366 protein-coding genes, 8 tRNA genes and 1 riboswitch (2 of these 375 running past the window's edge) are annotated in these 461,373 nt (G+C 39.9%); of the genes, 247 read left to right on the top strand and 127 right to left on the bottom strand.

The window, feature by feature from the left end; all coding sequences use genetic code 11:
- From ACYVM0_RS14320 to ACYVM0_RS14280, 9 genes are all read left to right on the top strand, one after another.
- Positions 1–468, top strand: the final stretch of a protein-coding gene (locus ACYVM0_RS14320; RefSeq protein WP_460558017.1) for an ADP-ribosylglycohydrolase family protein. The gene continues 927 nt to the left of window position 1, outside the view; only the last 468 of its 1,395 coding nucleotides appear in the window; its start codon lies beyond the left edge, outside the window; the stop codon is at positions 466–468.
- A gap of 214 nt (positions 469–682) precedes the next feature.
- The gene (locus ACYVM0_RS14315) at positions 683–1,285 is read left to right on the top strand and encodes a hypothetical protein (protein WP_460558016.1); all 603 of its coding nucleotides are present in this window, start codon (positions 683–685) and stop codon (positions 1,283–1,285) included.
- A 723-nt stretch (positions 1,286–2,008) separates the two neighbouring features.
- A complete protein-coding gene (locus tag ACYVM0_RS14310) occupies positions 2,009–2,557 on the top strand; it encodes a Crp/Fnr family transcriptional regulator (RefSeq protein ID WP_460558015.1) in 549 nt (182 codons plus the stop codon).
- Positions 2,558–2,618: 61 nt separating this feature from the next.
- Entirely contained in the window at positions 2,619–2,975 is a 357-nt protein-coding gene (locus ACYVM0_RS14305; protein WP_460558014.1) for a bleomycin resistance protein, read from the top strand.
- A gap of 292 nt (positions 2,976–3,267) precedes the next feature.
- Entirely contained in the window at positions 3,268–3,867 is a 600-nt protein-coding gene (locus ACYVM0_RS14300) for a GNAT family protein (RefSeq protein ID WP_460558013.1), read from the top strand.
- A 408-nt stretch (positions 3,868–4,275) separates the two neighbouring features.
- Complete coding sequence (locus ACYVM0_RS14295) at positions 4,276–4,890, top strand: flavin reductase family protein (RefSeq protein ID WP_460558012.1); 615 nt, start codon at positions 4,276–4,278, stop codon at positions 4,888–4,890.
- On the top strand, positions 4,877–5,989 hold the full coding sequence (locus ACYVM0_RS14290; protein WP_460558011.1) for a cryptochrome/DNA photolyase family protein: 1,113 nt from the start codon (positions 4,877–4,879) through the stop codon (positions 5,987–5,989). Before ACYVM0_RS14295 ends, ACYVM0_RS14290 begins: the two co-directional genes overlap by 14 nt.
- A gap of 961 nt (positions 5,990–6,950) precedes the next feature.
- The gene (locus ACYVM0_RS14285; RefSeq protein WP_460558010.1) at positions 6,951–7,856 is read left to right on the top strand and encodes a sensor histidine kinase; all 906 of its coding nucleotides are present in this window, start codon (positions 6,951–6,953) and stop codon (positions 7,854–7,856) included.
- Positions 7,837–8,559 carry a LytR/AlgR family response regulator transcription factor gene (locus ACYVM0_RS14280; RefSeq protein ID WP_460558009.1) on the top strand — a complete coding sequence of 241 codons (723 nt, stop codon included), beginning with the start codon at positions 7,837–7,839 and terminating at the stop codon, positions 8,557–8,559. The genes ACYVM0_RS14285 and ACYVM0_RS14280 overlap by 20 nt, the downstream gene beginning before the upstream one ends.
- A 175-nt stretch (positions 8,560–8,734) precedes the next feature.
- Here ACYVM0_RS14280 and ACYVM0_RS14275 read toward each other — a convergent pair whose 3' ends face one another.
- The 4 genes from ACYVM0_RS14275 to ACYVM0_RS14260 form a co-directional block, all read right to left on the bottom strand.
- Complete coding sequence (locus ACYVM0_RS14275; RefSeq protein ID WP_460558008.1) at positions 8,735–9,745, bottom strand: hypothetical protein; 1,011 nt, start codon at positions 9,743–9,745, stop codon at positions 8,735–8,737.
- 446 nt (positions 9,746–10,191) lie between these two features.
- Complete coding sequence (locus ACYVM0_RS14270) at positions 10,192–10,611, bottom strand: DUF6326 family protein (protein WP_460558007.1); 420 nt, start codon at positions 10,609–10,611, stop codon at positions 10,192–10,194.
- A 10-nt stretch (positions 10,612–10,621) separates the two neighbouring features.
- Positions 10,622–11,239, bottom strand: coding sequence for a hypothetical protein (locus ACYVM0_RS14265; protein WP_460558006.1), 618 nt, complete (start codon positions 11,237–11,239; stop codon positions 10,622–10,624).
- A gap of 84 nt (positions 11,240–11,323) precedes the next feature.
- On the bottom strand, positions 11,324–11,899 hold the full coding sequence (locus tag ACYVM0_RS14260; protein WP_460558005.1) for a Crp/Fnr family transcriptional regulator: 576 nt from the start codon (positions 11,897–11,899) through the stop codon (positions 11,324–11,326).
- A 575-nt stretch (positions 11,900–12,474) separates the two neighbouring features.
- Here ACYVM0_RS14260 and ACYVM0_RS14255 point away from each other — a divergent pair.
- The 15 genes from ACYVM0_RS14255 to ACYVM0_RS14185 all read left to right on the top strand — a co-directional run bounded on the left by ACYVM0_RS14255 (position 12,475) and on the right by ACYVM0_RS14185 (position 33,452).
- A complete protein-coding gene (locus tag ACYVM0_RS14255) occupies positions 12,475–15,696 on the top strand; it encodes a SusC/RagA family TonB-linked outer membrane protein (RefSeq protein ID WP_460558004.1) in 3,222 nt (1,073 codons plus the stop codon).
- A 19-nt stretch (positions 15,697–15,715) separates the two neighbouring features.
- On the top strand, positions 15,716–17,284 hold the full coding sequence (locus ACYVM0_RS14250; RefSeq protein WP_460558003.1) for a RagB/SusD family nutrient uptake outer membrane protein: 1,569 nt from the start codon (positions 15,716–15,718) through the stop codon (positions 17,282–17,284).
- An 18-nt stretch (positions 17,285–17,302) separates the two neighbouring features.
- Complete coding sequence (locus ACYVM0_RS14245; protein ID WP_460558002.1) at positions 17,303–18,292, top strand: BT_3987 domain-containing protein; 990 nt, start codon at positions 17,303–17,305, stop codon at positions 18,290–18,292.
- A gap of 133 nt (positions 18,293–18,425) precedes the next feature.
- Entirely contained in the window at positions 18,426–18,824 is a 399-nt protein-coding gene (locus tag ACYVM0_RS14240) for a DoxX family protein (protein WP_460558001.1), read from the top strand.
- Positions 18,825–18,934: 110 nt separating this feature from the next.
- Positions 18,935–19,672 carry an MBL fold metallo-hydrolase gene (gene bla, locus ACYVM0_RS14235; RefSeq protein ID WP_460558000.1) on the top strand — a complete coding sequence of 246 codons (738 nt, stop codon included), beginning with the start codon at positions 18,935–18,937 and terminating at the stop codon, positions 19,670–19,672.
- Between the two features lie 287 nt (positions 19,673–19,959).
- A complete protein-coding gene (locus tag ACYVM0_RS14230) occupies positions 19,960–20,826 on the top strand; it encodes a glycoside hydrolase family 16 protein (RefSeq protein ID WP_460557999.1) in 867 nt (288 codons plus the stop codon).
- Between the two features lie 92 nt (positions 20,827–20,918).
- Positions 20,919–21,320, top strand: a complete 402-nt coding sequence (locus ACYVM0_RS14225; protein WP_460557998.1) for a hypothetical protein — start codon at positions 20,919–20,921, stop codon at positions 21,318–21,320.
- Between the two features lie 31 nt (positions 21,321–21,351).
- Complete coding sequence (locus ACYVM0_RS14220; RefSeq protein WP_460557997.1) at positions 21,352–21,744, top strand: DoxX family protein; 393 nt, start codon at positions 21,352–21,354, stop codon at positions 21,742–21,744.
- 989 nt (positions 21,745–22,733) lie between these two features.
- Positions 22,734–25,064, top strand: coding sequence for a TonB-dependent receptor (locus ACYVM0_RS14215; protein WP_460557996.1), 2,331 nt, complete (start codon positions 22,734–22,736; stop codon positions 25,062–25,064).
- 18 nt (positions 25,065–25,082) lie between these two features.
- On the top strand, positions 25,083–25,880 hold the full coding sequence (locus ACYVM0_RS14210; RefSeq protein WP_460557995.1) for a DUF4249 domain-containing protein: 798 nt from the start codon (positions 25,083–25,085) through the stop codon (positions 25,878–25,880).
- Between the two features lie 1,239 nt (positions 25,881–27,119).
- Positions 27,120–27,656, top strand: a complete 537-nt coding sequence (locus tag ACYVM0_RS14205; RefSeq protein ID WP_460557994.1) for a hypothetical protein — start codon at positions 27,120–27,122, stop codon at positions 27,654–27,656.
- Positions 27,657–27,786: 130 nt separating this feature from the next.
- Positions 27,787–28,569 carry a DUF3108 domain-containing protein gene (locus tag ACYVM0_RS14200; protein ID WP_460557993.1) on the top strand — a complete coding sequence of 261 codons (783 nt, stop codon included), beginning with the start codon at positions 27,787–27,789 and terminating at the stop codon, positions 28,567–28,569.
- Between the two features lie 88 nt (positions 28,570–28,657).
- A complete protein-coding gene (locus ACYVM0_RS14195; RefSeq protein WP_460557992.1) occupies positions 28,658–31,096 on the top strand; it encodes a T9SS type A sorting domain-containing protein in 2,439 nt (812 codons plus the stop codon).
- Between the two features lie 555 nt (positions 31,097–31,651).
- Positions 31,652–32,395 carry a hypothetical protein gene (locus ACYVM0_RS14190; RefSeq protein ID WP_460557991.1) on the top strand — a complete coding sequence of 248 codons (744 nt, stop codon included), beginning with the start codon at positions 31,652–31,654 and terminating at the stop codon, positions 32,393–32,395.
- 355 nt (positions 32,396–32,750) lie between these two features.
- Positions 32,751–33,452, top strand: a complete 702-nt coding sequence (locus tag ACYVM0_RS14185) for an alpha/beta hydrolase (RefSeq protein ID WP_460557990.1) — start codon at positions 32,751–32,753, stop codon at positions 33,450–33,452.
- Between the two features lie 226 nt (positions 33,453–33,678).
- Here the strand turns inward: ACYVM0_RS14185 and ACYVM0_RS14180 are convergent, their stop codons facing one another.
- From ACYVM0_RS14180 to ACYVM0_RS14170, 3 genes are all read right to left on the bottom strand, one after another.
- Positions 33,679–34,212, bottom strand: coding sequence for a DUF4468 domain-containing protein (locus ACYVM0_RS14180; RefSeq protein WP_460557989.1), 534 nt, complete (start codon positions 34,210–34,212; stop codon positions 33,679–33,681).
- A gap of 89 nt (positions 34,213–34,301) precedes the next feature.
- Positions 34,302–34,372, bottom strand: a tRNA-Gln gene (locus ACYVM0_RS14175).
- Between the two features lie 72 nt (positions 34,373–34,444).
- The gene (locus ACYVM0_RS14170; RefSeq protein WP_460557988.1) at positions 34,445–35,869 is read right to left on the bottom strand and encodes a DUF92 domain-containing protein; all 1,425 of its coding nucleotides are present in this window, start codon (positions 35,867–35,869) and stop codon (positions 34,445–34,447) included.
- Positions 35,870–35,888: 19 nt separating this feature from the next.
- Between ACYVM0_RS14170 and ACYVM0_RS14165 the strand changes: the two genes are divergently transcribed.
- Together ACYVM0_RS14165 and ACYVM0_RS14160 are read left to right on the top strand one after the other, a co-directional pair.
- On the top strand, positions 35,889–36,629 hold the full coding sequence (locus ACYVM0_RS14165; RefSeq protein ID WP_460557987.1) for a hypothetical protein: 741 nt from the start codon (positions 35,889–35,891) through the stop codon (positions 36,627–36,629).
- A complete protein-coding gene (locus tag ACYVM0_RS14160; RefSeq protein WP_460557986.1) occupies positions 36,626–37,513 on the top strand; it encodes a UbiA prenyltransferase family protein in 888 nt (295 codons plus the stop codon). The genes ACYVM0_RS14165 and ACYVM0_RS14160 overlap by 4 nt, the downstream gene beginning before the upstream one ends.
- Position 37,514: 1 nt before the next feature.
- On the opposite strand, the gene cphA is transcribed toward ACYVM0_RS14160, so the two are convergent.
- The gene (gene cphA / locus ACYVM0_RS14155) at positions 37,515–40,136 is read right to left on the bottom strand and encodes a cyanophycin synthetase (RefSeq protein ID WP_460557985.1); all 2,622 of its coding nucleotides are present in this window, start codon (positions 40,134–40,136) and stop codon (positions 37,515–37,517) included.
- A gap of 204 nt (positions 40,137–40,340) precedes the next feature.
- Here cphA and ACYVM0_RS14150 point away from each other — a divergent pair, with 204 nt between their 5' ends.
- From ACYVM0_RS14150 to ACYVM0_RS14135, 4 genes are all read left to right on the top strand, one after another.
- Positions 40,341–41,630 carry an aminotransferase class V-fold PLP-dependent enzyme gene (locus ACYVM0_RS14150; RefSeq protein ID WP_460557984.1) on the top strand — a complete coding sequence of 430 codons (1,290 nt, stop codon included), beginning with the start codon at positions 40,341–40,343 and terminating at the stop codon, positions 41,628–41,630.
- 90 nt (positions 41,631–41,720) lie between these two features.
- Positions 41,721–42,614 (top strand): cyanophycinase, encoded by an 894-nt coding sequence (locus ACYVM0_RS14145; RefSeq protein ID WP_460557983.1) that lies wholly within the window; start codon positions 41,721–41,723, stop codon positions 42,612–42,614.
- Between the two features lie 73 nt (positions 42,615–42,687).
- Positions 42,688–44,109: a glycoside hydrolase family 125 protein gene (locus ACYVM0_RS14140; RefSeq protein WP_460557982.1), complete on the top strand. Its 1,422-nt coding sequence runs from the start codon at positions 42,688–42,690 to the stop codon at positions 44,107–44,109.
- A gap of 15 nt (positions 44,110–44,124) precedes the next feature.
- On the top strand, positions 44,125–44,793 hold the full coding sequence (locus tag ACYVM0_RS14135; protein WP_460557981.1) for an SGNH/GDSL hydrolase family protein: 669 nt from the start codon (positions 44,125–44,127) through the stop codon (positions 44,791–44,793).
- Here ACYVM0_RS14135 and tyrS read toward each other — a convergent pair.
- The gene (gene tyrS, locus ACYVM0_RS14130) at positions 44,790–46,070 is read right to left on the bottom strand and encodes a tyrosine--tRNA ligase (protein ID WP_460557980.1); all 1,281 of its coding nucleotides are present in this window, start codon (positions 46,068–46,070) and stop codon (positions 44,790–44,792) included. The genes ACYVM0_RS14135 and tyrS overlap by 4 nt on opposite strands.
- A gap of 365 nt (positions 46,071–46,435) precedes the next feature.
- Between tyrS and porU2 (ACYVM0_RS14125) the strand changes: the two genes are divergently transcribed.
- From porU2 (ACYVM0_RS14125) to hscA, 4 genes are all read left to right on the top strand, one after another.
- On the top strand, positions 46,436–51,514 hold the full coding sequence (porU2, locus tag ACYVM0_RS14125) for a putative type IX secretion system sortase PorU2 (RefSeq protein ID WP_460557979.1): 5,079 nt from the start codon (positions 46,436–46,438) through the stop codon (positions 51,512–51,514).
- Between the two features lie 201 nt (positions 51,515–51,715).
- Complete coding sequence (locus tag ACYVM0_RS14120; protein WP_460557978.1) at positions 51,716–52,822, top strand: PorV/PorQ family protein; 1,107 nt, start codon at positions 51,716–51,718, stop codon at positions 52,820–52,822.
- Between the two features lie 12 nt (positions 52,823–52,834).
- Positions 52,835–57,895, top strand: coding sequence for a putative type IX secretion system sortase PorU2 (porU2, locus tag ACYVM0_RS14115; protein ID WP_460557977.1), 5,061 nt, complete (start codon positions 52,835–52,837; stop codon positions 57,893–57,895).
- Between the two features lie 75 nt (positions 57,896–57,970).
- Entirely contained in the window at positions 57,971–59,812 is a 1,842-nt protein-coding gene (hscA, locus tag ACYVM0_RS14110; RefSeq protein ID WP_460557976.1) for a Fe-S protein assembly chaperone HscA, read from the top strand.
- Here the strand turns inward: hscA and ACYVM0_RS14105 are convergent.
- Positions 59,766–61,730 (bottom strand): hypothetical protein, encoded by a 1,965-nt coding sequence (locus ACYVM0_RS14105; protein ID WP_460557975.1) that lies wholly within the window; start codon positions 61,728–61,730, stop codon positions 59,766–59,768. The genes hscA and ACYVM0_RS14105 overlap by 47 nt on opposite strands.
- 177 nt (positions 61,731–61,907) lie before the next feature.
- Here ACYVM0_RS14105 and ACYVM0_RS14100 point away from each other — a divergent pair, with 177 nt between their 5' ends.
- Positions 61,908–62,606, top strand: coding sequence for a class I SAM-dependent methyltransferase (locus ACYVM0_RS14100; RefSeq protein WP_460557974.1), 699 nt, complete (start codon positions 61,908–61,910; stop codon positions 62,604–62,606).
- A gap of 4 nt (positions 62,607–62,610) precedes the next feature.
- Here ACYVM0_RS14100 and ACYVM0_RS14095 read toward each other — a convergent pair whose 3' ends face one another.
- The gene (locus tag ACYVM0_RS14095) at positions 62,611–63,537 is read right to left on the bottom strand and encodes a glycosyltransferase family 2 protein (RefSeq protein ID WP_460557973.1); all 927 of its coding nucleotides are present in this window, start codon (positions 63,535–63,537) and stop codon (positions 62,611–62,613) included.
- Positions 63,538–63,632: 95 nt separating this feature from the next.
- Here ACYVM0_RS14095 and ACYVM0_RS14090 point away from each other — a divergent pair, with 95 nt between their 5' ends.
- Complete coding sequence (locus ACYVM0_RS14090; RefSeq protein ID WP_460557972.1) at positions 63,633–64,460, top strand: class I SAM-dependent methyltransferase; 828 nt, start codon at positions 63,633–63,635, stop codon at positions 64,458–64,460.
- On the opposite strand, the gene ACYVM0_RS14085 is transcribed toward ACYVM0_RS14090, so the two are convergent.
- On the bottom strand, positions 64,444–65,031 hold the full coding sequence (locus ACYVM0_RS14085) for a riboflavin synthase (protein ID WP_460557971.1): 588 nt from the start codon (positions 65,029–65,031) through the stop codon (positions 64,444–64,446). The genes ACYVM0_RS14090 and ACYVM0_RS14085 overlap by 17 nt on opposite strands.
- A 196-nt stretch (positions 65,032–65,227) precedes the next feature.
- On the opposite strand from ACYVM0_RS14085, the gene rpsU reads away from it, so the two are divergent.
- From rpsU to ACYVM0_RS13960, 25 genes are all read left to right on the top strand, one after another.
- Positions 65,228–65,422 carry a 30S ribosomal protein S21 gene (gene rpsU / locus ACYVM0_RS14080; protein WP_430986878.1) on the top strand — a complete coding sequence of 65 codons (195 nt, stop codon included), beginning with the start codon at positions 65,228–65,230 and terminating at the stop codon, positions 65,420–65,422.
- 66 nt (positions 65,423–65,488) lie between these two features.
- On the top strand, positions 65,489–66,391 hold the full coding sequence (locus ACYVM0_RS14075; protein ID WP_460557970.1) for a site-specific integrase: 903 nt from the start codon (positions 65,489–65,491) through the stop codon (positions 66,389–66,391).
- 247 nt (positions 66,392–66,638) lie between these two features.
- Positions 66,639–66,938: an HPF/RaiA family ribosome-associated protein gene (locus tag ACYVM0_RS14070; RefSeq protein WP_460557969.1), complete on the top strand. Its 300-nt coding sequence runs from the start codon at positions 66,639–66,641 to the stop codon at positions 66,936–66,938.
- Positions 66,939–67,219: 281 nt separating this feature from the next.
- Positions 67,220–67,292: transfer RNA gene (locus ACYVM0_RS14065), tRNA-Thr, on the top strand.
- A 92-nt stretch (positions 67,293–67,384) separates the two neighbouring features.
- Positions 67,385–67,467, top strand: a tRNA-Tyr gene (locus ACYVM0_RS14060).
- A 70-nt stretch (positions 67,468–67,537) separates the two neighbouring features.
- Positions 67,538–67,610 (top strand) — tRNA-Gly (locus ACYVM0_RS14055).
- Positions 67,611–67,692: 82 nt separating this feature from the next.
- Positions 67,693–67,764, top strand: a tRNA-Thr gene (locus ACYVM0_RS14050).
- Between the two features lie 112 nt (positions 67,765–67,876).
- Positions 67,877–69,064 (top strand): elongation factor Tu, encoded by a 1,188-nt coding sequence (gene tuf, locus ACYVM0_RS14045; RefSeq protein WP_430986881.1) that lies wholly within the window; start codon positions 67,877–67,879, stop codon positions 69,062–69,064.
- Between the two features lie 102 nt (positions 69,065–69,166).
- A tRNA-Trp gene (locus ACYVM0_RS14040) sits at positions 69,167–69,237 on the top strand.
- Between the two features lie 82 nt (positions 69,238–69,319).
- Positions 69,320–69,517, top strand: coding sequence for a preprotein translocase subunit SecE (gene secE / locus ACYVM0_RS14035; protein WP_460557968.1), 198 nt, complete (start codon positions 69,320–69,322; stop codon positions 69,515–69,517).
- A 2-nt stretch (positions 69,518–69,519) separates the two neighbouring features.
- Positions 69,520–70,131 carry a transcription termination/antitermination protein NusG gene (gene nusG / locus ACYVM0_RS14030; protein ID WP_460557967.1) on the top strand — a complete coding sequence of 204 codons (612 nt, stop codon included), beginning with the start codon at positions 69,520–69,522 and terminating at the stop codon, positions 70,129–70,131.
- A gap of 61 nt (positions 70,132–70,192) precedes the next feature.
- Complete coding sequence (locus ACYVM0_RS14025) at positions 70,193–70,660, top strand: DUF4920 domain-containing protein (RefSeq protein ID WP_460557966.1); 468 nt, start codon at positions 70,193–70,195, stop codon at positions 70,658–70,660.
- A gap of 120 nt (positions 70,661–70,780) precedes the next feature.
- Positions 70,781–72,331 (top strand): serine hydrolase, encoded by a 1,551-nt coding sequence (locus ACYVM0_RS14020; protein ID WP_460557965.1) that lies wholly within the window; start codon positions 70,781–70,783, stop codon positions 72,329–72,331.
- A gap of 138 nt (positions 72,332–72,469) precedes the next feature.
- Complete coding sequence (locus ACYVM0_RS14015; RefSeq protein ID WP_460557964.1) at positions 72,470–73,003, top strand: hypothetical protein; 534 nt, start codon at positions 72,470–72,472, stop codon at positions 73,001–73,003.
- A gap of 221 nt (positions 73,004–73,224) precedes the next feature.
- Positions 73,225–73,668, top strand: a complete 444-nt coding sequence (rplK, locus tag ACYVM0_RS14010) for a 50S ribosomal protein L11 (RefSeq protein WP_430986889.1) — start codon at positions 73,225–73,227, stop codon at positions 73,666–73,668.
- 45 nt (positions 73,669–73,713) lie between these two features.
- Positions 73,714–74,403, top strand: a complete 690-nt coding sequence (gene rplA / locus ACYVM0_RS14005; RefSeq protein ID WP_460557963.1) for a 50S ribosomal protein L1 — start codon at positions 73,714–73,716, stop codon at positions 74,401–74,403.
- Positions 74,404–74,441: 38 nt separating this feature from the next.
- Positions 74,442–74,966 (top strand): 50S ribosomal protein L10, encoded by a 525-nt coding sequence (gene rplJ, locus ACYVM0_RS14000; RefSeq protein ID WP_460557962.1) that lies wholly within the window; start codon positions 74,442–74,444, stop codon positions 74,964–74,966.
- Positions 74,967–75,109: 143 nt separating this feature from the next.
- Positions 75,110–75,481, top strand: a complete 372-nt coding sequence (rplL, locus tag ACYVM0_RS13995) for a ribosomal protein bL12 (protein ID WP_460557961.1) — start codon at positions 75,110–75,112, stop codon at positions 75,479–75,481.
- Positions 75,482–75,745: 264 nt separating this feature from the next.
- The gene (gene rpoB, locus ACYVM0_RS13990) at positions 75,746–79,555 is read left to right on the top strand and encodes a DNA-directed RNA polymerase subunit beta (protein WP_460557960.1); all 3,810 of its coding nucleotides are present in this window, start codon (positions 75,746–75,748) and stop codon (positions 79,553–79,555) included.
- A gap of 118 nt (positions 79,556–79,673) precedes the next feature.
- The gene (gene rpoC, locus ACYVM0_RS13985) at positions 79,674–83,966 is read left to right on the top strand and encodes a DNA-directed RNA polymerase subunit beta' (protein ID WP_460557959.1); all 4,293 of its coding nucleotides are present in this window, start codon (positions 79,674–79,676) and stop codon (positions 83,964–83,966) included.
- 250 nt (positions 83,967–84,216) lie between these two features.
- Entirely contained in the window at positions 84,217–84,714 is a 498-nt protein-coding gene (locus tag ACYVM0_RS13980) for a hypothetical protein (RefSeq protein WP_460557958.1), read from the top strand.
- A 128-nt stretch (positions 84,715–84,842) separates the two neighbouring features.
- On the top strand, positions 84,843–85,451 hold the full coding sequence (locus ACYVM0_RS13975) for an OmpH/Skp family outer membrane protein (RefSeq protein WP_460557957.1): 609 nt from the start codon (positions 84,843–84,845) through the stop codon (positions 85,449–85,451).
- A 55-nt stretch (positions 85,452–85,506) separates the two neighbouring features.
- A complete protein-coding gene (locus ACYVM0_RS13970) occupies positions 85,507–86,955 on the top strand; it encodes an APC family permease (protein WP_460557956.1) in 1,449 nt (482 codons plus the stop codon).
- A gap of 6 nt (positions 86,956–86,961) precedes the next feature.
- Complete coding sequence (locus ACYVM0_RS13965; RefSeq protein WP_460557955.1) at positions 86,962–87,957, top strand: bifunctional heptose 7-phosphate kinase/heptose 1-phosphate adenyltransferase; 996 nt, start codon at positions 86,962–86,964, stop codon at positions 87,955–87,957.
- Positions 87,958–87,967: 10 nt separating this feature from the next.
- Entirely contained in the window at positions 87,968–88,684 is a 717-nt protein-coding gene (locus ACYVM0_RS13960) for a cell division FtsX domain-containing protein (protein WP_460557954.1), read from the top strand.
- Here ACYVM0_RS13960 and ACYVM0_RS13955 read toward each other — a convergent pair.
- Complete coding sequence (locus ACYVM0_RS13955) at positions 88,674–89,351, bottom strand: DUF6498-containing protein (RefSeq protein ID WP_460557953.1); 678 nt, start codon at positions 89,349–89,351, stop codon at positions 88,674–88,676. The genes ACYVM0_RS13960 and ACYVM0_RS13955 overlap by 11 nt on opposite strands.
- A gap of 75 nt (positions 89,352–89,426) precedes the next feature.
- Here ACYVM0_RS13955 and ACYVM0_RS13950 point away from each other — a divergent pair, with 75 nt between their 5' ends.
- Together ACYVM0_RS13950 and ACYVM0_RS13945 are read left to right on the top strand one after the other, a co-directional pair.
- Positions 89,427–90,377, top strand: a complete 951-nt coding sequence (locus ACYVM0_RS13950; RefSeq protein ID WP_460557952.1) for an isoaspartyl peptidase/L-asparaginase family protein — start codon at positions 89,427–89,429, stop codon at positions 90,375–90,377.
- A 79-nt stretch (positions 90,378–90,456) separates the two neighbouring features.
- Positions 90,457–91,146 (top strand): IspD/TarI family cytidylyltransferase, encoded by a 690-nt coding sequence (locus tag ACYVM0_RS13945; RefSeq protein ID WP_460557951.1) that lies wholly within the window; start codon positions 90,457–90,459, stop codon positions 91,144–91,146.
- Between the two features lie 6 nt (positions 91,147–91,152).
- Here the strand turns inward: ACYVM0_RS13945 and ACYVM0_RS13940 are convergent, their stop codons facing one another.
- The 5 genes from ACYVM0_RS13940 to ACYVM0_RS13920 form a co-directional block, all read right to left on the bottom strand.
- Positions 91,153–92,064 carry a GNAT family N-acetyltransferase gene (locus ACYVM0_RS13940; protein ID WP_460557950.1) on the bottom strand — a complete coding sequence of 304 codons (912 nt, stop codon included), beginning with the start codon at positions 92,062–92,064 and terminating at the stop codon, positions 91,153–91,155.
- Entirely contained in the window at positions 92,064–94,901 is a 2,838-nt protein-coding gene (locus ACYVM0_RS13935) for a M1 family metallopeptidase (RefSeq protein ID WP_460557949.1), read from the bottom strand. The genes ACYVM0_RS13940 and ACYVM0_RS13935 overlap by 1 nt, the downstream gene beginning before the upstream one ends.
- A gap of 81 nt (positions 94,902–94,982) precedes the next feature.
- A complete protein-coding gene (locus ACYVM0_RS13930; RefSeq protein ID WP_460557948.1) occupies positions 94,983–96,380 on the bottom strand; it encodes a sugar transferase in 1,398 nt (465 codons plus the stop codon).
- Between the two features lie 39 nt (positions 96,381–96,419).
- Complete coding sequence (locus ACYVM0_RS13925) at positions 96,420–97,391, bottom strand: Gfo/Idh/MocA family protein (RefSeq protein WP_460557947.1); 972 nt, start codon at positions 97,389–97,391, stop codon at positions 96,420–96,422.
- A gap of 123 nt (positions 97,392–97,514) precedes the next feature.
- Entirely contained in the window at positions 97,515–98,483 is a 969-nt protein-coding gene (locus ACYVM0_RS13920; RefSeq protein ID WP_460557946.1) for an acetyl-CoA carboxylase carboxyltransferase subunit alpha, read from the bottom strand.
- Positions 98,484–98,960: 477 nt separating this feature from the next.
- Here ACYVM0_RS13920 and ACYVM0_RS13915 point away from each other — a divergent pair.
- The 7 genes from ACYVM0_RS13915 (at position 98,961) to ACYVM0_RS13885 (ending at position 108,691) form a co-directional block, all read left to right on the top strand.
- Positions 98,961–99,034 (top strand) — tRNA-Asp (locus tag ACYVM0_RS13915).
- Between the two features lie 40 nt (positions 99,035–99,074).
- The gene (locus ACYVM0_RS13910) at positions 99,075–99,365 is read left to right on the top strand and encodes a GIY-YIG nuclease family protein (RefSeq protein ID WP_460557945.1); all 291 of its coding nucleotides are present in this window, start codon (positions 99,075–99,077) and stop codon (positions 99,363–99,365) included.
- A gap of 104 nt (positions 99,366–99,469) precedes the next feature.
- Complete coding sequence (locus ACYVM0_RS13905; protein ID WP_460557944.1) at positions 99,470–99,760, top strand: GIY-YIG nuclease family protein; 291 nt, start codon at positions 99,470–99,472, stop codon at positions 99,758–99,760.
- Positions 99,761–100,229: 469 nt separating this feature from the next.
- On the top strand, positions 100,230–102,647 hold the full coding sequence (locus ACYVM0_RS13900; RefSeq protein WP_460557943.1) for a glycoside hydrolase family 127 protein: 2,418 nt from the start codon (positions 100,230–100,232) through the stop codon (positions 102,645–102,647).
- 27 nt (positions 102,648–102,674) lie between these two features.
- Positions 102,675–105,044 (top strand): beta-L-arabinofuranosidase domain-containing protein, encoded by a 2,370-nt coding sequence (locus tag ACYVM0_RS13895; RefSeq protein WP_460557942.1) that lies wholly within the window; start codon positions 102,675–102,677, stop codon positions 105,042–105,044.
- Between the two features lie 46 nt (positions 105,045–105,090).
- Positions 105,091–106,860, top strand: coding sequence for a DUF885 domain-containing protein (locus ACYVM0_RS13890; protein ID WP_460557941.1), 1,770 nt, complete (start codon positions 105,091–105,093; stop codon positions 106,858–106,860).
- A 10-nt stretch (positions 106,861–106,870) separates the two neighbouring features.
- The gene (locus ACYVM0_RS13885; RefSeq protein WP_460557940.1) at positions 106,871–108,691 is read left to right on the top strand and encodes a M61 family metallopeptidase; all 1,821 of its coding nucleotides are present in this window, start codon (positions 106,871–106,873) and stop codon (positions 108,689–108,691) included.
- Positions 108,692–108,702: 11 nt separating this feature from the next.
- Here the strand turns inward: ACYVM0_RS13885 and ACYVM0_RS13880 are convergent, their stop codons facing one another.
- Genes ACYVM0_RS13880 through ACYVM0_RS13865 form a run of 4 tightly spaced genes read right to left on the bottom strand, consistent with a single transcriptional unit; the run spans position 108,703 to position 113,445 of the window.
- Positions 108,703–109,947, bottom strand: coding sequence for an NAD(P)/FAD-dependent oxidoreductase (locus ACYVM0_RS13880; protein WP_460557939.1), 1,245 nt, complete (start codon positions 109,945–109,947; stop codon positions 108,703–108,705).
- A 27-nt stretch (positions 109,948–109,974) separates the two neighbouring features.
- Positions 109,975–110,976: a 4-hydroxyproline epimerase gene (locus ACYVM0_RS13875; RefSeq protein ID WP_460557938.1), complete on the bottom strand. Its 1,002-nt coding sequence runs from the start codon at positions 110,974–110,976 to the stop codon at positions 109,975–109,977.
- Positions 110,977–110,999: 23 nt separating this feature from the next.
- Positions 111,000–112,529, bottom strand: coding sequence for an aldehyde dehydrogenase (NADP(+)) (locus ACYVM0_RS13870; protein WP_460557937.1), 1,530 nt, complete (start codon positions 112,527–112,529; stop codon positions 111,000–111,002).
- 1 nt (position 112,530) lies between these two features.
- Positions 112,531–113,445 (bottom strand): dihydrodipicolinate synthase family protein, encoded by a 915-nt coding sequence (locus ACYVM0_RS13865; protein ID WP_460557936.1) that lies wholly within the window; start codon positions 113,443–113,445, stop codon positions 112,531–112,533.
- Positions 113,446–113,570: 125 nt separating this feature from the next.
- Between ACYVM0_RS13865 and ACYVM0_RS13860 the strand changes: the two genes are divergently transcribed.
- Complete coding sequence (locus tag ACYVM0_RS13860) at positions 113,571–114,449, top strand: AraC family transcriptional regulator (protein ID WP_460557935.1); 879 nt, start codon at positions 113,571–113,573, stop codon at positions 114,447–114,449.
- A 4-nt stretch (positions 114,450–114,453) separates the two neighbouring features.
- On the opposite strand, the gene ACYVM0_RS13855 is transcribed toward ACYVM0_RS13860, so the two are convergent.
- Positions 114,454–115,560, bottom strand: a complete 1,107-nt coding sequence (locus ACYVM0_RS13855; RefSeq protein ID WP_460557934.1) for a DUF6544 family protein — start codon at positions 115,558–115,560, stop codon at positions 114,454–114,456.
- A 33-nt stretch (positions 115,561–115,593) separates the two neighbouring features.
- The gene (locus ACYVM0_RS13850; RefSeq protein WP_460557933.1) at positions 115,594–115,980 is read right to left on the bottom strand and encodes a hypothetical protein; all 387 of its coding nucleotides are present in this window, start codon (positions 115,978–115,980) and stop codon (positions 115,594–115,596) included.
- Positions 115,981–116,230: 250 nt separating this feature from the next.
- Here ACYVM0_RS13850 and ACYVM0_RS13845 point away from each other — a divergent pair, with 250 nt between their 5' ends.
- Entirely contained in the window at positions 116,231–116,629 is a 399-nt protein-coding gene (locus tag ACYVM0_RS13845) for a hypothetical protein (RefSeq protein ID WP_460557932.1), read from the top strand.
- Between the two features lie 9 nt (positions 116,630–116,638).
- Here ACYVM0_RS13845 and ACYVM0_RS13840 read toward each other — a convergent pair whose 3' ends face one another.
- The 11 genes from ACYVM0_RS13840 to ACYVM0_RS13790 all read right to left on the bottom strand — a co-directional run bounded on the left by ACYVM0_RS13840 (position 116,639) and on the right by ACYVM0_RS13790 (position 124,273).
- On the bottom strand, positions 116,639–117,703 hold the full coding sequence (locus ACYVM0_RS13840) for a response regulator (RefSeq protein ID WP_460557931.1): 1,065 nt from the start codon (positions 117,701–117,703) through the stop codon (positions 116,639–116,641).
- A gap of 237 nt (positions 117,704–117,940) precedes the next feature.
- On the bottom strand, positions 117,941–118,246 hold the full coding sequence (locus ACYVM0_RS13835; RefSeq protein WP_460557930.1) for a hypothetical protein: 306 nt from the start codon (positions 118,244–118,246) through the stop codon (positions 117,941–117,943).
- Positions 118,233–118,595 (bottom strand): phage holin family protein, encoded by a 363-nt coding sequence (locus tag ACYVM0_RS13830; protein WP_460557929.1) that lies wholly within the window; start codon positions 118,593–118,595, stop codon positions 118,233–118,235. Before ACYVM0_RS13830 ends, ACYVM0_RS13835 begins: the two co-directional genes overlap by 14 nt.
- Before the next feature lie 23 nt (positions 118,596–118,618).
- A complete protein-coding gene (locus ACYVM0_RS13825) occupies positions 118,619–118,855 on the bottom strand; it encodes a YtxH domain-containing protein (protein ID WP_460557928.1) in 237 nt (78 codons plus the stop codon).
- Positions 118,856–119,083: 228 nt separating this feature from the next.
- Positions 119,084–119,908, bottom strand: coding sequence for a CHAD domain-containing protein (locus tag ACYVM0_RS13820; protein WP_460557927.1), 825 nt, complete (start codon positions 119,906–119,908; stop codon positions 119,084–119,086).
- Positions 119,909–120,263: 355 nt separating this feature from the next.
- Positions 120,264–120,719 carry a pyridoxamine 5'-phosphate oxidase family protein gene (locus ACYVM0_RS13815; RefSeq protein WP_460557926.1) on the bottom strand — a complete coding sequence of 152 codons (456 nt, stop codon included), beginning with the start codon at positions 120,717–120,719 and terminating at the stop codon, positions 120,264–120,266.
- Between the two features lie 44 nt (positions 120,720–120,763).
- On the bottom strand, positions 120,764–121,516 hold the full coding sequence (locus ACYVM0_RS13810; protein ID WP_460557925.1) for an SDR family NAD(P)-dependent oxidoreductase: 753 nt from the start codon (positions 121,514–121,516) through the stop codon (positions 120,764–120,766).
- A gap of 25 nt (positions 121,517–121,541) precedes the next feature.
- Complete coding sequence (locus tag ACYVM0_RS13805) at positions 121,542–122,633, bottom strand: baeRF3 domain-containing protein (protein WP_460557924.1); 1,092 nt, start codon at positions 122,631–122,633, stop codon at positions 121,542–121,544.
- 125 nt (positions 122,634–122,758) lie between these two features.
- Positions 122,759–123,247, bottom strand: coding sequence for a hypothetical protein (locus tag ACYVM0_RS13800; protein ID WP_460557923.1), 489 nt, complete (start codon positions 123,245–123,247; stop codon positions 122,759–122,761).
- Complete coding sequence (locus tag ACYVM0_RS13795; RefSeq protein WP_460557922.1) at positions 123,244–123,411, bottom strand: hypothetical protein; 168 nt, start codon at positions 123,409–123,411, stop codon at positions 123,244–123,246. Before ACYVM0_RS13795 ends, ACYVM0_RS13800 begins: the two co-directional genes overlap by 4 nt.
- Before the next feature lie 19 nt (positions 123,412–123,430).
- Positions 123,431–124,273, bottom strand: coding sequence for a universal stress protein (locus ACYVM0_RS13790; protein WP_460557921.1), 843 nt, complete (start codon positions 124,271–124,273; stop codon positions 123,431–123,433).
- 461 nt (positions 124,274–124,734) lie between these two features.
- Between ACYVM0_RS13790 and ACYVM0_RS13785 the strand changes: the two genes are divergently transcribed.
- The 45 genes from ACYVM0_RS13785 to ACYVM0_RS13565 all read left to right on the top strand — a co-directional run bounded on the left by ACYVM0_RS13785 (position 124,735) and on the right by ACYVM0_RS13565 (position 195,779).
- Complete coding sequence (locus ACYVM0_RS13785) at positions 124,735–125,178, top strand: MaoC family dehydratase (protein ID WP_460557920.1); 444 nt, start codon at positions 124,735–124,737, stop codon at positions 125,176–125,178.
- Position 125,179: 1 nt separating this feature from the next.
- Positions 125,180–126,346 (top strand): type 2 periplasmic-binding domain-containing protein, encoded by a 1,167-nt coding sequence (locus ACYVM0_RS13780; protein ID WP_460557919.1) that lies wholly within the window; start codon positions 125,180–125,182, stop codon positions 126,344–126,346.
- Positions 126,343–127,488 (top strand): CaiB/BaiF CoA transferase family protein, encoded by a 1,146-nt coding sequence (locus ACYVM0_RS13775; RefSeq protein ID WP_460557918.1) that lies wholly within the window; start codon positions 126,343–126,345, stop codon positions 127,486–127,488. The genes ACYVM0_RS13780 and ACYVM0_RS13775 overlap by 4 nt, the downstream gene beginning before the upstream one ends.
- A 225-nt stretch (positions 127,489–127,713) precedes the next feature.
- Entirely contained in the window at positions 127,714–128,916 is a 1,203-nt protein-coding gene (locus tag ACYVM0_RS13770; RefSeq protein WP_460557917.1) for a CaiB/BaiF CoA transferase family protein, read from the top strand.
- Between the two features lie 26 nt (positions 128,917–128,942).
- Positions 128,943–129,794 carry an amidohydrolase family protein gene (locus ACYVM0_RS13765; RefSeq protein ID WP_460557916.1) on the top strand — a complete coding sequence of 284 codons (852 nt, stop codon included), beginning with the start codon at positions 128,943–128,945 and terminating at the stop codon, positions 129,792–129,794.
- 17 nt (positions 129,795–129,811) lie between these two features.
- Positions 129,812–130,846, top strand: a complete 1,035-nt coding sequence (locus ACYVM0_RS13760) for an L-rhamnose-proton symporter family protein (RefSeq protein WP_460557915.1) — start codon at positions 129,812–129,814, stop codon at positions 130,844–130,846.
- Positions 130,847–130,965: 119 nt separating this feature from the next.
- Positions 130,966–131,991, top strand: a complete 1,026-nt coding sequence (locus ACYVM0_RS13755; protein WP_460557914.1) for a Gfo/Idh/MocA family protein — start codon at positions 130,966–130,968, stop codon at positions 131,989–131,991.
- Between the two features lie 214 nt (positions 131,992–132,205).
- Positions 132,206–133,618 (top strand): pectate lyase, encoded by a 1,413-nt coding sequence (locus tag ACYVM0_RS13750; RefSeq protein ID WP_460557913.1) that lies wholly within the window; start codon positions 132,206–132,208, stop codon positions 133,616–133,618.
- A gap of 89 nt (positions 133,619–133,707) precedes the next feature.
- Positions 133,708–136,365: an alpha-d-galacturonidase gene (locus tag ACYVM0_RS13745; protein ID WP_460557912.1), complete on the top strand. Its 2,658-nt coding sequence runs from the start codon at positions 133,708–133,710 to the stop codon at positions 136,363–136,365.
- A 208-nt stretch (positions 136,366–136,573) separates the two neighbouring features.
- A complete protein-coding gene (locus ACYVM0_RS13740) occupies positions 136,574–138,103 on the top strand; it encodes a glycoside hydrolase family 28 protein (RefSeq protein WP_460557911.1) in 1,530 nt (509 codons plus the stop codon).
- Between the two features lie 94 nt (positions 138,104–138,197).
- On the top strand, positions 138,198–141,008 hold the full coding sequence (locus tag ACYVM0_RS13735) for a glycoside hydrolase family 95 protein (protein ID WP_460557910.1): 2,811 nt from the start codon (positions 138,198–138,200) through the stop codon (positions 141,006–141,008).
- Positions 141,005–144,514 (top strand): malectin domain-containing carbohydrate-binding protein, encoded by a 3,510-nt coding sequence (locus ACYVM0_RS13730; protein ID WP_460557909.1) that lies wholly within the window; start codon positions 141,005–141,007, stop codon positions 144,512–144,514. Before ACYVM0_RS13735 ends, ACYVM0_RS13730 begins: the two co-directional genes overlap by 4 nt.
- A 135-nt stretch (positions 144,515–144,649) precedes the next feature.
- Positions 144,650–145,636, top strand: coding sequence for an aldo/keto reductase (locus tag ACYVM0_RS13725; protein WP_460557908.1), 987 nt, complete (start codon positions 144,650–144,652; stop codon positions 145,634–145,636).
- 2 nt (positions 145,637–145,638) lie between these two features.
- Positions 145,639–148,065 (top strand): glycoside hydrolase family 2 TIM barrel-domain containing protein, encoded by a 2,427-nt coding sequence (locus ACYVM0_RS13720; protein ID WP_460557907.1) that lies wholly within the window; start codon positions 145,639–145,641, stop codon positions 148,063–148,065.
- A gap of 167 nt (positions 148,066–148,232) precedes the next feature.
- Complete coding sequence (locus ACYVM0_RS13715) at positions 148,233–148,991, top strand: DUF3826 domain-containing protein (protein WP_460557906.1); 759 nt, start codon at positions 148,233–148,235, stop codon at positions 148,989–148,991.
- Positions 148,992–149,030: 39 nt separating this feature from the next.
- Positions 149,031–152,372 (top strand): SusC/RagA family TonB-linked outer membrane protein, encoded by a 3,342-nt coding sequence (locus ACYVM0_RS13710; RefSeq protein ID WP_460557905.1) that lies wholly within the window; start codon positions 149,031–149,033, stop codon positions 152,370–152,372.
- A 28-nt stretch (positions 152,373–152,400) separates the two neighbouring features.
- Positions 152,401–154,395: a RagB/SusD family nutrient uptake outer membrane protein gene (locus tag ACYVM0_RS13705; protein WP_460557904.1), complete on the top strand. Its 1,995-nt coding sequence runs from the start codon at positions 152,401–152,403 to the stop codon at positions 154,393–154,395.
- 163 nt (positions 154,396–154,558) lie between these two features.
- Positions 154,559–156,223, top strand: coding sequence for a polysaccharide lyase (locus ACYVM0_RS13700; RefSeq protein ID WP_460557903.1), 1,665 nt, complete (start codon positions 154,559–154,561; stop codon positions 156,221–156,223).
- A 2-nt stretch (positions 156,224–156,225) separates the two neighbouring features.
- Entirely contained in the window at positions 156,226–157,857 is a 1,632-nt protein-coding gene (locus ACYVM0_RS13695; protein ID WP_460557902.1) for a pectate lyase family protein, read from the top strand.
- A 36-nt stretch (positions 157,858–157,893) separates the two neighbouring features.
- On the top strand, positions 157,894–160,890 hold the full coding sequence (locus ACYVM0_RS13690) for a DUF6298 domain-containing protein (RefSeq protein ID WP_460557901.1): 2,997 nt from the start codon (positions 157,894–157,896) through the stop codon (positions 160,888–160,890).
- 83 nt (positions 160,891–160,973) lie between these two features.
- Entirely contained in the window at positions 160,974–162,320 is a 1,347-nt protein-coding gene (locus tag ACYVM0_RS13685; RefSeq protein ID WP_460557900.1) for a glycoside hydrolase family 140 protein, read from the top strand.
- Complete coding sequence (locus tag ACYVM0_RS13680; RefSeq protein ID WP_460557899.1) at positions 162,320–163,216, top strand: glycoside hydrolase family 43 protein; 897 nt, start codon at positions 162,320–162,322, stop codon at positions 163,214–163,216. The genes ACYVM0_RS13685 and ACYVM0_RS13680 overlap by 1 nt, the downstream gene beginning before the upstream one ends.
- A 61-nt stretch (positions 163,217–163,277) precedes the next feature.
- A complete protein-coding gene (locus ACYVM0_RS13675) occupies positions 163,278–165,113 on the top strand; it encodes a six-hairpin glycosidase (RefSeq protein ID WP_460557898.1) in 1,836 nt (611 codons plus the stop codon).
- 1 nt (position 165,114) lies between these two features.
- Positions 165,115–166,530 (top strand): L-fucose/L-arabinose isomerase family protein, encoded by a 1,416-nt coding sequence (locus tag ACYVM0_RS13670; RefSeq protein WP_460557897.1) that lies wholly within the window; start codon positions 165,115–165,117, stop codon positions 166,528–166,530.
- Positions 166,531–166,655: 125 nt separating this feature from the next.
- On the top strand, positions 166,656–167,480 hold the full coding sequence (locus tag ACYVM0_RS13665) for a transketolase (RefSeq protein ID WP_460557896.1): 825 nt from the start codon (positions 166,656–166,658) through the stop codon (positions 167,478–167,480).
- Positions 167,480–168,436 (top strand): transketolase family protein, encoded by a 957-nt coding sequence (locus ACYVM0_RS13660; protein ID WP_460557895.1) that lies wholly within the window; start codon positions 167,480–167,482, stop codon positions 168,434–168,436. The genes ACYVM0_RS13665 and ACYVM0_RS13660 overlap by 1 nt, the downstream gene beginning before the upstream one ends.
- Positions 168,437–168,448: 12 nt before the next feature.
- The gene (locus tag ACYVM0_RS13655) at positions 168,449–169,393 is read left to right on the top strand and encodes a D-ribose ABC transporter substrate-binding protein (protein ID WP_460557894.1); all 945 of its coding nucleotides are present in this window, start codon (positions 168,449–168,451) and stop codon (positions 169,391–169,393) included.
- A gap of 3 nt (positions 169,394–169,396) precedes the next feature.
- Complete coding sequence (locus ACYVM0_RS13650; RefSeq protein WP_460557893.1) at positions 169,397–170,023, top strand: DUF2291 family protein; 627 nt, start codon at positions 169,397–169,399, stop codon at positions 170,021–170,023.
- A 2-nt stretch (positions 170,024–170,025) separates the two neighbouring features.
- The gene (locus tag ACYVM0_RS13645; RefSeq protein WP_460557892.1) at positions 170,026–171,522 is read left to right on the top strand and encodes a sugar ABC transporter ATP-binding protein; all 1,497 of its coding nucleotides are present in this window, start codon (positions 170,026–170,028) and stop codon (positions 171,520–171,522) included.
- A 3-nt stretch (positions 171,523–171,525) separates the two neighbouring features.
- Positions 171,526–172,500, top strand: coding sequence for an ABC transporter permease (locus ACYVM0_RS13640; RefSeq protein WP_460557891.1), 975 nt, complete (start codon positions 171,526–171,528; stop codon positions 172,498–172,500).
- 203 nt (positions 172,501–172,703) lie between these two features.
- Positions 172,704–174,197 (top strand): FGGY family carbohydrate kinase, encoded by a 1,494-nt coding sequence (locus ACYVM0_RS13635; RefSeq protein WP_460557890.1) that lies wholly within the window; start codon positions 172,704–172,706, stop codon positions 174,195–174,197.
- Positions 174,194–175,732 (top strand): MGH1-like glycoside hydrolase domain-containing protein, encoded by a 1,539-nt coding sequence (locus ACYVM0_RS13630; protein ID WP_460557889.1) that lies wholly within the window; start codon positions 174,194–174,196, stop codon positions 175,730–175,732. Before ACYVM0_RS13635 ends, ACYVM0_RS13630 begins: the two co-directional genes overlap by 4 nt.
- 2 nt (positions 175,733–175,734) lie before the next feature.
- Positions 175,735–177,192 carry a sialate O-acetylesterase family protein gene (locus tag ACYVM0_RS13625; RefSeq protein WP_460557888.1) on the top strand — a complete coding sequence of 486 codons (1,458 nt, stop codon included), beginning with the start codon at positions 175,735–175,737 and terminating at the stop codon, positions 177,190–177,192.
- A gap of 32 nt (positions 177,193–177,224) precedes the next feature.
- The gene (locus ACYVM0_RS13620) at positions 177,225–179,975 is read left to right on the top strand and encodes a glycoside hydrolase family 2 protein (protein ID WP_460557887.1); all 2,751 of its coding nucleotides are present in this window, start codon (positions 177,225–177,227) and stop codon (positions 179,973–179,975) included.
- Positions 179,976–180,079: 104 nt separating this feature from the next.
- Positions 180,080–182,869: an alpha-L-rhamnosidase gene (locus tag ACYVM0_RS13615; RefSeq protein WP_460557886.1), complete on the top strand. Its 2,790-nt coding sequence runs from the start codon at positions 180,080–180,082 to the stop codon at positions 182,867–182,869.
- On the top strand, positions 182,866–183,525 hold the full coding sequence (locus ACYVM0_RS13610; protein ID WP_460557885.1) for a DUF3826 domain-containing protein: 660 nt from the start codon (positions 182,866–182,868) through the stop codon (positions 183,523–183,525). The genes ACYVM0_RS13615 and ACYVM0_RS13610 overlap by 4 nt, the downstream gene beginning before the upstream one ends.
- A gap of 8 nt (positions 183,526–183,533) precedes the next feature.
- Positions 183,534–184,649, top strand: coding sequence for a sialidase family protein (locus ACYVM0_RS13605; RefSeq protein WP_460557884.1), 1,116 nt, complete (start codon positions 183,534–183,536; stop codon positions 184,647–184,649).
- A 95-nt stretch (positions 184,650–184,744) separates the two neighbouring features.
- Complete coding sequence (locus tag ACYVM0_RS13600) at positions 184,745–186,313, top strand: sodium:solute symporter family protein (RefSeq protein WP_460557883.1); 1,569 nt, start codon at positions 184,745–184,747, stop codon at positions 186,311–186,313.
- Between the two features lie 135 nt (positions 186,314–186,448).
- Positions 186,449–187,426, top strand: coding sequence for a dihydrodipicolinate synthase family protein (locus ACYVM0_RS13595; RefSeq protein WP_460557882.1), 978 nt, complete (start codon positions 186,449–186,451; stop codon positions 187,424–187,426).
- A gap of 89 nt (positions 187,427–187,515) precedes the next feature.
- Positions 187,516–188,661: an iron-containing alcohol dehydrogenase gene (locus ACYVM0_RS13590; protein ID WP_460557881.1), complete on the top strand. Its 1,146-nt coding sequence runs from the start codon at positions 187,516–187,518 to the stop codon at positions 188,659–188,661.
- 66 nt (positions 188,662–188,727) lie between these two features.
- The gene (locus ACYVM0_RS13585) at positions 188,728–189,669 is read left to right on the top strand and encodes a dihydrodipicolinate synthase family protein (protein ID WP_460557880.1); all 942 of its coding nucleotides are present in this window, start codon (positions 188,728–188,730) and stop codon (positions 189,667–189,669) included.
- 20 nt (positions 189,670–189,689) lie between these two features.
- Positions 189,690–190,796, top strand: a complete 1,107-nt coding sequence (pdxA, locus tag ACYVM0_RS13580) for a PdxA family dehydrogenase (protein WP_460557879.1) — start codon at positions 189,690–189,692, stop codon at positions 190,794–190,796.
- 38 nt (positions 190,797–190,834) lie between these two features.
- The gene (locus ACYVM0_RS13575) at positions 190,835–191,914 is read left to right on the top strand and encodes a four-carbon acid sugar kinase family protein (RefSeq protein WP_460557878.1); all 1,080 of its coding nucleotides are present in this window, start codon (positions 190,835–190,837) and stop codon (positions 191,912–191,914) included.
- A gap of 52 nt (positions 191,915–191,966) precedes the next feature.
- Positions 191,967–193,508, top strand: coding sequence for a sodium:solute symporter family protein (locus ACYVM0_RS13570; protein ID WP_460557877.1), 1,542 nt, complete (start codon positions 191,967–191,969; stop codon positions 193,506–193,508).
- Between the two features lie 18 nt (positions 193,509–193,526).
- Positions 193,527–195,779: a TIM barrel protein gene (locus ACYVM0_RS13565; RefSeq protein WP_460557876.1), complete on the top strand. Its 2,253-nt coding sequence runs from the start codon at positions 193,527–193,529 to the stop codon at positions 195,777–195,779.
- 131 nt (positions 195,780–195,910) lie between these two features.
- Here the strand turns inward: ACYVM0_RS13565 and ACYVM0_RS13560 are convergent, their stop codons facing one another.
- Positions 195,911–196,600, bottom strand: coding sequence for a hypothetical protein (locus ACYVM0_RS13560; RefSeq protein WP_460557875.1), 690 nt, complete (start codon positions 196,598–196,600; stop codon positions 195,911–195,913).
- A gap of 334 nt (positions 196,601–196,934) precedes the next feature.
- A complete protein-coding gene (locus ACYVM0_RS13555) occupies positions 196,935–198,968 on the bottom strand; it encodes a hypothetical protein (protein ID WP_460557874.1) in 2,034 nt (677 codons plus the stop codon).
- A gap of 455 nt (positions 198,969–199,423) precedes the next feature.
- On the opposite strand from ACYVM0_RS13555, the gene ACYVM0_RS13550 reads away from it, so the two are divergent.
- Positions 199,424–200,809, top strand: coding sequence for a hypothetical protein (locus ACYVM0_RS13550; protein ID WP_460557873.1), 1,386 nt, complete (start codon positions 199,424–199,426; stop codon positions 200,807–200,809).
- 175 nt (positions 200,810–200,984) lie between these two features.
- Here the strand turns inward: ACYVM0_RS13550 and ACYVM0_RS13545 are convergent, their stop codons facing one another.
- The 5 genes from ACYVM0_RS13545 to ACYVM0_RS13525 all read right to left on the bottom strand — a co-directional run bounded on the left by ACYVM0_RS13545 (position 200,985) and on the right by ACYVM0_RS13525 (position 204,453).
- Positions 200,985–201,680, bottom strand: coding sequence for a DUF4253 domain-containing protein (locus ACYVM0_RS13545; RefSeq protein ID WP_460557872.1), 696 nt, complete (start codon positions 201,678–201,680; stop codon positions 200,985–200,987).
- Positions 201,681–201,860: 180 nt separating this feature from the next.
- Positions 201,861–202,736, bottom strand: a complete 876-nt coding sequence (locus ACYVM0_RS13540; protein ID WP_460557871.1) for an alpha/beta fold hydrolase — start codon at positions 202,734–202,736, stop codon at positions 201,861–201,863.
- Positions 202,737–202,934: 198 nt separating this feature from the next.
- Positions 202,935–203,471, bottom strand: a complete 537-nt coding sequence (locus tag ACYVM0_RS13535) for a hypothetical protein (protein ID WP_460557870.1) — start codon at positions 203,469–203,471, stop codon at positions 202,935–202,937.
- Positions 203,472–203,580: 109 nt separating this feature from the next.
- Positions 203,581–203,997, bottom strand: a complete 417-nt coding sequence (locus ACYVM0_RS13530) for a hypothetical protein (RefSeq protein ID WP_460557869.1) — start codon at positions 203,995–203,997, stop codon at positions 203,581–203,583.
- 228 nt (positions 203,998–204,225) lie between these two features.
- A complete protein-coding gene (locus ACYVM0_RS13525; RefSeq protein WP_460557868.1) occupies positions 204,226–204,453 on the bottom strand; it encodes a hypothetical protein in 228 nt (75 codons plus the stop codon).
- 91 nt (positions 204,454–204,544) lie between these two features.
- On the opposite strand from ACYVM0_RS13525, the gene ACYVM0_RS13520 reads away from it, so the two are divergent.
- Positions 204,545–204,763 carry a helix-turn-helix domain-containing protein gene (locus ACYVM0_RS13520; protein WP_460557867.1) on the top strand — a complete coding sequence of 73 codons (219 nt, stop codon included), beginning with the start codon at positions 204,545–204,547 and terminating at the stop codon, positions 204,761–204,763.
- A gap of 277 nt (positions 204,764–205,040) precedes the next feature.
- Here the strand turns inward: ACYVM0_RS13520 and ACYVM0_RS13515 are convergent, their stop codons facing one another.
- Genes ACYVM0_RS13515 through ACYVM0_RS13505 form a run of 3 tightly spaced genes read right to left on the bottom strand, consistent with a single transcriptional unit; the run spans position 205,041 to position 207,949 of the window.
- Complete coding sequence (locus ACYVM0_RS13515; protein WP_460557866.1) at positions 205,041–205,409, bottom strand: ASCH domain-containing protein; 369 nt, start codon at positions 205,407–205,409, stop codon at positions 205,041–205,043.
- A complete protein-coding gene (locus ACYVM0_RS13510; protein ID WP_460557865.1) occupies positions 205,387–206,892 on the bottom strand; it encodes a hypothetical protein in 1,506 nt (501 codons plus the stop codon). Before ACYVM0_RS13510 ends, ACYVM0_RS13515 begins: the two co-directional genes overlap by 23 nt.
- Positions 206,876–207,949 carry a hypothetical protein gene (locus ACYVM0_RS13505; RefSeq protein ID WP_460557864.1) on the bottom strand — a complete coding sequence of 358 codons (1,074 nt, stop codon included), beginning with the start codon at positions 207,947–207,949 and terminating at the stop codon, positions 206,876–206,878. Before ACYVM0_RS13505 ends, ACYVM0_RS13510 begins: the two co-directional genes overlap by 17 nt.
- 308 nt (positions 207,950–208,257) lie before the next feature.
- On the opposite strand from ACYVM0_RS13505, the gene ACYVM0_RS13500 reads away from it, so the two are divergent.
- The 12 genes from ACYVM0_RS13500 to ACYVM0_RS13445 all read left to right on the top strand — a co-directional run bounded on the left by ACYVM0_RS13500 (position 208,258) and on the right by ACYVM0_RS13445 (position 231,187).
- On the top strand, positions 208,258–210,777 hold the full coding sequence (locus ACYVM0_RS13500; protein WP_460557863.1) for an L-rhamnose mutarotase: 2,520 nt from the start codon (positions 208,258–208,260) through the stop codon (positions 210,775–210,777).
- A 91-nt stretch (positions 210,778–210,868) separates the two neighbouring features.
- The gene (locus ACYVM0_RS13495; protein WP_460557862.1) at positions 210,869–211,933 is read left to right on the top strand and encodes a Gfo/Idh/MocA family protein; all 1,065 of its coding nucleotides are present in this window, start codon (positions 210,869–210,871) and stop codon (positions 211,931–211,933) included.
- 107 nt (positions 211,934–212,040) lie between these two features.
- Positions 212,041–213,630 carry an SLC5/6 family protein gene (locus ACYVM0_RS13490; protein WP_460557861.1) on the top strand — a complete coding sequence of 530 codons (1,590 nt, stop codon included), beginning with the start codon at positions 212,041–212,043 and terminating at the stop codon, positions 213,628–213,630.
- A gap of 1 nt (position 213,631) precedes the next feature.
- Positions 213,632–215,836 (top strand): alpha-L-rhamnosidase-related protein, encoded by a 2,205-nt coding sequence (locus ACYVM0_RS13485; RefSeq protein ID WP_460557860.1) that lies wholly within the window; start codon positions 213,632–213,634, stop codon positions 215,834–215,836.
- A gap of 171 nt (positions 215,837–216,007) precedes the next feature.
- Complete coding sequence (locus ACYVM0_RS13480) at positions 216,008–218,026, top strand: aceric acid hydrolase (protein WP_460557859.1); 2,019 nt, start codon at positions 216,008–216,010, stop codon at positions 218,024–218,026.
- A gap of 150 nt (positions 218,027–218,176) precedes the next feature.
- Entirely contained in the window at positions 218,177–219,415 is a 1,239-nt protein-coding gene (locus ACYVM0_RS13475) for a ribulose-bisphosphate carboxylase large subunit family protein (RefSeq protein ID WP_460557858.1), read from the top strand.
- 97 nt (positions 219,416–219,512) lie between these two features.
- Positions 219,513–220,808, top strand: a complete 1,296-nt coding sequence (locus ACYVM0_RS13470) for a four-carbon acid sugar kinase family protein (protein ID WP_460557857.1) — start codon at positions 219,513–219,515, stop codon at positions 220,806–220,808.
- A 436-nt stretch (positions 220,809–221,244) separates the two neighbouring features.
- Positions 221,245–221,907, top strand: coding sequence for an aspartate/glutamate racemase family protein (locus ACYVM0_RS13465; RefSeq protein ID WP_460557856.1), 663 nt, complete (start codon positions 221,245–221,247; stop codon positions 221,905–221,907).
- Between the two features lie 78 nt (positions 221,908–221,985).
- Positions 221,986–223,275, top strand: a complete 1,290-nt coding sequence (locus ACYVM0_RS13460) for a bile acid:sodium symporter family protein (RefSeq protein WP_460557855.1) — start codon at positions 221,986–221,988, stop codon at positions 223,273–223,275.
- A gap of 18 nt (positions 223,276–223,293) precedes the next feature.
- Positions 223,294–226,638: a glycoside hydrolase family 2 TIM barrel-domain containing protein gene (locus ACYVM0_RS13455; protein WP_460557854.1), complete on the top strand. Its 3,345-nt coding sequence runs from the start codon at positions 223,294–223,296 to the stop codon at positions 226,636–226,638.
- Positions 226,639–226,744: 106 nt separating this feature from the next.
- Entirely contained in the window at positions 226,745–227,773 is a 1,029-nt protein-coding gene (locus tag ACYVM0_RS13450; protein ID WP_460557853.1) for a glycoside hydrolase family protein, read from the top strand.
- 39 nt (positions 227,774–227,812) lie between these two features.
- Complete coding sequence (locus tag ACYVM0_RS13445) at positions 227,813–231,187, top strand: glycosyl hydrolase (protein WP_460557852.1); 3,375 nt, start codon at positions 227,813–227,815, stop codon at positions 231,185–231,187.
- Positions 231,188–231,387: 200 nt separating this feature from the next.
- Here ACYVM0_RS13445 and ACYVM0_RS13440 read toward each other — a convergent pair whose 3' ends face one another.
- Complete coding sequence (locus tag ACYVM0_RS13440; protein ID WP_460557851.1) at positions 231,388–232,827, bottom strand: sialate O-acetylesterase family protein; 1,440 nt, start codon at positions 232,825–232,827, stop codon at positions 231,388–231,390.
- A 142-nt stretch (positions 232,828–232,969) separates the two neighbouring features.
- On the opposite strand from ACYVM0_RS13440, the gene ACYVM0_RS13435 reads away from it, so the two are divergent.
- Both ACYVM0_RS13435 and ACYVM0_RS13430 read left to right on the top strand, forming a co-directional pair.
- A complete protein-coding gene (locus ACYVM0_RS13435) occupies positions 232,970–233,887 on the top strand; it encodes an AraC family transcriptional regulator (RefSeq protein WP_460557850.1) in 918 nt (305 codons plus the stop codon).
- A gap of 65 nt (positions 233,888–233,952) precedes the next feature.
- Positions 233,953–236,286: a DUF5703 domain-containing protein gene (locus tag ACYVM0_RS13430; RefSeq protein WP_460557849.1), complete on the top strand. Its 2,334-nt coding sequence runs from the start codon at positions 233,953–233,955 to the stop codon at positions 236,284–236,286.
- A 103-nt stretch (positions 236,287–236,389) separates the two neighbouring features.
- On the opposite strand, the gene ACYVM0_RS13425 is transcribed toward ACYVM0_RS13430, so the two are convergent.
- From ACYVM0_RS13425 to ACYVM0_RS13415, 3 genes are all read right to left on the bottom strand, one after another.
- Complete coding sequence (locus ACYVM0_RS13425) at positions 236,390–236,899, bottom strand: hypothetical protein (RefSeq protein ID WP_460557848.1); 510 nt, start codon at positions 236,897–236,899, stop codon at positions 236,390–236,392.
- A gap of 235 nt (positions 236,900–237,134) precedes the next feature.
- Positions 237,135–238,232, bottom strand: coding sequence for an SGNH/GDSL hydrolase family protein (locus tag ACYVM0_RS13420; RefSeq protein ID WP_460557847.1), 1,098 nt, complete (start codon positions 238,230–238,232; stop codon positions 237,135–237,137).
- 89 nt (positions 238,233–238,321) lie between these two features.
- Positions 238,322–239,206, bottom strand: coding sequence for an AraC family transcriptional regulator (locus ACYVM0_RS13415; RefSeq protein ID WP_460557846.1), 885 nt, complete (start codon positions 239,204–239,206; stop codon positions 238,322–238,324).
- A 258-nt stretch (positions 239,207–239,464) separates the two neighbouring features.
- On the opposite strand from ACYVM0_RS13415, the gene ACYVM0_RS13410 reads away from it, so the two are divergent.
- The 19 genes from ACYVM0_RS13410 (at position 239,465) to ACYVM0_RS13320 (ending at position 270,127) form a co-directional block, all read left to right on the top strand.
- Positions 239,465–242,569, top strand: coding sequence for a SusC/RagA family TonB-linked outer membrane protein (locus ACYVM0_RS13410; protein ID WP_460557845.1), 3,105 nt, complete (start codon positions 239,465–239,467; stop codon positions 242,567–242,569).
- A gap of 23 nt (positions 242,570–242,592) precedes the next feature.
- Positions 242,593–244,170: a RagB/SusD family nutrient uptake outer membrane protein gene (locus ACYVM0_RS13405; RefSeq protein ID WP_460557844.1), complete on the top strand. Its 1,578-nt coding sequence runs from the start codon at positions 242,593–242,595 to the stop codon at positions 244,168–244,170.
- 20 nt (positions 244,171–244,190) lie between these two features.
- The gene (locus ACYVM0_RS13400) at positions 244,191–245,219 is read left to right on the top strand and encodes an IPT/TIG domain-containing protein (protein WP_460557843.1); all 1,029 of its coding nucleotides are present in this window, start codon (positions 244,191–244,193) and stop codon (positions 245,217–245,219) included.
- Positions 245,220–245,416: 197 nt separating this feature from the next.
- Positions 245,417–246,718: a glycoside hydrolase 5 family protein gene (locus ACYVM0_RS13395; protein WP_460557842.1), complete on the top strand. Its 1,302-nt coding sequence runs from the start codon at positions 245,417–245,419 to the stop codon at positions 246,716–246,718.
- Between the two features lie 9 nt (positions 246,719–246,727).
- Entirely contained in the window at positions 246,728–247,879 is a 1,152-nt protein-coding gene (locus tag ACYVM0_RS13390; protein ID WP_460557841.1) for a glycoside hydrolase family 26 protein, read from the top strand.
- 24 nt (positions 247,880–247,903) lie between these two features.
- Positions 247,904–249,733, top strand: a complete 1,830-nt coding sequence (locus ACYVM0_RS13385; RefSeq protein WP_460557840.1) for a sodium:solute symporter family protein — start codon at positions 247,904–247,906, stop codon at positions 249,731–249,733.
- Positions 249,734–249,794: 61 nt separating this feature from the next.
- Positions 249,795–251,009: a glycoside hydrolase family 130 protein gene (locus ACYVM0_RS13380; RefSeq protein WP_460557839.1), complete on the top strand. Its 1,215-nt coding sequence runs from the start codon at positions 249,795–249,797 to the stop codon at positions 251,007–251,009.
- A complete protein-coding gene (locus tag ACYVM0_RS13375; RefSeq protein ID WP_460557838.1) occupies positions 251,006–252,226 on the top strand; it encodes an AGE family epimerase/isomerase in 1,221 nt (406 codons plus the stop codon). Before ACYVM0_RS13380 ends, ACYVM0_RS13375 begins: the two co-directional genes overlap by 4 nt.
- A 2-nt stretch (positions 252,227–252,228) precedes the next feature.
- Positions 252,229–254,490 carry a glycoside hydrolase family 3 protein gene (locus ACYVM0_RS13370; protein WP_460557837.1) on the top strand — a complete coding sequence of 754 codons (2,262 nt, stop codon included), beginning with the start codon at positions 252,229–252,231 and terminating at the stop codon, positions 254,488–254,490.
- Between the two features lie 20 nt (positions 254,491–254,510).
- The gene (locus ACYVM0_RS13365; protein WP_460557836.1) at positions 254,511–257,300 is read left to right on the top strand and encodes a TIM-barrel domain-containing protein; all 2,790 of its coding nucleotides are present in this window, start codon (positions 254,511–254,513) and stop codon (positions 257,298–257,300) included.
- Positions 257,301–257,318: 18 nt separating this feature from the next.
- Positions 257,319–259,049, top strand: a complete 1,731-nt coding sequence (locus tag ACYVM0_RS13360; RefSeq protein ID WP_460557835.1) for a polysaccharide deacetylase family protein — start codon at positions 257,319–257,321, stop codon at positions 259,047–259,049.
- Between the two features lie 123 nt (positions 259,050–259,172).
- Positions 259,173–262,064 carry a beta-galactosidase GalA gene (gene galA, locus ACYVM0_RS13355; RefSeq protein ID WP_460557834.1) on the top strand — a complete coding sequence of 964 codons (2,892 nt, stop codon included), beginning with the start codon at positions 259,173–259,175 and terminating at the stop codon, positions 262,062–262,064.
- Positions 262,065–262,373: 309 nt separating this feature from the next.
- Positions 262,374–263,510, top strand: a complete 1,137-nt coding sequence (locus ACYVM0_RS13350; RefSeq protein ID WP_460557833.1) for a glycoside hydrolase family 26 protein — start codon at positions 262,374–262,376, stop codon at positions 263,508–263,510.
- A gap of 26 nt (positions 263,511–263,536) precedes the next feature.
- Positions 263,537–264,466, top strand: coding sequence for a glycoside hydrolase family 5 protein (locus ACYVM0_RS13345; RefSeq protein ID WP_460557832.1), 930 nt, complete (start codon positions 263,537–263,539; stop codon positions 264,464–264,466).
- An 87-nt stretch (positions 264,467–264,553) separates the two neighbouring features.
- Entirely contained in the window at positions 264,554–265,762 is a 1,209-nt protein-coding gene (locus ACYVM0_RS13340; RefSeq protein WP_460557831.1) for a glycoside hydrolase family 27 protein, read from the top strand.
- Positions 265,763–265,816: 54 nt separating this feature from the next.
- A complete protein-coding gene (locus tag ACYVM0_RS13335; protein WP_460557830.1) occupies positions 265,817–266,656 on the top strand; it encodes a sugar phosphate isomerase/epimerase family protein in 840 nt (279 codons plus the stop codon).
- 297 nt (positions 266,657–266,953) lie between these two features.
- The gene (locus ACYVM0_RS13330; protein ID WP_460557829.1) at positions 266,954–267,763 is read left to right on the top strand and encodes a murein L,D-transpeptidase catalytic domain family protein; all 810 of its coding nucleotides are present in this window, start codon (positions 266,954–266,956) and stop codon (positions 267,761–267,763) included.
- A 106-nt stretch (positions 267,764–267,869) separates the two neighbouring features.
- Positions 267,870–268,745, top strand: coding sequence for a 4-hydroxy-tetrahydrodipicolinate synthase (gene dapA, locus ACYVM0_RS13325; RefSeq protein ID WP_460557828.1), 876 nt, complete (start codon positions 267,870–267,872; stop codon positions 268,743–268,745).
- A gap of 194 nt (positions 268,746–268,939) precedes the next feature.
- Positions 268,940–270,127 carry an alpha/beta hydrolase-fold protein gene (locus ACYVM0_RS13320; protein ID WP_460557827.1) on the top strand — a complete coding sequence of 396 codons (1,188 nt, stop codon included), beginning with the start codon at positions 268,940–268,942 and terminating at the stop codon, positions 270,125–270,127.
- 74 nt (positions 270,128–270,201) lie between these two features.
- Here the strand turns inward: ACYVM0_RS13320 and ACYVM0_RS13315 are convergent, their stop codons facing one another.
- Both ACYVM0_RS13315 and ACYVM0_RS13310 read right to left on the bottom strand, forming a co-directional pair.
- Entirely contained in the window at positions 270,202–271,104 is a 903-nt protein-coding gene (locus tag ACYVM0_RS13315; protein ID WP_460557826.1) for a ribonuclease Z, read from the bottom strand.
- Positions 271,105–271,236: 132 nt separating this feature from the next.
- Positions 271,237–271,620, bottom strand: a complete 384-nt coding sequence (locus tag ACYVM0_RS13310) for an STAS domain-containing protein (RefSeq protein WP_460557825.1) — start codon at positions 271,618–271,620, stop codon at positions 271,237–271,239.
- Between the two features lie 200 nt (positions 271,621–271,820).
- On the opposite strand from ACYVM0_RS13310, the gene ACYVM0_RS13305 reads away from it, so the two are divergent.
- The 3 genes from ACYVM0_RS13305 to cmk all read left to right on the top strand — a co-directional run bounded on the left by ACYVM0_RS13305 (position 271,821) and on the right by cmk (position 275,658).
- Positions 271,821–274,367 carry an ATP-dependent Clp protease ATP-binding subunit gene (locus tag ACYVM0_RS13305; protein ID WP_460557824.1) on the top strand — a complete coding sequence of 849 codons (2,547 nt, stop codon included), beginning with the start codon at positions 271,821–271,823 and terminating at the stop codon, positions 274,365–274,367.
- A 92-nt stretch (positions 274,368–274,459) separates the two neighbouring features.
- A complete protein-coding gene (locus ACYVM0_RS13300) occupies positions 274,460–274,873 on the top strand; it encodes a c-type cytochrome (protein ID WP_460557823.1) in 414 nt (137 codons plus the stop codon).
- 101 nt (positions 274,874–274,974) lie between these two features.
- On the top strand, positions 274,975–275,658 hold the full coding sequence (cmk, locus tag ACYVM0_RS13295; protein WP_460557822.1) for a (d)CMP kinase: 684 nt from the start codon (positions 274,975–274,977) through the stop codon (positions 275,656–275,658).
- Positions 275,659–275,706: 48 nt separating this feature from the next.
- On the opposite strand, the gene ACYVM0_RS13290 is transcribed toward cmk, so the two are convergent.
- A complete protein-coding gene (locus ACYVM0_RS13290; RefSeq protein ID WP_460557821.1) occupies positions 275,707–276,930 on the bottom strand; it encodes a 4-hydroxy-3-methylbut-2-enyl diphosphate reductase in 1,224 nt (407 codons plus the stop codon).
- A 104-nt stretch (positions 276,931–277,034) separates the two neighbouring features.
- On the opposite strand from ACYVM0_RS13290, the gene ACYVM0_RS13285 reads away from it, so the two are divergent.
- Complete coding sequence (locus ACYVM0_RS13285) at positions 277,035–278,426, top strand: alpha-amylase family glycosyl hydrolase (RefSeq protein WP_460557820.1); 1,392 nt, start codon at positions 277,035–277,037, stop codon at positions 278,424–278,426.
- An 80-nt stretch (positions 278,427–278,506) separates the two neighbouring features.
- On the opposite strand, the gene ACYVM0_RS13280 is transcribed toward ACYVM0_RS13285, so the two are convergent.
- Together ACYVM0_RS13280 and ACYVM0_RS13275 are read right to left on the bottom strand one after the other, a co-directional pair.
- Entirely contained in the window at positions 278,507–280,033 is a 1,527-nt protein-coding gene (locus ACYVM0_RS13280; protein ID WP_460557819.1) for a trypsin-like peptidase domain-containing protein, read from the bottom strand.
- Positions 280,034–280,278: 245 nt separating this feature from the next.
- Positions 280,279–281,274: an acyl-CoA reductase gene (locus tag ACYVM0_RS13275; protein WP_460557818.1), complete on the bottom strand. Its 996-nt coding sequence runs from the start codon at positions 281,272–281,274 to the stop codon at positions 280,279–280,281.
- Positions 281,275–281,342: 68 nt separating this feature from the next.
- On the opposite strand from ACYVM0_RS13275, the gene ACYVM0_RS13270 reads away from it, so the two are divergent.
- The 5 genes from ACYVM0_RS13270 (at position 281,343) to ACYVM0_RS13250 (ending at position 284,736) form a co-directional block, all read left to right on the top strand.
- Positions 281,343–281,693 carry a 4Fe-4S dicluster domain-containing protein gene (locus ACYVM0_RS13270; RefSeq protein ID WP_460557817.1) on the top strand — a complete coding sequence of 117 codons (351 nt, stop codon included), beginning with the start codon at positions 281,343–281,345 and terminating at the stop codon, positions 281,691–281,693.
- A gap of 212 nt (positions 281,694–281,905) precedes the next feature.
- Positions 281,906–282,388, top strand: coding sequence for a YybH family protein (locus tag ACYVM0_RS13265; RefSeq protein ID WP_460557816.1), 483 nt, complete (start codon positions 281,906–281,908; stop codon positions 282,386–282,388).
- 130 nt (positions 282,389–282,518) lie between these two features.
- A complete protein-coding gene (locus ACYVM0_RS13260) occupies positions 282,519–283,496 on the top strand; it encodes a D-alanine--D-alanine ligase family protein (protein ID WP_460557814.1) in 978 nt (325 codons plus the stop codon).
- A 110-nt stretch (positions 283,497–283,606) separates the two neighbouring features.
- Complete coding sequence (locus tag ACYVM0_RS13255; RefSeq protein ID WP_460557812.1) at positions 283,607–284,425, top strand: PASTA domain-containing protein; 819 nt, start codon at positions 283,607–283,609, stop codon at positions 284,423–284,425.
- Positions 284,426–284,427: 2 nt separating this feature from the next.
- Positions 284,428–284,736 (top strand): rhodanese-like domain-containing protein, encoded by a 309-nt coding sequence (locus ACYVM0_RS13250; RefSeq protein WP_430987036.1) that lies wholly within the window; start codon positions 284,428–284,430, stop codon positions 284,734–284,736.
- Between the two features lie 85 nt (positions 284,737–284,821).
- Here the strand turns inward: ACYVM0_RS13250 and ACYVM0_RS13245 are convergent, their stop codons facing one another.
- Positions 284,822–286,981 (bottom strand): TonB-dependent receptor, encoded by a 2,160-nt coding sequence (locus ACYVM0_RS13245; RefSeq protein WP_460557810.1) that lies wholly within the window; start codon positions 286,979–286,981, stop codon positions 284,822–284,824.
- 54 nt (positions 286,982–287,035) lie between these two features.
- Positions 287,036–287,130, bottom strand: a riboswitch (TPP riboswitch).
- A gap of 106 nt (positions 287,131–287,236) precedes the next feature.
- Here ACYVM0_RS13245 and ACYVM0_RS13240 point away from each other — a divergent pair.
- Both ACYVM0_RS13240 and ACYVM0_RS13235 read left to right on the top strand, forming a co-directional pair.
- On the top strand, positions 287,237–287,956 hold the full coding sequence (locus ACYVM0_RS13240; RefSeq protein WP_460557809.1) for a head GIN domain-containing protein: 720 nt from the start codon (positions 287,237–287,239) through the stop codon (positions 287,954–287,956).
- Positions 287,957–288,044: 88 nt separating this feature from the next.
- A complete protein-coding gene (locus ACYVM0_RS13235) occupies positions 288,045–288,764 on the top strand; it encodes a head GIN domain-containing protein (protein WP_460557808.1) in 720 nt (239 codons plus the stop codon).
- 68 nt (positions 288,765–288,832) lie between these two features.
- Here ACYVM0_RS13235 and ACYVM0_RS13230 read toward each other — a convergent pair whose 3' ends face one another.
- Positions 288,833–289,693 (bottom strand): alpha/beta hydrolase, encoded by an 861-nt coding sequence (locus tag ACYVM0_RS13230; protein WP_460557806.1) that lies wholly within the window; start codon positions 289,691–289,693, stop codon positions 288,833–288,835.
- Between the two features lie 60 nt (positions 289,694–289,753).
- Between ACYVM0_RS13230 and ACYVM0_RS13225 the strand changes: the two genes are divergently transcribed.
- The 6 genes from ACYVM0_RS13225 to ACYVM0_RS13200 all read left to right on the top strand — a co-directional run bounded on the left by ACYVM0_RS13225 (position 289,754) and on the right by ACYVM0_RS13200 (position 297,888).
- Positions 289,754–289,825 (top strand) — tRNA-Met (locus tag ACYVM0_RS13225).
- A gap of 133 nt (positions 289,826–289,958) precedes the next feature.
- A complete protein-coding gene (gene era, locus ACYVM0_RS13220) occupies positions 289,959–290,825 on the top strand; it encodes a GTPase Era (protein WP_460557804.1) in 867 nt (288 codons plus the stop codon).
- A gap of 104 nt (positions 290,826–290,929) precedes the next feature.
- Positions 290,930–292,243, top strand: coding sequence for a ribosome biogenesis GTPase Der (der, locus tag ACYVM0_RS13215; RefSeq protein ID WP_460557802.1), 1,314 nt, complete (start codon positions 290,930–290,932; stop codon positions 292,241–292,243).
- Between the two features lie 125 nt (positions 292,244–292,368).
- Positions 292,369–292,710 carry a hypothetical protein gene (locus tag ACYVM0_RS13210; protein WP_460557800.1) on the top strand — a complete coding sequence of 114 codons (342 nt, stop codon included), beginning with the start codon at positions 292,369–292,371 and terminating at the stop codon, positions 292,708–292,710.
- Between the two features lie 347 nt (positions 292,711–293,057).
- Positions 293,058–295,232, top strand: coding sequence for an autotransporter outer membrane beta-barrel domain-containing protein (locus ACYVM0_RS13205; RefSeq protein ID WP_460557798.1), 2,175 nt, complete (start codon positions 293,058–293,060; stop codon positions 295,230–295,232).
- A 241-nt stretch (positions 295,233–295,473) separates the two neighbouring features.
- The gene (locus ACYVM0_RS13200) at positions 295,474–297,888 is read left to right on the top strand and encodes a hypothetical protein (protein WP_460557796.1); all 2,415 of its coding nucleotides are present in this window, start codon (positions 295,474–295,476) and stop codon (positions 297,886–297,888) included.
- 47 nt (positions 297,889–297,935) lie between these two features.
- Here the strand turns inward: ACYVM0_RS13200 and ACYVM0_RS13195 are convergent, their stop codons facing one another.
- Entirely contained in the window at positions 297,936–298,853 is a 918-nt protein-coding gene (locus tag ACYVM0_RS13195) for an SAM-dependent methyltransferase (protein WP_460557794.1), read from the bottom strand.
- A 171-nt stretch (positions 298,854–299,024) separates the two neighbouring features.
- Here ACYVM0_RS13195 and ACYVM0_RS13190 point away from each other — a divergent pair, with 171 nt between their 5' ends.
- Complete coding sequence (locus ACYVM0_RS13190; RefSeq protein ID WP_460557792.1) at positions 299,025–300,827, top strand: tetratricopeptide repeat-containing sensor histidine kinase; 1,803 nt, start codon at positions 299,025–299,027, stop codon at positions 300,825–300,827.
- A 17-nt stretch (positions 300,828–300,844) separates the two neighbouring features.
- On the opposite strand, the gene ACYVM0_RS13185 is transcribed toward ACYVM0_RS13190, so the two are convergent.
- Both ACYVM0_RS13185 and ACYVM0_RS13180 read right to left on the bottom strand, forming a co-directional pair.
- The gene (locus tag ACYVM0_RS13185; protein WP_460557790.1) at positions 300,845–301,258 is read right to left on the bottom strand and encodes a hypothetical protein; all 414 of its coding nucleotides are present in this window, start codon (positions 301,256–301,258) and stop codon (positions 300,845–300,847) included.
- 72 nt (positions 301,259–301,330) lie between these two features.
- On the bottom strand, positions 301,331–301,897 hold the full coding sequence (locus tag ACYVM0_RS13180) for an RNA polymerase sigma factor (protein ID WP_460557788.1): 567 nt from the start codon (positions 301,895–301,897) through the stop codon (positions 301,331–301,333).
- Positions 301,898–301,979: 82 nt separating this feature from the next.
- On the opposite strand from ACYVM0_RS13180, the gene ACYVM0_RS13175 reads away from it, so the two are divergent.
- A complete protein-coding gene (locus ACYVM0_RS13175; RefSeq protein WP_460557786.1) occupies positions 301,980–302,726 on the top strand; it encodes a C40 family peptidase in 747 nt (248 codons plus the stop codon).
- A 12-nt stretch (positions 302,727–302,738) separates the two neighbouring features.
- On the opposite strand, the gene ACYVM0_RS13170 is transcribed toward ACYVM0_RS13175, so the two are convergent.
- The 10 genes from ACYVM0_RS13170 to ACYVM0_RS13125 form a co-directional block, all read right to left on the bottom strand.
- A complete protein-coding gene (locus tag ACYVM0_RS13170; RefSeq protein ID WP_460557784.1) occupies positions 302,739–303,200 on the bottom strand; it encodes a sulfite exporter TauE/SafE family protein in 462 nt (153 codons plus the stop codon).
- Positions 303,197–303,736 carry an inorganic diphosphatase gene (locus ACYVM0_RS13165; RefSeq protein WP_460557782.1) on the bottom strand — a complete coding sequence of 180 codons (540 nt, stop codon included), beginning with the start codon at positions 303,734–303,736 and terminating at the stop codon, positions 303,197–303,199. Before ACYVM0_RS13165 ends, ACYVM0_RS13170 begins: the two co-directional genes overlap by 4 nt.
- A gap of 20 nt (positions 303,737–303,756) precedes the next feature.
- Positions 303,757–304,131: a fluoride efflux transporter FluC gene (gene crcB / locus ACYVM0_RS13160; RefSeq protein WP_460557780.1), complete on the bottom strand. Its 375-nt coding sequence runs from the start codon at positions 304,129–304,131 to the stop codon at positions 303,757–303,759.
- 6 nt (positions 304,132–304,137) lie between these two features.
- Positions 304,138–304,545: a hypothetical protein gene (locus ACYVM0_RS13155; protein WP_460557778.1), complete on the bottom strand. Its 408-nt coding sequence runs from the start codon at positions 304,543–304,545 to the stop codon at positions 304,138–304,140.
- Positions 304,546–304,631: 86 nt separating this feature from the next.
- Positions 304,632–305,240 (bottom strand): nuclear transport factor 2 family protein, encoded by a 609-nt coding sequence (locus ACYVM0_RS13150; protein ID WP_460557776.1) that lies wholly within the window; start codon positions 305,238–305,240, stop codon positions 304,632–304,634.
- Between the two features lie 61 nt (positions 305,241–305,301).
- Complete coding sequence (locus ACYVM0_RS13145) at positions 305,302–305,946, bottom strand: YiiX/YebB-like N1pC/P60 family cysteine hydrolase (protein ID WP_460557774.1); 645 nt, start codon at positions 305,944–305,946, stop codon at positions 305,302–305,304.
- A gap of 58 nt (positions 305,947–306,004) precedes the next feature.
- The gene (locus ACYVM0_RS13140) at positions 306,005–306,985 is read right to left on the bottom strand and encodes a PhoH family protein (RefSeq protein ID WP_460557772.1); all 981 of its coding nucleotides are present in this window, start codon (positions 306,983–306,985) and stop codon (positions 306,005–306,007) included.
- A 312-nt stretch (positions 306,986–307,297) separates the two neighbouring features.
- Positions 307,298–307,825, bottom strand: coding sequence for a hypothetical protein (locus ACYVM0_RS13135; RefSeq protein WP_460557770.1), 528 nt, complete (start codon positions 307,823–307,825; stop codon positions 307,298–307,300).
- Between the two features lie 62 nt (positions 307,826–307,887).
- A complete protein-coding gene (locus tag ACYVM0_RS13130; RefSeq protein ID WP_460557768.1) occupies positions 307,888–308,352 on the bottom strand; it encodes a hypothetical protein in 465 nt (154 codons plus the stop codon).
- Between the two features lie 12 nt (positions 308,353–308,364).
- Complete coding sequence (locus ACYVM0_RS13125) at positions 308,365–310,866, bottom strand: TonB-dependent receptor (protein WP_460557766.1); 2,502 nt, start codon at positions 310,864–310,866, stop codon at positions 308,365–308,367.
- Between the two features lie 174 nt (positions 310,867–311,040).
- On the opposite strand from ACYVM0_RS13125, the gene ACYVM0_RS13120 reads away from it, so the two are divergent.
- Positions 311,041–311,937 (top strand): hypothetical protein, encoded by an 897-nt coding sequence (locus ACYVM0_RS13120; RefSeq protein ID WP_460557764.1) that lies wholly within the window; start codon positions 311,041–311,043, stop codon positions 311,935–311,937.
- On the opposite strand, the gene rpe is transcribed toward ACYVM0_RS13120, so the two are convergent.
- Positions 311,930–312,577, bottom strand: coding sequence for a ribulose-phosphate 3-epimerase (gene rpe / locus ACYVM0_RS13115; protein ID WP_460557762.1), 648 nt, complete (start codon positions 312,575–312,577; stop codon positions 311,930–311,932). The two genes, ACYVM0_RS13120 and rpe, sit on opposite strands and share 8 nt — an antisense overlap.
- 114 nt (positions 312,578–312,691) lie before the next feature.
- The gene (locus ACYVM0_RS13110; RefSeq protein WP_460557760.1) at positions 312,692–313,489 is read right to left on the bottom strand and encodes a tetratricopeptide repeat protein; all 798 of its coding nucleotides are present in this window, start codon (positions 313,487–313,489) and stop codon (positions 312,692–312,694) included.
- 106 nt (positions 313,490–313,595) lie between these two features.
- On the opposite strand from ACYVM0_RS13110, the gene ACYVM0_RS13105 reads away from it, so the two are divergent.
- The gene (locus ACYVM0_RS13105) at positions 313,596–314,732 is read left to right on the top strand and encodes a TolB family protein (RefSeq protein ID WP_460557758.1); all 1,137 of its coding nucleotides are present in this window, start codon (positions 313,596–313,598) and stop codon (positions 314,730–314,732) included.
- Positions 314,733–314,786: 54 nt separating this feature from the next.
- The gene (locus ACYVM0_RS13100) at positions 314,787–315,548 is read left to right on the top strand and encodes a zinc metalloprotease (protein WP_460557756.1); all 762 of its coding nucleotides are present in this window, start codon (positions 314,787–314,789) and stop codon (positions 315,546–315,548) included.
- Positions 315,549–315,561: 13 nt separating this feature from the next.
- Here ACYVM0_RS13100 and ACYVM0_RS13095 read toward each other — a convergent pair whose 3' ends face one another.
- The 3 genes from ACYVM0_RS13095 to ACYVM0_RS13085 are packed head-to-tail and all read right to left on the bottom strand — an operon-like array spanning position 315,562 to position 316,875.
- The gene (locus ACYVM0_RS13095) at positions 315,562–315,927 is read right to left on the bottom strand and encodes a glyoxalase superfamily protein (protein WP_460557754.1); all 366 of its coding nucleotides are present in this window, start codon (positions 315,925–315,927) and stop codon (positions 315,562–315,564) included.
- A gap of 18 nt (positions 315,928–315,945) precedes the next feature.
- Entirely contained in the window at positions 315,946–316,440 is a 495-nt protein-coding gene (locus tag ACYVM0_RS13090) for a metallophosphoesterase family protein (protein ID WP_460557752.1), read from the bottom strand.
- A 3-nt stretch (positions 316,441–316,443) separates the two neighbouring features.
- A complete protein-coding gene (locus tag ACYVM0_RS13085; protein WP_460557750.1) occupies positions 316,444–316,875 on the bottom strand; it encodes an NUDIX hydrolase in 432 nt (143 codons plus the stop codon).
- Between the two features lie 173 nt (positions 316,876–317,048).
- Between ACYVM0_RS13085 and ACYVM0_RS13080 the strand changes: the two genes are divergently transcribed.
- The 10 genes from ACYVM0_RS13080 to ACYVM0_RS13035 all read left to right on the top strand — a co-directional run bounded on the left by ACYVM0_RS13080 (position 317,049) and on the right by ACYVM0_RS13035 (position 329,539).
- Entirely contained in the window at positions 317,049–318,206 is a 1,158-nt protein-coding gene (locus tag ACYVM0_RS13080; RefSeq protein ID WP_460557748.1) for a homogentisate 1,2-dioxygenase, read from the top strand.
- 225 nt (positions 318,207–318,431) lie between these two features.
- Positions 318,432–319,100 carry a TetR/AcrR family transcriptional regulator gene (locus ACYVM0_RS13075; protein ID WP_460557746.1) on the top strand — a complete coding sequence of 223 codons (669 nt, stop codon included), beginning with the start codon at positions 318,432–318,434 and terminating at the stop codon, positions 319,098–319,100.
- A gap of 31 nt (positions 319,101–319,131) precedes the next feature.
- A complete protein-coding gene (locus ACYVM0_RS13070) occupies positions 319,132–320,394 on the top strand; it encodes a TolC family protein (protein ID WP_460557744.1) in 1,263 nt (420 codons plus the stop codon).
- 10 nt (positions 320,395–320,404) lie between these two features.
- Positions 320,405–321,355: an HlyD family secretion protein gene (locus ACYVM0_RS13065; RefSeq protein ID WP_460557742.1), complete on the top strand. Its 951-nt coding sequence runs from the start codon at positions 320,405–320,407 to the stop codon at positions 321,353–321,355.
- Between the two features lie 40 nt (positions 321,356–321,395).
- On the top strand, positions 321,396–322,310 hold the full coding sequence (locus tag ACYVM0_RS13060; RefSeq protein WP_460557740.1) for an ABC transporter ATP-binding protein: 915 nt from the start codon (positions 321,396–321,398) through the stop codon (positions 322,308–322,310).
- On the top strand, positions 322,311–323,057 hold the full coding sequence (locus tag ACYVM0_RS13055; RefSeq protein WP_460557738.1) for an ABC transporter ATP-binding protein: 747 nt from the start codon (positions 322,311–322,313) through the stop codon (positions 323,055–323,057).
- Between the two features lie 107 nt (positions 323,058–323,164).
- Positions 323,165–324,271, top strand: coding sequence for an ABC transporter permease (locus ACYVM0_RS13050; RefSeq protein ID WP_460557736.1), 1,107 nt, complete (start codon positions 323,165–323,167; stop codon positions 324,269–324,271).
- Complete coding sequence (locus tag ACYVM0_RS13045) at positions 324,268–325,386, top strand: ABC transporter permease (protein WP_460557734.1); 1,119 nt, start codon at positions 324,268–324,270, stop codon at positions 325,384–325,386. The genes ACYVM0_RS13050 and ACYVM0_RS13045 overlap by 4 nt, the downstream gene beginning before the upstream one ends.
- A 47-nt stretch (positions 325,387–325,433) precedes the next feature.
- A complete protein-coding gene (locus ACYVM0_RS13040; RefSeq protein ID WP_460557732.1) occupies positions 325,434–325,841 on the top strand; it encodes a hypothetical protein in 408 nt (135 codons plus the stop codon).
- Positions 325,842–326,104: 263 nt separating this feature from the next.
- Positions 326,105–329,539 (top strand): hypothetical protein, encoded by a 3,435-nt coding sequence (locus ACYVM0_RS13035; RefSeq protein ID WP_460557730.1) that lies wholly within the window; start codon positions 326,105–326,107, stop codon positions 329,537–329,539.
- A 5-nt stretch (positions 329,540–329,544) separates the two neighbouring features.
- On the opposite strand, the gene ACYVM0_RS13030 is transcribed toward ACYVM0_RS13035, so the two are convergent.
- Positions 329,545–330,195 carry a hypothetical protein gene (locus ACYVM0_RS13030; RefSeq protein WP_460557728.1) on the bottom strand — a complete coding sequence of 217 codons (651 nt, stop codon included), beginning with the start codon at positions 330,193–330,195 and terminating at the stop codon, positions 329,545–329,547.
- 87 nt (positions 330,196–330,282) lie between these two features.
- On the opposite strand from ACYVM0_RS13030, the gene infA reads away from it, so the two are divergent.
- From infA to ACYVM0_RS12980, 10 genes are all read left to right on the top strand, one after another.
- The gene (gene infA / locus ACYVM0_RS13025; RefSeq protein ID WP_255154770.1) at positions 330,283–330,501 is read left to right on the top strand and encodes a translation initiation factor IF-1; all 219 of its coding nucleotides are present in this window, start codon (positions 330,283–330,285) and stop codon (positions 330,499–330,501) included.
- A 90-nt stretch (positions 330,502–330,591) separates the two neighbouring features.
- On the top strand, positions 330,592–330,708 hold the full coding sequence (ykgO, locus tag ACYVM0_RS13020) for a type B 50S ribosomal protein L36 (RefSeq protein WP_255154769.1): 117 nt from the start codon (positions 330,592–330,594) through the stop codon (positions 330,706–330,708).
- A 121-nt stretch (positions 330,709–330,829) separates the two neighbouring features.
- Positions 330,830–331,210, top strand: a complete 381-nt coding sequence (gene rpsM / locus ACYVM0_RS13015) for a 30S ribosomal protein S13 (RefSeq protein ID WP_430987084.1) — start codon at positions 330,830–330,832, stop codon at positions 331,208–331,210.
- 171 nt (positions 331,211–331,381) lie between these two features.
- Positions 331,382–331,795, top strand: coding sequence for a 30S ribosomal protein S11 (gene rpsK, locus ACYVM0_RS13010; protein WP_430987085.1), 414 nt, complete (start codon positions 331,382–331,384; stop codon positions 331,793–331,795).
- A 197-nt stretch (positions 331,796–331,992) separates the two neighbouring features.
- A complete protein-coding gene (rpsD, locus tag ACYVM0_RS13005) occupies positions 331,993–332,598 on the top strand; it encodes a 30S ribosomal protein S4 (protein ID WP_430987086.1) in 606 nt (201 codons plus the stop codon).
- 77 nt (positions 332,599–332,675) lie between these two features.
- The gene (locus ACYVM0_RS13000) at positions 332,676–333,671 is read left to right on the top strand and encodes a DNA-directed RNA polymerase subunit alpha (protein WP_430987087.1); all 996 of its coding nucleotides are present in this window, start codon (positions 332,676–332,678) and stop codon (positions 333,669–333,671) included.
- A 99-nt stretch (positions 333,672–333,770) separates the two neighbouring features.
- Complete coding sequence (rplQ, locus tag ACYVM0_RS12995; protein WP_460557723.1) at positions 333,771–334,301, top strand: bL17 family ribosomal protein; 531 nt, start codon at positions 333,771–333,773, stop codon at positions 334,299–334,301.
- Between the two features lie 164 nt (positions 334,302–334,465).
- A complete protein-coding gene (carA, locus tag ACYVM0_RS12990; protein WP_460557721.1) occupies positions 334,466–335,569 on the top strand; it encodes a carbamoyl-phosphate synthase small subunit in 1,104 nt (367 codons plus the stop codon).
- A gap of 65 nt (positions 335,570–335,634) precedes the next feature.
- Positions 335,635–336,057 carry a type II 3-dehydroquinate dehydratase gene (gene aroQ, locus ACYVM0_RS12985; RefSeq protein ID WP_460557719.1) on the top strand — a complete coding sequence of 141 codons (423 nt, stop codon included), beginning with the start codon at positions 335,635–335,637 and terminating at the stop codon, positions 336,055–336,057.
- Positions 336,058–336,065: 8 nt separating this feature from the next.
- Positions 336,066–336,416, top strand: coding sequence for a hypothetical protein (locus ACYVM0_RS12980; RefSeq protein ID WP_460557717.1), 351 nt, complete (start codon positions 336,066–336,068; stop codon positions 336,414–336,416).
- A 2-nt stretch (positions 336,417–336,418) separates the two neighbouring features.
- On the opposite strand, the gene ACYVM0_RS12975 is transcribed toward ACYVM0_RS12980, so the two are convergent.
- From ACYVM0_RS12975 to glmS, 5 genes are all read right to left on the bottom strand, one after another.
- Positions 336,419–336,679 carry a hypothetical protein gene (locus ACYVM0_RS12975; RefSeq protein ID WP_460557715.1) on the bottom strand — a complete coding sequence of 87 codons (261 nt, stop codon included), beginning with the start codon at positions 336,677–336,679 and terminating at the stop codon, positions 336,419–336,421.
- Between the two features lie 154 nt (positions 336,680–336,833).
- Positions 336,834–337,463 carry a peptidylprolyl isomerase gene (locus tag ACYVM0_RS12970; RefSeq protein WP_460557713.1) on the bottom strand — a complete coding sequence of 210 codons (630 nt, stop codon included), beginning with the start codon at positions 337,461–337,463 and terminating at the stop codon, positions 336,834–336,836.
- An 87-nt stretch (positions 337,464–337,550) separates the two neighbouring features.
- Positions 337,551–338,297: an SIMPL domain-containing protein gene (locus ACYVM0_RS12965; protein ID WP_460557711.1), complete on the bottom strand. Its 747-nt coding sequence runs from the start codon at positions 338,295–338,297 to the stop codon at positions 337,551–337,553.
- A gap of 46 nt (positions 338,298–338,343) precedes the next feature.
- A complete protein-coding gene (locus ACYVM0_RS12960) occupies positions 338,344–340,461 on the bottom strand; it encodes a DUF4954 family protein (protein ID WP_460557709.1) in 2,118 nt (705 codons plus the stop codon).
- Between the two features lie 186 nt (positions 340,462–340,647).
- A complete protein-coding gene (glmS, locus tag ACYVM0_RS12955) occupies positions 340,648–342,483 on the bottom strand; it encodes a glutamine--fructose-6-phosphate aminotransferase (protein ID WP_460557707.1) in 1,836 nt (611 codons plus the stop codon).
- Between the two features lie 239 nt (positions 342,484–342,722).
- On the opposite strand from glmS, the gene ACYVM0_RS12950 reads away from it, so the two are divergent.
- Positions 342,723–343,271 (top strand): histidine phosphatase family protein, encoded by a 549-nt coding sequence (locus ACYVM0_RS12950; protein WP_460557705.1) that lies wholly within the window; start codon positions 342,723–342,725, stop codon positions 343,269–343,271.
- Here the strand turns inward: ACYVM0_RS12950 and mgtE are convergent, their stop codons facing one another.
- A complete protein-coding gene (gene mgtE / locus ACYVM0_RS12945; protein ID WP_460557703.1) occupies positions 343,272–344,678 on the bottom strand; it encodes a magnesium transporter in 1,407 nt (468 codons plus the stop codon).
- A 69-nt stretch (positions 344,679–344,747) separates the two neighbouring features.
- Here mgtE and ACYVM0_RS12940 point away from each other — a divergent pair, with 69 nt between their 5' ends.
- Positions 344,748–345,128, top strand: a complete 381-nt coding sequence (locus ACYVM0_RS12940; RefSeq protein WP_460557701.1) for an SET domain-containing protein — start codon at positions 344,748–344,750, stop codon at positions 345,126–345,128.
- A gap of 70 nt (positions 345,129–345,198) precedes the next feature.
- Here ACYVM0_RS12940 and ACYVM0_RS12935 read toward each other — a convergent pair whose 3' ends face one another.
- From ACYVM0_RS12935 to ACYVM0_RS12925, 3 genes are all read right to left on the bottom strand, one after another.
- Positions 345,199–346,245, bottom strand: a complete 1,047-nt coding sequence (locus ACYVM0_RS12935; protein ID WP_460557699.1) for an agmatine deiminase family protein — start codon at positions 346,243–346,245, stop codon at positions 345,199–345,201.
- An 82-nt stretch (positions 346,246–346,327) separates the two neighbouring features.
- Complete coding sequence (locus ACYVM0_RS12930; RefSeq protein WP_460557697.1) at positions 346,328–347,203, bottom strand: carbon-nitrogen hydrolase; 876 nt, start codon at positions 347,201–347,203, stop codon at positions 346,328–346,330.
- A gap of 32 nt (positions 347,204–347,235) precedes the next feature.
- Positions 347,236–348,114 carry a bestrophin family protein gene (locus ACYVM0_RS12925; protein WP_460557695.1) on the bottom strand — a complete coding sequence of 293 codons (879 nt, stop codon included), beginning with the start codon at positions 348,112–348,114 and terminating at the stop codon, positions 347,236–347,238.
- 103 nt (positions 348,115–348,217) lie between these two features.
- On the opposite strand from ACYVM0_RS12925, the gene ACYVM0_RS12920 reads away from it, so the two are divergent.
- On the top strand, positions 348,218–348,997 hold the full coding sequence (locus tag ACYVM0_RS12920) for a M90 family metallopeptidase (protein WP_460557693.1): 780 nt from the start codon (positions 348,218–348,220) through the stop codon (positions 348,995–348,997).
- Positions 348,998–349,092: 95 nt separating this feature from the next.
- Here the strand turns inward: ACYVM0_RS12920 and ACYVM0_RS12915 are convergent, their stop codons facing one another.
- Positions 349,093–349,629 carry a YceI family protein gene (locus ACYVM0_RS12915; protein ID WP_460557691.1) on the bottom strand — a complete coding sequence of 179 codons (537 nt, stop codon included), beginning with the start codon at positions 349,627–349,629 and terminating at the stop codon, positions 349,093–349,095.
- 247 nt (positions 349,630–349,876) lie between these two features.
- Positions 349,877–352,150, bottom strand: a complete 2,274-nt coding sequence (locus tag ACYVM0_RS12910; RefSeq protein ID WP_460557689.1) for an aconitate hydratase — start codon at positions 352,148–352,150, stop codon at positions 349,877–349,879.
- A gap of 176 nt (positions 352,151–352,326) precedes the next feature.
- Here ACYVM0_RS12910 and ACYVM0_RS12905 point away from each other — a divergent pair, with 176 nt between their 5' ends.
- The 3 genes from ACYVM0_RS12905 to ACYVM0_RS12895 are packed head-to-tail and all read left to right on the top strand — an operon-like array spanning position 352,327 to position 354,604.
- A complete protein-coding gene (locus ACYVM0_RS12905; RefSeq protein WP_430987105.1) occupies positions 352,327–352,548 on the top strand; it encodes a PspC domain-containing protein in 222 nt (73 codons plus the stop codon).
- A 43-nt stretch (positions 352,549–352,591) separates the two neighbouring features.
- Positions 352,592–353,590, top strand: a complete 999-nt coding sequence (locus ACYVM0_RS12900; protein ID WP_460557686.1) for a helix-turn-helix transcriptional regulator — start codon at positions 352,592–352,594, stop codon at positions 353,588–353,590.
- A gap of 30 nt (positions 353,591–353,620) precedes the next feature.
- On the top strand, positions 353,621–354,604 hold the full coding sequence (locus tag ACYVM0_RS12895) for a helix-turn-helix transcriptional regulator (protein ID WP_460557684.1): 984 nt from the start codon (positions 353,621–353,623) through the stop codon (positions 354,602–354,604).
- 201 nt (positions 354,605–354,805) lie between these two features.
- Here the strand turns inward: ACYVM0_RS12895 and kdsA are convergent, their stop codons facing one another.
- From kdsA to ACYVM0_RS12850, 9 genes are all read right to left on the bottom strand, one after another.
- Positions 354,806–355,627: a 3-deoxy-8-phosphooctulonate synthase gene (gene kdsA / locus ACYVM0_RS12890; RefSeq protein ID WP_460557682.1), complete on the bottom strand. Its 822-nt coding sequence runs from the start codon at positions 355,625–355,627 to the stop codon at positions 354,806–354,808.
- A gap of 150 nt (positions 355,628–355,777) precedes the next feature.
- The gene (locus ACYVM0_RS12885; RefSeq protein WP_460557680.1) at positions 355,778–356,521 is read right to left on the bottom strand and encodes a LytR/AlgR family response regulator transcription factor; all 744 of its coding nucleotides are present in this window, start codon (positions 356,519–356,521) and stop codon (positions 355,778–355,780) included.
- A 1-nt stretch (position 356,522) separates the two neighbouring features.
- A complete protein-coding gene (locus ACYVM0_RS12880) occupies positions 356,523–359,591 on the bottom strand; it encodes a ligand-binding sensor domain-containing protein (RefSeq protein WP_460557677.1) in 3,069 nt (1,022 codons plus the stop codon).
- 118 nt (positions 359,592–359,709) lie between these two features.
- The gene (locus ACYVM0_RS12875) at positions 359,710–361,659 is read right to left on the bottom strand and encodes an MCP four helix bundle domain-containing protein (protein ID WP_460557675.1); all 1,950 of its coding nucleotides are present in this window, start codon (positions 361,657–361,659) and stop codon (positions 359,710–359,712) included.
- Positions 361,660–361,679: 20 nt separating this feature from the next.
- Positions 361,680–362,186, bottom strand: a complete 507-nt coding sequence (locus ACYVM0_RS12870; RefSeq protein ID WP_460557673.1) for a hypothetical protein — start codon at positions 362,184–362,186, stop codon at positions 361,680–361,682.
- Positions 362,187–362,336: 150 nt separating this feature from the next.
- Positions 362,337–362,846, bottom strand: coding sequence for a hypothetical protein (locus ACYVM0_RS12865; RefSeq protein WP_460557671.1), 510 nt, complete (start codon positions 362,844–362,846; stop codon positions 362,337–362,339).
- Between the two features lie 45 nt (positions 362,847–362,891).
- Entirely contained in the window at positions 362,892–366,083 is a 3,192-nt protein-coding gene (locus ACYVM0_RS12860) for a DUF7151 family protein (RefSeq protein ID WP_460557669.1), read from the bottom strand.
- Positions 366,080–366,598, bottom strand: a complete 519-nt coding sequence (locus ACYVM0_RS12855; RefSeq protein ID WP_460557667.1) for a T9SS type A sorting domain-containing protein — start codon at positions 366,596–366,598, stop codon at positions 366,080–366,082. Before ACYVM0_RS12855 ends, ACYVM0_RS12860 begins: the two co-directional genes overlap by 4 nt.
- Before the next feature lie 149 nt (positions 366,599–366,747).
- On the bottom strand, positions 366,748–369,675 hold the full coding sequence (locus tag ACYVM0_RS12850) for a beta strand repeat-containing protein (RefSeq protein WP_460557665.1): 2,928 nt from the start codon (positions 369,673–369,675) through the stop codon (positions 366,748–366,750).
- 140 nt (positions 369,676–369,815) lie between these two features.
- Between ACYVM0_RS12850 and ACYVM0_RS12845 the strand changes: the two genes are divergently transcribed.
- Together ACYVM0_RS12845 and ACYVM0_RS12840 are read left to right on the top strand one after the other, a co-directional pair.
- Positions 369,816–370,754 (top strand): Rossmann-fold NAD(P)-binding domain-containing protein, encoded by a 939-nt coding sequence (locus tag ACYVM0_RS12845; protein ID WP_460557662.1) that lies wholly within the window; start codon positions 369,816–369,818, stop codon positions 370,752–370,754.
- Between the two features lie 92 nt (positions 370,755–370,846).
- Complete coding sequence (locus ACYVM0_RS12840) at positions 370,847–371,368, top strand: hypothetical protein (RefSeq protein WP_460557660.1); 522 nt, start codon at positions 370,847–370,849, stop codon at positions 371,366–371,368.
- Between the two features lie 78 nt (positions 371,369–371,446).
- Here ACYVM0_RS12840 and ACYVM0_RS12835 read toward each other — a convergent pair whose 3' ends face one another.
- The 6 genes from ACYVM0_RS12835 to ACYVM0_RS12810 all read right to left on the bottom strand — a co-directional run bounded on the left by ACYVM0_RS12835 (position 371,447) and on the right by ACYVM0_RS12810 (position 377,513).
- The gene (locus tag ACYVM0_RS12835; protein ID WP_460557658.1) at positions 371,447–372,088 is read right to left on the bottom strand and encodes a response regulator transcription factor; all 642 of its coding nucleotides are present in this window, start codon (positions 372,086–372,088) and stop codon (positions 371,447–371,449) included.
- 50 nt (positions 372,089–372,138) lie between these two features.
- Positions 372,139–374,088 (bottom strand): tetratricopeptide repeat-containing sensor histidine kinase, encoded by a 1,950-nt coding sequence (locus ACYVM0_RS12830; protein WP_460557656.1) that lies wholly within the window; start codon positions 374,086–374,088, stop codon positions 372,139–372,141.
- Between the two features lie 159 nt (positions 374,089–374,247).
- Positions 374,248–374,964 carry a 4-hydroxy-tetrahydrodipicolinate reductase gene (gene dapB, locus ACYVM0_RS12825; RefSeq protein ID WP_460557653.1) on the bottom strand — a complete coding sequence of 239 codons (717 nt, stop codon included), beginning with the start codon at positions 374,962–374,964 and terminating at the stop codon, positions 374,248–374,250.
- A 41-nt stretch (positions 374,965–375,005) separates the two neighbouring features.
- Positions 375,006–375,635, bottom strand: coding sequence for a DUF5683 domain-containing protein (locus ACYVM0_RS12820; RefSeq protein WP_460557651.1), 630 nt, complete (start codon positions 375,633–375,635; stop codon positions 375,006–375,008).
- 46 nt (positions 375,636–375,681) lie between these two features.
- Complete coding sequence (locus tag ACYVM0_RS12815; protein WP_460557649.1) at positions 375,682–376,593, bottom strand: ParB/RepB/Spo0J family partition protein; 912 nt, start codon at positions 376,591–376,593, stop codon at positions 375,682–375,684.
- Between the two features lie 119 nt (positions 376,594–376,712).
- Positions 376,713–377,513 (bottom strand): ParA family protein, encoded by an 801-nt coding sequence (locus ACYVM0_RS12810; RefSeq protein ID WP_460557646.1) that lies wholly within the window; start codon positions 377,511–377,513, stop codon positions 376,713–376,715.
- A gap of 175 nt (positions 377,514–377,688) precedes the next feature.
- Here ACYVM0_RS12810 and ACYVM0_RS12805 point away from each other — a divergent pair, with 175 nt between their 5' ends.
- On the top strand, positions 377,689–378,198 hold the full coding sequence (locus ACYVM0_RS12805) for an NADPH-dependent FMN reductase (RefSeq protein ID WP_460557644.1): 510 nt from the start codon (positions 377,689–377,691) through the stop codon (positions 378,196–378,198).
- Positions 378,199–378,283: 85 nt separating this feature from the next.
- Positions 378,284–379,540 (top strand): metallophosphoesterase, encoded by a 1,257-nt coding sequence (locus tag ACYVM0_RS12800; RefSeq protein ID WP_460557642.1) that lies wholly within the window; start codon positions 378,284–378,286, stop codon positions 379,538–379,540.
- 6 nt (positions 379,541–379,546) lie between these two features.
- Here ACYVM0_RS12800 and ACYVM0_RS12795 read toward each other — a convergent pair whose 3' ends face one another.
- Positions 379,547–380,326 (bottom strand): TlpA family protein disulfide reductase, encoded by a 780-nt coding sequence (locus ACYVM0_RS12795; RefSeq protein WP_460557639.1) that lies wholly within the window; start codon positions 380,324–380,326, stop codon positions 379,547–379,549.
- Positions 380,327–380,388: 62 nt separating this feature from the next.
- Entirely contained in the window at positions 380,389–381,219 is an 831-nt protein-coding gene (locus ACYVM0_RS12790) for a CvfB family protein (protein WP_460557637.1), read from the bottom strand.
- 175 nt (positions 381,220–381,394) lie between these two features.
- On the opposite strand from ACYVM0_RS12790, the gene ACYVM0_RS12785 reads away from it, so the two are divergent.
- The 4 genes from ACYVM0_RS12785 to ACYVM0_RS12770 all read left to right on the top strand — a co-directional run bounded on the left by ACYVM0_RS12785 (position 381,395) and on the right by ACYVM0_RS12770 (position 389,805).
- Positions 381,395–382,639 carry a DEAD/DEAH box helicase gene (locus ACYVM0_RS12785; protein WP_460557635.1) on the top strand — a complete coding sequence of 415 codons (1,245 nt, stop codon included), beginning with the start codon at positions 381,395–381,397 and terminating at the stop codon, positions 382,637–382,639.
- A 198-nt stretch (positions 382,640–382,837) separates the two neighbouring features.
- Positions 382,838–384,970 carry an ATP-dependent DNA helicase RecG gene (gene recG / locus ACYVM0_RS12780; RefSeq protein ID WP_460557633.1) on the top strand — a complete coding sequence of 711 codons (2,133 nt, stop codon included), beginning with the start codon at positions 382,838–382,840 and terminating at the stop codon, positions 384,968–384,970.
- Between the two features lie 109 nt (positions 384,971–385,079).
- Positions 385,080–388,721: a DUF7948 domain-containing protein gene (locus ACYVM0_RS12775; RefSeq protein ID WP_460557631.1), complete on the top strand. Its 3,642-nt coding sequence runs from the start codon at positions 385,080–385,082 to the stop codon at positions 388,719–388,721.
- 31 nt (positions 388,722–388,752) lie between these two features.
- A complete protein-coding gene (locus ACYVM0_RS12770; RefSeq protein WP_460557628.1) occupies positions 388,753–389,805 on the top strand; it encodes a PorP/SprF family type IX secretion system membrane protein in 1,053 nt (350 codons plus the stop codon).
- Positions 389,806–389,875: 70 nt separating this feature from the next.
- On the opposite strand, the gene ACYVM0_RS12765 is transcribed toward ACYVM0_RS12770, so the two are convergent.
- Complete coding sequence (locus ACYVM0_RS12765) at positions 389,876–390,526, bottom strand: hypothetical protein (protein WP_460557626.1); 651 nt, start codon at positions 390,524–390,526, stop codon at positions 389,876–389,878.
- 283 nt (positions 390,527–390,809) lie between these two features.
- Here ACYVM0_RS12765 and ACYVM0_RS12760 point away from each other — a divergent pair, with 283 nt between their 5' ends.
- Positions 390,810–392,231 (top strand): FAD-binding oxidoreductase, encoded by a 1,422-nt coding sequence (locus ACYVM0_RS12760; RefSeq protein ID WP_460557624.1) that lies wholly within the window; start codon positions 390,810–390,812, stop codon positions 392,229–392,231.
- Between the two features lie 74 nt (positions 392,232–392,305).
- Positions 392,306–392,953 (top strand): hypothetical protein, encoded by a 648-nt coding sequence (locus tag ACYVM0_RS12755; RefSeq protein WP_460557622.1) that lies wholly within the window; start codon positions 392,306–392,308, stop codon positions 392,951–392,953.
- On the opposite strand, the gene ACYVM0_RS12750 is transcribed toward ACYVM0_RS12755, so the two are convergent.
- A complete protein-coding gene (locus ACYVM0_RS12750) occupies positions 392,950–393,486 on the bottom strand; it encodes an LOG family protein (protein WP_460557620.1) in 537 nt (178 codons plus the stop codon). The genes ACYVM0_RS12755 and ACYVM0_RS12750 overlap by 4 nt on opposite strands.
- A 68-nt stretch (positions 393,487–393,554) precedes the next feature.
- Between ACYVM0_RS12750 and ACYVM0_RS12745 the strand changes: the two genes are divergently transcribed.
- From ACYVM0_RS12745 to ACYVM0_RS12720, 6 genes are all read left to right on the top strand, one after another.
- Entirely contained in the window at positions 393,555–395,102 is a 1,548-nt protein-coding gene (locus ACYVM0_RS12745; protein ID WP_460557619.1) for a sodium:solute symporter, read from the top strand.
- A gap of 48 nt (positions 395,103–395,150) precedes the next feature.
- The gene (locus tag ACYVM0_RS12740) at positions 395,151–395,882 is read left to right on the top strand and encodes an LOG family protein (RefSeq protein ID WP_460557617.1); all 732 of its coding nucleotides are present in this window, start codon (positions 395,151–395,153) and stop codon (positions 395,880–395,882) included.
- The gene (locus ACYVM0_RS12735; RefSeq protein WP_460557616.1) at positions 395,882–396,520 is read left to right on the top strand and encodes an O-methyltransferase; all 639 of its coding nucleotides are present in this window, start codon (positions 395,882–395,884) and stop codon (positions 396,518–396,520) included. Before ACYVM0_RS12740 ends, ACYVM0_RS12735 begins: the two co-directional genes overlap by 1 nt.
- Before the next feature lie 2 nt (positions 396,521–396,522).
- Positions 396,523–397,689: a glucosaminidase domain-containing protein gene (locus ACYVM0_RS12730; protein ID WP_460557614.1), complete on the top strand. Its 1,167-nt coding sequence runs from the start codon at positions 396,523–396,525 to the stop codon at positions 397,687–397,689.
- 11 nt (positions 397,690–397,700) lie between these two features.
- Positions 397,701–398,243 carry a phosphoribosyltransferase gene (gene hpt, locus ACYVM0_RS12725; RefSeq protein WP_460557611.1) on the top strand — a complete coding sequence of 181 codons (543 nt, stop codon included), beginning with the start codon at positions 397,701–397,703 and terminating at the stop codon, positions 398,241–398,243.
- 88 nt (positions 398,244–398,331) lie between these two features.
- Positions 398,332–400,077: a vWA domain-containing protein gene (locus tag ACYVM0_RS12720; RefSeq protein ID WP_460557609.1), complete on the top strand. Its 1,746-nt coding sequence runs from the start codon at positions 398,332–398,334 to the stop codon at positions 400,075–400,077.
- A gap of 61 nt (positions 400,078–400,138) precedes the next feature.
- Here the strand turns inward: ACYVM0_RS12720 and dnaJ are convergent, their stop codons facing one another.
- Entirely contained in the window at positions 400,139–401,311 is a 1,173-nt protein-coding gene (gene dnaJ / locus ACYVM0_RS12715) for a molecular chaperone DnaJ (protein ID WP_460557607.1), read from the bottom strand.
- A 78-nt stretch (positions 401,312–401,389) separates the two neighbouring features.
- Entirely contained in the window at positions 401,390–401,941 is a 552-nt protein-coding gene (locus tag ACYVM0_RS12710; protein ID WP_460557605.1) for a nucleotide exchange factor GrpE, read from the bottom strand.
- Positions 401,942–402,079: 138 nt separating this feature from the next.
- Here ACYVM0_RS12710 and ACYVM0_RS12705 point away from each other — a divergent pair, with 138 nt between their 5' ends.
- The 3 genes from ACYVM0_RS12705 to ACYVM0_RS12695 all read left to right on the top strand — a co-directional run bounded on the left by ACYVM0_RS12705 (position 402,080) and on the right by ACYVM0_RS12695 (position 404,487).
- On the top strand, positions 402,080–403,261 hold the full coding sequence (locus ACYVM0_RS12705; RefSeq protein WP_460557603.1) for a class I SAM-dependent rRNA methyltransferase: 1,182 nt from the start codon (positions 402,080–402,082) through the stop codon (positions 403,259–403,261).
- Between the two features lie 121 nt (positions 403,262–403,382).
- Positions 403,383–403,595 (top strand): hypothetical protein, encoded by a 213-nt coding sequence (locus ACYVM0_RS12700; RefSeq protein ID WP_460557601.1) that lies wholly within the window; start codon positions 403,383–403,385, stop codon positions 403,593–403,595.
- A 103-nt stretch (positions 403,596–403,698) separates the two neighbouring features.
- Positions 403,699–404,487 (top strand): DUF2452 domain-containing protein, encoded by a 789-nt coding sequence (locus tag ACYVM0_RS12695; protein WP_460557599.1) that lies wholly within the window; start codon positions 403,699–403,701, stop codon positions 404,485–404,487.
- A 3-nt stretch (positions 404,488–404,490) separates the two neighbouring features.
- Here the strand turns inward: ACYVM0_RS12695 and ACYVM0_RS12690 are convergent, their stop codons facing one another.
- The 4 genes from ACYVM0_RS12690 to ACYVM0_RS12675 all read right to left on the bottom strand — a co-directional run bounded on the left by ACYVM0_RS12690 (position 404,491) and on the right by ACYVM0_RS12675 (position 410,181).
- Positions 404,491–405,234 carry a DUF2490 domain-containing protein gene (locus ACYVM0_RS12690; protein ID WP_460557597.1) on the bottom strand — a complete coding sequence of 248 codons (744 nt, stop codon included), beginning with the start codon at positions 405,232–405,234 and terminating at the stop codon, positions 404,491–404,493.
- A 19-nt stretch (positions 405,235–405,253) separates the two neighbouring features.
- A complete protein-coding gene (locus ACYVM0_RS12685; RefSeq protein WP_460557595.1) occupies positions 405,254–406,921 on the bottom strand; it encodes a putative transporter in 1,668 nt (555 codons plus the stop codon).
- Between the two features lie 62 nt (positions 406,922–406,983).
- Positions 406,984–408,867 carry a phosphoenolpyruvate carboxykinase (GTP) gene (locus tag ACYVM0_RS12680; RefSeq protein WP_460557593.1) on the bottom strand — a complete coding sequence of 628 codons (1,884 nt, stop codon included), beginning with the start codon at positions 408,865–408,867 and terminating at the stop codon, positions 406,984–406,986.
- A 390-nt stretch (positions 408,868–409,257) separates the two neighbouring features.
- Entirely contained in the window at positions 409,258–410,181 is a 924-nt protein-coding gene (locus ACYVM0_RS12675; RefSeq protein ID WP_460557591.1) for an AraC family transcriptional regulator, read from the bottom strand.
- Positions 410,182–410,333: 152 nt separating this feature from the next.
- Here ACYVM0_RS12675 and ACYVM0_RS12670 point away from each other — a divergent pair, with 152 nt between their 5' ends.
- Both ACYVM0_RS12670 and ACYVM0_RS12665 read left to right on the top strand, forming a co-directional pair.
- Positions 410,334–411,866, top strand: a complete 1,533-nt coding sequence (locus tag ACYVM0_RS12670; protein ID WP_460557589.1) for an aldehyde dehydrogenase family protein — start codon at positions 410,334–410,336, stop codon at positions 411,864–411,866.
- A gap of 58 nt (positions 411,867–411,924) precedes the next feature.
- Positions 411,925–412,302, top strand: coding sequence for a DUF779 domain-containing protein (locus ACYVM0_RS12665; protein WP_460557587.1), 378 nt, complete (start codon positions 411,925–411,927; stop codon positions 412,300–412,302).
- Positions 412,303–412,367: 65 nt separating this feature from the next.
- Here the strand turns inward: ACYVM0_RS12665 and ACYVM0_RS12660 are convergent, their stop codons facing one another.
- On the bottom strand, positions 412,368–412,709 hold the full coding sequence (locus ACYVM0_RS12660; protein ID WP_460557585.1) for a T9SS type A sorting domain-containing protein: 342 nt from the start codon (positions 412,707–412,709) through the stop codon (positions 412,368–412,370).
- A gap of 116 nt (positions 412,710–412,825) precedes the next feature.
- On the bottom strand, positions 412,826–413,356 hold the full coding sequence (locus ACYVM0_RS12655; RefSeq protein WP_460557583.1) for a peroxiredoxin: 531 nt from the start codon (positions 413,354–413,356) through the stop codon (positions 412,826–412,828).
- 57 nt (positions 413,357–413,413) lie between these two features.
- Here ACYVM0_RS12655 and aqpZ point away from each other — a divergent pair, with 57 nt between their 5' ends.
- Positions 413,414–414,112, top strand: a complete 699-nt coding sequence (aqpZ, locus tag ACYVM0_RS12650; protein WP_460557581.1) for an MIP/aquaporin family protein — start codon at positions 413,414–413,416, stop codon at positions 414,110–414,112.
- A 51-nt stretch (positions 414,113–414,163) separates the two neighbouring features.
- Here the strand turns inward: aqpZ and ACYVM0_RS12645 are convergent, their stop codons facing one another.
- The 5 genes from ACYVM0_RS12645 to ACYVM0_RS12625 form a co-directional block, all read right to left on the bottom strand.
- Positions 414,164–415,099 carry a hydrogen peroxide-inducible genes activator gene (locus ACYVM0_RS12645; protein ID WP_460557579.1) on the bottom strand — a complete coding sequence of 312 codons (936 nt, stop codon included), beginning with the start codon at positions 415,097–415,099 and terminating at the stop codon, positions 414,164–414,166.
- 162 nt (positions 415,100–415,261) lie between these two features.
- Positions 415,262–416,299, bottom strand: a complete 1,038-nt coding sequence (locus ACYVM0_RS12640) for a PorP/SprF family type IX secretion system membrane protein (RefSeq protein ID WP_460557577.1) — start codon at positions 416,297–416,299, stop codon at positions 415,262–415,264.
- A gap of 62 nt (positions 416,300–416,361) precedes the next feature.
- Entirely contained in the window at positions 416,362–420,633 is a 4,272-nt protein-coding gene (locus ACYVM0_RS12635; RefSeq protein ID WP_460557575.1) for a PKD domain-containing protein, read from the bottom strand.
- 269 nt (positions 420,634–420,902) lie between these two features.
- Entirely contained in the window at positions 420,903–421,475 is a 573-nt protein-coding gene (locus ACYVM0_RS12630) for a DUF1573 domain-containing protein (RefSeq protein ID WP_460557573.1), read from the bottom strand.
- 34 nt (positions 421,476–421,509) lie between these two features.
- Positions 421,510–422,004: a DUF1573 domain-containing protein gene (locus ACYVM0_RS12625; protein WP_460557571.1), complete on the bottom strand. Its 495-nt coding sequence runs from the start codon at positions 422,002–422,004 to the stop codon at positions 421,510–421,512.
- 134 nt (positions 422,005–422,138) lie between these two features.
- Between ACYVM0_RS12625 and ACYVM0_RS12620 the strand changes: the two genes are divergently transcribed.
- From ACYVM0_RS12620 to ACYVM0_RS12610, 3 genes are read left to right on the top strand one after another with little or no spacing between them, the layout of a single operon-like run.
- Positions 422,139–424,517, top strand: coding sequence for an alpha-ketoacid dehydrogenase subunit alpha/beta (locus tag ACYVM0_RS12620; RefSeq protein ID WP_460557569.1), 2,379 nt, complete (start codon positions 422,139–422,141; stop codon positions 424,515–424,517).
- A 6-nt stretch (positions 424,518–424,523) separates the two neighbouring features.
- Positions 424,524–425,450 (top strand): hypothetical protein, encoded by a 927-nt coding sequence (locus ACYVM0_RS12615; RefSeq protein ID WP_460557567.1) that lies wholly within the window; start codon positions 424,524–424,526, stop codon positions 425,448–425,450.
- Entirely contained in the window at positions 425,447–426,265 is an 819-nt protein-coding gene (locus ACYVM0_RS12610; RefSeq protein WP_460557565.1) for a PhzF family phenazine biosynthesis protein, read from the top strand. The genes ACYVM0_RS12615 and ACYVM0_RS12610 overlap by 4 nt, the downstream gene beginning before the upstream one ends.
- A gap of 170 nt (positions 426,266–426,435) precedes the next feature.
- Here the strand turns inward: ACYVM0_RS12610 and ACYVM0_RS12605 are convergent, their stop codons facing one another.
- Complete coding sequence (locus tag ACYVM0_RS12605) at positions 426,436–427,299, bottom strand: hypothetical protein (protein ID WP_460557563.1); 864 nt, start codon at positions 427,297–427,299, stop codon at positions 426,436–426,438.
- An 84-nt stretch (positions 427,300–427,383) separates the two neighbouring features.
- Between ACYVM0_RS12605 and ACYVM0_RS12600 the strand changes: the two genes are divergently transcribed.
- From ACYVM0_RS12600 to ACYVM0_RS12585, 4 genes are all read left to right on the top strand, one after another.
- Entirely contained in the window at positions 427,384–428,448 is a 1,065-nt protein-coding gene (locus ACYVM0_RS12600; protein ID WP_460557561.1) for a DUF3667 domain-containing protein, read from the top strand.
- 5 nt (positions 428,449–428,453) lie between these two features.
- The gene (gene mazG / locus ACYVM0_RS12595; protein WP_460557560.1) at positions 428,454–429,230 is read left to right on the top strand and encodes a nucleoside triphosphate pyrophosphohydrolase; all 777 of its coding nucleotides are present in this window, start codon (positions 428,454–428,456) and stop codon (positions 429,228–429,230) included.
- Between the two features lie 487 nt (positions 429,231–429,717).
- Positions 429,718–433,056 (top strand): ATP-binding protein, encoded by a 3,339-nt coding sequence (locus ACYVM0_RS12590; RefSeq protein ID WP_460557558.1) that lies wholly within the window; start codon positions 429,718–429,720, stop codon positions 433,054–433,056.
- A 110-nt stretch (positions 433,057–433,166) separates the two neighbouring features.
- Complete coding sequence (locus ACYVM0_RS12585; RefSeq protein ID WP_460557556.1) at positions 433,167–433,613, top strand: hypothetical protein; 447 nt, start codon at positions 433,167–433,169, stop codon at positions 433,611–433,613.
- A gap of 13 nt (positions 433,614–433,626) precedes the next feature.
- Here the strand turns inward: ACYVM0_RS12585 and ACYVM0_RS12580 are convergent, their stop codons facing one another.
- The 4 genes from ACYVM0_RS12580 to ACYVM0_RS12565 all read right to left on the bottom strand — a co-directional run bounded on the left by ACYVM0_RS12580 (position 433,627) and on the right by ACYVM0_RS12565 (position 435,862).
- Positions 433,627–434,175 (bottom strand): GNAT family N-acetyltransferase, encoded by a 549-nt coding sequence (locus ACYVM0_RS12580; protein ID WP_460557554.1) that lies wholly within the window; start codon positions 434,173–434,175, stop codon positions 433,627–433,629.
- Positions 434,176–434,223: 48 nt separating this feature from the next.
- The gene (locus tag ACYVM0_RS12575) at positions 434,224–434,529 is read right to left on the bottom strand and encodes a hypothetical protein (RefSeq protein WP_460557553.1); all 306 of its coding nucleotides are present in this window, start codon (positions 434,527–434,529) and stop codon (positions 434,224–434,226) included.
- Complete coding sequence (gene surE, locus ACYVM0_RS12570) at positions 434,526–435,308, bottom strand: 5'/3'-nucleotidase SurE (protein WP_460557551.1); 783 nt, start codon at positions 435,306–435,308, stop codon at positions 434,526–434,528. Before surE ends, ACYVM0_RS12575 begins: the two co-directional genes overlap by 4 nt.
- 89 nt (positions 435,309–435,397) lie before the next feature.
- Positions 435,398–435,862 carry a hypothetical protein gene (locus ACYVM0_RS12565; RefSeq protein ID WP_460557549.1) on the bottom strand — a complete coding sequence of 155 codons (465 nt, stop codon included), beginning with the start codon at positions 435,860–435,862 and terminating at the stop codon, positions 435,398–435,400.
- 244 nt (positions 435,863–436,106) lie between these two features.
- Here ACYVM0_RS12565 and ACYVM0_RS12560 point away from each other — a divergent pair, with 244 nt between their 5' ends.
- The 5 genes from ACYVM0_RS12560 (at position 436,107) to ACYVM0_RS12540 (ending at position 441,532) form a co-directional block, all read left to right on the top strand.
- Positions 436,107–436,859 carry an XRE family transcriptional regulator gene (locus ACYVM0_RS12560; RefSeq protein WP_460557547.1) on the top strand — a complete coding sequence of 251 codons (753 nt, stop codon included), beginning with the start codon at positions 436,107–436,109 and terminating at the stop codon, positions 436,857–436,859.
- Positions 436,860–437,050: 191 nt separating this feature from the next.
- Positions 437,051–437,404 (top strand): SnoaL-like domain-containing protein, encoded by a 354-nt coding sequence (locus ACYVM0_RS12555; protein WP_460557545.1) that lies wholly within the window; start codon positions 437,051–437,053, stop codon positions 437,402–437,404.
- 42 nt (positions 437,405–437,446) lie between these two features.
- Positions 437,447–437,929, top strand: a complete 483-nt coding sequence (locus ACYVM0_RS12550; RefSeq protein ID WP_460557543.1) for a DinB family protein — start codon at positions 437,447–437,449, stop codon at positions 437,927–437,929.
- Positions 437,930–438,099: 170 nt separating this feature from the next.
- A complete protein-coding gene (locus tag ACYVM0_RS12545; protein ID WP_460557541.1) occupies positions 438,100–438,537 on the top strand; it encodes a single-stranded DNA-binding protein in 438 nt (145 codons plus the stop codon).
- Between the two features lie 76 nt (positions 438,538–438,613).
- Positions 438,614–441,532, top strand: a complete 2,919-nt coding sequence (locus ACYVM0_RS12540; protein ID WP_460557539.1) for a GH92 family glycosyl hydrolase — start codon at positions 438,614–438,616, stop codon at positions 441,530–441,532.
- Between the two features lie 61 nt (positions 441,533–441,593).
- Here ACYVM0_RS12540 and ACYVM0_RS12535 read toward each other — a convergent pair whose 3' ends face one another.
- Positions 441,594–443,249, bottom strand: a complete 1,656-nt coding sequence (locus ACYVM0_RS12535; RefSeq protein ID WP_460557537.1) for an amino acid permease — start codon at positions 443,247–443,249, stop codon at positions 441,594–441,596.
- A gap of 138 nt (positions 443,250–443,387) precedes the next feature.
- Between ACYVM0_RS12535 and ACYVM0_RS12530 the strand changes: the two genes are divergently transcribed.
- From ACYVM0_RS12530 to ACYVM0_RS12510, 5 genes are read left to right on the top strand one after another with little or no spacing between them, the layout of a single operon-like run.
- On the top strand, positions 443,388–444,653 hold the full coding sequence (locus tag ACYVM0_RS12530; protein WP_460557535.1) for a dicarboxylate/amino acid:cation symporter: 1,266 nt from the start codon (positions 443,388–443,390) through the stop codon (positions 444,651–444,653).
- Positions 444,654–444,676: 23 nt separating this feature from the next.
- Positions 444,677–445,423 (top strand): DedA family protein, encoded by a 747-nt coding sequence (locus ACYVM0_RS12525; RefSeq protein WP_460557533.1) that lies wholly within the window; start codon positions 444,677–444,679, stop codon positions 445,421–445,423.
- The gene (locus tag ACYVM0_RS12520; RefSeq protein WP_460557531.1) at positions 445,380–446,636 is read left to right on the top strand and encodes an MFS transporter; all 1,257 of its coding nucleotides are present in this window, start codon (positions 445,380–445,382) and stop codon (positions 446,634–446,636) included. Before ACYVM0_RS12525 ends, ACYVM0_RS12520 begins: the two co-directional genes overlap by 44 nt.
- 18 nt (positions 446,637–446,654) lie before the next feature.
- On the top strand, positions 446,655–447,653 hold the full coding sequence (locus tag ACYVM0_RS12515; protein WP_460557529.1) for a glycosyltransferase family 9 protein: 999 nt from the start codon (positions 446,655–446,657) through the stop codon (positions 447,651–447,653).
- Between the two features lie 39 nt (positions 447,654–447,692).
- A complete protein-coding gene (locus ACYVM0_RS12510) occupies positions 447,693–448,262 on the top strand; it encodes a hypothetical protein (RefSeq protein WP_460557527.1) in 570 nt (189 codons plus the stop codon).
- A 69-nt stretch (positions 448,263–448,331) separates the two neighbouring features.
- Here ACYVM0_RS12510 and ACYVM0_RS12505 read toward each other — a convergent pair whose 3' ends face one another.
- Positions 448,332–450,209 (bottom strand): Nramp family divalent metal transporter, encoded by a 1,878-nt coding sequence (locus ACYVM0_RS12505; RefSeq protein ID WP_460557525.1) that lies wholly within the window; start codon positions 450,207–450,209, stop codon positions 448,332–448,334.
- Positions 450,202–450,861, bottom strand: coding sequence for a metal-dependent transcriptional regulator (locus ACYVM0_RS12500; RefSeq protein WP_460557523.1), 660 nt, complete (start codon positions 450,859–450,861; stop codon positions 450,202–450,204). Before ACYVM0_RS12500 ends, ACYVM0_RS12505 begins: the two co-directional genes overlap by 8 nt.
- Before the next feature lie 105 nt (positions 450,862–450,966).
- On the opposite strand from ACYVM0_RS12500, the gene ACYVM0_RS12495 reads away from it, so the two are divergent.
- From ACYVM0_RS12495 to ACYVM0_RS12465, 7 genes are all read left to right on the top strand, one after another.
- On the top strand, positions 450,967–451,347 hold the full coding sequence (locus ACYVM0_RS12495; RefSeq protein WP_460557521.1) for a RidA family protein: 381 nt from the start codon (positions 450,967–450,969) through the stop codon (positions 451,345–451,347).
- A gap of 20 nt (positions 451,348–451,367) precedes the next feature.
- Complete coding sequence (locus tag ACYVM0_RS12490) at positions 451,368–451,898, top strand: class IV adenylate cyclase (RefSeq protein ID WP_460557519.1); 531 nt, start codon at positions 451,368–451,370, stop codon at positions 451,896–451,898.
- 384 nt (positions 451,899–452,282) lie between these two features.
- Positions 452,283–453,935, top strand: coding sequence for an alpha-glucan family phosphorylase (glgP, locus tag ACYVM0_RS12485; RefSeq protein WP_460557517.1), 1,653 nt, complete (start codon positions 452,283–452,285; stop codon positions 453,933–453,935).
- Positions 453,936–454,006: 71 nt separating this feature from the next.
- Complete coding sequence (locus ACYVM0_RS12480; RefSeq protein ID WP_460557515.1) at positions 454,007–454,714, top strand: SGNH/GDSL hydrolase family protein; 708 nt, start codon at positions 454,007–454,009, stop codon at positions 454,712–454,714.
- 393 nt (positions 454,715–455,107) lie between these two features.
- Positions 455,108–457,039: an SPFH domain-containing protein gene (locus ACYVM0_RS12475; RefSeq protein WP_460557513.1), complete on the top strand. Its 1,932-nt coding sequence runs from the start codon at positions 455,108–455,110 to the stop codon at positions 457,037–457,039.
- 51 nt (positions 457,040–457,090) lie between these two features.
- A complete protein-coding gene (locus tag ACYVM0_RS12470) occupies positions 457,091–458,530 on the top strand; it encodes a serine hydrolase (protein ID WP_460557511.1) in 1,440 nt (479 codons plus the stop codon).
- Between the two features lie 14 nt (positions 458,531–458,544).
- A complete protein-coding gene (locus tag ACYVM0_RS12465; RefSeq protein ID WP_460557509.1) occupies positions 458,545–458,976 on the top strand; it encodes an acyl-CoA thioesterase in 432 nt (143 codons plus the stop codon).
- Between the two features lie 50 nt (positions 458,977–459,026).
- Here the strand turns inward: ACYVM0_RS12465 and ACYVM0_RS12460 are convergent, their stop codons facing one another.
- Positions 459,027–459,905: a tetratricopeptide repeat protein gene (locus ACYVM0_RS12460; protein ID WP_460557507.1), complete on the bottom strand. Its 879-nt coding sequence runs from the start codon at positions 459,903–459,905 to the stop codon at positions 459,027–459,029.
- Between the two features lie 595 nt (positions 459,906–460,500).
- Between ACYVM0_RS12460 and ACYVM0_RS12455 the strand changes: the two genes are divergently transcribed.
- Positions 460,501–461,373: the 5' portion of an MFS transporter gene (locus ACYVM0_RS12455; protein ID WP_460557505.1), read on the top strand. It continues 303 nt past the right edge of the window; 873 of the gene's 1,176 nt are visible here — the first part of the coding sequence; it begins with the start codon at positions 460,501–460,503; the stop codon falls past the right edge of the window.

Raw genomic sequence — 461,373 nt, 5'->3', positions numbered from 1 at the left:
CACGGGCACATTCGTTCTGTAATTGCTTGCTTCTACTATCTTGAATTTGCCCAACAACTATTTGCACAGAAAGATAAATTTGAAATTTATAAAGCCCTGCAAACAGAAATCACAAATCACCTAACATCTCTTTCAATCGATTCAACAGAGATTGCGTTGTTTGACCGTTTGCTAAAACAAAATATTCACGACCTGACAGAAGAGAATATTTTTAGTAGCGGTTACGTGTTACATACACTTGAAGCAAGCATTTGGTGTTTACTGACAACTGACAATTATAAAGACGCAGTGTTGAAAGCGGTAAATTTAGGTGAGGACACCGACACAACAGGAGCAGTAACGGGCGGGCTTGCAGGTCTACTTTATGGATTTAATAACATTCCAACGAATTGGATAAAACAAATAGCAAAACATAACGACATCGAAGAACTTGGTGACAGGCTGAGCAACAAGTTTGCCAGACGCTAACGGGCGGTTTTGCAATATGGCGGGGCGACGAATATATGCTCAGCTTTTTGTTTGCTGTTCGGCTTCAGTTTCAGCCGACGAATAACGCCAAGCAGTAGAATAAACAGTGAACTTTTATTTATAAATTCAGCATTGGTTAAGGGCTGACGATTTTCGAATTCAACCACAGTGCCAAGCCGTAAACCGTAGTGTGCTATTTTAAAGACGACACGAAATGAAAACTATATTGACCACAATGGTTCTTGTTTGGATTACAAATTTTTCATTTGGACAAACAATAAAATCTGGTGAATACGAATTTGGATTAAAATTGGCTTTCGACAGCAAGACACAAAGTTTGACTGGCTATTTTGAAAACTATACAGGTTGGGACGAAGAAACAAAGAACCCTAAATTTTCGTGTATTTTTTACATCGAGGGTGTTGTTACTGACAATAAATTTCAAGTGTTGACCTATCATCCGGGATACAAATCAGACGATACAATAAGTGGACTAATAGAAATTGTCAATGACAGCACATTAAAAATTAATCTGCCAAGTGAGCACGGAGGTTGTTGGAATGTTCAGCATTTTGCTGACCAGCCAGTTGAGTTTGACCTTGAGAAGAAAAAGGAATGGACGGCGATAAAATATGTTGCCGTTGGTAAGGCATATTTCTATTCGGAAAAATCTGGGGATAAAAAACAGAAGGCTTATATAGTTAAGAACGACTTTGTATGTATCGACCGGACAGAAGGTGACTGGGCGTATTGTACATATTTCGGGAAACGAAAAACAAAAGGGTGGATAAAGATTGCAGACTTAAATAAAATATAGAAAGAAAAACAGCACATAGCATTGGGGTAGGATCAAGTTTGGCGGTACGTTTTATCAATGGGCATTTTATCTACATCAGCTATCAGCCGGGCAGAACAAACAATGAATTCCATATTTATTCAAATAACAAAAAGACATGAAAGGAATTGTGGGAATGGATTTGTTAGGTGAAATTGTACTTCAATAAAAAATTGCCAGGCGAGCTGCCGAACTACTTGAAGCTTCTCAGAATAATTTTGATAACGTTGCAGTCTGGTGTTCCATCCAATCTATTCTGGTAGCTGCAGGAAATGTTTCAAAAAATCTCTGGGCGTCTGAAAAAAAATATAAAATTCGTGGAGAGAGATTGAGGCAAATGGTCAAAGTACAAAATGAAAATATTTTATCAGATCGCAAATTTCGAAAACATATTGAGCATTACGATAGCAGAATTGAACAGTATAATGCTGCTTCAACATGCCCCGTGCCATCAATAGATCCTTCTCTTGACATGGCTGTATTTCCGGAACCAGCCTTGCTTTCCAATTTGCTGAATAACTTTGATTCCGGTTATTATCCAAATCGATAGATATATATTGCGTTTTTTTGCACCAAAAACTGTCCGGGGTTTTGTACTCAGCCACATTAGGCGTATTTTTATTTTACGGTTGGTTTTTTACAAACTCCCGTTGGCGGTAACCGTATAGAGACATCCTGAACATCAGGTTTTTTAGACTGAATACAATGACAACTCAAGAGATTTTAAACAGTATAGGACAATTCACTGATTTTGAGATAGCACTTTTTAAAAAATATGCTGTAAAGAAAATACTTAATAAAAATGAAGTCCTGCTAAACGAAGGAGAGGTCTGTAAATGTTTTTATTTCATTTTATCAGGCTCATTTTCTCAATTTCGAACCTGCGAAATTGACGAAGTAATTATTGATTTGCATTTGCAAAATGAATGGATGTTTAACCAACAAAGCCTAACGGAACAAACTCCATCTGAAACAACTATCAGGGCATTTTCAAAAGCGGAAATTTTGGAATTGAGTTTAGACAGCTTTCATTGGCTTTGTTCAAAATCACAATCCTTTTTGCAATTTGGCAAAATCCTTAATCAATCCAAAAACAGGGCATTCATTTTTGACAATTCACTAAAGCCAAACGAAAAGTATAGCTATATAAATATGGCTAAACCACGACTGGCAGAAGTGTTTCCAATTAAAATGATTGCTTCATATTTAAAAATTGCACCAGAAACTTTAAGTAGAGTCCGGGCGAACTATTGAATTTAATGATTTCGATCAAGTTATTATTCCGGGTTTAACGACCATCTTTGTAAAAAATACTATGCTGACTAACATTGTTCCCAAACTACCAATGCGTGACAAAACAATCACAAAAGAATTCTATTTGACCCAATTAGGTTTTACTGACATCGGGAGTGCAGATTTTGACGGTTACCTGTTGGTTAAAAAAGATAATGTTGAAATTCACTTTTTTGAATTCAAAGGACTTGACCCCAAAGAAAATTATGGCCAGGTTTATATTCGTACTACAGATATTGAAACGCTTTATCAGTCAATGGTAGACAACAATAATCAGATACACCCGGCGGGACATTTAAAGAACAAACCCTGGGGGCAGAAAGAATTTGCGATGCTTGACCCGGATAACAACCTGCTGACTTTTGGACAAGGAATTTAGTGTGAACGGGTAAGGCATTACCCAGCATGAACAGCGTAATGTTGCTCTATTGCCAACTTTTACTCAAACAAAATCAGGCATATCAAAACATCTTTTATTTAAAACGGTACCTGTTGACAGAACATTTGCGGGCCATCTTTCCACAATGAAAAAAAAGTGGATTTCTTCAATTAGGGAATAAAAAATGTGCTCTTATTAATAACTAAAATTAAAAATTACCCTGCTTTCGCTCAAAAACCTCCTGTAGTATCTGCAGAAAGAAGGACCGGCACACTGTTCAGTTTTTTTAAGTTTGAATAATGAAAGCATTGAGACTCTTTTTGAAACTGTAGTGCCTGGTTACATAAACAGGCCTTTCACTAAGCGGACGAGCAATGGAAACACCAGCGTTTTTTATAGACAACTTATGCCGGAAGACAAATCAAAGGTGGTCCGTTTCATTAACGGGCAAATAAACACAATACCGCAGGATTTTTTCTTTCCACCAGACCTGGCCATCATTGAAAAATCATTAAGTAGCGAAAGCGGAATTTCTCACGGCACTTTTGACCAGGAACAACTCGTAGGAATCAGGCTGACTTATAAGCCTGGACTTGACAAAGAAAATCACGGCTATGATTTAGGCTATGCTGAAACTGAACTAAATCAAATTGCACAGTTTCACGGAACACTTGTTGTCAACGATAGAAGGTATAAAGGGATTGGCACCAATCTGGTGAAAATTAATTGCGAAGAGATTTTTAAAAATCATTTTTTGAGAATTTTAGCCACGGTTCATCCGGATAACTTTACAAGTATCAGAATGCTCTTAAATAATAATTTTACCCAAAGACTTTTAACGAAAAAGTATAACAACTTACCGAGACTGATATTTGAAAAAATAAAACAATAAGGCCCCTATATAGATCTGAGCTAGTAACAAATAGAATATTATTTTCTTTTCAAAGCCGGTAGTTTTTCCGTTCTACAAAAATCACATCATGCCCGCCATTTCCCCGGCAGTTTAATTACTCCTTCGCCCGCAAACACAGGTACAAAAGGAAAAAACAGGGTAACAGCATCCAATACCCCGAAGCGAAACTTGTATAAGCCTTCAAAAATCTACAAGCAATACATAAAAAAACAGCACTCAACTGCTGCCTGTTTTAAACCTATTGCCGCACTTATTGTTTAGCATCATGGGGCAAATACATTGGCGATAATTATTTCAGCTAACGGCCTTATAAAATGCCATGTATTATATCAGGATGCAAAAGCACCTGTTATAGTAAACATTCATATAAACTGGTTAAAACTAAAAATGCAGACACAAATAAACTATCCCGGATTAATGGCAATGGAGCAACGTAAACGGGCGCACCTGGTCAACAGCGTGGGCGGCTTTAAAAGCGTCTGCCTTATCGGTACTACCGATAAGCAGGGCAATACCAACCTGGCTATATTCAGTTCCGTTGTGCATATTGGTGCTAACCCGCCGTTGATCTGTTTTATTATGCGGCCCGATTCGGTGGAAAGGCATACACTGTCTAATATAGAAGCAACGGGCGTGTATACGATCAACCATATCAATGAAGATATATACAGGCAGGCGCACCAGACATCCGCACGCTATCCTGCAGATATCTCTGAATTTGATGCCACAGGTTTAACCACAGCATACAAAAATGGTTGCATTGCGCCGTTTGTAAAGGAAAGTAAAGTGCAGCTTGCGGTGGAATTCAGGGAACGGATTGACCTGGCCATCAACAATACAATAATGATTATTGGTGAGATCCGGGATTTATATTTCCCGGGAGATTGTTGGGCCGGGGATGGTTACCTTGATATTGAAAAAGCAGGTACCATTTCCTGTTCAGGCCTGGATAGCTATCATACCACGCAGCGCTTACAAAGACTGGCCTATGCAAAACCTTAGTACAGACTACGATATAATACTGGAAAGGCTGCAGCAGATCGATCCCGTTAGTTATGCCAGGACAAGAAATTTTATTAATGGGGCAGTCACTTATTTGTCACCCTATATTTCAAGGGGTATCATCAGTACCATGCAGGTGAAGGAGGCGGTCTTAAAAAAAGGATACAAACGATTTGAAATTGAAAAATTCCTTCAGGAATTGGCATGGCGTGAATATTACCAGCGGATTTGGCAGGCAAAAAAAGAGCTGATCTGGCAGGAACTGAAACAACCACAGCAGGATGTGTCGCATCATCAAATGATAACTGCTATACAAAATGCGGCAACTGGTATTACAGCAATTGACGAACAGGTTAATAATCTTTATACAACCGGTTACATGCACAACCATATACGTATGTATGTGGCAGCCATAGCCTGCAATATGGCAAAAGCGCATTGGCTGCAGCCTTCAAAATGGTTATACTATCATTTACTCGATGGCGATATAGCCAGCAATAACTGCAGCTGGCAGTGGGTGGCCGGTGCTTTTGCGGCAAAAAAATATTACTGCAACCAGGAAAATATTAACAGGTATACGCTCAGCACCCAGCAACATACATTTTTAGACCAGTCCTATGAAGCAATCGCGGCAATGACGGTGCCGGGTATACTACAACAGTCTGGTGTTTTGCAATTGCAAACTGCCCTGCCTTCGACAACGCTGCCGGCTATTGACTGCAACAAACCCACCTTACTCTATAACGCCTATAATCTCGACCCATTATGGAGGAGAAAGGACGATGTCAACAGGGTATTATTACTGGAGCCATCCCATTACAGCAGGTACCCGGTTAGCGAAAAAGTAATTACATTCATTATCAGCCTTTCCAAAAACATACCCGGTATTCAGGTATATTGCGGCGAGCTGTCAACCCTGCAGGACTTGTATACTGAAACTAACCTTTCTCCCGATCGTGCATTTATTGCGAAAGAGCACCCTGCCTTTGATCATTACCCCGGTATTAAAGACAGCCGCGACTGGATGTACCCTTCGGTCACCGGCTTTTATCCTTCTTTTTTCAGTTACTGGAAACAGTGTGAAAGGTGGTTGGAATAATTTGCAGCTCACAACTCCACCAACCCGCTAGGTACCGCTTCCATCGCCATGCATGTCCGGCTTTGCACCTGCAGCTTCCGGAACACATTCATGCGGCAGGTTTCAACGGACTTGGCGGCAGTTGCATCAGCATGACGATCTGCCGGTAGGTATAACCACTGCAGGCATACTGCAGGAATTTCCGTGCTTCAACGATCAGCAGCAATCCACCAGGGTGATGTATTATTGTACTAAGCTACACAAGGTTCGGGCTAAAGCGCCAGCCCCGGAGTTATCCGTTACCCGGCCCTCCGGTTATAGTACTTGTAGTCCGTCCACGCTTCCCGGTGACTCATACCGGCTTCCGGAACACTTGTAGATTAGAACGCTTGCCAGGCCACATTTTAAATAATTAATTGGTCCTTAGTATAAACTATATTCAGATGAAATAATTATTGAAATTTTCCTTTGCATTGACCACGTCCGCTTTCCTCTCAGGTTGTTTTAAAGATCCGCCTGCCGGAGCTCTTCTATGCCAGCGCTTCAAAGCGGTAATAACCGGGGCAGGCCAACAATTTCCGCCTATTGCGAAAGCTGGTGACCATAAAGTGCTGATGCCTGGCAATGGACTTTGTCAACAACGTTCGTGCTATTGAATTTTTAAGGCCCCTTGCCCTTGTGCCACAAAAAGATCAAAAAGACTGGTCGCCCGTGCAATAGTGGTATGATATTGCTTTGGCATTTGGTAGAAAATTGCGGTTGTTCCGTCACTTCAAAATGGTTATCCATAGGTAAATTTGGAGCAGGTACAAATATTTGCCAATTTTGATTATTGGCAAAGGAGAAAAGAAAACATATCATTTACTGGCTGGCATATTTTGCGTTTGAAGTATACATTGAATATGCCTGGGTGAGGCAGGATATTCATTTACCTCATTGGTACCAGATTGCCTGGATAACAATACAGACTGAATTCCTCAGGTTGTTCCTGAAAATTCCTTTGTCCTATATTGTGGTGCGGCAGGTAACTTCCCTCATGGAGGGAAGGAAAAAGCTGTTTCTCCGGCTCTCAGGGATCATCATCAGTTACATCGCCGCAGTTGCGGGCTATGTATTTTTGATCTTTTTCGTATTTTATCCAGGATTATATAAGGTTCCGGTTCCGTCCAATGAATCCTATTCCAGCTGGGCCTTGTCAGGATTTCTGGACCTTACTTTTGCAGTGGGAATATTTTTTTCCATATTTCAGTATTTTCAATACCAGAAATGGAAATTACGTGAAACACAACTGATTAATGAACGGGTATCTGCCGAATTAAAACTCATTAAATCCCAGACCAATCCCCACTTCCTTTTCAATACACTCAATTCTTTGTATGCATTGTCGCGGAAGAATTCAGAAGCGGTTCCTGCGGGAATTTTGAAATTGTCCAACCTGCTGCGCTTCCTTCTGTATGAATCCTCTGAAAATGGTGTATTGCTAAGCCGGGAGATAGGCATCGTGCAGGACTATATTGAATTGGAACAAATGCGCTGGGGAGAAAAGGTGAGGGTAATATTTACGAAAAGAAACGGTTCCCGGGATGCTGAGATCATCCCTTCTGTTCTATTGCAGCTGGTGGAGAATGCTTTTAAGCATGGAGTGGGTGAATCCAGGTTTGATTCTTATATTCATATCGACCTGGAACTTGCTGATTCCTGTCTCTTTTTCACAGTGAAAAACAGTGCGGAAGAGGCTAAAGAACCGGATGAAAAAAGTCTGGGATTGAAAAACCTGAAACGTTTGATAGAACTTTCTTATTCAAACTATCATTTTTCAAGCAGGCTACAAAAAAACGAATTTACGGTGGAGTTAAAAATTGCGTTAAATGAAAGAAAATTATCTTAACTGTATTATTGTCGAGGATGAACCTCTGGCTGCCGAAATCCTGAAAGATTATATTGCGGAATTGCCGGTACTTAAACTGCTGGCACATTGCACCGACGCTATTGCTGCACTTGAGGTGCTGAAAAATAATACGGTGGACCTGGTTTTCCTGGATATTAATCTGCCTAAGCTAAAAGGCTTTGATTTTTTAAATACCCTCCAGTCGAGGCCCGGTATAATCATCACCAGCGCCTTCCACGAATATGCGTTAAAGGGGTTCGAGTATAACGTGGTGGATTACCTGCTGAAGCCAATTGAATTCACCCGCTTTTTAAATGCCGTCAATAAGTTGCTCGACAAACGCAAACAGTCGCAGGTGGCAGAACCGGCAGCAGAGGTTCTTCCTGCAAGGAAATTCCTGTTTTTTAATGTGGGCAAAAAGAATGTTAAACTCTTCCTAGACGACATCAATTACGTGGAAAGTGTACGGGAGTATGTAAAAATATTTTACGGTGGTAAATTCCTCCTTACAAAAGTAAAAATAAGCGATATTGAACAAGCCCTGCTCTCACATAATTTTATTCGGGTGCACCGGTCCTACATTGTGAATATTTCAAGGATAGATTCTTTCACACAGTACGACATTGAGGTGTGTAATAAACTCCTGCCGGTGAGCAGGAGTTATAAAGACAAGGTCCAGGAAAAGTTGGGAAGTTTTAATTAACCGGCGGCAGCATATCAAATAATGCAGGCGTTTTCGGGAGGTCGCTGTAAATCCCATATCCGCCCCCGATCAGTTTCTTCCAGGTTTCATAGTTCTGCTGCATCGTTTATCTGAGTAATAAGACTGCCGGGCTTTTACAAAGGCACTAAAGCACTGGCAGGATTCTATGTTCTTCTCACTCCATGCCGCGACGGATTTTTTTTGAATAATGTTCAATATAGAATTTGTCAAGCAGGTATTTTTTACGCCAGGATTTGTTGAGCTTGCTTAAAACAATGCCTTCTGCAAAACCGGTTGAATAAAAGCAAACCCGCTTTGTTTCCTGCAGTGTATTGTTAAGCAGGTTCTCTGTTTCATTACGGTACATTTTTGATGCCAGTGCCGCAAAGGATATGAAGTCAGGTAATGCAAGGATTTCATTGGAAACGGTATGATTCGTAAGTAGTGTTAAAATGTTATGCTCCATATGTCTTGCCAAACCTTCCTGCCAGATTTGAAAAGAAAAATAGCGATACGCCGCGGGAGGCAATACTGCTTTAAATTTTTTGCGTTCGGCCGGGTAAGCTGCGAGGTTTAATTTAAACGCCTTTTTACCAGGGGTGGTGATTGTTTTGTACAGTGCTTTCGTGTATAGTTCGTACTGTTTTTTTACAGTTAAACTGTCATATGGAAATGGATAGTTCAGCATCCACATGCCGGATTGGTCGCCGCCGGAAAGCTCAAGTCGGTTAACACTTTTATAATAATCCGGGTAAGCATTTTGATACTGGTGGAAATGTTCATGCAGCAGCGTGATGATCCATTCTGTTGAATTTTTATGTGTGTTCTCAGGTGTGCCAACCACAATGCAGCTCAGTCCGTTAACGGCCGGGAATGTAGCAAGGAAATGAGTATTGAACCGGGTCTTACGGTAATAAATATTGGTTTGCAGAACGGAGTCATAACCTGATAAAATAAAATCAGGCGATGGGTTAGGGTGGTTCATCAGGAACTCGGTACTGTCTGTTACCAGGATTATGGCAAAAGGAACCTTGCTATACCCTTTGAATAACTGGTCTCCATACCGGTCAGAAATAGCCATAGCTTCCCTGATACGGATTTTGTCAGCAGTCCTGGGTTCGGGGCGTTGCTGTGCGAATAAATGGAGGCAGATCAGCAGGGTTGCAAAGAGAGAGCCGGCTTTCATAATATTTTTTTACAAAAACACGAAATAATTCGTACATTGTTTAATGCCGGTTATTTTTTAATATTTTATTTCGGGTGTGTACGGCAGGTTTTATAAATACCTCTGCTGCCGGCAGTGAATGGTGGTTATTACACCGGTATTTATAAGTCAACGGAGCGTTATGGCCAATTACTGCATCGTGACCACCTTTTGGGCAATGAGTTCTGTGATCAGCATACGACCGGTTAATTTTTGCAGCCGGCTCACAAACTGTTATACAATAATAGCAACCGGCGTCCCTATCCTGTAAAATACCGGCTTTGTTTCAGCTTATCCGTTTAAAAGAATTAAATAAAAAGGCTAGGGTATATGCTGTCTATCCGGGAAATATTTGCAGGTTTGAACGAAAAGCAGTGAACACAATATAAGCAGTAGGCTTTTCTTATCTGAATATAATGTCCGGATTTTCATAACTCCACCCGGGGCCATTTCCAGGCATAGCGGATGATCAGGCAAAGAAGAATGACTTCTGTTACCGCACCAAACACCATGTGTATCCAGGCCTCTCCGGCAAGGTTAAATAACATATAGGGAATATAAATTGTTGCCACAATTATGTTCGTCATACGGTTTATTTTGGCCGGCAGGGCAACAGAAAGGAAGATCATCATTATCGGAATGGTCGCTGAGGCAAGTGCAGCCAAAAGAAATCCACCCGTAATAGAAAAATTAAACACTTTACCATTCAGAATATCCCCGATTTTACCCGGCATATATAAATGGAAATAATCAACATAGATAAAAAGAAACATAAAACTTGCCCAAAGGGCGGCAAGTTTCTGTTGCAAACTGGCTTTGTTCTCTTCCAGTGTTTTTTTTGAATTCATAAAAAGTCAATTAAAAATTAAACCCAAAATCAAATCCGGGTTGAATAAAGTAGTTAGGCCATTTTTTTTCAACTGATTTAAACGATTCCGGTACATTCGCTCTTAAAGGCCAGTAACTACATCCGATACCAGGTTCAAAAAAGAACCGGTTTTTAAAAAACCTGAACTGGTAACCCACATAAAAATCCAGGTATAACGTGTATCCGTTTCCAATCTTTTTACCATTTACATCCATATATTTTTCAAAAGCATTCAGCGCCTGAATGGATGTATAAGCTCCTTTCCACCAAAACCGCTGGTATCCTAATGTAGGAGCAAGTATGCGTGCATGCCCGGGATATTTTCCTCCCGGTTTGCGAAAAGATGGTCCAAATGGGATGCCTATCGGCCACGAATAGACGGACCTTTTAAACCTAAGGGAAATAACATCTTTAGGAGTTATCCTGTATCCGGCATTTATTTGTATATACTCAGGGTTATCTTTTTTATCAAAATTTCCTAAAAGCCAGAGTGTACTCCCAACGTACCACTTTTTATAGGTACTGTCTTGATGGGCATTTTGTCCATTCACTCGTAAACTGTTTACCATCACCAGGGCAAATCCAAGCCATAAAATTTTCTTTTGCATGTCTTTTTTTTATTTTTTATTAGACTGCAAAGATGTACCGGCGTATACTTAAAATCGTTCACTTAAGTTAAGAAATACAACTTGTTACTTTTTTTCAAGAATTCTTCCCCTAAGTCTGCTTAATGATTGAGGCTTAATGCCCAGGTAGCTTGCTAACTGGTGTTGTGGCACACGCTGAAGAAGGTCCGGTCTTTTTTGTAGTAAATTAAGGTATCGTTGTTCCGGAGAAGAGGTCTTAAACTCGTCAAAATTAATTTGTTCTTTAGCTAACAATTCTTCTGACAATTTTCTGCACATAAATTCAAATTTCGGAAATTTACTGTTTATTGCTGCTTCCATATCAGCATTTGAAACTGAAAGAATACTGTCTTCAACGCAACAAATGAAATAGTCAGAAGGAGTATTATTGATAACACAATGAGGTGTTAAGGCATCCATTTCTGTATAGAAAGCCGTTGTCTTTTCTTCTCCATCTATGATGTAATAAGTCCGGATACAACCTTTTAGAACAAAGTAACTTTCTATCGATTGTTGTCCCTGTCTAAGTAAAATAGTGCCTTTCTTTACCGGACGAAATAGGTCCAACGAAAGTATTGCGTTCTTTTCCTCATCAGAAAGCGTTATGTATTTAGATATAAAGTCAAATAGTATGTCTTGCATTTTTTATAATATTACTTTTACTATTAGCGTTGCAACCAGCCCGGATGGCTTTGTGGGAGTATGAAATTTTCCGGTTGTCCACCTTTGGCACTGTTGAATATTTTGATCAGGTAAAGGTAACAATAAAAGCCGGAAATTGAAGGCTTGCCCGGTGCTGAATATGGTTGATGCAGTCAGCCGATTGTAGTATTTACAATTGCGCTTCACCTAAAGCGCTTGTTGGCTGAAGTTACCTGCCTGGGAATATTTCTTCATCGATAATGCTATCGTTCCTGTATAATAAATAGCTTTAAAATTGATTCCTTCTCTCAGCCTGAATTTAAAATGAGTAGTACCATATTACAGGTAAGCCGGAGCTATAAAAAAAGACTGCAGTCATTACCCAATGCCATGACATAATTTCTGCCTGCCAACTACAGCTTTTTAATGATGGATGAATATTTCCTACATACCAATTGATTCGTAGAATCTTTTTTGTTATTCATAGATAATATTGAACTGGTCATAGAGTTAGAAAATTAATTATAGTCGTTACAAATAGTTTTATAAAAATTTTTGAACCAAAAACTAACTGTATGAGAAAACTGCTATTATTATTTCTTCTCCTGGCAGGAACAGCTGCTTATTCGCAAAAAAATATAACCGGGAAGGTTACCGATAAGGCTGGCATACCTATAGCTTTTACCTCGGTGACGGTAAAGGGGAAAAAAATAGGAACACAATCTGATCAAAACGGAGATTTTTCATTGCGTGTATCCCTGAATGATATACTTAACTTCAGTAATACGGCCTTTGTGTCTGCTGAAATAGTAGTTGGTGCTGCAAACTATTATACGGTTATACTGCAACCAAAAGAAAACACTATTCCGGAAGTGGTGGTAACCAGTGCGTTTAATATTACCCGTTCTGCCAGGAGTGTGTCTTCAAATATTCAATCTGTATCAGCAGAAAAATTAAATTCTGTACGGGCGCCCAATATCAATAATGCGCTGGCGGGAAAAGTAGCGGGAGTGCAGGTGCGCAGCCAGTCTGGCGCAGCCCTGGGCCGTGAGACTTTAGTTAGGCTGAGAGGTGAAAATTCTTTGGGAGCGGGTACGGGTGCCATTTATGTGGTGGATGGTACGATCATCACCAGTGCAAATGACATTAACCTGGATGATGTGGAAGAACTTAATGTGTTGCAGGGGCCATCTGCAGCTGCCTTGTTTGGACCGGAAGGTTCGAATGGAGCCATTGTGGTTACCACGAAAAAAGGACGCAAGAGTAATACCTTAGGCATCGAAGTTAATTCTGCTGTTTTTTTTGATAATATTTTTGTTACTCCGCAATATCAGAATGCCTATGCAGGCGGAAGTACATACGATTTGTATCGCTATAACTGGCAGCCTGGACAGCCGCAGGGTTGGAAAGCTCTGGATGGCAAGTTTTATCATGACTACACCGATGATGCATCATGGGGGCCCCGGATTGCAGGGCAGGAATATATACCCTGGTATGCCTGGTATGGCGGACATGAAAATTCATTTAAAACCGCCAAGCTTACCGCTCAACCAAATAATGTAAGAGATTTCTATGATCATGGCATTACCAAACAGAATAATGTAAATTTCGTAAAAGCCGGCGATAATTTTAAGGTACGTTTTTCTTACACTAATCTTGATGTAGAGGGCATAATCCCCAATTCTTACCTGCAAAAAAACACCTTTAATACAAGCGCTTCAATTGATTTGTCTCCACGTGTAACAGTCAATGCCAATATCAACTATATGAATCAAAAAAGAAATGCAGAAAATAATGATGCATATTCCAATCAGTCTGCAGGTAGTTTCAATCAATGGTTTCACCGGGATTTGGATATGAACATAATGAAGAGTTTGAGAAACCTGCGTACTCCCGAAGGTATTTATGCCAGCTGGAATCATAAAAATCCCGGCGCTTATGATGCGGGTAATGTTTTGAATTTTTATGGTGCTAATTATTGGATGAACCCCTACACTTATTTTGATTTGGTGCAGACGCCTGATACAAGGGACCGGTTTTACGGCGATGCAGGTATAACAGTAAAAGTTACAAAAGATTTAAAACTAAAGGGGACCTATAGACGAAATCAATTGAATACCAAAGCAAGCCTTATTTATCCGATGGAAATGGAAAATAGTGCAACCCAGTCTTCCTTTAATCCTTTTGAAGGCAATGGCCTGGCTGCCTATGGCATTGATAATGCTGAGAATGTCAGGCAGAATTTTGAATTGCTGGCCAGCTACTCCAGGAAAATTAAATCTTTTCAGCTTAATTCAAATGCAGGTGTTGATATACTAAAAAGTCTGGTGGAAAGATACCAGATCAATACCATTGGCGGTTTAAAAGTGCCTGGCTTATATTCAATTGCCAATTCGGTAAGTGCTGCTAAAAACTCTTTTTCTGCTACGGGCAATCCCCAATCTATATCTCCACTAAATCAAAGGGCATGGTTTGTGAGAGGAGATGTAGGGTACAGGAATTTTATTTTTGCAGAAGGATCTTTAAGAAGAAATTTTATTTCGAGTGAACCCGCAGGTAAATCAATCGATGCCTATTCTGTTGGGACCAGTTTTATTTTCAGCGAATTTATTAAAGAGAAAAAAATATTATCCTACGGAAAATTGCGGGCTTCTCTTGGGCAGGTAAATAACAGGCTGGAGCCTTTTCAACTCGACAATACCTATGCACCCAATGCATCGGAGGTATTTACAATGTCGGAGCCTAATACATACATCGATCCTAATCTCCACGGCAGTGCAAATACTGAAAGGGAAATAGGAATTGAAACAAGATGGTTTAAAAACAGATTTGGTGTAAATTTTACTTACTGGGACAGGTCCAATACAGATTTTCCTGTAAATATCAATATCAGCAGTACTACAGCCTACAATCAATTTAGAACCAATGCAGGAAAAATTGAAAAAAAGGGCATAGAAATTCAGGCCTTTGTTAACCCTGTTCGGACAGATAAATTTGATTGGCGTATAGATGCCAGTTTTGCCAGGATGATAAAGAATCAGATTGTTTCACTTGCTCCGGGGGTAACAAGGTTAACTGTAGCATCCGGTGCGTTCTCAGGCTCTTCTTCAGCATATACCGTAAACGCCGTTAACCAGCCCTGGGGACAAATTTTTGGCGGAGGGATAAAAAGACTTAATGGAAAGCCAATATTAACCGTGGATGGTCTATTTACCAAACAGAACGAGGTGAATTTTGGAAGTGTACTGCCTGATTATACCGGCGGTTTTCAAAGCACCATGAAACTGTTTACCAATTTCAGCTTAAATGTGAATGTAGATTATCAGTTCGGCGGAAAATTCTTTTCTCTTTCTGATTTTTGGGGAACATACAGCGGGCTGACCGCAAGAACTGCTGCCTTAAATGACAAAGGAAATCCTTTGAGAGACCTGGTTGCCGATGGCGGTGGTGTAAGGGTGGATGGCGTAGATGCTGCCGGAAAAGACGTTACCTTTTACATAGATGCTCAAACTTATTTCCATCAGTTCAGAAGCAATAATATTGCCGAAAATAGTGTGTATGATCTGACATTTGTTAAGCTCCGTGAATTGAGTCTTTCTTATGATTTACCCGTTTCTAAAATCTTCAGGAAAACGCAGATCAGTGGAATTAATTTTTCACTGGTGGGCAGGAATCTGTTCCTGCTGTATACCAAAGTGAAAGACTTTGACCCTTCAGAAATTTCGCAGGTGCAGGGAGAGGATGGACAAATGCCTGGGATTCGTTCTTTGGGTTTCAATCTTAAATTAAATTTTTAACACTTAACTAAATCGCATTATGAAAAATAATTTTTTAAAATGGAAAGTTGCTTCACTGGCATTAGGCCTGATTTGCCTGGCTGGCTGCGACAAATTCAAAGATTTCGGGGACACCAATAGTAATCCTTACGGTTCAGTTTCTCCTATTAATTCAGGGTTACTTACAGATGCAGAATTACTTATTGGCAATGTACTGGTGGGAGGTACACAGACAGGTGTTACCAGCAGCTTGTATGCACAGCAAATTTCAGAAACCCAATACACTGAAGCATCATTGTATAGTGAACCAAGGTTTGAATACAGTATAACCTACAGGGATATACTATCAAATCTTCAGGTGATCATTAACAGGAATACAAATCCCGGTACTAAGGAAGCCAGCACTGCTTACGGGTCTAACGCCAATCAGATAGCGGTAGCAAAAATTTTACAGTCGTATATTTTTTGGCAACTTACCGATTGCTGGGGAGATATTCCTTATAGTCAGGCTTTACAAGGATCTGCCTATGTTACTCCTGCCTATGATAAACAGGAGGATATTTATCCAAAATTAATTACTACATTAAAAGATGCCGTTGCAAAATTTGATATTGGTCCTTTGGTAAAAGGTGATGTTTTTTATAATGGTGATATTGTTAAATGGAAAAAACTGGCCAATACACTGCAGCTTCTCATTAGCCTGCGTATGATAAAAGCGGCACCTGCTGCAGCACAGGCTGCCTTTACACAGGCATACAATCATGCTGATGGATACATCACTTCAAACAGCGACAACCTGGTGATTACTTATCCCGGTGATGGCACTTACAATAATCCATGGTTTAGTATTTATGATGGGAGAACAGATTATGCGCTATCCAAAACATTTGGTGATATACTCACTAATATGAACGACAGTAGAAAAACAGTTTTTGGATCTTCAGCCACAACATTTCCCTATGGGTTAAAGAAAACGGATGCAGATAATTTCAGTGCTGCAAATTCAAACTACGCAAGAGTGTTAATCCCTGCTTTAAGACAAAAGAACGCTCCTTTTGTATTTGTTAATGCTGCATCATCATTGTTAGCAGTGAGTGAAGGTGCTGTAAGAGGCTGGGTAGGCGGGCCTGCTACTGCAAAAGATGCTTATGATAATGCAGTAAGAGCATCATTTGAACAATGGGGGCTTAGTGCAGCAGATGCAAATACAGTCTTAAATAATGCAGGTAATTTCAACAGCGGTATTGGAGGTGGCAATAATATTGGTGCCAACAGCGTGAACTCCGTAACGGGACAGCATGCAAATACCACCAGTTTTTTACAACGCATTTTTTTGCAACGTTATATAGCTCATTTTCCTGATGGTATTCAGGTTTGGAGTGAGTGGAGACGCTCTTGTGATGTTGCCCAGCCAAATCCGCTTACCGGGCTTGCAGGTATTCCCGCTCTCGGACCCACTGCTTTTGCAACTAATTCATCAAAGGGTATTCCACGCCGTTTTGTATATGGTACAAATGAGTACAGTACCAATAGTGCAAGTGTAGGGGTTGCTGCAGCAAGGCTAACCGGCGGTGATGTTGCATTTGCAAGAACATGGTGGGATAAATAATCATTCAAAGAGAAAAACATGAAACATAACAGGTATAAAATTTTAGTGCTGTCATTTGTAACAACACTCTTTTTTACGGCATGCAAAAAGGATAAAGAGATTCCAGCCATTACCGACGAAGGCAAAACAACAGTTAAGATAATATCGGGAGGTGCTCCGGATCACAATGCAGGGCAAACGCTTACGGGTATCGATTTCGTTAATAAACCACAAACCATTACTCTTGCGGAGATCAGGCGTGATCCCAACAGTAGTGCAGCATTAAATACCTCGATGAAAGTAAGTTTGCAGCTGGATACGGTTTTATTAAAAAGAATAAACGATACAATAATAAATCACGGCGGAAGCCCTTTGCAAAAAATGCCTGCATCATGGTATGCACTCAGTACAGGGGGAGAATTGGGTAATACAATGGTGCTTGATTTTGCTGCCGGGGAAATAAGTAAAACAATAAGTGTTTCAATTCCAAATGCTCAGATGTTTGACCCCGGCAGTACTTATGCGTTTCCGTTCAGGTTGGTTTCCGTCTCAACTGCCGGTAGTAAAATCAGTATCAATAGTGCATTGATCGCAAAAGTTGCCGCAAAGAATCAGTATGATGGAGTATATGAATTGACTTTTTCAAATTATCATCCCACTGCTAATCCTGGCTACACAGGTGATAAGGTAACTGTTCAATTAATAACAACAGCGCTTGATAAAGTCAAAATTTACTGGCCTGATGAGGGTGATTATGTAAATCCCGCAGTTTTATCCGGGAGCCTGAGCTACTTTACCGGTCAGGAGCCTGAGTATACTATCGACGCTGCTACCAATAAAGTTACTGTACAAAATGCCTATACGGGGGCTACCACTTTTTACAGCATGAATCCGGGATTCAATTCTTTCTACGACCCGGTGGCTAAAAAAATATATGCGAAGTGGGGATATAATTATGTAGGGGGAACATTTGCACTTGGTACCTCAAGAGAATGGATGCAGGAATTCAAATATACCGGGCCAAGATAGGTCTGATGGTAATACAGGGGGTTAAAAAAATAATTTACTTCATCTGGAATACTGGTCTTTTCATGACTAAAATAAGTAAGGCAGTGAGCCTCAGGCCGGATGTATTTATACCCGCTATCTTTAAAATATTACTATGAAAGATAAGCCATTTATTGCTTTTGTAATTTTTCGAAGTGTCGTTTGTTTAATGCTCTTTATTCATGGAGCAGAAAGGTTTTGTTTATGGGAAAAAGGAATACCCGCTTTTGGTCAATATCTGAATGAAAAAGGATTTTTATTTGGGAATTTTATAGCGGGGGCTATCACCCTGCTTGAAACAGGTGGTGCAGTATTAATTGCTCTCGGGAAATACCTGAAGTGGCTCATTCCGTTATTTATTATTTATCTGCTAATGGGGATTATTATGGTGCATATAAAAAATGGCTGGTTTGTGGTAGGAAGTTCTGTAAATGGAATTGAGTACAATGTTTTATTGATTAGCTGCCTTCTTTTTATTTGGTATCAAAGTGTTTTCTTAATGCGTAAAATATAGATAGTTCAAGTTTTTTGTATAAATATTTGTATAAAATAGTCAGACTATAAAAATGTGTTTTCGTTAGTACTAAATTTAAAAAACATCACTAAACAATTCAAATAAGCAGTATGCGAACAATGATTTTGACCATGGCATTTATTTTTTCGCTGACACATATTTTTGGACAGGAAGAAAAAGCAAAACTCGAAATCTACCATTTGGCAGGGGACTTTTATATTTACACAACTTACAACACTTACGAAGATTATCAAGTGCCGGCAAACGGGATGTATCTTGTAACTGATCAAGGTGTGGTGATGTTTGATACTCCCTGGGATACTACACAATTTCAACCTTTACTTGACAGTATAAAATTAAAACATAACAAAACTGTAGTAGCATGTTTTGCAACTCATTGGCATAGCGATAAAACTAACGGACTTGAATATTATCGGCAGCAGGGAATTAAAACCTATACTACTATTCTTACTGACGAATTGAGTAAAAAGAATAATAAAAAAAGAGCTGAATTTTTAATGGCAAAAGATACGGTCTTTAATATCGGTAAATATTCTTTTGAAATTTATTATCCCGGACAGGGTCATACCGAAGATAATATTGTAATCTGGTTTAAAAAGGAAAAAATCCTCTATGGGGGATGCTTAATAAAAGGTGCTGATGCCGAAGATTTGGGTTATTTAGGTGACGGGAATATATCAGAATATGAAACAACATTAAAAAAAGTTCAAAGCAAATTCCGGAAACCAAAGTTTATTATCATAGCACATAGTGATTGGAAAAATTTAAACTCATTGAAGCATTCTATAATGATGGCAAAGGAACTTAAAAAGAAAGACGATCGCTAACATTAATCTGGTAATACTTGAGCTGAGACTCATATTAAACCAATATTGGAATTCCTATTGAACATCTATGCAACGACAGGATTTATGCTTTTGAAATGTATTAAAAGTAACAAGTGGAAAGCCAGTATAGATTACTGAAACCTATCCCGATAAATTAAAAGATGAAATGAGTAACTACATTTTTAGAAACAACTTTTATAAGTGTCATTATTTGTTTGTCTTACTTCCAACGTGGCAAATAAGATCGCTAAGGTGGAATATAAAATCTGTTAACAGCCCAAAACTTTATGTATCTAAGCAAACGGAATGAGGATTTTCCTGAAAATGTTAAAGAGAAAAAAAATTACCATTTGGAGTTTAGTGATGAGTTCAAGGGAGAAGAGCTCGATAAAACAAATTGGTTACCTTTTTATATGCCGTTCTTTTGTGCAAAAGGGTTGGCTATACCCTGTTATGAAATCCGGAAAGGTAATTTGGCATTAAAAATTACAGACGAGCAGGAATCATTGTTGCCGGAATTTGATGGTGAGTTAAAAGGGTCTTCTATTCAGACTGGCATCTATTCGGGAATAAAGGAAGAGGCTAATGGTTTACATGCAAACGAACTTCTTAATAAACCCTTAGCAGCAAATCAATTTAAAAATACCTATACCCCTCAATATGGTTTTTTTGAAATAAGGGCAAGGGTGTTGATTTCAAAATCTAATTTGGTTTCTTTTCGCTTGAGGGGGTACGACCAAAACCAAAAAAAGACCGGTGAAATATGCATATTTGAGATTAAAGGAAATGCACTGAAAGGCAATCAGGTGATAATAAATTACGGTGTTCAGAAATTTCATGATCAAAAAATCAAAGAAGATTTTTTTCAGCGCTCATTCGATATTGATGTATCCTGGTTTCATTGTTACGCTGTGGAATGGGATAGAGAAAAAGTCATTTTTTTTATTGATAATAAGAAGATAGGGCAAATTAATCAATCACCGGATTATCCAATGCAACTGATGTTGGGCATTTTTGAATTTCCCGTTGCCGAAAAGGATATCATCGACAGGATATACCCTAAAGAATTAATAGTTGACTATGTAAGAGGATATAGACGGGTAAATGATTTTAAGGAATACGGGAGCAGTAAAGCTGAAATAAAGGATTGGTAAAGCAACAAAATCACTTACTGCACTTCAATTTTTCCATGGTGTATAACAGAAACTAAAAGAATGCTTTTTCTAACTACAAAATAGTAAACCTAATGAAAAAAAATATCAACTGGCTTTTCCTGCTGTTGACTACTGTATCACTATTCTTGCAGGCTTGCAATAAAAACGATGGAGATCGGTTGCCTGCAAACAATACGAGGGTAGTAAAATATGAAATTACCGGAAATTATACAGGTAAACTAACGGTAGTGTATAACGACAATGTTAATGGTAATACATTGGTGAACGATGTAGCTGTACCCTGGTCGAAGGAAGTAACCTATTTGCAAAATATAACAGGTATTGGTATAGGAGCCCAGGCTTCTATGCCTGGCACATTGGGGCAAACTGCTACTTTAAAAATTTATGTGAATGGTACCGAAGTAAAAAGAAGTAGTGGTTCGGCTGGCACATCAGGAGAATTGATATTGCCTGCGATTGCATATGTTTTCTGACCATAAATAAAGCAAGCCGAATATTTAAAACATGAAACGATTTCCTTTTTTTACCCTGCGTCAGACCTTAGTCCTGCTGCGATATGCTGTGGCTTTTGTTTTTCTGGCTCATGCGGTAGTCAGGATTATAAACAAAACAATTCCCCAGTTCACGCTCTTTCTGGAAAACAAAGGATTTTTATATGGAACAATAATAGTATGGGCGATAACAGTTTTTGAAATCGCAGGCAGCATCCTGCTTGCTGCAGGTTATTTTACCAAATGGCTTTCGGCAGGGTTTATCCTAATGCTGCTGATCGGAATCATTTTGATTCATGCTTCATTAGGTTGGTTTGTAGGTGAGCATGGAACGGGGGGGTGTGAATACAGTTTTATTTTAATTATCTGCCTTCTGGTGTTGGCTTCGGAAAATGAAAAGCTTTAGTCTGGTCATGATAGAATATAAACAATCTTGGAATAAACAATTTTTGTGTAGACGATTAGTAACTAAATGGAAGACAATAATTGTTGTTGTAAAATGAAAATTATCTGCAGCTCAATACATTTCAATCTTTAAGAATTCAAAGTAATCCAACCTGGAGTTGAGGATTGAAATCATTGAATTGCTACTGAATATAACCTCTTTCAAAAAATAATAGAACTTACTAATTGTCAATATTCAAACGCCTGAAAATATTAAAATTTACAACCACCAGGAAATAATTTCCTTTACCGAAGCAATTAGTCTGTATGGCTTGTTGATTCAATCAAAAGTTTTGCTTAAAGAATTAAAAGAATAAGAGCATGGGCTTATGCCGGTTTTATATTTGACTTGATTTTAGCATTTATAGCCGGATGCTCAATCAATAGTACAGCTGACTGGGCGAAAGCGTTAATTGCAGTTTGTGATTTAATATTCACTTATGCATTGTTTCTCAAAATAAAAGATAGTGTTGCCGGATAGTATCATTTTTATTTTTTTTTTGATGCCGGAATGGGAAGGAGAGAAGGAATTATCATTAAGCAATACACTTATCAAAAGAAGCTGCCGGATGTATAAATGTAACTTCGGTGTATGATAAAGATGGGAACTTTGAATTCACGATCTTCATGCCTGGCGATTATTATTTGTTTACTGAATTTATTCTTTTATCATAAAACTGACTCGCACAACGTTCCTGCATGATGCGCTTGTTAAAAAGTTGGTAATGATTCAAAATATTATCGGGTTCCTGTCTTTCTTAACTTAAGTTAATTTCTTTTCCATGTAGTAATGCCAATTTTGCATAATAATTTTACACCATAACTTTTTTGACATAAATGAAATCAATGAATAATTGAAGTGCAATAAAGGTAGCCGGACGTTCAGACGTCTGCTGATTTTCTTTTATTTTAATTAATAATCATCCTGAAAATTTTTAAACAAGAAGTATTATGACAATTGGCAAAACAATGAAAGCCCTGTTATTGCTTTCATTATTCAGTTCAGCCCAAAAAGCGATAGGGCAAAAACATTATACAGTTAGCGGCATTATTAAAAGTAAAAACAATGGAGAGTTCATTATTGGCGCAAGTATTAAAGTGGTAAACAGTAATTATGGAACAACCTCAAATGAGTATGGTTTTTATAGTATATCATTAGTGCCTGATACCTATCAAATTGTTTATAGTGCATTGGGCAGAAAGCCAGATACTTTAAGAATTAATTTAGTAAGTAACATTGAAAAAAATATCATTCTTTCAGATGCGGATTACGACTTGACAGGTGTTACGGTTACTGGCAATAAGTCTCCCGGCCGTTCTGTTACCGGGTCACAAATGGGTATCGAAAAATTATCGGTGCAGGAAGCCCAAAATATTCCGGTCATTTTTGGCGAAAAAGATTTATTAAAAACCATTCAATTACTACCTGGCATTAAAACTGCAGGCGATGGTAATAGCGGCATATTTGTAAGAGGCGGAAGTACGGACCAAAACCAGATAATTTTAGATGAAGCCAATATTTACAATGCTGCTCATTTGTTTGGTTTCTTTTCCACTTTTAACAGTGATGCAATAAAAGATATCGCAGTGTATAAAGGAGGGATGCCGGCACAATACGGAGGAAGATTAAGCAGTGTGCTGGACGTAAGAATGAATGAAGGAAACAATCAGAATACCAGTATTAGTGGCAGTTTAGGGCTTATAAGTGCTAAACTGAATGTGGAAGGACCCATACAAAAAAGTAAATCTTCTTTTTTAATCACAGGCCGGAGAACATACGCAGATATGTTTTTAAAAATGGACGATAAGTACAAGGATAATCAACTGTACTTTTATGATTTAAACGCTAAGCTAAACTATGAACTCGGCAAAAAAGATAAGCTTTATTTGAGTGGGTATTTTGGTAAAGATGTTTTAGGATACAATAATCAATTTAATATCAACTGGGGCAACGGGACCGGTACTTTACGCTGGAACCATATTTTTAACAGTCGCTTATTTCTGAATACATCACTGATTTTTAGTAATTACAACTATGAGTTTAAAGTTAAAAATGGCACGAACGATATAAAAATATTTTCCCAGATCAGGGACTGGAATTTGAAGCAGGATTACCAGTACAGCATCAGCAATAAAAACAATTTGCGTTTTGGATGGTCTGGTATTTACCATATTATCCGTCCCGGAGAAATTACTGGCAATGCCACATCCAGCATCAATGATAAAATTCAGGATAAAAGGTATTCTTTCGAATCTGCGATCTATGCAAGCAATGTATTTAAGCTGAATAAAAATCTAAACATAACGCTTGGTGCAAGGCTTAGTGGCTTTAACGTAATGGGTGGTGGCAGGTTTTTTAATATAGATGACAAGGGGAATATTAAAGACACCATGAGATTTGCGAAAGAAGAGATCGTAAAAACGTATTGTAACTTTGAGCCAAGAGTAGCTATTGGTTATATGTTAAATGCCAGTACATCCATCAAAGCAGCCTATACACGGAATGCCCAGTATATGCATCAGATAACCAATTCAAATGGATCTAATCCTTTGGACAAATGGGCAAGCACAAGCAATATAATTAAGCCGCAAATCAGTGACCAGCTAAGTATAGGCTATTACTCAAACATATTACTGAACAGCTATGAATTTACTGCCGAAGTGTACTATAAGGAAATGCAAAATGTTTTAGATTACAGAAATGGTGCCGACTTGTTTTTAAATGAGACTGTGGAAGCACAGTTACTTTTTGGTATGGGCAGGGCTTATGGTACCGAGTTTATGTTAAAGAAAAAAACAGGGAAATTTACAGGATGGATTAGTTATACTTTAAGCAGGTCTGAGAGAAAGATCAATGGTATAAATAACAATAAATGGTACAATGCAACGCAGGACAGGACACATGATGTGTCAATTGTTGGCATATACCAGTTAAGCAAGAAATGGATACTAAGCGGAAATTTTGTTTACTATACCGGCAATGCAGTTACATTTCCTTCAGGCAAGTATCAGGTTAATGGACAAACTGTTTACTACTATAACAACCGGAATGCTGACAGGATGCCGGCTTATCACCGTATGGATTTTGGTGCAACATGGCAATTGAAAAAAGGCAGGAAATGGACTAAAGAACTGGTATTTAGCCTGTACAATGTGTATGGCAGAGAAAACGCCTATTCGATTAATTTTAAAGATAATAAGGACAACCCAAATGTTACAGAAATCAGGCAAACCAGCTTATTCCGATGGGTTCCGTCTATATCATACAATTTCAGGTTTTAACCAATTAATAATAAAAAAATGAAAGTAAAATACACAAATTTATTTGCTGCACTACTTGTATTTTCATTAACAGGTTGCGAAAAAATAATAGATCTCGATTTAAATACCACTGCCCCGGTAATAGTGGTTGATGGCCAGGTGACCAATAGTTTAACAGTAGGCAGTATTGTCAGGTTATCCTACACGAATAAAGTAAAATCCGATAACAGCGTTGTGCCATTAATGGGGGCCACAGTCACGATCCGTGAGGATAGTGGAACTGTTTATTCTTTGCCCGAAGTATCGAATGGCGTTTACCAAAATGTAGGTTTGGCAGGAATTACAGGCAAAACATACCATCTTAAAGTAGTAACAAGTGGTATAACGCTTACCGCAAGTTCTAAAATGCCTGCAATGGTGAAATTTGATTCTCTGGTGGTGGAAGACTTTCCGGTTTTTGGTGAAACGGCTAAAGTGGTAACCCCGTTTTATAATGATCCGGCAGGGCTTGGAAACAACTACAATTTATTTATGTTTAAAAATGGCAGGTTAATTAAAGATATCTTTGCTTATGATGATGCATTTATTGACGGGAAAAAAGTGACCTTTCCATTAATTTACTCAAGGAAAGAAGATGAATTTAAAAAAGGTGATACTATTGAAGTTGTGCTGAATTGTGTAGATGCTGACAATTACAAATTCTGGTTTAGTTTTTCGCAGTCTTCCACAGGTAGCCCCCAGGCGGTTCCGGATAATCCCGTAAGTAATATTAAGGGCAATGCAATAGGTGTATTTGGTGCAAATACATATCAAAAGAGAAGTGTAGTAATTCCATAAAAAAAATGCGACCACTTAATCACTTCAGCTATAAAAAATGCACTACAGGCATAGGTAATATGTATCTGCCGCTTTATTAAAATCTGAATTATAAAAACACAGTAATTATTAGTAACCATCCTGATAATTTCCTTTTCCCACCCTCATTCATTTGCTTTGGGAAAAGTTATCCTGTTATAAAAGGTTATGCCCCGAAATATTACTGAGGTAGCCGCCACCTCAGTAATATTTCAGGTAAATCAGCCTGTTGGTAAATATTAATTTCAGGGTACTGGCAAAAATAAGGGAGCAAAATGTGCTGATGTTGGGGCACGGCTCTTGCAGACGACGGTGGTGCGTTTAAACGATTAACGGAGTTGATTCCTGCAACAGAGAAAAGGTATGCGGATAGGGGATACAGTTAGGGAGGAGGAACTCCCGCCCGGAAGTTTCCAGGTAAGGTGCAGGAATTCGGGTATTACGGGCCTGGATAAACTAATATACAGCTTAGGTTATAGGGCTTTATCAGGAATCCATCATTTCAGGTGGAAATATGGCAAGGCCCTTTGGTTAATACTAACGGCGGGTATTTCTATACCGGCCTCTTTTGAAAAAATAAAGAGCAATAAAAATATAGGTGGAATCACTGTTCATTAGGGTTTTAATTGCAGTTACTCGTAACCGTTATCATTCTGCAGATTGCATACTCCTGCCGGTGATTGCAGCCGCCAGTAAGGAAACTGTGCAGGGGTGGGGCGGCAATTGAAACCAGGCAGGTTCATCATTCCATGTCTTCATGAAAAACGTTTCTCTTTCCCATAATATAGGTTGGTTATAGTATCAATGCAACTCATCCTGCAGCACGGAGGGGGTATTTTTAAAAAGACCTGCAAACCGGGAACACCCTTGCCGGGGATATCAACACAGCAGCACCCTGTTGGGCGATATGGTAAATCTCCTGTTGGTCTGCTCCGTGCTGTCAGGCGATCCGCAATCCTTTGATGCCCCATAAATAACCTGGCCATACCCGTACAAAAAAAGTAAAAGAACGGGGAACGCTGCCGGAAGCGACCTGCTGACCAGGGTAACAGCAGTCATTGCAGGCGACGGCAAACCGGAACCGGAGACCTCTGTTTTCTATTGGTAGGTTAAATCAGGTTATCTGTATATCCTTCATGAGAACTGGTGGTTTTTCTTTAAAAGAAAAGGCGGTATTACAGAAATTCACAGGAAATAAATTAAGCCATAAAAAAAATTAAAATGAAAAGATTTTTTGTTGCGGCAGCCCTGTTGGGCTGCACTGTTTTTAATGCCAGCGCACAAGCAGGAAAGGCATTTTCCAAAGGGGATAAACTGGTGAATGCCGGTTTGGGTTTGAACTCCTATTACAGTAATGGATTTCCCGCAGGGGTCTCCCTGGAAGTGGGAGTCTCTGACCTGGTCAGTGTGGGAGGGAACGTGGATTACCTGGCAGCTAATTACAACTACAGCCCGGGTTATAAATACAAATACACGGCCCTGTATTTCGGGGCGAGAGCATCTTATCATTTCAATGAGATATTACAGTTGAACAATGAAAAAGTGGACCTCTATGGTGGTGTCACACTGGGTTTCCGGAATTTTTCTTTCAGGGATGATTTCAGTAATAACGGGCTGGGTAATGAATATTCCAGCGGATTGTTCCTGGGGGGCTATCTCGGGGGCCGGTATTATTTCGGGAAAAGCATCGGTGCTTTTGCGGAGCTGGGTGCCATAGGTGCAACAAATGCCCGGGTGGGGATCACCTGTAAATTCTAATCTTTTTTGCATACAGTTTCAATGGTGATGCTCAACGGAGCATGAGGTCAGCAGTGGAACTGGTGGTTTGGATGAATTTTTTCACTTTTTAAAAATCGTAAGCAAAAATCATAAACAAAAAGTTAGCCATATGCGTAAATTGATTGCACTCCTTAGTGGGTTTGTCTTAAGCCTCACTGCTACTGCACAAAAATCTGACACGGTATTCATTAACGGGAAGAACCTGCATCCCGAAGTACTGAAAGAAGGGACCCACCGGTACCTGGTCTATTTTAAAAAAGGGGAGGATGCCCCACGCTCAGAGGTCCAGTTCTGGAACATCGATGTCCGTAGAACTGCAGAAGCAGGCAAACCGGTCATATCCGTTACCCAGGAATGGGAATACAAGGATACCATCTTGCATAAAGCATGGTCGGTCTGTGATGCAGGAACCATGCAACCGCTGACCCATAAGATATGGTGGAATATTCCCAGGATGGGCCTGGCCGCTGTGGATTTTGAAAATAAGACCGTTGAACTCAATGGTAACCGGCTGAGTGATGCCGATACCTCCAGGATGGCAAAAAGAGTCTGGACGGCATATAAGTCTGCAGAAGGCAAATTCCTGCTGAACTGGCACCTGGACCTGGAAGTGTTTTCCATGCTGCCCTATAAGGCGGGGGCCGTTTTTTCAATTCCCTTTTACGACCCTGGAACAGGAGCGCCATTTGAAAATGCTGTGTATACGGTAAAAGGGGCAGGTAAGCTTCTGGGGTACGACAACCAATCAATCGACTGCTGGTTACTGGTACACGAAAGTGATAACAACAAGGAAGTGTTCTGGGTCAGTAAAAAAACAAAAGAAGTGCTGAAGCTCGAACAGAAGTTTGGCAAGTCCTACCGCTTTAAGATAAAACTGGGATTTAGTAATTGATGGAGACGGGCAGCTCCGGTTGCCGGTACCTGCATTATTCGTGTATTGATAAACGCTATAAAAACAAACCGCCATTAAAAATACAGTCATGAACAGAATTCAGCTTTTGTTTTCCTTTTTCATTATGACCGCCCTGTACACCCGCGGCCAGACTACCTGGTACGTAGATGTCACCCGCAGTAACAATACCGGTGCCGGCACCAGCTGGGGCACCGCTAAAAAGGACCTGCAGGCAGCCATCAACGCGGCCGCTGCAGGTGATCAGGTTTGGGTGAAGGCCGGCACCTACCTGCCCACCATGGATCCCTTTGCCAATGCCACGCCGGCGAATAACCGTAACAAGACCTTTACCCTGAAATCGGGGGTCAGTGTGTACGGGGGCTTTGCCGGAACAGAAACTCAGCTAAGCCAGCGCAACTGGCTGAGCAATGTCACTACGCTTAGCGGTGACCTCGGTGTGCTAAATACACTATCCGATAACGCATATCACGTGGTGCTGGCTGTAAATAATGCGGCCAATACTCTGGATGGTTTTATCATCACAAAGGGCTACGCCACAGCTCCAGGTTCAGCCTCACAAACGGTGAGCACCCGGCTGGTGGAAAGTTTTAAGGGCGGAGGTATATTTAATTCCTATTCGGCTACAGCTTTTAAAAACTGCATCATCCGTTCAAACAGTGCTGATTGCACGGACACCAATGATGATGCCTGGGGAGCTGGGATATTGAACGACAATTGTTCATCTGTTTTCACTAATTGTACCATTGACGGAAATTCTTTTCTAACGGGAGGTAGCAGTTTTGGTGTGTACGGAGCAGGAATGTTTGTAAGTGGCGGTAACTGCACTGTCAGCCAGTGTGCCTTTGTAAATAATTCCAGTGGCTCTGGCTTTTTTGCCGGCTCTCTCGGCGGGGCTGTATACCTGCTTTATACTGCTACTAACATTGTGAATTGCGTCTTCTATAATAACAGTGCGCAGAACGGTGCCTGTATCGCAGCAGGCGGTGCAGCTTCCAATACTTCCACCGTTACAAACTGCACTTTCGCGGGTAATACGGGTTCCTATGCCGGTGTTTCCTTCACGGGTTTTGCAAAAATGGTATTTAAGAATTCAGTGTTTTGGAACAATGCACCCTCTGTGTCTTCTGTTGCAGGCCGGGATGAGATCTACAGCCAGGAAACTACTGTGGCAAACCAGCCTTCATTTATTAATTGTATAATAAAGGATGCCTTGGGCAGTCCGCTAACGGTGACCAATTCCCAGCTTTCCGGTTGCCTGGCAAACTATCCGCTTTTCAATAACCTGTCGGATGGTGACGGCGCTGATAATACAATCATGACAGCTGATGACGGACTGAGGTTACAATGCACATCCCCTGCAATAGCAGCGGGCACCGGAGCCAGCCCGGTAGTGGATATCTTGAATATCCCACGTACTGCGGTCATTGATATCGGTGCTTATGAAGGGGGGCACCTTGACGCATCTTCCAACACAATACCAACAAGCAATACCACAGTGCATCTGGCACAAAATGCGTCAGGTATTACTAACTATTCGGATTGTGTGAACCAACTGGTCCAGGTACAATCAGGAGGAACCTATACAGTTAGTGGGCCAGTAACTGCAAAAGTATGGATCGAAGGGACACAACCATCCAATTTTGTAAAACGTCATTACGAGATCACGCCGCAACTGAATGCAGCTTCGGTAACTGGAAGGGTTACACTATATTTCAGGCAGCAGGATTTTACAGATTTTAATGCCGTGAATTCAGTTAAACTGCCCACCGGTCCTGCAGATGCAGCGGGCATAGCAAATATCCAGGTAGAAAAGCGGGGAGGGGTAAGTAGTGACGGGACCGGAATGCCAGCTACTTATACAGGTTTCATTCAAACGATCGCAAACGCAGCCTTGTCAAAGGTATGGAATGCTACTGCCTCCAGGTGGGAGATCAGTTTTGATGTAACTGGTTTCAGCGGGTTCTTCCTGAAAACACAATTCGCCACCTTGCCTGTCCGGCAACTGGATCTGACTGTAGTACAAGGGGATGCCTGTAATTTCCTGCGCTGGGAAACAGAGGGAGAATCGGATACCAAAGAATTTACAGTAGAAAAAAGTACCGACGGTCATTCTTATCAGTCTGCAGGAACCGTAGCTGGCGTGGGGGCGGGCAATAATTCATACCGGTTTTCTGACTGCCACCTGGAGCCGGGTAAAGTATTTTACCGGCTCAGGGTGACTGACAGGAACGGGGCCTTCTATTACAGTGCGGTGATGAGTGTACGGAATAAGCCCGTCAGCAACATCACTGTTTACCCCAATCCGGTTGCTGACTACATTATCATTAGCTGCAATGACCGGTCCCTGCTCAATACCTCTGTCAGTATTACCGATGCTGCCGGGCGTTTGGTAAAGAGAGAACTGCTTACAGCAACTACCTATAGGTTTCGTTGCAGCGGGCTACCGGCAGGCACCTGGTATATACATTTTACAAACGGTATAACGATGGCATTCATTAAAAAATAAGGGACGAAGGCAATTGGGGTAGCAGGTGCGCTGTGCGATCCGGAGCCAGGCAAATTTCCGGGCTACGGGTTAGTTCCTTTGTGCTGTTGCCTGTGCCTGGCAAAGAGAAGTGCAGCAGAAGAAAACTGGAATAAATTTTTATCCCATCTTACCGAAATGAAATAATGTGATTGCTATCGCGGAAATGGTTAGACGCTTTTTTGTTTTTTTTACCTTTTTTATAAAATGCGGCATTGGATATTTATCGTTCCGGTCATTTTGCAAAATGACAATAAAGTTTCGGGGCAGGTATTTTTTAAGCTCCGGTTGCGGTTACCGGATTTCATATGTGCTTTTCTGTATTTCGTAGAGTTTTTATTGTAATTCGTAGTTTTTAAAAGGGCATACATAAAATTCGGCCTACCTTCCTTGGGAGACCACCTTTCAAAGCGGTTTTTTTTCTGCAGGCAGGCAATAATTTTACTGTTGCCCGTGAGGCAGCGCAGCCAGCACCTGCAAAAAATGCACTGAACTGTGGTAAAGGCAAAATAAGCAGCTAAAATTTAAACAAAGGATATGCGGAAAAGAATTCTTTTACTGGCAATACTGGCAGCCGGTTTTTTCACTGCGGTTGCCCAGGATTTGAAGGTTTTTGACCTGAAACTGAATGACACCTTTAATATCAGGGAATGCGCCTGTACAACCGGTGAAAATGCATACCGTGATGGTGTGGCGGTGAAGAAAAATAAATGGCGAGGTATACTCGGTAAAAAGCCGGATATTTTAAAAATGTATGTGTATACAGAAAATGTACCAGTAACGGGTAAGTGCTTTCAGCGGGTAGGCTTGTATTACACCCAGGCGCCTGTTCCCGGCACTCCGGGTGCCGATGTTTTGCCTGTGCCATTGCCGCCGGATAATCAGAAGGTGAAACTTGTATATGCAAAAGAGTTAAGACCTCGTATTGCTGATGCCGCTGATATCTGGCTGGGCATACAGAATCATAGGTTAACAGGTATTCGTTTCTATTTTAACTACCACAATGCAGACAGTGTATACCAGACTTTGGTGAGGAAATATGGAAAACCGGCATCGCAGAAGAATTATACTGTTACTGCACCGATGGGCAACAGCAAGGATTATTATGAATCAAAATGGGTCTTTGCTACGCTGACCGTAACTTTTTTAAGTCTCGATACCAATCAGATCGGGTATGATCCCAACGATGCGCCACTCGGCTATCTCAGTGAAGTGGGCAGTGTCACGGTCCAGTATAAGAGCACCGGCAAGGGCACACCCAGGGATAATAATCCATTCTAAAAAAGCTCCGGTCTGCTATTCATACAATGAATGACGTTATTCGTAAATGGAAAATTGAACACCGCTTAGTTCTTGTCACTTGCTGCAATAAAATGCAGGGCAGCCACGCATTACCCAGCTACAGAAAAAGTAATCCGGTGTGTGATGGATAAACTTAAGCTGAAATAAAGGCAGGCCGCTTACCCTGCCCTGAATTTTCTACGCAAACAAAACAGTACCCTTAAGCTTCCCTCCGGGTGTTGCGATGGAGCTGCAATCCGGTATACCCGTTATCGTGAGTACAACACCTGGGTAGATTGCCAAAGCCCGCAGACGCATAAAAAAAATAATTCTTACTGTATTAATATTTTTTTTGTTGATCAACCTTATCCTAGTCAGCCAGGCTTATCACCCCACACATTTTTACGAGTACGGAACCGTTAAGTCGGTGAAAGCGCAAACAAATAATTTTGGGGACCAGGCAAGCGTGGTTTTGTTTGGGCTGAAACAGGAAAAGCTTATGCCCGAAGCACGTCCGGATTCTGCATTTAGTGAAATTAAATTAAAAACAAAAGATAGTTTGACCTTAGATGTATGGTTCATTCGTGTACCGCATTCGAAAGGAGCTATTGCATTATTTCATGGCAACGGGAGCGAGAAATCAGCCAATGTGTCCCAAAGTAATTCATTTAATGAAATGGGTTATTCAACGTTATTGATTGATTTCAAAGCGCATGGTTTAAGCGAAGGTAATACCTGCACCATTGGGTACCGGGAAGCGGAGGATGTAAAACTGGCTTATGATTTTTTGAAGAAGAACGGCGAGAACAATATTATTTTATATGGCATCTCAATGGGCGCAGCTACTGTTACCAAAGCTATAGCTGATTATGATTTAACTCCTCAAAAAATAATCCTGGAAATGCCTTTCGCCTCTTTAAACGAAACAGCAGAAGGTAAAATGAGAATGGCGGGATTACCCGGCGAACCACTTGGTGGTTTATTAACCTTTTGGGGAGGCGTGATCAATGGTTTTTGGGCATTTGACCTGAGACCTAAAGAGTTTGTAAAAAAATAAATGCCCTGTATTATTACAATGGGGAAGAAAGGATAAGGGCGTGACCGGGGCAGAGATCAATGAACTGTTTAAAAATATACCTTCCTCCAAAAAATTAATTGTGTATGAAAACAGCGGTCATGAAAATCTCTGTGAAAATGAACCGGACAAATGGGAAGAAAATATAGAGGCTTTTTTGGACCAATAAAGACCAATGCATCCTGGTCGGAGACGGGGACGAAGCTTTCTAAAAATCATCATCACGTTTGGAAAGAATGGTTTTTAAATCAAGAAAGTATTTTGTTATTTGTTCATTAATATTGTTTTTTAGATCCTGCCATACACCATCAACTTTTTTTTGGCTGGTCATTGCTGGTTTTATAGGAGAGCCTGTTGCAGAAGTGATAGGGTCAAAATCAATACCGCTGTTAAGGTCATCATGAAATGAAAGACCATACATCTCTGCCTTATATTTTCCGTCTTTAAAAATTATGTTCAACGAAAACTTAACGATGCCCGTTTGTTTAGTATTGCTGCCAAATACCCGCACATTAAAGAAAGATTTAAAAGATCCATTGCAAACCAGTTGGTCTTCCATATCTGATTTTATAACAGCACTGGTATCTTTGAAAGTGTTTACGAACCAAAATTTTGCCTTTCTATGCAGGTCAGCTTTTTTAGCATTTTCAACTGTAACAATATCCCTATAAATGATCGCAGAATCCTGGCAAAAAGCAACGGCGGGGAATACCAATAAAGTCAAAAAGAATATTTTTTTCATGATAGGTGTTTAATAAAAAGGTTGAGACCTATTTTATTTTTTAGTGGATAAAAAAAACCAACCTGTTTAAAGTTTACAGGTTGGTTTTGTTGGGTTACTAGGATTCGAACCTAGAAAGACAGAATCAAAATCTGTTGTGTTACCATTACACCATAACCCAATCGTATCTTTGCCTAAGCTCAGAATTTGGAGTGCAAAAATAGGGTTTCGGGCCATTTCAGCCAAATGGTTTTTAAGTTATTTGTTGTAAAATATAAAAAAACAACCATGTAGTCAGCATATTACTGAGTATATTGACTGCATCATTGGTACACCAGGCAAGTCCTTTTAGTTGTTTTGCGCCGTCAACGGCATCATCTGAAACAACACCATTGGCAGTGCTGTACTTCACCTGTAACCAGCTGCCTAAAACACTGTCTGCCAGCATACCCGTAAATCCGCCCACAGCAATCCAGGCAAATACCGTAAAAGAAAAATGATAGCCATATGTGGCTACAGCAGCAATCAGTACCGCTCCTGCAAGGCCAGCCAGCGTACCTGTTAAAGAAATACCTCCGGAAACACCAACGGGCAATTTTTTAAAAGATAAAATATCAATAGTGGTCCCTTTAAAAAAAATCCCGGTTTCTGAACTACAGCTATCGGCCATACTGATAGAAAAGGAAAGGATAGCGGTAATTAAATAAATATGTTGTTGTGTGCTGCCAAACAGCACCATTAACGCAACGCCAATAATACCATTGGCAAAAACCTGCACTGCATTTCGGCCTTCTTTTTCTTTTTGTGGTTTATTCAGTTTAGATAAGAGGCTGCCACTGATTAAAAAAATGCCAGGAGCAACAAATGCTTTGTATCCGCCTGTAACATATAATAATAATGCCACCCAACATGCTGCAACAGCACCACTTACCGTAAGCCATTTTTTATACACGGCAAATATAGATAGCGCAGCAAATACAGCAACAGATATAAATAATAGCAGTAATTGCCGGTCCTGAAAATGCAAAATGAGTAAAACCCATACGGCAGTAAAAACGGGTACAGTAAAATTATCACTGCCACGGTAACTGAATAATTCTGTTATGGCTGGTAATAATGATAATGCTATACAAAGTAAAACGCCGCTAAATGAGAAGTCATTAAAATAAATGATGGAAATGATAAAGGCAGAAATATAAAATGCAAAAAAGCCGATCCATGATTTCTGCTCAAAAAGAAAAGCGATTTTTTGCTTGCCCAAATACTCGCCACAAATGCCTGCCAAAGCATCGCTGATACCCAATATTAAAACCGCATATACAATAATAGAATTGGTGAATGCAGGAATGAACAGCAGCGCAGCAAAAGCTAAAGGGAAAAATGCAATGCCATAGGTTTTGTACTCATTCACCTGCATCCAACCCTTGCGGATGACGGCCAGCAGTATAAAAAAGAACAATAAAAAAATATAGCCCAAAATTATCCTGTTGTCAAAACGATGAATGGCCCAGGCGCAGGTGCCTATGGCGCTGCAATGCAATAGCTTTCTGCCCAATAATTTATTTGTCCATTTGTTTTTTACTGACAGCTCAATCCCGGACAATACCACCGCAATTACTGCGATGGCTATTAAGCCGGTAAAAAGGTCCTGCTGCGATAAATGCATTATATTGTACATTAATGCTGTAATTTAAGCAATGATAAAAGAACTGGAAGATTATAATTGGTTTCCGAAAATACTCCGCCGCTGGCAAATGGAATTTGTGGGTAGCGTGAGTGTATGGACAAAATTATATCAACCCTTGTCGCCTGTTCTGGACGAAATGGTCATACAGCATAAGGTTGCCGCTTTACAGGATCTTTGCAGTGGCAGCGGAATTCCTGCGGTGTATATTCATCAGCATCTGAAACAAAAAATTCCATTGCAGCTAACGGATCAATACCCGGATACAAACTTTAAAATCAAACCCGGTATTGTATATTCTTTAAACTCCGTTGATGTGCTGGAATTACAGCCAAAAGAAAATACAGGCTACATTATGTGCAATGCTTTTCATCATTTTTCTGCCATACAACAAAAAGAAATGCTGCAAAAGATGGCTACGAATAAAGCACCGGTTATAATAGCAGAAATACTTGAACCGGGTTTATTGAATATGTTTAAAATAATTTTTACCACCATCATTATTCAATTGCTTACAGCGCCGTTTGTAAAACCATTCTCTTTATTAAGATTGTTGTTTACTTATATTATCCCGGTAAACCTGTTTACGGTAACTTACGATGGCATCATTTCGGTGTTTAAATCAAAGACCGCAAAGGAATATAACGGGGTATTAAAAAGTATTTCAACCCAATCATATCACATCTCCGTACATACCGTAAACAATTGGAAGGGAAACCTTGTTTACATTAAAGGGGCACCTGCAAATACATGAAAGCATTAAAGATACTCTGGCAATTCAGCAGACCACACACTATCATTGGTTCTGTATGCAGCATCACTGCCTTGTACATTATTGCCAATAACGGAAGCAACCTGTTACAGCATGGCTGGCTGTACGCCACCACTTTAATTGCAGCATTGGCCTGCAATGTGTTTATTGTAGGTATCAACCAGCTTGCTGATGTGGAGATGGATAAGATCAATAAACCTTATTTGCCATTGGCTGCAGGAACACTAAGCCGCAAAAATGCATTGGCGATTGTTTACACGGCATTGGCAATTGCATTGGTCTTCGCATTCCTGGCTTCAGTATTTTATTTTGTACTCATCATCATCATACTTTTAATTGGTATTGCCTATTCATTACCGCCTTTGTATTTAAAGCAACATCATTTGCCTGCGGCATTGGCTATTACGTTGGTAAGAGGATTGCTGGTGAATGTGGGCATCTTCCTCCATTTTCAAAAAACGATCAATGGTAATTATGAGCTGCCCGGACATATCTGGTGCCTGGCTTTTTTCATCATGGCTTTCAGTATTGCCATTGCATGGTTTAAAGACCTGCCCGATACAGAAGGCGATGAAAAATTTCATGTACGCACATTAGCAGTTTTATACTCTAAAAAAAATGCCTTGCTGGGAGGAACGCTTTTAGTTGGCGCTGCCTATGTATTTGTTTTGGCCTGGAGTTTTTTTTATGCCATAAAAAATCCGTGGTATCTTATTGTTACCCACGGATTGTTATTTGTGTTTTTCTTACTCAATTATTTTTCAGTGAAACTCGAGGATAAAAATTCGGTGAAGAAATTTTATCTGAGGTTTTGGGTGTTCTTTTTTGCAGAGTATATTTTGTTTGCGGTGTGGGTGATGATTTAACTTACTCCGCATCCTCTTTCTCCTTCAAATTCTTTATCAGGTCCAACGCTTCTGCAACCACATCACACATGATGGTAATTAAACTACCCGGTTTGGCATTATCGTACGCAAACATGATGGCTTCTTTCTCGTTGTAAATGATATTTACAGGGATATCTTTGGTCTTGGTTTCATTAATACCTTCTACCAAAAGATTTACAATTTCTTCTGCTGTGCGGCCACGCAAATGTTTGTCCTGGCGAATGATGATCTCATCAAAATGCCGCCCGGAAATTCTTCCCAGTTCCCTGATGTCGTCATCTCGCCTGTCGCCGGTTCCGCTGATGATACCCACTTTAGGTTCGCCATCCATTTTGCTGATAAAATCACACAACAATTCCAGGCCTGCAGGGTTATGAGCAAAATCCACCAGGAATTTAAAATGTTTAAACTGGAACATGTTCAACCTGCCTGGTGTTTGCGCAGGAGAGGGTACAAATGTTTGTAAAGCCAGTTTAATGTCATCAATAGAAATATTGCGCCAGAAATAAGTAGATAGAACGGCAGGCAAACAATTCATGATATTGTGTACCGCTTTACCACCGTAGGTAACGGGTACTTCTGTAACTTTTACCACACGTATCTTCCAGGTACCTTTCATAATGGTGATATAACCATTTTCAAACACTGCCGCATAGCCGCCTTTTTTGCAATGGTCAATAATGCGTTTGTTATTCTCATCCATGCTGAACAAAGCAACATTGCATTGCAGGCCATCCTTCATGGCATAAACCAGATCATCTTCGGCATTTAAAATAGCATAGCCATGTTTAAACACGGTTTCGGGCACCACAGCTTTTACTTTGGCCATTTGTTCCATCGAATCAATACCTCCTAAGCCAATATGATCGGCGCTGATATTGGTAACCACAGCCACATCACAATTCTGAAATGCCAGACCACTTTTTAAAATACCACCTCTTGCACATTCCAATACGGCAAAATCAACTGTAGGGTCTTTCAATACAAACTGCGAAGAAATTGGCCCGGTGCAATCACCCTTCATCATCATCTGGTTCTGTATGTACACACCATCACTGGTAGTATAACCCACTTTATAACCAGCCGTTTTTGCAATATGCGCTGTGAGTCTTGTTGTGGTTGTTTTACCATTAGTTCCGGTAATAGCAATAATAGGAATATTACCTGCGCTGCCTTTCGGGAAAAGCATATCCACCACAGGTTCTGCCACATTGCGTGCCAGGCCAACAGAAGGTTCAATATGCATGCGGAAGCCCGGTGCTGCATTCACTTCCAGGATAGCGCCGCCATTTTCTGTTACGGGTGTACGAAGATCGGTAGCCATGATATCGATACCACAAATATCCAGGCCAATGATTTTTGCAATGCGTTCGCACATAAAAATATTGGCAGGATGCACTTCATCAGTAACATCGGTTGAAGTACCACCGGTACTTAAGTTGGCCGTAGGTTTTAATAATACCAGTTCATCTTTAGCAGGTACTGTATCTAAAGTATAATTCTTTTCGTCCAGCATTTTTTGTGTAAACTGGTCGATAGTGATTTGTGTCAGCACTTTTTCATGCCCGTATCCACGTCTCGGGTCTTTATTGGTCTCATCAATTAAATACTGAATGGAGTTTTTACCATCACCCACTACACTTGCAGGTGTGCGCAAGGCGGCACAAATAAATTTATAATTGATCACCAGTATCCTGAAATCAAAACCGGTAATATATTTTTCAATGATCACACTGCGGCCATAAACCTTTGCTGCTTCAAAGGCACGCAATGCCATTTCCCAATCGGTAATATTGGTGGTATTGCCTTTGCCGTGGTTACCATCAATAGGTTTTATCACACAGGGATAACCGATTCTCTCAATGGCATCTCTCAATCCTTCTTCTGTTCTTACCACATCGCCTTTTGGTACCGGGATTTCGGCAGCACCCAATAAATTTTTTGTTTCTTCTTTATCGCAGGCAATATCAACGGCAATATTTCCTGTTGTACTGGCAATGGTTGCCCGTATTCTTTTTTGATGCACACCATAACCCAATTGCACCAGGCTATGTTTGTTTAAACGGATATAAGGAATGCCTCTTTTAGCTGCTTCATCCACAATACAACCGGTGCTGGGGCCAAGTCTTGTGTCTTCACGTATCTCTCTTAATTTCTGGATGTCGTCATCAAGGTCATAGGTTTCGTTAAAAATTAAAGCATGTGCAATGCGTACCGCTGCTCTTGCGGCATACACACCGGCATCTTCTTCCATATAACTGAAACAAACGTAATATTCCCCCTCTTTGCCGGTGCCCCTGGTGCGGCCAAAGCCGGTATCCATACCTGCCAATGTTTGTATTTCTAAAGCAATATGCTCAATCACATGGCCCATCCAGGTGCCTTCTTCCACACGTTCAAAAAAACCGCCACGGGTACCCACGCTGCAACGGTGCTCAATTAATGAAGGTAGCAGTGCTTCTAATCTTTCCCTGAAACCGGGAATAGCATTGGTAGGCATCTGTTCCTTTTCTTCCAGGTCTAATTTCATCTGGATCAGTTTGGTGCGGCGTACGCTCCAGTAATTCGGGCCTTTCAATACTTTAATTTCAAGAATCTTCATAAATAGTTTTTGATGCCCCTCCGCCCCTAAAGGGCAACTTTATTATGGAGAGGATTATGTTTTAGTATGATGCGGAAAATAAATTTCTCTGTTTCCGTGCCTCTCCCGAAATGATCGGGACAGGAGTGGCAAATTGAAAATTACCGAAATCATCTTGCTTTACAAAAAACAAAATCAGTAAATTGTAATCCTAAAACTAAAAGCATGGCCAACCGGCGTTCTTTCCTCAATAAGATATCGCTGCTATCAGCATCTGCATTAACAGCGGGGATGTTTCAACCTGCGTGGAGCAGAAATTTAAAAAGTGCTTTAAAGAATGCAGAAAATGTTGCACCGGGTGATTTAGCTACCGATGATGAATTCTGGTACTATGTGCAACAATCGTATACGATATCATCTGGTTTTATCAACTTAAATAATGGAGGAGTATCGCCTGCACCAAAAGTGGTGGCTGATGCTATGAAAAGATACTACGACATCAGCAATGAAGCACCCAGTTATTTTATGTGGCGGGTGATTGACCAGGGCAGGGAACCTTTAAGAAAAAATTTGGCACAACTTGCAGGATGCGATAAGGAAGAAATTGCCATGCTGCGCAACGCATCAGAAGCATTGGAAGCGGTGATATTTGGTATTGAATTAAAAGCAGGCGACGAAGTAGTGTTAGCCAAGCAGGATTATCCCAATATGATCGGTGCATGGAAGCAACGGGAAAAAAGAGAAGGCATTAAATTAGTCTGGATAAATTTAGAATTACCCAGTGAAGATGAAAAATACTTAGTAAAACAATATACCGATGCTTTTACGGATAAAACTAAAGTGGTACAAATAACCCACATGATCAACTGGATAGGACAAAAAATGCCAGTGAAAAAAATAGCCGATGCTGCTAAGAAAAAAAATATTGATGTACTGGTGGATGGCGCACATACATTTGCGCAATTTGAATTTTTAATTCCTGATTTGAATTGTGATTATTTTGGCACCAGCCTGCACAAGTGGTTGGGCGCACCTATTGGCACGGGTATGCTGTACATACGTAAAGAAAAAATAAAAAATATCTGGCCCATGTTTGGTGCAGGAGAAAAAGAAGAAGATAATATCCGCAAATTTGAACATTTAGGCACAAGGCCTTTCTTTATTGAAGAAGCCGTTGATAAGGCCATTGATTTTTTTGATATGATAGGCGCTAAACGAAAAGAAGAACGTTTATTGTATTTGAAAAATTACTGGATGGAAAAAGTGCAGCACATTCCTAAAGTACAAATACACACTTCTTTAAAAAAAGAATTTGGTTGCGCTATTGGTTTGGTAAGTGTGGAAGGGAAAAAACCGGCTGAGCTGGACAGTTATCTCTGGACCAATTATAAAATTCATGCTGTGGGCATTGAATGGGAGAATATACATGGAGTTAGGGTTACACCCAATGTATATACTTCTATTAAAAATTTAGATCGTTTGGTGGAAGGGATTGAAAGTTTTGCGAAGAGTTGACAGGTTGTAATCAACAACAGTTAATAACTAAACAACCGGCTTAAAACACGATTTCCCTTATTTTTGCGTTATCATAACAAAAAGGATTAAATGCAATTTGCCAAAGGAAAATTGATTGCGATAGGTGGAGCCGAGGATAAAGGGACAGAAACTGATAAAGACGATTATAACCGCAACAACCTCAACTTTTTTGAACTCGGTATTCTCCGCAGGATTGTGGAGGAAGCAGGTGGCCCCCTCAGCCGTATAGAAGTGATCACTACTGCCAGCACTATTCCCTACGAAGTGGGCGACAATTACCTCAATGCTTTTGGAAAGATCGGTTGTACCAATATTGGTTTAATGCATATCCGCAACCGTGCCGATACCAATAATCCGGATTATTTACAACGTATAAAAGAATGCGATGCGGTTATGTTCAGCGGTGGTAACCAGTTGCGCCTGAGTGTAACAGATGGGGGCACCGAATTCCTGTCTATCATAAAAAAACGCTACGCCGAAGAAAATTTTGTAATAGCAGGTACTTCTGCGGGCGCTATGGCCATGAGCAATACCATGATCTATGAAGGTAATGCAGCAAAAGCGCACTTAAAAGGCGAAGTGAAAATGACAACGGGTTTAGGTTTTTTAGATTCTGTGATCATTGACTCCCATTTTGAAAAACGTGGCCGCTTTGGGCGATTGGCGCAGGCTGTTGCCTGTAATCCCAGCTGCATTGGCATCGGGTTAGGGGAGGATACCGGCATGCTGATCACCGAAGGCAATAAAATGGAAGCAATAGGCAGTGGTTGTGTGATCATTATTGATGGGCACGATGTCAGCTACAGCAATATTGCCGATATCCCCGATGGCAATCCATTCAGTTTAGAAAATTTAAAAGTACATATCTGCGAAAAAGGCAATGGCTATTGGGTAAATGAGAGGAAGTTTATTCCGGAAGTTGCTGAGGGAGCAGTTATACAAAAACAGGTAAGGGTTGAGTAAAAAATTCAGAAGTTGCTGATAAATAATTAAAAGCATCACTCATTGTGATGTTTTTTCTTTTTAACTTACTGCCATGAATCGTAAAAAGTTTATACAACAAACTTCGCTTGCTGCAACTGGTATATTGCTCAGTAAGTATTCCTTTGCAAAACCTGCAGCTGATTTTCCGGTAGTAAGAATTGCAGAAAGCCAACGTAAATTTAAAAGCCCTGCCGTAGAAAAATTAATTGCCGAAGTAAAAAAGAATATTGGCAATAAAGAGCTGGGATGGCTATTTGAAAATTGTTTCCCAAATACTTTAGATACTACGGTTGATTTTGAAATGATCAGTGGTAAACCTGACACCTTTGTAATAACAGGTGATATTGATGCCATGTGGTTAAGAGATTCAACTGCACAGGTATGGCCTTACCTGCCCTTGATGAAGGAAGATAAAAATTTACAGGAACTCATAAAAGGCGTGATCAACCGCCAGGTAAAATGTATTTTGAAAGACCCTTATGCCAATGCATTTTATAAAGATGAAAATAAGATCAGCGAATGGAAGGATGATAAAACAGTAATGAAACCGGGCGTGCATGAACGCAAATGGGAGATAGACAGTTTGTGTTACCCGGTACGTTTGGCACATGGTTATTGGGCAACAACCGGCGATATTACTGTATTCGACGATGGTTGGAAAGAAGCGATGCAGTTGATAGTAAAAACTTTTACCGAACAACAACGCTTACAAAACGAAGGTTCATATAAATTTGAACGTACTACCAGTTGGGCAACAGATGGTGTGCCCCTGGGTGGTTATGGCTATCCCACAAAAAAAATCGGATTAATTCATAGCATGTTCCGGCCAAGTGATGATGCCACGGTATTTCCTTTTTTAGTACCCAGTAATTTGTTCGCTGTAAAAGCAATGGAACATTTAGGTGATCTGCTGGATGCTGTAAAAGGAAAAACGGAACTGCGGAAAGCGGTATATGAATTAGGCAAATCAGTTTCAGCCGCATTAGAAAAAAATGCCATCATTAAAAATGAAAAATTCGGCAATGTGATTGCCTACGAGATGAATGGCTTTGGCAGTTATAATATAATGGATGATGCTAACGTGCCCTCATTAATGTCGTTGCCCTATTTAATTGGCGATCATATTGGCAAAAAAGAAGAATACATCAACACCAGGAAATTATTATTAACAGATAACAATCCTTTCTTCTTTAAAGGCAAAGCCGGAGAAGGAATTGGAGGGCCGCATGTAGGTATGGACTATATCTGGCCCATGAGCATTACCATGAGAGGTTTAACCAGCACTGATGATAAAGAAATAAAATATTGTTTGGACATGCTGCAGAAAAGTCATGCCGGCACCGGTTTTATGCATGAGGCATTTCATAAGGATGATGTTAGTAAATTTACAAGAAAATGGTTTGCCTGGGCCAATACCTTATTCGGGGAATTCATCTGGAAAGTATACAGGGAAAGAAAACACTTATTACATTAATTTCAATTGATCAATATGAAAAAATTACTGGCTGTTGTACTTACTTTATCAACCCTTGCATTTATGCCCCAACAAAAAAAACAACGCATCGTTTTCTTTGGCGATTCTATTACCCAGGCAGGGGCAAACCCCGGCGGCTACATCATGCGTATAGACAGCATGTGTAATGCAGAAGGCAAAAAAGCAGGTTACGAATTCATGGGTGCAGGTATCGGCGGCAATAAAGTGTACGACCTGTATTTACGTATGGAAGAAGATGTGCTGGCAAAAAATCCGGACATGGTTTTTATTTATGTAGGAGTGAATGATGTATGGCATAAAGCAACTTCAGGCACAGGAACTGATGCCGATAAGTTTGAAAAATTTTACCAGGCCATCATCAAAAAATTAAAAGATAAAAATATCAAAGTGGTATTGTGTACACCGGCAACAATAGGAGAGAAGAATGACTTCAGTAATCCGCAGGATGGCGACCTGAATCAATACAGCAAGATCATCCGTGACCTGGCCACAAAAAACAGTTTACCATTGGTAGACCTGCGTAAAATATTTTTAGCGTATAATCTTACCAATAACCCCGAGAATAAAACCAAAGGCATCCTTACTACAGATGGTGTACACCTGAATGCAAAAGGTAACCAGTTAGTAGCTGATGAAATGTGGAAACTGATAAAAGGTAATTAAACCGCTTTAACCAGGTAATAGTTTTTCTTTCCTTTTTGTAATAACAGGTATTTGCTGTGCAACAGTAAAGCAGTTTCTATTTTAGTGTCAATGCTTTCAACTTTTTTACGGTTGATACTAACGCCACCGCCCTGTACATTTTTTCTTGCTTCGCCTTTGCTGGGAAAAATATTGGTTTCTGCTAAAAAAGAAACGATATCAATACCAGTGTTGATCTTATCTGCACTGTAATCTATTTTCACAATACCTTCCATATTGTTCAAATCATCTTCACTTAAATCTTCTGCTGATGCATTTTGATTAGCAAATAATTTTTCAGTGGTTTCTATGGCTTTATTGTATTCTTCTTCCCCATGTACAAAAACAGTAATTTCTTTAGCCAATGTTTTTTGTAATAATCTTTTTGAAGCATCCTGGTGATGGGCAGCAATTAAATCAGCAATAGTTTTTTGATCTAAAAAAGTAAATATTTTTATCCATCCCTCCGCATCAATATCATTGGCATTTAACCAGAACTGGTAAAATTGAAATGGGGTTGTCTTATTGGCATCCAGCCATATATTTCCCTTTTCCGTTTTGCCAAACTTGCCGCCATCTGCTTTTTTTATCAATGGGCAGGTAAAAGCAAAAGCTTCGCCGCCATCTTTTCTGCGTATCAGTTCGGTACCCGTAACTATATTGCCCCATTGGTCGCTGCCGCCCATCTGCAACTTGCAATTTTTATTTTTGTACAACCAGTAAAAATCGTAGCCCTGCACCAGCTGGTAAGTAAATTCTGTAAAGCTCATTCCGTTCTCACCTTCCAGCCTTTTCTTCACACTGTCTTTTGCCATCATGTAGTTTACCGTGATGTGTTTGCCCGTGTCCCGGATAAAATCTAAAAAGGAAATATTTTTAAACCAATCGTAGTTATTGGCCATTTCGGCTGCATTGGGTTTGCTGGCATCAAAATCTAAAAATTTTTCCAGTTGTGCTTTTACACAGGCCACATTATGGTTCAGAATATCTTCACTTAATAAATTACGTTCTTCGCTTTTACCACTGGGGTCGCCCACCATACCGGTAGCACCCCCTACCAGGGCAACAGGTTTATGTCCTGCCTTTTGCAAATGGATCAATAACAAAATGGGCACCAGGCTGCCAATATGCAGGCTGTCTGCGGTGGGGTCAAAACCAATATAAGCAGTGGTCATTTCCTTTGCCAACTGTTCTTTTGTACCGGGCATAATGTCCTGTATCATGCCCCTCCATTGTAATTCTGCTATCAGATCCTGCATAAAAATTATTTAAAGCCTGTTTTTTGGCAAAATTGCTTATAAAAAATGATAAAACCACATCTTCACCTGCAATAGAATAATTTACAGGTAAAAGCATCTATTTTTTATGTCGCAGCGTCTTTAAAATGGCAATAACTATTATTTCAGTAAAAAGAAGAGTTGTTTCCGTTGAAAAGCAATACCAGCAAATAAAAAGGGCAGGTTTGTAATTGAGGCAATTGAGCAATGGCCTGCTTTTTTAGTCCCTGTTACAAAATTTTTTGGCGTATTTTTAATCAGGCTTTACCGCCAGCCGGATACTGAACTTTTTACTTGCTTTCACCAATCAGTCAGTTGAAAATAAAATATATTACAAAGGACCAGTTATGAAAAAATCTTTACTTACTGTAGTTCTTTTATTGATCATTGCAATGGGGTATGGTCAATTAAACAACAATTGGATCGACTATAATAAAACCTATTACAAGTTTAAGATCACCCGGGATACACTTTGCCGTTTATATCAACCTGCTTTAGCTGCCATGGGACTGGGCAGCACACCTGCACAAAACTTTCAGTTGTGGCGTAACGGACAGCAGGTAAGATTATATACCTCCGTTACTACAGGTACATTAGGAGCTACGGATTTTATTGAATTTTGGGGAGAGATGAATGATGGCAGGCCTGATAAATTATTATACCGTGATACCAGCTCTCAACCGGATGATAAATACAGCCTGTTCTCTGATACCGCTACCTATTTTTTAACAGTCAATACTACAGGTACAAATTTGCGCTATGTGCAAACTGCTAACCCCGTTGCAGGCAATGTGCTGCCTGCCGATGCTTATTTTATGCGGCGGGTACAAACACATTTTAAAGATCAGATCAACAGGGGAATGGCCGCAGATTTTGGCGAATATGTTTATTCAGCTGCATTTGATCTAGGCGAAGGCTGGTCTACAGGTGATATAAACCCCTGCTGTGCATTTACCAATACCATCAACGGGCTTAATAAATATGCAGGCGGTCCTGCCAATAGCGTTACTTTTACATTGTCGGCTTTCGGTAATGCTTTATATACAAGAGATCTCGGAGCAAAAATTAACGGTACCAATATCTGGGCAGTACCCAATCCTCTTCCTTATTTTTCTTATCATAAAGACACCGTAAGAAATTTGCCTTTGTCAATTTTGTCAAGCCCTTCTTCACTACAGGTAGATATACAACCGCTTAATTCTTCCAATTCATCTGTCGACCGTATAGTAGCTTCGTGCTTTTCGGTAACCTACCCTGCAACTTTTGATTTTAATAACGAAAAGAATTTTTATTTTGAACTAGCGCCATCTGCAACAGGCAACTATATAGTGATAAATAATTTTAATAACAATGGGTTGCAGCCAATACTATATGATATCAACAATGGCAGAAGATATTTGGGCGATATCAGCACTGCCGGACAGGTAAAATTTGTATTGCCGGCTTCTTCAGATGCGGTACGAAAATTTAATTTAATAAGCCAGGATGTTACTAATGTTTATACCATTGCTGCATTAACAGCAAAAACATTTTTAAATATCACTGCTGCGGCCAACCAGGGTGATTATATCATTATCAGTAATCCTGTTTTATATAATGATGGAAATGGTGTAAACTATGTAGATCAGTACAAACAATACAGGATTTCGGCTACAGGTGGAGGTTATAATGCCAAAGTGTATGATATTAATGAGCTTACTGACCAGTTTGGCTTTGGGATCAGTAAACATCCTGCTGCAGTAAGAGATTTTATACGTTATGCTAACCAGCAATTTGGTGTAAAGCCTAAATTTGTGTTTTTAATAGGACGTGCAGTTGCTTATAATGAATATAAAATTAACCAGGCCGACCCGGCAGCCGATAAGCTAAATTTAGTGCCCACTTTTGGCTGGCCTGCTTCTGATGTGCTTTTAGTGAGCGAGCCGGGTACTGTACTGCCATTAATTCCTGTAGGAAGAATTGGTGCCATTACAGGCAATGAAGTAGGTAATTACCTCGAAAAAATGAAGCAGTATGAGCAGGCACAAAAATCAACTATTCAAACTATAGCCGAAAAAGCGTGGATGAAAAATATCATCCATATTGCAGGGGGAGCCAGTGATGCAGAAAGCGCCGGTTTTGTTGGGGATTTTAGTGCTTATGAAAAAATAGCAAAAGATACTTTGTTCGGTGCCCGTGTTGAAACGTTTATTAAATCAGGTTCCGGACCGGTGCAGCAAGCCAGTAGCGCTTATATTGAACAATTATTTAAGGAAGGTTTAAGCTTTATCGGTTATTTCGGTCATTCATCAGCCAGTACGCTGGCATTCAATCTCAGCAGCCCTGAAATTTACCAGAACCAGGGCAAATATCCCTTTATAAATGTTAGCGGCTGTAGTGCAGGTAACTATTTTAATTTTGATGCTACCCGTTTAACGGGCAATACTTCATTATCTGAAAAATATACTTTTGCAGGCCAAAAGGGAAGCATTGGTTTTTTGGCCGATACGCATTTGGGTGTAGAACCGTATCTTGATCAATACAATAAATATTTTTATAAAGAATTTTGTGTAAATAATTATGGCGGTACTGTGGGAGACCAGATGAAAAAAACAGTGCAGAATGTGCTTATTGATCCATATCCTGGTGATCTTTCTCCGGGCCATTTTAATACAAGGTTACATTTAGAAGAACTGGCATTGCAGGGCGACCCGGCTTTACGGATAAACTGGCATAGCAAGCCGGATTATATTGTAGAAGAGCAGTCAATAAAAATAAGCCCTTCTGTAATTACGGTTGCAGATCCCTCTTTTAACCTGAATGTAAAGATGCTGAATATAGGCACTGCCATTAATGATACCATAAGGGTTACGGTTAAGCGTAAACTACCAAATGATACCATCCAGGTACTATTCAATCAACCTATCCCTGCAATCAGGTACGGCGATTCTGTTGTGTTACCTGCTGTTCACATCAATCCTCTTACAGATAAAGGCTTAAATAAAATTATAGTAACACTGGATGTAGATAATAAAGTGGCCGAACTTTCAGAATCAAATAACACTGCGGAAAAGGAATTTTATATTTATGAAGATGAACTACGCCCCGTATATCCATATAATTTTTCTATTGTAAATCAGCAAAACATAACCTTTACTGCCAGTACAGCTAATCCGCTGGTACAGCAAAGGCAGTATGCAATGGAGATTGATACTACAGAGTTGTTTAACTCTGCATTTAAAAAAACATATACTGCATCAGGCAACGGTGGTGTGATAGAATTTAAGCCTGCTAATTTAACTTTTACCGATAGTACAGTTTACTACTGGAGAACATCCATGGTACCGGTGGGATCAGCCGCTACAATATGGAATAATTATTCCTTTACTTATTTAGCGGCCAGCACCAGTGGTTTTAATCAATCCCATTATTATCAACATTTAAAAAATGATTACAGTAATATTGAGTATTTAAGCAGCAGGGTATTTGATTTTAAAACCACCACAAAAGCGATTGCCATTAATACCGGTATATATCCCACCTATTCAGGAGCCGATATCAATGTACAGATAGATAATGTTATGATAGAAAAATATGGCTGCAAATATGGTTCATTGCAATTTTATGTATTCGATTCAAAAACGCTGGAACCCTGGCAAAATTATCCTGTAAGCCCCAGTTCAGGCAGATTTGGCAGCTGGTCACCTGCCTGCGATGTGTCTCATGAAGGTGCAACCCGTAGATTTTTTGAATTCCCGTATACAGACGCTGCTTACAGGAAAAAGGCATCAGACTTTATTGATAGTATACCCGATGGCATGTATGTAGCCATCAATAATCTTGGCTGGACCCCAAACACTACTTTTGTTGCCGATTGGCAGACAGATCCGGCTCCCAATCTTTACCAGAAGTTAAAAAGCCAGGGGTTGAATAAAATTGACAGCTTTTACAGGAACATACCTTTTGTGTTATTTTTCCAGAAAGGGCCAACAGGTTTTGTACCTGTGCAGGATATGGGGGCTACAGCTGATGCCAGAATTGAGGAATCAATTTTATTACCTTCAAAATATGTTGACGGTACAATCACATCGCCTGTATTTGGTCCTGCAAAGGCCTGGAGCCAGTTTCACTTCAGGGGGAAAAGTGTTGAGCAGGTGAGCACAGATTCTCTCAGCTTTCAGGTAATTGGAATAACAGCATCGGGAACAACAGCAACAGTATTTAATTTAGATTCAACGCAGCATGATTTTGACATATCTTCTGTTAATGCAACTCAATATCCGTATTTGAAATTAAAAATGTTTACTAAAGACAGTGCCAATGCAACACCCTATCAATTACGCTACTGGAGGCTAAATTATACACCCGTGCCCGAAGGTGCTATAGCGCCCAATATTTTGTTTAGTATGAAAGATACTGTTGAGCAAGGTGAAGTGATTGATTTTAAAGTAGCGTTCAAAAATATCAGCCCATCAGCTTTTGATAGTGCGATGAAATTTAAATTTACCATTACCGACAATAATAATTTACCACACCAGGTCAGTCTGCCCAAAGGTAAGATTTTGATTGCCGGAGACACCCTTTCTGTACAATACAGGATTGACACAAAAGACTATCCGGGTAATAATACTTTATTCATTGATGTAAATCCAAACAACGATCAGCCTGAGCAATCGCATTTTAATAATGTATTGTTTAAAGATTTTTTTGTGAAGCCGGATAATTATAATCCACTGCTGGATGTAACTTTTGATGGTGTACATATTTTAAACAGTGATATTGTTGCCGCAAAACCACATATCTATATCAGGCTTAAAGATGAAAGCCGTTTTATGGCCCTCACTGATACTTCTTCTATAAAAGTGCAGGTTCGTTATCCTGATAACACTTTACATAATTACAATTTTGGTGATACCATGCGTTTTAATCCTGCCAATCTTGCCAGTGGTGAAAATAGTGCCAGTATTGACTTTACGCCTTATTTCCCTGTAGATGGCGACTATGAATTGATTGTTTCGGGAAAAGATGTGGTGGGCAATAAAGCCGGTGCATTGGAATATCATGTAATGTTTACTGTCATCAATAAACCCATGATATCAAACCTGCTGAATTATCCTAATCCATTCACTACTTCTACGGCATTTGTATTTACAGTAACCGGTAGTGAACTGCCACAAAACATACGCATTCAGGTTTTAACCATAAGCGGTAAAATAGTACGGGAGATCACCAAAGATGAATTAGGACCGATCCATATCGGAAGAAATATCACCGAATTTAAATGGGATGGTACGGATACTTATGGACAGAAATTAGCCAACGGTGTTTACCTGTACAGGGTACTCACCAATTTAAATGGCCAGTCATTGGAAAAGTACAAAGGAAAAGATGACAGAACTGACCAATACTTCAATAAAGGTTATGGTAAAATGGTCATCATAAGGTAAGCTGTCGAATTTATAAAGTCTTAAAGCATCCATTTAGCGAGAAAGAGAGTCTTTAAAGCGGTGGTAATAATTGCTGAAATATATTGTATTTGATAGCTATGTATTGGTTAATTTTATTTCCGATATTAGCACAATTTACCAAGTATTATTACGTTTTAGTGGATAATATCCTGTAAAATTCTGAATAACCCCTAACATATTATGAGAAAATGTACAAAAACAGGCTTGCTATTGTTCCTGCTATGGCCGGCTGTAAGTTTTGCTCAATTTAGAAAATACTCCAACGAATTTTTAAACATCGGAGCCGGTGCAAGGGGGCTTGCCATGGGTAGCGCACAGGTAGCTTCTGCCAGCGATGCTACGGCCGGATACTGGAATCCTGCAGGCCTGGTAGGCGTAAAAGATAATCCCAATTTAAATTTAATGCATGCCGAATATTTTGCAGGCATTGCAAAATACGATTACGCCGCTTTGGCAATTCCCATCAACGAAAATAAAAGAACTATTGGTGTTTCTGTTTTGCGTTTTGCAGTAGATGATATTCCTAATACGCTTTATCTTGTAGAACCTGATGGAAGCATCAACTACAACAATATAAAAACCTTTTCCTCTGCCGACTGGGCATTCTTATTATCCTTTGCACAAAACATAAAAGCCAGCGAAAATAAAAGCATCAGCTTTGGTGCCAATGCAAAAGTGATCTACCGTAAAGTAGGCACATTTGCCACAGCCTGGGGGTTCGGGATTGATGCAGGTATACAAATGCATGGCAAAAGGGGGCATTTTGGTATTGTTGCAAAAGATCTTACCACCACATTTAATGCTTGGTCCTTTCATTTTACTGATAAAGAAAAAGAGGTTTTATACCTTACCAATAACGAAATACCGGTTAAATCAACAGAGTTAACTGCACCGCGGCTTGCCATTGGAGGAGGGTACAATTTTAAGATCAGTAATAGCTTTCATCTTATGGCTGAAGCCAATGTGGATGTAACCTTTGATGGTAAAAGAAATACGGTATTCAGCACCGATCCGGTAAGTGTTGATCCGCACCTGGGGCTGGAGGCAAATATCAAAGATGTATTTTTTGTACGAGGCGGTATCACCAATTTTCAAAAAGCCCTTGCAGATGGTGATACGCTGAACCAGAAAAAGGTATGGATCTATCAACCCAGTGTTGGTGCCGGGTTTAAAATAAAAAATGTAATGCTCGATTACGCTTTTACCAACCTTGCCAATCAATCCAATCCTTTGTATACCCATATATTTTCTTTACGCATCAACCTGGTGAAAAAAGAAAATCAATAAAATGCAATTTTTATGAAGAAAATTTTATTTACTTTATTTGTAATGATGCTTGCTTTTGCAGGCTTTTCGCAATTAAATAACAGCTGGATCGACTATAATAAAACCTATTATAAATTCAAGATCACCAGGGATACGCTTTGTCGCTTATATCAACCTCAGCTGGCAGCAGCGGGGCTTGGCAGCACCCCTGCACAAAATTTTCAGCTGTGGCGCAATGGCCAGCAGGTAAGAATATATACCTCTGTAGCAACCGGCACATTAGGGGCATCAGATTTTATTGAATTCTGGGGGCAAATGAATGATGGAAGGCCCGATAAAACTTTATACCGGGATGCCGATTTTCAGCTGGATGACAAATACAGTTTATTTACTGATACAGCAACCTATTATCTTACCGTAAATAGTATCAGCTCAAACTTACGTTATGTGCAAACTGCTAATCCTGTTGCAACAAATGTGCTGCCGGCAGATGCCTATTTTATGAGAAGGGTGGAAGCACACTATAAAGACCAGATCAACAGGGGGTATGCCGCTATATTGGGCGAAAGTGTTTATTCTTCTGCTTTTGATATGGGGGAGGGCTGGTCAAGCAGTGATATTAATTCCTGCTGTGCATTGAGTAACGTGATAACCGGGCTTAACAAATATGCAGCGGGCCCGGCTAATAGTGTAACCTTTACCGTATCGGCTTTTGGCAATGCCTTGTATACAAGAAACCTTGGTGGTAAATTAAACGGTATTGTGGCTTTGCCTGCCGTAAATCCAATGCCTTATTTTTCTTATCATAAAGATACAGTTAGAAATCTTCCTTTATCTATACTTACCAGCCCCTCATTCGTTGCAGTAAGTATTAAACCCGAAAACTCATCCAATACTGCCAACGATCGTATCGTTGTTCCCACTTTTTCGGTAACTTATCCGGCTACATTTAATTTTAATAATGAAAAGAATTTTTATTTTGAATTAGCAGCTTCTGCAACCGGCAATTACCTGGTAATAAATAACTTTAATAATAACGGAATTGAACCCATATTATATGATATCAATAACGGCAGGAGATACCTGGGCGATATCAGCACTGCCGGACAGGTAAAATTTGCATTGCCGGCTTCCTCAGATGCAGTGCGAAAGTTTAATCTTATCAGCCAGGATGCATCTAATATTTATACTGTTGGCGCATTAACAACAAAAACATTTTTAAATATTACTGCTGCAGCCAACCAGGGAGATTATATTATTATCAGTAATCCCGTTTTGTATAACAATGGCAGCGGTGTAAATTATGTAGATCAATACAAACAATACAGGAACTCTGCCGCAGGCGGAGGGTACAATGCAAAAGTGTATAACATTGATGAACTGACAGAACAATTTGGTTTTGGGATCAGTAAACATCCTGCAGCAATACGGGATTTTATTCGCTATGCAAATCAGCAGTTTTCAGTAAAACCAAAATTTGTTTTTTTAATAGGCAGGGCTGTTACTTACCTGGAATACAAGGGAAACCAGGCCGACCCTATTGCCGACAAACTTAATTTAGTACCCACTTTTGGCTGGCCAGCGTCCGATGTGCTTTTAGTTAGTGAGCCGGGCACTGTAGTGCCAATAATTCCTGTAGGCAGAATTGGTGCTATTACAGGTAATGAAGTAGGCAACTACCTCGAAAAAATGAAGCAGTATGAGCTAGCACAAAAATCAACCATCCAAACTATAGCTGAAAAAGCGTGGATGAAAAACATTGTTCATATTTCGGGAGGTGCTGATAGTACAGAAACAGCAAGTTTTTCTGCTCACCTCAAACAATATGAATATGTAGCTGAAGATACCTTGTTTGGTGCCAATGTGGAATCTTTTGCCAAATCAGGTTCGGGCTCGGTACAGGAAGCCAGCAGTGCCAGAATTGATCAGTTATTTAAGGAAGGGTTAAGTTTTATCAGTTACTTTGGGCACTCCTCGGCAAGTACACTGGCATTTAATCTTAGTAACCCGGAGATCTATCAGAACCAGGGTAAATATCCTTTTATAAATGTTAGTGGTTGTAGTGCCGGTAACTTTTTCAATTTCGATCCTACCCGTGTGGCAGGTAATATGTCGCTATCAGAAAAATATATTTTCTCTCCGCAAAAAGGAAGTATTGCGTTTTTAGCTGATACACATTTTGGTATTGAACCTTTTCTGAATTATTACAATACTAATTTATACGATGAATTCTGCAGGCTTAATTATGGAGGTACTGTAGGCGATCAGCTCAGGCAGGTTAACCAGATTGTGGGGATTAATCCTCAGTCGCTGGATTATTATACACGTATACACCTTGAAGAGCTGGCATTACAGGGCGACCCTGCATTGAGGTTGAATACCCATGCAAAACCGGATTACATAATTGAAGAACAACTGATCAAAATAAGCCCTTCTGTAATTACTGTTGCAGACCCTTCTTTTAACCTGAACGTAAAGATGCTGAATATAGGGATGGCAATTAACGACTCTATAAAGGTTACGGTTAAACGTAAATTGCCGAATGATACTATGCAGGTGTTATTTAACCAGGTTATTCCTGCAATGAAATACAGCGATTCAATAGTAATGGTGGTGCCAATAAATCCACTTACCGATAAAGGGCTTAATAAAATAATAGTGACTCTTGATGTGGATAATAAAGTTAGTGAACTTTCTGAATCCAATAACGGAGCCGAAAAAGAATTTTATATTTATGAAGATGAATTACGCCCTGTTTATCCGTATAATTTCTCTATCGTAAATCAACAAAATATAACCTTTACCGGTAGTACTGCTAACCCATTGGTAGAACAGCGGCAATACGTGATGGAAATTGATACCACCGAAACATTTAATTCTTCTTTTAAGAAAACCTATAATGTATCGGGTAGTGGTGGCGTGGTTGAATTTAAACCTGCTAATCTTACTTTCACAGATAGTACCGTATACTATTGGAGAACATCAATGATACCAATTGGTTCCGCAGCTCCCATATGGAATACCTATTCCTTTACTTACTTAGCTACTGGTAGTGTAGGTTTTAATCAGTCTCACTATTACCAGTTTTTAAAAGATAACTACAGTAGTATAGATTATTTAAACAGCAGGGTATTTGATTTTAAAACCACCACCAAAACCATTGCTTTTAATACAGGTATATATCCATCTTATGTGGGGTCGGATATTAATGTGCAAATAGAAAATGTTACCATAGAAAAATATGGTTGTAAATATGGCTCATTGCAATTTTATGTGTTTGATTCAAAAACACTGGAGCCATGGCAAAACTATGCTGTTAGTCCCGGTGTGGGACGATTCGGAAGCTGGTCACCCGCATGTGATGTATCTCATGAAGGACCTAACCGCAGGTTCTTTGAATTCCCTTATACCGATCCGGCATACAGGAAAAAAGCAATGGACTTTATCGACAGTATTCCTGCTGGTATGTATGTAGGAATCACCAACCTGGGTTGGACACCCAATGCAACATTTGTGGCCGATTGGCAGGCTGATCCTGCACCTAATCTTTACCAGAAACTAAAAAGCCAGGGGCTGAATAAAATTGATAGCTTCTACAAAAACATACCGTTTGTGTTGTTTTTCCAAAAAGGATCAGGCAGTTTTGTTCCGGTACAAAATATGGGTACTGCAGCTGATTCCTATATTGCTGAGTCGGTTTTGTTAGGTACCAAATCTGTTGCCGGTACCATTACATCACCGGTTTTTGGCCCTGCTAAATCATGGAGCCAGTTCCATTACAGGGGAAACAGTATAGAAACAGTTAGCGCCGACTCTATTAATTTTCAGATCATAGGTATAACTGCCACAGGTACTGAAGCCACCGTGTTTACATTAGATTCTACTCAACACGATTTTGATATCTCATCTGTAAACGCCGCTCAGTATCCGTACTTGAAATTAAAAATGTTTACCCAGGATAAAACTAACGCCACACCGTATCAATTGCGGTACTGGAGGTTAAATTACACCCCTGTTCCGGAAGGTACTATTGCACCTAATATTTTGTTCAATATGAAAGATACGGTGGAGCAGGGTGAAGTGATTGATTTTAAAGTGGCATTTAAAAATATCAGCCCGGCTGCATTTGACAGTGCCATGAAGTTTAAATTTACCATTACAGACAATAACAACCTGCCGCACCTGATCAATTTGCCAAAAGGTAAAATCCTGGTGGCCGGTGATACATTAACGGTACGCTATAAAATTGATACCAAAGATTATCCTGGTAACAATACCTTGTTTGTAGATGTAAATCCTAATAATGATCAGCAGGAACAATCGCATTTTAATAATGTATTGTTCAAGGATTTTTATGTGAAGCCGGATAATTATAATCCTTTGCTGGATGTAACTTTTGACGGAGTGCATATCCTGAACAAAGATATTGTGGCGGCAAAACCCCATATCTATGTTAAACTTAAAGATGAAAGTCATTTTATGGCTTTGAACGATACAGGATCACTTAAAGTGCAGGTTCGTTATCCTGATAACACTTTACATAATTACAATTTTGGTGATACCATGCGTTTTAATCCGGCTAACCTGGCCAGTGGTGAAAATAGCGCCAGTATTGACTTTACGCCTTACTTCCCGCTTGATGGCGATTATGAATTGATCGTATCAGGAAAAGATGTGGTAGGCAATAAAGCCGGTGCACTCGAGTATCACGTTATGTTTAGTGTGATTAATAAGCCGATGATCTCAAACCTGCTGAATTATCCAAATCCATTTACTACTTCAACAGCATTTGTATTTACCGTAACCGGTAGCGAAGTGCCACAGAATATGAGGATTCAGATATTAACCATCAGTGGTAAAGTGGTGAGGGAAATCACCAAAGATGAATTGGGGCCTATCCACATCGGAAGGAACATCACCGACTTTAAATGGGATGGTACCGATACGTATGGCCAGAAATTAGCCAACGGGGTTTACCTGTACAGGGTACTCACCAATTTAAATGGCCAGTCATTGGAAAAGTATAAAGAAAAAGGTGATAAAACCGACCAGTTCTTTAACAAAGGATATGGTAAGATGGTGATCATCAGGTAAAGTGATAAAAAATATTACTTAAGGCTGTCTTAACGGACAGCCTTTTTTATTTGCTAACTTTGCAAAAAAAATTACATGGCTAAAATAGCTATCAACATAGCAACGGGAAGTTTACAGCAAGATGAAATGATTGTAGGTATTGATCTGGGTACCACCAACAGCCTGGTGGCCATCATACATCCCGAAAGTAAAAATCCTGTGGCATTAAAAGAACACAATGCCAGTTCATTAGTACCGTCCGTCATTTATTTTGGCAGCAGCGGTGAGTTGGTTGTAGGCGATGAAGCAAAGCAACACCTGGTAACAGACCCTGCTCATACTATCTTTTCCGCAAAAAGATTAATGGGGAAAACCTATAATGATGTAGCAGGCAACGCCTCTTCGCTGGCATATAAAATCATTGATGATGAAGGAAGATTAGTGAAAGTTCAGGTAGATGATAAATTTTATTCTCCTGTCGATCTGTCGGCACTTATTTTAAAAGAATTAAAAGCTAAGGCAGAGCATATTTTAAAAACAACCGTAGGTAAAGCTGTAATTACAGTGCCGGCATATTTTAATGATGCCCAGCGCCAGGCAACAAGAGACGCCGGAAAATTAGCCGGGCTTGATGTTTTACGCATAATAAATGAACCTACCGCTGCAAGTTTAGCATATGGCTTTGGTATAAAAAAAGACGAGGCAAAAACAATTGCAGTGTACGATTTGGGTGGCGGCACTTTTGATATTTCAATACTGACCATTAATGACGGCATATTTGAAGTGCTCGCTACCAATGGTGATACTTTTCTGGGTGGGGACGATCTTGATATGGCAGTAGTGAATTATTGGGTAGATAAAAATACTTATGCAGGCGATAAAAACGAAATAAAGCAACAGTTACGCTTAAAAGCTGAAGAGGCAAAAAAATACTTATCAGCCAGCGATGTTTTTACAGGTTCATTTCAAAATGAAAAAATAAGTCTTACCCGCCAGGAGTTTGAAGCGATCATTAAACCCGTTATCGATAAAACGATAACCTGTTGCAGTAATGCTTTAAAAGATTCCGGTTTGGCCAAAAAAGAAATTGATGAAGTGATAATGGTAGGCGGAAGTACAAGAACACCATTAGTGAAAAAAATGGTGAGTGATTTCTTTGGTAAACAGGTAAACGATACCGTTAATCCTGATGAAGTGGTGGCGTTGGGTGCAGCAATACAGGCTGATATTCTGGCGGGCAATACCAAAGATCTTTTATTACTTGATGTTACGCCTCTTTCGCTGGGATTGGAAACGATGGGGGGATTGATGGATGTTCTGTTGCCGAGAAACTCTAAGATACCTGCAAAAGCTGCAAGGCAATATACCACCTACAAAGATGGACAAAGCGGGATGAAGATAGCCGTTTACCAGGGTGAAAGGGATATGGTACAGGACAATCGTAAACTGGCAGAGTTTAATCTTTCGGGCATACCGGGGATGCCTGCAGGCCTTCCAAAAGTAGAAGTGAGTTTTTTAATAAACGCAGACGGTATATTGGTGGTAAAGGCAAAAGAATTACGCAGCGGCATTGAGCAGGCCATACAGGTAAAGCCACAATATGAATTAACAGATGAAGAAGTGGAAAGAATGTTGCTGGATTCTATGCAGAATGCAGAAAAAGATATAGCCACAAGAGCGTTGGTGGAAGCAAGAACAGAAGGAGAGCAATTGCTGGAAACAACAGAAAAATTTATTCATAAAAATATTGCAGCCTTAACCCCTGAAGAAATTACTGCCACTTCATTGGCGATGCAGGCTTTGCAATTGTCACTTGATATGCAGGATAAAAATCTGATACAGGCAAAAACCGAGGAATTAAATGCTGTTTCAAGACCATATGCAGAGCGGATTATGGATCAATCTGTGGCCCTGGCGATGAAGGGGAAGGCGGTTTAGTTTTTAGCAACAGTAGCAGCATACAATATAAGATCAATGCTGATAAACTGATCAGCATGGCCCATTTAATAAAATCAGGCTCAAAGCTGAAGGTTATTTTGTTCTGCCCTTTATTTACAGGGGCACTCATAAAATTAATGCCAAAACTATCAACGTTATTTTTTAAGCTGCCGGTTTTATAATACCAATGCGGATATAAATTTTGTTTCAATACAATTACAAATGGGGAGTCAGTATTGGTATTTATTGAAATACTATTGGGAGAAAAAGAGGCGATCGTAATATTCTTTACAAAAGAATCGCTGCTGAAAACAAAAGGTTTATCTGCATAAATTTCTCCCGGTGAGGTTCGTCCTTTTTCAAAATATGACTTCATGTTTTTTAAAACAATCGGGTAAGCTACTTCCTGCCTGGTGCCGATCTGTTTGTTATACATACTCCAGTCGCCAACCAATCCTTTTTCTGTTGCGTTAAGGGTATCGTTCTGTAATAAAGATTGTAAGGCAGGAATGGGAATACCTTTGGATGATTTGTTGAGCACGGACTGCACTTGTGCAACAGAAGCTTTACCTACACCGGTAAACGGAATATTAAGCAGGCATGCCAATATCATATCTGCTACTACAATTTTTTTTAGCAGTTCATAGTTGTTTAATTTCAATGACCGGCCTATACTCCATAAAATAAATAGTTGCAGAAAACTCTGTATCCATATAGTATCATAAAAACTAATAGCATCGATGAGTGCTTTTAGTTTCAGCGCAAAACCTGTTTCATGTACCACTTTTTTAACTTGAAAAACAATACTGTTATCAGCAGATATCGCTTTGTACATAGCACAGATGCCGCTTACCAGTAATATTGATCCGATAAATAAAATAAGCCGTTTTGCTTTGCCCGCAGATTCATTCTTGTTTTTACTAAACTTATTTAATTCAATGGCAGCGATAATGATAAAGCATAGTAGGGCAAATATCCTGAACTCACCATTCAAACGTACATATCCGATGAACGGAACAAATTTGTAAGCAAAGGTTTTAAAAACTCCCCCGGAAGATAGCAGTGTGAAAATTATTCCTGTTAACAGAAGAAATTTTTGCCAGCTATCTTTTTTGCTGATGAGCGCCACAAGAAAAAATAATAGAAGCGTAAGGCTGAAATAGCAATTACGCATACTGGGGTCGGTATTGTACAGACTATCGTTTTTTACTGTGGCAAAAGGAAGTAAAGCACTGATCCAGCTTTGCAGGTTAGTAGGATTTGAAAGCGAGTCAGCAAGGCTTATCTTTTCACCTCTCACAAAATAAGGCAGTATATCAAAATATCCTGCAAGCATACCGGTACTTAAAATCAAAAGCAGCAGCAGCAGCAAGCCATTTGCTTTACCAATGGTTGTAATTCTTATTTTTAATGAATTGCCATTTTTATTTTTAAGAAAATGAAAAACCAGTACTGCTGTAAAAAAATACACAGCACAAATTGTAATGCCGGGATGTGCCGAAGAAACCAACATGTAAAAAAGTAAGGCTGCAGCTATAGCTCTTTTAAAAGTAAAATTGTTTAGTAATTGCAGGTAACTCCAGAAACACCAGGGTAAAAAAGCGGCACCGCTAAGCCAGTTAAAATGCTGCAGGTGCCCGGTGGTATAACCGCAGCACATAAATGCAACGCCGGCGATAATTCGTACCGGCTTATCTAGTTTCCATAAGCCGGTGAGGGTGTACATGCCAATGCCACCGAGTAATATGTAAAACAACACTTCAAGAGTAAGTGTGTAAGCATTGTAGCCAATAGTGCTTGCAATCAGCCAGGTAACAGGGCTCCAGTAGCCACTGCTCATGTCACCATATTGCGGTATACCAAAATTGATGTAAGGGTTCCATAACGGCAGGTGGCCGGCATGTATACTTTCGCTCATAAAAAATTTAGGGGGAAAGTATCCGTTAAAAGCGTCATTCTTTAAAAAAAACAGGAATGTGGAAACCGGTAAAAAGGCAAGAACTAAAACAATAATAAAAAACAGGATAGTATTTAGCGAAAGCCTGTTTGAATTTGCGTAAACTTGCATGGAATAAAAATACACTATTCTTAAAAAATGAGTGAAAGAACTTTTGATGATTTTGATGACTATGCAAAAGATTACAGGGATGTGCATACGGAAAATGTAAAATTATCCGGTGCCGACAGTTTTTATTTTGCAGCAATGAAAGTGCAATTGCTGCAGCAGTTTGAAAAAAATACTACTTTAAAAATACTGGATATCGGTTGCGGTGACGGCGCTACAGAATTATTTATGCAGCAATATTTTTCGCAATGGAAGGTAGAGGGTATTGACGTTTCGGAAAAAAGCATTGCAGCAGCCGGCACAAAGAATATTGCCAACAGCAGGTTTAGTGTTTATGATGGTACGCAAATTCCTTTTGATGATAATAGTTTTGATATTGTTTTTATAGCAGGAGTTTTACACCACGTTGATTTTGCTTTGCACCAGGTGATAATGCGGGAAATTTTCAGGGTGTTAAAAGCCGGTGGCAGATTGTATCTTTTTGAACATAATCCGTTAAATCCCGTAACCAGGCACCTGGTAAATACCTGTGTGTTTGATAAAGATGCAAAACTGTTGCATAATAATTATACCAAAGGACTCATTAAAAAAAGCGGACTTACAATCAGGCATAATAAATTCATCATCTTTTTTCCAAGAAAAGGCCTGCCGGGTAAATTTATTTTTTTAGAAAAATACCTGCAATGGCTGCCTTTGGGCGGACAGTATTTTATACAGGCCTGCAAATAAAAACCTAATCTCTTTCAGGTAAATTTATTTTCTTATTGACCAGGTAAAGCGGCCGGTTCTTTGTTTCGGTAAATAAACTGGCGATGTACTCTCCTAACAATCCTATGGCTAATAATTGTGTACCACCTAAAAACATTACGGCAATAATTAAAGAAGCCCAGCCGGGAATAGTATTACCCTGGAAATAAGCTACCAATGCAAAAATGCCAAAACCAAAAGCGGCCAGCGAAATCAGGGAGCCAATAAGCAGTGCAATTCGCAGCGGTTTAAAGCTGAAAGAAGTAGTGCCTTTTAAAGCAAGCTTTAGCATTTTGCCAAAAGAGTATTTTGTAGTACCGTATTTTCTTGCAGGCGCATCAAATGAAACAGTAGCAGTTTTAAATCCTATCCAGCTGAACAGGCCTCTTAAAAAAAGTTCCCTTTCTTTAAACAGTAAAATACTTTTCAGCACTTTACTGTTGAAAGCTTTAAAATCTGCAACATTGGCTTCTATTTTTGTATCAGAAATAAAATTGATGAATCGATAAAAAACAGCAACCAGTATTTTTTTTATCAGCCCGATATTTTCGGTGGAATTTCTTTTGGTATTCACCAGGTCATATCCCTCGTCTAATTTATCCAGCATTGCCGGAATCAAAGCCGGAGGATGCTGCAGGTCTCCATCCATAATAATAATGGTATCGCCGGCAGCATGGTTCATACCAGCCATCAAAGCATTCTGGTGGCCAAAATTCCTGCTTAGTGAAATGCATTTGTATCTGCTATCAGTTGTGGCAATGGCTTCAATAGCAGTAAGTGTTGCATCAGTGCTGCCATCGTCAACAAAAATCACTTCGTACTCAACTTTGCAATGCATGCTTAATTCTGCATAAAGCGGCGCAATGTTTTCCGCTTCATTATAAACAGGAATGATGATACTAAGCAATTTCATTGTTTAAGTTTGTAACTTGAAGATAAATTTAAAAGTAGAGATAAATTTTATATTTCCTGCAATCTGCATTAAATAAAATAAAAGCATAAGCGAAAATGAACTTTAAAAAATACCTGGGCAATTTTATACGAAAGACAAATCTTGCCCGGGTTGCCGATAAAATACGCTTCTATATACAATACAGCAGCAATTATTTTACTAATAAAAAATTTGCAACACAAAATCCTGCGGCAAAATTTCCTCCACCTTATTTTTTATACGAAACTTACGAGGTTAATTATAAAAGCTATTATGAAGATGGGTTTCAAACCGCATCAGAAATCGTTGCGCTTTTTCAATCTCATCTGAATTTTAGTGAAGCCGGCAAAAAAATACTCGACTGGGGCTGCGGTCCCGGCAGGGTAGTAAGGCATTTACCTGGCATATTACAAGATGCGCATTTGGTTTATGGCTGCGATTATAATGAAGCATACATTAACTGGTGCAGTAAAAATCTTACCAATATTTCCTTTGAAAAAAACGAATTAGATCCGCCGGTTTTATTTATGAGTGATTATTTTGATGGTATATACGGTCTCTCAATTATAACACACCTTTCACTTAAAAGCCATGTGAGCTGGATCGCTGAATTAAAAAGAATATTAAAACCTGGTGGGCTATTGCTCATTACATCGCAAGGCAACCAGTTTAAAGAAAAATTGTTGCAACACGAACTGGACATGTTTAATGCCGGAAAATTGGTAGTAAGAGATACCGAACATGAAGGGCACAGGGTATATGCGGCTTTTCAGCCGGAAACATTTATGAAAATTTTATTAAAGGATTTTACCCTGCTGCAATTTATACCTGGCGGCAGTAAAGAAAGCATTCATGGGTTGCAGGATACCTGGCTGGTGCAAAAAACTTTTATTTCAATTGCATAAACCGGTGTACATATTTCCCTATCATATCAAACTCAATATTTACCAGCTCTCCTTTTTTTAAAGTATTGATATTAGTATGATGATAAGTATATGGAATTATGGCTACCGTAAAAGAATTGCGGCCTACTTTAAAAATGGTAAGGCTGGTGCCGTTTAAACTGATGGAACCCTTTTCAATAACCAAATGCCCGAATGTTTCAGGAAAAGTGAAAGTATATTCCCAGCTACCATCTTTTTCAACTACTTCGCTGCAGGTGGCAACAGTATCCACATGCCCCTGAACAATATGCCCGTCCAGCCTGCCATTCATTTGCATGCAGCGCTCTAAATTTACCATAGCACCCGTGTGTAACTGGTTCAGGTTGGTTTTTAAAAGGGTTTCTTCAATAGCGGTAACCCGGTGCATGCCGTCTTTGATTTCTTCTACGGTAAGGCAAACGCCGCTATGGCTAAGACTTTGGTCTATTTTTAACTCGTTTGAAAGGGGGGAACTTATCCAGTAGGTCTTATTAGTGCCGCTCACTTCAATAGCTTCAACAATACCCGTATTTTCAATTATTCCTGTAAACATGCCCCAAATTTCGGAATTTGTCAGTACTTCTGAATTTTATTTCAGACATTAATGAAAGAAGTACATTTTACAGGTAAAACAGCCCGGAATAAAATTTCGATATACAAGATTTCATTTTTTTAAATATTTCTGCTATCTTTGCGCCCTCCCGATTGAACCGGGATATTTAAATCACCTAAAGGAGGTATAATATTATATGTTAATTATTGACTCAAAAGATTGCGAAAACATCGACAAAGCGCTTAAGAAGTACAAAAAGAAATTTGAAAAAAGTAAAATTTTGTTACAACTTAGAGACAGGCAGGCTTTTACCAAGCCATCTGTTAGGCGTCGTAAAGAAGTGTTGAAAGCGATCTATAAGGATCAGGTTACCGCTGGTAAATTCGATTAATAACTTATAGCACAAAATATATTCAACTGATACCCGGTTATTGTAACTTCGGGTATCAGTTTTTTTATGTCCATAACCAACCCCAAAGCATTACAACAATTCATCGATTACCTTAAATTTCAAAAAAGGTATTCACAGCATACTATCATTTCTTACCAAACTGACCTGGCAGCCTTCTTTGATTTTATTGAACTTACTTTTGGGCATACTTCTTTGCCTGATATAAAGCCCGCTTTTGTTCGTACCTGGCTGGCCAGTTTAAAAGAACAGGGCATGGAAGCCAAATCTATCAACAGGAAAATATCTTCTCTCAAATCTTTTTTTAAGTACCAGCTTAAGGAAGAACTGGTGCAGGTGAGCCCGATGAGTACCATCATTTCTCCAAAAACAAAAAAAAGACTGCCCCAGTTTGTAGAAAAAGCAGACATTGATACTTTGTTTTCTTACGTGGAATTCCCTGATAACTGGCAGGGAAAGACCGACAGGATAATACTGCAGTTATTTTACAATACCGGTATAAGGCAGGCTGAATTGGTATCGTTAAAAGAGGGGCAGGTGGATTTGTTCAGGAATTCCATTAAAGTACTGGGAAAAGGCAATAAGGAAAGAATTATACCTGTAAGTGCAGAGTTATTGGGTTTATTGAAGAATTATATGGCCGAAAAAAGAAAAGTTTTGGAACATTATAATGCTGAAACCTTGTTGGTTAATGAAAAAGGGAATAAGTTATATCCCAGGTATGTGTACAACTCGGTAAAAAAATACCTCAGCATGATCACCACTATCAGCAAAAAAAGCCCCCACGTACTACGCCATACTTTTGCCACTCATTTAATGAATAATGGAGCCGATTTAAATGCGGTTAAGGAATTACTCGGCCACAGCAGCCTTGCAGCCACACAGATTTATACACATAATTCAATAGAAAAGTTAAAAGACATTCATAAAAAAGCACATCCCAAAGCCTGATCTGCTTTTTAAAACGGGGCAGCAATTTGCCACAAAAAATTTCGTTAGGGTTTATTACTTTAACGGCTTGGGAAATATTGTTAAATTTAGCAGGCCTTCCACAAAATTTTATTTTGTAAACTACGTTTCAAATGTTAACTTCATTATCAGATAAAAACCAGTAAAAACCCAATAACAGATTGCCTATGATTTAAGTGTACCTAAAGAAGTTCTTTCACATTATTTTTCACAGATTAAAATCAGAAGTATGAACGTAAACATTCAAACTGTGCATTTTGACGCAGATTCAAAGTTGGTATCTTATATTGAGAAAAAGATTTCTAAATTAACACAGTTTCACGACAGGATTACCAAAGTAGATGTGTATTTAAAATTAGACAATGTAGTACACAATATTAAAGACAAGATCGCCGAAATAAAAGTTCATATTCCCAGGTATGAATTTTTTGTAAAACAATCATCCAAATCATTCGAAGAAAGTTTTGACGTAGCACTGGACTCTGTAATAACCCAGATAAAACGAAAAAAAGACAAACAGGCAGCATAAAAAAAATAACCTCGTCCCGTCCCCAACTTAGTTGAGGACGGGATTTTTATTTCCGGGTTATACACATTTTATAAATCAGTTGTAAAAAATTCCTTTTCAAACTTTTTGTATTAATCATTTTCTCTTACCTTTGCCTTCCGAAAAAAATAGGGCTGCTTTAGTGTGGACCAAATTATTCGAAAGTTCTTTCAAAATAAGCCGGATTATCCCAGCAGGTCAGGCATCCCGATTTCTCTTCGGGAAGGTTATGGACCCTGCTAAGGAAATACGATTCATAGTAAGCCGAGGTAGCTCAGTTGGTAGAGCAGCTGATTTGTAATCAGCAGGTCGTGGGTTCGACTCCCTTCCTCGGCTCAGTATTAGTTAACGGGTTTATTAGTTACTTAGTGGATAAAAAGGGTTACACCTGATTAACTATTTAGCCAATAAACGAATTAACTAAACGGGGGCAGATGGCCGAGTGGTTAAAGGCGACAGACTGTAAATCTGTTCTCTCCGGAGTACGTAGGTTCGAAACCTACTCTGCCCACAATACCTGCAAGCTCCAGCTTGCAGTATCTTAGTTCTTTTGATTTGGAAGCTGGAGCTTCCAGTTACCAGCGGAAGTAGCTCATTTGGTAGAGCGGTAGCCTTCCAAGCTTCAGGTGGCCGGTTCGAGCCCGGTCTTCCGCTCTTTTGAGATGATAGAAGTTAGATGATAGTTGTTAGCATTGAGCTGTCATCTAACATCCATCAACTATCAGCTCCTAAGCAAGCCGTCGTAGCTCAGGGGTAGAGCACTTCCTTGGTAGGGAAGGGGTCGTGAGTTCGATTCTCACTGATGGCTCAGTAAACAATAAAGTACAAAGTAGTAATACTGTGTGCATAAAGTATAAAAGTCCACGGTTCAAAGACTTTAAATAAGAACCAATTTCAAAACAAATATTAAAATTTAAACAATGGCAAAAGAATCTTTCAAAAGGGATAAACCCCATTTAAACGTTGGTACTATTGGTCACGTGGATCACGGTAAAACAACACTTACAGCCGCTATAACCGATGTTTTGTCAAAAAGAGGTTTAGCGGAGAAAAAAAATTATGATGATATTGATGGTGCTCCTGAAGAAAAAGAAAGGGGTATTACAATTAATACAGCTCACGTTGAGTACGCTACTGCTACTCGTCACTATGCTCACGTTGACTGTCCGGGTCACGCTGACTATGTGAAAAACATGATCACTGGTGCTGCTCAGATGGATGGCGCTATCCTTGTAGTGGCTGCAACTGACGGTCCGATGCCGCAAACCAAAGAGCACATCTTATTGGCTCGCCAGGTAGGTGTACCTCAGATCGTTGTTTTTATGAACAAAGTTGATCTGGTAGATGATCCTGAATTATTGGAATTAGTAGAAATGGAGATCCGTGAGTTATTGACTTCTTACGGTTTTGATGGCGATAATACTCCTATCATCCAGGGTTCTGCAACCGGCGCATTAGCTGGCGAAGAAAAATGGATTGCAAAAATCAACGAATTGATGGATGCCGTTGATAGCTATATTCCTTTACCTCCACGTTTAGTTGATTTACCATTCCTGATGAGTGTTGAGGACGTATTCTCTATCACTGGTCGTGGTACTGTTGCTACAGGTCGTATCGAAAGAGGCCGTATCAAAGTGGGTGAAGCTATTGAAGTAGTAGGTTTAATGGAAAAACCATTATCTACAACCTGTACTGGTGTGGAAATGTTCAAAAAATTACTGGACGAAGGTGAAGCTGGTGATAACGCAGGTCTTTTATTACGTGGTATTGAAAAAACTCAGATCCGTCGTGGTATGGTACTTTGCAAACCAGGTACTATCACTCCGCATACTGAATTTAAAGGTGAGGTTTACGTATTAAGCAAAGAAGAAGGCGGACGTCATACTCCATTCTTCAATAAATACCGTCCTCAGTTCTATTTCCGTACTACTGACGTAACTGGTGAAGTTACTTTAAATGCTGGTACTGAAATGGTTATGCCTGGTGATAATACCAACTTGTCTGTTACATTGATCCAACCAATCGCAATGGAAAAAGGTTTAAAATTTGCGATTCGTGAAGGTGGCCGTACAGTAGGTGCTGGTCAGGTAACTGAAATTATCAAGTAAGCAAAAAGCCAAAAGCTTTTAGCTTTAAGCAAATAATTTTTATATATTTGCAACATATTCTAAAAGCTGTTTCGGTAAAACGAAATAGCTTTTAGCTTTTATACGGGCATGGTGCAACGGTAGCATACGGGTCTCCAAAACCTTTGATCTGGGTTCGAATCCTAGTGCCCGTGCGAACATTGTTAAATAGTTAATTTGTTAGCCGGATTTAATACCAGCTAACAAATTAACCAATTAACGAATTAACCAATTAACATGAATAAATTAAGAGCATATATCAGTGATTCCTATAAGGAACTGGTACAAAAAGTAACCTGGCCATCATGGGATCAGTTACAGCAATCCACAATGATTGTTTTGGGAGCTACTCTCGTTATCACTGCTGTAGTTTGGGTGATGGATGTGGCTGCAAGCAACTCATTGAAATTTATTTACTCTTTATTTAAAGGATAATCATGGAAGAAATAACACCTATACCAACTGTAGAAAAAGCGGAAAAGCCTGAAAAGGAGAGTAAGTGGTATGTACTTCGTGTGGTAAGTGGTAAAGAGCGCAAGGTAAAAGAATACCTTGATAAAGATATTATCCGCAATGGCTGGGGCAATATTGTAAAACAGATCTTTTTACCGGTAGAAAAAGTTTATAAAGTAGCGAATGGTAAAAAAGTGATGAGGGAAAGAAACTTCTATCCCGGTTATATCATGATTGAAGTGGCTGATGGCAAATTACATGATGATATGATCCAGAGCATGAGCAATGTGAGCAATGTAATGCACTTTTTAACTGACGGTAAGGGTTCTAAAGGAAATATTATTTCTCTGCGTAAAGCCGAAGTAAATAAAATGCTGGGTAAGGTAGATGAGTTGAGCGAGGTAGGTGGTGTTACTATGAGTGAGCCATTTATTATCGGAGAAACAGTGAAGATCATCGACGGGCCTTTCAACGATTTTAATGGTGTAATTGAAGAAGTGAACGACGAAAAGAAAAAACTGAAAGTTCAGGTAAAGATCTTCGGACGTGCCACACCGGTAGAACTAAGCTACATGCAGGTAGAAAAATTAGCATAAAATATGTAAGTCATCCCCAACTTGTTGGGGATGACTTTTTTTAACTATAAAATTTTGCAGTATGAAAAAACTATTCTCTTTAATTACCGTAATGATGATGGGTTTTGCCCTGATGGCGCAACCACCAAAGGGCCCTGCGAAAAAAGGCATGAACTTTGGCGCTAAAACCACCGTGGCAGGTGCAGTTGCAGCTAACGAACTCACCAATGTACTGGCAGACAAAACCACTGCCGATGTAAAAGTAAAAGGAAAAGTAGTAGAAGTATGTAAGGCTGAAGGTTGCTGGATACGCATGGAAACCGCAAGCGGCCCGATGCTGATCAAAATGAAAGATCATTCCTTTACTGTTCCATTGGCATTAAATGGTAAAACTATTGTTGCTGATGGTGTGGCAGAATTAAAAGAAACTTCTGTTGAAATGCTGAAACATTATGCAGAAGATGCCGGAAAAAGCAAAGATGAAATTGCTGCAATTAAAGAACCAAAGAAAGAAATTATTTTGCAGGCGAAGGGTATATTGGTCTTGTAAGCATTTTAAACATAATTATAACTAAATCCTGGCAGTAGCCGGGATTTTTTATTGTAGCTTAAAGGGAAATGAAAATCCTTTACATTTGAATTACCAACCATCGCCATTAAACTATTAAACATGAAAATTTTTTCAATTGTAATATTTTTACTAACCTTATCGTTACATTCCACATCCCAGGTAATTACTTCTGCACAAATAGATTCCCTTACCGAACTCACTTTAAAAACCTTTGATGTTCCCGGCATAGCAGTAGGCGTGATCAAAGATGGTAAACTCATTCATGCAAAAGGGTATGGCGTAAAATCGTTACGTACCATGCAAAAAGTAGATGAGAATACTTTGTTTGGTATAGCAAGCAACAGCAAAGCCTTTACCACTGCCGCTTTAGGCATATTGATAGATGAAGGCAAATTAAAATGGGATGATAAGGTAACGGACTATATTCCTGAATTTAAAATGTACGATCCATATGTGACTGAGGCATTTACGATAAGAGATTTGTTAACCCACCGCAGCGGATTAGGATTGGGTGCAGGCGACCTGATGATGTTTCCCGATTCCAACAACTTTACTAAAAAAGATATTATACACAACCTGCGTTATTTAAAAGCAGTATCCGGCTTTAGAACAAAATACGATTATGATAACAACCTCTACATTGTTGCAGGCGAAGTGGTGGCAAGGGTAAGTGGTAAAAGCTGGGAAGATTTTATTGAGCAACGTATTATGGAACCGTTGGGTATGACGGCGAGTAAGGCATCTATAAACAGGTTGACTAACCGGAATAATATTGTAATGCCACATGCGCCGGTTAATGGAAAAGTTACAACCATTGATATTGAGTGGAGTGAAATAGCTAATGCAGCCGGCGGTATTGTCAGCAATATTACAGATCTGAGCAAATGGCTCATTATGCAAATGGATAGTGGCCGTTACGGTGGCGGCAAAAAATTATTCAGTGAAGAAGTACATGAAGATTTCTGGGCGCCACAAACTATAATTAATACTAATGGTACAGGCGCTTATAATACACATTTTGCGGCTTATGGCCTGGGCTGGTTTTTAAGTGATGTAAAAGGGTATAAGCAGGTAACCCATACCGGTGGGTTGGCAGGTATTGTTACACAGATCACTTTAATACCGGAACTAAAACTGGGTATCATTGTATTGACCAACCAGCAATCCGGTGCTGCATTCACCGCTATCACCAATACCATTAAAGACTGTTACCTGGGCGTAAAAGGTGCCGACAGGGTTAAGCAAATGCATGACAGGGTGGTTAAAAATGAAGCTGAGGCAAAAAAGATCACGGACACTATCTGGGCAGGTATTGCTGCACAACAAAAAAGTACTGCCCCTAAGGCCGATATCAAAAATTTTATTGGCACTTATACAGATCAATGGTTTGGCGATGTAACCATTTCCATTAAAAACGGACAACCCTGGTTTGACAGCAAACGTTCGCCAAAACTAAGTGGTGTGTTATTGCCTTTTAAGGGAAATACCTTTGTGGCTAAATGGAACGACCGCAGCATGGATGCCGACGCCTACGTTAAATTCGAGCTGGATGAAAACGGTAAAGCATCAGGGTTTAAAATGGCAGCGATTTCACCGTTAACAGATTTTAGTTTTGATTTCCAGGACCTGGATTTGAAAAGAGTAAGGTAGCAGCATCGATATTTTCCTTAGTAATTGTTAATGCAACTTAATAAGATTCCACATAGTCTTTAATATATATTTTATATAAATAAGAACTGATAAATGGGAAGTAAATTACAGCTGAGATAATTAATTAAAGAATTTGAAATGAAATACATTTTAACAATATACTTATCCGCTATTAGTTACATTCTTTTAGCTCAATCTGGTGAATTGAATTGCTCAAAGAATTCCTATTTTGAGTTTGTTGGCAACGCATCTATTGTTAAATATCCGGTATCAGCCGTTGATACGGGAAGAAATATTGTATTTCGATTATCTAAAGAGTATGATTGTACTTCTGATATTTTTGATGACGAAATCTTGGTGAGAGCAGTTTGGGAAATCCCAGAAAATACATCCAGCTATAACATTCATATTTCTGCTAAAGACTCCTCTAATATTCCTTTTATTTATTTGTTAAGAGAGGGGCCAAATATTCGTGAGTTTTTAATATCGGCAGAAGGGTATATCAATTGTAAATTGATTGGCGATATATGGAAAATCGAAGCTGATTTGAACATAGCGGTATATAATTCTTCAACCAAAATTACAAGTAAGAAAAAACTTAATTTTCAAGAATCTTTTAGCAAATGGAAAGGAGGAAGCGGAAAAAGAAAATTTGGTTCTTTTAAAATTTAAGAAATTATAAAACTCTACAGATATACCGTAAAATCAAAAATATTAAAACCTCAAATCATTGGTTTTCAGCAATGATTTCAAATTTTAAAAAATCTCCAATCTCCAACCAAAAATCTAAAATATTTACCTACCTTTGCCGTCCCAAAATAGTTCTTAAAGGAATATTATTGTATTGGGAGTCCTGGTAAATGCCCGGACGTTATCACCAAAAAATGTAAACAATGGCAAAAGAAATCACTGGCTATGTTAAACTCCAATGTAAAGGAGGGCAAGCCAATCCAGCACCGCCAATCGGACCTGCCTTAGGTTCTAAAGGTGTGAACATCATGGAGTTCTGTAAGCAATTCAATGCAAGAACCCAGGATAAACCAGGAAAAGTTCTTCCTGTATTGATCACCGTTTATGCTGATAAGTCTTTCGACTTCATCATTAAAACTCCACCAGCTGCAGTACAACTTTTAGAAGCTGCTAAATTGCAAAGCGGAAGTAAAGAACCCAATCGTGTTAAAGTAGGTAAAGTTACCTGGAGCCAGGTAGAAGAGATCGCTAAAGATAAAATGGCTGATCTTAACGCCTTTACTTTAAACAGTGCCATGAGCATGGTTGCTGGTACTGCACGTAGTATGGGATTAACTGTTGACGGAAAAGCCCCTTGGGAAAATTAATTATTAACCTGTCTGCCGGCAGGCAGGCCGAAAATATTTGTAAAAATGATTACGAAAAAAAGAAAAGTAGCAAATACTAAGGTTGATATTAATAAAGCTTATTCCCTTAAGGAAGCATCAACTTTAGTAAAAGAAGTAAACACCACAAAATTTGATAGTTCTGTTGACCTGCACATTAAATTAGGCGTTGACCCTAAGAAGGCAGACCAGGCCATCCGTGGTACGGTTTCATTACCGCACGGTACCGGTAAAACTAAACGTGTATTGGTTTTGTGTACGCCAGATAAAGTAGCTGAAGCAACTGCTGCAGGTGCTGATTTTGTTGGCCTTGATGAGTTCATCACAAAAATTGAAGGTGGCTGGACAGATATTGATGTTATTGTGGCCACTCCGTCAGTAATGCCTAAAATTGGTAAACTGGGTAAAGTGTTAGGTCCTCGTAACTTAATGCCCAACCCTAAAACCGGTACGGTAACTAATGATGTAACTGGTGCAATCAATGATTTGAAAGGAGGTAAAATTGCATTTAAAGTAGATAAAGTGGGTATTATCCATGCATCTATCGGCCGTGTAAGTTTTGCACCTGAAAAAATTGCAGAAAACAGCCAGGAATTAATTAACGCTATTATCAAATTAAAACCTTCTTCTTCAAAAGGTACTTATTTAAAAGGCGTTAGTATGGCAAGCTCAATGAGCCCCGGTATTGCAATTGACACTAAATCTGTTCAAAACTGATCCTTCGGCTAACGCTAAGGATGAAAAAAATATTTGTTATGACAAAACAGGAAAAAAATGAAGTGATCGAATTTCTGAAAGAGAAATTTAATCAATATGATAATTTCTACATTACCGATACAGAAAGTTTAACTGTTGCACAGGTAACCAAACTGCGTCGTGTATGCTTTGATAAGAATGTAGAAATGAAAGTGGCTAAGAACACTTTAATTAAAAAAGCATTGGAAGGTATTGACACTGCAAAATATGCTGGTGTTTATGATTCTCTGCATAAAGTAACTGCATTATTGTTCAGCGAAAATCCTAAGGAACCAGCTGTAATTTTAAGCAGTTTCCGTAAAGAAAGTAAAGGTGAAAAACCTGAGCTGAAAGCGGCATTCATCAACGGCGATGTGTTTGTTGGCGACAATCAATTGAAAGCGTTAACTAACATCAAAACCAAGAATGAGCTTATTGGTGAAGTTATCGGCTTGTTGCAATCTCCGATACAACGTGTTATTGGTGCTTTGCAAAACAGACCAGAAGCTGCTGCTGAAGTAGCTGCTGCGCCGGCAGAAGGTTAATTAGTTAACTGGTTAATTGGTTTCCCGTAAATTAATTAACTAATACAACAAATAAATACCTCTCCCAGGTTAAAGGGAACAAACAAATTTTTTTAATCTCCGCCGGAGTCAAAAACAATGAAGGCGGAAAAAATTTAATCATTATGGCAGACGTAAAAGTATTAGCTGAATCATTAGTAAGCTTAACAGTTAAAGAAGTTCAGGAATTAGCTGAATTCTTAAAATCAGAATACGGTATTGAACCAGCTGCTGCTGCAGTTGTAGTAAGTGGCGTTGGTAGCGAAGCTGCTGCAGTTGAAGAGAAAACATCTTTCAATGTTATCCTGAAAAGCGGTGGTGCTAACAAATTAGCGGTTGTTAAGATCGTTAAAGAATTAACAGGTTTAGGTTTGAAAGAAGCTAAAGATTTAGTGGATGGTGCTCCAAAACCAGTTAAAGAAGGTGTTGATAAAGCAACTGCTGAAGAATTAAAAACAAAATTAACTGAAGCTGGTGCTGATGTTGAGATTGCTTAATTCGTAAGCTTTTCTAAAAATAGCTTTAAAAGCCGGTCCGCCTTTGGTGGGTCGGCTTTTTGCTTGAAAGGACTGCCAAAAAGTTAAAAAAGCGCTGTTATCCACAAAAACCCTTCCAAAACCAGAAAAATCCAAAATCGGAAATCAAAAATCTAAAAAAAATCCCTACCTTTGCCCTCCTTTAATTTAGGCTTAGTGGCATCAATAGCTTTCAAAGCCGGATTTTAAAGGATCTTCTGCACACTTAAACGTCTTAATTACAATATGTCTGCAACAAAAACACCCGCTGCTAAGCGTATCAATTTTGGAAAAGTTGAACTCTTGGCAGAACAACCCGATTTGCTCGGAATCCAGATCCAATCTTTCAGAGACTTTTTCCAGCTGGAAACAACCCCTGATAAAAGGAACGTAGAAGGATTGTTCCGTGTATTCAAGGAAAATTTTCCTATTACTGATACCCGTAACATCTTTGTACTGGAATTCCTGGATTACTTCGTAGATCCGCCACGCTACACTATTGAAGAGTGTATCGAAAGGGGATTGACTTACGCCGTGCCTTTAAAAGCAAAATTGCGTTTAAGTTGTAATGATGAAGAACATGTGGATTTCCAGACGATTGTTCAGGATGTGTTCTTAGGAAACATTCCTTACATGACCCCACGTGGTACTTTTGTTATCAATGGTGCCGAAAGGGTAGTGGTTAGCCAGTTACACCGTTCACCTGGTGTATTCTTCGGCCAGTCAATTCACCCCAACGGAACAAAAATATATTCTGCAAGGGTTATTCCTTTTAAAGGAGCCTGGATGGAATTTGCAACAGACATCAATAACGTGATGTATGCTTACATCGATCGTAAGAAAAAATTCCCTGTAACCACCCTGTTACGTTCCATCGGTTTTGAAACTGATAAGGACATCCTGGAATTATTCGGTATGGCTGATGAAGTAAAAGCAGATAAAAAAACTTTAGCTAACTATATCGGCAAGCGCCTTGCCGCCCGTGTATTACGTACCTGGGTGGAAGATTTTGTGGATGAAGATACCGGTGAAGTGGTTTCTATCGAAAGAAATGAGATCGTTTTGGAAAGGGATACTTTGTTAGACGAATCCAACATCGCCATGATACTGGAAATGGACGTGAAGAGCGTTTTTATCCAGAAAGAAGAAGTGAGCGGTGATTATGCCATTATCTACAACACTTTAAATAAAGATACTTCTAACAGTGAACTGGAAGCGGTACAGCACATCTACAAGCAATTGCGTGGAGCTGATGCCCCTGATGATGAAACTGCACGTGGTATCATTGATAAATTATTCTTCAGCGATAAGCGTTACGATCTAGGTGAAGTAGGCCGTTATAAAATTAACCGCCGCCTTGGTTTAAACTTCCCTATCGAAAAGAAAGTATTAACTAAAGATGATATCATCGCCATCATTAAAACCCTGGTATTATTAACCAATGGTAAAAGTGAGATTGATGATATTGATCACTTAAGCAACCGTCGCGTACGTACTGTGGGCGAGCAATTATATGCCCAGTTTGGTGTTGGTCTGGCCCGTATGGCCCGTACCATCCGTGAAAGAATGAACGTACGTGATAATGAGGTGTTTACCCCGGTTGACCTGATCAATGCAAGAACATTATCTTCTGTTATCAACTCTTTCTTTGGTACATCACAGTTGTCCCAGTTCTTAGATCAAACCAATCCTTTGAGTGAGATTACGCATAAGCGTCGTATCTCCGCACTAGGACCCGGTGGTTTAAGCAGGGAGCGTGCAGGTTTTGAGGTTCGTGACGTTCACTATTCTCACTACGGCCGTTTATGTACTATTGAAACTCCGGAAGGACCAAACATTGGTTTGATATCTACACTTTGTGTACATGCCAAGATCAATGACATGGGCTTTATTGAAACACCTTACCGTAAAGTAACTGATGGTAAAGTGGATATGAAAAAGATCACTTTCCTTAGTGCCGAAGAAGAAGATACAGCGAAGATTGCACAGGCAAATATCGATATGGATGATAAAGGAAACTTTGTTGAGGATATGATCAAGAGTCGCCAGACAGGTGATTTCCCGATCCTTCCAAAAACAGAAGTGGAATATATGGATGTGGCGCCTAACCAGATCGTTGGTTTAAGTGCTTCATTGATTCCGTTCCTTGAGCATGATGATGCTAACCGTGCCCTGATGGGATCGAACATGCAACGCCAGGCTGTACCATTGATCAAACCTGAAGTGCCTATTGTAGGTACCGGTTTGGAAGGTAAAGCTGCACGTGACGCAAGGATCCAGATTCATGCAGACGGAGACGGTGTGGTAGAATATGTAGATGCAAATGAAATACACGTTCGCTATAAGAGAAATGAAACACAGCAATTGGTTTCTTTTGAAGAAGACCTGGTAGTATATAAATTGACCAAGTTTGTTCGCACCAACCAGGAAACTACAATTAACCTGCGTCCTGCTGTAACAAAAGGACAAAAAGTTAGTGAAGGCGATTTCTTAACTGAAGGTTATGCAACCAAAGGCGGTGAATTAGCTTTAGGCCGAAATATGAAAGTGGCGTTCATGCCATGGAAGGGGTACAACTTTGAGGATGCTATCGTGATCTCAGAAAAGGTTGTTAAAGAAGATTTGTTTACGTCTATTCATATCAGTGAGTTTGAAATTGAAGTACGTGATACTAAATTAGGTGAAGAAGAACTGACTCCGGATATTCCAAACGTAAGTGAAGAAGCTACTAAAGACCTGGATCAGAATGGTATCATTCGTATAGGTGCACATATTAAAGAAGGTGACATCATCATTGGTAAGATCACTCCAAAAGGTGAAAGCGATCCAACTCCTGAAGAGAAGTTGTTACGTGCCATCTTTGGTGATAAAGCAGGTGATGCAAAAGATGCCTCATTAAAAGCACCAAGCGGAACAGAAGGTGTTGTTATTGATAAAAAATTATTCCAGAGAGCTAAGAAAGATAAGAATGCCAAGGTTCGTGAAAAGGCTCAGTTGGACAAGATTGAGAAAACGCACGAAAAGAATGAAACAGACCTGCTGGAATTATTGATCAACAAACTACAGACTTTATTGAAAGAGAAGAGCAGTGCAGGTGTTAGCAATAATTTTGGTGAAGTATTGATTGGTAAAGGTGCAAAATTCAATGCTAAAAACTTAGCCAACATCGACTATCAGAATGTTAACCCGTTAGGATGGACCGGTGATGCTAAAGTGGATGAATTGATCAACATCTTGTTGCATAACTACAACATTAAGTACAACGAGGAATTAGGAAGGTATAAGAGAGAGAAATTCAACATTTCCATTGGTGATGAATTACCTGCAGGTGTGTTGAAACTGGCTAAAGTGTACTTAGCGGTTAAACGTAAATTAAAGGTGGGTGATAAAATGGCGGGTCGCCACGGTAACAAAGGTATTGTTGCCAAGATCGTTCGCCAGGAAGATATGCCTTTCCTTGAAGACGGAACACCGGTTGATATTGTATTGAATCCGTTGGGTGTACCTAGTCGTATGAACCTTGGACAGATCTACGAAACAGCGTTAGGCTGGGCAGGTGAAAAATTAGGTGTTCGTTTTGCAACTCCAATTTTTGACGGTGCTTCGGTAAATGAAATTGCAGAAAAAATTGACGAAGCAGGTTTACCTAAATTCGGTCATACCTACTTATACGATGGAGAAACCGGCGAACGCTTTGACCAAAAAGCAACCGTAGGTATCATCTACATCATTAAGCTGCACCATATGGTGGATGATAAAATGCATGCCCGTTCAATCGGACCATACAGTTTGATCACACAACAACCGTTAGGTGGTAAGGCACAGTTTGGTGGACAGCGTTTTGGTGAGATGGAGGTTTGGGCATTGGAAGCATACGGTGCATCTAACATTTTGCAGGAATTGTTAACGCTTAAATCTGATGATATCATCGGAAGGGCTAAAACGTACGAAGCAATTGTAAAAGGTGATAACGTTCCAAGAGCCGGCATTCCTGAATCATTCAATGTATTGGTACATGAATTAAGAGGATTAGGTCTTGATCTTAAATTCGAATAACGAGGCGTGAGACGTGAATCGTCATGCGTGAGACAGAGCGAATAGTTCTCCACTCACGACTAACGTATCACGACTGACGAAGATTATTCATTATTAATTACTAATTATTAATTATCATATGGCATTCAAAAAAGAAAACCGTCCGAGGGCAACATTTTCACAAATCACTATTGGTTTGGCTTCTCCGGATAGTATTTTGGAAAAAAGCTATGGCGAAATTTTAAAGCCTGAAACCATCAACTACCGTACTTACAAACCTGAAAGAGATGGTTTGTTTTGCGAAAGGATTTTTGGGCCGGTAAAGGATTATGAATGTGCCTGCGGAAAGTACAAGCGTATACGTTATAAGGGTATTGTGTGCGACCGTTGCGGTGTGGAAGTAACAGAAAAGAAAGTACGTCGTGAAAGAATGGGACACATTAAACTGGTGGTGCCTGTGGTGCATATCTGGTACTTTAAATCTTTACCAAACAAAATTGGTTATTTATTAGGAATGAGCTCTAAGAAATTAGAGAGCATTGTATATTATGAAAGATTTGTGGTGATACAATCTGGTATCCGTGCTGATAAAGGACAGAACTACGGTGATCTGTTAACTGAAGAAGAATACCTGGATATTTTAGATACATTGCCAAAAGATAATCAGCATCTGCCTGATGAAGACCCAAACAAATTCATTGCTAAGATGGGTGCACAGGCTGTACATGATATGTTACAGCGCATCGACCTGGATCAACTGAGTTTTGATCTGCGTCACTCTGCTGCCAACGAAACATCTCAGCAACGTAAAGCAGATGCATTAAAGCGTTTGAGCGTTGTAGAAGGTTTCCGTGATGCCAATACAAGGATCAACAACCGTCCTGAGTGGATGGTAATGCAATATATTCCTGTAATTCCACCGGAATTACGTCCATTGGTGCCATTGGATGGTGGCCGTTTTGCATCATCTGATCTTAATGACCTTTATCGCCGTGTTATTATCCGTAATAACCGTTTAAAAAGATTGTTGGAAATTAAAGCTCCTGAAGTGATCTTACGTAATGAAAAACGTATGCTGCAGGAAGCGATAGATAGCTTATTTGATAACAGCCGTAAATCCAATGCTGTAAAAGCAGAAGGTGGCCGTGCATTGAAGTCATTGAGTGATGTGTTGAAAGGTAAGCAGGGACGTTTCCGTCAGAACCTGTTAGGTAAACGTGTGGATTATTCAGGTCGTTCTGTAATTGTGGTAGGACCGGAATTGAAAATGCATGAGTGTGGTTTACCGAAAGACATGGCTGCGGAATTATTTAAGCCGTTTATTATTCGTAAACTGATTGAAAGGGGTATCGTTAAAACGGTAAAATCTGCCCGTAAATTAGTTGATAAAAAAGAAGCTATTATCTGGGATATCTTAGAAAATATTCTGAAAGGTCACCCGGTAATGTTGAACAGGGCCCCAACCCTTCACCGTTTGTCAATACAGGCCTTCCAGCCAAAATTGATTGAAGGTAAAGCGATACAATTGCATCCATTGGTAACCACGTCGTTCAATGCGGATTTCGATGGTGATCAGATGGCGGTACACGTACCATTAAGTAATGCAGCGGTATTGGAAGCCCAGTTATTAATGCTTTCTTCTCACAATATTTTGAACCCACAGAATGGTACACCTATTACCCTTCCTTCACAGGATATGGTGCTTGGTTTGTATTACATTACCAAGGGTAAAAAAACAATCGGAGATGATATTGTAAAAGGCCAGGGTAAAGCGTTTTATTCTGCTGAAGAAGTAATTATTGCCTACAACGAAAAGCAGGTTGATCTTCATGCTAACATAAGGGTAAAAGCCAATGTGCGTAATGCTAATGGTACTTTAACCAATAAATTAATTGAAACAACTGTTGGTCGTGTAATTTTTAACCAGCACGTTCCGAAAGAAGTTGGTTTTATCAATGCACTGTTAACCAAGAAATCTTTACGTGAGATCGTTGGTGACATTTTGAAATGGACCAATGTTCCGGTTACAGCTAAATTCTTAGATGATATTAAGACATTGGGGTACCGTATGGCGTTCCGTGGTGGATTATCATTCAACATTAATGACCTTATCATTCCTGATGTTAAAGAACAATTGATTGATAATGCGCAAGGAGAGGTGAGTGAAGTGTGGGATAACTATAATATGGGTTTAATTACCAATAACGAGCGTTACAACCAGATCATTGATATCTGGAGCCGTGTGGATACCAAGGTTACTGAAACCCTGATCCGTGAATTAGCAAATGATAAACAAGGTTTCAACTCTGTTTATATGATGCTGGATTCGGGTGCCCGTGGTAGTAAGCAGCAGATCAAGCAGCTGGCTGGTTTGAGGGGATTGATGGCCAAGCCGCGTAAATCAGGTTCATCAGGATCTGAGATTATTGAAAACCCGATCCTTGCAAACTTTAAAGACGGCTTAAGTGTATTGGAGTACTTTATCAGTACGCATGGTGCCCGTAAAGGTTTGGCGGATACGGCTTTGAAAACAGCGGATGCTGGTTACTTAACACGTAGGCTGGTGGATGTTAGCCAGGATGTGGTTATCAATGAAGAAGATTGCGGCACTTTACGTGGTATTGCAACTTCGGCATTAAAAGATAATGAAGATATCATTGAGCCATTGAGCGACAGGATTGAAGGTCGTACTTCTTTACATGATGTATTCCATCCTGTAACTGAAGAATTGCTGATCAATGCAGGTGAAGAGATCAGTGCTGATATGGCGAAGAAGATTGACGAAAGCGGTATTGAAACTGTTGAAATACGTTCTGTATTAACCTGCGAAAGCAAACGTGGTGTGTGTGTGAAATGTTATGGTAAAAACCTTGCCTCCGGTATGCTGGCACAAAGAGGTGATGCTGTAGGTATCATTGCTGCACAGTCTATCGGTGAACCGGGTACGCAGTTAACCTTACGTACTTTCCACGTGGGTGGTGTGGCAGGCTCTGCTTCTGTAGAATCTACATTACCTGCTAAGTTTGATGGTACCATACAGTTTGATGGTTTACGTACAGTGGCTACTGAAGATAATGAAGGCAAGAAAGTACATGTGGTAATAGGACGTACCGGTGAGGTGAGGATTATGGATGTGAAGAACGATCGTTTATTAATTACCAATAACGTTCCTTACGGTGCTACATTGAATGTGAAAGACGGACAGAAAGTTACCAAAGGTGAAGTGATCTGTACCTGGGATCCGTTCAACAACGTTATTGTTGCTGAAGTGGGCGGACAGGTTAAATTTGAAGCATTACTGGATGGTATCACTTATCGTGATGAATCAGACGAACAAACCGGTCACCGTGAAAAAGTGGTTATTGAAACAAAAGATAAGACCAAACTGCCTACTATCATTGTAGAAGGTAAAGAGAAGAAATCTTATAACTTACCGGTAGGCTCACACGTAGTTGTAGAGGAAGGAGATGATGTGAAGAGCGGACAGGTATTGGTTAAAATTCCAAGGGTATTAAGCAAGCTGAAAGATATCACGGGTGGTCTGCCACGTGTAACAGAATTGTTTGAAGCAAGAAACCCAAGCAACCCTGCTGTGGTTTGTGAAATTGATGGTGTGGTTGCATTTGGTGCTATCAAGCGTGGTAACAGGGAGATCATTGTGGAAGCTAAAGACAGCGTGGTTAAGAAATACCTGGTTCCATTGTCCCGCCAGATCCTGGTACAGGATGGTGACTTTGTAAAAGCCGGTGCAGCATTAAGTGACGGTCAAACTGCTCCTGCTGATATCCTGGCTATTAAAGGACCATTTGCTGTTCAGGAATACGTGGTGAATGAGATACAGGAAGTATATCGTTTGCAAGGTGTGAAGATCAATGATAAACACGTAGAAGTTATTGTAAGGCAGATGATGCGTAAAGTAACTGTTGAAGATGCCGGCGATACTAAATTCTTAGAAGGAGATACAGAAGACAGGCACGACTTTAATGCTGAGAATGATTACATCTTTGACAAGAAAGTTGTAACTGAGCATGGTGATAGTACTAAGTTGAAAACCGGACAGATCGTTACTTTACGTGATGTACGTGAAGAAAACTCAGTATTAAGAAGAGCAGATAAAAAATTAGTGGAATTCCGTGATGCACATCCTGCAACCTCTTCACCGTTGTTGTTAGGTATTACCAAGGCATCATTAGGTACACATAGCTGGATATCTGCTGCATCCTTCCAGGAAACTACCAAGGTATTGTCTTCTGCAGCCATACAAGGTAAGACAGATGAAATGCTTGGCTTGAAAGAAAACGTTATTACAGGACATCATATACCGGCTGGTACAGGCTTACGTGAATTTGAAAATATGATCGTGGGTAGTAAAGAAGAATACGAATTGCTGATGACTACAAAAGAAGCAATGAGTTTTGATGACGAAGAGTAATTAGTACAGGTAGAACGAATTTTCAATTCGTTTAAAATAGCAAAGGAGCAAGATGAAAATCTTGCTCCTTTTTTGTTTAGTACAATGAATTTTCAATTCGTTTTTCTTTTATCCCAGTAATTAAAATTACTATGCCCGGTGACAAAGAGCAGGCTAATCCTGGACCCGTAATTATTTTATATTTACTGATTTCTACTTATCTTAGTTTGTATAATTACACCATTTTTTATAACTCTGAAAGCCTGGCCAGATGGAAGATTCTACTCATGTATTTAATGAAAGATTAAAAAGAATAGAACCTGTTTCAAAAAAGTGCAGTTATTGTTTTGATGGCATTGCAGAAAAAGTAAATGACAGCTATTTTGTACCCATTTTCAGAGAAAAAGACAGGACCAATATTATCGTATACCGGTCTGTAAAGTATGCTAAAATTGATATTGGCATTCCAAGATGTGCTAATTGCAGATCGATACACGAGGCGTCTAAAAAGAAGGCATTAGTAATTGCAATGGTAGCGGCAGCTGCAGTGTTGGCATTTACAGTATATAATTTTATTGAGTTTAATGTTTTTGTGAGTGTTATACTTTTCTTCCTGGCAGGCTTTGTTGGTTTTGGAGGATATGTATACCTCCAAAATAATTTTTCCCGTAAAGCGGGTATCAATACTTTAAAAGAAGGTGTTGAAAATGATCCGCTGGTACAGGATTTTTTGATGAAAGGCTGGAGTTTAACATTGCCCAGTGCATAAGTTAAATATTGTAAATCTTTTAAGAAAAAATTGAAAAACTGTACCGTTAACCCTTTCCTAAAACTTGGCTGGTAAGCATTGCCAAATCTTGTTTTGTCGTTATCTTGCTACTTGTAAACCGTTGTGAAATGAATAAGTTATCGATTGCTATAAACCTTGTCCTGCTGGCGGCTGTTGGTTATTTGTATTATAATAATTTTTCGGCGAAAAAAGGGGGAGATAAAATAGCGGCGGAAAATAAAATAGCAAAGGACAGTTGCACCACCCAGCATCGAATAGCTTATGTAGAGCTTGATTCGCTGAATGAGCACCTGGTATACCTTAAGCAAAACCGGAAAAGCCTGGAGGCCGATCAAAAAGTGGTAGAAGCAAAAATTGCGGCTGATTATAAAGCATTGGAAGCAAAACAGGAAAATTTCAAACAAAAGAATCCCAATCCAAGGCCCGAAGATATTCAGAATTTACAGGCTCAATTAATGCAGGAGCAACAGAATATAGAAACGGAAAGGCAGAAGCAATCGCAGATATTTAACCAAAGGAGTTTTAGCCTGATGGAAAAAATTCAGAAAGACCTGAAAGCGTTTTTATCTGAATATAACAAAGAAAAAAAGTTTCAATACATATTTACCACAGGGGGTGGCATGGATTACCTTATTTATAAAGACAGCACCCTTGATATTACCAAAGATGTGATCATAGGCATGAATGAAAGATTGAAGCCTGATACCAATAAGTAATTCAATCCAATAAAATTATTTATCTTGTTCCGGTATATTAAACCGGAACTTTTTTATGGCAGAAAAAACCACTGATCTATTAGAGGATAATTTAACCCAGCCATCTTTTAAACCCAGCCTGGGCTTATTTGATGCCACCATGGTAGTTGCCGGCAGCATGATAGGCTCCGGTATTTTTATTGTAAGTGCCGATATTACCCGGAACGTAGGCAGTGCCGGCTGGCTGATTGCAGTATGGCTGATAACCGGTTTTATGACGCTTACTGCAGCAGTAAGTTATGGTGAGTTAAGTGCGATGTATCCTAAAGCCGGAGGACAGTATGTGTATTTAAAGGAAGCCTTTAACCCGCTGGCGGGATTTTTATATGGCTGGAGTTTTTTTGCTGTGATACAAACAGCCACCATTGCTGCAGTAGGTGTGGCATTCAGTAAATTTGCCGCTTATCTTTTTCCTTTTTTAAGCGAAAAAAATATCATTGCCGATCTTGGGTTTGTCACTATATCTGCGGCACAAATTGTGGCGATCGTTTTAATTATTTTTCTTACCTACGTTAATACCAAGGGAATTGAAGGCGGAAAACTGATCCAGCGGATTTTTACCTCTACAAAATTGTTAGCCCTTTTTGGATTGATCATATTTGGATTCTTTGCTGTAAAACATAGCTTTTGGCAGGAGAACTGGCAAACAGGTTTTACTGCCATGAAATATAATACAACAGATTTAGGCCCCGCCTGGCTGCCTATTGGGGGTAGTGCATTAATTGGCGCCATCGCGGCATCAATGGTAGGTTCTATCTTCAGCAGCGATTCGTGGAATAATGTAACTTTTATTGCCGGGGAGATTAAGAACCCTAAGAAAAATATTGGCCTGAGCCTGTTTTTAGGGACCCTGATTGTTACGATAATTTATGTATGCGCTAATTTGATGTATTTAAATGTACTACCCTTACATGATATTGCTTTTGCAGAAAACGACAGGGTAGCAGTTACCGCAGCTAAAAATATTTTTGGCGATGCCGGTACTTATGTAATTGCAGTATTAATTATGATTTCCACTTTTGGTTGTAATAATGGATTAATACTGGCAGGGGCAAGAGTGTATAATACGATGGCTAAAGACGGTTTGTTTTTTAAGAAAGCAGCCAACTTAAATAAAAATTCAGTTCCTGAATTTGCCTTATGGATACAATGCCTGGTGGCCGCTTTACTTTGCCTTAGTGGTAAATATGGCGATCTGCTGGATATGATATCGTTTGTAGTAGTGTTGTTTTATGCACTTACTATTATTGGTATTTTTATTTTAAGAAAGAAAAGACCCGATGCCGAAAGGCCCTATAAAGCTTTTGGTTACCCCGTGCTGCCTGTTATTTATATTATCCTGGCATTGATATTTTGTGTGTTTCTTATTTTAATGAAACCCCTGTATGCCGGAATAGGCCTGGGTATTGTACTTATTGGTATCCCTATTTATTATATTGCGATCTCTAATCAGAAAAAGGTGTAATGTTCTATGTCTGTTATCGATTTTGAAAAATTATTTCACCAGTTTAGTCAATTAAAAGTTGCCGTAATAGGCGATGTGATGCTGGATACGTATTGGTGGGGAAAAGTAGACCGCATTTCTCCTGAAGCACCCGTGCCCGTAGTGGCAGTAAGTAAAAAAGAATTACGCATTGGTGGTGCAGGAAATGTAGCGTTGAATTTACAATCGCTGGGTGCGGCGGTAAGTGTATTGAGTGTGTTGGGTAAAGATGATGACGGGGAACAACTCACAAAATTATTTGCCGGCAATCACATCAATACAAAATACCTGGTGTATAGCGAAGAACGCATTACTACCAATAAGATAAGGATCATCAGCCGCAACCAGCACATGATGCGGTTAGATGCAGAATTGACCAATGATATCAGTACAGCTGATGAAGAAAGACTATTGTATGCATTCGAAGAATTTATTGCCGCTGAATCACCTGATGTTGTAGTGCTGGAAGATTACAATAAAGGGGTACTTACAGAAAACATTATCACCAAGATCATCAGTTTATGTAAACATCATAATATCATTACTACTGTTGACCCCAAACGAAAAAACTTTTTTGCGTATAAGGGGGTTGATATTTTTAAGCCCAATTTAAAAGAAGTAAAAGAAGGATTAAATATTTTATCTGATGATATTACTTTAAGCCTGCTGAAAGATATTCACCTGCAATTGCAGGATAAACTGCAACATAAAATATCCTTTATCACCTTATCGGAAAAAGGGGTTTTTTATAATGATGCTGCTACAGCCGCACTTATTCCCACACACATACGCAACATTGCCGATGTAAGCGGCGCAGGCGATACCGTTATTGCCGTGGCTTCATTGGTTTATGCCGCAACAAAAAATATCACCTTAATGGCCGATGTGGCCAATATTGCCGGCGGACTGGTTTGCGAAGAAGTAGGCACCGTTGCTATTGACAAAGAAAAATTATTGCACGAGTGTATTCAGTTACTTAAATAAACTGACCGGGATGCATAAGATCTGCTTTATTGTTTTTATTTGCTGGCTGTATTCCTGCAATACAAAAAACAGTATCGACAGCAATAAGTGGCAAATACTCGACTCTTCCCGTTCCTTAAAGTATACCATTTCTGAAACAGGAAAAGGAGGAAAAGGAATTGTTTCCATAAAATATTTTGGTTGGGCTAAAGATGGAGAAATTATAGAAGATACTGCATCTGAACCCCAATTCTACATTAAAGAACTGATTACTCCGGCACTGGTAACTAATAAAATAATAAAGCAATTACCTATAGGGACTACGGGATTTGTAAGTATTAATACAGGAGATATTTTTCAGCAAACCTATTCGGAGCTTACTCATTACGTATTGTATTTTAGTGGTATAGTTACTGATAAAATGCTTAATGAATATTCTGTAAAACTGGAGTCAATGGGAGTGTTTAAAAAGATTGAACTTCTAAGTTCTGAAAAAGCGCTTGATAAATTTACAGAGGATAATGAGGACACCACATGGAAGTCGTTTATAAAGAGTAACCCTTTACCGGCATCCATTGAGCTTACATTGAAGAAAGAATTTCTTACCAAAGAAACCTACGATTCTATAAAGAATGTCTTATCCGGCTTGCTGCCCATGGCAGAAATTCAATTGCCTTCCGTAAACATCATGTTTAATTCAGATAACAGGACAAAGCAGGAATTAGTATATAAGTTTGTTATTTTTTAAGTTCATCTTTCAATCGCTGCCTTCTTTCTGCAACTTCCAATAATCTTTCGAAGTTCACGAATAGTTCAAAGAAAATTTTCACGACCACAAATACCAGTATAAATATTTTTCCTGCGCCAAACGATAAAAATATGCTGCCAACAATCACTACAAATTGCTGCACAAAAATTCTGAGGTAGGGCTGAAATAATAACCTGCCCATGCTGATCGTTTTATATTCTCCTGAACTAAAGAAACTGAAAACATTTTGTGCGGTGTAATAAACAATAAATATCAGCAGGAGCAATCTTCCGTTGGGCCCCAGTAGTTCAGGTATCTTTGAATACCGCATTAACATGGAGCCATCCGGCAACATTCCGGTGATGGCAAAAAATATTTGTGTTTGCACAAAAACAAAAAAGCCATAGTGCGCAATAAAAAAGAAAACAAATAGCCAGCCGCTTTGCATACTGGTGCTGCCGCCATTCTCCCATACATCCTGTTTTTTTACAAAAATAGTTACGCAGGCCATCTTAACTACATTGATCAATCCTACAATTACAGTTTCCATACAATACACCAGGAACACTTGCCTGGCATCCCAGTGCTCAAACCAAACACCATACAAGGGAACCAGATTAACAACTATTAAAAAGAAATCGCTTATTGTTAACTTACGTTTAAACATTGGCTGAAAATTGTAGAAGTTTTATGGCAGTAAATTAGATACTTTTGAGCATACAACTAATACCCACCAACACGTATGCAAAAGCTATCGATTGCGATTCACGGCGGCGCCGGAACTATTTTAAAAGAAGACATGACACCAGAGCTGGAGGCAGCTTATCTAAAAGGGCTTAATGATGCATTAAGTGCAGGGTATGCTGTACTGGAAGAAGGAGGAACAGCAGTGAATGCAGTAAAGGCGGCCATTGTAATACTGGAAGACAACCTGATGTTTAATGCAGGCCGTGGCTCGGTATTTACAAAGAAAGGCGTGCAGGAAATGGATGCGGCGATCATGAATGGTAAAGACCTTACCGCCGGCGCAGTGGCAGCAGTACGTAATGTACGCAACCCCATTGAGCTTGCGGCCGAAGTAATGCTGAACAGTAACCACGTTTTTTTAAGCGGAAAAGGTGCCAATGATTTTGCCATTAAGCAAGGCATTAAATTAGAACCGGATGAATTTTTCTTTTCGCAATTCAGGTACGATCAGTGGAAAGCGATAAGGGATAGCGATAATTATTCTCTTGATCATACACACCAGGGACTGGAAGAATTATTTAAGGATAAAAAATTTGGTACCGTTGGTGCCGTAGCCTGCGATGGTGATGGTAATATTGCTGCAGCAACAAGTACCGGAGGTATGACCAATAAAAAATATGGCCGTATCGGCGACAGTCCTTTAATTGGTTGCGGAACGTATGCCAATAATAAAACCTGTGCAATAAGCTGTACCGGCCATGGCGAACCTTTTATACGTGCAGTAGCAGCACATGATGTGAGCTGCCTGATGGAATACAAAGGGCTGAGTTTACAGGAAGCAATGGAAGAGGTGGTAAATAACAAATTACCAAAGATGGATGGCGAAGGAGGAATGATAGGCGTGGATGCTGCCGGAAATGTGGCGATGGTGCTGAACAGTGCAGGTATGTATCGGGGTATGAGAAATAGTGATGGAGAAGATTACGTGAAAATATACCACGATTAGTTTGCTTTGAAGCAATTTCTTTTATCTAAGAATCCTATCGTATTTTTGTGTACTCATTATTTTAAGTACTCAGTTTACAATGGAAGAAAATACAATTCAATTAAAAAAGGTTGCCGTTATTGTAGCCGGTGGTACCGGAACCAGGATGAATAATACGGTACCTAAACAATTCTTATTATTAAATCACAAGCCGATACTATATTATACCATCAATACATTTCTACAATCGTATGATGATATGCAGATCGTTTTAGTTTTGCCCGAAGAGTATGTTGCCGCAGGCCAGGAAATTATAGATGCTTTTTTTGATTACAGCCGGATTAAGATCACCACAGGAGGCCGCACAAGATTTCATTCCGTACAGAACGGCCTGCGTTTAATTAAAGAAGAGTGTATTGTATTTGTACACGATGCGGTACGTTGCCTGGTAAGCAGTGATCTCATTAAGCGTTGCTATAATGCTGCTATAGAATTCGGGTCGGCCATTCCTGTTATTGATAGCAAGGATAGTGTGCGTATTGTTACAGGTGAAGATAATGCCGCAGTAGAACGAAACAGTGTTAAGCTGGTACAAACACCACAAACCTTTCATAGCAAAATTTTATTGCCTGCTTTTAATATCGATTACAAAGATAAATTTACAGATGAAGCCACTGTGGTGGAAGCATTTGGATTAAGGATTCACCTGGTGGAAGGCGAGGATGATAATTTTAAAATTACAAAGCCTGCAGACCTTATAGTAGCAGAACAGATCATCTCCGGTAATTAACAACAATTATTTTTTAAAGAATTGAAGTAAGCGGGGCAGCCTGTTTAACTTAATGCCGCAATATTTTTCTTCTGTTGCGCCAAAGCTGCTGTAAAAAAATGCCAGTGAACGAATGTCACTTCCTTCAAAATCAAGCAATAGGTTTTGCCCGGCATTATCTTTTATAAAAGCATTGATGAGTGCATGAGAAGCACCAACAGTCTTTCCATCCGGATGGTTACCTACCAGTATATAATAGGCCCTTGTTCCGTCAAAAAAAAATGCAGCTGAAGCTACCAGTTGCCGGTTGCTGTAAGCGCCGTAGGTGATGGCTTTATGTTGCTGGTGCAATAAATTGTACAGGCTGGTGATGTGGTTAAAATCATCATTGCCAGGTGGTGCAAATGTTCCGGATTGTTGTTTTGATAAGTTTACAACATCCTGCACCCGGATATCTTTTTTTATTTCGCCTTTAAGTTGTGCGAATTTTTTAATGTTGCGTTGCGTTGATTCTTTGAAATTACTATAGAGATGTTCGTATGTTGAATTGAGGTGTAACACATAATTCATCCGCTCGTACAATGAAAAACCAGCAGGGGCAAAATAATTTCCATGGTTTAAATAGATATCCCAGTATTTAAATTTTTCCGGAATGGCGGAAAGAAATTTTTTTACCAGATCTGCAGTAATTTTTTTGCCAAATACCCCCAACGCCGCAGTGAATGACGGTTGATACAAATAACTGATGCGGTATTTGGTATTGAAGGTTAATGGCATTACTGCTTCGTAGTCATTTAATACCAAAGCATCCCATTGTTTTGCCATGGTGTCTAAATAAAACGAGTATCCGTATATAAGCCCGTTATCTGCGTTAGCAATACAATGGTCCCACTTTTTTTTATCTATATTACGATGCAGGAGATAATGAATACTTTCCATCAAAAAGGAATTTGAGGGATTAATTTTCTCAACGATACATTTTGAATATCGATACTGAAAGAGATTGTTTTTACAAATCTTTTTTCCGGGATGGTAGATAAAAAATAATCCCTGTACACTTTACTGTACAAAAGCGGGAAATAAACATTGAGTACATTTTTAAATAAAGATAGTTGCAGGCCGGCGTCATAAATAAAACGCCCCGTAGCCGCATTTTTTTGCCAGGCTTCTGCATAGGTTCCAATATCGAGGAAGGCCTTTAATGGAATTTTTACCGGCAGCATTTGTAAAGGGTTGATATTTTTAGGTATATCAGTAGTAAAGTTGGCAGCAGCAAGCCAGTCGTCTGTTTTACCTATTTTATTACTTAACAGATCAGTTCTCACTTTAAAAGCGCCATCCCTGACCATGATCTGTTGTGCTGAAAATTTATCGAATTCGTTACGGCCGAAAAAGTAATTGCTGTAGGTATAATCCTCATAACCTTTTGGCCCGGTCATATTCAGGTGGTAAGGATCGGTTTCAAATTGCCTGATGAATGTTTTATCACCTGTATAAAAGAATTTACCTGCAAAGATCCTCATATTCATTCCGCCGCCTTTGGCATAATTGAAAAAATAATTTCCTGTAAAACCAGTGCGTACAAAACCATCACCCTGTTCTACCTGCAGGTTGCCTTTGTAAGGATATAATGCCCTGTTATTTTCCAGCACAAACTGCAACTGGTTTATATATCTTGATTTAACAGGATAGGTGATGATATCAATCTGCCTGATATCATCTCTTGTAAACAATAATTGCTGCTCATTAATGAGAAAAGTTTTCCATTGTACAAATTTTGTTACAAGGCTCCTGGGATTTTTATTGGCAAATACAAATCTGAAAGAAGGAACAATTTTTGAAAAATATAAATAATTCAGTTTAGCAGTAGAGTCTGTAAAAGTATCGCCATTGAAAGAAGCGCCCGAAACAGACAACTCGGCCTTTTGCCCTTTACTACCGGGGAACCAGCTATAGCTTATTCGGCCGATACCATTTATTCTTTTGCTTTTGGAAGAATATAAAGGTGCAGCTACAAACTGAAATTTACTGGCGGGGAAAGTATAATTATGAAAAATACCGCCCAGCATTAATTTATCATAAAAGTTATAACCCACTGCCGGTAAAAAAGAAATGTAATGGTGCTTATTACTTTCTTTGGCGTTAAATAAAAAAGCGAAACGGATATCTTTTTTAGCATTATTTTTTACAATGCCCCCTTTTGTATTCAGTAAAGAAAATGCAGCATCTAAATTTTTGCCACTTACATCTTCCAGTACTTTTTTAAAATCTTCGGGGTATGGATGTTTAAAACTCCAGCGGCGGTAATATTCTTTCATGCAGCTATCAAAAACGGGCTGCCCCAATGTAGTCTCCAGCAACTTCATCCATTGCCCGGTTTTGGTATATGCTACCATATTATAATTGGCAAAACTGAAATTTTCTGAGGCTGTTGCTATAGTCTGATCTTTTTTAGCATTGACCAACGCCTGTAAAATAGCAGGCTCTATATCTTTCGGCAACCTGTTTTTTATAAATGCAGGTTTAACCTGCAGGTCTAAAGATGTGCTGCCATATTGCTGCAGCGCATAACGGTTATCGTAAAACGTATTCATGCCCTCATCCATCCATGGGTGCAGGCGTTCGTTGCTGGCCAGTATGCCGTAAAACCAGTTGTGGCCTGCTTCGTGATTGATAACAAAGTCAAGCATCTTTTCGCTGCCGCCTGCATCTAATAAAGTGATGGTAGGGTATTCCATGCCACCGCCATTGCCGCCATCAACCACACTTACAACGTTGTAGGGATATTCTGCCAGCCATTTACTTTTTGTAAGTATGGCCTGCCGGGTGAATGCAATACTGTTTGCCCATATGGTTTCATTTGCTGCATAGTAAAAAACATATACTGTGATTGTTCTTCCCGATGGTAGTTGTAAAGTATCGGTTTTAACAGAAAATGTTTTATCAGCAAACCATGCAAAATCGTGTACATTGTTTTGTATGTAATGAAGTGTTTTTGTTTTTTTTGAAGAAGCCACCACCGGTTCTTTAACGGGAGTGATGGTACTTTTCTTCTGTTCTTTTTTTTCGGCACGAAAAACCTTACGAGCTTTCAGCCAGTTTTTTTCATCCTGCTCCTGCAAATCACCTGTAGCAGCTACCACGTAATTTTCAGGCACTGTTATCTGCACTTCATAATTCCCGAACTCACTGTAAAATTCTCCCTGGTCTAAATAAGGAATAGGGTGCCATCCTTTGCGATCGTACACTGCCGGTTTGGGGTACCATTGTGTGGCCTGGTAGGCTTGCTCCACATGCCCGCCTCTTGAAAAATTATAAGGCAGCTTTACATGAAAAGGTGTTTCTATTTTGCAGCTGCTTTTTGGCGCCAGCGGCGTTGGCAAAATTAATTTAATGATATCCTGGTGTTGCGGATGGTCTGCTGTTTTTGCTGTGATGGCATTTACACGAAAATCGAGCCGGTTGATATAACCACGTTTATCATTATCGGCAAAATAAAATGCCGTGCTGCCATTTTCCAGCTGCTGATCGCTGAATGCTGTGCGGTCGTTTTTATAGGCATTGGGCCAAAGATGTATCCATATAAAATAAAGTGTATCAGGCGAATTGTTGATGTAATCCATCTTTACAAAACCATCTAATGTATTGTCGGCATCATTAAGGGTAACATCAATTTTATAATTTACCTGTTGCTGCCAGTAGGAAGAAGGCTGCTGGCAAAAGGCAGTTATAAAATAACAGTGAAACAGAATAAATAAAATGAAAATTCTCTTCAAGGCAAAATGGTTTCTCCAAAAATAAACAAATCAGTGCATTTGGCTAAACTTTATAATTATAGCGTACATAATGCCCGGTTCCTATTTTCCTTTACCGCTGAATATGATTTTTATAGTATGTAACATGATCTTGAAATCCAGGGCAAGGGATATATTTTCCACATACATCAGGTCGTAAGGCATGCGTTCAATCATTTCGCTTACCGAGGAGGCATACCCAAACTTAACCATACCCCAGCTGCTGAGGCCCGGTTTTACTTTAAACAGATAATTATATTCGGGGTGCTGCTGAATGATCTGGTTGATATAAAATTTTCTTTCAGGCCTCGGCCCTACTAAACTCATATCTCCTTTAATGATATTCCATAATTGAGGAAGTTCGTCAAGCCGCCATTTGCGCATTACCCTGCCCCAGCGGGTTATCCTGGGGTCATCATCAAAACTCAATTGCGGCCCGTTTTTTTCAGCACCATCTTCCATACTGCGAAACTTGTACATTATAAAGGGTTTGCCTTTGTAACCTATCCTTTCCTGTAAAAAAAATAAGGAGCCTCTGGAAGAAAGGATAACCCGTAAAGCCGTAAAAATGATTAACGGAGCAAGTATGATGCCGGCAGACAGTGCTATTGCAATATCCAGTAAACGTTTTATATTTTGTTGCCAGGAAGAAAGCAGGCCGGAATGCAGGTCGATCAGTGGTATGCCCAATACATTATTGGTTTGAACGGCGCCGCTTAAAATATCCACCGTGTCGGGAGTGATTTTTATGTTTACGTTTTTATCACTCAGTTGTTGTAGTACTTTTTCTATTTTCTCTCTTTCTTTTTTTTCTACCGCAATAATTACTTCTTCAATATTATTCTCAGCAATTACCTGCTCCAGGTTTTCTGTACTGCCAAAATTGATAATAGCTGCCGGTAATTGCGACCCGCTGTTACCATTGGTGTTTACAAATCCTGTTACGCGGTAACCCGTTTTTTCTTTATTATTGATAATTGCTTTGTACAGGTCAAGTGCATTATTGCTGGACCCTACAATAAGGGTATTAAAAAATACCGTACCATTTTCGAGCTGTATTTTTACTTTCTTTAAAAAAAACACCCTGGTGATATAGGTAATAAAAACCTGTATACCCAGTAAGGAAAGAAATTCTTTATAATAGATGTTGTAATCGCCGGTGGCATCATACAATAAAAAAAGAAAAAGAATAATACTGCTGCCGGCAAGGGAATGATTGAAAGTGTTTATGAATTCCAGCAGGCGTGATTTGTGGTAAATATTATTATAGCTACCGGCAAGGTGGTATAAAATAACCCATGCAACGGGATACAAAATTAACCCGAGGTAGAATTTATGGCCCGCTAAAAAAGCTTCGCCGATAATTTCCTTTCTTACAAAATAAAAGATCACCCATGCTATTACTGCTGCAATACAATCGCCTGCCGCATACCATCCAATATGTATCCTGAACTGTTTCAAGTAAAAATAAAAGGGTTAAGAATTATTGCGCAAAATACATCAGCTATGGTTTGCCTTGCTTATCTTTTCCAATATCTGGTGTGCCACATCCATTGCCCTGAACCCGTCAACCACACTAACCGGGGTATTGGTATTGTTCACTATGGCGTTCCTGAATTCTTCCAGTTCCATTTTAATGGCATTTACTTCCGGTACGTTGGGATTGGCAATGGCAATAGTTTTTTTGCCGCTGTTGGTTTCTATATCAAAAGTAAAAACATTTTTATCGCCGGGGGTATTCAGTTTAATGATCTCTGTTTTCTTTTCTAAAAAATCAATACCAATGTAAGCATCTTTTTGAAACAGGCGCATTTTGCGCATTTTCTTCATAGATATCCTGCTGCTGGTAAGATTAGCCACACAACCATTATCAAACTCAATTCTTACGTTGGCAATATCAGGGGTATCGCTCATTACCGAAACGCCATTGGCGCTGATATAATTCACATTGCTTTTTACAAGGCTTAAAATAATATCAATGTCATGTATCATCAGATCCAGTATCACACTTACATCAGTACCCCGTGGATTAAATTGGGCCAGGCGGTGTACTTCAATAAACATCGGTTGAAGACTATATTCCTGTAAGGCTAAAAAGGCAGGGTTAAATCTTTCCACATGCCCTACCTGGAATTTGATATTGGCTTCTTTGGCCAGTTTTACCAATGCCCTGGCTTCATCCATAGTATTGGCCAGGGGCTTTTCAACAAATACATGTTTACCTTTTTTTATAGCGGCTTCGCATAGTTGAAAATGAAAACTGGTAGGGGCAACTATGTCCAGTGCATCGCAATCATCTATTAATTGTTCAACAGATTCATAGCGGGGTAAATTATATTTTTCACTAACGGATTTTGCATTTTCATCATCGGTATCACAAAAACCAATCAACTGCACGCCTTCAATTTCGGCCCAATTGTTTAAATGAAATTTTCCCAGATGACCAGCACCGATAACGCCAACTTTAAGCATAAAAGCAAATGTTTACATCAAAGTTACTTGATTATTGCAAGTGATTGAAACTTAGTATTTAACAGGGTGTCAATAAAAAAGAGGCCATGAATAAGCCTCTTGATAAGTTCAGTAATGTTATTGTTATTCGTCCCAGAATCCCATTTTTCCGAATTTTTCAATTCTTTGGTTGATTCTTTCCTGCGCCGGAATTTTTTTAAGTTCGGCTATTACCGGTAATAAATAGTTTTTTAAAATCTGCCCGGCCTCATCATAATCCCAATGACTGCCGCCCAATGGTTCGGGAATAACGCCATCTACCAGGCCAAATTGCAACATATTTTCGCCGGTTAATTTTAACTGATCGGCCGCAGTTTCCTTTTTATCCCAGGTGCGCCACAAAATGCTGCTGCAGCTTTCGGGAGAAATTACGGTATACCAGGTATTTTCCAGCATAAAAACCTTGTCGCCAACACCAATGCCCAAAGCGCCCCCACTGGCACCTTCGCCGATAATAACGCATATTACAGGTACTTTAAGGCGTATCATTTCGTAAATATTGCGTGCAATGGCTTCGCCCTGGCCTCTTTCTTCAGCTTCCAGGCCGGGATAGGCACCCGGGGTATCTATTAAGGTAATGATGGGCTTATTGAATTTTTCTGCCAATCTCATCAGGCGTAAAGCTTTTCTGTAGCCTTCGGGGTTGGCCATACCAAAATTTCTCAGCTGCCTCATCTTGGTATTAATACCTTTTTGCTGGCCAATGATCATTACCGTTTCCCCATCCAGCTGGGCAAAACCGCCCACCATAGCTTTATCGTCTTTCACGTTTCTGTCGCCATGCAGTTCTATAAAATTGGTACACATTTTATCAATGTACTTAAGTGTATAAGGCCTGTCGGGATGGCGGCTGAGCTGCACTCTTTGCCAGGGGGTGAGGTTGCTGGTTAATTCTTTTTTTGTCTCTGTAATTTTTTGTTCCAGCTTGGCTATGGTATCACTAAGGTCGATCTTGCTTTTTTCGGCACTTGCTTTTTGCAACTCTATCTGGTCGTACAGGTCCTTTATGGGCTTTTCAAAATCTAGGAACTGTCTGTTTTTAAGCTCTGGCATGTAAGTTTATGCGGTTTGGTTTACAATTCGTTTACTGGCAAAAGGTTTTTCTTATTGTAAGATAGAGTGTAAAATTAGGGATTACAATATTTTAATAAAAGTTTTGGAAGGAGAAAATCAAAAACCTATCTTTGCACTCCCGAAAAAAAGAAGGCAGGTCAATTCCTGATTCTGGCTTCAGCAGCGGGGTAGTAGAGTTAGTTAGAATGTAGCGCTGTCATCCCAACAAGTTGGGGACGGGTTCGAAAAAAAAGTTCTTAAAATATTAATAAAAGTGTTGGATCGGTAGTTCAGTTGGTTAGAATGCTGCCCTGTCATCCCCAACAAGTTGGGGACGGGTTCGAAATAAAAAGTTCTTAAAATATTAATAATAGTGTTGGATCGGTAGTTCAGTTGGTTAGAATGCTGCCCTGTCATCCCCAACAAGTTGGGGACGGGTTCGAAAAAAAAAGTTCTTAAAATATTAATAATAGTGTTGGATCGGTAGTTCAGTTGGTTAGAATGCTGCCCTGTCACGGCAGAGGTCGCGGGTTCGAGTCCCGTCCGGTCCGCAAGAAAGGTTGTCTCTATAATAAGAGGCAGCCTTTTTTTATGCAATTATTTTATGTGTATATCATACAAAGTGAAAAAGATGGATCGTTTTACAAAGGTTTTTCTTTGGAGCCCCTTGTAAGGTTATCACAGCATAATAACCAGGAATCAGGATACACGTCTCATAAAGTTCCCTGGAAATTATTTCACCTGGAAATATTTGACAATAAAACTGCTGCATTAAAAAGGGAAAAGGCTTTAAAGAAATACAGTCATCAGCAAATATTGGAATTATCTAAAAGTTATAAGAATCAATTGCAGCAATTTTTTGCAAAAGGTTCAGAGGGTTAACATGCTGCCCTGGTATCCCCAACAAGTCAGGGACGGGTTCGAGTCCTCCCCAACAAGTTGGGGACAAGAAAGGTTGTCTCTATAATAAGAGGCAGCCTTTTTTTATGCAATTATTTTATGTGTATATCATACAAAGTGAAAAAGATGGGTCGTTTTACAAAGGTTTTTCTTTGCAACCCCTTGTAAGGTTATCACAGCATAATAACCAGGAATCAGAATACACGTCTCATAAAGTTCCCTGGAAATTATTTCACCTGGAAATATTTGACAATAAAACTGTTGCATTAAAAAGGGAAAAGGCTTTAAAGAAATACAGTCATCAGCAAATATTGGAATTGTCGAAAAGCTATAAGAATCAATTGCAGCAATTTTTTGCAAAAGGTTCAGAGGGTTAACATGCTGCCCTGTCATCCCCAACAAGTTGGGGACAAAAAAGGTTGTCTCTATAATAAAAGGCAGCCTTTTTTTATGCAATTATTTTATGTGTATATCATACAAAGTGAAAAAGATGGATCGTTTTACAAAGGTTTTCTTTGCAGCAATTAATAAGATTAGCGCAGCATAATAACAAAGAATCGGAATATCCCGCCAATAAATCAGCAGCAAAGCGCTGCCTTATTTTCGATAAGTCGCATGAATAGAATTGTAATAATTAACTTATTTTATCCTCCAAATGCCCTCTTGTTTTAAAACGGGTTAATATCAGTTAATAATCAGCTAAATTAAGATTGCTATTACTGGGCATCGTCTTATAGTTTTGGAGAGGAGATTTTAGTTGGGAGGATTATATCAGGATGTCTCTCCTTTTCATTGATTACTTTGGCGGAGGAGAAAATTAAAATAATGAAAGCCTATAAATATTTTATGAACCGATTCAGTTACAGGGTAGTTGCTTTAGGGATGCCCGCACTTATGTTTTTTGCCACCAAGGCTGCTGCCCAGTTAAAAAATGATTATCCTATTCAGCCCGTTGCTTTTACGCAGGTGCATGTAACGGATAATTTCTGGGCACCCAAAATTAAAGTAAATGCAGAGGTAACAATACCGTATACACTACAACAATGTAAAAACACCGGCAGGATAAATAATTTCTTAAGGGCAGCAGGAACATTGAAGGATGACAAGAGTACCACTTACACGTTTGATGAAAGTGATGTGTATAAAATAATTGAAGGCGCATCTTACAGCCTGCAGGCAAAACCTGATCCTGCATTGGAAAAATACCTGGATACACTTATCAGCTATATTGCTACCGCCCAGGAAAAAGACGGCTACCTGTACACGTTTCGCACCATGCACAATTCCAAGCCACATGAGTGGATGGGTGCCAAGCGATGGGAAAAAGAAGAAGACCTGAGCCATGAATTATATGATGTAGGGCATCTGTATGAAGCTGCTGTGGCGCATTACAGGGCAACGGGCAAAAAGAACCTGCTTAATATTGCCATAAAAAATGCTGACCTGCTGGTAAAAACATTTGGATGGGGTAAAGAAGAAAAATTTCCCGGTCACCAGATCATTGAAACCGGCCTGGGAAAATTATACAGGGTAACCGGTAAAAAAGAATACCTGGAGCTGGCTAAATTCTTTTTGGATCTGCGTGGCACTCCCGGCCACCTGAACCAGGAGTACAGTCAATCGCATATTAAAGTCATTGATCAGCATACAGCTGTAGGCCATGCTGTAAGGGCTACCTATATGTATACCGGCATGGCAGATATTGCTGCACTTACCGGTAACAAAGAATATTTATCTGCCATTGATGATATATGGCATGATGTAGTGGATAAAAAAATTTATATCACAGGCGGAATTGGCGCCACCAATAATGGCGAAGCTTTTGGTGATGCGTACGACCTGCCTAACATGAGTGCCTATGCAGAAACCTGTGCGGCTATAGCCAATGTATATTGGAATAGCCGCATGTTTTTATTACATGGCGATGCTAAATACATCGATGTAATGGAACGCACTTTGTACAATGGTTTGCTTTCGGGAGTTTCACTTAGCGGCGATCATTTTTTTTATCCTAACCCGTTGGCATCAATGGGGCAGCACCAGCGTAGTGCATGGCACGATTGTGCCTGCTGTATTTCCAATATGACAAGGTTTCTTCCCTCTATGCCGGGTTATATTTATGCACAGGATAAAAATGACCTGTATGTAAATCTTTTTGTGGGTAGTACTTCAACCATAAAATTACCTGCTGCAAAAATCACAATTACACAAAATACCAATTATCCATGGCAGGGTAAAAATGAAATCACTGTTCAGCCAGATAAGGGTGCTTTGTTTGCAGTACATATCCGCATCCCCGGTTGGGCAATCAACCAACCTTCACCCGGCAATTTGTATTCTGATATGAATCAGTCATCAACAGCTTTTACCATTTTACTAAACGGTAAGCCGGTAAAGTACGAGATGGAAAAAGGGTATGCTGTTATACATCGCACCTGGAATAAAGGGGATAAAATATTGCTTGACCTGCCAATGGAAGTTAAAAAAGTAATTGCCAACAGCAATGTAAAATCTGATAAAGACAGGTTTGCTTTGCAGATGGGGCCCATTGTATATTGCCTGGAAAGCCCGGATAATAAAGACAGTGCAGTGATGAATATTGTTGTAGACAAAAATGCTGTTGTACAACCGGAATATAAATCGGGTACGCTTAATGGTATTACTGTTTTAAAAATGCAGGGCCTCTCTGCAAAAAGGCAATTGAATACTGATGCACTGATACAATCAGCACAGGAAGTAACCGCCATACCTTATTATGCATGGGCCAACCGCGGCCCTTCCGAAATGGAAGTATGGATACCTTATGATGCATCAGCCGCAAGGCCAAAACCTGCAGCTACCATTGCTTCAAAAAGTAAGGTGTCTGCATCAATCAATAACCCACGCATGTTCCGTTCGCTTAACGACCAGTATGAACCTGCAGATTCAAAAGATGCCAGCGCTTCTTTTTTGCATTGGTGGCCAAAGAAAAATACTACCGAATGGGTGCAGTATGATTTTGATTCAACCTATACCGTTTCCGAATCAAAAGTGTATTGGTTTGATGATGGTCCGTGGGGAGGTTGCCGCATTCCGGCATCCTGGAAATTGTATTATAAAAAAGCCGGGGAATGGGTACCTGTTAAAAATACTTCATCGTATACTGTTACCAAGGATAATTATGACACCGTGCATTTTGAGCCGGTTACTACTACGGCTTTAAAGCTTGAGGTACAATTGCCTGTTGATAATGCTACCGGCATTCACGAATGGATAGTGCAATAGCTTTTAAAAATATTCAGTAAAGGGAAAATGAAAAAAAATATTTTATTTGTTGTATCACTATTGCTGGTAGCGGCAACAGGTGTACAAGCGCAATCTTACATTGCCGGAAAAAATTACCGCAAAATGAAAGTGAAGCCTGTTACTGACATACAGGCTTATGCTTTTGATTTAAAGGAGGTGCGTTTACTCAATGGCAGCCCGTTTAAAAATGCCATGGATAAAGATGCGGAATATCTTTTATTACTGGAGCCCAACCGGTTATTGCATCGGTTTTATACAAATGCCGGCCTGCCTGCCAAAGGCGATGTGTATGGGGGATGGGAGAGCGAAGGATTGTCGGGACATACTTTAGGCCATTATCTTTCTGCCTGCGCAATGATGTACGCATCCACAGGTGATAAAAGACTAAAACAAAAAGCAGACTATATCATTAACGAACTGGCGCTTTGCCAGCAGGCCCGTAAAACAGGCTATGTAGGTGCAATTCCCAATGAAGATTCTATTTTTGGAAAGCTTGCCAAGGGGGAAATAAAAAGCGGAGGATTTGATCTGAATGGAGGATGGAGCCCATGGTATACGGTACACAAATTAATGGCTGGTTTACTGGATGCCTATTTACAGTGTGATAATAAAAAAGCATTGCAGGTGGTAAAGGGCATGGCTGACTGGGTGGGTAACACACTGAAAAATTTATCTGCTGAACAAATACAAAAAATGCTGCGTTGCGAATGGGGTGGTATGAATGATGTGCTTGCTAATTTGTATGCGGTAACAGGAGAAAAAAAATACCTTGATCTGTCCTATATATTTTACGATGATTTTGTAATGAAACCTTTGTCGGAAAAAATTGATCCGCTGCCGGGCAAACATTCCAATACCAATGTACCCAAAGCTATTGGCAGCGCCAGGCAATATGAATTAACCGGTAAGGTATCCGATAAAACAATAGCCAGCTTTTTCTGGGAAACCATGGTACATCACCACAGTTACGTAATTGGCGGCAACAGCAATTATGAATATTGCGGGGAAGAAGATAAATTAAATGACCGCCTTAGCGACAATACCTGCGAAACCTGTAACACGTACAATATGCTCAAGCTTACGCGGCATTTGTTTTCGTGGCAACCTGATGCTGCGTTGGGAGATTATTATGAAAGGGCATTGTACAATCATATCCTGGCATCACAAAATCCTGAAACAGGCATGATGTGTTATTTTGTTCCCCTGCGTATGGGTACACAAAAATCTTTCAGTGATTCTTTCAATACATTTACCTGCTGTGTGGGTAGTGGTATGGAAAATCATTCCAAGTACGGCGAAGGTATTTATTACGAAGGCAAGGATGGCAGTTTATATGTCAATCTTTTTATTCCTTCGGTATTAAACTGGAAGGAGAATGGTATTACTGTTACACAGGAAACAAATTATCCTGAAACAGGGAATGCTACATTTACCATTGCCACAAAAAAAGAGAAGCCATTTGCTATTAAGGTGCGTAAACCATGGTGGGCAAAAAACGGCGTCACATTTAGTGTAAACGGTACCGGTATTATTCCTTCAGGCGAAGAAAACGGGTTTATTATCATTAACAGAAAATGGGCAAATGGCGATAAGTTAGCATTGGCGATGCCGATGAGCTTATATACTGAAAGCATGCCCGATAACCCCAACAGGATCGCTTTTTTGTATGGCCCTTTGGTATTGGCCGGGCAATTGGGTAATACTATGCCCGATCCCGTAACGGGTGTTCCTGTTTTGCTGACAGATAACAGGAACATCAGCGACTGGTTACAACCGGTAACGGGGCAACCTCTGAGTTTTGAAACAAAAGGAACAGGAAAACCTTTTGATGTAAATCTAATTCCGTTTTACAAAACCTATAAAGAATATTACAGTGTATACTGGGATTATTTTACCAATGCGCAATGGGTAGCCAGGCAGGAAGAATATGAAAAAGAAAAAAAGGAACAGAAAGAAATTGAAGCCAGAACGATTGATAATTTCCGCATTGGAGAAATGCAGCCTGAAAGAGACCATAACCTTAAAGCAAGTGAAAGATCTTATGTTAGTGATGCCATGGGTGTAAACGGCAGGGAAGCCCGTGCAGCTAATTATTTTTCTTTTGATATGAAAGTACAATATACCGCAGGTGGCGGAAACAGTTTATTGCTAACCTATATTGGTGATGATAAAGACCGTAAGTTTGATATTATTGTTGACGGCCGCAAAATAGCTACCGAAGAATTAAAGGGTGGCACCACCGGAAAGTTTTATTATAAAACTTATCCATTGCCCGGGGAGCTGATTGAGCGTAAAGAAAAAGTGACTATAAAAATTGAAGCCAGCTATGGCAAAACTGCCGGGAGAATTTTTGGGGCAAGGGTAATAAAAAATTAGGTACTGATAAACTGATCAAAATATTCCACCAACTAACCATCTGAGTATGAAAAGAAATTGCCTTCTTGTTATTGTACTGTGCTTTTTATTTGTTCCGCATAGTATTGCACAAAAATCTGCCACATCAGTTTTATACGCTCAAACCAGCGAAATGGCAGACATGATGACGAAGTATGATGCAGATAAAAGCAGCATCATACGTTTTTATTCTGTTGAAGTATCTGAGGGAGAATGGTGGATGCGGCAGAATAACGATTATAATTCACCTGAATGCCGCCAGCATTTGCAGCAGCTTATTACAACGTACCTGGAACAACTTGATAAGATTGATTTTAAAAGCATGAATGTAAACGGTAAAGTAGATTACCTGCTGTTTAAAAGAGATATTGAAGACGAACAATATAAATTACTGCAGCAGCAAAAACTTTACGAGCAGGTAGCATCATATTTTACGTTTGGGGAAAGAATGTATGTTTTGGAAAAGTCACGCCGCAGGGGCATTGCAGTAAATGGTGAAGCAGTTGCTAAAGAATTAAATGATATCAATAAAGAGATTACTGCAGCTATCAAAAAACTGGCAAGCGGTGATAGCATCGAAATTAAACAGGCCCGGTTTGCAGCATCAGTAATTAACTCATTAAAGGGGGGATTAAAAAATTACTATAATTTTTATAACGGTTACGATCCCATGTTTACCTGGTGGGTGCCCAAGACCTATACGGCTACTGATAGTTTGTTGAATGTATATGCACAGGCAATAAAAAAGAAAGGCAGGTTAACCACTTCGCAAAAAGATGATGGCAGCGGTATTATTGGAAACCCTATTGGTCACGATGAACTGGTGCGGCAGTTAAAAATGGAGTTTATTCCATACACGCCTGAAGACCTTGTGGATATTGCCAATAAAGAATTTGCGTGGTGCGACGCAGAGTTACTAAAAGCATCACGTGAAATGGGGTTTGGCGATAACTGGAAAGCGGCGCAGGAAAAAGTGAAAAATTCTTTCGTAGCTCCCGGCAAACAACCGGAAGCCATGTTTGACCTGTACAAACAGTCGGTTGATTTTTTAAAAAAGAATAAGCTGGTTACTATTCCGCCGCTTGCAGAAGAGGACTGGACAATGTATATGATGTCGCCTGAACAGCAACGTGTGAACCCGTTTTTTTTAGGAGGTGAGTCGCTGATCGTTTCATATCCCACCAATACCATGACCTATGATGAGAAGATGATGAGTATGAGAGGAAATAATCCCGGTTTTTCAAGAGCTACAGTACACCATGAATTAATTGCAGGGCATCATTTGCAGGGATACATGACCAGCCGCTATAAAACCTATCGCCATTTTGATACACCGTTTTGGGTAGAAGGCAATGCATTGTATTGGGAGATGCTGTTGTGGGATATGAAATTTCCTGCTACACCCGAAGAGAAAATAGGGATGTTATTCTGGCGTATGCACCGTTGCGCAAGAATTATTTTTTCGCTCAACTATCATTTAGGTAAATGGACACCGCAGCAATGCATTGATTTTTTAGTTGACCGTGTGGGGCACGAAAGAGCGAATGCAGAAGGAGAAGTACGCCGTTCATTTACCGGGGGGTACGGACCTTTGTACCAGATTGCCTATATGATCGGTGGTTTACAATTCATGGCATTAAAAAGAGAATTGGTGGACACACATAAGATGACCTATATGCAATACCATGATGCAGTGTTACATGAAAACAGTTTACCGGTTGAAATGCTGAGGGCCATTCTTATTGATCAGCCGCTTGACAAAGATTTTAAAACAACCTGGCGTTTTTACAATAAATAATATTGTACCAATGAAAAACTGCAAAGCTTTTTTTAAGATTTTGGTTACGGGGTTCTTATTTTTTTTAACCCATCAATTTATTTATGCACAGCAAAAGGGTGTTGCTTTAACATTTACAGTTACAATGCCACATCCCGAAACGCAGCAGTATCATGTAACATTTAAATGCGAAGGGATTAAAAAAGATTCCATTGAATTTAAAATGCCTGCGTGGATGCCGGGCTATTATCAGCTACTTAATTATGCAGGTAATGTAGAGAATTTTACAGTAGTAAATGGTGACGGTAATGTGTTAGCCTGGCAAAAAAATTCAGACAATGGCTGGATGGTACGATCAGCGAAATCAGCTGTACTCGTTATCAGTTATGATGTAAAAGCAACCGTTTCTTTTGTAGCTGCCAATTATATTGATGAAGAACACGGATATATTGCACCAACCGGTTTATTCCTGTATCCAACAGGATATATTCATCAACCTGTAACAGTAAATATACAGCCCTGTTCAAAATGGACTACAGTTGCTACGGGGCTTGAACCGGTGGTAAATAAACGGCATACTTTCACTGCTTCGGATTATGATGTATTGTTTGATGCGCCCATTCTTATGGGCAATCTTGAAACATTTCCTTCTTTTACAATAAAAAATATACCGCACGATTTTATAGCTTTTAAGCCGGATAGTTTTAACCGGAATATTTTTATGAATGACCTGAAAAAGATCATCACTGTTGCATCAGGCATAATCGGAGATATTCCTTACAAACATTACACGTTTTTAGGTACCGGGCCGGGTGGCGGTGGCATTGAGCATTTAAATTCTGCATCGGTAGCGTTTACCGGAAAAGAATTAAATGATGGCAATCGCAAAATTGGTACCTACAATTTTTTAGCACATGAATATTTTCATCATTACAATGTAAAACGCATCCGGCCAATTGAACTGGGGCCGTTTGATTACGATAAAGGCAGTAAAACAAAAATGCTCTGGCTGTCGGAAGGTATTACGGTGTATTATGAATATATTATCCTGAAGAGAGCCGGATTTACCATACAGCAAGATGTGCTCAATACTTTCGGTGCTTCAATAAAAGAATATGAAAGTAAACCGGGAAGAAATTTTCAAACACCGGCGGAGGCCAGTTATGCTACCTGGGAAGATGGCCCTTTTGGCCGTACCGGCGATGAAGTAAACAAAACCATTTCGCCTTATGACAAAGGGCCTTTGTTAGGGATGTTACTGGATTTTAAAATACGGCACGAAACAAAAAATAAAAAATCGCTTGATGACGTAATGCGGTTGTTATACAATAAATATTATAAAACAAAAGGCAGGGGATTTACAGAAACAGAATTTAAAAATGAATGCGAAAAAACAGCAGGCTCATCGCTGACAGATTTTTTTGATTATATCTATACACTTAAAACAGTTGATTATCCCACTTATCTTGGCTATGCAGGCCTTACTATTGACACCGCAACTCACATATTACCGGGTGCATGGTCAGGTGCAGGGGTAAGAGACAGGAATGATACTTTATGGAGCACCAATGTGGAGTATCAATCTCCTGCATGGCAGGCAGGCTTACGCAACCGTAAAGCTATACTAAAAGTGAATGGCAATAAAATGAATGCTACAGCATTTAACGAATTACTGGCCTCATCAAAAAGCGGCGATAGCATAAAAATACTCTTCAGCACATCATCAGGAACAAAAGAAGAAGAGATGATACTGGCTACAAAGAAGGAGCGTAGCTATGCAATAACCCCGGTTACAAAACCAGGCGCATTGCAAACGGCTATATTAAAAAGCTGGCTGGGCGAAAGCCAATAACGAATTAGGGTTTAACCAAATCTTTTTGGGTCAAACGCTTCAACAGCGATACTTGTTTTTTGATGATTGATCGTTTCTGCAATTAATTTTCCGGTACCTGTAGCTGCGGATACACCCAGCATAGCATGAGCGCCTGCATAACTCAGATTTTTAAAACTGCCGTGCCTGCCGATATAAGGCATTCCATCAGGAGAAACCGGCCTGTAGCCAAACCATACTTTTTGCATATCCGGTGATTCAATTGACATAGCCGGGTAATATTTTTTAAAGGCATTGTAGATACTCATCACTCTTTTGGGGAGAATTTTATCATTGTGCCCACTCAGTTCCATAGTGCCGCCAATGCGCAAAGCCCTGCCATAAGGCGTTGTAGCAACACGGTCATCTACAAGTATTGAAGGGTATAGCAAGTTTTGCTGCAATTGGGAATAGTTGAAACTATATCCTTTACCCGGTTGCAATAATGTACGAAGCCCCAGCATTTTTGATATTTCGGGTATCCAAGATCCGTTAGCTACTACTATTTCATCTGCAGCAGTTTTGTTGTTCCCTGCTATTACTGCAGTTATGGTATCCCCGGTTTTTTCGAAGCCGGTTACCGGGGCATTTAATTGAAATTGTACCCCTCTTGATTTCAAACAGGCATACAGCACCCGCATTAATTGCCCGGGGTCAACATAGCAGTCATCCAGGTACAACACTCCACCGGCAACATTTACTTCCACTTCTTTTTCATAGTCCTGCACTTGTGCAGCTGTACAGGTAATTGTTTTTAAGCCTAATTGATTGGCCTGTTCTGCCAGGTGTTTTTCGTGATCACCTGTTTTTTCATTCCTGTATAACATCCAGCATCCTTTTTCGGTAAGGCTGAAGGTGTTGCCAAAATCAGATTTAAAATCAGTAAGCAGCTGCCTGCTTAATTGCAACAGGTTATTTAAATGCGGGATATTTTTTTGCAGTGTTTTGTTATTGGCACTTTTATAAAAAGTAAAACCCCAGCTTATCAGGTCCAGGTTCATCCTGGGTTTAATGAAGAAGGGGCTTGATGAATCCAGCATCCATTTGATTCCCTGAGCAATTATGCCCGGTGTAGCCAGTGGTACAAAATGACTGGGAGAAATATATCCCATATTACCGAATGAACAACTGTTGGTAATTGTACCATTGTCAATTACTGTTACTTCATTACCTTCTTTTTGTAAATAGTATGCACAGCTTAATCCGATAATGCCTCCGCCAATAACACAAACTTTCATCTTTAAATACTTTTAGTCTATCGTTTATTAAATTACCTGGAAGCCGTAAGCATACGGATCATCTTCGGGATCGATCCAGATAGTATTATAACCATATATTTTTGCCCAACCTTCTATGCCCGGCCTTATAGCAGGCTTGCCATTCACCGTTGTTTCCTCTTCAATTGTGCCGATAAATTTTGAACCGATAATACTCTCGTGAATAAACAGATCACCTTTTTTTAATTTGCCTTTGGTATACCATTGGGCCATCCTTGCCGAAGTACCGGTACCGCATGGGGAGCGGTCGATAGCTTTATCACCGTAAAACACTGCATTTCTTGCGGTGGATGTTTTATCCAGTACAGCACCAGTCCATAAAATATGCGAACAGCCGTTGATGGTGGGATCATCTGGATGTACAAACTCGTATTTTTCGTTTATTCGTTTACGCAATTCCCTTGCCCAGGCAATTAATTTGTCGGCTGCGTAATGTTCCAGGCCTTTAAAGTTTTTTTGTACATCAACAATAGCATAAAAATTACCGCCGTAAGAAACATCAACTACCAGTTCGCCCAGGTCGGGGCAATCTACTGTTAACTCTGTTGCAGCAAGATAGGCCGGAACATTCACCAGTTTGACTGATTTTACTTTTCCGCCTTCTTCTTTATAGGTAATATTTACCAGGCCTGCCGGCGCTTCCATTTTTATAATGCCCGGCGTATGCGGAATGATCAATCCTTCTTCTATAGCAATGGTAATAGTGCCGATAGTGCCATGCCCACACATGGGTAAACAGCCACTGGTTTCAATAAATAATACAGCCACATCGTGCTGCGGATCGTGTGGTGGAAATAATATACTGCCACTCATCATATCATGGCCACGTGGTTCAAACATTAATCCTTTTCTTATCCAGTCGTATTCCCTTAGAAAATGCTGTCGTTTCTCGCTCATGTCCTTTCCTTCCAGCACCGGGCCACCACCGGCAACTAACCTTACGGGGTTACCACAGGTATGCGCATCTACACATAAAAAAGTTTTCTTCATTGTACTATGATAAAATTTATTTTTTAAAGAATAGCGTCTTTGCTGAATTGGTTATTTACCAGGCGCCATATATTTAAAGGATTACTGTTTTGTAAGGCATCGGGTAAAAGGTTGCCTGAAAAATTCTGAAAACAAACCGGCCTTACCCAGCGTTTAATGGCGGCGGTGCCCACAGAGGTAAACCTGCCATCGGTTGTGGCGGGGTAGGGACCACCATGCACCATGCTGGCACAAACTTCAACTCCTGTTGGTGCCCCGTTAAGGATAACCCTTCCTGCAAGTGTAGTTTGCATTTCTATAATATCCCGGTAATTTTCAAAGTCAACGGCTGTTCCCATAATCGTTCCCGTTAGCTGACCTTTTAAGGAAGACAGAACGGCGATCATATCTTCCCTGTTTGTGCAAACAACGGCCAGTGAATAAGGACCAAATACTTCTTCGTGCAGTTTTGGGTTTTGTAAAAAATGAGCCGCTGTAACTTTAGCAATACCCGGTTGTGCTTCCATTGCGGCTGGTTGCTGTGCAGATTGTGCCAGCAGCGTAATGTTATTTTGCTGCAACATGTTTTGCACGCCTGTAGTGTATGCATTGTAAATGCCCTTGTGTAACATTTTTTGTGGTACAGCTGCAGCAATAGCCGTTTCAATTCTCGATAAAAAATCATTTAATGCATCGCATTCCATTACCAGCATTAATCCCGGGTTGGTGCAAAACTGCCCGGCACCAAGGTTTAATGAAGCCACAAATTGCTGGGCTAAGGTATCTGTGTTTTGTGCCATGGTATCGGGCAGAAAAACAACCGGGTTAATGCTGCTCATTTCTGCAAATACAGGAACAGGAATTTCTCTTTGCCTTGCATATTCCACCAATGCTTTTCCTCCCTTATAAGAACCGGTGAATCCAACACCTGCGGTATTGGGATGTATAACTAAATCCCTGCCGATATCATTACCTTCTCCTGCAACATGCTGTACGGTATGCAAAGGCATACCGGATAATTGCATGGCTTCAGTGATGGCCTCGTACACTAATAAAGATGTTTTGGGGTGTGCAGGATGTCCTTTTACCACCACCGTGCAGCCGGCAGATAATGCACTTGCTGTATCGCCCCCAGCGGTAGAAAATGCAAAGGGAAAATTGCTGGCACCAAATACAATTACAGGTCCAGTTGGTAAAAGCATTTTCCTGGTATCGGGTTTGGGTGGTGTGCGGTTATTATCTGCGATATCAATAACGGCTTCAACCCAACTGCCTTCTTCAAGTAAGGATGCAAACATTGTCAACTGCCCTGTAGTGCGGCCAATTTCGCCGTTTAATCTTGCCAACGGAAGATTGGTTTCTTCATTGGCAGCCTGCACCAGTACTTCCCTTCTTTTTTCAATACATGTCGCTATTAATTTTAAAAACGAAGCCCTCTCAAAGGGCTTCGTTTTTTTATATTGATCAAATGCCATTGCAGATTGCAACATTACCTGGTTAATAGTACTCTTGTCCATCGTCTTTAATTTATGTTGCGTTAATTTTTTTTCTGGTGAACTTATTTTTAAAAGCATATCAAAGTGATAAATAATCAGGCAAAACCGGTCTTGTGGCAATACCATGGTCAATTATTTTCAGTACTGCTTCTCTTTCGGCACCCGCCAGCGTTAATCTTGGTGCCCTTACAAATTCGCTGCCAATGCCGGCCTGCGCTTCTGCCAGTTTAATATATTGTACCAGTTTAGGATGAAGGTCCAATTCGAGCAAAGGTAAAAACCAGCGATGTATTTTTAAGGCTTCTTCAATTTTACCTGCTTTTACCAGGCGGTAGATGGCTACAGTTTCGGCAGGAAAGGCACACACCAATCCGCCAACCCATCCTTCTGCACCCATCACCATTTCTTCCATAGCAATAGTATCAATACCACATAAAACTTTCAGCCTGTTGCCAAAACGATTTTTTACCCTGGTTACATTTGATACGTCTCTTGTAGATTCCTTTATTGCCTGGATGTTGCTGCACTCAATCATTTCTTCAAACATATCCAATGTGATTTCTGTTTTATAATCAACAGGATTGTTATACACTATAATTGGCAGATCGGTGGAATTGGCTACTGTTTTAAAATAACTTACCGTTTCCCTGTGGTCGGTTTTATAACGCATTGGCGGCAGCATCATTAATCCTTTAGCGCCCCATTGCTTTGCATATTGCGCCTGTTGCAATGCTTCCCTTGTTGAGCCTTCGGCAATATTCAGTAACACGGGTATTCTTCCGTTCACTATTTCAACGGTATGTTTTACCAGGGTTTCTTTTTCCTGTGTGGTTAATACGCTGGCTTCTCCCAGGGTACCGCCTAATATTAATCCATCTATACCTGCTTTAATCTGAATTTCAACATTCTTTGTATAAAGCGGCAGGTCCAGTTTATCATCTTCAGTAAACTTGGTTGTAATTGCGGGAAATACCCCTTTCCAGTCTATTTGCATACAGTATTTTTTTTGTCAAAATTATTTGTATCCGCCTTTAAAAAGAATGCAATACTTAACTAATATTTTACCAATATTAACCATAATTATCTTTTTTTAAGAAAAATGTGATAATATTGGATAAGATGAAAGTAATTCAGTTTACCATACCGGTTGCAAAGGAGCATGCTGTAATAGTGCAGGAAGATGTATTGCCGTATTTCTACAATCATTTACACCGGCATAACGAAACACAGATCACCTGGGTAATAAAAGGAGAGGGCACCTTGATAGCCGGTAATTATATGCAACCTTTTAAAGCCGGCGACATATATATACTGGGCGCCAATCAACCGCATATTTTTAAAAGTGATCCGGTGTATTTTGATAAACGCAGAAAAAAGCAGGTACATTCCCTCACTTTCTTTTTTAATCCCAATGGTGTTTTTAAACCTATACTTGAACTTACTGAATCAAAAGCCATTAAAAAATTTACAGACAGTACTAATTACGGGCTACACCTGCCTTCGGGTGAGCACAATAAAATTACGGGGGAGATGCTGAAAGTAAAAAATGCAAAGCAGGCACTTCGCCTTGCAGCATTTATACGTATGCTGCATGTAATGTCGGGCATAAAAGAATGGGAGAAATTATCAACCATACCATCCGCATTTTCATTTTCTGATATGGAAGGGCTGCGGATGAATGATGTATACCAGTTTACAATGAGCCACTATTCGGAAAATATTAAATTAAAGCAGGTGGCGGATATTGCTTACATGACGCCACAGGCTTTCTGCCGTTATTTTAAAAAAAGAACCGGAAAAAATTATATTGTTTTTTTAAATGAGATCCGCATCAGCGAAGCCTGCAAAAAAATAACTGCCGGAGGTTTTGATAGTATCTCTTCCGTGGCTTATGATACCGGCTTCAGCAGTGCGGTTAGTTTTAACCGGGTGTTTAAAAAAATTGTAGCTAAATCCCCGCGGCAATACCAGAAAGAATATCTTCAGAAGATCGATTGATTTTTCAGGGATATACTTTGGGTACATTAAATTCCAGTGCAGTCAATTCAATATCGGCCCAGGTAAAGTCGCCTGTTTTTAATTGCCAGGTTACTTTGTTTTTGTAGGGAATGCGGATGCCGTTAAAATTTGCATAGCCTGTTACAGTGATCAGCCATTTTTCTACCGTTGCTTTTTCATCACTGCCATAATACCGGCCGGCAGTAAAAGAAAGCAGGTCGCCGTCATCATTAAATGTAAAAATACCAGAGACGGTGTAGCGGTTGTAAGTCATGGTGGCTTTTGCGGTAAGGGAATCGATGCTCTCCCATTTAATATAATTGCTTAAAGCAGCGCCAGGGAAAAAACTTGTTTCAGAAAGAAAGCGGATGAGAGAAGCAGAGTTGACCTTATCATTATTGCCATCTTGCGCAACAGGAAAAAGGGACAGTGCTTTTATCAATAATTCGCCCTGGCCATCTTCTAATTTATCCCTTCCATATAAGGTGAGCAGCGGCATCATCGCTACTTCAGCTTTCCATACAAAAGCAGGCGGTTCAACAGTAAAATACTGGCTGGCTTCAAAAGGCATCCATTTACCACCCGGTTTTATTTTTAATGTGCCTTTTTGTTTTAAGCGAACGGTATTTATTTTTTGCCTGCCGATAACGCCTGAATGTGTAAGCCACTTTTGTATTATGGGTGGCAGTCCGGTTAACATTGAAGCTGTAATTATAGTGTTGTTGGTGTGAGGAACTTTTGCAAATACAGTTTTTACTTCTTTATCTACCCTGTTATTAAAATACCTGTTTGCCAATGCAGGTATAGCTACCAGCAAAATTAAAAGGTTGGCAATGCTGCCGTATCTGGCATCCTTCCACGAAGCAATAATCACTATTTGCGATAGTATAATTGCGGTAATTGCAATGATGGGCCAGCTGTCTTTTTTTAAGAAGAACCATACTGCGGTTATTATAAATAATACGGCAGTGATGAGCCAGAATGCGCCTGTTGATTTTGACATCACTTTTGTTATTGCCGTGATATTGCCATACCCAAACGCTTTGGCAAAACCCATACAGTGAATGAGCCCATGAATAAGAATGATAAAAGCAAAAATATATTTCAGCATGCGATTAAATTGAAAGGTGAAAGCAGTAATTATTTATACGGCCCATTTGCCTTTCAGCTGATAGGCAATCAGTATCACTAATAATCCTGCACCGAGGTAGACAAATTGCAGCCAGTGCATAGTATTGATCAATAGCATTTGTACAATGATCCAGCCACATATCATTATGCCGGCTGCTATTGCCCAGTTATATCTTGTTGGATATTTAGTGAAACAAAAGATGAATGCCAGTAAATTGGTGCAACCAACAACAGTGGTTAAAATAATACCCGGGATAAGAAAATTTTTAAAAGGGGTACTGTCAAGTACATTCAATTGCAACTGCATGGCGCCACCATCGGGATGGTTGATTATTATTACCCCGGATGCCAAAGCGGTGAAGGCAATAAAACCAAGTAGTATTAATAACAGCATTTTCATGTGATAGCATACAAGTGATGTGAACAAAGCAAGTGTATTTGCTGTTATTGTAAAATGCCTGTGATCAACTTTTAAAATGATTCCTGTCAGCTAATGATTGGTATAAAGATGTAACGGGGAGAATGATTGATGAAGGTCAGCAGAGGGAGTGATGAAAATTGCTTTTCTATGTAGTGGTACAGTATATCTTTATGTTAACAGAAATAAATCACGCTGAAATAATTATCCGTAATGTTTTAAAACAGGAAGTATGCCCGAGTTAAGATTACAACAATTACAATTTGAGATTGACGCCATTAAAAGATTGCTTTCTTTTATGATGGAAGAAAATGTGCACCTGAAAAACAGGATCTCTGAAATTTTAAAAAACAATTTTGAAAAAATGCTGCTTGGCAAAATAGAAGTATTTCATAACCGTTTTATTATGGAGGATGAAATAATCGGGGTAATACGCAATGATATTGCAGAGCTGGATAAATTACTGCAGGTACAAAAGATTTTGCAGGACGACAACAAAATTCATGAAATGGGGAAAAAGATACGGAAGCTGAGCGTTAATATGGAAAATACACAAAGCCAGTTTATGCTGCTGAAAACAGAATTCAACACTTTTCTTTTAGAGAATACAGAGGCCTGCGAAAAAGCATAGGTGAAGCAGTTAATTCAGTAATTGCTCCAGCTTTTTTTGATTCAGTATACTAATGCCGCCATCACTTTTTATTGCTATCAGTTTTTCATTTCTAAAATCACTTAATGTACGTATCAGCGATTCTTTAGCGGTGCCGGCAATTGAAGCCAGGCTTTCCCGGTTCATGTCAATTATAAAATTTTCCTGGCCTAGTTCTTCCTGGTATTTCTTTTGCAGCATAATAAGTGCTTCGGCTACTTTTTTACGTAACGAATTATAGGCAAGACCCACCAGGTGACTTTCTTTTTCAGAAATATTTTTTGCCAGCAGCTGTACAAATTTTTTCATTACCTGCGGATTTTTATTGATCAGTTCATCAAAGTCTTCTTTAGGTATCACAGCTACTTCTGTATCTTCAAGTGCTTTGGCGGTATCTTTGTAAGGTGCTTCTTCCATCAGTGCCACATAGCCTAAAAAATCACCGGCACTAAAAAGATCAGTTACCAGTTCTTTTCCATCATCATTAATTTTATACACTTTTACTTTGCCCTTTATTATAAAATACAGCCTGTTGGGGTGGTTACCTTCGGAGTAAATGATCTGTTTCTTTTTATAGGTATTCGTATTGCGTCCTTCAATAAAATCTTTAACGGCATCTTTTCCAAACGATGTTTCCAGTAAATGCTGCACACCTCCCAGGCCGGGTTGCAAATCCTGTTTAAGCATATCAATTTTCCTGATCCTGCTTTCCACAGCGTTTAATAATTCAGTTCCGCTAAAGGGTTTTGTAATGTAATCATCAGCGCCCATTTCCATGCCTTTTCTAAAATCAGCACGTTCTGTTTTTGCAGTTAAAAAAATAAAAGGGGTATTTTTTATGGCCTCATTCCTGTGCACTGCATGCAGTACACCATAGCCATCCAATACAGGCATCATAATATCACAAATGATGAGGTCCGGCGTATGTTCTATCGCTTTTTCCACACCAATTTTTCCATTTTCCGCCACTATTACTTTGTAATTAGATAGCTCGAGTATTTCCGCTGTGTTGTTACGGATATCATCATTGTCTTCGATTAATAATATCTTTTTCATGCCGGTAAATTTTATAAGATGATCCTGTGTTGGCAATAATGCGTCATACACTTGTTGTTTACAACTCAAATCCGGGGATAAGCTATGCACAAATCGGCTGATAGTTTATGACTGCTATCAGGTAGCATTATGAGAGTTGACAGTGAAGAACGATTGCTGGCCGAAACAGGCCGTGGGAGGGAATTGTAATGAGGTGAGCAGGATCTGGTATTGTTGATTTTAAATACATTAAAGTCCTTAACGGGCCGGTTGTTTTTTGCGAAAGAGATGGCTGATCTTTTCTCCTGCTTTATCTGCCAGCTTATCGGTGAGTATGGTTGCACCAAAAGCGAAAATACTTTTTAACAGGCCGTTGTTGCCGGATTTTTTTTCAGTTACATTATTAAGAGCCGTGCTAAAAGCTGTTGCAGCAATGGCTGAAGGTTTCATGCAATCCTTTAACTCTTCCCATTGATCTTGCAACTTGTTTTCCAACTCCAGCCGGCGAAGTTGGAGGCGCTGTTTTTCCTGCAACAGTTGTTTGATATTTTTAATCTTCTTCATCTTCTCCGCTCGTAAATAATTGTTTAATAAAGGCATTCATAATGGGCAGGCGCAGTAACTTTTCCCTGGCATTCCATACCAGGATGCCAAGCAGTAAATACAATGCAGCAACAATTAAAAAACCGGCCCATATTTTTTGCAGCCATTCACCAAGCCCTAAGGCCAAAGCGATGCCGGCAAATACAATAAAGAGTATAAATACAACTGCTGCAATTGCCCCGGCCATTGTATTGGCAATAATGGCAGAGCTTTTTTCTGCTGCATTTAATTTTGCTGACTCAATTGTTGTGTTAACATACTCTTTTATTGTACCGGCCAGCTCTTCTGCTTTGGCAAATGCCTTTTCCATGTTACTTTTTTTTAAGAGATTGCTCAGGCAAATTCTTCTGCTTTTTCCCTTACTGTTTTTGCGATATCTTCTTTTAAGCCATTCAGTTTTTCTTTTCCTTTTTCAAAACTGTCTTTTACGTTATGAGCAATCTTTTTTCCCTGTTCATTTATTTTTTTTCTTGTTTCGCTGCCTTTATCGGGGGCGAATAAAATACCTAAAACTGCACCGGCTGCAACACCTGCTGCCACAGCGGTTAATATTTTACCAGTGTTATTCATAAAAAATATTTTAATGGTGATAATTGTATGTAAAGTAAAGTAAATGGTGCCCTGTGCAAATGACCGTACTCATCATTTTTGCTGATGCTGGTCAAAAAAAAAGGCGGCTTTTTTCAATGACCGCAATCATCGGTTGGGTTGATGATTGCCATTGCCATACAGTTATGAGCGGGCTATTTTTAAGCAAGTTTTTCATAGGATATTGGGTCATATATCGGGGCTGGATTTTTATCCGGCCTCTTTAATTGAAAAGCATTGATCCAATTCGGTTACCAGTAATTTTTTTATAAGTCTTTTTTCCGAAAGCCATTTTGCTTTTACCTGTTGCAGTAACCGGCGGTTATTTTTATCGGAAAGAGGAGGGCTCCACAATTTTAACAGGGTAATTGCAGTAGTTATTTCCTGGAAATTACCCAGGTGTAACAGCAGTGCACTTAAATAATGGTCGTCTTTTTTATTACAAACCGTGATTGACCTGCTGCCTTTGTTTTGTTTGTAAATTTTATAATTGTACAGCAAGTCTTTCAGGTATTTGCGAATGGTGTGCAGGTTATTGGCAGTAAGATTTTTGCCTGATACAAAACGGGTAGCCGTCTCTTGTTGAGTAGCAAAGAAAATGAGGAATTCACTTTTTGATAACCTGTCAGGTATGAACAAACCGATCTTTTTTTTACTTCGGGCAATAATTTTTTTTATTGAAAACTGCAGCAATGTTTTTTGAAGCTCGTCAATTTTTTTCTGTAAAATAGCAATGCAGTGCAGGGGTTTCTTTACAATCTTTTCTGTAAAGGCAGTAATTCGCTGTTGTTGTAATTGAAGGTCACGTATAGATCCTGTAATATGGTAAATCTCTTTTAATTTTTTTGATACTTTAATTTTACCGCTGCCTTTTTTTTGTATAGCAAGAAGCCTTAAAAAGGCCCTTAGTTTTTTGTATTCTACTCTGAATAAATGAATGCTTTCAGCATTACAGGTTAAAGCAAAACTGTTAAAGTGAACCTGTAGTTTTTTAAAATGGGTATAGATAATATTTTCAACCTGCTTTCTTTTCATGATGTATCATTACCGGCCTGTAGCCATACCTTAGCGGTAAGTATGTAAAGGCTTTTTCTTTTGCAAGATACGGGACAATTGCTGCTGCCATACCAGCACCTGCATCAACTTTACCTCTAATAATTAAAGGCGCAAGTGTATCATCCTGGCAATAGTATGGGTTAAAAGCATTCGGACTGCGGAGCGCATTGAGCCTGATGTTATACCAGTTTTTCCGGTATTATATTAAAGCCTGCATTTTTTACATCATCCCGTTATACTACTTTCTTTCCTGCAAAAAGGCCGTTACAGAGGTGCCTTTGCAGGCACCTGGCCTGAAAATTATTGTAACAATTTATGGTGTGCATGGCAATAATTATTCCATTTCAAACCTGCCGGTGCTATGTATTATCATGATCCTGTAAATTACCGGCCTTGTGGTTTCATGCAGGTCCGGATACCCGGCTTTGGGTGCAATATGCTGGTGCAGCGAAGCTTTACTTGTCTTAACAGGTATCATATTGCCGGTAAAAAGTTTCATTGCAGATTGCCTGTCTCTTTCCGTTTTCAGTTCCTGGTATTCTCCCCAGATGATCACACTTTTCCAGTGGTTAAAATTTTTTATTTCATCTACTTCAAAACATACTTTTGGGTTAGTTCTCATCATTGTAATTTTCAGGCCTTCCATAGAATGGGCAATAATAGATTTTCCATCGTACACATAACTCACCGGAACAACATAGGTTTTGTCACCATCATTGCAACCAATGCGCCCCCATACATTGGTACGTAACACTTCCTCTATTTCGTCGTATGATAATTTGCCAATCATAAGAATATTTATTAAAATATTTTTTTAATAAACAGTTTTATTATTTACCTGGCCACTGCGCCACCGTCAATGGTAATATCAGTGCCTGTAACAAATAAAGATTCATCTGAAGCCAGGTACAAAGCGCCCCAGGCAATTTCTATAGCATCAGCCACTCTTGCCTGCGGCGACATATTTTTAATGGTTTCATCCATGCCCGGCTGTTGCAAAACATGCTCCGTCATGGGGGTGAGTACGGCACCGGGGCAAATTGTATTTACACGGATTTTATATTTTGCCAATGTAACGGCAAGGTCTTTGCTTAATAAACGTAAGCCGCCTTTTGAAGACGAGTAAGCTACACCGTTACCTCCTACCAATCCTGCAATGGAAGCAATATTTACAATGGAACCTCCGCCTGCTTTTTTCAGGTAAGGTATACATGCTTTGCAGCCTAAGAACGGGCCGGTAAGATTGATGGCAATAACTTTATCCCAGAGTTCCTTGCTGGTTTGTTCGCCATCCATAAATCCGGGGAATATGCCGGCGTTATTCACCAGCACATCTACCTGTCCATACAAGGCGATAGCTTTGTTTACAACCTGCTGCCAGCCTGCTTCACTGGTTACATCATGTTCCAGGTAGTCAATAGTTAACCCCTCTTGTTTTGCCTGCAATACCCATCGTCTTAATTTGTCTTCCTGTATATCTGTGGCCAGTACCTTTGCACCTTCCTGTGCAAATAATTTAGCTTCAGCGGCACCCATGCCACCGGCTGCACCGGTAATTATCGCCACTTTATTCTTTAACCTTTCCATATTTATTTTTTTAAAGCATACAAGCCTAATAATATTTTATCAATGCGATCTTCTGGTAGTCCTTCAATACATCTTTGTCAACAAACTCCACATCGCCACCTTTTTCCAGTACCTTTTCCATCACATCATCAACTGCATCCTTGATGTAAGAAAATTTATTGAATCTTTCGTCAGCTTTATAGATCACATCTTCACTGCCGCCATGTTCTGCAGGATACATAAAATCCTTTTCTACAATCAATAACTTTCCTTTCAGGCTCATGGCTTCACGCCATACATCCTGCATGCCGTAAGCTAATTTTTTATCACCTGCAGCCTCTTCAATCTGGTTAAGAATGTCTTTTTGTTTTATCTTCTTCCAGTTAGTGATATAGGGCAGTAAGATCTCTCTCAGTTTTGGTAACCCGGCTTCTTCATAATTACCATAAATGTATTCCACTACTGCAGCCTTGTGTTTGGTAAGGCTATTAAAATGTCCCAGTACTCTTTTGGTACCCAATACAAAAAGTGGCAGGGGATAGGCGGTTAAAATATTATCCAGCACATGATCAATATGGTGCAGGAATTTTTCCATTTGTATTTCCTTGTATTCAGCAGGGGCAGTAAAATTGGCTACTTTTTCTGTTGCCTCATTTCCTTCTATGGATTCAGGCACATTGGAAGCAATTTTTACAAAGCTGTCCGAATTGCCGAGATACACCTGGCTTTCCTTACCACTTAATAACAGCACCAGGTATTTGTGCAATTGCTTTTTGCTGTATACCAGGTCACGTATCTCAAATGATTCATCAATGATTGTTTTTTCTTCAACGGGAATATCAAGGTAGAGTACTTTTTCAAAAACGGGCGACACATAAATAGCGATACTTTTTTTAAGCGTATTATAGTTGAGGTTTTTTATCAGGGCCCTTAGTTTTTGAATCACCAGTTTGTAAATTTCATCGGGATAATTGTTACGCAATTCCTGTTCTACCCGGTCGGTTACAATTTTAAGTGAATGCGCCAGTTCATTCTTTAAACCCATTTTAGGGTCAAAGGGCATAATGATGGATACTGCAGGGCGGTAATGTACCGCTGTTGTTATTTCCCGTATTTCAGGGGTCATGAGTTTGTTCATAGCAAGTAATTTAGATAGTGAAACTACTTGTAACTATTATTGGAAACACTGACTGCCATCACTGCTAACTTTGATTGTACTCACTTAAAAGTATTGCAGTAAAGATGAATAACTGCATTGAGCAATTAGGAGGCGGGAGATCTTTTTTGCCAGATAAATGTATTGCGGTTCTTTTTCAGCAGTATAACTATTGCGGCCGCCATAACAACTGTAGCCGGAAAGCCGGAGCCTACGCCAAACGGTACTATGCATAGTAAAAATATAATGGCTCCGGTACAGCCGGCTTTAAAGATCCATCCTTTAAGTAGCATGGTTATTGCAATTAATCCCTGGCAAACAGCAATTGCACCAACAGCCAATTGAATATGCGCCGCAAACCAACCATGAATGAAATTGCTGTACCAGTGGCTCCAGGTAAGATTGGCATAGTCGATATAAACCCCGGGTGTTTGCTGCGATGTGGTCCAGTTCATCCAGCAGGCCCATGCAAAAAGTAAAAAGAATGAAAGCCTTGCCCAGCCCGGCCATTTAAGGGCAGCTATCAACTGTAATAAAGCAATGCCGTTTGAAATTAAAAGCAATATCACATAGAGCTGATTATCCAAACCTTTCATGATAATTTAGTTTTGCTTTGCTTTTTTATGGCCGCTTTTATTGATGCAGGCATTGGCCGGCACCGGCAATGTTGCGCATGTGCTATATGCCATTGCATACGTTGCCCGGGCGTGGCGTTTGCAGGCATGGGGTGAGCGAGGTGCCATTCTTTATTCAGCTTCATAAAATTTTTGCCGGTTTAATTACAGGTGTGCAATAAAAATAGGTTGTGTTACAACTTTCATTAAAAAATCGGCGGGGTTCTTTTTAAAAAACTCTGATAACCCGTTTCTGCCATAAGCACCCATTACTAAAAACATATTTCTTTTCTTAAACAGGTAGTCGAATAATTTAGTGCCGGCACTGCCTTTTAATACTTCAAAATGCAGGTTGGTATAATGGTCGTTAAGCCACTCTTTGAATTTGAATTTATCGGTGCCGTTCCATTCCCCTTCTTCGTTTACCTGTACGATGGTGGTTTTAGCATTAGATAATTGCGGAAAAAGGTACGTGAATTGTTTAATAGCAAAAACAGATGATGCGGCTCCATTATAAGTAAATACCAACTCATCAAGTGCTTCATATTTTTCGGGTGCAATTATTACCGGGCATTCGGCAGTTTTAAGCAGGGTGCGTACAAATTCAGAAGGCACACCCGTAAACTGGTGGTGTAAGGATAAGGCCGCATCTGTAATTAAAATATCTGCAAAACGGCTTTCTGCAACCAATTCCTGCAATGGCATGCCACGGTCCAGGTGAATGTAATAATTCACATCTCTTGTAATACAACTTTCTTTAAACATGGCAATGTTTCTTTCAATCACCTGCTCCTGTTTAGCCATGCGTACATCAGCATTTTCCTTCTCTTTCCAATCCAGTGTGGTCATGCTGTGTAATTGATGCACCACAGGCCTTACCGCCGGCTCCATATTTTCTAAAAAAACGCCTGTTATTTTTGATTTGGTTAACCTGCCCAGGTAACAGGCAAATTCCAACGCATTTTTGTTAGGATTTTCAGCATCCAATGCCAGTAATATCTTTTCCATACAATCAAGTTTTATCAAAATTACCCGTACCAAGGGCCGTTTTTTATGACAATAGTTAGCAGTTAGATTGATTGTGATCAAACAAAACGAGCTGCATTACGGAACAATAACGGTATTGCTTACAACTACAGAAACCTTGCGGAGCCAATGAGTTATAAGCATTGCTTTTGTTCTTTAACAGTTCATATAGTAAAATCTGCCATCATTACAGTAAAACCTTACATTGAATACCGGCCTGTTTGTTTTTAATTTGAAGTTCAGTTTTGCAGGTGTTTTTTAAGATCAGAAAACTTTGCAGGCTTACGATTGTAAATGGTTGAATTGATGGACAAAATTGCTGTATGATATTTTGTTTTCGTATCGCATTCCAGGTATTAATCCTACTGCCCATTACACCAACTGCTGCAATTTCAGCTTAACAAAGAAGTACCATTAACCAAACTGCAGGGTGCAGCGCTATCATGTTTGTAAAAAAATATTTTGAAGAATTTGAACTCAATAACATTCGCCAAACCAAAGGGCGTACGGTTACCGAAACCGATATTGTAATTCATGCAGGCCAGTCTGGCGATTTTTTTCCGCATCATATGGACGAAGAATGGTGTAAAACACAGCCCTTTAAAAAACGTATAGCACATGGTACATTAATTTTTACCATTGCAGTTGGCCTTACAGCCGATCTTGTAAATGAAACCGCCATGACCTACGGTTATGAGCGACTACGTTTTATTAAACCTGTTTTTATAGGCGATACCATAAAAGTTACCATTACCATTAAAGATAAAAAGGAGCATAAAAAGCCAGGCTTTGGTTTAGTAACAGAATTGGTGGAAGCTTTTAACCAGCATCATGAATTAGTAATGCTGTGCGAACATATTTTACTAGTGAATAAAAAAGACATTTAAAATGGCAGGGATAGTTTTGCAAGGCATAACATGGGGGCATAGCAGGGGCATTACGCCGTTGCTGGCAGCTTCGCAGCGTTACAGCGAATTGCATCCCGGTATAGAAATACAATGGAAGAAAAGAAGCCTGCAGGAATTTGCCGATTTCCCTATTGAAAAGTTAACGGAACAATACGATCTTTTGATCATCGATCATCCCTGGGTGGGTTGTGCTGCGGCAACCAATTGCGTATTGCCTTTAGATGAATATTTATCAGCAGACTATTTACAGGATCAGTTAAACAATTCGGTAGGTTATTCCCACGAAAGTTATAATTATAAAAATAAACAATGGGCATTGGCCATTGATGCAGCAACGCCGGCAGCAAGTTTTAGAAAAGATCTTTTGATGAAGCATAACATTATGCTGCCGCAACAATGGAATGATGTACTTACGCTGGCAAGATTTGGTAAAGTAGCCGTGCCTGCCATACCGATTGACCTGCTGATGAATTTTTACAGTTTTTGTATTGCCCATGGACAAAAACCATTTGAGCACAAAGACAAAATAATTGATGACGCTACAGGTGTGCAGGCTATTGAAACCATGAAGGAACTGTATTCGCTGGTAGATAAAAAAATGTTTACCTGTAATCCTATTGCTGTGGCAGAACTGATGAGCACAACAGATGAATACTGGTATTGCCCTTTTGCTTACGGGTATTCCAACTATTCAAGAACGGGTTATGCAAAAAATGTGTTGCAATATGCAGATGTGGTTACACTCAATAAAAATAAATTACAAACTACTATTGGAGGAACGGGCTTAGCCGTATCGGCATTCAGCAAACACAGCGCTATTGCAGTTGATTTTGCAGAATGGGTAGTATCCGCCGAAATGCAACGTACACTATATGTGCAGCATGGCGGGCAGCCGGGCCATCGCAGCGCATGGACGGATGATGATGCCAATCATTTAACGAATGGATTTTTTAAGAACGTATTGCCCGTAATGGAGAATGGTTATGTACGGCCGCGGTACAACGGGTACCTGCATTTCCAGGATCATGCAGGCACGCCTTTGCAAAAATGTATCATGCAAAATGAAGATCCGCTTAAAGCATTACAGGAAATGAATACAATATACCAGCAGAGCCTGCTTCACCAAAATAATATTGTTGCAGCATGATGAACTTACCTTTAAAAGGACTAGTGGTACTGGAGTTCAGTCAATACCTTTCCGGCCCTTCGGCAGGTTTGCGTTTGGCCGACCTGGGAGCAAGAGTGATAAAAATTGAAAGGCCGGGCAAAGGGGATGCCGGTAGAAAATTAGCGATCAAGAATTTATGGGTAGATGATAATTCTTTATTATTTCATACCATCAACCGCAATAAAGAAAGTTTTACTGCCGATCTTAAAAATGCAGCAGACCTTGCGGTGGTGAAAAAACTGATCGCAAAAGCAGATGTGGTGATGCATAATTTTCGCCCCGGTGTAATGGAAAAAGCCGGCTTTGGTTATGAAGCAGTACAGCAAATTAATCCACGTATCATTTATGCCGTAATATCCGGTTATGGCAAAGAAGGGCCATGGCAGAATAAACCGGGGCAGGACCTGTTGTTGCAATCCATTACAGGGCTTGCGTTTACAACGGGTAATGGTACCAATGGCCCGGTACCTTTTGGCATTTCTATTGCCGATATTTTATGTGGGGCACAATTGGTGCAGGGTATTTTAGGTGCACTGATAAGAAGGCAGAAAAAAAATACAGGTGCATTAATTGAGATCAGCTTAATGGAATCGTTACTGGATTTTCAATTTGAATTGCTCACTACTTACTATACCAATCACCGGCAACCACAAAGAAGTAAAATTAATAACGGCCATCCGCTACTTGGGGCACCATATGGCATTTATAAAACGGCAGATGGATTTCTGGCATTGGCCATGATGGATATAAAACTCCTTACTAATGCCATTGAATGTAAAGCATTGGAAAACTTTTCGCAGGAGCAGGCGTTTGCAGAAAGAGATGTGATAAAAAAAATACTGGCAACACATATCATTACACAAAATACCAGCCATTGGTTAATGCGTTTGCAGAGCGAAGGCCTTTGGGCAATGGAAGTACTGGATTGGGAGCAGCTCATCAATCATGAAGCCTATAAAGTATTGGCCATGGAGCAGGTGATTTATGCAGGTAACGAAAAAATAGTTACTACAAGATGCCCCATTCGTATCAATGGTAAAAAAATATATGCCGATAAACCGGCGCCGCAATTAGGTGCGGATAATGAAAAAATAAAAAAAGATTTTTTGATTGCTGAATAGCATTCAATACTTGTAGAGATAGATGGTGCTTTATGTTCCATAGGAACGCAGGTGGGTAGAAAGAAAAAAATATTGGATTTATTAAGTTCCGCAGGGACGACAGGTGCTTTTAGCAAAACATAATTAATGCTCAATGAAGATTTGCTGCACAAGAGTGCCCCGAATGCTTTCGGGATAAACTTTGCCAATGAAGCTAAATAGAAATAAAATGACGGGTTCAAAAAAATGTATAACACAAAAAATACCCATTTAGGGGATAGGGGTATGAATTTATTAGAAGATATTATTGTTGTTGATTTCAGCCAGTTTTTATCGGGCCCGTCTGCCGCATTGCGTTTGGCAGATATGGGGGCACAGGTGATAAAAATTGAGAAACCGGGTAATGGAGATATCTGCAGGCAATTGTATGTATCGGATGTAATGATAGAAGGCGAGTCCACTATTTTTCATGCCATCAACCGCAACAAACAAAGCTATGCTGCAGATTTAAAGGATGCAGATGATTTGGAAAAAGTAAAACAACTATTGGCAAAGGCAGACGTAATGATGCATAATTTCCGCCCTGGTGTAATGGACCGTATCGGGTTAGATTATGAAACAGTGAAGCAGATCAATCCCTCAATAATTTATGCAGAAATAAGCGGCTATGGCAACGAAGGGCCCTGGAAAGACCTGCCGGGACAAGACCTTTTATTGCAGGCAGCATCAGGCTTAACCTGGTTAAGTAATAATAATACCGAAAGCCCCACACCAATGGGGGTTGCAGTGGTGGATATTATGGCAGGCACACATATTGCACAGGGCATTTTAGCCACCTTGTATAAAAGAACTATCAGCGGCGAAGGAGCACTGGTGCAGGTGAATATGTTTGAAAGCATTCTCGATTTCCAGTTTGAAGTTCTCACTTCTTATTATAATGATGGCAACCAGCTGCCCGTTCGTGGTGCGGTAAACAGTGCCCACGCCTACATTGCAGCGCCCTATGGTATTTATAAAACAAATGATGGCTATATTGCTTTGGCAATGAGTGATATTTTAACTTTGTCGGCCTTATTGCAATGCGAGCCTTTGCGTATATATGGTGATAGTAACAGCTGGTTTGAAAAAAGAGATGAAATAAAAAAAATACTGGCCGATCATTTGCTTACCAATAGTGCTGCATTCTGGTTAAATGTATTGGAAAAAGCAGATATCTGGTGTGCGCCGGTAATGGATTACGATAAACTGGTACAGCAGGATGGTTATAAAGTGCTGAATATGGAAATTACAGTGCAAACCAGTAACGGCCTTGCTATCACTACTACAAGATGCCCGATAAGGGTGGATGGAAAATATTTAGTGGCTGATAAAGGAGCGCCGCAACTGGGAGAACATAATGAAACGATTGACAAGCAATTTGAGCTGGAGAAAATTTTCCAGGAAAAATAATTACAGCGCTTATTTTAGCCCTAACGATGCAACGCATAATTGATACACATATACATGTTTGGGATTTGCAGCGGGCAGCTTACCCCTGGTTGCAAAATGATACTTCCATTTTAAATCAAACCTGGGGTATTGAACAATTACATGAAGCAAGAGAGCAGGCGGGTATTTCATGCGGCGTATTGGTACAGGCCAGTGGTAATATGGAAGATACGCAACTGATGCTGGAAACAGCTTATCAAACACCATGGATAAAAGGAGTGGTGGCATGGTTGCCGTTAATGGACCCTAATGCAACATTGGAAATACTGGAAGTGCAATTACTGAAAGAAAAATATTGTAAAGGCATACGCCACCAGATACATGATGAACAGGATACTAAATGGTTGTTGCAGCCTGCTGTAATAGATAGTTTAACCATACTGGAAGAAAAACATATTCCTTTTGATGTGGTGGCGGTGTTGCCCGAACATATTGAAACCGCTTTGGCGGTAGCAGAAAAAGTGCCCGATCTTAAAATGGTATTTGATCATTTAGGGCAGCCGCCAATAAAAACCAAAGAGCAGTTTGGCAGATGGGGAGAGCTGATGAAAGTTGCGGCACAACATAAAAATTGCTATGCAAAAATTTCAGGATTGGGAACCACCTCGGGAGATTTTGACAACTGGAATACTGCAGCAATTAAACCTTATGTGAATTTTGCCTTGCAGCACTTTGGCACTGACCGTTGTTTTTGCGGGGGTGATTGGCCGGTGGCATTATTAGCAGGGTCTTATACTAAAGTATGGAATGTATATAAAGAAGTGATTAACGATTTGCTTGACACACACGACAGCGATAAAGTTTTTTACAGCAACGCACAGCAATTTTACAATCTATAAAACAACGCAGCAATAAAATGGAATTGATCAACGGAGTATTGTTTCATGCTACAGGTGCATCAAGTGCTGCGCTGTGTTACACACCTGAGAAAAAAGTGGTGGGCTGGAGCTGGCAAACCTATTGGCTGGCACAGGCATTTATCTGCTGGCTGGCATTGCCGGTTATCATGGCATTCATTACCATTCCCGATTTAATGACGGTATTGCAGGAAGCACCATCATCTGCCATGGTAAGATCTTTTTTATTGGGTATGGCTTATGGTATTGGGGGTACTGCATTTGGTATTGCAATAAGATATGTAGGCTTTTCATTAACCTATGCCATTGCTGTTGGTATCAGTTGCGTATTGGGTACTTTATTGCCGCCATTGGTACATGGTACATTGGGAGAAGTATTAAAAAGTAATGGCGCTGCGTATTTAATTACCGGAATTGTATTGGGCGCTATTGGTATTGCGTTATGTGGTTTAGCCGGCCGCAATAAAGAAAAAGATATTGAGAAGGATCAAAACAATACATCAGCATTTTCTTTAGCAAAAGGATTGCCGCTTTGTATACTGGCAGGAATATTATCAGCGCTGTATGGCTTTTCATTAGACCAGGGGCAACCCATTGCAGATGTGGCGGCAAAACATGGTGCTGCAAATTTCCAGGGCAATGTGATCTATATCTTTTCTAATTCCGGGGCATTTGTAACCACCTTATTATATTGTTTGTACCTGCACAACAAAGAAAAAACTTTCGGGCAATTTTTTACAGCCGGTAATAATAGCCTGGTAAAAAATTATTTCATGTCGTTATTAACAGGTTGCTTATGGTACGGGCAATTTTTCTTTTACGGCCTTGGCCATGTGCGTATGGGGAATTATAAATTTACAAGCTGGGCCATTCACATGATCATGCTGGTATTATTCAGCTCTGTAGCAGGCTTGTTAATGAAGGAATGGAAGAATTGCAGTGCAATTACTATGCGTTTGTTAATTCTTGCACTGGCCGTTTTAATTACTGCAGTATTATTGCTAACTTATGGTAATTACCTGGGAGGGCTGTAAATGCAGCGTTGATAAAGTATAAAAATTACCCGGTGATATAAGTTTAGAAGAATTAATAAAATTGAAAGCCGATATAATTGATGTTGCACTATATTCCCCGATCATCTAAAATAAACCCGGTGTATATCATCGGGGCCGGTGGCATTATCAATGCGGCACACTTGCCTGCTTATACAATTGCAGGCTTTAACGTGCAGGGTATTTATGATATTGATAATGCAAAAGCCATTGCTACAGCAGCAGATTTTAATGTGCCTCATGTATTTACCAGCGTGGCAGATATGATAGCACATGCACCTGCCAACGCTATTTTTGATGTGGCTGTTCCCGGTTCGCAAACCATGGCTTTGTTGCATGAATTGCCGGAGGCTGCAACAGTGCTGTTGCAAAAACCTATGGGAGAAAATTATGAGGAAGCAAAAAAAATACTACAGCTCACGCAGCAAAAAAAAATGCTGGCGGGTATTAATTTTCAATTGCGGTATGCCCCTTATATTTTAGCAGCCAAAGAACTGATCAATAAACATTTACTGGGAGCGCTGAATGATATTGAAGTGAATGTAAATGTATATACGCCCTGGCATATCTGGGATTTTTTACAGGCTGCACCAAGAGTGGAAATTTTATACCACAGCATCCATTACATCGACCTGGTTAGAAATTTATTGGGCAATCCCAATTCGATGTATGCCAAAACCACCAGGCATCCATCAATGCCGCAACTGGCTTCTGTTCGCAGTAATATTATTATGGACTATGGCGATATGATAAGAGCAAATATTCTTACCAATCATTGCCACAACTACGGAACTCCCAAGCAACAATCGTATATAAAAATTGAGGGAACAAAAGGTGCGGTCATCATCAACTTTGGCGCACTCATCAATTATCCCCGTGGCGAAGCGGATAGTTTTGAATACATTTTACTGGAAGAAGGCAAGGAACCGCAATGGCTGCAAATGCATATTGAGGGCAGCTGGTTTCCGCATGCCTTTATTGGCAGTATGGACCAGATGATGCTGGCCGCAGAAGGAACAATTGCAACACCTGATAATAGTGTGGAAGATTGCATTCATACCATGGCATGTATGGAAGCGGCATATGAGAGTAGTGAGAGCGGGGGAACTCCTGTCCCTTCCCGATAAGGATCGGGATAAATTCAGGGGAACTCAGATTGGTACTTCATTAAAACGGAAAACAATCTAAGTGATTAATAAAAATGTATTTTCTGTTCCGTAGGAACATCAGGTGGGTAATAATAAATGCAAGAATGCTTTTCGTTCCGTAGGAACGATAGGTGCAAATTTAAGGCCCTGGAATAGTAAAAGGTTTGGTGATAAAAAAGGCAAAATCAAATGCATGAAAAAAGTAGTAAAAAAATATAAAGTGAAATTATTTTTAATCGTTACAGCTGTTTTATTGCAACAGATTTTATTTGCTCAGCAAATAGCTTTTCCGGGTGCGGAAGGTTTTGGTAAGTATGCAACGGGAGGCAGAGGAGGCAAAGTGGCTTTCGTTACCAATTTAAATGATGATGGCGAAGGCAGTTTCAGGAGTGCATTGGAAAAGTTTCCGGGAGAACCGCTGACGGTGATCTTTAAAGTATCGGGTATTATTGAATTGAAAAATAAGATACAGATCAAAAGATCTAACCTTACCATTGCGGGACAAACAGCACCGGGTGATGGTATCTGTTTAAAAAATCAATCTTTAATTTTAAATGGCGCTGCTGCAAAAGGTAATCATGGCAATATTATTATCCGCTTTATCCGTTCTCGTCCCGGTGGAACTTTAAAGACCGGTTTGTATGGTTATGATATGGAGAACTGTCATGACGTTATTATTGATCATTGCAGTTTTAGCTGGGCCAATGAAGAATGTGCTGCCATGTACGATACAAAATATACTACCGTGCAATGGTGTATTGTAAGCGAAGGCCTGTATGAAGCCGGCCATGCCAAAGGCCATCGTTCTTATGGCGGTGTATGGGGCGGACAGTACGCAACCTATCACCACAATTTAATTGCACATCAGAATAGTAGGGCAGTGCGCTTTGATGGTGCAAGGGCACATGATACCATGGCGGTTATTGATTACCGTAATAATGTAATTTACAACTGGGGCAATCCCAATGCCTGCTATGGTGGCGAAGTAAATATTGCCGGAGGTGTATCTCAAATTAATATCGTCAGCAATTATTACAAACCAGGGCCGGCCACGCCATCTGCTTTAAAATTTGTGCATGCTTCGTTTGAAGCAGAAAAAACAAAAGGCACTGCTGAATGGTATTTGAATGGCAATATTATGGCAGACGATAAACGCATGACGAAAAAGAATTTTGAGGGACTCGATCTTACAGAATCCGGAGAAGCAGACATGTCAAAATCAAAAACAGCTTTTACAATAACTGTGCCGCTACCGGAACAAAATGCAATGGATGCTTATGAAGAAGTGTTGAAATATTGCGGTGCAGTACTCCCCAGGAGAGATGCGGTAGATACAAGAGTGATCAACGAAACAAAAACAGGCACTGCAACCGGGATGGGGGTGTTTGGAAAAGCAGGGATCATCGATTCTCCGATTGCAGTAGGTGGCTGGGGTGAATTTAAAAACGGTGTTGCTCCTGTTGATACTGATGAAGATGGTATGCCTGATGAGTGGGAGAAAAAAAATAATTTAAATCCCAATGATGCCAGCGATGGGAATAAAGTGGGCGCAGATGGATTTACGATGCTGGAAAAATATTTGAATGAGCTGGCGGTGGTTAAATGATCATACATGGTCTGACGCCCAGGTCTGACCATGTGATTTCTTGTTGTTTATTGAAACCCACGTTGACAAAAGGGATATAATTTTTACTGATGAACAAATTGTTTTTCATATTGCTGGTATTGTATAGCCCTGTTTTAATTGCACAGGTTGGTTTAGCTGATAGAATATTGCCGCAACGGGTTGGATTCGGAATGAATAAAATTACAGCGGTTAAAAAAAAACTTGGTTTATCAGAGAAAGATCATTTTATTTATTTTGATTACGAGCCTGGTAAAAAGGAAGGCTACTCAATAACTACAAAAAATAATAATTATTATATCAAAGGAAGTGACGCAACAGGTTTAATGTATGGCTGCTTAGAATTCGCCTCCCGTTTGGAAAAATTAAAAGCTTATCCAAAAGAATTGAATATAAGCGATGCTCCCGAGATGGTGCTCCGTGGCCAATGCATCGGCATACAAAAATCCACGTATCTCCCCGGCAGAAATGTATATGAGTATCCTTACACTCCCGAAACATTTCCCTGGTTCTACGATAAAAAATTATGGCTGCAGGTACTGGATTCTATGGTAGATAACCGAATGAATTCTTTATATCTCTGGAATGGCCATCCCTTTGCATCATTGGTAAGATTAAAAGATTATCCTTATGCGGTTGAAGTAGATGACAGTACTTTTAAAAAGAATGAGGAGATGTACCGTTTCATCACTACCGAAGCTGATAAACGTGGCATCTGGGTGATACAAATGTTTTACAATATCATCGTATCAAAACCATTTGCCGAATACAACCATATTAAAACACAGGAAAGGGAAAGGCCCATCATTCCATTGATCGCAGATTATACCAGGAAGTCAATTGCAGCATTTGTGGAGAAATATCCAAATGTTGGTTTAATGGTTTGTTTGGGTGAAGCAATGGAGGGAGTGGGCAAAGATGATATTGAATGGTTTACTAAAACAATTATTCCCGGCGTAAAGGATGGATTGAAAGCGTTAGGAAAAACAGAAGAACCGCCAATTGTTTTAAGGGCGCATGATACAGATGCGCCTTCAGTAATGGCAGCAGCCTTGCCGCTGTATAAAAATTTATATACCGAGGCGAAATTTAATGGTGAAGCATTAACCACACCAAGGCCAAGGGGCGAATGGGCTAAGCTGCATCAGACTTTAAGTCATTTGGGAAGTGTGCAGATTGAGAACGTACATATTTTAGCAAATCTTGAACCCTTTCGGTACGGGTCACCCGATTTTATTCAGCAATCGGTGATGGGTATGCATGAAGTAATGGGGGGCAACGGTTTGCATTTGTATCCACAGGCATCTTACTGGGACTGGCCTTACAGCGCAGACAGTGTAAAAGGCAAACGCCTGTTACAAATAGAAAGAGACTGGATATGGTATAAGGCCTGGAGCCGTTATGCATGGAAAGCAAACAGGAGCAGGGCAGATGAAATCAATTACTGGAGTAATTTACTGGCTGCAAAATTTGGATGTACTGCAGCAGACGGCAAAAAAATATTGGAAGCCTACGAACAATCCGGGGAGATTGCACCCAAATTATTACGCCGCTTTGGTATTACTGATGGCAACCGCCAAACATTAACATTGGGTATGCTGATGACGCAGCTCATCAATCCTTATCGTTATGGGTTGTTTACACTATTGTATGATGGTGAAAGTCCGGAAGGCGAAATGCTTACCCAATACGCAGAGAAAGAATGGAAGCAGCAAAAGCATATCGGAGAAACGCCGGTGCAGATCATCGGTGAAGTAAAACAACATGGCGATAAAGCTGTGGCCGCCATTACAGCCGTTGAAAAAAACATCAGGAAAAATAAAGAAGAATTTGGGCGCATCAAAAATGATATGCTTTGTTATAAAGCACTGGCTTATCATTATGCAGCAAAAACTGCTGCGGCATTAAATGTATTACGGTATAAATATTCTGATGATATCAATGATCTGAAAAAAGCCATGCCGTTGCTGGAAAAAAGTGTAAGCAGTTATAAAGAACTGGTGGCTTTAACGCAAGGCAGCTACCTGTATGCCAACAGCATGCAAACACAGCAACGCAAAATACCCATGCGTGGCGTTAATGGAACTTTTAAAAGCTGGAAGGAAATGTTACCGGTTTTTGAAACAGAACTGGCCACATTTAAAACCAGGATGGATTCATTGAAACAGGCGGTTGCCGTTGTGAAAGCTGAGGCTGCGCCATTGGCTAATGCGGTAGTAAGAACGATAGATACTTCCGGGGCATATTTTATAATTGAAAAAGGGACAAAAATATTCGCTGACACGAGCCTTGAAATAATGTCTTTTGCACCGGAATTGAAAGGGTTGATGGGCGTGAACTTCGGATATCAACAACTGGTAAGCGAAAGCGGCTCTTTTAGTTTTGTATGTGATAAGCCTGTAAAAATACTGGTGGGCTATTTTAAAAAGCAAAAAGCTGCATTTTCAAAAGACACTACTTTTTTAAAAGAACCGGAATTAGAAACCAATGCCAGTGCCAATGATTACGGGCAGGCAGAAATAAAAATAGCCAATGCAATGGTGATAAAGGGAATGCCGCCGGTGAATATTCATACGTATAGTTTTCCGGCAGGTAAAAATCAAATGAAATTAGCAAAAGGTGTTTGCTTAATATTGGGCTTTGTAAACGATGATGCAATAATACCGGTGTATGATGCCGGCTTAACCGAAGATGGCGTGAAAGTAGAAATTGACTGGTTGTTTGAATGATTTGCAGCGAAGCGTATTAATAACCCCGTCAGCGGTTGTGACCCCGTCAGCGGTTGTAACCCCGTCAGCGGTTGTAACCCCGTCAGCGGTTGTAACCGCCGTCAGCGGTTGCAAACCCTGACGGCGGTTAAATGAAGGATGCCTCTTAATCAACCGCCGACGGGGCTGATAGCCGTCGGGTTTGGGCAAACAGTTTTAAAATATAAGAATGAAAAAAATTATTCTAATGCTTGTAGTGCTTTGTTGTGCAAGTACAACCCACGCACAGCAATTTTACGACGTAACAAAATACGGCGCAAAAAAAGACAGCAGTGCCAAAGCCACTGCGGCTATTGCCAAAGCCATTGATGCGGCTTCAAAAGCAGGTGGAGGTACCGTGTATTTTCCTGCAGGGAAATATTTAACAGGGCCGATACATTTAAAAAGTAACATTGTTATTTTTATAGATGCCGGTGCAGAATTACATTTCAGTGATGATTTTGATGATTATCTGCCGATGGTGGAAAGCCGCTACGAAGGCGTTGACCTGAAAAGTTTTTCTCCATTGTTCTATGCCTGGAAAGTAGAAAATATTACCATTACCGGAAGAGGTAAAATAAACGGCCACGGAAAAAAATGGTGGGACTATGTATTGAACTTTCCCAAAGACCAGCCAAGAAATAAATGGCAGCTGGCATTTGATGCTGCTAATAAAGATATTATACTCTCTGATGATTCTGCACAAACAAAAAGAGGTTTTTTGCGTCCGCCGTTTATACAGCCGATGTATTGTAAAAATATTCTGATAGAAGGGATCACTATTACTAACTCACCTTTCTGGACGATCAACCCGGAGTTTTGTGAAAACATCACTGTAAACGGAGTAACAATAGATAATCCGAAATCACCGAATACAGATGGTATCAATGCAGAGTCCTGCAAATACGTACATGTATCCAATTGTCATATCAGTGTAGGCGATGATTGCATCACTATTAAATCGGGAAAAGACCTGCCGGGCAGAACAAAAAATATGCCTGCAGAAAATTATACCATCACCAATTGCACGATGCTCAATGGCCACGGTGGCGTGGTGATAGGAAGCGAAATGAGTGGTGGTGTAAAAAAGATTGTGATCACCAATTGTGTATTTGACGGAACAGACAGAGGCATCAGGATTAAAACAACAAGAGGCCGTGGAGGTATCGTAGAAGATATTCGTGTGGATAATATTGTGATGAAGAACATAAAACAACAGGCCATTGTGTTGGACATGCAATATACAAGGGCACCAGCCGAACCGGTTAGTGAGCGTACGCCGCAATTCAGGAATATACGGTTGAGCAATATTACTGCTTATACAAAGCAGGCCATGTACATCAACGGTCTGGATGAAATGCCCGTGCAGGAAATCAGTTTAAATGATTGCGTATTTGAAGCCGAAACAGGTATAGTAATTAAGAACGCAAAAGATATTGAATTGCATAATGTAAGGGTGAATACCAAAACCGGTAGTGCGTTAACAGTAGATAAAACACAGCGCCTGGATATCGATGGCTTAACGTCGGCAAAGCCCGTTGCTGATGTGCCCTTAATAAAACTGAATAATGTGCAGGATATTTTATTGCGTAACTGCTGGCCATTTAACGGAACAAAAATATTTGCAGCTATAAACGGTACTGAAACTAAAAATGTAAAATTATTGAATAACGAATTGGGGGAGGCTGCGGTAGTGTACGGTGATGAAGTGAAAAAATGAGTTTTCTACCGCAGGGAAAGAGAGAAAAGGAGTTAACGCAGAGTGTCTTTGCGAAGTTTCTTGTATCTCTTTTTTTCTGCGATACAATTTAAAGATGTTAAGAAATAAAATAAAATATCTGCTTGCAGGTGCACTCATAACAGGTACACAGTTTCTGGTTGCACAAGACTTAAAATTGTGGTACAAGCAACCTGCCGTTAAATGGACGGAAGCTTTGCCGCTCGGTAACGGAAGGATCGGTGCTATGGTATTCGGTGGTATTGAACAGGACCGCATTCAGTTTAATGAAGAAACATTGTGGACAGGCGGCCCAAGAGATTACAATAAACACGATGCGTATAAATATTTAGACAGCATTCGCCATTTGTTATTTGCAGGTAAACAAAAGGAAGCAGAAGCATTGGCAGAAAAAGAATTTATGGGCACTAAAAGTGAAGAGGGGAAGAAAGAAGCCTGGACTAAAAATATGTTATCACTGAAAGGGATCAATGGAAATCCTGCACTGGAAAATTTTGATGACAGCAAATGGAAAACAATGCAGGTACCTTCTTACGATGGCTGGGAAGCAGCAGGCTTTGAAGGATTAGACGGTGCCGTATGGTTACGTACCAGTTTTGAATTACCTGATTCATGGATAGGTACGCATTCAGGAATGTTTGTGTTGGATTTAAACAGGATAAGGGATTATGACCTTACTTATGTTAATGGAAAACTGGTTGGCTCGCAACAAAATGGTGACCCAAGAAAATACCTGGTAGCAGCTAATCTTTTACATGCAGGCAAAAATGTAATTGCAGTGCAGGTACTCAATTATTTTGATAAGGGCGGTATTGCAGGCTATAAAGACACCACAAAGCATATTAGTATTTATCCTGCAGTGGAGGGTTTAGATACCATTTCATTAAACGGTCAATGGAAATATTTTATTCAGAACGACGAACCACCGGCAGCCGGGGCATACCAGGCCAGCTATCAGCCATTCGGAGATCTTTTTTTGCATTTTAAAAATACTACAGGGGCTACGAATTATAAGCGTGAATTAAATATTACAAACGCAGTAGCGGCAACATCCTTTTCAGTAAACAATATCGATTTCAGGAGAGAGTATTTTATCAGCCAGCCCAACCAGGTAATGGCAATTCATTTAACGGCATCACAAAAACACAGTATTAATTTCGATGCATCGTTGAGCAGTCCGCATAAAAATTTTACAGTACAGAAAATAAATAATAACACCATTGCCCTTTCCGTTAAAGTACGAAATGGCGTATTACGCGGCGAAAGTTATTTGCAAATAAAAATCACCGGAGGTACTTTAAATAGTAATGATAGTAAAATAGTAATTGCCGATGCGGATGAAGCCACAGTATATTTAACAGCAGGCACCAACTATAAAAATTACAAAGATGTTTCTGCCGATCCGCTGGTACCATGTACCAGTGCATTAAAAAGTATGGCAACAAAAACATACGACCAGGTAAAAGCAGCACACATAAAAGAATACCAGCAATACTTTAATACCTATTCTATCAACCTGGGAAGGAATGAAGCGGAGCTATTGCCAACTGACAAGCGTCTTCAATTATTTGCATCATCAATTGATCCCTCCTTTGTTGCATTGTATCAGCAATACGGCAGGTACTTATTGATATCATCCTCACGCCCCGGCACCAGGCCTGCCAACTTACAAGGCATCTGGAATGACCTGTTAACGCCGCCTTGGGGCAGTAAGTACACCACCAACATCAATGCCGAAATGAATTACTGGCCGGCAGAATTGTTGAATCTTTCGCCTATGCATCAACCGCTGTTTGATATGATTGGAGAATTAGCGCAAACAGGAAAAGAAACCGCCAAGGAATATTACAACGCACCGGGTTGGGTATTACACCACAACACAGATATATGGAGGGGTACGGCCGCCATCAACGCTTCCAACCATGGTATATGGGTTACAGGGGGTGCCTGGTTATGTCAGCATTTATGGGAACATTATTTATTTATACAGGATAAGAATTTTTTAAAAAACAAAGCCTATCCTGTAATGAAGGAAGCAGCTTTGTTCTTCAATTCATTCTTGGTGAAAGATCCTGTAACAGGATATCTTATCAGTGCACCCTCCAATTCACCTGAACAGGGGGGGCTGGTGGCGGGACCAACAATGGACCACCAGATCATAAGAGCATTATTTAAAAATGTAATTGCCGCAGCCAAAGTTTTAAATACGGATGTGGCATTGCAAAATACATTGCAGGAAAAATACAACCGGATAGCTCCAAATACAATTGGCAGGTACGGGCAATTGCAGGAATGGATGAAAGATGTAGATGATACATCAAACAAGCATCGCCATATTTCTCATTTATGGGGAATGTATCCGGGCAATGAAATTAACTGGGAAGATAACGCTGCAATGATGAAAGCAGCAAGACAATCATTATTGTACCGTGGCGATGCGGCTACGGGCTGGAGCCTGGGGTGGAAGATCAATTGCTGGGCAAGATTTAAAGACGGGGACCACACTTATAAAATGATCAAAATGTTATTAACGCCTGCAGGTACTAACGCTGGCAGTTACCCTAATTTATTTGATGCACATCCGCCATTTCAGATTGATGGTAATTTTGGAGCTGCAGCCGGTATTGGTGAAATGTTATTACAGTCGCATACCAAATACATCGACATTCTTCCTGCATTGCCTGATGCATTGCCCGATGGAGAAGTAAAAGGTATTTGTGCAAGAGGTGGATTTGTGATGGATATAAAATGGGAAAATGGAAAATTAGTATCATTGGTCATTACGTCGAAAGCAGGAATGCCATTGTTATTGAGATATAATGATGTGGTAAAAAATATGGCTACTGTAAAAAATGGAGTGTATAGATTTAATGGAGAACTTAAATGATGAGCAGAAGAGAATTGTTATATAGAGATGCACAAAGAAACACAGAGAGTCACCAGGTCATCTCCATGCACCTCCGTTTAACCCTTTGTGTATCGCTATGGAATATCTTCTTCATCTTCCTCTTTTTCCCGGCATCCGCACAAAGAAAAGATATCAACCTTAATAACAACTGGGCAACGTCTTTAAACAACGGCAGTCAATGGCAGCAGGTAAATCTTCCGGATAACCGGGATGATTACTATGGCTATAGAAGATTATTGCATGGTAATCTTCATGGCGATGCATTGTATAAAAAAACATTTACTACGCCATCATCAGCAAAAGGCAAAAGGGTATTTCTTTTTTTTGAAGGTGTAAATTCGTATGCCACGGTATTGGTAAATAACAAACTGGTTGGTACACATGCCGGTGGCAGAACAACATTTACCATTGATATTACTGATGCAATAAATAAAAACGGGCATGTAAATGATCTGCTGGTGCAGGTTGCCCATCCTGCAAACATCAAAGACCTGCCCTGGGTTTGCGGTGGTTGCAGTGATGAAAGAGGTTTCTCTGAAGGCTCCCAGCCGATGGGCATTTTTCGCCCCGTGCATTTAATTGTTACCAATGAAGTGCGTATTGAACCATTTGGCGTTCATGCATGGGCTGTAATAAAAAATAATGAGGCGTTATTATGTGTAAATACTACATTAAAAAATTATTCATCACAAAGCAGGAATGTTAGTATAGTTAATCAATTGGTAGATGCTGCAGGAAAAGTAATAAAGGAAGTTTCGTTACACAAGGTAGTAAAATCAAAAGATTCCATTACTGTTTTACAAAATAATATTGCCGTAAGTAACCCCAACCTGTGGAGTGTAGAAAATCCATATCTCTATAAAATTGTTACGCTTATCAGGCAAAATAATCTCATCATTGATAAGGCTGAAACTGATTTTGGTTTCCGCACTATCAATTTTAAAACAGCATCGCATCAGTTTATATTAAACGATAAACCGGTTTTTATTAATGGTATTGCTGAGTATGAACATTTACTCGGGCAAAGCCATGCCTTTAGCAATGAAGAAATTATTGCCCGGATGAAATGGATACAGTCTGCCGGCTTCAATGCTTTTCGTGATGCACACCAGCCACATAATTTATTGTATGGAAAACTGTGTGATGAAAAAGGGATTTTATGGTGGACACAATTCAGTGCACATATCTGGTACGATACAAAAGCATTCAGGGACAATTTTAAAGCTTTATTAAGGGAATGGGTGATTGAAAGAAGAAATGACCCTGCTGTAATTTTATGGGGCTTACAAAATGAAAGTAAACTACCGAAAGATTTTGCGGCAGAATGTACTGCATTGATCCGTTCACTCGATCCCACTGCATCAGCACAACGTTTGGTAACCACCTGCAATGGCGGCGAAGGAACCGATTGGGATGTACCGCAAAACTGGACGGGTACTTATGGCGGTAATCCTGCTACCTATGGCAATGATTTAAAGAAACAGGTTTTAGTAGGCGAATATGGTGCATGGCGCACATTAGACCTGCATAGCGAAGGTGGCTTTGTGCAAAACGGCATTTTAAGTGAAGACAGGATGACGCTATTGATGGAACAAAAAATCCGGTTGGCAGAAACTGTAAAAGATAGTGTGGCCGGGCAATTTTTTTGGTTGCTCACTTCGCACGATAACCCGGGAAGAGTGCAGGGGGGCGAAGGATTAAGGGAGCCGGACAGGATTGGCCCGGTGAATTATAAAGGGTTGCTTACGCCATGGGAAGAACCAACAGATGCGTATTACATGTTCCGCAGTAATTATGCGCCTAAAGAAAAAGACCCGATGCTGTATATCGTTTCGCATACCTGGCCCAACCGCTGGATGACACCGGGTATAAAAGACAGCATCATTGTATATTCCAATTGTGATGAAGTGGAGTTGTTTAATGATATTGATAATGCATCATTGGGCAGAAAAAAAAGAAACGGTATTGGCACACATTTTCAATGGGACAAAGTAAACATCAGGTACAATGTGTTATATGCCGTGGGTTATGTAAATGGAAAAGCAGTGGCAAGAGACACTATAACATTATTTCATTTACCACAATCGCCAAATTTTAATAAATTATATACGGCTGCCCAACCAATAACAAAACCACAGAACGGGTATCAGTATGTATACCGGATAAACTGTGGCGGCCCGGAGTATAAAGATGGCAATGGAAATACCTGGCGGGAGGACAGAATGTTTGATCCGGAAATTACGGGGCATGGCTCAACTTCCTGGACGAATGATTTTAAGGGGATGCCTTCATTTTTCGTCAGCCAAAGAAGAATTTTTTCGCCCATAAAAAATACAAAAGATTGGAAATTATTTCAAACATTCAGGTATGGAAAAGATAAACTGAAGTTTGAATTTGATATAGAACCGGGAGAATATGTTGTGGAATTATATTTTATTGAACCATGGATCGGAATTGGCGGAAGTACAAATGCAAAAGGGATGCGTTTATTTGATGTTGCCGTAAATAATAAAACAGTCATCAAAGCTCTGGATATCTGGGATGAGGCTGGCCCGAATGCGGTGTTGAAAAGATCAGTATTTGTAAAGATTTCAGACAATAAATTAGTTGTTTCATTCCCTCAATCTAAAGCGGGGGAGGCAATAATATCAGCAATTGCCATTGCAAGAAAAGGAAATTGGCAACGTTCCAGAACAGCAACTAAAAGAAGCAGTACGGCTATCAGGAACCACTGGTTAGATACAGGCGATGAAATATTTGTAAATGAGCATATACAAATTAATTCATTACCTCCAAATTTGTTTGGAGCCGATTGGGTAAGATTGCTTTCCCGGAATGAATCTAAAAAAATCGCATTTCAGGCTGATGAGTTATCCGATTTATTTGTTGCAGAAAAAAATAATTTTACTGACACGGTTTTGTTAAAAGGATTTGACAATACCAACACACAAATTATTACTGATGAAAATGGCGGAACGCAATACAATGTGTATAAAAAAAGATTTTCGAAGGATGATACAATGACAGTCAATGCCAACTCAAACATTATCGTTTGTATGCAACCGGTTACCCACATGCAGCCTGCGTACGACCTAAAACCAACAACATCTTACCGCCCGGCCACTGCAACATTAATTGGCGATAGCCTGATCAAATCAATGATCAATGAAAAAGAGACCATCACTTTTAATAAAAATAAAACGGCTGTGGAATGGAAAATCAATATCGGCGCCGCAGATATTTATTCTTTAAACATCCGCTATTCCAATCCTGCAGAAAAAGATCTTTCCGGTACCTTGCAAATAATTATGGCAGATGGAACAGTAATCAAGAATGAAAAAATTACATTTACACCGGCTAAGCCAGGAAAGTGGAATTATATTTCCACTACTACAGGTTCGATGATAAATGCAGGAAATTACAGGATAAGAATTGTTGCTGATGATGCAACAGGAGTGGGCATATCCGGCCTGGATATTCAGTAGGAAAATATTTTGCAGTGCCGTAGGTGTATAGTGTGGGTACAAAATATAGTTGACCGCATAATCGTTCCGTAGGAACGAAAGGTGCAAAAGGCAGCAAGGTAAGTTAGAAAAATTATACAGATAAAAGAATATAAAATGGAATTCAGGAGATTAGGAAAAACAGGATTAAAAATTTCAGCCATCAGTTTAGGTACCTGGCAGGTAGGTGGTAAGTGGGGCGATAACTTCAGCGATACCAATGCAGATGAAATTTTAAATAAAGCTATTGACAGCGGCATCAATTTTATTGATACTGCTGATGTATATAGCAATGGCGATAGTGAAAAAGCTGTAGGCAGGTTAATAAAGAGCCGCAAAGAAAAAATTTATGTAGCCACCAAATGCGGCAGGCAATTACAACCGCATACCAGTGAAGCATACCAGGTGAAGGTGTTACGGAAATTTGTAGAAAACAGTTTAACCAATATGGAATTGGAAACACTGGACCTGGTACAATTGCATTGCCCGCCAACACAAGTCTATTATCGTCCGGAAATTTTTGAATTGTTTGAACAATTAAAGAAAGAAGGAAAAATACAGCACATGGGAGTGAGTGTTGAAAAAGTGGAGGAAGCATTGAAAGCGATGGAATATGATAATGTAACTACAGTACAGATTATCTTCAACATGTTCAGGCAAAGGCCTTCGCAATTATTCTTCAGCGAAGCAAAGAAGAAGAATGTAGGCATAATTGTACGGGTGCCATTGGCAAGTGGCTTGCTTACCGGGAAATTTTCTGCTGCAACAAATTTTACAGCAGGCGATCATCGCCAGTTCAATCGCAATGGTGATGCCTTTGACAAAGGCGAAACATTTAGTGGTATTGATTATGCAACGGGCCTTGCAGCAGTAGATGCATTAAAAGCTATTTTTCCGGGCCAGACTAATTTAGCGCCTATTGCATTAAAATGGATATTGCAATTTGATGCAGTGAGTTGTATCATCCCCGGCGCTTCCAATGTAGCACAGGTAGATTCTAACCTCAGTGCATTTAAGGTGCCTGATTTTACTGCGGAGCAATTAAAAGCAGTGCAGGATGTGTACGAAAAATTTATTAAACCTTTTGTACATCAGTTGTGGTAAAAATGAAACGAAAATTCCTGCTTGTAATTGTCATCTTGCTGTGTAATGAATTGCAGGCACAGGTTCGCCAAACCATTGATTTTAATAACGATTGGAAGTTTTATTTGGGTAACGACAGTGCTGCAATTAATGAAGACTACAACGATGCTTCCTGGCGAATTGTAAATTTGCCACACGACTGGAGCATTGAAGGTAATTTTTCAAAAGATCATCCTGCTACTAACCAGGGGGGCGCATTACCCGGTGGTATTGGTTGGTATAGAAAAACATTTACGGTTCCCGTATCTTCAAAAAATAAAAATGTAAGTATTGAATTTGACGGCGTGTATAGAAACAGCGAAGTATGGATCAATGGACATTATTTAGGTAAACGCCCAAGTGGATATATTTCTTTTCAATATGATCTTACACCTTATTTAAAATGGGTGAATGATAAAAACATTATTGCAGTTAAGGTTGATAATTCGCAACAACCAAATTCAAGATGGTATAGTGGAAGTGGGATTTATAGAAGTGTCAGATTGGTTTTTGATGATTCATATGCATATATTGATCGTAAAGAAGTATTTGTTACTACAACAAAATTGTATGCAAAACAGGCGAAGATAAATTTTAGCACAGTAATAAATAGCACTCAGAAAGGGGTTAAATCTTTTTTACTTTTGTTTGATATTTATGATGCAAATGATAAAATTGTTTCGAGTGGGGGTGATTTTGGCGATACCATAATTAATTTTTCAGGTGACAGATTAGTCTATAATTATTCAACTTCGATATACGATCATAATTTATGGTCAGTAAGTAAACCCTATTTATATAAGGCTGTAATCCGTGTTGTAAGTAAAGGTAAAGTGATTGACAAATATGAAACTACTTTCGGTATCCGCTCCATTCAATTCGATAACAAAAACGGTTTCTTCCTCAACAACCGACCACTAAAAATAAAAGGGGTTTGCATGCACCACGACCTGGGTGCATTAGGTGCCGCATTCAATTACCGAGCGGCAGAAAGACAGTTGCAGATTTTAAAAGCGATGGGTTGCAATGCCATCCGTACGGCACACAATCCACCTGCACCGGAATTTTTAGACCTTTGTGATAAGATGGGATTTTTAGTAATGGATGAAGCATTTGATATGTGGCAGAAAAAGAAAAATAAATTTGATTACAGCAAAGATTTTAAAGAATGGTATAAAGAAGACCTGGAAAATATGGTGCTGAGAGACAGGAATCATCCTTCTGTTTTTATGTGGAGCATTGGTAATGAAATAAGAGAGCAGTTTGATTCGTCAGGAAAAGTAATGGCAAAAGAATTAGCGGATATTGTAAAGCGTATTGATCCTACACGTCCTGTTACATCTGCCATGACCGAAACTTTTTTAGAAAAGAATTTCATTGCACAATCCAATGCATTGGATGTATTAGGGTTTAATTACAAAGATTACGATTACGATAGTTTACCGCAACGTTTTCCCGGCCAGAAATTTATTGCATCAGAAACAGTGTCTGGTCTGGCAACAAGGGGAGTGTATCAATTTCCTTCCGATACCAATCGCATCTGGCCACCCAATTATAAAGTACAGGATACCTTTACGGGTAATAAAGACCTTACCTGCGCTGCCTACGATAATACCTATGCCTATTGGGGCAATACGCACGAAAAAGCATGGCTGGCAGTAAAAAAGCGTGATTTTATAGCAGGTACTTTTGTATGGAGTGGTTTTGATTTTTTAGGAGAACCTGTTCCCTATCAATATCCGGCACGTAGTGCTTACTATGGTATTGTTGACCTGGCCGGTTTTCCAAAAGATGTATATTATATGTATCAAAGTGAATGGACCAACAAACCGGTGCTGCATATTTTTCCGCATTGGAACTGGAAAGCGGGAGATACAACAGATGTCTGGGCTTATTATAACAATGCAGATGAAGTGGAATTATTTCTTAACGGCAAATCGTTGGGCACCAGGAAAAAAGCAACGGATGCATTGCACGTAATGTGGCGGGTACCTTTTGCACCAGGTACATTAAAAGCGGTTTCCATGAAAAATGGCAGGACCGTATTAATAGAAGAAATTAAAACTGCCGGCGCTCCCGTAAAAATTGAATTGACAGCAGATAGGAAAATAATTCATGCGGGTGAAAAAGATCTTTCTTTTATTACGGCAAGAATTGTAGATAAGGATGGTAATACAGTTCCCGATGCAAATAATCTGATCACTTTCTCCATCACAGGCAACGCAAACATCGCCGCAACCGATAATGGATACCAGGCAGATACCATTTCTTTTTCCAGTCCGCAAAGGCAGGCCTGGAAAGGTATGGCCCTTGCCATAGTACGATCGTCTGCAAAAAAGGGAAATAGTACATTAACTGCAAAAGCATCCGGATTGATTTCGGGAACGATTGCGTTGAAGATAGCTGAATAGCAGCACTCCCGGCCGTTTATAATGCTGCTTTCTTTTTTTATAAATAGTAAAATTGTACATCTTTATAGCAAAACCTTACATTGTTCCCCCTTGTGTGCACCTGTACCTTTAGGCAGATAAATGAATATTGGGTTCCGTTCATTTTCTAACGATTTAAAATGCGCTACATGAAAAGGTTCAAGCTTGTTACTGTGGATATACAATCTTTGATTGCTGCTTTGCGCAAACAAAGTTTTTCAGTCCCTTTCTCACTCCGTTTTTTTTCAATAAGATCAGTAGTATTACTGGCCGTAATGGTATGCAGCCTGTGCGCTACAGCTCAACAGGTTGATACAGCGTATCAAAAAGTATTGGCAGAACGCACAGCAAAAATTGTGAACACATTGGGTATTACCAATGATGCACTATATAAAAAAGTACAACAACAATTAATTGAGCAGTATACACAACTAAATACAATACAGGATAATAGCAAAGCCGCGGTAACTGCAATAAAAGCAAAACAACAGGAAAAAGAAGTTACCGATGCTGCAGTTAAAGCTGAAGAAGAAAAAAAAACAACGGCCTTAAAGCAGCTTCACGAAAAGTTTGTTGCTCAATTAAATACCACACTTACAGTTGCCCAGGTAGAAAAAGTAAAAGACGGTATGACCTACAGTATTTTGCCTGTAACATGGACGGCTTATTTAGAAATGATTCCCCGCCTTACCCAGGAGCAAAAAGATAAAATGTACGCCTGGCTGCTGGAAGCAAGAGAACTGGCGATGGATGAAGGCAGCAGTGATAAAAAACATGCGGTGTTTGGAAAATACAAGGGAAGGATCAATAATTATTTATCTGCCGCCGGGTATGATATGAAGAAAGAAGGAGAAGATTGGGCAAAAAGGATCCAGGCAGCAAAAGACGCTAAACAATCACAAAACTAATTTTATACAACGATCTTAATTTTTTTAAACCAAAGCTATATGATAAAGCACTTTTTAAAGAAGGCCTTGCTCCTTCAATTTTTTCTACTGCTTAGCTGCATATTATTTGCACAGCAAAAAACCGTTACTGGTAAAGTAATGGATGCCGAAGGCAAACCATTGCAGGGAGTAAATATCAGTATTAAAGGAAGTACTGTTGGTACTGTTACAGATGAGAATGGAGCGTTTTCCATTGTTGTTCCTGCAAAGGAATCGGTGCTTAAAATTTCAAGCGCCACATTTGCTTACCAGGAAATTACAGTTGGAACAAAAACATCCATTACTATTACGCTGCAAAAAGATACCAAACAATTGGATGATGTGGTTGTGATAGGATATGGTACGCAAAGAGTTAAGGCAGTTACAGGTTCAGTAGCTACAGTAAATACTAAAAAAATGGAAGACCTGCCGGTTGCTTCGCTCACAGAAATGTTGAGGGGACAGGTGCCTGGTGTGAATGTGTCGGGGGGAAGTCAACGTCCGGGTGCTATGGCAACAGTGAGTATCCGCCAGCAATTTAACTGGGGTAAAGATGGTGGCGGAACAATACCATTGATCATTATTGATGATGTGGTACAGATAGATCCTGCTACTAATCTTCCAACTTTGGATAAATTTAATTTGCTCGATCTGTCAGAAGTGGAAAGTATCACTGTTTTGCGTGATGCAAGTGCTGCTATCTATGGTACACGTGCTTCCCAGGGTGCAATTGTGGTAAAAACAAAAAGAGGAAAACTGGGGACCCCTAAAATAACTTATTCAGGTAAATTTGAAACCAACGATGCCGTAAGTCATAGCAAAGTAATGAATGCGAGAGAATATGGCATTTTTGCAAACAGGTTTAACAGGGCTTCTGGTAACACCAGTGCCGATACTTATTTTTCAGCTGCAGAGTTAGATAGTATGAGTAACCTCAATTACGATTGGTTACACAATGACTGGAATAGCGCAGGCGCTATGCAACATTCTATTAATGTAAGTGGTGGTACCGACAGGGCCACATATTTTACAGGCGGATCTTATTATAACCAGGGAGCTAATTTAGGGTCACAGGATTTTGGCAGGTGGACTTTCAGGTCTGGTACTGATGTAAAGGTGATGAACAGCATGAAATTCTCTGCTACAATTTCAGCCAACAATTCCAACCTGGAAAAATCATTTACAAAGATCAATTTCTCTGATGGTTATGCAAGCGGTGGCGAGCAAAACGATTACAGTGTGTTGCTGCATATGCCCAGGTATATACCATGGCAATATACTGTTAATGGCGTCAACCAATATATTTCACCTGCAATGGGGCCTAACAAACTCGGTTCTGCAAGTGGCAATAATTCGTTGGGTAACTGGAACTATTATGCGCTTTTAAACAATGGTTCTAAAACCACTACAAAACTTTTCAGTTATAATGCCAATTTCTCCTTGCAATACGATGTGCCTTTTATCAAAGGATTATCTGTTAAGGGTAACTATTCTGTAGGATCTACTGCAGGTAATACCGAACAGATAATGTTGCCGATGACATTGTTACTGGCTAATAATACCAATAAAGCCAATACGCATTTGTATTCTCCTACAACAACAACCTGGAATGCACCGGTTATTAATAAATCCAACTCAAGGGTTACATACGATAATACAACCGGTACATCAGAGCAGATCAACTTTTTTGTAAACTATGATAAAACTTACCGTGATCATACTTTATCTGCAATCTTATCAGGAGAACGTTCAAAAGTTACTTACGACGACCGTTACCAGATCTACGATAACCCGGTGCCGGGTGTATATAACGGTACATCAGTATCAGCCGGAACTTTAAATACCGGTAATACCATTACCAACAGGTCTGAAGGTGGTACCATGTCTTATTTAGGACGTGTGAGCTATGGTTTTAAAAACAGGTATTTTGCACAGTTCCTTTTCCGTAGCGATGCATCAAGCAAATTTGCACCGGAAAATTACTGGGGCTTTTTCCCAAGCGTATCATTAGGCTGGGTAATTTCTGATGAAAATTTCTTTAAAGAAAGATTTAGTGCGATCAATTATCTGAAGATCCGTGCCTCTTTGGGTAAAACAGGTAATGATAATGTGAAAGCCTGGAAATGGATGCAATTATATTCTGCTGCAACTGATAAGGGTATGGCCTTTGGTACAGCAGGCGGTAACTACACCGTAGGGCTTACACCAGAAGTAACGCCTAACAGGGATATTAAATGGGACAGAACTTTACAGCGGAATATAGGAATAGATGCTACATTATTAAGGAACCGTTTATCACTTACTTTAGACGGTTACTATAACTCATCTACTGATCTGTTAACATCTATGACCACAGCAACTAATGTTCCTATTTCAGTAGGAGGTGCTTTTGCTGAGCTGAACTTTGGTGCGGTTAATTTCTGGGGCGCAGAAGCGTCTGCCACCTGGAACGATCATGTAGGTAAAGTGAATTTTTCTGTAGGTATGAATTTTGGTATATCTGATAACCAGGTTAAACAAGCTGTAGATATTCCTTTCAATTACCCATCAACATATGCAGGAGCTAAACGTGAAGGCTATTCGCTGATCGGGCCACAATGGGGCTACAGAACATGGAAACAAACTTCCACAGGGGATGGGTTGCTGAGAACAGATGCTGACCTTGATGCATACTGGGCATACCTTACTGATTTGGCTACCAAGGCCGGTACCACACCATTATACAATGCAGGCGGTGCAAATATATCCACCAGGGCAGGTTTGAAAAAAGGGATGCTTGCTTACGAAGACCAGGCGGGAGCTTTAAACTCAACTACACAAACTATTGCAGATAAAAATGGCCAGATTGTAGACGACCAGGATTATGTACAATTGGTAAAAAGAAACCGGTCTTATGGTATCACTACCAACCTTAGCGCTTCTTACAAATCTTTCAGCCTTTTGGCGCAGATTGCTACAAGCTGGGGTGGATACAATAGCCTGGATAGAGTAAAGCAGGGAACCAGCAGTACTAATGCAATGTGGTCACAAGTGGCTTACCTGAATGATATGTACGATTCAACAGATAATCCAAATGGTAAATATCCAAGCCAGTATTTTTATGATAATGCATATAAGACATCTGATTTCTGGACCATGCCAACATTCAGGTGTGTGGTACGTTCATTAAGTATTGGTTATACTTTACCAAAAGAATGGATAGCCAAACTGCATGTTTCCAATGCCAAGTTTGTATTGTCGGGATATAACCTGTGGGATTTGTATAACCCTTACCCGGGCAAATACCGCAACATGTATGATGCACCAAACGTAAACTATCCAACGCTGCGTACATGGGCACTTGGTGTAAACCTTGGATTCTAATCTTAATTTATCGTTCAACAAATTGTATATGAAAAATAAAATATTATATCTGATAACTTTTACGGCGATCACAGCGATCGTGGCAACAAGTTGCAAAAAGAGCTTTTTAGAAGACATGAAAAGCTATGACAAATACGATGAAAGCGTTTTTACCAACGAGGTATTAACCGGCCAGTATATCGACAGGCTTTATAATTACTATTTTGCAGCCTACAGGAGCCCGGTACAGTCAGAAGCTACACTGGGAGCTTATGATGACTCCAAAACAAAAAATACGGAAGAAATGGGCGGTACAGTTAGTAACTATATCAACCCTAATAAAAACCTGCAACTGGCAAGTGATGCAGATGCCTATTATGGGGCCGCACTTACAGCAAGCGTTACCAACAATCCTTATACCCGTATCCGTTTCTGCAATTTCCTGCTCGAAAAAATGGAAACTGTAGGGCAAGTACTGTCACCTTCATTCAGGGCTACAGCAAAAGGCCAGATGTACTATCTCCGTGCATTACAATATTATAATTTAGTACGTACCTACGGTGGGGTTCCTATCGTAACTACCGTAAGTGACGCAAGTAATACCGATGAAACGATCAGAACTCCAAGGGCTACAGCTACAGAATGTTTTGTACAGATCGTTAAAGATTTTGATTCTGCTGCAGCATTGTTACCTGCCAGGTGGGCAAGCGGCGCTACAGATTACGGACGGGCTACAAGCGCAGCCGCACTGGCTATGAAAAGCCGTGTATTGCTAACCGCTGCAAGCCCTTTATTTAATACCGACTGGGATAATGCAGGCAGTGCAAAATGGCAGGCAGCATTACAGGCAGGGCTAAACGCAGAAACTGCATTAACTGCTGCAGGTTACGGATTATATGGTACCACTGCAAAAGAATGGGCCGAAATGACCTATGTAAATGATAATGCTTTTAATAAAGAAGCCATTATTGTACAATTACTTTCCAATACATCTACCTCTTCTGCAGGCTATAATAATTCATGGGAAAATAGCATAAGGCTTAAAGATGCACTTGGCGGCGGAGGTATTGCTGTTCCTAAAGCTATGCTGGATTTATTTCCACTGGCTAATGGAGCAAGACCAACACAGGCTAATGGTTATGTGGACACTTTCTTCTTTGAAAACAGGGACCCAAGGTTCTACAGAACATTTGCTTTTTCCGGATGCAAATGGCTGGTAAAAGGTACCAATACCAATAAAGCAGCATGGCTGTACAGGTGGAGGCCAAGTGCAACTGGAACAGCTGTATATTATGCAGCCAATTCTACAAACAGTCCGGCAGTAGTTCGCAAAATGTCGAACCCTGCGGCCGATAGTACTGCATTGGCATTTTCCGGTACAGATATTTTTGAATATCGTTATGCTGAGTTATTATTGAATATAGCAGAATGTTATGCTGCTAAAGGTGATATTGCTAACTGCCTTGTTTATCTTGGAAAAATACGTGCCCGTGTAGGTATACCTGCTGCCAATAATTATGGCATCGGTACACCGGCCAGCAAGTATGCAGCTATTGAAGCCTGCCTGTACGAGCGCAGGGTAGAACTGGCATACGAAGGAAAACGCTACTGGGATATCCAGAGATGGTTATTGTACGATGGTGTATCTTCAACCAACACTACCGCAAACACATGCACCAAATTGGGTATTCCTCCAATCAACGGTACCAACAGAACCGGTTATTACTGGCAGGGTATTAATTACACCAGCAGTGATCCGCTGACTGCTGCCGACAGGGCATCAGTTTTGATAGATCCGGATGCAGCTAACTTTGCCACCCAGATTGCAAATCTTAAAACATTGTATAAAAATAAGTTTGTGATGACACCGCTTGACCAGGCATGGGATCGTGATGGTACAACTCCTGTAAATATTTTATACAGGCCTAACTATTATCTTTCCGGCTTAACCGCTACCATATTATCTTTCAACCCATGGTTATTACAAAACGTTGGTTGGTCTGATTATAACGGTGCTCCCGGTACATTTAATTCAACACAATAAAATAATATTAACCGGCTATTGGTTTAATTTTTAATGCAATTGATTTCCGGGATTTATAAAAAAAGAGAAAGCATCCCTTTCTCTTTTTTTAATCAAAATAAATAAAAAAAAGCAACAGCATTTTTATAAAAAATCGTCTAATAGTTTTCAAACTATCATCACAATGGCAACAGCATTTAAAAAACTGGTATTGATATCTTCAATTGTGGTGGCAATAACAAATACTGCCAACGCACAATACCCCGACATTTCTCCTGAAGTAAAAAAAGCATCCGACTCTTTAATGGATGCTGCACGCAAACATTCCGATTCTGCATGGGCAATTGCTTTTCCTATTGTGGAAGAAGAAGCGGCTAAATTTCAAAGGCCTTATGTGCCCTGGGCAGCACGCCCTGTAGATTTACCACAGGCAGGTATACCCGCTTTTCCGGGGGCCGAAGGAGGTGGCAAATATAGCTTTGGCGGCCGCGGAGGAAGGGTGATTGTGGTGACCAATTTAAATGACGATGGCGTGGGTAGTTTACGCTGGGCCTGTGAGCAGGGCGGTGCAAGAATTGTAGTGTTTAATGTATCCGGAATTATCCGCCTTAAAACGCCGTTGATGATAAGGGCGCCTTATATTACTATTGAGGGGCAGACAGCTCCCGGCGACGGTATTTGTGTAGCCGGAGAATCCTTCTGGTTAAATACACATGATGTGATTGTACGTTTCATGCGCTTCCGCCGCGGCGAAACCTGGGTGGGCAGAAGGGACGATGCGATAGGAGGAAATCCTGTTGGTAATATCATGATCGATCATGTGAGTGCCAGCTGGGGGTTAGATGAAAACATGAGTATGTACCGCCACATGTACAATGACAGTACACCCAATTTAAAAGCAGAAGAAAAATTAGGCACTGTAAATATTACTATTCAGAATTCTATTTTCTCTGAATCATTGGATACCTGGAACCATGCTTTCGGCAGTACTTTAGGTGGAGAAAATTGTGCATTTGTTAGAAACCTGTGGGCCGACAATGCAGGCCGCAACCCGTCAATTGGCTGGAATGGGATTTTTAATTTTGCCAATAACGTGGTATTTAACTGGGTGCACCGTTCAACTGACGGTGGCGATTACACGGCAATGTATAATATCATCAACAACTATTATAAACCGGGGCCGGCAACACCCGATCAGTCGCATCCTATTGCTCATCGTATTTTAAAGCCCGAAAGCGGCCGTAGTAAATTAGGGCACCTTGTTTTTGGCAGGGCCTATGTACATGGCAATATTGTGGAAGGCAATGAAGCCGTAACAAAAGATAACTGGAATGGTGGTGTACAGGTTGAAGAAGAACCTGATGCAGGTAAATATACTGCTAAGATGAAATGGAATAAGCCATTGCCTATGCCTGAATTAACTATCATACCAACATTGGCGGCAAAGGATTTTGTTTTAGCAAATGCAGGCGCAACACTTCCGGTAAGAGATGCCGTTGATAAAAGAATTGTAGAACAGGTAAAAACAGGGAAGATCACCGTATCGCCAGATGTAGTGGCACCCACCACACAATTTAAACACCGCAGGCTGCCGCTGGATTCTTATAAGATCGGTATCATTACAGATATTTCGCAGGTAGGTGGTTATCCCGAATACAAAGGCACCCCTTACAAAGACAGCGACAATGATGGTATACCTGATGCATGGGAAATAGCTCATGGTTTAAATGCCAATGACGCCTCCGACGCAGCAAAAATTACAAAGAGCGGGTACAGTAATATTGAACTGTATTTAAACAGCGTGGTGGATGTTAAAAAAGTAACACCGGCAACAACAGTAAAAAAATAATAGTGAAAAAAAATATTCTTTCAGCAGCGTTTTTATTGGGCGGGTTGGCAGTGCAGTTAACTGTTCGTGCTCAGTATCCCATTATTCCACCTGCTATGGAAGACTCTGCCAATAAGGAAATGAAACGTTTCCAGGATAGTTCAGATGAAGCCTGGAAAAAAGCTCTCCCGGTAATTGAAGCAGATGAAAAGAATGGCAAGCCGTTTATTTTGTGGGCCGGCAAATCTGCCGATCTGCCGCAGTCAAAAATTCCTGCCTTCCCGGGTGCAGAAGGGGGCGGTGCGTATACTTCGGGTGGCCGTGGAGGTAAGGTATTTGTGGTAACCAGTCTTGAAGACAGGGGCAGGGGAACATTGCGTGAAGCCTGCGAACAGGGCGGCGCAAGAATAATTGTTTTTAATGTAGCCGGAATCATCAGGTTAAAAAGCCCGATCAATATAAGAGCTCCTTATATTAGCATTGAAGGGCAAACCGCACCCGGTGATGGCGTTTGTATAGCAGGTGAATCAGTATTGATAGATACACATGATGTGATCATTCGTTTCATGCGTTTTCGCCGCGGATCTACAGAAGTAACCAGGAGAGATGATGGATTGGGCGGCAACCCGGTGGGTAATATTATTTTAGATCATGTTTCAGGTAGCTGGGGACTGGATGAAAACATGTCTATCTACCGCCATGTGTACGACAGAAAGAATGATGGCAAAGGCGAAAAGCTACCCACCGTTAATGTAACTATTCAGAATTGTATTTTTTCAGAAGGACTGGATACATACAATCACGCCTTTGGCAGCACTATTGGCGGAAGGAACAGTACTTTCATGAGAAATCTATGGGCCAACAACATTGCAAGAAATCCTTCTGTAGGTATGGATGGAGATTTTGGGTTTGCCAACAATGTGATTTTTAACTGGTGGAACAGGAGTGCAGATGGTGGTGACGATAAATCTTTTTTCAACTTCATTAATAATTATTATAAACCCGGACCCATTACACCAAAGGACAAACCGATTGCCTATCGCATCTTAAAACCTGAATCGGGCAGGGCTCATAAAGACAGCCTGGTATTTGGTAAAGCTTATGTAAACGGAAATATTGTAGAGGGCAATGAAACTGTTACCAAAGATAACTGGGCAGGCGGTGTGCAGATACAGGAACTGCCGGATGCAGGAAAATATACAGCGGCAATAAAAGTGGATCAGCCTTTTGCAATGGCACCAATTTCGATGATGACGGCAAAAGAAGCCTACGGATATGTACTGGATAATGCCGGCGCCACATTACCAAAAAGAGATGCCGTAGACAAACGTATTGTGGAAGATGTAAGAACCGGAAAAATAACATACGATAAAAACGCTGTGCCTTACGTAGCTAAATTTGTAAAGCGCCGATTGCCTGCGGATTCCTACAAAGATGGTATCATTTCCGATATCAGCCAGGTGGGAGGATATCCTGAGTATAAAGGAACGCCCTATAAAGACAGCGATAACGATGGTATGCCGGATGAGTACGAAATAAAAAACAAACTGAATCCCAAAGATGCCGGTGATGCAGTGAAAATTACAAAGAGCGGATACAGTAATATTGAAGTATATTTAAACAGCGTAGTTAATATTAAAAATGTAAAGCCGTAGGTACACGTCTCAGGCATGTTCCTGCAAAAAAATGTTGTGACTATAAAAAAAACATATCAGCAACTCTTTCTCATAGCAGCAGTAGTTTTTAGTTTTCAGCAGGCTTTAATGGCGCAAAAACCTTTAAAGCCTGCTCCTTTATTGCCTTTATTTGCAGACAAAGGCATATTGTATTACACACCCGATTCACTCGGTAACCGCATCCCTGATTTTTCCTATTGCGGTTATAAAGCTTCTGAGCAGGCCATTCCCGATGTGGCCATAAAAGTAGTGGTGCCGGTTGCAAAAGGCGATGCTACTTTGCGTATCCAATCGGCATTGGATTACGTTTCTTCTTTACCGTTAGATGCTAATGGATTTCGTGGGGCAGTACTGTTGCAAAAAGGAACCTACGAGGTTTTCGGGCAATTACGAATTACTGCAAGCGGTGTGGTATTACGTGGAAGCGGAACAAATGCCAATGGCACTACCATCATTGGAGCAGGAACGGGACGGTTGGCACTGATCAAAATTATCGGGCAAAAGTCTGGAGACAGAACCGGCTTTATGAGAATAACCAATCCTTATGTTCCGGTAAATGCTACTACATTTACTGTAGATACTGATTTATCTAACCGGGACCTTGTCTCCAGCAATATTATCATTCGCCGGCCATCAACTAAAAACTGGATCGCTGCTTTAGGTACTGATATTTTTGGTGGTGGTATTTCTGCTTTAGGCTGGAAGCCCGGAGACAGGGATCTGTTCTTCGACAGAACCATCACAAAAATTGAGGGCAATACAATTACTATTGATGCACCAATCACAACAGCATTGGATACTACTTATGGTGGCGCTTCAATTTATTTTTATAAGGATAACGGCAGGATAAAAAACTGTGGTATTGAAAACATGAAACTGATTTCTGTTTTTGATAAAAATAATTTAAAAGATGAAGATCACAGGTGGAATGCCATTAATGTAGAAAATGCAGAAGATGCATGGGTACGCCAGCTCAGTTTTGAAAACTTTGCCGGCTCAGCCGTAAGTGTGCTGGAAACATCCAGGCGTGTTACAGTGGAAGATTGCAAATCATTGCATCCTGTTTCGGAAATTGGCGGGCAAAGGCGGTATACATTTTTAACTACCGGTCAGCAAACTTTATTTCAGCGTTGCTATGCCGAGAATGGCTATCACGATTTTGCAACAGGCTATTGTGTTCCCGGCCCCAATGCATTTGTACAATGCGAATCGCACTTGCCCAATAGTTTCAGCGGAGGCATTGATAGCTGGTCGTCCGGAATTTTATTTGATGTAGTGAATGTTGATGGCAATGCATTGCGTTTTGGTAATCGTGGACAGGATGCTAACGGTGCCGGATGGGCGGCAGCAAACAGCGTATTCTGGAATTGCACGGCTGCAAGAATTGATTGCTATAAACCACCCACCGCACAAAACTGGTCCTTTGGCAGCTGGGCGCAATTTAGTGGCGATGGTTATTGGGGAGAGTCGAATAATACCATCAATCCAAGAAGTTTATTTTACGGACAATTATCAGCAAGGCTGAATAAAAAGACCGATGAACAGGCACAATTTTTATTCATTCCCGGTGAAGCATCCAGCAGCCCTTCAGTTGAAGTAGCTGCAGAGTTAACCAAACTTGCAGCCAAACCAAGAATGCAAATGCCCGAATGGATCGACCTGGCATACCAGAGAAACCCGGTTACTACTACTGCCGGTAATGTAAAAACAATTGATCAGATCGGGATAAAAAAAATAACAGCACCGGCAATGGCGGCTGCTATGCAAATAAAAAATGGCTGGCTGGTTAGAGGCAATGAAATTTTAGCTGGTGCAAGAAATATTGTTCCCTGGTGGAATGGTGGTGTGCAGGGTAATGACCTGGTTACTGCAAAGCCACATATCACACGTTTTGTTCCCGGAAGAACAGGTAATGGATTAACTGATGACCTTGAAGAAGTAACCAATGAGATGAAAACAAAACATATTGTTGCCATGGAGCACAACTATGGTTTGTGGTACGACCTGAGAAGGGATGATCATGAAAGAGTAAGAAGAATGGATGGCGAAGTATGGCCGCCATTTTATGAATTACCTTTTGCAAGAAGCGGCAAAGAATTGGCCTGGGATGGATTGAGTAAATATGATTTAACGAAGTATAATTTATTTTACTGGAGCCGGTTAAAACAATTTGCCGACCTGGCCGATCAGAAAGGTTTGGTATTGGTGCACCAGGATTATTTTCAGCATAATATTATTGAAGCGGGTGCACACTATGTAGATTTTCCATGGCGTACGGCCAATAATATCAACAACACCGGTTTTCCTGAGCCGCCACCATTTGCTGGTGATAAAAGAATTTTTTTAGCAGAACAGTTTTATGATATCACCAACCCGGTAAGAAAAGAACTGCATAAAAAATTTATCCGTCAATGTTTAAATAATTTTAAAGATAACAATGGTGTGATTCAATTTATAGGAGAAGAATTCACCGGGCCATTACATTTTGTAAAATTCTGGTTGGATGTGGTGAAAGACTGGGAAAAAGAAACCGGTAAGCATCCTGTTATCGGGTTATGTGTAACTAAAGATGTGCAGGATTCTATTTTAAGTAATCCGGCTTATGCAGCTGTAATTGATATCATTGATATCCGTTACTGGCATTACCAGGCCGATGGCACTGCTTATGAACCTAAGGGCGGATTAAATTTGGCACCACGCCAGCACGCAAGATTATTAAAACCAAAGAAAACTTCTTTTGAACAGGTATACCGTGCAGTAAAGGAATACAGGGAAAAATATCCGGATAAGGCAGTGAGTTATTCCGGCGACAGTTATCCTGAATTTGGCATTGCAGCTTTTATGGCCGGTGGAAGTTTAGCTGTGTTATCAGCCGATATCAATCCGGAGATATTGAAAGCCGCAGCAGGTATGAAACCTGTAGCTTCTTCCAATAAAAATGAATACGTGTTGAGCGATGGGAAGAAGAGTATTGTTTATAATGTGGATACCAGGAAATTTGAAATACGGTGAGGGGTACACTGAGTCGCACAGAAAAATACTTTGTACGGCTCCGTGAAAAAACTCCGTGAATCGCTGTGGCATAAAAAAAGAAAATGAAAAAATATTTTACGATAGCCTTATTATTTGCAACGATTATTTCGGGTGCACAAATACAACCGTTAAAAATATCAGCTAACAAAAGATATTTTCAGACCAAAGCCGGCAAACCATTTTTTTGGTTAGGCGATACCGGCTGGTTGTTATTTAAAAAATGTACTAAGGAAGATGCTGTTAAATATTTAGATGACCGCAAAGCGAAAGGTTTTAATGTAATACAGGTAATGCTATTGCATGAATTGAATATCACAGACGTTTATGGTGATTCTGCACTGATCAATAAAAATATAGCAGTACCAAATCTTCTGGGCTTGCATGGCAGAAGTTATTGGGATAATGTAGATTTAATAATCAAAGAAGCAGAGAAGCGTGGCATTTATATGGCATTGGTGCCTGTATGGGGTGGTAATATTAAACAGGTATCGGTAGAGCAGGCCAAAATCTATGCAGCATTCCTGGCTAACCGTTATAAAAATTATCCCAATATCATTTGGTTAAATGGCGGCGATATAAAAGGCGGCGATGCCCTGGATAAATGGAATGCCATTGGTAATACCATTCGCTCAATCGATAAAAATCACCTGATAGGTTTTCATCCAAGGGGAAGAAATTCTTCTTCTGCATGGTTTCATACTGAAGCGTGGCTGGATTTTAATATGTTTCAAAGCGGGCATAAAAGCTATGAGCAGGATACTGCAGCCAATGAAACATTGCATTACGGCGAAGATAACTGGCGCTATGTAAATGATGATTATGCATTAAAACCTGTGAAGCCCACATTTGATGGGGAGCCTTCTTACGAGAATATCCCTCATGGCTTACACGACTCTGCAGAAAAAAGATGGACTGCGGCTGATGTTCGCCGTTATGCTTACTGGGAGGTATTTGCCGGCGGCTGCGGATTTACCTTTGGTAATAATTCGGTGATGCAATTTTATAGACAGGGAAACAAAGACATGAGCTTTGGTGCCAATAAAAACTGGGACGAAGAATTGAATACGCCGGGAGCAGGGCAGATGCAATATTTAAAAGCGTTGCTATTAAGTAAAAGCTATTTTGACCGTGTACCTGATCAATCACTGGTGACGGATAATGGGGAAAAATATAACAGGGTAATGGCGACCAGGGGAAAAAATTATGCCATGTTCTATGTATACAATGCCAGGGCATTTAAAACAGAATTAGCAAGGTTGAATTTTAAACCCGGTAAAGCAACATGGTTTAGTCCTGTTGACAGCCAGGTAATACCCATAAAGAATTATACATACGCAGCGCAAAAAACATTTAATCCTCCCGGTGAAAAGGGTAATGGCAATGATTGGGTTTTGATATTGGAAAAATAATGAGCAGGAAAATCTTAACGATATTAATAGTAATGGTATTTGCGTCGTGCTCAAATAAAGTATACCTGTTTACTTCTTTTCATGAGCCGGCAAATGAAGGATTGCGATTATTGCATAGCAAAGACGGTTATCACTGGACAACAAACGACAGCATTTATTTAAAACCATTGATCGGTAAGGATAAGATCATGAGAGATCCATCGATGTTGCAAGGGCCGGATGGGATATTTCATTTGGTATGGACAACAGAATGGAAAGGCGGCAATGGGTTTGGTTATGCTTCGTCAAAAGATCTGCAGCACTGGAGTGAACAGCAGTATATTCCGGTGATGGAAAAAGAACCAACCGTAGCAAATGTCTGGGCTCCGGAATTATTTTATGATGATGCGCAGCAGGAATATATTATTGTATTTGCTTCCTGTGTTCCCAACCGGTTTGAAAAAGGGATAGAAGATGAAAATAATAATCACCGTTTGTATTATACTACTACAAAAGATTTTAAAACATTTTCAGCAACCCGGCTATTCCTTGATCCGAAGTTCAGTGTAATTGATGCAGTGATTGTGCAAAGAGCAGCAAAAGATTATGTGCTGGTGTTAAAAGATAATACAAGGCCGGAAAGAAATATCAAAGTAGCGTTTGCCAAAGATCCGCTGGGGCCCTGGGAAAATATTTCAAAACCTTTTACAGAGAAATTTACCGAAGGGCCTGCAGTAGCAAAAGTAAAAGATGGGTATTTGATCTATTATGATGTATACCAGAATAAAAAATATGGCGCATCATTCACTAAAGATTTTAAAACTTTTATAAAAGCAGATAGTTTGATCAGTGTGCCGGATGGACATAAGCATGGAACGATTTTGAAAGTGAATAAAAAATATTTGAAAGGGTTGTAATAAGCCCGACGGTGGTTACAAACCCGGCAACAGTTAAAGTTGAGTCGCTAAATTTATTAACATGGGTAGAAGTTTTAAAAATAGTATTTCCGCTTTTGTGATTTGTATGAGTTGCTTAAATGTAATTCATGCGCAGGATACTATCCGCTATGTTGGCGCTACTTTATCCAATGTTGATTATCATCACGGGCAATTATCTCCGGCCATTGGCGTACACAATATACAAACAGTAAGAGTGAACAGGGCTGACACAGGAACCACCAGCTGGACTTACAATCACCAGCCGATGCTGGCGTATTGGAACAATACTTTTTATCTGGAATACCTGAGTAATCCTGTTGGCGAACATGTAGCCCCCGGAAGAACTTTATTACAAACATCAAAAGATGGATACAACTGGAATAGTCCTATAGTCATTTTCCCGCCTTATAAAATTCCGGACGGCACTGTAAAGGATGGGAAAAAAGATTCAGCGAAAAATACATTTGCAGTAATGCACCAGCGCATTGGCTTCTATACTTCTAAAAGTAATAAATTATTTGCCTTAGGCTATTATGGTATTGTATTAGGCCAGCACGACGATCCCAATGATGGGAATGGTATTGGAAGAGTGATCAGAGAGATAAAAACTGATGGCAGCTATGGAGCGATTTATTTTTTAAGATACAATCATGCCTTCAATGAAAAAAATACTTCGTATCCTTTTTATAAAACGTCAAAAGACAAAGAACTGGTAAAGGCCTGCGAAGAGATTTTAGCTACACCGTTACTCATGCAGCAAATGGTGGAAGAAGCTGACCGCAATGATCCGCTGATCCCGTTGCAAAAAGATTTTAAAGCTTTTAATTACTATCATTTACCTAATGGCAATGTGGTAGGCTTGTGGAAGTATGCACTAACGAGTATCAGTAAAGATGAGGGAAAGACGTGGCTGTACGGACCGTTAAGAGCCCCGGGGTTTGTGAATGCCAATGCAAAAATATGGGGACAAAAAACTTCAGACAATAAATATGCAACAGTATATAATCCATCAGAGTTTCGTTGGCCTTTGGCTGTAAGTGTAAGCGATGACGGACTGAAATATAAAAATTTATTGCTGGTAAACGGGGAGATCAGTTCGCTGCGCTATGGCGGGGCCTACAAAAGTTATGGCCCGCAATATGTACGTGGCATACAGGAAATGGATGGTACTGTGCCCGGCGGTAACATGTGGGTAACGTATAGCATGAATAAAGAAGATATCTGGATTGCGGAGATTCCGGTACCGGTGAGGGATAAAGTAACTACTGATGTGAGCGACATTTTCAATGATAAAAAAGAAGGGGAAGAATTAAAAGACTGGAATTTGTTTAGCCCGGTGTTGTGCAGAACGGTTATTGAAAAGAAAGATAACGCAAAAGTATTGGCATTGCATGATAGTGATCCTTTTGATTATGCCAAAGCTGAAAGAGTTTTTCCCAATGCAAAAAGAACTGCAGCAGAATTTTCGGTTACCCCAAAACAAAACAATACAGGGGTATTGGAAATTGAAATGACGGATGCTAAAGGAACGCCATGCTTACGTTTATATTTAGATTCAACCGGAAGTATTTTAAGCAAACAGGGGTATAGAAATAAATCTCTTGGAAAATACAATGCCGGTGAAACACTGAACATAAAAATTGAACTGAATACGTCAACCAGGTTTTACATGGTTACTATCAATGGCAAATCCTCCAACAATATTTGTTTTGCCCCGGTAGCATCTGTGGAGAGAATTGTTTTCAGAACCGGTGATGTACGCCGCTTTCCTGATGCAGATACCCCTACAGACCAGGATTACGACCTGGATAATGCAAATGGAAAAGCTAAAGAAGCCGTGTACTTAATTCATTACTTAAAAACAAAATCATTATAAGATGGCAGCAACCAAAAACAGCACCATAGGCGTGATCATTGGCAACAGGGATTTCTTTCCTGATAAATTAGTGGCAGCAGCAAGAACAGAAATACTCGACCTGTTTAAGCAATTACATATTACGCCGGTATTATTAGGTGATACAGATAGTAAATTAGGTGGTGTGGAAACTTTTGCTGAGGCACAAAAATGTGCCGCGTTATTTAAAAAACATGCTGATGAAATTGATGGTATTTTAGTAGTACTGCCCAATTTTGGTGATGAAAAGGGTGTGGCAGAAACAATCAAATTATCCGGGTTAAACGTACCGGTTTTAATACAGGGTTATCCTGATGACCTGGCAAAGATGGATGTGGTAAACCGCCGCGATGCCTGGTGCGGAAAAATTTCGGTATGTAATAATCTGTATCAATACGGTATAAAGTATTCTTTAACCACCAAACATGTGGTTAGTCCGGGAGATGAATCTTTCATTACCGACTTAAAAAATTTTACTGCTGTTTGCCGTGTGGTAAATGGCTTGCGTAAAGTAAGAATTGGTGCAGTGGGTGCAAGGCCAACCGCTTTTAATACCGTTCGCTACAGCGAAAAATTATTACAACGCAATGGAATTTCTGTTACTACCGTTGATCTGTCGGAGATATTGGGTAATGCCAATAAATTAACTAAAGATGACGCCAGTGTAAAAGCAAAGCTGGAAAAGATACATGCCTATACCAATACCGGCTTAACACCTCCGGATAAATTAGTGCAAATAGCAAAACTGGATGTGGTACTGGCAGATTTTATGGTGGAGAATAGTTTAGATGCTACTGCCATTCAATGCTGGACTTCTATTCAAAAAAACTATGGATGTAATGTATGTACCAGTATGAGTATGATGAGTGAGAATATGTTGCCCAGTGCTTGCGAGGTAGACGTTACCGGAACATTGACCATGTATGCAATGCAATTGGCCAGCGGCTCACCATCTGCGCTAGTAGACTGGAATAATAATTATGCCGATGATGATAGCAAATGTGTACTGTTTCATTGTGGTAACTGGGCAAAATCTTTTTTGCCTGATATCACCATCAGTACAGCGCCGATATTAGGCACCAGCGTTGGTACAGAAAATACCTATGGCGCATTGGATGGCCGTACACCGGCGATGCCATTAACCTATGGCCGTATTAGTACCGATGATTGCAAAGGTGTTATTAAAGCTTATATCGGGGAAGGAGAACTGACGGATGATGCACTGAAAACCTTTGGTAACAGGGCTGTGGCACAAATCAATAATTTACAGGGACTGATGAATTATGTATGCCGTAATGGTTTTGAACATCATGTGGTGATGAATGCCAGTAAGACGGCAGCTGTGTTGAAAGAAGCGTTTGAGAATTATTTAGGTTGGGAGACGTACACCCATGCTTAATGACAGGGAGGGTCACTCTTTAAAGAATGGCGCACCGGGTTAAGAAAAGAAGGCTTGACTGAAGCAGATTTCACCTCACTTATCCGCTTCCGGAAAAATAAAAATTCTCCGAAGGAGATGTTAATATGACAACAAAAGAACTAAAATCAAAATCAATCAACTACAGGAAAAAAATCCTGCAGTATATAAAGAATGCCAATGCCGGGCACACCGGTGGCAGTTTATCCTGCACAGATATTTTGAATGTGTTGTACAATGAGGTGTTGAATGTGTCCCCGGAAAATTTTTCGTCACCGGATAGAGACAGGTACATACAAAGCAAAGGGCATTGTGTAGAAGCATTGTTTGTGGTACTTGCAGATAAAGGATTTTTTCCTGAAGAAGAGCTGAATACACTGTGCAAATATAAATCGCACTATATCGGCCATCCGACCAGAAAAGTAAAAGGGGTAGAGCAAAATACCGGGGCATTAGGCCATGGGTTACCAATAGCAACAGGTGTTGCATTAGCTGGTAAGATGGATAAGAAAGAGTACAAGGTGTACACTTTATTGGGTGATGGCGAAATACCTGAAGGCAGTAATTGGGAAGCGGCATTAAGCGCTGCACAATACAAGCTGGATAATTTGTGTGCCATTGTAGATAAGAATGGTTTACAAATTACGGCAGCAACAAAGGATGTGTGCAGTACTGATCCGCTGGATAAAAAATGGGAGGCATTCGGCTGGGCTGTAAAAGAAGTGGATGGCAATGATGTGCCGGCATTGCTTGCTGCATTTAACAGTCTGCCTTTTGAAAAAGGGAAACCTTCGGTGATCATTGCACATACTACAAAAGGCAAGGGCGTAAGTTATATGGAAAATCAATTGAAGTGGCACCATGGTGTACCCACTAATGAAGAATACGCAATAGCGCAACAGGAATTAGATAAAGCATTAAGTGAACTATAATGGCAGAACAAATAAATACGAATAGTTATAAAGCTAACCTGGAAATTTTTTCAGCCACCTTACAGCGCCTGGCGGTTAATGATAACAACATTGTGGCGGTAACCAGCGATAGCCGTGGGTCGGGAAAGCTAGTGCCCTTTGGACAAAAATTTCCGGAGCAGATGGTGGAGGTAGGCATTGCCGAGCAAAATTTAGTAGGGGTTGCTGCCGGCCTGGCCTCATGCGGTAAAAAAGTATTTGCTGTTTCACCGGCTTGTTTTTTAACCGCAAGAGCATTGGAGCAGATTAAAAATGATGTGGCCTATTCAGATAACCCGGTAAATGTAATTGGGATAAGCGCCGGCGTTAGTTATGGGGCATTGGGCAGTACGCATCATAGCCTGCATGATTATGCAGCGTTAAGAGCCATCAATAATATTATGGTGGTGGCACCTGCAGATAATTTTGAAACCGAAAAAGCCATTGAGCTGGCAGCGGCATTAAATCAGCCGGTGTATTTACGCTTTGGTAAAAAGCCGATGCCGCCATTGAAAGAAATTAATGATGATGTGTTTGCTTTTGGTAAAGGCAGGGTCATCTGCGAAGGAAATGATGTAGCTATCATTGCCACAGGCGAAGCTGTTTACCCTGCATTGGAAGCAGCAATAAAATTGAAAGCACAAAATATTAATGCCACAGTGGTCAGCATGCATACAATAAAGCCATTGGATACTGCATTACTGGAATCACTTGCAAAAAAATGCAAAGCCATGGTAACTGTAGAAGAACATAGCGTGTATGGTGGATTGGGAGAAGCCTGTGCGTCGTATCTGATGCAAAATAATCATCACAATAAATTTAAGATCGTTGGTATACCTGATGAATATACGGTTACCGGTTCGCAAACAGAAATTATGGAGCATTATGGTATTTCGCAGGATGGCATTACCAATACTGTTACTGAACTTTTAAAATAATAAAACAGCTATATGAAAAGATTCTCTTTCTTGTTATTGATCGCTTCACTTTTTATTTTTTCTGCCTGTACCAACGCTGGCGGCGAAAAAAAGAAAGCCAAAAAAATGGCGATCGTGGTTTCTACATTAAATAATCCCTGGTTTGTTTTTTTAGCACAAACTGCCGAAGCAAAAGCAAAAGCATTGGGCTACGAAACAAAAGTATTTGATTCGCAAAATAACACCGCTACGGAGACAGATAATTTTGAAAATATTTTGGTGTCGGATTATTGCGCCATTCTTTTTAATCCAACAGATGCGGATGGCTCTGTTGCCAATGTGAAAAAAGCGAAAGAAGCAGGCGTACCTGTTTTTTGTATTGACAGGGAGATCAATGCAAAAGGCGTTGCCACATCACAAATATTATCTGATGGCTATTCGGGCAGCGTGGAAATTGCAAAATACTTTGTGGAAGTGATGAATAAAAAAGGCACCTATGTGGAATTGTTAGGCATCACCGGTGATAATAATACCAAGGCAAGATCATCCGGCTTTCATAGCGTGGTGGATAATTATCCTGACCTGAAGATGGTAGCGCAGCAAAGTGCGGACTTCGATCGCAACAAAGGCATGGAAGTAATGGAATCGATGTTGCAGGCACATCCGGATATCACCGGCGTATTCTGCGGAAACGATGCCATGGCAATGGGTGCATACCAGGCATTGGTTGGTGCTGGAAAAGACAAGACGGTAAAAGTATTTGGTTTTGATGGTGCCGACGATGCCATAAAATCTATCAAAGAAAATAAACTGGCCGCAACAGGTATGCAGTTTCCGAAAATTATGGCAGAGAAAGCTGCTGAATTTGCAGATGAATATTATAAAGGCAAAAGAGATTTTCCGGAGAAGATACCGGTGGCTGTTGAATTGGTGACTGCAAAAAATGTTGATGCCTATATTGGTTTCGGAAAAAAGTAATTCATGAGTAAAAGGCTGATCAAATATATTGTATTGATTGCTGCAGCGGGGTTACTGCTGTACAATAGCGTGCACTTTAAAAAGCTGGATACTGTGGCCCCTGAACCCGGGAGCAATCAATTAAATCCTGAAGCTTTTGCACAATCATTTTGGCATAACACATTCAGCAAGGCCATTGATTCTGCCATTACACTTGAAGCTTTTGAAAAAGAATTTTTTGAAAAAGGAGCTCAGGTGACTATTGAGAAGTACTCACATGCACAGGGCGTAAGTGATGTAACTTATATGTTGCTGAAATGCAGTGGAAAAGTAAAAGAAATAACAGGCGATAAGATAGTATTAACCGTGGCAAACAGCAGAACGGATACTTATGTTTTCAATATTGGCAATTATTTTGGCAATGGAGTGAGAGATGCCACAGGCCTGATTAAAATGGGTGACTTTACAAATACAATGGATTACAATATGGTTTCAACTGCATTAAACAAAATAGTGAAAACGGATGTGGTGTTACCTGTAAAAAATAAAATTAAAATAAGTGATTCCATTACAATAGTGGGTTGTGTTGAGGTCAGGAATGGGAGACTGGAAGAGGGAATACTCCCTGTAAAAATAACAATAGGTAATTAATATTGCTGGTAACTAAAAACATAACTAAAAAATTTCCGGGTGTTACGGCACTGGAAAACGTCAACCTGGCAATTGATGCAGGAAAAGTTACGGCTATCATTGGCGAAAATGGTGCAGGCAAATCAACCCTGATGAAAATTTTATCGGGCGTGTATACCGATTATGAAGGGCAGATTATTTTTAAAGATAAGCCGGTGCATTTTTCTGGCACGGCTGCAGCACAGGATGCAGGCATTGCCATCATTCACCAGGAATTAAACCTGATCCCTTATCTCAGCATTACCGAAAATATTTTTTTAGGCAGGGAAATAGTAAACACTTTTGGCTTGCTGGATAAAAAAGTAATGCATACTAAAGCGAAGGCTTTATTGCAGACGCTGCACCTTGATGTGGAACCCCATACAATTATTGCCAACCTGAAAGTGGGCCAGCAGCAAATGGTGGAAATTGCAAAAGCATTATTGCTGGATGCTGATCTTATCATTATGGATGAACCTACTTCTGCTATTACTGAATCGGAAGTGGATGTTTTATTTACCGTTATTGATCAGTTAAGAAAAAAAAATAAAGCCATTGTTTATATCTCTCATAAACTGAATGAGCTGTTTAAAATTGCAGATGATTATATTGTTTTAAGAGATGGTAAAACTATTGAATCGGGTAATATGCCAGCTATTACCCATGACGAGTTAATAAAAAAAATGGTGGGCAGGGAAATTCAGCCCATGCAAAAAGAAATAGCTAATGCAGGAGCAACAGAATTACTACGTTTGGAAAATATTTGTCAAAAACAAAAAAACAAAACAGGTCAACTCTGCAATATTTCATTTACAGTGAACAGCGGAGAGATCGTTGGCATCTTTGGTTTAATGGGCGCCGGCAGAACAGAGTTATTAGAAACTATTTTCGGACTGCATCCTGCCATTTCCTCCGGTAATATTTTTATCAGCAATAAAAAAGTAACCATCAATAAACCTGCCGATGCAATACAGGCAGGTATTGTTTTATTGCCCGAAGACAGAAAAAAAGACGGGCTGGTACTGGGCATGGAAGTGAAAAAAAATATCAGCCTGCCCTGTTTGGAAGAAGTGGAAAATATGGGTGTATTGAATAATAAAAAGGAAGCTGCTCTTGCAAAAAAACACATTCAGCAATTAGGTATCAAAACGCCATCCGAAAATCAGCTCACTAAAAACCTCAGTGGAGGTAACCAGCAAAAAATTGTATTGGCTAAATGGCTGGAACGCCATCCGAAGATTTTATTGCTTGATGAACCAACACGAGGTATTGATGTAAATGCAAAAAATGAAATGTATAAACTGATGCAGGAACTGGTGAGTAAAGGAATGGGTATCATTATGGTGTCATCGGAACTAACAGAAATATTAACGGTATCTGACCGGATACTGGTAATGGCAGATGGAAAAATAACGGCAACCATTCCTCATACGCATGCTACAGAAGATAATGTACTTAAAGCAGCCATTTCAATTAATTAACGAATGAATTTACAGCAATATAAAAATAACTTCGGTAAGCTGCAATCCTTAATTGCACTCTTAGCTTTATGTATCGTATTTGCATTGTTATCGGATAAATTTTTTACCGTTGCCAACGGATTAAATGTGATGCGCCAGATCTCGGTGAATATTTGTATTTCAGTGGGCATGACATTGATCATTCTTACAGCAGGAATTGATTTATCCGTAGGTTCGGTTTTGGCATTGTGCGGCGCTATCACTGCAGGATTATTGAAACATGGTATCAGAATTGAACAGTTTCATTTATTTATAGAGTTCACTATTTTAGGCGCCATGCTTGCCGGCATAATCATTGGCAGCCTGCTTGGTTTTTTTAATGGATTGGTAATAACTAAATTTAAAGTGCCACCATTTGTGGCAACACTTGCCATGCTTACCATAGCAAGAGGATTAACGATGTTATATACCGGTGGTAATCCCATCAGTTCGTTCAACAGGGCCTTTACTTTTATTGGCGGTGGCTGGTTTTTGGGGTTGCCTGTTCCTGTATGGATTGCAGTAGTGATTATTGTTGCGGCCATTATCGTTACTAAAAAAATAAAGCTGGGCCGTTATATTTATGCCATCGGCGGCAATGAAAATGCTGCTAAACTTTCGGGTATTAATATTAACAAAGTAAAAATAACAGTATACACCATTGCAGGTGCATTGGCAGCGGTGGGTGGCATTATTGTTACGGCACGTTTAGATTCTGCGCAACCTAATGCCGGTAACAGTTACGAGCTGGATGCCATTGCTGCAGTGGTGATTGGTGGCACATCATTAAGTGGAGGACGGGGTAGCATCTGGGGCACTGTATTGGGGGCACTCATCATTGGGGTACTCAATAATGGGTTGATTTTATTGGACGTGTCGGTGTTTTGGCAGCAGGTGGTAAAGGGTGCAGTAATTTTGTTAGCGGTAATTATCGATAAAATGAATACAAAGAATGAGTAGTGTTTTTTGAGCCGTGCTACAAAGTAATATTCAGCTTCATTAGCAGTGTTTATTCCGAAAGAATTCAGGATACTCTTGTGCAGCATAGCATTATTGAGCTTTAATTGTGTTTTGCAAATCTTTGCTTTAATCTTCTCCATTTCCCTTTCCTTCATGAGAGGATTGGCGGGGTTCTTGCCGAAGCAGAGAATAAGAATAAAAAAATGCCAGATAAAAAATACATATTAGCAATCGACCAGGGCACCAGCTCTACCAAAGCATTAATATTTGATGAAGCAGGTATTGCTATTGCCAAAGGCGCAGAAAGCTTGCATACCAATTATTTTGATAATGGCTTTGTAGAACAGGATGCAGAAACAATATATCAAAACGTGTTGGCCGCGGTAAAAAAATGTTTACATGACCTGGAGCAAAAAGGCTATGATAAAAATAAGGTCGTAACAATTGGTATCTCTAACCAAAGAGAAACATTTGTTATGTGGGATAAAAACGGAACGCCGCTGCACAATGCGATCGTTTGGCAATGTAAACGTTCAGTACAAATTTGTGACCAACTGAAACAACAAAACCTTTCTGAAACGATCAATCAAAAAACAGGGCTGATTATTGATCCCTATTTTTCTGCTACCAAATTGATCTGGTTGGAACAAAATAATAAAACCATAAAAGAAGCGGTGCAAAATAGCAATGCTTTTTTCGGCACCATCGATACCTGGTTATTATACAAACTTACCAACGGAAAAGAATACGCCACAGATTATACCAATGCTTCTAGAACATTATTATTCAACCTGCATACTTTACAATGGGATGATGCATTAATTCAGGCATTCGGGTTAACAGGAATTAATCTTCCGCAAATAAAATCGTCTTCCGCAGCATTTGGTACAACTACATTGAATGGATTACTACCGGAACCAATTTCCATAACTGCCCTGATCGGCGATTCGCATGCCGCTGCATTTGGCGAAGGTTGTTTTGAAAAAGGCTCGGCCAAAGCCACACTGGGTACCGGTTGCAGCATTTTAATGAATATCGGTGATACACCGGTACAATCTCAAAACGGCATGGTGACTACAGTTTGCTGGAGCATGGCAGGAAGAATTGACTATGCATTGGAAGGAGTAATTGTTAGTTGTGGTGCAACAATTGAATGGCTGAAAAATGAATTGAATCTATTCAACGACAGTAAGGATACCGCAGCAATGGCCGGCGCTGTTACGGATAATGGTGGAGTATATTTAGTTCCGGCTTTCAGCGGGTTAGGTTCACCGCATTGGGATATGGATCGTAAAGCTTCTTTAACAGGAATAAGTTTTGGTACTACAAAAAATCATTTGGTAAGAGCCGCTTTGGAATCTATTCCATATCAAATTAAAGACGTAATTGTGGCCATGGAAAAAGATGCAGGAATACCGTTGCAAACTTTAATGGCTAATGGCGGCATTACTGCCAATGAATTTGTGATGCAGTTTCTGGCCGACCTGCTACAAAAAAATGTAGTTACCCTCGGAAATCCTGATGTGTCTGCATTGGGTGCAGCGTACCTTGCAGGTTTGCAGGCAGGTGTATATGCAGGTATTGAAGAATTGCAACAACTCAATAAAGAAAAAAAATATTACCAGCCCTTGATAAACACTGGTAAGGTAAACGACGGATACACCGGCTGGCAGCAAACTATAAAATCAAAACAGTGAAAAAATATTCTATCATATTACTGATGATTGGTTTGGCGCTTAAATTGCCGGCGCAAACCAATCAATACAAGCCTTTGGTACTTAAATATGCTACTTATAAATTTTATGTTGATCACTTCAACACGATGGAAGATGAGAATATAAAACAGGCTATTCCAAACGACAGCGCATGGAGTTGGATGCAGGAAAATATTCCCTTGTTTAGTTGTCCGCAGAAAAATTTTGAAGAATTATTTTATTATCGCTGGTGGACTTTACGCAAGCATATTAAACTAACAGAAAAAGGTTTTGTATTCACCGAGTTTTTAGTACCCAGGACTTATGCGGACAAATACAATTTGATCTCCAGTGCACTCGGTCATCATATGTATGAAAGCAGGTGGCTGCATGATAAAAAATACATGGATGATAACCTGCTGATCTGGTTCAGGGGTAATGAAGGTAAAGCAATGAAGAAATTACGTTTTTACAGTGGCTGGAATGAAGATGCTATTTACAATCGTTACCTGGTGAATGGCGATAAAAAATTTATTCTTGATCTGTTGCCCGAACTGGAAGCAGACTATGCAGCCTGGGAGCAGGATAAAAAATTATCCAATGGCTTATTCTGGCAATATGATGTAAGAGATGCAATGGAAGAAACGATCAGTGGCGGCAGGAAAGAAAAAAATGCAAGGCCAAGTATCAATAGTTATATGTACGGCAATGCAAAGGCACTGGCTTTAATAGCGTCGGAAGCAGGAGATATTACACTGGCAGAAAAATATATCGCTAAAGTTGATTCCATTCAATACCTCACTAAAAATAAATTATGGCATCAGGAGCAACAATTTTTTGAAGTAAGAAAAGAACAGGGCGATACTTTAGCTAATGTAAAAGAAGAAATAGGGTTCATCCCCTGGTATTTTAATATGCCGGATAGCAGCCAGAATATAGCGTGGAAAAGTGTTACCGATAGCAAAACATTTTGTGCGCCTTATGGTATCACCACTGCAGACAGAAGTCATCCTTTATTTCGCACCCATGGTTGTTGTAAATGCGAATGGGATGGAGCCGTATGGCCTTTCGCAACTTCGCAAACGTTAACAGCGATGGCAAACCTGCTGAATAATTACCAACAAAATTACGTGTCAAATAAAAATTATTTTGATCAGCTGGAAACGCTGGTAAAATCCCAATATGTAAACGGTAAACCGTACATCGGTGAATACCTGGATGAAAAAACAGGCGTATGGTTAAAGGGTGAAGAGCGCAGCCGCTATTATAACCACTCTACATTTAATGATTTAATTATTACAGGCCTGGTGGGTTTACGGCCAAGGCCGGATAACGTGATCGAGGTAAATCCTTTATTGCCTGCTAACAAGTGGAACTGGTTTTGCCTGGATAATGTATTGTACCATGAAAAAATAATTACCATCATCTGGGATAAGACCGGAACGAAATATAAAAAAGGAAAGGGATTGAGTGTGTGGTCTGATGGCAAAAAGATTGCATCAGCAACTACATTAAAAAGGGTTACGGGTAAAATGTAAATATGAGCAGGATAGGAAAAATATTTTTTTTACAGCTGTTATTACTGGCATCTTTCCCTGTATCAGCACAATTATCATTGCCAAAAATTATTGGCAACGATATGGTATTGCAAAGTAAGCAAGCAGTGCCGATCTGGGGATATGCCAGAGCAGGCGATGAAGTGGTCGTGATATTCGGTAAGCAACAAAAAAAAGTAGTTACAGGTAATAATGGTAACTGGAAAATAATGCTGGATGCAATGCCGCCTTCAGCAACGCCGCAAAAATTATATATCAAAACGGAGCTATCAACTATAGTTCTTGAAAATATTCTGGTAGGAGAAGTGTGGTTGTGTTCCGGTCAATCCAACATGGAATATACCATGCGGAAGAACAGCAAGGTAATAATGCCGGATAGCAGTAAAGACTGGCCGGTGAACGAATTGGAGACTGCTCATAATAAAAGCATCCGCATTTTTTTAGTCGATAGAAAAAAAATGAAACCTGATTCTACACACTCGGGTTGGGATATTGCAGAAGATTCTGCTTTACGTTCTTTTTCTGCGGTGGGATATTTCTTTGCAAAAAAAATGTTTGAAGAATTGCATGTGCCCGTTGGTATCATTGCCTCTTCCATCCCCGGCAGCAGGATAGAACCCTGGATGCCGGAAGAAGCTTTTACAGCCTTGCCTTTCTTCCAGGAGCAAACTGATTCCACACATAAAATAGATGGAGAGCCCGGTAAGTTTTATCAAACCATGATTGCGCCATTGGCACCATTTGCGTTAAAAGGGTTTTTATGGTACCAGGGAGAATCGAATTGTTTTTTAGGCGAGCGCTTGCAGTACACCTGCAAAATGCAGGCATTAATAAAGCAATGGAGAAAAATATGGAACAATGATTTTTTGCCGTTTTATTATGTACAAATTGCGCCTTATGCTTATTCCAGACAGAAAGGAAAAGTAACTTATACTGAAGAGAGTGAACCTGAGTTTTGGGAAGCACAGGCACTGGCTTTAAAAATTCCGCATACCGGAATGATTGCCACAACGGATTTAAATTCTGATCTTGATAATTTACATCCGCATTTTAAATGGGTAATTGGAAAACGCCTGGCACTTTGTGCTTTGGCAAATGTGTATGGTAAAAAAGCAATTGTTGCAATGGGGCCGGTGTATGATAAAATGATACCGGATGGCAATAAAATAATACTCAGTTTTAAATATTCCGGCACTGGTCTGGCCAGTAATGACGGACAACCACTGAATAATTTTACTATCGCCGGTGCAGATGGAAAATTCATTCCTGCAAAAGCGGTTATTAAGAATAATAAAGTAGAGGTTTCGGCTGAAAAAATACCACATCCTGTTGCCGTAAGGTTTGGATGGAATGAAGCCGGTCATTCAAATTTATACAACAAAGACGGGCTACCTGCTTTACCTTTCAGAACGGATAATCCATTAACTGCAAAATTTAAATAGCAATGCCTTATCGTTGGAATAAAATATTTTTTTTGTTTGGTCTGCTATTACCATTTGCAGCAATATGCCAGCAAACAGAAAAAGTATATTTATCCGGTACCGGCCCCGGTGATGCAAAGCAATGGCAATTCTTTTGTACCGGTGGCATGAATGCGAATAAATGGACAACCATTGCAGTGCCATCCTGCTGGGAATTACAGGGCTTTGGAAAATATGATTACGGGTTTGCAAAAGATAGTGTGAGAGGAAAGGAGCAAGGCTTATATAAATATCAATTTGATGTTTTACCAGCATGGAAAAATAAAAAAGTGAACCTGGTTTTTGATGGTGTAATGACAGATGCGGAAGTTAAAATAAATGGCAGATCTGCCGGCGCTATTCACCAGGGCGCATTTTACTCTTTTAAATACGATATCACGGCATTGCTTAATTACGGGGCAAAAAATTTATTGGAAGTAACAGTATCAAAACATTCTTCCAATCTATCCGTGAATGAAGCAGAGCGAAAGGCTGATTTCTGGATTTTTGGTGGAATTTTTCGGCCGGTGTATTTAGAAGTATTGCCACAGGTGCATATCAAAAATATAGCAATAGATGCAAAAGCAGATGGTAGTTTTACAGCCGGTTTTTTTACGTCAGATTTGAGCGGACACACGATTGATGTGACTGTTTACAATGCTGATGGAACTGTTTTCGGTAAGTGTAAGAAAATAACTTTTGATAATGATACAATGCCTTTATTTTTAGTTAAAGATAAATTCCCTTCGGCTAAATCATGGTCTCCAGAATCACCTGTTCTTTATAAGGCAGTTTTTACAATTTATAAAAATGGAAAAATAATTCACCGTATTGAAAAGAAATTCGGTTTCAGAACTGTTGAACTAAAGCAACGTGACGGCATTTATGTAAACGGGGTTAAAGTAAAAATGAAAGGCATTAATCGCAGCCCTTTCCGCCCTGAGACAGGCAGAACACTAAGTAAAGAAAATAGTATTGAAGATGCGGTGATGATAAAAGATATGAACATGAATGCAGTGCGTTGCAGTCACTATCCACCCGATGAACATTTTTTAGATGCCTGCGATTCACTGGGTTTATTTGTGATGGATGAACTGGCAGGCTGGCATGGTAATTATGATACAGAAACCGGAACAAAGTTGTTAAAAGAAATGATCGGGCATGATGTGAATCATCCTTCCATCATTATGTGGGCCAATGGTAATGAAGGCGGGCATAATCCGGAACTCGATAAATATTTTCCGGAGTTTGATATTCAAAAACGGCCGGTGGTGCATCCATGGCAATTATTTAACGGCATAGAAACACAACATTACAGGGAGTATAATTATGGTATTGGTAATTATGAGAATGGTAAAGAGATTGTAATGCCAACAGAATTTTTGCATGGTCAATTTGATGGAGGCCATGGTGCAGGCCTGGAGGATTATTGGGAAAAAATGTGGCACAATCCTTTAAGTGCCGGTGGCTTTCTCTGGGACTTTGCCGACCAGGCTGTTGTAAGGCACGACAAGAACGATTCTTTAGATACCGATAAATTCCGGGCAGCAGATGGTATTGTGGGGCCGCATCATCAAAAGGAAGGTAGTTACTATGCCATCAAGGAAATATGGAGCCCGGTGTATTTTGAAAGAAAAGAAATTACGGATGCTTTTGATGGTACATTCAATATTGAGAACAGGTATCATTTTACCAATACCAAGACCTGCAGTTTTAGCTGGCAACTAAAACGTTTTGATATTAAAGATTCGAAAGAAAAAAATGGGATAGCACTTGCGCCGGATATACAACCTTCAGCGAAAGGCGTGTTGCAAATTGCAATGCCGGCTGATTGGAAAAATTATGATGTATTATATGTAACGGTAAAAGATCAATATCAAAAGGAATTATTTACCTGGAGTTTTTTGATCAGCAGTCCTGTAAAGACGGGAGCAAGAATGATAGTAAAAGATGACAATGAAAAAATACGTATTCTTCAGGTAGATACAACAGGGATTTATGTAAACGTAAAAGATGTACAACTTGTTTTTAATGAAGTAAACGGCATGCTGCTATCTGTAAAAAATAAACAGGGAGAATTACCTTTTAAAAATGGCCCGGTTGTGCAGGAAGGAGAAAATAATTTTAAAGGGATAAAAAACTATTGGGAAGGGAATAACTATATCATTGAATCCACTTTTGATAAAAAACAAAGTTACAATACACTAAGATGGACCATCTACCCGTCGGGTTGGATACAACTGGAAGTGCATTATTTCCCGGCATCATACTTTACCAATTTTGCAGGCATTAATTTTTCTTTTCCTGAAAGCGAAATGAGGTCTGTTACTTATATGGGAAATGGCCCTTACCGTGTCTGGAAAAACAGGATGAAAGGCGGGCAATTTGGTGTTTGGAATAAAATCTATAACAATACTGAAACAGGGGAAGCGCCATGGAACTATCCTGAGTTCAGAGGATATTATGCCAATTTTTATGGAGGTTATTTCTTTAGCAGGAGTAATCAATTTACCGTGGTAGCAGAAAATGAAAATATGTTTTTACGTTTGTTTACCCCTGCATGGAAAACAGATCAATGGCATAATTACGAACCATTATTTCCGTCGGGTGATATTTCTTTTATGCAGGGCATCAGCAGCATCGGTACCAAAACACAACGTAACGAAACTACGGGCCCCATGGGAGAAAAGAATATTTTTTATGACTACGAAAAAGATCCTTCCAGGGCTTTGAAGATGGTATTGTATTTTGATTTTAATAAATAGCCAATGCAATTCGTCCGTTACTAACGGACGAATTGCATGATTTTTAATTTAACGTATTGAATTATTACCCGACATCTGGGCGCTTAAAAAACTATTAGGATAAAATGATACAACGGATCATCTATACTTTCTTACTGGCTGTTATTACAGTGCTGCAATTGCATGCACAGGTAACTGTCAAAAATCTGCGTTGCGAAATGCTGGTTAATCCTTTAGGAATTGATGCACTACAGCCAAGGTTTAGCTGGCAATTAGAAAGTAGCCAGAGAAATATAGAACAATCATCTTTTCAGATAATCGTCAGCAGCAGTGAACAAAAATTAAATGCCAATGAAGCTGATATATGGAATTCTGGAACAGTAAATGATAACAAGTCGTTACTGATCAGCTACGCAGGAAAACCATTGCAATCAGCAACCAAATATTTCTGGAAGGTAAAAGTAATCACTAATAAAGGCGAAGCGCTAGCTGCAGCAACAGCATTCTTCTCTACCGGATTATTAAAGGAAACCGATTGGAAAGCAAAATGGATCGGTTACGATAAAGCATCGGCATGGGATAGCATCACAACATGGTCCAGGTTATCTGCACGCTATTTAAGAAAGGAATTCCGGAGTACTTCTGTTGTAAAAAGAGCAACTGTTTATATTGCCGGGTTAGGCATGTATGAATTATACATCAATGGCAAAAAAATCGGCGACCAGGTATTGGCACCTAATCCAACAGATTACAGGAAATCTCTTTTCTATAATACATACGATGTAACTGATGCAATTGAAAAAGGCAATAATGCAGTGGCTACTGTTTTAGGCAACGGCCGCTTTTTTACCATGCGGCAGAATTATAAAACCTATAAGATAAACACATTCGGCTACCCCAAATTATTATTGCAATTAGAAATTGAATATACAGACGGTACAAAAAAAATAATTGTAAGTGACCAAAGCTGGAAACTAAATGTGGATGGCCCTATAAGAACCAACAATGAATACGATGGCGAAGAATATGATGCAACAAAAGAATTTGCCGGATGGTGGAATGCAGCGGGGTTTAATGATAGTAAATGGCTCAGGCCCAAATTGGTGGCAGCGCCGGCAGGGAAGGTCATTGCCGGGTTTTCTGAACCTATGAAAGTAAAACAACGCATTGAACCGGTGTCAATAAAAAATATTGGTAATGGTAAATACATCCTGGACATGGGGCAGAATTTTGCCGGTTGGATAAAATTGCAGGACGTTAAAGGAAACAGGGGTCAGCAAATAAAACTACGTTTCGCCGAAAGTTTGCAGGCTAATGGTGAATTGTTTACAGCTAATCTCCGGGATGCAAAGGTAACAGATATCTATACCCTGAAAGGGCCTTACGTTGGAAAACTTTATGTTACGCCTGGTTTGCCGGAATCATGGTGTCCGAGCTTTGTTTATCATGGCTTTCGTTATGTAGAGGTCACCGGTTTCCCGGGAACACCAACGCTGCACAATTTTGAGGGGCAATTAGTATATGATGACCTGGAAACAACAGGCTCATTTGAAACATCCAATGCAACTATCAACGCTATTTATAAAAACGCCTGGTGGGGTATTGCTTCTAATTATAAAGGCATGCCTGTTGATTGTCCGCAACGAAACGAACGACAGCCATGGCTGGGTGATAGGGTAATTGGTGCACAGGGTGAAAGTTATTTATTTGATAATGCAAAACTCTATGCCAAATGGATGGATGATATCGAACAATCGCAAACAGCTGAAGGAGCAATACCTGATGTGGCTCCTGCATTCTGGAATTATTATTCCGATGATGTTACATGGCCTGCGGCATTTATCACCATCAGTAATAATTTATACAATCAGTTTGCTGATATAAAACCTATTCAAAAAAATTACCCATCCATGAGAAAATGGATACGGTACATGAAGGATAAATATCTGGTGAATGATATCATGACAAAAGATAAATATGGTGATTGGTGTGTGCCGCCGGAAAGTCTACAGCTGATCCATGCAAAAGACTCTTCCAGGTTAACGGATGGAAAACTAATTGCAACAGCCTATTATTACAAATTGCTGTCTTACATGCAGCGCTTTGCAAAAATGACCGGCAACGATGCCGATGCAAAAGAATATGCGGCCTGGGCAGAAAATATCAGGATCGCTTTTCAAAAAACATTCTACAATCCGCAACAATATGCTTATTCCAATAATACCATCACTGCAAACCTGTTGCCATTGTATTTTGGTATTTGTCCTGATTCAGTAAAAGAAAAAGTATTTGAAAACATTTATCAGAAAATTCATGTGGAAAGTAATGACCACATCAGCACCGGTTTAATTGGCACACAATATTTAATGCGTGGCTTAACGGATCATGATAATATCAACCTTGCTTTCAAATTGGCATCTAATACCACTTACCCTGGTTATGGTTATATGATTGCTAATGGAGCTACTACCATTTGGGAATTATGGAATGGCAACACTGCCGATCCGAATATGAACAGCCAGAACCATGTAATGATGCTTGGGGATCTGTTGATATGGTATTACGAAAACCTGGCCGGAATACGAACCGATAAAACAGAAGTAGGTTTCAAAAAAATAATCATGAAACCATCATTGCCGGATGAGTTGCAATTTGTGAATGCATCCTACAAAAGTTCATACGGGTTAATAAAAAGCAGCTGGAAGAAAAATGCGGCAACATTTGAATGGAATATTTCAATCCCTGCCAATACATCTGCCACGGTATACATTCCTGCAACATCATTGAATGAGGTAACGGTATCTGGCAATAATTTATTACAGGCAGAAGGCGTAAGGAATGCAAAATTCGAAAACGGTAAAGTGGTTGTACAGGTTGCCAGCGGCGGGTATCAATTTAAATCACAAATGAAATGAGAACGAATACGATAAGCGGAATTATTATTCTTGCACTGATTATTTTCTTTGTAACGCCGGTTAAAGCACAGGTGGATACAGCACTGGAAAACAAAGCCACAAGCTGGACTGCAGCTTTACAACTGAATGATAATGTAAAAGCAAAAAAAATACAGGATGCTATTCTTGCACATCTTACGGCTGTAAAAGACTGGCATAATAATAATCCTTTTACATTGGTGCCCGAAGGTATTAACCCTGCCAACGGTAATAAATTATCTGAGCTGGACCGCCAGGTGATTATCTGTTCTGCCAGGCCAAAATCTGTTCATGACAATTTAATGGCCGTATTAAAAACTGAATTGGACTCTGTGGAGGTAGAGACTATTCTTGACAAATACACCATTGGTAAAGTGGCGTTTACTTTACAGGGCTACAAGGCAATTGTTCCAGATCTTACTGCAAAAGAAGAAACTGAGATACTGAAGAATTTAAAGCAGGCAAGAGAACAGGCGATAGATTACAAAAGCATGAAAGAAATATCTGCCATATTTGAAATTTATAAAACCAAATGTGAGCAATATTTAAATAATAACGGCCGTAACTGGCGGCAATTATTTAAAACGTATGTAGATAAAACAAAAGCAGAAAAGGAAGCTGCTAAAAAACAGCAATAAAATAATTTATGAAAATGAAATTTTTGTGTGTATTGTTTTTTATTTTTTCTGCGGTTACTATAACTGCTCAAAATAAATGGAGGAAAGGTATACTGGTAGATGAATTTATTTTTGATACCGCATCCTTTCCGCAAAGCCATGCCAGCACTATTGCAGAAACACCCGATGGCTTAATTGCAGCATGGTTTGGTGGTACCAGGGAAGGTAATAAAGATGTGTGCATCTGGACGAGCAAAATGGTAAATGATAAATGGACGGCTCCTGAAAAAGTTGCTGAAGGAATTATTAATGATACTTTAAGATATGCCTGTTATAATCCTGTATTATACTATGCAAATAACGGCGAGTTATTATTGTTTTACAAGATCGGGCCTAATGTGGCAGGATGGACCGGCTGGATGATGCGTAGTAACGATAATGGCAAAACATGGCAAAAAAGAGAAGCGTTGCCTGATGGATTTTTAGGGCCGATAAAAAACAAGCCGGTATTAATTGGTAATACATTGGTTTGTCCATCAAGTACAGAAAAAAATGGCTGGAAAGTACATTTTGAATATACCAATGATTATGGTAAAACATGGACAAAATCCGAAGATATTAATGACGGCAAAATCGTCTCTGCTATTCAACCCAGTATTTTAAAATATAAAGATGGCCGTTACCAGGTATTGTGCCGTAGTATGAACAGAACCATCAATCAAAGCTGGAGCAGTGATGAAGGAAGAACATGGAGCACGATGACAGCATCGGCATTGCCGAATAATAATTCGGGAACAGATGCGGTAACATTACAGGATGGCCGGCAATTACTGGTGTACAATCATGTAAAACCACACGATAGTTTACCGAGAGGAAAAGGCGCCAGGACACCATTGAATGTAGCCGTTTCAAAAGATGGGAAAAAATGGTATGCCGCAGTAATGCTGGAAGATTCTCCTATAAGCCAGTACTCGTACCCGTCAGTGATACAAAGTAAAGATGGTATGGTGCATATTGTGTACACCTGGCGCAGGCAGAAAATAAAATATGTAAAAATTGACCCATCAAAATTAAAATTGAAACGGATCAAAAATGAAAAATGGCCGGGCTTTACCCCGGTGGTAACAAAGCCTTCAGTGGATTAGCCTGAATCACAAAGACGCTGAGTCACGAAGGGTACAAAAGCTTTTCTTAGTGAGGCTTGGTGATGTTAGTGTTTTTGTGGTTTAAAAAATTAACGATGAACAACTTGCCCGTAATTGATATCGCCATCATTGTTGTCTACTTGCTGGCAATGGTAGCCATCGGTTTTTATTTTTCTAAGAAGAATAAAAATACCGAGCAATTCACCAAGGCGTCTGGAAAAATTCCCGGATGGGCAATCGGGCTATCTATTTACGCCACCTTCTTAAGCAGCAATACATTCTTAGGTAATCCCGGCAAGGCATTCGGCAGCAACTGGAATGTTTTTGTATTCAGCATTTCCATGCCATTGGCGGCATGGGTGGCAACTAAATATTTTGTACCCTTCTATAGAAAAACAGGAGAAATATCAGCGTACACCAATTTGGAAAAACGTTTTGGTCCCTGGGCCAGAACCTATGCAGTGATCTGTTTTTTGCTGACACAATTTGCAAGGATGGGGACGATCTTTTTTGGTATGGCATTGAGCTTACAGGCACTCACCGGTTTCTCGATGCAAAGCATCATGGTGGTGATGGGTTTATGCATTATCATTTACACGGTACTTGGTGGTATGGCAGCAGTCATCTGGACAGAAGTGATACAAGGAGTAATAAAAACTTTAGGGGCGTTGCTTATTTTGTACCTGGTGGTTAAACAAATTCCCGGTGGATTTACCAAAGTCATTGAGATTGCCAAAGCGGATAATAAATTCAGTTTGGGAAGTGCTGATTTTAATTTTACCCAACCTACTTTTTGGGTAGTGTTATTGTATGGATTTTTTATCAATCTCAATAATTTTGGGATGGACCAGAATTATATCCAGCGGTATCATACAGCAGCGTCTGAAAAGCAGGCGGCTAAATCGGTGTGGCTTTGTGTATGGATGTATGTGCCGGTATCATTGTTATTTGTTATCATCGGTACGTCATTATATTCTTTTTATCAATTACAACCCGACCTGATTGATCCGGTAAAAATAAAATTAGCCACAGAAAAATTAGGCACACTGGCAACACCGGAACAAATACAAAACCTGGCCGCCACATTTAAACCTGCTGACTATGCCGATAAAGTTTTGCCTTATTTTATGGTGACCAAAGTGCCAACCGGGTTATTAGGTTTGATTGTCGCCGCCATTTTATCTGCAGCCATGAGTACCATCAGTAGTAATATGAATGCAAGTGCCACGGTATTTACCATGGATATTTATAAAAGATATTTTAAGCCAGGTATCAATGATAAGCAACAATTATTTTCTCTGCATATTGCCACGGTTATTTTTGGTTTGATTGGATTAAGCGCCGGCCTGGCAATGATTGGTGCAAAAAGTTTATTGGATACCTGGTGGAAACTCTCCGGTATTTTTGCAGGTGGCATGCTGGGATTATTCTTATTGGGGTTGATCAGCAGGCAGACAAAAAATGCGGTAGCTATCACCGCCACCATTATTGGTGTACTGGTAATTATATGGATGACATTCAGTGAAAATATCAGTGAGCAATACCGTTTTGTGAGGAATAGCTTGCATAGCAATATGATCATTGTAGTGGGCACGCTGACGATATTTTTAGCAGGGATATTGCTCACGCAATTCACCAGGAAGAACGGAGGCCCAAAACAGTAAAATTGTACAGGATAATAGTAGTATAATACATTTTTAATACGCACAAAATATTCAATTTTATAGTACGCTGAAATTCCGTTTCGGCTTTTATAAAGGATCGGAATACAATTCCGATGTACACCAAAAAGACATGATATGACTGATACAAAATTTGTCCCGGTAATGATAACGCCATTCAACTTAAAAGCAAAAGTTGACCTGGACGTAGTAAGTAACCTCGTTGATTTTTATTTAGCGGCTGGCGTAAAAGGTTTTTTTGCCAACTGCCTCAGCAGTGAAATGTACAGCATTACCGAAGATGAACGGCTGGAATTAACACAGCATATTGTACGGTATGTAAATGGCCGTGTGCCGGTGGTGGCAACAGGTTCGTTTGGATTAACGGTGAATGATAAAGCAGAGTTTGCAAAAAAAATATACGATACCGGCATTGATGCCGTGATACTAATCACCGGCCATTATGCCAATGTGGAAGACAGTGATGATATATTGCTCAAAAATTTTGAGCGCATGTTCAAACTTACCGGCAACATTCCGTTGGGGATGTATGAATGCCCGGCGCCATACAAAAGAATCATCGGTCCGGATGTTTTTAAAACATTATTAGCAGCCAACCGGTTGGTGTATCATAAAGACACTTCTATTGATTTAGAAAAAGTAAAAGCCAAAATTGATATTGTAAAGACAACAAAATCAAATTTAGAGTTTTTTGATGCCCATTCACCTAATGCCATGTACAGTTTGCAAATGGGTGCAAAGGGAATGTCTTCCATCAGTGGAAATTTTTACCCGGAGATATTGGTGTGGATGGTGAACAATGCCAATGATCCTGCAAAACTGGAAGCAGTAAAATGGCTGCAGGCAGAGATCAGTCGTGTTGACCCGCTGATACATGGGGCATATCCCATGAGTGCTAAATATTTTTTGCGTAAAAGAGGTTTGCCTGTTAGAACGATCAGCAGGGCAACTGCATTGGAATTAACACCCGATCAAAAGAAAACATTAGATGAAATACATGATAGCTTTAAAATGTGGTGCGAAAAATTAGCTATCAAGCCCGTGGATATTGAGCAATTAATGTTACCAAAATATCCGTTGGATGCAGCGATATAATGACTTGCCCCGGCCTTTAGCCCGGGGATAAGAGTAAATATAGACCAGGGCTTTAGCCCAACAATTTTTTTAAGACATAGAATAACAGAATGACTCAACGATTGCAAATTATCTTCCCCGGCAAATTAATTTTTGGCAGCGGATCATTAGAACAGTTAACTGAAGAAGTACTGCAATTAAAACCTACAAAAGTTTTTATTGCCACCATTGCACCATTACAAAATGTTTTAGCCGATTTTACAGCAGCATTAAAAAATAATAATGTTGAAGTTGTAACCGATACTTCTATTATGCAGGAACCCTCCTTTGCAGATTTTGAAAAACTCATGCAAACAGTAGCACCTTTCAATCCGGATGTGGTGATTGGTATTGGCGGCGGCAGTGTACTGGATATCGCCAAATTGGTAGCTGCACAATTGGAAAATGAACAACAATTGAAAGACTATGTAGGTATCGGTTTGTTGAATGGCAGAAAGAAGAAACTGATTTGTGTACCCGCTACGTCAGGCACAGGTAGCGAAGTGTCTCCCAATGCTATTTTAGTGGATGATGACCATCAGAAAAAAGGAATCATCAGTCCTTTTTTAGTGCCCGATATAGTGTATGTAGATCCGTTATTAACGATAAGCGTACCACCTGCAATAACAGCAGCGACAGGCCTGGATGCCTTAACCCATTGCCTGGAAGCGTACACCAATAAATTTGCGCAACCCTTCATTGACATGTATGCGTATGAAGGCATGCGGTTGATAGCGGCACATATTGTAACCGCTGTAAATGACGGTAGCAATATTGAGGCCAGGGAAAAGGTAGCGATGGGAAGTTTGCTCGGCGGTTTTTGTCTGGGGCCGGTGAACACAGCAGGAGTGCATGCGTTAAGTTATCCATTAGGAAGTATGTTTCATTTGGCGCATGGCTTATCCAATGCATTGTTGTTACCTTACGTTATGCAATTCAATATTCCTGCGGCACCAAATCGTTATGCAGATGTGGCAATAGCACTGGGTTGCGAAAGGCAGGGCAGTGATACCGCAACGGCTTATGCAGGCGTACAAAAAATAAGAGCGCTGATTAAAGCTTGCGGTATTCCTGCAACATTAAGGGAAGTGAATGTGCCGGAATCTGCAATACCGCAAATGGCTGTTGATGCCTTGAAGATACAGCGGTTATTAAAGAATAATCCAAGAGAAATTACGGAACAGGACGCCATAGGAATTTATAAAGCGGCCTATTAACCACTGACCCCTGTGGGGAATGGTGCAGGCGAATAAAAAATGAACAATAAAACCTGAAATGAAAGTATGGGATCGCAAAATATAGAATCGCTCAGTAACGCCTCTTCAGGGGTTGGGGGTAAAAAATATAAAGGTATCATTGTGCCGGCTATAACGCCGCTGACAAAAGACTATACACTGGATGAATCTGCAGTAGAAAAAATATTTGCCAATTTCTACGAACATAATATTGCTCCGTTCATATTAGGTACCACCGGTGAATCAGCATCTTTATCTGATTCCATAAAAACGGATTATTTAAAAGCGGCCGCAAAAAATAAAAAAGCCGGTACTGTTTTATACGCCGGTATTTCTTCCAATGTATGCAAAGAATCGGTAGAGTTTGCAAAACGCTGTGCAGATAATGCAGTTGATGCGGTAGCTGCAACATTACCTTCTTACTATGCATTGAACAATGCACAGATGCAAAAATATTTTGCAGATCTTGCGGATACAATTCCACTGCCATTGATCATTTACAATATTCCGGCAACCACACATATGAGTATTCCGCTGGAAGTGATTGATGAATTAAGCATGCATCCGAATATTGTTGCGGTAAAAGATTCTGAACGCAGCGAAGAAAGACTAATGAAATCATTGGAGCTGTGGAAAGACAGGAGGGACTTCGGCCACTTTTTAGGATGGGCTGCAAAATCTGCCATCGCATTAATAGGTGGCAGTCACGGATTAATTCCCAGCACGGGTAACCTGGCACCGGAAATTTATTCCGCCATGTGGAATGCATTTACACAAAATGATTTTAAAGAAGTATACGCCATGCAGCAATTAAGCGATAAATATGGCAATGTATACCAGGCAGATAAAACGTTGGGCGAAAGTTTATGGGCATTAAAAGTATTAATGAAAGAAAAAGGTTTGTGCGAAGCTGTAGTAATGCCGCCGTTGCAACCCATGGATATAGAAGAAGAAAATAAATTGATACAAAACCTTAAAAATATTTCTTAGTAAGGACTAACTATTTAAAAATGACTACAGAAAAAAAAGAAGTGCTGCAAGGTTCCCCTTCAGGGGCGGGGGGGCTTCCTATCATAGCAATTACCATGGGCGACCCTGCAAGCATTGGTCCCGAGATTGCAGTAAAAGCATTATTACAGGAAGGTATACATGCCATATGCAAACCCATTATTGTTGGTGATGCAAAAGTGTTTGAACAGATCATTTCATTACTGCAATTAAAAGCAACCGTACATGCCATTGATAAAGTTGCGGATGCAAAATTTAAATGGGGTACTATTGATGTACTCGATTTAAAAAATGTTGCTATTGATAAATTAGTCTTCGGCGAAATTGCTGCCATGTGTGGTGAAGCCGCTTTTCAATCGGTAAAAAAAGTAATTGAACTGGCACTGGCAAAAGAAGTGGATGCCACCGTAACCGGCCCCATCAACAAAAAATCTATCAACCTGGCAGGGCATCATTTTGCCGGGCATACAGAAATCTATGCTCACTTCACCAACACCAAAAAATACGCCATGTTATTGGTGGAAGATAAAATGAAAGTGATCCATGTATCTACGCATGTGTCATTACGCCAGGCATGTGATCTCGTAAAAAAAGACCGCATCTTGCAGGTAACGGAATTATTGTACAACGGTATGCTGAGCCTGGGAGAGAAAAATTTAAAGATCGGTATTGCAGGATTAAATCCGCATGCAGGTGACAGTGGTTTATTTGGCACCGAAGATGACCAGGAAATTTTGCCGGCAGTAGAAGAAGCCAAACGTTTGGGTTATGATGTGGAAGGTCCGGTACCACCCGATACCATGTTTGCCAAAGCTGCAACAGGCTACTATGGTGGCGTGGTGGCCATGTACCACGACCAGGGGCATATTCCCTTTAAACTCACCGGCTTTAAATGGAACAGTGAAAAAAATCAGATGGATAGTGTGAAGGGAGTAAATATTACCATGGGCTTGCCCATCATCCGCACATCAGTTGATCATGGTACGGCATTTGAAATTGCAGGTAAGGGCATTGCCAGTGCAGATGCAATGGTATTAGCTATAGAAAGTGCCGTACAATTAAGTAAGTACAGAAAAGAAAATAGTTTAGAAATTAATAATGGTATTTAATTTTCAGACACTAAAATTCACCTTTAAGGGTTAAGGGCATGGTCGCAGTAATCGCAGATGATTTTACCGGTGCAGCCGAATTGGCTGGCATCAGCCTGCGCTATGGATTGTCGGTAAGCGTTTGCCTGGATAATACCATTGATGCCAATGCCGATGTGGTAATTGCGTGTACGGATAGCCGTTCAATGCAAAAAGCAGCAGCTGTTTATTGTACCGCCGATGCGGTGGAAGCATTATTGAAGTTTGACCCCGCAGTATGGTATAAAAAGATTGATTCTGTGTTGCGTGGCTATGTGATGGATGAGGCAAAAGTACAGATGGAGTTGTGTGAGAAAAATAAGGCCTTCATTTGTCCTGCTAATCCATCCTTACAAAGAACCATCAGCAAGGGCGAATATTTTATCAGCGGAAAAAAAATTACGGAGACTGGCTTTATCAATGATCCCGAATTTCCTATCCGCAGTGCAAAGGTTACTGCAATGGTAAATGATGAAACAGTGCAGGTGTTAAAGCATGATGACTGGTTGCCTGTTGAAGGAATAGTAATAGGCGAAGCAGAAAGTACTGCAGATATAGATGCATGGGCGGCCACAATAGATGAATCGTGGATGCTGGCAGGAGCAGGAGATTTTTATACCGCCTTGCTGGAAAAAAAATACCAGGCACAGCCGCAACAAAAATTTCAATCGCAATCACCACATTTGTATGTATGTGGTACTGCTTTTGAAGAACGAAAAGAGTTCATTAAAAAAACAGGTTGTTGTGCTTATCTGCCTGACACAATTGATGACAAATGGTTACAACAAACCTGCAACATCATTAAGGAAAAACGCAAAGTAGTAATAGCCATTGATGAATCACCCCAATCAGCTTTGGCATTACGCACTGCCATGGCAAAAGCGGTAAAGGAAATTGTGGTAAGAGAAAATGTGAAAGAGATTTTTATTGAAGGCGGCTCAACTGCTGCTGCTGTGTTGGAAGAACTGAATATTAAAAAACTATCGCCGGTAAATGAATTAAGCAGGGGCGTAGTGCGAATGAAAGCTGGAGATCTGTTTATCACCGTAAAACCAGGCAGCTATAAACTACCTGATGAAATAGTGAAATTATACCAATAAACTTAGTGCTGCTTTGCGCCTTTGTGCCTTAGTGGTTCAAAACAACGATTGCATGAACCATCTTCATTTTATAGACTACACTATCATCATATTGGTTTTAGGTATCACGCTGTACCTCGGGTTTCGCTTTGCCAATAAACAAACCACTACCGAAAATTATTTTCTCTCCAAAGGAAATTTTCCTTCCTGGGCATTGGGCTTATCATTGCTATCTACTTTGATCAGCAGTAATACTTTTTTAGGCTATCCCGAACAGGGTTTTCAATCCAACTGGATCTACCTGTTACAAGGTTACATGGTGCCCGTTGTGTTGCTGGGTTCCATCTGGTTTATTGTACCGTTGTTTCGCAAAGTCATCGGCTTAAGTACCTACGAATATTTTGAAAAACGTTTTGGGAAATTTGCCCGTTATTACTCTTCCTCCTCGTTTATCATCCGGCAATTTGCAGGCATGGGTTCTGTATTAACATTAGTAGCATTGGCCATTTATAAATTAACCAATATCGATCCGGTAATTATTTTATTGTGTGTGGGATTGGTATTGATCGTTTTAAATTTAAAAGGCGGTATGCAGGCCGTGATATGGCTGGATGTATTCCAGGGCTTCATGTTATTTGCAAGTGGATTTATTTGTCTCGGAATATTATTATACGCTATAAAGGGCGGCGTACCGGAAGCGATAAAAGTGGCTACAGCAAATAACCGTACCGGTTTTGGCCCTTACGATTTTAAATTTGATACATTAAGTTTTTGGGTATTGGTGATCAATGGTGCATTTTATGCCATTCAGAAATATGCTACCGATCAAACAGTAGTGCAACGATACCTTACTGCCAAGTCCGACAGGTCCGCCATCAAAGCATCCTTAATGGGCATTTTTCTCACCGTCCCCATCTGGACGATTTTTATGTTTATTGGTACTGCCTTGTTTGTGTACTATAAACAAAATCCGCTGCCTGCCGATGTTACGGCCAAAACGGTATTTCCTTATTTTATGATGACCAACTTGCCAACCGGTGTCATTGGTTTTATTGTGGCGGCCTTAATAAGTGCTGCTATTTGTAGTTTAAGTGCCGATATTAACTCCAATGCGGCCGTAGGTATGGAAGATTATTATAAAAAATTGCGGCCCGGTAAAACAGACAAAGAGAATTTATACGCCAGTAAAATGATGGTGTTATTATCCTGCTTCTTTGCCATCGGTATGGGGTATTTTTATTTAAAGTTCAGCAGTGGAGGAATAATAGACCTGATTTTTACTGTCTATGCCATTTTTTCCGGTGGTATTGTAGGTATATTTTTATTGGGTGTTTTTAGTGCCAGGGCAAACCGGCAAGGCATGAACATTGCTATCGTTGCCTGCATTCTGTTTACTACCTGGGCTTTTTTAACCAGCACTCCCATCGGGTTAAAAAATCCCACACTACTGCTGGATTTAGGTAATTTTAACTTTACACACCATAAATTAATGCTGGGGGTGTACAGTCACCTGGTGGTAATTGTGGTGGGCTATTTCGCCAGTTTATTTTTTCCTAAACCTGTATTACCCGATAATTTATTATACAGTAACTGGAAATTAAACAGGCATAACTAAAATTATAATAACATATTTATGATAGCAATTTCATTTTTTGGAACCACAAAGTCGCAAAGACACGAAGGCGCACTAAGAAAAATCTTCGTGTTCCTTTGCGTCTTCCTGTCTTCGTGGTTCAACGTTCTGGCGCAACCCAACACCGATAACCAATATACCAAACCTCTCAAAGATGTGCTCAACGACGTACAAAAAAAATACGGTGTTACTATAAAATTTGCCGACAGCATGGTAGCCAATAAAAAAGTTACCTATGCCGATTGGAAATACCGGCTCGATGTGGAAGTAACCCTGGAAAGCATCTTAACACCATTGGAGTTAAAAGTAAAAAAAGAAGGCGATAAAAAATATAAACTCAGCACCTATGAATATTACCGCTGGGTGCCCACAGAAGGCTGGGCCGAACTAGACCGTATTGCCGCACAATACAAAACGGTAGAAGAATGGGAAAAAAGAAAAGCAGTACTAATACCTTGCATGAAAGAAGCCCTGCAGTTAACACATTTGCCTGCATTGCCCAACAACAAACCCATCATCACACCAAAAAGAAATTATGATGGGTACACGGTTGAAAATATTGCGATAGAAATTTTACCCGGTGTATGGATCAATGGGTCTTTATACAAACCGGCAAAATACAAGGGCAAAATTCCGGTGATATTAAATCCCGATGGCCATTGGGAAAAACAACGCTACCGTGCCGATTGCCAGTACCGTTGCGCTGCTTTTGCAAAAATGGGCGCCATGGCATTCAGTTACGATCTCTTTGCCTGGGGCGAATCCTTACTGCAATTTAAAATAGAGGATCACCGCCGCAGTTTATCCATGACCATACAGGCACTGGGCAGCATCCGAATTCTCGATTACTTACTGGCACAAAAAGATGCCGATACCAGTCGTGTAGCCATAACCGGTGGCAGCGGTGCCGGAAGCCACACTGTTTTAATGACCGCATTGGATAATCGTATAAAAGTCTCTGCACCTGTAGTGGCCATCAGTTCTTATTTCTATGGTGGTTGCCCCTGCGAAAGTGGTATGGATATTCACAGTTGCGGTGGCAGAACAGATAATGTGGAAATAGCAGCCATGGCAGCACCCCGCCCGCAATTATTGATCAGCGATGGCGGCGACTGGACAGATAAAATGCCCGAACATGATTTTCCTTACCTGCAAAAAATGTACAGCTGGTATGGCAAAAAAAACGACGTGCAGAATGTACACCTGCCTGAAGACAAACATGATTTCGGCATCACCAAGCGCATTCCTTTATACCATTTCATGGCAAAATATTTAAACCTTAATATTAAAGCCATACAAAACGATTCAGCAAATATTGACGAATCAAAAATTACGATAGAACCGGAACAGGCCATGTATGTATTTGGCGATAAGGGAGAAAAACTACCGGCACATGCCATTCATGGATTTGAGAATTTAGAAAAAGTATTTAATGAAGAAATCCGCAAGGCGCAAACCAATCAACGGTATAAAATAGGATTGATCGACCTGATGTTGTTAAAAAGACAAAAGCTCGGCGCCATTACCTTAACCGCACAATTAAAAGCCGATGGGGTAGAAGTTGACATGGGTGGCTTGGGCACAAGGCCCACATTCGATAACCAATTACTCATTGATTCTGTACGAAACCAGTTTTTAAAAACTGCTAAAGAAAATAATGTAGAAATATTTTCCTTAGCCATGACGGGTTATTATGCCCAATCATTTTGCGGAAGAGCAGAGTATAAGAAATCAATAGAAGATTGCATTACTACCATGAAGCTGATGAATGTAAAGATTGCTTTTCTTCCATTGGGGGTACAATGCGATTTAAAAAAGAATCCGTCAGTAAGAGACTCCGTTATTGCAAGATTAAAAGTGGCCGGCAAAATGGCGCAGGATGCCGGCGTGGTTATTGGTATTGAAACCGCATTATCTGCAAAAGAAGAAGTGCAACTCTTAAAAGAGATCAATTCTCCTGCCATAAAAATCTATTTCAATTTTTCCAACCCGTTAAAAGAAGGGCGTGATCTGATCAGCGAATTAAAAACTTTAGGAAAGGAAAGGATCTGCATGATACATGCCACCAATAAAGACAGTGTGTGGTTACAGAACGATCCGCAGATCGACATGTACAAAGTAAAAAAATGTTTAGACGAAATGGGCTACACCGGCTGGCTGGTAATTGAACGCAGCAGGGATGCCACAAAACCTTCGGATACAAAATATAATTACGGGGCCAATACGGCGTATTTGAAAAAAGTTTTTCAGTAGGATCACGCCTGTGGCGTGTTCGAATGCGCCACAGGCGTGGTCAAAAAGCGCCACAGGCGTGGTCAAAAAGCGTCACAGGAGCAATCCCGGTTCCTGTCTTTCCAACCGGCAATTAAAAGTGCAAAGCGTTTTTAAGAAGGATCATCAGCATTTTGTTCTTTGTCGTATTGTATTACTTCAAAAGCTGTAACTAATGGAGACCAGCCGTCACAATCATCATACAATATTTCTTTGGCATAAAAATCAACTTTTGTGCCATCAATAAAAGAGGTAAACCAATCCAGTTGATTTTCTTTTATAAACGCTCTTTCTGTTTTGATTTCCTGCCCGAAACTTTCAGCGTCTTTGCAATATTTTTCATAGGTATCAGCTATGCAATTGAGGCATTCGTTATTTTTAACAGCAATTTTTCCGCATACTTTGCAACAGGATAAATTACTGAAACGGGTGTCTTTGTAAGCCGAGAGCGCTTCATTCACCTGTACGTTTGCAGGAATGGCCTTAAGCAATGAAAGCCATCCAGTATATTCCTTTTCTTCCAGGGAGAGCAGCGTATTATTATGGAATGCTATATGCAATGTTTGTGTACCGGCCAGGTCTATTTTATTTATTTCGTTCCATTTTATTTCCCTGCTCTTTGTATCCGCTGAGTTTATTGAATATATAATGAAACCATTTTTATCTGCAATGGCGATGATGGGCCTGGGCCTTGTTATTCTTTTAAGTTTAAACCTAAACCAAAGCGGAATGAAAACTTTAATAATCAATACGGCAACAAGTATAACAATCAGCAGCGGTAATATTTTGTATAAGGTTGCCATATAAAAAAGAGTGGGTGTTTATAAAGTTGCTACCATATAAAGTTACAAAACTGTTGGTAAGTTTGCCGCCTTTATTTGCAGCCACTGTTACAACAGCAAACGTCGTTGCCTGGTATCGAAGCAAAGCTATCGGACGTGGCAGTACCAATTTTTTTCGCTGCACCATGCTGCGGTTAAAAACAGCCAGGACTAGTAGGCACCAGTGAGCAACCTTCAGTTGAACACTGGTGCCAGTGGGTGACGGTAAGCCGTATACGTCGTTTGTAAAAGCCGGGATGACGGCAAAGATCAAAACAATTGTACCTGCACCGGCGAAGGAAATTGCAGAAATTGCTCAATGCCGGGTAAGATGTGCAATAACATAATAATCAGAAGGGTTTTCTAACAAATACTTACCCTTATATAAAATAGCTTTATGCGTTTGAAAAAAGCCTGTCAGGTTGTCTTTATATCCAAATTCTACTTTTATTATGCCACTATTGTCAAAAGCCGTTCTGCTATATTTTACCAGGCCCCAGTTAGCCAGCCCGTCCCTCTCCAGGCTATTTCTTATGTCATCAAACACTTTAATGGCTTTGTCGTAGGTGCTGTCCATTATACAACTGTACCACATTTTTTTATCGTTGTTTTTTAGTGCTGATAATAACTTTTGCCCTAACTCATCCATAGTTTTACCACCAGTATATATCCTGTCAGTAGCAGAAGGTACCAGTACTATTTTCGGTTCTCCTGTACCGGATAGGCTGCCATCATCGTAAGGCAGATCTTTTGCCGAAGGAACAAGGGTCCATTTAAGGGCCTTGTAACCGATCCAGGTTTTTCCTGCCGGTTTTGTTTTGGTTGTTCCTGCCAATACTTCTTTGTCTATTTCAATAGAATTGTCATTCAGCCATTTTAGTGCAACAGGTGCCCAGGCCGTATTATTTTTTTTATTGCTGGTTACTTCCCGGTAAACCTGTTTAATGCCATCCTCAGAAAATTCAAATATAGTCACGCTGCTTTCTTCTGTTTGTTCTACCAAACTGCCACGGTTAAAAATGGCAAAGGCTTTTTTTGAAGGCGACCATTGATAATTGAGGTTCATAATAGTTGTGGTAGCCCCGGTATTCTTATTCACTAAAACAAAATCGGAACTTTCAGCCCCCTTCTCTTCCACAACGTGGCTGTTTAAAGCGTCTATGTATCTCAGGTAGCTGTACTCTGCAAAGTTGGCATCACCAAAATTTCCCTTATTGCTGATGGTAATGTTCTTTCCGTTGCTAAGTGGCAATAGTAAATTATCTCCCTGCCGGGTAACGTTGCCACCACCAAACTGTTTTATATTTTCCGGTTCTGTTGAATTTTCCAGGCTGCCATAAGTTTTGGTAAGCTTTGCAGGCTTGTTAACCGGGGCCTTGGCCACAACCGGTTTTTCCGCTGCAGCTTTTACTACATTGTTACCGCCTTCCTTTAATAAAGCAACAGCCATGGGCGTAAACGCATTATTGATCGAAAAGAATGTTCCCCTAAGACTATTTGCCGATTTTTCCAGTGTGTATGAGGCTTTGCTCCACATAACAGGAAGGTCTGCATGTATAACTGCGTCTGTATTCAAAGTAATAGTTTTGCCGGAAATATTTTGCGGGGCAAGCACGGCTTCAAACGTAAAGGTTTTACCATCCTGCACAAGTTGCCTGATCTCTTTAGCGCCATATTGGCCACCTCCGATATCGCCAATAACAATTTTATTTACATAGCCGGGATGCTCTTCGGTATATACACCTTCAAAATCTTTTAGTTGCATTTTTATTGCAGCCGGGGTAACAATACTTGTATTGTCATACGTAGTGAGATCGGCAGTATAAAACATGATGGAGGCCATATATCCCGATATTTCACTAAGATATTGCTCAAATAAATTTGCCTCAGCCGAAAAAACCAATGCATAGGTTTTCCTGTTATGAATTGTTTTATAAGTAAAAAAAGTAAGGCTCTTCTTTTTTGAAATGGGTATGGTAAGAATGGTATTCCACCACGTTTTATTGTTGATGATCACAAAGCTGTCTCTTATAACAGTAAGTGTATTGCCCGCCTGTTGTTGAGTGGCGGCTAATTCCCCTCTTGAAATAGCTTTGATATCTGCGTTCTCGTATCCCTGTCTTAAGGTGCCGGTTTCTAATTTAAGCGTGGGTGCTGTCAAATCACTTTTTTGGCCCGGTGCTATTATTAAAAACTCAACGCTGGCCGGATTGTTGGCTTGCTTAACCCAACCAGAAGGTAAAAAAATACGGTAGCTGTTATCGTCGGCCACTACCAGGGTGCCGGATTGGCTTGCGCAAACTAAAGACGTTAGCAGTAAGGTTGCTGAAAGGGAAAACATTTTAAACATAATAAGGTAACTGTTTTTTTAAATAATGGAATGCAGATTTTCCGGGGCATCATCGGCGCAAAGGAGTGCAGTATTTGCGAATGGGAGGTATTAGGATTTTGATAACCGAATGTAATATAAAAGTTTAATAATGTTACAAAAAAAGTAATATAAAAGTTACGGCAATTAAAGTTTCTGGATTTGCTGACTGCCAGTGTTACAACAGCAAATGCCGTTGCCTGGTGTCGAAGCAAAGCTATTGGGCGTGGCAGTACCTACAACATGCGGAACAAGGGTTGTAACTGATGTAAAGCTCCATTCATTTGCGTTGCAGTGGACTCGGGCCACAACAACACCATTCTGTTCAGGCATATACGTCGTTGTTCAAAGCCCAGGCGACGACGCACAGCTGTAAAATACCATCCGCACGGTATTTACCCGGTTTTGGTAAACATTTATTTTTGAAAAAAAAGCAGATGAAAAAAATAGGGGCAGCACTGGTGCTGCTAATTGCTACAGCCGGTATTTCCAGTGCACAAAAACCAAGGGTGTACATTTCGGATATTCTTAAAACCAATATTGTATACAACGATGTAGCTATCGGGTACAACGGAGAAAAAATTCCCCTGGTGTTTTTATACAACCCTGTTATGTACAACCAGCTGGTAAAAAAAATACCGGCAGATAAAATAGACTATGTTATAAAATACAGCCAGCGGCAAAATTATCCGGCAGGGCTGCAAACTATTGAATACTACAATGACGAAGCTTTAAAACCGGCTTACCTGTACTTTGTTACCTGGCTGCAGTTGAACGGGAATATGATTGCGCTGATTGAAATGCCTGCCGCAGAAAATAAAAAAATGCCGGAGGCATTGCGGCCGCAAAACGATATCTATTTTCTTGCCTCCTCCTTTTGGACGAACCCCAACTTTGATGTAGGCGGTAAAAAACAATATTCCAGGAAGATTGTAAAGGAGAATGAAACACTGGGCAATGCATTTAAGGAATTTGAAAAAAAGCTGGGCGATGGCATGATAGATGGCACGCTCTATTTTAAAAACACAGTACCCGTACCGGCCGTACCCCAAAAAGATTACGTACAACAATTTGAGGCAGCGCAGGCAATAGCGGCAAAAAAAGATAAGGAAGCAGCAGCCGATTATACGTTAAAAAAGCAACGCAAAAGCGAAGACCAGCAAAGGCGTATTGACAGCCTGAAAGCAGAAAAAGCAAAAGTGCTGGAAAAAATTGCAGCCATGTCTAAACAAATCAATGAAGACCTTGCAGCAGGCAATATAACATCGCTGCTTACACGCTATCGCTATTGGAAAATACCGGCTATCTCTAAAGACATTGAAATAAAACGAGAAGGCATTTTAAACAACGAGCACCGGTACTACACCGTTACCTCCCGTATAGAATTTGTGGTAAAGCCCGGCACGGTAGACCTTATTGATGAAACAGTATTCAGCGCCACAATGAATACCGGCAAAATGCAGGAAACCAATAAAGAAACCTTTTTGCATGGGGAAAGTTTTATACGGGCAGCAAAAACATACGTGTTTAACAATGCCAGAGGCAGCCGCTATTACGAAGATGGCACTACCGGCAGCAACCAGTTTTTTCGTGAACCCTGGAACTACTTCCTGGAATATGTTAACCAGTACAATAATATTCCCGTGGTGCCTTCATTTGAAATTATTAATGTAAATGTAGAAGATGAGGTACACAGTGTGGGGGTGAGGATGAAAATGCCTGAAGGCAACGGCTTTGTGGTGTACACCCCGGTAGACATTTACAACGAAATGGATAAAGTGGCCAACTATAACCTGCGCATTAAAAATATAGCGGAAGAATAGCGGCTATTTTTTGGCGGCAGCAGGTTACGGCTATGCTACGGCGTTAATAGTAACAACATGCTCGCCAGGGCTGTAACAAATGTAAAACTTCATTGGTTTGAATTGCAGCGGGCTTCGGGTTGATTGCTGGTACGCCTGGCGTATTGGCCTGGCGGCATACGAATATCGGCGAAGGTTAATCCCACCAAAAATATAAACGCTTTGTTCTTTTCATTTCTGCAGCCAGTTTTTCTACGGTTTCTGCACCTTGATCTACAATATCCGGGCAAACTTTATAAGCTTCTTTGGCCAGTGTTAACCAGTTTTGTGGTTCCCTGTTTATCCTGAACTCACACCAGTCGCCGGAGGCGCCAATTAGGTCGAGCGAATATTTCGCATCAAATATTTTAATAAGATGCAATAAACTATCATTATCAATTTCCCAGTTGATACCGTTGGTTTGCAATTGTTTTAATACCTGGTATTTATCAGTTGTTTTTAAAATGGCCAGAACGTCCGGCTGTTTGTCCAGGCCAAAATGATCATCGATTGTACAAATAGTGTAGCCCAATTTTTTAAGCTCATCATACAAGTTCATCACAATTTGTTTGGAATTGGTATTGCTGGCGTTGAATAAAAAGCCGGGTACCGGCTTTAAGGTGGAGTCAATATCCATATCCATACCAATTATGTTGTCCAGATTTTTTGGCAAAGGCTTTACAGCCGAATCGGAATAGATGCGTAACCATGAAAATATTGCCGGGTCTATGTTCATTGAAACACACCATTGTATTTCCTGTTTAGTAATGATCTCTTTGGTGGCAGGGGTAGTGGATTGCGAATTGCAACTGAGCAAAATAAAGATTGTGGAAATAAATAGAAAAGTTTTCATGGCGAAACGTTAATATTTTTTGCTAAGGTAGGGGTTAAGAAGAAATTAAAAACTGATCAGTAGTTTACTCACCGCAGTTGCTGGCATCGAAGCAAACTATAAACCGGGAGCGAACCAACAACAGCGAAAATTGTATTGGAGAAAAATTATTCCCCATCCCGTTGTTAAACCTGGTACTGCTTATTTTAAAAAACCATTAAGATAACCCAGGATCGTTTTCGTCTGCATCATCAGGCTTACATGCCCCTGCGAAGGCACAATGGCCAGTTGCGATTTTGGCATGGGTTGCATATCGGCAACCACACCGCCGCCCAGTAACTGATAGGTTTTCATCAACTCTATTTTATCCAGTCCGTCATTGTCGCCGGAGATCAGTAAAACAGGCGCAGTAATTTTTGCAATATTGCTATCACCCACATTAAAGGGCACTTTGGCAAAATCAAACATCTGCTTTAAAAAACTCCTCCATTTTGTTTTATCAGGCGCTGCTGCATTATAACCCGTTTGCAGTGGGGTGTTATCAAAAAATTCAGGTTTAAAATCATCAAAGGCATTATTTACTACAGACATCCAGCCATCCGTTTTGTAGGTAGAAGAAATGATCACTAATTTTTTCAGGCGCTTAGGGCTTTGTACCGCAAACTGGTAAGCCACAGAGCCGCCCATACTATAGCCTGCCACATCAGCGCTGTCTATTTTCAGGTAGTCCATCACTTTTTCTACATCACTGGCAAAAGCAGTGATCGACATTTCCCTGTCAGAAAACGGTGAATGTCCATGGCCCTGCATTTCAATCGCAATTACTTTTCTTGTTTTTGATAATTCAGGAATCAGTTCCGCCCAGTTCATTGCAATGGTGTAAAAAGCACCATGCAGTAACACAATAGGTTTGCCTTTGCCATATACTTCGTAATAAATTTTAGTGCCGTTAACAGGCGCATAGCCACTTTGCACAGGTTTAGTTTTTTGCCCTTGCGACTGTACTGCTGTAAAAAAAAGCACCGCAATTATTGCAACCGCTTTTGGAAGAGTTGATCCTTTAATTATTCTTTTCATAAAAAGTGATTAAATGATGTTGAATGTATTGGCCATACAAAGATGGAATTTATTTTAAGATTGTAGGCTGTGTTAATACGACAAGTTAAGGGTGTATTGCGGCAGTGGATTTTGCGATGGGCTTCGGACTGGTTGTTGGTACTCCAAGCACATTGGATTGGCGGCATAGCAACAAACTGTGGAAAGGCGTTTGACCAGCTACATTATTTTCCTGTTTTCTTTAATGGCGTCCTCATACACTGGCGAGTTAAATAATTGTAATTGTACGGCAAGTGCTTTAATGAATGATCTGCCAATAAGTAAAAAAGTATTCTTTTGTTCGGTGCTCAATTTTATTTCTCTTACCATTTCTGCAATGCCGCCTACATAGGCCCACAGGTAAAAGTCATCGTTTTCTTTTCTCAACACCCAATCCCATTCATTCCAATACACCAATGCACCGGGCTTGCTTAAAAAGGCAAGGCTTGTATTTGTAATTGTTACCTGTTTGGGCGTATCGTTACTGATATGTATCAGAAATGCGGCAGTACAATCGTCGGCAATTTTTTGGTTGATGATATGCTGCTTTTCATCTGTCAGCTTGTAGTTGAGTATAAGATAGTCAAGCAGTTCAAGGGAGTTGTTAAAGGATAAATGTTTCCTGTAATAAAATAATTTGTCTTGCCACACAATGCCATCTCTCGTTTCTTTTGAAAGCAATATATCATCGTCAAAAAATACAAGGTCAAGTTTCATCTGTAGTGTTATTTTTTTAAGTCATAGAAATCGACGGCAAAGATTGAAGCGATACCTGCGGCGGCGAAGTTACAGTTGCTTCAGCAACGGCGAAAGAACGCAATTAAAGCTATTCTTCTTTAGGCTCGTGAAGTATGAAAAGGCTTCCTGATTTTACAATTTTATAATTGTCAATCTTTGCTGCCTTTACAATATCGATTATTTCAATGATTTTATTTTCAGAAATGTTATTGGCATAAACTACATAAAAGTTTTTTTTAACAATAGCAGGCGAATTGTGTTGTAAAAATTCATTGAGTTCGATGGTATTACCCATATTGTATTTTTGGCCATTTAAAACTACTGCAATACTGTCTTTATCAAGCATCAGGCAATCGTTAAGTATATTTCCAACTTCATTTTCTGCTTTCAGGTTTGGAACAAAGAATTTGGTGCTGTCAATTTTATGATTTGTGCCGGGATTTTGATGCCCGTGCTGAGAACAATTTGCAGTAAAAAATAATAGTGAAACTATAAGATAACGCATAAGTTATTTTCATTCAAAGTTAGGTGGTAAATGGATAAAGCTATAGCAGTATGGAGCAATTTGAGTTACAAATAAGGTAACTAATGTAAGATTTTGATTTGGTTGCAGTGGGGACGACGATTGAAGCGATTGTACCTACGTCGGCGAGCTATTGAGCGTGGCCGTACCAACAACATGTGGAACAAGGGCTATAACAAATGGAATACTTTATTGGTTTGGGGCTGCTGACTAATTAGCCTGCAACATCATTTCTTTTTCCTCCCTGCACAACTCATCGGCACGCTCTAAAAAGCTGAGGAGAAAATACACGTCTTCTGCAATGGTACCAAAGTTGTTTTGCAAAGCCTCGGCCCTGATGATATAATTATAAAACAGGTGATCGATACTGCGGCGCAAGGTATCGGGTGGGGCAGATTCGAAAAGTTGTTCGAGGTGGGGGATGATGTTGTTGTTCATGCTATACTGATTTAAGACAAAGATAATAGTAAAACCAATCGGTTAGATATATTATACCGATATTTTTATAAAAATTGCTGAATATTGGTTTATGACAGAACAGGAAAAATTTGTAAAAGCAGTTGGGAAGAACATTGATAAAAAAAGAAAAGAAAAAGAGCTTTCTTTCCAGGAGCTTGCATTACTATGTGATATTGAAAAATCCAGTTTGGTAACGATAACCAGCCAGGGCGGAAATATTACACTTACCAGTTTGTATAAAATTGCGAAGGGATTGGAGGTTGCTGTTTGGGAGTTGTTGAAGGTTTAGGGTAGATAAGAAAGAGGTGGTGGTAATTTATTGCAGTTTGTTTTTTTGCTGCACTATGCTGCGGTCACAGACCGCTGAGATAAGTTGACACAAGTCGCCTGCCTACGGCAGAAGACTTGCGCCAGTGAGGGTTTGGGTTGCTGTTGGCTTCGGGCTGGTTGTTTGTGCACCTAGCAACATTGGCTCGGCTGCATATCAACAACAGCGTTCATGGGATTGCACCTACTAACACTGGCGAAGAGGCATCTCGGTTTGACGTCGCTATTGTCTTTTATTTTTATAGATACACATATGACTGCGGCGGAACGACGTTATAGTTATCTTGTAAATGTAATGGATGTTTGTATTTTTTTGTGTTCTTAATCTTAATTGCATGTGCAATTTCTCTGTTTGCGAAATATTCGTAGAAAAAAATTTCCGAGATACCAGAATGCTTTTTTGTTTGTCTCCAAATTTCATTTGGGGCCGAACTTAAGATATTCTCTATTTCAAATTCTCCAATAACTCGTTGTACAGGCGAAGAGGCGTAAACAACAACAGTTTTTACATTGGGGTTTTTGAATATAACTTTACGAAATTCAAATTTTTTTTTGCCTTCAAATATTTTGAACGCATATTCTGGTTTAATCGACAATAAAACTCTCATCGCTCTTTGTTGCTTTTAAAATAATATTAAACTGTTCTTTTGTAATTGGCTTAAAACCTCTTGGAGCATCATTCACTCCTCCTAAAACTTTTAAATCTATTAATTCTTTCATATTAATTCTATGAGGAAAGGAATAAATATACAAGAAACTTACAACAAAAGGCTTGGTCTTTTGATAATGCCAAATTGCACGTAGTTTATCTTCCGGAAAAACACTTCTTTTTCTGCAATATAAAATGAACTCATTTTCATCAATAAAATCATTTTTTACTTCTTGGACTACCCCAATTGTGGATACTACACTTTTGTAGTATCCTCCTGTCATATAAAAAATTATATTATCACCTTTTTTTGGATGTGGTAATAATGCTCGGGAAACATAAACCTTATTTATTGCATTTCTATGGGGGAAATCTTCAATAAAATCTTCTGGTGATTCAGTATTTAATATTGAATCAGGCAACAATTCGGTATGATAATCTGGATAAATAGGAACAATGTAACGGTCTTTGTTTCTTGAAATAAATGGGTAACATTGTTTTAAATGGTTTTCATCTGTTTTCTTACTAAAATCTCTGATGTAAACCAATTCATCATTCTTTTTCTTTCCCCACAACACAAATCCCCATTGTTCAAGCAATTCAATCAATCTTAGTTGTTCATCTCGTTTGTTAAAAATGGTTACATAGATTTCATCTACTTTATTTTTTAAAGCGTTGTCAAAAATGATTTTCATAAAACGCTCACCCAAACGGAAACCATTATTAATGACTTTAAACGTTCCAACCTTTAATCGCTTTTTACAAGCGAAGGCGGGTTCTATGTCTGAATAGTTTTCATCTTCATCTTCAGGTTTTAAATATAAAAAAGATAAGAGTAAGCCATTGTTTGAGTTTACTGTGATGTATGCCTCTTCATCGAATTTCCTAATGAACCATTTATCAAAGCCAACATAATCCTCTTTTAAACTTGTGAAGAAATCATCGTTAAGATTTATTCTGCCAAATTTTAATTTCTGAACATTTAGAACTTTGTAGTTTACTAAATCGGGATGTTCGGCAAAAGTTTTTTCCAGGAATGAATCAATCGTGAAAACTTTGTCTTCAATTCCTAATTCAAAAGCTTTTTTGTGAATTTTCTTATCCTCGGTTATCAAAATATCAACACGACCTAAGAAGACTTCATTTAAAAGCTGGGTATCATTTTTGTCGTTTTCGTTTACATCTATCTTAGCTGATACTGAAATAACTTCAGCTTGTAAAGGCGAAGGGATTTTTATATGTTCATAGCTATCTAACTTTATATGAAAAGAATCGACCGTTTGCTGGTTTTTATATTTCTCAATTTCGGAAATAGTCATAGAATGAACGCATTTTGTATATTTAGCTCGTTCCAACCAGCGATATAAGATGCCGACGTCTTGGTTTATTACTCTAGACGCCTCTCTATGAATAATGATATTTGTGTCAAGGAGTGCTTTCATTTTTTTTTAATAAATTTTTAAACCAACCTACTGCTTTGCTGTAAGTAGTTTGAATAGTTGGCCAAATAAAATACAAAAAGGTACTAAGAGCCATTACAAAAGCAAGGTATATCACAAAAGGGATAGTAGAAAATGCTAACTTAGTATGATATGATGGTATAAAAAATAAAATATCACAAATAATGTTAACGAGAATTGCTAATGCAAATTGCCCAGTTCCAATTCTCTCCATAGAATATATCGAAAAGAAAGAAAATGATTCGGCAAATTCTTTTTTAGCAAAATCTTTTACTTCTTTTTTGTTGAATACAACAATGAGTTCGTCTTTTTTAACTCGTTTATCTCCTAAATATTTATTAAAGGAATTGTATTCTAATGTTCTCACATTTTTTAGAGATGCGGTATCAAAAAAAACAATATCGTACTTATTAGGAAGTATGTTAAAAGAAAAACAATACTTTATTTTACAAAACTCTTTGTCATCAAAATACTTTATTTTATTATCAGGTATATTTCTACGCTCGTTAACCTTAATGTCGTAAATAATTGTAGATTTATTCAGCCCTTTTTTTCGCATGGAAATAAACAGCATTGTGGGTTTAACCCAAAATCTGAAATATACATTAGGCTTTACTTCTTGTTGATATTCTCTATATGGTTTTAGATTTAAGGTAGCGGAAACAATTTTTTCTTCATTAATTGTTATTTCAGCTGGCAACACACAAAGTTCATTTCTTCCACTAAATGTATGGATAACGCCTAAATCAGTGGTATTTGTTTTTAAATATTTTGTAGCACTAATGGAATCGTTAAAAATAAATCGGCTATTGTCGGCAATGCTTAGTTCTTTATACAGATCCTTTGTTCCACAAGATTTTTCTGCCCAAGGAATAAAAAGCGAAATCGTTAGTTCATCTTTACATATAGATTCCTTGGAGATTTCAAATCCAAATTCTACTAAAGAACTATTGTTATTAAATTCCCAAGTGCAAAGATGAAATCTCTCTAATTGAACATTGTTACCTTTCTCTGTAAATATAAAAAATGAGTTTTCCATTGTATTATCTTAGCAAATTAGTGTTTAATCTCATTGTTTCAGCTCTAGCAGACTATTGGCAACATTAATAATTACAGGGAACGAAGATTCATTATGGTTTTAAAGATATTATTTAAATCCAATATTTTAAATTTATTTAATTGCTTTACGCAATTCGTTAGCCTTACCTTACATTTCCCCTCCCTCCCCAATAGTAATATCTTCCATCTTTTTAGTAAATACATACCTTGTTGGCCGGCGCTGTTATAGGTAAATTGTACATTCTTACAGCTATTGAAAAATAATTTTTAGCGCACTAATTACTAACGATGAAACGATTGCCCCGATGCCGGCCTGCACCATTGCTGGTATTGTTATTACTAGTACATTTTACTGCAGGGGCAGTGGATATTTATGTGTCACCCAGCGGTGCCGATACCAATGAGGGCAGCAAACAAAAACCATTGGCTACCATTACAGCAGCCCTGCGCAAAGCAAGGGAGCTGCGGCGTTTGAACGATGCAGGGGTAGCCGGCGGCATTCATATTATACTAGGCCAGGGCCTGTACCGGCTTACCCAAACCCTTACCATAAGGCCCGAAGATGCAGGTACTGCCGAAAGCCCCACTTATATTGAAGCGGCACCCGGCGAAAGGCCGGTACTGGATGGTGGCTTTACTATTGGCAACTGGAAAAAAACTACTGCAAAAATTGCAGGGCTGCCCGCTGCAGCGCAGGGCAACATATGGGAGGCGGCCCTGCCGCTTACCGCAGGAAGATATGGCGAATTCAGGCAATTGTGGGTAAATGATAATAAAGCCGTAAGGGCCAAAAGCTGCAACGGCAATTTGATGGACCGCATACTTAGCTGGGATAAAAAAGAACAAACCTGCCGGATACCCACGCCCAAAAACATGGCGCTGCAACAAATACAGGGTGCCGAAATGTTCATTCATCAATGGTGGGCCATTGCCATATTGCGCATTAAAAAAATGGAAGTGCAGGGCGATAGCACAAAATTATTTTTTGAGCAGCCGGAAAGCACCCTGCAAAGCGAACACCCCTGGCCTGCGCCATGGATAAGCAAAGAAACCGGCAACTCTGCATTTTATTTAAGCAATGCGATACAATTTTTAGATGAACCCGGCGAATGGTTTTTGGATAACAACAATCATAAAATATATTACTGGCCCAGGGCCAATGAAAATATGTTGACGGCAACTGTTGTAGCACCTGCATTGGAAACACTGGTAAAAATTGAAGGCACGGGTGAGCAACGGGTAAGCTATGTGTATGTCAATAATATTTCCTTTCAGCATACGGGTTGGTTGCGCCCGGGGCAACAGGGGCATGTACCGCACCAGTTAGGCCTGTACATGACGGAGGCGTACAAGCTAAGGCCGGCGGGCACCAAGCTCAATCCGCATTTGGATAACCAGGCATGGGTGGGCAGGCCGCCTGCGGCGGTTGCGCTGCAATATGCTGCCCGGATAAGGATAGAGCGCTGCACATTTGAGCACCTGGCTTCCACCGGGGCCGATCTTATGGCCGGCACCACCATGAACTTATTATCGGGTAACCTGTTACGTGATATTGGCGGCAATGGCATACTGGCCGGTAATTTTGGTGACGAAGGCCGTGAAATTCACCTGCCTTATTTTACCAGTAACGAAAATGAGCTTTGTGCCTTCAATTGGATACAGAATAACCTGGTTACCAATATTGGCAATGAAGACTGGGGCTGTGCAGGCATTGCGGTGGGCTTTGCAAAAAATATTGCTATACAACATAACGAAATAGAGAATGTGCCTTACACCGGCATCAGCCTGGGCTGGGGCTGGACGGGTGAAGAAAATATAATGCGCTACAACCTGGTACAGGCCAATGCAATTCATCACTTTGGCATGCATAATTATGATTGTGCCGGTATTTATACACAGAGCCTGCAGCTGTATACAAAAATTACTGAAAATTATATTGATAGTATTTACAAAGCGCCTTATGCTCACCTGCCCAGCCATTGGTTTTATTTATATGCCGATGAAGGCAGCAGCGGCATTGCATTTGCCAACAACTGGACGCCCACTACAAAATATTTACAGAATGCCAATGGCCCTGGCAATGAATGGAACGATAACGGGCCGGAGGTTAATGACAGCATTAAGCAAAATGCCGGTATACAAAAGCCGTATCAATACCTGCTGGCCAATAAAACAGCTAAAGCCAACCTGCCCATCAACAAAGAACATAACGAAGTAATTGAATTGATCGTAAAAGAAAATGAAATACTGGATGTACAGAAATTAAAAACCTTGCTGTCTAAAAATAATATGGATAGCAATGCGGTTTACCAATGGCAAAACCATTACGTGATTTTTGATAAGGTACAGGATGTGGGTGTAATGCAGGGGAGATTGCAGAATAATTTTCCGTCGGCCACCGTAAAAGTGTACCCCGATATGTTTTATGAATTCAATAGAACAACATGTGCTGATAAAACTGTGGCAAAGGAATGGGATCATATTTTACTCACCTGCAATGTAGTGGCCGATAAAAAAAAGCAGGCCGAATATTTGAATTACCACGCCACACAATTTGAACAATGGCCGGAGGTATCCAAAGGGTTTTGCAATGCCGGCTTTCAGCAGTTGTTGATTTTTAAAAATGGCAGGCAGTTGGTATTGGTGATCAGTATCCCTAAAGGAGAAAGCCTGGATAAGCTGAATCCAAAAACAACCGAAAATAATCCACGTGTAAATGACTGGAATAAAATAATGGCTAAATACCAGGAAGGAATTGAAGGAACAAAGAAAGGAGAGACCTGGGTTTTCTTAAACCAGATAAAATAATCCTTCGTGTTACTTCGTGCCTTTGTGGCTTCGTGGTTTTGAACCACTAAGACACGAAGGCACAAAGGGGCACAAAGAAAAAATAAACGTTATGCTTAATATTGGGATTTTGGGATTGGGTGAAGGCCGAAGCACAATGAGTGCCGCAATTAACAGCAGTAAAGTAAATCTTAAACTCATCTGCGATGCTAATAAAGAAGTGTGTATTCAACGTGCTGATGAATTTAAAATGTACGAGTATACTACCGATTACGCAGACATGCTGAATGACGCAGAGATCGACATCATTGCCATTTACACCCCTGATCATTTACATGCCGCACATATAAAGCAGGCATTACTGGCAGGTAAACATGTGATCTGCACCAAACCGTTCATTGATGATTTATCAAAGGCAAAAGAATTAATTGAGCTGCAGGCGCAAACCGGTAAAAAAGTTTTTGTAGGGCAAAGCTCCCGCTTTTTTGAACCCTACAAACGCCAGCGCAAAGATTTTGAAGAGGGCGTAATTGGTGAACTGATCACTATTGAAAGCCATTACAATGCCGACCACCGCTGGTTTTTAGAAAAAAAATGGGCGCTGGAAAAATCTTTTAAATGGTTGTACGGTGGTTTAAGTCACCCGGTAGATTTTATACGCTATTATTTACCGGATATAGAAGAAGTGATGGGCTATGGGATGATCAGCAGCAACGGTAAAACCGCAGGCTTACAAAATGAAGATACCATGCACTTTATTTTTAAAGCGGCAGACGGCCGGATTGCCCGGGTAAGCGGCAGCTACACCGGCCCCACGCAACCCACCAAAAGAGACAGCGGCATGAGCTGCGTGTTACGGGGAACGTTAGGTGCCTCGCAGGCCGATTACCACGAACTGCGTTATGCTGTTACTACCAGGGAAGGCGAAGAAAAAATTATTCACTGGGGCGATGCGGCGCTGAAATACTATTTCCGTTTTGAAGGGCAGAGCCACCATGCCGGTGAATACCAGAATTACCTGGAATATTTTGTGGATAGTATTGAACATAATTTTACAGCCTATCCTGATTTGAAAGAAGGTATTGGCACTGTGGCCCTGCTGCAGGCCATGGATAAGAGTTTACAAACGGGGGTGCCGGTAAGGGTAAAAGATGTTTTAAACGAATACGGATTGTAACCACTAAGACAGAAAGAACACAAAGGGTCACTAAGTCTTTGTGTTCCTTAGTGTTCCTGGTGTCTTTGTGGTTCAGGTTTAGTGGTTCATATTTTAAGAACAAACGAATGAATAAAATCTACGATAAATTAACCAGCCTCGATTTTGCGGTAATTGCCATTTACCTGGTGGTATTGCTCATCATTGGTTATATCGCCAGTTTTAAAAACAAGAAAAAGAATGAAACCCTTTTCCTGGCCAATAATTCATTAAGCTGGTACAGTATCGGTTTTAATATGTGGGGAACGAATGTTGGGCCATCTTCTTTACTGGCTTTTGCAAGTATTGGCTATACAGCCGGTATTGTAGGCGGCAATTTTGAGTGGTATGCTTTTGTGTTTTTATTATTACTGGCCATGGTATTTGCACCACGCTATATTGCCAGTAAGGTAAGTACCATGCCGGAGTATATGGGTAAACGTTATGGTAAAAGCACGCAGGATATTTTAGCCGGCTATGCCCTGATAAAAATACTGATCAGCTGGTTATCGCTGGGTTTATTCAGTGGTGGTATTTTAGTACGCCAGATATTAGGCATTCCCATGTGGCAATCTACCATTGCATTGGTGGCTTTTTCCGGCTTGTTTACTTATATGGGCGGCTTAAAAGCCATTGCCAAAGTAAATGTATTTCAAATGATATTGCTGATTGTGGTATCGCTTACCTTAACTTATCTTGGATTAGAAAAGATCGGTGGTTTAAGCGGCCTGGCTGCAAAAACACCAGCGCATTTCTGGAACCTCACCAAACCTGCTACTGATGCCGGTTATCCCTGGCATGCCATTCTTTTAGGGTACCCGGTATCGGCAGTAGCCTTCTTTTGTACCGACCAGAGTATGGTGCAAAGTGTATTGGGGGCTAAAAATTTACAACAGGGGCAGTTGGGTATTAATTTTATCGGCTGGCTGAAGGTGCTGGCTTTGCCCATGTTTATTTTGCCGGGCATTATCTGTTATGTATTGTACCCCAACCTCGGCGATGATAAACTGGCCTATATGACGATGGTGACCAATTTATTTCCTTCGGGCTTAAATGGTTTGGTGATTTGTGTGCTGATAGCAGTGTTGGTGGCAACGATCGGCTCTTCTTTAAATGCATTGAGCACTGTTTTTACAAAAGATATTTACGTTAACAATATTAATAAGAATGCCACGGTAAAGCAACAGATCAACGTAGGCCGTATGGTGGTGATTACCGGTTGTATACTGGCGGTGCTGATGGCTATTGCGCTGGATAATATTGAAGGCAAAACATTGTTTGATATTTTTCAATCCATACTTGGGTATTTGGCGCCGCCACTGGCCGTAACATTTTTATTAAGTGTGTTCTGGAAACGTACTACCCGGCTGGCCGTGAATTTAATTTTATCTGCCGGCTCTGCAGTAAGCCTTTTTGTTGGGGCATTAAATTTATGGATATTACCACCCAATAATAAAACGGGTGCCAATACCTGGTGGCCGCATTATTTTTTAGTGTCGTTTTATTTATTCGCATTCCTGTTTGTATCGGCTGTTATCATTTCTTTAGCCGATAACAATAAAGTGAAAGCCAGCATTGAAGAAAATGAAATGCCAACCACCAGTAAACAGGTGAAAATATTATTTGCATTATTAGGAGTAGTGATATTGACTTTATACATCATCTTTAACGGACATTAATATGAAGAAACAAAATGGAACCACAAAGGCGCTAAGGCACGAAGGAACACAAAGAAAAATCTTAGTGTGTCTTTGTGTCTTCCTGTCTTCGTGGTTCACCTCTGCAGCGCAGACCTGGATATGGTATCCCGGCGATTTTGAAATTAACCTTGCTAACAAAATGCAAAACCGCAGAACGGATAGAAATACCTTCTTTCCTCCCTTCTGGAAAATGGATGCCCATTATGTACTGATGGATTTTCATAAAACATTTGATTTAACGGCACCGGAAGAAATTACGGTGTATGCCGAAGGTACATTCAATTTAAAACTGGATGGCAATGCGGTTGAAAGCGGCGTGAATAAATTAACGGTACCGGTAGGTAAACATAAGATCAATGTAAAAGTATGGAACCAGGCCAATGTGCCCGCCATATTTGTACAGGGTAAAACGATAGTGAGCGATGCCACGTGGCTGGTAACTTTTGAAGATAAAGAATGGATTGATGAAACCGGGAAAACATCTGATATTTCTGCCACCCAATGGCTGAATGCCGGTAGCTGGAATTTTAATGATCCCACACAATTGCCTTCTGCCTTTAAATTGCCCACCCGAAAATTGACTGCCGTTACCACCACCAAAAAAAATAATGAATGGCTGGTAGATTTTGGTAAAGAAACTTTTGGCTTTGTACAACTGCACGGCATTAAAGGCAATGGCAAGATCAATTTGTATTACGGCGAATCAAAAGAAGAAGCCTTGTCTGCTGCTGATGCAATGACATTGGACAGGCTGACTTTTACAAAACCTGTACAAACGGATTCAACAATGGTCTTATCCAAAGCATTCCGTTATGTAAATATTGTTTGCGAAGGCAATATCAGCATCGATTCTGCCAGTATTCTGTACGAATATGCCGATGTAAAACAAAGAGGCACTTTCACCTGCTCTGATGAGCTGATCAATAAAATTTACGATGTTTCTAAATACACATTGGAATTAAACACGAGGGAATTTTTTATTGATGGTATAAAGAGAGATCGTTGGGTATGGAGTGGTGATGCCTATCAGAGTTATTTGATGAATTACTATTCTTATTTTGATAATGCCACCGTAACAAGAACCATGATGGCCTTGCGTGGTAAAGACCCGGTAACAGCGCATATTAATACGATACTGGATTATACTTTTTACTGGTTCATCAGTGTGTACGATTATTATTTGTATACCGGCGATGCCACATTTATTCAACAGTTTTATCCCCGTATGCAAAGCATGATGGAGTATTGCCTGCACCGCAGAAACAAAAATGGTTTAATGGAAGGTCTGTCAGGCGACTGGACGTTTATAGACTGGGCGGCAGGCCTCAGCAAAAAGGGAGAGATCAGTTTTGAGCAAATGTTATTTGCAAGAAGCCTGGAAACAATGTCGTTATGTGCGGATATCGCCCATGATAAAGCCAACGCTGCGGAATATAAAAAATTAGCGGCCGACATTAAAGAAAAAGTATTTGCCCTTTACTGGAACCAACAAAAGAATGCCCTGGTACATAGCCGTATTGATGGTATACCAACAGAAAATGTAACCCGTTATGCCAATATGTTTGGTATCTTTTTTAATTATTTTACCGGAGAGCAAAAGCAGGCTGTTAAGCAACATGTATTGCTGAATGATTCTATACAGAAAATAACTACACCGTATATGCGCTTTTACGAACTGGAAGCTTTGTGCGCCATGGGGGAACAGTCTTATGTATTGAAGGAAATGAAAGCCTATTGGGGCGGCATGTTGAATTTAGGCGCTACCTCTTTCTGGGAAGAATATAATCCTGATAAAAAAGGCACTGAACATTTAGCAATGTATGGCAGAAAGTTTGGCAAGAGTTTATGCCATGCCTGGGGAGCCAGCCCTATTTATCTATTGGGCAAATATTATTTAGGCGTTAGCCCTACCAAACCCGGTTACGAAACTTATACCATACAACCGCAGCTGGGTGGCTTACTCTGGATGCAGGGCAAAGTGCCTACGCCCAAAGGAGATATAGAAGTGTATTGCAGCACCAAACAAATAAAAGTTAAAGCAGCCAGGGGAACCGGTACTTTAAAAATTAAAAGCAAGACCAAACCAACAGGCAAAGACATCATAGTAAATGCAACTGGCGGCGATAATTATGAAATAACAATACTGCCGGGTGTGGAATATATTGTAAATTATAGAGTGTTTTAACAAACCCCGACGGCGGCTACCAGCCCGTAGGCGGTTAGTTATAAGGTAAAATAAAATAGTATTCTGATTTATAGTATCACCGTCCAGGCTTTTTGCCTTGCGCTGGTCTTAAGACCAGGGATAAAAAAATAAATTTCGCATGGGCTTTAGCCCACCACAGTTAATAATAAAATGAAAAGAATCTTCATCACATATCTGTCCATTGTAATGATGCAACTAACATTTGCACAAAACGGATTGGTTAACACTATGCAAAGCCCCCATGCAAAATTCAACAGCGTGGGCATGAGCGACGTACAATGGACAAAAGGTTTTTGGGCAGAACGATTTGCCGTATGCAAGGATTCGATGGTGCCGCATTTATGGGCTACCTACACCAGTAAAGATTTTTGTTATTCTTTCCAGAATTTCAGGATAGCAGCCGGGTTAGATACCGGTAAATTCCGTGGGCCTTCTTTTCATGATGGTGATTTTTATAAAACACTGGAAGCTGTAGCCGCATTATATGCAGCTACAAAAGATAAAAAACTGGATGCGATGATGGATGATGCGATTGCTGTAATTGCAAAGGCGCAAAAGGAAGACGGTTATATTTATACCAGGTCGATCATTGAACAACAAAAAAGCGGTAAGAAAGAAATGTTTGATGACAAACTGAGTTTTGAAGCGTACAACTTTGGACATTTAATGACGGCGGCCTGTGTACATTACCGGGCCACAGGAAAAACAAGTTTATTGGAGGTAGCCAAAAAAGCCACTGATTTTTTAATTCATTTTTACAATACCGCCACACCTGAGCAGGCACGCAATGCCATATGTCCCTCGCACTACATGGGTATTACAGAAATGTACCGCACCACGGGCGAGAAAAAATATTTAGACCTCGTAAAAAAGCTGGTTGACATCAGGGGCATGAGTGAAGGCAGTGATGATAACAGCGACCGCCTGCCGTTTCGCCAGATGAAAGAAGTGAACGGGCATGCGGTAAGGGCCAATTATTTATTTGCCGGCGTGGCAGATGTATATGCAGAAACCGGCGACAGCAGTTTACTCAATACATTAGACCTGATGTGGGATGATGTGGTGCATCATAAAATGTATGTTACGGGTGGTTGTGGTGCATTGTATGATGGTTTATCGCAGGAAGGTATTTCTTACAAGCCCGATTCCATACAAAAAATTCAACAGGCTTACGGTAAGGACTACCAGCTGCCGAATATGACGGCACATAACGAAACCTGTGCCAATATTGGTAATGTATTATGGAACTGGCGCATGCTGCAGGTAACCGGTGAAGCAAAGTATGCAGATATGGTGGAACTTGAATTATACAACAGTGTGTTAAGTGGTATCAGCATGGATGGTAATAAATTCTTTTACACCAATCCACTGGCAGCCGCAAAAGAGTATCCTTACGATCTGCGCTGGAGTGGCGGTCGCCAGAAATATATTAGTAAGAGTAACTGTTGCCCGCCAAATGTGATACGCACTATTGCAGAGGTCAGCAATTATATGTACAGCATTGATGAAAAGGGTTTGTATGTAAATATGTATGGCGGCAATGTTTTAAATACAGTACTACACGATGGCACAGCATTACAACTGGAACAGGTAACCAATTATCCCTGGGATGGAAAAGTAACCATTACTATTAAGGAGAATACTGCCAACCCGGTACAGATTCATTTAAGGATACCGGGCTGGTGTAAAAACTATAGTGTTACAATAAACGGTAAAGTGCCCGAAGTACCGGCAGGCCGGCGGGCAGATGGCTATGCGGTATTCGGCGGCAGGTGGCGCAAAGGTGAAAAAATTGAATTGGTACTTGATATGCCGGTAACATTATTAGAAAGCAATCCCTTAGTGGAAGCCTCGAGGAACCAGGTAACGGTAAAGCGTGGGCCAGTTGTGTATTGCCTGGAATCTGCAGATCTGCCCGGGCAAAATGTATTTAATGTAATGATCCCTTCAGCCATAAAATTACAAGCTGTGCCCATGAAAATTGATGGCGGTAATGTAATGGCATTAACGGGAACCGCCAGTGTTTTGCAAAACAGCAACTGGAAAAATACATTGTATAAAGAAGTGAATACCAAAACAACACCCGTAAAAATAAAACTGATCCCTTATTATGCCTGGGCCAACAGGGGGCAGACGGATATGACGGTGTGGATGCCGTTGGTGAGATAGAGGAACCACAAAGTCACTAAACCACAAAGCTGGCACAATTAAAAAATTAATAATTTAAAAACGAATAATTCAAATAAAATACTAACGTTAAAGGCACAGAAGTCTTCTTTGTGATACTTAGTGCCTTTCTGCCTTAGTAGTTCAAAAAAAATGGAAAGGATAACAGCAACCTATTTTATCGAAACACCCTTTGCGCCTGAAGCTGCAGCGCAGGTACTGGCAGGCGAACAATCGTCAGGCACGTTTGTAGCTGTACCCGGCGAGACTGCCGAATTGAAAGCTCGTTTTGCCGCAAGAGTGGAAAGTGTAACGCCACTTGAAACCGTTGATACACCTGCTATTCCCGGTGCCACCAGCGCAACAGGAAAATACCATCGGGCTATTGTAAAAGTAAGTTGGAGTATGGAGAATTTCGGGTACAACCTGCCGGTATTAATTTCTACCCTGCAGGGAAATCTATACGAGATCAAACAATTTACCGGCTTAAAATTAATGGATATCGATCTGCCGGCTTCATTCGGTGATCAGTACAGTGGTCCTGCATTTGGTATTGACGGTTGCAGGAAATTAACGGGTGTACATAACAGGCCGCTGATTGGTACTATCATCAAACCGTCTATCGGGTTAACGGTAGCGGAAACTGCAACCATGGTAAAAACTTTAGCTGCTGCAGGTATCGATTTTATCAAGGATGATGAGTTATTGTCTTCATCTGCCAACTCTCATTTTAATGACCGTGTTGATGCGGTGATGAACGTGATCAATGCACATGCTGATAAAACCGGCAAGAAAGTGATGTATGCATTTAACATCAGCGGAGAGATGGATGAAATGTTGCAACGTTATGAAAAAATTGTCAGCAGTGGTGGTACCTGTGCCATGATCAGCATCAACAGTGTGGGTTTATCTGCGGTTAAAAAAATGGGTGAGCAAAAACAATTGGCCATTCATGGGCATAGAAATGGCTGGGGCATGTTAACACGCCATCCGTTATTGGGCATAGATTTTAAAGCCTATCAGAAATTATGGCGGCTGGCTGGTGTGGATCAATTGCATGTGAATGGCATTAAAAATAAATTCTGGGAGAGTGATGATAGCGTGGTGCACTCTATTGAAGCTTGTTTAACACCGATGTATAATCATAAAATGGTATTGCCTGTAGTATCATCGGGTCAATGGGGCGGGCAGGCATTTGAAACTTATGCAAGAACAAAAACAGTGGACCTGTTGTACATGGCAGGCGGTGGTATTATGGCGCATCCGATGGGCCCGGCGGCAGGTGTACTGGCATTGCAGCAGGCTTGGCAGGCGGCAGTAGATGGCATAAGTTTAGAAGCAGCAGCGAAACAATATGCGGAGTTTAACAAATCAGTGGAAAAATTTAGCTAACCCCATCAGCGGTTACAAACCCCGTCAGCGGTTGCAGACCCTGACGGCGGTTGCAAACCCCGACAGCAGTTGCGCAGGTTGTATAAAAAAATAGAAATTGCAGAACAAAAAAGAAATATTGTTGGCTTTTTACGGCGATGATTTTACCGGCAGCACTGATGCCCTGGAATTTATTTGCCGGGCCGGAGCAAAAGCCATTTTATTTATTGCGCCACCAACAGCAGCACAATTAAATAATTACCCCGACCTGGATGCCTATGGTGTGGCAGGAAAGACAAGGTCCTTATCGCCGGATGACATGGAAAAAATATTGTTGCCTGCATTTGAAACAATGAAAGCAACAGGGGCAAAGCATGTGCACTATAAAGTTTGCTCCACTTTTGATTCTTCACCTGCTATTGGCAGCATTGGTAAAGCAATTGATTGTGGTGCAACAGTTTTTAATAACAGAACCATTCCTGTTTTAGGCGGTATGCCGGCATTAGGCCGCTTTTGTGTATTTGGAAACCTGTTTGCCAAAATGGGTATTGGCAGCGGGGGGGGAATTTATCGCTTGGATCGTCATCCTTCCATGAGCAAACACCCGGTAACACCGGCAGATGAAAGTGACTTGCGTTTACATTTGGGTAAACAAACCAATAACAAAATCGGGTTGATCGATATCATTCAATTAAAGCAACCGGTTGAAAAAATTGATAGTGATGAAGCGGTCGTTTTAATAGATGCTTTAAACGAAACCCATTTGTTGACAATTGGCGAATGGTTAGATGCACAGGCAAAAACAGCGCAATTATTTTCTGTGGGTTCATCAGGTATTGAAATGGCATTGGGGAAATATTGGAATGAAAAGAAAATAGTAGCGCCGGTAACAACATGGACGCATCCGGGAAAAGTAAATCCGTTGCTGGTGGTATCCGGCAGTTGTTCACCCGTTACAGCAGCACAAATCACTTATGCAAAAGCAAACGGTTTTGAAGAAGTGATCATTGATGCCATAAAAATTTGTACTGATGGCGTTATGGAGTCATCGGTTTTTGATGCAGTAAATACATTATTGCAGCAGCAAAAAAATGTTATCGTTCATACAGGTGCAAAGCAAGCCGGCAATTTGTCTTCTGAAAAACTGGGTACCGCATTAGGACAAATTGCAAAAGCAGCAGCAGAAAAATCATTGGTAAAAAGAATGGTGATTGCCGGTGGCGATACCAGCAGTTATGCGGCCAGGGCAATGGAAATTGAAGCCGTGGAAATGATGGCGCCGATGGTAACCGGTGCACCATTGTGTAAAGCCATTTCTGCCAATAAAAATATTAATGGCTTAGAAGTAAATTTTAAAGGCGGACAGGTGGGAGGTGAAAATTATTTGGAGATTTTATTAAATGGATACTTGTGATTTTTAGCGCAGGGAAAAAGAGAAAAGGAGATTATACAGAGAAACACTTTACAAGAAATGTGGCGGTAAGAATGTTTCGCAGGGGTTTTGTGTAAGAGCAGGGGATAAGCACCGACCGTTCCTACGGAACGAAAATGCCAGGGGTGATTTTTTTTACCCACGTTATGTCCCGATGGGACAAGGAGAAAATTAAATCACAAAGTTCTTTTGTTCCGTAGGAACAGCAGGTGGCTAAAAGCAAAAGGTGGTGGGTTAAAACCGTTCCGCAGGAACGACAGGTGCTTTAAAGTAGAACACAATAAATAAAACATAAGTAAAGCCCAATAAAGCGATACTGTGTAAAAGTGCCCGAATGCTTTCGGGATAAACTTTGCCAATGAAGATGAACAAAGAAATTCAGCCGGGTTCAAAAATATAAAAAACGTAAACAAAAAATATGTCACAAAAAACTTTAGGACTCATTCACACCTCAGCAACACTGGTTCCGGTATTTGCTGAATTGTGCAGTAAGTATTTACCCAACGTAAAAGTATTCAACATTGTAGATGATAGTTTAATAAAGAATACTATTGCCTGTGGTGAGTTAACCAGATCTACCAGTAAAAGAGTAGTGAACTATGCCGCCTCAGCAGAAGAAGCCGGCGCCGATTTTATTTTATACACCTGTTCCTCCATAGGTCCTGCTGTAGAAGCTGCAGCTGCCTTAACCGGCGTGCCGGTGTTACGTGTAGATCAGCCGATGGCAGATAGAGCCGTGCAATCGGGAAAAAGAATTGGCGTGATTGCCACACTCTCTACTACATTAGCACCAACCAGTGATTTAGTAAGAAGAAGAGCTATTGTAGCCAATAAGGAGATTGAATTGAAAAGTGTTTTATGCGAGGGCGCATTTGATGCACTCATGAGTGGCGATGCCGCAACGCATGATAAAAAAGTAGGCGAAGCGTTGCAACAATTAGCAAAAGAAGTGGATGTAATTGTATTGGCGCAGGCATCTATGGGAAGAGTAGTGGACACACTGGATGAAGCCGATAAAAAAATCCCCATCCTGGCTAGCCCGACGATAGCTATAGAATACCTGGCATCAATCTTAAATTAAAAAAGTGGCCACTAATTACACGAAAAGACACTAATAAAACCAATAGTGAAAAGCAGTGCCATTTGTGGCAAAAAATAAATGAACAGAATCCGGAAAATATTTTTAGTACTAAGCGCTGTCTCAGTGATTGCATTGTTGATTGGTATCATTGTACAACAACAAAATATGTATAAGCCATTTGCTCTTGTAACAGCAATCAGTGTAGCGATTGGTTTAGGTGCAGTGCCCTCATTAAAAGGCTATCAATACACGGCATGGATCATCAGTGCAGTGGTGGCAGGAATGATCTTTCCGGAAGCATTTAAAAACTGGGGCAGCGTAAACCTGAGAGATAAGACTTTAATTCTCGTTATCATTCAATTGGTGATGTTTGGCATGGGTACACACATGAGCTTAAAAGATTTCAGCGGACTGGCATCAACAGGCAAAGGGGTATTGGTAGGTTTGTGCTGTCATTTTTCTATTATGCCATTAATGGGTTTACTGCTCACTAAAATTTTTCATTTTGAACCCGAGATTGCGGCAGGCATTATTTTAATTGGCAGTTGCAGCAGTGGCCTGGCCAGTAATGTAATGGTGTATCTGGCAAAAGCAAATTTAGTGTTGAGTGTTATTGTAACGGCCATGGCAACACTGGCAGCACCTTTATTAACACCATTGCTGATGAAAACATTTGCAGGCACCTTGATCAACATTAAATTTGTTGATATGATGATTGAAATAATTAAAATAGTGTTGGTCCCAATCGGGGCAGCCTTATTACATGATTTTTTAAAGCGGGCAACAAGGCCTCAAAAGAAAGTAGTTCATTTTCTTGTGGGTGCTGCAATAATTGTTGTGGGCATGGTCGTCTTCCTGGTTTCAAAAGAAACAGAAATGGCACCGGTATCAAAATCAATTATATTAACGGGCTTTGTTGCAGGCGCAATTATTGCAGGTGTGTTGTATCATTTTTTGTACCGGCAATTTCCGGCACTGGATAAAATAATGCCCTTGATATCAATGGTGGGTATTATTTATTTTACTACAGTAACCACTGCTGCAGGGAGAGAAAATTTAATGAAAGTGGGCGTACTGTTATTCATGGCATCCGTTATTCATAATGCAGCAGGATATTTTTTTGGGTACTGGCTCAGCCGTTTATTTGGCATGGATATTAATTCCAGCAGAACGATTGCGTTTGAAGTAGGTTTGCAAAACGGCGGCATGGCAAGTGGTATTGCAGGCAGCATGGGTAAGTTGGGCACTGTGGGGCTGGCACCGGCAGTGTTTAGTCCGTGGATGAATATCAGTGGCAGTATACTGGCCAATTACTGGAGCAGAAAACCAGTGGAAACACAAAGTCACGAAGACATAAAGGAGCACTAAGAAAATGCTTTAAAAAAAATGAAGAAAAATAAAATAGCAACCACAAAGACGCAAAGTCACGAAGGGGCACTAAGAAAATCCTTTGTGTTACTTTGTGTTCTTAGTGTCTTTGTGGTTCAAGTAAAAGCGCAGCTCGTTGATAAAACTCCTGCTGCCATTCCTAATGCACCATCAATTTACAATACAGAGCCTTATGAAGATCCATTGATCAATGGCATTAACAGGGATGCATCAAGAGCAACAGCTTATTCTTATGCAACAATTAATGACGCATTAAAAAATGACCGGGAGAAAAGCGGACGCTATTTGTCATTAAACGGCGAGTGGGATTTTTCTTTTGCATTAAAACCCGGTGATGAGCCACAGGATTTTTACAGGTCAAAAGTGAGTGGCTGGAAAAAAATAACCGTGCCCTCCAATTGGGAAATGCGGGGTTATGATAAACCCATTTATAAAAGTGCGGTATATCCGTTTCGTCCTGTAAATCCGCCGCATGTACCAAAGGATTATAATGGCGTGGGTTGTTATCAAAGATCGTTTACTATTCCTGCAGATTGGAAAAATAAAAATGTAACGCTGCATTTTGGTGGTGTAAGTTCAGCATACAAAGTGTGGGTGAATGGAAAATTCCTGGGTTATGCAGAAGACAGTTTTATGTCCAGCGAATTTAATATTACTGCTTATTTAAAAGATGGAGAAAATATAATTTCTGTTTGGGTGATCCGTTGGTGCGACGGTAGTTTTTTAGAAGACCAGGATGGATGGCGTATGAGTGGCATTCATAGAGAAGTATATTTAATGGCGGAACCAAAATTGCGGATCGCAGATTTCTTTTATCAAACTAAATTAGATAAGGATTATAAAGATGCAGTGCTGAGCATTCGTCCACGGGTAGAAAATTTAACCGGCGCAGCAATACCGGGATATAAAGTAAAAGCGCAATTGTATGATGCCAATGACCGGCCTGTTTTAGCTGCGCCTTTGGAAAGATCAATCGATGAGATCATCAATGAAATTCATCCCCGTTTAGACCAGGTGAAATTTGGTTTGCTCGAAACAAAAATTTCCAATCCCAAAAAATGGAGTACCGAAGAACCGAACTTATATAAACTGGTATTGAGCTTAGAAGATAGCGCAGGAAATATTCTTGAAGTAAAAACATGCCAACTCGGTTTTCGTTCTATTGAATTCAGGAAGGAAGACAGTAAGTTGCTCATTAATGGAAAGCTCACTTATTTATATGGTGTTAATCGTCCCGATCATGATCCGGTATTTGGTAAAGCATTAACCAGGGAAATTATTTTAAGAGATGTCACCACTATCAAACAATATAATTTCAATTGTATCCGCTTGAGTCATTACCCGGCCGACCCCTATTTGTTAGATCTATGCGATGAGTTTGGCATCATGGTAATTGACGAAGCCAATTTAGAAACGCATGGCCTGGGGGGTAAATTAGATCATGAATCCAACTGGACGGGTGCCTATATCGACAGGATAAGCCGCATGGCATTGCGTGATAAAAATCATGCGTCAATTATTTTCTGGAGTTTGGGAAACGAAGCCGGCAGTGGTCCCAATCATGCAGCGATGGCGGGTTGGATCCACGATTTTGATATCACCCGTCCTTTGCATTATGAGCCTGCTATGGGCAGCCCTAGGGAAGCAGGGTATATCGATCCTTCTGATCCGGCGTATTTAAAAAGTAATGACCATTCGCACCGTATACAAAATCCATTGGATCAGTATTATGTTGACATGATCAGCCGGATGTATCCTGCCATGTACACAGCACCGCTATTGGCCAATCAGCCCAATGGCGATCATCGTCCCATTTTCTTTTGTGAGTATGCGCATGCCATGGGCAACAGCGGCGGCAATATCAAAGACTTCTGGGATCAATGGAGAAATACCAAACGCATCATTGGCGGTTGTATCTGGGAGTTTAAAGACCAGGCATTATTAAAAACGGATTCTGCCGGCGTAAAATATTATGCATATGGTGGCGATTTTGGTGAAAAATATTTTGACAATTTTACCATTAAGGGAATTGTAAATGCTGATGGTACACCAAAGGGTGTGATGAATGAATGTAAAAGAGTTTTTCAGCCGATAACCTGTGAGCTGCTGGATGCAAAAAAAGGGTTGATAAAAATAACTAACCGTGGCGCTGTAAAAAATACCGATGCATATAATGCCGTTTTAGTAATTAAAAAGGATGGCGTTCCTGTTCTTGTAAAAGATCTTCCAGCCATTGCCATTGCACCGGGAAAAGATACCGTAATAGCCATTACAGAAGACATCGCTGATATGAAAGCCGATGCAGCCTATCATGCCAATATCAGTTTTCATTTAAAGAAGGATGAAAGCTGGGCCGGTGAAAATTTTACTATTGCATCAGATCAGTTTCAGCTGCAAAAAGAAAAAAAATATGTAGCAGTTCCTGCCCGTAAATCAACTTTGTCTTACCAGCAAGGCCTGAATGGAGTCACCATAAAAGGCAATAATTTTTCTTTGTTCTTCAGTACGCTTGATGGCGGAGGCTTAAGTTCTTATACATATAAAGGAGCAGAACAAATACAACAGGTACTGTTGCCACACTTTACACGTCCTTTAACTGATAATGATAAACGTGGCTGGAAAGCGCAACGTAAATTGCAGCAATGGTATACAGCCACACTGAAGGCAGGAGCGATGACCGTTACGAAAAATGGGAATGGCACATTGACTGTCAGTACAGTTTTTTCTCTGATCAATGATAGTGCTGCCGTAAATGTAATGTACACTATTACTGATGCCGGCGTTATCAAACTGGACTACACCTTACATGTAAAGCCAGGTTTACCGAACCTGCCCAAAGTGGGCATGCAAATGGGTATTGAAAGAAGCTACGATAATATTGAATGGTTTGGTAAGGGGCCGATGGAAAATTATATTGATAAAAATTATGGAGCAGATGATGGTGTATATACATTACCTCTCAGCCAGTTCATGGAGAATTATGTAGTACCGCAGGAGAATGGCAACCGAACCGATGTACGCTGGATGTTTTTATCCAATAAACAAAAAAACGGATTGTTGATCGTTGCAGATAGTTTATTAAGCATGAGTGCATGGCCTTATACCGAAGAGACTATTCAGAATGCAAAACATACCAACAAATTAAAAGATGCCGGCTTCATCACTTTGAATATTGATCTGATTCAAATGGGGGTTGGTGGTAATGACAGCTGGAGCGATGTAGCCGCACCATTGGAGAAATACCAGGTTCCTGCAAAAGATTATCACTATAGTTTTTATATATTACCTTATAACAATAAAGCAAAACAAGCCGGTGAAACAGCTAAAAAAATCAAATTTTAAGTTGAACCACGGAGGCACAAAGACAGGAAGTTACACGAAGGTTTTCTTTGTGCTCCTTTTTGTTCTTAGTGTCTTTGTGGTTCAATCACAAGTGCCGCAAAATATAATGCAGCAGATTTATGACCAGGTAAAAACGCCTTTTAAATATGGGCTTGTGGTAGCACCCACGGATGCAGCAAAAAAAATTGATTGCCCTTCTGTTTTTCGAAAAGGAAAAAACTGGTATATGACTTATATCCTGTTTGATGGCAGGGGATATGAAACCTGGCTGGCAAAAAGCAGTGACCTGCTGCAATGGAAAACACTGGGGAAAATATTAAGCTTTGGTGATACGTCAAATGTGGATGCCACCAACTGGGATGCCAATCAAAAGGCCGGGTACATTGCATTGCAGGATGAAAAATTCGGCGGCAGTTACCAATTGCAACAATACAATCACAAATACTGGATGAGTTTTATTGGCGGTAAAGAAAAGGGGTACGAAAGTGGTAAGCTGAGTATTGGTGTGGCCAGTACGGATAAAGACATTACCAAAGCGCATTTATGGAAACCTTTTGGCGATCCTGTTTTATCGGTGAGTGATATTGATGTGCGCTGGTGGGAGAATAAAAAATTATTTAAGAGCAGCATTATCTGGGATAAACAAAAAACACTGGGGCACCCGTTTGTAATGTACTACAATGCCAACGGAGATACCAGCAATAATACGCCCAAATGGCGTTGGTTTGAAAGGATAGGCATGGCCGTTAGTGATGATATGATCAACTGGCAACGGTACCAGGCAGATCCTGTGGTGCATCATAAAATTGGTATTACCGGCGATGGTGTAATTCAGAAAATAGGCGATGTGTGGGTAATGTTTTATTTTGGCGCTTTCTGGGAAGGCAGGAAAAATGAAACTTTCAATCGTTTTGCCTGCAGCTATGATTTAGTGCATTGGACCGACTGGAACGGCGAAGACCTGGTTAAATCTTCTGAGCCTTACGATGCAAAATATGCACACAAAAGTTTTGTGGTAAAATATAAAGGCGTGGTGTATCATTTTTATTGTGCGGTAGATGCAAAAGACCACAGGGGTATTGCGGTGGCTACTTCGGTTGATAAAGGGAAAAGTAATGTTGAGTTTGTAAAGTGAATAAGGGTTATAAAATAAATAAAGTATTGCGTATTATAAATGGGTAGAAGGATAAAAATATTATTGGTGATTTGTTGTATGGTATCTATACCGCAGCATAGTAATGCACAAGAAAAAAATACTGTTTCAATAGAACAAACTTTTCTTCATCCACCCGAATCAGCAAAGCCCTGGGTATTCTGGTACTGGATGCATGCCGCAGTGTCTAAAGCCGGCATCACTGCAGACCTGGAAGCCATGAAGCAAGTGGGTATTGGCGGTGCTTACCTGATGCCGATACAGGATACTTTATCTTCTATTCCATTTCAACCCACAGTGAGACAGTTAACACCCGAATGGTGGGGCATGGTAAAATTTGCCATGCAGGAAGCCAAACGGTTGAAACTGAAACTGGCCATGCATGTAAGTGATGGCTTTGCATTGGCAGGCGGGCCGTGGATCACTCCTGAATTATCAATGCAAAAATTAACATGGAGTAAAACATATATTTCATCTGCAACACAAAAAATAAAATTAGCAGAACCTGAAAGCAATGCAGGATATTATAAAGATGTGGCTGTGTTTGCTTATCAGGCGAATTTATCAAATATTTTTATTGAAAAGCAAATGGTTCCGGTTGTAACTGCAAGCAACGGAACTGCACCGCAATTTTTATTTGCTGCTGATACAAATAATAAGCAAAGTTTTAAAAGCGATACAGCCTGCTGGATACAATACCAGTACGAACAACCATTCACCTGTAGCTCAATAACTATTCATACCAGTGGTAATAATTATGAAGCACAAAGATTGGTTGTGCAATCAAGTGACGATGGTATTCATTTTAAAACCATCACACAATTACAACCACCACGCCATGGCTGGCAAGATACGGATGAAGATGTTACGAGCGCTGTTCCTGCAACCACAGCAAAATATTTTCGCTTTGTATACAATAAGGCGGGCAGCGAACCCGGCGCCGAAGACCTGGACGCAGCCAAATGGAAACCATCATTTAAGGTAACGGGTATTTATTTATCCGGAGAACCGGTTATCAACCAGTTTGAAAGCAAGAACGGATCGGTATGGAGAGTGAGTGAAAACACAACTGAAGAACAGGTGCCTGCAAGTGCAGCTATTCCTTTAAAAAATATTATTGACCTGTCTTCTAAAATGGATAGACAGGGAAATCTTGATTGGTCGCCACCTTCAGGGCAGTGGATAATTGTAAGGGTCGGCCATACATCCACCGGACATACCAACGCAACGGGTGGAGCAGGAGCCGGATTGGAGTGTGATAAATTTAATATAAGAGCAATCAAATTGCAATTTGATAACTGGTTTGCAAAAGCATTCCGCAATACAGATGCAAAGCTTGCCAAAGAAGTACTGAAAGTTTTTCATGTGGATAGCTGGGAGTGTGGCAGCCAGAACTGGAGCGATAATTTTAAAACGGAATTTAAAAAAAGAAGGGGCTATGATCTTATGCCTTACCTGTTAGTGATGACGGGTGTGCCTGTTACTGATGCCGGCACTTCTGAAAAAGTATTGCATGATGTAAGAGAAACCGTTGCTGAATTAGTGAATGATGTTTTTTATGCTACCTTGAAGAAACTGGCACATGAAAAAGGTTGCAGCTTTAGTGCAGAGTCTGTTGCTCCAACAATGGTAAGTGATGGTTTGCTGCATTACAAAAATGTTGACCTGCCCATGGGGGAATTCTGGTTGAACAGCCCTACGCATGATAAGCCTAATGATATGCTGGACGCCATCAGTGGCGCACATATTTACGGCAAAAATATTATCGGTGCAGAATCATTTACTTCGGTAAGGATGAACTGGGGCGAACATCCGGGTAATTTAAAAGCCATTGGCGATAGAAATTTTGCATTGGGTATTAACAAAATGGTATTGCATGTGTTTGCACACAATCCCTGGATGGATAAAAAACCGGGCATGACATTAGATGGCGTGGGCCTGTATTTTCAAAGAGACCAGACCTGGTTTAAACAAAGCAAAGCATGGATCGATTATTTAACAAGATGCAGTGCATTATTGCAAATGGGAAAACCCGTTGTTGATATAGCAGTATTTACAGGAGAAGAAGTACCACGGCGTTCAATCTTACCCGATAGGTTGGTCAATACATTGCCCGGAATTTTTGGAGCAGAAAAAGTGGCGGCAGAAAAGAAACGTTTGGAGAATATCGGACAACCTATGCGCCAGATTCCTGATGGGGTTTCGCATTCCGCAAATATGGCTGATCCTGAAAACTGGATAGACCCATTAAATGGCTATGCGTATGATTCTTTTAATCCTGATGCATTAATGATGATGAAGGTGAAGGATGGGAGAGTGGTATTGCCGGGTGGTGCAAGTTATGGGGTGTTGATCTTTCCTGGTAAACACCCGATGCAACCGAATAATACTTTGATCTCCTTATCCGCCTTAAAAAAAATAATGCAATTGGTAAAGGATGGCGCTAAAATAATAATGAGTAAAGAGTACCTGGATGGCATCGGATTAAAAGATGACGTGTATAGCATTAAAATGATAATGGGAGTATTGCAATTGCAAGATGAAGCAAGTGTAAAGGGTAAAATTATTTTTACTCCGTTTGAATCACCTTCATTTGTAACATTGGGCTTGCAAAAAGATGTGGAAATATTGAATAACAATCACTCTATTGCATGGACGCACAGGAAGGTTGGTGATGATGATGTTTATTTTATTGCCAACCAGAAAGGCAGCAAAGAAAATGTGGAGTTGATTTTTAGAAATACAAATAAAATGGCAGAAATCTGGAATCCGGTTAATGGAGAAATAGTGCGGTGTATGGAAACGTCAAAAGATCGTACAATATTGCTAAGCCTGGCACCTTCAGAATCGTATTTTGTAGTATTTAAAAAAAGTACCACAAAGTACCCTGAAAAATTAAGGCCATCGTTGGTTCAGGAAGATATTTCTTTCCCCTATAGGTGGTCGGTTGTTTTTGATAAGAAATTTGGCGGAGTAGAGGGGCCGGTAATTTTTGATGAGTTGAACAGTTGGGCGCAAAATGCCAATGATCAGGTAAAATATTATTCAGGCACCGGTGTATATCTGAATATCTTTTTCATAAAAAAATTAGCGCAGGCAAAACGGGCTTATATTCAACTCGACAGCATCTTTAATATTGCAACAATAAAAATTAACGGCATTAACTGCGGTACTTTATGGACTCAGCCCTACCTGCTTGACATAACAAAAGCATTAAAACAAGGCGAAAATAAAATTGAGATAGCTGTTACCAATACATGGCATAACCGTTTGATCGGTGATAATTTATTGCCTGTTGAAAAAAGAATAACTTTTACAACAGCGCCATTCCGGTTAAAAGATAAACCTTTGTTGCCTGCCGGATTAATTGGTGATGTGAAAATTATTCTACGATGATTATTATTTCTGTCTTTGATGAATTGTCCTGCCTTTTAAGGCAGGGGTAAAAAATATTGATGTCTTTCAGGGCTTTAGCCCAAACCAGCAACCTGGCTAAAGCCTGTTATTATGTTATATCTCTTCGTCGTCCTAAAGGGACGGCGTAATGCAGAGAAGATGCAATTCAAGAAGGGAATAATTCACCAGGAATACATACCTCACCAATCATCAGTTCTAAAAGAAGAAACCGGGTACCCTTCCACACTAAACAATTCTCCCACCACAAAATCTTTAAAAGCATAGCGCACTGCAACAGGCGTTGCTACCTGTGGCGATGATACCTGTATCATCCCTTTTGCAATTATGGCTTGTGCCGGATAAAAAGTTTTATCAGCACCGGCAATTTCAAATTGTGTAATGGGTTTGGTAAAACTGGTTAAACCATTGGGGGCATTTTTAAATTTTACAGTAGCAATATTTCCGCTTATCAATAAAGAATCATACAACGGACTTTGATACGCAAAACCTTTATAGGCATACGTATCGCCTAAAGCTAAATACGCAAAACGTTTACCTGCAACTTCTTTATTAAAGGGATGGATAGTTTTTTCATCACCTGCATCCAGCAATACCACCATGCCGCTATTGGGAATGGAGGCTGCAGATTTTCTTTGTGCATCACGCAGGTATGCAGAATTTAGTTTTTCATTTCTGTTGCCTGCAGGTAAACTGCTGTAGGCAAATGGCGCTATCTGTGCAAAGTAAAAAGGAAAATTACCTTGCGCCCATTCGTTGCGCCACAACTGCACCATCGCAGGAAATAATTTTTCATATTGATCAGGACGATCATAATTGCTTTCGCCCTGGTACCAGATGCAACCTTTAATGGTATAACCCGCCAAAGGATGGATCATACCATTGTATAAAGTAGTGGCATTTTTATTGCTTAACTTTTCTGTACCTGTTGCAGATGGAACAACAATTTCGGGGAATGCTTTCAGTGATTCCGCACTCATGAAGGCTTCGGCAGGTGAACCGCTGTAACTGTCATTAATTAATGCCACGGGTATTTTTAATTGTTGTTGCAATAATCGTCCGAAATAATACGCCACAGCAGAAAAGTTGCTGATGTTTTCGGAGGTGGCATTTTTCCAGGCAGATGTTTTACTGGTATCTTTTGTAAACCTTTCTACGGCACGGGGCACCGTATAAATTCTTATTTGTTCATTGGCGGCATTAAATACCGCATCATTGCTGCCGGTCACCGGCTGGTCTTTAAAACCTTTCATCGGCATTTCCATATTGCTTTGCCCGCTGCACAACCACACTTCACCAATTAAAATATTTTTTATGGTTACCGGGTCTCCGTCTGAAACAATAATGGAATAAGGCCCGCCTGCAACAGGTGTGGCTACTTTTACAGTCCATTTGCCTTCCTCATCTGCAACGTTGAAATAAGTTTTTTTATTCCATGAAGTAGTTACTTTAACCAGGGCCCCTGCTTTAGCCCGGCCCCAGATGGATGCATTGGTTTGTTGCTGTAACACCATGCCGTCGCTGAAAAAAGAAGGTAGTTGTACCGTGGCCAAAAGAAAACCGGGAAGCAGTAAAAGCAACAGGGTAATGCCCGTTTTAAGGCGTTTTTTAAAAGCAATCATCAGTTATTATTTATAAGAACGAATATAGAGCAAAAGCTTTTTATTACTGTCTGGTACTGTTATTTTGCCATAGAACAGATTGCTGGTGCAGGTGACGAAATATTTATGTAAATTTCATGTTCAAACAGGTTGTTTTGAGTTTATGAAAGACGTTAAAGACAATAAAGAAGGTTCACACAAAAATATATGGTATGGCCTGGGCCGCCAGCGGATAGAAATTCCCAGGACCATTTTAAAATCGAGGGTGCAGAATAACCTGCTGCTGAAACACCTGCATATTTGTTCCATCGGCCATTATCCCAAAGCAAAAGAACATTATACGTACCGCAAAAAAGGATTGCCGGAAAATTTTATTTTTTATTGTGTGGACGGGCATGGATGGTACCAGATAGAAGACCAGCGCTATGAAGTAGGGCCGAATGAATTTTTCATCTTGCCGCAAAATAAAGAACATGCTTACGGTAACGATCCCGATCATCCCTGGAGCATTTACTGGATACATTTTGGCGGCGACGCATTGCCGGCATTGAATGAAACTTTTGCGGTGCAAAAACATTTCAAGCCTTTTCATATCAAGAACAATGCAGAAACTATTTCCATCTTCACCAAAATATATAAGGCCTTACAGCTAGGGTACAGTATTGATAATTTATTGTTTGCCAATATGTGCCTGACGCATTTTCTTACCTTGTTTATTTACAATGCCAGGCACAACGAAAGTATTGAAGCAGAAAAACCGGATTGCGTAGACAGTGCGATACTTTTTATGCAGCAGCACCTGGACGAAAATATTTCTTTGAATGACCTGAGTAAACAATACAATTATTCCGTATCAAGATTTTCTAACCTGTTCAAACAAAAAACGGGTTATGCGCCGATAGATTATTTTTTACAAATGAAAATGCAGAAAGCCTGCCAGCAACTGGATTTTACCAATGATTCTATTAAAATAATTGCTTTCGGGATGGGCTTTGATGATCCTTATTATTTTTCAAAAAGATTTAAGACCATCATTGGGGTATCGCCCAAAAAATACAGGGCCATGAAAAAGAGCGAATAGTTTGTCACGGATTATTTTACAGAAACAGGACCTGATTTTACAAAGCGCTTTTACCTTTATCTAAAATGATTAAAAAAAATATTCTTTTCTTCTTACTGTTTTTTTGTGGCATCCGGCTGTATGCACAGATACATAACAGCCACTACAATATAATCTGGAATACGCAAAGCAAAAATTCATCAGAATCGATGCCCTGCGGCGGTGGTGATATTGGTATGAATGTTTGGGTGGAGAATGGCGATGTATTGATCTACGTGGCAAAGAGCGGCAACTTTGATGAGAACAATGCTTTGATGAAAACGGGCAGGATAAGAATACAATTATCACCCAACGTTTTTGAAGGAAAAATATTTAAACAGGAATTGCATTTGCAGGAAGGCTATGTAACAATTGAAGGAGAAAATAATGCCATAAAAGCAACGATAAAAATATGGGCCGATGTGTATAGCCCGGTTGCGCATGTTGACATTGCTGCCAGCAAAAAAATAAATGTGGAAGCGACTTACGAAAGCTGGCGCTACCAGGACAGGATTGTAAAGTCAAGAGAAAACTTTGCCAACTCCTGGAAGTGGGCGGCTCCTAAAAATAATGTGTACAAAAAGGATGTGATTGATTTTAACGGTAATGAAGTGCTGTTCTATCATCATAATATGGCAGAAACAATTTTTGATGCTACAGTTGCACAACAGGGAATGGATGCGGTGAAAGAGCAATTATACAATCCATTAAAAAGATTGGTATTTGGTGGTGCATTCAGCGGTAAAAATTTTGTACCTGCCGGAACCTGCCAGGGCGAATATGTAAATACAGATTATAAAGGCTGGAAATTAAAAACTAATACTGCCGCTAAAGTACATACACTCTGTTTGTATTTGCATAACGAACAGGTAAACGATATTGATAACTGGAAGCGTGCTTTGGATTCTATACAAATTGTAACAAGAGCAAATGCAAAATCCGCAGCTGCAAAATCGCAATTGTGGTGGCAGCAATTCTGGAACAGGAGTTTTATTGCTATTAATACTGCTGATACTGCAGGCAAAGCATGGCAGGTGGGAAGAAATTTTCAACTCTTCCGTTACATGCTGGCTTTAAATGCACATGGCGAATGGCCTACAAAATTCAATGGTGGTTTATTAACTGTTGATCCGGTATTTACTGATACCTCTAATAAATTAACTCCCGATTACCGCAACTGGGGCGGTGGATTACACACGGCACAAAATCAAAGGCTGGTATATTTCCCGATGATAAAAAACGGCGATTGGGATCTGTTGCAACCGCAATTGAATTTTTACTTACGCCTTTTAAAAAATGCAGCACTGCGTAGCAAAGTATACTGGAACCATGACGGTGCCTGCTTTACAGAGCAAATGGAAAATTACGGTTTGCCCGATTTTGCGGAGTACGGGCAAAAACGTCCGGACGGTTATGATAAAGGAATGGAATACAACGCCTGGTTAGAATATGAATGGGATACCGTGTTTGAATTTTGTTTAATGATGCTGGAAGAAAATGAATACACCGGTAAGGATATCAGTGATAAAATTCCATTTATAGAAAGTTGTTTACAATTTTTTGATGAGCATTATCAATACTTAGCAAAGCAAAGAGGGAGTAAAGCATTGGATGGTGACGGAAAGTTAGTGTTGTATCCCGGCAGTGGTGCGGAGACTTTTAAGATGGCAAATAATTCTACCAGCACTATTGCGGCAATGAAAACAGTAGGGCAGCGAACACTTGATCTGATGATAAGTAAACTTGAAGGGCATAATATAGATACAACACTTCCAAAGAGAATAAAAAATCTTGTTGGGTTATTAGCAAGAATCCCCGATATCAATTATCAGTATGTTAATGGGCACACCACCATTGCGCCTGCAAAATCATGGGAACGTATCAACAATACAGAGTCGCCGCAATTGTACACTTTATTTCCATGGGGAATTTATGGGGTGGGTAAACCCGGATTGGATACCGCTTTAAACACATACAGGTATGATACCAACGTGGTAAAATTTAAAAGCCATATCGGCTGGAAACAGGATAATATTTTTGCTGCAAGATTAGGTTTAGCTGATGAAGCATGGGACCTTACATCGAAGAAACTACAAAATTCAGGGCGGCGTTTTCCTGCATTCTGGGGCCCGGGTTTTGATTGGGTGCCCGATCATAACTGGGGCGGCAGTGGTATGATTGGCCTGCAGGAAATGTTGTTGCAGGTGGATGATAAAAAAATAATGCTGTTTCCTGCATGGCCCAAAAATATTGATGTGCATTTTAAATTGAATGCACCATACAATACCACAGTAGAAGCGGAAGTGAAAAATGGGAAAGTGATTACTATAAAAGTATTACCTGTTGAAAGGATGAAAGATGTTGTGGTGCTGTTGCAGTAACTGAGGTACAACTTATAGGAGCAATTAGTATTATTGATACAGTTAAGAACAAATGCTCGGTTCGGTAGTGAATAAAAAAGATGAAGCTTTTACACAGTTCATGTCAAGTGCGTTTTCTTATGTCCGATATTTTTGAACTCATTAATTCGACGTTTGATTTGAAACTTATAAATATACAGTCAATAGCTTTCGTCAATTCCTTTTCAAAAGAATTAACATCACTAAACATTATCTCGTGGTCATTATTTTTTAAAATGAAAGTTCCAGTTGTGGTACAAATGTCTGACGATACGTAAAGGTAGTTGTCAAATATTAAATCGCCATTGCTGGCGTATTGGATATTTGAAGTGTAACTAGTTATTTTATTTTTGGTTTCCCGAATTTGAAATAATCCTATTGATAAGTCTATGCCATCTAGGTCGGTATTATTAAGCTCAGGAATATAAAATGATAATATACAGTCAACAAGTTGAAATTCATTTACAAAAGAATTCGAAGAAATGTAGGAATTTAGTTCAGAAAATAATGCATTACTTTTTAACGTAAATGCAAATTCTTTAAACTCATTTTCAATTCTTATTTTGCAATTGTTTATTACGTCTAAATATTTCATTGTATCAAATAAATGTGAGAGCTAAAACTCCGGTTGTAGGGTCTGTTAACTTGCACTTAACTCATAAATATACCAGATAGTATTGACATAATGCCTGTTGCACAAATGCAATTTATTAATTTTATCATGCAAAGAAGGGTTATTTCAGATTTCACCTTTCATGTATGTCAGGTAAACGACGCTGAATATAAATGAAAGGTATTTTTGCCCTGTAGTTTATGGCGTATTTACGAAATCACCAACGCATCAACTTTTTCAAATATGCCGTAAGCTCTGCAGCTATAAGCTGGTGCTCTTCTAAACTCGGATGATAATCGCAACCACCATTATACGATCTGCTGAAAAAAAACTTACTGATTTTTTTATCGCCTTCTTTATTTAAAAAATTCATTACTCCATCGATCTGGTTTTTTAAAACGGCTTTTAATTTTTCATCCGCCATCGGGCTGGTGAGTAAAACAATTTTTGCTTTGGGGTAATGCGCTCTCAGGTGGTGAACGAAATCAATATAGGCCTTGCAAAAAGTGGCGGAGTCCTGTATACCATCATTTTGTCCTAAGCAAACCGTGACCACATCAGGCTGGTATTTTTTAAAATTCCACGGTATGGAATCTCCCCTCATATCAACTTTATCAAATACAGGCGGCATTATAATATTCATATTGCAGCAACTGTGTATCAAACCAATGCCCGATACTGAACTTAAATGCCATTGTGCATCCAGTGTTCTTGCGGTAACAGGGCCGTAAGCCATGTAGGCATTATGCTGATCGTGCCACACGCCTTTGCCACAGGGTATTTCACTCATATCGCTGCTGGCGCCGCAGGTAATGGAGTTGCCGATGAATTCAATTTTTCTTGCAGGCTTTGGTTGCGGCTTTACTAAATAATCGCAGTACACACCACCGAATTCTATATAACCGATATTGGACTCCGTATTCTTGCAAATGGTAAGCGTATGAGAGCCTTCACTAAGCTTAGCGATAGTGATATAATTGTTTTTACTTGTTGTTTGTATCCGCTTCTTCTCTTCATCAACAATTATTTCCAGGTAATTGTGATTTTTACCCCATAACTCCTGGTCTTTAATAAACGCAGTAATGGCATTGCCTTTAAATTTCATACTGAGGTACACACCCGGCGACCACATCCTGGGTAATTCCGGATTGCTGAAATCAATTCTGCCGGTGTATTGTATCATCGGGTGGTCGGCAACAAAAAGAATTTTATCAGTCTTGTTGCTGCTATCGATATGTACTTCAAAACCCTGTGCAAAATTCTGCAACACTAAAAAAATATTACAGACAGTAAATAAGAATAATTTTCTACGCATGTTTTCCATTGAACACCTGCCTGTCGGCAGGCAGGTTGATTATTAAAAATTTAAATTCACCATTCACCATTCACGCCTCACGATTCCCTCTAAATAAACGACCGTATTCCCTCCGCATTATACTCCTGCCGGAACTCCTTTGGTGTACAATCTTTTTTCTTCTTAAATATCCTGTTGAAATTAGAGATATTATTGAAGCCGCATTTAAACGCAATCTCATTAATGCCATGTGTACTGTCGATCAGCATTCTTGAAGCATTGCCTAAGCGGATCTCATTTAAAGTATCAATAAATGTTTTACCGGTACGGGTTTTAAAAAAACGGCTGAAAGCTACTTCACTCATCGATACTATGCCTGCGGCTTCTGCCAGCGTCACATTCCTGTCGAAGTTGACATTTAGATACTGCATTATTTTTTCCACCCTGCGGCTGTTATAAGTAATGGTCTCTGCATTTTTAAAAGAAATATCCGACAGCGTTTTCATATTCCTGGAGGTAGACAGGTCATGCAGGATAGAGATCAGTTCCAGCACCGAATCAAAACCATGTTTTTTGGTAAGGTTCAGTAATCTCGGCTTTAGTGTTTTAATGGTTTCTTTGGAAAATAAAATACCACGTAAAGATTTTTCAAACATGGTACGTATCAGGTTCATCTGGTTGCGCTGTAAAAATTTTTCATCAAAGAGGTCACGGTGAAACTGGATGGTGATCTCTGTAAATTCTTTGCTCTTGCATTTATGGTTAAACCAGCCGTGTTGCAGGTTGGGGCCTATCAATACCAGTTCCAGGTCGTCTATCTCATCAATATGATCCCCCACCATTCGTTTAATGCCTTTGGCGTTATCAATAAAATTCAATTCAAACTCTTCGTGGTAGTGCAAAGGAAAATTAAATTCAGACTTTACCCTGTAAAACATCGTAAAGCAATCGCTTTGGGTTAATGGGGTTATCTCCCTTAATAATTTAGGCTGCATGTAACAATCGTTTGATAAAATAAATAACTACAGCTTTTGCCGGCCACTGTAATTTTTTGTAAATGTATAAAAAAGGATAGTAAAAGATTAAAATAATATCAGTGCCTGTAAAATCATGAAATGCAGTGTGGATAGTAGTTTTACGGTTTTATTGAAATTGTATTTACTCATGTTGGCAAAATAGTATACTATAATGATAAAATAGTATACCTAAGGTATTGGCTTAAAATTTACTTTTGGTGAAATAAACTTGCTTATATGAAATGTAAACTCCTCGTATGCATGATCCTGTCCTGCATACTTTTTTCCTCAGCGTTTTCACAAACAAAAAAAATTACCGGTACCGTTTCAGATGAAAAGGGAACTACACTTCCCGGTGCTACTGTTGCAGCAAAAGGAACTACCCTTGCTGTAAAAACAGATATCAACGGAAATTTTTCTATTGAAGTGCCTGAAAAAACAAAAGTACTGCTCATTACTTTTATTGGTATGCAGCAGGAAGAAGTGGGTATTGGTAAAGCTGCAAACATAGCAGTAACTATGAAATCAGTAGCTGCTGTATTGCAGGATGTGGTGGTTATTGGTTATGGCACTACCAGGAGAGCCAATGTATCTTCAGCCATATCATCTGTTAAAGCAAAAGACCTGAAAGACCTGCCTGTTGCCGGTATCGACCAGGCCATACAAGGTAAGGTGGCAGGTGTAACGGTAGATAACAATGGCGGACAACCGGGTGGTGGCGTTTCAATCAAAGTACGTGGTATCACTACTATTAATGGTAACGACCCGCTGATTGTAATTGATGGTGTTCCGTTTTACGAAAATACAAGACAGAGTTCAGGTTACGCAGGCCTGGGTGGTTCTAACGGACAAACCGGCAATAGCGTGATGGCTACTCTGAATCCCAATGATATTGAATCAGTAGATATATTAAAAGACGCTTCTGCGCAGGCCATTTACGGGTCAAGGGCCGCCAATGGTGTTATATTGATCACTACTAAAAAAGGAAAATCAGGTGATGGCAAGATCAACTATGATTTTTATATGGGGCAATCGCAGATCTATAAAAAATTAGACCTGATGAACCTGCAGCAGTTTGCTATTTATCAAAACCAGATCGCCACCACACCTACAGCAGAATTTGCAGACCCTTCCAAATTAGGTAAGGGTACCGACTGGCAGGATGCCATGTTCCAGAATGGACAAGTGCAGAATCACCAGCTGAGTTTTTCAGGCGGTACAGATAAAACAGTCTACTATCTTTCCATGAATTATTTTAAACAGGAAGGTACATTGATCGGATCTGATTTTAACAGGTACTCTACCCGTTTTAATTTAGATCACCAGATTAAACCCTGGATGAAAGTAGGTGTAAGTTCTAATGCTACTAAAGGTATACAACATGTGGCTTTATCGGATGCTGCTCCCGGTGCTATCTGGGATATGGCTATCTTAAATCCATTGGTACCGGTTAAAAATTTAGACGGCAGCTGGGGTGGCGGAGCCAATAACTTTATTCCCGGCGTGCAATCCGAAAATATTGATAACCCTGTTGCCAATACTAACCTGAGAAAGAGCAGGGTAAACACCATGAGCTTTTTCGGAAATGTATATGCCGAAATAAAATTCCTGAAAAATTTCTCTCTTAAAAATGAAGTGAATTATTACTACGGCCCTTATGATAATGTAGCGTACCAGTTAGCCGGTAATGTGGGCCCAAGGCAATTGAATTCGCAATATTCTGATTACAGGAGTACTTACGGACAATGGACCTTACGCAATTATTTAAACTACAACTGGTATAAAGGCAAGCACGGGGTAAGCGCTACTGCAGGCCACGAGGCACAGTACAATTACAGCCAGTCCATACGGGGTAAAAAAATAAATTTAGCGAATAATTTATTAGACTTGAATGCCGGTAGCAGCGACCAGACCACCTGGGAATTAGGTGGCGGAAAAGGAGATGGCGCACTGGAATCTTATTTTGCAAGAGCCAGCTATACTTACGATAACCGTTACTCGATAACAGGAAGTATAAGAAGTGACCGTTCTTCTAACTTCGGGTTAAATAATCCCGTAGGTTATTTCCCCGGTGCTTCTTTTGCATGGACTGTGACCAACGAAAAATTTGCACAGCCTTATAAAAATATTGTCAGCAATTTAAAATTAAGATTTGGTTATGGCGCTGTAGGTAATTTCAGTATTCCTTACAGGGCAGGTGTTGGTTTCTGGCCTGGCCCTGTGGGCTTTGGTACATCCAGCTACCTGAATGGTATTTTAAATCCTGATCTTACCTGGGAAAAAGTAATTACAACCAACGGAGGTCTGGATGCAACTTTCTTAAATGGTAAAATTGACCTGTCGGTGGATATTTATGAAAAATCTACCGCCTCAATGATATTCATTGGTACAGGCCCACGTTTATTAGGTGTGGGTGATAACTGGGATGATCTTAAAGGCCCGGTTATTAATACCGGTAAAATGACCAATAAAGGTATTGATGTAAGCATTACCTCTAATAATATCAGAACAAAAGACCTTACATGGAAAACCACTTTGATATTCTCGAAATACAAAAACCTGCTGGATAAATTAGCAGGTGCAGGTTCGGCCATTTACGGTAAAGTATTTTACGACCAGTACCTGTTAACCAAAACTATTCCCGGTGCACCAATCGGTTCTTTCTTTGGTTATGTAACAGATGGTTTGTTCCGTACACAAAAAGACCTTACCAACAGTTTACCACAATTTGGATATCCTGTTGACCAGGATCATACCTGGCTGGGTGATGTAAGGTTTAAAGACCTTAACGGCGATGGTAAAATTACCGAAGCCGATCAAACCAGTATCGGCAGCCCGCTACCTAAATTTACTTACGGGTTAACCAACACCGTTAGTTATAAAAATTTCGACCTTACTGTATTTGTGCAAGGTAGCTACGGTGCTAAAATTTACAATTTCTTAAGGTGGAGACTGGAAAAAATGGACAACACTTATTCCAACCAGTTAACTTCTGTATTAGACAGGTATACTGCCACCAATACCGAAGCAAAATTGCCACGTTACAAAGTAGGGCAGGTAAATAACGTTGCCGTATCCGACAGGTATATTGAAGATGGCTCTTACTTAAGGATAAAAAATATTGCCGTAGGATATCGTATACCGGCCAATATTTTAAAGAGAGCAAAGATCAGCAATGCAAGATTGTATGTCTCTGTTCAAAACCTGGCCACATTTACCAAATACACAGGAATGGACCCTGAGATCGGTGCCTACAATAATGATATCCGCCTGATGAATGTTGACCAGGGACATTATCCTAACCCACGTTCATTTACAGCTGGTATCAATATTGAACTTTAAACTAAAATTTTAAATTTATTACAATGAAAAATAAATATTTATATGCAGCTTTAATTGCTTCTTCGCTGGCAATTACATCATGCAAAAAATCATTTACCGATAAGCCTGCTTTGGATGCTACCACCATTGATAACTATTACAATACTGCTGAAGAGGTAAGAAGCCTTACCAGCACCTTGTATGGATTACCATGGTCAGGCTTCGAGAACAGGGCAATGGATTGCATTGGCGATGAACTGGCAGGTAATGAATTTACCGGAAGTGGTAACTCAGATGATTACCCGTTTCAGAGTTTTACCATCTCCTCTAACTCAGTAAGATTGGCTGATGCCTGGAAAATGTTTTATAAAATAGGCGGCTGGACAAGTGAATACATGAATGCGCTGACCATTAAAAAATCAAAAGGCGGTAATCCCGATTTTATTGACCCGGCCATTGCAGAATGTCATTTCTTCAGGGGTGTGGTTTACTTTTATGTAGCCCGTATCTGGGGCGATGCTCCCATTGTAACAGAACCCGGAAGAACAATACTGTCAGGCGATTTTAATATTCCCCGTTATATAAAATCCGATGTATTCCGCTTTGCTTTGGAAGAATTGAAATTAGCAGAAGCTGGTTTACCCGAAACCGATCCTCAAAAAGGAAGGTTGACCAAATACTCAGCAAAAGGGATGATGGCAAAACTGTATTTATATACAAAAGATTTTGCCAATGCAAAAGCAAAGGCACTGGAAGTAATGAACTCCGGTAAATATAAACTGGTGACTGATTACGCTGGTATGTTTAACAGCAGCAAAAATAATAACAATGAAGAATGCCTGTTTTCTATACAACATCAGTTAGCGGGTAACCCATGGGGTACGGCAAGCCAGAAACAACCAGACAGGGGCCCTGGTAATTTACAAACAACCGAAGCCAACATGTGGGAATTATATATACCTACAGTTGATATTCTTGCCGCTTACGAATCCGGTGATACACGCCGAAAAGGTTCGGTAATGGAACATGGCTGGTCTTACCCGAGCTGGAAGCCTACCAATGCAAGCAATGCTGCCTATAACACCTTTATGGCAGGTGGCTATAAATATGATACGTTGCAACCTACAGGTTCCGGCGGGCAGAAAAATGAAACCAGGTCGAATATCGCCAAATATGTGGTAGGCCCGGGTTCAGGCTTTGGAGGCGAAACTGTTATTGGTATGAACACCGGTTTAAATACGCCCTTACTACGTTATGCAGATATTTTGCTCATATATGCAGAAGCTGTTTTAGGTACTGCCGCATCAACTACAGATGCAACAGCATTAAATGCATTTAACCTGGTACGTGCAAGGGCTGGGTTATTTCCTAAAACTGTTTTAACCGGCGATGATATTTTACACGAGCGCAGGGTGGAATTTGCTTTTGAAGGCGATTACTGGTTTGATATACAACGCCAGGGTTTTACAAAAGCAAAAGCAATCATCATGGCGCAAAACAGGGGCACCACACAGTTTCCCAAGTATATCACCATTACAGAAGATATGCTCACATTACCAATACCTGCAGCCGAAGTGGCACAGGACCCCGAACTGGCTAAACCTCCTGTAAAATATTATTAATAAAAAATAAAAACCTAAATATGAAAAAGATATTTTTTAATATACCAATGCTATCTGTTTTTTGCTTTGCAATAATATTTAGCGCCTGTAAAAAAGATGGCGACGGTAGTCCGGATTATAAATCGGGCACGCCGGCCACCACCATAGGCATTAAGCCGGATTCAGGCTCGGGTGGAGCCGTACTAACGCTTACGGGTACCGGATTAGGGCAAATGCGTAGTATCATATTCGATAATAAAAATGTTCCGGCTCCGTTCCAGTCTACCTTAAATACCGAAGAGAATATTATCTTCCGGGTGCCTGATACAGCTTATGGCGGGCCGCAGAATATTATCTTTACCAATGTTGATGGTAAAACATTAAAGGTACCGTTCAGGGTACTGGCTTACCCGGTGGTATCCACTATATTCCCTACCGATTTTATCGCCGGCACCACCGTAACTATTACCGGTAGTAACCTGGATGATGTAACTGCTGTGGTTTTAAATGGTACCACAGATGCAGCTACCATTGTATCTAAAACAAGAGGTACACTGGTAATTACCATGCCGGCAACCTCGCTCAACAGGGGCTTCTTAAAATTAACCAACGCAACAGGTTCGGTGGTGGCAACACAGGAAATGGTAAACGTTGCAAAGGCCTCCATTGTATTTGACGAAGCATTGCAAAATGGTTTCCAGGATTGGGGATGGGGTGGCACTTACACCGCATCTACTGATGATAAGATCACAGGCTTAAAATCATTTAAAGGCGCTTACGATCCTGCAGGGTCATGGGGTGGCATTCAACTGGGCGGCGGTAACATCACTTTAACCACGGAAAAATATTTTACCTTCTGGGCTAAAGGTGCCGATGTAGATAAAAATGTAGACGTGAACCTGAACTGGAACAATGCCAAAAAAATAACTATTCCTGCAAACAAATGGACGTATTTTAAATATACCCTTGCCACTGATTTTCCTGGAACAACTTCTGTAAACACAGTAGTATTCCAGATAAATGATGCCGGCAAAACTATTTACTTCGATAATATCATGTTTGTAAAATAATAGTTGACAACTACGGTTGCCGAAACAGGCACCGCAGGTATTTCCTGATTGGGAATTTTGTTGACGGGTTCTTTGTAAACGGCTTTGAAAGTAAAAATTTTCTCAGTAGTTAGTTTAGTTTTATATCGTAGAACGTCGTTCCGGAACACAGCTCTTGGTTCTTGTTTCGGGGCGACGTTTTATATAAAAACAATACAGTGTATAAGCCTTTTAAATTATATCTTTTTCTTTTTGCAATACTGTGCAATACTCAGTTGGCGGCGCAAAATAATTTTGTACAGCAACAACATACCCGCCTGGTAATAAATAAACAACCCTGGCATTTTATCGGCACTAATATGTGGTATGCCAATTTATTGGCCATGCCCGATAATAATGGCGGCGATAGAAAACGGCTGTTGAAAGAGCTGGACTTTTTAAAACAACAGGGCATTACCAATATACGGGTATTGGTGGGGGCGCAGGGGCAGGGTAAAATAGTAAAAGGGGTACAGCCCGTACACCCTGCATTGCAAACTGCTCCCGGAAAATATAATAACGACCTGCTGGATGGAATGGATTTTTTATTGCAGCAATTGGAAATAAGAAAAATGTACGGCGTTTTCTTTTTTAGTAATAACTGGGAATGGAGCGGTGGTTTTTTACAGTACATGAACTGGCATAATAAAATTGATGATACAACAATGGCCAGGAATTTTTCGTGGGATGAAAACCGTGATATAGTAAGCCGGTTTTATAGTTGTAACGATTGTATAGAAGATTACAGGGATTTTGTAAAAATGATTGTAAGTCATACCAATAAATTAACAGGAAAGAAATATATAAATGAACCCGGCATCATGGCATGGGAAATAGCCAATGAACCAAGGCCCATGCGGCCCTTTGCCATTGAAGCCTATAAAGACTTTTTAGTAAAAACAAGTGCCCTGGTAAAAAGTATGGATCCTAATCATTTACTTACTATTGGTGTGGAAGGGTATTTAGGTACAGAAACAATGCAGGTGTTTGAAGATATTCATAAAGATAAAAATGTAGACTATGCCACTATTCATATCTGGCCTAAAAACTGGGGATGGTATAAAGACAGCAGTTTTAAAGATGACTTTGATGCTGTGTTGCAAAAAACAACTGCTTATATAAATGAACATGCCATAGTAATGAAAAAAATAGATAAGCCCCTGGTGGTGGAAGAATTTGGATTACCAAGGGATAATTTTTCTTTTGCATTAAAATCTCCTGTTACCTTCAGAAATAAATATTACGAATCGGTTTTTTCTGTATTGCATAAAAGCAAAAAAGAAAATGCAGTGATAGCAGGAATAAATTTCTGGGCCTTTGGTGGTTTTGCAAAACCTGCAAAAAATAAGGACCCTTTCTGGAAAGAAGGAGATGACCTTACCGGCGATCCGCCAATGGAAGAACAGGGATTGAACTCCGTTTTTGCAGGTGATCTGTCTACCTGGAAACTAATACTCAAATATGCTCAGCTTTTAAAATGATCAGGGGCCATGAAGAGACTGTACAGTAAGTTTTTTTGGATCGCAATTTTTCTCTGGCATCATCATGCTCTTGTTGCACAGGAAGCTTTTTTGCCTTGCGATAAAGATGCCAGCAAAGCAACAAAAGCATTGTACACTAATTTAAAAGATCTTGCTGCAAAAGGATATCTCTTCGGCCACCAGGACGACCTGGCTTATGGTGTAAACTGGCGGTACGAAAAAGACAGGAGTGATGTAAAAGAAGTTTGCGGCGATTACCCGGCAATATATGGTTGGGACCTGGGCGGACTGGAAAGAGCAAACAACGATAATAATATTGATGGCGTGCCTTTTAAAAAAATGAAACAATTTATTAAAGAAGGATACCAACGCGGCGGAGTGATCACTTTAAGCTGGCATTTGGATAATCCTTTAACAGGCGGCGGCGCATGGGATACCACACATGGCACAGTAGCCTCAGTGTTGCCCGGTGGTGCCAATCACGAATTGTATAAAAGCTGGCTGGATAAAGTGGCCGGTTTTATATTGTCTTTAAAAGGAGATAATAAAGAACTGATCCCCGTGCTCTTCAGGCCTTTTCACGAATTAACCGGTACCTGGTTTTGGTGGGGCACTAATAACTGCGTTGCCGATCAGTTTAAAATACTATGGCGTTTTACCAATTATTACCTGAAAGAGGTAAAAAAATGCCATAACCTGCTCTATGTATATAATACCGGCGGCGATTTTAAAACAAAGGAAGAATACCTGGATCGTTATCCCGGGAATGATGTGGTGGATATCATTAGTTTTGATAGTTATCAATATGGCGATCCGTCTAAGGAAGACTGGTTTATTAAAAACACCGGTCTTGCATTGGATATCCTTGATAGTGCTGCCGCCGCAACCCATAAGTTAACTGCCATTGCCGAAACCGGTTTTGAAGCCGTTCCTTATGCAACCTGGTGGACAGAGGTATTGCAAAAGGCCATTGGTAATCATAACTTGTCGTACGTTTTGGTATGGCGCAATCATGGCTACAACGAGTACATGAAAAAAATGCATTACTATGCGCCTTACAAAGGGCAGGTATCAGAAAAGGATTTTATAAAATTTTATGAAGCCGGTAAAACATTATTTGAAAAAGACGCAGCTAAAGAAAACCTGTACCAGTCGCACTAAGAAAAATAAAAGAACCCACCGTAAATGAAATTACAATTATTAGATATCGCTATTATAGTTACTTACCTGGTTGGTATGCTGATGCTGGGTTGGTTCATGCGCAAAAAAGCAAGGCTGAGCAAGGAGAATTATTTAATGGGTGGAAAAAAATTGCCCTGGTATTTATTGGGGTTAAGTGATGCATCAGACATGTTTGATATCAGTGGTACCATGTGGATGGTGGCTTTATGTTTTGTATACGGCGTAAAAAGTTTATGGATACCCTGGTTATGGCCTGTGTTTAACCAGGTGTTCAACATGATGTATTTATCAAAATGGTTAAGACGCAGCAATGCCAATACCGGTGCAGAATGGCTGGGTACCAGGTTTGGGTTAACAGGTAAAGGCGTGCAGGGATCACATACCGTGGTGGTGGCATTTGCATTGATCGGTTGCCTGGGTTTTTTAGCCTATGGCTTTGTAGGCCTGGGAAAATTTATTGAAATATTTGTGCCCTGGGAAGCCGTTAAAACTTATGTGCCCTTTAATGTGGCACCACAATACGTAGCACATTTTTATGGTATCATATTTACACTGTTTGCTGTTTTTTATTCGGTATTGGGCGGCATGCACAGTATTGTGATCGGCGATGTGGTAAAATATATCATCATGACGGTGGGCTGCATAGCTATTGCAGTAATTGCGATGCGGCATTTGCATGGCAAAACATTAAATGTACCTCACGGTTGGGATAACCCGTTTTTCGGCTGGCATCTGGATATGAACTGGAAAGGCATTGTGGATGATGCCATGAAAAAAATACAGGGCGATGGCTATGGCATGTTCGGTATATTTTTTATGATGATGTTATTTAAAGGCGTATTTGCATCATTGGCGGGGCCGGCACCTAATTATGATATGCAAAAAATACTCAGCACCAGGTCGCCTAAAGAGGCTTCTAAAATGACAGGCTTTGTATCGCTGATATTATTGCCGGTACGTTACTCCATGATCATTGGCTTAACAGTTTTAGGATTGCTCTATTACAATCAGCTGAATTTAAATGATGGCCATGGCGGCGTTGATTTTGAAAAAGTATTACCGGCAACCATCAACCAGTTTTTACCCGTTGGTATTTTAGGTTTGGTATTAACAGGTTTATTCGGAGCATTTGTAGGTACCTTTTCAGGCACATTAAATGCAGCACAGGCTTATTTTGTAAACGATGTGTACTTAAAATATATCAATCCTGCTGCCAACAATAAAAAAATAATTTCCGTCAACTATTTATCAGGAATAATAATAGTGGCAGTAGGAATCTTTATTGGCTTCATGGCTAAAGATGTCAACAGTATTTTGCAATGGATCGTTTCGGGTTTGTACGGCGGTTATATTGCCGCCAATGTATTTAAATGGTACTGGTGGCGTTTTAATGCACACGGATTTTTCTGGGGCATGTTTGCAGGTGTGGCAGGCGCCCTGGTGTTTTCAAAATTATTTCACGGCATCGAATTCTTATATTATTTCCCGCTTTTGTTTCTGATATCCATTGCAGGCTGTCTCATCGGTACTTTTACTGCACCTGCTACCGATACGGTGGTATTGAAAAAATTCTACAGCACCGTTAAACCCTGGGGTTTCTGGCAGCCTGTGCATGCAATGGTGCTGGCAGATGATCCTGCATTTCAACCCAATAAAAGATTCAGGCTGGACATGTTTAATGTAGTGCTGGGTATTGCGGCACAATGCTGCCTTACCATATTGCCCATGTATATAGTGCTGTGGATGAAAATGCCATTGCTCATCACGGTAATTATTCTTGCCGTAATAATCATCATACTTAAAAAAACATGGTGGAATAAATTGGAAGATTAAAATAAATATACAGGTAACCAATACATGAAAGACCAATATTTTTTGATTTAAATAGTGTTATATGAAAGAGTTTGAAAGTAAGATAAGCCATCTGCAAACCAGTTACCAGAACTTAGTTACTAAAACCAATATAAAAAGCGAGGTAAGTAACGGTATATTTTTCCGCTACCAGAACCCGGTACTAACGGCAAGGCATGTACCATTGATATGGCGGTATGATTTTAATCCTGCCACCAACCCGTTTTTAATGGAGCGTTTTGGTATTAATGCCGTATTTAATTCCGGTGCCATAAAATTTAACGGCAAATTTGTATTGCTGCCAAGGGTGGAAGGTGCCGACCGTAAATCTTTTTTTGCTATTGCAGAGAGTGATAACGGCATTGATAATTTTAAATTCCGGGATAAACCAATCATCATTCCCGAAACAGATGTACCCGATACCAATATCTATGATATGCGTTTGGTGTTGCATGAAGATGGCTGGATATATGGCTTGTTCTGCACCGAACGAAGAGATGAAAAAGCACCTGCAGGTGATCAGTCTGCTGCTATAGCGCAATGCGGTATTGTACGTACAAAAGATTTAATTAGCTGGGAGCGATTGAAGGATCTGAAAACACCATCACCACAACAAAGAAATGTGGTGTTACATCCTGAATTTGTAAATGGCAGGTATGCATTCTATACCAGGCCACAGGATGGTTTTATTGAAGCAGGATCAGGCGGTGGCATTGGATTTGGATTTTGTGATAATATGGAAGCAGCGGTTATTGAAAAAGAAACGGTGATTGCTCCTAAAGCATACCACACTGTGTATGAAGCCAAAAATGGCCAGGGGCCGGCACCTATCAAAACTGCTAAGGGCTGGTTGCATTTAGCGCATGGGGTAAGGAACACTGCCGCCGGTTTACGTTACGTGCTGTATATGTTTATGACAGACCTGAACGATCTTACAAAGATCATTTACCAGCCCGGTGGTTATTTTATTGCACCCGAAGGAAACGAAAGAGTGGGAGATGTTTCCAATGTGGTATTTTGTAATGGCTGGATTGCAGATGAAGATGGCACAGTATATATCTATTATGCATCTTCTGATACAAGAATGCATGTGGCCACTTCGTCAATAGAAAGACTGCTGGATTATGTGATCAATACACCGCAGGATGAATTCAACTCCTATGCATCCTCCGCAGCAGTTACAAAAATTGCAGAAAAAAATATGGAATACCTGGAACATAAACAACAACAAAAACTGCAGCCGCACTTAATAAAATGAAAATAAATCTGTCGGAGTATAAAGCTGCTATGCAGGATGAGTTGAAAGCTATTCTTTCCTTCTGGATGACTTATACTGTTGATGAATCAAATGGGGGCTTTATAGGGCGTATTGATTATAATAATAAAATAATTAATGATGCCCCCAAAGGTGCAGTACTTAATGCAAGAATACTCTGGTCCTTTGCCGCAGCCTATAATTTAACCGGCAACAAAACCTATCTTGAATTTGCACAACGGGCTTTTAATTATATCATTACTTATTTCATTGATAAAGATAACCGGGGCGTTTATTGGTCCGTGGATTATAAAGGCAAACCATTAGACACTAAAAAGCAGATTTATGCCCAGGCATTTACTATTTATGCTTTCAGTGAATTCTATAAAGCCACAAAAGATCAGGCTGCTATTATAGAAGCAATCGATCTGTACGATGTGATCAATAAATACAGTTACGATAGCATCAACGGCGGATATACAGAAGCTTTTACCAGGGATTGGGATACGATCAGCGACCTGCGGCTAAGTGACAAAGATGCGAATGAAAAAAAATCAATGAATACGCACCTGCATTTGTTAGAAGCTTTTACGGCACTATACAAAATCTGGAAGTATGAACCGGTAAGAAAAAACATAACAGCGTTGGTGCAGAATTTTCTGCAATACATTATCGACCCTTCCACCCATCACCAGTATTTATTTTTTGATGAACAATGGCAGCCAAAATCGGCTACCATTTCTTACGGGCATGATATAGAAACAGCCTGGTTGTTGCAGGAAGCTGCTGAAGCGATAGAAGATGAAGCATTAATTACAACAACAAAATTGCTGGCGGTAAAAATAGCCGGTGCCGTAAAAAAAGGATTGGATAATGATGGCGGCTTATGGTATGAATACGAACCTGCCGCAGCACATTTGATAAAAGAAAAACACATGTGGCCGCAGGCAGAAGCAATGGTAGGTTACTTCAATGCCTATCAGAACACCAATGACGAAGCCTACCTGGATATTTCTCTTGCATCATGGCAATTTGTGCAGCAACATATACATGATAAAAAAAACGGGGAATGGTTTTGGGGTGTTGCAGGAACCAACCTGGAGGCGTGTTCTTACAAGCCGATGCAGGAAGATAAGGTCGGCATCTGGAAATGCCCGTATCACAATAGCCGTGCCTGTATCGAAATTATAAAAAGAATCAATCATTTAGAAAAACAGTAAGTATGAAACGTAATCTTTTGCTCGTGGTGATCTTAAGTGCAATTGTTTGTTTTACAGGCAATGCGCAAACCGCTAATAATGTAGATGCTAAAATAAACCAGTTGCTGAAGCAAATGACCCTGGATGATAAGATCGGCCAGATGACACAGGTAACACTGGCGGTGTTTGCAAAAGGTGGCTGGGCCAATACCGATGGTGAATTGGACCCGGCCTTGCTAAAGGCTGCCATTCAAAAATACCATGTAGGTTCTATGCTTAATACTACTGCCCATGCATTGGATGTAGATACCTGGAGAAAAATAATCAGGGAAATACAGGATGAAACAAAAAATACGGCACTTAAAATTCCGGTGCTGTATGGTTTAGATGCCATACACGGACAAACCTATACCCTGAACTCAACCTTGTTTCCTCATAATATAGCTATGGCGGCTACACGAAATCCGGCATTGGTAAAAGCCGCTGCAAAAGTTACAGCGGCAGAACTAAGGGCATCGGGTGTGCGCTGGAACTTTGCGCCGGTGCTGGAACTGGGCAGGCAACCCCTATGGAGCCGTTTTCCTGAAACTTATGGCGAAGATGTGTACATTGGTAAAACCATGGGTGTGGCGGCAGTAAAAGGATACGAAGAAGATGGCCTTACTAATATTACTGCAGTGGCAAGTTGTATGAAACATTACCTGGCGTATTCTGCTTCTCGTACAGGTAAGGATAGGACACCGATCTACATGCCCGAAATTGAAATGAGGGAATATTACCTGCCACAATTCAGGGAGGCGGTGAAAGCTGGTTCATCTTCCATCATGATCAACTCAAGTGATATCAATGGTACACCGGTGCATGCCAGTAAGTATTTACTCACGGATGTGTTAAGAAAAGAATTAGGCTTTGAAGGATTAATTGTTACCGATTGGGAAGATATTATTCGTTTGTACACTATACACAAAGTAGCGGCCACTCCACGGGAAGCAGTAGTGATGGCTATTAATGCTGGTATTGATATGAGCATGGTGCCCGGCGATTATTCTTTTTTTGACCTGCTGAAAGAAGCCGTTGCAAAAAAGGAAGTAGCAATGAGCCGTATTGATGATGCAGTAAGAAGAATTTTAAAACTGAAATTTAAAGTGGGTTTATTTGACAATGCTTATGCCGAAGAGAATGCAAGAGGCAATTTTGGTAAAGCAGAATACCAGGCCATTGCTTTGGATGCAGCACATGAAGCAGTTACATTGGTAAAAAATAACAATAACATTTTACCATTGGCAAAAAATAAAAAAGTATTGGTCTTTGGCCCTACTTCACAAAGCATTGCTGTATTAAATGGCAGCTGGAGTTATACCTGGCAGGGCAACCAGGAAGAATGGTATCCTAAAGACAGTAAAACCATTGCAGACGCAATCACTGATAAAATTGGTGCCGCTAATGTTATTGCCATTGGAGCCAGGGGTTTTACCAGCAAAGAAAATTACGATATAGAAAAACTAAATGCCAATGCTGCCAATGCAGATGTGATCGTTTTATGCCTTGGTGAAAATGCTTATGCCGAAAGCCCCGGTAATATAAGAGATCTGGCTTTGCCTGATGACCAGGTTAATTTAGCTAAAGCAGCTTTTGCAACAGGTAAAAAAGTTGTGCTGTTATTAATAGAAGGCCGGCCAAGATTCATTACCGGTATTGAACCTGGTTGTGATGCCATCGTGCTGCCATTCTGGAGTGGAAGAAAAACCGCTGAAGCTACTGCGGATATTTTATTTGGTGATTACAATCCTGATGGACGGCTGCCTTTCAGTTATCCGAAAAGTATGGGCGAAATGGTGATGTACGATCATAAAGGCACCGAAGAAAAAAGAGAAATATTTAATGCCGATGTTTTGTGGAATGGTTACGATCCTTTATTTGCCTTTGGCGCAGGATTAAGCTATACCAGTTTTGCATACAGCAATTTACAGTTGAGCACAAATGCTTTAAAAGGAAACGGGAAATTAACGGTTGCTGTTACTGTAACCAACACCGGTAAGGTAGCAGGAAAGCATACCGTAGAATTATACAGCAAAGACCTGTATGCCAGCATTGATCCCAGCAATAAACGATTAAGGGCATTTGATAAAATAAATTTAAAAGCAGGAGAAAGTAAAGTAGTGAAATTTACTATTGATAAAAACGACCTGGCGTTTGTAAATGCACAATTAAAAACAGTTACCGAACCCGGAGATTTTGAAATTATGATCGGCGATCAGAAAGCAAAATTCACCTGGAATAATTAATACTTTCCTGAAATAATAATATGATGAAAAAATATTTCCTGGCTTTATTTGTTACTGGATGTACAGTAGTTTCATTTGCCCAACAGGCTTCTTTTGTAAAAACGACTAATGGAGTAATTGTTTATCCTGCAGATAAAAATATAAAAGCGGTAGAACTTAAAGTAGTGACCAACGATATTATCAAAGTGCTGAGCTCGGCCAATACCACCATTAAGCCAGACACCAGTTTTATGGTGCTGCCATTTAATGCCCTGAATACTTTCAGTGTAAAAGAAGACGCAGCAACGGTGAGTCTTATTACTAACACTATAAAAGCTGTTATTGCTAAATCCAGCGGCCTGGTAAGTTTCTTTACAAAAGAAGGGAAGCTTATCACCAAAGAAGCTGCAAAATCATTGCAACCGGTGCAACTGGAACAATATGCATCCAATGTTATTATGCAGCAGTTTGCATCGCCTGCCGATGAAGCCTTATACGGTTTGGGCCAGCACCAGGAAGGTATCATGAATTATAAAAACACCAACCTTACATTGTACCAGAATAACACCGAGGTATTCATTCCGTTTTTAGTGTCCAATAAAAATTATGGGATTCTCTGGGATAATTATTCGATCACTGATTTTGGCGATGGCAGAACTTTTAAAGATATCAACTCCATAAAATTATTTGATAAAAATGGCGAAGCGGGGAATTTATCTGCCACCTATCTTTCTAAAACTGATGCCGCAAAAATCTTTATCACGCAAAAACAAAATACCATTGACTACGCCGACCTGGATATGATAAAAAATATACCCGCTGCTTTTAAACTGGAAGATGGCAAAGCAGTTTGGGAAGGCTTTGTACAGGGAAATATTACAGGCGACTACACTTTTAAAATATGGAGTGGTGGTTACTTTAAATTCTGGGCTAATGGACAATTATTGACCGACAGGTGGAGGCAATGCTGGAATCCTTTTACAGCTTACGTTCCGGTGCCATTGTCAAAAGATAAAAAAACAGCTGTAAAAATTGAATGGATACCCGACGGTGGCGAATCTTTTATGAGTGTAAAAGTGATGGCGCCAATTACTGAACAACAGAAAAAAATATACCAGTTTCAATCCGAAGCAGGCGATAATATCAACTACTATTTTGTGTATGGTAAAACCTACGATGCTATCATCAGTGGTTATCGCCTGCTTACCGGTAAATCACCTGTTGTACCAAAATGGGCGTTAGGTTTCTGGCAAAGCAGGGAACGTTATAAATCACAGGATGATATTTTATCTACAGTAAAAACATTTCGTGAAAAGAAAATCCCTTTAGATAATATTGTGCAGGACTGGCAATACTGGAAAATAAATGAATGGGGCAGCCAGCAATTTGATCCGCAACGGTATAGTAATCCCGATTCCATGATTGATGTACTGCACAATCAATACCACACTAAATTCATGATATCGGTATGGGCAAAATTTTATACGGGCATTCCTAATTTTGATCTGATGCAGCGCCAGGGCTTCTTACTAAATAAAAATGTTGAGAACGGAAGAAAGGATTGGTTAGGTTATGTCAACACTTCTTACGATGTACATAATCCTGCTGCAAGAAAACAATTCTGGCAATTACTGCAAAACAATTTGTACAATAAAAAAATTGATGCCTGGTGGATGGATGCATCCGAACCCGATATTCATTCCAATATGTCTGTTCCAAAGCGCAAGGATATTTTTTATCCAAACGCAATGGGTTCTGCAATAAAATATTTTAACAGCTATCCCTTACTGAATTCCCAGGCCATTTACGAAGGCCAGCGTGCCACCAATGATAATAAACGTGTGTTCATCTTAACCCGTTCCGGCTATGCAGGCATACAACGTTATGGTTCTGCCATCTGGAGCGGAGATATCGGCTCAACATGGGCCGATATGAAAAACCAGGTTTCAGCGGGCATTAATTTCTCAATGTCGGGCGTGCCTTACTGGACGTTTGATGTTGGTGGCTTTGCTGTAGAAAACCGTTATGTAAAGGGAAAAGACCTGGACGAATGGAAAGAGTTGCAGGCAAGATGGTATGAGTTTGGAAGTTTCCTGCCTTTGTTCAGGGCACATGGGCAAGCGCCATTAAGAGAGCCTTTTAATATTGCAAAAGAAAACGAAGATACCTACAAGGCGATTGTAGGTAGTATTGAAAGAAGGTATACTTTATTGCCTACTTTATATTCTATTGCTGCTGACGTACATTTTAACAACGGTACTTTTTTAAAAGGCATGATGATGGAATTTCCCAATGATAAAAAAGTAGAGAATATAAATGACCAGTTGATGTGTGGTCCTTCTATTTTAGTAAACCCTGTTTACAATTATAAAGAACGCAGCCGCAAAGTGTATTTACCTGCGGGCACTAACTGGTATGGGTTATATGATAATAAATATTTTAACGGAGGACAGACTATTGATGCCGCCGCACCCATAAGCACTATTCCTGCTTTTGTAAAAGAAGGCAGCATCCTGGTAACTGGTCCCGTAATGCAGTACAGTACAGAAAAACCTGCGGATACACTTTCGGTAACTATCTACGGCAATAAAGACGCTGCCTTTACTTTATACGAAGATGAAAACGAAAACTATAACTATGAGCAGGGAAAATTTTCAACTATACATTTAACCTATACTGCCAAAACAAAAACATTTACAGCGGCTGAAGCAAACGGAAAATTTGAAGGGATGTTACATACCCGTGTTTTCAAAATTATATTCATTGAAAATAACCTGGCAGTAAGCAGGCAATTGACATATTCAGGCAATAAAGCAGAAGTGAAATTTTAAAATAAAAAATTACTTATCATGAAAAAGATAGTTATCGTAGCCGCACTATTTGCATGTGGAGGAATGGTGTGCTGTAAAGGTAAAGCTGATACCGGCACAGGAAGTGGTGGTAATACAGGCGGCGGTGGAGGCGGTACTGTAACACCAACAGATCCTGCCACAGCAAATACCATTGGGTTTTTTATGAACGACTGGCAAAGCAAAAATTTTACCCCTCCATCCTATAACGATATTGCCAAACCTGTTGCTGCTGCTACATCATTGGTAACTATCGATGCAGGAACCATTGTAACCAAAGTGGTGCCTTCTGTTTATTCGCATAATGCCAATAGCTGGATGGGTGATATGATCAACGACCCGGTATTAATAAATCACATCACTAATTTAAAACCCGATATCATCCGTTTTCCCGGCGGCAGTATCAGCGATGTGTATTTCTGGAATGCACTACCAGGCACAGCACCGGCAGATGCACCGGCGCAATTGCTGGATGCTAACGGCACAGCAAGTGCTGCTAATTATTGGGTAGGAAAAAATACGGCTAACTGGACCATTTCATTGGATAAATATTACAGCATGTTGGCACAAACCGGTAACCAGGGTATGATAACTGTGAATTATGCATATGCCAGGTACAGCACAGCCCCCAATCCTGTTGCCAGCGCTGCCCACCTTGCTGCAGATTGGGTACATTACGATAACGGACGTACGAAGTACTGGGAGGTCGGGAATGAATGCAATGGTACCTGGGAAGCAAGCTACAGGATCAATACCGCCAATAATAAAGACGGGCAGCCTGCAATCATTACCGGTGCTTTGTATGGGCAACATGTAAAAGTGTTTATCGATTCTATGAGAAAAGCAGCAACAGAAATTGGTAAAACAATTTACATCGGCTCTTATATTTTAGAAGCACAGCCTGCTGCATGGCAAACCGCCACCGACCAAACCTGGAACGCAGGCGTACTGACACAGGTAAATACCGCCACTGATTACTATATTATTCACAGCTATTACACGCCCTATCAAACCAACGCTACTGCAGCTGAAATTTTAAACACCGCTACCGATAATACTACCGGCATGCTTAATTTTTATCAAAATGGATTAATTGCTGCAGGCAATACGATTAAACCCGTTGCACTTACCGAATACAATATCACATCGCAGGGGTCAAAACAACAGGTATCTTTTGTAAACGGAATGCATGCTACCATTCTATTGGGCGAAGCTATAAAAAATAAATATGGCATGTCGGCAAGGTGGGACTTGTCTAATGGCTATAACGGGGGAAACGATCATGGTTTATTCAATGCCGGTGATGAGCCTGGTGTTGCAAAATGGAATCCACGTCCCGCATTTTATTACATGTACTATTTTCAAAAATACATGGGCGACAGGATGCTGAAGTCAACAGTAACTGGTGGGGTGCTGTCTTACGCATCATCGTTTTCCAGTGGGGAGAAAGCAGTGGTATTGGTAAATAAAAGCACTTCGGCTGAAACGGTAAGCATTACTTTGCAAAATGCTGCGCCGGGCACAAGATATTACTGGTATACTTTAACGGGTGGCAATGATAACGGTGAATTTTCACCTGCTGTTTTTGTAAACGGTAACGGGCCAACAGAACCCACAGGCGGGCCGGCTGCAACATATACTACCATTAAAGCTAACAGCGCTGCAACAGCCGGGGGAATAAATGTATCGATGCCTGCACGTTCGGTAGTATACCTGGCCATAGATAAATAGCAGCAAATACGGATAAGCATAACTGCAAATATTCTTTAATGAAGTCAGACCTCAAAGACTTGGCCTCTTTTGGTATGACAAAACACTACAGTAACTAACTGAGATGAAAATAACGCAAGCAGGATGAAACAAAAATTATTAATAGCCATAGCATTTGTAATCTGCATCAATAATATTTTTTCTCAAACAAAAGATACTAATGCCGTAAGGGAACATTTACTGATGGATTTTGACTGGCGTTTTGCATTCGGCCATCCTTTTGATACCAAAAAAGATTTTAATACCGGCACTGCTTACTTTTCTTATTTTGCCAAAGCCGCTTATGGCGATGGCGCAGCTGCCGCAAATTTTGATGACCGCTCCTGGAGAAAATTAAACCTGCCACACGATTGGGCGGTGGAACAACCTTTTGATAACAATGGCAGTTTTAGTCATGGCTTTAAGGCTATAGGGAAAAATTTTCCTGCTGCCAGTATAGGCTGGTATCGTAAAACATTTACTATTCCCAAATCTGATGCAGGCAAAAAAATCAGCATTGCTTTTGATGGTGTATTTAGAAATTCCATTGTATGGGTCAATGGGTTTTATTTGGGCACAGAACCCAGCGGCTATACCGGCTTTGAATACAATATAAGTGAGTACCTCAATTATGGTGGCGAAAATACTATTGCCGTAAGAGTAGATGCCACGATGGAAGAAGGCTGGTTTTACGAAGGCGCTGGCATCTACCGTCATGTCTGGCTCAATAAAACTTCTCCCTTGCATGTGGCAACAAACGGAACTTTTGTTACCACAGCCGTTAAAAATAATTTGGCAGACATTAATGCACAGGCCACTCTCATCAATGAATATAAGGATATAAAAACAGTTACTGTTATTCAATCCGTTTTAAATGCAGCGGGAAAAACAGTGGCGGTAAGCGATACAAAAAAAATAACCCTCACTCCGTTTGAGCAAAAAGATATTGCTGTAAAAATGGAACTGCCCCAACCTTTACTATGGTCAATTGATTCACCTTATTTGTATAAACTAATAACGATAGTACTTGATGATAAAAAAATAATTGACCGGTACGAAACAAATTTTGGTATACGCACCATTCGCTTTGATGCAACAAAAGGATTTTTCTTAAATGGTCAGCACATAAAAATACGGGGTACCAATAACCACCAGGACCATGCCGGTGTGGGAGCAGCAATGCCCGATGCACTGATTGATTTCAGAATAAAAGCATTGAAAGATCTTGGTGCAAATGCCTATCGGTGTTCACACAATCCACCCACGCCCGAACTGCTGGATGCCTGCGACAGGCTGGGTATGCTGGTGATAGATGAAAACAGGTTGCTCGGTGTCAGCAGCACGCATTTTAATTACATGAAACGTTTTATGCTCCGTGACAGAAATCATCCCGGCATCATCAGCTGGAGTATTGGCAACGAAGAATGGGGCATTGAAGGCAATGAAACGGGCGCAAAAATTGCAACAACTTTACAGGCCTTTACAAAATCGATAGATAGTACAAGAGCTGTAACTGCAGCAATCAGCGGGGGCTGGCAAAAAGGTATTTCCAATGTAATTGATGTAATGGGGGTGAATTATGTGGGACAAATTAATACCGATGTGCACCATGCCGGATTTCCCAATCAACCGATGTGGGGAACGGAAGAAGGAACAACGAGAGCTACCAGGGGTATTTATTTTGACGATGATAAAAATCAATGGATTGCGGCTTACGATAAAAAACCGTATCCCAACTTTTTAACTATTGAAGATGGCTGGAAATATTATGTGGCAAGAGACTATTTAGCGGGTATGTTCATCTGGACGGGTTTTGATTATCGCGGCGAACCAACGCCTTTTGGTTTTCCTTCTGTCGGTTCTTACTTTGGAATGATGGACCAATGCGGCTTTGCAAAAGACAATGTATATTATTTAAAAAGCTGGTGGACAGGCAAAACAACGCTGCATATTTTTCCGCATTGGAACCACCCCGGAAAAGAAGGGCAGGAAATTTCCGTATGGGCATTCAGTAATTGTGATGCGGTGGAATTGTTCCTGAATAAAAAAAGTGTGGGCAAAAAACTAATGGAGAAGAATGGCCACCTGGAATGGAAAGTAAAATATACTCCGGGTGTGCTGGAAGCTGTGGGGTATAAAAACGGTAAAAAAATAATTACAGATAAAGTACAAACTACCGATGCACCGGAAACTATTCATTTGTCGGTTGATAAAAATAGTATCCTTGCCAATAAGGAAGATATTGCCATAATCACAGTTGAAGCATTGGATAAAAATAACTTGCATGTACCGGATGCTGCCAACGAAATTACATTTAGTATAACCGGCCCCGGTAAAATTATCGGCGTGGGTAATGGTAATCCTGCATCGCTGGAAGCAGATAAATACCTGGAAAAAATTAAAGTGGTTGCCATAGAAAATTTAAAAGAAAAATATATTGACAATAGTAATGCTGATACCGGAACAACAGAAGTATATGATGATACCCAATGGCAAAATGCGTTTACAGAAGATCGCACAAAAGAATTTGGCGAAAAAGTAAAAGCTGTAGTGTACAGGGGATTTTTTGATCTGCCTGAAATTACAGCTACTGATGCCGTAAGTTTTTTTTATAATAGCCTTGGCGCTGTACAATCTGTTTACATCAATGGCAAATTAATTGCCGGCAATGTTTTGCAAAACAACAAAGGGAATACTTTTCTACTGGATGCCGCAATATTGCATCGTGGCAAAAATACCATTGCAATTACTGCTGTACCATTGTTAAAAAAACAATCCTGGGATAATATCAATACCGATCCGGGACTTTTTCAAATTATAAGCCCTGCTGAAAATTATAAAAGAAAATTATTCAGTGGGCTTGCACAGGTGATTGTACAGGCAACAGGAGAGGCCGGGGAAATAATTGTTACAGCAACTGCCAGGGGATTAAAACAAGGAGAAATAAAAATACAATCTGCGCAAGTATCATTGAGGCCGGCAGTTGGTGGCAACTGATTTTGTATAAATTGTTCTGCCTTCGGTGAATTGTTCTGCCTTCGGTGAATTATTCTGCCTTCGGTGAATTATTCTGCCTTCGGTGAATTATTCTGCCTTCGGTGAATTGTTCTGCCCTTCAGTGAATTGCCCTGCCCTTTAGGGCAGGGAATAGGATTCAGTTTGCAGAAGGGCTTTAGCCCCCAAAATAAATTGGGCCAAAGCCCGAAACCATGATTAATTAAATTACTGCCTTAAAGGGACGGTGCAATGAATAAAGAATAGTTGGAACAAAAACAGTAGAAAGTAAGTGCATTTAAAAATAAAAAAATGAAAAAACATTGCCTGCTTGTTGTGCAGCTGATTTTATTACTGCAATTTTCTCTTGCTCAAAAAAATAAATTCAGTAGCATTGACCCCAATGCTACTGCAGAAACAAAAGCATTATATTATAACCTGCATAAACTTTCAGAAAAATATATTTTATTCGGCCATCAGCACGCCACGCAATACGGGCATGGTTGGAATGGCGATGCAGACCGGTCGGATGTAAAATCTGTTACGGGCTCACATCCCGCAGTAATAGGAGTAGACTTTAGCGGTTTATCAGGAAGGCCGGAAGATGAGATCGCCAAAGAAAAAATAAACCTGCAAAAAATAATTACAGATACTTACAATAGGGGTGGTATTACCACTGTGGCCTGGCATTTTAATAATCCTGTTTCTAACACCAGTTTTTACTGGAACGATTCTACTGTTGCTGCTGCGGTAAAACATATTATTCCCGGCGGTTCTCACCACGAAAAGTATAAAGCCATACTAACTACCATTGCCGATCTTGCAAAATCAATTAAAGGTAATGATGGTAAATTAGTGCCCATGATATTTCGGCCTTACCACGAGTTGGATGGCTATTGGTTTTGGTGGGGCAAACCACATTGTACTGCTGATGAATTTAAAACTTTATGGAAGTTTACGGTAAGTTATTTAAGAGACAGTTTACAGGTACATAATTTCATTTACGCATTTTCTCCTGATAATACATTCGGCACTGAAGCAGCATATTTAGAACGCTACCCCGGGAACGATTTTGTAGATATGGTGGGCGTGGATAATTACAACGACTTTGGCCGTTATGGAAAATACAACCTGGATTCGGGGTTATTAAAATTAAAAATAGTTAGTGATTATGCAAAGAAAGCAGGTAAGCTGGCGGCATTTACCGAAACCGGTTTGGAATCTGTTCCTAACCCAACCTGGTGGACAGAAACTTTATTAAAAACATTGAAAGCAAAAAAAATGCAGCTAACTTATGTCCTGGTTTGGCGTAACGATGCAACAAGCCCTACACATTTTTATGCGCCGTTCCCGGGGCAGATAAGTGTGCCAGACTTTATAAAATTTTACAACGATCCTTATACCTTGTTTGAAAAAGACCTGGAAAATATTTACAAGCTGAAAAAATAATGACCATGAAAGGAAAAATATTTTTTTTGACAACCCTTTTAATTACCGGCATATTGGTTACTGCACAACCGGTGAAGCAACACGGACAATTAAAAGTGGCTGCAACAAAGCTGCTTGATGCACATGATCAGCCAATAGCATTGCATGGTATGAGTCTGGGCTGGCACAATCTGTGGCCGAGATTTTATAATGCCGGTGCTGTAAAAACTTTGGTGAAAGACTGGCACTGTTCCGTAGTAAGGGCTGCAATGGGTGTAGAGTTAAACGATAGCGGCTATATAAAAAATCCGGAAAGTTCCGTTGCAAAAATTAAGGCTGTGGTGGATGCTGCAATACAACAAGGCATTTATGTGATCATCGATTTTCACAGCCACAATATTAAATTGCCGGAAGCGAAAACTTTTTTTAAGGAGATGGCAACTGCTTATGGTAAATACCCCAATGTGATCTATGAATTATTTAATGAGCCCGATTATGAAACCTGGCCCGAAGTAAAGGCCTATTCAGAAGAGTTGATAAAAATGATCCGCAGTATAGATACTGATAACATTATTTTAGTTGGTTGTCCTAAATGGGACCAGGATGTACAATTGCCCGCTGCCGATCCGATACAAGGCTATAGTAATTTAATGTATACTATGCATTTTTACGCAGGTACACACAAGATATGGTTACGCGACAGGTGCAATGAAGCAATGGCCAAAGGCTTGCCGCTTTTTATTTCTGAATGTGCCGGTATGGAAGCCAGTGGCGATGGCCCGATTGATTATGCAGAGTGGAATAAATTTGTAAACTGGATGAATGATAAGGAATTGAGTTGGGTAGCCTGGTCGGTATCTGATAAAAAAGAAACCTGCTCCATACTAAATCCCTCTGCTGCATCAACCGGCAAATGGAAAAAGAAAGATGTGAAAGAATGGGGTGATCTTACCAAAAAAGCATTGAAAAAATATTAAAGCAGGCGATCTTCTTTTTATGTTTTCAATTATTACTATGTGATGATACTGTCTCATCACGCCGATTTAAAAAAATAAAATCTTATCATGAAAAAAAATCTGTTGCTAACATGTTTTGTTTGCTTAACTCTTTTTGCAAATGCACAAAAGTATAAAGGCCTGGCCAGCACACCTCCAATGGGCTGGAATAGCTGGAATACTTTTCAAACGAATATCAGCGAAGACCTGGTAAAACAAACTGCCGACTTAATGGTAGCTGCCGGAATGAAAGCAGCAGGTTATGCTTATATTGTTTTAGATGATGGCTGGATGGCAATGGAAAGGGATAGTATCACCGGCGATCTTATTCCTGATCCTAAAAAATTTCCCCATGGTATGAAAGCAGTGGTAGATTATGTACATTCCAAAGGATTGAAATTTGGTTTGTATAACTGTGCCGGTACAAAAACCTGCGCCGGTTATCCGGGTACAAGAGGTTACGAATACCAGGATGCCCGGTTATATGCGTCACTGAATATCGACTACTTAAAATTTGATTGGTGCAGCAGCGATGGGCTCAATGCAAAAGAATCGTACACTACCATGAGCAATGCATTAAAAACGGCAAAACGCCCCATCATTTTCAGTTTGTGCGAATGGGGCAATAATAAACCCTGGCTGTGGGCAAAAGAAGTAGGGCAGTTGTGGCGCACTACCGGTGATATCGCTAATATTTTTGATGGTATTAAAACTTTTGATACCTGGCATGCCAATGGTGTAATGACGATTATTGATATGCAGGATTCCTTACGGAAATATGCCGGCCCCGATCATTGGAACGATCCCGATATGCTGGAAGTAGGTAATGGAATGAGTGTGGCAGAAGACCGCACACACTTCTCCATGTGGTGTATGTTAGCGGCACCATTAATGATGGGCAACGATATCAGGAAAATGACCAACGATACAAAAGCCATCCTTACCGATAAAGATGTTATTGCTATTGACCAGGATGCAGCCGGTGTGCAGGCTTTTAAATATGCTGATAAGGATAGTGTGCAAACATGGTTAAAGCCTTTGCAGAATGGAGATTGGGCTATTTGTTTTCTAAATCGTTCTTCAACTCCTAAATCAATACAGCATGATTGGAAAAAGAACACGGTGTATGATAGCCTTTCTGCAAAAGAATTTAATGCAGTAAAAAGCACATTCAAAATAAACAACCTGTGGACCAAAAAAGAATCGGGTACTACTGATAAAACTTTCCAGGCAACACTGCCGCCACACGATGTAGTGTTATTGAAACTGAGTAAATAAAATTGCGTAACATTACAGCAGCGTTTTTATTTTACGTCACTCAAAAATAATCATATGCAAACACGCCGTAATTTTCTGCTCAACACCGGGGTATTGGCTGTTGGTTCAGCATTGTTGCCATCATTTGTCAGCCCTTCTAAAAAAGTAAAAAATATTGGCGTGCAGTTGTACACTTTCCGTAAAGAAATGCTTGCAGATGCAAAAGGCACGTTACAAAAAATTGCTGCGTTGGGGATCAAACAAATTGAATCTGCCAAAAGTGAAAAAGGAAATTATTATGGACTGTCTCCAAAAGAAATAAAAACCATCTGCAGCGATTTAGGAATGACACTGCGTAGTGGTCATGTACATATTGATGATAAATGGCAACAAACAATCAACGATGCAGCAGCGTCAGGGCAGGAATATTTAATCTGTTCTACAATGCCCACCAGCGGACAAACTGTTGCTAATTATAAAACTGTTGCTGAAGCATTTAATAAAGCCGGTGAAGAATGTAAAAAGCTGCACATTAAATTTGGTTATCACAACCACGCCTACGAATTTGAAAATGAAAATGGAGCCGTGTTATATGATGTGTTATTGGAAAATACTGATGCAGCGTTAGTGCATATGGAAATGGACCTGGGTTGGGTAATAGTGGGTGGAAAAGACCCGTTGGAATACTTTAAAAAATACCCGGGCCGTTTTCCGCTTTGGCATTTAAAAGATATGAACCTGCAGAAAAAACAAAGTACCGAATTTGGTAAAGGAGGTTTGGCAATACAACAAATGCTGCAGCATAGTAAAGCCGCGGGGCTAAAATACTTTTTTGTAGAACAGGAAGAATACTCCGTTGGCCCCTTTGAAAGTATGAAAGAGAATATCAGTTTTCTTAACGCACTTGTTTTGTAACAATTGCAATTGCCCCTTACTGCCGGAGAGTACGCCCAAAATAAGGAAAGTAAAACCCTTTTTATTTGTTAAAATTTTGCGTTGTTTTAAACTACTACAAAATATACAGCCGGATATAATTCGTTGGTTTTAAATAATTCATAAACAGTAAATAAACCTAATTAAACGCCAAAGCCAATACCATAGCGGTGTATGTGGAAAATTACTGAATTATTTTTTGCTTGTTAACAAATCAAAAACAAGAAGGCTGATTACTTTTGCAACTGCTTGTGATTTTTAAACCAATATCTTATAAACATGAAAAAGCACAGCCTAAAAAAATTCTACTTATTCTTCTCTTCCATATTTCTTTTCATTCTGCACATGCCTTTTGTGTTTGCTAAAAACAAACCTAAAGCCGACTTTAAACCTGCTGCCAATAAAATAGCGGTATTGGCTGCAGCCAGTACCAATACTTTAACCATCAACCCGGCAAACGGCGATGCCTTATCAAAAATATATGATAGCCTGCGCCTTAATTTATTGGGCTTATCGCAACAGGCTTTTCAATATGGTATGCATGGTTTCGATTACCTGGTAAAGGCGGGAAAAATCACCAACGATAAAATAATTTCTATTGTAGATTTCAGCTTGTCTTCCTGCAAAAAAAGATTATTTGTTATTGACCTCAGCCAGAATAAAGTAGTATTTAATACCTACGTTGCACACGGCGTAAACTCCGGTAAAGAATATGCAGAACAATTTTCAAACCGTCCGGAAAGTAATCAAAGCAGCCTTGGATTTTATGAAACCATGAATACCTATAATGGTAAGAACGGGTATTCATTGCATCTGCAGGGATTAGAAAGAGGCATCAATGATAATGCAGACAGCCGTGCTATTGTAATGCATGGGGCAGATTATGTTAATGAAGAGCTGATACAATCCCAGGGCTATATCGGCAGAAGCTGGGGTTGCCCCGCGGTGCCCGAAAAATTGCATAAGCCAATCATCAATAAGATAAAGAACGGCACCTGTTTATTTATCTATAGCCCGGATAAAAATTATCTTATCCATTCAAAAATATTAAAGCAGGCGGCGGATATGGCTTATAACAATAAAAACTAAAACATTTAATATACTATTGTTTACAGATCCTCCCCAACTTGCCGGGGAGGATTTTTCTTTTATCATATCAAAGCATAATAATAACTTTACCAAAATTTTTTTATACATGAGTTTGAGAAACGATTTGCAAGGCACGGGTGTGGCACTCGTTACACCATTTAAAAACAATACCGAAGTAGATTATGACGCATTGGGTAAACTGATCGATTTTGATATCGATAATGGCGTTGAGTATTTAATATCGCTGGGCACCACCGGCGAAACCCCCACCTTAACCAGTAAGGAAAAGTTTGACATTATTAATTATACTTACGAAAAGGTGAATAACCGTGTGCCGGTTGTAGTGGGCATTGGCGGCAACAATACAAAGGAAGTAATGGAAAACTTAACCAGCTATCCATTAGATAAAGCCATCGCGGTGTTAAGTGCCAGTCCTTATTATAACAAACCTTCGCAGGAAGGGATTTACCAGCATTACAAAGCATTGGCAGGTGTTTCTCCAAAACCTGTTATCTTATACAATGTTCCCGGCAGAACAGGCAGCAACATGACTGCTGAAACCACATTGCGCCTGGCTAAAGAAAAAAATATTGAAGGGATGAAAGAAGCCAGTGGCAATATGGTGCAGTGCATGCACATATTACGTGACAGGCCCGAAGACTTTTTAGTGGTTAGCGGTGACGACCATATTGCATTGCCATTAATTGCCTGCGGTATGGATGGCGTGATCAGTGTGGCAGCCAATTGTTTTCCTAAAGATTTCAGCGAAATGATACGTTTAAGCTTAAAAGGCAATTTTGCGGCCGCCAGGCCGTTACATTATAAGTGCCTCGAAGGTTGCGACCTCTTATTTGCAGAAAATAACCCTGCAGGGGTAAAAGCCGTGTTGTACGAACTGGGCATTATTGAAAACATATTGCGTTTACCGGTGGTGCCTTTAAGCGAAAGTATTCACCAAAAAGTGAAAGCCTATCTCAGGTAAGATGGCGACGACGTACGGTGAAAATCCTTTTCGCCCCATTCCTGCCTTTGGCAAGAATTTTTTGAGTTGCCACGAATTAACACGGAATAAATACATCCGATGATCAGTGGAAATCTGTGTAATCCATGGCAAAAAACTACGAAGTAGTTTAAAAAAACGGAAATAACCATTTCGAATTTAAATAAACTTAAACGATGCGTAGCAAAATTTTTATTGTACTGTTTTTGCTATGTGCTTTTTTAAATTCATTCGCACAATTCACGTTACGGATAGAGATCATTGCAACGCCATCTGCCCACAAAGGAGATGGCGTTTTTGTTGCCGGTAACTTTAACGACTGGAATCCCGGTAATGATAAATTTCGCTTTTCAAATGTAAATGATAAGCTATTGGTAGAAATTAAAGACCTCCCTGCAAAAAACTACCAGTTTAAATTCACCAGGGGCAGCTGGCAAAAAGTAGAATCTACCAGCAAAGGATTTGATGTAAGTAATAAAACAGTGGACTTATCTTCTGATACCACTATTACTTATTCCATTGATGGCTGGATGGACGATCATGCTGTACCTAAAGAGCATACTGCCAGTGCTAATGTACATGTACTGGATACCGCTTTTTTTATTCCGCAGTTAAACAGAACAAGGCGCATCTGGGTGTATTTGCCACCTGGATATCACGAAGGCAAAAAACATTATCCTGTAATGTATCTGCAGGACGGGCAAAATATATTTGATGAAGTTACCAGCGCATTTGGAAATGAGTGGGGCGTGGATGAATGCCTGGATTCTTTGATAGCAAAAGGAAAGCCTGGCTGTATTGTGGTGGCAATTGATAATGGCGGTGCAGCAAGAATGAATGAATACAATCCTTATGAATTTGCGCTGAAGGATTCCACAGCAGGTAAAGCTTTTTCGCCACAGGGAAATGAGTACATTGATTTTTTAAAACAAACACTCAAACCATTTATCGATAAAAAATACAGGACATTATCTGCTAAAGAAAATACCATCATTGCAGGATCTTCTATGGGCGGGTTAATAGCTTATTACGCTGTGCTCAAATATCCTGATGTGTTTGGCAAAGCAGGTGTGTTTTCTCCTGCATTCTGGACGGCGCCTGCAATTAAAATACTCACCGATTCGGTAGGCAACAAAGTGAGCAGTAAATTTTTCTTTTATTGCGGCGGAAAAGAAAGTGAAAACATGGTTACTGATATGAATGAAGTGGCAGAAAAATTAGGCACTAATTCCTATGCTATGATCTATACTTTAATTGATGCCGAAGGCAAACATGAAGAAAAAGCATGGCGTAAATGGTTCGCCGAATTTTATGTATGGATGATGGCAGACGGGTATAATAATGTGATCAGATTAGAAGAGTAGCAATGTTCCACAAAACTATCCTTATAACACAGGCCATTCGTGTAATTCGCAAAACTTCGTGTAACCGGCTTGTATTAAATCTTATAACAAGCCCCTTCCAAAGCCAGTTCCGTATTCTCAAAAATCTCACAGGCCTCCGGTAAAAATGCTTCCAGTGTTTCATATTTAGAAGAAAAATGCCCCAGCAATAATTTTTTTACATTACCCAGTTTTGCAATGCTTGCCGCCTGGTGTGTGGTGCTGTGAAAGCGCATGGCAGCTCTTTCATGCAGGTCTTTTAAGTAAGTAGCTTCGTGGTATAACAGATCTACTTCTTTAATTTTGTCCGCTAAACGCTCATCGTAAATAGTATCGGCACAAAATGCATAACTCTTGGGCTTTGATGCAGCAGTGGTTACTTCTTCATTAGGAACAATAGTGCCTTTTTTATTTACATAATCATGGCCCTGTTGTAATTTATCATAAAATGCTGCCGGTATCTCATAAATGGCAGCCCTTTCTGCATTTACTTTTCTCGGGTTCTTTTTCTCCCTGAATAAAAATCCCCAGCACTCAATGCGGTGCTGCACTTTAAAACACTCTACCATTAACTTTTTATCATCCACAATAATGCCTTCGTTTTTTAACGGATGAAAATGCAAAGTGTAAGGCAGTTTGGTATCAGCAACATTCAATTGCAGTTTTAAAATCTGTTCCAACGCTTCAGGCGCATGCAGGTGAAGGTCTTGTGTACGGCCCAGCAATCCCATGCTGGTAAGCAAACCGATCAAACCATAATAATGATCACCATGCAAATGCGAAATAAATATCCTGGTAAGTTTGCTGCGGCGTATCTTATACCGGGTCATTTGCATTTGCGTGCCTTCACCACAATCAATCAAATAAATTTCTTCCTGGGTTTGCAATATCTGGGCAGTAGGGTTCCTGTCAAAGGCAGGTATTGCAGAATTATTACCTAAAATGGTGAGTGCCAGCATTTATATTAATGAATAATTAAAAAATGGATAATCAATAATGTTTTTAATAACAGGTGTTTTAAAACATGCAAAGAGGGTTAAATTCAGAAAGAAATAGTGCATAAAATAAATTATTCATTATTTCATTATCCATTATTCATTGTCCCCTAAGAGTTCTCTCTCTATCTCTTCCATCTGCACAATATCCCAGGCTTCACTTTCGGTAGGTGTTACATTCATCAGCTCCAGTAATTCCTTCTCATCCAGTAATTTTTCTACCGCATCCTGCAAATTACAAATTACAAACGAACAATTGTTTTCGTAAAATTGTTGCTGAATATCAGCCAGGTAATTGCCCGTTTCCTCATCTATCTTTTTTACGGCGCTCAGGTTCAAAACAATATGCGGAATGTCTTTTTGCAGGTAAGGAAGCAACAAATCGTTTAGCTCGCCTGTCATATTAGCAGATAAAGCCGGTTCCTGAGGCGTAATAACAGTGAATTTTTCTTTGGTATCTATTTTGACATTCATCATCATCAAGTCTTGAAGATTAGGGTATAATTGTTTTTTGTAAAGTAAAGGAAAATTTAAATACAGTTCTTCCGTTAGAGAGTTAAGCATCAAAAAAAGGAGGCTAAACAAAGTTTTAACTTTTTAACATATTAACATTTAGCCTTTGTACTAAACTTAATCTTCAAAATAATCGTTATTATTGTATAAGCTAAATCAATCAGCAAATGGACAACAATTTTTCGGCTCAGGTAAAAGAAATAATCTCTTACAGCCGTGAGGAAGCACTAAGGTTGGGAAATGATTTTATAGGCACAGAACATTTGGTTTTGGGATTGATACGTGATGGTGAGAACACTGCTATAAAAACTTTAAAATCCCTCAATATCGACCTGTTTGAATTACGCAAGGAAATTGAAATGGCGGTGAAGGATAAAACCGGTAAAAACATCGCTAACATTAATTCTTTACCGCTAACCAAGCAGGCTGAGAAGGTGATCCGCATTACGGTGCTGGAAGCCAAGGCACAAAAAAGTGCACTGGTGGAAAGTGAGCACCTGATGCTTTCTATCTTAAAAAACAAAGAAAACATAGCTACACAGATCCTCAACCAGTTTGATGTAGACTATGATGTATTTAAAAACGAGCTGGGGTTTGTAACCAGCAACCCGCCATCAGCCGAATTCAGCGATGAAGGCGATGAAGAATTTGACGAAGAAAGAAAACAATACGGCCAGCAGAAAGGCCAGCGTGGTGGTGCCGCTAATGCCCCTAAAACAAAAACCCCGGTACTCGACAATTTCGGCAGAGACATTACCCGGCTGGCAGAAGGCGGTTCTTTGGATCCGATCGTAGGCAGGGAAAATGAAATTGAAAGGGTATCGCAGATCTTATCCCGCCGCAAAAAGAACAACCCCATTTTAATTGGTGAACCCGGTGTGGGTAAAACAGCAATTGTGGAAGGTTTGGCCTTACGCATTGTACAGCGCAAAGTATCAAGGGTATTGTTTGATAAAAGAGTGGTGAGTTTAGACCTTGCTGCATTGGTAGCAGGAACAAAATACCGTGGCCAGTTTGAAGAAAGGATGAAAGCCATCATGAATGAACTGGAAAAAAACAGGGATGTTATCCTGTTTATTGATGAGATCCATACCATTGTAGGTGCAGGTGGGGCCAGCGGCTCACTGGATGCCAGCAATATTTTTAAACCGGCCCTGGCCAGGGGCGAATTACAATGTATTGGTGCCTCTACTTTAGATGAATACCGTATGCACATTGAAAAAGATGGAGCACTGGACCGTCGTTTTCAAAAAGTGATTGTAGAACAACCTTCGGTTGATGAAACTATCCAGATCTTAAATAACATTAAGAGCAAATACGAAGACTATCATAACGTTACTTACAGCCAGGAAGCCATTGATGCCTGCGTAAAATTAAGCGACAGGTATATGACCGATCGTTTATTGCCTGACAAAGCCATTGATGTATTGGATGAAGTTGGTGCAAGAAAGCATATCAAAAACATCAATGTTCCTGCAGAGATCATCGAACTGGAAAAAAAGATTGAAGATATTAAGCTTGAAAAAAACAAAGTAGTAAAAAGCCAGCGTTTTGAAGAAGCGGCATCTTTAAGAGATACGGAAAAGCGTTTGCAGGAAGAGCTTGAAAAAGCTAAAACGGATTGGGAAGAAGAAAGCAAACACAAGCGTTTCCCTATTGAAGAAGAAGATATTGCCGAAGTGGTACACATGATGACAGGTATTCCTGTTAAACGTATGGTACAGGCCGAAACAGATAAATTGCGCCGCATGGCCGATGACCTGAAAGGCGCTGTGGTAGGGCAGGAAAATGCCATTTCAAAAGTGGTAAAAGCTATTCAGCGTAACAGGGTAGGGTTGAAAGATCCTAAAAAACCAATCGGTACATTTATCTTCCTGGGCCCAACTGGTGTAGGTAAAACAGAGTTGGCAAGATCTTTGGCCAAACACATGTTCGACAGCGAAGATGCTCTGATACGCATTGATATGAGTGAATACATGGAAAAATTCACCGTAAGCCGTTTAATTGGTGCGCCTCCAGGCTATGTGGGTTACGAAGAAGGCGGACAGTTAACTGAAAGGGTACGCCGTAAACCATACTGTGTTATCCTGCTGGATGAAATTGAAAAAGCACATCCGGATATCTACAATATTCTGTTACAGGTACTGGATGACGGGCAGTTAACAGATGGTATGGGACGTAAAGTGGATTTTAAAAATACGCTCATCATCATGACCTCCAATATTGGTGCAAGGCAGTTGAAAGACTTTGGCGATGGTGTTGGTTTTGCCACTGCAACCCGTATGGAAAATTCTGATGAGAATAACAAAGCCGTTATCGAAAAAGCGTTGAAGCGTACCTTCAGTCCTGAGTTTTTAAACAGGATAGACGATGTGGTGGTGTTTAACTCATTGACCAAGGAAAATATTTTTGAGATCATTGATATCCTGATGAAAGGAGTTTTAAAACGCCTTACCAGTCTTGGATTCTCTATGGAATTAACACCCGAAGCAAAAGAGTTTATTGCTGATAAAGGCTACGACTCCCAGTTTGGTGCAAGGCCATTGCACAGGGCTATCCAGAAATACCTGGAAGATCCTTTAGCAGAAGAGATCCTAAATATGAGTGTAAAGAACGGGGATGTTTTAGTGGCTGAGCTGGATAAAGAAACAGAAAAAATAAAGTTTGTTTTAAAGTCTACAGAAACCAAGCAGGAGAAAGAGTCAGAAGTATAATTAACATATCACTTACATTATAATAGAGCCATTCAGTTTTAATGAATGGCTCTTTTTATATCTTTAATCATCATAAAAAAATGTTTTAACGAGTGAAATTCCACGAGGCAGGAAAAAAGAATAAAATATTTGTAGTTGCTTTTGCTGTAAGTGCATTTGCTGCTATTGGCATGGCCTTGCCATATCAGGAAAGAGAGAACCTTAAGGTATTGCCAAAAGACATCAGCGATACAAAACTGGATAGCATCATGCAGTCTTATACTGTTGCGCTGGGTGTAGAATGTAGCTTCTGCCATGTGCCGGCAAAAAATACTGCCGTTAAGGATAGTCTTGATTATGCTTCTGATGCCGACCCGATGAAAGACAATGCCAGGGCAATGATGCGGATGGTAATAGATATTAATAAAACGTATTTCAATTTTGACAAAGATACCCGGCCGGAATATTTAAATATGATCCACTGCAAAACCTGCCACAACGGCGAGCCCATTCCTCCAGGCAAATAGTGAATGGTCAATAATTGCTCACTCACGATTCACTACTCACGATTCACCATTCACGAACTTGATTTTGTTTTAGCAATTTTTTACAGCATTTTTGTGCTGCAATGAGCAAAAAGATAATAATCACCATCGACGGCTGGTCGTCCTGCGGAAAAAGCACGCTGGCCAAACAATTAGCAAAAGAATTAGGATACGTGTACATTGATAGCGGTGCCATGTACCGGGCCATCACGTTATATTTTTTAAGAAATCATATCGACTGGACAGATGTTGCTGAGGTTAACAGCGCCCTGCAAAATATTCATATCGACTTTGAGTTCAATCCCAAATCGCAGCAGTCAGAAATTATTTTAAACGGAGAAAATGTAGAGTATGTGATACGTGACCTTGTGATTGCCGAAAAAGTAAGTGATGTGGCTGCCATCAGGGAAGTACGCACTTTTGCTGTAGCCCAGCAACAAAAAATGGGAACCAAAAAGGGCGTGGTAATGGATGGAAGAGATATCGGCACCACTGTTTTTCCTGATGCAGAACTAAAAATATTTATGACTGCCGATATAGCGGTACGGGTGGAAAGAAGGTTTAAGGAAATGTACGAGAAAAATCCCAACATCACTATCGAAGAAGTGAAAAGCAACCTCGAAATGCGTGACTATATCGACTCTCACCGTGAAGTAAGCCCCTTAAGAAAAGCTGATGATGCAGTTGAAATAGATAATACAAACCTTACCATGGAACAGCAATTAGCATTTGCCTGCGAACTTGTTACTAAAAGGCATCTTGTTTAAATAAAACTCGGGAAGTAAGTTTATTATAATTTCTTATGCCGAAAATATTTAAAAGGTTGCTGTCAGTTCTTCAATACTTGTTTTTATTGTAAAAAAGGAAACCAGTTTTTCAATCACGGCCTCCACCATTGCATCAGGGCAACTGGCGCCACTGGTAATTAATATTTTTACCGGTTCTTTTGCCGGAAGAAAATTTTCAGTGGTCAATTCTTCTTTAGTATGAAAATTAAAATGCCGTATTAATGAAGCCGAAATTATTTTTTCTTCACTGCTGATAAAATAAGTAGGTAGTTTTTCTTCGCAGAGCTCCACCAGGTGAGAAGTGTTGCTGCTGTTATAGCCTCCCACAACAATAGCAAGATCAGCGGCTGTCTCTAACAAACCATATACGGCAGTTTGATTATCGTTGGTAGCATAACACAACGTATCTCTCGTATCAGAAAAATGGTCTTCAACGTCAGGCGCAGTTAAATTGTATTTTTCTATCATCACCTGTTTTAAAAAATCGGCAATGGCCTGCGTATCGCTGGCCAGCATGGTGGTTTGATTAACCACACCAATCCTTGCCAGGTCTTTTGCAGCATCAAAACCTTCAGAAAATCTACCGGCAAATTCACTGTAAAAGTTTGCCGTATCTTTTTCCCCGGTAATGTATTTGCTTAAGGCAATAGCCTCTTCCATATTGTTAACCACTACTGTTGGCGTGTGATAAGCCGCATGCGAAAAAGTGGCCCTTGTTTCTTCATGCGTGGGTTTGCCATGCACTACCACGGTGTAATTTTTTTTAGCGATCTGTTCACTGCGGTTCCATACTTTTTCAACAAAGGGGCAGGTGGTATTATATTTTTGCGTAGGTATACCAATGGCATTTAATTTTTCTTCAATGGCCAGCGTGGTGCCAAATGCCGGAATAATTACCACATCATCTTTTGTAAGCGTTTCGTAAGGCACTATCTGTTTGCCGTAAGTGTCCTGTAAAAACTGCACACCTCTTTGTTGCAGGTCGGCATTTACCTGCGGGTTGTGTATCATTTCACTCAATAAAAAAATCCTTTTGCCCGGGTTTTCTTCAATGGTACGAAATGCGATATCAATGGCATTCTCCACGCCATAACAAAAGCCAAAATGCCGGGCAAGATAAATTTGCACAGGCCCGAAATCCAGCAGGGCAGGGGTAAAATCTTTCTTCATTTTATCCTGCTGCTTACGTTTGTTTTTGATAGCACTGATTAAAGGGCTGCGGTAAATTATGGGAACATTAAATTGTTTCATCGTAATTAATAACAAATGCAAAGGTACAATGTTGCAGGCTTTATACCATTTGCCATTATTCAAAAATCCCTGCTTACATTTGACAAAATAAAATTGCCTGCATTATGAAAAAGCTAATGCCGTTATTGGCAGCAATTGGAATTATGGCATGTAACAATACCAAAATCACAAAAACAAATCAATCTACAGCAAAAATGGTACATAACGAGTATAAAAAAGCAGGATGGATAAATACAACTAATGTATATGAAGTAAATGTGCGCCAGTATAACAAAGAGGGAACTTTTAATGCCTTTGCAAAAGAATTGCCCCGGCTTAAGGAAATGGGAGTGGAAACTTTATGGTTTATGCCCATTACGCCCATTGCACAAAAAAATATGAAGGGTAGTTTAGGCAGTTATTATGCCTGCAGCGACTATACCTCCATCAACCCTGAATTTGGCAACCTGGAAGACTTTAAAAATTTAGTAAAAGAGGCGCACAGCATGGGGTTTAAAGTGATCATTGACTGGGTGGCCAACCATACCGGTTGGGATCATGTGTGGACAAAAATTCATCCTGAATATTATTTAAAAGATAGTGCCACCAACGATTTTAAAATTGCCAGTGGCATGGATGATATCATTGAACTGGATTATAAAAACCCTGCTTTACGCAAGGCCATGATTGATGCCATGCGGTACTGGGTCACCGAATGTGATATTGATGGCTATCGTTGTGATCTGGCATTCTGGGTGGAACTGGACTTCTGGCTGGAAGCAAGAACAGAGCTGGAAAAAACAAAAACACTTTTCTGGCTTGCCGAGAGTGACCCCCTGGAACACCCGGATTATTTTAAAGCCTTTGATGCCTGCTATACCTGGACCTGGATGCACAAAACAGAAGATTTTTATAAAAAGAACCAGGATAAAAACATTTTAGATACGATAATACGCCAATACGATGAAGTGTGCAGCACTACCGATATTCCGCTCTGGTTTACCACCAATCATGATGAAAATACCTGGAACGGAACGGAATATGAGAAATATGGCGATATGGCAAAAGCATTGGCTGTTTTCAGCTTTACCTGGAATGGAATGCCCATGATCTATAGCGGACAAGAGTTGCCCAATATGAAAAGGTTGAAATTTTTTGATAAAGACCCTATTGAATGGAACGGTAAATATGAACTGCATGATTTTTATAAAACACTGCTCACGCTAAAAAAAACTAACCCGGCATTAAGGGCAGGTGATCCGGATGTAACTACTCATTTTCTTTCAACAACTGCTAACGAAAGCGTATTAGCTTTCTTGCGGGAAAATAAAGACAACGCAATTATAACGGTAATAAATTTCAGTAATAAAAAAGTGAGTTTTGATATAAAGGACAACAATTTTACCGGGTCATTTGCAGATGTATTCACTAAAGAAGGATGGGCTTTTAATGGGGATTTTCATTTTGAAATGAAACCCTGGGAGTATATTGTTTTCCAGAAATTAAAACAATTATAATCTCTTTATAAAATAAGAAACCCTGTAAATTTACAGGGCTTCTTACTTTATAAACTCTATGTACTTTTATACTTTCTTAATTACTCCCCAAGTGTAATCGGGTATTCATATACGCCATCGTAACCAGGATAAAATCCACTGATGGTAACATTTTTTTCAGAACCGATAGCACTCTTTAAGTCATCTACACTTTTTACATCCTTTTCATTGATCTTCAAGATCACAAAGCCGTCTTTCATACGTGTCTGATCGTTCAATGCCCCATCATGTATTTTTTTAACGATTACACCGCCGCCAACACCATACTCTTTCGCTTTTTTGCTGTCTAATGTAGCCAGGTCAGCTCCAAGAAGGTCTACAGCAGCATCTGCTTTTACAATATCAAAATTACCGGCTTTATTTTTTAATGTTACGGTAGTGGTATTTTCTTTACCATTGCGTACATAGGTAACCGGTACTTTATCACCTGGTTTAAAACGGCTGATCTGTCCCTGCATTTCAGCACTGCTGGTTATTTCGGTGCCATCAATTTTTTTAATGATATCACCTTTACGTATGCCTGCTGCATAAGCTCCGCCATCAGTGGGTACCTCCTGTGCATAAATACCTTCTGCAGATAATGGAATGCCTGCTTTTTTCTTTTCATCTTCACTCAGGTCGCTGGCAGGAACAAACTGAACGCCAAGGAAACCTCTTTGTACGGTACCAAATTTGATCAGGTCGTCTACTACTTTTTTGGTGATGTTTACAGGTATTGCATAAGAATAACCTGCATACGAACCGGTTGGAGATGCAATGGCAGAATTAATGCCCACTAACTTACCGTCAGTATTAATTAATGCACCACCGCTATTGCCGGGATTAACCGCAGCATCGGTTTGTATAAATGATTCCACACCCGTACCATTCTTATCGCGGTTTAAGCCAAGGCTTCTTGCTTTGGCACTTACTATACCGGCGGTAACAGTAGTTTCTAAATTTAAAGGATAACCGATGGCCAAAACCCATTGACCTATTTTAAGGTCGTCGGAGTTACCATACAATAAAAAGGGTAAACCCGTGGCATCAATTTTAATTACTGCTAAATCGTAAGAAGGATCTGTTCCTACAACTTTTGCTTTGTAGGTTTTTTTGTTGCTTAAAGTAACGGTCAGCTCATCTGCCTTGTCAACTACGTGATTGTTGGTAATGATATAACCATCATCACTAATGATAACACCGGAGCCGCTGGCTTTTTGTTCGGGAATGATGCCGCCCCTGCCGCCAAAAAACTGGTTGATGATGTCGTCGTCAAACAGGTCGCCAAACGGATTGTTGGGCCTTGTACGGGGTAAATTATTACTGGCCTGTTTGGCATTGGTTTTTGTTTTAATATGCACTACTGCTGGTAAAGCGGCGGCTGCCGGGGCAGTAAAGTCAATTGCTCCTCCTGTAGGCGGTGTTGCTCCGTCAGTAAAGCCGGCATATTTGTAATTAGAGGGTAAAACCCCGGCTTCCTGTCCGCCATAAGAATTATTCTGTTTCATAAATTTACCATAGCCCCATATTACTCCAAGGGCGGTAACAGCACTGATGGCCACTGTGAATAAGACTTGTTTAAATTTCATTTTCTTAGGTTTTATTGTTGTACTTAATAAATTTTATTTGCGCCAGGTTTTTAATCATCAACTCCTGTGCCTGACAATACAAAATAACGAAGAACTGCCAAAATGAGATTTACCTTCTGCCATCTTTAACAGTTAATTAGGAAGAGTTTCGTAGATGGCTAATGGGCTGCAAGCTGCCAGCCACAAACCACAGGTAAAACTGCAATTATGGAATGCTTCACCCTTGCAGCTTTAAACTCTTCCGCTCATAAAGTTAACAAAAACTGCATCGTATCCACGCCATCAGCATAATCAAATAAACCCGGTTGCTGAGCCTGGCCAAAAGGTATGTTGCCATGTCCCACAATGCACTGCACATCAGTATTGTTTTCTAAAACCTTTTTTACTTCTGCTGCATCCTTATAAAAACTATAATTCAACTGGCTGATGGCTGAAAATATTTGCTCACTCTCAATCATCAATGTGCTTTCATTCGTCATGTAATAAATATTATTCAGCAAAGCCATCGACAATTGATAATCGTAATTGTTCTTGTATTTGTGATGGTCTGCAAAGAATTTGTATGTATCAAAAGACCTTAATAGCGGAACAAAGTCATAGCCTTCGGGTACAAATATTTTGGTCACATTCCGGCAGCCCAGCCCAAAGTATAAATGGATATCATCACTTAACCTGGCCAGTTCATCTGCGCTTTCCGTTCCGTCTAAAATGGCTACAGAGGTACGGTTGCGTCGTATGATGCTAGGGTATTTTGCAAAGTACTGTTCAAAATAACGTGCAGAATTGTTACTGCCTGTTGCAATGTAGGCATCGCAGCCTTTCAGCATTTCTGCAAAGGAAATGTTGTTCTTTACAGCATCATCCCAGCTGTATAGTTTTTCTACAAGGTGTTTTAACAGCACATCATCTTTGGAAGATAATTTTATAACCTGGTTGTGCCCGCTGATGAATACTGCCAGCAGGTCGTGAAAGCCTACCAAAGGAATATTGCCTGCCATTACCAGGCCGATGTTTTTACCAATGATATTATCGTCCAGGTGATAATGAGCGGCCCAATTCTCCAGCTTCTCCTGTTCTAAAAATTCAGTGCAGATATTTTGTACTGATAGGTCAATAAATTCAGGAATAAACCAGCCATTATATGCAGTGGCCTTTGTTTTTATATCCTGCCATGCGGTATCATTTTCTTCAAGATATTTTTTTAGTTTTTGTAATAATTCAATTCGTTTTTGTAAATTCATAATGTTATTATTGTTAAATTGCAGTGCCAACCAAAAGGTAGGGTTTAAAAACAAAAATACGATAGAAGATGGCTATAAAAATTACAGACGAATGTATTAACTGCGGTGCTTGCGAACCAGAGTGTCCTAACAACGCAATTTATGAAGGTGGAGTAGAGTGGGCGATCTCCGACGGAACTACTGTAAAAGGAATGTTTACATTGCTTGACGGTACCCAGGTAGATGCTGACCAGCGTAATGCTCCCGTAAGTTCAGATACTTACTACATTACTCCCAACAAGTGTACAGAATGCCAGGGCTTTCATGAAGAGCCGCAATGCGCTGCTGTTTGCCCGGTAGATTGCTGTGTGCCTGATGATATGTACAAAGAAACAGTGGATGAGTTGCTGGCTAAAAAAGATAAAATGCACTTAGCATAATAGCGTGACACGTTAATCGTCAACAGTGAATTGTCAATAGTTAGAAAGTCTCTTTAAATTGAAAATCATTCACGATTAACAATTGGCCATTCACCAATATTTTTTCAGTCTGCCGTGAGGTGGATTTTACGGGCAGGTGATATTTCCTGCTACAATGGCGAGGGTATTTTTTAATACTTTCGCCTTTTTGTATCACAACAATTATTTGCTGCATGAATAAAGCTTTACTTTTTATATTGGTTTGCTGTTCACTCCTGGCATGTAATCTTTTTACCAACAAAAAAACTATTGCAGGCCCTGATGAGAAGCAACAAATGATGGATGCCGACCGGGCTTTTTCTAAACTGAGTGTGGAAAAGGGAATGAAAAATGCCTTTTTAGAATTTATCGACAGTAATGGTGTTTTGCTGCGGCCCAACCAAATGCCTGTTATTGGCGCAGATGCCATAGATTTTTTGATCCAGGAAAACGATAGCTCCTACACCCTGGAATGGGAACCCAAAAGCGGTATGATTGCACAATCCGGCGAATTGGGCTATACTTACGGATTGTATAAGCTGCAACCCAAAAACAAAGACACCGCCATTTTTGGTACATATGTAAGCATCTGGAAAAAGCAATCAGACGGTTCGTGGAAGTTTGTACTGGATAGTGGTAATGAAGGTGTTGGAGATGGAGCCGGGGCTACCCAATAACAAGGTGAGTTGAATTGTACATTTACCGCTTTCTATTTTTTTATAAAGAAACCATAATATTAAGGTTGCTAATAGTAAATCATAAATAGTAAACTATATTTGTTTCTGTAAACAACCCCTTAAAAACAGAATGATAAAAAAGATTGCACTCATAACCGGCGGCTATTCAGGCGAAGCTGTGATCTCTTATAAAAGTGCCACTACCATCGAAAAAAATATTGATACCAAAAAATGGGAATGTTATAAAATTGACATCAATCCAAAGGGCTGGTTTTATATGGCTGCCGAAGGGCCCCTGGTACCAGTTGATAAAAACGATTTTTCCATAACACTTAACGGAACAAAAATAAAATTTGATGCGGTATTGGTAGGCCTGCATGGCACGCCCGGGGAAGATGGTAAACTGCAGGGTTATTTTGATTGCCTCAACATTCCCTACACCTCATGTGATGCAGCCACATCAGCATTAACTTTTAATAAAAGATATACCGTGGCCGTGGCTTCCTTTGCAGGAATGCATGTGGCAAAGTCTTTGCACCTGTTTAAAAATATTCCTGCATCACCGGCAGAAATATTAAACCAGTTGCAGCTGCCTTTATTTGTAAAGCCTAATAACGGCGGCAGTAGTTTAGGCATCAGCAAAGTAAAAGAGGCAGGCGAATTGCAGCAGGCATTGGATAAGGCGTTTAAAGAAGATGACCAGGTATTGGTGGAAGAATTCATCAGTGGCAGGGAATTTACCATTGGTGTGTTTAAAAGCAAAGGCAAAATAATAGCTTTACCCATAACAGAAATTATTTCTAAAAACGAGTTTTTCGATTTCCAGGCAAAATATGAAGGAGCCAGTGAAGAAATTACACCGGCAAAAGTTGATGAAGCCATTGCCGGAAAAGTAAGGAGCGAAGCCAGAAAAGCCTACGCTGTATTTAATTGCAAAGGTATTGTAAGGATGGATTTTATTTACCAGGAAAAAGACGGCTTTCCATATTTGCTGGAAATTAATACTGTACCGGGCCAGAGCGAAGCCAGCCTGGTACCGCAGCAGGTGGCAGCAATGGGCATGAGCCTGAAAGAATTTTATTCGCTATTAATTGAAGAATGTTTTTAGTACTTCGGAATTATTATTCTGAATGGTAACTGTAAAATTTAAAAATAGGTGTTTCGAAATAATAATTTCAAAATACTAAATCCGAAATCATAAATCTAAAATCAACACCTGTGTTTAATTTCATTACAAAGCGTCCTCTCTGGGTAAATATTCTTGCCGCCGCAATACTTACTTTTTTGCTGGTATTTTTATTTTTAAAAATGCTGGGCTGGATTACCAAACATGACGCTTATTTGCAGGTGCCCGACCTTTTGGGGAAAAAGACAGAAGATGCGATTAAGATCCTGGAAAAGCAGGGTTTTGAAGTGCAGATACAGGATTCCGTTTTTACAGATACAGCAGCACGTGGTGTGGTACTTAAACAATTGCCCGATGCCAATGCAAAAGTAAAAATTAACCGTACGGTTTTTTTAACCGTAAATCGTATTACGCCACCAATGGTGGATATGCCTAAACTGGAAGACCAGAGCCTGAGTTTTGCATTGGATATTTTACGGCGGAACCATTTATTATTAGGCGATACTATTTTTAAAACCGATTACAGACTGAATACCGTAATAGAGCAACAATATAATGGAGTGCGTATTCCTGAAAAAGCCAAAGTGCAGTGGGGGAGTAAGATCACGCTTGTTATTGGCAGCGGATTGGGCAGCGAGAAAATATTGGTACCTGATTTATTCGGGATGACTTATAGCGACGCTAAGGCCTTGTTAGAACAGCAGGGCATAAACCTGGCTGCAACTGTAGCTTATGATAATGCTGTTATTCGTGATACGGCTAATGCTTTTGTGGCAAGACAAAATCCTGAAGCCCTGGATGAAGAAAAGAAACCCCGTTATATACAATCGGGCCAGTTAATGGATATCTGGATTTCTCCGGTAAGGATAAACCGTACCGACTCTTTAGATGTTAAAAAAGAAAATAAATAATTATGACAACAATAACTGCTGACGAAGTAAAATTCCGTCTTGAATCGGGTGAAAAATTAAACCTGGTTGATGTAAGAGAACCGCATGAAAATGCTGAGTTTAATATTGGTGGTACACTTTTGCCTTTGGGTAAAGTACAAACCATGCAGATCGATGATATCGACAATCTTAAAAATGAAGAAGTGATAGTATACTGCCGTAGCGGCAACCGCAGCGGGCAGGCAGCATTAATGCTGGAAACATTTGGTTTTACCGATGTAAAAAATCTTGCCGGTGGCATGCTGGCTTGGAAAGAAAGATTTGGCGGATAAGGTCTTGAGTGGTGAGACGTCAGTCGTGAGTAGCAGTAAAATATTAAAACCGTTATGCTGCTACTCACGTCTCACGCTTCACGTCTCACAACTTTATATTCACCCCCACCATACAATTAAATGGTGCCATGGGAAAGTAATAATTTTCAGTTGTTAAAGCACCGCCGTAAATATAGCTGAAACTATACCCGTTAGGTTCATACTTTTTGCTGAAAATATTATTCAATTGTACAATCAGGCTGGTGGCTTTAAATAATTTTCCTTCCAGCAAATAACTCAACCTTACATCCTGTGTGTAGTAGGGATTTAAACTCCGGGATTTTAAAGCGGTATTATCTAAATATTGCCTGCTTACATATTTGCTTATTAAATTAATTGCTGCATTTTTTACAGGAGTGATATTAATGCTGCCACCTGCAACAGTATTGGGCGAAAATGCAATATCAGTAGTGGCATAAAAATTACTTACCTGTCCGCCATTATCATAATCATCTAAATATTCGGTAAAGTTTTTTATTTTGTTTTTGCTTAGGGTAAGATTAGCCTCGGCACTTACGTATTTGTTGAAAATATATTTACCCTGTAATTCCACACCAGCCCTGTAGCTGTTGGGTATATTTATCCTGGTGTAAGCACCTACATCATTTATTTTACCTGTTAGTATTAACTGGTTTTTATACTTCATGTAATAAAAGTTTACGCCAAAAGAATACTGGTTGTTCTTCTTTTCAACACCGGCTTCAAAATCGTTCAGTAATTCAGGTTTGGGTTGCTGTGTGGTGCCTGCTTCAAAATCATCACGGTTGGGTTCGTGTTGTGCTAATGCATAAGAGGCATAAAGCTGCCAGCTTTTTTTATTATACGTGATACCCAGCTTAGGGTTCAAAAAATTGTAATTGTTCCTGATCAGCAAATTAGGATTATCCCTGAAGCCATCAATAGTATAATTGATATTGCGGAACTGCACATCAACATAAGTTTGAAAATCGGGACTCAATTGTTCTGTCCATTTGCTGTAAACAGAAAGATCTTTTTTGTGAGCAATATTATCATACCACCTGTAATTGGCCGGTACTGCAGCCTGTACTTTTGCCCAGATGATCTCTCCAAAATGTTTGCCGTCGTAACCGTTCCATCCGCCGCCAACAGTAAAATCGGTGGTGGCTTTATGGTACTGTAAAGAAAAAATGCTGCCATAAAGATTGTTATCTAACCAGAGCCTTCTTACCAAATCGGTTTTTTTAATGGTGCTGGTACCATCAAAATAATCGGGCAATCCATAGCTTGCTAATTTGGCATCGGCTTTATACTGCTCATAATAACCTCGCCCTTTGGTAAGAAAAACGGCAACATTCCCTTTCCAGTAATCATTTATTTTTTGATTGTAAAAAAGCTGGTAATGTGTTTGTGTATAATTATCGGTTTCGTTATCGTAAGGTTCACCAGGTTTTTGCGTTCCTACATCATTGTATGTTCTGTTGGTGGCAAGCAGGTATTCCGGTACGCCATCCCATGCCTGGTAAGTTTTTTCTTTGCCACTGAAAATATTTAAGCGCAAAGAATTTTTATCGGTAACATAAGCGGTACTGAAATAAAAAGATTGCAAACTCGATTTTGCCCTGTCGATATAACCATCGCTGCTGATCTTACTCAATCTGCCGTCAATGGTAAAATGTTTGCCTAAGATACCTGTGCCAAATTGCAATGTGTTTTTCCAGGTATTGTAACTGCCAAAACTATTATTAAACTCGGTGTAGGCTTTTTTATTGATCTCATTGGTAGATAAATTAATGCTGGCACCAAATGCACCGGCACCATTGGATGATGTGCCCACACCTCTTTGTATCTGCACACTGTTTATGGAAGAAGAAAAATCAGGGAGGTCAACAAAATAAGTACCCTGGCTTTCAGCATCGTTATAAGGGATGCCGTTTAAAGTTACATTGATCCTGCTGGCATCTGTACCGCGGATGCGTATGCCGGTGTACCCAACGCCTGCGCCGGCATCGGAATTTACTACGGCAGAGGGGGTCTGGCTAAGCAAAAAAGGAAAGTCCTGCCCCAGGTTGTTTTTGGCAATGTCTTTTTTGTACAGATTGTTTTTTGCAAAAGGCGCTTTGTCCCCGGCTCTTACCGCATTTACTTCCACAGGCTGCAGGTAAACGGTGTCATTAAATTTTTTCTGGGTTTGTGCAACAGCCACAACGCTGCTTACGCATAACAATGCACTGATAAACAATTTCATTTCAATAAAATTTATGCTGAAATCCGAAGCAAAGAGAGTATTGCTGGCTTCACCGGAATGGTGGTCATTTCTTCCTACGCAGGCATTATCCTGATCAGGTTAGCGGGTATTATCTCAGCTCCATTTAAGGAACACCCCGGAAATTCAGTCGGTTAATAAGAACTTTGAAAAGTAAAGGTAGTCTCTTTTAGTAATTATTTTACATTTTGTGTAACAATTTGTTCACGTACTTCGTACCACTAAAAAAGTATAGCCATGAAAAAATTATTTTTATCACTGATCACCTTTATTGCTGTTGCAGCTTTTGCACAGGAAAAAACGGTGATTGCAGATGCCAATGCACAAAAAAGAACCCTTAACGCCAGCTTTACAGGAATCAATGTTTCAGACGGCGTAGACCTTTATCTTTCACAGGATAATGAAGAGTCTGTTGCGGTAAGCGCTTCAGACGAGAAGTATATGGAGCGTTTTAAAACTGTAGTGGAAGACGGTATCCTGAAAATTTACTTTGATAATAAAGGCATTAACTGGGCCGTAAACGATAAGCGTAAATTAAAAGCCTATGTGTCTTTTAAAACACTTGAAAAACTACATGCTTCAGGTGGTGCAGATGTAAAAATTCAGGGTAGCCTGGATGTGGCGGGCCTGGACGTGAAATTTACCAGCGGGTCTTCTTTTAGCGGCAAGCTGAAAGCCACCGAATTAACTGTTGAACAAAACAGTGGTTCAAGCATTAATATCTCTGGTACTGCCGATAAAATTAAAGTGGATGTTAGCAGCGGGGCTATTTTTAAAAGCTACGATTTAACCGTTAATTACTGCGATGCTAAAGCCAGCAGTGGCGGTGGTGTAAGAATTACCATTAATAAAGAACTGAGTGCAAAAGCAAATAGCGGAGGAGGGGTAAAATATAAAGGCGATGCCGTGATAAAAGACATTAATGTGAATAGCGGGGGATCTGTTAAAAAGGCATAGTTGGATTCAGGAGTTTAGGGGTTTAGAGGTTTAGGGGTTTAGAGTTTAGGGTTTAGAAGTTCAGGTTGAATAATTAAAATTTCTCTATATGAAAAAGACAGTGTTGAGTTTATTGGTTTCGTTTTCTTTTTTTGTGGCAACTGCACAAAAAGAAATAGTAAACGACCCCAATGCAGAACTAAGAACCATTACAGGAAGTTTTGACAAAATTAAAGTTTCGGGCGGGATAGACCTGTTTGTCAGCCAGTCGGATGAAGAAGCCGTGGCAGTGAGTGCAGCACAGGACAGGTTTAAAGACGGCATTAAAACAGTAGTGGAAAACAGTACGCTTAAGATCTATTATTTTGGCGATAAAAACCTGGATGTTTTTAAAAATAAAAAACTAAGGGTGTACGTGTCTTTTAAAAATTTGGAATTGATCGATGCTTCGGGCGCATGTGATGTACAGGTAGCAGGGGTGATCACCACGCCTGCTTTATCATTAAGCATGAGTGGTGCCAGTGATTTTAAAGGCGCCGTTAAAGTAAGCAGTTTAAAAATGGATTTAAGTGGAGCATCCGACGTAATCATCAAAGGTATTGCCAATACAGTGAGCATTGAGTCAAGCGGTGCCAGTGATGTAAGCGGCTACGACCTGGTAACTGATGTATGCAATGCCAAGGCATCGGGTGCATCAGATATTAATATCACTGTAAACAAAGAACTAAATGCCAATGTAAGCGGCAGCAGCGATATTTCGTATAAGGGAAGTGGTGAGGTTAGGGAAGTGCATACCTCGGGATCGAGCAGTGTTTCCAGGAAAAGTTAACTTCTTTATTAGTTTATTAGTTAATCAGTAACCTCACTTCCTGATTAACCAATAAACCAGTTAACCAATCAACGAGGGAAAGCCCAGGTTAAAAACTGCGGCAGATGGTTGCTCCATGAAGTATAATCATGCAATCCGTTGGGGTCTTCTGTGTACAGTACATCTTCGGGGAGGCACACATTTTTGCTTTTTATCAGGGCCACCAGGTCTTTGGTATCATCCACCACATCAATAATACCATCTTTATCCCTGTCGCCGGCTTCTTCTTTTCCGCCGGCATAAAACCAGTATTGCAAATGCGGTTTTTTTCTTGAAGAGTGTATCTTATTCAACATGATCCTGTCTTTATCGTCGCTGTAATCGGCAGCCTTATCATCTTTATCCCGCCACCAGAAGGAGCCGGAAAATATGCCCACTTTGTCAATCTTATCGGCATGGTCCCAGGCCACATCAAAGGCAGATAAGCCTCCCAGGGATGATCCGGCCAATACCACTGATTTAAATTTTCTTACCCCTGCTTTCTTTTTTGCAAAAGGATAAAGTTCATCATCAATAAAAGCGGCATATTTATCAGCTTTATCTCCACGGCCCATAAAATCAGCTGCCCCGCTCACACCATATTCTTTCATCCTGTCGCCTGCAGCAATACCCACAACAATGAGGGGCTGAATGAGTTTTTTCCTGTATAAACTATCTACAATTTCCTTTACCCTGAATTGTGCCATGTCCTGCCCGTCATTTAAAAGCAACAGGTTCAACTCGCTTTTATCGTCCGGTATCGGGGTGGAAATGATGGTTAATTTAACCTGCCTTTGCAAATGACGGCTGTAAATTTCATCATCCTGTACTTTAATTTTCTTTTTGCAGGATGTTGTGGAAATCAATAGCAGCAAGGCAAAAGCCTGTAAAAAATAGTTTTTTAGCATCATCAAATGTACAAATCAAACTTTATTATTTGGTGGCAAAGCCTCAAAACCTTAATTTTGCACCGCGAAGTAGAGCAGCGGTAGCTCGTCGGGCTCATAACCCGAAGGTCACTGGTTCGATCCCAGTCTTCGCAACTAAAAATATCAAATCCTCACTTCTACAGATTTGGGGATTTTTTTATTCATTTCTAATTTAAATGAATAATGATTACCTCCTCCATTCTTACAGCTTGTTTGTGGTAATCGGCATTTTATAATCACCACAATCATGAAATCAGGTTTTGTAAACATATTTGGTAAGCCTAATGCGGGCAAAAGCACCCTGCTTAATGCTTTAATGGGGGAAAAGATGGCCATCGTATCGCACAAGGTACAAACCACACGCCACCGTATTAAGGCCATACTTACAGAAAAAGATTACCAGATCATTTTTTCAGATACGCCGGGTATTATTGAACCCAAATATAAACTGCACGAAAAAATGATGCAGGCTGTAAAAGGTAGCCTGGAAGATGCCGATGTGGCCTTGCTGATAGCCGATGTAAACGAAGCCCCGGAAGAGAGCGATGCTATTTTTGCTGCCTTAAAATTGAAAGTACCCGCCATTGTGGTATTGAATAAATCAGATAAAGCCACTGAAGAACAGCAACAGGCGATCACTGATTTTTACCGGAAGCAACCGTATTGTAAAGAGGTAGTGATATTATCTGCCCTGAAAAAAAGCGGCATTGATTTTTTACTAAAAAAAATAATTAAACTATTACCCGAAGGCCAGCCTTTTTATGAAGGGGATGACCTGAGTGATATGCCCACTAAATTTTTTGTGAGCGAACTGGTAAGAGAGAAGATATTTCAATTATACGGCGAGGAAATTCCTTACCACACTACGGTTCTGATACAGGAGTTTACCGAAAAAACAACGCTGATAAAGATAAGGGCTGAAATAATTGTACAAAGAGAAACGCAAAAAGGTATTATTTTAGGAGAAGGTGGCAAGATGATAAAACAATTAGGCAGCAATGCCCGTAAAGATATTGAAGCATTTTTAGGCAGTAAGGTATTTTTAGAATTGTTTGTAAAAGTGCGGCCTAAATGGAGGGATAATGAAATGCAGTTGAAGGAATACGGCTATTAATGAATAATCGATAATGAAATAATTAAAAATTTCTTCAATGCCATTGGCTTTCAGGAACCTGAAACATTATTCATTATCCATTAAATAATTATCAATCAAAGAATATGAGTTTTACAGTAGCAATAACAGGAAGGCCCAATGTAGGCAAGAGTACATTTTTTAACCGTATGCTGGAAGAGCGTAAGGCCATTGTGGATGATGTAAGCGGTGTAACACGTGACAGGCAATATGGTATTGCCGAATGGGCCGGTAAAACATTCAATGTAATTGATACCGGGGGTTTTGTTGCCGGCAGCGATGATGTTTTTGAAAAGGAAATCCGCAAGCAGGTAATGATTGCAGTAGAAGAAGCCAGTGCAGTTATTTTTATGGTAGATGTGGCCACGGGTATCACAGACCTTGATGAAAGCATGAGCAGGATTTTGCGCAAAAGCAGCAAGCCCGTTTTCCTGGTAGTGAATAAAGTGGATAACCACGACAGGCTACTGGAAGCCAGTGAATTTTACAGTCTTGGTTTTGAAAATATATTTTTTGTTTCTTCAATCAGCGGTAGCGGCACGGGAGAAATTTTAGATGCGATCACTGCATTGATGAAACCTGATGATGAAGCATCTGCAGGGGATGCCGGCCTGCCCAAGTTTGCCATTATCGGCCAACCAAATGTAGGTAAGTCTTCTTTGCTAAATGCATTGATCGGAACAGAAAGAACCATTGTAAGTGATATTGCCGGTACTACCAGAGACACTATTCATACCCACTATAATTTATACAATAAAGAATTTGTTTTGATTGACACGGCGGGTATTCGTAAAAAAGCAAAAGTGCATGAAGACCTGGAGTTTTATTCGGTAATACGTGCCATAAAAGCATTGGACGAAGCAGATGTTTGTATGCTGATGCTGGATGCCGGTAAAGGTATTACGGCACAGGATCTTGCCATATTTGCGATGGCCGCAAAAAAAGGCAAGGGCATTGTGGTGCTGGTAAACAAGTGGGATTTAATAGAAGAAAAAAAGACCAATACCGCCAAAGATTACGAAGCCACATTAAAAAAGAAATTTGCGCCTTTTTCTGATGTGCCCATCATATTTATTTCGGTAAACGAAAAGCAAAGGATATTTAAAAGCATTGAAGCTGCTTTGGAAGTATACGAGAACAGGCAGCGCAGGATACCTACTTCTCAATTGAATGAAATATTATTGAAAGCGGTTGAAGCATACCATCCGCCGGTAGTAAGGGGTAACCTGATCAAAATAAAATACATTACCCAGTTACCCACCCACACGCCAACTTTTGCATTTTTCTGTAACTATCCCGATGATGTAAAAACGCCGTATAAAAATTACCTGGAAAACCAGATCAGGGAAAAATTCAAGTTCAGCGGTGTACCGATACGCTTGTTTTTCAGGAAAAAATAAGGTGCCGTATAAAAAAGCATAGTAAAATTACGGTGCGGTAATATATTGCCGTTTATCTATTCATAATTTTGAATATTGAAAAAAACTATTAGTTTTGCGCCACATCAAAAACTAAAAAAAATACAATGAAAAAATTATTTGCAATCCTGGCTGTTGCTTCAGTAATGACAGCTTGTAACAGCGGAGAAGACAAAGCTGCTGAAACTCCAAAAGATTCTACTTCAATGGCTGCTGAAGCTCAGAAAGCTGCTGACAGTGTAACTGCTGCTGCAAAAAAAATGGGTGACTCTGCTGCAAGCAAAATGACTGCTATCGGAGATTCTGCTGCAAGCAAAATGAAAACCATCGGAGATTCTGCTGCAAGCAAAATGAAAGCTGTTGGCGAAGGTGTAAAAGAAGCGGCAAAAGATGTTAAAGCTGCCGGCGGTAAAATGGCTGAAAAAGCTAAAGAAGCTGTAAAGCACTAATCTATTTCGTATATCCGTAAGGATTATACACAGAAATAATCAAAAAACTCCTGTAAATTTTACTGGAGTTTTTTTTGATATTAATTTATAATTTTATTATCTTTATTTCGTACACGGCCTGTATTTAGTTTAACCTCTTCCGGAACAAGCCAGCACTTTATCCTCTTAAATTTTGTGTTTACTATAAATGATTGTTAGCCAGTATGACTCTTATTGCAGTGCTGTTGTAAAATGAATAAAGCGACGGAAAAAATAACTTCCCCCTGCTTTAACAACCTTAGCCAATTTAAAACATGTATTAAAACAGTGTAGACGTTTTTTATTTTATACATTAAATATGGGTTGTTATGCAAAAAAAATGCGTACAGGTAATGGCAGCTTTATTGTATGCCGGCAAAAGCTGTATATATCCGGCTTTGTTTTTTTTTATGCTTTTAAATGCTGCTGTATGTTTCAGCCAAGCTACTTACACCTGGAATCAAACGGGTATTGCCGACTGGACGGTTGATGTTAACTGGACGCCGGCAAGAAGCACACCTGCAGCGGATGATATCCTGTTGTTTAATAACGGTGGGGCAACCACGCCGGTAAACTTACCATCACAAACTATTAGTCAATTGCTGGTTTATAATAATACCACGATTAATTTACAGGCAGGTGCAGCAGGTAATATACTCACCATTGCAGGCCTTGCAGGAAGCGATGACCTGGCTGTAGGAACAGGCTCGGCATTAAATATCAACGGTGCTAATGCTGCCACCATTTTTTTAAGTAACGGTGCCACTGCAAACATAACCGGTGCTATTGATTTTTCCGGAGCCGCACATCGCCTGGATGCAGCGGCTGCCAACGGCATTGTATTTAACAGCCCTGCTGTATTTACACAAGATGCAGGTTGCAGCGGAAGTGTATTTACTGCTGCAGGTACACCCAATGCTGTAGTATTTAATACGGGTACAACATTCATTCAAAAAGCAGGTGCCAATCCGTTTGCGTTAACACAACCGGCATCCAAAGTGATATTTAAACCCGGGAGTTTATTGAAAGTACAACAATTACTTTTTCTTTCTTTTTCTGGCAGAACATACGCTAATCTGGAAATTGATTTTCCCACTTTTAATCAATCCGTATCCGGGGTAAATCCGCTAAATATTAATGACCTGACTATAACCCGGGGAACATTAAGTTTAAATTTAACCGGCGGTATTAATATTAAAGGAGATATTTCTGTTGCGGCGGGACAGGTATTAAATTTTAATCCTGCTGGCGCAGGGATGTTATCCTTTAATGGCGCCGCGTTGCAAACAATTAATAGTGCGGGAACAATAACGTTTAATACCAACGAGGCTATTAGTTTTAATAATGCAGCCGGTATAAAAATCAACAACAGTATTTTATTTAACCATACAGTGAATTTTATTTCGGGAATTGTAACTGTTGCCGATCCGGCAGTATTAGCTTTTAGTGCTACCGCATCAGTAGCCGCAATTTCTAATAATAGTTTTGTTGACGGCCTTGTAAAGAAAATTGGCAATACGGCGTTTATATTTCCGGTAGGTAAAACGGGAACGGGCTATGTGCCGATAGGTATCACTGCGCCCGGTTCAGTTGCTGATGAATTTACAGCCACTTATAAAAGGGAAAGTGCACGGGCGCTCAGTAATAATTATGCAACGGGGCTGGATCATGTAGGTGGTGTTGATTATTGGGTGCTCAACAGAAGCAACGGAACCACGCCTGTTGACGTTACACTTTACTGGACCATCCAGAGTAGTGCCAATGGTTCTGCACTGTACATTAATGACCTTAGTAAATTAGTCATTGCGCATTACAATGGCAGCAACCAATGGGATACTTATGGCGGAACTTTTAATGCCGGCAGTGGTTTTGCAGCAGGTTCAATAACATGGACAGGTGTAAATATGTTTAGCCCGTTTGCATTAGCCAGTACCGATGCATCTAATCCGCTACCTGTTAAAATTGATTATTTCAGGGGGGAGAAAAAAAGTGCTGGTAATTATCTTAACTGGAAGCTCACGTGCACTTTAAATGCCGATGTAAAAATGGAACTGGAGCGAAGTGAAGATGGAAGAAATTTTGCCGGAATTTATTCTGTTACTGCAGCTGCAGTAAGGTGTTTGCAGGCATTTGATTTTGTTGATGCCAGTACTTTAAGCAGCGCCAATTATTACCGCTTAAAAATAATTGATGCTAACGGCACATTAAACTATAGTTCGATAATTGTATTACAGAATACGGCTACTGATTTTGATATTACCGGCCTGGTGCCATCTGTGGTACATGATAATGCAATACTAAATATAACTGCTGCTAAAAAAACAAGAATAAATATTGTGATAACAGATGCAGCCGGAAGGCGGGTATTGCAATTAACAAGTGATTTGATGGCAGGCAATAATCATTTGCCGGTAAGCCTTTTGCAGCTTAGTGCAGGCAGTTATCAAATAACTGGTTATGCTACCGGTTTTGCACAAAGCACCATCCGTTTTATAAAGCAATAGTGTTGTAAACGGATGGGTGAAGCCTTTCAATTTCTGAAAGGCTTTTTTATTTGCACAAATGGATATTTTATGTGGAAAATATTCCTGTTACCGGCCATGTTAGCCGGCAGCGGTTTTAAGTTTTATCGTATCTTGCTTATAATAATTTAGGCACTAACTGATCCTCCTCCCTTAAAAAACACCGGCTCTTGCGGCCTTAGTAATTGGTTTGATCCCGTAATCGTTTATATAATTTGTAGTTATGAAAAAAAGTTTACTTTTTGCTTGTTTTGTTTTTTTATTACTTAATGCTTTTGCACAAACAAAAACATGGAACGGACCTTCAGGAGGTCTGTGGAGTGCAGGCGCTAACTGGTTACCTGTTGGTGTGCCTGGAGTAACCGATACAGTAATATTTAATTCTGCAAATTCCTGCGATCTTGATGTAAGTCCTTCAATTGCTTCCTTAAGAACATTGGGAATAGGGGGTAATATAATCACTAGTTCAGGAGCTAAATCAATGACGATTAATAATAATGGGGCCGCATCGCCTGTATTAAGTGTTGCCTCTGGTTCCTTCCTGTCTTTAGGTAATGGCGGTGGTATATTTTTTACAACCTATGGTGCAGGGGGAACTAATAACGCACAGGTTGCAGGAACATTAAGTTTAGGAGCTTTCTCTACATGGGAGATAAATAACGGGGCACAATCAAACCTTACTAATGTTGATATCTCTGGTACCGTCAATGTGGTTTTTAATCATGGGGGAGCTGTATTTAATAACAGTACCATTGCCACCACGAGGTTTTTGAGTGGCTCTAATTTAAACTGGACGACCGGGAATGCGGGCACTATTCCGGCTGCTGATTATCAAAATGGTTCAACAATAAATGTTACAGGTGTTACAAGTACGATGCCAGTGTTAAGTAATGCTGCAAATTATAATGGTTTATTGATCTGGAATTGTACCGGGCAAACGATATCCGGATCTTCTGCAGTGCTGCTGCCAACAGCTTCCTATAGCATGGATAGTATTCGTGTATTGGCTACCGGTACCGGAACTCTGAGGATTGCTACAGAGCCTGCGGGGTATACTTTGGGGCATGTGGAGGTGCAGGGAGGTACATTGGAATTATCTGCACCCACTATAGGATTGTGTTTTGGTACAATTACCAATGAACTGAAAATTTCTGCAGGTACAGTATATGGTAATGCTACATATTCAGGAGATATTGGAAATGCATTTCCTACTACGATTTTATTAAATGGAAAGTTAACCATGACAGGTGGTACTTTCGATATGACCAGCAGACCGTTAAGTACCGGAGGGGCGTTTCAAATACTTATTAATGGCGACGTAACACAAACCGGCGGAACAGTTACTGCCACAACAGCTTTTGGAGCGCAAAATCAATTTGTTATTAATGGTTCATCTGCTCAAAACCTAACGATGAGTACCTTCTCCGGGCCTATATCATTTGTTATTAATAATACATCTGCTGCAGGAGTTACTTTATTAAGTACGTTTACTATTCCTGCATCTCCTGCGGCGTTAATATTTGCATCAGGTGTACTTAGGACTACAATCTCAAATCTGCTTGTACTTAGTTCGGGATCACAAATATTAGGAGCATCAAATGCAAGTTTTGTAGATGGTCCCGTAAGAAAATTTGGTAATACTGCTTTCGTTTTTCCTGTGGGAAAATCTAATGGCACATTTACCGCCTATGTACCGATTGAAATATCAGCAACGGCTGGCACCGCAACTGATAATTTTACGGCAGAATATAAACGTAATTCTGCACAAGCAGCATACCCTGTAGCAAATGCAGGAATAAATCATGTAAGCCAGGTTGATTATTGGGTACTGGACAGGGCAGGTTCGGTAGCACCTGTAAATGTTAGTTTGTACTGGACAGCAACAAGCAGTAACGGCGGGTCGCCAAATTATATCAATAATTTATCAGAGCTCATAATAGCTTATTCTAATGGTGCAAATTGGGTTAGTTTTAGTGGGTTAGGACAAACAACCGGTACAACAACCGCAGGTACAATAACCTGGACAAGTTTAACCAATACATTTGGCCCTTTTTCTTTAGCCAGCACAACAATAAACAACCCTCTCCCCATCAACCTCAATTATTTAAACGGCACCAAACAAGGCAGCAGCCATTATTTAAACTGGAAAGTAACCTGCACCAACAATCCTACTGCAACAATGATTTTGGAACGCAGTGCTAACAATGGTAACTACACTGCCATAACAACTATTACAGCAGATGCTGTACGTTGCCAGCAGCCATTTGATTATACCGATAATCAACCCTTGGCCGGTATGAATTATTACCGTTTAAAAATGATTGATGCCAATGGCAAGATCACTTACAGCACCATCATTGCATTGCTGAACAAAGAAAGTGGTTTTGATATTGTAGGTTTATTACCAACAGTAGTAAACAATAATGCTATATTGAATGTAACGGCTGCACAAAAAACAAAGATGGAAGTAGTGATAACAGATATTGCCGGAAGGCAGGTACAAAAGATAGCTTACAATTTAATTGCGGGCAGTAACCAATTTACTTTAAATCTTGGCAACCTGGGTGCCGGAACATACCAGCTTAACGGGTATACTGCCGAAGGAGTTTCCAGAACAATACGTTTTGTAAAACAATAATCAGTCAAACAATATTTTATAGTCCTGCTGCAACCGGCAGGACTATTTTATTTATTACCACTGATGATATAATAGCCAAAATGTTTGCGGTACAAGCCGAGTATCATACCCAGCAACGGGCCGTAAACATTATTCCATCTTTCTTTTTTCATCTTTAAACTTTTATTTTTCCAGAGTTCTTTAATAAAAAATTTAATGCAGGTATAGGGCACATAGGCAACAGAAGGTGCAATGCGCAGGCTGATCTCTTCTGCTTTAATATTTTTTAGCCCGTATTGTTCCAGCGTTGCAATAAATTCATTGATATTGCCAAAGCAAGGCAGGGCCCAGCAGGCAATTATTTTTTTATATATTTTATTGAACAGCCAGGGTAATTTTTTATCGTGTTTTAAAAATCCATCGGCAATACAAAACTGACCGCCGGTTTTTAAAATTCTTGCAAGGTCTTTAATCACCAGTTCTTTATTACTGCCATTGGCATGGCAGGCGCTTTCCAATGCATAGGCCCTGTCGAAACTTTCATTGGCAAAATGGCTGCCTTCAAAATTATCTTTTACTAAAGTTACTTTTTTATCAAGGCCATCTTTATGAATAAGTTCCCTGCCTTTGTTCAATTGAAAATCAACAATGGTAACACCGATGATGGTTGACAGTGGATATTGTTTAGCTGCGTACCTGGCTACAGTACCTACGCCACAGCCCAGGTCAACAATGGTAGTTGCTTTATGCAAAGGTACCTGTAAACGTTGCAGTACCTCATCGTTCATGCGGAACAGCATTTTTTCCAGGGAAAAGATATCACTGAATTTTTTGCAATAGCCAAAGTGCATATTAAAGTTCTTGCTCCAGGCTTCATAATCGGGGCCTGCAATATTGTAATAATCTCTGATGGTATTGTAAATAGGTGCCGGTGCTGATTCGTGGTTAAGTGCGGCATCGGGGCGGGGTAATGTAGCAGTGTTCATACGAGGTTGTTTTAGGATGTAAAAATAATTAAATTATCTGTATTTTCAAAAATAATTGAAAATACAGATAGTTCCAGGCCGCCGGCAACTTAAAAATTACCCTGTGCAGGGTATTGAAATTGATTTTTTTTACAGGATAATTGTATTGAATTTTAAATCAAATAAAAGCATATGAAAAAAATATTTTACCCGGCAGTATTTTTTTTATTGCTGGTGCAGCAGGCCTTTACCCAAACTAAGGACAGTATTGATATTTATGCCGGGAGCGTTTCGGATACAATGGGTATAAACCGGCTGATCAACTATTGTTTTAAACATAAGAATGAACAACCGGAAAAATGTGCCCGGTTTTCGCAACTGGCGCTTGATCAATCAAAAAAAATAAATTTTAAAGCCGGGGAAGCAAGAAGTGTAACGAACCTTGGAGCCATAGAATCTGTAAAGGGTAATTATGCAGCGGCCGTAAAGTATTATTTTGATGCCATGAATATATGGGAGGCATTGGCCAACAAAAGGGGCGTGATGTTTACAAAAAATAATATCGGGGAGGTATATGGCAATTTACGAAAATCAGACCTTCAGTTACAATACCTTACTGAAGCATTGGCTATTGCAACAGAAAATAACTTTAAGGATGGCGAGGCTTTAGCTAAACAGAATTTAAGTATCTATTATTCGTCAAAAAATGATTTTAAAAAAGCATTTACCAGCCAGCTTGATGCAGTGCTATTATTTGAACAACAAAATAAACTCAGTGAGGCAGCACTGGGCTACAGCAATGCAGGGGCATACCAATTTTTATCGGGCCATACCGACAGTGCATTGATCTATTATTTTAAGGCAAAAGACATCGGAGAAAAGTTAAAAGATGTAAGAGTGCTTAGTATGAGTTATGCAAATATTGCTGAAGCTTACGAAAATCAAAACAAAATTCCTGAAGCGATTGAAACTTATAACAAATGCATTGCATTGTCCAAACCGGAAAAACTTAAAGAGCAATTACTGTTTTGCTACGGGCAATTGGCAGGTATCTATCAAAAGAAAGAGGATTATCCCGAAGCTATACAGTTTTTAAAATTGCAGGCTTCAGTAAAAGATTCCATTCTGAATATTACTTCTGCAAAACAGATCAATGAGTTGCAGGAAAAATATGAAACGGAAAAAAAAGAACATACAATACAGCAACAACAGTTTGAAATCACCAAAAAGAATTACTGGCTTGCCGGAGGAATAGTTTTCTTTTTGCTTACAGTATTACTGGGCATTTCTTTTTATCGTAGTAATAAATTAAAGCAGGCTAAAAAATTACAGGCGGAAATAATGCACCAGCAGGACCTAGCCACCAGGGCCATTATACAGGCAGAAGAAAATGAACGTAAAAGAATAGCCAGCGACCTGCACGATGGTATCGGCCAAACCATGAGTGCAGCAAAAATGAATTTATCCAGCATTGAAAGCCGGCTTGATTTTAATAATGCGGAAGACAAGGTGGCCTTTGAAAAAATTGTAAACCTTGTAGACGAAAGCTGTAAAGAGGTAAGAAATGTAAGTCATAATATGATGCCCAATGCTTTATTAAAAAGCGGGCTGAGCAGTGCGGTAAAAGAATTTATTGATAAGATTGACAGCAGGGTATTAAAGGTAAACCTGTATAGTGAGGGATTGAATGAACGACTGGATAGTAATGTGGAAACGGTTTTGTACCGTGTGATACAGGAATGTGTGAACAATGTAATTAAACACAGTGGTGCTAACGAACTGGATATTTCGCTGATTAAAGATGCCGATGGCATTGCTGCAACAATTGAAGATAATGGCAAAGGCTTTGCCGAAGCGGCCAATTTAAGATCGGAAGGGATAGGCTTAAAAAATATCAAAACAAGAATTGAATACCTTAAAGGAACGGTTGATTTTGATTCGGCACCGGGTAAAGGTACCCTGGTGGCTATTCACGTGCCGTTAAACAACGGATAAGCGTGTGGCGTTTTAAATCAATTGCCTGTTTTAGCTTGCTGAGTAATCACGGGCTTTTTAAGAAGGCGCTGGTTATCCATTCTCTTTTTTATGATCACATAACAAACAATAGTGAGTATCAATAAAAGTATGATTGTAAAATACACCCAGGGCTGGTCTTTTATTTTGCGTTTTTCCCTACGGTCTTTCTTTTTATTAATTTGCTTTTGTAATTCCCTGTTTAACTGCTCTACAGAAAGCGGTAGTTTTTTAACATTGTCAAATTCAGCTAATCCTTCAACAGCATCATTAATGAAATCATCTTCGGCCATCATTTTCTCCAGCTCATGCGTATCCTGTTTTGATAACTGCCGGCTGAGATAATCCATCAGCTTTTGGTTATCAATATCTTTATTACTGTTGTTCAATATGTTTTTAAAATCCTCGTTCATGGTTTATGGTTCATGGATCATGGTTGATAGTTTGTAGTTGTAGAGTTACTAAATACTATTAACCATCAACTATCAACTGATTTTCTTTCGCTCCATCAATAATTTCAAATTTCTTTTTCCGTTTTGAATATGGCTCTTTACCTGCATTAATGTATACTGTGTCTGGTCGGTAATTTCCTGGTAACTTTTCTTCTCAAGATAAAACAAAGTTATGCATAGTTGCTGCTCTTTGTTCAGTTGCAGTAAAGCTTCCGCCATATTGGTAAGGGCCTTGTCTTTTTCAATATAATTACTTTTATCCGTAGTTTCATCCGGTGTGGCCATTAACTGCTCATTTATTTCGGCGGTGTACTTGCCTTTATCCCTCAGTTTCATCAGGCAATGGTTTTTGGCCACCATGTAAATCCAGCTTTTAAAATAATCTACTTTGTATTTGTGCAGTTCATTAATAGCTTTTAAAAAAACCTGTTGCACACTGTCTTTAGCTTCTTCTTCATTTTTTAAATACTTCATACACACACCCAGCAACAGCATGGTATAGCGCTGCAGCAATATACCCAGCCACTCATTATCGTGGTCGGTATAAAACCGTTGCAACAGTTCGTTGTCGTCAATATGTTGGTATTTGGCCGGGCTCAAAACTTTTACAGTAAGTTATAGTAGTAATAAGATGTAAACATAGTATAATTTCCATAATTTAGATTGAAGCAAAATTGATTTTATGAAGTATGCCATTTGTTGTGTGCCTGTAGCTCATGTACGCATGACGCCCGATCACCGTAGTGAAATGAAAAGCCAGTTGCTGTTTGGCGAAAAAGTTACTACCGATAACAGTGATATTAAAGGGTGGGTAAAAATTACCTGTAAGGCTGATGGGTATGAAGGCTGGTGCCAGCCGGCACAATTGCAGGAAATTGATGCGGCGCAATATAACGACAGCGATATTGTTGTAGCGGCAGACTGGGTGAATGAGATCAGTTACGATGGTAAACCCATGTTTATACCTTTGGGAAGTGTGCTGCAACCAAAAGAAACGGGAATAAAATTTTCGGGTACAATGTTTGATCCGGCCAAGGCAAAAACTGATGAAGCCACCATCAGGCAAATTGCTTTTAAATTTTTGAATACAGCTTACTTATGGGGCGGCCGTTCTGTATTTGGTATTGACTGCAGCGGTTTTGCGCAGTCGGTATATAAATTTTTAAATATTCCCTTGCTGCGTGATGCCAACCTGCAGGTAACAGAAGGAGAAGTGGTAGGTTTTTTACAGGAGGCCCGTTGCGGCGACCTTGCTTTTTTTGATGATGAAGAAGGACAGATCGTTCATGTAGGTATTTTATTAAATGACCATGAGATCATACATGCATCCACCAAAGTACGCATTGATAAAATAGATAACGAAGGCATTGTAAATACGTCCACAGGTGAAAGAACGCATCAATTAAGGATCATCAAAAGATATTTTTGACCAGCCTGCAGGTCAGCCGTCGTTCCTGATCGTTTTTGTTTGCTCCATATTTTGTACAGTGGTATTGCTGTCTGCTTTTTTAGGTTTGTCCAGGAAAAGCATTTTGATAGCAATAACAATCATCAGTATGGCAAATATTTTTTTAGATGTTTCCTGCGATAGATTAATCGCAATTTTACTGCCGAGCAATCCTCCCACAATAAAACCAATAGAAAGATACCCCACTACCTTCATATCGATATGGCCCTGTTTATAATATTGCATAACGCCTAAAATACCTACCGGTAAAAGCAATACACCCAGTGAAGTGCCCTGTGCTGCCTTCTGGCTAAAGCCAATAAAATATACCAATGCAGGAACAATAATGATACCGCCACCCACGCCAACCAATCCACTTAGTGTGCCGGCCGCAATCCCAATCAGTATAATGACGAGAATAGTTTGCATCTCCATGTTATTTTTTTTTAGGGTCATTTAGGATATTTTTCTTTGTAATAATCAATAGCTTCAGTAATGATCTTATAGGCGGCATCTTTATGCTGAAATTCATCAATCTCCACTATTTTATTTTCGAGCATTTTATAATTCTCAAAATAATTTTTTAATACGGCAATAAAGTGTTTGGGTAATTCATCCACATCAGTGATATAATTTACAGCAGGGTCGTGTGTGGCCACGGCAATGATCTTATCATCTTTTTCGCCATTGTCAATCATCTGCATATTGCCAATAACGGTAGCTTCTACCAAACAAAGTGGCTGAATACTTTCGCTGCACATGACCAATATATCCAACGGGTCTCCGTCATGCCCTAGCGTTTGCGGAATAAAACCATAGTTGATAGGGTAGTGGAAAGATGAATAAATAATTCGGTCGAGAATCAGTAATCCTGTTTTTTTATCAATTTCATATTTGGCCTTGCTGCCTTGCGAAATTTCGATAAGGCCATTTACAATATGAGGAGATTTGTCTCCGTAATGAGCGCCGTGCCAGGGGTGAAGTACGTACATGATTATTTTAGATTTAAGAATTATGATTTTTGATTGATTACCAGGTTAAAACCAAGCCATGCTGCTGCAATACCGGCAATAATGCTGATTACAATATAGAGTAAAGCCAGTAAATATTTTTCGTTTTGTAAGAGTACTACATTTTCGGCGGAAAATGCAGAGAATGTGGTAAAGCCGCCGCAAAGACCTGTGGCTAAAAATAATTTCCAGTTGTTTAAAAAGGCTTCGTCTTTTAAGCTAAAGGCCAGCACCAGGCCAATAATGAAACTACCCACAATGTTTATGGTAAGTGTTGCAAAGGGAAACGTTTTAAAGCTGATCAGCAATGAAGTGGCATAACGCAACATAGAACCCAATGCGCCACCCAATCCCACTAAAAGAAAATTTTTAAACATTACGCATCACTGTTTTTCGGCAAAAGTATATTTGAAATCAATCAGCCATTTACCACCAGACCATACCAGTTTTAAATTATTCTTCGATTCTTTTTTGTAAGTGTTGGTATAATCTACAAGGTGAACCGAATCGCTTTCGGGTTTAATTTCGTTAATGATGATATCGGCAGCTTTGTATTTTTCCAGCTCTGCATTGTCTTTGGTTTGATACTGGTGTTTAAAACTTTCAAAATACTGCTGGTTCGATTCATCTTTAAGCAGGTATTTTTCGGCTGTGGTAAAATCATTATCCAATACCGCCCTTATAAAAGTAGTGGCTACATCAGTGTCGGTAACCGGGTCTTTTTTTGCAGCAGGGGTGCAGGCGAATAAAGTAACTGCCAGCACCAATGAAAATAATATTGTCTTAATCATAATTAAAGTTAAACATCTTTCGGTTAAGGCAAATAAAAAAGCACCCCCATTTTGAAGGTGCTTTTAATAGTATCAGTTTTTTTGTATTACTGGTTCTTTTGTGCTTCCTGCATTTTCTTCACCGCTTCCTGCATTTGTTTCATGGCTTCGGGATTTTTTTCCTGGATCTCTTTTAATTTATCCATGCCTTCTTTCATCTTATTGGCTAATGAATCGGGGTTCATTTCTTTTAATTTTTCCAGGCCGTTTTGGGCAGAATCGATCATATCGTTGGTGCTCATGCCTTTCTCTTTTATTTTGTCGGTACCCATCTGCATTAATGAAGCTTTATCAAATGCTACTTTCCAGTTGCCGCTTTCTTTCTTTAAAATAAAGTTGGTGCTTTCGCCGCTCGTTTTATCTTTAACTGCTACAGTAGCTTTGTCGCCGTCAATTTTTGTTTCTCCAAATTCCATTTTCTCTTTGTCGTACTTATCCATATCCTTATTGTCTTTGTTCATTTGCATGCCCATTTCAATCATGCTGAACATGGCTTCGCTATCCTTAGTGGCTAATTTTTTGGCAGCGGTAAAATCTTTTTTGCTTAATGCTTCAAAAAAAGACATTAAAACAGTTTTGGGGTCGCCACCGCCGGAATTACAGCTAACAAAGAGTAGAGATGTAGTTACTGCAACAGCTAATAACATTTTTTTCATAAAAAGTATTTTTAGTTTATTTAGGTTTCAAAATTAGTTTTATTTTCCATGTTTCAAAGTATTATTGGAATAAAATCTTTTTTTGTTCTTTGCACATAGGTTGCAGAAAGAGATCATCCACACCAATAAACTCAAATTTGCCAATATGGCTAGTGGTAAATTTGAGTTTGCCATTGCAACCCAACAGGTAGGATTTATACACAAATTCGGCGCAATACATGCGGTCGCTGCTTTGCAGATCAAATTTCATATCGAACATAACGCCTAAATGGTAAAGCTGGTGTACCGATGCCACCAGGTTTTTAATATCAGCAGCTGCAATAGAATACCTGTAAATACCAATGCCCCTGTTGCTGTAGGGTTCTGCAAAATTGTCAAAAATATCCCTGCGTATTTTCTGGTCAGGGTTCCACTCACCACCCAGTGCATGGTAAACAAACACCGTATCGTTTTCAATGCTTGCAATACCGCAATGCGAATAGGTTTTATCTCTCTGGTTAAGGCTACGCAAACTTTCGCTGGTAAAATCGCTGCCGGTTCTTACCACCAGGTCGCCGGTTTTAATTAATGGTTTAGCAGCATCAATTTTTATAAAGGCCCTTTTAATCCTGTTCACTTCTTTTAAGGAATCTGCTGTAGTAATAACAAGATCTTTGTACTTGCTGGTATTACCGCAGGAACAACATAAAAAAATGAGGCAGCTCATCAGCCACCTCATTATATCCGAAAGGTTAGTATTTTGTAAAAGAGTCATTCAGCCAAAACTACAAACTCTTTTTTGGTTCATCTATTTTACCATCATCTTTATTATAAGCCTTGATGATAGATTTTACCAAACGGTGCCTTACCACATCTTCTTCATCCAGTTCGATATGTGCAATGCCCTCGATATTTTTAAGGATACGGGTGGCTTTAAACAAACCGCTCTGTTGATTTTTAGGCAGATCGATCTGCGTAGGATCGCCGGTGATGATGGCTTTTGCATTGGGCCCGATACGGGTTAAGAACATTTTTATCTGCAGGTCGTTTGTATTCTGTGCTTCATCCAGAATGATGAAGGCGTTGTCTAACGTACGTCCTCTCATGTAGGCCAGCGGCGCTATTTCAATGGTACGTGTGGTCATGTAATAACCTAACTTGTCGGCAGGTATCATGTCATCCAGTGCATCATATAAAGGCCTTAAGTACGGGTCAATTTTTTCTTTCAGGTCACCTGGTAAAAAGCCAAGGCTTTCACCAGCTTCTACAGCGGGCCTTGTTAAGATGATCTTCTTAACCAATTTATTTTTTAATGCCCTTACTGCTAAAGCTACAGCAGTATAGGTTTTACCAGTACCTGCGGGCCCGATGGCAAAAAGAATATCATTCTTGTCGCAGGCTTCCACCATCCGTTTCTGATTGCTGGTACGGGCCCTTACTGTTTTACCGTTGGGGCCAAATACCAATACATCATTAGGATTGCGGTCCATGAAATTATCAATCACTTTTTCATCATCGCCGCCTAATATCTGTTCAAAATAATTGGCGCTCATGTGGCCGTTACGTTCAAGGTATTGCAGGATGAGATCAATCTTTTCTCTTGCACCTTCAATTTGTTCGGGAGCGCCGCTCAATTTAATCTGTGTACCACGGCTGAGAATTTTTACGAGGGGAAACTTCTTTTTTAAGATGTCTAACTTTCCGTTGTTTACGCCAAAGAATTCAATGGGGTTAACGGTTTCGAGGTTAATGATCGTCTCTGTCAAAGGTTTTCAGTTTTACGCACTGTTTCTGTTGTTGTGAAAAACCAACCAAACATAGCAGCACTTAGTTTACAATTAAATATTGTGTTGGTACTTCTAAACTTGCTTTTCAAATTTAACGAATAACAATTAATACATTGCAAAATAACTTATCAACAGAATGTTAATTAAATAACGAAAAGAAAAGTGGTTTGGTATGTGTAGATGGCGAAAATTGAAAACAGATTTGAAGGGAATTTTAAGTTTAGGAATGAAAATAAAAGATGATTGGAATTTTAGTTCATCTGTCTTTTATGAATATTATAAGTGGAGCTTTTATTTACAGAAAAATTTACGAAACCTTTTTTTTGTTCTAACATAATACCAGGTTGAAAAACCAAAAGCAGGAATCAAACTAAATAATATTAATCCCGGTGTTACAGAAAAGGATTTATAAAAGTCAACAATAATTTTGTTCTTAGCAACAAGATGATTGATGGCAATGAAATTGGTTTTGCTCAGATCCGTCTTCTTAGTTTTGGTCCAGATTAATAAAGTATCTCCAGGTTTTATTTGGGATGTTAAATAACTAAAGTCTTTTTTTGTTTGTAAAGAAAAATAATAAGGAATATTTTCTAGTTTAAGATCTAACCTTTGCGTTACTTGTTTAAATAGAGGCTTATTTATTACTTTAATAACAGTACTGTCGCAAGAAACAAAAACCGCTTGGTATTTATCGAGGTTGGAGAGTTTTAATCCATAATCCCTGATGCTTAAAAAAGTCATGAAAAAGAAAGCAGCAGAAGCAAATAGCATTACTACGTCTCTATGTAATAAGAGTTTAAGAATTTGTTTTGATGTCATTAATTCAAAGTTTATCTATTGCGGGACTTGTGCCTTCAATCTTATCTACTTGATATGCCAAACTACTGATCTATCTCAAATGCTTTTACTTCTTTGTAAATTTGCCAGGAATCTCCAAGCCCCCAAAACTCATTATTGTTTTTGTCTTTAACATATGAGTTGATTTTTGTTCTAAGAGAGTCGCAAGGGTTGTTGTCAATTATAAAGGGCACTTTTGTGTTCCAGGTTGTTTGAAAAACAAATATAGCTTGGCAGGGTTTCTTATTACAACAGTAATGCCTGTAAACGATGGGAATATTTAAATTTAGAAGTCTTCTGTAAATATCTTTGGGCAACTCCTCTGATCTTCTTGTAACAGTTCCACGATATAATGAATCTACCACAGGATTAGTATTCAGATCTGAAAGCAACTGGTCAAATTCTTTTCTGTGAGTATTAAATTTAGAAATCAGCTCCGCCGGGGAATCAATACTTGAACTACAAGCTGTTAATAAGCATAAAATAAAAAAAGCAGAGATTTTACGCATTGTGCTATAGTTTTAAAACCTTGCCACAATTTTAAAATTCACCAACCTTGGTGTTAACCGATTGGGAATACTGTAAATATTATTTGCAAAATCTTTTATCAGCTGGTAAGAGATGGTATTGGGGCGGTCAATTAAATTAAACACTTCAAAACTGGCCCAGATATTTTCAAAATCTTTAAAAGGGCTATGACTGCGGCGTTTGCTTTTTTCGCTCAGCAATTGTGCGCTAAAACCAATATCTATCCTGATGTAAGGATCGATGATCAATGCGTTGCGATACTTCACACTATTAGGAATATTATAACTCATGTTGCTGCCGTACAACATGTTTAAATGCACTTTGAAATTTTTATTGGTGGGCAGGTAATCTTCCATGTATAAACCAACAGTTATCAAACGATCGGTAGGGCGGCGTAACCAGCCCACTTCATTCTTAATACTGTCCACCGGCACCTGGTCGGTACTTTTTGCGTTGATGATCTCACCGGCGGCATTTTTATACTGGTAATAATAATCGTTGTTTAAATTTTCTTTGGTACGCATAAAACCAATGCTCAGCCAGCTTTCTGCATCTTTCACTAATTCACCAAATAATCTTGCTTCCACACCGGTGGCATAGGCTTTAGCATCATTGTTGCCTGCATAGCGGATCTTTACATTGTCCACATCATACACATCCACATCAGAGATGGTTTTGTAATACGCTTCTGTAGTCAGGCGAAAAGGGCGGGACTCTGATCCTTTAAAACTATAATCCATTCCTGCAACTACCTGGTAACTTTTTTGTGCTTTTACATTGGTATTTAATGTGCCGTTATATTTTCTCAGTTCCCTGTAAAAAGGTGGCTGGTCGTAAACACCGGCAGCAAATTTCAGCAACACATCTTTTTTCCATTGTGGTTTAAAGCTCAGTTGCATGCGTGGGCTCACCAAAAATTCTTTGTTAAGCGAATTGTAATTATAACGAATGCCTGCTTGTAAACTGATATCTTTTTTGTTGTTACCTAAACGGATATTATCCTGCACATAACCACTGAATTTTTGTATCGACAGATCAGCAGTTGAATTCAATACCTTAAACAAATTTAAATTGGCAGGATTGTAGGGTAAGGAATAACCGGCGCTATCCTGGTATTCCCATTCTCTTAATTTATCGTTGATATTGGTCTGCTCAATGCTGTTACCAAACTGGATGAAGTGTTTGCCTTTATCGATGCTTCCTTTAAGGCTGGCATTATATACTGCAATATCTAAAGTATTTCTGCCATAGTTTTGATAGTAACCTGCCCCCAGCGGATTAATGATCTGCCCGAAAGTGCTGCTGCTGTTATCAAAATCCCTGTCGCCAAAAAGATAAGCCCCGGCAATATCAAAATTCTCATTCTCTTTATCTTCAAAGCGGCTAAGCATCCACTTTAGTTTTACTTTTTTGTTAGGGTTGTACAACATGCTTAAACCAAGCAAACTGGTTTTATAGCCGTCTTGTTCCTTGCCCTCAAAATTAATGTCCAGGCCAAGGTTGGCAGTAAACAGCGGCGAAAAAACAGACGTGGTTTTTTGTGCCGACTGCGGAAACAAGGTGAATTTGGTAACGGAGTAATTACCTAATAATTCGAATTGTAATTTTTCGCTCACTTTATAAGTGATAAAAGTTTGCAGATCGGCAGAAGAAGGAATGTAGGAACCCACTGTTTCCTGGCTGCTTAGTAAATTCTTATTGCTTTTATTGCGTACACCAAACAAATAAGTAACATTCCCTTTTTTGTTAGCACCTTCCAGGTGCAGGCCCTGTTCTAACAAACTGACATATACGGTACCACCAAAGGCTTTTGGTTTTTTATATTGAATGTCGAGCACACTGCTCATCTTATCACCATATTTTGCCTGGAAGCCGCCATTATAAAAATTTACATTCTTCGCCATTTCGGGGTTGATGAAACTTAAGCCTTCCTGCTGGCCACTGCGAACCAGGTAAGGACGAAAAATTTCGAAGTCGTTGATGTAAATTAAATTCTCATCGTAGTTGCCGCCACGTACACTGTACTGTGAGGTGAGTTCATTATTACTGCCCACCAATATTTTTATCAGGCCTTCCACACCACCAATGGTGCTGGGTAAGGTGATGGCATTTTTGGGATTGATCTTAGCCAGCCCCATTTCCTTGCGTTGGTTATCATCGGTAACGGTAATGGCTTCTAAAGTTTTGCCGCCTGCTTCCATGGGGATGGTGGTGGTTTCTTCTTCATTATTACTGAGGTAAAAATTCTTTTGGATTTCTTTATAACCCGAAAAAGTAAATACCAGGGCAAAGGCCTTTTCTGCAGGTACTTTAATTTTAAAGCGGCCGCTGTCATCGGTAAGGGTACCGGTTGATTTGCCCAGGATTACCACAGATACTCTTGATAGTGGTTTATCATTTTCATCCACCACTTTGCCGGAAACAAGGGCCGTTTTCTTTTGGGCGGTAGCAGTTAAAAAAAGCAGTGATAATATCAATACAGAAAATGCTCTCATACAATGAAGATAAAATATTTTTTGCTAAGGGTTGCCAGCTTTGTTTTAATGCGTTTTTAATGCGAATTCACTTGTTGCCGGCCATAACTCTTTATTTTTTTGTTAAATTCGTTGCTTTGGAATTTTGTTGACTTATTACAGGTTCTTATTAATATTTTTGAAAAAAATACATTTATGAAGCGAATACTTTTTTTAGTTGGGATTTATGCAATGGTGGCAACCGGGTGCGGCGACAATAGTGGTACCGGTGCAGCGGGTAAAGAGAAAGGCAAGGAAGAAAAAGGGAAAGAAGCTACAGCGGCTTTGGCAGCATCACTTACTGATATCAGCAGTTCAACTGATGCTAAAACTTTATTGGCGCAAAACTGGGAGAATAAGGATGATGCCCAGGAAGCAGAACTTTCCGGCAGCAGTGCTGCTTTTGAAATGCCATACAGGGGCTTTTCGTTTTTTTCTGATGGTTCTGTAGTGGTAAATCCCCGTGATGCCATACGCTTTGGTAAATGGACTTTGGATGCTGCGGGCAAAGGTCTTACTATTACATACACAGATGGTGGCAAAGCACAATATACTATTGACAAGCTTGACGGGAAGGACCTGGTACTGACGGGGGGAAGTGATAAAAAGAAAATTGAGTACAGGGGGGATGGCAAAGTGCAGAAAGTATTAACTGATGATCCGTTTTATGGCAGCAATAATCAATGGCGCATTAAACCTGCAAAGGCAGAATCTGATGAAGCCATTAAGAAAAGGCTTTTGGATTGCGTTAATTTTTACAACAAATTATTGAAAGATAAAGTAGCAAGGGCTACAACTTCGCCTGCCGTATTTATTGGATTGCCGCCGGTTTTTAACTGGTACGATGGATCGATAACCGTTACCGGTAAAGATAAACTGATGGATAAATGGGTGAATTGCTTTTACAATAAAGAACAGGCTTATAAAGCACAGGAAATGCTGGAAAATGTAATTGGTAAAAAATACAAATGGGATAAAACAGAAACCAACTGGTTAAAGAAAGACGGTGATGTGGTGCAGCAGATATATGATAACCTGGCGGCGGCTAAATAGCTTTTAGTTGTGCAATAGTCGCAATAGGATCAGCTGCTTTAAAAACAGTATTACCTGCAACCAGTACATCGGCGCCGGCATCAAGAATTGACTTTGCATTGGCAACCGTTACGCCGCCATCAATTTCAATTTTTACCTGCAATGATCTTTCATCGATCATTTTACGCAATTCTTTTATTTTGGTAAGCGTATAAGGAATGAAGGATTGTCCGCCGAAACCCGGATTTACACTCATTAAACACACTATATCAATATCAGCTAAAATATCTTTTAAACTTTCAACCGGTGTATGTGGGTTAACTGCTATACCGGCCTTCATGCCCAGCTCTTTTATCTGCTGGATATTGCGGTGTAAATTTCTGCAGGCTTCAATATGAATGGTTAAATTATCGGCACCGGCTTTCTTAAAAGCTTCGGCATATTTTTCCGGCTCTTCAATCATTAAATGCACATCACAAAATTTGGTGGTGGCTTTTCTGAAAAACTCTATCAGCATCGGCCCAAAACTAATATTGGGTACAAAGCGTCCGTCCATCACATCCAGGTGAAACCAATCGGCCTGGCTTTCGTTCAGCATTTTGCATTCTGCTTCTAAGTTTAAAAAATTTGAAGCTAATAAGGAAGGTGCGATGATAGCCATATTACTAATGAATGATTGATAATGAATAATATTTAATAAAGGCAAAGTTAGCTATATCAACTGACTGCTAAAAAACTTGCCTTCAGAAAGTCTCTTTCATGAATTTATGAGCTTCTATTTAACACCCAGTTTGCTCAATGCTTCTTTCGCTTCATCATAATCAGGGTTGTATAAAATAGCCGTCCGGTAACTTTCAATAGCATCGTTGGTTCTGTTGAGTTTTTCAAAACAACGGCCCATCCAGTAATAGCCTTCATCAAATTTATTCTGTAATGTAACGGCTCTGTCCAGTACTTTAAGCGCTTCTTCATATTTTGTCATGTCATATAACACAATGGCTTTTTCGCTATACGCTAGCATATAGGTATAATCCATGTTGATACAAGTATCAAAAAAACTTAAAGCTTTTTGATTATCTCCTTTCGCTTTAAAGTACAATCCTTTAATTAATAAAGCTTCTTTTTCCGAATGAGCATTTTTGCCAATAAGCAAAGCGTTGGCCATCACTAGTGCATTACTGTCTTTTCTTTGTGCATATATCCATCCAAGGGACATTATATATTGAGGATCAGGGAATATGTCGATTGCTGTCTGGTAAGATTTTATGGCATCAGCGGTGTCTCCGTTTTCAAAGTAAAGTCTGCCTCTTTTATCCCAAAGTGAAGCGTTATTGCTGTCTTTCTGTATAGCATTGTTTATCTCACTTAATGCCATATCATAATTACTGTTGTTATAATAATATTCTATCAATGCGTTTCTCAGCGCTATTGAATCAGGATATTTAAAAATAGCCTCCTTCATTTCTTTTTCCTGCACAGGTATTTCCTGTTTGGTAAGGGGTTGCTCTGTAGCAGCGTTATTACAGGCTGCAAAAAAGATAAAAACAAAAAGGCCGGGGATTATTTGCTTCATAAATTATTTGATGGCGCAAAATTAAGCCGATACTTGTTAACGTCATTACATTTTTCTGACAATTAAAATGAGCAGAGCCTTAACTTTGCCGCATAAAACTACATCAATGAGAAGATTTGCCCTTGCTGCAATAGTATTGCTGACTATAACGATTCCAGTGAGTTCTTTCAAAGCAAAGAATCCAATTCACCAGTCATCATTCACCATTGACGATTCACGACTCACGACTCACCCTGAAGATACCATTCTCTTTCCCGGCGAAAAGCATTTTAAAAATATGCAGCAATTAACTTTTGGCGGCGATAATGCCGAAGCATATTTCAGCTACGATGGCAAATGGCTTATTTTTCAACGCACGAATCCCAAAGAAGGCATCATGTGCGATGAAATGTTTGTGGGCAAGATACCCACAAAGCCCGGCGAAAAATTTACGTATACAAAAGTAAGTACCGGAAAAGGAAGAACCACCTGCGGTTTTTTTACTAAAGATGGCAAACATATTATTTATGCCAGCACTCATTTAGGTGCAGATACCTGCCCGCCTGTACCCGACAGGAAAAAATACGGTAACAAATACATCTGGCCATTGTATGACAGCTATGATATTTTTATGGCCGGCCTGGATGGTAAAATTGTAAAGCAGTTAACCACCAGCAAAGGCTACGATGCAGAAGCTACTTTATCTCCCGATGGTAAGAAAATGATCTACACCAGTGATAAAGATGGCGATATTGACCTGTATGTGATGGACCTGAAAACAGGCAAAGAAAAAAGAATTACCAATACATTGGGGTATGATGGCGGCGCATGGTTCAGTCCCAATGGAAAAAAAATTATCTGGCGTGCCAGCAGGCCCAAAACCGAAGCTGAAGTAAAAGAATATAAAGAATTGCTGGCAGAGAATTTAGTGGCCCCTACAAATATGGAGGTATTTGTATCTGACCTGGATGGTAACAATGTAAAACAGGTAACCAGCTTTGGTAATGCCAACTGGGCTCCCAGTTATATGCACGATAGTAAGCGCATTATTTTTGCCAGCAACCATCAGAGTAAAAGAGGTTATCCTTTTAACCTGTTTACTATAAATGAAGATGGCACCAACCTGGAAAAAGTAACCGCTGAAAAAATATTCGATGCCTTTGCCATGTTTTCTCCTGATGGGAAAAAAATAGTATTCTGCAGTAACCGCAATAATGGTGGCACGCATGATACCAATATTTTTGTGGCCGATTGGGTAGAATGATCAGTATTAAACCCTTGTGGCATAGTTTTCGTAGATATCCATAAAACCTGACTTATGAAAAAACTGGTTATAATTTCGTTATTAGCTTTAACAGGGGTACAAAATTTATCCTGCAGCAAAAAAGACAGCAGTTCTACAGGTTTGCCGGGCATCAACAGTGCAAACGATAAACAGGTAGGGGCCGCTGCGAACGATTTATTAAGCGCCACTAATTATACTTCTGTAAAAATAGAAATTCAGTACATGCCGGGTTTTGCGCCTGATGCTGCTGCAATTAATAATCTCACCGCATTTTTTAACAGCCTTATTAATAAACCCGGAGGTATCACTGTGGTACAATCACAAATAGCATCTGCCAACAAAGTGGTATTATCCTTAACCGATATTGCTACCATTGAAAAAAACAACCGTACTGTTTTTACATCGGGCAATCAGCTGGGGGTATATTTTTTATATACTGATGGTTCCTATACCGAAAGTGCAGTGTTAGGGTTGGCCTACAGGAATACATCGATGTGCATATTGGGAAAAACGGTACATGATAATTCCGGCGCCATTGGCCAGGCCAGCAGAACAAAATTGGAATCTACCGTAATTGAACATGAGGTCGGGCACATTTTAGGACTGGTGGATATCGGTTCTCCCATGCAAACCAATCACAAAGATGCTGCACATGGCAACCATTGCAGTAATACCGGCTGCCTTATGTATTACTCCTCAGAAACTACAGATATCCTGGGCTTCCTGGTTACAGGCGCCATACCTGCCTTAGATACTAATTGCAAGGCCGACCTGCATGCAAATGGCGGGAAATAAAAACAAAAAATATCTACGGTTTAATGTATTCGTTAAAAGAAAGTTTGTTGCCAAACGGGTCGTGCATATCAATACATAAAGAACCATAAAAAGTTTTTTCAACAGTTGGCCGGTAATATTTGTAAGGCCTGCTCAGCAACCCGGCATGAAATTTTTCAATCTCGTTACAGGTAATAAATACTTTGCTGCCCGGCGTGGCATCGCCATGGTGTTCGGATAGATGGAGCTGAATAGTATCTTTTGCAATACCGATATAATAAGGCATGCCGGCTTCAAACTGGTGTTCCCATTCAATGGTAAAACCCAGCCAGTCAATATAAAATTCTTTGGCTTTGGCTACATCAAAAATGCGGAGCACGGGAATATTTTTTAAAAGCATGATCGTTGTTTTAACACATTATTTTTTACCTAATTCAATTACTTCACAATCCTTCATCTCCCTTCCATCTATCACAAAACGAATCAGGGTTCTTACTTTATGCCAGCCTTGTTTACCTGCTGCACCGGGGTTCATGTGCAGGCACTGTAGCTTATCATCGTACATGATTTTTAAAATATGGCTATGGCCGCTAATAAAAAGTTGTGGTTGATGAACAAGGATCTCTTTTTTTGTTTCGGGATTGTATCGTGGCGGATAACCGCCGATGTGCCGCATCATTACTTTTACTTCCTCACACATAAACACCAATTGCTCGGGATAAATACTTCTGATATCTTGCCCGTCGATATTGCCATAAACGCCACGCAACACGGTCAGACGGGACGTCAGACCATGAGCAACCCCATCGCCAAAATCTCCGGCATGCCATACTTCGTCGCAATTTTCAAAATGATCAAAAACGGCATCGTCTAAAAATCCATGGGTGTCTGATATCAATCCGATACGGGTCATAATTTAATCGATCAATCCGGCTTTTTGTAATTGGGCTAAAACCAACAGGGCTCCCGGTGCCTGGTGTATTTCATTGCTATAATCAGCTACAGAAAAATATTGCAGCAATGCCACTTCTGCTGATGCTGTGGGATTGATCCTTTTGTGCAACAAAAAACAATCCTGTTCCATTATGGTGCCTTCAGCTTCGCCATAGGCAGGTGCAGCAATATGTGTGTAAAATTCCACATCGCTTTCGCTGATGTGCACATTCATTTCTTCAAGCACTTCACGGCATAAAGCAGCAGCAGCAGTTTCGCCGTTATCGATCTTTCCGCCAGGCAAATAAAAACATTGTTTTTTACTGCTGTAAGCCAGCAACAATTTTTTATTTTCAATGTAGATGAGCCCGGCACAAGGCAATAAGGTAATTGTTGATTTAAGATTTTGATTCATTAACTTTATGTACGATTTCAGCTTATGACATTCTTCCGCAATTTCACATATTATATTGATAAGCGCAACTGGAAGTATATTTTTTTACTTGCCTCATTGGAACTTTGTGTCTGGTAATAATGATTGATTCAAAAGAATTCTACATTATTCATTTATTAATTATCCATTAAAAGATGTCTCACTATTATACTTTAGGAAAAATTCCGCACAAACGCCATACGCAGTTTCGCAAACCCGATGGAGGTTTATACAGCGAGCAATTATTCAGCACCGAAGGTTTCAGCGATGATTATTCATTGCTGTACCATTGTCATCCACCCACTCAAATTATAAAAACAGAGCCACAGGTAGATGTAAGTCCGCAGGTAGCAGAAGAAAAAATGCTGCAGCACCGTTGCTTCGAAGGTTTTAATATAAAACCCGGCGGAGATTTTTTGCAAAGCCGCATCCCGGTTTTGGTCAACAGCGATTGTCATATTGTATTGGCTGCACCTGCAAAAGGCACAGGCAATTATTTTTATAAGAACACCGATGCCGATGAAATGATCTTTGTGCATGAAGGTAGCGGTACGGTGCATACACAATACGGCGAATTACCTTTTGGTTACGGCGATTATATTGTACTGCCAAGAGGAACCATTTACCAGGTAGAATTCACAGATGAAAAGAACCGTTTGTTCATTGTGGAATCTTTTACGCCACTGCGTTTTCCCAAACGCTACATGAGTAAATACGGGCAACTGATGGAACATGCGCCTTTCTGCGAAAGAGATATCCGTACACCGCAAAATTTACAAACCATTGATGAAAAGGGCGACTTCCTCATCAAAGCAAAAAAGAAAGGCATGTTGTATGGTTTGCATTACGGTACGCATCCGTTTGATGTAGTAGGGTGGGATGGATGTTGTTATCCTTACATATTTTCTATTCATGATTTTGAACCAATAACCGGCCGTGTGCATCAGCCACCACCGGTGCACCAGACTTTTGAAACCAGCGCCTTTGTAGTGTGTTCCTTTGTGCCAAGATTATATGATTATCATCCCGATGCTATTCCTGCTCCTTACAACCACAGCAATATTGACAGCGATGAAGTATTGTATTATGTAGATGGTGATTTTATGAGCCGCAGGAATGTAACCAGGGGAATGATCACATTGCATCCTGCAGGCATACCACATGGCCCTCACCCGGGAGCTGTCGCTAAAAGTATTGGTGCCGAGGAGACCAAAGAACTGGCCGTGATGGTAGATACTTTCCGGCCGCTGCAACTCACTAAGCAGGCATTGGAAATTGAGAACGGGGATTATGTGATGAGTTGGGCGGAATAAATCAACGAACTTTCCCTGAGTGGGTCACCCCTTAAAGGGTGGCTCACTCTTGCAAACGAAGGGGTATTTTTTCTCTAATGGGTCACCCCTTAAAGGGTGGCTCACTCGGGAAAACAATGGAATATTTGAAGAATATTCCCTCTCATCTATGGGGCTGCCCTCACCATTCATGTCAATATTTACTACCATTCACTCACCCAAAAACACAATTCATTAAATAAAAATTTGGCGAAAGAAAAATTGTTTTTACTTTTGTTAACCGTTTGGTTAAACTATATGGTTAATAAAAAGAAAGACGATACAACAGAGGAGAAAATACTGGCTGCGGCCAGAAAAGTATTTACCACAAAAGGCATGGCCGGTGCCCGGATGCAGGATATTGCCGATGAAGCCGGCATCAATAAAGCCATGCTGCATTATTACTTCCGCGATAAAGACAAATTGTTTGAGGTAATATTTATGGAAGAAGCGAATAAGTTCTTTCCCAGGATCAATTTCATTTTTGAATCGGAAGCGCCCTTGTTTGAAAAGATAGAATTATTTGTGAATGAATATATTGATGAGATGGTGGAAAATCCTTACCTGCCCTGGTTTATAATGAATGAGGCCAACCGGGATGCAGAACAATTTTTTGCCCGGGTTTGGTCGATGACAAAAAATCCGCGGCCAATGAAATTCCTGGAACAGATTGAAAAAGAAGTAAAGAAGGGAACCATAAAAAAGGTAAACCCGTTGCACTTGTTGCTGAATTTATTATCGATGACCATTTTTCCTTTTATAGCCAGGCCAATGATCATCAAAAATTTAAAAATGAGCGACCAGCAATTTGAACAGGTTATTGAACAGCGGCGAAAGGAAATTCCGAAATTTATAATTGACTCAATAAAGAAATAATTTTTCTTGTAAAATCAACCACTGGTTGTATATGAAACGGATACTATTGACACTGTTGGCCCTGCCTGCCTTATTGCAGGCGCAACAACAAACGCTCAGCCTTACAAAGGCCTATGATCTTGCCACGCAAAATTATCCTTTAATAAAACAGCGTGACCTGGTTTTAAAAACCAGCAGCATCAATATTGATAATTTAAGCAAAGGTTTTTTGCCACAATTCAGTGTAAGCGGGCAAGCCACTTACCAATCTGACGTTACACAAGTGAGCATTCCTTTCCCGGGCATCAGTATTACGCCGCCATCAAAAGACCAGTATAAAATTGTGGCTGATGTTAATCAACTCATTTATGACGGTGGCACTACCAGGGAACAAAAAAATATCCAGCAATTAAACAATGCTTCGGAACAACAAAAAATTGAAGTGGAATTATACAAATTGAAAGAAAGGATTAATCAATTGTTTTTAGGTGTTTTGTACCTGGACGAACAATTGAAACAGGTGGACCTTGTAAAAGAAGATCTGAATAACGGCATTAAAAAAACAGCAGCGCAGGTAGATAACGGTGTAGCTTTCAGGTCTAACCTGAATGTATTAAAGGCAGAATTGCTGAAAGCAGATCAACGGGCAATAGAATTGCAATCTTCCCGGAAAGGTTTGATCGATGTGTTAGGTTTGTTCATTAATCAATCTTTAGCCGAAAATACACAGTTAGAAAAACCAATAGTATCAGCAACATCAATCACCAATGACATACAAAGGCCCGAACTGAAATTTTATACCACACAGGAACAATTATTGAATGGGCAGTATAAATTAATTGACAGCCGTAATAAACCAAAGGCAGGCGTTTTTTTACAAAGCGGTTATGGCCGGCCGGGATTAAACCTGTTAAAAAATGAGTTTGCTTTTTTTTATACCACCGGTGTCAGGTTGAACTGGAATTTCGGGGGCTTGTACACCAGGAAAAATGATAAGCAGTTAATTGATATAAATAAGAAAAGTATAGCAATTCAGAAAGAAACTTTTTTACTCAATACCAATACTTCCCTGCAACAACAACAGGCAGAAGTGGATAAACTTAAAAAATTAATTGAAAAGGATAACGAAATTATCGACCTGCGAATAAAAGTAAAGGATGCAGCAAAAGCACAGTTGGAAAACAGTGTGATCACCGCCAATGATTACTTACGTGAAGTAAATGCAGAAGACCAGGCGAGGCAATCTTTAATTACGCACCAGGTGCAGCTGCTGCAGGCGCAAATCAATTACCAGACCATTTCAGGAAAACAATAACCACTTTTTTATGAAGAAAGTAAATTTTATAACAGCCATTTTTTTATTACTTACTGTTGCTGCCTGCAAAAATGCCGCCAGTAATGCCGATGCCACCGGTACTTTTGAAGCGGATGAAGTGATCGTATCATCTGAACTTCCCGGTAAATTGGTGTCGTTTACTGTACAGGAAGGTATGCAGATCTCAAAGGATAGTGTAGTGGGTATTGTAGATGCAAAAAATATTTCGCTTCAGCAGGAACAGGTGGAAGCCAGTATTAAAGCATTGAATGAAAAAACAGCTAATGTACAACCACAGGTAGAGTTGTTGCAAAATCAATTGGCAGTACAGCAATCGCAGCTGAATAATTTATTGCACGAAAAAACAAGGATTGAAAATTTGATAAAAGCAGATGCCGCAACCGGTAAGCAATTAGATGATATGAATGCACAGATTGATGTGGCCCGTAAACAATTAAGTGTTACACAACAGCAGATCAATGTACAACGCAATAATGTTGCCACACAAAACCGCGGTATTTTAAGTGAGGCCGATCCTTTGAAAAAAAGAGTAGCACAATTGCAGGACCAGGCACAAAGAGCTAATATCATCAATCCTGTAAGCGGTACGGTTATTACAAAATATGCCGAACAGGGAGAGATCACTGCATCAGGAAAAGCGTTGTATAAGATCGCAGATCTCTCTTCATTAAATTTAAGAGCTTACATCTCCGGTATTCAATTGCCGCAGGTAAAACTGGGGCAAACAGTTAAAGTGCTGATTGATGATGGTGAAAAAAAATCTAAGGAATACAGTGGTACCATCACTTGGATTGCAGATAAAGCAGAGTTCACACCCAAAACCATCCAGACAAAGGAGGAGAGGGCAAACCTGGTGTATGCGGTAAAAATAAAAGTGAAGAATGATGGCTTTTTAAAAATAGGTATGTATGGCGAAGTGTTGTTGCGGGAGGCAAAGTAAATAGAGTTGATAAAGTAAATAAAGTTTGTAAATAAATAAAATGCCTTCAGTTACAGTTGAACATATTGTTAAGACCTACGGTAAGAAAAAAGATGTGACCGCATTAAATAATATCTCATTTAATGTGGAGCAGGGGGAACTGTTTGGTATCATTGGTCCTGATGGTGCCGGTAAAACATCCCTGTTCAGAATACTTACAACTTTGTTACTGGCTGACAGCGGCACTGCAACTGTTGACGGTTTTGATGTGGCGAAAGATTATAAAGCGATACGAAAACGAGTGGGTTATATGCCGGGTAAATTCTCTTTGTACCCCGATCTTTCGGTGGAAGAAAATCTGAACTTCTTTGCTACTATTTTTAATACCAGTATCGATGAGAATTATGATTTGATAAAAGATATTTACGTACAAATTGAGCCGTTTAAAACAAGAAAAGCCGGTAAGCTTTCCGGCGGTATGAAACAAAAACTGGCATTGAGTTGTGCATTAATACACCGGCCGTCAGTATTATTTTTAGATGAACCTACCACAGGTGTGGACGCAGTCTCCCGGAAGGAATTCTGGGAAATGCTGAAGGGCTTAAAGCAACAGGGTATTACTATTCTTGTTTCAACACCTTATATGGATGAAGCAAAATTATGCGACAGGGTAGCCTTGCTTCAAAACGGCAATGTACTTTCTATCAATACACCGGAAGGTATCGTTAACGATTTTTCTGATCCGTTATGGGCTGTTAAATCTTCTTCCATGCTTCACTTGTTAAATGAATTGAAAGGTGAAGATTTTGTAAAAGATGTATATCCATTTGGAGAGTATCATCATGTGGTAATGAAAAATAAATCAGGAAAAGAAGCACTGGAAAATTTTATCCGGCAAAAGCCGGGAGAAAATATCATGCTGCATGAAACAAAGCCGGATATTGAAGATTGTTTTATTGCACTAATGAAAAATTAAATGAGTAATAACAAAGTCATAACTGCTGACCAGCTCACCAAACGCTTTGGCGATTTCATTGCTGTTGACCATATCAGCTTTGAAGTAAATAAAGGAGAGATATTTGGATTTCTTGGTGCCAATGGCGCAGGAAAAACAACAGCGATGCGGATGCTGTGCGGCTTATCACTTCCATCTTCAGGTGAAGCCACTGTTGCAGGATTAGATGTGTATAAAGACAACGAAAAAATTAAAAAAAGTATTGGCTACATGAGCCAGAAATTTTCTTTGTATGATGATCTTACGGTAAAAGAGAACATGCAGTTTTATGGCGGCATATATGGTAAGTCAGATACATTCATTAAAAACAAGACGGCTTTTATTTTAAATCACCTGCACCTGGAAAAAGAGGCCAACGTGTTGGTAAGGTCTTTGCCACTGGGCTGGAAACAAAAACTGGCTTTTTCGGTTGCGATTTTTCATGAGCCGGAAATTGTTTTTTTAGATGAGCCCACCGGTGGTGTTGATCCTGTTACAAGAAGAGAATTCTGGAATATGATCTACCAGGCATCGGCACTTGGTATTACCATTTTTGTTACCACGCATTATATGGACGAAGCAGAATATTGCAACAGGGTAAGTATAATGGTAGATGGAAAAATAGAAGCACTGGATACACCATCACAATTAAAAATAATGCATGGTGCAGCATCCATGGATGAGGTGTTTTTAAAATTGGCAAGAAAAGCAACGAGAATTGATGGGTAAAGAGAGTAATAATAGTATCGCTGTGCTTTCTCTCCGTGAAACTCTGTGTTATAAATTGCCTGGTATATTCATAATGAATTTTAAAATGGAAATATAAAAACTAAATTTTGAAACAATTTTTCGCATTCGTAAAAAAAGAATTCTTCCACATCTGGCGGGATAAGCGTACCATGTTTATCCTGTTGGGTATGCCGGTAGTGCAGATCGTTATTTTTGGATTTGCATTAACCAATGAAGTAAAGAATGCAAAAATTGCGGTACTCGATAATTCAAAAGATGCTGCCACTACTTCATTGATTGCACAGTTCAGCGCCAGCCGTTATTTTGAAATAGAAAAGAACCTGACCAACTATAATCAGGTAGAAGCAGAATTTAAAAAAGGGACGATCAAACTGGCCATTATTCTGCCTCCGCATTTTGATGAAGATCTGCAGCATTTGAATAAAGCACAGGTGCAAATCATTGCAGATGCATCTGATCCTAATGTGGCCAATACATTAACCAGCTATGCTGCTGCTGTAATCATCGATTATCAGAACCGGATCACTAACAACCGAAAACTTCCTTACACCATCAATACCGAAATGCGGATGTTGTATAATCCCCAATTGAAAGGAGCTTTTAACTTTGTACCTGGTGTTATGGCAATGGTATTGCTATTAGTGTGTACTATGATGACAGCCATCACCATCGTAAAGGAAAAAGAAATGGGCACCATGGAAATTATGCTGGTGTCACCCATGCGGCCACAAATAGTGGTGCTGGCAAAGGCAGTTCCGTATTTATTATTGTCAATGGTAAATATCACCACCATTTTATTGCTGAGCGTATTTGTATTGGAAGTGCCCATTAACGGTAGTATATTTTTATTGGCATTCGAAAGTATTTTATTTACGCTGGTATCACTGTCATTAGGATTATTGATTTCTGCCGGAGTAAATTCGCAGCAATCCGCTATGTTCATTTCATTAATTGCTTTGTTTTTACCCACCGTTATGCTGAGTGGTTTTATGTTCCCTATCGAAAATATGCCCTTGCCTTTGCGTACGGTATCAAACATCGTTCCTGCAAAATGGTATTACATCATTGTAAAATCGGTAATGATAAAAGGCCTCGGTTTAAAAGCTATCTGGAAGGAAACGCTGATCCTTGCCGGGATGATGATTTTTTTATTGACGATGGCTATTAAGAAATTTAAAATCCGCCTGGCATGAGAACAATAAGATTTTTATTGCAAAAAGAATTCAGGCAGATCTTCAGGGACCCGGCAATTATCCGATTGATACTGATCATGCCCGTTATTCAATTGATCATTTTACCGTGGGCGGCAGACTATGAAATAAAAAATATTAAACTGGCGGTGGTAGACCAGGACCATTCAGAATATTCACGGCAATTAATTAATAAAATCACGGCATCAGGATATTTTAACCTGGCATCCTACAACTCCTCTTACGACCAATCTTTACAACAAATTGAATTAGATAAAGCAGACCTCGTATTGCAGATTCCCGGTCATTTTGAAAAAGACCTGGTAAAGGAAAATGAAGCTCAATTATTTATGGCCATGAATGCCATCAATGGTGTTAAAGCAAGTTTAGGCGGGGCCTATTTAAGAACGATCATACAGGATTATAACAAAACAGTACGAACAGCATGGATCCAGTTTCCAAGGTTCAGTCCCGAAACACAGGTAGAGATCACTTCTTCCAACTGGTATAACCCGTTGATGAATTATAAATATTTTATGGTGCCCGGCATACTGGTAATTTTATTAACGATGGTAGGTACCAATCTTACCGCCATTAATATTGTAAAAGAAAAAGAGATCGGTACCATTGAACAGATCAACGTGACGCCAATAAAGAAATATCATTTTATATTGGGTAAATTAATTCCATTCTGGCTTTTAGGTTTTGTGGTGCTTACAATCGGTCTCTCCATCGCAAGATTATTTTATGGCATCGTGCCGGTTGGCAGTTTTATTACCATTTATATTTTTGCTGCCGTGTACTTACTGGCGGTGCTGGGTTTGGGTTTATTGGTATCCACCTATTCTTCCAACCAGCAACAGGCTATGTTGTTATCTTTCTTCATCATGATGATCTTTATTTTACTTGGCGGCCTGTACACCTCTATTGACAGTATGCCCGAATGGGCCAGGTGGATCACCCGTTTCAACCCCGTTTCTTATTTTATTGAAGTGATGCGGATGGTGGTTTTAAAAGGCAGTTCACTGGCAGACATAAAGTATCATTTGCTTAAAATGTTTGGCTTTGCTGTTTTCTTTAACTGCTGGGCAGTGTTAAGCTATCGTAAACGCACTTGATTTTTGTGAAATTTTTCTTATATTCGGATAAATAAAAACGATTTGCTATGATAAAATTCAATGAAATTAAAGTAGGCGATTACCTTATCGCTGATAATGATGGCGACAAAAAACAGGGCGAAGTAACTGACCTGAACCACACCGAAAAACAAGTTTGTGTTAACACCGGTGCACAGGATTTCTGGTACGAAACAGAACAACTGAGCGCTATTCCTCTTGATGATGCCCAGTTGGAAAAACTCAGGTTTCACAAACACGAAAATGAAGACGGTACAGTAAAGTATATGAAAGGTGCGTTCAGAATGATGCTGCCGGCAAAAGGAGATTTTTCAAAACTGGAGATATGGTATCGTGACGAAAGAAGGCATATCGCACAACCCATTTCCCTGCACCAGTTACAAAATCATTTTTATGATATGACCAAAGTACATTTGAACGACGAAACATTTGACTGAAAATATATCATATTGAATTGAAGCCGCCATTTTAATGGCGGCTTTTTAATGGCATAACGTTCGGTAAAACTACTAGTAAAAACACTTTCTTAATAGCAGCAGTTTAACCGGGAAACTACCTTGCGTGCCACTGTTTTTTTACATCCTTTAATGTAGTTTACCTATAACAAATCATCTTTTTTTACTAGCAGTGGCATAATTAATTTCTTTGGTACAATAAGCAAAAAACTACAACGTTCACCTGTTGTACCAAATCCTACTGAATGAATAAACTATACTTAACGGTACTTTGCTTTTTACTATTAATTCCTGCTTTACTTCTTCCTAAACATACACTTTCACAAAACTGTAGTTCATTAACGGCAACGTACCAAACAACCGAATCAAGATGCGCCGCTACCGGTACAGTACAAATTAATGCCACCGGCGGATCGGGCACTTATCAATACAAAGCCTCCGGGCCGGTATTGACCAATTATACCTCCAGCAGCCTCATAACAGGATTATCGGCTGGCCGGTATTTAATCACTGTAAAAGACGTGGTTACCAATTGTGTATACGACCAGGATAGTGTAACCATTGATGGCGATTATGTGGCACCTAATTTTACAATGGTATCTACCGATGTAACCTGCATTAACGGAAGCGACGGCACAATAACGGTAACTAGCCAGACTTTTGGCCGAGCGCCATTTTCATACAAAATAATTGCACCTTCTGCTTCAGGGGTGGGCACGGTAAGTACAGCCGGTGTTTTTACAGGATTAACAAGTGGCAGTTATCTTATTCAGCTCAGCGATTCCTGCGGGGCATTGCAAACCCGTAATGTTACTATTCTCAATTACGATTGGTGGATCAACAATTATACCGTTACTAAAATTGGTTGCGATAGTATTTCAGTGACCATCAATTTAAAAGACAGCAGGGGAAATGTAACACCGAGTACTGTCTTTAACGGGTTTTTATATGGAGCGTCAATTACCCCGGGTGATACTACCTGGTTTTCGTCCAATACCTTTAAATATTATATCGCCAATAAACACACCGTTCAGTTATTTGTAAAAGATAATTGCGGCAACATTAAATCAGTAGTGTGGAAAGACACTGCTGTACCGAAAGTAGATGCAGCAATAACCATAACCAATAAAGCCTGTTCTACTTTTACCGCTACTGTAACCGGGCAGTTGAATTTAACTAATCCGCAATATTGTATTTACGACAACCTGCACACATTAATTACCTGCAACACAACCGGGGTTTTTAATTTGTTGCCTTATGGATCATATTGTATCACTATAAAAGATAATTGTTACGACACAACCATTATAAGATGTTTTACCGTTAATAAATCGGTACCATCGGTTGATGCCAATGTAAAAATTACCACCACCTGCAAAGGTTTTACAGTAACCGTTACAGGGCAGGTCAATCTTAACGATCCGTACTATTGCCTGTACGATTCCGCTAATGTTTTAATAACCTGCGATTCCACAGGCATTTTTACTGATTTGCCATTTGGAAAGTATTGCATTAAAATCTTTAATAACCCGGCATGCTTTGATACAACTATCATAAGATGTTTCACGGTTACACGGCCGGTTCCTTATGTAGGCCCGAATGTTACAATAACAAATCTTACGTGTTTAACTTTTACGGTAATTGTCGGGGATACTTCTCATTTAAATAATCCGCAGTTCTGCTTGTACACTGCAGCACACGTTTTGATCATCTGTAATTCAACCGGTATTTTTGATAATCTACCTTATGGTACTTATTGTATTGATGTAATAAATAATCCTGGCTGTTATGATACTACAATAACCCGCTGTTTTACTGTTATCAGGCCAAAACCTTCGGTAGCGGCAAGCGTTTCCATCAGTAACAAAACCTGTACTGATTTTACCGCTACAATAACCGGCCAGGTAAATATCAGTAAGCCACAGTACTGCATATACGATAATATGAACGTATTGCTGAGTTGTAATACAAGCGGCGTATTTACCAATCTGCCTTTTGGTAATTATTGCATAAAAATTCAAAACAACCCGGCTTGTTACGATACGGTTATTACCCGCTGCTTTACCGTGTTGCCTGTACCGGCCAGTATCAGTTTGTCGGCAAAAAAATCATGCCTCATACTGGGTACTACTGAAATAAAAGTAACCATTAACTCGGGCATACCGGCCTATACACTTTCTTTGTTTGCGCCAACCGGAGTATTGATGCAAACAGTAACAACCGGCAGCAGCAGTTACACTTTTGTAAATGTACCCGGCTTATTACTGCCGTTAAAGTACAAAGTAGTGGTAACAGATCAATGCGGAAGTAAAGACTCGGTATACATTGCGCCAAGTATTAGTATAGCAAACCGGTTGGTAACAGTTACGCCTAAGTGCCCTTCGGGTATATGGCCAAATGGTTCAGCAGATATATTGGTTAGTATTACCAGCAATCTTGGCGGCAATATAACACCCAAGATCATTAAAAAAGATGGTGTTCCGGTTTCGGTTAATGCATCCTCCTCTTCCGGCTATAATTATACGTTCCTCAATCTTGGTCCGGGTGTTTATATTTTTGAAACATACATTGAAAATTGCGCTAAATATGTAAACGATACTGCATTGGTAAAACCCTATATTTTCCCCGTTCTGTCAGGTACCAATGCCTACCAGTGCGATAATAACAGCTTTAATGTAAGTGTGAAAGTTACCGGTGGTGTAGGCCCGTACACTTATGAAATTATCGGAAGCGTACCGGCTTCTCCCAGCATTATTACAGCGCCACAGGCAAGCCCTGTTTTTTCTATCAATAATGGTACTGTGTATTCGTTGATAAGATTAAGGGTGGTGGATGGTTGTGGCAATGCCAGTTTATATGACGTAAGTGTATTGCCGCTGGCTAATTTTCTTGTATTTGCAGATACTATCGAATGTTTTAATCATGCTTTAACGTTGAGGGTAGATTCCGTTGCAGGCGCAGTGTATACCTGGTACAAAAGGGTTGTACCTAACGATAGCATCATTGTAGGCACAGGCCCGGGCTTATATTTCCCAAGCCTTTCATTGGCTGATACCGGCAGGTATTTTTGCAAGATTGTGGTTAATAACGGCTGCCTTACAAAGTATGCCAACTATGTATTAACCGGTTTTTGCGGATTTGTTTTGCCGGTTGGTGATATAACGCTGAGTGGCATAAAACTACCCGATGGTAACCGCCTTTATTGGAATAGTGATCATGCCGGTATAAAAGAATATTACCTGGAAAAAAGTGTGGGCAACAATACCGGCTTTACCACAATCGGAACTTTCAATAATACAACAGGCCTGTCCAATACGTTTATCGATAAAGATCCTTTAACAGCAAATAATTATTACCGGCTTAAAATGGTTACTTCAAATAACCGTATTAAATACAGCAATACAGTTTTAATAAAGAATACCAGGATTGATATTACTGTTTACCCCAACCCGGTAGAAAGCAAATTGCAGATCACCATAAGAAGCACAGAGCCGAAAAATTACCTGGTGGAAATTAAAACGATGGTGGGGCAAAAAATAATGTCGGTAATTTATACGGATATTCAAAACAGGGTAATTGAGTACCCGAGAAATGCGGCAATGGGCAGTGGGGTTTATATCTTAACAGTAACTGATCTTTCAACCAAAGAAAAGCAAACCTGTAAACTGATGTATAAATAAAATGCTTACTGAATCAGGATCGTATTCTGATCTACATTTACCGTTAGTAAGGGAACGCTTACTTTATACTTGCTTTCAATCAGCCCGGCTTTAGGGGCATAGTAAGATTGTATATCAGAAGTTACTGAGCCGGGGGGCAATCCGGTAACAGCAATTGTGGTGGTGATGTGAATAACCCCGGTATAAGCAACTCCATTTACGGTTCTGCCGGTCCCTTTTTCGGCAATGGTATTAGTTAAGGTAACAGGTACCGTGCCCAATCCGGGTACGGGTACATTCACCGGCAGGCTCCAGGATGCCCCGACAGCTGCATTATCTTTTAAATAAATACTTTCCACCGTAAGATTGCCCAGGGCAGCGCCCAGGCTCCTGAAAGTATAATAATCGTTGCCGGTAATATTATAATATTCGTTGGGCGTACCATTACTGTTGGTAAAAACATGGTAAACCTTGCTGCCAATAGTGCTATCCCGGTTGGTGGAAGTTACCGTATTGATTGTTACTGAGGCAGTTAGATTATTGGTGAGCTGGTATTTTGAGGTGGTTCCGGCGGTAAGGTCCATATATTTTTCGGCCTCAGCAGGCGTGGAATCAGATTTTTTACATGAAATTCCGGCAATTGCCAGCGCTAAAAAAGCTAAAAAAGTCTTCTTCATGGGGAAAAATAGTTGATTTGTTGGTAAATATCGCAATTTTGTTGATAAATATTAAATATATCTTCTTATCTTTGCGCTCCCAAAATTATGGCTAAACAGGCACTTATTAAACAAGACGGAACAATAGTTGAAGCATTAAGCAATGCTATGTTCAAAGTAAAGTTAGAAAACGGCCACGAAATTTTAGCAACGATTTCGGGCAAGATGCGTATGCACTACATCCGTATTTTGCCGGGGGATAAAGTAGGGGTGGAAATGAGCCCTTATGACTTAACAAGAGGAAGAATAATTTTCCGATATAAATAAAAACGTCAGGCGTGAATCGTCAGGCGTGAGCAGAACCTGGTTCTTTAACTCACGGCTTACCACTCACAACTCACGACAAAAAACAACATCATGAAAGTAAGAGCATCAATTAAAAAGCGCAGCGCTGATTGTAAGATTGTGAGAAGGAAAGGAAGGCTGTATGTTATTAACAAAAAGAATCCTCGTTTTAAGCAAAAGCAAGGATAGTGCAATTGCAGATTTACGATTGTAGATTTTAGATTTCGGAATTATATCGAACGTCAATAAAATCTAAAATCGGCAATCTGAAATCCGAATAAATCGCAAATCAAAAATCTAAAATAAAAATATGGCTCGTATTGCCGGTATAGATTTACCAAAAAGTAAAAGAGGCGAAATAGGACTTACCTACATTTATGGTATTGGCCGTTCAACCGCCCAGTATATTTTAACTAAAGCAGGTATCGACCTGAGTAAGAAAGTTAACCAGTGGAATGATGATGAGCAAACCGCCATCCGTAATATCATTGCCGGTGAATTTAAAACTGAAGGTGCTTTACGTAGTGAAACACAGATGAACATTAAGCGTTTGCTTGATATCGCCTGCTACCGTGGTTTACGTCACCGTAAAGGTTTGCCTTTACGTGGTCAGCGTACACGTACCAACAGCCGTACAAGAAAAGGTAAACGTAAGACAGTTGCCGGTAAGAAGAAAGTGGCTAAAAAATAATCTGATAATCTAATGATGTGCTGATTTTGTAATCGGCGCATCATTCTTTTATATATAGACTTAGTTTTTTTGAACAAACGCCGGATCGCTTTATAAGTCAGCAGGAGGGTTGGTTCAATCCCGGTAACAACCGGGAAATATTTTTTAAGATTACCTAATTTAAAATTATTTATGGCAAAAGCACAGGGCGGTAAAGCTCAAGGCGCAAAAGCAGCTGCAAAGAAAAGAGTAGTAAAAGTGGACAGTCACGGAGACGCTCACATTGTAGCAAGTTTCAACAACATCATCATCAGTTTAACCAATAAGCAGGGCCAGGTTATTTCATGGTCAAGCGCTGGTAAAATGGGTTTCAGGGGTAGTAAGAAAAATACACCGTATGCAGCTCAGATGGCAGGTGCAGATGCAGCAAAAACTGCAGTTGATGCCGGTTTAAAAAGAGTGGACGTTTATGTAAAAGGACCAGGTAGCGGCCGTGAAGGTGCTATCCGCTCTTTATCTCAGAATGGTATTGAAGTAGCAATGATCAAAGATGTTACCCCTTTGCCACACAACGGATGTCGTCCTCCAAAGAAAAGAAGAGTTTAATACAATTTCTGATGTAGGATATATGATTTTTGATTTCCTTCAGCCTTATACAGCAAGAGGATACAGAAGAAAATTGAATTTGAAAGAAATCATAAATTCCAAATCATAAATCTAAAATAATTATTAACTGGGTGCATTATTCATTTTAAAAGGTCTTTATAATGATGCACCGACACTAAAAGACCAGTACTACAATTATGGCACGTTACACAGGCCCCAAAACAAAAATCTCAAGAATTTTTGGCGAACCTATTACCGGTAATGGTAAATGGTTAACAAAAAACAGCAACCCTCCGGGTATGCACGGCGCAACACGTAAGCGCAAAACTTTAGGCGAATACGCTTTACAGTTAAGGGAAAAACAAAAGGCAAAATATACTTATGGTTTGCTGGAAAAACAATTCCGCAAAACATTTGATGAAGCTGCACGCCGTAAAGGTGTTACCGGTGAAAACCTGATCAAATTATTGGAAGCCCGTTTAGACAACACCGTTTTCCGTATGGGTATTGCTCCAAGCCGCCAGGGCGCACGCCAGTTGGTATCTCACAAACACATCACTGTAAATGGTGAAGTATTGAATGTGCCTTCTTACAGCTGCAAACCGGGTGATGTGATTGGTTTGAAAAATAAAAGTGCTGCTAATGTTGCTATCACCGGCAACCTGCGTGGTAAAAATGCTAAGTTCAACTGGTTAGACTGGAGCGAAGCTGATACCAAAGGAACTTTTATTGCTTATCCTGAAAGAGAAAGCGTTCCTGAAAATATTAAGGAGCAGTTGATTGTGGAATTGTATTCTAAATAAGAATTGCATGTATGAGCACGCTTCAGGCGTGTTCTGCCCCTTTAATCAATCATTAAATAACAATTAATAATTTAAATATGGGAATTTTAAATTTTGTTAAACCTGATAAGATCGTTCTTCAAAAAGCAACTGAATTTGAAGCCAACTTCGAATTTCGTCCGCTGGAACCTGGTTATGGTGTAACTATCGGTAATGCTTTGCGCAGGGTTTTATTAAACTCTCTGGAAGGCTATGCTATCATCGGTATAAACATTTCTGGTGCCGACCACGAGTTTGCAACCATTAAAGGTGTTACCGAAGATGTAACTGAAGTTATATTGAACCTTAAACAAGTTCGTATTAAAAGAAAGGTAGATCAGGATATTAACGTGGAAAAAGTTACCCTTTCAATAAAAAATAAATCAGAATTTACTGCAGCAATGATTGGTGAAGCATCACCTTCTTTTGAAGTAATGAATCCTGAATTGCTGATCTGTACTATGGACAGCAGTGCAAAACTGGATATCGAGATCACTATTGGTAAAGGCCGTGGTTATGTGCCAGCGGAAGAAAATAAAGAAAAAAGTTCTCACTTCGGTTATATTCCTGTAGATGCTATTTACACTCCGATAAAGAATGTAAAATACACTATCGAAAATACCCGTGTTGAACAACGTACCGATTTTGAGAAACTGATCATGGAAGTTATTACCGACGGTACTATTCATCCTGAAGAAGCTGTAAAACAAGCCAGCCGTATCTTAATTCAGCACCTGATGATCATTACTGATGAAAACATCACTTTTGATACTAAAGAAGATAAGAAGGAAGACCTGGTTGACGAACAAACTTTGCAATTACGCAAAATGTTGAAAACACCATTGGAAGATCTGGACCTTTCAGTACGTGCCTTCAACTGTTTGAAAGCAGCTAAGATCAACTCTTTAAGCGAACTGGTACAGTACGAACAAGAAGACCTGATGAAATTCAGAAACTTCGGCCAGAAATCTTTAAGTGAAATTGAACAGGTATTGCATGAAAGAGGCTTAAGCTTCGGTATGGATCTGAGCAAATTAAAATTAGACGACGAATAAATTCTTTAACAGCTATTGGCTACAAAGCCAGTAGCTTTTTTTATAACCAGTACTTCACAAATCCTGACACGGTGTGAAGGAAATTAAAATTAAAATGTCATGCGTCACGGAGACAAAAACAACAACCTTAGCAGAACGGCTTCTCACAGAAAAGCGTTATTGATGAACTTAGGTTGCCAGCTGATCACTTACAAAAGGATCACTACTACATTGGCTAAAGCAAAAGCTTTGCGTACTTACATCGAGCCATTGATCACCAAAACAAAGAACACTGCCAGCAAAGAAGCCATCATGCACAATCACCGTATTGTGTTCAGCTACTTAAATGATAAAGCTGCTGTAAAAGAATTGTTTACTGTAGTGGCACCAAAAGTTGCTGCACGCCCGGGTGGATACACACGTATCATCAAGTTGGGCGCAAGAGCTGGTGATAATGCTGAAATTGCAATGATTGAATTGGTTGACTTTAACGAGATTTACGGTAAAGGTGTTAAAGCTGCTGCAGAACCTGCTAAAAAAACACGTAGGGCCGGTGGTGCTAAAAAGAAAGCAACTGAAGAAGCTGCCGCAGATACTACTGCAACTGCTGAAACTCCTGCAACTGATACCGCAACCGAAGAAAAAGCATAAATTGAAACCAACTGTTTATATTAAAAGCTCTGATAGTATTATCGGAGCTTTTTTTTAAGCCGTCGGACGGTTACGAACGGTCAGACGGCTTAAAAAAATAATGTGAAAAATTTTATTTGTTCATTACGCAATTGAATTAGTTTCTTTGCAAAACTTTTTGATTAATGTCTAACACCTCCTCAAAGCCTGCAATTTTAGTTTTAGAAGACGGCAACGTTTTTTATGGTAAAGCATTTGGTAAAATTGGTACCTCTACAGGCGAAGTTTGTTTTAATACCGGCATGACGGGCTACCAGGAAGTATTTACTGACCCCAGTTATTATGGCCAGGTATTGATCATGAACAGTGTACACATCGGTAACTATGGTGTAAAAGCCGGCGATGTAGAAAGCGATGGCGTAAAAGTAAAAGCTGTGATCGGCCGCAACCTGGAAGAAAAATACAGCCGCTTTATGGCTGACGCCTCTTTACAGGAATATTTTGAAGCCCAGCAGATAGTTGCTATTGATGGTATTGATACAAGGGCATTAGTAGCTCATATACGCACACAGGGCGCCATGAATTGTATTATATCCTCCGAAGTATTGGATGTAGCTGAATTAAAAGCAGCGTTAAAAAAAGTGCCTTCTATGGATGGATTGGAACTGGCTTCTGTAGTGAGCACCACGGAAGAGTATTTTTTGGGCGATGAAACAAGTGCGTTGAGAATTGCAGTATTGGATTTTGGTATCAAGAAAAATATATTGAACTGCCTGGTGGAAAGAGGCGCTTATGTGAAAGTACATCCTGCTAAAACTTCTTTTGAAAAACTGGAAGCATTTAAACCGGTGGGGTATTTCATCAGCAACGGCCCCGGCGATCCTGCACCAATGGATTATGCCGTTAAAACAGTGAAACAGATACTGGCGGCTAATAAACCTTTATTCGGTATCTGTCTCGGCCACCAGTTACTGGCATTGGCAAACGATATCCCTACTTTTAAAATGCACCATGGCCACCGTGGCTTAAATCACCCGGTAAAAAATATCATCAGCGGCAGAAGTGAGATCACTACACAGAACCATGGTTTTGGTGTTGACCCTGCAGCTGTGCGTGCCAATGCAAATGTGGAGATAACACACGTAAACCTGAATGATGACAGCATCGAAGGCATCAGGCTTAAAGATAAACCGGCTTTTTCTGTGCAATATCATCCTGAGGCCACACCGGGCCCACACGACAGCAGGTATTTATTTGATGATTTTATAAACCTGATCAACGCTAATTAAAATAGGGCTTTCGTGTAAATTATCTTTAATTAGTGTAATTGGTATTAATAAGTGAAATTCATATCATGAAAATAGCGATCATCAACGGACCAAATTTAAACCTGCTCGGAACGAGAGAAGTGGACATTTACGGGGGCGAATCTTTCGATAATTTTTTAAAGAGCATGCATGATAAATATGCCAACCTTGAAATATCCTATTTTCAAAGTAATGTAGAAGGCGAGTTAATTAACGAAATACAAAGGGTAGGTTTTAGTTCAGAAGGTATAATTTTTAACCCCGGCGGATATACGCATACTTCTGTTGCCATTGGCGATGCCATTGCTGCTGTGATTACCCCGGTAATTGAAGTACACATCTCTAATATTTTTGGCAGGGAAGAATTCAGAAAGGTCTCTCACGTTTCTGCAAAAGCCAAAGGAGTTATAAGCGGTTTGGGATTGAAAGGATATGAACTGGCTGTGGAATGGTTTTTAGATAAGAAATAAAAACAGTAATGTATTTGCTCCCTTATATTTTTCTTGTTCTCCTTATAGTTTTAGTAATTTATCTTCAAAGCGGTAATCAATCCGATTTTCAGTATGACACTGAGGCCATTTACATCGGCCCCAAAAAAATAAAAATATCCTACCGTAATATGGTCGCTATTGCCAGGGATGTTACAAGATACTATCGTAATGGAAGTGTAAGGTATTATTGTTACATTATTACAGCTATAGATGCAGATAATAAAACAAGATATATCCCATTTTTTAAAAATTCGCTGGAAAGCGAAAAATGGGAAGGATTGAAGCAACAAATTACCGAGACCAATCCCCAGGTAATTATTGATGAAAGCCTGCTTTAAAACTAGCGATACGAATTCCTGAGGAAATAAAACAAGGCAAACGCAATTACAAAAAGTACTACGGAATAAATAATTATAGCACTGGTGTTCGACTTTCTGGTCTTGCTATTGTAACGGTAACCACAACTTTCACATTTGGTATGGTGAAACATTTTAGGGCCCAGTAAACCACCCCACCAGGTATATCTTACAGGAGATACTGATTCACTGCCGCATTTTGGGCAACCATTTTCATTGTTAAATTCCTGCAGCTGATCGGGCATAAAATATTTTTATGAGGATAAAAATATGCAATCAATAGTAGTTTTCATAGCCCGTGTATTTGGTCCTTGTAGCTGTTCCGTTGCCGGTGTCTCCAGTAGCGGGTGTCTTCACCAGCCACCATGAAAAGAAGAAGCAATTAAAAACAATCTCTGCCTACAATATCACCCTCAGCATTAATGCATAGCCCACATCCTTTTTAGGATTATCTGCAATTTTTACAATGTGCAAACCCGCCGGCGTCCAAACGGTAAATAATTCTCCTTTTTTATGAGCCGCAATGGCTTCATCCAGCTGAGGCAACATTACACCACGTACAAACCAGCCTAAATCTCCGCCTTTTACTTTGGAAACCGGGTCAGCACTATACGTACTGGCCATAGAAGCAAATGTGGCTCTGCCCGATTTTATTTTTTCCATGATGGTATCTGCCAGTGAGGTGGCAAAGCGCTGGCTGTAAGTAGACGTGTCCAATACAATATGCGTAACATGATAAAAAGTATTGGGCGCCTTGAATAGAATTTTTACTAAAATGTTTTCGCCTTTAAAAGGGCCGTAGGTTTTGCCTACCTTGCCCTTATAAGCAAGACTGTCGGCCTTACCCATAAAGGCGTTGGTAGTAACTACCGCAACCGTATCAATAAAATATTTTTTCTTCAATACAAATTTTACAAAGCCGATTGGGTTAGTAGTGGTATCCAACACTTTTTTTATCTGCGCAACAGTCTGGCTTTTAGCCGCAAATAAAATACCTGTAAATAATAAACTGAAAAGAAGTTTTTTCACATTAAAAAATTGAAGAACAAAGATAAGTTTTAATTAAGAAGACAGCTTTTCAAAAGCTGTCTTCTTAAAAATATTAAAGAAATGCTGCTATTTTATAGCATATAAAACCTTTACTTCAAAGCGCAACTTTATCTTACGATAGTCAATACCGCCATCTGCAATGCCACCAAAAGAATCCAACTTTAACTCTTTCATGTATTGGGTATTGCTGTAATACCCCTTATTTCTTCCGGCCAAAACATCGGAACTTACCGACTCATCCGGCTCTGCAATGGTAATGGCTTCACCCAGTTTTTCATTTACAGACTCAGTCAGGTATCCGGCTTTTTCTTTTGCTGCTTTTACTGCCATTATCTTAAGCTGTTTCCTGTACTCTGCTATCTTGCTATGAGAGGTTCGTGTAATGCTGAAATTACTGGTGGCTTCATCATCAAGCCGGTTCACCAGGTCATCAATTAATTTAGTATTGCTGAATTTAATTTGATAGGTTATGGCAGCCATCATATCAGGGTCTTTCTTTTTGCGCCTCCATACTGTGGCCATGTTATAGCCGTCGTATGAAGCTACAGAAATATTGCTGTCGGCAATGCCAATGATTTTGCAGCTGGCTAAAAAATCGGTTTTGATCTTATCGAGGTCGGTTTTTTCTTCCCCCTTTTTTTTATATTCCCTTAAATCTACCTGAACATAGATCTCATCCGGAATGATCTCCATTTCGGCACTGCCGGTTACTGAAATTGTTTTTGGAAAAGGATAACAACCAGGTTGTGTATTTTGGGCAGTAAGTACACCGGTCAATAAAAAAGTGGCGAAGAATAAGATTATTTTTTTCATGTTATATTTTTTATGAGGATGATGTAAATATAACAATTGCATAAAATCAGAGCTTCATTTTTCGTATAACTGCTCTTACCTGCTTCTTCATTTCATCCAGCTCACCTAACTGATGTTGTATAAAACTGTTGTCTTCCAGCCTGCCTACTACATTGTTCATCTCTTCATTGGTATCGTATACCATCTTTTTAAAAGCATTGCCATAATCTTTTGCCCTGCTGTCGAAAATGCCTTTGCACATCCACTCTTTGGTAACCAGTGCCTGCTGCAGTAATTGCTTAAATAATGCCGGCGTAAATTGTTTGGGCGTGATATGCAATATTTCCAGGAGGGAAGTGTAGGCATGATTTAATTTGTCATTCGTGTAAGCGTTACCTTGCTGGCGATAAAAATCATGTAACTCATCCCAGCTTTTTACTTTGCCCGATTTAATATTGCGCTTTACTGTTTCAACTGCAGTTTTTTGTATCAGCTGCCCGCCGATATTCAGCCATTGGCTGCGTTGTATTTTTGCTGAGAGCGATTTTTTAAAGGCATCAAAACCGGTAAATTTATTTTGCTGCAGGTGCAATAATAATTCCATCACTCCATAATGCTGAATCAATTCTTTATACAACAGAACAGCCTGTGGTATTTTTAATATTTTGGTTTTACGGTGGGTATTTTCCCAACCGGTTATTTCAGCGCTGCCTTCTGCATCGGGGTGCAAACTGCCTAATATTTTTAAGCCCTCAAACATTTCATTTACGGTATCCGGTGCCAGGTAATCGTATTCTATGTGTTGTATTTTTTCAGTCCTTCGGTCACGGTCAACATATTTTTGTGCATTACGTGCCAGCGCATACATGTTGTACATAAACCAGTAGGCAGGCATCACCTGTAAGGTGTCATTGGCCACATCGTTACTGATCAAACTGAAAGGAACAGGAATATTTAATTCAGCAGGGAAATCTCCTTTGGCAATGATACTAAAGGATGCAAATTTAGAATTGTGTTTTAAACTTACACATAGCCCGGGCCAGAAGCCACGCCCCGCAATAATTTCGCCATCTGCAGCACGGCTGTTATGATTACTGCCGATAGTAGCGCCGGCAGCCATATTACTTTGTCCCATTACTACAGCGGCACATAAAAATGAATTATTATGATGCTGCTCGTGTGCAGGAAAAATCAGCGAATTCAATACTTCGCAACAGGAAATGGTGGAATTGTTACCAAGGAAAGAGTTGATGAGCCTGGCGCCATATTTTAACTGCGAATGGGAAGACATTACAAAGCGTACGGCTTTGGCGCCATAAAAAATCCGGCAGCCATAACCTACAATGCCGTTTACAATTTCGCAACCCTCTCCAATCTGCGAGGTTCTGTTTTGATCACTATTAACCGTAAGATTTTTCAATTTATTGGCGCCCTTAAAATAGGCATCGCTGCCCACCAGTACATCTTTAATGATCTTGCAATTTTTGATCACGGTTCTGTCGCCGATCTTACCGTAATGCCCATGTTGTTTATCAAAAATATTTTCTGTAAACTCTTTAAATTTATTTAATAGAGCTTCGTCATCCCTGTACTTGCTCCATAACCAGGCATCACCTGCAAGCATGCCATCAAATGGCAGCACACTGCGGCCACCATTTTCGTTACACAATTCCAGCCATACTCTTACTCTTTCTAATTCGCCTTCTTTTAAAATGCCGTTACCAAATTTTGCTTTATCGGTAGTTGCTAATTCATTTACGTTGGCAATCATCACTTCGTTACCAATAATATAGTGGCTGAGATAATTTACATTATCCACACAAACATTGTCACCAAAATCGCAACTGATGATGGTACTGTTGTATAAACCCACCGCCATTCTTAAATTATGAAACTCCAGGTAAAAAGATTCCAGCTTACCAATTCTAACCAGGCCAAAAAACTTACAGTTTTTTACCAGCTCGGCATTAAAAGAAGAAGAGACGAGGATATTATTCCAGTCATCAGATGTATTGCGGTTGCGTACTAAAATTTCAATTTCCTGCGCAATAAGTTTGCGGTAGCTGATACCATTTCGATTCTGTGCATTACGTAAATGGTATTCGTCTTTGCCTTTGGGAATAAATTGTGGGGCTACAAAATTGTAGCCGAGATTATTAACCGGGTGTTTTTGGATGATGTTCATTAAGCAATGGATAATTAATTAATGTATAATGGATAATGGATAATGGATAATGTATCCAACTTATAGACCTCTACTTGTACAGGTTAGTAAATTTAATACAATCGTATTCAGTATAAATACCGTTGCAGAATAAAAGTGGTATAACAATTTTAAAACATTTTTAATTATTCATTATACCATTATCCATTATTCTACGGTTACACTCTTTGCTAAATTCCGCGGCTTATCTACATCCACGCCTTTGGCAATACCTACATAATAGCTCAGTAATTGTAAAGGGATAGTACTTAACATGGGTGCAATAATTTCATCAGCAGGCGGCACATAAAATACATCATCGGCAAGGCCGGGAATTACATCATCGCCTTCCGTTATCACCGCAATGATCTTTCCTTTACGGGCTTTTATCTCCTGCATATTGCTCACAATTTTTTCGTGGTAGCTATCTTTTGTGGCTACAAAAACAACGGGCAGGTTTTCATCCACCAATGCAATAGGGCCATGTTTCATTTCGGCAGCAGGATAACCTTCTGCATGTATGTAAGAAATTTCTTTCAGCTTTAATGCACCTTCCAATGCAATGGGGAAGTTATAGCCACGGCCCAGGAATAAAGCATCGCCTGCAGTTTTATATTTTTCAGCAATGGCTTTTATAAGGCCGGCACTTTTTAAAAGTGCTTCCACTTTTTCCGGAACGGCATCCAGTTCTAATAACAAACCTTTGTACCTCTCTTGCGTGATGGTGCCTTTTTCAATGGCAATTTTTAATGCCATCATCATAATCACCGCAAGCTGGCCCGTGAAAGCTTTGGTAGAAGCCACACCAATTTCCGGTCCGGCATGCGTGTAGGCGCCGCCGTCACTTATTCTTGCTATGGATGAACCCACGGCATTTACAATACCAAAAATGATGGCGCCATTTTCTTTGGCTCTTTCAATGGCTACTAAAGTATCCGCAGTTTCGCCACTCTGGCTGATAGCAATAATGATATCGCCTTTGTTGATGATGGGGTTGCGGTAACGGAATTCGCTGGCGTATTCCACTTCAACCGGAATGCGGCACAGTTCTTCTATCACATATTCAGCCAACAAACCGGCATGCCAGCTGGTGCCACAGGCCACAATAATAATACGGCTGGCATTTTTAAAATGTTCAATATTATTCATTACACCACTCATCGTAATGGTACCTGCCGCAGCGTCCAATCTTCCTCTTAAGCAATCATGGATGGTGGCGGGCTGTTCAAAAATTTCCTTCAGCATAAAATGGTCGTAGCCGCCTTTTTCAATAGCTGCCAGCTCCATATCCAGTTTGGTAATAAAAGGAGTTATTTTTTCATTCCCTAAGTTTTTAAGTATCAGCTCACCGGGCCTTACTATGGCCAGTTCGTAATCGTTTACATACACTACTTCTTTGGTGTACTCCAGCATCGGGCTGGCATCACTGCCTAAAAAATGTTCTCCTTTGCCTACACCTATTACCAGGGGGCTGCCTTTTCTTGCGGCAATAATAGTTTCCGGGTCGTCCTGGTCAATCAATAAAATACAATAGGCACCGGTAATTCTTTTTAGGGCCACTCTCACAGCTTCTTCAAGTGTACAATGGTTATTGGTCTTGATATCTTCAATAAAATTCAGCAATACTTCGGTATCGGTATCACTGGTAAAATTGTATCCTTTGTTGGAGAGTTCTTTTTTTATCTGGGCATAATTCTCAATGATACCATTGTGGATCATGGCCAGTTTACCGCTGGCACTGGTGTGCGGATGTGCATTCCTGTCGCTGGGTTCGCCATGTGTGGCCCAGCGGGTGTGCCCGATGCCTATATGCGAATGCAGGTCTTTACCAATGATGCTTTCTTCCAGCTCGGCCACACGGCCTTTCTTTTTATATACTTTAAGGCCGCCATTTAAGAGCGCTACGCCTGTGCTGTCGTAGCCACGATACTCCAGGCGTTTTAAACCGGTTATAATTATCGGATATGCCTCACGAGGGCCGGTGTAACCTACAATTCCACACATAAATTTGGGGGTTTAATTTTTTGTTCCCGGCTTTAATAAGGCTGAACTGTTCTGTTGCATCTCCAAAGTTGATCTTCAGAAACGATGTTTAAGCAGGCGCACATAGTTCAGCTTTTATTGCAGCGAATAGGGTTTTAAATATTCTGCAAAATAACAAATTTGTACCATTAACCATGTTAATAGCAAGCTATTACAAGTATTATAATTAATTGGCTTATTTTAGAGTATAATCGTTGAGTATGAAAAATATTGGCTTTGTGGTTGTACTGCTGTTTATTCAATCCTGCCTGCTTGCCCAGGTGCCCAAAGGGCTATCGAAAAAAAGTAAAATTTATCTTGTAAGACATGCCGAAAAGAAAACCGGCAGCGATCCCGTTTTAACCGATGATGGCTATAAAAGGGCAGGCGCATTATTGCAGGTATTAAAAGATAAAAAACTGCACCACATTTATGTAACCCAGTTTAAACGTACGCAAATGACGGGGGATAGTTTGCGTTTGCAATCAGGTGTTGATACGATACAATATAAAGCAGATACCACCGGCGACGACCTGTATAATAAAATTCTGGCTCATGATGAAGCCGGGAAGACGTTCTTGATCATCGGGCATAGCAATACTGTACCAAAGCTGATTAAAAAATTAGGGGTTAAAGATTTTGATGCAAGAGATATTCCCGACAACGAGTTTGATAATCTTTACCTCATCACTTATAAAAAAGGAAAAGCTGTTGTAAAAAAGATGAAGTATGGAGCAGCATCCGCTGCTTCGGCAACGATGCAGCAATGATTACAGGAGGATGCCCTGTAAAAATAAATAGGCTACAGAAAAATATATGACCAGCCCGGTTACATCCACTAATGTAGCAACAAACGGGGCAGAAGATACTGCAGGATCGGCGCCTAACCGTTTTAAGATGAGCGGCAGCATGGAGCCCATCAATGAGCCCCACAATACAACACCAATTAACGAAATGCCTACACTTACTGCAATCAGGAACCAGTGAACGCCATAGAGGTCGTGCATTACGCCATTTGCCATAAGCGAATGCCAGATACAGATCCTTAAAAAACCAATTAAGCCTAAAATAGCGCCTAATGTAAATCCACTCATTATTTCTCTTCTCATTATCCGCCACCAATCAGCCACTGTAATTTCTCCCATGGCCATAGCCTGGATAATTAATGTAGAAGCCTGCGAACCGCTGTTACCGCCACTTGACGCTATCAGCGGCATAAACATTACCAACACTGTTGCTTTTGCAATCTCATCATTAAAATAAGCCAATGCAGATGCGGTAAGAAACTCACCTAAAAATAAAACGATCAGCCAGCCAGCTCTTTTTTTTATGAGCTTAAAGAATGGAGTATCTAAATAGGGTTCGTCCAGCGCCTCGGTACCCCCGATCTTCTGCATATCCTCACTGTATTCTTCTTCTGCCACCCATAACACGTCATCAATGGTAACAATGCCCAACAGTTTATTGCTTTTACTTACTACAGGCAATGCCACACGGTTATTCATTCTGAAAATTTCACTGGCAATTTCCTGGTCGTCTTCTGCCTGTAAAGAAATAAAACGGCCGTCCATCAGGTCGCTTACTTTTTTTTCAGGCGTGGCCATGATAAAATCCTTTATCCTGATGTCGTCCAGTAATTCGCCTTTATCATTCAGCACATACAATACATCAATGGTTTCGCTGCTTTTTGCATAACGGCGTATGGTATTAAAAACGTCTTCCACACTATCGTGTTCGTATACATACACGTAATCGGGTGTCATCAACCTGCCCACACTGTTTTCGGGGTAACCTAATAAAGACAGGGTTATCTTTCTTTCATCCGGGTTTAATGTTTTCACCAGTTCCCTCACCACATTACCGGGTAATTCACTTAAAAATGAAGTACGGTCATCAGGTGGCAATTCATTCAAAAGCTCCGCAGTTTTAAAAGGCGGCAATTCTTTTATGATCCTTTTTTGTGTGGGAAGTTCTAATATTTTAAATACACTCACCGCCCTGTGAATGGACAAATGAGAGATGATCTGGTTCTCAATTTCTTCGTTGGCATAAATCAGGTCGGCCACATCGCTGATGTTCTGGTGATTCAGGAAATCCTGTATCACCAGTTTATCTTCAGAAGCAATTACTTCTTCAAATTTTTGTTGCAACGATATTTCATCCAACTCTAACGCCATCGGTACTTTGTTGTTACTTTCGCAGTATTAATAGCTGCAATTTACTTGATTTAATCTTAACCTGATGTTATGCTTCAGCCATATTTATATTTAGATAAAACAGAAAAAGCCGGCAGAGGTGTTTTTACCAGCGAAGCCATTCCTGCCAATACCATTATCGAAATTTCTCCGGTGGTGGTAATGAGTAAAGAAGATCGTGTGCATTTAGATAAGACCCGGTTACACGATTATATTTTTGAGTGGGGAGAGGAGAAAGATAAATGCTGTATGGCGCTGGGCTTTATCCCCATGTACAACCATAATTATAAAAGCAACTGCCAGTATTTTATGGATTTTGAAGAAGAAATAATTTTTGTAAAAACAGTGACCGATGTGGAAGCTGATACCGAACTCACCATTAATTATAATTGCGAGTGGGATGATGACACAAAGGTTTGGTTTGATGTGTAGGAATATACCTTATGGCATGTTCTGTTGGATTGCGCCTGCGGCGCATTCGAACACGCCAGAAGGCGTGTTCCTATAGTGGTTCCTGCTGGCTCATGCAATGAAAACTGCCCAGGCCCCAGATAATTTCTGTTGAATCGATGCCCACAACTTTTCTATCAGGAAAACAGCTCTGAATAATTTGCAGCGCTTTATCATCTTTAGCACAGTTGAATATTGGTACAATCACTGCATGATTGGCAATATAAAAATTAGCATAGGATGCAGGCAAGCGTTGCTCATCATAAATCACTTCATCAGGCATGGGCAATTCCACAATGTTTAATTGCCTGCCATTGAGCAAACGCATTTGTTTTAACTGCTGCAAATTGTCCTGCAACAATTGATAGTTCTCATCCTGTTTATTTTCTTCCACCACCGTCAGCACGGTATCTTCATTGGTAAAACGAACGGTGTCATCAATGTGGCCATCGGTATCATCTCCCACAATGCCATCATTTACCCAGAGAATTTGTTCGGCGCCGTAATAATCACATAAATATTTTTCTATCTGCCCCTGGTTTAAATGCGGATTGCGATTAGGGTTTAATAAACAGGCTGTGGAGGTCATGATAGTCCCTTTGCCGTTAAACTCTACCGAGCCACCTTCCATTACAATTTTAGGATAAAAAACAGGAATGTTATAATGTTTACCAATTAAGGTCGGGATCACATCATCCAGATCGTAAGGCGGGTATTTATTGCCCCAGGCATTATAATCCCAGTCTACAATTACTTTTTTATGTTCTGCTGCATTGGGATTTATTAAAAATGCGGGACCATGGTCACGGCACCAGGCATCGTTGGTAGGATGGTAAAAGAATTCTACTTTAGCAAGATCCACACCGGCATTTTGTAAATGGCCCATGGCGAAATTTTTCATGGCTTCATCATTTACATTGATGCAAACTTTTTGCCCCAGTGTAAGTTCTTTTACAAACTGGCTGTAGAATGGATAGATCGTATTTATCTTTCCCGGCCATGACGCTTCTTTATGCGGCCAGCTTAACCATGTGGCTGCCTGGGGTGCAAATTCTGCTGGAAAGTAGTAGCCGAGTTCTTTGGGAGTCTTTGCGTTCATAGTACATAGTTAATCGCTCATGGCCAATGCTTCATGCTTCGTGTATTTATTATGAACCATGAACTATGAACCATGAACTGTTTTATCCTTCGTCAATATATCTTTTGGTAATCGGTTGATAAGAATCAATTCTTCTGTCACGTAAAAAAGGCCAGTGTGTTCTGTAGCGATCGGTTTGATTGGTATCTATTTCAATCACTTTTATTTCTTCATCATCATGAGAGGCTTTGTATACAACAGAACCGAATGGATTAGATACAAATGAACCGCCCCAGAATTTCATCGCACCATCCTGTTCCAATCCAACACGATTTACACTTACTACATGTACGCCATTAGCAACAGCATGACTGCGTTGTATGGTTTGCCAGGCATTATATTGCTCGGTATTGGTGGCTTCATCCTGCGATGTAGCCCAGCCAATTGCTGTGGGATAAAATAATATTTCTGCTCCCATCAGCGATGTAATTCTTGCGGCTTCAGGATACCATTGATCCCAGCAAATTAATACGCCTATGGTTGCAAATTTTGTTTTAAAAACTTTGTAGCCCAGGTCACCGGGAGTAAAATAAAATTTCTCGTAGTAAGCAGGATCATCAGGGATATGCATTTTGCGGTACTTGCCTAAATAAGTTCCGTCTGCATCCAAAACAGCTGTGGTGTTATGGTACAAACCTTCAGCTCTTTTCTCAAATAAAGAAGCAATGATCACCACACCCAGTTCTTTTGCCAGCGCACTTAAAGTATCTGTTACCGGGCCGGGTATAGCTTCTGCCAGTTTAAAGTTTTCATAGTCTTCCACATCACAGAAATATAACGACGTAAATAATTCCTGCAAACAAACAATTTGTGCACCTGCTGCCGCAGCTTCTTTTATTTTTTCAATTGCTTTGCTGACATTTTGTTGTTTATCTGCAAAACAACTCATTTGCACCAATGCTGTTTTTACTTTAGCCATAGATCATTTTTTAAGAGCTGCAAAGATACGATTTACAACAGTTCGCCAACCTGTTTTTGAATGTTGGCACACATTTTATCCATTGGTAAATCGTTGCTGTCGGTACCAAAAGGGTCTTCAATTTCTTCGGCTATCAATTCTAAACTGGCCAGCACATAAAAAATAAATCCCACCACCGGAATTACCAGGTAACCAAGATTAAAAACATAACCCCATGGCAAGGTCATTACATAAAAGAAAATAAATTTTTTAATGAAGGCACTGTACGAAATAGGGATAGGAGTGTTTTTAATTCTTTCGCAGGCGCCGCAGGTATCTGTAAAAGATTGCAGCTCGCTGTTGATGATAATGAGTTGCTCGCCTTTTATCTTACCGGTTTCAAATAAGGTATTTGTTTTTTTAAATAATAATGCGGCCAGTTGGTTGGGTAAATGTTTATCATGATCAATCTCTGCAAGCTCCGGGTGCATGGCTTCATCCAGTTCAAGCCTGGTGGCTTCGCTGCGCAAATGATTTTTTAACGCCACGGCATATTGCGGAATAAAACTTTTGAAAAATGTTCTGCTTTGTATATCATTCTTTGGCAGCAGCGCATTCATTTTTAAGGCAAGGTTGCGGCTGTTGTTTACCAGGGCACCCCAAAGTTTGCGGCCTTCCCACCAGCGGTCGTAAGCAGTATTGGTTCGGAATACTAATAATAAAGAAATTACAAAACCCAGCAGGCTGTGCATTACCACAATGTTTTTTACTTTATTACTTTCCGTCCAGCGCCAGTAATTGATCTCAAAAAAAGCCACAATGCCGGCGTAAAAACAGATCAGTAATATCATCGGCCACAGTTTTCTGAACGTATCCGATTTATGAATACGGAAAATAAAACTCAGCCAGTCTTTGGGGTTGTATTGAATCATATTGAATTATTGATACACAAATGTAGCCACAGTTAAGTAGTTTTACTTTCTTTATAAAATAATTAATCATGATTGGGATAGCAGTAATATAAAATAATTAATCATGATTGGGATAGCAGTAATAGCAGCAGTTATTTTCCTGGGTGTTTATTTTACTAATTCCAAAAAGCAGGAGGCCATTGCTGAGAATAATATCCTGATCAACGATGTGTTGCTGGATAACAATATTGCTTTTTTCAGAAAGCTGGATGCAAAAGAAAAGCAACAATTTGAAAATGAAGTAAGAGAGTTTTTGAGTTATGTAAGAATTACCGGTGTAAATACGCCGGTAGAAGACCTGGACAGAATATTTGTTGCAGCCGGTGCAGTGATACCCGTATTTGCTTTTAAAGGATGGAAATATTATAATCTCAGGGAAGTGTTGTTGTATGCTGATGCGATCAATCCTGAGTTTCAAACAGAAGGTGAGGGGAGAAATATTTTAGGTATGGTGGGCTCGGGCTATATGGAAGGTAAGATGCTGTTGTCGAAATTTGCGTTGCAGCAGGGATTTAAAAATGAATCGGATAAAAACAATACTGCCATTCATGAATTTGTGCACCTGATTGATAAAGCGGATGGCGATACAGATGGCATTCCCGGTCAATTATTAGCTAAACAATACAGCATTCCATGGCTGGATATGACTTACCGGCAGATGCAGGAAATACTAAAGGGAAAATCTGATATCAATCCTTACGGTGCCACCAATAAAGCAGAATTTTTTGCAGTGGTAGCAGAATATTTTTTTGAACGGCCTGACCTTCTGGAACAAAAGCATCCTGAATTATACAAGCTGTTACAGGAAATTTTTAAGCAAAACCCAAAGAGTCGTGAGTTGTGAATCGTGAGATGTAAGTACCACCCCGAAGAGTAATACCTCACGATTCACAACTCACGACTCACGCCTGACGATTCAAGCCTCACGCCTCACGTATATTATTGTTGTTCTATCAATTGAATTTCAGCGTGGATTTTCACTTCTTCGCTTACCAATACACCACCGGTTTCTGTAGCTGCATTCCAGGTAAGGCCAAATTCTTTACGGTTGATTTTACCAGAGATAGTAAAGCCAGCTTTTACATTACCCCAGGGATCTTTAGCGATACCGCCAAACTCAACAGCTAATTTTACTTGTTTGGTTACGTCTTTTATAGTTAAGTCGCCATAAAGGTCGTAAGAACCATCCTGGTCGATATTTTCGTATTTTGTGGCCACGAATTTTAAATGCGGATAGGTTTCTGCATCAAAGAAATCAGCACTTTTTAAATGTGCATCTCTTTGTTCGTTGCCTGTAGAAATAGAGGCGGTGTCTGCAGTAAAGCTGATGGTGGCTTTGGTAAAATCTTCATCGTCTGTTTCTGCATTTACGGTAAAAATGTTGAAGCTGCCGGTTACATTAGTGATCATTAAGTGTTTAACCTTAAACTGTATTTCACTGTGGGTGGGGTCCACAACCCATTTTTTTGTTGCCATTTTGTTTGATTTAGAATGCTAAGGTATATAATTAATGTTTAAACATCAAATATTTTGAGATTAATTTTTTGTTAATGGATTTTACCGGGGTGGGTCACTCCTTAAAGAGTGGCTCACCCTGTTTTTGCAATGGGCCAGCCCGTTCATGCAGCAGATTTTTTATGGGCAGCCATCTTTGAAGGGGCGCCCCACTCATAAAAAATCCCGGCCTCTAAAGCCGGGATTATAAAACTTTTTTTAACGGAGATTAATTATTCGCTGCAAATTCTCTTCGGATAATATTCAAAGCTCCACCAGCTTTAAACCACTCAATCTGTTGTTCATTGTAAGTGTGATTTACCTGTATGGTTTCGTTGCTGCCATCAGCATGGTTCAATACTACCTGTAACGATTTGTTCGGTTCAAAAGCTAATAAGCCTTCAATGTCAATAGTGTCGTCTTCTAAAATTTTATCGTAATCGGCTTTGTTGGCAAAAGTTAATGCCAGCATACCTTGCTTTTTTAAATTGGTTTCGTGGATTCGGGCAAAAGATTTTACCAGTACGGCACGTACACCTAAGTGGCGTGGCTCCATAGCCGCATGCTCACGTGATGACCCTTCACCATAGTTTTCGTCGCCTACTACTATCGTTCCAATGCCTGCAGCTTTATACGCTCTTTGTGTAGCAGGTACCGGTCCGTATTCGCCGGTCAGTTGATTTTTTACGCTGTCGGTCTTTTCATTGAAAAAGTTCAATGCACCGATCAGCATATTGTTGCTGATATTATCTAAGTGCCCACGGAATTTCAACCATGGACCTGCCATGCTGATATGATCGGTTGTACATTTTCCTTTTGCTTTGATCAATAGTTTTAAACCATTCAGATCAGTGCCTTCCCATGCAGGGAACGGATCCAATAACTGTAAACGTTTGCTATCAGGGGCCACTTTTACCACAACATTGCTGCCATCTTCAGCTGGTTTTTGATAACCGGCATCTTCTACTGCAAAGCCTTTTGGCGGTAATTCGTTACCGGTTGGAGGGTCCAGTTTTACCTGTTCGCCTTTGTTGTTGGTTAAGGTATCTGTTAACGGGTTAAAATCTAAAGTACCGGCAATTGCCATTGCGGTTACCAGTTCAGGCGAACCTACAAAGGCAAAAGTATTGGGGTTACCATCGGCACGTTTAGCAAAGTTCCTGTTGAAAGAATGTACGATGGTATTTTTTTCTGCCTTCTCTGCACCAACCCTTGCCCACATACCAATGCATGGTCCGCAGGCGTTGGCAAACACATTAGCGCCAATTTTATCAAACACACCTAAAAAGCCATCTCTTTCAATGGTATAGCGGATCTGTTCGCTGCCCGGGTTGATATTGAATTCTGCTTTTAAGGTTAAGCCTTTATCTGTTACCTGTTTTGCCAGGCTTACTGCACGGCTGATATCTTCGTAACTGGAGTTGGTACAACTACCGATAAGACCCACTTCAATTTTTGTTGGCCACCCGTTGGCCGCCGCCGCAGCTTTCATTTGAGAAATAGGCGTTGCCAGATCCGGCGTAAATGGCCCGTTTAAATGGGGTTCTAAGGTAGTCAGGTCAATTTCAATCACCTGGTCAAAATAAGCTTCAGGATTGGCATACACTTCAGGGTCGCCGGTTAAATGTGCCGCAATAGCATCAGCAGCAGCAGCAATTTCTTCACGGCCGGTAGCTTTTAAATAGCGGCTCATGCTTTCATCATAACCAAAAGTTGAAGTGGTAGCGCCAATTTCGGCACCCATGTTACAAATGGTTCCTTTACCTGTACAACTCATGCTGGTAGCGCCTTCACCAAAATATTCCACCACTGCACCGGTACCGCCTTTTACAGTAAGAATGCCGGCCACTTTTAAAATCACATCTTTCGGAGCCGTCCAGCCATTTAATTTGCCGGTGAGTTTTACACCTATCAGTTTCGGCATTTTTAATTCCCATGGTAAACCTGCCATTACATCACAGGCATCTGCGCCACCCACACCAATAGCAATCATACCCAAACCACCTGCATTTACGGTGTGGCTATCGGTACCGATCATCATTCCACCGGGAAAAGCATAATTTTCCAATACTACCTGGTGAATGATACCGGCACCCGGTTTCCAGAAACCGATACCATATTTATTACTTACACTGGCTAAAAAGTCAAATACTTCACTGCTTTCTGTTACCGCCCTGCTTAAATCTGTTTTACTGTTTACCTTGGCTTCTATCAGGTGATCGCAATGTGCGGTGCTGGGCACGGCAACCTTGGTACGTCCGCTCTGCATAAACTGCAATAAAGCCATCTGTGCGGTGGCATCCTGCATAGCCACACGGTCCGGTGCAAAATCCACATAGTCTTTTCCTCTTGCGTAAGCCTTGCTGGCATTGCCTTCGGTAAGATGGGCGTATAGAATTTTTTCAGTTAATGTAAGGGGTTTACCTGTTGCTTTTCGTGCGGCTTCAATTCTGGTTGCAAAATTGGCGTACACTTTTTTAATCATTTCAATGTCGAAAGCCATGGTACAATTTTAGATTTAAGATTTATGATTTTAGATTTATGATCGGTGTTACGAAGGCTATTTGCTGCATTAAACCGGGTTGCAACACTAAAAATCGTATGTTTTGCAAATTTACTGAAAGTCGGCCACTATTTAAAGTGCTTGTTTATAGAAAAAAATGTACTTAAATTAGCAGTATGAACAGGTTCAGGTACTTTATTGAATGGCATGTGTTTGGGGTATGTACCGCCATTGGCGAAAAAATGGGCATCGCAACTTCAACAATTCGTAAATATTTTATCTACATCTCTTTTCTTACCATGGGGTCGCCGGTAGTAGTTTACTTTTTTGTTGCATTCTGGATGAACATTAAAAGGTACATCCTTAATGCCAGGAGAAACCCATTGCGCTATCTGTAATAATTTTTTTTAATCTGCCCTCTAACCTTATATCATTTCCTCAATGATTGTACTCAACATCAATCATATTAATTACAGGCAATTACTGCAGGATCTTTCAACAGCATTGCACATTCCCTATCAACAGGAGGATTTTATACTTTTATCACCACCGGCGGGAGAAGGGGTTATTAAAACCATCAGTTTATTTGATGAGTTGCAGGTGTTATTGGTAGATGCCTGTTTTAATGAACGGATGGTCACCACCAGGGAGCGGTCTGATGATCGCTATTTTATATTGCATTTTGATGACGTGTTTATAAAAGAGACGGCTACACTAAAAGTGGATGATGAGCAATTGCAAAAATCCAATACCCGTCACTCTGTTGCCAGGCTTACCAGTAATATTTTTGTGAATACAGAAGAATTGCCGGCACACCTGCACATTAAATCGGTAAAAGTGCTGTTTAATGAAAAGTGGCTGAAAAAATATATGGATATGGATGCCAGTGACGATGTGCTGCAACGTTACCTCTCTCTTAAAACAGAAAGTTTTGATATTGAGCAGCTGGATGCAGAATACCTGGGGCTGATGGATGAATTATGGACGGTACAAAAAGACGATCCGTTACAAAATATTTTTTTACAGAACAGGGTTACGTTACTGATAGAACGTTTTTTTACACGATTATATAGCAAAACCAATTTACTGGAAGGCAAGTTTAATCTTTCTTCTGAAGTGATTAACGGACTGATAAAAGTGGAGCATGAACTGGTAAATGATTTCAGTAAATTGCCGCCAACCATTGATGAGTTTTCTAAACTGGTTGCCATGAGCAGTACCAAATTGAAGAAGAGTTTTAAAAGCATGTACGGCGACAGTATTTATTCCTACTATCAAAAGCAACGGCTGCAAAAAGCCAATGAATTATTGCGCACCGGAAAATATTCTGTTAAACAGGCCGCACAGGCGGTTGGCTATACCAATGTAGCTAATTTTACACTGGCTTTTAAAAAACAATTTAATAAATCGCCTGAGAATAGTCTTGAAGAGAATGTGTAATTTTATCCTGCGATAATTATCAATACAGCTTTGTTTAATTTTTCCTATCAATATTGCAACCATACAGATTACCTGCGTGACCTGGCAAAATTTGCCGGCGTACCTGTAGTAAACAACACTATATTTTTACCGCCATCTTTAGGTTCAGGCTACATTAAAGTGGTAGAACTTGCAAACGGCCTGCAAGTTTTAATTAATGAATGTGTAATCAATGAAGATGTATCTTTTTTCCGGCATCCTGCAGTTGATGAATCGTACACCCTGCGGTTTGATGAAGTGAAAAATCTGAAGAAACTCACCTTACGTATAGATGAAGATCAGCTGTATGAAGATGAAGAGATTCATTCCGGTGCTTTTTTAACCAACTCACTGTCGGATATTTCTTATACTGCCACGGCAGGCACTGAAGACCGCTGCATAAATATTTTTTTTACGGCTGGGTGGCTGAAAGCGCACACAGGCATCAGTGCAACAGACGAAGTGTTTAAACATTACCTGTCTTTAAAAACAGCCACTTTTAATTTTGAGGTATTGAATTTTGAATACCGGGCATTAATGGAAGAGGTTTTTGAAATAGACGACAGCCATCCGCTGCAGAAAGTGATGTTGCAAAACAGGGTAATGCTATTGCTGGAAAAATTTTTCAGAAGCCTGTACCATAAACTGGGGCAACATAACGGCCCTAAAAATTTGATCAACGAAGTTTCGATAAAGCAAATGATGAAAGTGGAATCTATATTAGTAAGCAATCTTTCTGCTCCACCGCCCACTATTCCTGTACTTGCCCGTACCGCCATGATGAGTGAAACAAAACTGAAGAATTTATTTAAGACGGTGTATGGTTTAAATCTTTACGAGTACTATCAAAAAAACCGTATGCTTAAAGCCAGGCAGTTGTTACGCACTAAAAAGTATTCGGTAAAAGAAGCCGGCATGGCATTGGGTTTTAAAAACCTCAGCAATTTTACTATTGCCTATAAAAAAGAATTCAACAGTTTGCCCAGCGAAATATAGGTATTAGAATTAGTTTTTATGCCTTTTGCGGTCATCATCGTGTCGGAATTACACATCCCGGTGCAAATTGTAGCATTATTTTTGTAATACGTAACAGAGCCCCGTTTTAAGATCTGAATAACTATGTAGCCGCTTATATACCTGTTACCTGGTTATCCATCCTATATTATTGAGCCTTTGGTTTTCCAGAGGTTTTTTTATTTAAAGTACTGCCTGCCTGAGTTTTACCAGTTTTTCCAATAATGGTTCCAGCAGGTCAAGTTTCAGCATATTGGCGCCATCGCTTTTTGCAACAGCAGGGTTGGGATGGGTTTCTATAAATAAACCATCGGCACCGGTAGCAATTGCGGCTTTGGCAATGGTTTCAATCAGTTCGGGATTGCCGCCGGTTACACCACCACTTTGATTGGGCTGTTGTAAAGAATGGGTACAATCCATAATTACCGGCACTTTAATTTCTTTCATCCAGGTAATGTTACGGTAGTCAACCACAAGATCCTGGTAGCCGAATGTATTGCCTCTTTCTATCAGTCCCACTTTTATATTACCGGTATTATTTATTTTTTCCACGGCAAACTTCATCGATGGTCCGTTTAAGAATTGTCCTTTTTTTACGTTTACAATTTTACCGGTTTCTCCTGCGGCAATCAACAGGTCTGTTTGCCTGCATAAAAAAGCGGGTATCTGTAAAATATCTACGTAATTAGCTGCCATGGCTGCTTCACCGGCGGTATGAATATCAGATGTTGTAGGCAACTGAAATTTTTCACCTAACTTTTTTACCAGTTGTAATGCTTCTTCATCTCCAATACCGGTAAAAGAATTGGCACTGGTGCGGTTGGCTTTTCTGTAAGACGATTTAAAAATATAAGGTATACCCAGCCTTTTGCAAATGCCGCTTACTTTTTCTGCCACTTCATTTATTAAATCTTCGCTCTCTACCACGCAGGGGCCTGCAATAAGAAAGAAATTGTTTTTATCGTACTGTTGTTTGCTGAAAAGGTCCTGTAAATATTTTTCCATACTGCAAATATAATGCAAGCACACGGATACCACAGGCTGTACAGGAAGGCTGGATTTCTTGTTGCCCAAAGTGCAAAACACGGGCCCTGCCATTTACACTACCTTACAAAAAATGCGTGTTCATCCGTTCAACCCTTATTCCTTAAAAAACTAATAACCAATGGCTTTAAGAAACTCCTCTTTTTTTCTCCGGGAAACATCTACATAATTGCCGTTTTGTAATTCTATCTGCCCGCCATCGCCTTTTATATACCGTTTTATGTAATTCAGGTTAATGAGGTGAGAGTGGTGGGTGCGGAAGAAAATGTCGTCGGGCAATAATTCTTCAAATTCTTTTAAGGTTTTGGAGGCAGTGATTTTAATTTTATTAACGAGATAAATATTGGTGTAGTTGCTGTTGGCTTCCAGCTGTATGATATCGTTGATGGCATAAAATAACAGGCCCTCTAATGTTGGAATAGCCAGCCTGGACAATTGCTTTTTTTGCTGCTGCATATTCTGGCTTAATAATTCCACCTGTTTTTTTGTCTGGCTGCTTTCCCGGATATCTATTTTTGATACAGCAGTTCTTAGTTCTTCAATATCGATTGGTTTTAAAAGATAATCGAAAGCCGCATATTTAATAGCTTTGATAGCATACTGGTCGTAGGCCGTAGTAAAAATAATATGGAAATTTTTTTCGGGTAATTCATTCAGCATTTCAAAACCATTCATCCTGGGCATTTCAATATCTAAAAAGATCAGTTGCGGTTTATGATGTTGTATCAGCATCAGTGCTTCCTGGCCATTGGTGGCTTCTGCCACAATTTCTACCTGGGGGCAATAGGCAGTAAGTTTTTCTCGTAATGCCAACCTGCCTTTTGTTTCATCATCAATTACTATTGCGCTTATCATTTTAAACAATGTTTAGGTTAACGGTAACTTCTGTACCACATGCAATACCATTACTGTACAGGTCTTTAATTACCACCGAAGGAACTTCTTCTTTGTTAAAAAGTTTTATCCTGTCGTAGCTGATCTGCATGCCATAATGCGATTCTTTATTTTGCATAATGGCAGCTGATGCCACTCTGCCAATTCCATTATCGGTTATAATATATTGTATTTTGTCGTTCACTTTTTTTATATCAATGCTTAATATACCGTTATTGTCATCTCTGTTTTTAAGCCCGTGTAAAATGGCATTCTCAACAAATGGCTGTATAATAAGCGGGGGTACTTTGTAATCGCTGTTCAATAATTCATGATCTATTTTAAAAGTTGGCTTAAACTTATTTTCGTGGCGTAATTCTTCCAGTTCAACATATAATTTCAGGGTGTCTATATCTTTACTGAAGGGGACGGTATTGTACTTGTTGGTATCTAAAATATTTCTTAACAGCTTGGCAAATTTATTCAGGTAAACTGTGGCATGGTATTTATCATTGCTTTGTATTAATGCATCAATACTGTTGATGCAATTAAATATAAAGTGCGGATTCATCTGGCTGCGAAGCGCCTTCATTTCCATTTCTGCCATCAGCCTGGTGAAATGCATTTTTCTTTTTCCTTCTTTATAAATACTGTTGATGCGCCATTTGGCCAGCAGGTATATAAAACCCCCAATAACCACCAGGCATAATAACTTAAACCAAAGTGTTTGCCAGAAAGGCGGGGTAATGATTATTTTGAAAGTAGTGATAGCGCTGCTGGTATTACCGATTTCTGCTTTTACTTCAAACTGGTATTCGCCGGGTTGTAAGCCGGTGTAATTTGCAAAACGCCTGGCACCACCATTTACCCAGTTTTTTTCGAGGCCCGCCAGGCGATAATAATAATTGGTTTGTTGCAGGCTTAAATAGCGCAGGGCCGCAAATTCTATGGTAATAAAGTTGTCTTTATAAGATAATTGAACAGGTTTGTTATCCAGTAAAAGAGAATCAATAAATAATGAACTGTCTAAAATCTTAAACCCTGTTATTTCAATTTTCGGTTGCTGGTTATCGTGGTATTCTGTTCCCATGGGATAAAAGCTTACGGCTTCGGTGGTGGTGAGTGTAAGCCATGCCCCGTTTAATAATGGAAAAAAATTATTTGCTTTAAAAGAAGAATTAATGATGCCTGGTTCAATGCTGTAAGGGATGTTTTTTTTTTCTGCAGGGTTGTATTTGTATAAACCAAAATCGGTAGTGTACCATATAAAACCTGCCTTATCTTTTTTAATAGCATAAATAGTTTGTGAAGATGGGGGAGCGGTTGCCGGCAGCGGTGTAAATATTTTTGTATTGGTGTTAAAAAAATTAATGCCGCCATAAATCGTTCCGATCAAAAGTGTGCTATCGTCATATTCTTCTATGCCCTGGCTGGTTTTACCAGAGATACTTTCTTTATTATTTTTATCCGGTAGCCAGGTATTGGTGTAAATTCTTTTATCCGTATCAAATGCTTTAAATCCTGCTTCCGTGCTCACCCAGCAACGCTGCCCGGAATCGAAAAAAATATTCAGTACCGGGGCAAGTCTTTTAATACCATCGGCAGCAAAGGGTAAAAACTTGCCCGTCTGCTTATCCCATTTTACGATCTTGCCATTCTGAAGACCAAACCACACATTGCCTTTGGTATCTTTTTCCATGCACCGGATGGTGAAATTTTCCATTTCGGGAGGATGCAGGTGGGTTACAGTGCCGTTGATAGTATTATAAATATTCAGGTACCCGTGCTGGCAGCCTATCCACAGTGTATCGGGTGTCATTTGTTGAAAGCTCCACACAAAATTATTTTCTCCCGGGCCGGCAAATAATATATTTTTTTTAAAATTAAAATTGCTGTCATATACACCAATCCCATTTCCCCAGGTGCCGATATAAATATCGCCATTACTCAATTGAATAAAACTTTGTATTTCGCTTTTGGGTATCGACTGCGGATTATCTTCTTCGTGCCGTATGGTTTTAAAATATTGCCGGTAGGGGTTAAAAATGCTTATACCCCTGTCAGTTCCTATCCATATATTTTGTTCCTTGTCTTGCAGCAGGCTGAATATTTTATAATTATACTGAATGCCATGATTGGTTTTTTCTTCTGCCAGGCAATAATCAAAATTATCCTCCTCCCTGTTATACCTTAAGAGTCCTGCGTTTTCGGTACCCAGCCATATATTGCCGTGGTTATCTTCTATCATACAGTTAACCAACAGGCCCGCAGGAGATGCTTTAGCTTTTTGTTCGGTTGATTTAGTATCCGACAAAAAATAAGTACTCATTTTACGGGTAGTAGTATTGTACCGGTACAGCTGGTTACCCCATGTTGTAACCCATACATTATTCCTGCTATCAACCATTACATACCTTGATGCATAATCGCCGACGTTGAACAACAGCGATTGCAATAAAGGATGTGCAACAGGATTAAAGTTGTCAGTATACACTTTCTTTGTTTGCTCATCAAACAAAAAAACTTTTGAAAGCATGGCAACCCATGTTTGCTTATTTAATTTATCGGTAAAAATATAAGCTGCTTTATGTGCATCGCGGAGTACAATATTTTGCTGTTGTATGATCTTTTTATTGGTGCCCGGAGTTAAGGTATATACTGCATTATCTCCTAAAAACCAGGGATTGTTATCTGCATCAGTGTAACGGGTATAATGGTAACTGCTGTCTTCTGTAAAATTGCCGGAATTGAACAGGCTGATCCGGTTTTTAGCCAACTCCATTTTTTCAATAGTAAAATTCTTTTGTATCCACAAAATATCCCTGGCTTTATCGCTGTACATTTCCGCACCTGGTGTAAGGCCTTCAGCAGGGTTGTTGAGCATTTCGGGGTAATAAGTAAAGCGTGAACCATCATAACGCTGCAGGCCATTCAGGGTAGCCATCCAGATAAAACCTTTATTGTCCTGTTCAAGATAAAATACCTGGTTGTGTAACAATCCGTCTGCCTGGGTGATATGCCGGAAAGAATACTGTAGTTTTTTTTGTGCCATTATACCGGAGGCAATAAAAAAGCTAAACAGTGAAGGTATAAGCAGCCGGTAATTGCACATGAACTAAAGTTACTCGAAATTTAAGAATAGTATTGAATGTATATTGAGGAACGTATTTTTATTCTTTTGATGCAGTAATGGTGTAGTTAAGATCATGTTCTATTTTTGAACTTTTATCACCCAGGTGCTTGTTGGCTTTTTTTGTAAAGCTTAAACTCCCTTTAGGCCCTTTGGTTACTACAAACTCATTATTACTTCTTACTACAGAACCAAAAGTTGAAAATACTTTTGCTATAGGGAAAGTCATTTTTTTAATGTAGGGTAAGAGGTCGGCACCTACTTCAAGAAAAATGAGCTGGTTGTTTACCGCATCACTAAAATCCATCAGTGCATTGTTAAAGAATATTTTTATGGTATTGGCATCAACATCATATTCTGCATCTACTGTTATATAAAAACTGGCTGGCGTAAGGCCCCTTGCCACAGCACCAAAGCCAGCCGGGTCGTTCAGGCTGCTTACGAACGGAACTGTAGCCGGCTTTATTACTTTTAACTCCACCACTTCAATTTTACCTTTGGTGCCTTCATTAAAATCATCATTTGCTTCTGCATTCTCATAAAATGAAAATTTTGTTGCATTACCTTCTATGTTACCTTTCATTTTAATGATCTTGCCTTTACTACCTTCTTTGGGATAGCGCAACACTATTGCGCCCTGCATTTCTGCGCCGTACTTCCACCAGCTAACGCCTTTACCATTCCTGAAATTAATAGTATAGTCATGCTTTATTTCTCCTTTGATAATTCCACAGTATTTCTTTAACAGCACTTCTGAAGCATATTGTGCCAGATCGCCTGCAAAAGAAACTTTAGCCAGTTTTGTACTTAAAAGATCAGCATCTTTATTTGCTATGCCATAAATATTATACACTTCTTTTGGGAAAAACTTATAGGTTGCTTCAGGCGTATTCGCAGCGTCAGTTGGTTTAGGTGCGGCTTTATCAGAAATAATATTGGCTATGATGGTTTTTATTACTTTGGAAGTAGCACCTGTAAAAGTAGAAAATGCAGCACAGGCTTCATTTACCATTACAAGGTGTTCGCATATGGTATTGTCCTGTGGTTTGTGAACAGCGGTTTCGTTTAGTTTTTTCATCTGGCTGGCTTGTTCTTCAAGTGTTCTGTTAAGCTCGGCTAAATAGCCGGCATAGTTTGGAGGAAGCCGCTTTTCTTTCTTTGCTAATTGTATCATTTGTTTATTGGCTTTGCCAAGATCATTGAACAGCTGATACAAATCTTCTACTTTCTCTTTCACATCATCCAGTTTTTTTTGCAATTCATCTTTATCGGCAGGGCTAATGCCATCCTCAGCCTGTTCAACTGCATCCTCGAGTGTTTCCAATGCTTTCTTGGTTTCCTTTTTGTTTTCTTTAGGCCAGTCATCATAATCAGGTAAATCAAATGATTCTACAGAGAAGGTTGCCGATTTACTTGCTTTTTTATCACTACTGGTAGCCGTTACTGTAAAATCTCCGGATTGGTCGGAAGGGTTCCAGTCCAGGTAAAATTTACCGTCTGCTGTAAGTTGTAATTGCCGCACATCTTTTGTTGACGGGCCCGACACAACTACTTGTACCTGGTTGAAGTTTTTATATTTTACGCTTTCTCCTGTTATCCTGATACCGATGCTTATGCCAAAACCTGTATACGCTTTTTCAGAAGACAGGGAGAGTGAAATAAAGCCATCTTTAGGCGTCATGTCATTTGGGTCAGGTTTTGATTCTTTTAAGTTGGTAGCAGGCTGAGGAGTATTATTTTTAGCAGTGTTGTTATTGGTAGTAGCAGGAACTGTATTTTCAGCGGTATTGTTTTTTTCTTTTTTTTTATCCTTTATTTTTTTAGGTGCTGCAATCACGCTGTCTATTCCACGGGCTACCTGCTGATCTGCTTTACTCCTGATCCTCCATTCCGCATCACGTTTTATTTTATCACCCAGTTTTTTAAATATCTGTGCATGGCTTAAGTTAGCAGCAAGTAAAAGTAATAGAATAGCGGTTGTTGCTTTCATAAATGCATTTTAAAAGTCAATTATTTTGTATCAGCAAGAGAAATGCGAAAGAAGCCTTCTGTCACTTCTTTTGTTTTTCCATTAGCGCTGGAGGAAGCTGTAAAAAAGAATTTTCCTTCAGCCCATTTATTTTCCACTTTCGTAACTTCCATTTCTCCTTTTTTACCATCCCAGATAGCATCGTCATCACCGGGAAAAAGAAGTGCCACATGGTCGTCGCCGAATGTTATTTTTCCGCCCACTTTCATCTGTCTGTTGTCGTAAGGCAAACTGATGCTTTCTTCTTTATAAAAGCCATGGATCCTATCCTGGAAATCAAGTTGAAAGAATGAAGATGCCGCCCATTCTTTACCATCTATTTTTGCGGTCATTGTCCATTCACCTTCTTTTGCGGGTATCCGTCCGGGCTCACTTGCAGCGGTTACTTTATTAGCCTTTTTTTGATCTTCCATAGCTTTGTTTTGTGAACTGCCTCCGCAGGAAAATAATGTGTAGGAAATACAGAGAATTAAAAATGCCCGTTTCATAATAGTTGATTTTTAATTTGTTTTTAAATGGTAATGGTTTTTTAGAAGAGAGTTAATGACCAGTGTTATGACCTTAAAAAATTACCAGCAGGGGGAAGGGTTGCTCATGAGCTGATTTTTTTGATTAAATATTGCTTTAGTATAGGGTAACTATTTTTTATCAGCTATTGAAATGCGAAAGAAGCCATCTGTTACTTCCACTTTTTTATCGGGGGCGCTGCTGGTAGTACCGGTCACATTGAATCTGCCTTCTACCCAGTCTCCGTCTACTTTGGTAATCACCATTTCGCCTGCATATCCGCCCCATAATGCCACCTCATCTTTGGTAAAAATGTCTACTGCATTATGATCACTGAATGTATTTTTGTATCCCAGGGTCATTTCTCTCCTGTCATAAGGAAAACTGAGGCTTATGCCGTTGTTATCCCCATAGATCCTGCCCGAAGCCTGTAGTGGCATCATATACTCTGCCGACCATTCTTTGCCATCAAATTTTGCAGTCATCGTCCAGCCGCCTGGTGTAGTAGGGATACCGCCGGGCTGCATTTGTTTAATTGCAGAGGCCAGTTCTTTTGCATCGCTTGCCGTTTGGTTGCCGGAGCTGTTACCGCAGGAAGATAATATTGCAGCAATAATTAAAATGGAAAGTGTTTTTTTCATAATTTTTTGTTTGAATTAAATTTGAGTATAGATTTTATTTTACAATTATAATTTTGCTTCAATCGCAGCCAATCTTTTTTCTAATTGCTGTATTTGCAATTGTTGTTTCTCTATTACAGCCTGCTGCTCCTGCACTGCTTTCACCAATGGCACAACAAAATCGGCATAACGTAAACCATATAAAGCTTTATCATTGGCAGGTTTGTCAACACCGCTGAAACTAAAACCAATTTTACCTGCTGCGGCTTCTACCTCCTGTGCAATAAAACCTGTTTCCCTGTGGATGGCTGCCCTGGCAAAACTTTGTTGTTTAGCTTGCTGCATTGCAGCTGTTGCGGAAGAGTTATCTTTATCTGTGCCATAATATTTGTCGAGGCCGGGCAGGTCAACAATATAACTTACGGGCCTCAGTAATTTTATAAATTCCAGGCCTATAACGTCTTCCTGTACCTGCTTTTTGTACCTGCCATCAGAAAAATTCGTCCAGCCGGCCTGCCCGCCGATTGATGTTACTAAAACATTGCCCACTCTTACTTTATTGGAGGCATCTACTTTTGTATTGTAGCCTATAGCAGTACTATTGGAAAGATTAGTAATAGTAACATCTGCGGAAGTGCCGATAGCAGTATTTTGAAAACCGGTAACATTATTAAAAAATGCGCTGTGCCCAACCGCTACATTGTTTGCACCTGTTGTATTAAAATAAAGGCTGTTTACTCCCATGGCTGTGCTGAAGCTTCCTGTGGTATTTGAAAAAAGGGACTGGCCGCCTGCAGCTGTATTTTCAAAGCCGGCTGTATTTGTAAACAGAGCTTTGTAGCCATTGGCAGTATTATAAAATCCTGATGTGTTTGCGATTAAGGAATTTACACCCGAGGCTGTATTATAATACCCTGTAGTGTTGGCATACAATGCCTGTACACCAAGGCCGGTATTTTCAAAGCCCGTAGTATTAGCGTAAAGCGCACTATAACCAAGCCCGCTGTTATAATCTCCTGTACTGTTAGAAAGAAGTGCTCTATTCCCGTTAGCCGTATTATAATTTCCGGTGGTATTACTCGCTAAGGAATTTAATCCTGTAGCAGTATTAAAAATACCACTGGTATTAGAATACAGTGCCTGCACACCAATGGCAGTATTATGAAAACCGGTAGTGTTAGAATACAGGGCGCTATGCCCGCTGGCAGTATTGTAGGTTCCGGTGGTATTACTATATAATGAATTTACTCCTGAGGCCGTATTGTTGATACCAGAAGTATTGCTGAATAATGATTGAACTCCGGATGCCGTATTATCAAACCCCGTGGTGTTGGCGTGAAGTGCGCTAAAGCCGAAGCCGCTGTTATGACTGCCCGTGGTATTAAAATAAACCGCCTCATTTCCGATAGCGGTATTATAGTTTCCTGTGGTGTTCGACGTTAAGGCGTACACGCCCATGGCGGTATTGTAAAAACCAATGGTATTTTCAAACATAGCATCTACACCAATAGCAGTATTCCAGAATCCGGTAGTGTTTTTGTATAGCGAATTGGAACCTACTGCAGTGCTGCTGTTAGAAGTAGTATTGGCAGTAAGTGCCCCTGTGCCCAGAGCTGTGTTAAACGACCCGGTTGTATTTGCAAACAAGGCATTTTGCCCCAGGGCAGTGTTATTGGCACCATTGAAATTATTGTACAAGGTAGATTCGCCAATAGCAGTGTTGTTGGAGCCGGTTGTATTAAACGGAAGTGCAGTGCTGCCTACCGCAACATTACTTATACCGGTGGTATTAAATTGTAAAGCACTATTACCCACCGCAATGTTATACAAGCCTGTAGTATTGGATAATAAAGCCACATGCCCAAAGGCCGTATTGTAATCTCCTGTGGTATTTTGTTGTAAGGCCTGCATTCCAAAAGCCGTATTAAAACTGCCCGTTGTATTAAAGCGAAGGGCATTGGAGCCTGCAGCGGTGTTTTGCGTGCCCGTAGAATTATTCATTAAAGTTTTATATCCTATTGCCATATTGTGAGTACCTGTGGTAACAGCTTCCAGGGTTCTGAATCCGATCGAGGTATTTAAAGTAACAGAATCAATAGTGCCGGCTTTAATATTATTCAGCTTAAATATTATGGGGGCAATATCTGTAGTGCCTATGAAATTTATAGCCGGATCTGTGGCGCTATTGCCGGTGAGTGACCAGGCATTGGCGGCCGAACCTGCGGCGCCATTACAAACATATTTAGTTAACGAAGCATTTACTTCAGCAGGGTCGAGTAGGCCATTGCCATTGGCATCCACACCATACTCATGTTTTACACCACCCGTAGCACAATTGATCCCGGCAATTTCTGTAGTTGTTTTTATTAGTGTATTGCTTCCCGGTAGTCCTGGTATGCCTTGTGGCCCTGCAGGCCCGGTATTACCTTGCGGGCCGGTTGCACCCGCAGGCCCCTGTGGTCCGGCTGGCCCTTGCGGACCTGTTGCGCCCTGTGGTCCGGTTGCGCCCGCCGGCCCCTGAGGTCCGGTTGGCCCTTGAGGCCCCTGTGGGCCGGTAGCCCCTTGCGGTCCCGTTGCACCCACTGGCCCCTGTGGGCCGGTAGCACCTTGTGGCCCCTGTGGTCCGGGAATACCCTGAGGCCCCGTATTACCCTGCGGGCCGGTATCACCCTGCGGTCCCTGGGGCCCGGCAGCACCGGTAGGTAAAGTAAGGTTTAACGTTTGAGCCGGGCTTGTTCCGGTTATGGAGGCTGATGCCGGCGAACCCGGGGCGCTTGTTGTAACAGTTCCAATAGATAAAATATTGGAAGGCCCTGCAGGGCCAATTTTGCCGTTGACTGCATACAATGCATAAGGCACACTCAGCATTTCGGTATTGCCCAATACAATAAAATTATTACCGCCTAAAGGATCGGCTTCAATCTTTATAAATTTTTTACCGGTGCTCCAGTTAATGGTAGCAAAAATACCCGTTGTACTTATTGCGCCCGGCCCGCCAATAGGTACCGTGAATAACCCCAGCTGGTTAGTGGTGGTTTGCCTTATTTCGCTATACACAGTTATCCCTGTGGCACCACCATCTATTATGGATATACGCAGTTTTATATTGGCGTTAGCAATACTTTGCCCCAGTGTATTACGAGCCACAGCCTGGTAATTAAACTGGTTAGGCACCTGCGCATTACCAGCTAAAGACAAAATAGAAACGAATATTGTGAGTATGAGTTTGTTCACCGGTTTAAATGTTAAAGTGATCATTTTATTTTTTGAATGGTGTAAACACATTTTTTAATATTGCTGCTTCCTGTTTCTGTAAAAAACAATTGCAGGTAATAGGTACCACTGGCCAGGTTATTGATATTAAATTGCCTGGTAGAAAATGTGTTGTAATCAAATTCATCTGCCTGCAAAAGTTTACCTGCAGCATCAAACAACATTGTTTTTGCTTTTCCTTTTTTTAATATACTCAGTTGTAAAGAAAATATCCCCGGGTTGGGATTGGGGTAAACTTTTACTTCTGTCTGGCTAAAACATTCGTAAGAAGAATCTGCAATAAAAGTAAGGGGTTGAATTACGCCCTGTGTTATCAATAGTCCATTGCTTTGCCAGCTTTGTACTAAAGGCATTTCTCCGATGGTGTAACTGATAATAAAATTGCCGGCCGTGCCTTGTGCCGAAGTAGTACAAGGTGTAGCTGTGCCTGGAATGTTCTGGCAAAAAATTATTTGCCAACCGCTGCATAAGATCAATACACACAATATGTTTTTTTTCATGGAAAGGTTATTGCAGATTATAAAGCTGGTTTACAGCACAAAGACAGTTAATTTAACAGGTAAATGGTAGTTCTATTGAGCCATTCCCGTGATCTGGTTAGCCGGTGGCGGAAAGGCCGGTGTAAATAGTTTACTAAACCGTGTTTGTATTAATCTTTAATGATTTTTATTGTTTCAAAAATATTTTTACCCGTCCGCATGAAATACATGCCTTCAGCAAGTTGATGCAGATCCCAGCTTAACTGGTTGTTACCCTTTAAAACACTAAAAGATTTTGTTGCCATGTTTTTTCCATCTGTACTATACAGGTAAAGCACAATGGTTTCATTCTTTAAAGCCCGTACCTGGAATTTTAAAAGATCAGTAACAGGGTTTTGTAATACCACTATTTTGCCTGTAGTGACAGGTACATTTATTTTAATTACCGGAGAAAAAGTAAACTGACCATCTTTGTCATTCATTTTAAGGCGATAGAAATTATTGCCATCAACCGGCAGTTGATGCAGGTAATTATAGTGACGATCCTGAGAACTGTTCACGGCTGGTATCGTTGCTATTTTATTAAACCCGAGCCCGTCTTCACTCCATTCTATTTCAAAATCTTTAACATTCAATTCTCCTGCGGTTACCCATTGCAGTTGTGATCCCTGTGAGCTTGTGATAGCACCTGTGAAACCTAATAGTTTCAATGGTAGTGTACTGGTGATTGTTTGTATGCCACCTAAATCAGTTTGGTTGTTGGTAATGGGAGGAGCAGTGGTAAAACTAAATATTGCCGGATTTACGGCACCATCTGATTTTACGGTATTGCCAACAGTTGCACCTGCGGCAGTAGTTACGGTAATTATAAAATATCCTGAAGCGCCGGCAGCGATAAGGGTGGAAAGTGTGCCTGTGGAATAAGTATGCGGAGCAGCAAATGTTCCCGTTAAGTTAACCAGCCCCGTTGCTCCGGTTACAGTAGGTGCTACGGGGTTATACCATGCTGTTACAACAGACAGATCGTTATTGTCGTGCGTTCCGCTTAATGTAAACTGGATATTATTTACAGTAACAGGCAGGTTGCTAATATCCATTTTTACAATATAGACCGGATTAAAAGTTGTGCCCTGCAGAATATTGGCCGCAGCAACCGGTATCGTAGTTAAAGTGGCGCCTGCCGCCAATATGGTTTGTATGCCTGCAGCATCTGTTTGATTGTTGGTAATAGTTGGACTGGTGAGAAAACTAAATACAACAGGGTTGGCGGCTCCGTCTAATTTTACAGTATTACCGCTGGTTGCACCGGCGGCGGTGGTTACGGTGATGATAAAATATCCCGATGCGCCGGCTGCAATAGTTGTGGCAATTGCTCCTGTGGAATAGGTATGCGGAGCGGCAAAGGTGCCTGTTAAATTGACCAGCGCACCTGCACCGGATACAGTAGGTGCTGTAGCATTAAACCAGACTGTTACTACCGAAAGGTCATTGTTGTCGTGGGTTCCGGTTAAAGTAAACTGGATATTATTTACGGTTACCGGTAAAGTAGTAACCTCCATTTTAACGGCATAAACAGGATTAAAGGTGGTGCCTTGTGCAATATTGGAAGCCGCAACAGCCGCAGAAGTGAGGGTGGTATTTGCAGCCAGTATGGTTTGTATGCCGGCGATATCAGTTTGATTATTGGTTATGGTAGGGGCAGTAGTAAAACCAAATACTACCGGGTTAGCCGCACCATCAGATTTTATGGTATTACCGGTAGTTGCAGCGGCAGCTGTAGTAACGGTGATAATAAAATATCCTGATGCACCTGCAGCCATATTTTGCGTGACTGCTACAGTATAAGTATGTGGTGCAGCAAATAAACCAGAGGTATTCACCAGTGCACTTGCTCCTGCTACTGTAGGGGTAGTGGCATTAAACCACACGGTAGCAACGGTAAGGTCGTTGGCATCGTGGGTTCCCGTTAAAGTAAATTGAATACTATTTACTGTAACAGGTAAGGCCGTAATATCTACTTTTACAACGTACACCGGGTTAAAGTTGGAGCCTTGGGAAATGTTAGCAGCAGTTAAGGCTGTTGTGGTTAAGGTAGCAGCCGCAGCTACTATGGTTTGAGTACCGGCTGCATCAGCCTGGTTATTTACAACAGTTGGTGCAGCAGTAAAACCAAATACAATCGGGTTAATGGCACCATCAATTTTAAAGGTATTGCCCGCAGTGGCACCTACAGAAAGATTAACACTGATAATAAAATATCCTGATGCCCCCGCAGCAATGGGTATAGAAGCGGCGGTAGAATAAGTATGCGGACCGGCAAAACCGCCGGAAAGACTATTTAATAAACTTGCCCCCGAAACTGAAGGGGTAGTGGCATTAAACCATACACCAATTGAACTAATATCGTTGTTGTCGTATGTGCCGCCTAAAACAAACTGGATATTATTTACAGTAACAGGAAATGCCGTAATATCCATCTTAACAGCGTATACGATGCTATTAGCCGATGAACCCTGGGCAATATTACCGGCCGCCACCGGTGAAGAAGTTAATGTAGCAGTGCCGGCAACAATGGTTAGTAAACCAGCAATGTCTGTTTGGTTATTGGTTACTACCTGGCCGGCGGTAAACCCAAATACTGCAGGGTTGGCGGCACCGTTTGCTTTTACAGTATTACCTGATGTGGCAGTGGAGGTAATATTTGTACTTACCATAAAATACCCTGATGCTCCGGCAGCAAGCGGTACAGAAAAGGAAACAGAATAGGTATGTGGCGCAGCAAATCCTACTGTAGCAGTGTTTAAAAGTGTGGCACCTGCTATAGAGGGTGTGGTAGCGTTAAACCATATGCCAATGGAATTGATATCGTTATTATCATGTGTGCCCGACAATGTAAACTGAATACTGGTTACGGTAACAGGAGAAGCACCGATATCCATTTTTACTGCATAGGCAATGGGATTGGTGTTAGTACCCTGTAAAAGATTTGCAGCCGCAGTAGCAGCTGTGGTTAAAGTAACGTTTTGTGTAAAACCCTTTGCAGGCAACAGTAATAATAATGCTAAACTGCTTAAAAGGAAACAGGTAACTGATTTCATGATCGAAGATTTTTCCAAATGTCTTTCTTAATTAAAATCATTTAAAGCGCCATTGAGCCATTCACAGCAATCAATGAGCCGGAGGCATTTATTGAAGAGATTTATTTTCTCTTTACATTTGACAATCATTAAACAATTATATGCTTAAAGAAAAAATACTGGTAATCGGCGCCAGCGGTCAGATAGGTGTGGAGCTCACACTTGCATTGAGAAAAATTTATGGCAATGCCAATGTGGTAGCCAGCGATTTAAGAGAGCAAAATCCATTGCTGGAAGGCACCGGCCCGTATGTAAGCCTGGACGTAATGAATAAAGAAATGTTGCACGTGCAGGTGATACGGCAGAACATTACGCAGATCTATTTACTGGCAGCAATACTTTCTGCCACGGGCGAAAAAAATCCTAACCTTGCCTGGAGCCTCAATATGCAGAGCCTATTGAATGTACTGGATATAGCAAGAGAGGAAAAATTAACCAAAGTATACTGGCCCAGCAGTATTGCGGTATTCGGGCCCACATCACCCAAAAAGGATTGCCCGCAGCAAACGATTATTGAACCTACCACGGTTTATGGTATCAGTAAATATGCCGGCGAATTCTGGTGCAATTATTACTATCAACGCTTTGGAGTAGATGTGAGGAGCATGCGTTACCCTGGTTTGATCTCCTACAAATCTGCACCGGGCGGCGGCACTACCGATTATGCGGTGGAGATTTTTCATGAAGCACTGGAAGAAAAAAAATACGAATGTTTTTTAAATGAAGATACTTACCTGCCCATGATGTATATGCCCGATGCCATACGTGCAACAATTGAATTAATGGAAGCCCCTGCCGAAAAAATTACGGTGCGTACCTCCTATAATTTATCGGGTATGAGTTTTTCGCCAAAAGAAATTGCTGCTGAAATAAAAAAACATATTCCGGCATTTGAAATGAGTTATAAAGCCGATTACAGGCAGGCTATCGCCAACAGCTGGCCGCAAAGTATTGATGATTCAGTGGCAAGAAAAGACTGGGGCTGGAAAGAGGAATACGATTTGCCATTAATGGTAAAAGATATGCTGCAGAATTTATAATTTTTGTGAGTAGAGTTTAACGTATCCTTTACAAACAAAATTTTACGATTGATTGCAACGGCCTAATTTTGTACCCTAAAACAAGACGTATTATGAAAAAGATTTTTTTAGCTGTAGCTATTACAGCAATTTGTACCGGGGCGTTCGCACAGAAGAGTACTGAAAACAAATTTAACTTTAGTGCTGGACCTGAAATTGGATTTGCTACCGGAGACCTTAACAGGACTCATTCAGTGGGTATTGGAGCTACAATACAGGGTGATTTTAATATCGCCCCCTCAACAGATTTTACCGTTACAACAGGTTTTCTTTCTTATGCTGGAAGGTCTGCTGGTAACGGAACAAAAAATAAAGCGCAACTAATAATTCCTGTAAGAGTAGGGCTTAAATATTTTTTATCTGAAGGGTTTTACGGAGCTGCACAATTGGGAGCAGGTTTTTTTAGCAATTATTCATTAAGAACCGGTGCAGCATTAGCGTATACACCAATGCTGGGTTACGAATTTAATACCAAGTCGGGCAAAGCTGTTGATGCAGCTTTTAAATATGATGGCTATGCAAAAAATGGTTCCGGCCTTGGTTCTGTTGGTGTAAGGTTGGCTTACAGGTTCTAAATAATTTTTACATGCATTACATAAAAGAAAAGCTGCAGGTACTGCAGCTTTTCTTTTGTCAATTGACTGAGAGTGCAATCAAATTAATTTGTGTTCATAAGCATATTTTATCAATCCTATCACACCCGATGTTTTTGTTTTTCTGAAAATATTTTTTCGGTGTGTTTCTACTGTACGTTCACTTAAAAAAAGACTTTCGGCAATTTGTTTATTGTTGAATTCTTTTTCAATCAGTTTAATGATCTCTACTTCTCTTGCAGTAAGATGGGCTTCGTCGGATTCTTTTTTTAATTCACTTGCCTTGGTCATTTCCTGCAATACTTCATCACTGAAATAAATGCCTCCGGCAGAAATTTTTTCCAGCGCCTGTATCAGTTCTTTTTTACCGATATTCTTCAGCACATAGCCGGCAATATCAGCATCATCAATCATCTGGTTTACCAGGTCGCCCTGGCCGCTCATGCTTAGCGCCAGTATTTTTATTTCAGGAAATTTTTTGTGGATGGCTTTGGAAAGATCGGCACCATTAAGGCCGGGCATCATTACATCGGTTAAAACAATATCCACTTTTGTTTGTTCCAGCAAATGCAGCATCTGCAATGGTTGCGTACATTCCAATACTACTTTAAACTGATCGTACCCTAATAATAAAGACTTCAATCCGTCAATCACTATCTGGTGATCATCAACAATTGCTAAAGCTGTTTTTTGGTTTTTCAATATAAGCAGGTGGGTTTATTATTTGCTGGTAAGATAAATAAAAATACCAATTAAACAAGGGGAACGTGTATGGCCACCAGGGTTCCGTTACCCGGAGAACTGTCAAAATCCACCGTGCCTTTTAAAAAGCCTATCCTGCTGCTGATGTTTTTTAATCCTATGCCTTCAAATTTTTCTTTATCCTTACTATTAAAACCTTTGCCATTATCCTCAATGGTTGCAGCAATGCCATCTTTATCTTTTATCAGTGAAATATCAAGTGAATTGGCACCGGAATGTTTAATCACATTATTTACACATTCCTGTATCACCCGGTACAAAACGGTTTCTACATTGCCATCAAGCCTTTCGTTAAGCCCTTCGGTATATAGGTTTATTTTTAATATGCGGCTGTCGATTTTATCAATAAATTCTTTTACAGCGCTTGCCAGCCCGCTTTTTAATAAGGCATTAGGCATCATCTGGTGGCTTACACTTCTTATCTCCTTACAACCCTCATCTACCAGGCTGATTATTTTTTCAAAATTATTTTTCTGTATCTCATCTTTAAACGGGATCTCATTTTCAAATGCTGATAAATTCATCTTGGCAGCGCTCATCATCTGGCCTACACCGTCATGCAGGTCGGCAGCAATTCTTTTACGTTCATTTTCTTCGGCTACAATTACAGCCTTGGTCGCCATGTCCTGCTGCTTCATTACTTCTGCCTGTAACTTTTTTTCCTGTTTCAGCTGGTATCTTTTATAATACGAATAGCCCAGTAAGATACTGAACAGGAAAACAGCAATGGAACCATACAACCAGTATTGTTTCTTTATCAGCTCGTATTTTTTTTGTGTGATCTCATTTTGCTGCGCTTCTATCTGCTGGTCTTTTTTGGCTGTCTGGTATTTGGTTTCCATTTCAGAAAACTGCTTATTAAGGTCGGCAGTAAAAATGGAATCTTTGTATTGAATGGTAAGCCTTGCCATGGCAGCTGCTTTTTTGTAATCACCTGTAAGGTCGTATAATGAAGATAAACCATCGTACAGTTTCACTTTTTCCGGCAGGCACGACACCAGGGTATCGGCAAGGCGTAGCCCCAGCAGGTATTTTTCTTCTGCCTGTTTATACTGTTGCGATGCTGTTAGTATAGAACCCATATTTATAAGGCAACTTACCTGTCCTTTTGTATCGCCCAGTTTGGTACGGATGTCAAATGATTCCTGGGCCAATGGCAAAGCCTTTTTATAATCACCTATTTTCTGGTAAATGGCAGACAGGTTATTGATAGAATTGGAAAGATATTCCGGGTCGCCGATTTTGCGGCAGATCAGTTCGGCCTTTTCATAAAATTCTCTTGCTTTGGGGATGTTTTTTTTTAATAAATAGATATTGCCCACATTTACATAAGAACCTGCCAAACCTAACTGGTCGTGTATCTCTTCTTTGATAGCGATGGATTGTTCCTGGTATTTCAGTGCCTCATCTATATTACCTACATTCTGATTTACGATGCCCATATTGTTAAGGGAATAGGAGATGCCAACTTTATCCTTTAGTTGTTCATAAAGGGCCAATGCTTTTTGCGCATACATTAATGCTGAATCAAATCGGGCCTGTTTCTGGTATACGATGCCAATTTTATTATACAGCGCTGCCACGCCTTTATCATCTTTTAATTCAGTACGGATAAGATAGGCCTGGTGGTATAAGCTAATGGCCGTGGAAAAATCCTGCTTGTCGTAATACAGTATGCCCATATCATTGTAAGCCTGGGCAATGCCTTTTTTAAAATTCAGTTGCCTGCCCAGCTCAACCGCTTTGTTGCCGTATGCAATTGCCTTATCCTTATCTACATTGCGGTATTGCCAGGTAAGTTCGTTATAGCTTTTTACAAGTGTGGTATCTTTTTGCTGCGGCAGAATTTTTTCTATACTATCAATAACTTTGCTGGTCTGCGCCATTAATGCTCCGGGTAAAAGCAATAGCAGCAGCAATACAAAAGGTGGCTTATGCATGGTGTGGGTTAACAAGGTTTACAAGCGGTTAATTACATAAATTGAATATAGGGAAATAATTAAGAGTAACGAAATATTTACCAGTAACGGCAACAAAAAACCTGTTTAATTGAATAAACAGGTTTTGGTAAATATCGTTATCGGTAAAGACCGTCTTGGTTAAAAAGCCAGCACATCCTTCATGGTATAAATGCCTTTTTTGCCTGCTAAAAATTCTGCGGCTAATACAGCACCGGTAGCAAAACCGGTACGGCTGTGGGCTGTATGTATGATTTCTATGTCATCAATTTCAGAACTGTATTTAATAGAATGCGTACCCGGTGCCGGATCAATTCTTTTGCTGATGATGGAAAGTTCGTTGGGATATTTTGCAGGTTCGTTCAGCCACTTTTTTTTGCGGGGAATATTTTCTAACACCTGCTCAGCAAGAGTGATGGCAGTGCCGCTTGGCGCATCTTTTTTTTGTGTGTGATGAATCTCTTCCATGCTGATGGCATACTCCTCATGGTTGCGCATCAGCTGCGCTAACTTTTTATTCAGTTCAAAAAAGAGATTAACGCCCACGCTGAAATTACTGGCGTATAATAATGCACCGTTTAATTTTTCGCATTTATCTTTTATCAGGGGCCATTGCTCCAGCCAGCCGGTGCTGCCGCTTACCACGGGGATGCCGGCATCTAAGCATTTGGAGATATTTTCTACAGCGCTATGTGGCCCGGTAAATTCTATCGCTACATCGCACTGTTGTAAATTAGCGGCGGTAAAACTATCAATGTTATTAATATCAATTTTTAAATCGGTGGTATGGCCTCTTCGCAAAGCAATCTCTTCAATAGCTTTGCCCATTTTGCCATAACCTATCAGTGCAATTTTCATTTTCTGTAAAAGTATTTGTAAACAATTAAAGTTGAAGGTAATTATTTTGTGTGAGTCTTACCGATATTGAGTACCAGGCTTATGCCATTTGTATTGGCTATCGGGCTGTAACCTGCTTTTATCTGCAGGCTAAGATCATCACTAACATCAAAGGTTTTAAGATGGGCATCCACTGCGGCATCCACCACATTCAATCCCCAGAAGGCAATAAAAAATAATACTGAATAATCTACATTTTGGCGTACACTGTTCCTGAAACTTTTGATGCGGTCGGGTGCACTGCGAACACTGTAATAAGGTTCAGGAATCAAATAATCGTTAGAAGCGTCATTGTCAATTGCATTTTTATAGGCCGCATTGGCCTCTTTAAATTGTTTTATATTTCTGAAAAAAATATAGGCAGTTGTACCCAATGCGCCGTATACGATCGGCATCTTCCAGTACTTTTTATTGGTAGCCTGGCCCCAGCCGGGTATTATTGCAGAACGGAGAATAGCCACCCTAGGATTATATGGTTTAGAGGTATCAATAGAAAAAATATTCACCTTTTCTTTTTTGGGTTTTATCTTTTCTGTGATTTTTTTTGATGTGCTGTCTGTTTTTTGTGCCAGCAAATTATTGCTGAACAAAAAAACAAAAAAAATAAATACTATTGATTTAAGCAAAGTCATTTAAAATATTGAAGTAATCAGAATCACCTGTGGAAGTACAAAATTATCAGCTTACTGTAATTTTAAATTTATCCAGCAATGCATTTAATTCTTCCAGGGAATAATATTCAAATAAAACTGAACCATAACCTTTTTTATTATGCGTCAATTTTACTTTGGTATTAAAGTTAGAGGCTAAATTATCTTCTATCTTTTTAAAAGCCGGGGGCAATTCTGATTTTACGGCAACTTTAACAGCATGCGGTGTATAGATCTGTCTTACCAAATCTTCCGTTTGCCTTACCGATAAACTGCGTTTTTTTATTTCGTTGAAGATGTACAATTGTTTGTCTACCACATCCACATTTATCAATGCCCTTGCGTGGCCCATGGTAATGGCACCACTGCGTACGGCCACCTGGATGTCGGGTGGAAGTTTTAATAACCTGATATAGTTGGTAACGGTACTTCTGTCTTTACCCATACGCTCCGCCACCTGCTCCTGTGTATAATCCAGTTCATCCATCAGGCGTTTATAACTCAATGCAATTTCTATGGCATTCAGATTTTCACGTTGCAGATTTTCCAATAAAGACAATTCTAACAACTGCACATCATTGGCTTGCCTTACATATACCGGCACATCTTTTAAACCTGCAATTTTTGATGCTCTGAATCTTCTTTCACCTGCAATTAAACGGTACTTACCATTGGGTAACTTGCTTACGGTTAATGGCTGAATAATATCATGCAATTTTAAAGATGCCGCTAATTCACTTAAGGCTACCTCATCAAAATCTTTACGGGGCTGCTTTGGGTTTACTTCAATCTGGTCTAATGCCACACGAAAAGATGTAGTGGTTTGCTCCACTACTTCACTTTTTAAACTGCCGGCAGTATTTTTTAAATCAGAGTCAATATTCTGCAGCAGGCTGCGTATACCTTTTCCTAATGCGTCTTTTTTATTGGGTTGTGTCATAATAATTTCGGGTTCTGTTTTGGTTACGGGTTTGTTTTGTTTTTGATTGTTTGCAAAGGTAATTAAACCACTATCGGTCAATTAACCCGTAACTCGTAACCGTAATTACATTGCTGTAACTATTCAAGGATGCGGTCCTCTTCTTTTATTTTAGTAAGATTGTTTTTTTGTAAAATTTCTTTAGCAAGATTTAAGTAGTTGACAGAGCCTTTACTATCGGCATCGTATAAAATTACCGGCTTTCCAAAGCTGGGGGCTTCGCTCAGCCTGGTATTACGGTGAATGATGCTGCTGAAAACAATATCTTCAAAATGGCGGCGTACTTCGCTTACCACCTGGTTGCACAGGCGCAAACGGCCATCATACATTGTCATCAGTATCCCTTCAATTTTCAAATCGGGGTTCAGCCTGTTTTGAACAATTTTAATGGTGTTTAATAATTTGCCCAAACCTTCCAATGCAAAAAATTCTGTTTGCACGGGTACCACCACGCTGTCGGCAGCAGTTAATGCGTTCACAGTAATTAAACCTAAAGAAGGAGAACAGTCAATTACAATAAAATCGTATTCATCCCTCACCGGCGCTAAAATATCTTTTAATACACTTTCCCTGTTGGGGTAATTGATCATTTCAATTTCGGCACCTACCAGGTCAATATGCGATGGCATCAGGTCCAGGTTAGGGATCTCCGATTTCAATATCACATCCTTCGCCTTGGCTTCATTCACCATACAATCATAAAGGCTTTGGGTAATATTATGCAGGTCGAACCCGGTACCCGTGGTACTGTTTGCCTGCGGATCGGCATCCACCAGCAAAGTTTTGTATTCCAGCACGGCTAAACTGGCAGCTAAATTAATTGCCGTTGTTGTTTTGCCTACCCCGCCTTTTTGATTTGCTACGCCTATTATTCTTGCCATATTCCTTAGTTGTTAGTATTAAGTTGACAGTTGATAGTAGCTGTTATTTCCAAATACCGTCATTTAACATCTGTCAACTTTTTCCGTCAGGTTGGCAAATTTAACTATTCGGCATAATATTGGGCAACAAAGAATCAACAAGTTTGTTATAGTTATAAACAATATATAAAATATAATGATTACAATAGTTTCGGGAACCAACAGAATAGGTAGTAATACGCTTAAAGTAGCGAAAGAATACAGGCGGCTTTTGGCCGAAAAAGGGGAAGATGCTGCAATATTTTCCCTGGAAGGCGTAAATATGATGGAAAGAGATGCCGCTTTTGAAAAAATAGAGAACGATATTATACTGCCTACCGATAGTTTTATCTTTATTGTGCCCGAGTATAATGGCAGTTTTCCCGGGATCTTAAAATTGCTTTTCGACACCGGTAGCAGCCACCAGATATGGTTTAATAAACAGGCTCTCATTACCGGCAATTCAACCGGCAGGGCCGGCAACCTGAGGGGAATGGATCACCTGGCAGATATTTTAAATTACGTTAAGATAACAGTACACCCTAATAAATTGCCTTTGTCTACAGTAAATAAATTAATGGACAACGAAGGCAAATTTACTGATGCCGGTGCGTTAAATGCCATCAATGCACAGTTGGACGAATTCCTGGCCTGGAGATGTCTTTAAAATATTTTAATCAATTTAACGGCTCTTAAAATATTATTCCTCTTCAATCGTCTACCTTCATAATCACTAATCATCAAACAGCTACATGCGTACACCTTTAGGCGTAATTATTTTTATTTCCATCATGCTTTTGCTGGATACTTATGTTTTCCAGGCCGTTAAATCAGTAAGCCAGTCATTATCTCCCAAAGCAAAAACCATTGTTTATTCTGTTTACTGGGTACTTACAGCACTGGCTATCATCAGCTTTTTATTATTTGTGTATACCGAACAGGATTTTTTAGGTAAAAAAGTACGTACCTATTTATTTGCTACAGTTATTGGTTTGTTTTTGGCAAAGATCACGGCAGGGGTTTTCTTTTTAATTGATGATATCAGGAGAGGCATTCAATGGGGCGCTATAAAATTATTTTCCAACAGCCGCAGCGGAACAGTAGATGACTTTGATGGCGAAGGTATCAGCCGTTCTGCATTTCTAAACTGGCTGGGCCTGGCTGCAGGTGGTACATTGTTTGGTACCTTGGTCTATGGCTTCGGTAATAAATACAAATATGATATTAAAAGACTGCAACTGACCTACGAAAATTTACCGGCTTCTTTTAAAGGACTAAAAATTGTACACATCAGCGATATACACAGCGGCAGTTTTACCGATAAAAAAGCGGTATTGCATGGGGTGGAAAAAATACTGAACGAAAAGCCAGACATTATCTTATTTACCGGCGACCTGGTGAATGACAGGGCAACCGAAATGCAGGACTACATGGATGTGTTTAGTTTGCTGAAAGCACCCATGGGAGTATACAGCACCTTAGGTAATCATGATTACGGCGATTATGTGCAATGGCCACAAAACGGTGTTTCTAAAGAGCAAAATTTAGAAAACCTGAAAAAAGTACATGCCGATCTGGGGTGGCGTTTGCTGATGAACGAACACGTGGCGCTGGAAAGAAACGGCGAAGCCATCGCCTTATTGGGTATAGAAAACTGGAGTAACAAAGCCCGCTTTCCAAAGCACGGCCGCATGGACCTTGCACATCCCGGAACCGAAAAATATCCTTTCAAAATTTTAATGAGCCACGACCCCAGCCATTGGGATGCACAGGTAAAAACAGACTATCCTGATATTGACCTGATGTTGAGTGGCCACACTCACGGAATGCAATTTGGTATCGAAATTCCCGGTTTTAAATGGAGCCCCGTTCAATACATGTATACACAATGGGCAGGACTATATGAAGATGGCAAACAAAAGATCAATGTAAACCGTGGTTATGGTTTTATTGGTTATCCCGGAAGAGTGGGAGTGTTGCCGGAGATCAGTGTGATTACGCTGGGGTAGGTGTTTTTACTTCTTATTAAGTTCATCTTTCAGCGCAGCAGCCAAATGGCTTTCATCATTTACCACTTTACTTATTAAGCCCTGTCTGTTAATTATTATGTGAGTAGGATACATCTCTATTTTTAAAGAATCGTTGAAGTAGCTTTTTTTAACCGGTATTACAGCGTATGTAAATTGTTTTTGAGATAAGAATTCTTGCAGCTTTTCTTTATTGTCGCTGGCAAGGCTAATAAAAATAACATCACCTTTTTTGCTGTACTTTTTTACTAATTGGTTAAGTGCGGGCATCTCTTCAACGCATGCCTGGCAGTGAATAAACCAGCATTTTAAAACTACTATTTTCCCCCTCGTGTTTTCTTTATTATATACATTGCCTTTTAGATCCGTAAAATTAAACTCCGGAAGTTCTTGCCCCCGCATTTTATAAAGTTTGTATTCATGTGTTGCCCATTCTTTTATAGTCAGGCGAACATCATTACTAATAGAGGAGTCAAGTTTATATAATTCGTAAGAAGAAACATTCCGGTTTGAAAAATGATACAAGGGAAGATAATTGCCTGTAGCAAAAAGATTAAAAAATTCTTCTTCGCTTATCACGTTTAATGAGGTATCAAGTGGAGTAAAATCTTTTGATAATCTCACGAAATCTCTTTGGTATATTAAAAAACTCGTTAAATACTTTAATGTTTCTTTTGGATTTATAACAGGTTTGCCATAATCCACCTGTTGTGCCACCGAAGAATTGGAAATAAAAAATAGCAAAAAAATATATCCTATTCTTTTCATGAAAAGGGAATTTACAATGTATAAGAAAAATAGAATCTACTTGTAATCTTATCTCGGTTTTATTACACCAATCTTATCCCCGTCTTCTCTAAACTAATCTTTTTTTGCTTATACAAATTACCCACCGTCATTTTAAACGTCTTCTTACTCATACCAAAGAAAGAATAAATTTCTTCCGGGTCGCTCTTATCATAATAAGGTAAGTAACCATTATTCTCTTCTAATAAACGAAGAATTTTTTGTGTTTCATCTTCCACACGGTTGTAGCCCGGTCTGCCGGCCGCCACATCAATCTTATTATCTTCGGGGTAAATCTTTTTTATAAAGCCTTTGAATTTGTCGCCGGCTGTAATATCCCTGTAAATTTCGTTGTGGTGCAACAAGCCGGTATGTATATTATTAATAATAACCACATAGCCAATATCAGTTCTTCTGTAAACGATCAGGTCCACTTCATCCAGTACTTTTACCGTCAGGTCATCATTACTTAAATAGGGTTCAATCTTTTCGGTAGCTGCTAAACGGCCGGTTTGTTCATCTAAATAAATTTTTACCAGGTATTCTCCATTGGGTATCATACCCCGTTGCTGTTTGCTCTTGGGTACAAAAAGATCCTTCATCAACCCATTATCTAAAAAAGCCCCTTGCGGTGTAACGCTGATACAGCGGAGTTTTACAATATCTCCTAAAATACCCCTGGGCTTTTGAGTGGTGGCAATCAGGCGGTCCTCGCCATCATGGTATAAAAAAACATTGACCTCATCGTTAATCTTCACATTGTCGGGCATAAAGCGTTTGGGTAATAATATTCCTTCTGCGCCATCATCCAGGTACACTCCAAAGGCCACTTCACGTATTACTTTTAATGTATTGTATTCGCCAACTTTTATCATAAATGCTTGTATTATTGTAAAGGTATGTTTTTTTAACCCCGTCAGCGGTTACAAACCCTGACGGCGGTTAAAAAAAGGGGCTTCAGCCAACCGCCGTCGGGGCTAAAAGCCGCCGACGGGGTTTAGTAATCCCTAAACTTAAAAAGCATTATCTTCACCAAAATAAAACCACAAATTGAAGTTTACAGAATTTGGATTCGACGAGAGATTAATGGAAGGTATTGATGCATCCGGCTATGAAAATGCCACACCTGTGCAGGAACAGGTAATACCATTAGTTTTACAGGGAAAAGATATTATTGCCTCTGCCCAAACCGGCACGGGTAAAACGGCTGCATTCCTGTTGCCGCTGATCAACAAGATCATTACCGATCCGCTGGTGAATCATACCAACACTGCATTGGTGATTGTGCCCACACGTGAGCTGGCTATCCAGATAGCACAGCATATGGAAGGCCTGTCTTATTTTACTTCGGTAAGTTCTATTGCTGTATATGGCGGCGGCGATGGCAATGCATTTGTGCAGGAGAAAAAAGCATTGAGCCATGGTGCCGATGTGGTGATTTGCACCCCGGGTAAAATGATGGCACATATTAAAATGGGCTATGTAAAATTAGATGGCCTAAAGTACTTGATATTAGATGAGGCCGACCGCATGCTGGATATGGGATTTTATGATGATATCATGTTTATCATTAATCACCTGCCCAAACAAAGACAAAATTTATTGTTCTCGGCCACCATGCCGCATAAAATAAGGGAAATGGCGAGAAAGATACTGCACCAGCCGGCAGAAATCAATATCTCCATCAGCAAGCCCAACGAAAAAATTGTACAGGAGGCTTTTGTAGTATATGAAGAACAAAAAATTCCGCTCATAAAGTTTTTGCTTAAAAAGAAAGACTTTGCTATGGTGCTAATTTTTTGCAGCAGCAAACAAAGTGTAAAGCAATTAACACGTGACCTGCAAAGGGCCGGTATTAAAGCCGATGAAATACATAGCGATCTGGACCAGGATAAAAGAGAAGATGTACTGATGCAATTTAAAAGCCGCCGCCTACCCATTTTAATTGCTACTGATATTCTAAGCCGTGGTATTGATATTGATAATATCGACCTGGTAATTAATTATGATGTACCGCATGACGGTGAAGATTATGTGCATCGCATTGGGCGTACAGCGAGGGCTGCGGCAGAAGGTACGGCCTACACATTTATCAGTCCGAGAGAACAACGCAAATTTTTATCTATAGAAAAATTATTAGGTAAGGAAGTTACCAAAGCAAAAGTACCCGACGAATTTGGAGAAGTGCCGGTATACAATACCACACCTCAAAGAAGCAGCGGGGGCGGGGGCAATAGAAATTTCAGTAAGCCCAGGCGTTTTAATAATAATCCCTCACGGGGCAATGGTAAATAAGCCTGGCGGGTTTCTTCACAAAGCCATAGTTACTCCGTATCAAAGTCATCGTTACTCCGTACCAGGGTCGGGCTTGGCAGGCAAAAGTGCCGTGTTTACTGCATAATAAAGTCATAATAAAAGCGGGCACATAAGCTACAGCATATACGATTGAGGTAAGTAATGCCATAAGGAGATATACTTTTGCCTGGTGTATATTTGTATAAATTATTTCCTATCACTTTCACAGCTGCCATATTAAATAATCCCATCGAATACATTCATGGTGTAAGTACACAGCGTGGCGATATGCTGCGTAAAGAGCTTGAGATTTTTACATTCAACGATCTGCTCAATTATTTTCCGTTACGCCATGTTGATAAAACCAAGGTAGATAAAATTGCGGCCCTTACCTACAATACCGAATATGCACAGGTTTCGGGGAGAATAACAGACATGGAAACTTTAGGAGAGAAAAGAGGTAAACGTTTGATTGCACATTTGGTGGATGATAGTGGTGAAGAAATAGAACTGGTATGGTTCCAGGGAATTAACTGGATACAAAAAGCATTGCAGGTGGGGCAGCAGTATTTAGTATTCGGCAAACTGAGTTTTTTCATGAACAAGCCACAGATTGCCCATCCCGAAGTGGAAACCTTCAGCACTGAAAAAGCAACAGGCAAAAGTTTTTTAGAACCCATCTATTCTTCTACCGAAAAATTAAAAGCAAGGGGCTTAAATGGGAGGGTGATTGGCAAGTTTACTTATGCATTATTACAATTAATTACAGAAAGAGACCTGCCTGAAAATTTACCCGACTCCATAATTCAGAAATATAAATTCATCAGCCGCTTTGAGGCTTATCGTCATATTCATTTTCCGGCCACAGAAAAACATTACCAGCATGCGGTACGTCGTTTAAAATTTGAAGAATTGTTTTTTGCACAACTGCGTTTGGGGTTGATCAAAAGCGCCCGGCACCGTTTTAGCAAAGGCCTGATTTTTGATAAAGTGGGCAACCTCTTCAACACATTTTATACACAGTATTTACCTTTTGAATTAACCGGCGCACAAAAAAGAGTGCTTAAAGAGATACGTAAAGATGCAGGCAGCGGTAAACAAATGAACCGCCTCTTACAGGGGGATGTAGGCAGCGGTAAAACCATTGTGGCTTTAATGATGATGTTGATTGCTGCTGACAATGGTTTTCAAAGTGTGATGATGGCCCCAACAGAAATTTTAGCACAACAGCATTTTAACGGTATCACGGCATTATTAAAAGATATGCCCGTTTGTGTAAAAATGCTTTCAGGCTCATCTAAAGCAAAAGAAAGAAGAGAAGTGCTGAAGCTTTGTGAAGATGGCTCTTTGCATATTTTAATCGGCACCCATGCGGTAATAGAAGATAAAGTGCTCTTTAAAAACCTGGGCTTTGCGGTAATTGATGAACAACACAAATTTGGTGTGGCACAAAGGGCACAACTCTGGAAAAAGAATACCATTCCGCCACATGTGCTGGTAATGACGGCAACACCTATACCACGTACACTAGCGCTCACTGCATACGGAGACCTGGACTATAGTGTGATGGATGAACTGCCCCCGGGAAGGCAACCAATTAACACTGTACATCGTTTTGAAAACAAAAGGCCGCAGGTAATGGATTTTATTAAAGAAGAGATAGCCAACGGTCGGCAGGCTTTTGTAATCTATCCATTGATAGAAGAAAGCAGCAAGATGGATTACGAAAACCTGATGAAGGGATATGAAGAAGTAAAATCATTTTTTCCGGAACCTAAATACTGGATCAGTATGGTGCATGGAAAAATGGATGCAGCGCAAAAGGAAACCAATATGCAGCGTTTTGTAAAAAAGGAAACGCAAATTATGGTAAGCACTACCGTTATAGAAGTAGGGGTTAACGTTCCTAATGCAACCGTAATGGTAATTGAAAGCGCAGAAAAATTTGGTTTATCTCAATTGCACCAGTTAAGAGGAAGGGTGGGAAGAGGTGCTGAAAAAAGTTTTTGCATATTATTAACAGGCGCTAAAATATCAAACGATGCCCGTGAAAGGTTAAAGATAATGGTGGCAACAAATGATGGTTTTAAAATAGCGGAAAAAGATCTGGAGATTCGTGGCCCCGGCGACATTGAGGGTACCAGGCAAAGTGGATTATTAAACTTTAAACTGGCTAATATAGTCCATGATAAAGTGATACTGGAAGCAGCCAGGGAAGCTGCAGAAAATATTTTAGAAAACGATCCTGACATTAATGTGGCAGAGAATTTGCCGGTAAAAAATTACCTTCACCAGCAGAAGGGCAAAACGGCATGGAGTAAAATTTCGTAAATCTCTTTTACAAGTTGTTTGGCCTTTAAAAAGCTGCTGTTAACAAGAACAATTTGGTTGAAAGTATCGTTATATTTCTGTACATTGTAAAAAATTAGCGTTGATTATTTTGAGTAAAATAACCCGGATTTTTTTAACGATTGTCTCAACAGCTTTTGTTACACTTACTGTCAATGCCCAAATGCAATTTGTGGAAAACAAAGGACAGTGGGATAGCAAGATTAACTTCAGGGGAGACTTTGCAACGGGAGCATTTTTTTTAGAGAACAGGGGCTTTACTGTTGACATGCACAATCCTGCCGACCTGCAGTTACTATCAGAAACACAGCATGGTCATGGTGCAGCTGCAACTAATACACTTGCAGGCAATGCCAGATCGCAGGTGCCACCAATAAATGATTACCCGGCAGTTACTGTTCGTTCTCACGCCTATAAAGTAACTTTTTTAGGCAGCAGTACAGTTATGCAGGCTGTGCCTGATAAAATGGAACCCGGTTACAATAACTATTTCAGGGGAAATGATCCAACCAAATGGGCAGGTAATTGTAAAATTTACCAGGCAGTTACCTATAAGAATGTGTACCATAACATTGATGTAAGATATTATACAGAAGCAGGCAATTTGAAGTATGATATTATCGTACGCCCTGGTGGCAATCCCAATGCCATTGCTATGCGTTACGATGGTGCCGGCAGGCTGGAAATCAGGAACAAGGAATTGATCATTGGTACAACTGTAGGTGATGTAAAGGAATTATACCCGTACAGTTACCAGACATTGATCAGCAAAAGACAATCGGTAGATTGCAAATATCTGCTTACAGATAATGTGGTGCGTTTTAAAGTTCAGAATTACGATCCCACAGAAACTTTGGTTATCGACCCAACGCTCATCTTTGCATCCTTTACCGGAAGTACAGAAGACAACTGGGGCTACACCGCAACACCCGGCCTGGGCGGCAGTTTCTTTGCCGGTGGTATTGCTTTTGGACAGGGGTACCCTGTTTCTCCCGGCGCATACCAGACCACATATGGGGGCGGTATACAGGAAGGTGCTATACCACAGGGTTTTGATATGGCGATCTTTAAATTTTCTTCGGATGGCAGCCAGCGCTTGTATGCAACATACCTGGGAGGTAACGGCAACGAGCAACCCCATAGCATGATCTGCGACCCACAGGGTAATTTGTACCTGGCAGGAAGAACAACTTCAAAGAATTATCCCGGAACACCCACAAGAGCTACAATTGATAATGATATTATAGTAACTAAAATAAATGCCTCCGGTACAGCACTTTTAGGATCGATAAGGATTGGTGGTTCGGCAGACGATGGCGTAAATATCAGGCCTAAATATGTAATGCCCGATGGAGCAGATGTGATAAGGCGTAACTATGGCGATGATGCCAGGAGTGAAATTATGTTAGATGATAAGGGAAATGTTTACCTGGCATCCTGTTCGCAGTCACTTAACTTCCCTGTTACACCGGGAACACCTATACAGGCTACATTTGGCGGAGGAAGGCAGGATGGTGTAATTCTTAAATTCAATAACAACCTGTCAGCAGTTTTATTCAGTACTTACTTTGGTGGTAACGGAGATGATGCCTGTTTTGTAATGTCGATAAATCCGCTTACAGGAAATCTATATGTTGCCGGGGCTACTTCCAGTACCAATTTACCCGGTGATAAAACAAATGTGATCAGCAGCACTTTTCAAACGGGGGAATGCGATGGTTTTGCAACAGAAATATTTCCTGATGGTTCGGGTATAATAAAAACAACCTATCTCGGTACAACGGGTAACGACCTTGTGTATGGGCTAAAGTTCGATAAATTCGGTTTCCCATATGTGATGGGTACAACCACAGGTAGCTGGCCGGTTATCAATGCAACCTACTCCAATGCAGGCGGCAAACAATTCATCAGCAAACTACAACCCGATCTTTCGGCGTATGTATACTCCACCGTATTTGGCACCAATTCGCCGGTACCTAATCTTTCGCCTATTGCTTTCCTGGTAGACCGTTGCCAGAATGTGTACGTATCCGGATGGGGGGGAGGAATAAATAATTCCAAACTTTATCCTTCTGCCGGCACTTTTAATATGCCGGTTAAAAATCAGTTGCCTGGTTTGCCAGGCCCGGATGGCCAGGATTTTTACTTTTTTGTATTGGAGAAGAATGCACAGAGCCAGCTTTTTGGTTCTTATTTCGGGCAAAACGGCGGTTTTGGAGATCATGTGGATGGCGGTACCAGCCGCTTTGATGAAAATGGTATTATTTACCAGGCCATGTGTGCCAATTGCAGCGACAGGAATAAAGTAACATTTCCTACAACTGCCGGGGTATGGGCCGCATTAAATGGCACCACTGGTGGCTGCAACGAAGCCGCAGTAAAAATTGAAATGAATTTTGCCGGTGTAGGCGCCAGCGTTAAAGCAACAATTGATGGTGTTGTTGATACCATTGGTTGCGTGCCTTTAACCATTACATTTACTGATACGCTTGCAAAAGGTAAAATGTATATATGGGATTATGGCGATGCCGCAAACCCAAAAAATGATACTACGTTTGCACCAAACAATACCACATCGCATACCTATACCAGCGTGGGAAATTACCGGTTGATGTTGGTTTCTATAGATTCATCAACCTGTAATGTAGCGGATACTGCTTACACCTCGGTAAGAGTAGGTAATAACCAGGTGACACCCAATTTTATCTTTACAAAATTAGATAGCTGCGCCAGTTTGCGTTACCGTTTCGATAACCAGACTACAGCACCTAATCCGGCCTATACCAATAATACTTTTATCTGGGATTTTGGTGATGGCTCGCCGAGGGTACGAACCGGCTTTGCTTCACAAATACATACATTCCCTTCTGTAGGGCAATATACCGTAAGGTTAATTGTAGATGATACCACCTTCTGTAATTCTCCTGATTCTGTTGCCAAAATAGTACGTATTAATCCCAATGTAAAAGCATTATTCAGTACCCCTACAAGAGGTTGCGTTTCTTATACACCGGTATTTAAAAATAATTCACTGGGGGGCACAGACTGGATATGGGACTTTGGTGACAATACATCCTCTACCGATTTTGAACCGGTGCATACTTATAACACCGTTGGTTCCTACAACGTGCGTTTAATTGCTATTGATACCACTACCTGTAATAAAAGAGATACTTCGGCATACTTTACTATTACGGTATACCCGATACCAACAGCAAACTTTACCTGGTCACCTAATCCACCGGTAGAGAATACACGAACTAATTTTACCAACCTTTCTGTTGGTGCAACAAGGTATTTATGGGATTTTGGTGATGGCACTACTTCAACAGATGTAAACCCCATACACCAGTTTAATAAAACAGATACTTTCCGTGTAGTGTTGCAGGCTTTTAATGATGCGGACTGTGTGGATACTTTTGAAGCGCCCGTTCCAATCATAATAAGGCCATTGCTGGATGTGCCTAATGCCTTTACACCAGGCAGGTTCAGCAGCGGCAGTTATAATAATGGTATTGTAAAAGTAGAAGGCTTTGGGGTAGGAAAAATGAGCTGGAAGATTTACAATCGCTGGGGCCAGCTAGTATTTTCAACCAACAATATAACACAGGGTTGGGATGGAACTTTTAAAGGCGTTTTGCAACCACTGGATGTGTATGCTTATACGCTGGATGTGGAATTTACAGATGGGAAAAAATTGCGAAAAACAGGCGATATAACCCTGTTACGATAATTAATAATTATAAAATTGATAATGAATAGTTTTGTTCTATAGCTACACCATATTAAAATCGTTCAGGCAATCCGGCAAAAAAGCATGGCTTATTGCCTGTGCTATATTGCTTATTAACGCCCTGCAGGCGCAGGACCTTCATTTTTCGCAATTCTTTAATTCTCCTTTAACTACCAATCCTGCCAATACCGGCTTTTTGCCTGATGCAGATTACAGGATAGGGGCTAATTACAGAAACCAATGGAGTACTGTAATGACAGTGCCTTATAAAACCACCAGTATTTTTGGTGATGCTCAATTATTCAGGGATAGATTGGAAAATGGATGGTTAGGTATTGGCGGTGTGATATTAAGTGATGTTGCCGGCAGTGGCAGTTTAAGAAGTACCAAGGCATATGGTTCTATAGCTTATCACCAGCAGCTGGGCAACAGTAGTTTACTTAGTGCAGGGTTTAATGTTGGCTGGGCCAATAAACGTATCGATCAGAGTAAATTAAAATTCCCTGATCAGTTTGACGGAAAGTTTTTTGAAAATCCCATAACAGCTGTAAGCCTTACCAATACCAGTGTAAGTTATATGGATGTGCAGGCGGGTATGAACTATGCCTATTTTCCACAGGAAAATGTGTACATCAATGCCGGGTATTCTATCCAGCATGTAAACAGGCCAAAGGAAACTTTCTTTAATGATAATACCAACCAGGGCCGTATCCCTATGCGCCATATTGGTTTTTTAAATGCCATATTAAAAGTTAACGAGAGGGTGATCATTAACCCTAACGCTTACTTTACCACCCAGGCAAAATCATCCGAACTGGTGGTGGGATTAAATGGTAATTATAATTTATCGGAGTATGGCGAAAAACAATTGGTAGCCGGCCTGTATTACCGCCTTGGTGATGCCATTGCACCAATGGTAGGTTTTGAAGTGAATAATATTAAATTCACATTTAGTTACGATGTTACATTATCCGGCTTAAACCAGTTTAATGGTTACCGTGGTGCCAGCGAATTCAGCATTGTAAAAAAAGGATTGTATCCGCAGCATGGCGACAGGCAAACGATGTGCCCGAGTTTTTATTGATCTCATTTTAAAAGACAAATAAAAAAGCCCTGGAAATTTTCCAGGGCTTTGTAGTTTTTCCGGCGATGATTTAAACGGAAGCTGTTTGCTTTGCCTTCTTCAATTCCTCTTTGGTCTTTTCCAGTTCTTCTTTTACTTTTTCTAATTCTTTCTTCAGTTCGTCTTTATTGATATTTTTCATTTCCAGTTTCATATCCTGCAGCGATTCCTTAATTTCTTTATTGATCTTATCCACGTCAATTTCCTTCAATGCTTGCTGTATTTCTTTGTTGATGCTTTTCATGTCAATTTCTTTTATGGCATTATTTACATCTGCAGTAATTTTTGCGGCATCAATTTCTTTTAAAGAACTGTTTACATCTTCCATTATCTTTTTAGTGTCAATCTCTTTAAGGCTTTGTTGCACATCAGTCACAATTTTCTGCACATCAATTTCCTTTAAGGCTTTATTTACCTCAGCCGTAATCTGGCTCAGGTCGAGTTTTTTCATCTCTTCAGCAAATTGCTGCATCGATTTTTCAAATTCTTTCATAGAGGCGTCCAATTCGGCCTGGTTAATTTTTTTCTTGGGCTTGGTCGTGTCTTCATAAGTAGCATCTTGTGCGCCTAATCTTTGCGGCATAAGGGTAGAATCCTGGAAGGACATAGTTACAATCCCCAGTACTGCGGCTGCAGAAATACCCAGCAGCGTTTTTTTGTTTTTCAAAATAAATTGTTTCATGGCTTTACTTTTATTTGGTTAATGATTAAATACGAATAATTTCGTAACAAATATAGAGACCTATTTTAAATTTCACAATCAGTTAATAAAATTTAACATTTTAAAATGCTTTTGTTCTGTTTACGTATTAAACTATCGCTGCCCTAAACAGTCTTCATTTGCCATTCACCATTTGGTAATGAACAGGATATATTCAGTGCCTTATACCTATACTTAACAAACGTTTTACAACATCATTTTATCAACTCGCTATTTTATACGATTTTTACACAAATAATGTTACATGGTAGCGGAAGAAAAACAACGGGCGGTGATCAATGAATGTATTGCACAGTTTAAAAGCATTGTGGGAGCATCTTTTGTATTGGTGGACGAAGAGAGTTTAAGCAACTACGATCACGATGAAACAGAGAATCTTCATTTTTTGCCCGACGTAGTTATAAAACCCCGTACTGCAACTGAGATCAGCGCTATTATGCAGCTCTGTAATGCCAAAAAAATTCCTGTTACACCCCGTGGCGCAGGCACAGGTTTAGCCGGCGGTGCATTGCCGCATTTTGGTGGTGTATTAATTTCTATGGAACGAATGAATGCGATCCTTGACATTGATGAACGCAACCTGCAGGTAACCACCGAACCAGGCGTAATTACAGAAGTATTGCAAAATGCGGTAAAGGAAAAAGGATTATTCTACCCGCCTGATCCCAGCAGTCGCGGCAGCTGCTTTATTGGCGGTAATATCTCGGCCAACAGCGGTGGCCCAAAGGCTGTAAAATACGGCGTGGTAAAAGATTATGTGCTCAATTTAGAAGTGGTGTTACCTACAGGAGAGATCATCTGGACCGGGGCCAATGTGTTAAAGAATTCAACCGGTTATAATCTTACGCAATTAATTGTGGGGAGCGAAGGTACATTAGGCATTGTTACAAAAATTGTATTGAAATTATTGCCGCATCCTAAATATGACCTGCTAATGCTGGTGCCATTTAATAACCTGGAAAAAGCGGGAGAAGCAGTAAGTGCCATCTTTCGTGCAGGCTTTACCCCCAGTGCTTTGGAATTGGTTGAAATTGATGCATTGAAAATTGTAAGTAAAATGATGGATAGTGTAGCCGTTCCGGTTACTGACGATATTGCTGCACACCTGATCATTGAAGTAGATGGCAATCACCAGGAAACATTGATGAGTGAAATGGAGGCAATAGCAGAATTATTAACTGAGTTTGATTGCGGTGAAATATTTTTTGCTGACGATGCACAGCAAAAAGCTGAGTTGTGGAAATTGCGCCGCCGGGTTGCAGAAGCTGTAAAACTGGATGGCTATACCATTGAAGAAGATACCGTAGTGCCAAGAGCATCCCTTCCTGCGCTGATACATGGCGTAAAAGAACTGGGTAAACAATATAATTTTCATGCGGTGTGTTACGGACACGCAGGCGATGGTAACTTGCATGTACGCATAAAAAAAGAAGGGAGCATTTACAGTTTAAATAATCCTGAAATTATTCCATCTTTAAAAGCCATGTTTGCTTTAGTGAAATCTTTGGGTGGTACCATCAGCGGAGAGCATGGCATTGGTTTAATTCAGAAAGAATATATGGATATTGTTTTTGATAAAGCCAACCTTTCATTGATGAAAGGCATCAAAAAAGTATTTGATCCCAATAATATTTTAAACAGTGGAAAAATATTTGACATGGTCTGACGTCCACGTCTGACCATGTTGAATAAGAAATACTAAAACCTATTACCATATCTGGAAAACAATAAAAATTAAAAATGAAAAAGATAATTTTCGCAACCCTGTTATTAACTACAGTAATTGCAGTAAATGCCCAGGAAAAAGAAAAAGAAAAAGACGAAAAGCAAGGCGGTTTTAAAAAAGAAAATCTTTTTACCGGGGGAAGTTTAACTGCATCATTTTTCAGCGGGGGAACTGCATTGGGTATAAGCCCGTATTTTGGGTACAGCCTCAACAGGTTTATTGATGTTGCGGCTTCTGTTAACTTAAATTATACTACCCAGAGAGATTATAATGTCTATGGTGATAAAGTACGCCAGACAGTGTACGGCCCCGGGGCATTTATAAGATTGTACCCGGTAAAATTTCTTTATGCACAGGCGCAGTATGAACACAATTTTATAAAGTTTAAATATATTCCTGCATCAAACAGCGGCTATATTGGTTCCACCACAAAAATAGATGCCAATAGCTTACTTATTGGCGGTGGCTTTGCCAGCGGCAGGCAAGATGTTGGAGATGTCTATTATTATTTCTCTGTTTTGTGGGATGTATCAAAAGTGGCAGAGTCTCCTTATGTAGATGGACTGGGCAGGAATTTTCCTGTTGTACGGGCAGGTTTGCAAATTCCCTTATTCCAGGGCGGGAGAGACAGGGGGTATAGCAGCAGAAACAGGAGGTATTAAAGAAAGGGTTCTATTTCTTCAGGTACGGTAATAATCGTTATCCTGTCTTCAATAGCATCGTACAGAAAATTTTCCTGTTGCATTGTTTTTGCATGTGCAATAAGATGATCATAAAATCCTGCCGTATTAAGAATATAGATTTCTTTATTGTGGATACTTAATTGATTCCAGGTAAGCATTTCAAATAACTCATCCAGTGTGCCGAAGCCTCCTGGTAATATTATTGCAGCATCGCATTTTTCGTACAGCATTTTTTTTCTTACATGCATATCTTCAACCACAATTAATTCTGTTATGCCATGGTGGCTATGCTCCCTGTCTGTTAATAACTGCGGAATGATGCCGGTAACTTTTCCGCCTTTTTCTAAAACTGCATTAGCTACAGCTCCCATAATGCCTTTGTTGCCACCACCATAAATCAACCGTGTATTTTTTTTTGCCAGTATATAACCTAATTGTGCTGCATGATTTTCAAATAAAGGATTGTTGCCACTTTTACTGCCACAAAAAACTGCTACCGATGTAATTGCCATAAATTAATTAACTTGAATTTTATTGCAAGCTAATTATTTGAAATTAATAAATCATTATAAATTATTTTATGTCGCCTTTAGTATTGTTTTCATTTGTAATTGCCTATTTCGTAATCCTGTTGGGAGTGGCCTGGTATACCAGTAAGAACAGTACTAACGATACATTTTTCAGCGGCAATAAAAACAGCAACTGGATGCTGGTTGCCTTTGGCATGATTGGTACAAGCCTCAGTGGTGTAACTTTTGTGAGTGTTCCCGGTGCAGTAGGCGATTTTGGAGGCACGGGCTTTAAAGGTTTTGCGTACATGCAGGTGGCTATAGGCTATTTAATCGGATATGCTGTGGTGGCTTTTATCTTGCTGCCCTTGTACTATCGTTTAAACCTTACCTCAATTTATAATTATTTATTGCAGCGCTTTGGAGTGGTGGCCTATAAAACGGGGGCTTTGTTTTTTATTATCAGCCGCACTGTTGGCGCAACAGCAAGGTTATACCTGGTAGTGAATATCCTGCAAATATTTATTTTAGATAAACTGCATGTGCCTTTTTTAGTTACTACTGCGGTTATCTTATTGATGATTTTATTGTACACTTTTGAAGGAGGGGTAAAGACAATTGTATATACCGACACGCTGCAAACTTCTTTAATGGTTACCGGGTTGGTGGTTTGTGTGATTTTTATTTTAAGCCAGTTGCATTTATCCGGTGGCGAAGCTATCAGCGAAATAAGTAACCGGGGCTATTTTAATGTTTTTAATTATGATATCAACAGTAAAGGTTTTTTTCTGAAACAAATTGTTGGCGGGGCTTTTATTACCATTGCAATGACAGGGCTTGACCAGGAAATGATGCAGAAAAATATCAGTGTAAAACGCCTTGGCGATTCGCAAAAGAATATGATTACGATGAGTATTATTTTAGTGTGTGTATTGTTTTTATTCTTAGTTCTGGGCGGGCTGCTTTATTTATATACCACATCAAAAGGTGCGGCATACACCGAAGTAATGGTGAATGGCAAAATGGTGAAGCAATTGTTGCTTGACGGAAACAATATCTTAGGCGATAAGATCTTTCCTACAGTGGCCATGGAAATGTTACCTCCTGCAATCAGTGTGATGTTTATCATTGCATTGATCTCTGCATTATTCCCCAGTGCAGATGGCGCATTAACGGCACTTACCTCTTCTTTTTGCATCGATATATTGGGATTGCAACAACGAAACGACCTGGATGATAAAGGCAAAAAGAAATTACGTTTGACAGTTCATCTTACGTTTACCGTTATCTTTCTTATCTGCATCTGGATTTTTTATAAGATAGCTGATAACAGTATCATTGATAAAATACTGGACCTGGCCGGGTATACCTACGGCCCATTGCTGGGTTTATTTGCATTTGGAATTTTTACCAAAAGAAAACTGGCCAATACATTTTTAATTACAGCGGTCTGCCTGCTTTCACCTCTAATTTGTTACCTGCTGAATATGTATTCAACGGAACTGTTTGGCGCCTATAAAATAGGTATTGAAATGTTGCTGATCAACGGCATATTTACCTTTTTGGGCTTATTGTTAATTTCCAAAAAAGGAGATAACAAAGCAAATATTTTACTGTAACTTTACATAGTTAGTAAGTGCCATTCTGCAATTTTTAAAAATCGTAGAATGGCATTGTATTTATATCATCAAAACAAAAAAATGAACGGAACGATTAATGCATTGAAACAACGTAGCTGGAAAGAAAGCCAGGCGCACAGCAGCTGGCAGATATTTAAAATAATGGCGGAATTTGTGGATGGCTTTGAAGCACTGAGTAAGATAGGTCCCTGCATTTCTATATTTGGCAGTGCCAGAACAAAACCCGGCAATAAATATTATGAGCTGGCGGTAGAGATCAGTAAAAGACTTGCGGAAGAAGGTTTTGGTATCATCACCGGCGGCGGACCCGGTATAATGGAAGCCGCTAACAAAGGGGCGTCTATTGCAGGAGGAAAATCAGTTGGGTTAAATATTGACCTGCCATTTGAACAACATCCCAATCCTTTTATCGACAGGGATAAATCGCTGAACTTCGATTTTTTCTTTGTGCGCAAAGTAATGTTTGTAAAATATTCGCAAGGGTTCATTATGATGCCCGGTGGTTTTGGTACCATGGACGAATTTTTTGAAGTGGCTACCTTAATTCAAACCGGAAAATTTAAACAATCGCCTATGATATTAGTGGGTAAATCTTATTGGACCGGGTTGATCAACTGGATCAGGGAAACGATGGGAGAGGAAGAACATAATATCAATCCCGAAGACCTTAACCTGATTCATTTATTTGATACGGCTGATGAAGTAGTTGATTTTATGCTGGACTATTATAAAACCAAACCTTTAGCACCTAATTTTTAATGGAATTAGTGAATCATCTTACAGAAGCTTACGCAAAGCGGTTTTCATCACCACTGGATGTTGTATTACAGGAGGTGGAAGATTTTACTTTGCAAAATCATCCGCATGCGCATATGCTGAGCGGGCATGTGCAGGGGAAAGTACTGGAAATGATAAGCTGCATGATTGCCCCGCAGCGCATTCTGGAGATAGGTACTTTTACCGGTTTCAGCGCCTTATGCTTGGCAAAGGGTTTGCAGGCACAAGGCCGGTTGCATACAATAGAGTTACGGGAGGAAGATGCCGCCACTGCAAGGAAATATTTTAGCAAGGCAAGCGTTAATGATAAGGTAATATTACATGTAGGGGATGCCAGGCAAATCATTCCTGCTTTAAATGAAACATGGGACCTCGTTTTTATAGACGCAGACAAAGTGAGCTATATTGATTATTACGAATTAACTTTGCCTGCCGTAAAAAAGGGCGGTTTTATTCTGGCAGATAACGTGTTGTTTCACGGCGAAGTACTGCAGGCAGAAGTAAAAGGTAAAAATGCTAAAGCGATCCAGGCTTTTAATGAGCATGTGCAAAATGATAAACGGGTGGAAAAAGTTTTGCTCACCGTAAGAGACGGCTTATTGCTGATAAAAAAATTATAAGAATGAAGAGATTGTTGATTGTTGCGGTATTGTTTTTAAATGCTGTTATTGCAAGAGCACAGAATATTATTACACCAGAGCAATATATAGCGCTGTATAAAGATATTGCCATTAAAGAAATGAAACGGATGGGGGTGCCGGCGGCAATAACATTGGCACAGGGTATTTTAGAAACAGAAAGTGGCAACAGCGACCTGGTTAAAAAATCAAACAATCATTTTGGTATAAAATGTAAAGCCAACTGGACGGGTGCCAGCGTAACACATGATGACGATGCCGCAGGAGAATGTTTTCGTTTGTATAAAACAGCAGATGACAGTTACCGTGACCATAGTAACTTTTTAAGAGGCAGCGAACGTTATGGCTTTCTCTTTAAATTAGATGTAAGGGATTATAAAGGCTGGGCCTATGGCTTAAAGAAAGCCGGTTATGCAACCAACCCGGCTTATCCGCAAATTTTAATTAAACATATTGAACAATATAACCTGCAACAATACACGCTTCTGGCTGCAGACGAAGTGCCAAAATTAGATGCCGGTAAATACCAGGAAGGTGCGGATGACAAAGGTGCTACCGAAAAAATTGCTGATGATGCAAAAGTAGCTGACGAAGCAGGTATGCCTGATGTAAGCGATAAAGTGATTACGGTAAATGGCAGTAAATGTGTTTACGCCGGTAAAGGCACTTCATTGCTGGCGATAGCCACAAAAAATAACATTCCGCTCAGCAAAATGCTCAGCTTTAATGAGCTTTCTGAAGATGGAATGCTGATAAAAAATCAACATGTTTTTTTGGAAAAAAAATCCAAAACCGGCGAAACTGATTTTTATATTGCAAAAACCGGCGAATCATTGTACGATATTGCGCAAAAGAACGGGATACAATTACAATCCATGCTGGATTATAATAAATTCTGGGGCAACGAAGATATTCTTGCCGGTACAAAGATTTATTTAAAACCTAACCTTGCACCGGCAAGGCAGGCTATAGCACCTTCAATAAATACTGTAGTAACAACCGCCGGCACCAAAACACATATTGTAGCAGCTAAGGAAGGTTTGTATGGTATTGCTAAAAAGTACAACGTTACGGTTCAGCAGCTTAAAGAATGGAATAACCTGGATGGGGATGCTTTACACATTGGACAGGAATTGATCATTGCAAAATAAAAACATCTTACATGACTACTACTATTGAAGTAAACAATAAAAAATTTACTCCTTTTATAACTGCAGCGCAAATTGATGAACAGGTAAATATATTAGCGGCTGAGATCAACCGTGATTACGAAGGGAAACGTCCGCTGTTTATTGCGATCTTAAATGGCTCGTTTATGTTTGCTGCCGATCTTTTTAAAGCCGTTACTATTGAAGCAGAAATCTGTTTTATTAAACTGGCTTCCTATAAAGGCACTAAGTCAACAGGCAACGTAATCACTTCTATTGGCCTTGATGAACCTTTGAATGGCCGGCATGTGGTAATTGTGGAAGATATTGTAGATACAGGTAAAACGCTGAACGAGTTTCTGCCACAGCTTTTTAATCAGCAACCGGCCTCTTTAAAAATAGCCGCACTGTTGCACAAACCTGAGGCACTGGCGCATCCGGTTAAAATTGATTATCTTGGATTTAATGTTCCGAATAAGTTTTTGCTTGGCTATGGTCTTGATTTTGACGGATTAGGAAGGAATTTAAAGGAAATTTACCAGTTGGTGGAGGGATAGCAGGCAACATAAAGAGCTGAAAGACTGTCTTAACCAAAATAAATTAGTGCAATTAACCTTACCTGTGCTACAACGGTTGCTTCATATAATGTTGTTTACTGCATCTGCATTCATTGCAAATGCACAGTATTATATCCGGGGACAGGTAAAGAACGAAAAAGACCAGCCCCTGCAGAACGTTAAGATCGTTTTACAATCCAATCACCTGCTGTATTACTCAGGTGCAACTGGTGCGTTTGGAATTACCACCAAAACACTTAGCGATTCACTTTCCTTCAGCCTTGATGGCTACGAATCCAAAACCATAAAAATTAATGCGGATCAATGGCAGGATGTTAATTTAAAAACACTGCCCTCAAATGTAAACCGTAACCGGCCCAAGTTAATTTCAGTTACAAAAAATTTCAACCAAACTTCAAAATTTCATTGGTATGTAAATAACGAAACGTATTTCCAGCTGGTTGAAAATGAATATGTAAATGCAGAGAAATTTCCTAATACCGGGTTTTCCTTAAATGTAAATAAAGCGTCGTACAGCAATATCCGCAGGTTTATCAATATGGGCAGCACCGTGCCGCCTGATGCAGTGCGTACAGAAGAGTTGCTGAATTATTTTAACCTGCACCGCAGGGAGCCGGAAAATAATGAGGTATTTAAAATTGAATCACAACTTTCGGCCTGTCCATGGGATGAGGATAAACAATTGTTGTATTTAAATATCAATGCCAAAAAATTAGACCTTAATAAAATTCCCGCCAGCAATTTTGTTTTTTTAATTGATGTATCGGGCAGTATGGACATGCCTAATCGACTGCCTTTGCTGAAGGCTGCATTTCAATTATTTGTAAAAAATTTAAGGGCCATTGATACCATTTCAATTGTAACTTATGGCGGTACTGTTGGTATTCACCTGCAACCAACAAGCGGAGAGGAAAAAGAGAAAATCATCAAGTCAATCGAAGAACTGGAAGCCAGTGGTGATACTCCCGGCGAAGCGGCGATAATGACCGCCTATTCGCTTGCCGAACATACTTTTATTAAAGGCGGAAGTAACAGGGTGATACTGGCAACCGATGGCGATTTTAATGTTGGGCAAACATCGGAAAAAGCAATGGACGAACTGATCACCAAAGAAAGGCAATCAGGCGTTTTTCTCACCTGCCTTGGTGTTGGTATGGGAAATTTTAAAGACTCCAAATTAGAAACCCTGGCTAAAAGAGGTAATGGCAATTATGCTTATTTAGATGATATTAATGAAGCAGAAAAAGTTTTAGTAAAAGAGTTGACACAAACCTTTTATGCTGTTGCAGATGATGTGTATATGAATATGCAGTTTAATCCCAGATTGGTAAAGCAATACCGGCTGATTGGTTTTGATAATAAAAAAGATGCTGTGCAGGATAGCACAATTGATATGGAAGGTGGCGAAATAGGAAGTGGCAGCAGCGTATTGGCGATATTTGAAATTGTGCCACAGGATGAAAAATTATTTTCAGGAGATGTACTCGATAAAGATGGGGTAGCTAAGTTATCAATGCGATACAGTCTTTGCAATGATACCGCACATAAACTAATGGAATATATTTGCCCTGCTGTATTTACTGATTTTAAAAACCTGGATAATGAATTGCAGTTTGCAACAGCCGTAACCATGTTTGGCCTTAAAGTAAAACAATCTAAATATATTAAGGATGCCGACTGGCTGCAGATAGAAACGATTGCCACGGCCGCATATAACCAGAACGATTACCTGCAAACGGAATTCCTGCAAATTATAGATAAAGCCCAGAAAATTTATAAGGCAAAAAAAGGAAAGCGAAAGAAGGACGACTAGTGAATGGTCAATAAGAAATTGCAAAACTGTAATGTTTCATTCACCATTCACGTCTCATGCTCTAGCTGAACATCTCCCTCACTTTATCAAAAAATGATTTATCATTCTTATCAGGCTTAGGCACAAAGTTCTGGCTCTGCTGCATTTTCTCCAGCATTTGTTTTTCTTCTGCACTCACATGTTGTGGTGTCCATACATTTACCTGTATCAATTGATCGCCTTTTTCATAACTGTTTACGTTAGGAAAGCCTTTGCCTTTTAACCGGAAAATTTTACCGCTTTGAGTGCCTGGTGGAATTTTTATTTTAGCCCTTCCGTCAATGGTTGGTACTTCCACCTGCGTTCCAAAAACCGCATCGGGAATAGAAATGTGCAGGTCGAACGCAACATTTAATCCGTCTCTATGTAATTGCGGATGTGATTCTTCTTCAATCAATACAATCAGGTCGCCATTACTGCCACCGCGTTCACCTGCATTGCCCTTGCCACCCACGCTCAATTGCATGCCTTCCTGTACACCGGCCGGTATATCAATCGTTACTGTTTCTTCTCCGTATACTCTTCCTTCACCTTTACAGGCTGTACATTTGTTGGTTACCGTAGTGCCTTCGCCATTACAGGTGGGGCAGGTGGTTACGGTTTGCATCTGGCCCAAAAAAGTATTTTGTACACGACGCACCTGCCCGCTGCCACCGCAGGTACCACAGGTACTTACGCTGTTCTTATCCTTTGCACCGCTGCCGCTGCAGGTATTACAGGAAACATATTTTTTTACCTTGATCGTTTTGGTTGTACCCTTCGCTATCTCTTCGTAATTCAGTTTTATTTTTACCCTCAGGTTGCTGCCCCTGGTACCCCTGCTTCTGCCGCCGCCGCTTCTTCTGCCGCCACCGCCACCAAAGAAACTGCCAAACGGACTTTCGTCGCCAAAAATATCTCCAAACTGGCTGAAGATATCATCCATATTCATACCGGCGCCTCCGCCATATCCGCCACCACCACGGCCGGGGCTGAATGCCTGGTGGCCAAACCTGTCGTATTGCGCCCTCTTATCAGCATCACTTAAAATTTCATAAGCTTCTGCAGCCTCTTTAAATTTTTCTTCAGCGGCTTTATCTCCCGGGTTACGGTCGGGGTGAAATTGCATCGCCACTTTACGGTATGCTTTTTTTATCTCATCCTGCGATGCAGATTTGGAAACCCCTAGTATTTCGTAAAAATCTTTTTTAGACATAGTTTCTGGCTCTAAGCTTCTGGTGAATATAAAACTGCAAGCCATAGTGTTGTAACCCCGGGCTTGCAGCTTTCTTTTTTATTTTCCTACTACCACTTTTGCAAAGCGGATGATCTTATCATTTAAATAATACCCTTTTTCTACCTCATCTACCACTTTGCCTTTCATATCATCAGCTGCTGGTACTTCAGTAATGGCCTCGTGTTTTTCCACATCAAATTCGGTATTGATGCTTTGCATAGCTTTAAGGCCTTTGTTGGATAATGTGGTTCTTAGTTTACCAAACACCAAACCAATACCTTGCTTAATAGAAGCTACGTCTTCACTGTTCTGCATTTGCTTTTCGGCACGGTCGCAATCATCCATTATTTCCAGCATAGCAACAATAACATCTTTGCCAGCAGTTTGAATAAGTTCTATTCTTTCTTTGGCATTGCGTCTTTTAAAGTTATCAAACTCCGCAAAAAGGCGCAGGTATTTGTCTTTCTGCTCCTCCAGTTCAGCCTGTAACTTTTCTGTGGCATCTTCGGCACCTTCATTGCTTAAATGGGTGTTGCCGGGCACATCAGCATCGGCATTAATATTCATTTCCATATTGTCTTCGGGTGTAATAGCTTGTTTCTGATCCATACTTATTTAAAAAATTGGTTGCGAAGGTACAACAGTCAAACATTTTGCCAAGCCTTGTTTTGCAGCCAAATTGGCAATTTTTGGGGCTGTAGCGGGACATTTTGAGTGGCCTGACAGCTAAACCGGTAACTTTGCGCCATGAAGAGCATTACTTTAAATAAAAATATCAGCCGCAGGGTGGAAAGCGGCCATCCCTGGATTTTCAGCAACGAGGTGAATACCGGTAAAGAAAAAGATACCAATGCACAGCCGGGAGAAATAGTGGATGTATACACTTTTGATAAGAAATTTATTGGCCGGGGATATTATAATCCTCAATCACAGATATCAGTTCGTTTATTGACCAGGGATAAAAATGAAAATATCGACGAGGCCTTTTTTTATAACCGCATTCAACAGGCCTGGCAATACCGGCAGCGCATTGGTTACTCCGAAAATTGCCGGCTCATCTTTGGTGAGGCAGATGATATGCCGCAACTGATCATTGATAAATTCAACGATTATTTTGTGATTCAAACTTTAGCGCTGGGTATTGATGTGTGGAAGCCAGCCATTGTAAAAGCTTTGAATGAATTGTTTACCCCCAAAGGCATCTACGAACGTAATGATGTGCCTGTACGTGAACTGGAAGGAATGGAGCAACACAAAGGTTTTCTGTCTGCCGAATTTGATACCAATATTGTCATTAATGAAAATGGTATTCAATTTAATGTAGATATCGTTAACGGTCAAAAGACCGGCTATTTTTTAGATCAGCAGGATAACCGAAGGGCTATTCAGCATATAGTAAAAGGCGCCGATGTACTGGGTGCTTTTTGTTATACCGGTTCCTTTGAGATCAGCGCTGCTTATTATGGCGCTAAATCTGTTTTGGGCCTGGATATTTCCCAGAATGCTGTTGATATGTGCAACAAAAATGCAGCATTGAATGGCCTTGAAAAAATATGCCGCTTTGAATGTGTGAATGCATTTGATGTGTTGAAAAACCTTACCAAAGAAGATAAACGCTGGGATGTGGTGATGCTTGATCCACCATCATTTACCAAAAGCCGCAGTAGTATTGATAAAGCAGTTGCAGGTTATAAGGAAATTAATTTAAGAGGAATGAAACTGGTTAAGCCCGGCGGATTCCTGGTAACCTCCAGCTGTACCAATTTAGTGCAACCCGAATTGTTTTTGGATATCATACAAATGGCTGCTAAAGATGCCAAAAGAAAAATCAGGCAGGTGGTGTTTAATGCACAAAGCGCCGATCACCCCATTATAAGAGGACAGGAAAATACCCATTATTTAAAATTTTTGATTGTACAGGTAATGTGACAATTTATTTAATTCCCGAGGCATAATAAAGTATTTTTCTTCAACAATTTTATTGCGTAAAACTGTTAGCACTTAGTTTTAGGTTATGAAAATGTATCAGTTTAAATACCAGGAGATATTGATGAATGAGTTACTAATAAATGAAGAACGTTTCCTGGAGCAATACAGGTATTTGTTTGAAGAGCTCCTGCACTTTCATACTGTTATCAACAGCCGGGTATATGAATCGGTAAATCTCCGGAACAATAGTGTTAGCTCCAGGCCGCTTACAATAGAAACTTTATTAAGAAAAAATACATTGCCCGCCTTCCGCTTTCTGGTCTGTAAAAATTAACCAGGCCCGCTTGTTTTACATAAGCTCAATAAAAATATTTTTGTTTAAAACAATATAGCTGTTTGCTTGTTATGCTATAACAATTTTTAAACTCACTGCTTACATGACCTCTATCTATAATTTTATCGGCTCCTGGCAATTGTTCCCTGAAAAAGGTATTTATGAGACAGGTAGCCGTCCCAAATCGGGTATTTGTATTATTGCTGCTAATAATGATACTCAGTTTATCAGCATCAATACCAACTGGGTAACATTAGAAAACCAGGCTTATGCTGCACAATACGAATTGGCTACAGATGGAATGCTTCACCCTTTTGCTGATACTGATTTGGCGGATACTGTAAAAGTGGACATAATCAGCACCATTCATTTTGAAGTTTTCTTTTATAAAAATGAAATGGAAGTATTGCAGGTAGTACACCAATTATTGCCCAATGGCTATTTAAAAATTATACAGAAAGGGTTTACACCGGCGCAAAAGACTTATATCAATACAGAAGTGTATCACCGGCAGATGAGTGTGCTGCCTTATGCGTCTTCTGCATCCGGGGCATTGGTTAAGCCAACCGAAGAAGGTATGATAAGGCATAAGGCTTTAAGTGCAATGGAAGAACAAACCAATATGCAACTGGACCAGATAAGACGGCAAATAGAATTACTGGCCTTGCAGGCGCAGGAAATTCAGATGCGTAAGGAGTTATCTATGATTATTTATAATGCCAAATTAAGTTTCCCTCCTGTAATAGGGTCAGTTTATTATCTCTATCAAAAAGATGATGATACACATTTTGTTTCAATGATTGCACCTGAGCAATGGGGCAGGGGTAAGGCGTACAAGGAATTTATTGCAAAAATAAAATTGCTGGCTGATCATACCTGGGTGGAAGTGTAAGAATTATTTCTTTCTGAAATCAGGCGTATAATAAAAGAACCAGCGAAAAGTTTCATTTACATCATACTGATAGCCCGAAGATTTTTGTTGTTTCACCAGCATGTAGCCTAAATCAAAACTCAGGTCTTTTGTGCATTTTTGTTTAATTCCGATGAACACCCTGTTCTGGTCAAAAGTGTTATAAATAATTTCTTTCCCAAACTGAATACATAATTCATCTGCAACAACAAAAGACGGATATTTCGTTTTTTTTGAAACAGGAATAGTAAAGCTTAATAAATATCTTATCCTGTCGGTAAATTTATTTTGCCCGGTAGCTTTATCATTCACAATTTTTTGTTGCCAGCGCTGTTCGTTACGTATACGTTGTAACATACTTATCCGGCCAGTTTTTGAAGTGATCTGGGCCTGCTGATAAATCCTGTTTTCATTGGAAAACGTTTTCCAGCCTGCGGTGGATGGCGCTACCCACATATGGCCATATCCTGTTGTTAAAATGATATTGTCTTTAAGCCAATAGTTTATGCCGGCACGAACAAAGTGAAAGCTGGGGTCTTTAAAAAAATTATTTCTTCTTTCATGCAGGTCAAGCGAAAGGCCCCATTTTTTATAAAGCCTGGCGGTGCTGTTAATGCTAACCCACGACTGGTATTGTTTGTTGATCTCTTTTGTTTTTGTTTGTGCAGAGGAACAATATGTGCTGACACAACATAATAACCACATTCCAATTCTTAACCACTTTTTCATAATTAATTTTTTAAGGATACTAGGCAAATAATAAGATCAGTAATTCTGCAGCCACAATACGTAATATCATTGTGAGCGGGTATACCGTTGCATAAGTAGCAGAAGGTATATCATTACCCGCCATTTTTAAAGCGAATGCCAGCGCCGGCGGGTCTGTAGATGCACCTGCCAGTAAACCGCAAATTTCAAAATAGGTTTTCCTGAAAAATTTATGTGCAATGGTACCAACGATCAGTAATGGCAACATGGTAATTACTGCGCCCATTATTATCCAGGTCCAGCCATTGCCATTTATAAATGCTGCAGCTAAATTGCCGCCACTATGTAAGCCAACACTTGCTAAAAATAATGCGATTCCTAATTCCCGGATCATTAAATTGGCACTGTTAGTAGTGTAGGTATTTAAATATACCATACCTCCAAAACGACTGATCAATAATGCAACAATCAAGGGGCCACCTGCCATGCCAATCTTTACAGCCACGGGCATACCGGGAAAATGAATGGGGATGCTGCCAACAATTACGCCCAGTACAATACCCATAAAAATCGGTGCAAGGTCGGGTGCTTCCAGGCGCTTAACAGAGTTACCAAAAACTTTGGCTACCAATTCCACGCCTTCTTCAGTTCCTACTACTTTTAAAGTATCACCTAACTGAAGGTACAGGTTACCGTGAGGTACTATTTCAATTCCGGCACGGTTTAACCGGGTAAGTGTAAAATCATGTTGATGAATTTCGGGATGGTCGCCTAATCTTTTATGTGTTACTTCTTTGTTGGTAACCACAATATATTTTGAGATCAGTCCTCCGCTACTTTCATCTTTCAGGTTCATGTTACTTTCTGAACCGATAAGTAATTTCAGTTGTGCCAATTCATGCTTGGGTACTACTACCAACAATACATCATTTTCATCAAAAATTATATCCGGCGTAGGTGTTATCACTTCTCCCTTATGGTACATCCTGGAAATAACGATCGGGTCTTTTAATAATTCAAATACTTTACGCAGTGGTTGGCCAATCAATTGTTTGTTATCTAAATTCAAATGAATTGACACGGGGCGTTTTGACCTGAAGATATTCAGCTTGCGGTGCAGTTCTTTCTCAGTATCGATATTGGTTTTAAATATTTTCTTTAACAGCAGTAATGAAAAAATAATTCCAAATACACCGAAGGGATAAGCGATGGCATAGGCCAGTGTCATCAGGGAATTATCTACACCTGTAATGTTAGCTTCTTTAACAGCAGATTGTGCTGCAGCAAGGCCGGGTGTATTAGTAACAGCGCCACTCATTAAACCTGTCATCACGGTAATATGATTACCGGAAATGAATTTGAAAATAATGGTGATGATAACGCCCAGTAAAACTACAGAGCCCGCCAGTAAATTATTGCCTAATGCATTCTTTTTTAAGGAAGCAAAAAAACCAGGACCAACCTGCAAACCTATCGAGTAAACAAAAAGTATGAGTCCGAAATCCCGTAAAAAATCTTCTGTTTCTTTATTTACAGTTACACCTGAATAAGAAAACAATAATCCCATAAACAATACCCAGGTAACGCCTAATGAAATTCCAAAAAACTTTACTTTTCCCAGCCAGATGCCAATCGCAATCACTAATCCGTAGATCAACACTGCATGAGCAACTGTGGCTTCGGTGAAAAGTTTTATTATCCAGTCCATGATAAAAAATATGAGTGAAAAATAAAGGGCACTCCGATTTTTCAGTAGTGCCCTTTTTATACTTAGTGATGTTCAGGCTGTAAACCAAAATGTTCTGGTGAACGCCACAAAGCAGATAATAACAATTCTTTCATGAAAATAAATTCCTTAGGAAGTTTATCGTAAAAACGGGAGAACAATTCTTCATGTGATAATAATTCTTTTTTCCACGGTTCTCTGTCTACTGTCATGATATGCTCAAAATCAGCTCTTTCAAAATCTTTCATGTCAGTCCAGTCAATATCTTCATACCTTGGCATCCATCCGATAGGGCTTTCAATACCGGAAGCATGTCCGTTAATTCTTTCTACTATCCATTTTAATATTCTTACATTTTCGCCAAAGCCGGGCCACATGAATTTGCCATCTTCATCTTTTCTAAACCAGTTCACACCAAAAATTCTTGGGGCATTAGGCAATGTTCTGCCAAATTGTAACCAGTGATTTACATAATCACCGATGTGGTATCCCATAAAAGGCAACATCGCAAATGGATCATGTCTTACTTTTCCTATTTCGCCAAATGCCGCAGCAGTGGTTTCACTGCCCATTGTAGTGGCTAAGTAAACACCAAAATTCCAGTTAAAAGATTGGTATACCAGCGGAACAGTGGTACTTCTGCGGCCGCCGAAAATAAAGCCACCGATATGCACTCCTTTCGGGTTTTCCCAATCTTCGTCTATGGCAGGATTCTGATAAGCAGGTGCAGTAAATCTTGAATTAGGATGGGCTGCTGGTTTGCCGCTTGCAGGGTCCCAGGGTTTGCCATGCCAGTCAATTAATCCTTCTGGAATTTCTTTGCTCATACCTTCCCACCAAACATCTTTATCGGGTGTAATGGCCACATTGGTGAAGATGGTATTGGCACGAATGGTTTCCATTGCATTGGGATTGGTTTTATAATTAGTGCCCGGTGCTACGCCAAAGTAACCAGCTTCAGGATTTATAGCATACAAAGCGCCATCATGACCACGGTGTATCCAGGCAATATCATCACCTACGGTAGTTACTTTCCAGCCATCAAATTGTTTTGGTGGAATTAACATGGCAAAATTGGTTTTACCACATGCACTTGGAAATGCAGATGCCACATAAGTTTTTTGTCCTTTAGGATCTTTAACACCCAATATCAGCATGTGCTCGGCAAGCCAGCCTTCTTCCCTTCCCATTTCGGATGCAATACGTAATGCAAAACATTTTTTACCCATTAATGCATTGCCACCATAACCGCTGCCATAAGAGATCACCAGTCTTTCATCGGGAAAGTGAGAGATGTATTTGGTATGGGGGTTACATGGCCAGCTTACATCTTTAGCTCCTTTATCTAAGGGGGCACCAACTGTATGCAAACATTTTACAAATTTTTTCGGCTGCATATGAGGCAGAATATTTTCTCCCATACGTGTCATGATACGCATATTAACAACAACATATTCAGAGTCGGTGATCTGCACGCCATATCTTGATAATGGTGAGCCTACCGGCCCCATGCAAAATGGTATCACATAAAGTGTACGCCCTTTCATAGCATCGGTAAGCAAATCGTTTAGAATCACTTTCATTTTATCAGGTGCCATCCAGTTATTGGTAGGGCCTGCATTTTCTTTAAGACGGCTGCAGATAAATGTTTTATCTTCCACACGTGCCACGTCACTGGGGTCGCTGAAGCAGGCAAAACTATTCGGACGCTTCTCCGGGTTTAATTGTATAAATGTTCCTTTTCTTACCAGGAGCTGGCAAAAATTATCATACTCTTCCTGGGAGCCATCGCACCAATGTATGGCACTGGCATCGCATTGTGATGCAATCTGTTTTACCCAGCTATCAATTTCATTCTTTACCTGGCTTGATCCCAGTGAAGAGAAATTACTTGGTATTGACATGGGTTGAGTTTTTAAAATTGACATGATGTAATTGTTTTAAAATGATCGGTTTTATGAAGATGAAATCTGAAAGTTTTATACTGCAGTAGTTGCTTTTGATTTTTAATTCTGATGTAAAATTATTTCATTAATAAAAGTAGCTGCTGATAGTAGTTAGTATTTTATATGATTTGAATTAGTAAGCTGGCGAAAGGCCTGTTCACAGGAGTCATTTTCATTGGGAAAAGCGTAAAAAAATCTCCTTTTTTTAAACTGTGATGCATGAAACTACATGACAGTTATTAATTTGTTTTCTGTTTATTTAAGAGAAAGTGTGGCAGAAAGTGCTATAAAGTTAGTGGGGTGTAATGTATGCGGTTTATGGGGGAGAGTGAATATAATGGGTTTATGTAGCGACACTCCTGCTTTTTGCCTTCAGTTAATACAGCTTTGATAAATACCCGGAGTAATGCCCTCTGATTTTTTGAATAAGCGTACAAAATAATTTACATCGCCAAAACCACATTGGTTACTTACACTGGTAACGGTATTGCGTTTATTGGCCAATAATTGTTTGGCTAATTTGATGCGTTCCCTGTTAATGTATTCCAATGGGGTAATGCCAAACTGTTCTCTAAACCAGGTGAAAAACATGTTGCGGCTCAGGTAAGCTTTACGGCATAATATATCTACTGCAATTTTTTCGGTAAGGTGTTCGTGAATATAATGCAATACATAATGCTGACGGTTGTGATTGGTGTTGTTCTCAATATCCACACTTACCTGTTGCAGGTACTGGCTTTGTACCAAACGTATCAGTAATTCTTTCAGGTTAAGGTCGGCAAAAATATTTTTAGCTGTATCCATACTGCTGCACACACGTATCAGTTTGTTGATTAAACCTGTTACTTCGGTATCATTATCAAAATGATATTTATTGAACTGTAATTTCCATTCGTGGGCATCTTCTTTATCGCTGTTATAAAAAGTATTCAGGTAATGTAAAGTGGAATTCATGTATTGTTCATCAACAGCAAGGGCAATGCATTGCGTAGGGTTCTCCGTTTCTGCTTCCGGAAAATCAATCACCATTGTTTCATTGGCAGGTACAATTACTGTTTCTCCGGGTAAATAATCAAAAGCCGGTTTGTCAAACAGGTGCATTACCTTTTTGCCTCTCACCATGCTGGTAATTACAAAATCGCTAAATGTAAGGGGTACACGATAAGTTTCCTGGTAGCTTTCAAATACGTTCAGTTCGCAATTATTTAAATTGAAAATACGGCGGTTCTCCACCAGGGTTTGCAGATACTTTGGATGCGTAAGGTCAATTTTTTGTAAATGATTTTTTACAGGCAATGCAACTTCCGTTTAAGAATCAATAATACAGATTTCCGGCAATCCAAACAATGATTTGGTACAATTGTGCTATAAAAAAACACTAAAGTACAGCTGTACCGGTACAGGGCTATCGAAATTAGGGTATTATTTAACGATTAAAACGCTTGTATATGAGTACAGAAACAACTGCTGCACCAAAATCCACCGTGGCAGCACGTCCGCAATTCAAAACAAAATATGATCATTACATTGGCGGCCAGTGGGTGGCTCCTGATAGTGGTGAATATTTTGATAACGTATCTCCCATTGATGGAAAAGTATTTACCCGGGCTGCAAGAGGCAATGCAAAAGACATCGATAAAGCTATCGATGCGGCCGCAGAAGCTTTTAAAACCTGGAGCAAAACTGCAGCGGCCTATCGCAGTAACCTGTTATTAAAAATTGCGCAGGTGGTGGAAGATAACCTGGAATATCTTGCCATTGTAGAAACTATTGATAACGGGAAAGCATTAAGAGAAACAAGGGCAGCAGATCTTCCGTTGGTAGTGGATCACTTTCGTTATTTCGCCGGTGTTATCCGCAGCGAAGAAGGTACTATCAGCGAACATGATGATACTACAGTAAGTATTAATTTGCACGAGCCTATTGGAGTGGTAGGGCAGATTATTCCATGGAATTTTCCTTTACTCATGGCTACCTGGAAAATTGCACCGGCATTGGCAGCAGGTTGTACTGTGGTGGTAAAACCGGCAGAGCAAACACCCACAAGCATTATGGTGCTGATGGAATTGATCGGTGATATTTTGCCCAAAGGCGTATTGAATATTGTTACAGGCTTTGGTGTGGAAGCCGGTAAACCCCTGGCATCTTCTCCAAGAGTTAACAAAGTGGCTTTTACCGGGGAAACAACTACCGGAAGGTTGATCATGCAATATGCATCTGAAAATTTAATCCCGGTTACGATGGAATTGGGTGGTAAAAGCCCTAATATTTTCTTTGAATCTGTTGCTGATGCAGATGATGATTTTTTTGATAAAGCAATTGAAGGCGCAGTAATGTTTGCATTAAACCAGGGCGAAGTGTGTACCTGCCCGTCAAGGATTTTAGTGCATGAAAATATCTACGACAAATTTATTCAGCGGGTGATACAACGTGTTAATGCAATTAAGTTGGGTAATCCTTTGGATGGTACTGTAATGATGGGGGCACAGGCTTCTGAAGACCAGTACCAGAAAATATTAAGTTACCTGGATATTGGTAAGCAGGAAGGCGCACAGGTATTATGCGGCGGAGAAGCTTTTCATCAGAACAGTGGATTAGAACATGGCTATTACATTAAGCCTACTATTTTTAAAGGGCATAATAAAATGCGCATTTTCCAGGAAGAAATATTCGGGCCTGTTGTTGCAGTTACAACATTTAAAACTACAGAGGAAGCCATTGCTATTGCAAATGATTCTTTGTATGGTTTAGGTGCAGGTGTGTGGACCAGGGATGCCCATGAATTATACCAGGTGCCAAGAGCAATACAGGCAGGCCGTGTATGGGTAAACTGTTACCACCATTACCCTGCACATGCGCCATTTGGCGGCTATAAAAAATCAGGCTTTGGCAGAGAAACGCATAAGATGATGCTGAATCATTATCGGCAGACAAAAAATATGCTGGTATCCTACAGTAAACAAAAACTAGGTTTTTTCTAAACTAAAATGCAAAGAAAACAGTGGCTTTAAGTCACTGTTTTTATTTAAAAAAATTATTATGGCAATAGCAAGAGTTTTAGCAACAGATGCTGCATTGGCATTGATTGAACGATTGAAGAAAATGCACGGACCTTTAATGTTTCATCAAAGTGGTGGTTGTTGCGATGGCAGCCAGCCCATGTGTTTTGCAGAGGGAGAATTTAAAGTAGGTAACAGTGATGTTTGCCTGGGAGTAATTGCAGACTGTAAATTTTATATGGGGGCAGATCAGTTTGAATACTGGAAACACACACAACTTACCCTGGATGTTACACCGGGAAGGGGGAGCAGTTTTTCATTGGAAATACCGTTGGGAGTTCGGTTTTATATAGGGTCAAAATTATTCAGTGATGATGAAGTTGCAGACCTTACAGCGTTGTTACCTGTTGGAATATAAAGATGATGTAATGCTGAAATAATAGTCAGGGAAATAATTACAAGGCGATAGAAAAAAAGGTGAAATTATTTGATCACCAAAAATCTTTGGGTCTCTATAAGCCTTCCGTTTTTATCATGCAGTTGATAATAATAAAAACCTCTTGTGTAATCAGTTAATGGAAGATTTATTTTTTGAGGAGGAGATTTTAATTCGTACACTTTTTTACCTGTAAAATTATATATCTCGAAAGAGAATGACTTATCATAACCACTCACAAAATCAAAATTGATTGCTGTGGTAGCAGGTATCGGGTAAAGCTTAATCAACTTTGCAGCATTATCATCCTGTGCGGAAGTCTTATTTTGTGCAGAAGAAGTAAAGTTTAAACCAATAATTAAAATAAATATGTAAAAAATTTGTTTCAATACAGTAAAGTTAATAAAACATACTGAAATTATCAATAAAATATACTGCCAAAAAAAGTGCCGTTTTTTGTTAAATTGGCCCGGAGGGCATGCCCTCCGGGTTATTAACGCTCCAATCAGCTGTTTAATTGCTCCAGTTTTGCATTTATTGCCTCAAAATCCGGCAGGTCTCCGGCAGATTCCAGTACCTGGGCATATTGTATAATGCCTTCTTTATCAATGATAAATGCCGAGCGTTTGCTTACGCCCTTCATCCAGCCAATAAAAGCATCATAAAGGCAACCGTATGCTGAAGATACTTCCTTATTAAAATCGCTTAATAATGAAAAATTGTAGCCTTGTTCCTCTTTAAATTTCTTAAGGGTGGCAAACGAGTCTACAGAAATACCAAAAACAGTGGCGTTTGCATTGTTGTACTTTGCAATATCGTCCCTTATTGCACAAAGCTCTTTGGTACATACGCCTGTAAATGCCAGTGGAAAAAACAATAGTAAAACGTTTTTACCCTTTTGTTCGCTAAGGGTTACTTCTTTTTTGTCGGTGTCGTGCAGTGTAAAATCCGGTGCTGCTTGTCCAATTTCAATTGCCATAATGGTAAATGTGTTTTGTTTTTGTAAAGATAAAGGTGCAAAAATTGTTAACAGCATTTGCATCCTTTTAGTTTACTTAACCGACTAAAAGTTTCAACCTAAAACAGTTTATATATGAAAAAGTATTTTGCAGAATTTATCGGCACTATGAGCCTGGTGCTGTTTGGCTGCGGCGCAGCTGTAATTTCAGGCGGTAATGTGGAAGGTGGCCCCGCCGGCCTGGGCTTATTGGGTATATCTCTTGCTTTTGGCCTTGCAGTTGTGGCTATGGCTTATACCATTGGCGGTATTTCCGGTTGCCATATCAATCCTGCCATTACCGTTGCGATGCTGGTTGCCGGCAAGATCAGCAGTAAAGATGCAGGAGGTTATATTGTTGCCCAGTTTATTGGCGCCGTAGCTGGGGCAGGTATTTTGTATTTGATAGGTAATGGCAATGCCAACTTTAAAATGGGCGAGTGGGCATTGGGTTCCAACGGCTGGGGCGAAGGTTACCTGGGCAACTATAATGCTGTGGCTGCCTTTATTACAGAAGCTGTATTTACCTTTTTATTTCTGTATGTTATTTTAAATGTTACTTCAAAGCATGGTAACAGCACTATGGCAGGCCTTGCCATTGGCGTAACCCTGGTATTAATACATATGGTGGCTATACCGATTACCGGTACTTCTGTAAATCCTGCACGTAGTTTTGGCCCGGCTGTTTTTGCGGGAGGAAAAGCTTTATCGCAGTTATGGCTATTTATTGTAGCGCCAATTGTTGGTGGTATTATTGCAGCAATGGTTTGGAAAATAACGGGAGAGGATAAATGATTTTCATATTGGATTGCACTGGTATTAGCAGCAAAAGCTGGTGCAATCTTTTTATATCTTCACCAGGTTTTTATTTTTATTTAAGACCAGTTTGGATGGCAGTATGGCAATAATTTCTTCTTTTAAAACATCTATCAGTTTCTTCTTGATATAGTCCCGGTGTGTAACCAGGCTAACTTCCCTCACAGGCGCAGGCGATTTAAAATGCCGTATCATATTGGTTTGTTTGGCAGAAAAATCAAGTGTGGCCAGTTCCGGTAAAATGGTTACACCGTTATTTAATTCCACCATTTTTCTCAATGTTTCCACGCTGCCGGCTTCGTATTCAAAATTGCTCTGTTCCTTGGTTTGCTTTTTTAATTCACATAAATTAATGATCTGCGAACGGAAACAATGCCCTTCTTCCAGTAGCCATAATTCTTTCAGATCAATATCATCCGGCAGTACATAGGTTTTTTTATAAGCCGCATTTTTTTTAGATACATAGGCAACCAGTTCTTCATAAAACAAAGGGTATTCAGTTATGCTCACTTCCTGCAAAGGTGTAACCAATAATCCGGCATCTATTCTTCCGGTCTTCAGTTTTTCAACAATAATATCTGTCGTCATTTCTTTTACCTTAATAGTAACATCAGGATATTTTTTTAAAAAAGGTTGTAAAAAAAGCGGCAATAAATAAGGTGCCAGAGTAGGTATAATACCAATCTTTAATTCGCCCTGCAAAATACCTTGCTTATCACTGATAAGTTGGTCAATCTTTTTTACTTCGTTTAAAATGATCCTTGCCTGCTGAATAATTTCTTCGCCAATTTCGGTAGGAATGACCGGTTGTTTACTGCGATCAAAAATTTTACTGCCTAACGTCTCTTCCAGTTTTTGTATCTGCATACTTAATGTAGGCTGTGTTATAAAACAATGTTCGGCAGCAGTTGCAAAATGCCGGTGGGTGTCTACAGCTACAATGTATTCTAATTGTGTAATGGTCATACTGTAAAAATAGATATTAGCTATGTAATTATAATTAATATCAAACAAATTTATGAATCAGGGGTAATTAACTTACTGGCAAATCAGTAAATTATATGAAAGACAAAAGCCGCTAACCCCCGTTAAAAGCAGGTGTAGTATTTGTAGTTGGTCGTAAATTATTTAGAAACGTGGACATCGAACCGCATTAGCGCTGGTATTATTTCTGTCCAGGTATTTTTGGTAGGTAAGGCCCAGTTCAAAACCGCCGCGGCCACTGCTGGCAGTTTTCAATTGAGATATATTGGCATCATAACTTACAGAAACAGCAAAGGGTTTAAATTCCAGTTTTGCTACGGGTATCAAAGCATCTTTCCAGCGCAGGAATGCTCCCGCATGTAAAAGGTATTTCGGATCTTCAATGTCATCCAGTCTCCAGGAGTATAAAGCGCCGGCCATTGTTTCGGTAAAACTTCCTTGTTTGGAATAATCGCCTAATAAAGTAAAAAACGAGTATTCATTGATGTTCATTCTTACCCCCAGTGAACCTACCCATTTGGGGATCATTTCATAATTGGGATTGCCGTAAAAAGATACTTTAGTGGCTTTATTAAAATGGTGATAGCCAACACCCAGGTAAATATTATTATCCGCATTTTCACCGATCTGGCTGTTAAAACTCATGCCCACACTGGCATCTAAATAAGAGTAGGAATTCCTGGGAAAAGTTTCCCCGGTTGATAACCCCGGGTTAAAACCGGTACCATCGTATTGGCTATTGGTGGTGATTTTACTTCTGTCGATACTGCGTTGTACCCAACCGCCCATAAAACCTAAGGAAAGATATTGATTCTTTTCTCCGCTTAAAGACTTGTGATAATTAAGCGTCGGTAAAATATGAGTAGACTGCAATGCAACAGTTCCGGCCTTATCGTATAATATCTCCCCGCCAATTGTTAAAAAGTCATCACCCTTACCAACTGGCTTTTTATATTCTGCATTAAATGAACCGGTTTGATAAGGTGTAGTAACGCTGTTCCACTGGTTACGGTACACTGCCTGTACTCTTATATCGCCACTGAAAATACCGGCTAATGCAGGGTTTCTGAGCAAAGGGGTTTCAAAAAATTGCGAAAAGTGAATGTCTTGTGTATAGGCTTTACTGCCAAGTATAAGCAGTAATAAAAAACTCCATAAAGGTTTGTAAAAACCTTTGTTCATAGTGCTTGATTTTGTTGTTAGTGCAACTGTAGTATACTGTAAACGGCTTTTTTGCATAATTATTATTGAATCAGGGTGATATTTCCTTTGTAAGTGAGCACCTGGCTGTTCTCACAAACAATTTCAATAATGTAAGTATAAACGTCTGAGTTCTGTAATCTGCCATTGTACCTTCCATTCCACCCGGCCGATGGGTCATTGGGGAAGAGGTTGGCTTTTTGAAAAACCATTTCGCCCCAGCGATTAAAAATACGCATACTTTGAATAGCAAACAAGCCTGTACCTCTTGGATAAAACACATCATTTACACCATCATTATTTGGTGAAAATGTATTGGGTATAAATACGTTTTTATCATTGCAAACAACAATGATTGTAATATTGTCGGTATTGATGCAGCCATTGGCATCCGTAACTTTAATGGTATAAGTAGTAGTGTTTTTTGGCGAAGCAATGGTATTGTAACATGAGGTACACGATAAGCCAACAGATGGGCTCCACAGGTAATCAACTACCGGAGAGCCGGTTGGCAGTATAGCTACAGATGAGCCCACACCGATAATTTTATTAGGCCCTGCCTCAATCTGCGGTAAAGGGTAAACCACCACAGTTCGGTCAACGGTATCGGCGCAGCCACTGCTATTGGTTACAATCAACCGTAATGAATAATTGCCGGCGGTATCGTAACGCTGTGGCAGTGGATTTTGCGTAATAGAGGTTTTGCCATTTCCAAAATCCCAGTACCAGGTAATTTTAGAGGTATCTGGTTGTACCACTATTCCTTTAAACAATAACTTACTCTGCATACAAATGGGTACATTTCCGGCTATATCAATTACAGGGGAGGTAACAACTTTAATATAATTTGTTTTGATAGCAGTATCACTGCAACCATTAGCCGTAGTTACAATTAACCGTACCGTGTATAAGCCGGGGGCAGTATAATTGTGAGAAGGATTTTGTATAGAAGAAGTGCCGCCGTCACCAAAACTCCAATTGTAAGTAGTAATAATGCCATTGGTAGTTGTGGAGTCGGAAAAGTTTGCTATACCGGCATCACAAAAAAGAGAATCATCCACACCAAAATTTACATAGCTTTTTGTAACCTTGATTGTATCAATACCGGTTACTGGTATCTGGCAGCCGGTCTGGTCTTCTAAAATTACTTTTGGCAAAAACTGCCCTGGTAATAAATAATTGTACACCAGGTTTGAATCGGTTGTGGCTAAAGTATTGCCATCATTAAAATCCCACAGGTATTTAACCGGGCCAGGTGTTGAAGCATGAAAACTAACCGGCAAAGGCGAACAACCGGCAAGCGGAGTATAAGTTAAAGTTGCGGTGGAAGGATATAGGATTATAGTTTTATTCACGGTATCCACACAACCTCCCGGGCCGGCAACGGCTAATCTTGCAATATAAGTGCCTGGTGTTGAGTAATAGTGTGTTGGTTTGGCCAATGTTGAGGTAGTACCATCACCAAAAATCCAGGTAGCACTGGTGGAGTATAATGAAGTATTGGTAAAAATTACTTCAAACGGAGCACAGGAACTTAAAGAATCATTTACGGTAAATGCGGCTTTAGCAGTATGTACTTTTACATAGGTTGGTTTAGCCATAGTATCTTTACAGCCGTTGATATCCGTTACAATTAATTGAATGCGGTAATCTCCATCCGCTCCAAATACTTTAACAGGGTTGGTTACAGTTGATGATGTGGCATCTCCAAAATCCCAGTTGTAATTTAATCCGATACCAGTGGAGGCATTATTGAAAACCACATTTTTGCCAACGCAGGTTAGTGAATCCGGTGTTGAGAAAATTGCTTTAGGGTAGGATACAAAAATCTGGTTATTATTTATAAAAGAATTGCTGCAACCATAGCTGTCGGTTACTGTAACAGCAGAAATAAAAAATCCGTTAGTAGCGTAAGTATGCCTGAACGGTGGTGTGCTGAAATTTTGAGTATTGCCATCTCCGAAATTCCATAGCCAATTGGTAATGGGATGAACACCATCAGTATTAGTAAGGTCAGTAAAATTTACAGTCAAAGGCCTGCATCCTGCGGCCGGCGAAAAAGAGAAATTAGCAACAGGCCCCCATACTCTCACAAGGTTTGTTTTTGTTATTGTTGAAATACATCCACGTGTATCGGTTATAGTTAGTGATACAGTATAAAGGCCGGGTAAAGCATATTGATGAGTAATTGACGATCCACCGAATCCGGAGTTGCCATCGCCATAATCCCAAAAATAGGTAGCAATATTGGCTCCATTAATACCTACCGTTTGAAAAGCGGCAGCCTGGCTGGTACAAATGGTATCATCCAGCACTAAAAAATTTGCAGTTTCAGTAAACAATACAACAGGGGTGGTTTTGGTGTTATCACATCCTCCGTTAGTTACCGTCAAAGAAACATTATAACTGCCAAACGCGGCATAAGTATGTACCGGATTTTGCAATGTTGAAGTGAATCCATCTCCAAAATCCCAGGCCCAGGTTTGTGGTAAAACAGACTGGTCGGTAAAGGCTACCTGCAATTTATTATTACAATTGAAAGCGCTTGTAAACCTCGCCACCGGCGGAAGTGCAGTAATATAATTGGTCTTTACTAAAGTATCTGGGCAACCATTATTCCATGCAATTAAGCGTATAGAAAACCGGCCTGTGTCAAGGTACGTATAAGTTGGATTTTGTAAAGTGGATGTGCCAATGGCATCTCCAAAATCCCAGCTCCACCTGTCTGAGGGAACGGTTAAATCGGTAAACTGAATTGTTTTACCAACACATTGTGCTGTGGGCACTGCATTAAAATTTGCGATTGACTTATTACCCGCTTTTACTGCATTTACATACACCGAGGAATCGATGCAGCCATCTGTAGTGGTGATGAATAATTTTACAGTGTAAGTGCCTTGTGTAAGATAGGTGTGTGAAGGGTTTTGAAGTGTGGATGTACCCCCATCTCCAAAATCCCAGTTATAGGCAACCACACCATCTACAGCAATTACGTTTGCTGTGGGGCTAATGGTGAAAGGGATGCAGCCTTCCAGCGGAAGTCCATTGATGTTTACGATTGGTTTCTGTATCTGTATGAATTGATTTTTTGTAATACTGTCGCTGCAGCCATTAGCACCTGTGGCAATAAGTTTTACGGTATAGTTGCCTAAAGTGGTATAGGTGTGTGATGGATTTTGCTGAGTTGAAGTACTGCCGTCTCCAAAATCCCAACTCCAGCTTGTACCTCCTGTGGAAATATTATTAAAATTAACAGTGAACGGAACGTTACAATCTGTAACATCCGGTGCGTTAAAATCGGGAGTTGGCAGGCCTAACACAGTAATCTGTTTGGTAATTGAATCTGCACAGGTGCCGTAATTGTTTTTAAGTTTAACGTTGTATATGCCGGGAGTGCTATACACTTTTGTGGGGTTGGTAAGGGAAGAGAATGTAGCATCTCCGAAATCCCATAAAGAACTGGCCGATGCTGGTATTGAGGTGTTGACAAAATTAGCAGTAACACCCTGGCAAACTGTTGCAGGTCCCGTAAAATCAGAAACCACATCCCTGATAACAACTGCGGCAGGTTTTGTTAAAGTATCAATACAACCGGCACTGCTTTGGGTGATAAGGGAAACTGTAAAACTGCCGCCATTAAGATAAGTATAGGAGGGGCTGGTGGCAAAAGAAGTACCTCCATCTCCAAAGTCCCATTGGTAGGTTAAAGTGCCCGGGCCAGTGGAAAGATTAGTGAAATTAATAGTTTCGGGAGGTTTGCATTGTGTAGGTGTAGTATTGTTGAAATTAACAGTAACCCCCGGAGATACCTGTATAAAATTTGGCCTGCTTACTACTTTTGAACAACCTCCGCTATTGGTTACTTTTAAAGTAACCGTATAATTGCCCGCAACATTATAAATATGAAATGGATTTTGTGCTGTTGATAAAACACCATCCCCAAAATCCCAGTCCCAGTTGGTTATAGCGGCAGAGCCTCCTATAGATAAGTCTGTAAAATTAACCCGTAAAGGAAAACAACCCGAAGTATTAGGTGCGGCAAAATCAACGGTGGGCTTATCATCTACTTTGATATACTGGGTGCGGCTGAAGGTATTGCTTCCCGAGGCGTTGGTTACAGTAAGCGAAATAGTGTACAATCCCGAATTGAAATACGTAGTGGTGGGGTTTTGCTGGGAAGATAAAGTGCCGTTTCCCAGGTCCCATTGCCATGCTGTTGGTGCTCCTGTACTTTGATCAGTAAAGGTAACTGCTAAAGGGGCACAGCCGCTAACCGGACTTGCCGAGAAATTTGCGGAGGGTTGACCTAATGCCAATGCACTTATGAAAACAGACAGGATTAGTATGAGCGATCTTCTACAGCAAGTTTTATTAAGTAAAAATAGTTTCATGAATATGTGTAATAAGCAGGATTATTATAATTACCAAAAACTGTTCCGTTTTAACCCGTTACTGATAATTACAGACGCTTTAGAAAATAAAAACGCTTGTCAGGCAAAAAAATATTCTCTTAATAAGGGTGCAAAATACAAAAACCTCCTTTGTAAAGGAGGTTTTTGTATTATAAATTAATTGTAAATGATTATTAACTCTTAACGCTTTTGGGCGCTGTGACAGTTTTAGCAGACGCAGCTGGTTTTGCTTTTACACTTTTAACAGTAGTTGCACTTTTTGCCTTTACAGGGGCAGCTGTTGTAACAGCCTTGGCTACAGGAGCAGCTGGTGCAGCTTTAACAAGAGCCGGTGCCGGATTTTCCATTTTCCATTTGTCATATTCTTCAGCAGCCAGTACATCACCGGAGATCACTATGTTTTTAATATCATCAGCACCTGCAAATTTTACAGTCAGGTGTTTTTCAAAATGGCCAAGGTTTGCAGCGTTGAATTTAGCACTAACAAAACCGGTTGCACCAGGCGCAATAGGAGTTTTGGTATAATCTCCGATTGTACAGCCACAGGTAGGATTGGCTTGTTCAATGATCAATGGTTCTTTGCTGATATTAGTAACTATGAATTTTACTTCTTCGGGGTTATTTTGTTTTAATTTACCCTGGTCGATAGTTTCGGTTGCAAATTTAGCAATGTCATCAGCCTTTTTTTGTGCAAACATAGCAGTGGTAAAAACCAGTGCAGTAAGTGATAAGAATAGTTTTTTCATTATTGTTTTATTTTTTGGTGATTTTAAATGTGTCTTAATTTTTCAGGTCGCCGAGGCTTTTATTTTCAGGAGCAGAGGAAGCAGGTGTTTTCCAGACTTCGCCTTTAATAAATAATTGTTTGATCTCTGAACCATTGTAAGTGATGGTAACAGGTTTGGTAAAAGGGCCTTCAGCAGCAGCATTATAACCTACGGTTATTTTAGCTGTTGCACCGGGTGCCAAAGGCTTATCTCTTTCCCATTCAGGAGTAGTGCAACCGCAGCTTGCCTGAACGTTTACGATCTTAAGCGAATCTTTGCCGGTATTAACGATCTCAAAAACATGTGTTACCGGTTTGCCCTGAGGTATTTTACCAAAATTAAATTCGGTCTCTTTTAAAACCAGTGTTTCAACGGGGGCTGCAACTGGCTTCATATCTACCACGGGCTTAGCATCCGCAGGGGCTCCGGCTACAGCCATTTTGGTTTGCTGGGCATTAACTGTAGCTGCCGATAAGGCAATAAAAGCGATCGTAATTATTTTTTTCATGCTATTTTATTTTTCAGTTTGCTTATCAAAGATACTAAAACGATGAATTTCGCTGTAAATTGTTAATCTGTTAGCAGATTATTAACAATCCTGCTTTAATAATTTATATTTTTGCCTTATCATATAACAGCCATATGCATACAACAAACACTAACGAAATTGCTTTGGATGAAAAGCTCAGCTTTGATAATTTCAGAAACGAAGTATTGAAAGACTATCGCTTTGCCTGTGTAAGCAGGGAAATAAGCCTGTTGGGCCGCAAGGAGGTACTTACCGGCAAAGCTAAATTTGGCATTTTTGGAGATGGTAAGGAAGTAGCCCAGGTAGCGGTGGCAAAGTTTTTTAAACCGGGCGATTTCCGCTCGGGGTATTATCGTGACCAGACCTTTATGCTGGCCAGCGGCATCACTGATGTAGAGCAATATTTTGCACAATTATATTCCGATCCTCACATCGAAAATGATCCATTCAGCGCCGGACGGCAGATGAATGCCCATTTTGTAACTAAAAATGTGGATACAAACGGGGAGTGGCTGGACCTGGTCAATCAAAAAAATACCAGTAGTGATATGGCGCCTACTGCAAGCCAGATGCCAAGAGCACTTGGTTTGGCATTAGCCTCTAAATTATTCCGCAATACCGAAGCATTAAAAGCATTCCCTAACCTTAGTAATAATGGCAATGAAATTTGTTTTTGTACCATTGGTGATGCTTCTACAAGTGAAGGGCATTTTTGGGAGACTGTAAACGCAGCGGGGGTGTTGCAGGTGCCATTGGCTGTGTTTGTATGGGATGACGGATATGGTATTTCTGTGCCCAAAAAATACCAGACTACAAAAGCTTCTATTTCAACAGCGTTGTCAGGTATGCAAAAGGAGACAGATACCAATGGCATTGATATTTATAAATTGAAGGGCTGGGATTATGCAGGCATGTGTGAAGTATTAGAACCGGCACTTCAAAAAATAAGAGAAACGCATACGCCTGCTTTGTTTCATGTAGAAGAGATCACACAACCGCAGGGGCATTCAACATCGGGTAGCCATGAGCGGTATAAAACACCCGAAAGGCTGGCATGGGAAAAGGAATGGGATTGTATTAAGCAAATGAAAGAGTGGATAGTGGAAAATACATTGGCTACGGAGGAAGAATTGAACGATGTGCAGGATGAAGCAAGAGAGTATGTAAAAAATGGCAAACAAAAAGCCTGGGAAAAATATATTTCACCCATACAGGAACAGGTGGCCAAAACAATTGAATTGTTGAACGCAACCGGAATTAATGATCCTGAAATTAAAAATATCATCAGCGAATTGACCATTAACAGGGAGCCGATGCGACGTGATGTTTTAAAGGCATTGTCAAAAACGCTTGATATTGCAGGGGATGAAAATGTAACCGCAATCAGGAATTATTATACAGCACTTAAAGCATTAAATGCAGGGCTTTACAATACTTTTTTATACAACGAAGGGCCTAAATCGGCTTTGCAGGTTACCCCTGTAAAAGCATGGTACGATGAAGATGCAAAAACGGTAAATGGTTACGAAGTATTGAATAAATATTTTGATGAGTTGTTTGCCACCAATAAAAAAGTTGTGGCCTTTGGAGAAGATGTAGGCTTTATTGGTGACGTAAACCAGGGCTTCAGCGGATTGCAGGTAAAATATGGCGAGCAAAGAATTTTTGATACCGGCATAAGAGAGTTAACTATAATGGGGCAGGGTATTGGCATGGCCTTAAGAGGATTGAGGCCTATTGCTGAAATACAATACCTGGATTATCTTTTATACGGTTTACAGCCACTCAGTGATGATTTGAGTACCACACACTTTCGCACTGTGGGGCAACAAAGCTGCCCCCTTATTGTGCGTACGAGAGGGCACCGGCTGGAGGGTATCTGGCATAGCGGATCACCCATGGGAATGCTTATTAACGCTTTGCGTGGTATGTATGTATGTGTGCCACGTAATATGGTTCAGGCGGTAGGTATGTACAATACTTTGCTGCAGGGTAACGATCCCGGTTTAATGATTGAATGTTTAAATGGTTACCGGCTCAAAGAAAAAATGCCGTCTAACTTACTGGCCTATACGGTACCGTTAGGTGTGCCTGAAATTATCAGGGAGGGAGAGGATATTACTTTGGTTAGTTATGGTTCAACACTGCGTATCGTTTCCGAGGCAGCAGAGCGGCTGGAGAAATTAAATATCAGTTGCGAAGTGGTGGATGTGCAAACTTTATTACCATTTGATATTGACCATGCCATTGTTGAATCGCTGAAAAAAACCAGCCGTATTCTTTTTATTGATGAAGATGTACCGGGAGGTGCAGCAGCTTATATGTTTAATAAGGTAATGGAAGAACAGAGAGGATACCGGTATTTAGATGTGGCGCCAAGAACCTTAACCGGTAAAGCCCATCGCCCAAGCTATGGCAGCGATGGAGACTATTTCAGTAAACCCAATGCAGAAGATGTGGTGGCAATGGTAAAAGAAATGATGAGTGAATAGCTTGTTATGAAATTGAAATACACAGTAGTATTTGCATTGTTGTTTTTGGGCCGTGCCATTTATGCACAGGATTTAACGGGTACCTGGGAGGGAAACGTTGGCGGTAACTATTGTAAAATAGTGATATATCACGTTAATGATTCCTGCTTTGGGTATACTTATGATACCGGTATGGGATATTGCAAAGCTGATTTTACAGGTACTTACAATGATTCAACAAAAAAATTAAAAGGTAAGAATACTGATTTTATCGAAAGAACGGCTTTACATGCATTAAGCGTTTATCATCTTACTTATTCCAAAAGAGGCAATGAAGAATACCTGCGGGGCAGGGCTGCTGCAAAAACTGCAGGCGCTAAAATACTCTCGTTCGGGCTTCCCATTCCTGTTACTTACAGAAAGATCAGCGATAAAATAGACAGTACCGCTTTTATTGCAGCTAAGCTATTTTTTTACAATGATAATAAGGATAGGCCTGTGACAGCTGCAGAAAATATAGCTATACCCAAAGCAGAACCTTCTAAAGATTCTATGGCAATCCCGGCAGGCAAACCTGCAGTTGATTTGAAAACAATTAAAGAAGGCAGAACCTCCCAACTGGCCAAAACCATTGAAACTACAGCAGACAGTATTAAGTTGATTTTATATGATAACGGAGAAATTGATGGAGATACCGTTACGGTATTTGACAATGGCAAAATAGTAGCAGAACGGCTGGCATTAAGTTTAAAGCCTTACGAAATAAATATTCCGCTAAATAAAAACACCGGCTTTCACAATATAGAACTGATGGCAAACAACCTGGGTAGTATTCCTCCTAATACTGCTTATATGCTAATACTTGCCGGTAAGGAGAGATATGAACTAAGGCTGTCTTCAGATTTTTCTGTGAACGCACAGCTTAACATACAATATAAAGACGATACAAAATGAAATACACGCTTTATCAAATTGATGCATTTACCAACAAACTTTTTGGCGGTAACCCGGCAGCCGTAATCCCCCTGGAAGCATGGCTGGATACAGCGCTGATGCAAAAAATTGCTTTGGAAAATAACCTTAGCGAGACGGTGTTTTTTGTAGCCGCTACAAATACTGCTGCTGATTACGAAATAAGGTGGTTTACCCCCGAAGTTGAAATTAATTTGTGTGGCCATGCTACATTAGCCAGCGCGTACGTACTTTTTAATATACTGAATTTTGATAAGCCTGAGATACGCTTTAGTTCTAAAAGTGGCATTTTAAAAGTGAGCCGGAACGAGGGTTTGATCACCATGGATTTTCCAAGCTGGAAGCCCGAACGCCTGGATATTTATCCCAATGAATTATCTGCCATATTAGGCGGATTGGAAATTGTAGGCGTTTATCAATACCGTGATATATTAGTAGAACTTGCTAATGAAGAAGCAGTGAAAAATTGTACACCCGATTTCTCTTTAATGAAAAAACATATTGATAAAATGATCATTACTGCACCGGGTAGCATACGGTCAGACGGGACGACAGGCCATGTTGATTTTGTATCCCGTTTTTTTGCCCCTGGTGCAGGTGTTGATGAAGATCCGGTAACAGGTTCAGCACATTCTCAACTGATCCCTTTCTGGAGCGAAAAACTGAATAAAAATATACTGCATGCCCTTCAATTAAGTAAACGTGGCGGAGAATTATGGTGCGAACAACTGAATGCCGAAAGAGTTACTATGGCCGGTAATTGTGTATTTTATATGAAAGGAGAAATAGACGTGTAATGATGGTAGTAGGTTTAGAGGTTTAGGGTTTAGAAGTTTAGGGTTTAGAAGTTTAGGGTTTAGAGGTTTAGGGTTTAGAAGTTTAGCTGGTCGTTTCGACCCAGGGATGCGCTATTGACGCCTCACCACTCACGCTTCACTATTGCCGCCTCATCACTTACGCCTCTCCGCTATTTATATTCATACTCAATGGTACCCATTAAACGTTTTTCTTTGGAGTAACATTTTTCTCTTACCCGCAATCCGTTTTCATAAGTGTATTTCCAGATAAAGTAGTAGCTGCCGCCTTCTTCAGTTGCCGTCATCTGTGTAATTAATCCGGCATTGTTATATTCAAAAATATAATCGGGCAACATTTTCTGGTTGTATTTATTCAGTCGCACCACATCGGTGATCCTGTTCTTGTTATCGTAATAGTAATAATAAGTATCGCCGGTTTTGGTATTTTTTTCTATGCTTACATTATTATTTTCGTCAGGCGAAAAAAGAAAAAGGGTACTATCACTGCTGTTTTTAACCCTGATCATTTTTACGGGGAGGCCTTTTTCGTTATACAGGTACAGGTGTTCTTCCCTGATCTCGTTTTTAAAATCGTCATCGCTGGAACGGGCTATGGAAACAATGCTTACAATGTTATTGTTGTTGTCGTAAGCATATAACGAGGTGCTGGAAGCGATTTCGGAGCTATCTACCGTTTGTGTTAAAAATCCTTTTTCGTTAAAAGTAGAGGTAAATACAGAACTGCCGGTTACATTTGACCGGGTTTCTGTTTCAACGGAGCTGTAATTTTTACTTATTTTACGTTCGCAGAAAAAGCCATCGCTCGGGCTACCGTCATCTTCAAAACTTTTTAAGCTTACGGTTCTTACTTTTTGTTCTTTCAGTTGCGCCATTTCGGCAATTAATTGTTTATTACTTAAAATATCTTTGTAATAATACTGTGCCTTTGCGGCTGTTGATGAAATACAAACTACTGCAAATACAAAAACTGCTTTTATCATGGGATGTTTTTCTTTGGTTGTTTTCTTTGTCAAAAGTAAACTATCTTTTATTAACTTAAATAATGCCATAAACTCACTTACAGATAAACTTTATTATTTTTAACAAAATTATCAGGGTTGAGCCATTTTAAAGAAAGAAAAGAAAAGAACTGCTTAAACTGCAATGCGGTGGTACAAGGCCGCTATTGCCACATTTGCGGACAAGAAAATATTGAACCTAAAGAAAGCTTTTGGCACCTGGTATCGCATTTTTTCCAGGATATCACTCATTTTGACGGTAAGTTTTTCAGCTCGCTGAAGCTGCTGATCTTTAAGCCAGGTTTTTTAAGCAGGGAATATATGGTGGGCAGAAGGGCCAGCTACCTGAACCCTATAAGAATGTATGTATTTGCATCAGCACTGTTTTTTTTGATCTTTTTCTCTTTGTTCCATATGGACCCTGATAAAAGCATCGTTACATCCGGTGATGTAAATAATGTGCCCATTGCCACTATTGCAACGATGGATTCAGTAAGCTACAAAAAATTTGTAGATACACTTGTTAAAAATGATTCCACTTTAAAGTTTGCTTATGATAAGCAGCAATATTTTAAATACCTCGATAGTCTTGCTGCCGCTGCGATGACATTTCATTTTACGCCGACAAGGTACCATACCCAAAAAGAATATGATAGTGCACTGGCACATGGTAAAGATCATAATTGGTTTGAGCAGCGCCTGGTACGCAAGCAAATTGAGATCGATGAAAAGTATAAAGGCGATGGTAAGGCTGCTTCTGCGGCATTGGTCAATAATTTGCTGCATTCACTGCCGCAATTATTGTTTGTTACATTACCACTCTTTGCATTGTTATTGAATATGCTGTATTCAAGAAGAAAGCAGTTTTATTATACCAATCATGCCATTTTTACCATTCATCTTTTTGTTTTTGTTTTTATAGCATTGCTTTTTGTTTTCGGATTAAATAAACTAAAGCATGTTGACGGTTTTCATTGGGTGGAATACCTTTCGGTTGTAATGATATTGCTGATCTTCTTTTATAATTACAAAGCCATGCGGAACTTTTACCAGCAGGGGCGTGGTAAAACAATTCTTAAATTTATTTTATTGCAACTTATAAACTTTATTATTGTAGCAATACTTTTCGTGGTTTTTACTTTTTTATCGCTATTTAAAATTTAACACCTATGAATACAAACGGCGATGCATTTTTGCGGCTGGTAAAAATTATGGATGATCTGAGGGAAAAATGTCCCTGGGATAAAAAACAAACCATACAAACCCTGCGGCAGCTGACCATTGAGGAAACTTATGAGCTTGCCGATGCTATTTCTGAAAATGACTGGAAAAGCATTAAGGAAGAATTGGGTGACCTGTTACTGCATATTGTTTTTTATGCTAAGATAGGGGCCGAGCAAAACCAGTTTACCATGGATGAAATGATAAATGGCATTTGCGAAAAGCTAATTCACCGGCATCCACATATATATGGTGATGTAAAAGTTAATGATGAGGAAGATGTAAAACGCAACTGGGAAAAACTAAAATTAAAGGAGGGTAAAACCTCTGTACTCAGTGGCGTGCCTAAAGCCCTGCCGTCAATGGTAAAGGCCATGCGCCTGCAGGAAAAAGCAAAGCAGGCAGGCTTTGAATGGGATACCAAAGAGCAGGTTTGGGATAAGGTGGAAGAGGAACATAAAGAACTGCTGGAAGCGGTAGCAACAGGCGATGTGAACAAAATGGAGGATGAATTAGGCGATGTTTTTTTCTCTTTGGTAAATTTTGCAAGGTTTTTGCAGGTAGATGCTGAAAATGCGCTGGAACGGACGAATAAGAAATTTATCAGCCGTTTTACCAGGATGGAATCGGAGGCTGCAAAAGATGGAAAACAGTTGCATGATATGAGTTTAGAAGAAATGGATGCCATCTGGAACAGGATAAAGCATTTGGATAGTGAAGGATAGATGATAGCGGACAGGCAGTAACGAAGGGCATTTACTAATTAACCATTAAACCAGTTAACCAATTAACCAATCAACTTTTCTGCAAAACAATACTACCTTTTTACGCTTCTTATATAAAAACAGTTACCTGCTGGTAATTGCGGCGTGGCTTATTACCTTATCGTTTATTGTTGATAATTACTGGAGCGATAATTCTTCGGTAAACTCGGTTAAAAAAAATATAGAATCCTACATTCATAAGCAACAACAGGATTTTCAAAAGCAGAGCAGAGATACCAGCCTGCTGAATAGGCTGGCGACAAAGAATTATGATGAAAATTTTCTGCAACAGTTTGCAGAGAAAAAATATTTCTTTTACCTGTACCATTTAAACGAACTGGGACAATATAATGCGGTATTCTGGAATACCCAGGCCGTACAACCCAGCGATGAATTATTATACACCAGGGATACGGCGGGGTTTATAGAATTACAAAACGGCTACTATGTGTGGCAGAAACTTACTACTGCAAGGGAAGCCGTGATTGCATTGATACCGGTAAAATGGAATTATGTGATCACTAATGAATACCTGAAAAATTCCTTTGTTATAGGAGATGAGATAGAAAATAAGTACGACGTTTCAATAGACTCGGGAGCTGTAGTTGTGAAGGGAGTAAATGGTAAGGGGTTGTTTTATCTTTTGAAAAAAGCAGGCACTTTTATTCCAAAAAATAATATTGGTTCAGTTTGGTTAAGGATTTCAGGAACAATACTGATTCTTTTGTTTGTGCATTTCTGTGCCGTTTATCTTGCCATGCATAAACGATTGTGGAAGGCGGTAAGCTTCCTGGCGGGTATTATTTTACTGTTGCGTATCTTAAGTTACTTTTTCCCGATACCATTAAATTTCCGACAGTTTGAATTGTTTGATCCTTCGGTATATGGCTCTAATATTATCCTGCGTTCTTTAGGCGACCTGTTGATCAATGCTATTTTATTTGTGTGGGTGATATTATTTGTAAGGCATCACCTGCAGGAAAAAAAATATATCCTTACTCCTAAATCCCCGGTAATAAAATGGGGGCTGATGGTTTTGGTGGCATTTATTTTCTTGGCTGCCACATTTGTATGTGGCCGCATATTGCGCAGTATGGTAGCTGATTCGCAGATTTCTTTTGATGTGATCAACTTCTTTACCTTAAATATTTATAGTATTATAGGGTTTGTAGTGTTGTGCTGTATTGCTATAGGTTATTTTGTACTGAGCCAGATTTTATTATACCTGTTGCGGCCGGTTGCGCCAACAAATTTTATGGCACTGTATATTATAGTTGCAGTAGAAGGCCTTACATTACTTACCATCGGCTTCAATGTTACTATTGTTGCATTTGAATTATATCTTTTAGTATGGTTATTGTTATTCCTGGTTTTACTGAGCAGTAATTACCTGGTTTTATTAACTACAAGAATTTCTTCTTCCCGCCTGGTTTTCTGGCTGTTCTTTTTTTCTTTATCCATAATGGCAGTAATTGTACAGGAAAACGCCATTAAGGAATTACGTAACCGTAAACATTATGCCGAAGCGCTTTCTACAAAAGCTGATCCTACCAGTGAGACTTTGATGAATACCCTGTTAACTGATTTCAGGAGCGAAACCCTGGCCGCAAATTTTGACAAATTTAAAAACGATTCTACCAACCAGCTATTTAAAGATAGCCTGGTGGGGGGCAATTTCTCGGGGTACAATGATAAGTACGATACCAGGATATATAGTTTTGATGGAGAGGAAAGGCCTTTGTATAATAAAGATTCGGTTGGCTTTAATGAACTGAATACTATTTTAAACAGCCAGGGCAGGCCAACCGGCATTCCCGATCTTTATTATTATGATGAATCGTATGACCGTTTCAGTTATATCAGCCGGAAAAATGTTACGGATACCTCAGGTAAAATACTCGGCTATGTTTTTATATTGGCCAGTTCAAAAAAGTATAAATCTGATGCCCCTTACCCTGAATTATTTTCAAGAGGAAATGATAATGCCATCGAAAATTCTTCAGTGTACGCATTTGCGGTGTATGGCAACCTGCAACTGGTGAATAATCACAATGATTATGCTTTTGCCACCAAGCTTACCAAACAACAGGTGCCTAAGGATGAGTTTGAATTAAAAAAGAGAAAAGATTATGACGAGTTGTGGTACAAGGCTGGTCCCGGTAATGTGGTGATCATTGCCAAACAGGATAATTTTTTAATTGAGGCTATTACTTTATTCTCTTATTTATTTTGCTCTTTTTTATTGGTAACAGGTGTATTCTGGTTAATTAATGTTTTTATTCGTTCCAGGTTAAATAAAGAACAGATGAAAACCTACTGGCAGCTGAGTATCCGTAACCAGATACACGGTACCGTTATATTTATCAGTATACTTTCTTTTGTGGTTATTGGTATTGCCACTATCCTGTTTTTTATCCGCAGGTACGAAAATAATAACCGGGAGCGATTAAGCCGTACGATTCATGTAATGGAAAATGAAGTACGTAATTCATTGTCGGAACTGGCAGTGTTTGATGACGTGATAAAAATATACGACGAAGGGTTTAAAGAAAAACTGGAACAAACCATTAACAAGATCTCTGAGATACATGCGGCTGATATTAATGTTTACGACCTGGATGGAAATTTAAAAGTATCTTCCCTGCCTTACCCTTATAATATTGGTATTGTAAGTACAAGGATGGACCCATTGGCTTATTACCATATTAATAAACTAAAGGAGGTGCAATATTTTAAGGAAGAAAAAATAGGCTCCTTAAGTTTTGTAAGTAATTATGTGCCGGTAATTGATGAGAAAGGGAAAGAATATGCCTACTTGAATATACCTTATTATACATCAGAAAGTAAGTTGAAATTAGAGATCGCCAACTTTTTAGTAACTATCATTAACCTGAATGCATTTATATTTTTAATTGCCGGTATTGTAGCATTGTTTATTACCAATCGCATTACCCGTTCTTTTTCTTTTATCAGTAACAAAATGAAGGAGGTGAACCTGGGTAAGATGAACGAGGCCATCGACTGGAAACGCAATGATGAAATAGGGGAGTTGGTACAGGAATATAATAAGATGGTAGGTAAATTAGATGCAAGTGCCACGGCTTTGGCAAAAAGTGAAAGGGAGGGTGCATGGCGTGAAATGGCAAGACAGGTGGCGCATGAAATTAAAAATCCGCTTACACCAATGAAGCTGAGCCTGCAATACCTGCAAAAGGCCATCAGCAACAATACTGATAATGTAAAAGAATTAACCAGTAGCGTGGCACAAACGCTGGTAGAGCAGATCAATCACCTGAACCAGATAGCGGGAGAATTCAGCCAGTTTGCCAATATAGGGAATCCCCGTAATGAAGTATTTGACTTGCATGAAGTGCTTTATGTGGTTACACAACTGTATGGCGTAAACGACAGGGTACATTTAGATTGTACCCCATTGCCTGATCCTGTGCTGATTAATGCCGACCGCACACATATCAACCGCCTGTTCACAAACCTTATTCAAAATGCAATACAGGCTGTGCCTGAAGATAGAATGGCTGTGATTGAAGTGGAAGAAGAACTACGGGAAAATAAAGTACTGGTGAAGGTAAAAGATAATGGCCTTGGCATATCGGATGAGATGCGATCGAAAATATTCACCCCCAACTTTACTACAAAAACTTCGGGTACCGGTTTGGGACTGGCTATGTGTAAAGGCATTGTAGAGCAGGCCAAAGGACAGATATGGTTTGATACAAGAGCAGGTGAAGGCACCACTTTTTTTGTGGAATTACCTGTAGTAACCTGATAAGTCCTGTTAAATTTTACCAAAATCATTCACCGCTGTTCAAAAAAAATGCAACTTAAATAGGGGCACTACTACATTTGTACCAGGCAATTAAAATGCCTTTTTTTACTGTGTATAACAAAAGATACCGGCACCTGTTATTGAACCTGCTTTTCATATTGCAATGCTATGGCCTGGCAGCACAGGATACCAGCAAGCTGGTAAAATATTACGAAAAGGACGTGCAGTTGTCTTCAATAGATTCGATGCTCAGGCAAGTCCCCAATGCCATCTTCCTTTCTTTAGGTGCCGGCTTCGACGACAGTACTTTTGTTTTTATTAATGATACTTGTGTCTATCAGAATTATCTGAAATCAAATGAATCAATTGAACATACAGGCGCTATGTTTCCGATATTTTTCAGTGATAGTAATGCAATGCTAAAATTGACGATCCGGTTTAAAAAATCCAATGTGGTTATTGAGGATTATCCTGATAAAAAATTCAGGTTGTTGCTGGTAAATTATTTCAGGCAATGGCAATTGGTATATACTAATCATTTACCTATGTTAGAATGAAATAGAACAATGTTTATTTTTTCTCCAGTATATAAATCACATTATTCTCCGATCCTTCATACACTTCTCCTGCATATTTCCCGGAGTCATCAATGGTGAAATTGTTTCGCTCCAGTAATTTTATCGAAGCTGTATTTTCAGCTATGGTGTTTGCCGTTATGATTTTAACTTTCATTTCATTAAATCCATAATCAATAACGGCTTTTATTGCTTCCTGCATAATGCCTTTGCCATGAAAATCAGGATGCAGTTCGTACCCGATTTCTGCAATGCCTTCTTCCGGAATAAGATTCCAGTAGCAGATGGTGCCAATTAAATCGCTATTTTCTTGCAATGCAATTACCCAATAGGCACCTTTTTTATTGGCCAGGGTGTTGGCAATTTTATCAATAAACAAAAGTGCTTCGGCAGGCGAAGTTGTTTTGGGCCGGTCAAGATATTGATTTACGATTTCGTTACTACGGAGCCGGGCTATTGCGCCGGCATCGGCGGTAGTTAATTGCCTTAATACCAAATGCTCAGTTGTTAATTGCGGAAAGGGGGAAAAGTTAAGCTGAAGCATGTTTTAATAAAATAATACTGGAATAATTTTTTTGCCTTCACAGCATTTTTACGAAAATGTTTTCAGGCATAATATCAACAAACCGTATACACAGGTTAATGCAAATATGCCTTTAGCTGTTTTATCTTTATTGGTATTGATGTAAAAAGTAAATAAAACTGCGTTAACCAGTAATGCAAGGCTTAAGGCAACTGAAATTGTTTTATGGTCCTCTTCTTCTACAAACATAAAATGAAAGGCTTCTCCAAAAGATGAGGTTTTAAATTTCATGTATTTAAAAAGAAGTACACCAAACAATGGCCCTACAAATCCCAGGATGGTTCCAAAAACAAAATTGTCTTTTTTGAATATCATTTGAAAAGGTTCTTTTTTTCTAATTGCGTTTTTAAAGTATAGTTGGTAAGGTCGAACTGAACAGGCACCACGCTTACATAATTATTGGCCAAAGCCCAGACATCGGTATCCCTGCCCTTATCAAAATTTACAAATTTGCCGGTGAGCCAGTAATATTTTTTCCCTTGCGGATCTTTTCGTTCTTCAAAATCCTCTTCGTATTTGGCATAAGCCTGTTTGCAAACTTTTATTCCCTTTATCAAATCCATTTCTAAAGAAGGGATATTAACATTTAACAGCATGTGCTTATCCATTTTTTGCTTCAGCAGGGTACTTACAATTTTATGCACATAAAAACGGGCCGCTGTAAAATCGGCTTCAATATTATAATCTAATAATGAAAAGCCAATGCTGGGAATACTTTCAATGCTGGCTTCCATGGCTGCACTCATGGTGCCGCTGTAAATTACATTAATGCTATGGTTAGCGCCGTGGTTGATGCCGCTTAAACAAATATCAGGCTTGCGGTGCAATACTTTATCTACAGCCAGCTTTACACAATCTACCGGGGTACCACTGGTTTGCCATGCTTCCACGCCATCAAAAATATCTATTTTAGTCATGCGCAGGGGATGGCCGATTGTGATAGCATGCCCCATACCGCTTTGCGGTTTGTCCGGTGCTACCACCACTATTTTACCCAAACCTTTTACTGCTTCTACCAGGTTTTTTATTCCCGGTGCAGTGATGCCATCATCATTGGTGATTAAAATTACGGGCTGTTGTTTCTTTGTTGCCATTATAGGTTGAATGTAGCGTATATGAATATCGAAGTTAAAATGTAGTATACATTCAGGACTTTAACTGATCGTCATTTGATAGTTGTATTTTAGAATTGTCTTAACAAGGGCCTTGCAATATCCGCATGCCTGAATGGCCATGGTATCATTGCAAGAATGATTACAATAGCAATACCAAAATAAATTAAACTGCGTTTGTGTTTTTGTGCATCAATGTCAGTTCTTTTAACCATACTACGACCCACATGTACCAGCAGCCATGCGATGATCATCATCAGCACATGTTCCACAGCAAAAAAACGTGGACCAGCATTTCCCATTACAGCTTTGGCATTGTTTTTTAAGCTTTCAAACCAGGCACCATTAAAATACAGGATGAGCCCTATCAGCAATTGAATATCGCAGCTGATCATAAAAAATAAATTCGCTTTATTATCGGTGCCTGTATAATTTCTTTTACTGAATACGCCGGTGAGGGCATTCAATAAGGTCCATACACCAAAAAGGAGTACAGCCCACCTTAAAATATTATGTACTGGTAAAATGTAGTTCATAAAAAAGATTTGTTACAAAAATAAGGTAACTGTCATTAACCTCGTTTTGATTTTTTGAATGCAGGCATCTCAATGTTTAACTTAATTTGACAAGCGTTAAGGGCTATTTGATCGTTTGCGAAGAACTGAGCTCTTTTACCAGTTTCGCAATTAAATAACCGGTAGCCTCAAATCGGGTATTTAAAAATAAATTTGGACAAACTAAAATTATTAGTATATTTGTGCTAATCAAATTAGTTGTACTATGTCACAAGCCGGACAAAACCTCAAATACCTTCGCAAACTCCGTGGATGGACACAGGAAGAATTTGCGAACAAGCTCGGTATCAAACGCTCTTTAATCGGAGCTTATGAAGAAGAACGTGCCGACCCAAGGATTGATATCCTTGAAGTGATCAGCGACATTTTTAAGCTTACGCTGGATGAATTATTACTAAAAGACCTGAGTAATACAGGTGGTAATTATTTGGCTAAACGAAGGCAGCAAAAAATGATGAGCGCCGACAGGAATGTCATTCACTTTGTACCTGTAAAAGCAGCTGCAGGTTATTTGGCAGGTTATGCTGATACAGAATTTATTGATGAGCTGAACACTTTTACTTTGCCGATGCTTACCGGTGGTAACTACAGGGCATTTGAAATTATCGGCGATAGTATGTTACCTACACCAAGCGGTAGCATTATTGTGGGTGAAAAAGTAGATTCGCTGGAGGATATAAAAAATAATATGGCCTATATTGTTGTTAGCCGTAATGAAGGTATTGTATACAAGAGAGTGGTGAAAAATAATAAGACCAAGAATAAACTTACATTGGTTAGTGATAATCCGCAATATCAGCCTTACCAGGTAAATGCTGATGATGTGGTGGAATTATGGATGGCCCAATCAGTGATCAGTAAGGTAAGTGTGCAGCAACGCTGGGATGTGAATTCACTCGCTAACCTGGTAAATAATTTGCAGGACCAGGTGAGTACGCTGAAGAAAAAAATGAATTAAAATAATAATCCCCTTGATTGCTTAGTTACCGGTTGCAGCAGGCGTATATTGAAATATCGTCTGTTGCAACCTCCGGCAACTGCTGAATCAGCAACTCCATATCAATAGTAAACTGTGTAACCGTAATTGAAAAATTACACGGGTATACTATTGTATAAACTTTCTTTAATCAAATTTTAAAATAACAAACCATGACAACACAACAGGTAGCAGACAGATTTTATGAACTGTCTCAGCAAAATGGCTTTGAGCACATTCAAACAGAATTATATAGCAAAAATGCTACAAGCATTGAACCGGCAGGGGGAATTTTTACTAATGCAGAAGGATTGGATGCGATTATGGAGAAGGGAAAACAATTTCATGATATGATTGAAGAGATGCATGGTGGTTATTGTACCCAACCTTTGGTGGCAGGTAACTTTTTTACGTGTACCATGGGCATGGACGTTACGCTTAAAGGCCAGCCAAGAATGAAAATGGATGAAGTGGCAGTATATGAAGTAAAAGATGGGAAGATCATTTCAGAACAATTCTTCTTTTAGTTTTAGCGGAGTTAAAAACCGTAACCTTATTAACCTTAAACTATGGTGCATACAATGAATGCAAAAGAACTATTGATATTAAATTTTGAAGAAGTAAGGCGTAGAAGTATAAAAGTATGGAAAGGGATTTCGGAAGATTATTTATTCTGGCGGCCGGATGGTGATGCGATGAATTGTATTGAAATGGTGCGTCATGTGCTGGAAGGAGAAAATATCTACCATCATATTATTTTGCACAGGGGAAACCTGGGAGATTTTGAAAGTCCGCTCAAGAGCAACCCTTACTTTTCCGTTGATGATGAATTGCGGCACGCCCAACCTTACCGGGAAAAATTTTTAAAAATGGTTAATGGTTTTACTGCAAAAGAATTAGAGGAGATTTATATTACCCGTAAAAATCCGGGGCAACACCGTACCCTTGGCGACTATCTTTTACGTATTGCATACCACGAAGCCGTACATACCGGTCAATTGCTGGATTACCTGCGTACCGTAAAAACAGCAAGGCCTAAAATATGGGATTAGCATTAAGGGAAAAGCAAAGCAGGTAAAGTATATACGGTAAACTGGTTGCGGCTTAAATTTTATTCCACAATTTGCGAACCACAATGTTTATAGTTTGATAAGAGAAGTTTGTAAACAATTCATAATTTTATAACACACAGATACATCGATTAACATTTAAAAACACAATTATGATCAAATTACAGGTTATCGGCAATCTTGGTAAAGATTGTATCGTTAAAGAAATCAACGGAAAAAGCGTCATCAATTTCAGCGTTGCACATTCAGAACGTTTTAAAGATGCACAGGGCAATCAAAAAGAAAGAACTACCTGGGTGGAATGTGCCTATTGGACAGACAGAACTGCCGTTGCTCCATATTTAACCAAAGGAACTACTGTATATGCCGAAGGCACGCCGGAAGCAGATCCATACACCAATAAGGATGGGCAGGCTGCAGCAACTTTGCGCATGAGGGTTCAGAGTATACAGTTATTAGGCAGTAGCAGGGATAGCCAGGGCGCTAATACTGGCAATGTAAGCCATGCAACAGCTGCACCAACTGCAGTGCAACCGGTTGTAAGAACTGCTCCTGTTAATGTTTCAGCGGCAGATGATTTACCATTTTAATTTCACTGATTAACAGATAATACTAACGGCGCAATTTATTGCGCCGTTTCTTTTTAACTTGCACAAAACTAAAATCATGGTTAAACGATTTTTGCCGGCTTGTATATTTTTTACTTTTAGTTGCTGCCTGCTTACCGCACAAAAAAATTTCACCCGCTATGTTGACCCGATAATCGGAACGGGCGGGCATGGTCATACTTATCCCGGAGCTGTATTGCCACACGGTATGGTACAATTAAGTCCTGATACAAGATTAGAAGGCTGGGATGGTTGCAGTGGTTATCATTATTCTGACAATTATATTTACGGCTTTACTCATACACATTTAAGCGGTACAGGCTGCAGCGATTACGGCGATATTTTATTGATGCCAATGACAGGCATTCCTTCTCCTGATAATAAAATATACGGTTCAAAATTTTCTCATACCAATGAAAAAGCCACTCCCGGTTATTATTCAGTAAAACTGGATGATGATAATATTACAGCAGAATTAACTGCCACTACAAGGGTGGGCTTTCACAGGTATAGTTTTCCTACAGCAGTAAAAAATAATATCGTCATCGATTTAAAGCACAGGGATGAAGTGCTGGAATCTTCATTACAGATTTTAAATGACCATACCCTTGCAGGCCTTAGAAGAAGCAGGGCATGGGCAGATAACCAGTATGTATATTTTGTTATTGAGTTTTCAAAACCATTTGTTGCTTCTGGTATCTGGGAGAATGATCAATTAAAGCCTGCACGAATTGGCGAAATTGACAGTTCGAAAAATATAAAAGCATTTTTTCAATTTGCGGATAAAACGATAATGGCAAAAGTGGCGATATCTGCAGTAAGTATTGAAGGCGCCCGGAAAAATTTAAAGGCAGAATTACCCGGCTGGGATTTTGAAAAAGTAAAGGCCGATGCAGCAAAAACCTGGAATAAAGAACTGGGTAAAATTGAAGTGAGCAGTAATGATATACATCAGCTTAAAACTTTTTATACCGCTTTGTATCACACTATGGTAGTGCCTAATATCAATATGGATGCAGACAGGCAATACCGTGGCAGGGATAATAAAATTCATACTGCAACAGATTTTACCAATTATTCTGTGTTCAGTTTATGGGATACACATCGTGGTGCACATCCTTTATATACCATTATCGATCAGAAAAGAACAATTGATTACGTCAGATCCTTTTTAGCCCAATACAAGGAAGGCGGAAGATTACCGGTATGGGAGCTGAGTGGTTGCGAAACAGACTGTATGATCGGTTACCATAGTGTATCCGTAATCGTTGACGCCTACATGAAAGGATTAAACCAGTTTGATGCGAAGCTTGCTTTGGAAGCAATGAAAAAAAGTGCTACCTGGAATCAGTTAGGATTACCGGCATTAATAGATCATGGTTTTTTAGAACAGGATGATGAACACGAAAGTGTAAGTAAAACACTGGAGTATGCTTATGATGATTGGTGCATTGCCATATTTGCAAAAAAACTGGGCGACGAAGCTGCTTACGCTACATACATAAAAAGAGCCCAAAGCTATAAAAACATGTTAGATGTAAAGACCGGTTTTATGCGGCCACGTAAAAATGGCAACTGGGTTTCGCCTTTTGATGCAAGAGAAGTGAATAATAGTTTTACTGAAGCCAATAGCTGGCAATATTCTTTTTATATGCCGCAGGATGTAGCAGGTTATATGCAAATGATCGGGGGGAAAGAAAAACTGGAGCAAAAATTAGATGCGTTGTTTACCGAACCGCAGCAAACTACAGGAAGGCAACAGGACGATATCAGTGGTTTGATAGGGCAGTATGCACATGGTAATGAGCCGAGTCATCATATAGCTTACCTGTATAATTTTACCGGTAAAGCATTTAAGACACAGGAAAAAATTCACCAGATCATTAAAGAAATGTATCATGATGCACCAGATGGCCTGGCAGGCAATGAAGATTGCGGACAAATGAGTGCGTGGTATGTGTTGAGCGCTTTAGGATTTTATCCTGTTACCCCGGGTACAACAAATTACATCATCGGTACACCATCATTTGCAACAGCAGCAATTCACCTGGAGAATGGGAAAACGTTTTTAATGCAAGCAAATAACTTAAGCGATAAAAATTTTTATATTCAAACGGCTTCATTAAATACGCAATCGTATAAAAAATCTTACCTCTCTTATTTTGATATTGTAAAAGGAGGTGCTATTAATTTTATGATGGGTACCATACCTTCTTCATTTGGCGCTGTTGATCTTCCTGCTACAGCAATTACAGATAATCAAATTGTGTTGAACCCTGTAATTGATGGGGGTGCAGTGTCATTTAAAAAAGAAAAAACTGTCAGTATCTATTCATACCAGCCGGGGGTAAATATTTTTTATACTCTGGATGGAACAAGGCCGGCTGCAACATCAAAAAAATATATTGCCCCGTTTACAGTGGACAGCACAATAACTGTAAAAGCAATTGCTGTAAATGAAAAAGGTGAATACAGTTATACCACAACGGCAAATTATTTCAGGATCAGCAACAACTGGTCGGTACAATTAAACACCGCAAGCGAACAGCAGTATGATGGTGGTGGTGCCGAAGGTTTGATTGATGGTATTTATGGCAGCGCCAACTGGCGTAAAGGCAACTGGATGGGTTTTCAAAAAACCAATATGGAAGCGGTGATCGACCTGAATGAAACCAGGACCATTTCAAAACTTACTGCAGGGTTTTTACAGGATACGAGGGCATGGATTGTAGTACCCAGGCAACTTATTATTGAAGTTTCGGCAGATGGTAAAAATTTTACGCAGGTATATGCAGGAGAAAATTTTCTGCCCATAGAAGATCTGAATGTACAGGTAAAAAATGTAACCGCAACTTTTACTCCTGTAGCAGCGAGGTATGTAAAAGTAAAAGCTGTTCAATATGGAAAATTACCTGCCTGGCACGAAGGGGCGGGAGGCGATACCCATATTTTTGTGGACGAGATTGATGTAAAGTAAAGCGATAGCATAAAAAAGCCCCGATAAATACTATCGGGGCTTTTTTTATAATGCAGAGGAATTATTCTTCTGTATCAACTCTTCCGATCTTTCTTCCAAAAACACCAAAATGAACTACTGCAAATATAAGAGATATATACAGCAGGGTTCTGTCATTTTCAAATCCCACTGTGTACTGGTGTAAAAAGCCAACCACAATCAGCAATGCAGATAGCGCCAATCCGGTATAGCGTGCAACCCTCATGCCTTTCCTGTTATTAGTGCCGTTACCCAAGTTACTATGTTTGGCACCATACACCAGGTAAATATCCATACCAATCAGCATCCACACCAACAAACGTATCCAGGTATCCATTGGAAGGAATACCATCATAAACAGGCAAACAAAGATGCCTAAAATTGGTACCAGCGGAACCAATGGTGTTTTAAAAGCCCTTGGAAGTTCGGGCATTTTATTTCGCATTACCCAAACACCTATACATACTAATATAAAGGCAAATAATGTTCCGATACTTGTCATTTCTCCCACCACCCTTGCTGGTACAAATGCAGCGAACAGGCTTACAAAAGCCATAAACAGCAAGTTGCTTTTAGCAGGGGTTTGTGTTTTAGGATTAACAACAGAAAAAATTCTTGGTATCAATCCATCTTTACTCATACTAAAGAATACACGGCTTTGTCCCATTAACATTACCAGTATAACTGATGCATATCCTGCAAGGATAGCCACCACAATAGCACGGTTTAACCAAGGATAATCAGGAGTGATTACGCCTGTTGCTGTATTGGTAGTTCCCATATGATCGATTGCAATGGCAACCGGTGCAATACCATCTTTACCGGCAAATGTGGTATAGCTGGTAACACCCGTCATTACATGGGCAAATAAGATATATAAAACAGTACAGATGGCCAGTGAACCTAAAATACCCCATGGCATATCCCGTTTAGGATTTTTAGCTTCCTGCGCAGCAGTGCTCACTGCATCAAAACCTATATACGCAAAGAAAACAATGGCGGCCGCCCTGATGATACCACTGAATCCAAAATTTCCGAAACTACCGGTGTTATCAGGAATGTAAGGATGATAATTTTCGTTGTTGATATACTTCCAGCCAAGAAAGATAAATACCAATACCACAGCAATTTTTAATCCTACAATTATTGAGTTAACAACAGCACTTTCTTTTGTTCCTTTCATTAATAACAGGCTCATTAAAACAATAATGAAAACTGCAGGAAGATTAATAATACCGCCATCCCATGGGCCTACCGTAAGGCTTTCGGGCAAATGAATATCAAAGCCGGCAAGGAATTTTACAAGATAACGGCTCCAGCTGATACCTACTGTGGCAGCACCTACAGCATATTCCAGTACAAGGTCCCATCCGATTATCCAGGCAATAAATTCACCCATTGTAGCATATGAATAAGTGTACGCACTTCCTGCAACGGGAATCATTGACGCAAATTCTGCATAACATAAACCTGCAAAAAGGCAACCTAATGCTGCTACAACAAATGATATAGTTATTGCCGGCCCTGCATGATTGGCAGCAGCCATACCTGTAATTGAAAATAATCCGGCGCCAATGATAGCCCCAATACCCAGTGCAATTAAACCACCGGCTCCCAGTGTTCTTTTTAATGTATGGCTTCCAGTTTCCTGGGCTTCATTCATTAAAGCTTCCATTGGCTTTTTTACAAATAAACTCATATCGTTAGTTGGTTTTAGTGAAGAATGAATCGGAAAAATAAGCAATTAATTCTTAAAATAGCCACCGGTTATACTTTTTTATAAGCAGCAGAGGTTTAACAGGTTTTAATATTATATTGCGGCACTAAATGTTATGTAATGGAGATCACCCATCAACCAACAAAAAAAAGCAAATTAACATGGTATATAATTGGCGCTATGCTTTTGGGAATTGCAGTTGGTTATTATGTACATGAAAACTATCCGGCAACAACCGTAACCACTTTTTCAGATAATATTAAACTCCTTACCACGATCTTCCTGCGACTGGTGCAAATGATCATTGCGCCAATTGTATTTGCCACTTTAGCAGTGGGCATTGCTAAATTAGGCGATATGAAAACAGTGGGCCGTGTGGGAGGTAAAGCCATGTTATGGTTTATTACCGCATCGCTGGTGTCATTAACTTTAGGCCTGGTATTAGTAAATATTTTTAAACCCGGAGTGGGAGTGGATATTCAGCATGCAGATAAGGGGTCGGTAGCCGACCTGCTGGAAAAATCAAAAGGCTTTTCCCTGGCCAAATTTGTAGAGCATGTGGTGCCAAGAAGTATTATTGAAGCAATGGCGACCAATGAAATTTTACAGATCGTAATCTTTTCAGTTTTCTTTGGTGTGGCTTTAGCTGCCATTGGTAAAAAAGGCGAATCTATCGTTAATGCCTTGGATGCACTGGCACACGTGGTGTTAAAAATGGTGTCGTATGTAATGTATGTGGCGCCTTTGGGGGTATTTGGTGCCATGGCGGCGGCAATTGCAAAAAACGGGTTAGGCATACTCTCAACATTTGGAAAATATATTGGTGAATTTTACCTGGGTCTTGCTATACTATGGCTTGTTTTATTATTTACAGGCTATCTTTTTTTAAAGAGAAGATTACCGGTTTTATTGCAACGTATCGCTGGCCCAATGTCCATTGCATTCAGCACTGCCAGCAGTGAAGCAGTGTACCCCAAATTAGTTGAAGAAATGGAGCGCTTTGGTTGTAATAATAAAATTGTAAGTTTTGTATTGCCGTTGGGCTATTCTTTTAATTTAGATGGCAGCATGATGTACATGACATTTGCCAGTATGTTTATTGCGCAGGCATTTAATATCACTTCAATTACAGGAGATGTGAGCCAGCAAATTGTAATGCTGCTTGTTTTTTTAATCACCAGTAAAGGAATAGCCGGGGTACCGAGAGCGTCGTTGGTGGTAGTACTTGCAACAGGGGGTATGTTCGGTATTCCTCCCGAAGGTGTGGGATTGATATTAGCCATAGATGTATTTTGCGATATGGGCCGTACCATGACCAATGTTTTAGGCAACGCATTAGCTACTGCTGCCGTAAGTAAGTGGGAGGGGCAACTGGAACATTCATAATAATAATTTGTAAAAAAACATACATGTTAAACTTTATCTTTTTGGATTTTCACTGGCACCAGTTATTACAGCCGCAATGGTATATTCTTAATGGCGGGCTTTGGTTTGTATTACTGGTGGTGTTTGCCGAAACAGGTTTGTTTGCCGGTTTCTTTTTGCCGGGTGATTCCCTGTTATTTGTAGCCGGCCTTTCAGCACACGAAATTAAGATGGATAATAAAACAGAACCGGGTTTAGGATACCAGTTTTTACATTTGTTTGGCATGGATAATAACCACAGTTACTGGCTCGATCTTTTTGTGCTGGTAGTATTAATTTCACTGGCCGGTATTTTAGGCAATGCATTGGGCTATTGGTTCGGGAAAAAATTCGGACATGGTATGTATAGCTGGCGTGACAGGTGGTTCTTTAAAAAACGCTATTTACATGAAGCACATGATTTTTATGAAAAGCACGGTGGTGGTGCAATTGTACTGGCAAGATTTGTGCCTATTGTAAGAACATTTGCGCCACTTATTGCCGGTATTGTAAATATGGATAAAGCCAAATTCTCTTTTTATAATATCATTGGTTGCGTGGCCTGGGTTACATCCATGATACTCGGAGGATTCTTTTTACAAAAATGGTTATGGGATGCATTTCAATTTGATTTAAAAGAACACCTTGAAATAATTGTGATAGGAATTGTGGTGGTAACAACGGCACCTATCTTCATCAAATTATTTTTTGGCAAAAAGAAAAAGTACAACGATGACGCTGCAACAAAATAAGCACTCTATTGTAAACATTGCGGTAATAGTAGCTGCCCTTGGATATTTTGTAGATATTTACGATCTGCTGCTCTTTGGGATCATCCGCATCCCCAGTTTAGAATCTTTTCATTTAACACTTGACCAAGCTAAGATATCGGGCGAAAATATCCTTATCTGGCAAATGGCCGGCTTACTGATCGGTGGCATTATCTGGGGCGTTATGGGCGATAAGAAAGGAAGACTGAGTGTTTTATTTGGCTCGATCATTTTATATTCACTGGCCAATATTGCGAATGGTTTTGTGCAGAACGAAATGCAGTATTCCATAGTAAGATTTATTGCCGGCGTGGGTTTGGCTGGCGAACTTGGGGCAGGTATTACATTGGTATCTGAACTTACGCCAAAAGAAAAAAGAGGCATCGCTACTTCGCTCGTAGCAGGTATTGGATTAACAGGCGCTGTATTTGCTTTTTTAATGAAAGAGAATTTTCACTGGCGTACCTGCTATTTCATCGGTGGCGGGCTGGGATTGGTGCTGCTGATTCTTCGTATATCCGTAGCCGAGTCGGGGATGTATAACCAGTTAAAAAATTCGGCTGTACAAAAGGGTAATTTTTTCATGTTGTTCACCAATGCCGATCGGTTTAAACGGTATTTAAAAAGTATTCTTATTGGTTTACCTACATGGTTTGTAATTGGCGTACTCATTACTTTTTCAAACGATTTTGCCAGGGAAATGGGCATTAAAGAAAAGATAGATCCGGGTAAAGCCATTATGTATGCTTATGCCGCCATATCAGTGGGTGATGTTTTAGTAGGTTTTGTAAGTCAATGGTTAAAAAGCAGGAAGAAAGCGCTGTATATTTTTTATGCCATCACAGCTGTTTTTATGCTGTTGTTCTTTACCTGTTTAAAAAATGGTTCCGCAACTGCTATGTATATTATTTGTGCCGGCTTAGGCTTTGGTACAGGCTTCTGGGCAATTTTTGTTACTATCGGTGCCGAACAGTTTGGTACTAATTTACGTGCTACCGCAGCCACTACTATTCCCAATATGGTGAGGGGTATGCTGGCAGTATTCATTCTTCCTTTATTCAGGTGGATGCGTAGCCTTACTGATTACGTTACCGGTGGCTGGATAACAGGTATCATCATTATGGTGATTGGTACTGTCGCTGTAATATTCATCAAAGAAACTTTTCATAAAGACTTAAATTACCTGGAAGAATAATTTTTATTTGTGTAATCAGTGGCTAAATTCCTCATCATACGTTTCTCTTCTATCGGCGATATTATTTTAACCACGCCGGTTATCCGTTGCCTGCGCAAACAATTGCCTGAGGCTGAAATTCACTTTTTAACCAAACAGTCTTATAAAAGTATTGTTGCATCTAATCCTTATATTGATAAGATCCATACTTTGGGCGATAGTTTTGAACTGATGTTACATGAGTTGAAAACAGAAGATTACGATTACATCATCGACCTCCATCACAACCTGCGCACACTGCGTATAAAAAAGTTCTTAAAAAATGTAAAGGCATTTTCATTTGATAAACTGAATGTAGAAAAATTCATCTACACCAATTTTAAAATAAATACGCTGCCAAAAAAACATATTGTAGACAGGAACCTGGAAACAGTGGCATCATTAGGTATAGTGAATGATGGTTTGGGATTAGATTATTTTATTCCTGAAAAGGACACGATAAAAAATGGCGACCTGCCTACTGCTCATATGCTGGGGTACATTGCTGTGGTTATCGGCGCTGCACTGGCTACAAAAAAAATGCCCCTGCATAAATTGAAAGAGTTGTGTGCTGCTATACAACATCCCATTGTTTTATTAGGCGATAAAGGAGATTATGAAGATGGAAAAGCAATTGCTTCATCCGACGATATTAAAATTTATAATGCCTGTGGCAAATTTAACCTTAATGAATCGGCAGATATTTTGCGTGGTGCCAAATTGGTCATCTCACACGATACAGGCCTGATGCATATTGCAGCCGCTTTACAAAAACCAGTTATTTCTATCTGGGGTAATACGGTGCCGGCATTTGGCATGTATCCTTATTATGGTAAATTATCAGCACAGCATTTTGATGTAGTGGAAATTAATAAACTCTGGTGCAGGCCCTGTAGTAAAATAGGTTATAAAAAATGCCCCCGCGGACATTTTAAATGCATGGAATTAATTGCTGTTAATGAAATTGTAAATATGGTTAATCACCGGTTGACTAAGTAATAAATGTTGTTGATTTGAGTTGTATAGGTACAGCATATTATGAAGAAACTCTTTTTCCTGTTTTTTATTATCACAAGTTTACCCGGTTTTGCACAAGTATCTGTAAGTGTAAACTGGTCGCCACATGTACCTCTTCCCAATAGCGATACTATTTTTTATGACCCGTCACGCAAACTTGCATGGCCCGATTTTAAAGGCACACCCGGTACTCCTGCAGAAGCATTGGCAGTAACCTCTTCTGGCCTGGGATACATGGCTGCAATGAAATCATGGAATGGAAAAACAACCATAGATATTACGGTGTACTGCTATTTCAGCAAACAAAGCTCCTGGGTGCGAAAGGGGAGAGAATCTGAATATGCATTAACCCATGAGCAGCATCATTTTGATATCACTTATATTACCGCCAATTTATTTATACAAAAATTAAAGGAAGCAAAATTTACCCGTAATAATTATGGCGAACTGGTTGAAAAAATTTATAAGGAATGTTGCAGGGAATTAGAAAAAATGCAAAATGATTATGACGGGCAAACAAAGAACGGGCAGCTTAAGAACATCCAGGTAGAATGGAATGGAAAAATTAATAAGCAGCTCGATTCGTTGTAAAGGGAACCGGGAATTTGTTTTTTTTTGAATTGAGATAGTATTGCTGCAAGATGTACCCCAATTCCATCGCTATAGATTCACCACCAGCACCGGAATCTTTAACTCATGCCTTACCGCATTTACCGTTTCACCATAAATAAAATCTTTTAATGCCGTATGGCCGTGGGCACCTATTACCAGCATATCAGCATTATTTTCGTTTACAATTCTTGCAATTTCCTTCACCCTGTTTCTAAAACCAAGTTTGCCTTCTACTTTAAATCCTCTTTCTTTTAATTGCGCTACATAAAAATTCATTTTAGCGGCATCCTGTTCGGTTTCAAAATCATCACTTTCTTTTCCGTATAATTTTGCAGCAGCACTTTCAACAATGTGTATCAACAAATAACTGCTTTTTTCTTTTCCCTGGCCGATGGCATAGGATAATAATTTTTCATCGTTCACGCTGTAATCCAGTGCTACCGCTATTTTATTAAAAGCAGGAATAGAAAGATTCTTAATAATATTGGCATCGGGATGCATTTGTATGGATGCAGTGGGTTTGTTTTTTGTAAGTAACGGATGCAGGATGATGTATAGTAAAAGACTTAAGAAAACTAAGCCCAGCACAACCAGGATTATTTTGGCGAAAGTATTATCGCCTGTAAATACTCCTGATGCTTCGTTAACAAGCATCTGTATATTCAGGAAGATTAAAACAGCTGCAATTGCCCATGCAGTAATCTTAACGATTGGCCTGATGGCAAATTTTCCCATTGTTTTTTTATCGCTTACAAAATGTATCAGCGGAATAATAGCAAAGCCCAATTGCAAACTCAGGATAACCTGGCTGAAAACCAGTAAGGAGTCCACATCGTTCTCTCCCTTTACAATGATCACAATAAGTGCCGGAATTATGGCCAGTAACCTGGTGATCAGCCTGCGTAACATGGGGTTTATTCTAAGACTTAAATAACCTTCCATAATAATTTGCCCTGCTAATGTACCGGTGATGGTACTGCTTTGCCCTGCTGCAATTAATGCAACCGCAAAAAGTATTGGCGCAACATTGCCTAAAAAGCTGGGAAGTAAACGGTGGGCTTCTTTTATTTCGGCTACATTGGAATTACCTGTTTTAAAAAATACCGTTGCCGCTAAAACTAAAATAGCAGCGTTTACAAAAAACGCAATGTTTAATGCTATAGTACTATCAATACGATTAAATTTAAGTGCCTGCCTGATACCATCATCACTGCGGTCAATTTTCCTGGTTTGCACCAGCGCAGAATGCAGGTATAAATTATGCGGCATTACCGTAGCTCCAATAATACCAATCGCAATATATCTTGCTTCTTCATTGGGAAAAGAAGGGATTAAACCTTTAACCACTTCTCCCAGGTCAGGTTTTGCAAAAATAATTTCTATCAGGAAGGCAATTGCAACAATGGCTACCAGCGCTATGATAAAGGCTTCCATTTTGCGCATGCCAAGCTTTTGAAGGTATAACAACAGAAACGTGTCCAGCACTGTAAGCGAAACGCCCCATATCAGGGGAAGGCCGGTTAATAATTGTAAACCAATTGCCATACCCAAAACTTCTGCAAGGTCGCAGGCGGCAATGGCAATTTCTGCCAATAACCAAAGGGCGTAATTTACAGGTTTAGGATAGGCTTCCCTGTTAGCCTGTGCCAGGTCTCTTCTTCTTACTATTCCCAGTCTTGCCGATAATCCCTGCAATAGTAAAGCCATCAGGTTACTCATCAGCAATACCCAGACTAAAGAATAACCAAATTTACTGCCCCCGGCAAGGTCGGTAGCCCAATTGCCCGGGTCCATATAACCTACGCTTACAAGGTAAGCCGGGCCTAAAAAAGAAAAGATCTTTCGCCAGCCGATTTTCTTTTTTGTAGTGTCTATTGTTTCATGCACTTCGCTGAGGGAAGTATGCGGATGCCCGTTATTAATCATAATGCACAAAAATATTTTTAGCTATCTGCTCGCTGATGATGCAGGCAGGCTGTTTGGAAACTTTTATTTCTAGTGAGCCATCAAACTCAAACTTTTTTAACAGTTTAACAGAAGTGCCGATGGCAATGGAATAATGCTTCAGCATCTCCAGCATTTGCGGAGATTGATTGCTTACTGAACTTACTGATGCGGTTTTATTTAAAGCCAATGCAGCAAGATTGAGCTGATTTAATTTGGGTATTTTCCCATTGCTGTCCGGTATCGGGTCGCCATGCGGATCAAAAGAAGGGTTGCCTAAAAAATGCTGTAGTTTTTCTATCAGTTCATTGCTGCTGATATGTTCCAGTTCTTCAGCAATATCATGTACTTTATCCCATTCAAACCCTAATTTCTCCACTAAAAAATATTCCCATAACCGGTGTTTGCGTACAACGGTAAGCGCCACTTTTCGGCCATTATCAGTAAGTTTAAAACCTTTATATTTTTCGTACTGCAGAATTTTTTTTGCAGCTAATTTTTTAAGCATGTCTGTAACAGAAGCCGCCTTGGTCTGCATTTCGGCAGCCAGGGCATTGGTGTTTACCAGGCCGGTATCCTGTTGTAAATGGTATATACTTTTGATGTAATTTTCTTCGCTCTCTGAAAAGTTCATATTTGTAAAAATAAAATTTAGACAAATCTAAAAATAAATCCCGATAATTACGAACAAATTTTTTTTCGGCGAATATTGAATACTTTTACCCCTTAATATTTTGCAATGAAAAAGAAGATCAGCTCCGGTTCTCCCTGGGAAGATATTGTAGGATATAGCAGGGCCGTCCGTACAGGAAATATTGTAGAAGTAGCAGGCACTACCGCTATGGATGGAGATGAATTAATTGGAAAAGGTGATATCTATGCCCAGGCTGTTTTTGTATTTAAAAAAATTGAAAAGGCTTTAAACGAGGCAGGCGCTACCTTAAATGATGTGGTAAGAACAAGGATGTTTGTAACCGATATCTCCCAATGGGAAGAAGTAGGAAAAGCCCATGGTGAATTTTTTAAAATGATAAAGCCGGTGGCTACCATGGTGGAAGTAAGCCGCCTGATAAATGACGATTTGCTGATTGAAATAGAAGTAACAGCGATAATTGAATAATTAATAATGAAAAATTAACAATGGCAACCCTCAACTTTGAGTTTAAAGCAAAAGCTGCAGATATTGCCGCTTTAGAGAAAAAATTACTTACACTTGACCCCGAATATATTGGAGAAGATAACCAGGTGGATACTTATTTTAATGTTGCCACCGGCCGTTTAAAATTGCGGGAAGGTAATATTGAAAATTCATTGATCTACTACGAAAGGAGCAACACTGCCGGCGCAAAGCAATCAGATATTTTACTGTACCATCATAGTCCGGATAAGGCATTAAAAGATATCCTTGTAAAATTGCATGGCATAAAAGTGGTGGTAGACAAAAAAAGAAAGATCTATTTTATCAATAACGTAAAATTTCATTTTGATAAAGTTGAAGGATTGGGCACTTTTGTTGAAGTGGAGGCTATTGATAAGGAGGGAACTATCGGGGTAGAAAAATTAAAAGACCAATGCAGCTATTATGCGGCCTTTTTTAACATCGCAACATCAGATTATATCGCTTTCTCTTACAGTGATTTGATTTTAGAGAAAAAAAAGCCATTAAATTAGAAAATATCTAACACAGCAATTACAGCTGTTCGTCTGTACGCCAGCCATTATCAACAGGAATAAAAAAATGTGTATATCTTCCCGGCAAAGTAAATAAGGCAGCAAGGTTACCTTTCTCTGCTTTCAGTATCAATATTTGTCATGCAATGTTTTTTAGTGATATCATTCAGGCAAATGTAATTTTTTGCTTCAGGATTCGTTAATACATGGAGCCCGTTTTTAATCGTAACAATTTTAATTTACCCGTTTAATTGGAAGTAGTCCAGGAAACCCTGCAGTTGTAACAGCAAAAGTACAAAGTGTACAAAATACACAATATTTTGCCACCCTCTCGGTTTTACTGAAATTTCCATTTATATTGCGTCCTCAAAAAAGAGAAAGATAATGAGTTTTACTAATTTCAATGTTCCGTATTCTATCGATGATCGTTTTAAAAAACGAGTTGCTTATTTTTCAATGGAATTTGCAGTACACCAGCCTTTAAAAATTTACAGCGGGGGGCTGGGCTTTTTAAGTGGTTCTCATATGCGTAGTGCATATGAATTGCGACAGAATTTAATTGGCGTAGGTATCTTATGGAAATACGGTTACTACGACCAGGCACGCAACCAGGATCAGACCATGCAGGTGCAATGGAATGAAAAAATTTACAATTTTTTAGAGGATACGGGTATAAAATTCCAGGTAGAAATTCATGAACACCCGGTTTGGGTTAAAGCATGGTATTTAAATCCTGAAACATTTAAAAGTGCACCTTTATTTTTATTAAGTACAGATTTACCGGAGAACGATTATGTTTCTCAAACCATAACCCACCGCTTATACGATGCTAACGTTGCTACCAAAGTGGCACAATTTATTTTATTAGGTGTTGGTGGTGCAAAATTAATTGACCTGTTAAATTTTAACCCGGAGTTATATCATTTGAATGAAGCGCATGCCATCAGCTCTGCTTTTTATTTATATAAAAAATATGGCAGTGCAGAAGAAGTGAAGAAGAGGATGGTATTTACTACACATACACCGGAAGAAGCCGGCAATGAAAAGCATGATATTTTCCTGTGTGAAAAGATGAGTTATTTCTGCGGATTGAAATTAGATGACGTAAGAAAGCTTACCGGAATGGAAGGCGATCAGTTTAATCATTCATTAGCTGCTTTGCGTTTTGCAAAACTGGCCAATGGTGTTAGCCAGTTGCATGGCGAAGTAAGCCGGAAAATGTGGAACAAATATCCCGGCATCTGCGAAATAAAAGCCATCACCAATGCACAGAACTGGTTTTACTGGTCCGATAAGCAGCTGTACAATTATATGAATGAAAACAATACGGCAGCTTTTGATGACAGGAAAAAATACCTGAAGAAAAGAGCTTTTGATATTGTGGCAGACCAGACGGGTAAGCTGATGAATAAAGATGTGTTCACTATTGTATGGGCACGCCGTTTTGCAGGTTATAAAAGAGCAGAATTGCTTACAAGAGATATAGAAAGATTTGAAAGATTATTAAGCAATAAAAAATATCCTGTACAGATTATCTGGGCAGGTAAACCTTATCCGCTGGATTATCCGGCTATCAGCGATTTTAATAACCTGGTACATCTGAGTAAGCGGTATGATAACGTGGCGGTTTGCACCGGTTATGAATTAGGGTTAAGTAAACGTTTAAAGCAGGCATCTGACCTTTGGTTGAATAACCCACGTGTACCAAGGGAAGCAAGCGGAACAAGTGGTATGACTGCAGCTATGAATGGTGCTGTAAACTGTAGTACTAACGACGGGTGGATCTGCGAATTCATTCATCATGGTAATAATGGTTTTGTGGTGCCGCCGATTGATTATGAAAATATCAGTGTGCAGGAACAGGACCAGTACGATTTGAATAAATTATACGAGATACTGGAGAACCAGGTATTGCCTTTGTATTACGAGAACCAGGAAGTGTGGCGCCAGATCATCCAAAACGGAATGAGGGATGTGCGGTTCCAGTTTGATAGTAACCGAATGGCACAGGAATACTACGAAATATTGTATAAATAATAGTAGGGGCTTTGGTAAAACAAAGCCCTTTTTTATTGAACCAATGGGGTAAAAAATACGTTTATCATGTTATGCAACGTATATTTTTGATTGCTTTTGCTGTTGGTGCAATGTATTTATTGCTGGCCTGTAAAAAACAGGTAGCTTACACACCTGCCCCGCAAATAATCAGCGGTAGTTATAAAACTTACCTGGCACTTGGGGATTCATATACTATCGGTCAATCGGTAACGGAAGCAGAACGATTTCCTGCACAAACAGTTAGCCTGCTTAAAAAAGACAGCATCAATTTTAATGCAACGGAATATATTGCCACAACAGGGTGGACGACCGGTAATCTTATTAATGCCATCAATACAACGCCACCTGCAAGAGCATCTTATGATTTTGTAACATTACTTATCGGGGTAAATAACCAATACCAGGGTCGTAGCCAGGCTGAGTATGCAACAGAGTTTGCAGCTTTATTAAATACAGCTATTCAGTATGCAGGCAATCGTACATACAGGGTTGCTGTATTATCTATTCCTGACTGGAGCGTAACGCCTTTTGCAAACGGGCAGGATAAAGCTTTAATTGCAAAACAGATCGATTCTTTCAATGTAATTAATAAACAGGTAGCGCAAACTAAAGCGGTTAATTACATAGATATTACACCGTCAACAAGAATGGCTGCAACAGATGCTTCGCTGGTTGCCATAGATGGATTGCACCCGTCGGGAAAAGAATATAATAAATGGGCGGTATTGCTTGCGGCTGTTATCAAAGCAAATTTATAAAGTGCGTTTCATCCCTGCATCATTGTACCAGTACCACTCCTGAAAGTTTTCTTACCAGCCTTAACACATACTCTACCATCCATCCTCAATTCGTTATAACAGCATTGTAAAACATACAATCTTTGTGGGGTAATTTATTTACAATGAAACTACCCGCTGTGCTTACTGCTTACTTTCTGTGTGATTTTATCCTCACTAATTTCAATACTTCTCCGCCCAAAGCCTGATATATTGCAGCCTGTTGCCTGGTCATATGGTCAGGCGTGTGCATAAGCCCATGCAGACCAGTAAAGGCTTATTCTATTTCAACGAAATTCGTTTTGTTCAAACCAAATAATACCAGCCAGGTTACAAAAACATTTCCTATTTTCATCAACTAAAACCCTACATAACATGGAATCTCATGAACTCATCAAATGGGGATTGATAATCGGTATCCCTTTATTCGTTCTATTATTTTACAGGTTTATTCTTCGTGTGTTCTTTGGCGTTGTAATTGTGCCGGAGGACAGGATTGGCCTGGTTACAAAAAAGTTTGTACTCTTTGGAAAACAGCAATTGCCCGAAGGCCGTATTGTGGCTACAGAAGGCGAAGCAGGTTTTCAATCGCAAACATTACCGCCGGGTATTTATTTTGCCAAATGGATATGGCAGTATGAAATTAATTTTCAACCATTCACTATTATTCCTACAGGACAGTTAGGGCTGGTGCTGGCAAAAGACGGTGCGGAACTGGAGACCGGTTCTATCCTTGGCCTTAAGGTAGAATGCGACAGCTTTCAAAATGCAGAAGCATTTTTAAAAAATGGTGGCCGCAAAGGACGCCAGACCGCCATCATTACACCAGGTAGTTATCGTATCAACACATTTTTGTTTGAAGTGATCATGACAGATATGACTTCGATACCTGATAACGCCGTGGGGGTAGTTACCACACAGGAAGGTAAACCTTTGGAAGAAGGTCAAATTGCAGGCCGCATTGTAGAAGGGCACAATAAATTCCAGGATGTGGACGTGTTTATGCAAAAGGGTGGTTACAAAGGTTTGCAGGAACAGGTGATCCTTGCAGGTACATATTTCTTAAATCCGTGGTTTGCAAAAGTGGATATGGTAAACATGACTGAAATTCCTATTGGCCATGTAGGCGTGGTGATCAGCTATGTGGGTGATGAAGGTGTTGACCTGAGCGGTGCTGAATTCAAACATGGCAATATTGTTTCCCGTGGCCAGAAAGGCGTTTGGGCAGAACCGTTAGGCCCCGGTAAATACCCCATCAACCCTTTTATTATGAAAGTGGAATTGGTACCTACCACCAACCTGGTACTGAACTGGGCCAATGCAAGGAGCGAAAGTCATCAACTGGATAAACATCTGTCGACTATTACGGTACGTAGTAAAGACGGTTTCCCTTTTAACCTCGATGTGTCGCAGATCATTCATATACCCACTACCGAAGCACCAAAAGTAATTGCCCGCTTTGGTAACATGAATAACCTGGTAAGCCAGGTGCTGGAACCTACTATTGGCAACTATTTCAGGAACAGTGCGCAGGACAGTGATGTGATCGCCTTCCTGGGTACACGTAAAGAAAGGCAGACCTCGGCAAAAAAACATATTGGCGAAGTACTGGATCAATATAATGTGTTTGGGGTTGATACTTTAATAGGAGATATAGTACCACCCGAAAGTTTAATGAAAACATTAACCGACCGTAAGATTGCAGAAGAACAGAAAGTAACGTACGAAACAGAAATGAAAGCGCAGGAAACAAGGCAAAGCCTGGAAAAAGAAACGGCTATTGCAGATATACAAAAAGAAATTGTAAAAGCCGACCAGGGAGTGTTGATTGCAGAAAGGGTAGCGGATGCTTCGGTTAAAAAAGCAACGGGTGAAGCGAATAGTGTGCGTTTGCAATCTACTGCAGAAGCAGACCGGTTGAAATTATTAGCCAATGGTGATGCTGAAAGAATACGTGTACTGGCAAAAGCAAATGCAGAACAGATAGAATTACTGGCGAAAGCTGATGCGGAAAAAATTTCATTGACCGGTAATGCAGAAGCAGAGAAGATATTAGCGATTGGTAAATCCAATGCGGAATCCTATAAACTTTCTGTGGAAGCAATGGGCGGCAATAATTTTACGCAATTGAAAGTAATGGAGTCTATAGGCGCACAGAACGTAAAGATAATGCCGGATATATTGATCAGTGGAGGAGGGGATAGTGCAAATGGCGGCATCAGTGGTTTGTTAGGGTTGAAACTGCTGGAGGAAATTGCTAAAAGAAATGAAACTGCGAAAATTGAAAAAGAACAACCGGATAAATAAGTAGTCACAAATCCTTCCCTCACCAGGAAGGATTTTTTAATTTTCTAAAAAATGAAAAAAATATTTTTAGCTGTTACCTACCTGTTTTCTTTAGCTGCCTGTGCGCAAGATCTGCAAAAGGAAAAGAATGAAGCAATGAAAGATAAAGTGGTGCTTTTTTTTAATGCACAAAATTCCGATAGCTTGTACGGTTTAGCAGGCGCTGTTTTTAAAAAACAATTGAGTGCAGAAAAGTTTAAAGCAGTTTGTGATAATAATTTATTTCCGTTGGGAAAAATTACATCAGCTGAGTTTGAAAAAAATGAGAAAGGGGTATGTAAATATAAAACGAGTTTTGAGGCTGTTGTTTTATCCATGTATATAAGTTTAGATACTGAAGGAAAGCTGGAAACTTTCTTATTTCAACCTTACAAAAAACCGGTAACAGGCGAGGTTACAAAAACCAAAACGGATAATGTATTGGCTACTGAACTGGATAAAAAAATGGATGCTATTGTGCAGCCATTTATGTTTGAAAGCAAAACAGTTGGAATGAGTATTGGCGTTTTAAAGGATGGCAAAACATATTTTTATAATTATGGCGAAACCAGGAAGGGTAATGGCCTGGTGCCAGCTGCTAAAAATTTATATGAGATCGGTTCAATTACTAAAACCTTTACCGGCTTTATTTTGTCTAAGGCAGTAATTGAAAATAGAATAAAGCTGGATGATCCGGTGAATAAGTACCTCCCCAAAAATATTCCCCTGATTAAATTTGGGGATGATACGCTAAAAATTATGCATTTAGCCAATCATACATCCGGCCTGCCACCATTACCTGATAATTTTGGAGCAACCGATCTTGTAAATCCATACAAAGATTACGATGAGGCTAAATTATATACATACTTAAAAGTAGCTAAGCTTTCCCGCAAACCCGGAACAAAATTTGAATATTGTAACCTGGCAGTAGGACTGTTAGGTAATATTTTAGAAAAGATATATGAAAGGCCATTTGAAAAAATGGTTAAAGATTTTACCTGTTCAATACAAGGCATGAACAATACCATGCAATTTTTAACTGAAAAAGATAGTGCTTTATTTGTACAGGGATATGACGCAAATATTTCTTTACAAAGTCAATGGGATTTTAAAGCATTGGCAGCGGCAGGTTGTATAAGAAGCAATACAGAAGATATGCTTAAATATGTTTTGTTTAATGAACTTATCTTGCCGGATGATAGTAAAGATAAGGGCAATATATTTTTAAAACAGGCGATCAGTTTATCACATCTACCTACCTTTGATGTAGGGCAACAACAAATTGCACTCAACTGGTTTATACAGGATTGGGGTTGGGGAAAAATATTATTTCATGGAGGACAGACCGGTGGCTACAAAAGTTTTTTAGCCATTAACGAAAAAACAAAAAATGCAGTTGTAATATTGGCTAACACCGCAGTAAGCAATGATGAAATTGGTGTGAAAATTTTACAATACCTGGATAAATAAAATCTTTAGTACGTATGTCAACATTTACAGTTAAAGCAGAAATACGATGGTCGGATATAGACCCTAACTTTCATGTGCTGCATAGCAAATATTACGATTACTGTGCCAATGCCCGTTTGCTTATTCTTGCACAATACGGCATTACCATGCAGGTGTTACAGGATGAACAAATCGGCCCTATCTTATTCAGGGAAGAGTGTGTATTTAAAAGAGAACTGAAATTCGGAGATGACATTGAGATCAGGATCAGGTTATTAAAATCCAATGAAGATTTCAGCCGCTGGAGTTTTACCAATGAGATATGGAAGAACGGCGATACGCTTGCCGCTATAGTTACTGTTGATGGCGCATGGCTGGACACTGTAAAAAGAAAGCTGGCCATTCCTCCTCCAAAATTACAGGAAGCTTTTGCCGCAATGCCTAAAGCTGATAATTTTAATTTATAAGCTTAGAAATTTAAAGAAGCCAGGTTTTACAAACCTGGCTTCTTTATTTGCTACAGTTTAAATCCTTTCGCTTCATACAACAACGATAATATTTCTTTTAACGCTGCTGCATCTTTTGTAAGCAGGATGCTGCTTTCTAAAACCTGCGCTGCTTTTTCTGCATTACCATTTTTTAAATACCCTTCTCCAAGGCTGGATAAAACATTACCCGATTCAGGATAAAGGTTAGCATTGATCCTGAAAACCGTCAACGCTTCTTTTTTTAAATTTTGTTGCAGCAGCAGGTAGCCTAAGCTATTTAATTCGTATTCGTTATTTACCAATGGTTTTAATTGTGCTGCAAAATTGCGTGGTGCAATATTGCTGTCAGGTAAACTGCCATCGTTGATCCATTTATTGATGCTGGCAAAACTTTTATAGTTAGGTGTATAAACTTCCCCGGTCAAGATAGATAAAAGATCTTTTTCTAAAGACAAAGCAGGTGATTCATTAATCCGATTGATCTCTATCCCGTTTTTATACACAATAAACACAGGCACCCTGAAAATACCTTTTCCTTTTTCTTCTCCCTGCGGCGATTGTTTGTAGAGCGAATCACTTCCTCCAACACAAATTATTTTTGCATTGGCAGTATTGAATTTAATGTCATCCAGTATTTTTATAAACCTTGGTACTTCTCTTTTACTATCACCACACCAGGTGCCGAAGAATATTTCGATGCTGATGCCTTTGGTTGATTGCAATAAAAGTTTGTTCTTGGTTGCTGTATTGATATTATATAAATTGTAACCTTTAGAAAACCATTTGTTATAAGGAGGTTGTAGTAAACTGTCCCTGGTAATTTTTCCGTATAAAATTTTGTCTGTATTCTGTTGCGCTGTAGCAGACAATAGAATGACTGCTGCAATGGCAGTTAATAAATATTTCATGTTGTTGCTTTTAAATCAGGTAATAAAATGCCATGCCCTGGGTTCAGGACAAAAAATAAATTTAAAAATGCAGTCAACAGGGTGGCCGTAATAAACTATTGCAAAAGCAAAAGCTATAAAGAGGAATTTGAAATTTGTTGAATACTGCAGCGTATTTTATTTCTTCGTTAGCAAATGAAAGATGGCTGGCAAGTGTATAAAATTCATCCGGTGCAGTAACCGGATTTGTTTTGGGTACAGGTAATTCAGTGTCAGCGACTTTGTTGTCTGCTGTAAGAATAGCTTCACAGTCGCAATGGGTAGCGGAAAAAGTCTGGGTTATTGCACAGTGAAAATACGCCAGTTGTTTACTGTATTGCAACCATGCAAAAATGGACAGGAAAAATATAGCAGTTATTTTTTGCAGCTTAATTGTAAGTTTAAAATAAAGTTATAAATGCTTTTACAAAGCCTGTACTGCCTGCATGTTAATGATATGTTTTTACGGCTTTTAAAAATGTATTAAGCGGCAGTAATGCTGGTAAAATTGTATCAGCACTTAATCAGGAATTTTACTGAAATTTGCTGCACAAAAAAATAACGGTACAGCAACAGCATGTTTAATAAAGTAAAATTGTCTTCCCCGTTTATAGTTGCAATAGCATTGTTGCTGATAACATTGGCGGTAAATATTTCAATGCCGCTTTTCAGGGTGTATGCGGCTGCAGCACATTTAAATAACGGGCAAACCGCATTGGTTTTTTCTTCTTATGTGCTGGGTATGTTGCCCTGCTATATTTTTTTTGGTGGCTTGTCGGATAGGATAGGAAGGAAGCCCGTGCTGATGGCAAGTGTGATTTGTGCATTTTGTGCCACCGCAGTCATTACCCTGTATCCAAATGTTATTGCCCTGGTGTTGGCAAGATTTTTCCAGGGTATTGCACTTGGGTTGGGTATGGGCGCAGGTGCTACCTATATAAGCGAACTGTTGCAGCCGCATCCGCATGCAGCTACTAAAGCAGCAGGGATGGCCTCGCTTTTTACTGCTTTTGGTTTTGGCGGTGGTGGACTTGCCACCAGTATAGTTTTGCTGATCAGTTTTACTTTAGTGCCGGTTACCTATTATATTTTACTGGTACTCACTTTTATTGGTATCCTTTTGCTTATACCATTGCCCAAACTTAAACCCATTGGTGGTAAATTAGTGAGACTTCCTTATTTCCCTCCGGGGTCGTTGCCTGTAAACAGTGCTATTGCTATTTGCTGGGCGGCAACGGGTGTGGTGATTGCGATTATCCCTACACAACTGGCTAAATTTGGATTAACTGCCTATGCAGGTATTTGCCTGGTGCTTGTAAACTGGACAGGTGCTTTTATACAGCCATTGATAAGAAAGGTTGATCCGTTAAGATCTGTAAAGATAGGATTGCTACTGGTACCTGCCGGATTTGCGCTGGTAATTTTAGGATGCAGCATCGGTAAGTTACCG

The organism is Ferruginibacter profundus, from assembly GCF_054783275.1.
This window is presented reverse-complemented; position numbering and strand designations above follow the sequence as displayed.

Coding starts and splice junctions, on each gene's coding strand:
- ACYVM0_RS14265 (WP_460558006.1), bottom strand. CDS start 11,239: ATGCAAAAGAAAATTTTATGGCTTGGATTTGCCCTGGTGATGGTAAAC.
- ACYVM0_RS14310 (WP_460558015.1), top strand. CDS start 2,009: ATGACAACTCAAGAGATTTTAAACAGTATAGGACAATTCACTGATTTT.
- ACYVM0_RS14100 (WP_460557974.1), top strand. CDS start 61,908: ATGAGTGAAAGAACTTTTGATGATTTTGATGACTATGCAAAAGATTAC.
- ACYVM0_RS13340 (WP_460557831.1), top strand. CDS start 264,554: ATGAAAAAAAATCTGTTGCTAACATGTTTTGTTTGCTTAACTCTTTTT.
- ACYVM0_RS12625 (WP_460557571.1), bottom strand. CDS start 422,004: ATGAAAAAAATAATTACGATCGCTTTTATTGCCTTATCGGCAGCTACA.
- ACYVM0_RS12615 (WP_460557567.1), top strand. CDS start 424,524: ATGAAATTGAAATACACAGTAGTATTTGCATTGTTGTTTTTGGGCCGT.
- ACYVM0_RS14190 (WP_460557991.1), top strand. CDS start 31,652: ATGCGGAAAAGAATTCTTTTACTGGCAATACTGGCAGCCGGTTTTTTC.
- ACYVM0_RS12540 (WP_460557539.1), top strand. CDS start 438,614: ATGGTTAAACGATTTTTGCCGGCTTGTATATTTTTTACTTTTAGTTGC.
- ACYVM0_RS12530 (WP_460557535.1), top strand. CDS start 443,388: ATGGAGATCACCCATCAACCAACAAAAAAAAGCAAATTAACATGGTAT.
- ACYVM0_RS13880 (WP_460557939.1), bottom strand. CDS start 109,947: ATGAAAGTTTGTGTTATTGGCGGAGGCATTATCGGATTAAGCTGTGCA.
- rpsM (WP_430987084.1), top strand. CDS start 330,830: ATGGCTCGTATTGCCGGTATAGATTTACCAAAAAGTAAAAGAGGCGAA.
- ACYVM0_RS13960 (WP_460557954.1), top strand. CDS start 87,968: ATGCATAAGATCTGCTTTATTGTTTTTATTTGCTGGCTGTATTCCTGC.
- tyrS (WP_460557980.1), bottom strand. CDS start 46,070: ATGCAGGATCTGATAGCAGAATTACAATGGAGGGGCATGATACAGGAC.
- ACYVM0_RS12720 (WP_460557609.1), top strand. CDS start 398,332: ATGTTGTTTACTGCATCTGCATTCATTGCAAATGCACAGTATTATATC.
- ACYVM0_RS14270 (WP_460558007.1), bottom strand. CDS start 10,611: ATGAATTCAAAAAAAACACTGGAAGAGAACAAAGCCAGTTTGCAACAG.
- ACYVM0_RS12815 (WP_460557649.1), bottom strand. CDS start 376,593: ATGACACAACCCAATAAAAAAGACGCATTAGGAAAAGGTATACGCAGC.
- surE (WP_460557551.1), bottom strand. CDS start 435,308: ATGGCAACAAAGAAACAACAGCCCGTAATTTTAATCACCAATGATGAT.
- ACYVM0_RS12610 (WP_460557565.1), top strand. CDS start 425,447: ATGAAATACACGCTTTATCAAATTGATGCATTTACCAACAAACTTTTT.
- rpsU (WP_430986878.1), top strand. CDS start 65,228: ATGTTAATTATTGACTCAAAAGATTGCGAAAACATCGACAAAGCGCTT.
- ACYVM0_RS13510 (WP_460557865.1), bottom strand. CDS start 206,892: ATGAAAGCACTCCTTGACACAAATATCATTATTCATAGAGAGGCGTCT.
- ACYVM0_RS12930 (WP_460557697.1), bottom strand. CDS start 347,203: ATGGCTAAAGTAAAAACAGCATTGGTGCAAATGAGTTGTTTTGCAGAT.
- ACYVM0_RS12925 (WP_460557695.1), bottom strand. CDS start 348,114: ATGATTCAATACAACCCCAAAGACTGGCTGAGTTTTATTTTCCGTATT.
- ACYVM0_RS12915 (WP_460557691.1), bottom strand. CDS start 349,629: ATGGCAACAAAAAAATGGGTTGTGGACCCCACCCACAGTGAAATACAG.
- ACYVM0_RS13175 (WP_460557786.1), top strand. CDS start 301,980: ATGAAGTATGCCATTTGTTGTGTGCCTGTAGCTCATGTACGCATGACG.
- ACYVM0_RS12560 (WP_460557547.1), top strand. CDS start 436,107: ATGTCACAAGCCGGACAAAACCTCAAATACCTTCGCAAACTCCGTGGA.
- ACYVM0_RS14205 (WP_460557994.1), top strand. CDS start 27,120: ATGAAAAGATTTTTTGTTGCGGCAGCCCTGTTGGGCTGCACTGTTTTT.
- ACYVM0_RS13905 (WP_460557944.1), top strand. CDS start 99,470: ATGCAATTATTTTATGTGTATATCATACAAAGTGAAAAAGATGGGTCG.
- ACYVM0_RS13155 (WP_460557778.1), bottom strand. CDS start 304,545: ATGATTAAGACAATATTATTTTCATTGGTGCTGGCAGTTACTTTATTC.
- ACYVM0_RS14020 (WP_460557965.1), top strand. CDS start 70,781: ATGAAAATTTTTTCAATTGTAATATTTTTACTAACCTTATCGTTACAT.
- ACYVM0_RS13445 (WP_460557852.1), top strand. CDS start 227,813: ATGGGTAGAAGGATAAAAATATTATTGGTGATTTGTTGTATGGTATCT.
- ACYVM0_RS13975 (WP_460557957.1), top strand. CDS start 84,843: ATGAATAAGTTATCGATTGCTATAAACCTTGTCCTGCTGGCGGCTGTT.
- cphA (WP_460557985.1), bottom strand. CDS start 40,136: ATGAAGATTCTTGAAATTAAAGTATTGAAAGGCCCGAATTACTGGAGC.
- ACYVM0_RS12500 (WP_460557523.1), bottom strand. CDS start 450,861: ATGAACTTTTCAGAGAGCGAAGAAAATTACATCAAAAGTATATACCAT.
- ACYVM0_RS13540 (WP_460557871.1), bottom strand. CDS start 202,736: ATGAAAAGAATAATTAAAGGATCAACTCTTCCAAAAGCGGTTGCAATA.
- ACYVM0_RS13070 (WP_460557744.1), top strand. CDS start 319,132: ATGAAACGGATACTATTGACACTGTTGGCCCTGCCTGCCTTATTGCAG.
- ACYVM0_RS12865 (WP_460557671.1), bottom strand. CDS start 362,846: ATGAAAAAAACACTTTCCATTTTAATTATTGCTGCAATATTATCTTCC.
- porU2 (WP_460557977.1), top strand. CDS start 52,835: ATGAAGAAAATTTTATTTACTTTATTTGTAATGATGCTTGCTTTTGCA.
- ACYVM0_RS13125 (WP_460557766.1), bottom strand. CDS start 310,866: ATGAGAGCATTTTCTGTATTGATATTATCACTGCTTTTTTTAACTGCT.
- ACYVM0_RS13605 (WP_460557884.1), top strand. CDS start 183,534: ATGAAAATGAAATTTTTGTGTGTATTGTTTTTTATTTTTTCTGCGGTT.
- ACYVM0_RS12830 (WP_460557656.1), bottom strand. CDS start 374,088: ATGCATAAGCCACCTTTTGTATTGCTGCTGCTATTGCTTTTACCCGGA.
- ACYVM0_RS13375 (WP_460557838.1), top strand. CDS start 251,006: ATGAAAATAAATCTGTCGGAGTATAAAGCTGCTATGCAGGATGAGTTG.
- ACYVM0_RS12940 (WP_460557701.1), top strand. CDS start 344,748: ATGCTTCAGCCATATTTATATTTAGATAAAACAGAAAAAGCCGGCAGA.
- cmk (WP_460557822.1), top strand. CDS start 274,975: ATGAGCAAAAAGATAATAATCACCATCGACGGCTGGTCGTCCTGCGGA.
- tuf (WP_430986881.1), top strand. CDS start 67,877: ATGGCAAAAGAATCTTTCAAAAGGGATAAACCCCATTTAAACGTTGGT.
- ACYVM0_RS13565 (WP_460557876.1), top strand. CDS start 193,527: ATGATAGCAATTTCATTTTTTGGAACCACAAAGTCGCAAAGACACGAA.
- ACYVM0_RS14095 (WP_460557973.1), bottom strand. CDS start 63,537: ATGAAATTGCTTAGTATCATCATTCCTGTTTATAATGAAGCGGAAAAC.
- ACYVM0_RS13170 (WP_460557784.1), bottom strand. CDS start 303,200: ATGACCCTAAAAAAAAATAACATGGAGATGCAAACTATTCTCGTCATT.
- ACYVM0_RS13870 (WP_460557937.1), bottom strand. CDS start 112,529: ATGCTTTTAAAAATAAGTTCACCAGAAAAAAAATTAACGCAACATAAA.
- nusG (WP_460557967.1), top strand. CDS start 69,520: ATGGAAGAAATAACACCTATACCAACTGTAGAAAAAGCGGAAAAGCCT.
- ACYVM0_RS14240 (WP_460558001.1), top strand. CDS start 18,426: ATGAAAGATAAGCCATTTATTGCTTTTGTAATTTTTCGAAGTGTCGTT.
- crcB (WP_460557780.1), bottom strand. CDS start 304,131: ATGTTTAAAAATTTTCTTTTAGTGGGATTGGGTGGCGCATTGGGTTCT.
- ACYVM0_RS14250 (WP_460558003.1), top strand. CDS start 15,716: ATGAAAAATAATTTTTTAAAATGGAAAGTTGCTTCACTGGCATTAGGC.
- ACYVM0_RS13135 (WP_460557770.1), bottom strand. CDS start 307,825: ATGACATCAAAACAAATTCTTAAACTCTTATTACATAGAGACGTAGTA.
- ACYVM0_RS13210 (WP_460557800.1), top strand. CDS start 292,369: ATGAAAAAATTATTTGCAATCCTGGCTGTTGCTTCAGTAATGACAGCT.
- ACYVM0_RS14280 (WP_460558009.1), top strand. CDS start 7,837: ATGAAAGAAAATTATCTTAACTGTATTATTGTCGAGGATGAACCTCTG.
- aroQ (WP_460557719.1), top strand. CDS start 335,635: ATGAAAATAGCGATCATCAACGGACCAAATTTAAACCTGCTCGGAACG.
- ACYVM0_RS13890 (WP_460557941.1), top strand. CDS start 105,091: ATGAAAAGAAATTGCCTTCTTGTTATTGTACTGTGCTTTTTATTTGTT.
- ACYVM0_RS12880 (WP_460557677.1), bottom strand. CDS start 359,591: ATGGCACAAAAAAAACTACAGTATTCTTTCCGGCATATCACCCAGGCA.
- ACYVM0_RS12760 (WP_460557624.1), top strand. CDS start 390,810: ATGGTAGCGGAAGAAAAACAACGGGCGGTGATCAATGAATGTATTGCA.
- hscA (WP_460557976.1), top strand. CDS start 57,971: ATGGCTAAAATAGCTATCAACATAGCAACGGGAAGTTTACAGCAAGAT.
- ACYVM0_RS12745 (WP_460557619.1), top strand. CDS start 393,555: ATGTCGCCTTTAGTATTGTTTTCATTTGTAATTGCCTATTTCGTAATC.
- mazG (WP_460557560.1), top strand. CDS start 428,454: ATGAATACAAACGGCGATGCATTTTTGCGGCTGGTAAAAATTATGGAT.
- ACYVM0_RS13835 (WP_460557930.1), bottom strand. CDS start 118,246: ATGAAGAAGATTAAAAATATCAAACAACTGTTGCAGGAAAAACAGCGC.
- ACYVM0_RS13530 (WP_460557869.1), bottom strand. CDS start 203,997: ATGCGTTATCTTATAGTTTCACTATTATTTTTTACTGCAAATTGTTCT.
- ACYVM0_RS13745 (WP_460557912.1), top strand. CDS start 133,708: ATGAACAAATTGTTTTTCATATTGCTGGTATTGTATAGCCCTGTTTTA.
- ACYVM0_RS14025 (WP_460557966.1), top strand. CDS start 70,193: ATGAAAAAACTATTCTCTTTAATTACCGTAATGATGATGGGTTTTGCC.
- ACYVM0_RS13900 (WP_460557943.1), top strand. CDS start 100,230: ATGAACCGATTCAGTTACAGGGTAGTTGCTTTAGGGATGCCCGCACTT.
- ACYVM0_RS14070 (WP_460557969.1), top strand. CDS start 66,639: ATGAACGTAAACATTCAAACTGTGCATTTTGACGCAGATTCAAAGTTG.
- ACYVM0_RS12535 (WP_460557537.1), bottom strand. CDS start 443,249: ATGAGTTTATTTGTAAAAAAGCCAATGGAAGCTTTAATGAATGAAGCC.
- ACYVM0_RS13730 (WP_460557909.1), top strand. CDS start 141,005: ATGATGAGCAGAAGAGAATTGTTATATAGAGATGCACAAAGAAACACA.
- ACYVM0_RS13780 (WP_460557919.1), top strand. CDS start 125,180: ATGGCAGGGATAGTTTTGCAAGGCATAACATGGGGGCATAGCAGGGGC.
- ACYVM0_RS13640 (WP_460557891.1), top strand. CDS start 171,526: ATGAATTTACAGCAATATAAAAATAACTTCGGTAAGCTGCAATCCTTA.
- ACYVM0_RS12920 (WP_460557693.1), top strand. CDS start 348,218: ATGATTGGGATAGCAGTAATAGCAGCAGTTATTTTCCTGGGTGTTTAT.
- ACYVM0_RS13885 (WP_460557940.1), top strand. CDS start 106,871: ATGAAAAACTGCAAAGCTTTTTTTAAGATTTTGGTTACGGGGTTCTTA.
- ACYVM0_RS14145 (WP_460557983.1), top strand. CDS start 41,721: ATGCAATTTGCCAAAGGAAAATTGATTGCGATAGGTGGAGCCGAGGAT.
- ACYVM0_RS13660 (WP_460557895.1), top strand. CDS start 167,480: ATGGCAGAACAAATAAATACGAATAGTTATAAAGCTAACCTGGAAATT.
- ACYVM0_RS13865 (WP_460557936.1), bottom strand. CDS start 113,445: ATGCAAATAGACTGGAAAGGGGTATTTCCCGCAATTACAACCAAGTTT.
- ACYVM0_RS13850 (WP_460557933.1), bottom strand. CDS start 115,980: ATGAAAATGCTGTTATTAATACTACTTGGTTTTATTGCCTTCACCGCT.
- ACYVM0_RS13495 (WP_460557862.1), top strand. CDS start 210,869: ATGCTTAATATTGGGATTTTGGGATTGGGTGAAGGCCGAAGCACAATG.
- mgtE (WP_460557703.1), bottom strand. CDS start 344,678: ATGGCGTTAGAGTTGGATGAAATATCGTTGCAACAAAAATTTGAAGAA.
- ACYVM0_RS12580 (WP_460557554.1), bottom strand. CDS start 434,175: ATGCTTCAGCTTAACTTTTCCCCCTTTCCGCAATTAACAACTGAGCAT.
- ACYVM0_RS14085 (WP_460557971.1), bottom strand. CDS start 65,031: ATGTTTACAGGAATAATTGAAAATACGGGTATTGTTGAAGCTATTGAA.
- ACYVM0_RS13480 (WP_460557859.1), top strand. CDS start 216,008: ATGAAAAGAATCTTCATCACATATCTGTCCATTGTAATGATGCAACTA.
- ACYVM0_RS13815 (WP_460557926.1), bottom strand. CDS start 120,719: ATGATTGGCAAATTATCATACGACGAAATAGAGGAAGTGTTACGTACC.
- ACYVM0_RS13230 (WP_460557806.1), bottom strand. CDS start 289,693: ATGATGCTAAAAAACTATTTTTTACAGGCTTTTGCCTTGCTGCTATTG.
- ACYVM0_RS13110 (WP_460557760.1), bottom strand. CDS start 313,489: ATGAAGCAAATAATCCCCGGCCTTTTTGTTTTTATCTTTTTTGCAGCC.
- ACYVM0_RS13525 (WP_460557868.1), bottom strand. CDS start 204,453: ATGAACAACAACATCATCCCCCACCTCGAACAACTTTTCGAATCTGCC.
- ACYVM0_RS13505 (WP_460557864.1), bottom strand. CDS start 207,949: ATGGAAAACTCATTTTTTATATTTACAGAGAAAGGTAACAATGTTCAA.
- ACYVM0_RS13415 (WP_460557846.1), bottom strand. CDS start 239,206: ATGCAGCCTAAATTATTAAGGGAGATAACCCCATTAACCCAAAGCGAT.
- ACYVM0_RS12555 (WP_460557545.1), top strand. CDS start 437,051: ATGACAACACAACAGGTAGCAGACAGATTTTATGAACTGTCTCAGCAA.
- ACYVM0_RS13370 (WP_460557837.1), top strand. CDS start 252,229: ATGAAACGTAATCTTTTGCTCGTGGTGATCTTAAGTGCAATTGTTTGT.
- ACYVM0_RS13430 (WP_460557849.1), top strand. CDS start 233,953: ATGATTAAAAAAAATATTCTTTTCTTCTTACTGTTTTTTTGTGGCATC.
- ACYVM0_RS13825 (WP_460557928.1), bottom strand. CDS start 118,855: ATGAATAACACTGGTAAAATATTAACCGCTGTGGCAGCAGGTGTTGCA.
- ACYVM0_RS14170 (WP_460557988.1), bottom strand. CDS start 35,869: ATGTACAATATAATGCATTTATCGCAGCAGGACCTTTTTACCGGCTTA.
- ACYVM0_RS13685 (WP_460557900.1), top strand. CDS start 160,974: ATGAAAAAATATTTTACGATAGCCTTATTATTTGCAACGATTATTTCG.
- ACYVM0_RS13720 (WP_460557907.1), top strand. CDS start 145,639: ATGAAACGAAAATTCCTGCTTGTAATTGTCATCTTGCTGTGTAATGAA.
- ACYVM0_RS13845 (WP_460557932.1), top strand. CDS start 116,231: ATGCCCGAGTTAAGATTACAACAATTACAATTTGAGATTGACGCCATT.
- rpe (WP_460557762.1), bottom strand. CDS start 312,577: ATGGCTATCATCGCACCTTCCTTATTAGCTTCAAATTTTTTAAACTTA.
- ACYVM0_RS12800 (WP_460557642.1), top strand. CDS start 378,284: ATGCGTACACCTTTAGGCGTAATTATTTTTATTTCCATCATGCTTTTG.
- ACYVM0_RS13305 (WP_460557824.1), top strand. CDS start 271,821: ATGGACAACAATTTTTCGGCTCAGGTAAAAGAAATAATCTCTTACAGC.
- ACYVM0_RS12680 (WP_460557593.1), bottom strand. CDS start 408,867: ATGTCAATTTTAAAAACTCAACCCATGTCAATACCAAGTAATTTCTCT.
- ACYVM0_RS12655 (WP_460557583.1), bottom strand. CDS start 413,356: ATGCTGTTAACAATTTTTGCACCTTTATCTTTACAAAAACAAAACACA.
- ACYVM0_RS13150 (WP_460557776.1), bottom strand. CDS start 305,240: ATGAAAAAAATGTTATTAGCTGTTGCAGTAACTACATCTCTACTCTTT.
- glgP (WP_460557517.1), top strand. CDS start 452,283: ATGAGTTTTACTAATTTCAATGTTCCGTATTCTATCGATGATCGTTTT.
- ACYVM0_RS12630 (WP_460557573.1), bottom strand. CDS start 421,475: ATGAAAAAACTATTCTTATCACTTACTGCACTGGTTTTTACCACTGCT.
- ACYVM0_RS12470 (WP_460557511.1), top strand. CDS start 457,091: ATGAAAAAAATATTTTTAGCTGTTACCTACCTGTTTTCTTTAGCTGCC.
- ACYVM0_RS14105 (WP_460557975.1), bottom strand. CDS start 61,730: ATGAGCGAAAGTATACATGCCGGCCACCTGCCGTTATGGAACCCTTAC.
- ACYVM0_RS14150 (WP_460557984.1), top strand. CDS start 40,341: ATGGCCAACCGGCGTTCTTTCCTCAATAAGATATCGCTGCTATCAGCA.
- ACYVM0_RS14210 (WP_460557995.1), top strand. CDS start 25,083: ATGAAAGTAAAATACACAAATTTATTTGCTGCACTACTTGTATTTTCA.
- ACYVM0_RS13435 (WP_460557850.1), top strand. CDS start 232,970: ATGAAAGACGTTAAAGACAATAAAGAAGGTTCACACAAAAATATATGG.
- ACYVM0_RS12965 (WP_460557711.1), bottom strand. CDS start 338,297: ATGAAAAAAATAATCTTATTCTTCGCCACTTTTTTATTGACCGGTGTA.
- ACYVM0_RS13800 (WP_460557923.1), bottom strand. CDS start 123,247: ATGAAAGGTTTGGATAATCAGCTCTATGTGATATTGCTTTTAATTTCA.
- rpsD (WP_430987086.1), top strand. CDS start 331,993: ATGGCACGTTACACAGGCCCCAAAACAAAAATCTCAAGAATTTTTGGC.
- ACYVM0_RS13615 (WP_460557886.1), top strand. CDS start 180,080: ATGATACAACGGATCATCTATACTTTCTTACTGGCTGTTATTACAGTG.
- ACYVM0_RS13045 (WP_460557734.1), top strand. CDS start 324,268: ATGAGAACAATAAGATTTTTATTGCAAAAAGAATTCAGGCAGATCTTC.
- galA (WP_460557834.1), top strand. CDS start 259,173: ATGAAACAAAAATTATTAATAGCCATAGCATTTGTAATCTGCATCAAT.
- ACYVM0_RS12640 (WP_460557577.1), bottom strand. CDS start 416,299: ATGAACAAAGGTTTTTACAAACCTTTATGGAGTTTTTTATTACTGCTT.
- ACYVM0_RS12820 (WP_460557651.1), bottom strand. CDS start 375,635: ATGACTTTGCTTAAATCAATAGTATTTATTTTTTTTGTTTTTTTGTTC.
- ACYVM0_RS13555 (WP_460557874.1), bottom strand. CDS start 198,968: ATGTTTAAAATGTTTTCCCTTTCAGCAACCTTACTGCTAACGTCTTTA.
- ACYVM0_RS12645 (WP_460557579.1), bottom strand. CDS start 415,099: ATGACCATTACACAATTAGAATACATTGTAGCTGTAGACACCCACCGG.
- ACYVM0_RS12750 (WP_460557620.1), bottom strand. CDS start 393,486: ATGGCAATTACATCGGTAGCAGTTTTTTGTGGCAGTAAAAGTGGCAAC.
- ACYVM0_RS12700 (WP_460557601.1), top strand. CDS start 403,383: ATGAATGAGTTACTAATAAATGAAGAACGTTTCCTGGAGCAATACAGG.
- ACYVM0_RS14015 (WP_460557964.1), top strand. CDS start 72,470: ATGAAATACATTTTAACAATATACTTATCCGCTATTAGTTACATTCTT.
- ykgO (WP_255154769.1), top strand. CDS start 330,592: ATGAAAGTAAGAGCATCAATTAAAAAGCGCAGCGCTGATTGTAAGATT.
- ACYVM0_RS13750 (WP_460557913.1), top strand. CDS start 132,206: ATGAAAAAAGTAGTAAAAAAATATAAAGTGAAATTATTTTTAATCGTT.
- ACYVM0_RS13095 (WP_460557754.1), bottom strand. CDS start 315,927: ATGCTTTTAAAAAATATTCCCGTGCTCCGCATTTTTGATGTAGCCAAA.
- ACYVM0_RS13545 (WP_460557872.1), bottom strand. CDS start 201,680: ATGAAAACTTTTCTATTTATTTCCACAATCTTTATTTTGCTCAGTTGC.
- ACYVM0_RS13875 (WP_460557938.1), bottom strand. CDS start 110,976: ATGAAGAAAACTTTTTTATGTGTAGATGCGCATACCTGTGGTAACCCC.
- ACYVM0_RS13535 (WP_460557870.1), bottom strand. CDS start 203,471: ATGAAACTTGACCTTGTATTTTTTGACGATGATATATTGCTTTCAAAA.
- ACYVM0_RS13625 (WP_460557888.1), top strand. CDS start 175,735: ATGAGCAGGATAGGAAAAATATTTTTTTTACAGCTGTTATTACTGGCA.
- ACYVM0_RS13260 (WP_460557814.1), top strand. CDS start 282,519: ATGATAAAAAAGATTGCACTCATAACCGGCGGCTATTCAGGCGAAGCT.
- ACYVM0_RS13425 (WP_460557848.1), bottom strand. CDS start 236,899: ATGAAATATTTAGACGTAATAAACAATTGCAAAATAAGAATTGAAAAT.
- ACYVM0_RS12575 (WP_460557553.1), bottom strand. CDS start 434,529: ATGATATTCAAAAAAGACAATTTTGTTTTTGGAACCATCCTGGGATTT.
- ACYVM0_RS12905 (WP_430987105.1), top strand. CDS start 352,327: ATGAACAGGTTCAGGTACTTTATTGAATGGCATGTGTTTGGGGTATGT.
- ACYVM0_RS14075 (WP_460557970.1), top strand. CDS start 65,489: ATGTCCATAACCAACCCCAAAGCATTACAACAATTCATCGATTACCTT.
- ACYVM0_RS13910 (WP_460557945.1), top strand. CDS start 99,075: ATGCAATTATTTTATGTGTATATCATACAAAGTGAAAAAGATGGATCG.
- kdsA (WP_460557682.1), bottom strand. CDS start 355,627: ATGGAAAAATATTTACAGGACCTTTTCAGCAAACAACAGTACGATAAA.
- ACYVM0_RS12810 (WP_460557646.1), bottom strand. CDS start 377,513: ATGGCAAGAATAATAGGCGTAGCAAATCAAAAAGGCGGGGTAGGCAAA.
- ACYVM0_RS13270 (WP_460557817.1), top strand. CDS start 281,343: ATGGCTATAAAAATTACAGACGAATGTATTAACTGCGGTGCTTGCGAA.
- ACYVM0_RS13770 (WP_460557917.1), top strand. CDS start 127,714: ATGTATAACACAAAAAATACCCATTTAGGGGATAGGGGTATGAATTTA.
- ACYVM0_RS13860 (WP_460557935.1), top strand. CDS start 113,571: ATGAAAGTAATTCAGTTTACCATACCGGTTGCAAAGGAGCATGCTGTA.
- ACYVM0_RS13130 (WP_460557768.1), bottom strand. CDS start 308,352: ATGCGTAAAATCTCTGCTTTTTTTATTTTATGCTTATTAACAGCTTGT.
- rpoC (WP_460557959.1), top strand. CDS start 79,674: ATGGCATTCAAAAAAGAAAACCGTCCGAGGGCAACATTTTCACAAATC.
- ACYVM0_RS14215 (WP_460557996.1), top strand. CDS start 22,734: ATGACAATTGGCAAAACAATGAAAGCCCTGTTATTGCTTTCATTATTC.
- ACYVM0_RS13680 (WP_460557899.1), top strand. CDS start 162,320: ATGAGCAGGAAAATCTTAACGATATTAATAGTAATGGTATTTGCGTCG.
- ACYVM0_RS12885 (WP_460557680.1), bottom strand. CDS start 356,521: ATGATAAGCGCAATAGTAATTGATGATGAAACAAAAGGCAGGTTGGCA.
- ACYVM0_RS13195 (WP_460557794.1), bottom strand. CDS start 298,853: ATGAACACTGCTACATTACCCCGCCCCGATGCCGCACTTAACCACGAA.
- ACYVM0_RS13820 (WP_460557927.1), bottom strand. CDS start 119,908: ATGAAAAGAAAGCAGGTTGAAAATATTATCTATACCCATTTTAAAAAA.
- ACYVM0_RS12900 (WP_460557686.1), top strand. CDS start 352,592: ATGATTGTACTCAACATCAATCATATTAATTACAGGCAATTACTGCAG.
- ACYVM0_RS12975 (WP_460557715.1), bottom strand. CDS start 336,679: ATGCCCGATCAGCTGCAGGAATTTAACAATGAAAATGGTTGCCCAAAA.
- ACYVM0_RS13570 (WP_460557877.1), top strand. CDS start 191,967: ATGAACCATCTTCATTTTATAGACTACACTATCATCATATTGGTTTTA.
- infA (WP_255154770.1), top strand. CDS start 330,283: ATGGCTAAACAGGCACTTATTAAACAAGACGGAACAATAGTTGAAGCA.
- era (WP_460557804.1), top strand. CDS start 289,959: ATGAAATCAGGTTTTGTAAACATATTTGGTAAGCCTAATGCGGGCAAA.
- ACYVM0_RS13200 (WP_460557796.1), top strand. CDS start 295,474: ATGAAAAAAAGTTTACTTTTTGCTTGTTTTGTTTTTTTATTACTTAAT.
- ACYVM0_RS13610 (WP_460557885.1), top strand. CDS start 182,866: ATGAGAACGAATACGATAAGCGGAATTATTATTCTTGCACTGATTATT.
- ACYVM0_RS13350 (WP_460557833.1), top strand. CDS start 262,374: ATGAAAAAACATTGCCTGCTTGTTGTGCAGCTGATTTTATTACTGCAA.
- ACYVM0_RS13585 (WP_460557880.1), top strand. CDS start 188,728: ATGGGATCGCAAAATATAGAATCGCTCAGTAACGCCTCTTCAGGGGTT.
- ACYVM0_RS14220 (WP_460557997.1), top strand. CDS start 21,352: ATGAAACGATTTCCTTTTTTTACCCTGCGTCAGACCTTAGTCCTGCTG.
- ACYVM0_RS12845 (WP_460557662.1), top strand. CDS start 369,816: ATGCTTAAAGAAAAAATACTGGTAATCGGCGCCAGCGGTCAGATAGGT.
- ACYVM0_RS12765 (WP_460557626.1), bottom strand. CDS start 390,526: ATGAAACAATTTATTTTGAAAAACAAAAAAACGCTGCTGGGTATTTCT.
- ACYVM0_RS13400 (WP_460557843.1), top strand. CDS start 244,191: ATGAAAAAGATATTTTTTAATATACCAATGCTATCTGTTTTTTGCTTT.
- ACYVM0_RS13190 (WP_460557792.1), top strand. CDS start 299,025: ATGAAAAAAATATTTTACCCGGCAGTATTTTTTTTATTGCTGGTGCAG.
- ACYVM0_RS14140 (WP_460557982.1), top strand. CDS start 42,688: ATGAATCGTAAAAAGTTTATACAACAAACTTCGCTTGCTGCAACTGGT.
- ACYVM0_RS12665 (WP_460557587.1), top strand. CDS start 411,925: ATGGCAATAGCAAGAGTTTTAGCAACAGATGCTGCATTGGCATTGATT.
- ACYVM0_RS12475 (WP_460557513.1), top strand. CDS start 455,108: ATGGAATCTCATGAACTCATCAAATGGGGATTGATAATCGGTATCCCT.
- ACYVM0_RS13405 (WP_460557844.1), top strand. CDS start 242,593: ATGAAAAATAAATATTTATATGCAGCTTTAATTGCTTCTTCGCTGGCA.
- dapB (WP_460557653.1), bottom strand. CDS start 374,964: ATGAAAATTGCACTGATAGGTTATGGCAAAATGGGCAAAGCTATTGAA.
- ACYVM0_RS13760 (WP_460557915.1), top strand. CDS start 129,812: ATGGAATTGATCAACGGAGTATTGTTTCATGCTACAGGTGCATCAAGT.
- ACYVM0_RS14160 (WP_460557986.1), top strand. CDS start 36,626: ATGAAAGCATTAAAGATACTCTGGCAATTCAGCAGACCACACACTATC.
- ACYVM0_RS13945 (WP_460557951.1), top strand. CDS start 90,457: ATGGAAGAAAATACAATTCAATTAAAAAAGGTTGCCGTTATTGTAGCC.
- ACYVM0_RS13590 (WP_460557881.1), top strand. CDS start 187,516: ATGACTCAACGATTGCAAATTATCTTCCCCGGCAAATTAATTTTTGGC.
- ACYVM0_RS13335 (WP_460557830.1), top strand. CDS start 265,817: ATGCAAACACGCCGTAATTTTCTGCTCAACACCGGGGTATTGGCTGTT.
- ACYVM0_RS12875 (WP_460557675.1), bottom strand. CDS start 361,659: ATGAAAGCAACAACCGCTATTCTATTACTTTTACTTGCTGCTAACTTA.
- ACYVM0_RS13280 (WP_460557819.1), bottom strand. CDS start 280,033: ATGAAATTTAAACAAGTCTTATTCACAGTGGCCATCAGTGCTGTTACC.
- ACYVM0_RS13105 (WP_460557758.1), top strand. CDS start 313,596: ATGAGAAGATTTGCCCTTGCTGCAATAGTATTGCTGACTATAACGATT.
- ACYVM0_RS12730 (WP_460557614.1), top strand. CDS start 396,523: ATGAAGAGATTGTTGATTGTTGCGGTATTGTTTTTAAATGCTGTTATT.
- rplJ (WP_460557962.1), top strand. CDS start 74,442: ATGACAAAACAGGAAAAAAATGAAGTGATCGAATTTCTGAAAGAGAAA.
- ACYVM0_RS14230 (WP_460557999.1), top strand. CDS start 19,960: ATGTATCTAAGCAAACGGAATGAGGATTTTCCTGAAAATGTTAAAGAG.
- ACYVM0_RS12620 (WP_460557569.1), top strand. CDS start 422,139: ATGCATACAACAAACACTAACGAAATTGCTTTGGATGAAAAGCTCAGC.
- ACYVM0_RS13515 (WP_460557866.1), bottom strand. CDS start 205,409: ATGAGAGTTTTATTGTCGATTAAACCAGAATATGCGTTCAAAATATTT.
- ACYVM0_RS13315 (WP_460557826.1), bottom strand. CDS start 271,104: ATGCTGGCACTCACCATTTTAGGTAATAATTCTGCAATACCTGCCTTT.
- ACYVM0_RS13085 (WP_460557750.1), bottom strand. CDS start 316,875: ATGAATCAAAATCTTAAATCAACAATTACCTTATTGCCTTGTGCCGGG.
- ACYVM0_RS14225 (WP_460557998.1), top strand. CDS start 20,919: ATGAAAAAAAATATCAACTGGCTTTTCCTGCTGTTGACTACTGTATCA.
- ACYVM0_RS12490 (WP_460557519.1), top strand. CDS start 451,368: ATGGCAACCCTCAACTTTGAGTTTAAAGCAAAAGCTGCAGATATTGCC.
- ACYVM0_RS13460 (WP_460557855.1), top strand. CDS start 221,986: ATGAACAGAATCCGGAAAATATTTTTAGTACTAAGCGCTGTCTCAGTG.
- ACYVM0_RS14090 (WP_460557972.1), top strand. CDS start 63,633: ATGAACTTTAAAAAATACCTGGGCAATTTTATACGAAAGACAAATCTT.
- ACYVM0_RS13410 (WP_460557845.1), top strand. CDS start 239,465: ATGAAATGTAAACTCCTCGTATGCATGATCCTGTCCTGCATACTTTTT.
- ACYVM0_RS14245 (WP_460558002.1), top strand. CDS start 17,303: ATGAAACATAACAGGTATAAAATTTTAGTGCTGTCATTTGTAACAACA.
- ACYVM0_RS13035 (WP_460557730.1), top strand. CDS start 326,105: ATGAATAAACTATACTTAACGGTACTTTGCTTTTTACTATTAATTCCT.
- ACYVM0_RS13030 (WP_460557728.1), bottom strand. CDS start 330,195: ATGAAGAAGACTTTTTTAGCTTTTTTAGCGCTGGCAATTGCCGGAATT.
- ACYVM0_RS14315 (WP_460558016.1), top strand. CDS start 683: ATGAAAACTATATTGACCACAATGGTTCTTGTTTGGATTACAAATTTT.
- ACYVM0_RS13795 (WP_460557922.1), bottom strand. CDS start 123,411: ATGAAGCTGAATAAAGAATGGCACCTCGCTCACCCCATGCCTGCAAAC.
- ACYVM0_RS13595 (WP_460557882.1), top strand. CDS start 186,449: ATGACTGATACAAAATTTGTCCCGGTAATGATAACGCCATTCAACTTA.
- ACYVM0_RS12735 (WP_460557616.1), top strand. CDS start 395,882: ATGGAATTAGTGAATCATCTTACAGAAGCTTACGCAAAGCGGTTTTCA.
- ACYVM0_RS13735 (WP_460557910.1), top strand. CDS start 138,198: ATGTTAAGAAATAAAATAAAATATCTGCTTGCAGGTGCACTCATAACA.
- ACYVM0_RS13240 (WP_460557809.1), top strand. CDS start 287,237: ATGAAAAAATTATTTTTATCACTGATCACCTTTATTGCTGTTGCAGCT.
- ACYVM0_RS13440 (WP_460557851.1), bottom strand. CDS start 232,827: ATGATTGCTTTTAAAAAACGCCTTAAAACGGGCATTACCCTGTTGCTT.
- ACYVM0_RS13320 (WP_460557827.1), top strand. CDS start 268,940: ATGCGTAGCAAAATTTTTATTGTACTGTTTTTGCTATGTGCTTTTTTA.
- ACYVM0_RS13290 (WP_460557821.1), bottom strand. CDS start 276,930: ATGAAACAATTTAATGTTCCCATAATTTACCGCAGCCCTTTAATCAGT.
- ACYVM0_RS13475 (WP_460557858.1), top strand. CDS start 218,177: ATGGAAAGGATAACAGCAACCTATTTTATCGAAACACCCTTTGCGCCT.
- ACYVM0_RS13490 (WP_460557861.1), top strand. CDS start 212,041: ATGAATAAAATCTACGATAAATTAACCAGCCTCGATTTTGCGGTAATT.
- ACYVM0_RS13330 (WP_460557829.1), top strand. CDS start 266,954: ATGAAAAAGCACAGCCTAAAAAAATTCTACTTATTCTTCTCTTCCATA.
- ACYVM0_RS13675 (WP_460557898.1), top strand. CDS start 163,278: ATGGGTAGAAGTTTTAAAAATAGTATTTCCGCTTTTGTGATTTGTATG.
- bla (WP_460558000.1), top strand. CDS start 18,935: ATGCGAACAATGATTTTGACCATGGCATTTATTTTTTCGCTGACACAT.
- ACYVM0_RS13775 (WP_460557918.1), top strand. CDS start 126,343: ATGATGAACTTACCTTTAAAAGGACTAGTGGTACTGGAGTTCAGTCAA.
- ACYVM0_RS13635 (WP_460557890.1), top strand. CDS start 172,704: ATGCCAGATAAAAAATACATATTAGCAATCGACCAGGGCACCAGCTCT.
- ACYVM0_RS12960 (WP_460557709.1), bottom strand. CDS start 340,461: ATGAACATCATCCAAAAACACCCGGTTAATAATCTCGGCTACAATTTT.
- aqpZ (WP_460557581.1), top strand. CDS start 413,414: ATGAAAAAGTATTTTGCAGAATTTATCGGCACTATGAGCCTGGTGCTG.
- ACYVM0_RS13855 (WP_460557934.1), bottom strand. CDS start 115,560: ATGCTGAAATATATTTTTGCTTTTATCATTCTTATTCATGGGCTCATT.
- ACYVM0_RS13485 (WP_460557860.1), top strand. CDS start 213,632: ATGAAGAAACAAAATGGAACCACAAAGGCGCTAAGGCACGAAGGAACA.
- ACYVM0_RS13970 (WP_460557956.1), top strand. CDS start 85,507: ATGGCAGAAAAAACCACTGATCTATTAGAGGATAATTTAACCCAGCCA.
- ACYVM0_RS13365 (WP_460557836.1), top strand. CDS start 254,511: ATGATGAAAAAATATTTCCTGGCTTTATTTGTTACTGGATGTACAGTA.
- ACYVM0_RS12670 (WP_460557589.1), top strand. CDS start 410,334: ATGAGTACAGAAACAACTGCTGCACCAAAATCCACCGTGGCAGCACGT.
- ACYVM0_RS13185 (WP_460557790.1), bottom strand. CDS start 301,258: ATGAACGAGGATTTTAAAAACATATTGAACAACAGTAATAAAGATATT.
- ACYVM0_RS13665 (WP_460557896.1), top strand. CDS start 166,656: ATGACAACAAAAGAACTAAAATCAAAATCAATCAACTACAGGAAAAAA.
- hpt (WP_460557611.1), top strand. CDS start 397,701: ATGACTACTACTATTGAAGTAAACAATAAAAAATTTACTCCTTTTATA.
- rplQ (WP_460557723.1), top strand. CDS start 333,771: ATGCGTCACGGAGACAAAAACAACAACCTTAGCAGAACGGCTTCTCAC.
- ACYVM0_RS13740 (WP_460557911.1), top strand. CDS start 136,574: ATGAAAAAAATTATTCTAATGCTTGTAGTGCTTTGTTGTGCAAGTACA.
- ACYVM0_RS14290 (WP_460558011.1), top strand. CDS start 4,877: ATGCAAAACCTTAGTACAGACTACGATATAATACTGGAAAGGCTGCAG.
- ACYVM0_RS12525 (WP_460557533.1), top strand. CDS start 444,677: ATGTTAAACTTTATCTTTTTGGATTTTCACTGGCACCAGTTATTACAG.
- dapA (WP_460557828.1), top strand. CDS start 267,870: ATGAGTTTGAGAAACGATTTGCAAGGCACGGGTGTGGCACTCGTTACA.
- ACYVM0_RS13455 (WP_460557854.1), top strand. CDS start 223,294: ATGAAGAAAAATAAAATAGCAACCACAAAGACGCAAAGTCACGAAGGG.
- ACYVM0_RS12705 (WP_460557603.1), top strand. CDS start 402,080: ATGAAGAGCATTACTTTAAATAAAAATATCAGCCGCAGGGTGGAAAGC.
- glmS (WP_460557707.1), bottom strand. CDS start 342,483: ATGTGTGGAATTGTAGGTTACACCGGCCCTCGTGAGGCATATCCGATA.
- ACYVM0_RS13765 (WP_460557916.1), top strand. CDS start 128,943: ATGCAACGCATAATTGATACACATATACATGTTTGGGATTTGCAGCGG.
- ACYVM0_RS12755 (WP_460557622.1), top strand. CDS start 392,306: ATGAAAAAGATAATTTTCGCAACCCTGTTATTAACTACAGTAATTGCA.
- ACYVM0_RS13830 (WP_460557929.1), bottom strand. CDS start 118,595: ATGGAAAAGGCATTTGCCAAAGCAGAAGAGCTGGCCGGTACAATAAAA.
- ACYVM0_RS14260 (WP_460558005.1), bottom strand. CDS start 11,899: ATGCAAGACATACTATTTGACTTTATATCTAAATACATAACGCTTTCT.
- ACYVM0_RS12690 (WP_460557597.1), bottom strand. CDS start 405,234: ATGAAAAAGTGGTTAAGAATTGGAATGTGGTTATTATGTTGTGTCAGC.
- ACYVM0_RS13925 (WP_460557947.1), bottom strand. CDS start 97,391: ATGCTTAAAGTTGGCGTTATCGGTGCTGGTCATCTGGGAAAATTTCAT.
- ACYVM0_RS14180 (WP_460557989.1), bottom strand. CDS start 34,212: ATGAAAAAAATATTCTTTTTGACTTTATTGGTATTCCCCGCCGTTGCT.
- ACYVM0_RS13810 (WP_460557925.1), bottom strand. CDS start 121,516: ATGGAAAGGTTAAAGAATAAAGTGGCGATAATTACCGGTGCAGCCGGT.
- rplL (WP_460557961.1), top strand. CDS start 75,110: ATGGCAGACGTAAAAGTATTAGCTGAATCATTAGTAAGCTTAACAGTT.
- ACYVM0_RS12460 (WP_460557507.1), bottom strand. CDS start 459,905: ATGAAATATTTATTAACTGCCATTGCAGCAGTCATTCTATTGTCTGCT.
- ACYVM0_RS13895 (WP_460557942.1), top strand. CDS start 102,675: ATGAAAAAAAATATTTTATTTGTTGTATCACTATTGCTGGTAGCGGCA.
- ACYVM0_RS13090 (WP_460557752.1), bottom strand. CDS start 316,440: ATGACCCGTATCGGATTGATATCAGACACCCATGGATTTTTAGACGAT.
- ACYVM0_RS12510 (WP_460557527.1), top strand. CDS start 447,693: ATGAAGAAACTCTTTTTCCTGTTTTTTATTATCACAAGTTTACCCGGT.
- ACYVM0_RS12505 (WP_460557525.1), bottom strand. CDS start 450,209: ATGATTAATAACGGGCATCCGCATACTTCCCTCAGCGAAGTGCATGAA.
- carA (WP_460557721.1), top strand. CDS start 334,466: ATGTCTAACACCTCCTCAAAGCCTGCAATTTTAGTTTTAGAAGACGGC.
- ACYVM0_RS13250 (WP_430987036.1), top strand. CDS start 284,428: ATGACAACAATAACTGCTGACGAAGTAAAATTCCGTCTTGAATCGGGT.
- ACYVM0_RS12855 (WP_460557667.1), bottom strand. CDS start 366,598: ATGAAAAAAAACATATTGTGTGTATTGATCTTATGCAGCGGTTGGCAA.
- ACYVM0_RS12465 (WP_460557509.1), top strand. CDS start 458,545: ATGTCAACATTTACAGTTAAAGCAGAAATACGATGGTCGGATATAGAC.
- ACYVM0_RS13420 (WP_460557847.1), bottom strand. CDS start 238,232: ATGCGTAGAAAATTATTCTTATTTACTGTCTGTAATATTTTTTTAGTG.
- ACYVM0_RS13705 (WP_460557904.1), top strand. CDS start 152,401: ATGAAAAATAAAATATTATATCTGATAACTTTTACGGCGATCACAGCG.
- ACYVM0_RS12795 (WP_460557639.1), bottom strand. CDS start 380,326: ATGAAAAGAATAGGATATATTTTTTTGCTATTTTTTATTTCCAATTCT.
- ACYVM0_RS14200 (WP_460557993.1), top strand. CDS start 27,787: ATGCGTAAATTGATTGCACTCCTTAGTGGGTTTGTCTTAAGCCTCACT.
- ACYVM0_RS12910 (WP_460557689.1), bottom strand. CDS start 352,150: ATGGCTTTCGACATTGAAATGATTAAAAAAGTGTACGCCAATTTTGCA.
- ACYVM0_RS13980 (WP_460557958.1), top strand. CDS start 84,217: ATGGAAGATTCTACTCATGTATTTAATGAAAGATTAAAAAGAATAGAA.
- ACYVM0_RS13310 (WP_460557825.1), bottom strand. CDS start 271,620: ATGATGATGAATGTCAAAATAGATACCAAAGAAAAATTCACTGTTATT.
- ACYVM0_RS13245 (WP_460557810.1), bottom strand. CDS start 286,981: ATGAAATTGTTTATCAGTGCATTGTTATGCGTAAGCAGCGTTGTGGCT.
- ACYVM0_RS13715 (WP_460557906.1), top strand. CDS start 148,233: ATGAAAAGGTTCAAGCTTGTTACTGTGGATATACAATCTTTGATTGCT.
- ACYVM0_RS13065 (WP_460557742.1), top strand. CDS start 320,405: ATGAAGAAAGTAAATTTTATAACAGCCATTTTTTTATTACTTACTGTT.
- ACYVM0_RS13360 (WP_460557835.1), top strand. CDS start 257,319: ATGAAAAAGATAGTTATCGTAGCCGCACTATTTGCATGTGGAGGAATG.
- ACYVM0_RS14295 (WP_460558012.1), top strand. CDS start 4,276: ATGCAGACACAAATAAACTATCCCGGATTAATGGCAATGGAGCAACGT.
- ACYVM0_RS13840 (WP_460557931.1), bottom strand. CDS start 117,703: ATGAAAAAGATATTATTAATCGAAGACAATGATGATATCCGTAACAAC.
- ACYVM0_RS13560 (WP_460557875.1), bottom strand. CDS start 196,600: ATGGCAACCTTATACAAAATATTACCGCTGCTGATTGTTATACTTGTT.
- ACYVM0_RS12740 (WP_460557617.1), top strand. CDS start 395,151: ATGGCATTGTATTTATATCATCAAAACAAAAAAATGAACGGAACGATT.
- ACYVM0_RS13060 (WP_460557740.1), top strand. CDS start 321,396: ATGCCTTCAGTTACAGTTGAACATATTGTTAAGACCTACGGTAAGAAA.
- ACYVM0_RS12950 (WP_460557705.1), top strand. CDS start 342,723: ATGAAAAATATTGGCTTTGTGGTTGTACTGCTGTTTATTCAATCCTGC.
- ACYVM0_RS13700 (WP_460557903.1), top strand. CDS start 154,559: ATGGCAACAGCATTTAAAAAACTGGTATTGATATCTTCAATTGTGGTG.
- ACYVM0_RS13725 (WP_460557908.1), top strand. CDS start 144,650: ATGGAATTCAGGAGATTAGGAAAAACAGGATTAAAAATTTCAGCCATC.
- ACYVM0_RS13100 (WP_460557756.1), top strand. CDS start 314,787: ATGAAAAAACTGGTTATAATTTCGTTATTAGCTTTAACAGGGGTACAA.
- ACYVM0_RS13265 (WP_460557816.1), top strand. CDS start 281,906: ATGAATAAAGCTTTACTTTTTATATTGGTTTGCTGTTCACTCCTGGCA.
- porU2 (WP_460557979.1), top strand. CDS start 46,436: ATGAAAAAATCTTTACTTACTGTAGTTCTTTTATTGATCATTGCAATG.
- ACYVM0_RS13575 (WP_460557878.1), top strand. CDS start 190,835: ATGGTCGCAGTAATCGCAGATGATTTTACCGGTGCAGCCGAATTGGCT.
- ACYVM0_RS13120 (WP_460557764.1), top strand. CDS start 311,041: ATGAAGCGAATACTTTTTTTAGTTGGGATTTATGCAATGGTGGCAACC.
- ACYVM0_RS13950 (WP_460557952.1), top strand. CDS start 89,427: ATGCAAAAGCTATCGATTGCGATTCACGGCGGCGCCGGAACTATTTTA.
- ACYVM0_RS13145 (WP_460557774.1), bottom strand. CDS start 305,946: ATGAGCTGCCTCATTTTTTTATGTTGTTCCTGCGGTAATACCAGCAAG.
- ACYVM0_RS12980 (WP_460557717.1), top strand. CDS start 336,066: ATGTATTTGCTCCCTTATATTTTTCTTGTTCTCCTTATAGTTTTAGTA.
- ACYVM0_RS12860 (WP_460557669.1), bottom strand. CDS start 366,083: ATGATCACTTTAACATTTAAACCGGTGAACAAACTCATACTCACAATA.
- ACYVM0_RS13285 (WP_460557820.1), top strand. CDS start 277,035: ATGAAAAAGCTAATGCCGTTATTGGCAGCAATTGGAATTATGGCATGT.
- ACYVM0_RS13805 (WP_460557924.1), bottom strand. CDS start 122,633: ATGAACAAACTCATGACCCCTGAAATACGGGAAATAACAACAGCGGTA.
- ACYVM0_RS13040 (WP_460557732.1), top strand. CDS start 325,434: ATGATAAAATTCAATGAAATTAAAGTAGGCGATTACCTTATCGCTGAT.
- ACYVM0_RS12870 (WP_460557673.1), bottom strand. CDS start 362,186: ATGAAACGGGCATTTTTAATTCTCTGTATTTCCTACACATTATTTTCC.
- ACYVM0_RS12480 (WP_460557515.1), top strand. CDS start 454,007: ATGCAACGTATATTTTTGATTGCTTTTGCTGTTGGTGCAATGTATTTA.
- ACYVM0_RS12565 (WP_460557549.1), bottom strand. CDS start 435,862: ATGAACTACATTTTACCAGTACATAATATTTTAAGGTGGGCTGTACTC.
- ACYVM0_RS13465 (WP_460557856.1), top strand. CDS start 221,245: ATGTCACAAAAAACTTTAGGACTCATTCACACCTCAGCAACACTGGTT.
- ACYVM0_RS14195 (WP_460557992.1), top strand. CDS start 28,658: ATGAACAGAATTCAGCTTTTGTTTTCCTTTTTCATTATGACCGCCCTG.
- ACYVM0_RS13955 (WP_460557953.1), bottom strand. CDS start 89,351: ATGTTTAAACGTAAGTTAACAATAAGCGATTTCTTTTTAATAGTTGTT.
- ACYVM0_RS13275 (WP_460557818.1), bottom strand. CDS start 281,274: ATGAATTTACAAAAACGAATTGAATTATTACAAAAACTAAAAAAATAT.
- ACYVM0_RS13520 (WP_460557867.1), top strand. CDS start 204,545: ATGACAGAACAGGAAAAATTTGTAAAAGCAGTTGGGAAGAACATTGAT.
- ACYVM0_RS13390 (WP_460557841.1), top strand. CDS start 246,728: ATGAAGAGACTGTACAGTAAGTTTTTTTGGATCGCAATTTTTCTCTGG.
- ACYVM0_RS13920 (WP_460557946.1), bottom strand. CDS start 98,483: ATGCCAGAGCTTAAAAACAGACAGTTCCTAGATTTTGAAAAGCCCATA.
- ACYVM0_RS14275 (WP_460558008.1), bottom strand. CDS start 9,745: ATGAAAGCCGGCTCTCTCTTTGCAACCCTGCTGATCTGCCTCCATTTA.
- ACYVM0_RS14305 (WP_460558014.1), top strand. CDS start 2,619: ATGCTGACTAACATTGTTCCCAAACTACCAATGCGTGACAAAACAATC.
- ACYVM0_RS12840 (WP_460557660.1), top strand. CDS start 370,847: ATGAAAAAGATTTTTTTAGCTGTAGCTATTACAGCAATTTGTACCGGG.
- ACYVM0_RS13965 (WP_460557955.1), top strand. CDS start 86,962: ATGTCTGTTATCGATTTTGAAAAATTATTTCACCAGTTTAGTCAATTA.
- ACYVM0_RS13670 (WP_460557897.1), top strand. CDS start 165,115: ATGGCAGCAACCAAAAACAGCACCATAGGCGTGATCATTGGCAACAGG.
- ACYVM0_RS13235 (WP_460557808.1), top strand. CDS start 288,045: ATGAAAAAGACAGTGTTGAGTTTATTGGTTTCGTTTTCTTTTTTTGTG.
- ACYVM0_RS12495 (WP_460557521.1), top strand. CDS start 450,967: ATGAAAAAGAAGATCAGCTCCGGTTCTCCCTGGGAAGATATTGTAGGA.
- ACYVM0_RS12935 (WP_460557699.1), bottom strand. CDS start 346,245: ATGAACGCAAAGACTCCCAAAGAACTCGGCTACTACTTTCCAGCAGAA.
- ACYVM0_RS13205 (WP_460557798.1), top strand. CDS start 293,058: ATGCAAAAAAAATGCGTACAGGTAATGGCAGCTTTATTGTATGCCGGC.
- ACYVM0_RS13650 (WP_460557893.1), top strand. CDS start 169,397: ATGAGTAAAAGGCTGATCAAATATATTGTATTGATTGCTGCAGCGGGG.
- ACYVM0_RS13710 (WP_460557905.1), top strand. CDS start 149,031: ATGATAAAGCACTTTTTAAAGAAGGCCTTGCTCCTTCAATTTTTTCTA.
- rplK (WP_430986889.1), top strand. CDS start 73,225: ATGGCAAAAGAAATCACTGGCTATGTTAAACTCCAATGTAAAGGAGGG.
- ACYVM0_RS12805 (WP_460557644.1), top strand. CDS start 377,689: ATGATTACAATAGTTTCGGGAACCAACAGAATAGGTAGTAATACGCTT.
- ACYVM0_RS13790 (WP_460557921.1), bottom strand. CDS start 124,273: ATGGAAAAGATATTACTGGCATTGGATGCTGAAAATCCTAACAAAAAT.
- rplA (WP_460557963.1), top strand. CDS start 73,714: ATGATTACGAAAAAAAGAAAAGTAGCAAATACTAAGGTTGATATTAAT.
- ACYVM0_RS13940 (WP_460557950.1), bottom strand. CDS start 92,064: ATGGAAAGTATTCATTATCTCCTGCATCGTAATATAGATAAAAAAAAG.
- ACYVM0_RS13600 (WP_460557883.1), top strand. CDS start 184,745: ATGAACAACTTGCCCGTAATTGATATCGCCATCATTGTTGTCTACTTG.
- rpoB (WP_460557960.1), top strand. CDS start 75,746: ATGTCTGCAACAAAAACACCCGCTGCTAAGCGTATCAATTTTGGAAAA.
- ACYVM0_RS12695 (WP_460557599.1), top strand. CDS start 403,699: ATGACCTCTATCTATAATTTTATCGGCTCCTGGCAATTGTTCCCTGAA.
- ACYVM0_RS12545 (WP_460557541.1), top strand. CDS start 438,100: ATGATCAAATTACAGGTTATCGGCAATCTTGGTAAAGATTGTATCGTT.
- ACYVM0_RS13500 (WP_460557863.1), top strand. CDS start 208,258: ATGAAACGATTGCCCCGATGCCGGCCTGCACCATTGCTGGTATTGTTA.
- ACYVM0_RS14120 (WP_460557978.1), top strand. CDS start 51,716: ATGAGAAAATGTACAAAAACAGGCTTGCTATTGTTCCTGCTATGGCCG.
- der (WP_460557802.1), top strand. CDS start 290,930: ATGAGTTTTACAGTAGCAATAACAGGAAGGCCCAATGTAGGCAAGAGT.
- secE (WP_460557968.1), top strand. CDS start 69,320: ATGAATAAATTAAGAGCATATATCAGTGATTCCTATAAGGAACTGGTA.
- ACYVM0_RS13550 (WP_460557873.1), top strand. CDS start 199,424: ATGAAAAAAATAGGGGCAGCACTGGTGCTGCTAATTGCTACAGCCGGT.
- ACYVM0_RS13000 (WP_430987087.1), top strand. CDS start 332,676: ATGGGAATTTTAAATTTTGTTAAACCTGATAAGATCGTTCTTCAAAAA.
- pdxA (WP_460557879.1), top strand. CDS start 189,690: ATGACTACAGAAAAAAAAGAAGTGCTGCAAGGTTCCCCTTCAGGGGCG.
- ACYVM0_RS13385 (WP_460557840.1), top strand. CDS start 247,904: ATGAAATTACAATTATTAGATATCGCTATTATAGTTACTTACCTGGTT.
- ACYVM0_RS13165 (WP_460557782.1), bottom strand. CDS start 303,736: ATGTACGTACTTCACCCCTGGCACGGCGCTCATTACGGAGACAAATCT.
- ACYVM0_RS12685 (WP_460557595.1), bottom strand. CDS start 406,921: ATGGACTGGATAATAAAACTTTTCACCGAAGCCACAGTTGCTCATGCA.
- dnaJ (WP_460557607.1), bottom strand. CDS start 401,311: ATGTCTAAAAAAGATTTTTACGAAATACTAGGGGTTTCCAAATCTGCA.
- ACYVM0_RS12550 (WP_460557543.1), top strand. CDS start 437,447: ATGGTGCATACAATGAATGCAAAAGAACTATTGATATTAAATTTTGAA.
- ACYVM0_RS12710 (WP_460557605.1), bottom strand. CDS start 401,941: ATGGATCAGAAACAAGCTATTACACCCGAAGACAATATGGAAATGAAT.
- ACYVM0_RS13655 (WP_460557894.1), top strand. CDS start 168,449: ATGAAAAGATTCTCTTTCTTGTTATTGATCGCTTCACTTTTTATTTTT.
- ACYVM0_RS13080 (WP_460557748.1), top strand. CDS start 317,049: ATGTCTCACTATTATACTTTAGGAAAAATTCCGCACAAACGCCATACG.
- ACYVM0_RS13380 (WP_460557839.1), top strand. CDS start 249,795: ATGAAAGAGTTTGAAAGTAAGATAAGCCATCTGCAAACCAGTTACCAG.
- ACYVM0_RS13450 (WP_460557853.1), top strand. CDS start 226,745: ATGCAGCAGATTTATGACCAGGTAAAAACGCCTTTTAAATATGGGCTT.
- ACYVM0_RS14165 (WP_460557987.1), top strand. CDS start 35,889: ATGATAAAAGAACTGGAAGATTATAATTGGTTTCCGAAAATACTCCGC.
- ACYVM0_RS12850 (WP_460557665.1), bottom strand. CDS start 369,675: ATGAAATCAGTTACCTGTTTCCTTTTAAGCAGTTTAGCATTATTATTA.
- ACYVM0_RS13055 (WP_460557738.1), top strand. CDS start 322,311: ATGAGTAATAACAAAGTCATAACTGCTGACCAGCTCACCAAACGCTTT.
- ACYVM0_RS13785 (WP_460557920.1), top strand. CDS start 124,735: ATGTTTGTAAAAAAATATTTTGAAGAATTTGAACTCAATAACATTCGC.
- ACYVM0_RS14255 (WP_460558004.1), top strand. CDS start 12,475: ATGAGAAAACTGCTATTATTATTTCTTCTCCTGGCAGGAACAGCTGCT.
- ACYVM0_RS12790 (WP_460557637.1), bottom strand. CDS start 381,219: ATGATAAAAGTTGGCGAATACAATACATTAAAAGTAATACGTGAAGTG.
- ACYVM0_RS14135 (WP_460557981.1), top strand. CDS start 44,125: ATGAAAAAATTACTGGCTGTTGTACTTACTTTATCAACCCTTGCATTT.
- rpsK (WP_430987085.1), top strand. CDS start 331,382: ATGGCAAAAGCACAGGGCGGTAAAGCTCAAGGCGCAAAAGCAGCTGCA.